The organism is Sanguibacter sp. Leaf3 (assembly GCF_001425965.1).
In the GTDB taxonomy this organism is placed as follows: domain Bacteria; phylum Actinomycetota; class Actinomycetes; order Actinomycetales; family Cellulomonadaceae; genus Sanguibacter; species Sanguibacter inulinus.
In genome coordinates this window covers 511,516-933,668 of sequence record NZ_LMRH01000003.1, presented here as the reverse complement: position 1 = coordinate 933,668, position 422,153 = coordinate 511,516, and the positions used below count along the sequence as shown (strand labels likewise).

359 protein-coding genes, 3 tRNA genes, 1 other RNA gene, 2 pseudogenes and 2 riboswitches (1 of these 367 running past the window's edge) are annotated in these 422,153 nt (G+C 71.0%); of the genes and pseudogenes, 173 read left to right on the top strand and 192 right to left on the bottom strand.

All coding sequences use genetic code 11. From position 1 onward, the window contains the following. Positions 1-627 precede the first annotated feature (627 nt). Entirely contained in the window at positions 628-1,617 is a 990-nt protein-coding gene (locus ASG53_RS17485) for a LacI family DNA-binding transcriptional regulator (protein ID WP_056136277.1), read from the bottom strand. 26 nt (positions 1,618-1,643) lie between these two features. Beyond that, on the bottom strand, positions 1,644-2,738 hold the full coding sequence (locus tag ASG53_RS17480) for a hypothetical protein (RefSeq protein ID WP_056136275.1): 1,095 nt from the start codon (positions 2,736-2,738) through the stop codon (positions 1,644-1,646). A 173-nt stretch (positions 2,739-2,911) separates the two neighbouring features. Here ASG53_RS17480 and radA point away from each other — a divergent pair, with 173 nt between their 5' ends. Together radA and disA are read left to right on the top strand one after the other, a co-directional pair. Next, positions 2,912-4,330 carry a DNA repair protein RadA gene (gene radA, locus ASG53_RS17475; RefSeq protein WP_056136273.1) on the top strand — a complete coding sequence of 473 codons (1,419 nt, stop codon included), beginning with the start codon at positions 2,912-2,914 and terminating at the stop codon, positions 4,328-4,330. A 9-nt stretch (positions 4,331-4,339) separates the two neighbouring features. Continuing rightward, entirely contained in the window at positions 4,340-5,425 is a 1,086-nt protein-coding gene (gene disA / locus ASG53_RS17470) for a DNA integrity scanning diadenylate cyclase DisA (RefSeq protein ID WP_056136271.1), read from the top strand. 78 nt (positions 5,426-5,503) lie between these two features. Here the strand turns inward: disA and ASG53_RS17465 are convergent, their stop codons facing one another. Then, positions 5,504-6,058, bottom strand: a complete 555-nt coding sequence (locus tag ASG53_RS17465; RefSeq protein ID WP_156382874.1) for a DUF4232 domain-containing protein — start codon at positions 6,056-6,058, stop codon at positions 5,504-5,506. Positions 6,059-6,611: 553 nt separating this feature from the next. On the opposite strand from ASG53_RS17465, the gene ASG53_RS17460 reads away from it, so the two are divergent. Further along, the gene (locus tag ASG53_RS17460; RefSeq protein WP_056136512.1) at positions 6,612-7,571 is read left to right on the top strand and encodes an A/G-specific adenine glycosylase; all 960 of its coding nucleotides are present in this window, start codon (positions 6,612-6,614) and stop codon (positions 7,569-7,571) included. Positions 7,572-7,726: 155 nt separating this feature from the next. Here ASG53_RS17460 and ASG53_RS17455 read toward each other — a convergent pair whose 3' ends face one another. Next, positions 7,727-8,257 (bottom strand): amino-acid N-acetyltransferase, encoded by a 531-nt coding sequence (locus tag ASG53_RS17455; protein WP_056136267.1) that lies wholly within the window; start codon positions 8,255-8,257, stop codon positions 7,727-7,729. Between the two features lie 246 nt (positions 8,258-8,503). Further along, positions 8,504-9,454, bottom strand: a complete 951-nt coding sequence (locus tag ASG53_RS17450; protein WP_056136265.1) for a sugar-binding transcriptional regulator — start codon at positions 9,452-9,454, stop codon at positions 8,504-8,506. Between the two features lie 123 nt (positions 9,455-9,577). On the opposite strand from ASG53_RS17450, the gene ASG53_RS17445 reads away from it, so the two are divergent. From ASG53_RS17445 to ASG53_RS17430, 4 genes are all read left to right on the top strand, one after another. Further along, on the top strand, positions 9,578-11,332 hold the full coding sequence (locus ASG53_RS17445) for a glycerol-3-phosphate dehydrogenase/oxidase (protein ID WP_056136263.1): 1,755 nt from the start codon (positions 9,578-9,580) through the stop codon (positions 11,330-11,332). A gap of 174 nt (positions 11,333-11,506) precedes the next feature. Next, on the top strand, positions 11,507-12,244 hold the full coding sequence (locus ASG53_RS17440) for an MIP/aquaporin family protein (RefSeq protein WP_056136261.1): 738 nt from the start codon (positions 11,507-11,509) through the stop codon (positions 12,242-12,244). A gap of 122 nt (positions 12,245-12,366) precedes the next feature. Next, positions 12,367-13,884 (top strand): glycerol kinase GlpK, encoded by a 1,518-nt coding sequence (gene glpK, locus ASG53_RS17435; RefSeq protein WP_056136259.1) that lies wholly within the window; start codon positions 12,367-12,369, stop codon positions 13,882-13,884. A 182-nt stretch (positions 13,885-14,066) separates the two neighbouring features. Then, entirely contained in the window at positions 14,067-15,362 is a 1,296-nt protein-coding gene (locus tag ASG53_RS17430; RefSeq protein WP_056136258.1) for an alpha/beta fold hydrolase, read from the top strand. Between the two features lie 88 nt (positions 15,363-15,450). Here the strand turns inward: ASG53_RS17430 and ASG53_RS17425 are convergent, their stop codons facing one another. Next, complete coding sequence (locus ASG53_RS17425) at positions 15,451-17,742, bottom strand: MMPL family transporter (protein WP_056136256.1); 2,292 nt, start codon at positions 17,740-17,742, stop codon at positions 15,451-15,453. A 173-nt stretch (positions 17,743-17,915) separates the two neighbouring features. Here ASG53_RS17425 and ASG53_RS17420 point away from each other — a divergent pair, with 173 nt between their 5' ends. Next, a complete protein-coding gene (locus ASG53_RS17420; protein ID WP_056136254.1) occupies positions 17,916-18,536 on the top strand; it encodes a TetR/AcrR family transcriptional regulator in 621 nt (206 codons plus the stop codon). A 296-nt stretch (positions 18,537-18,832) separates the two neighbouring features. Here the strand turns inward: ASG53_RS17420 and trpS are convergent, their stop codons facing one another. Next, positions 18,833-20,017: a tryptophan--tRNA ligase gene (trpS, locus tag ASG53_RS17415; RefSeq protein WP_082544156.1), complete on the bottom strand. Its 1,185-nt coding sequence runs from the start codon at positions 20,015-20,017 to the stop codon at positions 18,833-18,835. Positions 20,018-20,408: 391 nt separating this feature from the next. On the opposite strand from trpS, the gene ASG53_RS17410 reads away from it, so the two are divergent. The 7 genes from ASG53_RS17410 to ASG53_RS17380 all read left to right on the top strand — a co-directional run bounded on the left by ASG53_RS17410 (position 20,409) and on the right by ASG53_RS17380 (position 29,667). Further along, positions 20,409-21,563 (top strand): PrsW family glutamic-type intramembrane protease, encoded by a 1,155-nt coding sequence (locus tag ASG53_RS17410; protein ID WP_156382873.1) that lies wholly within the window; start codon positions 20,409-20,411, stop codon positions 21,561-21,563. A gap of 164 nt (positions 21,564-21,727) precedes the next feature. Next, a complete protein-coding gene (locus tag ASG53_RS17405; RefSeq protein ID WP_056136251.1) occupies positions 21,728-23,431 on the top strand; it encodes a bifunctional 3'-5' exonuclease/DNA polymerase in 1,704 nt (567 codons plus the stop codon). Between the two features lie 73 nt (positions 23,432-23,504). Further along, positions 23,505-24,617 (top strand): DUF4862 family protein, encoded by a 1,113-nt coding sequence (locus ASG53_RS17400; protein WP_156382872.1) that lies wholly within the window; start codon positions 23,505-23,507, stop codon positions 24,615-24,617. Between the two features lie 80 nt (positions 24,618-24,697). Further along, on the top strand, positions 24,698-25,171 hold the full coding sequence (locus ASG53_RS17395) for a tRNA (cytidine(34)-2'-O)-methyltransferase (protein WP_056136248.1): 474 nt from the start codon (positions 24,698-24,700) through the stop codon (positions 25,169-25,171). Between the two features lie 20 nt (positions 25,172-25,191). Next, a complete protein-coding gene (locus ASG53_RS17390; protein ID WP_156382871.1) occupies positions 25,192-26,349 on the top strand; it encodes a CobW family GTP-binding protein in 1,158 nt (385 codons plus the stop codon). 69 nt (positions 26,350-26,418) lie between these two features. Next, entirely contained in the window at positions 26,419-27,465 is a 1,047-nt protein-coding gene (locus ASG53_RS17385) for a LacI family DNA-binding transcriptional regulator (RefSeq protein ID WP_235533982.1), read from the top strand. Positions 27,466-27,561: 96 nt separating this feature from the next. Beyond that, the gene (locus ASG53_RS17380) at positions 27,562-29,667 is read left to right on the top strand and encodes a beta-galactosidase (RefSeq protein WP_056136245.1); all 2,106 of its coding nucleotides are present in this window, start codon (positions 27,562-27,564) and stop codon (positions 29,665-29,667) included. Between the two features lie 79 nt (positions 29,668-29,746). Here ASG53_RS17380 and ASG53_RS17375 read toward each other — a convergent pair whose 3' ends face one another. Further along, a complete protein-coding gene (locus ASG53_RS17375; RefSeq protein WP_056136243.1) occupies positions 29,747-30,460 on the bottom strand; it encodes a zf-HC2 domain-containing protein in 714 nt (237 codons plus the stop codon). Beyond that, the gene (locus ASG53_RS17370; protein ID WP_056136241.1) at positions 30,457-30,963 is read right to left on the bottom strand and encodes a sigma-70 family RNA polymerase sigma factor; all 507 of its coding nucleotides are present in this window, start codon (positions 30,961-30,963) and stop codon (positions 30,457-30,459) included. Before ASG53_RS17370 ends, ASG53_RS17375 begins: the two co-directional genes overlap by 4 nt. Positions 30,964-31,263: 300 nt before the next feature. Between ASG53_RS17370 and ASG53_RS17365 the strand changes: the two genes are divergently transcribed. The 5 genes from ASG53_RS17365 to ASG53_RS17345 all read left to right on the top strand — a co-directional run bounded on the left by ASG53_RS17365 (position 31,264) and on the right by ASG53_RS17345 (position 38,210). Beyond that, positions 31,264-31,782, top strand: coding sequence for a COG4315 family predicted lipoprotein (locus tag ASG53_RS17365; protein ID WP_056136238.1), 519 nt, complete (start codon positions 31,264-31,266; stop codon positions 31,780-31,782). A 72-nt stretch (positions 31,783-31,854) separates the two neighbouring features. Beyond that, positions 31,855-32,535 carry a YceI family protein gene (locus ASG53_RS17360; protein ID WP_056136236.1) on the top strand — a complete coding sequence of 227 codons (681 nt, stop codon included), beginning with the start codon at positions 31,855-31,857 and terminating at the stop codon, positions 32,533-32,535. 237 nt (positions 32,536-32,772) lie between these two features. After that, positions 32,773-34,194 carry a hemolysin family protein gene (locus ASG53_RS17355; RefSeq protein WP_056136505.1) on the top strand — a complete coding sequence of 474 codons (1,422 nt, stop codon included), beginning with the start codon at positions 32,773-32,775 and terminating at the stop codon, positions 34,192-34,194. Further along, the gene (locus tag ASG53_RS17350; RefSeq protein WP_056136234.1) at positions 34,191-35,219 is read left to right on the top strand and encodes a hemolysin family protein; all 1,029 of its coding nucleotides are present in this window, start codon (positions 34,191-34,193) and stop codon (positions 35,217-35,219) included. Before ASG53_RS17355 ends, ASG53_RS17350 begins: the two co-directional genes overlap by 4 nt. Before the next feature lie 198 nt (positions 35,220-35,417). Beyond that, the gene (locus ASG53_RS17345) at positions 35,418-38,210 is read left to right on the top strand and encodes a lamin tail domain-containing protein (protein ID WP_056136232.1); all 2,793 of its coding nucleotides are present in this window, start codon (positions 35,418-35,420) and stop codon (positions 38,208-38,210) included. Positions 38,211-38,298: 88 nt separating this feature from the next. On the opposite strand, the gene ASG53_RS17340 is transcribed toward ASG53_RS17345, so the two are convergent. Together ASG53_RS17340 and ASG53_RS17335 are read right to left on the bottom strand one after the other, a co-directional pair. Continuing rightward, the gene (locus ASG53_RS17340) at positions 38,299-38,769 is read right to left on the bottom strand and encodes a GNAT family N-acetyltransferase (protein WP_056136230.1); all 471 of its coding nucleotides are present in this window, start codon (positions 38,767-38,769) and stop codon (positions 38,299-38,301) included. Between the two features lie 119 nt (positions 38,770-38,888). Then, entirely contained in the window at positions 38,889-39,524 is a 636-nt protein-coding gene (locus ASG53_RS17335) for a MerR family transcriptional regulator (RefSeq protein ID WP_056136228.1), read from the bottom strand. Between the two features lie 68 nt (positions 39,525-39,592). Here ASG53_RS17335 and ASG53_RS17330 point away from each other — a divergent pair, with 68 nt between their 5' ends. Then, entirely contained in the window at positions 39,593-40,129 is a 537-nt protein-coding gene (locus tag ASG53_RS17330; protein WP_056136226.1) for a DUF4188 domain-containing protein, read from the top strand. Positions 40,130-40,204: 75 nt separating this feature from the next. Here ASG53_RS17330 and ASG53_RS17325 read toward each other — a convergent pair whose 3' ends face one another. After that, positions 40,205-41,314 carry a LacI family DNA-binding transcriptional regulator gene (locus tag ASG53_RS17325; RefSeq protein WP_306525986.1) on the bottom strand — a complete coding sequence of 370 codons (1,110 nt, stop codon included), beginning with the start codon at positions 41,312-41,314 and terminating at the stop codon, positions 40,205-40,207. Positions 41,315-41,619: 305 nt separating this feature from the next. Here ASG53_RS17325 and ASG53_RS17320 point away from each other — a divergent pair, with 305 nt between their 5' ends. The 6 genes from ASG53_RS17320 (at position 41,620) to ASG53_RS17295 (ending at position 49,292) form a co-directional block, all read left to right on the top strand. Then, the gene (locus ASG53_RS17320; protein ID WP_056136223.1) at positions 41,620-42,576 is read left to right on the top strand and encodes a carbohydrate ABC transporter permease; all 957 of its coding nucleotides are present in this window, start codon (positions 41,620-41,622) and stop codon (positions 42,574-42,576) included. Next, complete coding sequence (locus tag ASG53_RS17315; protein WP_056136221.1) at positions 42,573-43,541, top strand: carbohydrate ABC transporter permease; 969 nt, start codon at positions 42,573-42,575, stop codon at positions 43,539-43,541. The genes ASG53_RS17320 and ASG53_RS17315 overlap by 4 nt, the downstream gene beginning before the upstream one ends. Positions 43,542-43,619: 78 nt before the next feature. Then, on the top strand, positions 43,620-44,981 hold the full coding sequence (locus ASG53_RS17310; RefSeq protein WP_056136219.1) for an ABC transporter substrate-binding protein: 1,362 nt from the start codon (positions 43,620-43,622) through the stop codon (positions 44,979-44,981). Between the two features lie 151 nt (positions 44,982-45,132). Further along, positions 45,133-47,196 carry a beta-galactosidase gene (locus ASG53_RS17305; RefSeq protein WP_082544154.1) on the top strand — a complete coding sequence of 688 codons (2,064 nt, stop codon included), beginning with the start codon at positions 45,133-45,135 and terminating at the stop codon, positions 47,194-47,196. Positions 47,197-47,576: 380 nt separating this feature from the next. Beyond that, positions 47,577-47,957 carry a DUF4870 domain-containing protein gene (locus ASG53_RS17300; protein ID WP_056136217.1) on the top strand — a complete coding sequence of 127 codons (381 nt, stop codon included), beginning with the start codon at positions 47,577-47,579 and terminating at the stop codon, positions 47,955-47,957. Positions 47,958-48,128: 171 nt separating this feature from the next. Next, positions 48,129-49,292 carry a Gfo/Idh/MocA family protein gene (locus tag ASG53_RS17295; protein WP_056136215.1) on the top strand — a complete coding sequence of 388 codons (1,164 nt, stop codon included), beginning with the start codon at positions 48,129-48,131 and terminating at the stop codon, positions 49,290-49,292. A gap of 137 nt (positions 49,293-49,429) precedes the next feature. On the opposite strand, the gene manA is transcribed toward ASG53_RS17295, so the two are convergent. From manA to ASG53_RS17280, 3 genes are all read right to left on the bottom strand, one after another. Next, positions 49,430-50,677 (bottom strand): mannose-6-phosphate isomerase, class I, encoded by a 1,248-nt coding sequence (manA, locus tag ASG53_RS17290; RefSeq protein ID WP_056136214.1) that lies wholly within the window; start codon positions 50,675-50,677, stop codon positions 49,430-49,432. 2 nt (positions 50,678-50,679) lie between these two features. Then, positions 50,680-51,747, bottom strand: coding sequence for a glycoside hydrolase family 130 protein (locus tag ASG53_RS17285; RefSeq protein ID WP_327287057.1), 1,068 nt, complete (start codon positions 51,745-51,747; stop codon positions 50,680-50,682). A gap of 225 nt (positions 51,748-51,972) precedes the next feature. Continuing rightward, on the bottom strand, positions 51,973-53,043 hold the full coding sequence (locus ASG53_RS17280; protein ID WP_056136212.1) for a LacI family DNA-binding transcriptional regulator: 1,071 nt from the start codon (positions 53,041-53,043) through the stop codon (positions 51,973-51,975). A gap of 290 nt (positions 53,044-53,333) precedes the next feature. Between ASG53_RS17280 and ASG53_RS17275 the strand changes: the two genes are divergently transcribed. The 3 genes from ASG53_RS17275 (at position 53,334) to ASG53_RS17265 (ending at position 56,441) form a co-directional block, all read left to right on the top strand. Then, positions 53,334-54,617, top strand: a complete 1,284-nt coding sequence (locus ASG53_RS17275; protein WP_056136210.1) for an extracellular solute-binding protein — start codon at positions 53,334-53,336, stop codon at positions 54,615-54,617. A gap of 104 nt (positions 54,618-54,721) precedes the next feature. After that, complete coding sequence (locus tag ASG53_RS17270; protein ID WP_082544151.1) at positions 54,722-55,570, top strand: carbohydrate ABC transporter permease; 849 nt, start codon at positions 54,722-54,724, stop codon at positions 55,568-55,570. A 1-nt stretch (position 55,571) separates the two neighbouring features. Beyond that, complete coding sequence (locus tag ASG53_RS17265) at positions 55,572-56,441, top strand: carbohydrate ABC transporter permease (RefSeq protein ID WP_056136205.1); 870 nt, start codon at positions 55,572-55,574, stop codon at positions 56,439-56,441. A 97-nt stretch (positions 56,442-56,538) separates the two neighbouring features. Here ASG53_RS17265 and ASG53_RS17260 read toward each other — a convergent pair whose 3' ends face one another. After that, a complete protein-coding gene (locus tag ASG53_RS17260) occupies positions 56,539-57,462 on the bottom strand; it encodes a DUF1861 family protein (protein WP_200945527.1) in 924 nt (307 codons plus the stop codon). A 238-nt stretch (positions 57,463-57,700) separates the two neighbouring features. Here ASG53_RS17260 and ASG53_RS17255 point away from each other — a divergent pair, with 238 nt between their 5' ends. Then, the gene (locus ASG53_RS17255) at positions 57,701-60,163 is read left to right on the top strand and encodes a discoidin domain-containing protein (RefSeq protein WP_156382869.1); all 2,463 of its coding nucleotides are present in this window, start codon (positions 57,701-57,703) and stop codon (positions 60,161-60,163) included. A 171-nt stretch (positions 60,164-60,334) separates the two neighbouring features. After that, positions 60,335-60,610 (top strand): hypothetical protein, encoded by a 276-nt coding sequence (locus ASG53_RS17250; protein WP_056136199.1) that lies wholly within the window; start codon positions 60,335-60,337, stop codon positions 60,608-60,610. On the opposite strand, the gene ASG53_RS17245 is transcribed toward ASG53_RS17250, so the two are convergent. The 6 genes from ASG53_RS17245 to ASG53_RS17220 all read right to left on the bottom strand — a co-directional run bounded on the left by ASG53_RS17245 (position 60,607) and on the right by ASG53_RS17220 (position 65,719). Next, positions 60,607-61,443: an ABC transporter ATP-binding protein gene (locus ASG53_RS17245; RefSeq protein WP_200945526.1), complete on the bottom strand. Its 837-nt coding sequence runs from the start codon at positions 61,441-61,443 to the stop codon at positions 60,607-60,609. The two genes, ASG53_RS17250 and ASG53_RS17245, sit on opposite strands and share 4 nt — an antisense overlap. Beyond that, a complete protein-coding gene (locus tag ASG53_RS17240; RefSeq protein ID WP_082544150.1) occupies positions 61,422-62,534 on the bottom strand; it encodes a FecCD family ABC transporter permease in 1,113 nt (370 codons plus the stop codon). Before ASG53_RS17240 ends, ASG53_RS17245 begins: the two co-directional genes overlap by 22 nt. Next, on the bottom strand, positions 62,531-63,571 hold the full coding sequence (locus ASG53_RS17235; RefSeq protein WP_056136195.1) for a FecCD family ABC transporter permease: 1,041 nt from the start codon (positions 63,569-63,571) through the stop codon (positions 62,531-62,533). Before ASG53_RS17235 ends, ASG53_RS17240 begins: the two co-directional genes overlap by 4 nt. Beyond that, a complete protein-coding gene (locus ASG53_RS17230) occupies positions 63,571-64,686 on the bottom strand; it encodes an iron-siderophore ABC transporter substrate-binding protein (protein WP_228087412.1) in 1,116 nt (371 codons plus the stop codon). The genes ASG53_RS17235 and ASG53_RS17230 overlap by 1 nt, the downstream gene beginning before the upstream one ends. Positions 64,687-64,776: 90 nt before the next feature. Continuing rightward, positions 64,777-65,028 carry a helix-turn-helix domain-containing protein gene (locus ASG53_RS17225; RefSeq protein WP_056136191.1) on the bottom strand — a complete coding sequence of 84 codons (252 nt, stop codon included), beginning with the start codon at positions 65,026-65,028 and terminating at the stop codon, positions 64,777-64,779. Further along, the gene (locus ASG53_RS17220) at positions 65,018-65,719 is read right to left on the bottom strand and encodes a hypothetical protein (RefSeq protein WP_056136189.1); all 702 of its coding nucleotides are present in this window, start codon (positions 65,717-65,719) and stop codon (positions 65,018-65,020) included. The genes ASG53_RS17225 and ASG53_RS17220 overlap by 11 nt, the downstream gene beginning before the upstream one ends. A gap of 348 nt (positions 65,720-66,067) precedes the next feature. Between ASG53_RS17220 and ASG53_RS17215 the strand changes: the two genes are divergently transcribed. From ASG53_RS17215 to ASG53_RS17205, 3 genes are read left to right on the top strand one after another with little or no spacing between them, the layout of a single operon-like run. Continuing rightward, positions 66,068-67,057 (top strand): ABC transporter ATP-binding protein, encoded by a 990-nt coding sequence (locus ASG53_RS17215; protein WP_056136187.1) that lies wholly within the window; start codon positions 66,068-66,070, stop codon positions 67,055-67,057. After that, positions 67,054-67,812: an ABC transporter permease gene (locus ASG53_RS17210; RefSeq protein ID WP_056136185.1), complete on the top strand. Its 759-nt coding sequence runs from the start codon at positions 67,054-67,056 to the stop codon at positions 67,810-67,812. Before ASG53_RS17215 ends, ASG53_RS17210 begins: the two co-directional genes overlap by 4 nt. Next, positions 67,701-68,606 carry an ABC transporter permease gene (locus ASG53_RS17205; RefSeq protein WP_235533981.1) on the top strand — a complete coding sequence of 302 codons (906 nt, stop codon included), beginning with the start codon at positions 67,701-67,703 and terminating at the stop codon, positions 68,604-68,606. Before ASG53_RS17210 ends, ASG53_RS17205 begins: the two co-directional genes overlap by 112 nt. Positions 68,607-68,690: 84 nt before the next feature. Here ASG53_RS17205 and ASG53_RS17200 read toward each other — a convergent pair whose 3' ends face one another. Next, complete coding sequence (locus ASG53_RS17200) at positions 68,691-71,012, bottom strand: FAD-binding protein (protein ID WP_082544148.1); 2,322 nt, start codon at positions 71,010-71,012, stop codon at positions 68,691-68,693. Positions 71,013-71,074: 62 nt separating this feature from the next. Then, positions 71,075-71,863: a 3-ketoacyl-ACP reductase gene (locus tag ASG53_RS17195; protein ID WP_056136182.1), complete on the bottom strand. Its 789-nt coding sequence runs from the start codon at positions 71,861-71,863 to the stop codon at positions 71,075-71,077. A 272-nt stretch (positions 71,864-72,135) separates the two neighbouring features. Here ASG53_RS17195 and ASG53_RS17190 point away from each other — a divergent pair, with 272 nt between their 5' ends. Continuing rightward, positions 72,136-73,038, top strand: a complete 903-nt coding sequence (locus ASG53_RS17190) for a sugar phosphate isomerase/epimerase family protein (RefSeq protein WP_056136180.1) — start codon at positions 72,136-72,138, stop codon at positions 73,036-73,038. A 341-nt stretch (positions 73,039-73,379) separates the two neighbouring features. Here ASG53_RS17190 and ASG53_RS17185 read toward each other — a convergent pair whose 3' ends face one another. From ASG53_RS17185 to ASG53_RS17160, 6 genes are all read right to left on the bottom strand, one after another. Continuing rightward, positions 73,380-76,802, bottom strand: a complete 3,423-nt coding sequence (locus ASG53_RS17185; RefSeq protein WP_156382868.1) for a hypothetical protein — start codon at positions 76,800-76,802, stop codon at positions 73,380-73,382. Positions 76,803-77,129: 327 nt separating this feature from the next. Further along, complete coding sequence (locus ASG53_RS17180) at positions 77,130-78,887, bottom strand: ABC transporter ATP-binding protein (RefSeq protein ID WP_056136176.1); 1,758 nt, start codon at positions 78,885-78,887, stop codon at positions 77,130-77,132. Then, entirely contained in the window at positions 78,884-79,846 is a 963-nt protein-coding gene (locus tag ASG53_RS17175; RefSeq protein ID WP_056136174.1) for an ABC transporter permease, read from the bottom strand. The genes ASG53_RS17180 and ASG53_RS17175 overlap by 4 nt, the downstream gene beginning before the upstream one ends. Then, positions 79,843-80,823: an ABC transporter permease gene (locus ASG53_RS17170; RefSeq protein ID WP_056136493.1), complete on the bottom strand. Its 981-nt coding sequence runs from the start codon at positions 80,821-80,823 to the stop codon at positions 79,843-79,845. The genes ASG53_RS17175 and ASG53_RS17170 overlap by 4 nt, the downstream gene beginning before the upstream one ends. 159 nt (positions 80,824-80,982) lie before the next feature. Continuing rightward, complete coding sequence (locus tag ASG53_RS17165) at positions 80,983-82,641, bottom strand: ABC transporter substrate-binding protein (RefSeq protein WP_056136172.1); 1,659 nt, start codon at positions 82,639-82,641, stop codon at positions 80,983-80,985. A 228-nt stretch (positions 82,642-82,869) separates the two neighbouring features. Next, positions 82,870-83,979, bottom strand: a complete 1,110-nt coding sequence (locus ASG53_RS17160; protein ID WP_056136170.1) for a LacI family DNA-binding transcriptional regulator — start codon at positions 83,977-83,979, stop codon at positions 82,870-82,872. Positions 83,980-84,202: 223 nt separating this feature from the next. On the opposite strand from ASG53_RS17160, the gene ASG53_RS17155 reads away from it, so the two are divergent. Both ASG53_RS17155 and ASG53_RS17150 read left to right on the top strand, forming a co-directional pair. Further along, positions 84,203-85,477, top strand: coding sequence for an Nramp family divalent metal transporter (locus ASG53_RS17155; protein WP_056136168.1), 1,275 nt, complete (start codon positions 84,203-84,205; stop codon positions 85,475-85,477). Between the two features lie 182 nt (positions 85,478-85,659). Next, positions 85,660-86,799 (top strand): ATP-binding protein, encoded by a 1,140-nt coding sequence (locus tag ASG53_RS17150; protein ID WP_056136166.1) that lies wholly within the window; start codon positions 85,660-85,662, stop codon positions 86,797-86,799. Between the two features lie 111 nt (positions 86,800-86,910). Here the strand turns inward: ASG53_RS17150 and ASG53_RS17145 are convergent, their stop codons facing one another. Beyond that, positions 86,911-87,432: a MarR family winged helix-turn-helix transcriptional regulator gene (locus ASG53_RS17145; protein ID WP_056136164.1), complete on the bottom strand. Its 522-nt coding sequence runs from the start codon at positions 87,430-87,432 to the stop codon at positions 86,911-86,913. Positions 87,433-87,531: 99 nt separating this feature from the next. Here ASG53_RS17145 and ASG53_RS17140 point away from each other — a divergent pair, with 99 nt between their 5' ends. The 3 genes and pseudogenes from ASG53_RS17140 to ASG53_RS17130 all read left to right on the top strand — a co-directional run. Next, the gene (locus ASG53_RS17140; RefSeq protein ID WP_056136162.1) at positions 87,532-88,473 is read left to right on the top strand and encodes an LLM class flavin-dependent oxidoreductase; all 942 of its coding nucleotides are present in this window, start codon (positions 87,532-87,534) and stop codon (positions 88,471-88,473) included. A gap of 147 nt (positions 88,474-88,620) precedes the next feature. Further along, on the top strand, positions 88,621-90,849 hold the full coding sequence (locus ASG53_RS17135; RefSeq protein WP_056136491.1) for an LLM class flavin-dependent oxidoreductase: 2,229 nt from the start codon (positions 88,621-88,623) through the stop codon (positions 90,847-90,849). A 200-nt stretch (positions 90,850-91,049) separates the two neighbouring features. Then, positions 91,050-91,802 (top strand): annotated as a pseudogene (locus ASG53_RS17130) (alcohol dehydrogenase catalytic domain-containing protein); the annotation flags it as partial. A gap of 615 nt (positions 91,803-92,417) precedes the next feature. Here ASG53_RS17130 and ASG53_RS17125 read toward each other — a convergent pair. Continuing rightward, complete coding sequence (locus ASG53_RS17125) at positions 92,418-93,893, bottom strand: MDR family MFS transporter (RefSeq protein WP_056136159.1); 1,476 nt, start codon at positions 93,891-93,893, stop codon at positions 92,418-92,420. 171 nt (positions 93,894-94,064) lie between these two features. Here ASG53_RS17125 and ASG53_RS17120 point away from each other — a divergent pair, with 171 nt between their 5' ends. Beyond that, the gene (locus tag ASG53_RS17120) at positions 94,065-94,679 is read left to right on the top strand and encodes a TetR family transcriptional regulator (RefSeq protein WP_162246168.1); all 615 of its coding nucleotides are present in this window, start codon (positions 94,065-94,067) and stop codon (positions 94,677-94,679) included. 67 nt (positions 94,680-94,746) lie between these two features. Then, the gene (locus ASG53_RS17115) at positions 94,747-95,664 is read left to right on the top strand and encodes a ketopantoate reductase family protein (protein WP_056136154.1); all 918 of its coding nucleotides are present in this window, start codon (positions 94,747-94,749) and stop codon (positions 95,662-95,664) included. 18 nt (positions 95,665-95,682) lie between these two features. On the opposite strand, the gene ASG53_RS17110 is transcribed toward ASG53_RS17115, so the two are convergent. Further along, positions 95,683-96,333, bottom strand: a complete 651-nt coding sequence (locus ASG53_RS17110) for an SGNH/GDSL hydrolase family protein (protein ID WP_056136152.1) — start codon at positions 96,331-96,333, stop codon at positions 95,683-95,685. A 213-nt stretch (positions 96,334-96,546) separates the two neighbouring features. Between ASG53_RS17110 and ASG53_RS20645 the strand changes: the two genes are divergently transcribed. Next, positions 96,547-97,104 (top strand): MarR family winged helix-turn-helix transcriptional regulator, encoded by a 558-nt coding sequence (locus ASG53_RS20645; RefSeq protein ID WP_056136150.1) that lies wholly within the window; start codon positions 96,547-96,549, stop codon positions 97,102-97,104. Continuing rightward, positions 97,101-97,523: an organic hydroperoxide resistance protein gene (locus ASG53_RS17100; RefSeq protein ID WP_056136148.1), complete on the top strand. Its 423-nt coding sequence runs from the start codon at positions 97,101-97,103 to the stop codon at positions 97,521-97,523. Before ASG53_RS20645 ends, ASG53_RS17100 begins: the two co-directional genes overlap by 4 nt. 134 nt (positions 97,524-97,657) lie before the next feature. Here the strand turns inward: ASG53_RS17100 and ASG53_RS17095 are convergent, their stop codons facing one another. Together ASG53_RS17095 and xylA are read right to left on the bottom strand one after the other, a co-directional pair. Further along, positions 97,658-99,181, bottom strand: coding sequence for a xylulokinase (locus tag ASG53_RS17095; protein ID WP_235533980.1), 1,524 nt, complete (start codon positions 99,179-99,181; stop codon positions 97,658-97,660). Continuing rightward, positions 99,181-100,362 carry a xylose isomerase gene (gene xylA / locus ASG53_RS17090; protein WP_056136145.1) on the bottom strand — a complete coding sequence of 394 codons (1,182 nt, stop codon included), beginning with the start codon at positions 100,360-100,362 and terminating at the stop codon, positions 99,181-99,183. The genes ASG53_RS17095 and xylA overlap by 1 nt, the downstream gene beginning before the upstream one ends. A 104-nt stretch (positions 100,363-100,466) precedes the next feature. Here xylA and ASG53_RS17085 point away from each other — a divergent pair, with 104 nt between their 5' ends. Further along, entirely contained in the window at positions 100,467-101,744 is a 1,278-nt protein-coding gene (locus ASG53_RS17085) for an ROK family transcriptional regulator (RefSeq protein WP_056136143.1), read from the top strand. A gap of 61 nt (positions 101,745-101,805) precedes the next feature. On the opposite strand, the gene ASG53_RS17080 is transcribed toward ASG53_RS17085, so the two are convergent. Then, a complete protein-coding gene (locus tag ASG53_RS17080; RefSeq protein WP_056136140.1) occupies positions 101,806-102,486 on the bottom strand; it encodes a hypothetical protein in 681 nt (226 codons plus the stop codon). Between the two features lie 125 nt (positions 102,487-102,611). On the opposite strand from ASG53_RS17080, the gene ASG53_RS17075 reads away from it, so the two are divergent. Both ASG53_RS17075 and ASG53_RS17070 read left to right on the top strand, forming a co-directional pair. Beyond that, the gene (locus tag ASG53_RS17075; protein WP_056136138.1) at positions 102,612-102,830 is read left to right on the top strand and encodes a hypothetical protein; all 219 of its coding nucleotides are present in this window, start codon (positions 102,612-102,614) and stop codon (positions 102,828-102,830) included. A 131-nt stretch (positions 102,831-102,961) separates the two neighbouring features. Then, the gene (locus tag ASG53_RS17070) at positions 102,962-103,276 is read left to right on the top strand and encodes a hypothetical protein (RefSeq protein ID WP_156382867.1); all 315 of its coding nucleotides are present in this window, start codon (positions 102,962-102,964) and stop codon (positions 103,274-103,276) included. A 174-nt stretch (positions 103,277-103,450) separates the two neighbouring features. Here ASG53_RS17070 and ASG53_RS17065 read toward each other — a convergent pair whose 3' ends face one another. The 5 genes from ASG53_RS17065 to ASG53_RS17045 all read right to left on the bottom strand — a co-directional run bounded on the left by ASG53_RS17065 (position 103,451) and on the right by ASG53_RS17045 (position 109,568). Continuing rightward, entirely contained in the window at positions 103,451-104,818 is a 1,368-nt protein-coding gene (locus ASG53_RS17065; protein ID WP_056136134.1) for an acetamidase/formamidase family protein, read from the bottom strand. A 268-nt stretch (positions 104,819-105,086) separates the two neighbouring features. Further along, a complete protein-coding gene (locus ASG53_RS17060) occupies positions 105,087-105,827 on the bottom strand; it encodes a ThuA domain-containing protein (RefSeq protein ID WP_056136132.1) in 741 nt (246 codons plus the stop codon). Next, positions 105,824-106,834: an aldo/keto reductase gene (locus ASG53_RS17055; protein ID WP_056136485.1), complete on the bottom strand. Its 1,011-nt coding sequence runs from the start codon at positions 106,832-106,834 to the stop codon at positions 105,824-105,826. The genes ASG53_RS17060 and ASG53_RS17055 overlap by 4 nt, the downstream gene beginning before the upstream one ends. Before the next feature lie 172 nt (positions 106,835-107,006). After that, entirely contained in the window at positions 107,007-108,608 is a 1,602-nt protein-coding gene (locus tag ASG53_RS17050) for a methyl-accepting chemotaxis protein (RefSeq protein ID WP_056136130.1), read from the bottom strand. Between the two features lie 222 nt (positions 108,609-108,830). Continuing rightward, the gene (locus tag ASG53_RS17045; RefSeq protein ID WP_235533979.1) at positions 108,831-109,568 is read right to left on the bottom strand and encodes a class II aldolase/adducin family protein; all 738 of its coding nucleotides are present in this window, start codon (positions 109,566-109,568) and stop codon (positions 108,831-108,833) included. A 359-nt stretch (positions 109,569-109,927) separates the two neighbouring features. Here ASG53_RS17045 and ASG53_RS17040 point away from each other — a divergent pair, with 359 nt between their 5' ends. The 4 genes from ASG53_RS17040 (at position 109,928) to ASG53_RS17025 (ending at position 115,215) form a co-directional block, all read left to right on the top strand. Then, entirely contained in the window at positions 109,928-110,929 is a 1,002-nt protein-coding gene (locus ASG53_RS17040; RefSeq protein ID WP_056136128.1) for a TerC family protein, read from the top strand. A gap of 226 nt (positions 110,930-111,155) precedes the next feature. Then, entirely contained in the window at positions 111,156-112,790 is a 1,635-nt protein-coding gene (locus ASG53_RS17035) for a peptide chain release factor 3 (protein WP_056136126.1), read from the top strand. Between the two features lie 76 nt (positions 112,791-112,866). Beyond that, positions 112,867-114,537, top strand: a complete 1,671-nt coding sequence (locus ASG53_RS17030) for a ribonuclease J (RefSeq protein WP_056136481.1) — start codon at positions 112,867-112,869, stop codon at positions 114,535-114,537. 132 nt (positions 114,538-114,669) lie between these two features. After that, a complete protein-coding gene (locus tag ASG53_RS17025; protein ID WP_056136124.1) occupies positions 114,670-115,215 on the top strand; it encodes a hypothetical protein in 546 nt (181 codons plus the stop codon). Positions 115,216-115,415: 200 nt separating this feature from the next. On the opposite strand, the gene ASG53_RS17020 is transcribed toward ASG53_RS17025, so the two are convergent. Further along, positions 115,416-115,907 (bottom strand): hypothetical protein, encoded by a 492-nt coding sequence (locus ASG53_RS17020; protein ID WP_056136121.1) that lies wholly within the window; start codon positions 115,905-115,907, stop codon positions 115,416-115,418. Between the two features lie 363 nt (positions 115,908-116,270). Here ASG53_RS17020 and ASG53_RS17015 point away from each other — a divergent pair, with 363 nt between their 5' ends. Both ASG53_RS17015 and ASG53_RS17010 read left to right on the top strand, forming a co-directional pair. After that, positions 116,271-117,488, top strand: a complete 1,218-nt coding sequence (locus ASG53_RS17015) for a PLP-dependent cysteine synthase family protein (RefSeq protein ID WP_235533978.1) — start codon at positions 116,271-116,273, stop codon at positions 117,486-117,488. Further along, the gene (locus tag ASG53_RS17010) at positions 117,485-118,303 is read left to right on the top strand and encodes an HAD hydrolase family protein (RefSeq protein ID WP_056136119.1); all 819 of its coding nucleotides are present in this window, start codon (positions 117,485-117,487) and stop codon (positions 118,301-118,303) included. Before ASG53_RS17015 ends, ASG53_RS17010 begins: the two co-directional genes overlap by 4 nt. Before the next feature lie 179 nt (positions 118,304-118,482). Here ASG53_RS17010 and ASG53_RS17005 read toward each other — a convergent pair whose 3' ends face one another. From ASG53_RS17005 to ASG53_RS16975, 7 genes are all read right to left on the bottom strand, one after another. Then, complete coding sequence (locus ASG53_RS17005; RefSeq protein WP_235533977.1) at positions 118,483-119,361, bottom strand: ABC transporter ATP-binding protein; 879 nt, start codon at positions 119,359-119,361, stop codon at positions 118,483-118,485. Then, on the bottom strand, positions 119,358-120,155 hold the full coding sequence (locus ASG53_RS17000; protein ID WP_056136117.1) for an ABC transporter ATP-binding protein: 798 nt from the start codon (positions 120,153-120,155) through the stop codon (positions 119,358-119,360). Before ASG53_RS17000 ends, ASG53_RS17005 begins: the two co-directional genes overlap by 4 nt. Further along, on the bottom strand, positions 120,152-121,084 hold the full coding sequence (locus tag ASG53_RS16995; protein WP_200945525.1) for an ABC transporter permease: 933 nt from the start codon (positions 121,082-121,084) through the stop codon (positions 120,152-120,154). The genes ASG53_RS17000 and ASG53_RS16995 overlap by 4 nt, the downstream gene beginning before the upstream one ends. Next, positions 121,081-122,046, bottom strand: coding sequence for an ABC transporter permease (locus ASG53_RS16990; protein ID WP_327287035.1), 966 nt, complete (start codon positions 122,044-122,046; stop codon positions 121,081-121,083). The genes ASG53_RS16995 and ASG53_RS16990 overlap by 4 nt, the downstream gene beginning before the upstream one ends. Before the next feature lie 117 nt (positions 122,047-122,163). Beyond that, on the bottom strand, positions 122,164-123,696 hold the full coding sequence (locus ASG53_RS16985; protein ID WP_235533976.1) for an ABC transporter substrate-binding protein: 1,533 nt from the start codon (positions 123,694-123,696) through the stop codon (positions 122,164-122,166). Positions 123,697-124,573: 877 nt separating this feature from the next. Further along, positions 124,574-124,909, bottom strand: coding sequence for a hypothetical protein (locus ASG53_RS16980; protein ID WP_156382866.1), 336 nt, complete (start codon positions 124,907-124,909; stop codon positions 124,574-124,576). 25 nt (positions 124,910-124,934) lie between these two features. Beyond that, the gene (locus tag ASG53_RS16975; RefSeq protein ID WP_056136113.1) at positions 124,935-125,369 is read right to left on the bottom strand and encodes a hypothetical protein; all 435 of its coding nucleotides are present in this window, start codon (positions 125,367-125,369) and stop codon (positions 124,935-124,937) included. 525 nt (positions 125,370-125,894) lie between these two features. On the opposite strand from ASG53_RS16975, the gene ASG53_RS16970 reads away from it, so the two are divergent. Continuing rightward, positions 125,895-127,451 carry a GAF domain-containing protein gene (locus ASG53_RS16970; RefSeq protein ID WP_056136111.1) on the top strand — a complete coding sequence of 519 codons (1,557 nt, stop codon included), beginning with the start codon at positions 125,895-125,897 and terminating at the stop codon, positions 127,449-127,451. Between the two features lie 237 nt (positions 127,452-127,688). On the opposite strand, the gene ASG53_RS16965 is transcribed toward ASG53_RS16970, so the two are convergent. Both ASG53_RS16965 and ASG53_RS20440 read right to left on the bottom strand, forming a co-directional pair. Then, entirely contained in the window at positions 127,689-129,305 is a 1,617-nt protein-coding gene (locus ASG53_RS16965) for a methyl-accepting chemotaxis protein (RefSeq protein WP_056136470.1), read from the bottom strand. Positions 129,306-129,463: 158 nt separating this feature from the next. Then, a complete protein-coding gene (locus tag ASG53_RS20440) occupies positions 129,464-131,017 on the bottom strand; it encodes a GAF domain-containing protein (RefSeq protein WP_056136109.1) in 1,554 nt (517 codons plus the stop codon). 282 nt (positions 131,018-131,299) lie between these two features. Between ASG53_RS20440 and ASG53_RS20435 the strand changes: the two genes are divergently transcribed. Beyond that, on the top strand, positions 131,300-132,415 hold the full coding sequence (locus ASG53_RS20435) for a GNAT family N-acetyltransferase (RefSeq protein WP_235533975.1): 1,116 nt from the start codon (positions 131,300-131,302) through the stop codon (positions 132,413-132,415). Positions 132,416-132,497: 82 nt separating this feature from the next. Here ASG53_RS20435 and ASG53_RS16945 read toward each other — a convergent pair whose 3' ends face one another. The 4 genes from ASG53_RS16945 to ASG53_RS16930 all read right to left on the bottom strand — a co-directional run bounded on the left by ASG53_RS16945 (position 132,498) and on the right by ASG53_RS16930 (position 137,908). Further along, positions 132,498-134,078: a rhamnulokinase gene (locus ASG53_RS16945; protein WP_056136107.1), complete on the bottom strand. Its 1,581-nt coding sequence runs from the start codon at positions 134,076-134,078 to the stop codon at positions 132,498-132,500. Between the two features lie 202 nt (positions 134,079-134,280). Next, positions 134,281-136,356 (bottom strand): bifunctional aldolase/short-chain dehydrogenase, encoded by a 2,076-nt coding sequence (locus ASG53_RS16940; RefSeq protein WP_200945524.1) that lies wholly within the window; start codon positions 136,354-136,356, stop codon positions 134,281-134,283. A 1-nt stretch (position 136,357) separates the two neighbouring features. Further along, positions 136,358-137,533, bottom strand: a complete 1,176-nt coding sequence (rhaI, locus tag ASG53_RS16935; RefSeq protein ID WP_056136105.1) for an L-rhamnose isomerase — start codon at positions 137,531-137,533, stop codon at positions 136,358-136,360. Between the two features lie 150 nt (positions 137,534-137,683). Then, on the bottom strand, positions 137,684-137,908 hold the full coding sequence (locus tag ASG53_RS16930) for a hypothetical protein (protein WP_156382864.1): 225 nt from the start codon (positions 137,906-137,908) through the stop codon (positions 137,684-137,686). A 271-nt stretch (positions 137,909-138,179) separates the two neighbouring features. Here ASG53_RS16930 and ASG53_RS16925 point away from each other — a divergent pair, with 271 nt between their 5' ends. After that, on the top strand, positions 138,180-138,452 hold the full coding sequence (locus ASG53_RS16925; RefSeq protein WP_056136102.1) for a hypothetical protein: 273 nt from the start codon (positions 138,180-138,182) through the stop codon (positions 138,450-138,452). Beyond that, positions 138,449-138,799: a ribbon-helix-helix protein, CopG family gene (locus ASG53_RS16920; protein ID WP_056136100.1), complete on the top strand. Its 351-nt coding sequence runs from the start codon at positions 138,449-138,451 to the stop codon at positions 138,797-138,799. Before ASG53_RS16925 ends, ASG53_RS16920 begins: the two co-directional genes overlap by 4 nt. 51 nt (positions 138,800-138,850) lie before the next feature. Here the strand turns inward: ASG53_RS16920 and ASG53_RS16915 are convergent, their stop codons facing one another. Then, positions 138,851-140,503 carry a DNA-3-methyladenine glycosylase 2 family protein gene (locus tag ASG53_RS16915; protein ID WP_056136464.1) on the bottom strand — a complete coding sequence of 551 codons (1,653 nt, stop codon included), beginning with the start codon at positions 140,501-140,503 and terminating at the stop codon, positions 138,851-138,853. Positions 140,504-140,559: 56 nt separating this feature from the next. Continuing rightward, a complete protein-coding gene (locus ASG53_RS16910) occupies positions 140,560-141,414 on the bottom strand; it encodes an isocitrate lyase/PEP mutase family protein (protein ID WP_056136097.1) in 855 nt (284 codons plus the stop codon). 189 nt (positions 141,415-141,603) lie between these two features. Here ASG53_RS16910 and ASG53_RS16905 point away from each other — a divergent pair, with 189 nt between their 5' ends. Next, a complete protein-coding gene (locus ASG53_RS16905) occupies positions 141,604-142,173 on the top strand; it encodes a GNAT family N-acetyltransferase (RefSeq protein WP_082544145.1) in 570 nt (189 codons plus the stop codon). Between the two features lie 61 nt (positions 142,174-142,234). Here the strand turns inward: ASG53_RS16905 and ASG53_RS16900 are convergent, their stop codons facing one another. From ASG53_RS16900 to ASG53_RS16885, 4 genes are all read right to left on the bottom strand, one after another. Beyond that, positions 142,235-142,684, bottom strand: a complete 450-nt coding sequence (locus ASG53_RS16900; protein ID WP_056136094.1) for a hypothetical protein — start codon at positions 142,682-142,684, stop codon at positions 142,235-142,237. A 246-nt stretch (positions 142,685-142,930) separates the two neighbouring features. Beyond that, the gene (locus ASG53_RS16895) at positions 142,931-143,746 is read right to left on the bottom strand and encodes a potassium channel family protein (RefSeq protein ID WP_235533974.1); all 816 of its coding nucleotides are present in this window, start codon (positions 143,744-143,746) and stop codon (positions 142,931-142,933) included. Positions 143,747-143,928: 182 nt separating this feature from the next. Continuing rightward, the gene (locus tag ASG53_RS16890) at positions 143,929-144,426 is read right to left on the bottom strand and encodes an AAA family ATPase (protein ID WP_218928498.1); all 498 of its coding nucleotides are present in this window, start codon (positions 144,424-144,426) and stop codon (positions 143,929-143,931) included. A 54-nt stretch (positions 144,427-144,480) separates the two neighbouring features. Further along, complete coding sequence (locus tag ASG53_RS16885; protein WP_200945523.1) at positions 144,481-144,858, bottom strand: L-rhamnose mutarotase; 378 nt, start codon at positions 144,856-144,858, stop codon at positions 144,481-144,483. Positions 144,859-145,001: 143 nt separating this feature from the next. Here ASG53_RS16885 and ASG53_RS16880 point away from each other — a divergent pair, with 143 nt between their 5' ends. The 3 genes from ASG53_RS16880 (at position 145,002) to ASG53_RS16870 (ending at position 147,924) form a co-directional block, all read left to right on the top strand. Next, positions 145,002-146,045 (top strand): LacI family DNA-binding transcriptional regulator, encoded by a 1,044-nt coding sequence (locus tag ASG53_RS16880; protein ID WP_056136085.1) that lies wholly within the window; start codon positions 145,002-145,004, stop codon positions 146,043-146,045. Between the two features lie 48 nt (positions 146,046-146,093). Then, positions 146,094-147,299 carry a Gfo/Idh/MocA family protein gene (locus ASG53_RS16875; protein ID WP_056136082.1) on the top strand — a complete coding sequence of 402 codons (1,206 nt, stop codon included), beginning with the start codon at positions 146,094-146,096 and terminating at the stop codon, positions 147,297-147,299. 61 nt (positions 147,300-147,360) lie between these two features. After that, entirely contained in the window at positions 147,361-147,924 is a 564-nt protein-coding gene (locus ASG53_RS16870; RefSeq protein WP_056136079.1) for a GrpB family protein, read from the top strand. Between the two features lie 256 nt (positions 147,925-148,180). On the opposite strand, the gene ASG53_RS16865 is transcribed toward ASG53_RS16870, so the two are convergent. After that, positions 148,181-148,540 carry a hypothetical protein gene (locus tag ASG53_RS16865; RefSeq protein WP_056136076.1) on the bottom strand — a complete coding sequence of 120 codons (360 nt, stop codon included), beginning with the start codon at positions 148,538-148,540 and terminating at the stop codon, positions 148,181-148,183. A 215-nt stretch (positions 148,541-148,755) separates the two neighbouring features. Here ASG53_RS16865 and ASG53_RS16860 point away from each other — a divergent pair, with 215 nt between their 5' ends. Beyond that, a complete protein-coding gene (locus ASG53_RS16860; RefSeq protein WP_056136072.1) occupies positions 148,756-149,334 on the top strand; it encodes a recombinase family protein in 579 nt (192 codons plus the stop codon). Here the strand turns inward: ASG53_RS16860 and ASG53_RS16855 are convergent. Next, the gene (locus ASG53_RS16855) at positions 149,331-150,995 is read right to left on the bottom strand and encodes an MDR family MFS transporter (RefSeq protein ID WP_082544178.1); all 1,665 of its coding nucleotides are present in this window, start codon (positions 150,993-150,995) and stop codon (positions 149,331-149,333) included. The two genes, ASG53_RS16860 and ASG53_RS16855, sit on opposite strands and share 4 nt — an antisense overlap. 152 nt (positions 150,996-151,147) lie before the next feature. Next, the gene (locus ASG53_RS16850; protein WP_082544143.1) at positions 151,148-152,548 is read right to left on the bottom strand and encodes an MFS transporter; all 1,401 of its coding nucleotides are present in this window, start codon (positions 152,546-152,548) and stop codon (positions 151,148-151,150) included. Between the two features lie 103 nt (positions 152,549-152,651). On the opposite strand from ASG53_RS16850, the gene ASG53_RS16845 reads away from it, so the two are divergent. From ASG53_RS16845 to ASG53_RS16835, 3 genes are read left to right on the top strand one after another with little or no spacing between them, the layout of a single operon-like run. Then, positions 152,652-154,358, top strand: coding sequence for an extracellular solute-binding protein (locus tag ASG53_RS16845; RefSeq protein ID WP_056136069.1), 1,707 nt, complete (start codon positions 152,652-152,654; stop codon positions 154,356-154,358). A 6-nt stretch (positions 154,359-154,364) separates the two neighbouring features. Next, positions 154,365-155,414 carry an ABC transporter permease gene (locus ASG53_RS16840; RefSeq protein ID WP_056136066.1) on the top strand — a complete coding sequence of 350 codons (1,050 nt, stop codon included), beginning with the start codon at positions 154,365-154,367 and terminating at the stop codon, positions 155,412-155,414. Beyond that, the gene (locus ASG53_RS16835) at positions 155,414-156,355 is read left to right on the top strand and encodes a carbohydrate ABC transporter permease (protein WP_082544142.1); all 942 of its coding nucleotides are present in this window, start codon (positions 155,414-155,416) and stop codon (positions 156,353-156,355) included. The genes ASG53_RS16840 and ASG53_RS16835 overlap by 1 nt, the downstream gene beginning before the upstream one ends. Before the next feature lie 10 nt (positions 156,356-156,365). On the opposite strand, the gene ASG53_RS16830 is transcribed toward ASG53_RS16835, so the two are convergent. Beyond that, the gene (locus ASG53_RS16830; protein WP_082544141.1) at positions 156,366-157,049 is read right to left on the bottom strand and encodes a TetR/AcrR family transcriptional regulator; all 684 of its coding nucleotides are present in this window, start codon (positions 157,047-157,049) and stop codon (positions 156,366-156,368) included. A 175-nt stretch (positions 157,050-157,224) separates the two neighbouring features. Between ASG53_RS16830 and ASG53_RS16825 the strand changes: the two genes are divergently transcribed. From ASG53_RS16825 to ASG53_RS16815, 3 genes are all read left to right on the top strand, one after another. Beyond that, positions 157,225-157,569 (top strand): PadR family transcriptional regulator, encoded by a 345-nt coding sequence (locus ASG53_RS16825; protein ID WP_056136063.1) that lies wholly within the window; start codon positions 157,225-157,227, stop codon positions 157,567-157,569. Then, positions 157,566-157,985 (top strand): hypothetical protein, encoded by a 420-nt coding sequence (locus tag ASG53_RS16820; protein ID WP_056136060.1) that lies wholly within the window; start codon positions 157,566-157,568, stop codon positions 157,983-157,985. Before ASG53_RS16825 ends, ASG53_RS16820 begins: the two co-directional genes overlap by 4 nt. A gap of 172 nt (positions 157,986-158,157) precedes the next feature. Then, a complete protein-coding gene (locus ASG53_RS16815; protein WP_056136057.1) occupies positions 158,158-159,291 on the top strand; it encodes an ice-binding family protein in 1,134 nt (377 codons plus the stop codon). A 39-nt stretch (positions 159,292-159,330) separates the two neighbouring features. Here ASG53_RS16815 and ASG53_RS16810 read toward each other — a convergent pair whose 3' ends face one another. The 8 genes from ASG53_RS16810 to ASG53_RS16775 form a co-directional block, all read right to left on the bottom strand. Further along, positions 159,331-161,751, bottom strand: coding sequence for a transglutaminase-like domain-containing protein (locus tag ASG53_RS16810; protein ID WP_056136053.1), 2,421 nt, complete (start codon positions 161,749-161,751; stop codon positions 159,331-159,333). Then, on the bottom strand, positions 161,748-162,980 hold the full coding sequence (locus tag ASG53_RS16805) for a DUF58 domain-containing protein (protein WP_082544140.1): 1,233 nt from the start codon (positions 162,978-162,980) through the stop codon (positions 161,748-161,750). Before ASG53_RS16805 ends, ASG53_RS16810 begins: the two co-directional genes overlap by 4 nt. A 1-nt stretch (position 162,981) precedes the next feature. Beyond that, positions 162,982-163,971, bottom strand: a complete 990-nt coding sequence (locus tag ASG53_RS16800; RefSeq protein ID WP_228087168.1) for an AAA family ATPase — start codon at positions 163,969-163,971, stop codon at positions 162,982-162,984. Between the two features lie 104 nt (positions 163,972-164,075). Further along, positions 164,076-170,192 (bottom strand): fibronectin type III domain-containing protein, encoded by a 6,117-nt coding sequence (locus tag ASG53_RS16795; RefSeq protein WP_156382863.1) that lies wholly within the window; start codon positions 170,190-170,192, stop codon positions 164,076-164,078. Continuing rightward, positions 170,189-172,438 carry a serine/threonine-protein kinase gene (locus ASG53_RS19945; RefSeq protein ID WP_156382862.1) on the bottom strand — a complete coding sequence of 750 codons (2,250 nt, stop codon included), beginning with the start codon at positions 172,436-172,438 and terminating at the stop codon, positions 170,189-170,191. The genes ASG53_RS16795 and ASG53_RS19945 overlap by 4 nt, the downstream gene beginning before the upstream one ends. Next, positions 172,435-174,018 (bottom strand): FHA domain-containing protein, encoded by a 1,584-nt coding sequence (locus ASG53_RS16785; RefSeq protein ID WP_156382861.1) that lies wholly within the window; start codon positions 174,016-174,018, stop codon positions 172,435-172,437. The genes ASG53_RS19945 and ASG53_RS16785 overlap by 4 nt, the downstream gene beginning before the upstream one ends. Beyond that, positions 174,015-174,884 carry a PP2C family protein-serine/threonine phosphatase gene (locus tag ASG53_RS16780; RefSeq protein WP_056136041.1) on the bottom strand — a complete coding sequence of 290 codons (870 nt, stop codon included), beginning with the start codon at positions 174,882-174,884 and terminating at the stop codon, positions 174,015-174,017. Before ASG53_RS16780 ends, ASG53_RS16785 begins: the two co-directional genes overlap by 4 nt. Before the next feature lies 1 nt (position 174,885). Next, complete coding sequence (locus ASG53_RS16775) at positions 174,886-175,308, bottom strand: FHA domain-containing protein (protein WP_056136039.1); 423 nt, start codon at positions 175,306-175,308, stop codon at positions 174,886-174,888. A 270-nt stretch (positions 175,309-175,578) separates the two neighbouring features. Between ASG53_RS16775 and ASG53_RS16770 the strand changes: the two genes are divergently transcribed. Together ASG53_RS16770 and ASG53_RS16765 are read left to right on the top strand one after the other, a co-directional pair. Further along, a complete protein-coding gene (locus ASG53_RS16770) occupies positions 175,579-176,658 on the top strand; it encodes a PAS domain-containing protein (RefSeq protein ID WP_156382860.1) in 1,080 nt (359 codons plus the stop codon). Then, the gene (locus ASG53_RS16765) at positions 176,627-177,298 is read left to right on the top strand and encodes a PP2C family protein-serine/threonine phosphatase (RefSeq protein WP_056136031.1); all 672 of its coding nucleotides are present in this window, start codon (positions 176,627-176,629) and stop codon (positions 177,296-177,298) included. Before ASG53_RS16770 ends, ASG53_RS16765 begins: the two co-directional genes overlap by 32 nt. A gap of 7 nt (positions 177,299-177,305) precedes the next feature. Here ASG53_RS16765 and ASG53_RS16760 read toward each other — a convergent pair whose 3' ends face one another. From ASG53_RS16760 to ASG53_RS16745, 4 genes are read right to left on the bottom strand one after another with little or no spacing between them, the layout of a single operon-like run. Next, positions 177,306-177,776: a PTS sugar transporter subunit IIA gene (locus tag ASG53_RS16760; RefSeq protein ID WP_200945522.1), complete on the bottom strand. Its 471-nt coding sequence runs from the start codon at positions 177,774-177,776 to the stop codon at positions 177,306-177,308. Next, positions 177,773-178,021, bottom strand: a complete 249-nt coding sequence (locus tag ASG53_RS16755; protein ID WP_082544139.1) for a glucose PTS transporter subunit EIIB — start codon at positions 178,019-178,021, stop codon at positions 177,773-177,775. Before ASG53_RS16755 ends, ASG53_RS16760 begins: the two co-directional genes overlap by 4 nt. Before the next feature lie 52 nt (positions 178,022-178,073). Continuing rightward, entirely contained in the window at positions 178,074-178,319 is a 246-nt protein-coding gene (locus ASG53_RS16750) for a PTS transporter subunit EIIB (protein WP_056136027.1), read from the bottom strand. A gap of 52 nt (positions 178,320-178,371) precedes the next feature. Then, positions 178,372-179,085 (bottom strand): GntR family transcriptional regulator, encoded by a 714-nt coding sequence (locus ASG53_RS16745; RefSeq protein ID WP_162246167.1) that lies wholly within the window; start codon positions 179,083-179,085, stop codon positions 178,372-178,374. Positions 179,086-179,377: 292 nt separating this feature from the next. Between ASG53_RS16745 and ASG53_RS16740 the strand changes: the two genes are divergently transcribed. Both ASG53_RS16740 and ptsP read left to right on the top strand, forming a co-directional pair. After that, the gene (locus ASG53_RS16740) at positions 179,378-180,838 is read left to right on the top strand and encodes a PTS transporter subunit EIIC (protein WP_056136022.1); all 1,461 of its coding nucleotides are present in this window, start codon (positions 179,378-179,380) and stop codon (positions 180,836-180,838) included. Further along, positions 180,835-182,508 carry a phosphoenolpyruvate--protein phosphotransferase gene (gene ptsP / locus ASG53_RS16735; RefSeq protein WP_056136019.1) on the top strand — a complete coding sequence of 558 codons (1,674 nt, stop codon included), beginning with the start codon at positions 180,835-180,837 and terminating at the stop codon, positions 182,506-182,508. The genes ASG53_RS16740 and ptsP overlap by 4 nt, the downstream gene beginning before the upstream one ends. A gap of 102 nt (positions 182,509-182,610) precedes the next feature. Here the strand turns inward: ptsP and ASG53_RS16730 are convergent, their stop codons facing one another. The 7 genes from ASG53_RS16730 to ASG53_RS16700 all read right to left on the bottom strand — a co-directional run bounded on the left by ASG53_RS16730 (position 182,611) and on the right by ASG53_RS16700 (position 189,639). Continuing rightward, complete coding sequence (locus ASG53_RS16730) at positions 182,611-182,877, bottom strand: HPr family phosphocarrier protein (protein WP_442983375.1); 267 nt, start codon at positions 182,875-182,877, stop codon at positions 182,611-182,613. Positions 182,878-182,960: 83 nt separating this feature from the next. Then, complete coding sequence (locus ASG53_RS16725; RefSeq protein WP_056136016.1) at positions 182,961-183,803, bottom strand: ANTAR domain-containing protein; 843 nt, start codon at positions 183,801-183,803, stop codon at positions 182,961-182,963. A 112-nt stretch (positions 183,804-183,915) separates the two neighbouring features. Further along, a complete protein-coding gene (locus ASG53_RS16720) occupies positions 183,916-184,908 on the bottom strand; it encodes an acetylxylan esterase (RefSeq protein ID WP_056136013.1) in 993 nt (330 codons plus the stop codon). Positions 184,909-185,025: 117 nt separating this feature from the next. Continuing rightward, positions 185,026-185,847: a cupin domain-containing protein gene (locus ASG53_RS16715; protein ID WP_056136010.1), complete on the bottom strand. Its 822-nt coding sequence runs from the start codon at positions 185,845-185,847 to the stop codon at positions 185,026-185,028. Beyond that, positions 185,844-186,902, bottom strand: coding sequence for a PmoA family protein (locus ASG53_RS16710; protein WP_056136007.1), 1,059 nt, complete (start codon positions 186,900-186,902; stop codon positions 185,844-185,846). Before ASG53_RS16710 ends, ASG53_RS16715 begins: the two co-directional genes overlap by 4 nt. Then, positions 186,899-188,161, bottom strand: a complete 1,263-nt coding sequence (locus tag ASG53_RS16705; RefSeq protein ID WP_235533973.1) for a Gfo/Idh/MocA family protein — start codon at positions 188,159-188,161, stop codon at positions 186,899-186,901. The genes ASG53_RS16710 and ASG53_RS16705 overlap by 4 nt, the downstream gene beginning before the upstream one ends. Beyond that, on the bottom strand, positions 188,158-189,639 hold the full coding sequence (locus ASG53_RS16700; RefSeq protein ID WP_056136005.1) for a Gfo/Idh/MocA family protein: 1,482 nt from the start codon (positions 189,637-189,639) through the stop codon (positions 188,158-188,160). Before ASG53_RS16700 ends, ASG53_RS16705 begins: the two co-directional genes overlap by 4 nt. 379 nt (positions 189,640-190,018) lie before the next feature. Here ASG53_RS16700 and arfA point away from each other — a divergent pair, with 379 nt between their 5' ends. From arfA to ASG53_RS16660, 8 genes are all read left to right on the top strand, one after another. Further along, a complete protein-coding gene (gene arfA, locus ASG53_RS16695) occupies positions 190,019-191,596 on the top strand; it encodes an arabinosylfuranosidase ArfA (RefSeq protein WP_056136002.1) in 1,578 nt (525 codons plus the stop codon). Positions 191,597-191,785: 189 nt separating this feature from the next. Further along, positions 191,786-192,328 carry a PAS domain-containing protein gene (locus tag ASG53_RS16690; RefSeq protein ID WP_056136000.1) on the top strand — a complete coding sequence of 181 codons (543 nt, stop codon included), beginning with the start codon at positions 191,786-191,788 and terminating at the stop codon, positions 192,326-192,328. Next, the gene (locus ASG53_RS16685; protein ID WP_056135997.1) at positions 192,325-193,266 is read left to right on the top strand and encodes a methyl-accepting chemotaxis protein; all 942 of its coding nucleotides are present in this window, start codon (positions 192,325-192,327) and stop codon (positions 193,264-193,266) included. The genes ASG53_RS16690 and ASG53_RS16685 overlap by 4 nt, the downstream gene beginning before the upstream one ends. A 169-nt stretch (positions 193,267-193,435) precedes the next feature. Next, positions 193,436-193,684, top strand: coding sequence for a type II toxin-antitoxin system Phd/YefM family antitoxin (locus tag ASG53_RS16680; protein WP_056135994.1), 249 nt, complete (start codon positions 193,436-193,438; stop codon positions 193,682-193,684). An 11-nt stretch (positions 193,685-193,695) separates the two neighbouring features. Next, on the top strand, positions 193,696-193,950 hold the full coding sequence (locus ASG53_RS16675; RefSeq protein ID WP_056135991.1) for a Txe/YoeB family addiction module toxin: 255 nt from the start codon (positions 193,696-193,698) through the stop codon (positions 193,948-193,950). Positions 193,951-194,191: 241 nt separating this feature from the next. Continuing rightward, on the top strand, positions 194,192-194,695 hold the full coding sequence (locus ASG53_RS16670) for a transporter substrate-binding domain-containing protein (RefSeq protein WP_235533972.1): 504 nt from the start codon (positions 194,192-194,194) through the stop codon (positions 194,693-194,695). After that, positions 194,692-195,696: a cation diffusion facilitator family transporter gene (locus tag ASG53_RS16665; protein WP_056135988.1), complete on the top strand. Its 1,005-nt coding sequence runs from the start codon at positions 194,692-194,694 to the stop codon at positions 195,694-195,696. The genes ASG53_RS16670 and ASG53_RS16665 overlap by 4 nt, the downstream gene beginning before the upstream one ends. Positions 195,697-195,762: 66 nt before the next feature. Next, entirely contained in the window at positions 195,763-197,109 is a 1,347-nt protein-coding gene (locus ASG53_RS16660) for an APC family permease (protein ID WP_056135986.1), read from the top strand. A 6-nt stretch (positions 197,110-197,115) separates the two neighbouring features. On the opposite strand, the gene ASG53_RS16655 is transcribed toward ASG53_RS16660, so the two are convergent. The 9 genes from ASG53_RS16655 to ASG53_RS16615 form a co-directional block, all read right to left on the bottom strand. Then, the gene (locus tag ASG53_RS16655; RefSeq protein ID WP_056135983.1) at positions 197,116-197,787 is read right to left on the bottom strand and encodes a response regulator; all 672 of its coding nucleotides are present in this window, start codon (positions 197,785-197,787) and stop codon (positions 197,116-197,118) included. After that, on the bottom strand, positions 197,784-199,178 hold the full coding sequence (locus ASG53_RS16650; RefSeq protein WP_082544137.1) for a sensor histidine kinase: 1,395 nt from the start codon (positions 199,176-199,178) through the stop codon (positions 197,784-197,786). The genes ASG53_RS16655 and ASG53_RS16650 overlap by 4 nt, the downstream gene beginning before the upstream one ends. A gap of 134 nt (positions 199,179-199,312) precedes the next feature. Beyond that, a complete protein-coding gene (locus ASG53_RS16645; RefSeq protein WP_056135980.1) occupies positions 199,313-200,119 on the bottom strand; it encodes a hypothetical protein in 807 nt (268 codons plus the stop codon). Continuing rightward, positions 200,116-201,012 carry an ABC transporter permease gene (locus tag ASG53_RS16640; protein WP_056135978.1) on the bottom strand — a complete coding sequence of 299 codons (897 nt, stop codon included), beginning with the start codon at positions 201,010-201,012 and terminating at the stop codon, positions 200,116-200,118. Before ASG53_RS16640 ends, ASG53_RS16645 begins: the two co-directional genes overlap by 4 nt. Beyond that, positions 201,009-201,767 carry an ABC transporter ATP-binding protein gene (locus ASG53_RS16635; protein ID WP_056135975.1) on the bottom strand — a complete coding sequence of 253 codons (759 nt, stop codon included), beginning with the start codon at positions 201,765-201,767 and terminating at the stop codon, positions 201,009-201,011. Before ASG53_RS16635 ends, ASG53_RS16640 begins: the two co-directional genes overlap by 4 nt. A gap of 190 nt (positions 201,768-201,957) precedes the next feature. Next, positions 201,958-202,674: a hypothetical protein gene (locus ASG53_RS16630; protein WP_056135973.1), complete on the bottom strand. Its 717-nt coding sequence runs from the start codon at positions 202,672-202,674 to the stop codon at positions 201,958-201,960. Positions 202,675-202,678: 4 nt separating this feature from the next. Continuing rightward, positions 202,679-203,605 carry a carbohydrate ABC transporter permease gene (locus ASG53_RS16625; RefSeq protein WP_156382859.1) on the bottom strand — a complete coding sequence of 309 codons (927 nt, stop codon included), beginning with the start codon at positions 203,603-203,605 and terminating at the stop codon, positions 202,679-202,681. Next, a complete protein-coding gene (locus ASG53_RS16620; RefSeq protein ID WP_056135970.1) occupies positions 203,602-204,558 on the bottom strand; it encodes a carbohydrate ABC transporter permease in 957 nt (318 codons plus the stop codon). The genes ASG53_RS16625 and ASG53_RS16620 overlap by 4 nt, the downstream gene beginning before the upstream one ends. A 97-nt stretch (positions 204,559-204,655) precedes the next feature. Next, positions 204,656-205,975 (bottom strand): ABC transporter substrate-binding protein, encoded by a 1,320-nt coding sequence (locus ASG53_RS16615; RefSeq protein WP_056136447.1) that lies wholly within the window; start codon positions 205,973-205,975, stop codon positions 204,656-204,658. A 250-nt stretch (positions 205,976-206,225) separates the two neighbouring features. Here ASG53_RS16615 and ASG53_RS16610 point away from each other — a divergent pair, with 250 nt between their 5' ends. Then, a complete protein-coding gene (locus ASG53_RS16610; RefSeq protein WP_056135967.1) occupies positions 206,226-207,560 on the top strand; it encodes an MFS transporter in 1,335 nt (444 codons plus the stop codon). 139 nt (positions 207,561-207,699) lie between these two features. After that, positions 207,700-208,848, top strand: a complete 1,149-nt coding sequence (locus tag ASG53_RS16605) for a Fic family protein (RefSeq protein ID WP_162246166.1) — start codon at positions 207,700-207,702, stop codon at positions 208,846-208,848. A 106-nt stretch (positions 208,849-208,954) separates the two neighbouring features. Here the strand turns inward: ASG53_RS16605 and ASG53_RS16600 are convergent, their stop codons facing one another. From ASG53_RS16600 to ASG53_RS20640, 3 genes are all read right to left on the bottom strand, one after another. Then, positions 208,955-211,513, bottom strand: a complete 2,559-nt coding sequence (locus ASG53_RS16600) for a glycoside hydrolase family 95 protein (protein ID WP_056135962.1) — start codon at positions 211,511-211,513, stop codon at positions 208,955-208,957. Between the two features lie 70 nt (positions 211,514-211,583). After that, complete coding sequence (locus tag ASG53_RS16595; RefSeq protein ID WP_056135959.1) at positions 211,584-212,570, bottom strand: aldo/keto reductase; 987 nt, start codon at positions 212,568-212,570, stop codon at positions 211,584-211,586. A gap of 100 nt (positions 212,571-212,670) precedes the next feature. Beyond that, complete coding sequence (locus tag ASG53_RS20640) at positions 212,671-218,187, bottom strand: rhamnogalacturonan lyase family protein (RefSeq protein WP_056135956.1); 5,517 nt, start codon at positions 218,185-218,187, stop codon at positions 212,671-212,673. A gap of 335 nt (positions 218,188-218,522) precedes the next feature. Between ASG53_RS20640 and ASG53_RS16585 the strand changes: the two genes are divergently transcribed. Both ASG53_RS16585 and ASG53_RS16580 read left to right on the top strand, forming a co-directional pair. Next, the gene (locus ASG53_RS16585; RefSeq protein WP_056135953.1) at positions 218,523-218,852 is read left to right on the top strand and encodes a cupin domain-containing protein; all 330 of its coding nucleotides are present in this window, start codon (positions 218,523-218,525) and stop codon (positions 218,850-218,852) included. A gap of 95 nt (positions 218,853-218,947) precedes the next feature. After that, positions 218,948-220,048, top strand: a complete 1,101-nt coding sequence (locus tag ASG53_RS16580; protein ID WP_056135950.1) for an ankyrin repeat domain-containing protein — start codon at positions 218,948-218,950, stop codon at positions 220,046-220,048. A 9-nt stretch (positions 220,049-220,057) separates the two neighbouring features. Here the strand turns inward: ASG53_RS16580 and ASG53_RS16575 are convergent, their stop codons facing one another. Together ASG53_RS16575 and ASG53_RS16570 are read right to left on the bottom strand one after the other, a co-directional pair. Further along, on the bottom strand, positions 220,058-221,713 hold the full coding sequence (locus ASG53_RS16575) for a mannitol dehydrogenase family protein (RefSeq protein WP_056136445.1): 1,656 nt from the start codon (positions 221,711-221,713) through the stop codon (positions 220,058-220,060). A 113-nt stretch (positions 221,714-221,826) separates the two neighbouring features. Further along, the gene (locus ASG53_RS16570; RefSeq protein ID WP_056135946.1) at positions 221,827-222,849 is read right to left on the bottom strand and encodes a LacI family DNA-binding transcriptional regulator; all 1,023 of its coding nucleotides are present in this window, start codon (positions 222,847-222,849) and stop codon (positions 221,827-221,829) included. Between the two features lie 275 nt (positions 222,850-223,124). Here ASG53_RS16570 and uxaC point away from each other — a divergent pair, with 275 nt between their 5' ends. Continuing rightward, entirely contained in the window at positions 223,125-224,603 is a 1,479-nt protein-coding gene (gene uxaC, locus ASG53_RS16565) for a glucuronate isomerase (protein WP_056135943.1), read from the top strand. A 56-nt stretch (positions 224,604-224,659) separates the two neighbouring features. Here uxaC and ASG53_RS16560 read toward each other — a convergent pair whose 3' ends face one another. Continuing rightward, positions 224,660-225,541 (bottom strand): hypothetical protein, encoded by an 882-nt coding sequence (locus ASG53_RS16560; protein ID WP_156382857.1) that lies wholly within the window; start codon positions 225,539-225,541, stop codon positions 224,660-224,662. A 99-nt stretch (positions 225,542-225,640) separates the two neighbouring features. On the opposite strand from ASG53_RS16560, the gene ASG53_RS16555 reads away from it, so the two are divergent. Continuing rightward, a complete protein-coding gene (locus ASG53_RS16555) occupies positions 225,641-226,252 on the top strand; it encodes a flavodoxin family protein (RefSeq protein WP_056135938.1) in 612 nt (203 codons plus the stop codon). A 152-nt stretch (positions 226,253-226,404) separates the two neighbouring features. Here the strand turns inward: ASG53_RS16555 and ASG53_RS16550 are convergent. From ASG53_RS16550 to ASG53_RS16540, 3 genes and pseudogenes are all read right to left on the bottom strand, one after another. Continuing rightward, positions 226,405-227,418 (bottom strand): annotated as a pseudogene (locus tag ASG53_RS16550) (RNA polymerase sigma factor); the annotation flags it as partial. A 296-nt stretch (positions 227,419-227,714) separates the two neighbouring features. Then, a complete protein-coding gene (locus ASG53_RS16545; protein ID WP_056135932.1) occupies positions 227,715-229,289 on the bottom strand; it encodes a UxaA family hydrolase in 1,575 nt (524 codons plus the stop codon). A gap of 2 nt (positions 229,290-229,291) precedes the next feature. Then, positions 229,292-230,887, bottom strand: coding sequence for a Gfo/Idh/MocA family oxidoreductase (locus tag ASG53_RS16540; RefSeq protein WP_082544134.1), 1,596 nt, complete (start codon positions 230,885-230,887; stop codon positions 229,292-229,294). A 240-nt stretch (positions 230,888-231,127) separates the two neighbouring features. Here ASG53_RS16540 and ASG53_RS16535 point away from each other — a divergent pair, with 240 nt between their 5' ends. The 4 genes from ASG53_RS16535 to ASG53_RS16520 all read left to right on the top strand — a co-directional run bounded on the left by ASG53_RS16535 (position 231,128) and on the right by ASG53_RS16520 (position 235,057). After that, positions 231,128-232,075 (top strand): carbohydrate ABC transporter permease, encoded by a 948-nt coding sequence (locus ASG53_RS16535; protein ID WP_056135929.1) that lies wholly within the window; start codon positions 231,128-231,130, stop codon positions 232,073-232,075. Beyond that, positions 232,072-232,983: a carbohydrate ABC transporter permease gene (locus ASG53_RS16530; RefSeq protein ID WP_056135924.1), complete on the top strand. Its 912-nt coding sequence runs from the start codon at positions 232,072-232,074 to the stop codon at positions 232,981-232,983. Before ASG53_RS16535 ends, ASG53_RS16530 begins: the two co-directional genes overlap by 4 nt. Further along, positions 232,980-234,116 carry a dienelactone hydrolase family protein gene (locus tag ASG53_RS16525; protein ID WP_056135921.1) on the top strand — a complete coding sequence of 379 codons (1,137 nt, stop codon included), beginning with the start codon at positions 232,980-232,982 and terminating at the stop codon, positions 234,114-234,116. The genes ASG53_RS16530 and ASG53_RS16525 overlap by 4 nt, the downstream gene beginning before the upstream one ends. Before the next feature lie 245 nt (positions 234,117-234,361). Next, entirely contained in the window at positions 234,362-235,057 is a 696-nt protein-coding gene (locus ASG53_RS16520) for a hypothetical protein (protein WP_056135918.1), read from the top strand. Between the two features lie 121 nt (positions 235,058-235,178). On the opposite strand, the gene ASG53_RS16515 is transcribed toward ASG53_RS16520, so the two are convergent. Further along, a complete protein-coding gene (locus ASG53_RS16515; RefSeq protein ID WP_162246165.1) occupies positions 235,179-236,528 on the bottom strand; it encodes an ABC transporter substrate-binding protein in 1,350 nt (449 codons plus the stop codon). A gap of 200 nt (positions 236,529-236,728) precedes the next feature. On the opposite strand from ASG53_RS16515, the gene ASG53_RS16510 reads away from it, so the two are divergent. The 7 genes from ASG53_RS16510 (at position 236,729) to ASG53_RS16480 (ending at position 244,872) form a co-directional block, all read left to right on the top strand. Further along, the gene (locus tag ASG53_RS16510) at positions 236,729-238,423 is read left to right on the top strand and encodes a glycoside hydrolase family 43 protein (RefSeq protein WP_056135912.1); all 1,695 of its coding nucleotides are present in this window, start codon (positions 236,729-236,731) and stop codon (positions 238,421-238,423) included. 207 nt (positions 238,424-238,630) lie between these two features. Further along, complete coding sequence (locus ASG53_RS16505; RefSeq protein WP_056135910.1) at positions 238,631-239,350, top strand: GNAT family N-acetyltransferase; 720 nt, start codon at positions 238,631-238,633, stop codon at positions 239,348-239,350. 136 nt (positions 239,351-239,486) lie between these two features. Continuing rightward, entirely contained in the window at positions 239,487-241,511 is a 2,025-nt protein-coding gene (locus ASG53_RS16500) for a DUF6807 family protein (protein ID WP_056135906.1), read from the top strand. Between the two features lie 115 nt (positions 241,512-241,626). Continuing rightward, positions 241,627-242,616 (top strand): PmoA family protein, encoded by a 990-nt coding sequence (locus ASG53_RS16495; protein ID WP_056135903.1) that lies wholly within the window; start codon positions 241,627-241,629, stop codon positions 242,614-242,616. A 2-nt stretch (positions 242,617-242,618) separates the two neighbouring features. Next, complete coding sequence (locus ASG53_RS16490; RefSeq protein WP_056135899.1) at positions 242,619-243,791, top strand: Gfo/Idh/MocA family protein; 1,173 nt, start codon at positions 242,619-242,621, stop codon at positions 243,789-243,791. A gap of 32 nt (positions 243,792-243,823) precedes the next feature. Further along, positions 243,824-244,330 (top strand): cupredoxin domain-containing protein, encoded by a 507-nt coding sequence (locus ASG53_RS16485; protein WP_056135897.1) that lies wholly within the window; start codon positions 243,824-243,826, stop codon positions 244,328-244,330. A gap of 154 nt (positions 244,331-244,484) precedes the next feature. Continuing rightward, positions 244,485-244,547, top strand: a riboswitch (guanidine-III (ykkC-III) riboswitch). Between the two features lie 10 nt (positions 244,548-244,557). Further along, entirely contained in the window at positions 244,558-244,872 is a 315-nt protein-coding gene (locus ASG53_RS16480) for a DMT family transporter (protein WP_056135894.1), read from the top strand. A gap of 31 nt (positions 244,873-244,903) precedes the next feature. Here ASG53_RS16480 and ASG53_RS16475 read toward each other — a convergent pair whose 3' ends face one another. Further along, on the bottom strand, positions 244,904-245,629 hold the full coding sequence (locus ASG53_RS16475; RefSeq protein ID WP_056135892.1) for a FadR/GntR family transcriptional regulator: 726 nt from the start codon (positions 245,627-245,629) through the stop codon (positions 244,904-244,906). Positions 245,630-245,782: 153 nt separating this feature from the next. Between ASG53_RS16475 and ASG53_RS16470 the strand changes: the two genes are divergently transcribed. Continuing rightward, positions 245,783-246,577, top strand: a complete 795-nt coding sequence (locus ASG53_RS16470) for an ATP-binding cassette domain-containing protein (RefSeq protein WP_056135890.1) — start codon at positions 245,783-245,785, stop codon at positions 246,575-246,577. Between the two features lie 127 nt (positions 246,578-246,704). Here the strand turns inward: ASG53_RS16470 and ASG53_RS16465 are convergent, their stop codons facing one another. Continuing rightward, positions 246,705-247,349, bottom strand: a complete 645-nt coding sequence (locus ASG53_RS16465) for a hypothetical protein (RefSeq protein WP_056135887.1) — start codon at positions 247,347-247,349, stop codon at positions 246,705-246,707. Between the two features lie 251 nt (positions 247,350-247,600). Here ASG53_RS16465 and ASG53_RS16460 point away from each other — a divergent pair, with 251 nt between their 5' ends. Genes ASG53_RS16460 through ASG53_RS16450 form a run of 3 tightly spaced genes read left to right on the top strand, consistent with a single transcriptional unit; the run spans position 247,601 to position 250,691 of the window. Then, positions 247,601-248,404, top strand: a complete 804-nt coding sequence (locus tag ASG53_RS16460) for a (Fe-S)-binding protein (RefSeq protein ID WP_056135884.1) — start codon at positions 247,601-247,603, stop codon at positions 248,402-248,404. Then, complete coding sequence (locus ASG53_RS16455; RefSeq protein ID WP_200945521.1) at positions 248,401-250,032, top strand: LutB/LldF family L-lactate oxidation iron-sulfur protein; 1,632 nt, start codon at positions 248,401-248,403, stop codon at positions 250,030-250,032. The genes ASG53_RS16460 and ASG53_RS16455 overlap by 4 nt, the downstream gene beginning before the upstream one ends. Next, positions 250,029-250,691: a LutC/YkgG family protein gene (locus ASG53_RS16450; RefSeq protein WP_056135881.1), complete on the top strand. Its 663-nt coding sequence runs from the start codon at positions 250,029-250,031 to the stop codon at positions 250,689-250,691. Before ASG53_RS16455 ends, ASG53_RS16450 begins: the two co-directional genes overlap by 4 nt. Positions 250,692-250,749: 58 nt before the next feature. Here ASG53_RS16450 and ASG53_RS16445 read toward each other — a convergent pair whose 3' ends face one another. Next, the gene (locus tag ASG53_RS16445; protein WP_056135879.1) at positions 250,750-251,445 is read right to left on the bottom strand and encodes an ABC transporter ATP-binding protein; all 696 of its coding nucleotides are present in this window, start codon (positions 251,443-251,445) and stop codon (positions 250,750-250,752) included. Further along, positions 251,442-252,500 (bottom strand): FtsX-like permease family protein, encoded by a 1,059-nt coding sequence (locus ASG53_RS16440; protein WP_056135876.1) that lies wholly within the window; start codon positions 252,498-252,500, stop codon positions 251,442-251,444. The genes ASG53_RS16445 and ASG53_RS16440 overlap by 4 nt, the downstream gene beginning before the upstream one ends. Before the next feature lie 167 nt (positions 252,501-252,667). Here ASG53_RS16440 and ASG53_RS16435 point away from each other — a divergent pair, with 167 nt between their 5' ends. From ASG53_RS16435 to ASG53_RS16420, 4 genes are all read left to right on the top strand, one after another. After that, complete coding sequence (locus ASG53_RS16435; RefSeq protein WP_056136435.1) at positions 252,668-253,849, top strand: sensor histidine kinase; 1,182 nt, start codon at positions 252,668-252,670, stop codon at positions 253,847-253,849. Then, positions 253,846-254,472 carry a response regulator transcription factor gene (locus ASG53_RS16430; protein WP_056135873.1) on the top strand — a complete coding sequence of 209 codons (627 nt, stop codon included), beginning with the start codon at positions 253,846-253,848 and terminating at the stop codon, positions 254,470-254,472. The genes ASG53_RS16435 and ASG53_RS16430 overlap by 4 nt, the downstream gene beginning before the upstream one ends. A gap of 51 nt (positions 254,473-254,523) precedes the next feature. After that, positions 254,524-255,297: a tryptophan-rich sensory protein gene (locus ASG53_RS16425; RefSeq protein ID WP_056135870.1), complete on the top strand. Its 774-nt coding sequence runs from the start codon at positions 254,524-254,526 to the stop codon at positions 255,295-255,297. 166 nt (positions 255,298-255,463) lie between these two features. Then, complete coding sequence (locus tag ASG53_RS16420; RefSeq protein ID WP_056135865.1) at positions 255,464-256,102, top strand: uridine kinase family protein; 639 nt, start codon at positions 255,464-255,466, stop codon at positions 256,100-256,102. Positions 256,103-256,205: 103 nt separating this feature from the next. Here the strand turns inward: ASG53_RS16420 and ASG53_RS16415 are convergent, their stop codons facing one another. Then, positions 256,206-258,782, bottom strand: a complete 2,577-nt coding sequence (locus ASG53_RS16415; RefSeq protein WP_056135861.1) for an ATP-dependent Clp protease ATP-binding subunit — start codon at positions 258,780-258,782, stop codon at positions 256,206-256,208. Between the two features lie 313 nt (positions 258,783-259,095). Between ASG53_RS16415 and ASG53_RS16410 the strand changes: the two genes are divergently transcribed. Further along, a complete protein-coding gene (locus ASG53_RS16410; protein WP_056135858.1) occupies positions 259,096-259,326 on the top strand; it encodes a hypothetical protein in 231 nt (76 codons plus the stop codon). Between the two features lie 42 nt (positions 259,327-259,368). On the opposite strand, the gene ASG53_RS16405 is transcribed toward ASG53_RS16410, so the two are convergent. The 8 genes from ASG53_RS16405 to ASG53_RS19640 all read right to left on the bottom strand — a co-directional run bounded on the left by ASG53_RS16405 (position 259,369) and on the right by ASG53_RS19640 (position 266,253). Next, a complete protein-coding gene (locus ASG53_RS16405) occupies positions 259,369-260,550 on the bottom strand; it encodes an ABC transporter permease (protein ID WP_156382855.1) in 1,182 nt (393 codons plus the stop codon). 53 nt (positions 260,551-260,603) lie between these two features. Next, a complete protein-coding gene (locus ASG53_RS16400; protein WP_056135852.1) occupies positions 260,604-261,302 on the bottom strand; it encodes an ABC transporter ATP-binding protein in 699 nt (232 codons plus the stop codon). Continuing rightward, positions 261,299-262,429, bottom strand: coding sequence for a hypothetical protein (locus ASG53_RS16395; RefSeq protein WP_156382854.1), 1,131 nt, complete (start codon positions 262,427-262,429; stop codon positions 261,299-261,301). Before ASG53_RS16395 ends, ASG53_RS16400 begins: the two co-directional genes overlap by 4 nt. A 68-nt stretch (positions 262,430-262,497) precedes the next feature. Continuing rightward, positions 262,498-262,869: a hypothetical protein gene (locus ASG53_RS16390; protein WP_156382853.1), complete on the bottom strand. Its 372-nt coding sequence runs from the start codon at positions 262,867-262,869 to the stop codon at positions 262,498-262,500. Between the two features lie 119 nt (positions 262,870-262,988). Then, on the bottom strand, positions 262,989-263,366 hold the full coding sequence (locus ASG53_RS16385) for a hypothetical protein (RefSeq protein WP_056135843.1): 378 nt from the start codon (positions 263,364-263,366) through the stop codon (positions 262,989-262,991). 136 nt (positions 263,367-263,502) lie between these two features. After that, positions 263,503-263,889 (bottom strand): hypothetical protein, encoded by a 387-nt coding sequence (locus tag ASG53_RS16380; RefSeq protein ID WP_056135840.1) that lies wholly within the window; start codon positions 263,887-263,889, stop codon positions 263,503-263,505. A 185-nt stretch (positions 263,890-264,074) separates the two neighbouring features. Then, positions 264,075-265,733: a glucose-6-phosphate isomerase gene (gene pgi / locus ASG53_RS16375; RefSeq protein ID WP_056135838.1), complete on the bottom strand. Its 1,659-nt coding sequence runs from the start codon at positions 265,731-265,733 to the stop codon at positions 264,075-264,077. A 205-nt stretch (positions 265,734-265,938) separates the two neighbouring features. Then, positions 265,939-266,253 carry a PspC domain-containing protein gene (locus ASG53_RS19640; RefSeq protein ID WP_162246164.1) on the bottom strand — a complete coding sequence of 105 codons (315 nt, stop codon included), beginning with the start codon at positions 266,251-266,253 and terminating at the stop codon, positions 265,939-265,941. A gap of 286 nt (positions 266,254-266,539) precedes the next feature. Here ASG53_RS19640 and ASG53_RS16365 point away from each other — a divergent pair, with 286 nt between their 5' ends. Further along, on the top strand, positions 266,540-266,986 hold the full coding sequence (locus ASG53_RS16365) for a hypothetical protein (RefSeq protein ID WP_056135835.1): 447 nt from the start codon (positions 266,540-266,542) through the stop codon (positions 266,984-266,986). Between the two features lie 180 nt (positions 266,987-267,166). Next, on the top strand, positions 267,167-267,997 hold the full coding sequence (locus tag ASG53_RS16360; RefSeq protein WP_056135831.1) for an aldo/keto reductase: 831 nt from the start codon (positions 267,167-267,169) through the stop codon (positions 267,995-267,997). A gap of 65 nt (positions 267,998-268,062) precedes the next feature. On the opposite strand, the gene ASG53_RS16355 is transcribed toward ASG53_RS16360, so the two are convergent. The 6 genes from ASG53_RS16355 to ASG53_RS16330 form a co-directional block, all read right to left on the bottom strand. Next, positions 268,063-269,217, bottom strand: a complete 1,155-nt coding sequence (locus ASG53_RS16355; protein ID WP_082544131.1) for a glycosyltransferase family 4 protein — start codon at positions 269,215-269,217, stop codon at positions 268,063-268,065. Further along, entirely contained in the window at positions 269,214-269,651 is a 438-nt protein-coding gene (dtd, locus tag ASG53_RS16350) for a D-aminoacyl-tRNA deacylase (protein WP_056135828.1), read from the bottom strand. The genes ASG53_RS16355 and dtd overlap by 4 nt, the downstream gene beginning before the upstream one ends. Before the next feature lie 3 nt (positions 269,652-269,654). Continuing rightward, positions 269,655-269,993: a DUF2516 family protein gene (locus tag ASG53_RS16345; protein ID WP_056135825.1), complete on the bottom strand. Its 339-nt coding sequence runs from the start codon at positions 269,991-269,993 to the stop codon at positions 269,655-269,657. Positions 269,994-270,037: 44 nt separating this feature from the next. Further along, positions 270,038-271,159: an FUSC family protein gene (locus ASG53_RS16340; protein WP_327286989.1), complete on the bottom strand. Its 1,122-nt coding sequence runs from the start codon at positions 271,157-271,159 to the stop codon at positions 270,038-270,040. 91 nt (positions 271,160-271,250) lie between these two features. Next, entirely contained in the window at positions 271,251-272,360 is a 1,110-nt protein-coding gene (ygfZ, locus tag ASG53_RS16335; protein WP_056135823.1) for a CAF17-like 4Fe-4S cluster assembly/insertion protein YgfZ, read from the bottom strand. A 1-nt stretch (position 272,361) separates the two neighbouring features. After that, entirely contained in the window at positions 272,362-273,027 is a 666-nt protein-coding gene (locus ASG53_RS16330) for an FABP family protein (protein ID WP_056135819.1), read from the bottom strand. Between the two features lie 149 nt (positions 273,028-273,176). Between ASG53_RS16330 and ASG53_RS16325 the strand changes: the two genes are divergently transcribed. Further along, on the top strand, positions 273,177-273,560 hold the full coding sequence (locus ASG53_RS16325; protein ID WP_056135817.1) for a DsrE family protein: 384 nt from the start codon (positions 273,177-273,179) through the stop codon (positions 273,558-273,560). A gap of 18 nt (positions 273,561-273,578) precedes the next feature. Here the strand turns inward: ASG53_RS16325 and ASG53_RS16320 are convergent, their stop codons facing one another. Then, entirely contained in the window at positions 273,579-274,313 is a 735-nt protein-coding gene (locus ASG53_RS16320; RefSeq protein WP_082544130.1) for a hypothetical protein, read from the bottom strand. Between the two features lie 154 nt (positions 274,314-274,467). On the opposite strand from ASG53_RS16320, the gene ASG53_RS16315 reads away from it, so the two are divergent. Next, positions 274,468-275,217, top strand: a complete 750-nt coding sequence (locus ASG53_RS16315; RefSeq protein ID WP_056135811.1) for a winged helix-turn-helix transcriptional regulator — start codon at positions 274,468-274,470, stop codon at positions 275,215-275,217. Then, a complete protein-coding gene (locus tag ASG53_RS16310; RefSeq protein WP_056135807.1) occupies positions 275,214-276,140 on the top strand; it encodes an alpha/beta fold hydrolase in 927 nt (308 codons plus the stop codon). The genes ASG53_RS16315 and ASG53_RS16310 overlap by 4 nt, the downstream gene beginning before the upstream one ends. A 17-nt stretch (positions 276,141-276,157) precedes the next feature. Here ASG53_RS16310 and nth read toward each other — a convergent pair whose 3' ends face one another. After that, positions 276,158-276,910: an endonuclease III gene (gene nth, locus ASG53_RS16305; protein ID WP_056135804.1), complete on the bottom strand. Its 753-nt coding sequence runs from the start codon at positions 276,908-276,910 to the stop codon at positions 276,158-276,160. Between the two features lie 113 nt (positions 276,911-277,023). Here nth and ASG53_RS16300 point away from each other — a divergent pair, with 113 nt between their 5' ends. Continuing rightward, positions 277,024-277,422: a hypothetical protein gene (locus tag ASG53_RS16300; RefSeq protein WP_056135801.1), complete on the top strand. Its 399-nt coding sequence runs from the start codon at positions 277,024-277,026 to the stop codon at positions 277,420-277,422. 111 nt (positions 277,423-277,533) lie between these two features. Continuing rightward, on the top strand, positions 277,534-278,169 hold the full coding sequence (locus ASG53_RS16295) for a Crp/Fnr family transcriptional regulator (RefSeq protein ID WP_056136426.1): 636 nt from the start codon (positions 277,534-277,536) through the stop codon (positions 278,167-278,169). 134 nt (positions 278,170-278,303) lie between these two features. On the opposite strand, the gene ASG53_RS16290 is transcribed toward ASG53_RS16295, so the two are convergent. Both ASG53_RS16290 and ASG53_RS19940 read right to left on the bottom strand, forming a co-directional pair. Further along, positions 278,304-278,783, bottom strand: a complete 480-nt coding sequence (locus ASG53_RS16290; protein ID WP_056135799.1) for a RidA family protein — start codon at positions 278,781-278,783, stop codon at positions 278,304-278,306. Next, complete coding sequence (locus ASG53_RS19940) at positions 278,780-278,938, bottom strand: DUF4177 domain-containing protein (protein WP_012865517.1); 159 nt, start codon at positions 278,936-278,938, stop codon at positions 278,780-278,782. The genes ASG53_RS16290 and ASG53_RS19940 overlap by 4 nt, the downstream gene beginning before the upstream one ends. Positions 278,939-279,056: 118 nt before the next feature. On the opposite strand from ASG53_RS19940, the gene ASG53_RS16285 reads away from it, so the two are divergent. The 3 genes from ASG53_RS16285 (at position 279,057) to ASG53_RS16275 (ending at position 282,545) form a co-directional block, all read left to right on the top strand. Further along, a complete protein-coding gene (locus tag ASG53_RS16285) occupies positions 279,057-281,333 on the top strand; it encodes a transglycosylase domain-containing protein (protein ID WP_056135797.1) in 2,277 nt (758 codons plus the stop codon). Between the two features lie 4 nt (positions 281,334-281,337). After that, a complete protein-coding gene (locus ASG53_RS16280; protein ID WP_056135794.1) occupies positions 281,338-282,270 on the top strand; it encodes a metallophosphoesterase in 933 nt (310 codons plus the stop codon). A 201-nt stretch (positions 282,271-282,471) separates the two neighbouring features. Beyond that, positions 282,472-282,545: transfer RNA gene (locus ASG53_RS16275), tRNA-Pro, on the top strand. An 89-nt stretch (positions 282,546-282,634) separates the two neighbouring features. On the opposite strand, the gene ASG53_RS16270 is transcribed toward ASG53_RS16275, so the two are convergent. The 16 genes from ASG53_RS16270 to ffs all read right to left on the bottom strand — a co-directional run bounded on the left by ASG53_RS16270 (position 282,635) and on the right by ffs (position 300,764). After that, the gene (locus ASG53_RS16270; protein ID WP_056135791.1) at positions 282,635-283,147 is read right to left on the bottom strand and encodes a hypothetical protein; all 513 of its coding nucleotides are present in this window, start codon (positions 283,145-283,147) and stop codon (positions 282,635-282,637) included. Between the two features lie 40 nt (positions 283,148-283,187). Further along, on the bottom strand, positions 283,188-284,726 hold the full coding sequence (locus tag ASG53_RS16265) for a leucyl aminopeptidase (protein WP_056135789.1): 1,539 nt from the start codon (positions 284,724-284,726) through the stop codon (positions 283,188-283,190). 158 nt (positions 284,727-284,884) lie between these two features. Next, complete coding sequence (locus ASG53_RS16260; RefSeq protein ID WP_056135786.1) at positions 284,885-286,429, bottom strand: SLC13 family permease; 1,545 nt, start codon at positions 286,427-286,429, stop codon at positions 284,885-284,887. A 119-nt stretch (positions 286,430-286,548) separates the two neighbouring features. After that, on the bottom strand, positions 286,549-287,634 hold the full coding sequence (locus tag ASG53_RS16255; RefSeq protein WP_056135783.1) for a 3-deoxy-7-phosphoheptulonate synthase: 1,086 nt from the start codon (positions 287,632-287,634) through the stop codon (positions 286,549-286,551). Positions 287,635-287,942: 308 nt separating this feature from the next. Then, a complete protein-coding gene (locus tag ASG53_RS16250) occupies positions 287,943-288,674 on the bottom strand; it encodes a hypothetical protein (RefSeq protein WP_056135778.1) in 732 nt (243 codons plus the stop codon). Beyond that, complete coding sequence (locus tag ASG53_RS16245) at positions 288,671-289,606, bottom strand: ATP-binding cassette domain-containing protein (protein WP_056135775.1); 936 nt, start codon at positions 289,604-289,606, stop codon at positions 288,671-288,673. Before ASG53_RS16245 ends, ASG53_RS16250 begins: the two co-directional genes overlap by 4 nt. Next, positions 289,603-290,007: a GntR family transcriptional regulator gene (locus ASG53_RS16240; RefSeq protein WP_056135772.1), complete on the bottom strand. Its 405-nt coding sequence runs from the start codon at positions 290,005-290,007 to the stop codon at positions 289,603-289,605. Before ASG53_RS16240 ends, ASG53_RS16245 begins: the two co-directional genes overlap by 4 nt. Positions 290,008-290,307: 300 nt before the next feature. Continuing rightward, positions 290,308-291,363 carry an aspartate-semialdehyde dehydrogenase gene (locus tag ASG53_RS16235; RefSeq protein ID WP_056135769.1) on the bottom strand — a complete coding sequence of 352 codons (1,056 nt, stop codon included), beginning with the start codon at positions 291,361-291,363 and terminating at the stop codon, positions 290,308-290,310. Between the two features lie 165 nt (positions 291,364-291,528). Next, the gene (locus ASG53_RS16230; protein WP_056135764.1) at positions 291,529-292,827 is read right to left on the bottom strand and encodes an aspartate kinase; all 1,299 of its coding nucleotides are present in this window, start codon (positions 292,825-292,827) and stop codon (positions 291,529-291,531) included. Between the two features lie 246 nt (positions 292,828-293,073). Beyond that, positions 293,074-293,676, bottom strand: coding sequence for a DUF5063 domain-containing protein (locus ASG53_RS16225; RefSeq protein WP_082544129.1), 603 nt, complete (start codon positions 293,674-293,676; stop codon positions 293,074-293,076). After that, positions 293,669-294,268 carry a recombination mediator RecR gene (gene recR, locus ASG53_RS16220; RefSeq protein ID WP_012865503.1) on the bottom strand — a complete coding sequence of 200 codons (600 nt, stop codon included), beginning with the start codon at positions 294,266-294,268 and terminating at the stop codon, positions 293,669-293,671. The genes ASG53_RS16225 and recR overlap by 8 nt, the downstream gene beginning before the upstream one ends. 53 nt (positions 294,269-294,321) lie before the next feature. Next, the gene (locus ASG53_RS16215; protein ID WP_056135760.1) at positions 294,322-297,057 is read right to left on the bottom strand and encodes a DNA polymerase III subunit gamma and tau; all 2,736 of its coding nucleotides are present in this window, start codon (positions 297,055-297,057) and stop codon (positions 294,322-294,324) included. A 137-nt stretch (positions 297,058-297,194) separates the two neighbouring features. Then, positions 297,195-297,854 carry a methionine ABC transporter permease gene (locus ASG53_RS16210; protein WP_056135758.1) on the bottom strand — a complete coding sequence of 220 codons (660 nt, stop codon included), beginning with the start codon at positions 297,852-297,854 and terminating at the stop codon, positions 297,195-297,197. After that, entirely contained in the window at positions 297,851-299,128 is a 1,278-nt protein-coding gene (locus tag ASG53_RS16205) for a methionine ABC transporter ATP-binding protein (protein WP_056135756.1), read from the bottom strand. Before ASG53_RS16205 ends, ASG53_RS16210 begins: the two co-directional genes overlap by 4 nt. A 150-nt stretch (positions 299,129-299,278) precedes the next feature. Next, positions 299,279-300,184 (bottom strand): MetQ/NlpA family ABC transporter substrate-binding protein, encoded by a 906-nt coding sequence (locus ASG53_RS16200; RefSeq protein WP_056135753.1) that lies wholly within the window; start codon positions 300,182-300,184, stop codon positions 299,279-299,281. A gap of 483 nt (positions 300,185-300,667) precedes the next feature. Beyond that, an RNA gene (gene ffs / locus ASG53_RS19635) (signal recognition particle sRNA small type) lies at positions 300,668-300,764 on the bottom strand. A gap of 204 nt (positions 300,765-300,968) precedes the next feature. On the opposite strand from ffs, the gene ASG53_RS16195 reads away from it, so the two are divergent. The 4 genes from ASG53_RS16195 (at position 300,969) to ASG53_RS16180 (ending at position 304,322) form a co-directional block, all read left to right on the top strand. Beyond that, positions 300,969-301,053, top strand: a tRNA-Ser gene (locus ASG53_RS16195). Between the two features lie 138 nt (positions 301,054-301,191). Continuing rightward, positions 301,192-303,324, top strand: a complete 2,133-nt coding sequence (locus ASG53_RS16190; RefSeq protein WP_056135749.1) for an alpha/beta-hydrolase family protein — start codon at positions 301,192-301,194, stop codon at positions 303,322-303,324. Then, complete coding sequence (locus ASG53_RS16185; RefSeq protein WP_056135746.1) at positions 303,321-303,617, top strand: type II toxin-antitoxin system VapB family antitoxin; 297 nt, start codon at positions 303,321-303,323, stop codon at positions 303,615-303,617. Before ASG53_RS16190 ends, ASG53_RS16185 begins: the two co-directional genes overlap by 4 nt. 24 nt (positions 303,618-303,641) lie before the next feature. Next, a complete protein-coding gene (locus ASG53_RS16180; protein WP_056135743.1) occupies positions 303,642-304,322 on the top strand; it encodes a LytR C-terminal domain-containing protein in 681 nt (226 codons plus the stop codon). Between the two features lie 149 nt (positions 304,323-304,471). On the opposite strand, the gene ASG53_RS16175 is transcribed toward ASG53_RS16180, so the two are convergent. The 6 genes from ASG53_RS16175 to ASG53_RS16150 form a co-directional block, all read right to left on the bottom strand. Continuing rightward, positions 304,472-305,782: a uracil-xanthine permease family protein gene (locus ASG53_RS16175; protein WP_056135740.1), complete on the bottom strand. Its 1,311-nt coding sequence runs from the start codon at positions 305,780-305,782 to the stop codon at positions 304,472-304,474. A 176-nt stretch (positions 305,783-305,958) separates the two neighbouring features. After that, positions 305,959-306,879, bottom strand: a complete 921-nt coding sequence (locus ASG53_RS16170) for an LLM class F420-dependent oxidoreductase (protein ID WP_056135735.1) — start codon at positions 306,877-306,879, stop codon at positions 305,959-305,961. A 286-nt stretch (positions 306,880-307,165) separates the two neighbouring features. Then, positions 307,166-308,419, bottom strand: a complete 1,254-nt coding sequence (locus ASG53_RS16165) for a hypothetical protein (RefSeq protein WP_056135732.1) — start codon at positions 308,417-308,419, stop codon at positions 307,166-307,168. Between the two features lie 325 nt (positions 308,420-308,744). Next, positions 308,745-309,605, bottom strand: a complete 861-nt coding sequence (locus ASG53_RS16160; RefSeq protein ID WP_056135729.1) for a hypothetical protein — start codon at positions 309,603-309,605, stop codon at positions 308,745-308,747. Between the two features lie 396 nt (positions 309,606-310,001). Then, positions 310,002-310,091, bottom strand: a tRNA-Ser gene (locus tag ASG53_RS16155). Positions 310,092-310,160: 69 nt separating this feature from the next. Next, positions 310,161-311,720, bottom strand: a complete 1,560-nt coding sequence (locus tag ASG53_RS16150) for a peptide MFS transporter (protein WP_056135727.1) — start codon at positions 311,718-311,720, stop codon at positions 310,161-310,163. Positions 311,721-311,933: 213 nt separating this feature from the next. Between ASG53_RS16150 and ASG53_RS16145 the strand changes: the two genes are divergently transcribed. Together ASG53_RS16145 and ASG53_RS16140 are read left to right on the top strand one after the other, a co-directional pair. After that, positions 311,934-313,727: an arabinan endo-1,5-alpha-L-arabinosidase gene (locus ASG53_RS16145; protein ID WP_235533971.1), complete on the top strand. Its 1,794-nt coding sequence runs from the start codon at positions 311,934-311,936 to the stop codon at positions 313,725-313,727. Positions 313,728-314,050: 323 nt separating this feature from the next. Continuing rightward, positions 314,051-314,932 carry an NAD-dependent protein deacetylase gene (locus tag ASG53_RS16140; protein WP_082544174.1) on the top strand — a complete coding sequence of 294 codons (882 nt, stop codon included), beginning with the start codon at positions 314,051-314,053 and terminating at the stop codon, positions 314,930-314,932. A 63-nt stretch (positions 314,933-314,995) separates the two neighbouring features. Here ASG53_RS16140 and ASG53_RS16135 read toward each other — a convergent pair whose 3' ends face one another. Further along, the gene (locus ASG53_RS16135; protein WP_056135724.1) at positions 314,996-315,457 is read right to left on the bottom strand and encodes a nucleoside deaminase; all 462 of its coding nucleotides are present in this window, start codon (positions 315,455-315,457) and stop codon (positions 314,996-314,998) included. 169 nt (positions 315,458-315,626) lie between these two features. Between ASG53_RS16135 and upp the strand changes: the two genes are divergently transcribed. Further along, on the top strand, positions 315,627-316,265 hold the full coding sequence (gene upp, locus ASG53_RS16130) for a uracil phosphoribosyltransferase (protein ID WP_056135721.1): 639 nt from the start codon (positions 315,627-315,629) through the stop codon (positions 316,263-316,265). 299 nt (positions 316,266-316,564) lie between these two features. Further along, on the top strand, positions 316,565-317,320 hold the full coding sequence (locus tag ASG53_RS16125; RefSeq protein ID WP_056135720.1) for a winged helix-turn-helix domain-containing protein: 756 nt from the start codon (positions 316,565-316,567) through the stop codon (positions 317,318-317,320). Positions 317,321-317,561: 241 nt separating this feature from the next. Here ASG53_RS16125 and ASG53_RS16120 read toward each other — a convergent pair whose 3' ends face one another. Further along, positions 317,562-317,867, bottom strand: coding sequence for a DUF1540 domain-containing protein (locus ASG53_RS16120; RefSeq protein ID WP_056135717.1), 306 nt, complete (start codon positions 317,865-317,867; stop codon positions 317,562-317,564). A gap of 310 nt (positions 317,868-318,177) precedes the next feature. Here ASG53_RS16120 and ASG53_RS16115 point away from each other — a divergent pair, with 310 nt between their 5' ends. After that, on the top strand, positions 318,178-318,894 hold the full coding sequence (locus ASG53_RS16115) for a SanA/YdcF family protein (protein ID WP_082544128.1): 717 nt from the start codon (positions 318,178-318,180) through the stop codon (positions 318,892-318,894). 203 nt (positions 318,895-319,097) lie between these two features. Here the strand turns inward: ASG53_RS16115 and ASG53_RS16110 are convergent, their stop codons facing one another. The 4 genes from ASG53_RS16110 to dnaK all read right to left on the bottom strand — a co-directional run bounded on the left by ASG53_RS16110 (position 319,098) and on the right by dnaK (position 323,151). Continuing rightward, on the bottom strand, positions 319,098-319,568 hold the full coding sequence (locus ASG53_RS16110) for a heat shock protein transcriptional repressor HspR (protein WP_056135714.1): 471 nt from the start codon (positions 319,566-319,568) through the stop codon (positions 319,098-319,100). 3 nt (positions 319,569-319,571) lie between these two features. Continuing rightward, positions 319,572-320,564, bottom strand: coding sequence for a DnaJ C-terminal domain-containing protein (locus tag ASG53_RS16105; RefSeq protein WP_056135710.1), 993 nt, complete (start codon positions 320,562-320,564; stop codon positions 319,572-319,574). Positions 320,565-320,731: 167 nt separating this feature from the next. Further along, entirely contained in the window at positions 320,732-321,295 is a 564-nt protein-coding gene (locus ASG53_RS16100; RefSeq protein WP_056135707.1) for a nucleotide exchange factor GrpE, read from the bottom strand. Then, a complete protein-coding gene (gene dnaK, locus ASG53_RS16095) occupies positions 321,292-323,151 on the bottom strand; it encodes a molecular chaperone DnaK (protein WP_056135704.1) in 1,860 nt (619 codons plus the stop codon). The genes ASG53_RS16100 and dnaK overlap by 4 nt, the downstream gene beginning before the upstream one ends. Positions 323,152-323,558: 407 nt before the next feature. On the opposite strand from dnaK, the gene ASG53_RS16090 reads away from it, so the two are divergent. After that, positions 323,559-325,202: a DUF5677 domain-containing protein gene (locus ASG53_RS16090; protein WP_056136417.1), complete on the top strand. Its 1,644-nt coding sequence runs from the start codon at positions 323,559-323,561 to the stop codon at positions 325,200-325,202. 479 nt (positions 325,203-325,681) lie between these two features. Here ASG53_RS16090 and ASG53_RS16085 read toward each other — a convergent pair whose 3' ends face one another. Next, positions 325,682-325,972, bottom strand: coding sequence for a hypothetical protein (locus ASG53_RS16085; RefSeq protein WP_156382852.1), 291 nt, complete (start codon positions 325,970-325,972; stop codon positions 325,682-325,684). Between the two features lie 343 nt (positions 325,973-326,315). Here ASG53_RS16085 and ASG53_RS16080 point away from each other — a divergent pair, with 343 nt between their 5' ends. After that, the gene (locus tag ASG53_RS16080; protein ID WP_056135700.1) at positions 326,316-326,786 is read left to right on the top strand and encodes a hypothetical protein; all 471 of its coding nucleotides are present in this window, start codon (positions 326,316-326,318) and stop codon (positions 326,784-326,786) included. A gap of 395 nt (positions 326,787-327,181) precedes the next feature. On the opposite strand, the gene ASG53_RS20635 is transcribed toward ASG53_RS16080, so the two are convergent. Further along, positions 327,182-328,132 carry a cold-shock protein gene (locus ASG53_RS20635; protein WP_056135696.1) on the bottom strand — a complete coding sequence of 317 codons (951 nt, stop codon included), beginning with the start codon at positions 328,130-328,132 and terminating at the stop codon, positions 327,182-327,184. 90 nt (positions 328,133-328,222) lie between these two features. Here ASG53_RS20635 and ASG53_RS16070 point away from each other — a divergent pair, with 90 nt between their 5' ends. The 3 genes from ASG53_RS16070 to ASG53_RS16060 all read left to right on the top strand — a co-directional run bounded on the left by ASG53_RS16070 (position 328,223) and on the right by ASG53_RS16060 (position 331,683). After that, positions 328,223-329,014: a hypothetical protein gene (locus ASG53_RS16070; RefSeq protein WP_156382851.1), complete on the top strand. Its 792-nt coding sequence runs from the start codon at positions 328,223-328,225 to the stop codon at positions 329,012-329,014. Between the two features lie 149 nt (positions 329,015-329,163). Next, on the top strand, positions 329,164-331,020 hold the full coding sequence (locus ASG53_RS16065; protein WP_056135690.1) for a glycoside hydrolase family 3 protein: 1,857 nt from the start codon (positions 329,164-329,166) through the stop codon (positions 331,018-331,020). A gap of 213 nt (positions 331,021-331,233) precedes the next feature. After that, positions 331,234-331,683: a hypothetical protein gene (locus ASG53_RS16060; protein ID WP_056135687.1), complete on the top strand. Its 450-nt coding sequence runs from the start codon at positions 331,234-331,236 to the stop codon at positions 331,681-331,683. A gap of 98 nt (positions 331,684-331,781) precedes the next feature. On the opposite strand, the gene ASG53_RS16055 is transcribed toward ASG53_RS16060, so the two are convergent. The 3 genes from ASG53_RS16055 to ASG53_RS16045 form a co-directional block, all read right to left on the bottom strand. After that, on the bottom strand, positions 331,782-332,663 hold the full coding sequence (locus tag ASG53_RS16055; protein WP_082544173.1) for a cation transporter: 882 nt from the start codon (positions 332,661-332,663) through the stop codon (positions 331,782-331,784). Next, positions 332,660-332,992, bottom strand: coding sequence for an ArsR/SmtB family transcription factor (locus ASG53_RS16050; RefSeq protein WP_056135685.1), 333 nt, complete (start codon positions 332,990-332,992; stop codon positions 332,660-332,662). The genes ASG53_RS16055 and ASG53_RS16050 overlap by 4 nt, the downstream gene beginning before the upstream one ends. 329 nt (positions 332,993-333,321) lie before the next feature. Then, on the bottom strand, positions 333,322-335,235 hold the full coding sequence (locus ASG53_RS16045) for a sugar ABC transporter permease (RefSeq protein ID WP_056135682.1): 1,914 nt from the start codon (positions 335,233-335,235) through the stop codon (positions 333,322-333,324). 131 nt (positions 335,236-335,366) lie between these two features. Here ASG53_RS16045 and ASG53_RS16040 point away from each other — a divergent pair, with 131 nt between their 5' ends. Both ASG53_RS16040 and ASG53_RS16035 read left to right on the top strand, forming a co-directional pair. Beyond that, positions 335,367-338,906, top strand: coding sequence for a chitobiase/beta-hexosaminidase C-terminal domain-containing protein (locus ASG53_RS16040; protein ID WP_056135679.1), 3,540 nt, complete (start codon positions 335,367-335,369; stop codon positions 338,904-338,906). 74 nt (positions 338,907-338,980) lie between these two features. After that, positions 338,981-340,198, top strand: a complete 1,218-nt coding sequence (locus ASG53_RS16035) for an amidohydrolase (protein WP_056135677.1) — start codon at positions 338,981-338,983, stop codon at positions 340,196-340,198. A gap of 80 nt (positions 340,199-340,278) precedes the next feature. Here ASG53_RS16035 and ASG53_RS16030 read toward each other — a convergent pair whose 3' ends face one another. Further along, positions 340,279-340,926, bottom strand: a complete 648-nt coding sequence (locus ASG53_RS16030; RefSeq protein ID WP_056135674.1) for a CatB-related O-acetyltransferase — start codon at positions 340,924-340,926, stop codon at positions 340,279-340,281. 183 nt (positions 340,927-341,109) lie between these two features. Here ASG53_RS16030 and ASG53_RS16025 point away from each other — a divergent pair, with 183 nt between their 5' ends. Beyond that, entirely contained in the window at positions 341,110-342,168 is a 1,059-nt protein-coding gene (locus ASG53_RS16025) for a LacI family DNA-binding transcriptional regulator (protein ID WP_056135672.1), read from the top strand. Positions 342,169-342,298: 130 nt separating this feature from the next. Further along, positions 342,299-346,486 (top strand): glycoside hydrolase, encoded by a 4,188-nt coding sequence (locus tag ASG53_RS16020; RefSeq protein ID WP_056135669.1) that lies wholly within the window; start codon positions 342,299-342,301, stop codon positions 346,484-346,486. 155 nt (positions 346,487-346,641) lie between these two features. On the opposite strand, the gene ASG53_RS16015 is transcribed toward ASG53_RS16020, so the two are convergent. Then, a complete protein-coding gene (locus tag ASG53_RS16015) occupies positions 346,642-346,887 on the bottom strand; it encodes a hypothetical protein (protein WP_056135667.1) in 246 nt (81 codons plus the stop codon). A gap of 308 nt (positions 346,888-347,195) precedes the next feature. Here ASG53_RS16015 and ASG53_RS16010 point away from each other — a divergent pair, with 308 nt between their 5' ends. The 7 genes from ASG53_RS16010 to ASG53_RS15985 all read left to right on the top strand — a co-directional run bounded on the left by ASG53_RS16010 (position 347,196) and on the right by ASG53_RS15985 (position 353,781). Then, entirely contained in the window at positions 347,196-348,347 is a 1,152-nt protein-coding gene (locus tag ASG53_RS16010; protein WP_056136416.1) for an SLC13 family permease, read from the top strand. 413 nt (positions 348,348-348,760) lie between these two features. Next, complete coding sequence (pnuC, locus tag ASG53_RS16005) at positions 348,761-349,459, top strand: nicotinamide riboside transporter PnuC (protein WP_056135664.1); 699 nt, start codon at positions 348,761-348,763, stop codon at positions 349,457-349,459. Between the two features lie 159 nt (positions 349,460-349,618). After that, positions 349,619-349,771, top strand: coding sequence for a hypothetical protein (locus tag ASG53_RS20175; RefSeq protein WP_179913996.1), 153 nt, complete (start codon positions 349,619-349,621; stop codon positions 349,769-349,771). Between the two features lie 224 nt (positions 349,772-349,995). After that, a complete protein-coding gene (locus tag ASG53_RS16000; protein ID WP_082544127.1) occupies positions 349,996-350,421 on the top strand; it encodes a peptidase inhibitor family I36 protein in 426 nt (141 codons plus the stop codon). 164 nt (positions 350,422-350,585) lie between these two features. Beyond that, the gene (locus tag ASG53_RS15995) at positions 350,586-351,713 is read left to right on the top strand and encodes a CU044_5270 family protein (protein WP_268793442.1); all 1,128 of its coding nucleotides are present in this window, start codon (positions 350,586-350,588) and stop codon (positions 351,711-351,713) included. Next, a complete protein-coding gene (locus ASG53_RS15990) occupies positions 351,710-352,567 on the top strand; it encodes an RNA polymerase sigma factor (RefSeq protein WP_056135651.1) in 858 nt (285 codons plus the stop codon). The genes ASG53_RS15995 and ASG53_RS15990 overlap by 4 nt, the downstream gene beginning before the upstream one ends. After that, positions 352,564-353,781 carry a CU044_5270 family protein gene (locus tag ASG53_RS15985; protein ID WP_056135648.1) on the top strand — a complete coding sequence of 406 codons (1,218 nt, stop codon included), beginning with the start codon at positions 352,564-352,566 and terminating at the stop codon, positions 353,779-353,781. The genes ASG53_RS15990 and ASG53_RS15985 overlap by 4 nt, the downstream gene beginning before the upstream one ends. A 153-nt stretch (positions 353,782-353,934) precedes the next feature. On the opposite strand, the gene ASG53_RS15980 is transcribed toward ASG53_RS15985, so the two are convergent. Further along, positions 353,935-354,663 (bottom strand): ABC transporter ATP-binding protein, encoded by a 729-nt coding sequence (locus tag ASG53_RS15980; protein WP_162246163.1) that lies wholly within the window; start codon positions 354,661-354,663, stop codon positions 353,935-353,937. A gap of 339 nt (positions 354,664-355,002) precedes the next feature. Beyond that, complete coding sequence (locus tag ASG53_RS15975) at positions 355,003-355,623, bottom strand: DNA-3-methyladenine glycosylase I (RefSeq protein ID WP_056135643.1); 621 nt, start codon at positions 355,621-355,623, stop codon at positions 355,003-355,005. Positions 355,624-355,830: 207 nt separating this feature from the next. On the opposite strand from ASG53_RS15975, the gene ASG53_RS15970 reads away from it, so the two are divergent. After that, entirely contained in the window at positions 355,831-356,265 is a 435-nt protein-coding gene (locus tag ASG53_RS15970; protein ID WP_082544125.1) for a MerR family transcriptional regulator, read from the top strand. 174 nt (positions 356,266-356,439) lie between these two features. Then, the gene (locus ASG53_RS15965) at positions 356,440-357,444 is read left to right on the top strand and encodes an aldo/keto reductase (protein WP_056136411.1); all 1,005 of its coding nucleotides are present in this window, start codon (positions 356,440-356,442) and stop codon (positions 357,442-357,444) included. 50 nt (positions 357,445-357,494) lie between these two features. On the opposite strand, the gene ASG53_RS15960 is transcribed toward ASG53_RS15965, so the two are convergent. From ASG53_RS15960 to ASG53_RS15950, 3 genes are read right to left on the bottom strand one after another with little or no spacing between them, the layout of a single operon-like run. Beyond that, positions 357,495-358,643 (bottom strand): ABC transporter ATP-binding protein, encoded by a 1,149-nt coding sequence (locus ASG53_RS15960; protein WP_056135639.1) that lies wholly within the window; start codon positions 358,641-358,643, stop codon positions 357,495-357,497. After that, complete coding sequence (locus tag ASG53_RS15955) at positions 358,643-360,403, bottom strand: ABC transporter permease (RefSeq protein WP_082544124.1); 1,761 nt, start codon at positions 360,401-360,403, stop codon at positions 358,643-358,645. The genes ASG53_RS15960 and ASG53_RS15955 overlap by 1 nt, the downstream gene beginning before the upstream one ends. A gap of 5 nt (positions 360,404-360,408) precedes the next feature. Then, positions 360,409-361,515: a thiamine ABC transporter substrate-binding protein gene (locus tag ASG53_RS15950; RefSeq protein ID WP_056135637.1), complete on the bottom strand. Its 1,107-nt coding sequence runs from the start codon at positions 361,513-361,515 to the stop codon at positions 360,409-360,411. Positions 361,516-361,565: 50 nt separating this feature from the next. Next, a riboswitch (TPP riboswitch) is annotated at positions 361,566-361,670 on the bottom strand. A gap of 133 nt (positions 361,671-361,803) precedes the next feature. On the opposite strand from ASG53_RS15950, the gene ASG53_RS15945 reads away from it, so the two are divergent. Continuing rightward, complete coding sequence (locus tag ASG53_RS15945; RefSeq protein ID WP_056135634.1) at positions 361,804-362,043, top strand: DUF4235 domain-containing protein; 240 nt, start codon at positions 361,804-361,806, stop codon at positions 362,041-362,043. A 133-nt stretch (positions 362,044-362,176) separates the two neighbouring features. On the opposite strand, the gene ASG53_RS15940 is transcribed toward ASG53_RS15945, so the two are convergent. Further along, positions 362,177-362,863, bottom strand: coding sequence for a Crp/Fnr family transcriptional regulator (locus ASG53_RS15940; protein ID WP_056135631.1), 687 nt, complete (start codon positions 362,861-362,863; stop codon positions 362,177-362,179). 177 nt (positions 362,864-363,040) lie between these two features. Between ASG53_RS15940 and ASG53_RS15935 the strand changes: the two genes are divergently transcribed. The 5 genes from ASG53_RS15935 to ASG53_RS15915 all read left to right on the top strand — a co-directional run bounded on the left by ASG53_RS15935 (position 363,041) and on the right by ASG53_RS15915 (position 367,750). Continuing rightward, on the top strand, positions 363,041-363,289 hold the full coding sequence (locus tag ASG53_RS15935) for a heavy-metal-associated domain-containing protein (RefSeq protein ID WP_056135629.1): 249 nt from the start codon (positions 363,041-363,043) through the stop codon (positions 363,287-363,289). A gap of 99 nt (positions 363,290-363,388) precedes the next feature. Then, on the top strand, positions 363,389-365,386 hold the full coding sequence (locus ASG53_RS15930; protein WP_056135626.1) for a heavy metal translocating P-type ATPase: 1,998 nt from the start codon (positions 363,389-363,391) through the stop codon (positions 365,384-365,386). Between the two features lie 108 nt (positions 365,387-365,494). Then, positions 365,495-365,827, top strand: a complete 333-nt coding sequence (locus ASG53_RS15925) for a hypothetical protein (RefSeq protein ID WP_056135624.1) — start codon at positions 365,495-365,497, stop codon at positions 365,825-365,827. 40 nt (positions 365,828-365,867) lie between these two features. Continuing rightward, the gene (locus ASG53_RS15920; RefSeq protein WP_056135621.1) at positions 365,868-366,185 is read left to right on the top strand and encodes a hypothetical protein; all 318 of its coding nucleotides are present in this window, start codon (positions 365,868-365,870) and stop codon (positions 366,183-366,185) included. 107 nt (positions 366,186-366,292) lie between these two features. Beyond that, positions 366,293-367,750 carry a serine hydrolase gene (locus ASG53_RS15915; RefSeq protein WP_056135618.1) on the top strand — a complete coding sequence of 486 codons (1,458 nt, stop codon included), beginning with the start codon at positions 366,293-366,295 and terminating at the stop codon, positions 367,748-367,750. 74 nt (positions 367,751-367,824) lie between these two features. Here the strand turns inward: ASG53_RS15915 and ASG53_RS15910 are convergent, their stop codons facing one another. Continuing rightward, entirely contained in the window at positions 367,825-369,897 is a 2,073-nt protein-coding gene (locus ASG53_RS15910; protein ID WP_056135615.1) for a beta-galactosidase, read from the bottom strand. Positions 369,898-370,184: 287 nt separating this feature from the next. Here ASG53_RS15910 and ASG53_RS15905 point away from each other — a divergent pair, with 287 nt between their 5' ends. The 5 genes from ASG53_RS15905 (at position 370,185) to ASG53_RS15885 (ending at position 376,756) form a co-directional block, all read left to right on the top strand. Beyond that, a complete protein-coding gene (locus tag ASG53_RS15905; RefSeq protein WP_056135611.1) occupies positions 370,185-371,498 on the top strand; it encodes an ABC transporter substrate-binding protein in 1,314 nt (437 codons plus the stop codon). 273 nt (positions 371,499-371,771) lie between these two features. Continuing rightward, entirely contained in the window at positions 371,772-372,752 is a 981-nt protein-coding gene (locus tag ASG53_RS15900; RefSeq protein WP_082544123.1) for a carbohydrate ABC transporter permease, read from the top strand. Between the two features lies 1 nt (position 372,753). Continuing rightward, complete coding sequence (locus ASG53_RS15895) at positions 372,754-373,668, top strand: carbohydrate ABC transporter permease (protein WP_082544122.1); 915 nt, start codon at positions 372,754-372,756, stop codon at positions 373,666-373,668. 111 nt (positions 373,669-373,779) lie between these two features. Further along, a complete protein-coding gene (locus ASG53_RS15890) occupies positions 373,780-374,793 on the top strand; it encodes a LacI family DNA-binding transcriptional regulator (RefSeq protein ID WP_056135608.1) in 1,014 nt (337 codons plus the stop codon). Between the two features lie 250 nt (positions 374,794-375,043). Next, positions 375,044-376,756, top strand: a complete 1,713-nt coding sequence (locus ASG53_RS15885; RefSeq protein WP_056135605.1) for a PP2C family protein-serine/threonine phosphatase — start codon at positions 375,044-375,046, stop codon at positions 376,754-376,756. Between the two features lie 261 nt (positions 376,757-377,017). Here the strand turns inward: ASG53_RS15885 and ASG53_RS15880 are convergent, their stop codons facing one another. From ASG53_RS15880 to ASG53_RS15855, 6 genes are all read right to left on the bottom strand, one after another. Further along, positions 377,018-377,662, bottom strand: a complete 645-nt coding sequence (locus ASG53_RS15880) for a response regulator transcription factor (RefSeq protein ID WP_082544121.1) — start codon at positions 377,660-377,662, stop codon at positions 377,018-377,020. Further along, positions 377,655-379,007, bottom strand: a complete 1,353-nt coding sequence (locus tag ASG53_RS15875; RefSeq protein WP_056135602.1) for a sensor histidine kinase — start codon at positions 379,005-379,007, stop codon at positions 377,655-377,657. The genes ASG53_RS15880 and ASG53_RS15875 overlap by 8 nt, the downstream gene beginning before the upstream one ends. Before the next feature lie 26 nt (positions 379,008-379,033). Beyond that, positions 379,034-379,894, bottom strand: coding sequence for an ABC transporter permease (locus ASG53_RS15870; RefSeq protein ID WP_056135599.1), 861 nt, complete (start codon positions 379,892-379,894; stop codon positions 379,034-379,036). Continuing rightward, positions 379,891-380,943, bottom strand: coding sequence for an ABC transporter ATP-binding protein (locus tag ASG53_RS15865; RefSeq protein WP_056135595.1), 1,053 nt, complete (start codon positions 380,941-380,943; stop codon positions 379,891-379,893). The genes ASG53_RS15870 and ASG53_RS15865 overlap by 4 nt, the downstream gene beginning before the upstream one ends. 208 nt (positions 380,944-381,151) lie before the next feature. Continuing rightward, positions 381,152-382,156, bottom strand: a complete 1,005-nt coding sequence (locus ASG53_RS15860; protein WP_156382850.1) for a VOC family protein — start codon at positions 382,154-382,156, stop codon at positions 381,152-381,154. Positions 382,157-382,228: 72 nt separating this feature from the next. Beyond that, a complete protein-coding gene (locus ASG53_RS15855) occupies positions 382,229-382,951 on the bottom strand; it encodes a DUF6882 domain-containing protein (protein WP_056135592.1) in 723 nt (240 codons plus the stop codon). Between the two features lie 87 nt (positions 382,952-383,038). On the opposite strand from ASG53_RS15855, the gene fabI reads away from it, so the two are divergent. Continuing rightward, positions 383,039-383,806, top strand: a complete 768-nt coding sequence (gene fabI, locus ASG53_RS15850; protein ID WP_056135591.1) for an enoyl-ACP reductase FabI — start codon at positions 383,039-383,041, stop codon at positions 383,804-383,806. A 116-nt stretch (positions 383,807-383,922) separates the two neighbouring features. Continuing rightward, positions 383,923-385,386, top strand: coding sequence for a nitronate monooxygenase (locus ASG53_RS15845; protein WP_327286951.1), 1,464 nt, complete (start codon positions 383,923-383,925; stop codon positions 385,384-385,386). Here ASG53_RS15845 and ASG53_RS15840 read toward each other — a convergent pair. Genes ASG53_RS15840 through ASG53_RS15830 form a run of 3 tightly spaced genes read right to left on the bottom strand, consistent with a single transcriptional unit; the run spans position 385,383 to position 388,276 of the window. Further along, complete coding sequence (locus ASG53_RS15840) at positions 385,383-387,314, bottom strand: alpha/beta hydrolase (RefSeq protein WP_082544120.1); 1,932 nt, start codon at positions 387,312-387,314, stop codon at positions 385,383-385,385. The two genes, ASG53_RS15845 and ASG53_RS15840, sit on opposite strands and share 4 nt — an antisense overlap. A gap of 52 nt (positions 387,315-387,366) precedes the next feature. After that, the gene (locus tag ASG53_RS15835) at positions 387,367-387,597 is read right to left on the bottom strand and encodes a hypothetical protein (RefSeq protein WP_056135590.1); all 231 of its coding nucleotides are present in this window, start codon (positions 387,595-387,597) and stop codon (positions 387,367-387,369) included. Then, entirely contained in the window at positions 387,590-388,276 is a 687-nt protein-coding gene (locus tag ASG53_RS15830) for a DsbA family oxidoreductase (protein WP_056135589.1), read from the bottom strand. The genes ASG53_RS15835 and ASG53_RS15830 overlap by 8 nt, the downstream gene beginning before the upstream one ends. A 104-nt stretch (positions 388,277-388,380) precedes the next feature. Here ASG53_RS15830 and ASG53_RS15825 point away from each other — a divergent pair, with 104 nt between their 5' ends. Next, entirely contained in the window at positions 388,381-388,929 is a 549-nt protein-coding gene (locus ASG53_RS15825) for a tetratricopeptide repeat protein (protein ID WP_056135588.1), read from the top strand. 128 nt (positions 388,930-389,057) lie between these two features. Here the strand turns inward: ASG53_RS15825 and ASG53_RS15820 are convergent, their stop codons facing one another. Together ASG53_RS15820 and ASG53_RS15815 are read right to left on the bottom strand one after the other, a co-directional pair. Continuing rightward, complete coding sequence (locus tag ASG53_RS15820; RefSeq protein ID WP_056135585.1) at positions 389,058-389,885, bottom strand: DUF2510 domain-containing protein; 828 nt, start codon at positions 389,883-389,885, stop codon at positions 389,058-389,060. Positions 389,886-389,926: 41 nt separating this feature from the next. Next, complete coding sequence (locus ASG53_RS15815; protein WP_082544119.1) at positions 389,927-390,868, bottom strand: DMT family transporter; 942 nt, start codon at positions 390,866-390,868, stop codon at positions 389,927-389,929. Between the two features lie 58 nt (positions 390,869-390,926). Here ASG53_RS15815 and ASG53_RS15810 point away from each other — a divergent pair, with 58 nt between their 5' ends. Further along, complete coding sequence (locus ASG53_RS15810) at positions 390,927-391,544, top strand: TetR/AcrR family transcriptional regulator (RefSeq protein WP_056135582.1); 618 nt, start codon at positions 390,927-390,929, stop codon at positions 391,542-391,544. A gap of 129 nt (positions 391,545-391,673) precedes the next feature. Here the strand turns inward: ASG53_RS15810 and ASG53_RS15805 are convergent, their stop codons facing one another. The 5 genes from ASG53_RS15805 to ASG53_RS15785 form a co-directional block, all read right to left on the bottom strand. Continuing rightward, entirely contained in the window at positions 391,674-391,976 is a 303-nt protein-coding gene (locus ASG53_RS15805; protein ID WP_056135579.1) for a putative quinol monooxygenase, read from the bottom strand. A gap of 287 nt (positions 391,977-392,263) precedes the next feature. After that, entirely contained in the window at positions 392,264-393,499 is a 1,236-nt protein-coding gene (manD, locus tag ASG53_RS15800; protein ID WP_056135576.1) for a D-mannonate dehydratase ManD, read from the bottom strand. Between the two features lie 63 nt (positions 393,500-393,562). Next, a complete protein-coding gene (locus ASG53_RS15795; protein WP_056135574.1) occupies positions 393,563-394,453 on the bottom strand; it encodes a carbohydrate ABC transporter permease in 891 nt (296 codons plus the stop codon). Then, complete coding sequence (locus ASG53_RS15790; protein WP_056135570.1) at positions 394,450-395,430, bottom strand: carbohydrate ABC transporter permease; 981 nt, start codon at positions 395,428-395,430, stop codon at positions 394,450-394,452. Before ASG53_RS15790 ends, ASG53_RS15795 begins: the two co-directional genes overlap by 4 nt. Further along, the gene (locus ASG53_RS15785; protein ID WP_200945520.1) at positions 395,430-396,824 is read right to left on the bottom strand and encodes an ABC transporter substrate-binding protein; all 1,395 of its coding nucleotides are present in this window, start codon (positions 396,822-396,824) and stop codon (positions 395,430-395,432) included. The genes ASG53_RS15790 and ASG53_RS15785 overlap by 1 nt, the downstream gene beginning before the upstream one ends. A 300-nt stretch (positions 396,825-397,124) precedes the next feature. On the opposite strand from ASG53_RS15785, the gene ASG53_RS15780 reads away from it, so the two are divergent. From ASG53_RS15780 to ASG53_RS15770, 3 genes are all read left to right on the top strand, one after another. Then, the gene (locus tag ASG53_RS15780) at positions 397,125-399,005 is read left to right on the top strand and encodes an Ig-like domain-containing protein (protein WP_056135567.1); all 1,881 of its coding nucleotides are present in this window, start codon (positions 397,125-397,127) and stop codon (positions 399,003-399,005) included. Positions 399,006-399,175: 170 nt separating this feature from the next. Continuing rightward, positions 399,176-401,044, top strand: coding sequence for an Ig-like domain-containing protein (locus ASG53_RS15775; protein ID WP_056135562.1), 1,869 nt, complete (start codon positions 399,176-399,178; stop codon positions 401,042-401,044). Between the two features lie 302 nt (positions 401,045-401,346). Next, positions 401,347-403,539, top strand: coding sequence for an Ig-like domain-containing protein (locus ASG53_RS15770; RefSeq protein WP_056135559.1), 2,193 nt, complete (start codon positions 401,347-401,349; stop codon positions 403,537-403,539). 158 nt (positions 403,540-403,697) lie between these two features. Here ASG53_RS15770 and ASG53_RS15765 read toward each other — a convergent pair whose 3' ends face one another. After that, on the bottom strand, positions 403,698-404,552 hold the full coding sequence (locus ASG53_RS15765) for a FadR/GntR family transcriptional regulator (RefSeq protein ID WP_235533970.1): 855 nt from the start codon (positions 404,550-404,552) through the stop codon (positions 403,698-403,700). 25 nt (positions 404,553-404,577) lie between these two features. After that, positions 404,578-405,066, bottom strand: coding sequence for an anthrone oxygenase family protein (locus tag ASG53_RS15760; protein ID WP_056135555.1), 489 nt, complete (start codon positions 405,064-405,066; stop codon positions 404,578-404,580). Between the two features lie 80 nt (positions 405,067-405,146). On the opposite strand from ASG53_RS15760, the gene ASG53_RS15755 reads away from it, so the two are divergent. The 3 genes from ASG53_RS15755 (at position 405,147) to ASG53_RS15745 (ending at position 407,778) form a co-directional block, all read left to right on the top strand. Next, positions 405,147-406,136: an AraC family transcriptional regulator gene (locus ASG53_RS15755; RefSeq protein WP_056135553.1), complete on the top strand. Its 990-nt coding sequence runs from the start codon at positions 405,147-405,149 to the stop codon at positions 406,134-406,136. Between the two features lie 120 nt (positions 406,137-406,256). Continuing rightward, a complete protein-coding gene (locus ASG53_RS15750; RefSeq protein ID WP_235533969.1) occupies positions 406,257-406,505 on the top strand; it encodes a helix-turn-helix transcriptional regulator in 249 nt (82 codons plus the stop codon). After that, positions 406,495-407,778 (top strand): type II toxin-antitoxin system HipA family toxin, encoded by a 1,284-nt coding sequence (locus tag ASG53_RS15745; protein WP_056135547.1) that lies wholly within the window; start codon positions 406,495-406,497, stop codon positions 407,776-407,778. The genes ASG53_RS15750 and ASG53_RS15745 overlap by 11 nt, the downstream gene beginning before the upstream one ends. Positions 407,779-407,794: 16 nt before the next feature. Here the strand turns inward: ASG53_RS15745 and ASG53_RS15740 are convergent, their stop codons facing one another. From ASG53_RS15740 to ASG53_RS15730, 3 genes are read right to left on the bottom strand one after another with little or no spacing between them, the layout of a single operon-like run. After that, positions 407,795-411,331, bottom strand: coding sequence for an ATP-binding protein (locus tag ASG53_RS15740; RefSeq protein WP_056135544.1), 3,537 nt, complete (start codon positions 411,329-411,331; stop codon positions 407,795-407,797). Then, a complete protein-coding gene (locus ASG53_RS15735; RefSeq protein ID WP_056135541.1) occupies positions 411,331-411,948 on the bottom strand; it encodes a DUF4194 domain-containing protein in 618 nt (205 codons plus the stop codon). Before ASG53_RS15735 ends, ASG53_RS15740 begins: the two co-directional genes overlap by 1 nt. Beyond that, complete coding sequence (locus ASG53_RS15730; protein WP_082544118.1) at positions 411,945-413,579, bottom strand: DUF3375 domain-containing protein; 1,635 nt, start codon at positions 413,577-413,579, stop codon at positions 411,945-411,947. The genes ASG53_RS15735 and ASG53_RS15730 overlap by 4 nt, the downstream gene beginning before the upstream one ends. Before the next feature lie 199 nt (positions 413,580-413,778). On the opposite strand from ASG53_RS15730, the gene moeB reads away from it, so the two are divergent. From moeB to ASG53_RS15695, 7 genes are all read left to right on the top strand, one after another. After that, the gene (gene moeB, locus ASG53_RS15725; RefSeq protein ID WP_308507612.1) at positions 413,779-414,939 is read left to right on the top strand and encodes a molybdopterin-synthase adenylyltransferase MoeB; all 1,161 of its coding nucleotides are present in this window, start codon (positions 413,779-413,781) and stop codon (positions 414,937-414,939) included. 63 nt (positions 414,940-415,002) lie between these two features. Further along, positions 415,003-415,854 (top strand): molybdate ABC transporter substrate-binding protein, encoded by an 852-nt coding sequence (gene modA, locus ASG53_RS15720; RefSeq protein ID WP_056135536.1) that lies wholly within the window; start codon positions 415,003-415,005, stop codon positions 415,852-415,854. Next, a complete protein-coding gene (gene modB / locus ASG53_RS15715; RefSeq protein WP_056135533.1) occupies positions 415,851-416,672 on the top strand; it encodes a molybdate ABC transporter permease subunit in 822 nt (273 codons plus the stop codon). The genes modA and modB overlap by 4 nt, the downstream gene beginning before the upstream one ends. A 43-nt stretch (positions 416,673-416,715) precedes the next feature. Next, on the top strand, positions 416,716-417,813 hold the full coding sequence (locus ASG53_RS15710) for an ATP-binding cassette domain-containing protein (RefSeq protein WP_162246162.1): 1,098 nt from the start codon (positions 416,716-416,718) through the stop codon (positions 417,811-417,813). After that, entirely contained in the window at positions 417,810-418,640 is an 831-nt protein-coding gene (gene mobA / locus ASG53_RS15705; RefSeq protein WP_056135525.1) for a molybdenum cofactor guanylyltransferase, read from the top strand. The genes ASG53_RS15710 and mobA overlap by 4 nt, the downstream gene beginning before the upstream one ends. Continuing rightward, on the top strand, positions 418,637-418,921 hold the full coding sequence (locus tag ASG53_RS15700) for a DUF6457 domain-containing protein (RefSeq protein WP_056135519.1): 285 nt from the start codon (positions 418,637-418,639) through the stop codon (positions 418,919-418,921). Before mobA ends, ASG53_RS15700 begins: the two co-directional genes overlap by 4 nt. A 1-nt stretch (position 418,922) precedes the next feature. Continuing rightward, on the top strand, positions 418,923-419,177 hold the full coding sequence (locus ASG53_RS15695) for a MoaD/ThiS family protein (RefSeq protein ID WP_056135514.1): 255 nt from the start codon (positions 418,923-418,925) through the stop codon (positions 419,175-419,177). A 55-nt stretch (positions 419,178-419,232) separates the two neighbouring features. Here ASG53_RS15695 and moaA read toward each other — a convergent pair whose 3' ends face one another. Genes moaA through moaCB form a run of 3 tightly spaced genes read right to left on the bottom strand, consistent with a single transcriptional unit; the run spans position 419,233 to position 421,789 of the window. After that, on the bottom strand, positions 419,233-420,225 hold the full coding sequence (moaA, locus tag ASG53_RS15690) for a GTP 3',8-cyclase MoaA (RefSeq protein ID WP_442983374.1): 993 nt from the start codon (positions 420,223-420,225) through the stop codon (positions 419,233-419,235). Then, entirely contained in the window at positions 420,222-420,671 is a 450-nt protein-coding gene (locus tag ASG53_RS15685; RefSeq protein ID WP_056135508.1) for a molybdenum cofactor biosynthesis protein MoaE, read from the bottom strand. The genes moaA and ASG53_RS15685 overlap by 4 nt, the downstream gene beginning before the upstream one ends. Beyond that, the gene (moaCB, locus tag ASG53_RS15680) at positions 420,668-421,789 is read right to left on the bottom strand and encodes a bifunctional molybdenum cofactor biosynthesis protein MoaC/MoaB (RefSeq protein ID WP_082544117.1); all 1,122 of its coding nucleotides are present in this window, start codon (positions 421,787-421,789) and stop codon (positions 420,668-420,670) included. The genes ASG53_RS15685 and moaCB overlap by 4 nt, the downstream gene beginning before the upstream one ends. A 23-nt stretch (positions 421,790-421,812) precedes the next feature. Between moaCB and ASG53_RS15675 the strand changes: the two genes are divergently transcribed. Beyond that, positions 421,813-422,153: the 5' portion of a molybdopterin molybdotransferase MoeA gene (locus ASG53_RS15675; protein ID WP_056135505.1), read on the top strand. The gene runs 952 nt beyond the window's last position; 341 of the gene's 1,293 nt are visible here — the first part of the coding sequence; the start codon lies at positions 421,813-421,815; its stop codon lies off the right edge, out of view.

Below are 422,153 nucleotides of genomic sequence, written 5' to 3'. Positions count from 1 at the left end.
CGAAACCAGTTAACAACCATACGAAGCAAGCCTCCCTGCAAAGAGAGAACTTGATTAATCAAGGCTACAAACCGAAAACTTGCGTTTTCAATTCATACCAAATAAACCTTGCCATCAGACCAGTCCCGACCGAAAAGCCGAGCACCAATCCAAGACAAGGGGTCTTGGCATTGACTATTAAGCACACTGTTGAGTTCTCAAGGAGCGGACGCGCACCACCATCGAGCCATTCTCAGGCTCATCCGCATGGGGCTGCCGTTCAAGTTGACCTGTCGTTCTCCGGTCAGCCGTCCCCGCGACTAGCGCAGGTTCTTCCGGCCTGGAACAGGTTACCTCATGTCTTCGGAGTCGATGTCCAGACTGTGTCTGGCCTCGGTACTTCTCGATGAGGTTCGGTCACGCCCCGGGAACAGCCACTTCGCGGCGGCTCTTGCGAGCTTCGCAGTGGTGTCTGTGCCTCCCTGTCGGGCTGACATCCAGAACACTACGTCACGGATCGGGGACTTGGCCAATCCGCTACCAGTGACCCCGATCACGCGCCACCGGAACGGGTGGTCAACTGGTCCCGGGGGTCGGCCGGGCACTCGGGCACTCGGGCACTCGAGCACGCCACCTGGCAGGGAACGGTCAGACGGCCCGAGGGGCTGCGGTGCTCGCGCGCACCACGAGCTCGGGCACGAGCACAGCGTCTCCGACGGCCATGCCGTCGAGCAGGCCGCGGAGCGTCTCGATGATCTGGTGCCCCAGCGCGACGAAGCCCGGGCGGACCGTCGTGAGCGGCGGGATGAAGTCCCCCGAGCCGGTGATGTCGTCGAAGCCGACGACCGAGACGTCGTACGGCACGCGCATCCCTGCCTCGTGGAAGGCCCTAAGCAACCCCAGCGCCAGGTGGTCGTTCGCCGCGAAGACGGCGCTCGGTGCTCCTTCGGCAGCCATGCGCTGGCCGAGCTCGTAGCCGCACCCCGAGGTCCAGTCCCCCTCGACCACCTCTGGCACCCCGAGACCTCTGGCCTGCGACTGCTCGCGCCACCCCAGCACCCGCGCCTCCGCGTCCAACCAGCCCGCGGGCCCCGACACGTGCACGACCTCCCGGTGACCGAGACCCGCCAGGTGGTCGACCACGGATCGCGCGCCGAGGACCTGGTCGACCGACACCGTGGTCACCGACTCGGGCGGGTCCGCGAGCGCGGCCACGACGACCACGGGAAGCTGCTCGTGCGCGGCGCGCACGGCGTCGACGACCTCGGCGTGCGGCGCGATCACGACGATGCCGTCGACCCCCTGCTGCATGAGGTGGTCGAGCGCGTCACGCATCGACTCGGCGTCGACGGTGCGCAAGGTCGCCACGGTGATGAAGTAGCCGGTCTCCCGCGCTGCCTCCTCGATCGCCACGAGGGTCTGCGACGGGCCGAAGGAGAACGAGCCCGTCGTGACCACCCCGACGGTGCCGGACCGCTGGGTCACCAGCGTCCGCGCGGCAGAGTTGCGGCGGTAGCCGAGCTCCGCGATCGCGGCGAGCACCTTCTCCCGGGTCTCGTCGCGCACGTTGGGGTGGTTGTTGAGCACCCTGGAGACCGTCTGGTGCGAGACGCCGGCAGCGCGCGCGACGTCGTTCATGCCCGGTCGCCTGGTGCTCACCCGCATCAGAGGCCGAAGGCCGTCGCGAAGTTGACGAGCTCGGACGACGGGCCGACCGCACGGATCGCGACAGTCCCGTTGGTCCACACCGCTGTCCCGGTCGTGCCGACGGACGGGTAGTAGGACAGCGAGCCGGTGACCTCTCCACCGACGGTCACCTCCTCGGTCGTCGCGGGCTCACCGAGCTCGGCCGCGAGCGCCTGCGCTCCTGCGGTCGCCTGCTCGGCGTCCTCCCACTGTCCGACGGTGACGGTGAAGGCCGGGGGTGCGGGGACGTCGGCGGCGGCGCTCTGGTCTGCCTCCGCTGCGGCCGCCCCCTCGGACGTGGCACCGTGCGGGGCTGCGGCGTCCGACGCTGCATCTGCACTCTCGACCGGCGTGCCGTCTTCAGCGAGGACCTGGCCCGAGTACGTGACGGTCCAGGCCTCGAGAGCTCCGTCGAGGGTGTCGGTCGGCTCGACGGTCCCGAGGACGAACTGACGGACCGTCCCGGGGAGCGCCTGGACGAGCGCTGTCGCGCCGGTCCTGTCGAGAGGCTCAGCTGTCGGGGTCGGGACGTCGATCGTCGTCGTGACCGTCTGGGCTGCAGGCTCTGCGTCGTCACCGGAGAGGAGAGCGAAGACGACGACCGCTGCGACCACGACCGCGACCGCGCCGCCGATCACAGCCCACAAGACCCAGGCGCGCCGCCGGGTCCCGTCGTCCGGGCGAGTCACGTCGGGCTCCGCGTCCAGACCGTCGAGAGGGTGCGCACCAGATGGCTCGTCGACAGCACCAGCGGCGCCCCTTGCACCTGCGGCACGTCGGGCCGAGCGGGTGAGCTGCACCTGGCTGCGAGTCCCGGGCTGCGAGTCCTCGGTCGCGTGGCCCGACGTGCGGTGGGCTGACATCGCCTCGCCGTCCTGGTCTGTCGCGACCGCACCTGCATCGTCCGCACGACCGCGTGCGCCGCGGCGGGGCGGGGGTGTCCAGGGGATGTCGGGCATGCCGGACGCGGGAGCCGGCTCGGCTACCGCTGCGTCGGTCGTCGTGCGCGTGGCGTGCTCGCCTCGAGGGGGCTGGCCGGGGACTGCTGACCCGGTCTGCTCGTTCTCGGACATGGTGCTCCCTCGTGGCAGGCGCGGGTCGGACCCGGCGGTGCGCCGGAACCTGTCGGCCGGCGAGACGTGCAGATGACGAGGTCAGCCTACGGTCAGGGTCTGTCAGCGTGGTGGAGCCACGACGACGCCGGTCACCCCGGGGGGTGTCAGGGGGTGCCGTTACCGTTCTCGGCATGGCCACCACCACCAGGACCACGTCCTCCGCCGCCCGGGCGACCCGTCCGGGCTACCGCTGCTCCGAGTGCGGATGGACCACGTCCAAGTGGGTCGGCCGCTGCGGGGAGTGCCAGGAGTGGGGCACGGTGGCCGAGACGGCCGCAGCCGCGTCCGGGCCCAAGACCGTGGCGTCCGCACCGACCCGTTCTGTCGCGCAGCCGATCGGCGAGATCGACGTCGACACCGCACAGGCGTCCCCGACAGGCATCAGCGAGTTCGACCGTGTCCTCGGCGGCGGGATCGTCCCCGGCGCCGTGGTGCTCCTCGCCGGTGAGCCAGGCGTCGGCAAGTCGACCCTGCTGCTCGACGTCGCGAGCACGACCGCCCGCGCAGGTCGCAAGGTCCTCTACATCACGGGCGAGGAGTCCGCGGGGCAGGTGCGGCTGCGCGCCGAGCGGATCGACGCCCTCGCCCCGAGCCTGCTGCTCGCGGCAGAGACCGACCTCGGGCAGGTCCTCGGTCAGATCGAGGCGACCGACCCCGACCTGCTGATCGTCGACTCGGTCCAGACGATCGCGTCGGCCCAGGTGGACGGCTCCCCCGGCGGTGTCAGCCAGGTCCGGGAGGTCGCCGGCGCGCTGATCGCCGCGGCCAAGGGACGCAACATGCCTGTCGTGCTCGTCGGGCACGTCACCAAGGACGGCTCGGTCGCCGGGCCACGCACCCTCGAGCACCTGGTCGACGTGGTGCTGCAGTTCGAGGGTGACCGCCACTCTCGCCTGCGCATGGTCCGGGCCGTCAAGAACAGGTACGGACCGACCGACGAGGTCGGTTGCTTCGAGCTCACCGAGGACGGCATCACCGGTCTCGCCGACCCGAGCGGCCTGTTCTTGTCGCACATCAACCTGGCCGTCCCGGGGACCTGCGTGACCGTCACACTCGAGGGCCGCCGACCCTTGGCCCTCGAGATCCAGTCGCTGGTGGTCGCGAGCCCGCTCGCCAACCCGCGGCGGACCACGAGCGGGATCGACTCGAGCAGGCTCGCGATGATCCTCGCCGTGATCCACCGCCACCTCGGCGCCCGGCTGACCGACGCCGACGTGTACGTCTCGACCATCGGCGGCGCACGGGTCACCGAGCCCGCGGCCGACCTCGCGATCGCCCTGGCGACGCTCAGCGCGCTCGAGAACAAGCCTGTGCCCGTCGGGACCATCGCGATCGGGGAGGTCGGTCTGGCCGGCGAGCTGCGCGCGGTCGCCGGGATCTCGCGCCGGCTCAGCGAGGCCGCCAGGCTCGGTTTCACCCGCGCCGTCGTGCCTCCGGGGACGTCCGGGCCTGCGCCCGCAGGCATGACGCTGCTGCCCGCCGCGAACCTCGCCGAGGCCGTCCAACGCACCCAGCAGAGCCTCCTGCCGCAGACGCGTCCTGACGCGTAGGATCGCCCCGTGGCCAACTCCCCCGCGCACGTCGACGAGCTTCTCCGCGAGACCCTGGCCGCCGTGGCGCCAGGGACCGAGCTGCGGGACGGGCTAGAACGCATCCTCCGCGGCCGGACCGGCGCGCTCGTCGTGCTCGGATTCGACGAGACCGTCGAGACGATGAGCTCGGGCGGCTTCGCCCTCGACGTCGAGTTCTCGGCCACCCGCCTGCGCGAGCTCGCCAAGATGGACGGTGCGATCGTCATGGACCGCGAGGCCAGCCGGATCTTGCGAGCCGCTGTGCAGCTCCTGCCCGACCCGTCGATCGAGACCACAGAGTCGGGCACCCGCCACCGCACCGCCGAGCGGGTCGCGAAGCAGACCGGCTTCCCCGTGATCTCCGTCAGCCAGTCCATGCGCATCGTCGCCCTGTACGTCGGCGGCTCCCGCTACGTGCTCGAGGACCCTGACACGATCCTGTCCCGCGCGAACCAGGCGCTCGCGACCCTCGAGCGTTACAAGGCTCGCCTGGACGAGGTCAGCGGCACCCTCTCAGCGCTCGAGATCGAAGACCTCGTCACCGTCCGTGACGTCTGCGCCGTCGTGCAGCGTCTCGAGATGGTCGGGCGCATCTCCGAGGAGATCGCCGGCTACGTCGTCGAGCTCGGCACCGAGGGACGTCTGCTCGCGCTGCAGCTCGACGAGCTCATCGGCGGTCTCGGGTCGGACCGGGAGTTCGTCATCCGTGACTACGTCGAGGTCGGGCGCAAGGACCACTCCGTCCAGGACGTGCTCGCGAGCCTCGCAGTCCTCGACTCGACCGAGCTCCTCGACCTCGGGCTCATCGGCCGCGTGCTCGGTCTGCCCGGCGGCGGCGAGGCGCTCGATGCCGCTGTTGCGCCGCACGGGTACCGCCTGCTCGCCAAGGTGCCCCGTCTGCCCAGCACGATCGTCGCCCGCCTCGTCAGCCACTTCGGTGGTCTGCAGAAGCTCCTCGCGGCCACCGTCGAAGACCTCATGGTCGTCGACGGCGTCGGCGAGCAGCGCGCACGCTCGGTCCGCGAGGGTCTGTCCAGGCTCGCAGAGTCCAGCATCCTCGAACGGTACGTCTGACCCTGGGTGCAGCACCGGCTCGGGCCGGGGCCGATACGGCTCCTGGGCAGCGCGTCGGGCCGAGAGGCCAGACCGTCGTCAGCCGACGGTGAAGACCAGCGGCTCCGTCGTGGTCGTCGAGGTGGTCACTGTCGCCTGGTAGGTCCCTGCGCCGATCGGCGGGAGGTCGGTGGGGCACTCGGGGGCAGAACGGTTCGTCGCCCACTCGATGGCGCTCACGTCGGAGCTGCCGGCGTCGAGCAGCAGCAACCTCGGGTCGCCAGGCTCGCAGTCGGCGCTCGACCAGACCCTGTCGGCTCCGGAGGTCACGACCAGCTGGGCCGCCGTCCGGCCCGCGTCGATCGTGCACGGTGCCTCGCCGACGTTGGTGAGGGTCAGCGTGAAGACTGCGGTCTGGCCGAGGGCGTACGCCCCGGCGTCGGATGCGAGCTCGACGGTGAGACCCTCTGCGCTGCACTCCGCAGGGGTGGCGGGGTCGGACGTCGGTTCGGCGGCTGCCTCGGAGGTCGCCGGGGCTGGGTCCGGGGTGTCGTCGGCCCCGCCCCCGCCGAGCGCACCGGCGATGGCTCGGATCCCGAAGGCGATCCCGGCGACGACGACGGCGAGCACGAGGAGCACCACCGCCCACCGCACGACCAGGACTCTCGGGCTGGGGCGTCCGCTGCCCGTGGGACGGGGGGTGCGTGGCCCCTGCCCGCCAGGCCCTCGTCCACCAGGACCGGCTGCGGGACCGGCACCGGTCCGCGCGGAGTGCGGGACCCCGGGCCGCGAACCGCCGGGCCTGCCTGAGCGGGCGTCGTCAGGGCGCGGGCTGCCGTCCTGGGGGTGCTGCGGGCCTTCGTGCTCCATGCGTGTGAACCACCCTCGTCTGCCAGCCCGACCACGGATCTCGCCACGCGGCGTCGGCCCACCGTACGGGGACGCGACACTGCGGCGACGACTGCTGAGAACTACCATATGCGGCGCGACCTCGTCACGCGGGACGCGACCCGCGACCGGACGCCACCGGGGCCCAGCATCCCGTGGCCCGTGGCCGTGGGGCACCGGCCGGCGCAGGCCAGCACGGGTCGCCCCGGGCCGGCGCTGACCCTCGGTCGACCGCCAGCCGGACGACGACCGCTGCCGTCTCGTACCATCCACCACGCCCCCACCATCGCCCGTGCACCACCTGACCGAGACCGAGGACATGACCGCACCAGACAGCGTCGCCCCGGCTCTGGTCGCCGAGCTCCAGGAGACTCTCGGCGACTGGTTCGAGCGCACAGCGCGCCCGCTCCCGTGGCGTTCCGCCGACCGGACCCCGTGGGGTGTCCTGGTCAGCGAGGTCATGTCTCAGCAGACCCCCGTCGCGCGGGTGGCCCCGGTCTGGGTGGAGTGGATGGAGCGGTGGCCGACCCCCGCAGCCTTCGCGGCGGCCTCGACGGCCGACGTCCTGCGCGCCTGGGGACGGCTCGGCTACCCACGACGCGCGCTCCGCCTGCAGGAGTGCGCCAGGGCCGTGGTCGAGCGTCACGACGGCGAGGTGCCCGAGGACGAGGCTCTGCTGCTCGCCCTCCCCGGGGTCGGTGCCTACACGGCTGCGGCCGTCATGGCCTTCGCCTTCGGGCGACGGTCTGTGGTCGTCGACACCAACGTGCGCAGGGTCCTGGCCCGCACCCTCGGCGGTGATGCGCTGCCGATGCCCGCGCTGACGGCTGCCGAGTCTGCGCGGGCGGCGCGGGTCGCCCCGGTCTCCGACGACGACGCCGCGCTCTGGGCCGCCTCGTCGATGGAGCTCGGCGCTGTCGTCTGCACGGCACGCGCCCCCTCGTGCGACAGCTGCCCGGTGAGCCACCTGTGCGCCTGGCGGGCGGCCGGCTACCCGCCCGACGAGCACGCCGGGCGCAGGCGCACCCAGGCGTGGAAGGGCACGGACCGGCAGGCGCGCGGCACCGTGATGGGTGCGCTGCGCGCCGCGCCCGGACCTGTCGCGCGGGCGGTCCTGGACGACCTGTGGCCTGACGCGGCGCAGCTGGGGCGGTGTCTCGCCTCGCTCGTCGAAGACGGTCTGGTCGAGCAGTGCGACGCTGACCTCTCAGGCGGACCGGACGGACGCACTCCCGGGCGCGACGCCGACGACGCGCAGGTGTACAGGCTGCCCGCCTGACACGACCCGTCGCGCTGGGAGAGCGGGCGGCGGCTCTCGGCCTCCGGGGCCCGATCGGCCCTGCCCTGGTCGGCCCGGTCAGCCCTGGTCGGTCCCGCTCCTGCCCTGCCCTGTCCTGGTCGGTGCTGCTCTGCCCAGGCCTTTCTTCGTCAGCCCTACAGCTCGATGAGCATCCGGCTGTTGCCCAGGGTGTTGGGCTTCACGCGGGCGAGGTCGAGGAACTCGGCGATCCCGTCGTCGTGGGAGCGCAGGAGCTCCGCGTAGACCGCAGGGTCGACCGGTGTGCCCTCGATCTCGTGGAAGCCGTGACGGACGAAGAAGTCGACCTCGAAGGTCAGGCAGAACACCCGACGCAGACCGAGCGTCCGAGCGCGGGCCAGCAGCTCGTCGACGAGAGCGTGGCCGAGCCCGCTGCCGTGCATCTCGGGCGCGACGGCCAGGGTGCGGATCTCAGCGAGGTCCTCCCACATGACGTGGAGCGCCCCGCAGCCGACGAGGCGCGGCTGGTCGGCCGGTCCGGCCTCGGCGACGACGAACTCCTGGACCGACTCGTAGTACGCGACAGCCTCCTTCTCGACGAGGATCCGGCGCTGCGCGTAGGGCTCGACGAGCGCGCGGATGTTCCGCACGTCGGAGGGGCGCGCAGCTCGGACTGTCGCGGTCTGCGTCGGGGGTGCAGGAGTCACGCGGACAACCTACGCCCATACTCAATCGACTGCATACTTATCCACCTGACGGTCACCCGGCCACACCCTTGTCGCGCTCCGCCTGCTCAGGGGGTTGCGAGGACCCCGGTCTCCCCGGTCAGCCGTCCGCGAGACCCAGCGCTCCCCCGCTCAGGCGTCGGCGAGGCCCAGCACTCCCCCGCTCAGGCGTCGGCGAGGCCCAGCACTCCCCCGCTCAGGCGTCCGCGAGGTGCTGCGCCTCCCCGGTCAGTCGTCCTCGAGCAGCTTGGTCGCCGTCACCTCGTCGACGATGAGGTGCGTGACGACCCGGGCACGCAGCGCGGCCCGCAGCGGCACCACCTTGTTGTCCCCCGCGACGGCGCACACCCTCCGCGGCACACGACGCAGCTCGCTCGGCGAGGGCCCTGTGGCCCGGGCGTTGAGCGCGACGTCCTTGTACGTCCCGTCCTCGCGCAAGAACACCGTGCAGACGTCGCCGACGACACCCTCGTGGTCGAGCACGGCGACGTCGCTCGCCTCGAGGTACCCGGCCGTGTAGACGTGGCTGGGCAGCCCGCCCGACAGCGCGCCGACCGAGAACAGCGCGATGTCTGCCCGCCGCTGCTGGGCGAGCACCCTGCGCACGGAGCGCTCGCGCCACATGGCTTCTTTCGTCTCGGCGTAGTCGAAGAACGCCGGCACTGGGAAATAGTGCACGTGGGCGTCGAAGGCCTTGCCGAACTCCGCGATGAGGTCTCCGGCGTACTCGACACCCGAGGTCCGGGTGTTCGCAGCACCGTTGAGCTGGACGACGGCGCTGCCCCGGGTCGTCTTGCGCGGCAGGTTCCGGGCGATCGCGCTGAGCGTCGTCCCCCAGGCCACGGCGAGGATCATGTTGGAGTCGAACCACGTGCCGATCAGGCGCGCCGTCGTCAGCGCCACCTGCTCGAGCCTCTCGACCTCGCTGTTGTGGTCGGGAACTGCGACGACGTAGGCCTCGATGCCGTAGACCTCACGGATCTTCTGCCCCAGGCTCGGCGCGTTGGAGTGCGTCGGGCGCAGCGTGATCTCGACGAGCCCGGTCTCGCGGGCGTGCTTGACCATCCTGGAGACCGTCGACCTCGAGGTGCCGAGGTGCTTGGCGATGGTCTCCATCGTGAGGTCCTGCAGGTAGTACATGGACGCAGCCCTCAAGACGTCCTTGTCTCGAACCGCCATAGCGCAAACTCCCTCGTGAGACGACCCTTGCACCCGCCCGTGCACATATGTGCATCCAGGTTGCGCGAACGTTCTGACAGTGTGACCTTAGTCCTAGCCGTAGTGCGAGTCGAAAGGTCATCCATGTCCACGTCCGGAACGTCGTCCAAGCTCACCCCGCAGAGCCGAGCGCAGTCGCTCGACGCCCTCCGCGCGAGCGCCGAGGGAGAACCTCTCGACGTCCTCGTCATCGGTGGTGGCGTCACAGGCGCGGGCATCGCGCTCGACGCCGTGACCCGTGGGCTCACCACAGCCGTCGTCGAGTCTCAGGACTGGGCGGCAGGCACCTCGAGCCGCTCGAGCAAGCTCGTGCACGGTGGCCTGCGCTACCTGCAGATGCTCGACTTCAACCTCGTCCACGAGGCCCTGACCGAGCGCGACCTGCTCATCAAGAAGCTGGCCCCGCACCTCGTCAAGCCCGTCTCCTTCCTCTACCCGCTCGAGCACAGGGTGTGGGAGCGCGGGTACGTCGGCGCGGGCATCATGCTCTACGACACCCTCGCGAGCCTCATCCCGGGCAAGCGCGCGCTGCCGTTCCACAAGCACGTCTCCCGCAAGGGCATGGAGCGGCTGTTCCCCGACCTGCGTCACGACGCCGCCGTCGGGGCCGTCCGCTACTGGGACGGCTCGGTCGACGACGCACGCCTGGTCTCGACCCTGATCCGCACGGCTGCCTCCTACGGAGCGAGCGCAGCGTCCCGCACGCAGGTCGTCGAGCTCACCAAGGACCCGAGCGGCCGTGTCGACGGCGCCGTGCTCAAGGACCTCGAGACCGGTGAAACCTTCCCGGTCAAGGCCCGCAACGTCATCAACGCGACGGGCGTGTGGACCGAGGAGACCGAGGCTCTCGCCGGCGGGACCGGGGGGCTGCGCGTGCTCGCCTCGAAGGGCGTCCACATCGTCGTCCCGCGCGAGCGGATCAAGGGCACCGTCGGGCTGATCTTGCAGACCGAGAAGAGCGTGCTCTTCGTCATCCCGTGGTCGCGCTACTGGGTCATCGGCACCACGGACACCCCGTGGAAGCAGGAGCTCCAGCACCCCGTCGCGACAGCCGCGGACATCGACTACGTGCTCGAGCACGCCAACGCCGTGCTCGCCGACCCGCTCACCCGGGACGACATCATCGGCACGTGGGCCGGTCTGCGCCCGCTGCTCCAGCCGGGCACCAAGGAGGGCACCTCGTCCGCCAAGGTCTCCCGCGAGCACACGGTGGCCTCGCCCGTCCCCGGCCTGACGGTCATCGCGGGCGGAAAGCTCACGACGTACCGCGTCATGGCGGAGGACGCCGTCGACTTCGCCCTCGGCGAGGGCGCCAAGGCCCGTCCGTCCATCACGACCGAGGTGCCGCTGCTCGGCGCCGTCGGCCTCGACGTCCAGCAGAACTGGGGCCGCCGCTACGCCGCCACCTACGGGTGGACCCCGGCGCTCGTCGACCACCTGCTGCACCGCTACGGCTCGCTGCTCTCCGACATCGTCGAGCTCTGCGAGTCCGACCCGGAGATGGCCAAGCCTCTGCAGCACGCCCCGGCGTACCTGCGGGCCGAGATCGCGTACGCGGTCAGCCACGAGGGCGTCCTGCACCTCGAGGACATCATGCTGCACCGCACCCGCCTCAACTACGAGGTCGCCGACCGCGGTGTCGCCGCCCTCGAGGAGATCTCGCAGATCGCCGCTGCCGGGCTCGGCTGGGACGAGGAGACCCGCCTCGCCGAGGTGGCCTCGTACACGGCTCGAGCCGAGGCCGAGGCTGCTGCCGAGCACGACCTCGACGACGCTGCCGCCGAGCGCACCCGCCTCGCGGCCACGGACGTCACCCCGATGACCGCGCTCTCCTCCTGACAACCCTGTGGTGCGGCGGACCTGCTCGGTCCGCCGCACCTCTCAGCACTACTCCCCGATCTGCCAGGGCCGGCGACGACCCTGGCCGCACCACACCTCCACAGCACGACCTCGGACGCAGAGCCGCTCCGAGGAGCCCGGGACGCAGCAGTCCCTGACACATGAGGACACGACATGAATTTCTCCGCTGGTGAAGTCTTCGCATCAGAAGTCGTCGGAACCGCACTCTTGATCCTGCTCGGTGCAGGTGTCGTCGCCAACGTCATCCTCCCCAAGACCAAGGGGTTCGCAGGCGGCACGCTGATGATCAACTTCGGCTGGGGCCTCGCGGTCTTCACAGGTGTCTACGCCTCGTGGAAGTCCGGAGCCCACCTCAACCCCGCCGTGACGATCGGCATCATGACCAACGGCCAGGACACGTTCTCCCCGGACGGCCTGCCGGTCAACTTCGGCAACATGCTCCTGTACTTCGCCGCTCAGATGATCGGTGCGATCATCGGCGCCGTCCTCGCCTTCCTCGCCTACAAGAACCACTTCGACCTCGAGGCCCCTGCGGCCACGAAGCTCGGCGTGTTCTCGACAGGCCCGGAGATCCGGTCCTACACCTGGAACTTCATCACGGAGGTCATCGCGACCTTCGTCCTCGTCTTCACCATCCTCAACTTCGGCAACACCCCGAGCCAGCTCGGTCCGCTCGCCGTCGCCTTCCTGGTGGTCGGGATCGGTGCGAGCCTCGGTGGCCCGACCGGGTACGCCATCAACCCTGCTCGTGACCTCGGTCCGCGCATCGCCCACGCCTTCCTGCCCATCAAGGGCAAGGGTGGCAGCGACTGGTCCTACGCCTGGGTGCCCGTCGTCGGCCCGCTCGTCGGTGGCGCGCTCGCCGGTCTCGCCGCGACGGCGATGGCCTGAGCCGATCCACCTGCGGGTGGCCGCGCACGACCGCGGCCACCCGCACCCTCCCCCCTCGCTCTTCCGGGACACCGCACGACCCCTCCGTCTCGACCCGCACACCGAAGTGAAGGACTCACCTCATGACCGAGCAGTACGTACTCGCCATCGACCAGGGCACCACGAGCTCGCGTGCCATCGTCTTCAAGCACAACGGCACCATCCACTCCTCCGGGCAGCTCGAGCACGACCAGATCTTCCCGCGGGCCGGCTGGGTCGAGCACAACCCGGAGCAGATCTGGAACAACGTCCGCGAGGCCGTCGGCCTGGCGCTCACCCGCGGCAACCTCACGCACGAGGACATCGCGGCTGTCGGCATCACCAACCAGCGCGAGACCGCCGTGGTCTGGGACCGGACCACCGGAAAGCCCGTCTACAACGCGATCGTCTGGCAGGACACCCGCACGCAGAAGATCGTCGACGAGCTCGGCGGTGCTGAGGGCGCTGACAAGTACAAGGCGATCGTCGGCCTCCCCCTCGCGACCTACTTCTCGGGCCCGAAGGTCAAGTGGATCCTCGACAACGTCGAGGGTGCCCGCGAGGCTGCCGAGCGCGGCGACCTCATGTTCGGCAACACCGACACCTGGGTGCTGTGGAACATGACCGGCGGGACCGACGGCGGCGTGCACCTGACCGACGTCACCAACGCCTCGCGCACCATGCTCATGAACATCGACTCGCTCACCTGGAACGAGGACATCGCGAAGGACATGGGCATCCCGATGTCGATGCTCCCCGAGATCCGCTCCTCCTCCGAGGTCTACGGGACCGGACGCCAGCGCGGTCTGCTCCCCGGTGTGCCGATCGCCGGCATCCTCGGCGACCAGCAGGCGGCGACCTTCGGCCAGGCCTGCTTCGAGAAGGGCACCGCGAAGAACACCTACGGCACCGGCAACTTCATGCTGCTCAACACGGGCACCGAGCCCGTGCACAGCAAGAACGGCCTGCTGACCACGGTCTGCTACAAGATCGGTGACGCCCCGCAGGTCTACGCCCTCGAGGGCTCGATCGCCGTGACAGGCTCGCTCGTGCAGTGGATGCGCGACAACCTCGGCATGTTCGAAGAGGCCAAGGACGTCGAGTACTACGCGAGCAAGGTCGAGGACAACGGCGGCGCGTACTTCGTGCCCGCGTTCTCCGGCCTCTTCGCACCGTACTGGCGCCCGGACGCACGCGGTGCGCTCGTCGGCCTCACCCGGTTCGTCAACAAGAACCACATCGCCCGTGCGGCCCTCGAGGCCACGGCGTTCCAGACCCGCGAGGTCCTCGACGCGATGAACGCCGACTCTGGCGTGGACCTCACCGAGCTCAAGGTCGACGGCGGCATGGTCGCCAACGAGCTGCTCATGCAGTTCCAGGCCGACATCCTCGACGTCGACGTGGTCCGCCCGCAGGTCGCCGAGACCACCGCCCTCGGTGCCGCCTACGCGGCCGGGATCGCTGTCGGCTTCTGGAACGGCGAGCAGGACGTCATCGACAACTGGGCCGAGGACAAGCGCTGGTCGTCGACGATGGAGAGCTCCGAGCGCGACCGCCAGTACCGCCTCTGGAAGAAGGCTGTCTCGAAGACCCTCGACTGGGTCGACGAGGACGTCGTCTGACCCGACGCACGACCAGACCCTCTCTGCGGTCTGAGGCACGACAGACGCCCGGCGTCTGGTGGGATCTCTCCCGCCGGGCGCCGGGCGTCGTCGTACGAGCAGAGGGAAGGGCCGAGCACGCCGACCTGCACGGCATAGGCTGTCCGGACCGACAGCACCCCAGCCTCCTGGAGCCCTCCCCCGTGACGAGCGTCAGCTATACGATCCCCGGCCTGCACGTGACCGACCACGAGGTCGAGGTACCGCTCGACTGGGCGTCGCCCCACGACGGCCGGACGCTCACGGTCTTCGCGCGCGAGCTCGTCGCACCGTCCCGACGGCACGACGACCTGCCGCTCGTGGTCTTCCTCCAGGGCGGGCCTGGTGGAAAAGGACCCCGCCCGACCGCAGCCGACGGCTGGGTCGGGCAGATGCTCGCGACCCACCGGGTCGTGCTGCTCGACCAACGTGGCACGGGCCGGTCGAGCGCCGTGCGCGGCGCGGCGCTGGCGGCGCTCGGAACCCCGACCGAGCAGGCCGCGTACCTCGCGCACTTCCGTGCCGACTCGATCGTCGACGACGCCGAGCACCTCCGGAAGACCGTCTACGGCGGTCGGCGATGGGCGACGATCGGGCAGAGCTACGGCGGGTTCCTGACTCTGACCTACCTGTCCCGGGCACCGCACGCGCTGACCGCCTGCTACGTCACCGGCGGCCTGCCGAGCATCTGGCCGGACACCCACGAGGTCTACAGGCGGACGTACCCGCGGACGGCCGCGAAGAACGCCCAGTACTACGAGCGCTTCCCGCAGGACGTCGAGAGGGTCGCGCGCATCGCGGACAGGCTCGACGCCGGGGACGTCCGTCTGCCCGACGGCGACGTGCTGAGCACCCGGCGCTTCCAGACCCTCGGCATGGACTTCGGCATGAAGCCTGGCTTCGAACGGGTGCACTGGCTCGTCGACGAGGCCTTCGACCGTGGGTCGGACGACCTGAGCGACACCTTCCTCGAGGCCGTCATGGACCTCACCTCGTACAGGTCTCGCCCGCTCTACGCGGTCCTGCACGAGTCCATCTACGCCTCGGGAGAGGCGACGACAGGCTGGGCCGCGCACACGGTGCGCGCCGAGCACCCGGCCTTCGACCCGTCATCCCGGCCGCTGCTCTTCAGCGGCGAGATGATCTACCCGTGGATGTTCGAGGAGATCTCCGGGCTGCGCCCCTTCCAGGCCGCCGCGGAAGAGCTCGCGGCGCGCAGCTCCTGGACGACGCTCTACGACCCTGACGTCCTCGCGTCGAACGAGGTCCCGGTCGCCGCGGCGGTGTACCACGACGACATGTTCGTCGATGCGCAGCTCTCGCTCGCGACGGCCGCGCACGTCGGCTCTGTGCAGACGTGGGTGACGAACGAGTTCGAGCACGACGGCCTGCGCACCGGAGACGTGCTGAGCCGCCTGGTCCGGCTCGTCGCCGACCAGGGCGGGCCGCTGCGGGACTGAGCGAGAGCAGACGACGGCCCCGGCCGGTCCCGTGAGGGACCGGCCGGGGCCGTCGGCACCTACCGCAGCCGTGAGGCCGCGGGTCGGGCTACTTCGCGTGGGCGCCGGTGTGCGCCTCGTGCTTCGGCTCGTGGTGCGTCTCCGTGCGGGCCTCGAGGGACGCGCCCTCGATGTCGACGTTCGGCAGAGCCTTGTCGAGCCAGCGCGGCAGCCACCAGGCGGACTTGCCGAGGAGCGCCATGACGGCCGGGATCATCGTCATGCGCACGACGAGGGCGTCGACCGCGATGCCGAAGCCGAGCGCGAAGGCGATCGGGCCGATGGTCGTGTTGCCCGAGAAGACGAAGCTCGCGAAGACCGCGATCATGATGAGCGCGGCGGCGAGCACCACCCGCGCACCGTGGGCGTAGCCCGACCGCACGGCCTGCATGGCACCGGCACCGTGCGTGAAGTCTTCCCGCATGCGGGAGACCAGGAACACCTGGTAGTCCATCGCGAGGCCGAAGAGCACACCCACGAGCAGGACGGGCATGAAGCTCAGCAGCGGCGCCGGGGTCGCGACGCTGAACACGTCAGCCAACCAGCCCCACTGGTACACGGCCGTGGTCGCACCGAAGGCTGCGGCGACGGTGAGCAGGAAGCCGAGGACCGCGGTGACCGGGACGAGCAGCGAGCGGAAGGCGACCAGCAGCAGGATGATCGCGAGGCCCACGACGATCGCGAGGAACAGCGGCAGAGCGTCCGCGAGCTTCTCGGTGACGTCGATGTTGGCCGCGGCCGCGCCGGTGACCCACACGTCGGCCCCGGTGGCCTCCTCGACGGCGCCGCGCAGGTCCCGGATGTCGTGGACGACCTCCGCGGTCTCCTCGGCGTTCGGTCCCGTCGTCGGGATCACCGTGATGATCGCGGCGTCGGCCTGCGGGGTTCCCGAGGCGGCCTCCATGCCCTCGACGGCCCCGTTGGGGATCGCCGGTGCGACGGCGGCGACGTTCGCGACGCCCTCGAGCGCAGCCGACATCTGGGCCATCGCGGCGGGCAGCGCGTCAGGGTCGGACTCTGCGTCGAGGAGCACGACGAGCGGTCCGTTGATGCCGGGGCCGAAGCCCTCGGCGAGCAGGTCGTAGGCCTGGCGGTCGTGCGAGCTGGCCTGCTCCTGGCCGGCGTCGGGCAGCCCCAGACGCATGGAGGTCGCGGGGAGCGCGACGGTCCCGAGGAGCAGCACGCCGACCAGCAGGGTCCACACCGGGTGCGTGGTGACGAAGGTGCCCCAGCGGTTCTCGGCCTTGGTCGAGCGCTGGGCACGAGCGGCAGCCCGGCCCTTCGGGATGAGCCTGTCGCCGGCGAAGCCCATGATCGCGGGGAGCAGCGTGGTGGCGATGAGCACAGCGATCGCGACAGTCGCAGCGGCTGCGAGACCCATGGTGGCGAGGAACGGGATCCCGGTGACGGAGAGTCCGGCGAGGGCGATGACGACGGTCAGACCTGCGAAGACGACCGCGGACCCAGCGGTGCCGACCGCACGGCCTGCGGACTCTGCCGGGGGGATGCCCTCGGCCAGCTGCTGACGGTGCCTGGAGAGCAGGAACAGCGCGTAGTCGATCCCGACGGCCAGGCCCAGCATGAGTGCGAGCGTCAGCGTCGCCGACGAGATCGTGACGACTGCTGAGAGCGAGAGGACACCGGCGACGCCGATGCCCACGCCCAGCAGCGCGGTGAGGATGGGCATCCCTGCGGCGAGCAGCGAGCCGAAGGTGACGAGCAGGACGAGCAGCGCGACGACCACGCCGACGAGCTCGGTCGGACCGAGGAGCTCGAGCGGCTCGGTGAACGGGCCACCCGCGACGGCGACCGTGAAGCCGTCGTCGCTGAGCGTGCTCTCGGCCGAGGCGATGGTGTCGAGGGTCGCGTCGCTCACGTCGTCCGCGGGGACCGTGAACTGGATGTCGACGTAGACGGCCCCGCCGTCGGGGGCGATCGTGCCCGTGGTCATGGGGTCGGAGACCGACTCGACCTGGCTCTCCTCGGAGATGGGCGCGAGAGCGCCGAGGACGGTCTCGAGGCTGCCGTCCTCGATGAGGTTGGTCCCCTCGGGCGCCTGGACGACGAACTTGGACGACGCGGGCTTCTCGGCCTCGGCGCCTGCGGCAGCCTGACCACCGGTACCAGCACCGACACCCGAGGCGGCGTCGCCGAAGCGCTCTTCGAGGATGGTCTGCGCCGTCGCGGACTCGACGCCCGGGATGGTGAGCTCTTCGGTCATCTTCATGCCCGAGGCGACGGCTCCGGCGCCTGCGGCGGCGAGCACGAGGAGCCAGGCGATGAGCACTGTCCACCGTCTGGTGAACGAGAAGTGCCCGACCCTGTACAGGAAGGAGGCCATGGTGATCCCTTGGTCGTCCGGGAGGGGTCCCGGGGGTGGAGAACGGTCTGCGGGCGTGCCGCTGCGTCGCACCTCGTTGAACGACGTTGCCACCGTAAGCAACGATCGTCGTGTACGCAACACGTGTTGGCTTTCCGGTTTCGCAGATCGCTCCAGGCTGACAGAATGAGGGCATGGACCCCCGGATCGCCCGCACCCGAGCGCTGCTCCAGGACGCGCTGCTCTCGCTCGCCCGCGAGCGCGACCTGGACGAGATCGCCGTCGCGGACATCGCCGACAGGGCCACGATCAACCGCAGCACCTTCTACCAGCACTACGCCGACAAGGAGACGCTGCTCGCCGACGCCCTCGACACCCGGGCACGCCAGGCGGGCGCCGACCTGTCCGAGGCCGGCACCCTCGAGCTGACCGACGCACCGCCCCTGCTGCTCACCCGGTACGTCGAGCACCTCGACGAGAACGCGGCGCTGTACAGGCGCGCGCTCGGCGAGGGCGGCTCGAGCATCGCGGCTGCCCGGTTGCGGGCCCGCATCAACACCGTGGTCATCCAGGGCGTGAGCGAGCACAGCGACCACCCCGAGACGGAGATGCCTCTCGAGATCGTCGCGGCGGGCATCACCGGGTCTCTCGTCGGCGTGCTCACGGCCTGGCTCGAGATGGAACCCCGCCCGTCGGTCGCCGAGGCGTCCGGCTGGGCGTGGCGGATGCTGGTCCCGGCCGTCGCGAAGGAGATCGCGCAGGGGGCTGCCGGGGGCGCTCCGGTGTGCACGGTGAGCGGACCGGCGGAGGCCTGAGACCCGACACACGAGGCCCGAAGCCTCCTGCATCGTGAGCAAGGTCGCGACCTCGGGTATGAGGTCGCGACGTCGCACCCGAGGTCGCCTCGTCTGCCCGGAGGTCGCCCCGCCGGCCCCGAGGTCGCCTCGTCTACGGCGAGGTCGCACGGACACGCCAAAGTTCGATGGCAGACCTGATGATCTGGCGTGTCTGTACGACCTCGCGGTCGTAGGTGCGACCTGGGTGAGGGTCGTGCGACCTCGTCGCCGGCGGCGCGACTCGCCGCCGGCGCGACGCACCGTTGAGCCGGCGGTCAGGCGTAGACCGTGCCCATGAGCTCTCGGACGTCGTCGAGGGTTCGGTCGGCGATCTGGTTGGCGCGGGCGTTGCCACGCTCGAGCAGCGACAGCGGGTCGACCGTGCTCTCCGCGAGCGCCGCCCGCCGCGCACGGACCGGTCGGAAATACTCCACGAGAGCCTCGGTGACGAGAGCCTTGAGGACTCCGGCTCCCCGGGCACCGATCTCGTCGGCCACGGACTCGGCCGCCTCCCCCGTGCACAGCGAGGCGAGCGTCAGCAGGTTCGCGACCCCGGGCCTGCGCTCAGGGTCGTAGGTGACGTGCCTGTCGGCATCGGTCACGCAGCGTCGCACGAAGGCCGCGGTCTCGTCCTCGGTGGCCGAGATCAGCAGGCTGTTGCCGCGGCTCTTGCTCATCTTCGTCCCGTCGTGCCCGAGGATCGTCGGGGATGGTGCGAGCAGCGCGTCGGGCTCGGTGAAGTACGGGCGGGCCGGGCTGAACCTGTGGTTGAAGCGCCGCGCGAGCATGCGCGTCGTCTCGAGGTGCGGCAGCTGGTCCTGCCCGACGGGGACGAGGTTCGCGTGGCAGAAGAGGATGTCAGCCGCCTGGTGCACCGGGTAGGTCAGCATGAGGCCGCTCATCGCGCGGCCTCCCCCGGCGCGCACCTCGTCCTTGACCGTGGGGTTCCGCTCGAGCTCGGCGACGCTCACGAGACTGAGGAAGGGCAGGATCAGCTGGTTGAGCGCGGGGACGGCCGAGTGCGTGAAGATCGTGGTGCGCTCGGGGTCGATCCCCGCGGCCTGGTAGTCGAGCAGGATCTCGCGGACCGTCCCGCGCAGGTCACCCGTCTCGTCCCGGTCGGTGATGACCTGGTAGTCGGCGAGCACGAGCATCACCTCGACCCCTGCCTGCTGGAGGCGCGCGCGGTTCGCGACGGTGCCGAAGTAGTGGCCGATGTGCAGCGCGCCCGTCGGACGCTCCCCCGTGAGGACCCGGAACGCCGAGGGATCTTGGGCGATCTGGTCTTCGATCTCACGGCTGCGGGCGCGGGCTGCGGCGGCAGAGCCGGTCTCGTGGGGTGGTGCGGGAGGGGCGTCGTCCGGCCTCACCGTCCCGGCTCCGGACGGAGAGAGGAGGGGCGCGCTCGTGCTGGGCGCCAGGGGGTGGGTCACGGGCTGTGCTGGGACGTGGGTGGTCATCTCGGGGCTCCTCAGGTGGGGAGCGGCTCGACCCAGACCTGGAGGTGCACGACGATGGCGACCCGGCTGCGGCGAGCAGCTCGGGGACACGACAGGTCACGGCTGCTGAGGCAGCCACCACCATGCGCGCGTGATCATCGGGTCAGGGTATACCGTCCTCGGGCCTGCCTCCCGAAGGTGCTGGAGCTCTGGAGCGACCAGAGACCGGGCGGCAGTGGTCAGCGGTCGTCGGCAGCGGGCTCTACCCGAGGTGTCCCGACCGCGGGCCGGTGATTGCGCGGCAGGACGGACTCCTTGACCGGGCGCGACGCACGGCACCGCACCGCCGTGACGAGGGCAGATACCTGATCGAGGGGTTGCAGCAGTCCTCGTGGTGTCACAGAATCTTCACATGATTCTCACGGTGGTCGGGGCGGTGCTCCTGGTGGCAGGGATGGTGGCGGTCGTCTCCGCCGCCCGGGCACGGGACGGGGTACCTGCGGCGGGGTGGTTCCCCGACCCGGCGTCGCACGCACCCCGGCAGCGGCGCTGGGACTCACGCGCGTGGACCGGTGACACCCAGGAGGGCGCGCAGGCCGCCGAGCGCGGGCACAGGTTCCGTGGCAGGTTCTGGGGCTGGTCCTGGGTGGCGAGCCTGCTGGCCGCCTTCGTCGTCCTCGGTGTCGGCGCTGCTGTCTACACGTCGAGCGACCAGATCCACGTCATGGGCGTCGCGAGCCTCGTCGGCATGGCGCTGGTGTGCTGGGCCTTCTACAGGTTCGTGAACCGCCAGCTCGCGCTCGACGACGTCATCGGTCCCGTCGAGCTGCTGGCCGTGGTGGTCGCCTCGAGCGGCGCGGTGCTCCTCGTCGCGGCCAACGTCAACTCGTGGATCATCGACGGAGCGGGGATCCAGACCGCGACAGCCTTTGTCGGCCTCGTCGAGGAGGGCACCAAGCTGATCGTCCCGCTGGCCCTGTTCATCCTCGGGCGGTACCACGACCCTCGGGCCGGTATCGCGGTCGGGCTCGCCTCAGGCTTCGGCTTCGCGATCACCGAGACCACCCAGTACGCGTACCAGACCGCGGCGGCCTCAGGCCCGAACTTCTGCGGCACGGGGACCGTCGACACCACACCCACGATGGTGGTGCAGGAGCAGATCTTCCGGATCTTCACGGTCTCACCCCTGCACTGGCTGTGGACCGGCATCGCCGTGGCGATCGCGTGGCGGCTGTGGCACCTGCACGGACGCCGCGGGACCCCCGGCGCGGTCGGCGGCATCGTGCTGGTCATGGTGGTGCACTCCCTCAACGACAGCTCGGTGACAGCCTTCTGCGACGACGCGTCCGCCCAGACGCTCGCTTCGCTCCTGCGCTGGGTCCTGCTCGTCGTGATGTACCTGACCTTCCGTGCCTGGGCCCGCAAGTCCACCCCGCCCCAGCTGATCGGGCGGGTGTCCCGCGGCTGGACACCGAAGCACCTGCCCCGACACACCGGGGGCCCAACTCACGTCGACGCCGGCTCCACGCGGAAGAGCGGCGACCGCACACCGGGCTCCACGGACTAGCCCGACCAGAGCCCTCCGAGCCGTCGTCTGCCCCGGCCCCGGGCAGACGACGGACGGCTGCTCCGGGGCCATCAACCCCGTGCCGTGCCGCGACCTCGGCAGCGCCGGCTGCGAGACAGCCCGACCGGTCACCGCGTGTGGGTGGCAGCCCGCACACTGGTGTCATGCTCGTCGTCGTCTGCCCTCAGCCCGACGGGACCGTCGTGGTGCAGGACGTCGACAGGGCGCAGCCCGGGCTGCCTGTCGTCGCGACGGAGACCGTCGAGGTCGAGGAGCTCCCGGCGCTGGTGCGCGCCCGTGAGGCTGCCGCCTCACCCGCAGGGACAGCACCGGACGCCGGTCTGCGGTGGGTCTGGGCCGACACCGCAGCGACGTACCCCGCACTCCTCGACGCCGACGTGCGCGTCGACAGGTGCTGGGACCTGCGCCTGTGCCGCACGATCCTGCGGGGCAGCGCGCTGACCGCCCGCACCCCGTACGCGAGCGCGCCGCGCTCAGCCTGGGACGAGGCACGGACGGCGGCCGCCCCCGAAGGCCTCTTCGACCTCACCCCGCCCGTCGCGCTCGACCCGCTGCGAGAGCTGCGCGATCAGCAGCGCGCCCTCACGGCAGCGGTCGGCGAGGACGGCCGTCCGGAGTCGTCCAGGTTGTGGCTGCTGCTCGCCGCCGAGTCTGCCGGGGCGCTCGTCGCAGCAGAGATGACCTTCGCGGGGGTGCCGTGGGACGTCGTCGAGCACGACCGTCTGCTCTCCGAGCTCCTCGGGCCCCGTCCTGCTCCCGGCTTCCGCCCGGCGCTCCTCGAGGCGAAGGCCGCGCAGGTCAGCGCTGCCCTCGGGGTGGGCGAGATCAACCCAGACTCCCCCGTCGAGCTGCTGCGGTCGATGCGCCTGGCCGGGCTGCCCGCGACCTCCACCCGCTCGTGGGAGCTCCAGCAGATCGACCACCCGGCGATCGCCCCGCTGCTGGAGTACAAGAAGATGTCGCGGCTGATGACCGCCAACGGCTGGCACTGGCTCGACACCTGGGTGGCCGGCGGCAGGTTCCGGCCCGTCTACGTGCCGGGCGGTGTGGTCACCGGGCGGTGGGCCTCGGACGGCGGCGGAGCCCTGCAGCTGCCGCACCAGGTGCGCAGCGCAGTCCGCGCCGACCCGGGCTGGGTGCTCGTGGTGGCCGACGCCGCGCAGCTCGAGCCGCGGATCCTCGCGGCGATGTCGGGCGACGAGGCGATGGCCACGGCCGGGCAGGCCGCTGACATGTACGAGGGCATGGTCGCCACGGGCGCCGTCGCGACCCGTCAGCAGGCGAAGTTCGGGATGCTCGGCGCGATGTACGGCGGGACGCAGGGTGAGAGCGGTCGCATGCTCCCTCGCATCACGCGGGCCTTCCCGCAGGCGCTCGCCCTCGTCGAGGCCGCAGCACGGGCCGGCGAGCAGGGCGAGATCGTCTCGACGTGGCTCGGCCGCAGCTCACCCCTGCCGAGCGCCGAGTGGCGCTCAGCCCACTCCGCGGCGGGTGCCGAGGGCGGGTCGGCCGCCGAGCAGGAGGCCGTCCGCGCCCAGGCCCGGTCGTGGGGACGTTTCACGAGGAACTTCGTGGTGCAGGGCACGGCCGCCGAGTGGGCGCTGTGCTGGATGGCCCTGCTGCGCCTGCGGCTGCGAGCCCTGAGCGAGACCGTCACCGGCGGTCCGCACCTGGCGTTCTTCCTCCACGACGAGATCATGGTCCACACCCCGGCCGATCTCGCCGACCAGGTGGTCGAGATGGTCCAGGAGACCGCGCACGAGGCCGGGCGCATCCTCTTCGAGGGCTCGCCCGTGGAGTTCCGGCTGACGACAGCCGTGGTCACGGCATACTCGGACGCAAAGTAGCCGTCCGAGCACTGGAGACCCGATGACGCGTCAGACCAGCAGTCGCACCGAGAGCAGCAGCGGCACGAGCAGCGTGACTCGCGAGAGCACCGAGACTCGCGGGAGCGCCGAGACTCGCGGGAGCGCCGAGACTCGCGGGAGCGCCGAGAGCACCGGGAGCACCGCACAGTCCGCAAGCGCAGCCGGCGCCGTCCGCACGGGCCCCGCACGCCCACGCCTGCTGCTCGGCGCCTACGCCCTCGCGCCCGGCGACCCCGCCGGTGAGGCGACCTTCCTCGCCGGTCTGGACGGTCTCGGGGTGCAGGCCCTCGAGATGCCGTTGCCTGCTCCCGGGACGGCCGCCGAGACGGCACGCTGGGCCCGGGCGCACCTGCCCGAGCACGTCGACCTCGTCGTGACGGCTGTCCCGCGGACGATGCAGCGACTCGCCTCTGACCCCGGCTACGGCCTGTCGTCGGCTGACCTCGTGCAGCGCCGGGCCGCCCTCGACGACCTGGCCGTCCTGCGGGACCTGGCACGCCGGCTCGCCGACGACGCAGGCCGTCCTCGACTGGCCGCAGTCGAGCTGCACAGCGCCCCCGGGCCTGGTCTGGGGACTCTCACGGCCTTCCGCGAGTCGCTCGACGAGGTGCTCGCGTGGGACCTCGGTGGGGCGCACCTGCTCGTCGAGCACTGCGACGCACTCGTCGAGGGGCAGCCGCCCGCCAAGGGCTTCTGGCCGCTGCACGAGGAGATCGCGGTGCTGCAAGCGATCGTCGACGACGTCCCGGGCTCCGGGTCGAGGCTCGGAGTGAGCATCAACTGGGGTCGTTCGGCGATCGAGGGACGCTCGGCCCGCACCCCGGTCGAGCACGTGCGGGCTGCGGCCGAGGCGGGGCTGCTCCGGGCGGTCGTCTTCTCGGGCGCCGCAGCCTCGGACACCCCGTGGGGCCCGGCCTGGGGCGACCAGCACATCGCCCCTCGTGGCTCCGACCCCGCCCTGGAAGCGTCAGCGGGATCGCTCCTCGGTGCTGCAGAGATCCTGGAGACTCTCCAGGCGGCTCGAGGTGCCACGCTCGAGGCTGTCGGGATCAAGGTCACGGCCCGTCCCGAGGATGCCGACGTCGAGGAGCGGCTGGCTGTCGCGCGGGCCAGCCTCCGGATGGTCTCCGAGGCCCTGCGCGGCGGGAGCGTAGGCCGCGGCTGAGGGGCACCACACGCAACCGGGGCCGGCTCTCCCCGGAGCCCAGCGCTCCGCACCGTGCCACGCGGTGGCAGAATCGGCGGGTGAGTGAACTCCCGAGCATCGTCTTCCACGAGCCCCGCATCCCCCAGAACACCGGGAACGCGATCCGGCTCGCCGCCGTCACCGGTGCCGCCCTGCACCTCGTCGAGCCGCTCGGCTTCGACCTGTCCGAGCCCAAGCTCAAGCGTGCCGGCCTGGACTACCACGACCTCGCGCACCTGACCGTGCAGCCGGACCTCGAGACGCTGCTCGCGACCGACCCCGAGGCCCGCGTCTTCGCCTTCACCACCAAGGCCACGACCCGGTACTCCGACGTCGAGTACCGCCCGAGCGACCTGCTGGTCTTCGGCCCCGAACCCACGGGGCTCTCCGACGAGGTCCTCGCGCACCCGCGGATCACCGACCAGGTGAAGATCCCGATGCTCCCGAGCCGCCGGTCCCTCAACCTCACGAGCAGCGCGTCGATCGTCATCTACGAGGCCTGGCGCCAGCTCGGGTTCCCCGGCGGCGAGTAGTGGCACGGTCTGCCACGCCCGTGCGCGACCAGGCTCGCGGTCCTCTGCCCGTCACGGTCCTCGCCGGGTACCTCGGCGCGGGCAAGACGTCGCTGCTCAACCACCTGCTGACCCACCCCCGGGGACTACGTATCGCGGCTGTCGTCAACGACTTCGGTGACGTCGGGATCGACCCGATGCTCGTCTCGACGAGCGCGACAGCCGTGTACGCGACGAGCGGCGGATGCTTCTGCTGCGTGCTCGACTCCGAGGACGACCTGCACCCGTTGCTCACCCGCCTGGCCCGTCGTGGCGCGGGGGTCGACGCCGTGCTGCTCGAGGCGAGCGGCCTGGCCGACCCGCAGGCCCTCGCCCGCAGGGTCGCCGACCACCCCGCGACGGTCCTCGCCGGGATCGTCCAGGTGGTCGACGCCGTCGAGACCGAGGGCCTGCTCGCGACTCACCCCTCGCTCGCCCGGCACATCGCCGGCGCCGGTCTCGTCGTGGTGACCAAGGCCGACCTCGTCGAGGACGTCGCGCCAGTCCTCGCACTGTGCCGTCGGCTCAACCCGCACGCCCCTGTCGTCGCGACGGTCGACGGCGTGCTCGACCCGCGCCTCGTCCTCGACGCGGCACCGGAGCCCACCGGTCCGCAGGAGCAGCTGCTCGCGCACGCCGCGCTCGACGAGGACGTGCACGGGCACCGCGCCGGCGGAAGCACCTCACCAAGCGCACACCCGCACCTGCACCACAGCGCTCAGTCGCTCGACCTCGTCACCGACGCCCCTGTCGACCCCGGTGCGCTCATGGACCTCCTCGACGACCGACCGACTGGCCTGTTCCGCGTCAAGGGAGTGGTGCACCTGGCCATCGCCCCGGGCCAGACGGCGCCTGTCGTCGTGCACGCCGCGGGCCGCCAGGTCCGCATCGACGTGCTGCACGAGACCCTCGACGCCACGAGCCGGCTCGTGGCCATCGGCTCCGGCCTCGACCTGCCAGAGCTGCGCTGCCGGCTCGACGCCTGCCAGGCGACACCGGACACCGCACCGTCGGAGGTCGACCTCGCCCGAGTGCGCCGCGCAACGGTCCGACCGGGACGCCACCTCGACCCTCGACCTGCCCCGCAGACAGACCCGCAGGCGAGCCCTCCGGCAGCACCGAGCACCGCGCCAGAGACCCAGATCTCACCCACCCTGTGACCGGGCACAGAGGAGATGGTGCGGAATGCCCTCTCCGGGGTGGCCCTGCGTGTCCCTAAGATGACGGACATGACCGTCACCCTGAGCGATGTCGCACGCGAGGCCGGCGTCTCGCTCGCCACGGCGTCGCGCGCCATCAACGGCAGCGCGAACCGTACAGTCCGCCCGGAGCTGCGCGAGCGCGTGCTGGCCGCCGCAGCCCGTCTGCGCTACTCCCCCGACGCCAACGCCCAGGCGATGGCCCGTGGTCGGACCACGGCGCTCGGACTGATCGTGCACGACATCGCCGACCCGTACTTCTCGACCATCGCGTCGGGGGTCACCGCCGCCGCCGAGCGCGCCGGCCTGGTCGTCACGCTCGCGAGCACGGACCGCGACCCGGACCGCGAGATGGCCTTCGTCGAGCTCATGCAGCGTCAGCGCGCCCGGGCGATCATCGTCGCGGGCGGGCGCTACGACGACGAGGCGGCGAACGCCGCGCTGGCCGAGGCCCTCGTCGAGTACAGGTCCCGCGGGGGCGGGGCCGCAGCCGTCGGCCAGCCGCTGCTCGGCGTCGACACCGTGGTCATCGAGAACCGGAGCGCGACAGCCGAGCTCGCCCGCCAGCTGCACGGACGCGGGTACAGGCGCTTCGCGGCGCTGGCCGGTCCGGCGCACCACCTCACCGCGCACGAACGCTTCGACGGCTTCCGCGGGAGCCTCGCCGAGCTCGGCGCACCCGTCGACCCCGACCTCGTGGTCCCCTGCGCCTTCACCCGTGACGGTGGCTACGAGGCGATGGAGCAGCTCATCGCCCGCGGCGTCGTCGGGCGTCGCGACGACCCGTCGACGAGCGTGGACGCGGTGTTCGCCGTCAACGACGTCATGGCCGTCGGCGCCATGGCCGCGGCCCGCGCCGCCGGGCTGGACGTGCCGGCCGACGTGGCGATCGCGGGCTTCGACGACATCATCACGCTCCGCGACATCACACCGTCGCTCACGACCATCCGGCTGCCTCTCGCCGACATCGGCGCGATGGTGACCGAGCTCGCGCTCGCCCCGGACAACGAGAGCCCACGTCTGGTGCCCGTCGACGGCGAGGTCATCCTCCGCGACTCGACGCCGCCGCGCGGCTGACGGCTCGCGGTGGTCCGGCGGCCGGCACCTCCCGCCGGACGTCTCGCCGCTCGGGCGCGGCTTGGTCCCGCCCACGCTGTGGAATACGCTTCCCGGATGGCTCTCACCGACGCGAACCGTCCTCCGTCCCCTGCCGCCACGACCCCTGCACAGCAGCCCGACAGCACCCCGGGCGGCCGCCCGGGCTGGCCCAGGGGTCTCGAGGGATTCGGCTACGGCGGCGACTACAACCCTGAGCAGTGGCCCCAGGTCACCCGCGTCGAGGACGTCGAGCTCATGGTCGAGGCCGGTGTGACGATCGTCAGCGTCGCGATCTTCGCGTGGGCGACGATCGAGCCGGCCGAGGGCGAGCAGAACTTCGGGTGGCTCGACGAGACGATGGACCGCCTGCACGCCGCGGGCATCCGGGTCGCCCTCGCGACGGCCACCGCGAGCCCGCCGCCGTGGCTCACCGCCCGCCACCCCGAGATCCTCCCGCAGACGGCCGACGGCACTGTCCTGTGGCAGGGCGGACGACAGTCGTACTCCGTGACGCACCCGGTGTTCCGCGAGCACGCGCTCCGCCTGGCGACCCTCGTCGCCGAGCGCTACAAGGACCACCCCGCGCTGGCGGTCTGGCACGTCGACAACGAGATCGGCTGCCACGTCCCGCGCGACTACTCCGACGCGGCAGCCGCTGCCTTCCGCTCGTGGCTCGCCGCCCGCTACAGCACCGTCGAGGCGCTCAACGAGGCCTGGGGCACGGCCTTCTGGTCCCAGCGCTACTCCGCCTTCGAGGACATCCTCCCCCCGCGCTCGGCCCCGACCTACGCGAACCCGACGCAGCAGCTCGACTTCGACAGGTTCAGCTCCGACGCGCTGCTCGGCTACTACCGCGAGCACCGTGACGCGCTGCGGGTCATCACGCCCGACGTGCCGATCACCACGAACTTCATGATGTCCTCGGCCACCAAGGGCATGGACTACTTCGGCTGGGGCCCGGAGGTCGACGTGGTCGCCAACGACCACTACACGATCGCCTCCGACGAGGCCCGCCACATCGAGCTCGCCTTCTCGGCGGACCTCTCGCGCGGGATCGCCGGCGGGCGGCCGTGGATGCTCATGGAGCACTCCACCTCGGCGGTCAACTGGCAGCCGCGCAACCGGCCCAAGCTCCCGGGCGAGATGCTCCGCAACTCCCTCGCGCACGTCGCCCGCGGCGCCGACGCCGTGATGTTCTTCCAGTGGCGCCAGTCGAAGGCCGGTGCGGAGAAGTTCCACTCGTCGATGCTGCCGCACGCCGGCCGCGACACCGATGTGTGGCGCAGCACCGTCACGCTCGGCGAGACCCTGAAGAAGGTCGCCCCTGTCATCGGCTCGAGGGTCCGCTCGCGCGCGGCCCTGCTCTTCGACTACGAGGCCTGGTGGGCGAGCGAGCTCGACTCGCACCCGACCCAGCAGCTGCGCTACACCGACGAGGTCCTCTCGACGTACACGGCGCTGTGGAACCGCGGGGTGACCACCGACGTCGTGCACCCGAGCGCAGACCTCTCCGGGTACGACCTCGTCGTGGTCCCGACGCTCTACCTCGTCTCCGACGAGGATGCTGCGAACGTCGCGGCCGCCGCCGAGCTCGGTGCGACAGTGCTGGTCACGTACTTCTCAGGGATCGTGGACGTCAACGACCACGTGCGTCTCGGCGGCTACCCCGGAGCCTTCCGCACGCTGCTCGGGGTGAGCACCGAAGAGTTCTACACGCTCCAGGAGGGCGAGACCGTGGGGCTCAGCGGATCCGGCGACGCGCTCAGCAGCACGTTCTCGGCCGACCTCTGGACCGAGAAGACCCACCTGGTCGGCGCGACGGCTGTCGCGACCTTCGACGAGGGCCCGCTCGCCGGTCTGCCAGCGGTCACGCGGGCCGACGTCGGGACCTCGGGCGGGTCCGCCTGGTACGTCGGCGCGCGCCTCGACCCATCCGGCATCGCGGCTGTCGTCGACGCAGCCCTCGCCGACGCCGGGCTCACCGGCGAGGCCGACGTCCCCGCAGGCGTCGAGGTCGTCCGCAGGCACGCAGCCGACGGCACGAGCTATCTCTTCGTCCTCAACCACACCGGTGCTGCGGTGACCGTCAAGACGACGGGCACCGAGCTCACCGGCGGGGTCGAGGTCGACGGCGAGCTCACCGTCGACGCGGCGAGGGTCGCCGTCGTCCAGGAAGGCTAGGAGACGCGCCCGCGGCGCGTCGGCCTCGGTCTGTCTCCCGAGGCGTCACCGCACGTCTCCGTCGCCCGGTGCTCGCTCGTCACAGGGTGACCGACGCCAACGGGGTGTCTGAGGTGGGTGTCGTCAGCTCGACGCGGGCGATCTCCTCGGGCGCCAGCGCCGTGCTGGCGCTCAGGCCCGTGGTCGTCGACGTGGTGCCCCCGGTCCAGGTGGCCGCCGTGAGGCGCTCCCCGGTCTGGGACACCAGGGTCAGCTCGTAGGTGACGCCGTCGACGAGCCGACCCTCCGGATAGCTGCAGGACCACTCGAGCCCCGTGCCCCATGCGGCAGGCTGCAGCGCCAGGGTCGCCTGGACACCGCTGCCGTCGACGGGCTGCAGCTGGACCTCGTCCGCGAGCGCCTGGACCGCCGGGGTCTGGTCCTGCCCGGAGACCTGGGACACGAGGGTCCCCGTCGCGAAGCCGCCGAGCACGAGAGCGGACGCGGCCGCGACGAGGAGCACCCGCCGACGGGTCCGGGCGGCGCGGGCCCTCCGGGCGAGCAGGGAGACCGGCGGGGCGGGCGCACCGTCGACCTCGCCTGAGGGCTGGGCTGCTGGACCCGTGACCGCGAGGGCGTCGAGGGGCTCGACGAGCCCGAGCACACCGGGGATCCCGGCGAGCTCTCCGACAGCCCGGCTGCACAGCTCGCACGTCTTGAGGTGCTGCTCGTACTCCCGACGGTCGTCAGGGCTCAATGCACCGAGGACGTACGCGCCGTCCCAGTCCGCGTAGGGGTCGGTCTGGTGGGTCATGCGGTGACGCCTCTCTCTTGCAGCGCGAGCCTGAGCGCGCGGATCCCGTAGTGCATGCGTGACTTCACGGTCCCGGCCGCGATGCCCAGCTCCTCGGCCAGCGTGGCGACGGTCTTGCCGCCGTAGTAGGCCCCCACGACCACCTCGCGGTGCTCCTGGGAGAGCGTGGCCAGCGCGTCGGTGACCAACCAGGCGTCCAGCGAACGGCGGGTCTCGTCCTCCTGGTGCCCCTCGGGGAGCACCTCGGTCGCGCGCTCACGGCGGGTGCGCGCGCTGCGCAGGTCGTCCAGGGCCAGGTTGCGGGCCACCTTGACGAGCCACGCCCGCACCACAGGATCGGGCCTCTCGAGGATCGCACCGTCCTTCCACGCACGCAGCAGCGCCTCCTGCACGACGTCTCGGGCGAGCTCGCTGTCGTAGGGGATCCGGACGACGTACCGCCAGAGCATGTCGGCGTACTCGTCGTGGATCCGCCGGAGCAGGGCGTCGGTCTCGGCGCCCATCAGCCGCCCCACGTGCCGTGGAGGAACCCGAGCTGGGGTGCCGCCGTCCTGCGCGTGTCCATCTGGGCTCCTCGCCGATCGTCTGTCCACAGTGTCCTCTGTCCTAGAGACGGGACAGGCCCTCCAGAAGTTCACCGCCGACCCGCACCCGTCTGGGCCGGGGCGCCGGACATCCCGGCGGACCGTCGAGAGAGCCCGGTGAACCTTCTCGTCCCCTGCCCCGTCTCTCCTGGCGACAGACCTTCTCGACGGCCCCGGACCACCCGGCCGCCGGGTCCCCCACCTCGAAGGAGCACTCCCATGAAGCGATCTCACACTGTCCCCGCCGCGCTCGGGCTGGCGCTCGTGCTCTCCGCAGCAGCCTGCTCGACCACGAGCGAGGACACCGCCGCCCCTGCGGCCACCACGCAGCCCGCCCCCGCTGCGACAGCGACCGCAGACCTCTCGACGGCCTCGACGGATCTCGGGCAGGTCGTCGTCGACGGTTCCGGGATGACCGTCTACTACTTCACCGCAGACACACCCGGGTCCGGAGAGAGCGCGTGCACCGGCGACTGCCTGACGGCCTGGCCCCCTGTGCACCCGGCAGGCTCGGCCCCCGTGGTCGACGGGGTCACCGGGGAGGTCGCGACCATCACGGGTGCCGACGGCGAGGCCCAGGTCACGATCGACGGTCGCCCTGTGTACACCTTCGCCGGGGACACCGCCGCGGGCGACACCGCAGGCCAGGGCGTGGACGGCGCGTGGTTCGCCGTCGCTCCCGAGGGCGCAGAGATCACCTCGCCGGCCCCGTCGGCCACCGCGTCCAGCGGCTACTGACCGCACCCAGACCACCACGTGTCCCCAGCCGACGGCGGGGACCGTCCACGCACCCTCAGGACAGGAACCACCATGAAGCACAAGCTCGTCATCGCGGTCGTCGCCCTGCTCGCCCTCGCCGGGATCGCCGTCGGAGGCAGCGCCCTCTACGCCAAGATCGAGAACGACAAGGCGCCGGACGCACTGGCCCTCTCGACGCCGACCGCCACGACCGACGGTGCGAGCCCCGGCCTGACCGAGCAGGACCTCGCCGGGACCTGGACGGTGTCCGACGGGTCGCAGGCCGGGTACAGGGTCGCCGAGGTGCTCAACGGCCAGGACGTCACCGTCGTGGGCCGGACCTCCGACGTCGAGGGCACCGTGACGATCGACGGGACCTCCCTCAGCGCGGCCGACGTCACCGTCTCGATGACCACCATCACGACGGACAACAGCAACCGTGACGGCCAGTTCCTCGACATCCTCAAGACCTCGGAGTTCCCCACGGCGACCTTCACCCTCACCGAACCCGTCGACGTCTCGGGTGTCACCGAGGGCACCACCTCGGTCCAGGCGAAGGGCGAGCTCACAGTCGCCGGCGTCAGCGCACCCGTCGTGGTCGCCCTCGACGCCCAGACGACCGCGACGGGGGTCGAGGTCTCGGGCAGCATCCCTGTGACGTTCTCGGACTTCGGCGTCGACGCTCCTGACCTCGGCTTCGTCAAGGTCGAGGACACAGGCACCGTCGAGATGCTCCTCACCCTGGCGAAGTAGCCGGACGGCAGCGACAGGCGCGGGGACGCCCCGGCAGGCGATCGTGCCCGCCGGGGCCCGGACCGCGGCGCGCCGCTGCTCGGAGGCGCGCGACAAGGCATGATCTCTCGCACGGGAACCTTCCCGCGGGGCCGGCCGTTGTGCTGGCTACCTACCCCCTCCCCCGGAAGAGATGATGGACGCAGACAGTAGACATCCCCTCGTGCAGAACGACATCACGAGGGGATGTGAGTGCCCGTGTGGATCCTGACCCTCCTGCTCGGAGTAGCGGTCATCGTGCTGATCACAGCAGCGACCGGCTACTTCGTCGCCCAAGAGTTCGCCTACATGGCGGTCGACCGGTCCAGGTTGAACGCCCGCGCCGCTGCCGGGGACGCCGGCGCCAAGCGCGCCCTGGCCGTCACCCGGCGGACCTCCTTCATGCTGTCCGGTGCCCAGCTGGGCATCACCGTGACCACCCTGCTCGTCGGCTACGTCGCCGAGCCCCTCGTCGGACAGGCCCTCGGTGAGGCCCTCGGCGGCGTCGGTGTGCCGACGGGCGTCGGCATCGCCGTCGGGACCGTCCTCGCGCTGGTCTTCTCGACCTTCGTGCAGATGCTCTTCGGCGAGCTGTTCCCCAAGAACCTCGCGATCGCGCGCCCCGAACCTGTCGCCCTCTGGCTGGCGACGTCCACGACCGTCTACCTCAAGGTCTTCGGCTGGCTCATCACGATCTTCGACCAGGCGTCGAACCTGCTGCTGCGTGCCCTGAAGATCGAGCCCGTGCACGACGTCGAGCACTCGGCGACGGCCCGGGACCTCGAGCACATCGTGGCCGACTCGCGCCTCAGCGGCGACCTGCCCGCCGAGCTCTCGGTCCTGCTCGACCGGATCCTCGACTTCCCCGAGCAGGACGCCGAGCACGCGATGATCCCGCGGTCGCGGGTCGACGTGCTGCACGACGACGACACCCTCGATCACGTGCGCGAGACCATGTCCCGCGGCCACTCGCGCTACCCCGTGCTGTCCGAGGACGACCAGGTCCTCGGCGTCGTCCACCTCGACGACGTGCTGCGGGCGCGGTGGAGCGGTGACACCACGGTGACGACCTTCATGCGTCCAGCCGTGATGATCCCCACCACGATGACCCTGCCCGACGCCCTCAACCACCTCACGTCGACCCACAACCAGCTGGCCTGCGTCATCGACGAGTACGGCGGCTTCGCCGGTGTGCTCACCGCCGAAGACCTGGCCGAAGAGCTCGTCGGGGAGATCACCGACGAGCACGACCCCGCCACCCCGACGATCGCCCCGCGCGACGACGACGGCACCTGGGTCATGGCCGGCGACGTGCACATCGACGAGGTCGAGCGTGCGCTCGAGCACGACGTCCCGCGCGGGGACTACGAGACGATCGCCGGACTCGTGATCGCCGAGCACGGCTCGCTGCCCACGGTCGGTACCCGCGTGCTGGTCCAGCTGCCCCTCGACCCCGCAGACCTCGCGTCCGCGGAGGAGCCCGAGGTGGTGTGGATGTCCGTCGAGGTCCTCGACGTGGAGCGGCACGTGCCAGCCCTGGTGCGTGTCCTCATGCCCGCCGACCCCCCTGACCCCGACCCCGACCCTGGCCTGGTCACCGACCACGCCACGACCGTCGACGACGGAGAGGACGCACGATGAGCAACCCGTGGACCATCCTCGTCATCACCGCTGTGCTCATCGCCCTGAGCGCCTTCTTCGTCGCTGTGGAGTTCGCGCTCCTCGCCGCCAAGCGGCACAGGCTCGAAGACGCGGCACCGACCAGCCGCTCGGCACGGGCGGCGCTGCGCAGCTCGACCGAGCTCACGGTCCTGCTCGCCGGTTCCCAGCTCGGCATCACCGCGTGCGCCCTCGCCCTGGGTGCCGTCACCAAGCCCGCCGTGCACCACTGGCTCACCCCGCTCTTCGAGACGTGGGGGTCGCCGCTGTGGCTGGCCGACGTCGCCGGCTTCGTCCTGGCGCTGGTCATCGTGACCTTCCTGCACCTGGTGGTCGGCGAGATGGCACCGAAGTCGTGGGCCATCGCGCACCCGGAGACCTCCGCGACGATGCTCGCGATCCCCATGCGCGTCTTCATGTGGTTCACCCGGCCGCTGCTCATCGCCCTCAACTCGATGGCGAACTGGTGCCTGGTCAAGGTCGGCGTCGAGCCGGCCGCGCAGGTCACCAACGGTCAGAACCCTGACGACCTGCGCCACCTGGTCGAGCACTCCGCGAACGTCGGGGCCCTCGACGCGTCCTACGTCGGACAGCTGGCCGGAGCCCTGGACCTCCAGACGCTCACGGTGCGCGACCTCGTGCGGGGTGACGGCCGCCCGACGACAGTCCCGGGCGGAGCCACGGTCTCGGCCGTGCAGGACGCCACGCGCGAGTCGGGTCACCTGCGCATCCTCGTGGGCGACATCGAGTCGATCACGGGTGTGGTGCACGTCCGCGACACCCTCGGCGAGCCGGACGACAGGCCGATCACGCACCTCGTCCGCGAGGTCCCGTCCTTCGCGCCCGACACGCCCGTGTACAGCGCGCTGGCGACCATGCGCGAGACCCGCAACCACCTCGCGATCGTCACCGACGAAGAGACGATCCTCGGGGTCATCACCCTCTCGGACGTCCTCTCGCGGCTGTTCCCGCGCGCACCCGAGGAGCCCACGCTCCAGCACGCCTGAGGTCCGGGCGCACCGGCCCGGCGACGTCGGCTGAGACAGCACGCCATGCACCGCACGGCCCGTCCCGCTCTGGGGGCGGGCCGTCCGCCGTCAGCCCATAGTTCAGCAGGCAGCGCCCACCACGCCACCTCCCGTTCACCCCACCAACGCCTGGCTCCGGGACAGTGGCCGCACCTCTGCCTCGACGAACGGATACGCATGCGCGCGCCCTCCCTCCGGCCTGGGGCGATGCTGATCGCCGGCACCCTCGCCGCCAGCAGCCTCGTCACCCTCGCCGCCTCCCCCGCCCTGGCGGCCACCGAGCCGCCCGCGATACCTGCCGCCCTGACCGGCGTCGTCATCAACGAGATCGAGTCGAAGGACGGCGACCCGGGCGACTGGGTCGAGCTGAAGAACACCTCGACGGTCCCGGTCGACGCCTCGGGTCTCGTGCTCTCCGACAGCAAGGGCACCCCGTCGTACACGATCCCCTCCGGGACGATCATCGCCGCCGACGGATATCTCGTCCTCGACGAGGCAGCCTTCGGCTTCGGCCTCGGGGGCGAGGACCTCGTCCGCCTGCACGACACCGACGGCACGACGGTGGTCGACGAGCACGCGTGGACCGAGCACAGCCCGACCACCCTCGGACGCTGCCCCGACGGCACGGGGCCGTTCGCCACCACCGCGAGCCCGACCAAGGGCGCTGCCAACGACTGCGCCACTCCCGGCGCGACCGCCGACCTCGTGGTCAACGAGGTCGAGTCGAACGGTGACGACACCGACTGGGTCGAGCTCACCACGACAGGCTCCGGGCCCGTCGACGTCTCGGGCTTCACCTTCCGCGACGACGACGACGCGCGGACGCCGTACACGCTGCCCGCGGGCTCGGTCGTCGAGCCCGGTGGGTTCTTCGTGATCGACCAGGTGTCCGGCTCCAACCCTGTCGGCTTCGACTTCGGCCTCGGCAACGCGGACTCGGTCAGGCTCTACGACACGACCGGCACCCTGGTCGCCGACCACTCCTGGACCGTGCACTCGCTCGTCACCTACGGGCGCTGCCCGGACGGCACCGGTGACATGACGACCACGACGGTCTCGACCAAGGGCGCCCCGAACGACTGCTCCTCGCCTGTGCGGATCAACGAGGTCTCGACCTCGGGCGACTGGGTCGAGCTCACGAGCATCGGTGCGTCTGCCGTGCCCCTCGACGGGTACACGCTCACGGCGACCGACGGCACCGGCACGACCGGCACGGTGACGGTCTCGGCCGGCACGTCCCTGGCACCCGCCGGCTTCCTCGCTCTCGACCTGCCGCTCGCCAGCGCAGGCACCCTCCAGCTGCGCTCGAGCGCCGGAACCGTCGTCGACGAGCACACGTGGACCGCTGAGCCGGGCGCCTCCTACGGTCGTTGCCCCGACGGCACCGGTGACATCACCACGACGCTCGCTGCGACCCGCGGCACCGCGAACGCCTGCGAGGGCGTGCTCACCCCGCAGCCGTGGCCGGGTGGACCCGACGAGGTCCCGCTCGACGCTGTCGACACCTTCTCGGGTGACCTCAGCGGGCTGGACTACGAGCCCTCGGGCTCAGCCGCTCCCGGCACCCTGTGGGCCGTGCAGAACGGCGACGGCCTGCTCTACAAGATCGTCGCCGACGGGAACGGCGGATGGGCCCCGACGACAGCAGCCGGCTGGTCGGCGGGCAAGACGCTCCGCTACCCCGACGGCGGCGGAGCAGTCGACGCCGAGGGTGTCACGGTCGCCGCAGACTCCTCAGGCGGAGGCGTCTACGTCTCGACCGAGCGCAACAACGACCAGTCGTCGGTGAGCCGGCCCTCGGTCCTGCGCTACGACGTCACGGGCGACGCGACGACCCTGGTGGCCACCGACGAGTGGAACCTCGCTGCCGACTTCCCGGGCCTCGGCGCCAACGCCGGCCTCGAGGGCATCACCTGGGTGCCGGACACCTTCCTCACCGCGCAGGGCTTCGTCGACCAGCGCACGGGGGTGGCCTACACCCCGGCGAGCTACCCCGGCCACGGTGACGGGCTCTTCGTCGTCGGAGTCGAGGGCACGGCGGGCGTCTACGCCTACGCGCTCATCGACGACGGCAGCTTCGTCCGGGTCGCCGCGATGGAAACCCCCTTCGACCTCGTGGCCGACGTGCAGTTCGACGCCGACCTCGACGCCCTCTGGGTGGCGTGCGACGAGGCCTGCTCCGGGCGGACAGCACTCTTCGAGATCGACGACGCCGGTGCCTTCACGGCGACCACGGTGTACGAGGCTCCCGCCGCGGCCGACACCGGTCTCGCCAACGAGGGCTTCGCGATCGCCGACGCCGCCACCTGCGTCGACGGCTCGCGCGCGACCTTCTATGCAGACGACAACGACACCGACGGGTACTCGCTGCGCACCGGGACCTTCCCGTGCGCGAAGAGCCCGACCGAGCCCGGGGAACCTGGCGAGCCCACCCCGGGCGAGCCGGGTCAGCCGGTCCCCGGCGAGCCTGCGCCCGGCACCCCGGGCACGCCCGGGTCACCGGCTCCCGCGACTACCCATGTCGACACCGCGCTCCTCACCGACGCGACCCGTGGCAGCATCGCCGCACCGACGACCGCTGTCCCGGGTCAGGCGGTGACGATCACGGTCGACCCCCGGTACGCGGGCCAGACCGTCTACGTGTGGCTGCACTCCGAGCCACGCCTGCTCGGCTCGCCCGTCGTGGCCGCCGACGGGACCGTCCGCGTGACGATCCCGGCCGACGTCCCTGTCGGCCTCCACCGCCTCGTGGTCCTGGACTCGACCGGCGCGATCATCGGGTGGCAGGAGATCGAGATCGTCGCAGCAGCCGGCGCACCGGGTCGCGTGGGCGGCGGGTCTGCCGCGACCGGGCCGCTCGCGTCGACCGGGCTGGACGGCCGTGGCGCCGTCCTGGCAGCGATGGTCCTCGTGCTCGCCGGGGCGACCGTCCTGGCCGCCCGCCGACCTGCTCGGCGCGACAGGGTCTGACGCGAGCGGGTCTGACGCGATCAGTACCGCTGTGCTCGACAGCACGACGACGAGGGCCGGGCAGACGACTGCTCGGCCCTCGTCGCTGTCAGAGGTCTTTGGCGTACCAGTGCGTCGCGTTGGGGTTGTCGTTGTAGGCGGGGACGTCCGCGTACCCGCTCGACCTGTACAGCCCCGCGGCGGCAGCGAGCGAGGCGTTGGTGTCGAGCACCGTGCGCGAGGCACCGAGCGCAGCAGCGGCTTCTTCGAGGGCGGTGAGCAGCGCGCGGCCGTAGCCCTTGCCACGGGTCGAGGGGCGCAACCACAGATGCTTGACCTCGAAGCGCACCGCTCCGTCCGGGGCGTCGTCGATCCGGCGGACCCCGCCGCAGCCGACAGCCGTGCCGTCCTCGTCCAGCCCGACCAGGAACGTCCCCGCGGGTGGCGTGAACCTCGCAGGGTCGGGGGTGAAGACCTGGTAGGTGCCGCCGGTGAACCCGAGCTCCCTCGAGGTGAAGTACTCACCGAGCAGCGTCGCAGCGGGTTCGGCGTCGACGGGCACCGGGACGAAGGTCAGCATGGATCTAGCCTAGGCCGCGCGGTGCGCCGTGCTCCGCGTCGGCCCAGCGCCGTGCTCCGCGCGACTGCTCCTGCTCTCTGGCGGTGCTGCTCACGGCCAGCCTGGCGGACGACAGAGTCTCAGGCCTCTGCGCCCGACCGGCCAGCGTCGTCCCCCGTGAACCGTTCCGCCGAGACCACCTGCTGGGCCGCTCGCCGCAGCGCGAGGATCAGCGGCTCCGTGAGCACGGTCCCGAGCACGACGTACTCCACGGCACTCTCGGGCGAGCCTGTCGGGATGCCGTCGATCTCGGCCTCCGCGATGCGACGGGCCGCGGTGACGTAGGTCTCGAGGACCTCTGGGGGCACGGTGAAACCCGCCTGCTTGAGGGTGTCGAGCGACTGCGCGAGCCCCGCGAGCAGACCGGGCTCGCACTCGTCGGCCGCCCCTCCCAGCCTCTCGTAGAGCCTGCGAGCCTGCGTCGGGTCCCCGACCGGGCGCCCTTCGGGGGCGACGGCCGAGTGCGCCACGCCCAGCAAGTCGTAGGGGCCCGAGGGCGGCGAGTCGAGGGCCGCGATCACGTCCCGGGCCCGGGCGATGCTCACGCCGGCGGCGAGGAGCGCGCGGATGACGCCGAGCCGGGCGAGGTGGTCGTCGGTATACACAGCCTGGGTCGCGGAGGTACGCCGCCCCTCGGGCAGCAGCCTCTCGCGCAGGTAGTACTTGATGGTCGCGACCGGGACCTCCGACGCGGCAGCCAGCTCGGACATCCTCATGGCCCATCCTTTCTGGATAGTGATACTCTCCAATCTAGAGAGCGTCACTATCTGGTCAGGAGAAGCGTATGTCACGGGTCACCGTCGGCCGAATCACCCACCGCCACGAGGGCGAGCTCGTCGTCTTCCACATCGGCATGACCATCAACCAGTGGTGGCGACCAGACCTGTGGATGCCGCTGTTCGCGGACATGCCCAGGATGCTGCGCGAGCTGAGCACCGACCCGGAGTCGGGGATGCTCGGGTCGCACATGCTGCTGGGCGCCTCCGGTCCCTACCTCGTGCAGTACTGGTCCTCGATCGACAAGCTCTACGACTACGCGTCGTCAGCCGAGCAGCAGCACCGTCCGGCCTGGGCCCGCTTCAACAAGCGCGCGCGGTCCGCACCCCGGGCGGTCGGGGTCTGGCACGAGACCTTCCTCGTCGACCGCGCCGAGAGCATCTACATCTCGACCCCGTCCATGGGTCTGCCCGCCGCGACGTCCTCGGTCCCGGTGACCTCTCGACACGACAGGGCCAGAGCCCGGTTCGCCGACGGTCGCACCACGGGGTCGCCGGAGACCGACAGCCGCCCTGCAGCGTCGCCGGAGACTCCGGCCAGCTGAGACCGGCACCGACCCGTCTACGGCAGAGCCCCGCACGACTCGAGCCCGCGCACAGCCGCGACCCTCGCGCCGGGCCTACCGGCGCGGCGCGGGCCCCGAGCTGTCGCGGACGATGAGCTCGACAGGCACCAGGCGCAGCGTCTTCGCGCCGCGTCCCTGCTGCTCGATCTGCTCGAGCATCGTCTGCACGCACAGCTCGCCGACCTCGTCGAAGCGCTGACGCACCGTGGTGAGCGGGGGCCACACGTACTCGGCCTCGTCGATGTCGTCGAAGCCGACGACCGACACGTCCTGCGGGATCCGCACCCCGCGCTCGTGGAAGGCGCGCATCAGGCCGATGGCCATCTGGTCGTTGGCGCAGAACACTGCCGTGAGCTCCTCGCGCGGGACCTCGGCGAGCAGCGCGCCGATCCTGTAGCCCGAGCCGGCCGTCCAGTCGCCCTGGTGGACCGGCGGCACGGGTGCGCCCGCACGCTGCAGCACCTGGCCCCAGGCCTCGGTGCGCTCTTGCGCGGCGCTCGACGTGGTCGGACCGGAGACGTGCCACACCGTCTCGTGACCCATCGCGAGCAGGTGCTCGACGGCCCGGCGCACGCCGCCCTCCTGGTCGGTGTCGACGATCGGGTAGTCCGGGTGCGGCGAGGGGTAGGTGTCGGTGATGACGACGGGCAGCGTCGGGCCGATGACCAGCGACGGGACGTCGAGGATCTCCGCCTGGATGATGACGACCCCGTCGACGTTCTGCCCGGCGAGGTTCGCGATGGCCGCGCTGACCCCGCCGAGGGTCGGGCGCTCGACGACCATGAGGTTGATCGAGTAGCCCGCAGAGCGGCTCGCGTTGGCGATGGCCTCGATCGTGCGGGCGTCGCCGATCCTCGAGATCGAGAAGGAGATGACGCCGAAGGCGCCGAAGCGGCCCGTGGCGAGCGCGCGAGCGGCACCGTTGGGCTGGTAGCCGACGACCTGCATCGCGTCGAGGACCTTGTCGCGGGTCGCACGGTCGACGTTGGCGCGGCCGTTGGCCACGCGGGAGACGGTCTGCGCCGAGACGCCGGCGATCTTCGCGACGTCGGCCATGGAGGGTGCGCGGCGCCGACCGGCCGGGCGGCTGTCGGTCTCGTCAGCCCTGTCCCGGTCGTGGTCTCGCACTGCGGCCAGAGCCGTCGCTCGATCCTCGGACGCCATCGTCTTCCCCTTCTGCGTGCACGGTCCACGAGTGGTGAACCGAGGACAGTTCGGAGAGTAGGCCTCCGTCGGCTGTTAGCGCAACCATAGCGAAGTCCCCGGCGAATCCGACGTACCGCCCGCGGCCGATCGTTGAGATCTTGCCGTTACCGGTTCGCAACACTTCCGCAGTTGACCAAACCCGACTCCGGCTGTGATGCTGTGCGGACCAGAAAATGTTTGCGCTAACACGGCGAGGGTGCCGAAGCCCTCCTCGGGGGGTCCGCAGCACCGCCGCCGCACGAGCAACCGAAAGACGAGAGACGATGACGTCCGCTACGCAGCACGCGGTCCCCGGTCACGCAGACCCGGCACCGACCCCCCGACCTCGACGTCGCACCAGGTACAAGCGGCAGGACTGGGCCGGCGCGGCTTTTGTCGCACCGTTCCTCGCCGTCTTCTTCTTCGCGATCGTCGCGCCGCTGGTCTACGCGATGTACCTGTCGTTCTTCCAGGACAGGCTCATCGGCGGCTCCTTCTTCACGGGGCTGAGCAACTACACGCAGGCCATCGCCGACCCGCTGCTGCGCACGGGCCTCGGCCGCGTGCTGCTGTTCCTCGCGGTCCAGGTGCCGATCATGATCGGCCTCGCGCTCTTCGCGGCGCTGGCCATCGACTCCGGCCGCCTGCGCGCCAAGGGCGGCTTCCGCATCGCGCTGTTCCTGCCCTACGCGGTGCCCTCGGTCGTCGCGGCCCTCATGTGGGGCTACATCTACGGCAAGGACTTCGGCCTCATCGGCCAGGTCTTCGAGTTCTTCGGGGCTGAGCCGCCAGCGCTGCTCGCCGGCTCGTGGGTGCTCGTCTCGATCGGGAACATCGTCACCTGGTCCTTCGTGGGCTACAACATGCTGATCCTCTTCTCGGCGCTGCGGGTCATCCCGACCGAGCTCTACGAGGCAGCCGAGATCGACGGGGCCGGCGCGATGCGCACAGCCTTCTCGATCAAGCTCCCGGCACTGCGCCCGGCGCTGCTCCTCACCGTCATCTTCTCGATCATCGGCAGCTTCCAGCTCTTCAACGAGCCGAACGTGCTGCAGGCGCTCGCGCCGACCGAGATCACGACCTACTACACGCCGAACATGTACGCCTACAACCTCGCGTTCAACGGCCAGCAGTACAACTACTCGGCCGCCGTCGCCATCATCGTCGGTCTCATCACCGTCGTGGTCGCCTACCTCGCACAGCGCGTGAGCAACCGCCTCGAGACCGGAGGGAAGAAATGACCACCGCCAGCACCCCCGCCCCCGTCTCCGGAGTCGTCGACGCGACCGACAGCACGACCGTCGCCTCGGCTGCCAAGAAGAGCCGCGCCGGTCGTGGCCGCCGCCGTCCGACGTCTCCGCGCCAGAAGTCCTCGATCACCCTCACGGTGATCATGGTCGTGATGTTCCTCTACGTGCTGCTCCCGCTCGTGTGGCTGGTCATCAACTCGACCAAGACCAACGGTGGTCTGTTCACCTCCTTCGGGCTCTGGTTCGCGGACGACTTCGCCCTCTGGGACAACATCAAGCAGCTGTTCTCCTACCAGAACTCGGTCTACCCGCGCTGGCTCGCCAACACCGTGCTCTACGCCGGGGTCGGCGGCATCGGTGCGACGATCCTCGCGACCTTCGGCGGCTACGGCCTGGCCAAGTACAACTTCCCGGGTCGCCGCGCAGCCTTCGCGATCGTCATCGGCGCCATGACCGTGCCGATGACCGCCCTCGCGGTCCCGACGTTCCTCATGTTCAGCCAGCTCGGTCTGACGAACACCGTGTGGGCCGTGCTCATCCCGGCGCTCGCCAGCCCCTTCGGGCTGTACCTCATGTACGTGTACTCCCAGGACTCGGTCCCCGACTCGCTGCTCGAGGCAGCCCGCCTCGACGGCGCCGGTGAGCTCCGCACCTTCCTCACGGTGTCGCTGCGCCTGCTGGCCCCCGGCTTCGTGACGGTCCTGCTGTTCGCGGTCGTGGCCACCTGGAACAACTACTTCCTGCCGCTCATCATGCTGACGGACCCCAAGCTCTACCCGCTGACCGTCGGCCTCAACCAGTGGAACTCGCAGTCCGGGTCCTCCGGCTCGACCGAGCCCGTGTACAACCTCGTGCTCGTCGGCTCGCTCGTCGCGATCATCCCGCTGGTCATCGTCTTCCTCTCGCTGCAGCGCTTCTGGCAGTCCGGCCTCGCGGCCGGCGCCGTGAAGCAGTAGCGCGAGGTCCGCTCTACCACCACCGGCTTTCCCCCTCCTGCGCCCTGGCGCATACGACGAAGTACCCAAGGAGAGATCATGAAGAACCACACGACCCGCCTCACGCGGACGATCGGGGTCACGGCAGCGCTCGCGCTGACCTTCGGCCTCGCGGCCTGCGGCGGCGGCGACGACTCCGGCGAAGGTGCCGGCTCGACCGACATCACCGCAGCCGACGTCGACGCAGCGCTCGAGTCCGACGAAGAGGTCACCCTCGAGTTCTGGTCCTGGGTCCCGAACCTGCAGCCGACGGTCGACCTCTGGAACGAGAAGCACCCGAACATCCAGGTGACGCTGACCAACGCCGGCCAGTCGGCCGACCAGTACACCAAGCTGCAGAACGCTGTGAAGGCCGGCACCGGTGCTCCCGACGTCGCGCAGATCGAGTACTTCGCCCTCCCCCAGTTCGCCCTGAGCGACTCGGTGGTCAGCCTGAGCGACGTCGGCCTGTCCGACCTCGAGCCCAAGTTCGCTGGCTCCGCCTGGGACCAGGTCTCCGTGAGCGGCGACCAGTACGGCTTCCCGCAGGACACCGGCCCCCAGGTGATGTTCTACCGCGCCGACATCCTCGAGAAGCTCGGCCTCGAGGTCCCCGAGACGTGGGACGAGTTCACCGAGGTGGCCCGCGCCATCAAGGCCGACAACCCCGACAACTACATCACCTCGATCGACCCGGGTGACGCCGGTGGTGTCGACTCGCTCATCTGGCAGGCCGGCGGACGCCCCTTCAGCGTCGACGGCACCACTGTCGGCATCGACTTCACCGACGAGGGCACCACGAAGTTCACCGAGACCTTCGACACCCTCATCCAGGAAGACCTCATCGACGTGGCCCCGGGCTGGAACGACGCCTTCTGGCGCTCCTTCTCCGACGGCAAGTACGCGATGTGGCTGACCGGCGCCTGGGCTCCGGGCTCGATCCGCACCAACATGCCGGACACCTCCGGCATGTGGCGCGCAGCCCCGATGCCGACCTACGAGGCCGGCACCCCGATGAACGCCGAGAACGGTGGCTCGGGTGTCTCCGTCCTCAAGCAGGGCGACAACCAGGCTGCGGCCCTCGCGTTCTCCCGCTGGCTCACGACCGACATCGAGGCCGTGCAGTCTCAGGTCGACGCCGGTCTGTTCCCCGCCACGACCGAGATCATGGCTGACGAGACCTTCCTCGGCTTCGAGGACCCGTTCTTCGGCAACCAGAAGATCAACGAGGTCTTCGTCGAGTCGTCCAAGGCTGTCTCCTCCGGATGGCAGTACCTGCCCTTCCAGGTCTACGCGAACTCGATCTTCGGTGACACCGCAGGTCAGGCTCTCGGCGCCAAGACCGACCTCGCACCGGGTCTGGCGACCTGGCAGGAGTCGGCCACGTCGTACGGCTCGAGCCAGGGCTTCACGCTGAAGTAAGCACCACCGAGACGACGGTCGGGGCACGGCCTGCGCCGAGCCCCGACCGTCGTCGTCTCCCGGGTCCCCCAGACCCGGTCCCCGCACCACAGCTCGACCGACTGGCGCCTCGCGTCGTCGCACCACCCTTCTCACGCACAGGACTGATCACATGGCTTCCCGTTGGATCCGCTGGCCCGAGCCCCTCGCCGACGCTGCTCCCACAGCGCGCGGACCTCTCGCCTACGGCGGCGACTACAACCCTGAGCAGTGGCCCCGCGAGGTCTGGCTCGAAGACGCCCGCCTCATGCAGGAGGCCGGGGTCAACCTCGTCTCCGTCGCGATCTTCTCGTGGGCGCGGCTCCAGCCGGCCCCCGACCAGTGGGACTTCGAGTGGCTCGACGACGTCCTGGACATCATGCACAGCCACGGGATCGCCGTGGACCTCGCGACGGCGACGGCCTCGACCCCCGCGTGGCTGACCACGCTGCACCCGGAGATCTTGCCCGTCGACGTCGACGGCCACACGCTCTACCACGGGTCGCGGCAGTCCTGGAGCCCGAGCTCGCCGGTGTACCGCGAGTACTCGCTGGCCCTCGTCGAGAAGATGGCCGAGCGCTACGGCAAGCACCCGGCCCTGGCCATGTGGCACGTGTCGAACGAGCTCGGCTGCCACAACGTCCTGGACTACTCCGACGTCGCAGCCGTCGCCTTCCGCGGCTGGCTCGAGGCGCGCTACACCACGCTCGACGAGCTCAACCGCGCGTGGGGCACCGACTTCTGGGCGCAGCGCTACACGGCCTGGGACCAGATCCTCCCGCCGCGCCGCTCGACGGCCTTCGTCAACCCGACGCAGCAGCTCGACTTCGCACGCTTCTCCTCCTACCAGCTGCGCGAGCAGCTGCGCGCCGAGCGCGAGGTCCTCACCCGCATCACGCCGGACGTCCCCGTCACCACCAACTTCATGGTCATGGGCGACACCAAGGCGATGGACTACACCTCGTGGGCCGGCGACGTCGACCTCGTGTCGAACGACCACTACATCACCTCGGCCGACCCCGTCTCGCACATCGAGCTGTCCTTCTCCGCAGACCTCACGCACGGCATCGCCGGCGGCGAGCCGTGGATGCTCATGGAGCACTCGACGTCGGCGGTCAACTGGCAGCACGTCAACCTTCAGAAGCGCCCGGGCCAGATGCGCCGCAACTCCCTCGCGCACGTCGCCCACGGTGCGGACGCCGTGTGCTTCTTCCAGTGGCGCCAGTCCCAGGCCGGGGCCGAGAAGTTCCACTCCGCGATGGTCCCCCACGCCGGGACCGACTCCGCCCTGTGGCGCGGCGTCGTCTCCCTCGGCGCGGACCTCGTCTCCCTCGGCGAGATCGCCGGGTCGACGGTCCAGGCGCAGACCGCCGTGCTGTTCGACTACGAGTCCTGGTGGGCCACCGAGATCGACTCGCACCCCAACAACGAGTTCCAGTACCGCCGCCGCGTGCTGTCCTGGTACCGCTCGCTGTGGGAGAAGCAGGTCGGCACGGCCGTCGTGCCCGCGCACGCCGACCTCTCGGGCTACAGGCTCGTGGTCGTCCCGCACCTGTACCTCGCCGACGACTCCCTCGTCTCCCGCCTGACGGCCTTCGCCGAGGCTGGCGGGACCGTCGTGGTCACGTACTTCTCCGGGATCGCGGACCAGGACGACCACATCCACCTCGGTGGGTACCCGGGCGCGTTCCGCGACCTGCTCGGCGTCCGCGTCGAAGAGTTCGCCCCCGTGCTCCCCGGCGACACGATCCACCTCGACGGCGACGTCGTCGGCGGGCCGTCCGCCGAGGCGTCCGGCTGGTCCGAGCCCGTCGCGCTCGTCGACGCCGAGGCCCGTGCGACGTACGTCGACGGCCCGAGCGTCGGGTGGCCCGCGATCTCGCGCGCTGCTCGTGGCACCGGCGCCGCCTGGTACGTCACGACAGACCTGTCCGACGCGGCCCGCGGCGAGCTCGTCGACGTGCTGCTCGCCGAGGCCGGCGTCACCGCGATCGCCCAGGCCGACGCGGGTGTCGAGCTCGTCGTGCGCCATGGGGCTGACGACGTCGAGTTCCTCTTCGCGATCAACCACACGGACGACGCGACGACTGTCGAGGCGTCGGGGACCGACCTGCTCACCGGCGACGTGCACGAGGGCTCGGTGAAGATCGACGCCGGCGGCGTCGTCGTCCTGCGCCGCGCGGCGCAGCAGGGCTGACACCCTCGGTGGGACGGTCGCGCGAGAGCGCACCGGTGCCACCACACAGCTGACCTCGCGGGCCGACCCCCCTCGGCCCGCGAGGTCGCACGATCCTGCGCGACGTCGGAGGAAGCTCCCCGAGGTCGCACGGATGTCGACCAGGTCGCACGACTGTCGACTAGGTCGCATGAACACCGAAGAGGTCGTACGGACACGCCAAACCCAGCTCTATCCGGGGCTGGGATGGCGTGTCTGTGCGACCTCGTCGTCGTCTGTGCGACTTCGTGGCTCGTGCGGCTACCACCCCTGGTCGTGGCGCGAACCACGGCGCTACGATCCAAGAGCGGGCAGCGTCAGCCGCGACCATGCGCCCCCGGCGCCCGGAGAGAGGTACGACGATGAGCGACTACCCCCCGAAGACTCCCCCGCCGCCCGCAGGACCACCCCCGGTCCCGCTGACCGACGCCGAGGCTCAGCAGTGGGCCGGGCTGAGCCACCTGCTCGGCGGTGTCCTGGGGTTCTTGGCCCCGCTGATCATCTGGCTCGTCTTCAAAGACCGCAGCGGCTACGTCTCCGCCGAGTCGAAGCGCGCGCTCAACTTCCAGCTGGTCGTCACCGTCGGGTACGTCGTCTCCTACGTCTTGATGATCGTGCTGATCGGCTACCTCACCTGGTTGGCCCTGTGGGTCCTGTCGATCTACCTCGGCTACACCAACTTCCAGGCCGTCAACCAGCGCCGAGCCACCTCCTACCCGGTCGACGTCCAGATCATCAAGTAGTCCCCACCTCGGGCCGGGCCCATCCCTAGGTTGCACCTCGCGTCTCCACCCTTGACGGCGGCAACCCTTTTCCATACGCTGGAAAGCGCATTCCGTTGCAGCTCTTGCCACGGCCGCAGCGGCGACGACGCCGCTGGACCACCGCCGCGTCGACCCACCCGGAGACCCTTGATGACCACCCGCACGCTCCGCATCGCCATGAACGGCATCACCGGCCGCATGGGATACCGCCAGCACCTGCTCCGCTCGATCCTGCCGATCCGTGACCAGGGCGGCTTCACCCTCGAAGACGGCACCAAGGTGCAGGTCGAGCCGATCCTCATCGGACGCAACGAGGCCAAGGTCTCCGAGCTCGCCGAGCTGCACGGCGTCGAGCACTGGACCACCGACCTCGACGGCGCGATCGCCGACCCGACCGTCGACATCGTCTTCGACGCCTCGATGACGAGCCTGCGTGCCGAGACCCTCAAGAAGGCCATGAAGGCCGGCAAGCACATCTTCACCGAAAAGCCGACGGCCGAGACCCTCGACGAGGCCGTCGAGCTCGCGAGCATCGCGCAGGAGGCGGGCATCACCGCGGGCGTCGTGCACGACAAGCTCTACCTGCCGGGGCTCGTCAAGCTGCGCCGCCTTGTCGACGAGGGCTTCTTCGGACGGATCTTGTCGATCCGCGGCGAGTTCGGCTACTGGGTGTTCGAGGGCGACATCCAGGCGGCGCAGCGCCCGTCGTGGAACTACCGCAAGGAAGACGGCGGGGGCATGACCACCGACATGTTCTGCCACTGGAACTACGTCCTCGAGGGCATCATCGGCACCGTGAAGTCGGTCAACGCGACCACCGTCACGCACATCCCGACCCGCTGGGACGAGACGGGCACCGAGTACACCGCGACGGCCGACGACGCCGCCTACGGGATCTTCGAGCTCGAGACGCCTGACGGCGACCCCGTCGTCGGCCAGATCAACTCGTCGTGGGCAGTCCGTGTCTACCGCGACGAGCTCGTCGAGTTCCAGATCGACGGCACCCACGGGTCGGCCGTCGCCGGGCTCAACAAGTGCGTCGCCCAGCAGCGCGCACACACCCCGAAGCCCGTGTGGAACCCCGACCTGCCTGTCACCGAGTCCTTCCGCGACCAGTGGCTCGAGGTGCCCGCCAACGCCGACCTCGACAACGGCTTCAAGGCCCAGTGGGAAGAGTTCCTGCGCGACGTGGTCGCCGGACGCGAGCACCGCTTCGGGCTGCTCTCTGCGGCGCGCGGTGTTCAGCTCGCCGAGCTCGGCCTGCGGTCGTCCGCCGAGCGCCGGACCCTCGACGTGCCGGTCATCTCGCTCTGACACGACCGTCTCGACGATCTTCGAAGGCAGCTCGACTGCTCTCACCGCCAGAGGGCGCCCACCATCACGTCGGGCGCCCTCTGCGCGTACCGGGCCCACCGCCGTAGCCCGTCGACGTGGCGCTGCGCCGGTCGCTCTCAGCGGCGGTGGGGCGGGGCGACACGGACGACGGCGAGGCGGGCCTGCCCGGAGAGCCTGAGCGGCCCGTCGGAGTCGCCGAGCAGCACGGCCTCCCCGGCACCGAGCCCGCAGCTCGCGGAGACCCCGGTGATGGTCGCCGTGCCGTCGAGGCACACGACAGTCCGTGGACCGTCCGGACCGGGCAGCACCGTCGGGACGGGGGTGTGCACGTCGACGACTGTGAGCTCGAAGTCTGGCGCGGGTGTCGCGTACCTCTGAGCGGTCAGTCCCTGCCCTGACCAGGTGACCTCAGGTCGGACGACCTGGGCGGGGCCCGGAGTCGTGTCGACCAGCGAGAGCAGCTCGGGGACGTCGACCCGCTTGCTGGTGAGCCCTGCGCGCAGCACGTTGTCCGAGGCCGCCATGACCTCGATGCCAAATCCGCTCACGTAGCAGTGCACCATCCGTGCCGGGACGAAGAGCCCGGCGCCAGGATCGAGCCTGACAGGGTTGAGCAGCATCGAGGCGATCACCCCCGGATCGTCCGGATAGTCCGCAGCGAGGTTCACCGCGATGCCCTGAGACGGGTCGCCCGACTCCCACGACAGGTCCTGCACCTGGGCGACGAGGAGATCGGTCGCCGCGGTCACCGCCTCTGGGCTCAGGCCGAGGACGGCCTCGAAGGCTGCAGCCATCTGCTGGGCTGGCGTTCCCGGTCCGCGGAGTGACGCGACCACCTCGTCGAGACTCCCTGCTCCGAGGGCCGCCACCGTGACCACCGCATCGACCGGCCGACGGAAGCCTGCGAGCGCGACCGTGGGGGCCAGCGCCACCAGGAGCTCAGGCTTGTGCGACGCGTCGGGATAGTTTCGGCTCTCCGGGAGCACCCCAGACTCGATCTCGACGTCGTACCGTTGCCGCGCCTGCTCGGCATCGGGATGGACCTGGAGCGAGAGAGGTCTCGCGGCGGAGAGCAGCTTGGTGAGGAAGGGCAGACGAGGCCCGAAAGTGCGGGTGACGTCACTGCCGAGGACGTCCTGCGTCCTGGCGGAGACGACCCGGTCGAGCGGGACGGCTCCGAGGTCGCAGGACTGTCCCGGCGTGTAGGTCGACACCACCTCGATCGCGATCGAGGGCGCGCTCGGGTGGGCCCCGAACCACATCTCGGCCTGTGGGTTCCCGTCGGGTGCGACGCCGAGCACACCGGGGATGTCGTCGGTCGAGCCCCAGCCGTAGTGCTGGACCGGGTTGACCAGACGCCACACGGTCAGACCTCCACGCGGTCGAGGCGGGCGACGCCGATCTTGGCGTCGGCCATCCCGTAGAAGACGAACAGCTGCCCCTCGACCTCTTCGATGGCGGTGGGGAAGACCACGTCCCCGACGGTGCCGACGCGCTCGTGCTCAGTCTCGGGCTCGAGCAGAGGTACCGCCGTGCGGGCGAGAACACGTGACGGGTCGTCGGCGTCGAGGATCATGGCACCGGCCGTGTACCTGACGTCGTTGTGGATCGACCACGGGTCGCTGATGTGCCCGGTGACGCCGTGGTGCAGCAGCAGCCATCCCTCGGGGACACGGACCGGCGCGGGACCGGCACCCATCTTGAGGGACTCGTACTCGTAGAGCGGCCGTGCGAGCTCGCGTGACCGTTCTTGCAGGCAGAGCGCGGAGACGTCGGCCTCGACAGCAGCGGCCGGGACGTACGAGATCCAGATCGCCGGTCTGTCGTCGTGCGACGACGCCGGTGGCCACTGACCGGCGTCCGGGCGGATGAGCCCGAGATCCCACGTCGGCCTGTGGAGCAGCGCGTAGCTGGGTCTGCCGTCAGGATCAGGGACCACTGCGGGGAAGAGGACGGTGTCCTTGTTGGAGTAGAGGTTGAGGTCGATGTCGAGGTCCGCGTCGTACCGGAACATCAGAGGTCCGAGCCGACGCCATGAGCGCAGGTCGTCCGAGACGGCCAGTGCTGTCCGTGGGCCCATCGGACCGTAGGCGACATAGGTCATCACGTGGAGGCCGAGGCTCGGCACCCAGGTCACCCGGGGGTCTTCTGTCCCCGCGCTCGACGCCCCCTCCTCCCATCGGTTGGCGGGTTCGAGCACGACCCCTCGGCGTTCCACGCCCACCGGCTCGCCACCCTCGATCACCACCCGAGCCAGTCCTACCCTGGACACGTTCCCAGCGGCGACCATGCGCGGCAGCAGGTAGAGCTCCCCGTCCGCACCTCTCCCCGAGGCCGGGTTGAGCACACCCTCGACCTCGAGCGGATTCCCAGGCTCTGGCTCCATGAGCGTCCGGAGACGGGTGAGTGCATAGGGGATGAGGTCAACGGTCACGGTGGTCCTTCGGTCGGCGTGGGATCGCGAGCTGGGGTCGACCACGGGCGCGGTGCCGTCAGGGCACCCCGCTGGGTCTGATTCGGGTACTGCGTCAGCGACGACGATCCCGCGGTGGCGGTCACGGTCGGGATGGGTTGTCGGACGGCGGGGTCTCTGGTGGCTAGACAGCGAGTGCTCTCTCACCTGCCCCCGGCTACCGCACGGCGCCCCTCCACCTGGTGGTCAGGGTCTGGGTGCCGCCGCCGTCGACGAGCGGACGACGAGGCTCGGCTCTGCAAGAGCGAGATCGTCCGTCGCACCGGAGCCGCGGATCACCTCGAGCAGGCGACGAGCAGCGACCGCCCCCCAGCCGAAGGGGTCAGTACGGACGGTGGTCAGCGAGGGCGAGACGTACGCGGAGATCTCGGCGTCGTCGAAGCCCACGACCGAGAGGTCCCTCGGGACGTCGATCCCCAGGTGCTGGGCCACGACCGTGCCGGCGACCGCCATCGTGTCGTTGTCGTAGAGGATCGCCGTCGGCCTCAGACCCGCAGGTACGTCGAGGAGGTCTCGGGTGGCGCTCGCCGCCCCCTGGGCCGTGAAGTCTGCCTCAGCCGTCGAGCAGACGTCGAGACCAGCGATCTCGAGCGCAGCGGTGAAAGCTGCCCGGCGGCGCCTCGTGTGCAGGTAGTGCTGCGGCCCGCTCACCTGGGAGATACGTCGGTGGCCAAGGCCCAGGAGGTGGTCTACCGCCGCGCCGACCCCGGCGGCGTCGTCGTTGACGACCGCCCCGAAGGGCGACGGCACGTCGGGGCTGTTGAGCGTGACAGCCGGGATCCCGAGCTCTGCGAGAAATGCGATACGGGGATCGTCAGGGCGCAGGTCGGCGACGATCACGCCGTCGACCCTCCCACCCCGGACGAGGCTGCGGTACGCGTCGAGCTCAGCCTCTCCGGTCTCGACGAAACGCAGCAGGACCGACATGTCTGCCTGCGAGACGCTGTGCTCGACCCCCGCGATGAACGGCGCGAAGAAGGAGTCGGACCTCAGCGTCTCGGCGGTCCGCGCGAGCACGAGCCCGATGGCGTCGGCCCTCGAGAACGACAGGGACTGCGCCAGACGGCTCGGCTGCCACCCGAGCTCGTCGATCGCCGCCAGGACCCGCCGCCGTGTCTCCTCGGCGACACCCGGCTTGTTGTTGAGGACAAAGGACACCGTCCCCTTCGAGGTCCCCGAGAGAGCAGCGACGTCGGCGATGGTCGTCCGTCGCGCCGGCTCGTCCGGGCGCCTGGGGCCTCGGGCGGCTCCGGTCATGGGTCACTCCTCGCATCTGGTGGTCCTGCGTCCGGCCACCATATCCATCAAACCGGTTTGATGTAAACCGTCAATCTCGGTCAGTCACGAGAACTGCCTGATCCGCTGGTCGTCCACAGGCGTCGCAGACACCCTGTCATCCACAGCCCTCAGCACTCCCTTGACATTGCCGAGTGGAACAGTGTTCAGTGCCTCTTAAACCGGTTTGAAGCCAGCTGGCACGTGCAGCACCAGAGCGAGAGCCGCCGGTGCGCACCGTCCGGTCCAACCCACATGAAGGAGACCACGCAATGAAGCGTCCACTCGAGGTCATCACCGCAGCGTCCCTCGCTGCCACCGTCGTCCTGGCCGGTTGCGGCACCGACGGGGACACCGGCGACGGTGGTGACAGGCTGACAGCCACAGGTCCGATCACCATCTGGTACTCGAACAACGAGCAAGAGGTCGCCTGGGGTGAGCAGGTGGTCGAGGCCTGGAACGCCGAGCATCCGGACGAGCAGGTGAGTGCCGAAGAGATCCCGGCCGGCAAGTCGTCCGAGGAGGTCATCGGTGCTGCCATCGCCGCAGGCAACGCCCCGTGCCTCGTCTACAACACGGCCCCTGCCGCCGTCGCGGACTTCCAGAAGCAGGGTGGGCTGGTGAACCTCTCGTCCTTCCCTGACGGTGCGTCGTACATCGAGGCCCGCACCGGCGATGCCGCCGAGCAGTTCTCCTCCCCGGACGGATATTTCCAGATGCCGTGGAAGTCCAACCCCGTGGCCCTCTTCTACAACAAGGACGTCTTCGCCGCAGCCGGCCTCGACCCCGAGAACCCTCCGATCTCGACCTACGAGGACCTGCTCGAGGCGTCTCGGACCATCGTCGAGTCCGGATCGGCGGACTACGCGATCTACCCGTCCCCGAGCAGCGACTTCTACGAGACGTGGTTCGACTTCTATCCCTTCTTCGCCGCAGAGACCGGAGGCACCCAGCTGATCGAGGACGACGCGGCAGCCTTCACCTCACCCGAGGGGCTCGCGGTCGCAGAGCTCTGGCGGACCATGTACTCGGAGAACCTCGCCGGCCAGGAGCCCTACACGGGCGACGCCTTCACCGATGGTGTCTCGGCCATGGCTCTCGCCGGCCCCTGGGCAGTCCCCACCTTCGACGGCAAGGTGAGCTGGGGCACCGCACCGATACCCACCTCCGACGGGACCGCCCCGGAGGAGACCGCGACGTTCGACGACGCCAAGAACGTCGGCATGTACACAGCGTGCAAGAACCAGAAGACAGCGTGGGAGTTCCTCAAGTTCACGACCAGCGAGGAGCAGGACGGTGAGCTGCTCGAGGGCACAGGGCAGATGCCGCTGCGGACAGACCTCGCGACGACCTTCGCGGACTTCTTCACCGACAACCCGCAGTACAGCGCATGGTCGACCGGGCGCACAGTAGCCGTCCCGAACACGCTCAACTCGACAGAGATCTGGCAGACCTTCCGCGACGCCTGGACGAGCTCGGTGATCTTCGGTGAGACCGACATCGAGACATCCTTCTCGACTGCGGCCGACACCGTCACCTCGCTGACGACCGACTGACCGTGGCGATCTCCCCACCCGCCGCCCAGACCGCACCCCTTGCCGGGTCGCGCTCTGGGCGGCGTCCCGGATCTCGGTGGAAGAGGGCTCTGGGCCAGGACCCGATGGGTCTGCTGCTCTCTGCGCCCTATGCGATCTTCATCGCGGCGGTCTTCGTCTACCCGCTCGGGCTCGGAGTCTGGATCGCCTTCCACGAGTACTCCTTCGCCGCGCCGGGAGCACAGGTCGACAGGCCCTTCGTCGGGCTCGACAACTTCACGAGGGCACTCACCGACCCCGTCGTCCTCGCGTCGTTCCGTCATGTGGCCGTCTTCCTGGTCATCAACGTCCCGTTGACGGTCTTCGGCGCCATGCTCCTCGCGACGGCGCTCAACAGGGCTGTCCGCGGCATGACCTTCTTCAGGGTCGCGTACTACGTCCCGTACATCACTGCGAGCGTCGCGACCGTCACGGTGTGGCTCTTCATGTTCGGGGAGCAAGGAGTCGTCAACGCAGCTCTCGGCGACCTGGCCCCGTCCCCGTCGTGGCTGGTCAGCTCGGTCTGGGCGATGCCCATGATCGCGCTCTACGTGACCTGGAAGCAGCTCGGGTTCTTCATCCTGCTCTACCTCGCGAGCCTGCAGAACATCCCACGGGAGCTCTACGAGTCCGCTCGCACCGACGGCGCCGGGTGGTGGCACTCCTTCCGTGCGGTGACCCTGCCTGGGGTGCGGCCGGCGACGGCACTCGTCGCGACGCTGGCCATCATCACCGGCGCGAACCTCTTCACGGAGCCGTACCTGCTCACCAACGGCGGCGGGCCCAACCAGGCTTCGACCACCCCTGTGCTGCTCATCTACCAGCAGGCCATCCAGCAGAACAACCCTGGTCGGGCGGCCGCCATAGGGATCATCCTGGTCGTCGGCGTCCTCCTCCTCGCCTGGGTGACACGACGCATCACCGAGAGGGACTGACATGACGACCACGCTCTCGCGCCCCGCCGGACCCCGCCGGCCCCGGTGGGCGACCATCGCCTCCTACGTCAGCCTGTCCGTCGGTGCTCTCGTCTTCATCTTCCCGTTCCTCTACATGCTCGTCGCGTCCCTCCAGGAGACCAAGGACGCGAGCCCGAGCGGCACCTTGCCGTGGCCCTCGAACATGTGGCCCGGCAACTTCGTGGCCATCGACGCCGCGATCGACCTCGGGCGGTCGCTGCTCAACTCGTTCATCTTCACCGGAGGCGTCCTGCTCGGGACTCTGCTGTTCGGGGTGATCGCCGGATACGCGCTCGCCACGCTCAGGTACCGCGGGCGCGGCGTGCTCTTCGCCCTGGTCCTGCTCGTCCAGACGGTCCCGTTCCAGCTCCTGATGGTCCCGCTCTACGTCATGACGGTCCGGACCTTCGGGCTCGCAGACACCTACCTCGGCATGATCCTGCCCTTCGCGATCAACTCGACGGCGGTGCTGATCTTCAGGTCCTACTTCCTCAACCTGCCCAAGGACCTCTTCAACGCGGCCCGCATCGACGGTGCTGGCGAGGTCCGCGTGCTGTGGTCGATCGCCATCCCGCTCGTGCGGCCCGCGCTGCTCACAGCGACGCTGCTGACGTTCATCGGGCCGTGGAACGAGTTCCTGTGGCCGTTCTTGGTCACCAAGAAGCAGTCGATGCAGCCCCTCGCAGTCTCGCTCGCCAACTTCACGGACAACGCCGCGTCGAGCCAGGCGAACCCCTTCGGCGTGGCCCTCGCCGGAGCGGTCGTCCTTGCCCTGCCCGCCGTCGTGCTGTTCGTCTTCTTCCAGCGGCACTTCACGTCGACAGACCTCGGTTCCGGCGTCAAGGGCTGAGCCCCGGGCCATCCCTTGACCCACGAGATACCAACCGCAGCTCAGGGCTCCCCGCGCAGTCACGCGCGGGGAGCCCGAGCCGTCTGAGCGCCCTCGGTCAGTCGACGAGCGAGACCCACCAGGTCTCCGCGTCGCCGACACCGCAGATCACGCTGGTCCTCCCGTCACGACGTTCACGTCCGCCAGGGAACACCACGTCCCTGAGGTCAGGTCGCTTGGACTCGCCGTCAGGCAGGTCCCCACGCTCGAAGAGCATCTGCGGAGCAGTCCACGACAGGGCGACGGGGTCGATCTCGAAGGTGATCGGGTAGTAGTGGCGTCCTCCCTGGTCGTCGAAGCGAGCGATGTGCGCAAGGACGTCGAGCCGTCCGTCGTCGAGCACGTCGACCTGGTTGACCCCGCCCCACTCCTCTGGGAGGAACAGGCCCTCGAGCCGCGGGGCCCTCTCGACGTCCGCGACAGTGAGGCTCTCGACAGCGTCGACGACAGTGACGCCGATGCGCCCTCGGCCGTCGGCGCCACCCTGCGGTCGGGTGACGACCGCCACCCGACCATCCGGGAGCTCACCGAACCGCAGGTCTTTCATGCCCCACGGGCCGTCGAAGACCGGGACGAGCTCGGTGAGGTCGTCGCAACGCAGCACGATGGTCCTGTATCGGAGCTCGCCCATCAGGTCCCCCACGTCCGGTGCCTGGATCTCGACGCCGCCGAGGTACAGCCTGCCATGGACCGTGAAGACGAAGGGGTCCTGCAGATCGAGGCGCGCGGCCCCGGGGACCGGGCGCCAGCCCCCCTCCTCCTCGGTGAAGAAGACGACCGTCGACTGCTCGCTGTCGCGGGTCTCCACCCGGCCAGCGAGGACACGAGAACCCGGGAGACCTGGAGCCTCGAAGGGGACAGAGACGTTGTAGACGTCTCGCTCCCCCACCCCCTCGAAGACCAAGCGGGTGGCACCGTCCAGCCGTGGCCCCGCTGCCCTGAGGTCGGCGAGGAGGCGGTCGATCTGTGCGGTGCTGCTCATGCGCATCTCCATCTCTCGGAAAGAACTTCTGGCACACACAAGATCGTGCACACCCCGTGCATAGCGCTATTCCTTCAAACCGGTTTGAACGCTAATCTAACGAGATGCAGGCCGACGCTGTCAATCACCGTCACAAGACTCGCCCGACGCCTGTTCGAGCGCTACGACAGAGCACCCTGGAACCTGCACGTCGCAGCCGTCGCAGACGCAGAGAATCCCACCCGTCGAAGGAGATGTCGTGAGACCCAGCAGACCTCAGATCGCCGGAGCTGTGGTGACCGCCGCCCTGGTGTGCGCGCTGATCACCCCAGCTCAGGCGACCACCCCGGTCGAAGACGCCGGCGGCCACCCCCGCCCGTCGCCGCAGATCGTCACACCTCTCGTCGCAGGGTTCCCGGCCGCCCCGCAGCCGGCTCTGCCCGGCGGGACAGACTGGCGCGAGCGCGCGCTCGCCTACGACGCCTTCGTCTACGACTGGAACCCCTCGGGCGAGGGGCACCCGACGATCCTCGCGGACACGACACACCTCAACATGGACTCGGACACCTACAAGATCCCCGTCTACTACGCCGACACCCGCATCGAGTCCGACGGCTACCAAGAGGCCGTCGACCAGGTCGCCTCGGTCGTGGGAGCCACCCTCGTCGGTGTCGACAAGTCCGACCAGGACGGCCACGACTACGTCTCGATGCTGCAGACCTTCTTCCACCCCGATCTCGGCATCGCCATGAACAACCCGTTGGACCGGACCGACGGCGGCGCGGACACCTACTGGTACACGACGACGGCGAACGTCCTCTACGCGATGCTCGGCGACCAGTACCCGGCCTCCCCGGGCATGACCGAGTCGTTCCGCAGCATCGCCGACCGCCACTACGACATGGTGGTCGCGCTCGGCGGTGCCGAGGCCGACTTCACGGGGCAGGGATTCTCCTTCGAGACCATGACGGTGAACCCGGGCAACCGCGACGAGGGCGGTGACGGCGCCGCTGGCACCGCCGCGATCCTGCTGTGGGCCTGGGAGACCTTCGGGGACGAGCGCTATCTCGACGGAGCCCGCTGGTCGATGGACTATCTCGACCGCTCCACCACTGGCCTCTACTACGAGGTCCTCCCCGTGCTGGCCCCCTACGTGGCCGCACGGCTCAATGCACAGGCGGGCACGAGCTACGACCCGAGCCGCTACGTCCGGTGGATCGAGGGCGGCTCGACCGCTCGACCCGGGTGGGGCACGATCTCCGGGACCTGGGGCGGCCACGACGTGCACGGGCTCATGGGGTCCCAGTCCGACGGCGGGGGCTACGCCTTCGCGATGAACAGCTTTGCCGTCGGGCTGCTCGCGCCGACAGCCCGCTACGACGCCCGCTACGCGACCCTCGTCGGGTCGTGGCTGCACGCCGTCGACCACGCCGCACGACTCTTCTACCCCGACCAGATGGACGCCGACCACCAGTCCCACGGCGACAGGTTCCTCGGGGCACCCGAGGCCGTCATCCCGTACGAGGGTCTGCGCGCGGAGGAGGCCGGGTTCTCGCCACGCGCGACGGGCGACCCGAGCCGCTACGGCGCCGACTGGGGACTCGACCCGCAGACGACCGACCTCGGCCTCTACGGCGGCAGCTGGGTCGGCTTCCTCGGCGGCGTGGTCTCGCAGACCGACGTCGACGGCGTGATCCGCGCCGACCTCGACGCGACGGACTTCCACGACGGTGACGGCTACCCCACCTCGCTCCTCTACAACTCGACACCCGCAGACGCGACCGTGCACGTGACGCTCGACGCCCCGGCCCAGCTCTTCGACGCGGTGACCGACACCGTGGTCGCACCCGAGGCGTCAGGGGTGACCGCAGTCCAGGTCCCGGCAGGCGGTTCGGTCGTCCTCGTCGAGGCTCCGGTCGGTGGCGTCCTCGAGCGCACAGCGTCCGAGACCCTCATCGACTCGGTCCCGGTCGCCTACGTCGCCACGACACCCCCGGAACCCGACCCGCCGGTCGACGTCGCGCTCGGCGCACCCGTCACGTGGTCCTCCGACCAGAACGGGAACGTCGGCTCGCACCTCACCGACGGGTCGTCAGGCACCCGCTGGGAGTCTGAGGCCGGCGACCCCCAGTGGTTCGAGATCGACCTGGGCGCGCCCTTCGACCTCACCTCGGCGGTCCTCGCCTGGGAGCACGCCTCGGCGAAGAGCTACACGATCGACGTCTCGACAGACGGCACGGACTGGTCCACCGTCTACACGACCACGTCTGGTCCAGGCGGTCGAGAGACCCTCGCCCTGTCGACCGAGGCGACACGGTTCCTCAGGTTCACCGGGACCGAGCGGAACACCTCGTACGGCTACTCCGCCTACTCGTTCGCCGCGTACGGCGTCCCGTCCGTGGCCGTCACACCCGAGCCGACGCCCAGCCCGACAGACGAGACCGGAGGAGACCCCGGACCGTCGACCAGCCCGGCCACGCCCGGCGAACCCGAGCAGCCCGGCGATCACGATCAGCCCGCCGATCACGCCCCGTCGAAGGGATCCACCTCGCCGGTCGGTCCGCCTCAGGGTGCAGGCTCGGGCGGCGACGGGTCGCCGCAGTCTGCGAAGAGTCTGTCGACGACCGGGGCAGACGTGGGTCCGCTCGCCGCCGGCGGGGTCGTGCTCTTGCTCCTCGGCCTGGCCGCTGTAGCGTCCGCGCGCCGCCGCGCGTCCCGTTGACCAGGTCGTCATGCTGCCCGGGATCAGATCGCGGTCATACGTCCGTTCGCTCGAGCCGCCCTCTGGCCCGAGCGGACAGGACGACTACGACATATGTGCGCTACCGTTGCAGATCCCGTCATACGGACGTCCGTCCTCCTCCGAGGCGTCTGTGCACAGAGGAGACGCAGCATGACCACCGATCACATCGGTCTCACCGACGAGCACGCACCCGGAGCACCGCCCGACGACCCGGTGGCCAGCATCCCCGCACGCCGCGGCCGGCCCCCGCTCGACCCGCGCACAGCACCAGGGGCCTGCTCGCCCGTCTGGCACGTCCGAGCACCGCTGCGTCTCGACGTCGCCGCCCGGGACCGAGCAGCGAAGGAAGGCTGGGACCTCTCGACCCTCGTGCGGGACGCCGTGGCGGCCTATCTCCGTGCTCCGTCCGAACCAGAGAGCACCTAGCGCGTCACCAGCGGCACGACGAGGGGCGTATCGCTCTCCGGGTCGGTGATGATGCGGCACCGCAGCCCGAAGATCTCTTCGACACCCTCGGCGGTGACCACCTCGTGCGGTGTGCCCGTCGCGACGATCTCGCCGTCGCGCATCGCGATCATGTGCGTCGCGTAGCGGGCCGCGAAGTTGAGGTCGTGCAGGACCGCCACGAGGGTCCGGCCCTCTCTGTGCATCTGGGCGCACAGCTCGAGGACGTCGACCTGGTGCGCGATGTCGAGGAAGGTCGTCGGCTCGTCGAGCAGCAGCAGGTCGGTGTCCTGCGCGAGGACCATCGCGATCCACACGCGCTGACGCTGCCCGCCCGAGAGCTCAGACACCTTGCGGTCGGCGAGGTCCGTGGTCCCCGTCGCCTCCATGGCCGCACGGACGGCGACGCCGTCGGAGGCCGACCACTGGCGCAGCAGGGTCTGGTAGGCGTAGCGCCCGCGACCGACGAGGTCGCGGACGGTGATCGCCTCGGGTGCGATGGGGGTCTGCGGCAGCAGCGCGAGCATCCGGGCGATCTGCTTGTTGCCGAGGGACGCGAGAGGAGTCCCGTAGAGCTCGACGTCGCCGGCCCGCGGGGTGAGCGTCCGGCCGAGGGCACGCAGCAGGGTCGACTTGCCGCAGCCGTTCGGACCGACGATCACCGTGAAAGAGCCCGCCGGGATCTCGACGTCGAGCCCGTCGACCACGACCCGCTGGTCGTAGGCCAGGCGCAGGCCGGTCCCCCGCACGGGCGGTACGGCAGCCTCGCGCGGCTCAAGGTTCTCGGTGGGGGTCACAGCGTTCCACGTCTCCATTCACGGGTGAGCAGGACGGCGAGGTACAGACCGCCGATCCCTGCGGTGAGCACGCCTACAGGGAGCGAGCCGAACCACGGCTGGTGCACGGCGACGAGGTCGGCGCCGACGAGCAGCAGAGCACCGGTCGCGCCTGCCGCGACCATGCCTGGCCCCGTCGACCCGGTCAACCGGCGGGCGACCTGCGGGGCGACGAGCGCGACGAAGGCGACGGGACCGCAGACGACGACGGCCGCTGCGGCCAGACCGACACCGACCGCGACAGCCAGCAGCCTGACCCGCCGGGCCGGGACGCCGAGGGCCACAGCCGCGTCGTCGCCCATCTCGACGTGCTGCAGCCCGCGGCTCAGGGCGAGCGCCGCGAAGCCCAGCACCACGAGCGCGACAGCGATGATCGTCACGTGCTCCCAGCTGCGTGAGTTGAGCGAGCCGTTGAGCCACGCCGCCATCTCCTGGGCCTGCTCGCGGCGCGTGCGGGTGATCGCGAACTGCACGAAGGCGAGCGACATGGCGCCCACCCCGATCCCGATGACGACCATCCGCAGCGGCGCCTGCACGCCACGCCCTGCCCCGAGCAGCACGAGCACCACGGCGACGGCCCCGCCGAGGAGCGCGCCGACGGGTGCGGGCAGCAGCCCGGGCCAGACCAGGGTCACCGCAGCGGCGCCAGCGGCCGCCCCGGCGTTGAGGCCGATGATGTCGGGGCTGCCGAGAGGGTTGCGCGTGACGCTCTGGAAGATCGCGCCGGAGATCCCGAGGGCAGCGCCCGCGCAGATACCGACGACAGCCCGCGGGAGCCGGTTGGTGAATACCACGAAGTGCTCGGTCTTGCTGCCCTCGCCGCGCAGCACCGCGGGGAGGTCGGCGAGAGCGATGCCGAGCCGACCGAGGGTGAGCGACAGGACGAGAGAGATGAGCACGAGGACCAGGGCCACCGTGACCACGAGCGTCGCGCGGGCGTTCCACGGCAGGGCCGCACCGAGCACGCGGACATGACCGTCCTCGATCCGGGGGCGCAGAGCGCGCGGGGCTCGTCCACCTGCGGCAGCGTCTTCTGCGACCGCCTCGGCGACGGTCGTCGGGCGGGTCACAGCCCGCTCCCCGAGCGACGGACCGCGACGTACAAGAAGGGCGCACCGACGAAGGCCGTGACGACCCCGACCATGAGCTCGGCGGGTCGTGCGACCACGCGGCCGATCACGTCGGCGCCGAGCAGCAGGACAGGTCCGAGGGCGACGCAGTAGGCGACGAGCCAGCGGTAGTCCGAGCCGGTGATGCTCCGGACGATGTGCGGCACCGCGAGCCCGACGAAGGCGATCGGCCCGACGGCCGCTGTCGCCGCGCCGGCGAGCAGCGTCGCGACGAGCGCGCCGAGCAGCCGTGTCCGGCCGGCGTTGCCGCCGAGGGCCTGCGCCGTCTCGTCTCCGAGCGCGAGAGTGTTGAGCGGGCGGCCCAGCAAGAGACCGGCGACCAGACCGACGACGATGATCGGCCACACCATGTCGACGGTCGACGCCGGGCGTCCCGCGAGCGAACCGACGACCCAGAACCTGTAGCTGTCGAAGACCTCGGGATTGGTGAGCGTCACCGCCTGGATCGCCGCCGACAGGACTGCGCCGACAGCCGCGCCGGCCAGCACGAGCCGCACAGGTGTGGGACCAGAGCGCCCCGACCCGATCGTGTAGACGAGGACCGCGACGGCGAAGGCCCCGGGGAGCGCGAAGTAGATGCTGCGGCTCCCGAGGGTGCCGAAGACCACGCTCCCTGCGACGATCGCGGCCGACGCCCCGGTGTTGACGCCGAGCAGACCGGGGTCGGCGAGCGGGTTGCGGGTGATGCCCTGCATGAGCGCACCGGACACGGCGAGGGCCGCCCCGACGAGCAGCCCGAGGACGGTGCGCGGCACACGGGACGCGATGACCGTCGCCTCGAAGGAGTCGTCGGGCGCGAAGAGCCCGCGCCACACGGTCCCGAGGGGCAGCTGGTTGCTGCCGACGGCCAGGCTCAGCCCGGCGACGAGCGCCGCGAGGGCGACCGCGAGGACCAGCCCGGCGCCCAGCCCCCAGCGCCGAGCAGGACCGGACGTGACCGTCCGGTCCTGCTCGGGTGCGTCGACGTGCGTGGTCATCACCCGACCTTGGCGACGGCCTCGGAGATCATCGGGACGTACTTGTCGATGGCCCACGGAACGCTCAGCGGCGTGGAGACTGTCACGGCCATGCCGAGCTGGCGGTCGACCATCGGGACGTAGGCGCCCGACGCGAAGGCGGGGATCGAGGCGAAGAGGGGCTGGGCCTCGGTCGCGGCCTGCTCGGTCTCGTCGTTGAACCACGTGAAGAGGACGTCGACATCGGAGAGCACGTCAGAGTTCTCGAGGCCGATGTCTGCGGTGAACAGCCCCTCAGGGGCGGTCAGGTCGGCGACAGAGGGCGCGAGCTGGAAGCCGAGCCCAGTGAGCATGTCGACGCGCGGGTCGCCGGGCACGTAGGCGGCGAGGGTGCCGAGCTCCTGCGAGGCGACGTAGGCGACGCTGACGTCGGCGAACTCCGGGTGCTCCGCCGCGGCGTCGGCGAGGGTCGTGTCGACCTCGTCGAGGAGCGGCTGCGCGGCGTCGGGGACGCCGAGGGCCGTCGCGGCGATCTCGACCTGCTCGTCGAGGGGCGTGATCCACGGGCCCTCGGGGTACGCGACGACGTTCGTGAACTCCGAGAGCTGGTCGAAGGTCGCCTGGTCCAGGCCGGACTGCGGCGCGAGGATCAGGTCCGGCTCGAGGGCGATGACAGCCTCGACGTCCAGCTCGGGGTACATCTCGATGGTGGTGGGCAGCTCAGCGCCCTGCTCCTCGACGGCGTCACGGAACCACGGCTGGTAGCCGTCCTCGTCACCGGCCCACGCATCGGTCTCGATGCCGACGGGCACGACGCCGAGCGACAGGGCGATGTCCGAGGAACCCCACCCGAGGGTGACCACGCGCTCGGGAGCCTCGTCGATGGTCGTCTCGCCGAGGGCTCCGGTGATGGTGACCGGGAAGGCACCAGCCTCGGCGGCGGGTGCCGAGCTGCTGTCACCTGAGGTGTCGTCCGCGGAGTCGTCCGAGCCGCAGGCTGCCAGGGCGAGCACCGCGGTCGCGGTCGCCGCCGCGACGAGTGTGCGCCGCAGGCGCGAGGTGGGGCGTGCTGAGGAGACGGACACGGGGTGCCTTCCGGAAGACGTCGAGGTGCCGACCACCGATCGGGAGGTCATTTGGTAAGGCTACCCTCAGGATCGCACCCCGGAGGAGGACCGGGTTGTCATCGGGGGTGTGACCTGCTGCACATCCGGCCCGCGCGCAGGTCAGGGATCCATGACATCGCTCCGCGAGGCCTCGGCGCGCAGGACGAACAGATCCCCCGGCCCCACACCCAGAGCGGCACAGAGAGCCGCGACCGTCGTGAACCTCACCGCCCTGGCCTTGTTCGTCTTGAGCACCGACAGGTTCGCCATCGTGATCCCGGTCCGCCTGGAGAGCTCGGTCAGCGTCATCCCGCGCTCGGCGAGGATCTCGTCGAGCCTGCAGACCACGACGTCAGACGACTCAGACGACACTGTCGACCTCGTCCTGGAGTCGAGCACCTTCGCGGAACACCAGCCGCAGCACGAGGACGACAAGACCGGCGGCGATCATCGTCCACGGCCACTGCGGGCCGGCCAGGCGGAAGCCGTCGACAGAGATGATCCCCGGCACCTCGAAGACTGCGGTCGACACCAGGCGGACCGCGACGGTGTCGCCGAGGCCGACGAGCAGACCACCTGCGAGCAGCACAGGTCCGAGCAGCGCGAGCATCGGCCGAGCCGACGTCCACGACCTCCGCCCGCGGGTGACAGCCAGGACGAGACCGACGACCAGGACCCCGGCGACCAGGATCGTCGCGGCGTGGACGAGCACCGGCGCCGCCGCGATCACGCGGAGCGTCGTCGGGAGCTCGTCGAGGTAGACGGGGTTTCGACCACCGTTCTTCGTCAGCTCGAGGAGCTGCGGCAGCTCCGTGGCGTGGACCCTGGAACCGAAGGACGACTCGTACGGAGCAGCCTGACGGGCGAGCAGCACCGTGAGCGCTTCGATGAGGAGCTGCGCCACGGCCAGCACGGTGACGACCCCCACCGCTCCTGCGATCCACCGCACCGAAGCGCTCGTGCGTGACGCCGGCTCCTCCGGGAGCTGTCCTTCTCCGACCCACCCGAGGAGCACGGTCCCACCGTCTCCGTCACGACCTGTCGAGCCCGCGCGTCCCACCATGATGCCCCCTGTTATCGAGATCGATATTATTGATGTCGATAATCTAATGGGGCTGTGCGGCCGTGGCAACCCCCTCGACAGTCGCAGCGCAAGACCCTTGCCCCCGGGGCAGCACGACGCCCCACTCTCCAGCGACACCCACGGCCAACCCTAGGTATGGGTAAAAGATCCCACAGGCCAGTCTTGCCGGTTTCGCCCCCTTGATGCTACCGTTCGGAAGCTCGCCCGAGGGCTACCGAAGAACGGTGAAGACATGAGCCTGGTATCGATCACGGCAGAGCTCGCCAGCACCGACGATCGCACCTCCGGGCTGAACCAGCTGGGACTCCGCCTCCTAAAGGACGCCCTGTGACCGCACCTGATGTCCTCTCCTGCCGCTCTCTGGTGCGCGAGTTCTCGAGGGGTAGAGAGCGGCGACGCGCGGTCGACGGACTCGACCTCTCTGTTCCTTCCGGCCAGGTCTGCGCCCTCATCGGCCCCAACGGCGCCGGCAAGACCACGACGGTCCGCATGTGCTCGACGCTCCTGCTGCCGACGTCGGGGAGCATCTCTGTCCTCGGGCACGATGTCGTCCGAGACACCCGCGCCGCTCGCCAGAACATCGGTCTGGTGCTGGGCGGTGAGCGGGGCTTCTACCTCCGCGCATCGGCGCAGGAGAACCTCAGGTTCTTCGCAGCAGTGCAAGGAGCCCGGATCACCCGGCGGGCTCTGAACGACGTGCTCGACCAGGTCGGGCTCGCCGACCGGGCTCGGTCCCGCGTCGAGACCTTCTCGCGCGGGATGGTCCAGAGACTGCACATCGCGCGGGCGATCGTGACTAGGCCAGCGCTGCTGCTGCTCGACGAGCCGACCATCGGCCTCGATCCAGAGGTCGCCGTCGAGGTCCGCTCGTTGGTGCGGCAGCTCGTGGCAGACGGGACCTCGGCCCTGCTGACGAGCCATTCGATGCGTGAGGTCGAGCTCCTCGCCGACACGATCGTCGTCATCGCCGGCGGACGGACGCTGGCTCAGGGCGACGCACAGGCGATTGGGGCGGCAGCAGGGATCGGTGAGGTCTCGTCGTACCTGATCGACGACTGGGCGGAGTCCTACCGCAGCCAGCTCCTCTCGTCCCCAGGAGTGCGTTCTGTCGACGTCCATGCCCGGGGGCTCATGACCGAGGTCGTCGTCGCCTGGCGCTCGGGTGCTGTGCCAGGATCAGCCCACCTGCCGTTCCTCGTGCGCGGCGAGAAGACGCAGGCCGCTGGGCTGGAGGAGTGCTACCTGGCGCTGCTCGCCGACCGAGGCGGCTCGGGGACCGGCGGCGCGCCAGACAGCCTGATCGACGCAGCGTCATGAGCCGGGACGCCGCGCTCATGGTGGGCTTCCACAGCCGTCAGATGCTCCGCAACTCGTTCTTCGTCCAGCTGATCGTCGTCGCTCCCGTGAGCTTCGTCGCGGTCAAGGCACTCGTCGCCTACGGGCTCGACGCACCGCTCGGCGACCAGCTCTGGTTCGAGGCGGGCGCGGCAGGGATGTGGTCGCTGACCACGATGTCTGCGGGGATGATCGGCTTCCAGCGGTTCCAGGGGACGCTCCCCCTCCTGGCCGTCTCGCCGCACGGGGCCGCTCGCATCTTCGTCCCCCTCGTGGCCTCGACCGCCTGCTCCGGTCTCCTGTGCTTCCCGGTGGCAGTCCTCGCCGTCCTCGTCTGTGGTGGACAGGTCGGGTGGTCGACCTCTCTGCTGATGCTGGTCTCGGTCGTGCTCTTCGCTGTCGGGTGCGTCGCGGCCGCACTGACCATCGCCGTCTTCTTCGTGCTGACACGGCACGCCATCGTCTACGAGGCCCTCCTCGTCATCCCGGTGTGGATGGTGTCCGGGATCGTGACGAGCCTCGACTCGTCGCCCGTCTACCTCCGATGGCTCTCTGTGCTCAGCCCGCTCACAGGTCCTGTCGCCACCGTCAGAGCTCTGCTCGACGACGCCGAGCCGAGTCTCGTGTGGCTGGGACTGTCGGCGTGCGCGACGGTCTTCTGGCTGCTCGTCGCACGACTCGGGTTCCGGGACGCACTGGACCGAGCCCGGTCGCGCGGGACGCTGGCCCTGCTGTGAACGGCCCCAGGTCTGACACCGTCACGGTCTGGACGACCCTGCTCGCATCCAGCGCATCCGTCGCCCGGCAGAGCCTGACGGCCTTCGCTACCTGGTCGACCGCTCTGGTCGTCTGCCTCGCGACCCCCGTGCTGAGCGTGATCTTCCTGACCGCCATGAGCTCGTCAGCCGGCGGTGAGGCCGGCGCGGCAGTGGCCTACAGGTGCGCCGTGATGGTCGCGGTGACGACGGCATCGGCACTGATGGTCGACCTCGGGATGACAGACAGGCGCCTCGGGGTGGTCGACTCTCTCCTGTCTTCGGGAGGGCTGGCCTCGTCAGCCCTGTGGCTCGGCAGGGGAGCAGTCACCTCGGCCGCAGGCATGGCGGTCGGCACGACGACGTCGCTCGTCGTCGCTGCCGCGACCCACGAGCTCCCTGACGTGGGGTGGCACCTAGGATTTCTGGTCGCCGCAGCCCTGGCAGGCTCTGTCACAGGGCTGCTGATCCTCGCCGCCGGCCTCTCACTGCGCGACCCTCACGTCCTGGCGACCGCCTACGCGTTGCTGATGCCGCTCCTCAGCACAGCCCTGCTGCCTGCCGCCGCCTATCCCGCCGCCCTCAAGCCTTTGGTCCGCCTTGTCCCTGGTGCGGGCCTGATCGACGCGACCCGCGACTCGGCGGCGTCAGGCCGTGCAGGTGCGCTGATCATCGAGGCAGTCCTGCTCTGCGCACTGCTGGTGGTGGTCCGTCTCGCCGTGAGGGCCTCCGAGGTGCGCGCACGCAAGCACGGCAGCGCCGTCATGACCAGCTGAACCAGTCACCAGACAGCACGACGGCCCAGTCCTCCCCCTGCGGAGCCCTGAGCCGTCGTGGTCTGTGTCGTCGACGAGCGTGCGTCAGACGATGTTCCTGTTCTCACGGTAGCTGCGCCACACGTTCTCGAAGAAGTCGTCGTCCTCGGGGATCGGACGCACCGGTCGCCACGTGAAGTCGCAGGTCCCAGCCCTGCGGCGGGATTCTGCGGCACGCAACCCGTCGGGTCCCGAGCCGACCTCCTCGGCGGGGTCGCGGACTTCACCCGCTCCCCCGCGGTATGCGCTCTCCGCACCTGTCCACGACGCCTCCTGGACCACTCCGTCGAGGGCACCGCCGTCGAGGGCGAACCTGAAGATCTCCGGAAGGTCGAGCTCGGCCTGCGGGTCGTCGCCGAAGCCGACCTGAGGTAGGTGACCCGACGCGTCGGTGTACAGCACAGACCCACGGCTGCGTCCGCCGTGGTCTACGTAGTCGGCCATCGCCGAGAGGTACACGTACTGCGTGGTGAGGATGTCGCGGACCAGGAAGGTCCGGTTGACCGACCGGCGGCTGGACGGGTCGGCGACCACGAGGTCGTCGTAGGCGGCGAGCCACGCCGTCACCTGGGCCAGCGCCTCGGTGATCGACTGAGCCGAACGGACCGGGCCGGCCTTCTCGCTCATCAGGGCGCTCGTGGCGCGCAGCAGCTCACCGGTGTTGTCAGGCTCCCCCGCCGCGGCACGGCCCGCAGCCCGTGCCACCAGGGCAGCAGCGGACTCGACGAGCGGCGCCGCGGCCTCGTTGAAGGAGGCCAGGTCGACCGGCTCGTCGGTCCGGCGCACGGCGATGAACTGCGCGGCCCGCGTCGCCCCCACCTGACCCGAGTTGAGCGCCGCACCCCCGGGGCGGTAGATCCCGTGCGCCCCGCCGGCCTCGCCCACCGGGAAGAACCCGGCGACGTTCGACTGCCACCACGCGTCGACGACCAGTCCGCCGTTGTTGTGCTGGGCGCACACGTCCACCTCGAGCCAATCCTTCTCGAGGTCCACATAGGGGTTCTTGCCGAGGTACAGCTCGTAGGACGGCATGTTCATGTGCTTGAGCCGCTCGATCGGCGTACCGAACAACGCACCACCTCGCTCGAGGTAGGCGTGGGCCTCGGGCGAGATCTTCGACGCGTCGAGCTCGGGCTGCACGGGGTTGCGCGTGAAGTCGAGGTAGACCTTGCGACCGCGCAGCACAGTCTCCTGGTAGACGAGCAGGTCGATGAGCGACGAGCCGTCGAGGGCCTTGCGGATGTCGAAGGGCCACTGGTAGCCCTTGAGGAAGATCATCGACAGCTGACGCCCGTAGTCGGGGATCGTCTCGCTGAGGAACTCGCGCTCGTCGCCGCCGTCGGCGTTGGTCGACACGAAGCGCGGCATCACCTGCATGTACGTGCCGGAGACGTTCCAGCGCGGCTTGGTCGACGCGAGGCCGAACTGCCACTCGGTGAGGTTCTTGCCGTGGACCCCGGCCCTGTACGCGGCACCCGACGCACCCCACTGACCGTTGGGGAACACCGAGGTCGCGTACATACCGGCAGGACCGCCGGTCGCGTAGACGAGGTTGCGGGCCCGGAACAGCACGAAGGGGCTCTCTGTGCCGTCGTGCACCACGTCGGTCCGCAGGCACAGGAGCCCGACGACCTCGCTCGTCGCACCGTCGGGGGCACCGTCCGTGACCGCGGCCGGTCCGGCGCCGGCCGCACCGGCAGCACCCGCTGCACCCGCTGCACCCGCTGCACCCGCTGCACCCACCATGTCGCGCGTGACGACGTCCACGACCCGGCACTGGTCGTAGATCCGCGTCCCGTTGCGGTGCACCTTCTTCTCGAGCTGCTCGACCATCGACCGCGACGTGTACGGGCCGACCGAGGTCGCCCGGCGTCGCGGGTCGTGGTCGGTCTTGTAGCCGATGAACTCGCCGTAACGGTTCTGCGGGAACGGCACCCCGAGCTCGCAGAGCCTGAGGAACCCGCGCGCGGAGAGCGCAGCCTCGCAGAGCGCGTTGTCGCCGTCCATCGCGCCGCCCGAGAACAGCGTCTCGGCCATCTCGCGGACCGAGTCGCCGTCTCCACCCGAGAGCGTCATCTTGTAGTACGTCTGCTTGTCCGACCCGGCGTTGCGCGACGAGCCGGCGTTGACCTTGTCGGCCACCATGACCACGTCCTCCTGGCCGAACTCCCACAGCCGGTCAGCGGCGCAGAACCCTGCCGAGCCGGTCCCGACGATCACCGTGTTGGCGCTCACGACGGGCACGTCGTACCCGGCGAGGCGCACGATCTCGACGTCGAAGGTCGCGTTGACCGAGTGGTCACCTGCCTCGCGCGAGGCCGCAGGGCTGGTCGTTCTGGTCGTCTCAGGTGTGGCGGGGGCAGTCACGGTGGCTCCTGGCAGGACGGTCTCGGCAGTCCGAGAGAGGGGGAGGGTGGCGGGAGGGCGCGTCAGAGGCGCGGGATGTGCTGCCCGCCGTCGACGTGGAACACCTCGCCTGTCGAGTACGGGGTCTGCCCCGAGGCGAGGACGGCGACGGCGCCGGCCACGTCGCTCGGACGTCCCCAGCGCGGCATCGGGGCGAGGCCGTCGGCGAAGAGCTTGTCGTACTTCTCCTGCACGCCCGCGGTCATGTCGCTCTCGATGACGCCCGGGCGCACCTCGTAGACGACGATCCCCTCGGGTGCCAGGCGCACGGCGAAGAGCTGCGTCCCCATCGAGACGCCGGCCTTCGACACGCAGTACTCCCCGCGGTTGGTCGACACCGCCGTCGCGGAGATCGAGGAGACGTTGATGATCGTCCCGACAGGACGGTCGACGCCCGACGCCTCACCGCGCCCGGCGATCATCGCGTTGGCGACACGCTGGGTGAGGAAGTACGGGCCGCGCAGGTTGATGCCGAGCACCCTGTCGAAGCTCTCGGGCTCGGCCTCGAGCAGGTCCGCCCGGACCGTCGGGGCGACTCCCGCGTTGTTGACGAGCAGGTCGATGCGCCCCCAGGCCTCGAGGGCGGCGTCGACGAAGCGCGCGTGGTCGGCCACCTCGGCGACAGAGCCCTGGACGTAGAGCACCTCGGCCGGGCCACCGTCGGGTCCGCTCGTCCGGAGCTCGTCGAGCAGCTCGGTGGGCTCGGGCCGGGTCGCGAGGATCGCGACGGCGTAGCCGTCGGCGAGGAGCCGGCGGGTGATGCCGAGCCCGATCCCGCGGTTCCCGCCAGTGACAAGAGCAACCTGGGTCATGCGTCCTCCGGTCTGTGCGGGCGCCGTCGCCCGTCGTCAGGTCTGAGCGCGCGGAGACGCTCACGTGCCGTCGATGCTCTCAGAGATCGACCGTTTGGGCAAGCGCTTTCCATCGCCCGGTCGGACAGGGGCAGCCGCGCGCCTCCAGCCCGCGCACCGCAGCCTCCGGCCGCGCGCGTCAGCGTCTTGACCCCACCTGCCCGCCTCACTAGGCTCACCGGAAAGCGCATTCCGACCTGGGGTGCCAGCAGCCCTCTCGAACGGACTCGACGATGACCTCCGGCGCAGACCTGTCCAGGCTCTCCCTCAACACCGCGACCACCAAGCTGCTCACCGTGACAGAGGCCGTCGACGGTGCGGCGCGCGCCGGCTACGGAGCGGTCGGGCTGTGGCGGGACAGGGTCCAGGAGATCGGAGCCGACAAGGCCGCGAAGGTCGTCGCCGATGCCGGTCTGCGCGTCTCGTCGCTGTGCCGGGGCGGGTTCCTCACGGCCTCCGACGACGCGGGGATCGCCTCGGCCCTCGAGGACAACAAGACCGCGATCGTCGAGGCGGCGACCGTCGGGACGAGCGATCTCGTCTTCGTCGTCGGCGGCCTGGGCGCGAACCCCGGCCCCGGTGAGCCCGCGCGGACGCCGCTGGACCCGGCCGAGCGGGACGCCGCGCGTGACATCGTCGCGACCCGCCAGCGCGTCGCCGACCGCATCGGCGACCTCGCGCCCTTCGCGGCCGAGCACGGCGTGCGTATCGTGCTCGAGCCCTTGCACCCGATGTTCGCGGCCGACCGCGCTGTCGTCTCGACGCTCGGGCAGGCCCTGGACCTCGCGGCCCCGCACCCGGCCGACGTGGTCGGCGTGGTCGTCGACACGTATCACGTGTGGTGGGACCCGGACCTCGAGGCACAGGTCGCGCGGGCGGGCGCCGAGGGACGCATCGCGTCGTACCAGGTGTGCGACTGGCTGCTCCCTCTCGCGGCCGACCCGCTGCTCTCCCGCGGGTACATGGGCGACGGCTACGTCGACTTCTCGACGATCACCCGGTGGGTGGCCGCGACGGGGTACGCGGGCGACGTCGAGGTCGAGATCTTCAACCAGCAGATCTGGGACACCGCAGGGGATGTGGTGATCCGGACGGTCGCCGAGCGCTACGCAGCGCTCGTGCAGCCGTACCTCTGAGCCGCGCACCGCGGCCCGGAGACACCGACGGCCCGGTGGTCACCTGCACGTCCCCTCCTCGGGCGCAGGCGGCCACCGGGCCGTCGTCATGCTGTCAGTCGCTCGCCACCTGTCCAGGTCAGATCTGGTCAGATCCGGTCCGGTCCACCAGCCCGACGCCATCCGCCGCGCCACACACTCGGCACCCAGGTCGCCCAGTCGGAGCCCAGGTCGCACGCAGTGCACCCAGGTCGTACAGACACGCCAGACCCGCCCTTCAGAGGGCGTGATCCGGCGTGTCCGTACGACCTCGCGAGAGTCCGTACGACCTCGCGAGTGGGGGGCCGGGAGGCGGTCGGGCGTCAGACCGCGAGCGTGCTGCGGTCGAGGCCGACGTAGACGTCGACGTCGCCCGTGAGCTGCTCGGAGGCCACGAAGAGCCCGCCCGAGCGGTAGTGCGCGGGGACCTCGGCGCCCTCGACCGCGACGCCACCGACCTCGACACGGACCGGTGCGTCACCGGCGACGACGTGCAGGGTCACGCGGCGGTGCACGCCAGCGAGGTCGACACCGAGGACGGTGCCGTCGTCCTCGGCCGCGAGGACCGGGTCGAAGACCACGCCGCCGGCGCGCTCGGTGATGCCCAGCGCGCCGTGCACCAGCTGGCGCAGGTAGATGCCGGGACCCGAGGAGTACACGCGCCACCCGCCCTTGACCTGGACCGAGCCGTCACGGAGCTTGTCGAAGTTCTCCGCGAAGTCGTAGCGGTCGGTGAAGCCAGCGTCCGAGGAGGAGTAGAAGCAGTTGCGCTGGCGTGCGGCGCTGTGGTCGAGGCGCTCGAACTGCCCGACGGGGCTGATGCGCAGCAGCTCGGTCACCAGACGCTCACGCCCGAGGGCGGCGAGGGCCTGCGTGTAGCGCACGTGCGCGTGGGTGTACATGAGGCCGATCTCGCGACCCACGTTCGCGGCCTGCTCCCCACGACGGAAGTACTTCGTGATGCCGTCCTGGAACGGGGCCGGGCGGTCCATGAGGCGCACGCCGTCGGGGAAGTGCAGGTTGTCCTCGACGAGGGCCTCGTGACGCAGCACCTGCTCGGGTGTGAACAGCCCCGCGATGATCGAGCGCGTCATCGGGATGAGGCGGTACCGCAGACCTGTGCGGTCGTCGGTCGGGTGGATGACGGGCCAGGGGCCCTCGGGGGCGAAGACCACGTAGCCGGCGAGCACGTCGTCGATCATCAGACGGTCGGTGAACTCGGCGGCGATGACGTCGGCCTCGGCCTGGAGCTCGTCGGCCAGCGCGTCGTGCGAGCCGCCGCGCAGCAGAGCGGACAGCGTCGACGTCGCCTGGAACAGGAGCGCGACGGTCCACGCCGACGCCATCTCCTCCTTCATCGACTCCTGAGCGGGCTGGAGCGTGTCGTCCCAGTCGCCCTCGCCGTAGGAGAGCAGCTGGGTGCCGGGGGCGCGGTGCGTGCGGATGTACTCGAGCGAGGCACGCACGTGCTCCAGGACGGGGACGGCCTCGGTCCCGGCGCGACGAGCGGAGGAGTCCCAGAAGGGCACCTCGACGTCGAGGACCGACGTGTCGCCGGTCGCGGACAGGTACTCGCCGAGGGCCATGAGCGGCCAGACGACGACGTCGCCGTGCGCCTCGTCGGAGTAGCGCTCGGAGTATGCGTCGAACATGAACCACTGCGGCAGCGTGCCGTCGGGGTCCTGGTGGCCGAAGACCCGCAGCACGATCTCGCGTGCGGTGTCGAAGCGACCGAAGGCCAGGTTGAGCTCGAGCGGCCCCTGGCAGACGTCGCGCGTTCCCCACGCGGCGCCCGAGTACTGCTCGAGGCCGTGCGGCACGAGGAAGTGGATGAGCCCGTTCTGCGTGAACCACGGCAGCAGCAGGTTGACCTCGGCGAGACGGCCCGAGCCCTCGACGTGCAGGTTGCGCGTGAAGTCACCGATGTAGCGGCGGTGCGCCACGAGCTCGGCGGGCACGTCGAGCGCGGCGTCGAGGGTGCGCGCAGCGGCGTCGAGGGCCGGCGCGCGTCCCTCGAGGTCACCGGTGAGGACCACCGAGGCCGAGGTCGCAGCCTCGAAGGCCACCGTCACGACCGAGGTGCGACGAGCCTCGCCGTCGGCGAAGAGCACCGAGTCGTCGCCGATCCGGCCCGTCGGGCTCGCGAGGACGTAGGTGAGGTCGGGGCAGTGCGACTGCACGTCGGTCCCGGCCTCGGCCGTGAAGACGAGCGCGCGCCCGTCGAGGGCGGGCTCGGCCGACCAGGCGTGGTCACCGAGCTCGACGTCGACCGTGACGAGCAGCTCGAGAGGCTGCTCGGAGTCGACGCGGACCTCGAGCACACGGCCCTCGGCGCTGGCCGTGGTGCGCACGTCGATGCGTCCGGCCGAGGTCTCGTAGACCCAGCGGAGCCCGCCGAGGTCCATGACGAGCGCGGACGGCACGCCGAGCAGGTTCCAGGCGCCGTCGATCTTGACCAGCGCGCGCACACCGCTTGAGCGGAGCAGGTTGAGGTGGTTGCGCTGGACCGACACGAAGCGGTTCACCGAGGTGTTGCCGACGACGACGTGCGAGGCGAAGACACCGTAGACGTAGGAGGACGCCGAGAGGATGTTGTCGTTCGGTGCGACGTCGGTGCCGGCCTTGACGACGTGGCCGTGCGGACGCTCGACCGCGAGCTCCTTGGCGCGGGACACCACGTGGGTGGCGTCGGCCGTGAAGTACGAGATCAGCGAGCCGTCGGACGCACGCTCCGGCTGGAGAACCGAGCCGGCTCCGAGGTCGACGAGCTCGTCCTCGGTGAGGTCCCGGCCGGCGAGCAGCGGGGCGGAGACGAGGAGCGAGCGGACAGCCGGGGCGGCGGCGTCGCCGGAGACGACCCCGGCAGCAGCCTCGACGGCGCGGTCGAAGAGGCCGGGGACGGCGTCGATCGCGTCGGCGAGCTCGCCGCGGTAGTCCGGCACGAAGGCCGTGACAGCGTGCACGGTCCGCGGCTCGGAGAGGTCGAGCGTCGGGCCGAGCAGCGTCGGCATGGAGAGCTCGTACTGGTAGACGAGGGAGTCCCACTCGGCGGTGTCGAGGGCGTGCGCGTGCCCGTCGAGCTTGCTGTCGAGACCGTAGAGCGAGAAGCCGTCGGTCAGGTGCGCGCGGGCACCCTCGACGATCGCGCTCACGGCGAGCGGGAGGACCGGGGCCGTCGCCATGGTCTGGCGGCTGGCGAGGACCGAGCCTGCGGTCGAGCCCTCGACCACGTGGTGGACGATGTACTGGCTCACGTAGGGCTCGCTGCTCAGCGACATGCCCTCGGGCGCCAGCGCGAGGTCCTGCGCGACGACCACGTCGTAGGTCCCGGCCGCACCGGCCTCGACGGAGGCGAGGTCGACGCGCCAGACCCAGAGGTCACCCGTGGCGTCGAGGACGAGGGAGACCGTGTAGGCCGCGCCGAGGACCTCGCCGGACCAGCGGGCGGAGCCGTCGACCACGGAGAAGCTGCTCGCCGAGCGGGCACCGACGAGCGGCGCGCTCTGCACGGAGCCGTCGCTGTGGCGGCGCAGGAACACCCCGCCGATCATCGCGTCGTGGTCCGAGGGGCTGTACTGGCTGACGAGGGTCGACCCGCCGTGGCGGATCGAGCGGACGTCACCCGTCGCCGTCAGCGCGATGCGCGTCGGTCCGCTGCTCAGCTCGGCGTCGACCGGCGTCACCGGGCTGCTGGGCGCCTCGAGCACGGCGGACGTGGTGGACGGGTGGACGGGAGAGCTGTTCACGGCGGGGGTCCCTCGGTCGGGTTCGGGATGGTCGGTCGCTGCGGTGTCCGCAGTCACGAGGACGAGGTCGGGTCGCCCCCGCGGGAGGTCGGGATCGGGCGGGACGAGCGGTCGGACCGCCCCCTCACCCGTCGCCGTCAGGTCACGCCAGGGCGTCTCGCTGCACGGCGGTGCTGGGCTCGTGAGATCCACGAGTCCTGAGGTCTGTGCTGTTGTCGGGTCCCGCCCGCCCCCGTGGGGGCCGGGCGGGAGGGCCGCACGACGGCTGCGGCCTGCCGGGGCCGGCGCGGGGAGGAGATCACCCGTCGCACGGCCCCGGTCACGAGCTCAGCGTCCTTCGCCGGCCCGGGCGGGCTGCGGGATCGCGTCCAGCAGCTCCATCGTGTAGCTGTCCTCGGGGAACCTGAGGACCTGGGCGGTGTTGCCCGACTCGACCACGCGGCCTGAGTTCAGCACCATGATCTGGTCGGTCACCAGACGCGCGGAGAGCAGGTCGTGCGTGATGTACAGCATCGAGACCCCGAAGGTGGCACGGAGGTCGTCGAGGAGCGCGAGCACCCCGGCGCGCAGCGACACGTCGAGCATGGAGACGGGCTCGTCCGCGATGATCACCTGCGGGTCGCAGGCCAGCGCGCGGGCGATGACCACACGCTGACGCTGCCCGCCCGAGAGCTGGTGGGGGAGCTTCGCCGCGAACTGCTCGACGGGCGTCAGACCCACGGTCTCGAGGAGCTCGAGCACGCGGGTGCGTGCCGCGGTCCCCTTGAGACCCGTGTAGTTCACGACGGGGCGCATGAGCGTGTACTCGACCGAGTGCAGCGGGTTGAGCGCCGAGTACGGGTCCTGGAACACCATCTGCACCTCGCGGCGCAGGTTCTTCAGACCGCCGCGGCGCAGCTTGTCGACACGGGCGTCACCGAAGTGCACCTCGCCCGAGGTCGGACGCTCGACGCCCGTGATGAGCTTGGCGAGGGTCGACTTGCCCGAGCCGCTCGCACCCACGAGGGCCATGGACTGACCGGGCTCGAGGGTGAAGGACACGTGGTCCACGGCCGTGACGGGGTCCTGGCCGCGACGCGGCGGCGGGTAGACCTTCGACACGTCGGAGACCACGACGGCCTTGTCGGCCACGCGGCCGGCACGACGACGCGAGCCCGAGGCTCCACCGGCTGTCGGCGCGGCGGCACCACCCTCGGTGGCACCGTGGGCCGGGGTCGCACCGTGCGCTGCGGCGACGCTGCTCGTGCCGGTGGTCTCGATCGACCCGCCACGGACGACGAGGCCCGGGACCTCGACGACCTCGGCGCGCGGGTCGGCGTAGTGGCTGAGCAGCATCTGCGTGTACTCGTGCTTCGGCGCCTGCAGGATCTGCTGCGAGGTGCCGTCCTCGACGATCACACCCTCGCTCATCACCATGACGCGCGACGTCGACTCGAGGACGATACCGAGGTCGTGGCTGATGAGCAGAGCCGTGAAGTTCTCGGTCTTCTGCAGGTCACGGATGGTGCCCATGACCGCGTGCTGCACGAGGACGTCGAGCGCCGTGGTCGGCTCGTCGAAGACCATGAGCTGCGGCTCGAGGGACAGCGCGAGCGCGATCGAGACGCGCTGGCGCATACCGCCCGAGAGCTCACCGGGGAAGCGGTCGAGGACCGTGCGCGGGAGCTCGACCTTCTCGACGAGCTCGTAGGCACGCTGCAGGCGCTTGGCCTTGGGGACGTGCCCGTGGGCCGCGAAGATGTCGCCGAAGTGCTTGCGGATCGAGCGCACGGGGTTGAGCGCGTTCATGCCCGACTGGAGCACCATCGCGAAGCCGCCCTGGCGCTGCGTGCGCAGCTCTTCCTCGGCCATGCCGGCGATGTCGCGGCCGTCGAAGAGGATCTTGCCCTCGGAGATGCGCGCGGGTGCCTTGGCGAGGCGGGTGACCGCGAAGCCGAGGGTCGACTTGCCCGACCCCGACTCCCCCACGAGGCCGACGAACTCGCCGCGCTCGAGGGAGAAGCTCGCGTTCTTGACCGCGTAGGTCGGCTCAGCGCCGCGCGGTTCGTAGACGACCGACAGGTCCTGGACCTCGAGGAGGCTCATCGTCCCGATCCTTCCCGTAGGCGGGGGTTGGACAGTCCGTCCACCCCGAAGTTGATGAGGGTGAGCGACGTGGCGAGCAGTGCGATGCACAGACCGGGTGCGAAGAGCAGCACCCACTGGCCGGTGAGCAGCGCGTTGGAGTTCGACGCCCAGAAGAGCATGGAGCCCCAGCTGACAGTCGTCGTGTCGCCGATGCCGAGGAACGACAGGCCCGACTCGGCGAGGATCGCCGAGGTGGCCGCGCCGAAGAAGCTGCCGGTGATGAGCGACGTCATGTTCGGGAGGATCTCGCGGAAGACGATGCGAGCCGCACCGTCACCCGAGAACTGCGCCGCGGTGATGAAGTCGCGTCCACGGATCGACTGGGTCTGGGACCGCAGCACGCGGGCACCATAGGCCCAGCCGGTGAGGACCACCACGAAGATGATCATCGTCATGCCGCCGTTCTGCAGGTACGCAGCGATGACGATCATGAGCGGCAGGCCCGGGATGACCAGCACGAGGTTGACGACGAAGTTGATGACGTCGGCGAGCGGTCCGCGGATGTAGCCCCACGAGAGCCCCACCACGACGGCGATGAGGGTCGAGAGGAATCCGGCGATGAAACCGACGAGCACCGAGATCCGTGCTCCGAAGACAACCTGCGAGAAGACGTCCTCACCGGCTGCGGTGGTGCCGAACCAGTGGCTGCCCGAGGGGCCCTGGTTGCGGCCGAAGCCGTTCTCACTCGCACCGTAGGGCGCGATGAGCGGCGCGAAGATCGCCATGAGGACGAAGAGCAGCAGCAGGACCACGCCGATGCGGGCCTTCTTGTTGCTCCAGATGGTCGAGGCGCCGCGGGACAGGACCTTCAGGGGCGAGGCCGGTCCGTGCGGGGTGGGCGCGACGGTGCTGTCACGCTCCAGCTCGTGAGGAGGTGTCGAGCCCGTGGGCTCCGGGAGGTTCGCTGCAACAGTCATCGGCGGGTCCTCGGATCCAAGAGTCCGTACAAGATGTCAACCAGGAAGTTCGCGAGCAGCACGCTGATCGTGATCATGAGGAACAGCGCCTGCATGAGCGGGAAGTCCTGGTTCGTGACCGCGTTGAACAGCAGGTAGCCGACACCGGGGTAGTTGAACACCTGCTCCACGAGCAGCGACCCACCGACCACACCACCGAGCGCCAGGCCGAAGCCCGTGAGGTTCGGGAGGATCGCGTTGCGGGCCGCGTACTTGATCGCGACGGTGCGGCTGCGCAGGCCGTTCGCCTCGGCGAAGGTCACGTAGTCGTCACCGAGGGTGTTGATCATGTTGTTGCGCATCCCGAGGATCCAGCCACCCAGAGAGGTGATGAGGATCGTCAGGGCGGGCAGCCACGCGTGACCGATCGCGTCGTTGATGAAGGCGAGGCTGAGGTTCGGCGTCGACTCGCGGCCGTAGGCCCCCGACGTCGGGAACCACTTGAGCTGGTACCCGAGGAAGAAGACGAGCAGCAGGGCGGTCCAGAAGTACGGGAACGCCGAGGTGAAGGTGCCACCGAGGGTGGGGAGGGTGTCGAGCCACGTCCCGCGCTTCCAGGCGGCGAGGACACCGAGCAGGGTCCCGACGATGAAGGCGATGATGGTCACGAGGCCGACCATGACGAGCGTCCAGGGGAGGGCGTTCATGATGAGCGTCGAGACGTTCTGCGGGAAGAACGTGTACGAGACCCCGAAGTCGAGGCGGAACACGTTGCCGAGGTACTGGATGTACTGCGACCAGGCGTCGCCGGTCGGGACGCCGAGCTGAGCCTCGATGGCTGCTCGGGTCGCGGGGTCCACGGGGCCGTTCTGCGCCAGCTTCGCGATGGCCGCGTCAGCCGGGGTGCCGGGCATGAGGCGCGGCAGCAGGAAGTTCAGCGTGATCGCGGCCCACGCAGTGAGGAGCAGCAAGCCAAGCTTGCGCAGGAGATACCACACGGGGTGCTCGCCTTCGTCGGGAGGTTGCGGGTACAGCACGGGCTGAGCGAGGTGCTCCGGGGGTGCGTCGCACCTCGCTCAGCCATGAGCGGTCTAGAGGTGAGACCGCTGACGTCGTGCAGAGACCAGGACGTCAGCGGTCTCGAGGGGTTAGGCCTCTCAGCCGTCAGCCTTCTTGATGGTGGTGAGGATGACGAGCGCCGATGCCGCGTAGGGCGTCGGGGTCATGTACGGGTTCTCCGCGCTGGGCCATCCGGTGAAGCTCTTGTCGGAGAAGAGGCCCCAGAGGCCTGCGTAGTAGACCGAGACGATCGGGACGTCGTTGTACATGACCTCCTGGAGCTCGCCGGCGATCTCCTTCTGGCGAGCCTCGTCGACGGTCGTGCGGAACTCGGTGAGGAGAGCGTCGACCTCAGGGTTGGAGTAGCGCTGGTAGTTCGAGGGAGCGGTCTCTCCGAGCGGACGGTTGAAGTCCGAGCTCAGGAGGTTGTAGTAGCCCTGGTAGACCGAGCCGTTGCCGCCGAAGGACGTCATCGCGACGTCGAAGTCGCCGTCCTGGACTGCCTTGAAGTACGCGGCCGGCTGCGGCTGGTTGACCTTCACGTCGATGCCGATGGCGGTGTACTGCTTCTGGATCTCCTGGACTGCGCGGAGCCAGTCGGTCCAGCCGTTCGGCGTGGTGATGGTCATCGTCGCCTGGTTGCCCTGCGCGTCGACGAGCTTGTCACCCTGCTTGGTGTAGCCGGCCTCGGCGAAGGCTGCCTCGGCGGCACCGGTGTCCTGGGTGACCATGCCCTCGTCGGGGATGGCGTCGGTGAGCCACTCCTCCTGCGTCGGGAGCAGCAGACCCTGCTGGCCCGCGGCACCCACGGTGCCCTCGGAGGCGTTCTCGGCGATGATGCCGCGCTCGAGAGCGAGCGACATGCCCCGACGGAAGTTGACGTCGTTGTAGGGCGCCTTGGTGAGGTTCGGCGCGATGCCGACGGTGCCACCGGCGGGGAACCAGTACTGGTTGCCCTCGTCGGCTGCGACCCAGGTGTTCTCCACGTCGGACATGAAGGCGTAGGCCCAGTCGTAGCCGTTGTTGACGACGTCGAGCTGCGAGTTCGCGGCGGGGAGGACGAGCTCTTCGGCGGCGACCTTGTCGGCCTGCCAGTAGTCCTCGTTCTTCTCCATCTTGTACTGGTTGGCGTTGAAGTCGCCCAGCACGTACGGGCCTGTGCCCACGGGGTTCTCGTTGGTGAAGGTGACCGGGTCGGCCTGGTCGGCCCAGACGTGCTCGGGGACGATCGGCACGGCGAGCACGATGATCGGCGCGGAGGAGTCCTCGGCCTTGAGGGTGAACGTGACGTCCTGACCCTCGGCGGTGACGGACTCGACGCGCGACCAGATGCCGGTCGTGTCGAGGGCCGGGAAGTCCTTGAGCATCGTGTAGGTGAACACGACGTCGTCGGCGGTGAAGTCCTCGCCGTCGCTCCACTTCACGCCCTCGCGGACGGTCGAGACGATCGTCTTCGCGTCAGGCTGGGTGAAGTCGGACTGGAGGAAGTTGGTCGACTTGCCGTCGAGCGCGTTCACGACCATGAGGGGCTCGTTGATGATGAGCGACATGTTGCGCTTCTCGATCACGAACGGGTTGAAGTTGCGCGTGAACGTCGGTGAGCCGTTGTCGGCAGCGAGCATGAGCGAGCTCGAGTTCGCCGTGCCGTTGCTGCTGGACTCAGGGGCCGCACAGGCGCTGAGGGCGAGGGCCGCTACGAGGCCCAGCCCGAGCGCGGAGGTCAGGCGCTTGCGCGTCCGACGGGTGCCATCGGTCATGGCTGTCTTCTCCTTCGTGTCTTCTTCGTCACGTCGACCGGGCGGTGCGCAGCTGTGCGGCTCGCGTCGGTGATCAATGCTGTCCTGAGCAATGTATGCGCATACATCGCGCTGTGCAAACCCTGGACGCGCGTCCCAGATGCGTGGGCGGGTGAGATGTGCGAAGACGGGCACAGCAGTACGCCACCGCCCGAGCCCGGACCTGGGCCGAAGGTCATGTCCTGTCGGTCAGACAGACTCGGGCGGCAGGCAGCCGCAGCTGCCGCGCAGCAGCACCTTGACCGGCAGCGTGCGGGTCTGCGGCGGGATCTGCGAGTCGCGGAGCCTGTGCAGGAGGGTGTCGACAGCCGCCCGGCCGAGGTCGCGCATCGGCTGGTACACCGTGGTCAGCCGAGGACGCGAGACCTCCGAGGCGTCGATCCCGTCGAAGCCCGTGACGATGACGTCCTCGGGGACCCGGCGCCCGGCCGAGGTCAGAGCGTCGAGGACGCCGAGCGCCGTCTGGTCGTTCGAGCACACCAGGGCGCGCGGCACCCGGCCCTCCGCGAGGAGACGGCGGCCGATCGACCGGCCCTGGGCCCGCGTGAAGTCACCCCGGGCGACAGGGGTCGCGGGCGCGGTCAGCCCGGCTGCTCGCAGCGCCTGGCAGAAACCCCGGAAGCGCGCGTCGTCGTCCGGGGAGTCGGCAGGTCCACCGACGAAGGCGAGGTCGGTCACGCCGTGCGCCTCGAGCACGTGAGAGGTCATCACGCGCATGCCCTCGGCGTTGTCTGTCGTGATGTGGTCGTACTCGTCGTCGGACCGCGGCCCGGCGAGGACCACGACGGGTACGCGCCGCGCGATGTGCGCGAGCTGCTTGTCCGGGATGGTGCGCGCGAGCGTGACGATCCCGTCGACCCGGCCGGCGAGGTTGTCGAAGATCTCTGACCCGCGGGAGCCACGTGCCACGGCGATGGTCACCGCCATGCCGTGCTGCCAGGCCTCGATCTCGGTGCCGAGCATGACCTCGGAGATGTAGAGGTGGTCGCCGAGCTCGACGTCTTCGGGCAGGTCGAGGACCGTGGACACCCGGCCGTCGGAGAACTCCACGGGGGCCAGACCAGACACCTCGTCGATCCCGTCGAAGTCGGGCAGGCACAGACCGATCGCGCCCGAGCGGCGGGCAGCGAGGCTGCGCGCGCTGCCGCTCGGCACGTACCCGAGGTCCAGGACGGCCGCGTTCACCCGGTCACGGGTGGCGTCTGCGACCTCGTGCGGCTTGCGCAGGACGCGAGACACCGTGGCGATGGACACCCCGGCCAGCTCGGCGACGTCGTAGACGGTAGGAACCTTCTGCATCAGACCATCCTTCGCGTCAACCAGAGATGGTACGGCACCCCAGGTCGCGACCCGCGGCGAAGGTCCCGGTCGGCGGGCTGGTCTGCGACCTGCGCGGGGCGCTCTCACCTGCACAGACGCCCTCGGGGCACTGCTCGGGCAGGCTCGTCCACCAGGCTCGTCTTGCAAGAGTTCGACCATGGGAGCACTCTGAGTTCGCACCGACGAAACCAGGAGGGTCTCCATGCAGGACAGCGGCACGACCGCGGTCGGCACCCCTCCGCGTCCACCCGGCAGCAGGTCAGGGCGGCGGCCCTCGATCCTGCGCCTGCTCGGTCCGGCCTTCGTCGCCGCGATCGCCTACGTCGACCCCGGGAACGTCGCGGCCAACGTCTCGGCCGGTGCGCAGCTCGGCTACCTGCTCGTCTGGGTGATCGTCGTCGCGAACGCGATGGCCGTCCTCGTGCAGTACCTGTCCGCCAAGCTCGGGCTCGTCACCGGCAGGTCCCTGCCCGAGGTGCTCGCCGAGCGGATGGGGCGCCGGGCCAGGCTCGCCTACTGGGGGCAGGCCGAGCTCGTCGCGGCCGCGACAGACCTCGCGGAGATCATCGGGGGCGCGATCGCCCTGCACCTGCTTTTTGGGCTGCCGCTCCTGCTCGGCGGGGCCGTCACGGGTGTGATCTCCATGCTCGTCCTGACCGTCCAGCAGCGCCGCGGGCAGCGCACCTTCGAGACCGTCATCACCTCGATGCTCGCGATCCTCGCCGTCGGGTTCTGCCTCGGGCTCGTCGTCGCACCGCCGTCGCTCACCGGCACCCTTGGCGGGCTCGTGCCGCGTTTCGAGGGGACGTCGTCGGTCCTCATCGCCGCCTCGATGCTCGGGGCGACAGTCATGCCGCACGCGATCTACCTGCACTCCTCCCTCGCCCGCGACCACCACGGCAGCGGCCACTCCCCCGCCGGGCTGCGCCGCCTGCTCGTCGCGACGCGCTGGGACGTGGCCCTCGCACTCCTGCTCGCCGGGACGGTGAACCTCGCGATGCTGCTGCTGGCCGCGTCGACGCTCGCCGGTCGGACCGGCGTCGACTCGATCGAGGGCGCGCACGCCGCGATCGAGGACGCCCTGGGGCCCGTGGTCGGCATCGCCTTCGCGGTCGCGCTGCTCGTGTCGGGGCTCGCGTCGACGTCGGTCGGCTCCTACGCCGGCGCCGAGATCATGCAGGGGCTGCTCAAGGTCCGGGTCCCGCTGCTCACCCGACGCCTCGTCACACTGGTCCCCGCGCTCGTCCTCCTCGCGACGAACCTCTCGCCGACCTGGTTGCTCGTGCTCAGCCAGGTGGTCCTGAGCTTCGGCATCCCCTTCGCGCTGGTCCCGCTCGTGCGGGTCACGAGCGACCGGGCACTCATGGGCGAGCACCGGAACGGGACGGCGACCCGCGTCGTGGCCTGGGGCGTGGCGCTGGCGATCGTCGCGCTCAACGTGGCGCTGCTGGCGCTGACGCTGTCGGGGGTGGGCTGAGGGGGCTCTGCGCGGCTCACGCTGTGGGGCTCGTGTCCGACGAGCTCGTCTCCGGGTGCTCGCAGACCGGGTAGCGCGCCTGAGGACGGCCCCCAGCAGGCTGCTCTCGTCTTTGGAAGCCTTTGCAAGTCCTCCGAGGGGCCTTAAGGTGGATTTACAAAACTTACCAAGGAGTGCAAACCGTGGCTCGCAATCCCTTCCGGCCGACAGCTGGCGCAACGCCACCCCAGCTCGTCGGACGGCACGACATCGTGGAAGAGCTCACAGAGTCCCTGGAAGACGGACCTGGAGCACCCGGGTTGCTGAGCCTCTTCACCGGACCTCGCGGGATCGGCAAGACGGTCATGCTCACCGAGGCCGGGGATGCGGCTCTGCGCCAAGGGTGGGTCACCCTCTCGGAGACCGCCACACCGGGGATGGTGATGCGCCTGAGCCATGCCACGACACGGGCGCTCGAAGACGTCGACCCCTCGGCCGCTCCCCGCCGCTCGATCACCGGCCTCACCCTGCCCGTGGTCGGCGGTGGGATCACCGTGTCAGCGCCACCCTCGACGGTCGTCGACTGGAGGTACGACCTCGGTAGGCTGCTCGATCCTCTCGAGGCCCGAGGGTCAGGTCTGCTGATCACGGTTGACGAGGTGCACTCGGCCGCCCGAGACGACCTGCGCGACCTCGCCGCCACGGTCCAGCACCTGGTCCGCGAGGGACGGACTATCGCCCTAGCCATGGCCGGGCTCCCTTCGTCCGTCTCGGACCTGCTCAACGACGACGTCCTCACATTCCTGCGCCGAGCCACCCGCTTCCACCTGGATGACGTCCCGCTCGATCACGTCGCAGACGCCCTGCGCGAGACCGTCATCGCGAACGGACGCACGATCGACGACGACGCACTGGCCGAGGCAGCCTCGGCGACGGGCGGGTACCCCTTCATGATCCAGCTCGTCGGCTACCACGTCTGGAGAAAGGCGACCGGAGACAGGATCACCTTTGCCGCGGCCCGAGCCGGCGTGCCAGCCGCACAGAAACGACTGGGTTCGCTGGTCCACGAGACTGCGCTCGCGGACCTCTCTGGTGTGGACCGTACGTACCTCCTCGCGATGGCCCACGACGAGGCTGAGTCCTCGACAGGCGAGATAGCACGTCGGCTGGGCGTGACCCCGTACTACGCGTCCACCTACCGCGCCCGACTCATCGCGGCGGGCGTCGTCGTACCCACTCGGCACGGGTTCGTCGACTTTGCCGTCCCTTACCTCCGGGAATACCTGCGGGAGCATGGCGCTCGGTACGAGATGGCAGGTCGCCGCACCGACGGGTCGTCCTGAGGCCACGGCGGTCAGACTGATGCCACAGCCAGGCATGCACTGAGCAAGGCGGCACGCACCAGGCCCTGACCGGTGACGCGATCCTCGCCAGGCCGGACATCCGTGCCCCCGTCAGCCCCTGTCGCCCCGGCCAGGGACTGGTTGTGCGTCGAGGGTCGCTGCGGCGACGGCGCAGGGGTCGGTCGTGCCGTCGACGTCTCGCACCGAGCCTGCGACGCGCAGGAGCATCTCGCGGAAGGCGGCCTGCTCGCCAGGGTCGAGGGCGCCGAGCACGCGCTCTTCGGCCGCAGCGACACGCGTGCAGGTCTCGGCGAGGCGGGTCAGCCCCAGCGGTGTCGCGACGATCTTGCGCTGGCGGCGGTCGGCAGGGTTGGGCTGGCGCTCGACCAGACCTTCGGCGACGAGGTCGTCGATGAGGTAGGTCATGACCGTGCGGTCGATGCCGAGGTGGACCGCGAGCGCCAGCTGGCTGGGCTGGTCACCGTGGACGACCTCCTGCATCACCTGGTAGCCGCGGTGGCGGTGCGGCAGACCGTCGAGCTCGGTTCCCACGACGGCCTCGTAGCCGCGGAGCAGCACACCGAGCGGCCAGCCGAGGCTGCGGTCCGTGGTGTCGACGGGTGCGGTGTCCATGACGCGATCCTACGAGCCACATGCTCTCTTGCTCAACTCATCTGAAGAGCATATCGTCTGTGTGTCAGACGATTACTTCCGGTGCGACAGCGAGGACCCATGACGGACTACGGCCACGACCTGCTCTTCGGGTCGTTCATCACGCCCACCAACGCCGACCCTGAGCAGGTCCTCGCTCTCACCTCCGCGTCCGAGGCAGCAGGGCTCGACCTCGCGACCTTCCAGGACCACCCGTACCAGCCGGGGTTCTTCGACACCTGGACGCTGCTGTCCTTCCTCGCGGCCCGCACCTCGACGATCCGGCTCACGGCCAACGTGCTCAACCTGCCGCTGCGACCACCGGCCGTCGTCGCCCGGGCGGCCGCGAGCCTCGACATCCTCAGCGGCGGACGCATCGAGCTCGGGCTCGGCGCGGGTGCGTTCTGGGACGCGATCGTCGCGATGGGCGGAGAGCGCCTGACTCCCGGCGAGAGCATCACGGCGCTCGGTGAGGCCATCGAGATCATCCGCGGGATCTGGGACACCGGCGACCACTCACGCCTGCGCGTCGACGGCACGCACCACAGGGTCGACGGGGCCAAGCGCGGGCCCGCGCCCGCTCACGACATGGGGATCTGGCTCGGCGCGTACAAGCCGCGCATCCTGCGGCTCACCGGGCGGGCAGCAGACGGCTGGCTGCCGTCGCTCGCCTACATGAAGAGCATCCAGGACCTCGTCGACGCGAACGAGATCATCGACGGGGCCGCGAGCGCCGCTGGCCGCCAGCCCGGCGACGTGCGGCGGCTGCTCAACATCACCGGTCGACTCACCTCGGCACCGAGCGAGCAGATGCTCGTCGGGCCTCCCGAGCAGTGGGTCGAGCAGCTCGCCGTGCTCACCCTCGAGCACGGGTTCAGCGGCTACGTCCTCGGCGGGGACGACCCGCGGGCGATCGCCGTCCTCGGTGAGGAGATCGCACCCGCGCTGCGGGAGATCGTCGCCGCAGAGCGTGGGTCGAGCCCAGAACCCAGGCGGCCTGAGCGTCCGGGCGACGCCAGGTAGGGGCCGGACGCCGACGAGCACGTGAGCGTCGTCGACCGTCCCGCTCCCCTCGCCCACACCGTCGCCTCGACCGCACCGCAGCCCTCGCAAGCACGCACGCACCGCCCGCACCGCACCGCACCGCACCGCACCGCACGAGAGAAGACCATGGACTACGCACACCCGCTGACCCTCGGCCTGCAGATCCCTGCCGGGCCCGGCGAGCCCGACCTCACGCTCGCCCTGCTCGCGGAGGAGGCCGGGTTCGATGTCGTCGTCACCCCCGCATCCCAGGACGGCGGGCTCGACGGCTGGACGGCACTCGCGTGGGTGGCCGGGGTGACCAGTCGTGTGTCCGTCTCCCCTGCCGGGATCGACGCGACGACGGGCCCTGCGACGGTCCTCGGCCGCGCGACGGCGAGCCTCGACCTGCTGTCGGGTGGCCGCGTCGACCTCACCCTGACCTCGCAGGACGAGGACGCCACAGTGCTCGAGGAGACCGTCGACGTGGTCCGGGGCATGTGGGCGACAGGGGCCGACGGCCCGCTCACCTACAGCGGCGAGCACCACGTCGTGCCCGGCACGCCTCGCGGTCCAGCCCCGGCGCACGCGGTCACGATCTGGGTCGCCGGCGCGTCGACGGCAGCCCTCGAGGTCGCGGGGCGCACAGGCGACGGGTGGAGCGTGCGCTGGGACGAGATCGCCCCGTCCGACCTCGCTGCTGCGTCCGCTGTGGTCGACCGCGCCGCGCTGGCTGCAGGCCGTGACCCGCGCGAGGTCCGCCGACGGATCGTGCTGCCCGCCGCAGCCGCTGGTGGGCACCCAGGATGGACCAGCCCCGAGGACGACGCTGCGGCAGACACCGTCCTCGCGCTGCGCGACCTGGTCGTCGGTCTCGGGTTCTCGACGCTCCTCGTCGAGACCGACGACGCGGCAGTCGTGTCTCACGCGGCCCAGGCCGTCGCCCCGGCGTTGCGCGGGGCCGTCGACGCGGCGCGGTCAGAGTCTGGCGTGGTGCCCGGCCTCGTCAGGCCCAGCCGCACGCGCGCCCAGCGCCACCCGGGCATCCGGTACGACGACGTCCCGGCGACGCTCGTCGAGATCGCCGTCGAGCCCGGCGACGCCGGCTACGGCGACGTCCGCTCGACCTACATGCGGGGTGGGTCACCAGGTCTCGTGCTGCGTCCCCGCACAGTCCCTGAGGTCGTCGACGCCCTGGCCTTTGCACAGTCGCACGACGTCCCGCTCGCAGTCCGCAGCGGCGGGCACGGCATCAGCGGACGGTCCACCAACCGAGGCGGGATCGTGATCGACCTCGGGCGCCTCGACCAGATCGAGGTCCTCGACCACGAGAGCCGTCGGGTGCGGCTGGGCCCGGGGGCTCGCTGGGGTGCCGTCGCGCGCGAGCTCGCACCGCTCGGCTGGGCCATCAGCTCGGGCGACTACGGCGGTGTGGGTGTCGGGGGTCTGGCGACCTCGGGAGGCATCGGCTATCTCGTCCGAGAGCACGGGCTCACCATCGACCACGTCCGCGCCGTCGAGATGGTGCTGGCCGACGGCCAGGTGGTCCGCGCGAGCGACACCGAGAACACCGACCTCTTCTGGGCCGTCCGGGGCGCCGGGCACAGCGTCGGCATCGTCACGTCCTTCGAGCTCGAGGCCGACGAGGTCGGCGAGATCGGCTTCGCGCAGCTGGTCTTCGACGCGACGGACACCGCCGAGGTCCTCGAGGCCTACGGGGCTGTCGTCGAGGCCTCGCCGCGCGACCTCACGGCCTTCCTCGTGATGGGGCGCCCACAGCCCGGGCAGCCGCCGCTCGCGCAGATCATGGCCGTCGTCGGGTCCCCCGACCCCGAGGTCATCGTCGACAGGCTCGAACCGCTCGCCCGGATCGCCCCGCTGCTCCAGCAGTCGGTCCGCCTCGCCACCTACGACCAGGTGGTCGCGCTCCCGGCACCCGGGCCCCACCAGGGGCAGGGCGAACCTGTCACGCGCTCTGCGCTGGCCGACCACATCACGCCCGAGCTCGCCCGAGCCGCCGCAGCGCTCGTCCGCAGCGGGCAGAGCTATTTCTTCCAGATCAGGTCTGTCGGTGGCGCCGTGGCCGACGTCCCCGCCGACGCGACCGCCTACGCGCACCGCGACGCCGGCTTCAGCCTGGTGGCCTTCGGGGCGAGCCGCGACAGGCTCGACGCCCGCTGGGACGCGATGGCCGAGCACTTCTCGGGGCTCTACACGAACTTCGAGACGGACCAGCGCCCCGAGCGCCTGCTCGACGCCTACCCGACCGAGACCCTCGCGAGGCTGCGGGAGGTCAAGCACCGCTACGACCCCACGGGCGTGTTCCAGGACAACTTCGCGCTCGGCACGCAGGAGGCCGCGGCCACCCACACCTGACGGGGACGGCATCAGCGCTGGCGAGTGCCGAGCGGCGGGCACCGGGTCGCGGGGGTGCGAGGGGTGAGGGGGTGAGGGGTGCGATCGGTGGATCGCGAGGTCTGCGAGGTCTCCTGTTGCGGGACGCCCGGGTCGGCGGTCGACTGGGGAGAGCACGTGATCTCGAACCGCGTCCCCCGGGGCGCACGGAAGGACGACCCATGAAGGCACTCGTGTACGACGCAGCATTCGACGTCTCGGTCAGAGAGGTCCCCGACGCGACGATCGAGCGCCCCACCGACGCCGTCGTCCGGATCACCTCGACCAACATCTGCGGATCAGACCTGCACATGTACGAGGGCCGCACCGACATGGAGCCGGGCCGGGTGCTCGGCCACGAGAACATGGGCATCGTCGAGGCCGTCGGCGACGGGGTGGACCGCATCAAGGTCGGCGACAGGGTCAGCCTGCCCTTCAACATCGCCTGCGGCTCCTGCGACCACTGCGTCCAGGGCAAGACGGCCTTCTGCCTGCGCGCCAACCAGGCCGGGACCGCTGGCGCGGCCTTCGGCTTCGCAGCGATGGGCGACTACGCGGGTGGTCAGGCCGAGCTGCTGCGGGTCCCATGGGCAGACTTCAACGCTCTCGTCCTGCCAGAGGGCACCGACAAAGAGCTCGACTACACGATGCTCTCCGACATCTTCCCGACGGGCTGGCACGGCGTCGAGCTCTCGCAGTTCGAGCCGGGCGACTCCGTCGCGGTGTGGGGTGCTGGCCCAGTCGGGCTCATGGCCGCGCACAGTGCCCGGATCCGCGGTGCTTCCGAGGTCTTCGTCGTCGACCAGCACGCCGACAGGCTCGCCCTCGCGGCGAGCATCGGTGCGACCCCCGTCGACTTCTCGGCAGGTGACCCCGTCGAGCAGATCATGGAGGCGACAGGCGGCCGGGGCGTCGACCGCGGTGTCGAGGCGATCGGCTACCAGGCCCACGACTCCTCGGGGACCGAAGACCCGACGCTCGCCCTCAACCAGCTCGTGGCCGTCGTCAAGGCGACCGGCGGGATCGGTGTGGTCGGCGTCTACCTGCCCCAGGACCCTGGTGCCAAAGACGACCTGGCCAAGGAGGGCAAGCTCGTCTTCGACTACGGCACGTTCTGGTTCAAGGGCCAGGGCATGCGCACAGGCCAGGCCAACGTCAAGGCCTACAACCGCCAGCTGCGTGACCTCATCACGAGCGGCGTCGCGACGCCGTCCTTCCTGGTGAGCCACGAGCTGGCCCTCGACGAGGCTCCGGCCGCGTACAAGAAGTTCGACTCCCGGGAGCACGGCTGGACGAAGGTCGTCCTGCACCCCGGAGAGCTCGCGACCGCGGGGTGACCCGCTGACCGCGCGATGACGCGCCGCTGACCTGCGGCGGGCGGGCGGTGGCGGCCGGGTCCGGGGAGGGCCGAGCCGCCGCCGGCCGTCAGGCCGCACACGACGGGCCCCGCTCCTTCGCAGGAGCGGGGCCCGTCGTCGGTCGTCGGCGCGGTGCTGGCAGACGACCTAGGACTCGCGGGGCCGTCAGGTCGGCGGCTGGACTGCGGATCCTCAGTGGACCGGGAGACCCGCCGGTGCGTTCTTCGGGCGACGCACGAGGAACGACGCGGCGACGGCGACGAGCGCGAGGCCGGCCCCGACGAGGAAGGCCGCGTGGATGCCCGAGGCGAGGGCGTCGACAGGAGCGAGCCCGTCCTCGACCCCGGAGGTGGTCTTCGTCGTCATGATCGCGACGAACAGCGCGGTCCCGGCCGCACCGGCCAGCTGCTGGAGCGTGTTGAGGACAGCGCTGCCGTGGGAGTAGAGCGCCTTGTCGAGGGACCCGAGGGCCGACGTCATGAGGGGCGTCATGACCAGCCCGAGCCCCATGCTCAGCACCACGTGGACCGCGACGACCAGCGGGCGCCCCGACGTCTCGTCGAGGAGCGTCATGCCGGCGAGCGCGAGGGCGACGACCATCGTCCCGGGGATGACGAGCGGGCGCGGTCCGACCTTGTCGAAGGCGCGGCCGACGAAGGGCGCGGTCAGACCCATGACGAGCCCACCGGGCAGCAGCATGAGGCCGGTCTGGAGGGTCGTGAGGCCCTGGACGTCCTGCAGGTAGATCGGCAGCAGGATGAGCGTGCCGAACAGCGCACCCATCGCGACGAGCAGCACGACGATGCCGACCACGAAGGACCGCTGCTTGAAGGGACGCAGGTCGAGCAGCGCGGAGTCTGTGCGCTGCAGCAGGAGCTGACGCCACACGAAGAGGGCGAGCGCGACGACCCCGACGGCGATCGGCACAGCGGGGTTGACCGGGGTGTGGCCGGACGCGGACTCGCCGATGCTGCTGAGCCCGTAGATGAGCCCGCCGAAGGCGAGGGCGGAGAGCACGATCGACACGAGGTCGAACTTCACGGCCTGCGGCGTGGTGATGTTCTTGACGAAGACCGCACCGAGGGCGAGGGCCACGAGCGCGATCGGCAGCACGATGAGGAACAGCCAGCGCCAGCTGAGCGTCGAGAGGATCAGCCCGGAGAAGGTCGGCCCCACGGCCGGGGCCACGGCGATGACGATGCTGATGAGGCCCATCGTGCGGCCGCGGCGCGACTCGGGCACGAAGGTGAGGACCGTCGTGATGAGAAGCGGGATCATGATCGCGGTGCCGCTCGCCTGGACCACACGGCCCACGAGCAGGACCGGGAAGCCGGGCGCGAGCGCCGCGAGCAGCGTCCCCGCGCTGAACAGGCTCATCGCGGCGATGAACACCGAGCGCGTCGAGAAGCGCTTGAGGATCAGCCCCGTGGTCGGGATGACCACGGCCATGGTCAGCAGGAAGCCTGTGGTGAGCCACTGGGCGGTCGAGGCCAAGACCGCGAGGTCGCCCATGAGCTGGGGCAGCGCCACACCCATGATCGTCTCGTTGAGGACGACCACGAAGGTCGCGACGAGCAGCAGACCGATGACGATCTTGATCTCGCGGGGCAGGGCGTCGTCCTGGGGGTCGGCAGTCTTCTGCACGGGGGTGCCGGTGTCGGCTGTCATGTGGGTGCCTTGTCGCCTGGGGTCGGTCGGTCGGTCGGCGCGCGGGCTGCCACGAGGCCGCCCGGCGCGGTCTGCGAGGTCGCGACTCCGTCGGGCGACTGCATCTGTGAAAGCAGCGTACGTCACCGGTGTCAGTGACTGTCAAGGGCGTCGGCTGCTATCGTCGTGCTCGTGACCACTGCGAGCAGGCTGCGAGACGTCTCCCGCGCGGCTGTGCGCTCGGAGATCGCCGAGGCGGCCGACGCGCTCTTCACAGCACAAGGATTCGACGCGACCACTGTCGACCAGATCGCCGCAGCCGTCGGCATGTCGCAGCGGACGTTCTTCAGGTACTTCCCGTCGAAGGAAGACGCTGCGCTCGACAGCTTCGAAGAGCAGACCGAGATGTTCATCGACAGGCTCGTCGCCCGCCCCCTCGACGAGGGCGAGTGGGACTCGCTGCGCGCGGTCTTCGACGTCGTCGTCGCCCAGTGCGCCGACGCGACTCTCGGCGGGCGCATCGCCTCCCTGCACGCGCTCCTCGGCTCGAGCCCGACGCTGCTCGCCGCCTACCTCGAGCGCAGCTCGGCCCTGCAGAAGCGCATGGTCCAGACCCTCCACGACAGGGCGTCCGAGCGCGGCGAGGGACCCGGGAGCGACGCTGTGCTGCAAGCCGTCGTCGGTTCGGCCTTCGCCTGCCTCGAGGCGGCGATCACCTGCTTCACGGACGGCTCGACGGAGGGGCCCGTGCTCGCCGGTAGGCTCGACGAGGTCATGACGGCGCTGCGCCCAGCGCGCTATCTCTGACCCGAGCGCACGTCGGCACGAGCCGGCACCCTCGGCGCCCGTCGGCACAGCACCCCAGGGAGACACCGTGAAGATCCTCGTCGTCGGAGCCGGTGCCACCGGCGGGTACTACGGAGGTCGTCTGGCCCAGGCCGGGCGTGACGTCACCTTCCTCGTGCGCGAGCGTCGCGCCGCGCAGCTGCGCGAGCGCGGTCTGCGGATCACCGGGCTCGGCGAGGACGAGACCGTCGAGCCGACTCTCGTCACGGCAGGGGAGATCGACGGCCCGTACGACCTCGTGATCCTCACCGTGAAGGCGACAGGTCTCGACGCGGCCCTCGACGACCTGGCCCCTGCCGTCGGACCCGGCACCGTGCTGCTGCCCGTCCTCAACGGGATGGCGCACCTCGACGCGCTCGACGCCCGGTTCCCCGACGCCCAGGTGCTCGGCGGGGTCGTGCGCATCCTCGCGACGCTCACCGACGACGGAGACGTCCAGATCATGGCCCCGCTCGCCCAGGTCCGCACGGGCCCGCGGAGCGACAGGTCGACCCCGTCGCTCGACGCGGCGCTGGAGACCCTCGACGTCCCGGGGGTCGAGGTGCAGCGGGTGCCCGACGTCGTGGCCACCATGTGGCACAAGTGGGTGTTCATCGTCGCGGCCGGGGCCGTCACGGGCCTGGCCCGCGGACCCGTGGGACCGATCGTCGACTCCCCCGGCGGGTCGGACTTCGTCCGCGACGTCCTCGCCGAGGTGACCGCCGTCGCCGAGGCCGCCGGCTACCCGGTGCCCGAGCGGGAGACCGCGACCTCGCTCGCGATGCTCACCGAGCCCGGGTCCCCCTTCACGTCGTCCCTCTACCGCGACCTCGTGGCGGGGCGGGCGACCGAGGCCGAGCACCTGCTCGGTGACCTCACGCGCCGCGCCCGCGACCTCGGGGTCCCGACACCTCTCGTCGACCTGGCCCTGCTCCAGATGCGCGTCGCGGAGAAGCAGCGGGCCTGAGGCGGGGGCGACCGCCGCTCAGACCGGTTCGGTGCTCCCGACCCACGCGACCGCGAGCGCGTCTGCGCCCTCGTCGGTGAGGTGCACACCGTCGTCTGCGTAGCGGGCGAAACCTGAGACCGGGGTGTCCCCGCGAGAGTTCACGGCGAGCTCGTTGAGCAGCCCGTCAGCAGCAATGAGCGTCGCGCCGTACTCGGCGGCGAGCCGTCGCACGACGGCGATGCGCGGGTCGAGGTCGGCGCGCCACGCCCACTGCTCGGGGGTGACGGGGAGCACGAAGGGCTCGATGAGCAGCAGCTGGGCGGCGGTCTCCGCGACGAGCCTGTCGAGGATGTGGCGGTAGTCGGCCTCGTAGGCCTCGGTCGTCGTCACCTCGCCGCTGTCCATCGCGCGCCAGGTGTCGTTGATGCCGATCATCACGGTGACGACGTCGGGAGCGACGTCGATCGCGTCACGGGTCCAGCGGGCCCGCAGGTCTGCGACGCGGTTGCCGCCGATCCCCTTGTTGACCACGGTCACCGGGTGGTCCGGGTGCACGACGGCCCAGAGGTCTGCGGCGCGCTGGACGTAGCCGTGCCCGAGCGACCCTGTCGAGTCGTCGCGCCCCCACTCGGTGATCGAGTCTCCGATGAACAGGACTGTAGAACCGGCCTTGATCGACAGCGTCATGTCACGTCCTCGTGCGTCTGCGGTGGTGGGGTGGGGGCTCTGCGCCCCTCCGGCAGGGTATCGCCGCAGGCGCGGGCGATGGACCAACTCTGGTCCGCGCGTCGCGCATCGACCGTCGACCAGCCGCCCTGGTGGCGTACTGCGGTGAGGACGAGACGCACGAGACACAGCCGATAAGTTGTGCACAACTTATCTGGGTCGTAGTGTCGAGACATGACCACGCAGCCGATCCCCTCCGACCCCGGTCTGCTGCTCGACGCCCAGCTCTGCTTCCGCCTGTACCGCAGCGAGCGCGCCGTCCTCGCGACGTACCGCGAGCTGCTCGCAGACCTCGGCGTCACGTACCCGCAGTACCTCGTGCTGCTCGTGCTGTGGGAGACCGACGGCGCGACCGTGTCGCACCTCGGGTCTCGTCTCGCGCTCGAGAGCGGCACGCTCTCACCGCTGCTGCGCCGCATGGAGACCGCAGGGCTGGTGCTCCGCGAGCGCTCGGGCGACGACGAGCGTGTGGTCCACGTGCGCCTGACCGACGCGGGCCGCGCCCTCCAGGCCCGGGCCCACCGCGTGCCCCACGACCTCGCACGGCGTGGCGGTCTCGACACCGCCGAGACCCTCGAGCTCGCCCGCCTGCTCGACAGGCTGTGCAGAAACCTCGGCGCACCCGGGCCGACCGTCGACACCGCGATCGACGAAGCCTTCGGGTCACCCCTGAACCCTCAACCCGCCAGCGCCCGCACACCGGGCGCACCGACAGATGGAGATCGCTCATGAACACGCTCTACTCCGCCGAAGCCCTCGCGACCGGCGACGGCCGCAACGGCCACGTCGCCACCCCCGACGGCCGCCTCGACATGGGCCTCGCCATCCCCAAGGAGATGGGTGGCTCCGGCGACGGCGCCAACCCCGAGCAGCTCTTCGCCGCCGGGTACTCCGCGTGCTTCCACTCGGCTCTGCAGTCGGCAGCCCGCGAGGCCAAGGTGAAGATCACCGGCTCGAGCGTCGGCGCCCGCGTCAACATCGGCCCGCTCGACAACGGCGGCTTCGGTCTCTCGGTCGCCCTCGAGGTCGTCATCCCCGACGTCCCGCACGACGAGGCCCAGGCCCTCGCGGACCGCGCCCACCAGATCTGCCCCTACTCGAACGCGACCCGCGGCAACATCGAGGTCACGGTCTCCGTCGTCGAGGACTGATCTTCAGCGCGACGCACAGCACGCAGCGGCACACGCCGTGCCCGTCTCCTCGGGGCACGGCGCGCTCAGCCGCCAGACGCCGACGGCGCCCGTCCCCAGGTGGGGCGGGCGCCGTCGGCGTCTGCGGGCAGGACTCAGACCAGGTCGCGGACCGCTGCGTACTGCTCGCGGACGACCGGGGTGGCCGGGGCGTCGTAGACCTCGGAGGCACCCGACGCGCTGGTCCACTCCGGGGGCCCCTGCGCCCCAGAGAGCACCCATGCGGCCTGGCGCGCAGCACCGTCGGCCACGTACTCCCCAGGCTCGGGCACCTCGACGGGGACGCCGAACACCTGCGGCGCGATCTCCCGCACGGCCTGCGACCGCGCTCCCCCGCCGATGAGCACCACACGGCTCGCGACGGCTCCCTGCGCCACGAGGGCGTCGAGACCGTCGGCCAGCCCGCACAGCATCCCCTCGACCGACGCCCGCGCGAGGTGCGCAGGAGTCATGGTGCCGAGCCTCAGACCGTGCAGCGTCCCCGTCGCGTCGGGGCGGTTCGGCGTGCGCTCGCCCTCGAGGTAGGGGACGAGCACGAGCCCGTCGGCCCCGGCCGGAGCAGACAGCGCGAGGCTGGAGAGCTCCGCGTGGTCGACGCCGAGCACCCGAGCCGCACCGTCGAGCACGCGGCTCGCGTTGAGCGTGCAGGCGAGCGGCAGGAACGCCCCTGTCGCGTCAGAGAAGCCAGCGACGAGCCCCGAACCGTCGGCTGAGGGCTCGACAGCGATCGCCGAGACCACGCCCGACGTCCCGATCGACACGGCGACGTCCCCCGCGACCATCCCGAGACCGAGGGCTGCTGCGGCGTTGTCACCGGCTCCTGGCCCGAGGACCAGGTCGCCCTCCGCGCCGTCACGCTCGACGACAGCCGCGCGCTCCGCAGGCCCGAGGACCCTGGGCAGCGAGACCCGCTCCGAGGCTCCCTCACCGAGGGCGAGGTCGAAGAGCTCGGGCAGGTACTCCCCCGTGCTCCCCGAGAAGTAGCCGGTGCCTGACGCGTCCGACCGGTCCGTGGTGATCGCCGAGAGGTCACGGGCGCCCCCCGGCACACCGCCAGCCCCGGAGATCTGCCACGTCAACCAGTCGTGCGGCAGGCACACGGCCGCCACCCGGGCTGCGTTCTCGGGTTCCGCACCGGCGAGCCAGCGCAGCTTGGTCACCGTGAGCGACGCGACGGGCACCGTGCCGATCGCGTCGGCCCACGCCTGCTCGCCCGAGCCGCCGCGCCGCTCACCGAGCTCGGCGACCAGATCGGTCGCCGCCGCGGCAGAGCGGGTGTCGTTCCACAGGAGCGCAGGACGGACGACCTCTCCGTCGGCGTCGAGCACGACCATGCCGTGCTGCTGCCCGCCGACCGAGAGCGCCGACACGTCGTCGAGCCCGCCGGCGGCCTCGACGGCCTCGAGGTATGCCTCCCACCAGGCAGAGGGGTGCACCTCGGTGCCGTCGGGGTGGCGCGCCGAGCCGGACCTGACGAGCTCACCGGTCTGGGCGTCACGGATGACGACCTTGCAGGACTGGGTCGACGAGTCGACACCCGCCACCAGCACACGGCCCGCGGCACCCTCGGCGGCCGAGGAGCCTCGACCGACGGCACCGCTCGACGACACGTCGACCATCAGCCGATGAGGTGGCGCAGGGCCAGCTGGTTGAGGCGCACGAAGCCGAAGTCGCGCTCAGCGGCGGCCTCAGGGTCGAAGTCCTCGAAGGCCGAGCGGTCCGCGAGGAGCTCGTCGACGGTCTCGCCGGGGTTGAGCGTCGGCGTCGCGAGCTCGAAGATGCCGGCGGTCTTGAAGGCCTCCTGCACCTCGGGGTCGGCGCGGTACGCGGCCGACTTCTTGGCGAGCATCTCGTACATCTCCATGTTGGCCGACGCCGAGTCCCAGACCCCGGCCTCGACCTCGGTGCGCGAGGGCTTGTAGTCGAAGTGGCGCGGGCCCGTGTAGCGCGGGGCGTCCGGGCTGCCCGGGAAGCCGTTCTCGACGAGGTCGACGGTGAAGAACGCCGACAGCAGGTCGCCGTGGCCGAAGACGAGGTCCTGGTCGAACTTGATCGAGCGCTGCCCGTTGAGGTCGATGTGGAACAGCTTGTCCGACCACAGCGCCTGCGCGAGGCCGTGCGTGTAGTTGAGGCCGGCCATCTGCTCGTGGCCCGTCTCCGGGTTGAGGCCGACGATGTCGCCGTGCTCGAGCTGGGCGATGAACCCGAGGGCGTGGCCGATGGTCGGCAGGAAGATGTCGCCGCGGGGCTCGTTGGGCTTGGGCTCGAGCGCGATGCGCATGTCGTAGCCCTTCTCCTTGATGTACCCGGCGACGAGGTCGATGCCCTCGCGGTAGCGCTCGAGCGCTGCGTGCAGGTCCTTGGCACCGTCGTACTCGGAACCCTCGCGACCACCCCACATGACGAAGGTCTTGGCGCCGAGCTCGGCGGTGAGGTCGATGTTGCGCAGCACCTTGCGGAGCGCGAAGCGGCGCACGGAGCGGTCGTTCGACGTGAAGCCGCCGTCCTTGAACACCGGGTGGCCGAACAGGTTCGTCGTGACCATCTCGATGGTCATGCCGCTCTCCTCGGCGGCCGTCTTGACCTCGCCGAGCAGACGGTCGCGCGTGGCGTCGTCCGAGCCGAAGGGGACGACGTCGTCGTCGTGGAAGGTGAAGCCCCAGGCGCCGAGCTCGGCGAGCTTGCGCACAGCGCGGGCCGGGTCGAGGTGCGGGCGGGACGCCGAGCCGAACTGGTCCTGGGCGTTCCAGCCGACGGTCCAGAGGCCGAAGGAGTAGTTGATGCCAGATGCGTGCGCCATGGGAGGTCTCCTCGTCGAGAGTTCGCACCGCCGGGCCGCGACGTCGCGGCAGGCGGATTAGTTGTATGGATGAACTTATCCCCGTCCGGCGGTAGGGTCAACCCATGATCGTGACCCCGGCCGTCGGGCAGCACTCGCTGCGCGAGCAGAACATCGCGCTCGTCGCCCGCGTTGTGGTCGACGCCGCGGCACCTCCGTCGCGCTCCGACATCGCCACCTCGACAGGACTGACCCGGGCCACTGTGTCCTCGCTGGTCGACCGTCTCGTCGAGGCCCGCATCGTCGCCGAGCTGCCGCCGGTCGCGTCACGACGCGCGGGACGCCCGGCGGTCCCGCTCGTGCCCGCGCGCGGCACGCTCGTCGGCATCGGTCTCGAGATCAACGTCGGCCACCTCGCAGGGGTGGTCCTCGACCTCGCCGGCGACACCCTCGCGAGCGAGACGCTGCACGGCGACTTCCACGGGAGCGACCCCGCCGCCACGCTCGCCCTCCTCGGAGCCCTCACCGGACGGCTGCTGGAGACAGCCCGGGCAGACCACGCCTCGCTGCGCGTCGCCGGCGTGCAGGTCGCGGTCCCCGGGCTCGTCGAGCCCGGGACGTCGACCCTGCGCGTCGCCCCGAACCTCGGCTGGGCCGACCTCGAGGTCGACACGTCCGCTGTCGCCGAGCACACCGGTGACGCCCTCGTCACGCTCAGCAACGAGGCCAACCTCGCCGCCCTCGCCCAGGTCCCCTGGCAGGGCCGTCACGTCGACGTCCCCGACTCCTTCCTCTACGTCTCGGCCGACGTCGGCATCGGGGCGGCGATCGTCCTCGACCGCGAGCTCTTCGTCGGCGGGCGCGGCTGGAGCGGCGAGCTCGGGCACGTCGTCGTCGACCCGGCCGGGCCGCTCTGCCCCTGCGGGGCGACGGGATGCCTCGAGCAGTACGCCGGGACAGATGCCGTGCTGCGGGCCGCCGGTCTGCCGCGCGACGCGGGCGTGCGGTCGCTGCTCGCTCCTGCTCGACGAGCGTCGGACGCCGACCACCCCGACGACGGACACGACGGACCGGAGCTCGATCTCCCACGGGCTCCTCGGGCGGCGCCCGCGAGCGCAGCGTCCGCCGCAGCTCTCGACCGCGCCGGCCACGCCCTCGGCGCGACCCTCGCCGACTTCGTCAACCTCATCGACGTCCCGGCGATCGTCCTCGGCGGGGCTTACTCCGACCTCGCCGACCACCTCGCCCCGATCGTCCACGCCGAGCTCGCGACGCGGGTGCTGTCCGCGCCGTGGTCGACCTTCAGCGTCGTCCGTGCGCCCGTCGCCGGGGCCGCCGCGACAGTCGGCGGCGCACGTCAGGTGCTGCGCGGCGTGGTCGAGGACCCGACCGCCTGGCTCTGACACCCGGGCCCGGCGCTCAGCGCTCGGGACCGGGTGATGGCACCTGCCGTCGGGGCAGCGGTCAGCAGGTCACGTCCCACCGCTCCGGGCCCATGGGCTCGCTCGGGTCGATCAGGGTGAGGGTCCCCACACCCTCCGCCCACCGCAGGTCCCACGCCCCGAGGGTGAACGGCCTGTACCCGTCGTCAGAGCTGTAGGTGCCCTGCCAGCGCGGCAGCACGCCACCCGGCGACAGCGTCCCGACCCTCCCCCACCCCGACTTGAGGCCGCTCGACTCCTCGACCACGAGGACGCACCCGCTGGGGCTCGCCGGCTCTAGGGCGGTGACCCTGGCGTCGCCCACGAGCAGCCACACCATGCCGAGCGTCGTCGCCAGCACCACCGCCGCGACGAGAGTCCCGACGCGCCTCGCGGTGCGCCTGCGCCGAGGCAGGATCCTCAGCTCGGCCCGACGCAGCGCCGCGGTCCGAAGCGTCACGGCAAAGGCGACGCTGAGGCAGGCGACACCTACGAGCCCGAGCACCACCCCGAGGTGCCACCACGCCACCCAGACCCCTCCGACCCGGGCGAGCGTCCGGGCGCCGGAGATCATGACTCCCCAGGACCAGACGACCGCGGCACCCCATGCCCACAGACCCGCCGCCCACCACCGGTCCTGGAGTCCCTCCCGCCGGACGAGGTCTCGCTCTGTCATCACCACGGGCAGGCTGCTGCCCGCCTCCCCCTGCTCCCCTGACACCATGGAGCGAGACTAGGCGGCCGCACCGGCCGGACGGGCTGCTGCACGGCATGCCCCCAGGACCCTCACGACTACCGGGCCCAGCAGTTCACCCACCGGCCCCGTGGGCCACCGACTAGCGTGGTCGGATGCGATGCGACCAGTGCGACAGGAAGATCACCGGCCCACCCGTGAAGACCGCGACCCGCACCCTCTGCGCGCGCTGCGGCGACACGCTCGACGGCTTGACCGCAGGGGTGCTGGCGGGTGGCGACGTCGGTGGCGCGATCGCGACCGCAGGGTGGTACACCTCGCTGCGCGAGAGGCGGCGCGAGGCCCAGGAGAAGAAGCGCAGGAGCGGCTCCTGATCGTGGTCCCCCGGCGAAGGACCACTGCAGGCACGACGCAGCGGGGCCGCTGGTGCGCGTCCGTCCTCGCCGCGTGCTCGCTGACTGTGACGGCCTCGTGCACGGCGGAGAACAGCTGTCCGGCGATCGGCATGCCCAGCACGCTCGAGGTGCGGCTGGCAGCCGCCTGGCCCGAGCGGGGCACCTGGGACGTCGACGTGGTCTGCGATGAGCCTGCCGGCTGCTCCGTGCTGGACGACACCCCTGGACCAGATCGTCAGGTGACCGTCGGTGACCCCGACGAGGCGCAGACCGTCGAGGTGTCGGTCCGCGACAGGTCCTCCGGCAGGATCGCCTACGTGGGCGATCACGAGGTCGCCTGGTCCACGACGACGCAGCCCGGACGGTGCGGAGCCACGTACTCCACGGGTATCGTCGTCCTGGACGTCAGGCATGCCTCGACCTGAGCGCCGGGCCCCGGCAGCAGCCGCGCGGCAACCCCGGTCGACGCCGAGGTCGCACGATCCCCGCCCAGGTCGCACAGACACGCCAGGAGAGCACGGGATCGACCCGGACCTGGCGCGTCTGTGCGACCTCGCAGGCAGGCGTGCGACCTCGCAGGCGCCGGGCCCGCGGTCCGGTCACCCGAAGTGCGACTTCGAGATGAGCCCGTGGACGCCGACGGTGCGGTCGACCACCTGGGTCACGGTGAAGTCGGCCGCGGCCGACAGGTAGGCGTAGGCCGTGGCACGGTCCATCCCGCGGTCTTGCTCGAGGAAGTCGAGGGCGTTGACGACGGCGCGGCGCATCGCCACGTCGAGGTCGCTCCCCTGTCCGTCGACCGAGCCGTCGGGGTCGGACAGGCCGATCGGGATCCACGCGTCCTCGGTCTCGGCGAAGGGGTAGCCGTAGGCGACCGACGGTGCGTCGCCCGAGCCCGGTTTGCAGACCGTGAGACGGAAGGTCCCGCGCAGCGACCCCTCCATCGCAGTGAGCGCGACCTCGCCGTCACCCATCGCCATGTGCGGGTCACCGACGTAGAACAGCGCGCCGTCGGCCTGGACCGGCAGGTAGAAGGTCGACCCGACCCCGAGCTGGCGGATGTCGATGTTGCCACCGCCGAGGGTCGGCGGGATCGAGTTGGCGCTCGGCGCTGTGGGGTCGGTGTCCTGGGAGAACGCGACACCCATCATCCCCATGAAGGGGCGCAGCGGGAACCGCACCGACCCGGCGCTCGCCCCACCACCGAAGGTCATGACTCCCTCGTCGCCCTCGACCGCGGTGAAGGTCGAGAGGTTGCCGAAGGACGTGGGGACGCCGCTCGCACGGCCGTCGGTCCCGACAGGCGGCATGACCTCGTCGAGGGTGATGCCCGCGGGTGGGGTGCCGTCAGCGGTGAGCGCCAGCGCACCCTTGCCGTGCCGGCTCGACACGACGCCGTAGGGCACACGCGGGATCGCCTCGAGGGTCTCGATCTTGAGGACGTCGCCGGGCTCTGCCCCGTCGACGTGCACGGGACCGGTCACGACGTGCGGCCCGTCCTTGACGAAGTCGCGGGTGGTCCGGTCGTAGTCGGCGGCGATCGCGATCGCGTCTTCGAGCACGTCGGAGGACGCGACGCCGTGCTCGGCGAAGAAGCTCACAGGGTCACGGCCCTGGTCTTCGAGGATCCCCTCGTGCGACACGGCGTCGATGGTGATGGTCTCACCGGAGCGCATCCGGGCTGACGGCATCGAGTGGACCGTCGGGACGTAGCCCCACAGGACGGCGTCCGGGGTCGAGCCGAGATAGTGGTCGCCGCTGACGTCACCCGAGCCGGGCTGCAAGATCCCACGCTGGGTCGGGGACGTCGAGGGACGCGGGGTGGACGCAGATCCCGGTGCGCACGCGGCCAGCGCACCCGCCACGGCTCCGCTCGCGCCGACGGCCGCAGCCGCCCTGAGGAAGTCACGTCGGCCGAGTCCTCGGGCGAGCACGGTCGCTGCTTCTCGGGGGTCGATCTGAGGCATGCGTCCTCCACGGGAGCGGTCGTCGTCACGCCCCGGGGTCTCCCGGGACGTGACGTCGACGCTAGTGAGAGGGTGTTTCTCACCCGTTTCAGGGAATCGACACGCAGGTACCAGATCGGACGGCGACCGCTCCCCTCACCACGTCGCACCTCCCCGGTCGAGGTCGTACAGACACGCCAAGAACCTCCGGAGGAGCCAGGGATCTGGCGTGTCTGTACGACCTCGCGGTAGGAGGGACGACCTCGCGGCGAGCGAGTGGGCTGGCTGGTCAGGTTCCGGCGAGGAGCCAGGTGACCTCGGCGCGCAGGAGGGCCTGGCGGGACGGGGAGTCGTAGGAGCGGGCGTCGTGGCCGAGGGCGTCGTAGACGCACCGCACGCCGGGCGCACCCGAGACCCACACGACAGGATGGTCGATCCCGTCGTGCTGCTGGGTGAGCAGCACGGTCGACGACTCGGCGACCCGGAGATAGCTGTACCGCTCGTCGAAGGCCGTGACGGTCCCCGACGTCACGTCACGCAGCACCCCGGCGAGGTCGTGGCCCGCACCGGTGAGCGTGAACTCCGCCTCGCCGATGTCAGGGTGCATCGACGTGCCGTCGACCCACCGCCCGCCCAGGATCCGCTCCCAGTGCGCCGAGTCGGCGAAGGTGTTCGCCGCCTGGTGCAGACCGAGAACTGGTCGGCCCGCGTCGGCCCAGGCGCGCAGCCGCTCGTGGAACCCGGCCCACCGGGAGTCGTCGCCGTCGAAGCCGGGGTCGGGGCGGCCCGAGCTGGTGTTGACGACCACGAGGTCCACGCCGTCCCCGGCAGGGTCGAGGTCGTCGAGCGCGTCGGGGAAGGCCCCGCGGACCGACACCTGGTACGCGGGGGCGCCGAGGTCGTCGGTCCCGTCGATCGTCGGCGCCGAGAGCACCTCGGCGACCCTGTGCGACGTGGCAGCCATGTCGTGCCACGGGTCCTCGTACCGGCCGCGACCGACGAGCACGAGGACCCGTGGCACGGAGGTCACCGGTTGGTCCCGTCGACCGCGAAGGGCTCGATCGCCGCGATCTCCTCAGCGGTCAGCGGCGCGGCGTGCGCGGCCTGCACGTTGTTCTCGAGCTGCCCGACGCTGCTCGCACCGATGAGGGTCGAGGTGACACGGGAGTCGCGCAGCAGCCACGTGAGGGCGAGCTGCGCGAGGGTCTGCCCGCGCCCGGCAGCGATCTCGTTGAGGCCACGGGCCCGCTCGAGGTACGTCTCGCTGATCGAGTCGCTCTTGAGGAAGTGCCCGACGGCCGCGCGCGAGTCCGACGGCACGTTGCCGTCGAGGTAGCGGTCGGTGAGCATGCCCTGCGCGAGCGGGGAGAACACGATCATGCCGATGCCGAGGTCGCCCACGGTGTCGAGCAGCGACTGGCCCGTCGCGTCGGGGTCGTCGGTCTTGCCCGCATCGGGCATCTCGACGTGGCGGTTGAACATCGAATAGCTGGGCTGGTGGATCAGCAGCGGGGTGCCGAGGTCCGCGAGGACCTCCTGCGCGACACGGGTCTGCGCCGGGCTGTAGTTCGAGATGCCTGCGTACAGCGCACGGCCGCTCGTGACTGCGGTGTGCAGCGCACCCATCGTCTCCTCGATCGGGACCGTGGGGTCCGGACGGTGGGAGTAGAAGATGTCGACGTAGTCGAGGTTCATCCGCTTGAGCGACTGGTCGAGGGAGCTCAGCAGGTACTTGCGCGACCCGCCGTCACCGTAGGGGCCGGGCCACATGTCGTATCCGGCCTTGCTCGAGATCACGAGCTCGTCGCGGTACGGGCGGAAGTCGTCCGTCATGTGACGGCCGAAGTTCTCCTCGGCCGAGCCGTAGGGCGGCCCGTAGTTGTTCGCGAGGTCGAAGTGCGTGATCCCGAGGTCGAAGGCGCGGCGCAGCACGGCGCGCTGCGTCTCGAAGGGGGTCGTGTCGCCGAAGTTGTGCCAGAGGCCCAGCGACAGCGCGGGGAGGTCGAGCCCGCTGCGGCCTGCGCGGCGGTAGGGCATCGAGGAGTAACGGGAGTCATCAGCGTTGAAGAAGGTCACCCGTCGATCCTCCCAGACCCGAGCACGCTGGGGAAGCGATGTCCGGCGCATGACGACGGCCCTGCCCGGGTCTCCCCCGGACAGGGCCGTCAGCTGCCGTCAGCCTGCCGTCGTCCTGCCGCCTGCCTGCTGCTCAGTACCGGAAGGTCTCCACGCGTCCGCGCAGCTGGGAGGCAAGCCCGGCCAGCTCGGAGATCGCGCTGCCCATCTGCCCGACCACGTCCGTCGAGGACGCTGCTGACGTCGCGACGCCGACGATGTTCGCCGCGATCTCGCCCGAGCCCGTGGCCGCCTCGGCGACCGAGCGGGACATCTCGTTGGTCGTCGCGGTCTGCTCCTCGACGGCCGAGGCGATGGTCAGCTGGTAGTCGTTGATGCTCGCGATGATGGTCGAGATCTCGGCGATCGCGGCCATCGCACCCGAGGTCTCGCCCTGGATGGTCTCGACCTTGCGGGCGATGTCCTCGGTGGCGCGGGCGGTCTCCTGCGCGAGGTCCTTGACCTCCGAGGCGACGACCGCGAAGCCCTTTCCGGCCTCACCGGCACGGGCGGCCTCGATGGTCGCGTTGAGGGCCAGCAGGTTGGTCTGCTCCGCGATCGAGTTGATGGTCTTGACCACCTGGCTGATCTCCTGCGAGGAGTCGCCGAGGCGACCGACCGTGACGTTGGTGGTCTCAGCCATGGTGGTCGCCTGCGCGGCGACCTTCGCGGCCTCCGACGAGCTCTGCGCGATCTCGCGGATCGACGCGCTCATCTGCTCCGCACCTGCGGCGACGGTCTGGACGTTGCGCGAGACCTGCTCGGCCGCGGAGGCGACGACACCGGCCTGGCTCGACGTCTCCTCGGAGCCGGCGGCGACCTGGCTCGACGAGGCCGCGAGCTCTTCGGCCGCGGCGGCGACGGTCTGGGACGACTCGACGACGTCCCCCATGACACCGCGCAGGTTGGTCTGCGCCTCGTCGAGGGCAGCAGCCATCTGTGCGACCTCGTCGCGACCGATCACGCCAGAGCGGACCGTGAGGTCACCGTCGGCCATCGCGACGAGAGAGGCCCGCACGTCCTTGAGGTCGCCGAGGATCCGGCGGACGACGAGGGTGGCGAGGAAGGTCGGCAGCAGCAGACCGAGCAGCAGCGCACCGATGACGAGCCAGATCGCGGTCTGGGCGGAGTCGTGCGACGCCTCGGAACGCTCCTCGGCCTGGGTGATCTCGGCCCCGAACTCAGCGTTGAGAGGGTCGAGGACCGCGGTCGACAGGGTCCGCAGATCCGCCGTGAGGTCGCTGAACTGCGCCAGGTCGCCTGCGTCGGCGGCCGGGAAGAGCGACTCGTCGACGAAGGAGTAGTACGCGTCGAGCGCCGCGTCGAGGTCTGCCATGGCCTGCTCGTCCACGACGAAGGGCCCGTAGGAGCTGATGAGGGCGTCCAGCTCTCCGCGACGGGTCGCGAGGTCGGCGATGAGCTCTTCACGCCCGGCGGCGTCCGCCAGCCCGTACTGCAGGTGACGGGTGCGGTCCCCCTGGTAGCTGCGCTGGATGTCGTTGAGGATGCGCGTCGGCGCGACGTTGTCCTCGGCGAGGGTCTTTCCGGCGGCGTCGAGGCTCGTGAGGCGGGCGATCGCGAGGACTGCGATGACCACCATCATGAGCGCCATCCCGCCGAGCACGAGAGTGATCTTCAGGGCGACGGGGAGGTCACGGATCGCGTTGGTCCGCGTGAGGCTGGTCGTGCGGGTCATGGGCTTTCCATTTCGGAGCAGGGGGACGTCCGCTGCTTATCGGCCCACGACCCGCGAGATGTAGCGGTCGCCGAGAGGTGTCCAGCCGCCGGACAGACCCGGACGTCCCCTCCTCGTCGAGCAGGGACTGACGGACCCGCTCGGGCACGGTCGGGCACGGGCGGGTCCGGGCGCTCCGGTCCGTCTGCGCCGGCAGCGCTCGTCAGCCTGCGGCTGGACCGCTCAGGGCAGCCGCGCTCCCTCGGGCACGTCGATGTCCGCGTAGACGAGCACCTTCGGGGTTCCGGCAGCGCTGGCACGGAGCAGCACCTCGGCATTCTCCTCGACCGCCACCGCGACCTTGAAGGCGAGCTTGAGCGAGGTCCCGACGGCGAGCAGCCCGTGGTTGCCCCACACGACGGCGTCGACGTCGTCGCCCATGAGCTCGGCGCTGCGCCGGCCGAAGTCGGCGTTGGTCGAGAACTCGAAGGGCATGACCTCGACCGGCCCCTTGGCGTAGAGCACCATGTTGAGCAGGACCGGGTCGATGCGGCGACCCAGAGCCCCGAGGACGTTGACGAAGGTCGACTCCGTGTGGACGATCGCCTGCACGTCCGGCCGGCGCCTGTAGTGCTCGAGGTGCACGGGCAGCTCGGTCGACGGGAGCAGGTCCCCCTCGAGCACGGTCCCGTCGAGGCCGACGACCACCATGTCGTCGACGCTCATCGCGTCGTAGCGCACGTCGGAAGGGGTGATGACGATCGCGTCTGCGCCGTCGTGCGCACCGGGGAGCCGGACGCTGATGTTGCCCTGGGTGTTGAAGTTCAGGCCCACCCGCACGGACTCGCGGCAGTAGTAGAGGATCTCCTCCCGGGTGGCGCGGTCCGCCCTGCTGGGCTCTGTCGTCGAGCCTGCTGCCCCCCGCCCCACGGGCCTGCCAGCCTCGCTCGTGGTCGTCGTCGCGTCGCTCGTGGTCGTCATCGTCCAGCTCCTCGCACTGCGGTCACCGCCGCGCGGGCGATGAATCGATTCAAGAGTCTAATCGTCCCAGCGCGTCCTGTTCGCGACAGGGACCAACGTCCTCCGCCGAGCACCTCCCCAAGCTCTCCACATACCTGCGGTGCGACAGAAAGATCGCGCAGGTAGTGTCGTCGCCAGTTGAAGGGGAGTACTCCCACGCGGTGTCGTCGTCAGCACGACCGGTGCAGATGCCGGTCCGGCGCCACCGGTCCCGTGAGCTCGTCCGCCGCCCAGCAGGGCGCGGAGCGACCACGAGGCGGAGGAGACCTTCGGTACCCCGTCGCGCTCTCGTCGAGCGCGCGTACCGAAAGGCACCGTTCATGGACGTCCCCCTCTGGGTCTGGGCACTCACCGTCGGCGTGATCGTCGCGATGCTCGCCGTCGACTACGTCGGCCACGTGCGGACCCCGCACGCCCCCTCCATCCGCGAGGCCGCCTGGTGGTCCGCCGGCTACGTCGGCGTCGCGATCGTCTTCGGCCTCATCGTCTGGTGGGTCTGGGGCGGCACGTACGGCGGGGAGTACTTCGCCGGGTACGTCACCGAGAAGAGCCTGTCCGTCGACAACCTCTTCGTGTTCGTCCTCATCATCACGGCCTTCAGGGTGCCGCCGATGATGCAGCAGAAGGTGCTGCTCATCGGCATCACCATCGCGCTCGTCATGCGCACGGCCTTCATCTTCGCGGGGGCCGCGATGATCGAGAACTTCAGCTGGGTCTTCTACATCTTCGGCGCCTTCCTCGTCTACACCGCATGGGCCCAGGCCAAGCACAGCTCTGAGGAGCCCAAGGAGTTCTCCGAGAACGCCGTCCTGCGCCTGACCCGCCGCATCTTCCCGACGACCGACACCTACGTCGGCGACAGGCTCACCACACGCATCGACGGGCGCCGCCACATCACCCCGATGCTCATCGTCATGATCGCGATCGGCAGCGCCGACCTGCTCTTCGCGGTCGACTCCGTCCCGGCGATCTTCGGCCTCACCCAGGAGACGTACCTCGTGTTCGCCGCGAACGCGTTCTCGCTCCTCGGCCTGCGCCAGCTGTACTTCCTCATCGACGGTCTGCTCGACCGCCTCGTGTACCTCGCGTACGGGCTCGCGGCGATCCTCGGGTTCATCGGCGTCAAGCTGCTCATCCACGCGCTGCACACCAACGAGGTGTCCTTCATCAACGGCGGCGAGCACATCACCGCGATCCCGGAGATCCCGACCGCGCTGTCCCTCGGCTTCATCGTCGTGGTCCTCGCGGTCACGACAGTCGCGAGCCTGGCCAAGGACCGCTCGGTCCGCCGGGCGGCGGCCGAGCTGGGCGCGGAGAAGTAGCGGGTGAGGGGTTCCCCGCAGACACGGGGCACCCCTCCTCAGCGGCAGGACCGTCCCGGGGCGGCGCCTGCGTGGGGCCCGCCAGGGCAGCCATCAGCCCGGCCGTCCCGCGGTGATAGTGTGGACGCGAGATACTAGGCCCAGCAGGTGTGCGCAGGACGCCCCGACGGTGGCCCCACACCCTCATCTCCCTAGTCACTCGTCGGTCAACGTGCAGGAAGTCTCAGTGCCTCAGGCAGCCCCCGAAAGCCCCGCTCTCACCGAGAGCGGCACCCCCTCGTCACGCGACAGCGCGGCCGTCCTCTCCGAGGCCCGACGCCGACGCTCCTTCGCCGTCATCAGCCACCCCGACGCCGGCAAGTCGACGCTCACCGAGGCCCTCGCGCTGCACGCCAAGGCGATCCGTGAGGCCGGTCGCGCCGACGGCAAGGCCGGCGGCAAGCGCACGGTGTCCGACTGGATGGACATGGAGCAGGCCCGAGGGATCTCGATCACCTCCGCGTCGCTCCAGTTCACCTACCGCGACGCCGTCATCAACCTGGTCGACACCCCGGGCCACGCCGACTTCTCCGAGGACACCTACCGCGTGCTCTCCGCGGTCGACGCGGCCGTCATGCTCGTCGACGCCGCCAAGGGCCTCGAGGTCCAGACCATGAAGCTCTTCGCGGTCTGCAAGCACCGCGGGATCCCCCTCATCACGGTCATCAACAAGTGGGACCGTCCCGGCAAGGACGCCCTCGAGCTCATGGACGAGATCCAGGAGCGCACAGGCCTGGTGCCGACCCCGCTCACCTGGCCCGTCGGAGTCGGCGGAGACTTCCGCGGCGTCCTCGACCGCCGCACCGGTGAGTACACCCGCTTCACGCGCACCGCGGGCGGCACGACCATCGCCCCCGAGGAGCACATGGGCCCCGAGGCCGCGCTCGAGCGGGAGGGCGACGCGTGGACCACCGCAGTCGAGGAGGCCGAGCTGCTCGAGGCCTCCGGCGCCGACCACGACCTCGACTCCTTCCTCGGCGGCGAGACAACCCCGGTGCTCTTCGGCTCCGCGGTGCAGAACTTCGGTGTCCACGCGCTGCTCGACGTCCTCGTCGACGTCGCGCCGTCCCCGACCCCGCGCGAGACCGTCACGGGCGACACCCGCCCTGTCGACGCGCCGTTCAGCGCCTTCGTCTTCAAGATGCAGGCCGGCATGGACACCGCGCACCGCGACAGGCTCGCCTTCGCGCGGATCTGCTCGGGCGTCTTCGAGCGCGGCATGGTCGTCACCTCCACCCGCACGGGACGTCCCTTCGCGACCAAGTACGCCCAGCAGGTGTTCGGCCGTGAGCGCACCGTCGTCGACGAGGCCTTCCCGGGTGACGTCGTCGGTCTGGTCAACGCGGCGAACCTGCGCGTGGGCGACACCCTCTACCTCGACAAGCCCGTCGAGTACCCGGCCCTGCCGACCTTCGCACCCGAGCACTTCGCGGTGATGCGCGCCAAGGACGTCTCGCGCTACAAGCAGTTCCAGCGCGGCGTCATGCAGCTCGGTGCCGAGGGCGTCGTCCAGGTGCTCCGCTCCGACCTGCGCGGCGACCAGGCCCCGGTGCTCGCCGCCGTCGGGCCCATGCAGTTCGAGGTGGCCGAGCACCGCATGGCCACAGAGTTCAACGCACCGGTCACCCTCGACCGCCTGCCCTACGAGATCGCCCTGCGCACGACGCAGGAGTGGGTCTCGACCCTCGACGCCCAGCTCGGCGTGGAGGTCCTCCAGCGTGAAGACGGGGAGCTGCTCGCGCTGTTCCCCGACCGCTGGCGCGTGACGTCTGTCCGCAACCGGCTCCCTGACGCGGTCCTCGAACCGCTCGTGGCCACCTGATCTCAAGCACGACCCCAGGGCCCCAGAGCGGGCCGCCCCACCTGACGAAGGTACGAACGTGATCACCACCACCAAGATGACTCTCTCAGCGCCCCCGGCGCTCCAGCGCGGTGCCCTGCGCATCGTGCCGCTCGGCGGCCTCGGCGAGGTCGGCCGCAACATGACCGTGTTCGAGCACGAGGGCAAGCTGCTCATCGTCGACTGCGGCGTCCTCTTCCCCGAAGAGCACCAGCCCGGCATCGACGTGATCCTCCCCGAGTTCACGTGGATCCGCGACCGCCTCAAGGACGTCGTCGCGATCGTCCTCACGCACGGCCACGAAGACCACATCGGCGGTGTGCCGTACCTCCTCAAGGAGCGCGCGGACATCCCCGTCATCGGCTCCAAGCTGACCCTCGCCTTCATCACCGCGAAGCTCAAGGAGCACCGCATCCGCCCCCGCACGATCGAGGTCGAGGCCGGCGGCACCTCCAAGCAGGGTCCCTTCGACCTCGAGTTCATCGCGGTCAACCACTCCATCCCCGACGCCCTCGCCGTCGCGATCCGCACCCGTGCGGGTCTGGTCATCAACACCGGTGACTTCAAGATGGACCAGTTCCCGCTCGACTCGCGGATCACGGACCTCAACCACTTCGCGCGCCTCGGCGAAGAGGGCGTGGACCTGTTCATGACCGACTCGACCAACGCCGAGGTCCCCGGCTTCACCATGTCGGAGCAGGAGCTCGTCCCCGCGATCGAGCAGGTGTTCCGCACGGCCCCGCGCCGCGTCATCGTGTCGAGCTTCGCGAGCCACGTGCACCGCATCCAGCAGATCCTCGACTCCGCCCACGAGGCCGGCCGCAAGGTCGCCTTCGTCGGCCGCTCGATGGTCCGCAACATGGGGATCGCCGAGGAGCTCGGCTACCTCAAGATCCCGCGCGGCCTCGTGGTCGACCTCAAGAAGCTCGAGTCGATGCCGCCCGAGAAGATCTGCCTCGTGTGCACGGGCTCGCAGGGCGAGCCGATGGCCGCGCTGTCGCGCATGGCCAAGAGCGAGCACGTCATCAAGGTCGACGAGGGTGACACCGTCCTCCTCGCCAGCTCGCTGATCCCGGGCAACGAGAACGCGATCTACCGCGTCATCAACGCCCTCACCGACCTCGGCGCGACCATCGTGCACAAGGGCAACGCGAAGGTGCACGTCTCGGGCCACGCCTCCGCAGGCGAGCTCGTGTACTGCTACAACATCGTCAAGCCGCGCAACGTGATGCCGATCCACGGCGAGTCGAAGCACCTGCGCGCCAACGGCGCACTGGCCGAGAAGACCGGCGTGCCCTCGAACAACGTGGTCATCGCCCAGGACGGCACGGTCGTCGACCTCTTCAAGGGCAAGCTCTCTGTCGTCGGCAAGGTCCCCGCGGGCTACGTGTACGTCGACGGCCAGACCGTCGGCACCGCGACCGAGGACACCCTCGCCGAGCGCCGCGCACTCGGCTCCAAGGGCATCGTCACGGTCCTCGCGCTCGTCGACCTCGACCTCGGCGTCATGGCCGAGACCCCCGAGTTCATCACCCGCGGGTTCGTGCACGACGGGCACACCTTCGACGACGCTGTCGTCGAGATCGAGAAGGCCCTCGCGCAGATCCCCAAGAAGGACGTCGGCGACATCGACCGGCTCGAGGCGACCATCGCCAAGGCCGTCTCGCGCTGGCTCCAGCGCAAGTACCGCCGCGAGCCGCTCGTCAACGCGATCGTCGTCGACGCGTGAGCTGAGGCTCCACCGAGCACGACCTGGCCCCGTCTGACGGAGCCGCACGACGCCGAGGGCGCCGACCTGTCCGAGAGGACGGGGCGGCGCCCTCGGCGCGTCCTGAGACCTCCGTGCAGTACCTTGACCGTCATGGCCAGCCCTCTCAGCGAGCTCAGGTGCCTCGGCGAGCCGACGCTCGCCCACGTCGACCTCGACCTCCTGGACCGGTACCGGTTCGCCGACGGTGGCGGCTTCCCGCCGTCCTACAGTGACCTCGTCCGACGGGTCGGGTGGGGCAGGACCTTCGGTCTCTGGCTGGTCTACCCGCCGCTCCTGCCCGGCTTCGCCGACAGCTGGCAGGGCCGAGCAGCCGAGCTCACGCGCCGCTTCGCCGCGACCTACGACGACGGCCGGCGCGAGGACTTCGACTGGATGGTCGAGCCGGACGGCAGCTGGGAGCTCGCCGCCGACCTCTGCGTCTTCGCCTGGAGCGAGAACGGCGACGCGCTGCTCTGGGACACCGGGTCCCGCGGTACCGACGGCGAGCTACCGGTCTGGGAGTCGCGGTCGCTCGACTCCCTCCACCACCTCGGGGCCTCGCTCGTCGAGGCTCTCGGGCACCTCAGCGCCAGCGCCGACGCCCTGTTCGGCCCACGCGACCACGACGTCGAGCCCTTGCCCGCCGTCAGGCTGTGACCAGCCGAGGCAGGTGCCCCCGGCGCGTCAGCGTCGTCGGTGAAGACCTGCGTGTCGTACTCGTTCTCAGCATCCCACCGGGGCCAGGCCTCGGCGATCACCTCGAGAAAGCTGTCGTCCTGCGTCAGCCGGTCCTCCGCAGGGGGGCTCGGTGCTGCCCGACCGCCGGGCCATCGACCCAGCCAGCCGGTCGCAGCGCGTCACTGCCGCGCCGCCCGGAGGTCGGTGATCAGGCGAGGTACCCGCCGTTCGGCGATCTTCCTGGTCTCAGCCAGGGGGTACGCCAACCGCACGACGAAGTAGTTGACGTACTCGACGACCCCGAAGGACCACACCCCCAGGACGAGGACCGCAGCCCAGGGGGCTGACGGCCACCAGATCAGCACCCCGACGAGTCCCGCCACGAGGAGCACGGGGTCGAGGACCCGGAAGACGCTGTAGACCGCGGCCAGCCCTGCGGGCATCGTCCTCCGGCAGACCCACGTCCGGGCGGCCAGCCAGTAGAGCCCGGCCTGCACGAGGACCACCAGCAGCGGTATCAGCGCCGACCAGAGCGCGAACCTGTCGTCGAGATCGCCGAGACGCGGGACGACGGCGGTGGTCGCGACCCCGGCGAACACTGCCGCAGCGACGAGCTCACCGGACCCCAGGCTCAGACAGGTCCGGCGCAGCTCGTCTCGTCGCCCGTCCATCACACGAGAAACCCTATCCACGGCAGCCCCCGCCCGCGGCCCTGAGATCCCGGGACCCCGAGATGCCGGACGCCGGACGCCGGACGCCGGACGCCGGACGCCGGACGCCGGACGCCGGACGCCGAGATCGTGACGTCGGAGCGAGATCGGGCCCTGCACGTCACGATCTCGCTCCGACGTCACGATCTCGCCGGAGCCGGAGCAAGAACCTGAGCCGGAGCCGGAGCTGCCGACGGCGCCGGCGGGCCGGGGCCGCCAATGATCTGGCGCTGTCGGGGAACGGTCCCCGGCCCGGCACGAGGCGCGCAGGTGTGAGGATAGGTGCGGCACACCAGGCAGCACAGGCGGTAGGAGGCACAGACGGTGACAGGCGACGACAGCGCGCGCACGTGGACGAGCGAGGCGGTGCGGCTGCTCGAGGCCGACGCGACCCGGAGCGCCGACACCCACCTGCTCGTGTTCCCCCTGCCTGCTGAGTGGGGCATCGACCTGTACCTCAAGGACGAGTCGATGCACCCGACAGGGTCGCTCAAGCACCGTCTCGCGCGCTCGCTCATCCTCTACGGCCTGGTCAACGGTCGGATCCACGAGGGCACGACCCTCGTCGAGGCGTCGAGCGGCTCGACCGCGGTGTCCGAGGCGTACTTCGCGCGGATGCTGGGCCTCGACCTCGTCGCGGTGATCCCCCGCGGGACGAGCGCCGAGAAGATCGCCCGCATCGAGTTCTACGGCGGCCGCTGTCACCTCGTCGACGACCCGGCGTGCATGGACGACGAGGCCGCACGCCTGGCCCGTGAGTGCGGCGGGTACTACCTCGACCAGTTCACGCTCGCCGAGCGCGCGACGGACTGGCGCAGCAACAACAACATCGCCGAGAGCACCTTCCAGCAGCTCTCCGCCGAGCGGCACCCTGTGCCCGCCTGGGTGGTCGTCGGTGCCGGGACCGGCGGGACGAGCGCGACCTTCGGGCGCTACGTGCGGTACCAGCGGCACGCGACCCGCGTCGCCGTCGTCGACCCCGAGGGGTCGGCCTTCTACAGCGGCTGGAGCACCGGGCGCCCGGACCACACCACCACGGCTTCGAGCCGCATCGAGGGGATCGGCCGACCGCGGGTCGAGCCCTCCTTCGTCCCCGAGGTCGTCGACACGATGATCCCCGTCCCCGACGCGGCCTCGCTCGCCGCCATCCGGCTGCTCCGAGAGCGCACCACGTACTGGGCCGGCGGGTCGACGGGGACCAACCTCGTCGGAGCGTTCCAGCTCGTCGCGCGGATGCTCGAGGCCGGCGAGACGGGCAGCGTCGTCACGCTGCTCTGCGACGGCGGGGCGCGCTACGCGGGCACCTACTACGACGACGCGTGGGTCGCGGCACAGGGCTTCGACCTCGCCCCGCACCTGGAGCGGATGGACGCGTTCCTCGCGAGCGGGGTGTGGGACGAGGGTCTTCCGGCTGGGCGAGAGACGAGCACCCGAGGCTCGGGGCACGACGACCGCGCCGCCCCGCCCAGCGGCCCGGACGGCGCGGGCCGCGCAGGCGGTCCAGGAGCCGTCCCTGCGATCCGGAGCGGTGACGCGCGATGAGCACCTCTGACCGCAGGCTCGTCTTCGTCGACATCGACGGCACCTACGCCCACCACGGCGCGGTCCCGGCTGCCCACGAAGAGGCTGTCGTGGCTGCCCGCGCAGCCGGCCACAGGGTGCTGCTGTGCACGGGGCGGTCCGCCGGGATGCTCCCGCGCGGGATCCTCGACATCGGCTTCGACGGGATCGTCGCGTCGGCCGGGTGCTACGTCGAGGTCGGGGGCACCGTGCTGGTCGACCGCCGGATGCCCGACGACCTCGCCGCGCGGGTGCTGGCCGCCCTCGACGACAGCGGCGCGGCCTACGTGCTGGAGGCACCCGACGGTGTGTACGCCCGCCCTGGTGTGCCCGACAGGCTCCAGGCGCTGCTCACAGCACCCGGCGGACCCGACGGGACCGTCGACTTCCTCGACATGGTCACGGTCCGCGACGACCTGTCGCAGACGTCCTTCGCAAAGGCGACCTATCTCGAGTCGGCCTGGACAGCGGCGGTCGTCCTCGACGCTGTCGGCCCCGGGCTGGGGCACGTCCCGACGTCGCTCGCGCACGCCGACGACCACAGCGGGGAGATCCACCTGCTCGACGTGCACAAGGCCGTCGGCATCCGCGCCGTCGTCGAGCATCTCGGGGCGCACGACGACACGATCATCGCCTTCGGCGACGGCATCAACGACGTGGAGATGCTTCAGCTCGCCGACATCGGCGTCGCCATCGAGGGGTCGCACCAGCGGGTCCTCGACGCCGCAGACCTGGTCGCCGCACCTCCCCTCGAGGCGGGGCTGGCCGCGGTCTTCGCCGAGCTCGGGCTGCGCTGAGCGGGACCGTCCCTCGGCTTTCGGTCACCCTCCAGAGGCACGAGTCGCTGTGTCATCGAGCCCTCACCACGAGCCACTATGGCGAGCCTGGTCGCCACAACGGGCGTTAGTGACGACCAGAGTCGCCACAGGACATGGGACATGACGAGAGCCGAGCTCGACGGCACCGGTGCCGCGGCTCAGCCGAGCGTCGGGACCGCGTCGAGCAGCGCCCGCGTGTATGGCGACGTCGGTCGGGTGAGGACCTGGCGGGTCTTCCCAGCCTCTTCGACGCGTCCGCCGCGCAGCACGACGGTCTCCTCGCAGAGCTGCCCGACGATCGCGACGTCGTGGCTGACGAGGACGAGGGTGAGGCCGAGCTCGGTGCGCAGGCGGGCGAGCAGCTCCATGATCTGCTGCCGGACCGACACGTCGAGGGCGCTCACGGGCTCGTCGCCGACGAGCACCTTCGGCGACGGCGCCAGGGCCCGCGCGATCGCGATGCGCTGACGCTGCCCGCCGGAGAACTGCGCGGGGTACTTGCGTCGCGCGTCGGCGTCGAGGCCGACCCAGCCGAGCACCTCGTCGACGCGGGCGGAGCGCTCGCGCTGGTCTGCGCCGATGCGCAGCGACTGGAGCGGCTCGGCGACGATCTGCGCGACGGTCATGCGCGGGTCTAGGGAGGAGCGGGGGTCCTGGAGCACGACCTGCACCTCGCGGCGGAAACGCTTGAGGAGGGCCCTGTCGCGACGGTCGAGCGTCTGCCCGCGGTAGCTGACCTGACCCGAGGTGGGCGTGTCGAGGCCGAGCAGGAGCCGCAGCAGCGTGGACTTCCCGGCGCCGGACTCCCCCACGATCCCGACGCTGCGCCCCTCGTGCACGGCGATGTCGACGCCGTCGAGGGCCGTCGTCGTGCGACCGCGTCCGCCGAACTCCCGGCTCACGCCGTGCAGCGCGAGGAGCGGGGCGCTCGTCGCGGCGACATCGGACGATGCCCTCTGGTCTCCTGGTGCGGCGGCGCCCGTCGTGAGAGGTGCACCGGCTGCGCGATCGACACCGCCCGGGGTCTTCTCGGTCATCGCTCGTCCTCCTGGGGTAGCCGGCTGACGGCGCGCGCGGCGGCGAGCAGCTGGCGCGTGTACGGGTGAGCGGGCGCGTCGAGGGCCTGCGCGACAGTCGTCGCCTCGACCACCTGCCCTGAGCGCATGACGACGAGGTCGCGGGCGACCCGGGCGACGACGGGGAGGTCGTGCGAGACGAAGACCAGCGTGGTGCCGGTCCGTTCGATCAGCTCGTCGAGCAGGTCGAGGATCTCGGCCTGGACGGTGACGTCGAGGGCCGTCGTCGGCTCGTCGGCGAGCAGCACCCGCGGCTCGCAGGCCAGGGCCATCGCGATGCTGACGCGCTGGCGCTGACCGCCCGAGAGCTGCCACGGGTAGGAGCCGAGGATGCGCTCGGTGTCGTCGAGCCGTACGAGCCTGCAGAGGTCGGCGGCGAGCTCGCGGGCCTTCGTCCGGGAGGCTCCGCGGTGCAGGCGCAGGGGTCCGGCGATCTGCCGACCGACGGTCATCAGCGGGTCGAGGGCCGTGAGCGGCTCCTGGAACACCGTGGCGACCTGGGCGCCGCGGATCGAGCGCAGGGCCCGCTCGCCGAGGGTCAGCAGGTCGCGCCCGTCGAGCAGCACCTGGCCTGTGGCGGTCATGCCCTCGGGCAGCAGCCCGAGGATCGCGGCTGCGGTGAGCGACTTGCCCGAGCCGGACTCGCCGATGATCCCGAGGCGTCCGCCGAAGGGCACCTCCCAGCTCACGGCGTCGAGCAGGGTGCGCCCACCGGACGTGCGGACAGTCAGGTCACGGACTTCGAGCGCGGTCATCGGTCTCCTCGCAGGCTCGGGTCGCTGCGTTCGCGGATACCGTCGCCGAGCAGGTTGAGGCCCAGCACCGTCCAGGCGATGAGCAGGCCGGGCAGGATCGCGGCGAGGGGCGCCGCGGAGATGGTCGCCTGCGCCTCGTTGAGCATGCGTCCCCACGAGGCGTAGGGCGGGCGTGGCCCGAGGCCGAGGTAGGACAACGACGCCTCGGCGAGGATCGCGGCCCCGGCGAGCAGCATGAGCTGGACGAGCAGGGTCGGGGCGACGTTGGGCAGCACGTGCCGCCGGACCGTCCCCCACCAGCCCGTCCCCGAGGCGGCTGCCGCGACGACGTAGTCCTCGCGGAGCACCCGCGAGGCGTTGATGCGCGTGATCCGCGCGATCACCGCAGCACCTGAGATGCCGATCGCAGCGATCACCGAGCTGAGCGAGGCGCCGCGCACGGTGACGATGAGCATGGCGAGCAGGAGGGTCGGGAAGGCGATCATGAGGTCGACGACGTTGAGCACGGCCACGTCGACCCACCGCGTGGTCGACGCTGCGAGGACACCGAGCGTGATCCCCAGGACCGCGGCGATCGCGACCGAGCAGACCGCGACGACCACCGCGTTGGTCGCGCCGGCCATGAGCTGGCTCAGCACGTCCCGCCCGAGCTTGTCCGTGCCGAGCCAGAAGTCGGCGCTCGGACCACCGAGACGCTCGCCCGTCCCGCGCGTGCCGATCGTGTAGGGCGTCCAGAAGAAGGCGACGAGGCCGACGAGCACGACGACCGCGACCATCGAGGACCCGACGACGAAGGACGGGCTGCGCAGGCGACGGGACGCCGCGCGGCGCGGGGCAGCGGCGGACGCGTCCAGCGCAGAGCCGGGCGCGTCGGCAGACGGGGTGCCGGCGGTGAGCGGGCCGCGGGGTGCGTCGAGCTGGTCGGTCATCGCGAGCCTCCAGCCGCGCCGAGGGTGGAGCCGAGCCGCAGCCGCGGGTCGATGGCCCGCTGCAGGAGGTCGACCCCGAAGTTGACGACGAGCACGACGGCCGTGATCGCCAGGACGAGCGCCTGGACGACGGGCAGGTCGCGCCCGGTGACCGAGTCGAGCAGCAGCGTACCCAGGCCCGGGAGAGCGAAGACGTTCTCGATGACCACCGCACCGAGCAGCGAGGTCGCGAGCTCGATGCCCAGGATCGCCACGACGGGCACGGCGCCGTTGCGCAGACCGTGCCGCGCGAGCGCCTGCCAGCGTCCGTAGCCGAGCGAGCGGGCCGTGCGGACGTAGTCCTGGTCGAGCACGTCGAGCGTCGCCGACCGCACGTAGCGCACCATGACCGACGACATCGCGACCGACACCGTCACGACGGGCAGGACGAGCGAGCGGACGGCCGCCGCCGGGTCGTCCCAGCCCTGCCGCGGGAAGCCGCCGGGCGGCAGCACCCCGAGCCGCAGCGCGAAGATCCACACGAGCAGCACCCCGACCCAGAACACCGGGACGGCCACCCCGAGCTGGGAGACCGCGGAGACTGCCACGCCGACGACACCGCGGCGCTTCACGGCGGCGACGACGCCGAGCGGCACCGAGACGAGGACCGACAGCACGAAGGCCGCCAGGCTCAGCGGGACAGTGATCGGGAGCTTGCTCGTGATGAGCTCGCCGACAGGCAGCCACGACACGAAGGACGTGCCGAGGTCGCCCGTCAGCAGAGCACCAGCCCAGTCACCGAGCTGCGCGAGCGACGACTGGTCGGTCCCGAGCTCGCTGCGCAGCTGGTCGAGCTGGTCTGTCGTCGTCCCCACACCCAGCGTCGTGCCCGCGCTGTCCCCCGGGAGCAGGCGCAGCACGACGAAGACGACGACGGCTGCGAGCACGAGCGACACGAGGAGCGTCACGAGGCGGACTGCCACGTAGCGGAGCATCGGGGCGCCCGCCCTCAGGGCGCGCCGGGGCGCGGGTGCCTGCGGCGCGGGTGCTTCCAGCGTGGGCGTCTTCGAAGGGTGCAGGGACGACGTCATGACGGCGGGTCAGTCCGCTCGCACGATGTCGGCGACGTAGAAGCTCTCCGTCACCTGGTCCACCGGGAAGCCGCTGATCTCGGAGCGGGCGACCCGGATCTGCGGGTCGAGGTACAGCCACGCGGTGGCCGCCTCCTCGCCGATCGTCTGGTTGACCTGCGTGAGCAGCTCGACCTGCTCCTCCTCGGAGGTGGCGGCGTCGGCGTCGGCGACCCACTGCTGGACGTCGGCGTTGTCGTAGCCCCAGTAGAAGTCCGGGTTCGCGTACCAGACGACGTCGCGCGGGTTCACGTGGCCCATGATCGTCGTCTCGAAGTCGTGGTCCGTGTAGATCTTCTGGTACCAGGTCGCGTCGTCGATCGGGTTGAGCGTCAGCGTCACGCCCACATCGGCGAGGTCGGTCTGGATGAGCTGGGCGATCGTGTCGGAGGGCTCCCCCGCGACGTAGTCGACGGTGATCTCGAGGTCGCTCACGCCGGCCTCGGCGAGGAGTGCCTTCGCGGCGTCGGGGTCGTAGGCGTGCGCGTCGGCGAGGTCCTCGACGTACCAGGGGTCGGTCGGCGGGACCATCGAGCCGATGACCTGGCCATAGCCGTCCCAGACGGTGTCGAGGATGCGCTCGCGGTCCAGGGCCGTGTAGAGCGCCTGGCGGACGCGGACGTCGTCGAAGGGCGCCTCACGGTCGTTGAAGGCCCACAGCTGCTTGGTGGTCGAGGTGCCCTCGGTGATGGTGAAGTCGTCGTTGCCCTCGAACTGGAGCAGCTGGTCCGGGGAGTCCTCGGCGATCACGAGGTCGAGGTCGCCGGTGAGCAGCGCGTTGTTGAGCGCTGTCGTGTCCTTGAAGAACCTGAAGGTCACACCCTCGTTCTTCGGCTGCTCACCCCAGTAGTCAGGGTTGCGCGCGATGGTGAGGTGGTCGCCCTGCGTCCACTCGACCAGGCTGTACGGGCCTGTGCCGTTGTCGCTGGTGAGCTCTTTGTCGCCGTCCTTGACGACCGTCACGGAGGCGAGGTTGAACAGCAGCGACTGGCTGCGGCGAGACAGCGTGAGCTCGACGGTCTGCTCGTCGGGCTGCGCGATGTCGGTGATGACGAGCAGGTCGTTCTTGCGGGCGCTCTTGGAGTCCGGGCCGATCGCCTCGGAGATGCTCCATGCGACGTCGGCCGCGGTGAACGGCGTCCCGTCGTGGAAGGTCACGCCCTGCTGCAGGTGGAAGGTATAGGTGAGGCCGTCCTCGGAGACGTCCCAGGACTCGGCGAGCGTCGGGACCACGGTGCCGTCGACGTCGACCGAGGTGAGGCCCTCGTAGACGTTGCGGGTCATGGTCTGCGAGATGCCCGAGCTGCCACCGACGTTGCGGACGAGCCCTGTGGGCTCGTTGGTCGAGCCGATGACGATCTCGTCGGAGATCCCGCTGGCCGACGTGCTGCCGGATCCCGAGTCGGAGGCGTCGGCGGAGCACGCGGTGAGCAGGAGAGAGGCGGTGAGGAGGGCCGCTGCGGCCTTGGCCGCCGTGGGGATTCGGACGGTGGAGATTCGCACAGGTGGTCCGTTCTGCCCGGACGGTCGGTGGACCGGTCGAGCGGTGAGGGCGCCACCCCGACCGTGGAGACGGGGTGGTGAGGAGAGGCGGCACGTAGGAGCGTCTACCGGTGACGCAGGTGGCGGAGGTGCGCTCGACGACACCCGAGGACGGGTCCTGGGGAGGTGCGAGCGGGGTGCGCACCCGGGTACGACGAGATGTCGGCCGGGATGGGCGTGGCTCGAGGGGTCGAGGGGTCGAGGTGCCTGATCGCGGTCAGCGGACCTCGCGCTGTGCGCGGGCGGTGACGGGGATCAGGGAGCGGTCGGGGACCGTCTCACGTCGCGGCCCCTGCCCTGGGCCAAGCTGCGAGTGGGTGGCGAACCGCTCAGCGGCTACAGCGACAACAGCAGCCGGCGCCGACGTGGCGGGGCTGTGCAAGGGGGCTGACGTGCGAGAGCACGGTCGTGTCGCGGCGCATGATGGGACGACTGTGGCATCTCCGTGTCGGCATGTGAACACTTGTCTTGCGATGTGGACAGCCTCGTCTCATCGGATCCCATGAGATCTCATGGCACGCTCAGAGCAACCACCTGATCTGGGTCGCGATCCACCGAAGGTAACGCTCATCTCCGGCCAGGCGAACCGAGCCACAGTGGAAGACAAGGCCCTACAACACCGCGCCCACCGAGCGCACCACCCACTTGTCGACACGCGACGATGAACGTGCCGTGCAGCAACAGGCGTTCGCCATTCACGGAGAAGAGCGGCTGCAGGGGTCCATGGTGGGAGAGCGCCGCCCGCTGGGCCGCCACCAGCACGACACACGGCACCGCGCGAAGGTGGCCACGGGAGAAGCCTGTCCGACCTCGGGGACGCGGCGAACCACAAGGCGACCTATACATCCCGATCGAGCAATCGAATCAACTCCTGGAAAGAAGGTTCACCTTCAGCCGCTCGCGTTAACCACCTCTTGAACCTTCCACCACCATCTTTCGACCATGGCAAGAACTCGTAGAAGGCTTCCACCACGTGCAACGTCTCGTCGAGGCCCTCCGCACTCTCGACGAGAGCGCGGAAAGCGGGGAACGAATCCTCGGAGAGATCGTAGACTGTCTCCTCGATCCGCATCGCCGACTCCCGCCTGGGGGTCGGAATAGAAAGGTCCCAATTCCTTCGGATCCACCACCAGTTGAACGCGTCGTCGCCAAGGACTTTCATCACATCACCCATGGATACCCACCACCTTCGGCAGTCCTTAGATTTGATCGCAGCACAGCATGTCGCCACAGCGGCTAGACCGGAACCGCGGGTAGAGCTGGAGATCGTCATCCAACAAGCAGATCATGCGGTACCGCTCCGGTTCGTCTCGCGCGAGGTTCGTCAACCACGCTCGAGTCTCCCCGCCGACGTCACGGTCCCACGCGACATGCTCGAGGTACGTCTCGACGACGTCCATACGTTCGGCCGGAGTCTCAGCGGCGTCGACCAGCTCCCGAAACGCAGCAAGAGACCAGTACGAGGACGAGGAGAGGACACCCTCAAGGCGGTCAGCGGAAGCATGCCTCGGTGTCCGCTGCTCGGTCTGCCACACCCTCTTCACCAACCACCAGTTGTAGACGTCGCCCTTCAGCCTCTTCATCGCATCGCCCACCGGGACCTCACCTATGAACCACGGGTAGACCTCGACCACTTCTTCTGGTGACCGACGAGAGACAAGGTCGACGCCACTGTCCCCATCCCTGCAGCAGCCATCGGGAGATACCAGCCGATGACCATGAAGGTCGACGTCAACGACCCGGATATCACCATCGCCACGAAACAGATCGCGGCGGTACGCGAGCTCCAGAACTCGCCGTCCGTCGATGCTCCGCTCATCGCCCCACCTTGCTCCAGAGCCCACCAGCAGCCCGACCCACCTCACCCTCTGCGGGCAGGCCCCAGGGCTGATTCAGCAGATGCTCGGTCAGCAGAGGTGATCGAAGAATAGGACCGCTCCCTGAGGAGCTCGGCACCAGCCGCGGGTGAAGTTGCAGGTCAGCGCCGAGTTCAGCGCTCTTCCCAGTCGAGACTCTCGTGAGGCAAGAGCCGACCGCCTGTCCGCCGCGGCCCTCACCGCACGACCACCCACCCCAGTCCCTCATGAACGCCCCGCGCCGCCCGATGAGACGCACACGCCAGCGTGGCGCAAGGGGGCGACCTGACTCGAGGAGTCGTCATGTGGGGATCGCGCAGATCAGCTCAAGAGCTGGATGCCGTGCGGGCTGAGCTCGTGCAGTCGCAGACCGACCTGAACGCGGTCGGGCTGGTGCAGGAGCGTCTCGCCGCGACGCGGGACAGCTCGGCTGCGGCACTGGTCGCGCTCGAGGTCGTGCGCGAGGCCTTCGGCTGGACCTACGGCTCGTACTGGTCGGTGAGCGCCGAAGACTCGACGCTGCACTTCGTCGCCGAGTCGGGCGCGGCCTCCGACGACTTCCGGGATGTCACGCGCAGCGCGACCTTCGCCCGGGGCGTCGGGCTGAGCGGACGGGCGTGGGCCGCCGACGAGATGATCGCCGTCCCAGACCTCGGCGACCTCACCGACTGCGTCCGCGCACCCGTCGCCCAGCGGGCAGGGATCCGCTCGGGCGTCTGCTTCCCGCTGCGTGTCGACGGGCGGACGGTCGGCACGATGGACTTCTTCACCGAAGAGGTCCTCGACCTCTCCCCAGCACGGCACCGTGCGCTCACGGTGATCGGCACCCTCGTCTCCCGCACGCTCGAGCGCGTGGTGCAGGGCGAGCGTCAGGCGTCGGCAGCGCAGGACACCTCGGCCACCTCCGCAGTGCTGCGCGAGGTGACGACCGCCCCGAGCGCCGACGTCGCCCTGGCCCGGGCGCTGCGCACCATCCGGGAGGGCTTCGGCTGGGCCTACGGCTCGTACTGGGCTGTCGACGCGACCGACCAGAAGCTGCACTTCTCCCAGGAGTCCGGCACCGTCGGCGCCGCCTTCCGCGAGGTGACCCAGTCGGCGTCCTTCGCCGAGGGAGTCGGCCTCGCGGGGCGCACGTGGCGCCAGCGCGACCTGCTGTTCGTCGCGGACCTCGCCGAGGTGACCGACTGCGTGCGCGCCCCTGTCGCGCAGAAGGAGGGCGTGCAGTCGGGGGTCTGCCTGCCAGTGATCGTCGACGGGGTCGTCGTCGGCACGATGGACTTCTTCTCGACCTCCCGCCTCACCCTGTCGCAGGGGCGCGAGGCCGCCCTGCGCGACACCGTGTTCCTGCTCGGCCAGGCGCTCGAGCGCTTCGCCGACGCCGACAGGCTGGCGACCGCCGGGCAAGAGCTCGTCACGTCGATCGAGGAGGTCGAGCGCAACGTCCTCTCGGCGACGGGCGTCGCGACCGAGGGGCAGCGGCTCGCGCTCGAGGCCGACGAGGACATCGCACGGCTCAACAGGTCGAGCGAGGAGATCGGCGACGTCGTCAAGACGATCCAGACGATCGCCGCGCAGACGAACCTGCTCGCGCTCAACGCGACCATCGAGGCAGCCCGCGCCGGCGAGGCAGGCCGCGGCTTCGCGGTCGTCGCGAGCGAGGTCAAGGACCTCGCGAACGAGACGGCCCGCGCCACCACCCAGGTGCAGGGCCGGGTGGACGCGATCCAGAGCCAGGCCCAGTCGGCCGTCTCGTCCCTCGCTCAGATCCGCGATGCTGTCGAGCGGATCAACGAGACGCAGCACGTCATCGGCTCGGTCCTGACGGAGCAGGCGTCGGTGACGCGCGCGATCCTGCGCTGACGCGAGCGATCCCGCGCTGAGCTGCACCTCTGCCGAGGTCGCACGTCCCGGACCGAGGTAGCTCCTCTACGACCGAGGTCGCACCTTCCCGACCGAGGTCGCACCTTCCCGACCGAAGTCGCACAGACACGCCGAACAAGGCCCCACCGAGAGGCGACCCGGCGTGTCCGTGCGACCTCGGCCCCGGAAGTACGACCTCGTGGCCAGGCGTGCGACCTCGCGGCCCAGCCGTGCCGGTCAGTACGTGAAGGTCGAGACCGAGGCGCGCAGCTCTGTGGCCATCCGGGCGAGCTCGTTGACCGCGACGGTCGTCTGGGCGAGCGCCTGCGTGGTCGAGTCGGCGGCGTCCGAGACCCCGGTGATGTTGCCGGCGATCTCGCCCACCCCGGTCGAGGCGTCGGCCACGTTGCGGCTCATCTCCGTCGTCGTCGCGGTCTGCTCCTCGACGGCCGAGGCGATCGTCAGCTGGTAGTCGTTGATCGACGAGATCACGCCGGTGATGTGCTCGATCGCGGACACGGCACCCGCCGTGTCCGACTGGATGGTCTCGACGAGGCGTCCGATCGACTCGGTCGCGCGGGCCGTCTCCTGCGCCAGCTCCTTGACCTCCGAGGCGACGACAGCAAAGCCCTTGCCGGCCTCACCAGCACGCGCGGCCTCGATGGTCGCGTTGAGGGCCAGCAGGTTCGTCTGCTCGGCGATGGTCGTGATGACGCGCACGACGTCGCCGATCTCCTGGCTGGACGCACCGAGCTGGGCCACCGAACCCGTGGCGCTGGCTGCGGCGGTCACGGCCTCTCCAGCGACCCGGGCGGCGTCGTTGGCCGACTGGGAGATCTCCCGGATCGACGCACCCATCTCCTCAGCGCCGGCTGCGACGGTCTGCACGTTGCCCGAGACCTGGAGCGCCGCTGCCGACACGACCCCGGCCTGAGCGGAGGTCTCCTCAGCACCGGCCGAGATCTGCTGCGAGCTGGCCGAGAGCTCTTCCGACGCGGCGGCGACCGAGTCGGAGGACCGCACCACGGTGCTCATGACCTCGCCGAGCCTGCGGGTCGCGACGTCGAGCGCGGCGCCCATCCGGCCCATCTCGTCACGAGAGGTCAGACCGGAGGTCTGGGTGAGGTCGCCCTCGGCCAGGTGCTCAGCGACCCGCTGCACGGCGACGGCGCTCCGCGTGATCCCACGGGCGACCAACCAGCCCAGGGTCAGCGCGAGCAGCGCACCGGCGATCAGGATGACCACCGAGACGGTCCGCTGCTGGACGTAGCTGTCGCGCGAGGCCTCGACAGCCTCGGAGGCGCGGGTCCGCTCGGTCTCGACGAGGCTCGAGATCTGCTCGTTCATGGCGGTGGTCAACGGGCGAGACTGCTCGTCGTTGGCCGCTGTCCAGCCCTCGATGTCGCCGGCGATCGCGAGGGGTCCCATGACGTCGCGCTGGACCGTCAGGTAGGCGTCGATCGTCGTGGTGAGCTCGGCGAGGGTCTTCTCGCGCGCGGCGTCGAGCGGGGTCGCTGCGTAGAGGCCCTCGGCCTCCTCGAAGGCCGCCTCGGCGTCGTCGAGCTCGGTCAGCTTCTCACGCGTCTTGTCGGGGTCGAGCGCGAGGATCGCGTCACGCGAGCGGAGCCGCATGTCGTTCATCGCGAGCTCCATCTCCGAGGCGTGGAGGACACCGAGCACGTTCTCCTCGTAGAGCTGCTCGGTCGTGTCGGCCGAGGCTGACAGGGCCTGCAGCCCGACCAGGCCGATGACGATGGCGACGACTGTCGCGATCGCGACCACGCCGAGGACCTTGACGCGGACGCTCAGGTCTTCGAGCCGGGCTGCTGCGCGCTTCTGCGGGGGGATGCTCATGGTGCACTCCATACGTTTCAGGGGGACCCTTCAGATCGACCCCGGTCTTCACTAATTGAGGTTTCAACTATGTGAGTCCCGTCCCACGGCCCCCTGCCACCCGGGACGGGTCTCCCTCCGGACGGCACGGGGCAGCTCGCCCCGCACCCCCGCGGCCCTCAGTCGAGGATCGCGCGCGTGACCGCAGCCTGCTCCGTGAGGACGCCGCCGATGGTCGCCTGGGTCTCGTTGATCTGACCGACGGCGTCGCTGATGCTCGTCAGCGACCCGACGACCTCGTCGACCAGCTCCTGGATCGCGGAGATCCGCTGCCCGACCTCGGTCGTGGCCCGTGCCGTCTCGTTGGCGAGGTCCTTGACCTCGTTGGCGACGACGGCGAACCCGCGGCCCGCCTCACCGGCCCGCGCGGCCTCGATCGCCGCGTTGAGGGCGAGCAGGTTCGTCTGCGCGGCGATCCGCCCGATGACGTTGACCACGGTGCCGATCTCCTGCGACGACTCGCCGAGCCGGGTGACCTCGTCGTTCGCGCGCTCCGCGAGGAGACGCCCGTCTGTCGCCACACGGGTGGCCGACAGCACGTTGCGCTCGACCTCGTCGATCGACGCGACGAGCTCGTTGCCCGCGGTCGTCAGGCGGTCCGCAGCCTCGATGCGCTCGAGGGCCTGCCCGAGGAGGAAGGCCGTGTTGCGCAGAGCCTCTTCACGGCCAGCAGAGATCGTGAGTGTCGAGGTGACGAAGAAGTCCATCGTCCCGACGACGGTCCCGCGGACGAGGATCGGCAGGCACACCCCGGACTTCACCCCGGCGCGCTGCGCGACGGGTGCGCGCACGCAGTCGGTCACCTGCGCGAGGTCGCGCACGTAGACGAGGTCTCGCGTCTTCCACGCCCGCCCCGCGACGCCGACACCCTGAGCGAAGGAGGCCGCACGGGTCACGGTGCGGAACTCTTCGCCGACCTGGCCCGACTCCTGGCCGAAGCGCAGCACCTGGTCGGCCTCGTCGATCTGCCAGAAGGACCCGTAGTCCCAGCCGAAGTCACGTCGGATGGTGTCGAGGGCGCGCGACAGCGCGGCGTCCCGGGAGGTCGCGACAGAGACCTCGCGCAGCACAGAGCTCACGGCGTCGACGTCCTGCTTGTCGAGGGCCTGCCGCTCGGCGACCACGACCCTCTCGAGAGCCTGCGACACCAGGACACCGATGCTGCGCAGAGTCTCGACGCGCTGGGGCGAGAGCGCGAGGACCTCGGTCGCGAAGAAGTCCATCGTCCCGGCCACCTGACCGTCCTCGTAGAGGGGGAAGCAGATACCGCTGCGGACACCGACGCGCTGGGCGGCAGGCGCCCGCACGCAGTCGCGGAGGTCACCGAGGTCTTCGACGACCACGAGGTCGCGGGACTTCCACGCGCGACCGGACAGGCCCACGCCCTCACGGAACGATGCCGTGGCCGTCACGGCGCGGAACTCCTCGCCGACCGAGCCGGACTCCTGGGCGAACTCGAGCACGGGCTCGTCCTCGGCGATCCGCCAGTACGAGCCGTAGGCCCAGCCGAACTGCTCGCGCACGACGTCGAGGACGCGCTGCACGGCGTCGCCAGGCTCCCGGCTGCGCGCGAGCGCCTCGACGACCGCGGTGACCGCGTCGGTGTTCTGGCGCGCCTCGGCGAGCGCCAGGCTCGCGTCGGCTGCCGCGTGTGTCCTTCTCAGCGTGAACATGATGGTGCTCCTCTGGCGCCCTGCGGCGCAGCGTCGGTCGTTCTTCGGTTGAAGTGACCCCCTCCGACGACTTCATCGGCTCGCCTGGCTAGTAGTTTAAGTTTTGAGCACTGTGAGGAAGGAGATGCTCCCCCGCCTTGCGAGCCGCCCGAACTCGGCGATGATGGGCACCGTGGTGGGGCACGGCGCCGCCGTGTCACGTGACCAGAACGTGAAGATGAGCACACGCCGGACAGGCCCTACGGCACTGGTGACCGACCTGCCGCCGCGTACCGTGGACCTGTGACTGTCCAGCCCGAGACGACCGCGTCGTCGACCGCCCAGCCTGCCTCGGCGCAGGCTGGCCTCGGCACGCCCTCCGCCCCGACCGCAGCAGCCACCGACACATCGTCGGACTCGGCTGCGTCTGCGCCGTCCACGCCCACAGTGCCCGACTCCGGTCAGGCAGCCCCCGCCGCGCCTGCCGCACCCACGGTCCCCGCCGCGCCGATCGCCTCGGCGCGCGGCACGCTGCACCACGTCGAGATCTGGGTCCCGGACCTCGAAGAGGCCCGCGCGACCTGGGGCTGGCTGCTCACCGAGCTCGGCTACTCCCCCTTCCAGACGTGGGACACAGGGTTCAGCCTGAGGCTCGGCGGGACGTACCTCGTCTTCGAGCAGTCCGCCGCGCTGTCCTCCTCCGAGCACGACAGGCTCCGGCCCGGCCTCAACCACCTCGCCCTGCACTCGGGGTCGCAGGCCCGCGTCGACCGTCTGTACGCAGCTGCGCAGGAGAAGGGCTGGACACCGCTCTTCGCCGACAGGTACCCGTGGGCCGGCGGCAAGCCCTCCGACGGGCGCCCCGGGCACTACGCAGCATTCCTGCAGAACTCCGCGGGCTTCGAGGTGGAGCTCGTCGCGGCCCCGGCCGACGTCGTGCTGCGCCCGATCATCTCGGCTGACATCGACGTGTTCTTCCGCATGGAGCAGGACCGCGAGGCCAACCGGATCGCGGCCTTCACCGTCAAGGACCCGACCGACCGCGGCCGCTTCGACGCCCGCTGGAAGATCCTGCGCGAGGACCCCCAGGTCACGGCCCGAACGATCCTCGTGGGCGGCCGTGTCGCGGGCAGCATCATGACCTACGTCGAGGACGACGAGCACGAGCTCACCTACTGGATCGGCCGCGAGTACTGGGGCCGGGGTGTCGCGACCAAGGCGCTGCGCGCGATCCTCACCGAGGTGACCGACCGACCGATGCACGCCCGCACCGCCAAGGACAACGTCGGGTCGCTGACGGTGCTCAAGCGCTGCGGCTTCGAGGTGATCGGTGAGGACTCAGGCTTCGCCAACGGCCGTGGCGAGGTCGTCGAAGAGTTCATCCTCGCGCTGCGCGACCAGCCGGTCCAGCACGGCTAGGCCGCCCCGCCAGGCTGGCGGCCCTCCGGACTGGCGAGCGCTTCTGGGCTCGCACCTGCCTCGAGGCCCCTCAGCCGAGTGGTCAGGCGTCGACGGCCCCGAGCACAGCCCCGACGAGCCTGGCCTCCGCGGTGGCCCAGTGCTCTGCGGCGAGACTTGCTGCCCCTCCGCCACCGGGCACGTACCTCCGTAGCGGGACGCCGCGTGCTCCGACGGCACGCAGCGCAGCGAGGTCCCCGCTGAGGACGCCGGCAGCACGGGCCTGCACGAGGACGTTGCCGAGAGCCGCCCCCTCGACAGGTCCCGCCACCACAGGCAGCCCTGTCGCGTCGGCGGTGAGCTGGCAGAGCAGCTCGTTGCGCACTCCCCCGCCGACCATGTGCACCACGTCGACGTCGCGACCTGACAGCTCGCCCGCCTGGCGCACGGCCCGCCTGTAGGCGACCGCGAGGGAGTCGAGGATGCAGCGGACGGTCTCGGCCTGCGACTGCGGCGGCGTCTGACCGCTCCGCTCGGCCGCAGCGGCGATCCGCGCGGGCATGTCTCCGGGGGCGAGGAACTCCGGCGCATCGACGTCGACGACCGTGGTGAGCGCCGGGACGAGCGCAGCGGCGGCGAGCAGGTCAGGCAGGTCTGCGGGCAGACCTGCCGCGTTCCACGTGCGGACGGACTCCTGGAGCAGCCAGAGACCCATGACGTTGCGCAGGTATCGCACGCTCCCGTCGACGCCGAGCTCGTTGGTGAAGTTGGCCTCGCGGCTGGCCTCGGAGAGGACCGGAGCGTCGAGCTCGAGCCCGACGAGGGACCACGTGCCGCACGAGACATACGCGAAGTGCTCGCTCGTCGCGGGGACGGCCACCACGGCCGAGGCTGTGTCGTGCGACCCGACCGCTATGACCGGGACCCCGGCAGGCGCACCGACGGCGCGGGCGACGTCGTCGGCGAGAGGCGCGACGACGGTCCCGGGCTCGACGAGCGCCGGGAGCAGACCGTCCGCACCGAGGAGATCGGGCAGCGACGGGAAGGCGCGGCGCAAGGCGTCGACGAGGGTCGTGGACCACTGCCGCGACCGCACGTCGAGCAGACCGGTGGTCGACGCGTTCGTCACCTCGGCGACCCGGCGACCGGTCAACCAGGCTGTCAGCAGGTCGGGGACGAGCAGCAGCGTGCGGGCCGCGTCGAGCTGCGCGGACCCGGCCGCGGCCACGAGCTGGAACTCGGTGTTGAAGGGCTGGGTCTGCAGACCGTTGACGGCGTAGTGCTCGCCCGAGCCGATCTGATCGAAGACCCGCGCCGGGACACCGTCGGTCCGAGGGTCTCGGTAGTGCACGGGGTTGCCGAGCAGCGCACCGTCGGCGTCGAGCAGGCCGTAGTCGACAGCCCACGAGTCGATGCCGACGCCGCCGAAGACGTCGCCGCGCGCCTGGGTCTCGCGGACCGCCGCGCGCAGCCCGTCGAGGATCCCCTGGTGCAGGCGCAAGATGTCCCAGTGCAGGGTGCCGTCGACCTCGACAGGCCCGTTGGGGAACCGCGTGACCTCGTGCAGCTCGACCCGGGTCTGGCTGCCGTCGGGGGCGTCTCCAGGGATCACCCGCCCGAGGATCACGCGACCGCTCGACGCCCCGAGGTCCACGGCCGCGAAGGCCGTCGTCCGTCTCTCCACGTCACTGCACCTTCCATGATGCTGATGCCCGCCGGCGCGCCGTGCGCGGGCGGTGCGCACGGCCTCGGCCGTGCGGGGCGCGGGCCCGGGCTCCGCTGCCCGGGTCCGCGCGGTGCTGTGCTGTCGTGCTGTCGTGCTGTCGTGCTGTCGTGCTGTCGTGCTGTCGTGCTGTCGTGCTGTCGTGCTGTCGTGCTGCTGATCGTCAGCGCAGGAACGCCGCCGCGACACCCGAGTCGACCGGCACGTGCAGCCCTGTCGTCTGGCTGAGGTCCGGCCCGGTGAGGGCGTAGACCGCGGCCGCGACGTGCTCGGGGAGCACCTCGCGCTTGAGCAGCGTGCGCTGCGCGTAGTACGCACCGAGGTCCTCCTCCGCGACGCCGTAGACCGCAGCCCGCTTGGCCCCCCACCCTCCGGCGAAGATGCCCGAGCCTCGGACCACGCCGTCAGGGTTGACGCCGTTGACCCGGATGCCGTGCTCCCCGAGCTCGGCCGCGAGCAGCCTCACCTGGTGCGCCTGGTCGGCCTTCGTCGCGGAGTACGCGATGTTGTTGGGCCCGGCGAAGAGCGAGTTCTTCGACGCGATGTAGACGATATCGCCGCCCATCGCCTGGGCGATCATGGCGCGGGCCGCCTCGCGGGCGACGAGGAAGGACCCCTTGGCCATGACGTCGTGCTGGAGGTCCCAGTCCTTCGCGGTGGTCTCGAGCAGCGGCTTCGAGATCGACAGCCCGGCGTTGTTGACCACGAGGTCGACCCCACCGAAGGCGAGCGCGGCCTCGTCGACGAGGGCGGCGACGTCGGCCTCGCTCGTCACGTCCGCGCGGACGGCGACAGCGACGTCGGGACCGCCGAGCTGGTCGGCCACCTCCTGCGCACCCTCGAGGTTGAGGTCCGCGATGACGACGCACGCCCCCTCGGCCGCGAGACGCTCGGCGATCGCCCGGCCGATGCCCGAACCGGCTCCGGTCACGAGCGCGACGCGGGTCGCGAGAGGCTTCGGTGCGGGCATGCGCTGGAGCTTCGCCTCTTCGAGGGCCCAGTACTCGATGCGGAACTTCTCGGCCTCGTCGATCGGCGCGTAGGTGCTGATCGCCTCGGCGCCACGCATGACGTTGATCGCGTTGACGTAGAACTCGCCCGCGACGCGCGCGGTCTGCTTGTCCTTGCCGAAGGAGAACATGCCGACGCCCGGCACGAGCACGATCGCGGGATCCGCCCCGCGGATCGCCGGAGACTCAGGCGTCGCGTTCCGGTCGTAGTAGCCCTGGTAGTCCTCGCGGTACGCCGCGTGCAGCTCGACGAGGCGCGCAGAGATCTCCTCGACGGTCGCCGACGACGGCAGGTCGACGACAAGAGGCTTGACCTTGGTCCGGAGGAAGTGGTCGGGGCAGCTGGTGCCGAGCGCCGCGAGCTCGGCGAGCCGCTCGCGGGCGAGCAGGTCGAGGACCACGTCGGAGTCGGTGACGTGCCCGACCTGCGGGGCGTCGGTCGACGCGAGCCCACGGATCACCGGGGCGAGCTTCGCGGCCTTGGTCCGGCGCTCGGCCGGGTCGAGGGCCTCGTAGCCGGAGACGACAGCACCGAAGGGGTGCTTCCCCTCGGCCGCGAGCCTCTCGGTGCGCTCGGTGATGAAGGCCTCGGCGGTCGCGACGATCTCGAGGCTGCGGGCCTCGGCCTCGTGGCTCGTCTCGCCCCAGGCGGTGATGCCGTGCCCGCCGAGGATGCAGCCGATGGCCTGCGGGTTCGCGTCCTTGACCGCGGCGATGTCCAGGCCGAGCTGAAAGCCGGGGCGGCGCCACGGCACCCACACGACCCTGTCGCCGAAGCACTCGGCTGTGAGGGCCTCGCCGTCGGCGGCTGTCGCGAGAGCGATGCCCGAGTCAGGGTGCAGGTGGTCGACGTGCGCGGCGTCGACGAGGCCGTGCATCGCGGTGTCGATCGACGGCGCGGCACCACCCTTGCCGTGCAGGCAGTAGTCGAAGGCCGCGACCATCTCGTCTTCCCGGTCGACGCCCGGGTACACGCCGGCGAGGGCGCGGAGCCTGTCGAGGCGCAGCACGGCGAGGTTCTTCTCCGTGAGGGTGCCGAGGTCGCCGCCCGAGCCCTTGACCCAGAGCAGCTCGACAGGCTCGCCGGTGACGGGGTCGGTCTCGGCGCCCTTGGCGGAGGTGTTGCCGCCCGCGTAGTTGGTGGTGCGGGGGTCGGCGCCGAGGCGATTGGAGCGGGCGACGAGGTCGGCCGCAGGGGTGGTCATGCTGGTGCTGGGGGTCGTCGTCATGTCAGGCTCCCCATCCGGCCTGCGCGCCACCGACGCGCTCGGCCACGATCTTCTCGGCGTAACCGGAGGCCGCATAGGCGGCGAGCGGGTCCGGGTGCAGGCCCTGCTCTTCGCGCAGACCGGCGAGCAGCGGGCGGACGTCGGTGTTGTAGGCGTCCATGAGGGCACCGTTCGCACCGAGCACGTCACCGGAGCGCTGTGCGGCGTCGAGGGCGACGGTGTCGACGAGCAACGCCTTGGCCGTGGCCTCCTGGACGTTCATCACCGAGCGGATCTGAGCCGGGATCTTGGGCTCGATGTTGTGGCACTGGTCGAGCATGAAGCTCACGCCCGAGTCGGGGGCGAGCGCCCCGGCCTGGACGATCTCGTGCATGATCCTGAACAGCTGGAACGGGTCCGCCGCCCCGACCATGAGGTCGTCGTCGGCGTAGAAGCGCGAGTTGAAGTCGAAGGCGCCGAGGCGCCCCTGACGCAGCAGCTGCGCGACGATGAACTCGATGTTGGTGCCCGGTGCGTGGTGCCCGGTGTCGAGGACGACCACGGCCTGCGGACCGAGGGCGAGGCAGTGCAGCAGCGCGGTACCCCAGTCCGGGATGTCCATGGAGTAGAAGGCCGGCTCGAAGAACTTGTACTCGATGACGAGGCGGTGCTCGGGGTCGAGGGCCGCGTAGATCTCGGCGAGGCCGTCGGCCAGGCGGTCCTGGCGGGCGCGCAGGTTGTCCTGGCCCGGGTAGTTGAGGCCGTCGGGCAGCCAAAGCTTGAGATCGGTCGAGCCGGTGGCGCGCATGACGTCGACGCACTGGAGGTGGTGGTCGACGGCCTTCTTGCGGACGATCGGGTCCGGGTGCGTGAGCGACCCGAGCATGTAGTCGTCGTCCTGGAACAGGTTCGAGTTGATCGCGCCGATCTCGACGCCGAGGTCCTTCGCGTGCGCAGACAGCGCGGCGTAGTCGTCGGTGAGGTCCCACGGGATGTGCAGGGAGACACGCGGCGCCGTCGCCGTGTATCGATTCACCTGCGCAGCGTCCGCAATCTTCTCGAAGGGGTCGCGCGGGACACCCTCCTGCGCGAAGACCTTGAACCTGGTCCCGGAGTTGCCGAAGGCCCAGGACGGCAGCTCTATGGTCTGCGCGAGCAGCGCCTGGCGCGCGTCGGCGCTCAGTTCAGCGTGTGACATCTGGCTCTCCACCTCGTTGTGAATCGTTTCAAGAGAACTGTACGGAGCGGCGCGCGACTCCGTCAACCGTGAAGGGCATGGAGGAGCTGCTACGAGACGGATGAGCACGCGCAGCAGGGCCACCTGGCAGCGGTCCGTCGTCGGCCGGCACTACCTCCGGAAGGCGCGGACCACGCAGTAGGCGACAGCAGAGGTGCCGACGATCAGGACGCCGACAAGAGCCGGGAGACCGCCCATCGTGCTGGTCGTGCACGTCGAGTCGAAGGACGCGTCGGAGCATCCTCCCCCTCGGGCAGCAAGACACCAGAAGACGACGACTGCCGCGACCGCGAGCGCTCCGACCACCCATCTGGGTCGCCACCGCTGCGTTCTCATGGCCGTACCGTATCCGAGCCGTTCGGGTCCGCGACCGCGGACCGAGCCTGCGACGACGCGCGCCAGCCTCTCCCCCTGCTTCCCACGAACGCCCGCCGCGTGGCCGTCGCGGGCGTCGTCACCGTCCTGGCCGCTGGTTGCGACCGCAGACAGTGTCGAGCAGACGCCGCAGACCACCAACATCGGGGCGACCACCACTCGCGATCCCAGACACTCCAGGCCCGTCTAATTTTGGTGGACACAAATACGGTGTCGTGAGACGATCGCTGCTATGGCGATGACGTGGGCAGACAGCGCTGGCGAGCACGACATCCCGCAGGACGAAGCGCTCTACGCCATGCTCTATGCCCACGCCTTGTACGACGACTTCGAGGACCCTCGCCCAGGGCACGACACGAGCCCGCGGCTCTACATCGGACCTAGCCGCTTCGGCACGTTGGAGGTCATGGTGAACATCACCCCGCCGGGGGATGTCCGTGTCTTCCACGTCATGAGGCTTCGCGAGACGACTCGCACCACCGTTGGATATGAGGAGAAGCTATGAGCGAAGAGACTGACCGGCAGCTGGCTCAGTGGGCTGAGTCCGGAGTCACCACCCCTCGACGTGCCGTCACCGGACCGCAGGCCAGCGCGGAGGCGCGCGCCATGCTCGAGGCAGCAGGACTTGACGTCGCGGCCGTCGAGCGCAGAGTCGGACGACCCCGCCTGGACGGCGAACCCCCCAGACCGCACGGCCAGCGTTCGCCCCGCATCAACGTGGCGGTCAGTGACCAGACCAACCAGGCGATCGAAGAGGTCCGGGCCAAGCTCGGTCTCAGCCGGAGCGACCTCGTCCGCAAGGCACTCGACGCCTACCTGGCTGAGGCGTCGGATCTCGCTCACGCCTCCTAGAACCTGCTGCTAGCTCCTGTCGGCTCGTCCACGACAGGCCCTTCGCCCCGCCTACCTCTCGCGCGCCGCCCCTGCGCTCCGCCCGGACGACGCACCCGCGGACCGAGCCTGCGACGACGCGCGCCAGAGATGCATGACCGCGTAGGACCGCCACGGCGCCCACACCTGGGCCCGAGCCGCCAGGACCCGGTGCTCTGACCGACCAGCGCTCTGCGGGCCGAGCAGCCCGACCGCCCGCGCGCCGGAGAGCAGGGCGACGTCGCCGTCCAACCAGGTGTCGGGGTCGCCCAGGACGCGCATCGCGACGTAGGACGCCGTCCACGGGCCGACCCCGGGTAGGGCGAGCAGCGCTGAGCGCACCGTGGCGGCGTCGACGCCGACGTGCAGCTCGAGGTCTCCGTCCACGAGCGCACGAGCAGCACCGACGACGGAGGCGATCGAGCGTGCGGGCAGCCTGAGCAGCCGCTGAGGGTCGAGCGGCTCCCCCGCGACAGGAAGAGGTACACCGTCGAGGATCTGCTCGGGTGTCGGGAACAGCCTGTCGAGCCCCGAGAAGGTCGAGACGCAGGGCGACCCGAGGGCTGCAGCCAGCCTGCTGAGGTGCGTCCGGGCCGCGGCGACCGAGATCTGCTGGCCGACGAGCGCCCGGACGAGGATCTCCTGGGGATCGACGGTCCCGGGTGCCCTGGTCCCTGGCCGTTCTGCGACGAGCGCGCTCAGCGCACCGTCGGCTGCGAGGGCTGCGTCGATCGCGGACGGGTCTGCGTCCAGGTCGAGCATCCGACGCACCCGGGCGACCGCCGGGCCGACGTCGGACAGGGCGGAGAGCTCGAGGCGCGCACGGATCCGCCACGTCGCATCTGCGGTCTGCTCTGCCAGGACCTCCACAGCCCCCGGGCCGTGCGGCAGGTGGAGCGTCCGTGCGTATCTCAGGGTCCCGTCGGCCAGGACCCCGGCCGACTCGACCCCCTCGACAGCCCTGTCGGCCAGGAAGGACAGCACTCCTGGTGCGTCGAAGGGCTGCCGGACGGGGAGGTCGACGTCGAGCCGGATCGAATCCCGCCCGGTCACCTGCGACGGGCCGTTCACGGTCTCCGAGGCCCGCGCGCGGGCGCGGAGGTCGCTAGGCCGTGCCGCGAAGACCAGCTGGACCGTCTCGTTGAACTGGCGCACCGAGCCGAACCCGGCCGCGAACGCCACCTGGGCGATCGCGAGATCGGTCCCCACCAGCAACGAGCGTGCCGTCTGGGCGCGCTGCGCACGGGCGAGGGCCGCCGGGCCTGCGCCGAGCTCGGCCACCAGCAGCCTGTGGACGTGCCTCGGCGTGTACCCGAGCCTCGTGGCGAGCCCGTCGACACCCTCGCGGTCGACGACCCCGTCGGCGATCAGCCGCATGGCCCGGCCTGTGAGGTCACCGCGCAGGTCCCACTCGGGCGTGCCGGGCGTCGCCTCGGGAAGACAGCGCCGGCACGCCCGGAACCCCGCCTCGTGAGCTGCTGCCGACGACGTGTAGAACGTGACGTTCTCGGGCTTCGGGGTACGCGCAGGGCACGAGGGGCGGCAGTAGATGCCCGTCGAGGACACGGCGGTGACGAACTGCCCGTCGAACCTCACGTCCCGGGCGTCGATCGCGGTGTAGCGCTCGGCGAACTGCGGGTCCCCTAGCGAGCAGCCCGGCCCGTTCGCGCCCGCGGGCGCCGTCACGGTGCGACGGTCTCGAGAGGCCAGCGCGGCTCCGCGCTCGTAGTGGTGGTCGGTCCTCACGCGTCTATCGTCACCCCTCGGCGAGCCTGGCTCGACGACGCCCGCGTGAGCAGCCCGTCGACGTACCCGTAGTCGAGCGCCCCGGTGAGACCGTCGTAGGTCCCGGTGACGAGCAGCTCGGCCGTCGCGTCCCGGACCGTCGTCATCGCGGCCTGCGCGACGGACGATCCCAGGCTCGCGCGGGCCACGCCGAGCCGGCCGAGCCCTGCCACGTCGAGCGCGCCGGGTCCGACCATGACGTTGAACGGCACCTGGACCGCCCCGGCGAGGGCAGCGATGGTCTCGGCGTCGACCACACCGGGGACGAAGATCCCGTCGGCGCCTGCTTCGACGTACGCAGCCGCCCGGCGGACGGTCTCCTCGAGGCGCTGCGCCGGCGCGACGGCACCGGTCAGGTAGACGTCGCACCGCGCGTTGACGAACAGGCCGACGCCCATCTCGTCCGCGACACGGCGCGCGACAGCGATCCGCCGGGAGAGCTCGTCAGGTGACCTCGACCCGTCTTCGATGTTGATGCCCACGGCTCCTGCCTCGATCACCGCGCGGACCGTCTCGGTGACGTCGCCCGTGCTGTCCGGGTACCCACCCTCGATGTCCGCCGAGACCGGCACGTCGACCGCCGAGGCGATCGCGGCGAGCACGGACACGGCCCGCGCTCGGTCCAGGTGATCACCGTCGGGGACACCCTGGGACCAGGCGACACCGGCGCTGGTCGTCGCGATGGCCGGGGCGCCGGCGTCCTGGGCGGCCAGAGCACTCGCCACGTCCCAGACAGTGACGAGCGCGAGCGGGTGAGCAGGGGTGTGGAGGGACCGGAAGACATCGGAACGGTGGCTCTGTGGGAGGTTCATGCCTGCAAGTACATCGGCCCTGGCCTTCGGTGTCTGGCGGTCATCGGACACCACCGTCGGCAGCACGGGACGCGATGCACGACCCACCGCCGGTCTCCCGTGGACGCTCCGTGCGGGACGTGCTGTCGACGACACCTCGGGGCACGAGACGCCTGCGGCCTCGTCGCACGCGGTGGTTAGGGTGACGGCATGGGAATCACCGATCTGGCCGTCGAGCAGGGCACGCCTGACGATGTCACCCAGGCCGTGGCTCTGCTCGACGGAGCGAGGCGCTGGCTGCACGAGCGGTCGATCGACCAGTGGCGGCACGCCATCCCGGCTGAGGTCGTCCTGGGGGACGCCGAGCGCGGCGCGCTCTTCGTGGTCCGCGACCAGAGCGGGCTGCAGGCGATCGCCACCATCACCGACCACGACCCGGAGACCTGGGGCGCCGACACCACCCCGGCCCTCTACGTCCATCGTCTGGCCGTGGCGCAGGCGAGCCGCGGTCGCGGACTGGGGCAAGCGCTCCTGAGCTGGGCGGCCGCCCGCGCTGCCGAGCGGCGCAAGACCTTCGTGAGACTCGACTGCGCCGACGACAACCACGGCCTGCGGCGCTTCTACGAGTCCCAGGGCTTCCAGCACGTGAGAGACACGACCGTGACAGCCCCAGGGAGCGCCCGGATCCTCGGGTCGAGTCTCTACCAACGGGCTGTGGCCTCGCCCGACCGCGGCCCCGGCCGTCACGGCGATGAGAGGTCGGACGCCCGCCGGGTCTGACGTGCTGGGACGAAGGTTCCGTTCGCGTCGGCCTCGGCCGGGACCGCGTCCGTCGAGGGACCTACAGCGAGGTCCAGAGATAGAGCCCGTCTCCGCGCCGCTGGGCGAGGACCGCAAGATCGATGACCCGACGGACGAGGTCTGACGCCTCGGGCTCGGTGAGGTCGATGTCCTCCAGCGCGCAGAACGACGCGATGACAGCGTCGATGCTCACGCTCACCGTCGGGTCGGCATCGAGCGCGGGGAGCTCTGCGAAGGCCGCGACCACGGCATCGGGGACCTGCGACAGCTCGTCGAGCTCGAGGTGGACAGGGTGGAGCTCTGTGTCGATCCCACCGACGCCGACCGCCCTCGCGACGATCTCACCGAGGACCTCCAGCTCGAGGTCCGTGACACCCGTCGTCTCGAAGAGGTCACCGACCGGGGTCGGCGGGCGACCCTCGTCGTGCGCCCTGGCGCGAGACATGGCGTGCTCAGGTGATGCGGTGAAGATCTCAGTGAGGATGGACATGCCGACAGGCTACTGCTCAGACCGGAGCTCGTCCGGCGGTCCTGGCCGCGGCCATCGACCGCGGCCAGGCCGCAGGCTCGATCAGCCGCTCGACGAGACCGAGCGAGGGGCACGGGTTCGGAGGTCAGCCTGGTGCGCCGTCAGACCGACGTCTCGCAAGCGATGTCTTGCGAGACGTCTCGTCGGGCAGCTGATGCTGGTCTCCACCAGAAGACGTCTCATCAGGTCCGATGGCGGACGTGACGGTTACGCAGGAGAGAGCGGGCCGAGCATGCCTGCCGAGTCGGCATCCTGCCCCGGGGCACCAAGGCGCCCGGGCGCCCGCGGCGGGGAGGGGTCGCTGGCAGCCCCAAGCGCATCGCGGAGCAAGGTCTCCAACGACGCGACCTGGGCTGAGAGGTCTGCGACCTGCGCCCTGGTGGCCGCCTGCTCGGCCTCGTTCGCCTCAGTCACCCGCTCGACCAACCACGAGGCGAGGGTCGCCGTCACGACACCCAGCAGGGCGATCCCTCCGACCATCAGGACTGTTGCCACCACCCGCCCGGTCGCAGTCGTCGGATAGGTGTCGCCGTACCCGACCGTCGTCATGGTGGTCACCGCCCACCAGATCCCGTCAACGAACCGGGTGATCGTCGCCCCCGGCTGGCCCCGCTCGGCATCGGTGATCGCCAGAGCCCCGCACAGGACCAGCAGGGCCGTGCCGCCAGCCGCGTAGGTCACCACCCGCCCGCGCAGTCCCTGCGCCCCCGTGCGGTTCAAGACTGACAGCAGCGTGACGAGTCGGAGCAACCGCAGCGGTCGCAGCAGCGGGAGCACCAGCACGAGAAGGTCGAAGAGATTGCCGAGGAAGAACCGTCGCCGGTCTTCAGAGACCATCAGGCGCACGGCGTAGTCCACACCGAACATCGCCCAGGTCAGTGCCACCGCACCCGACGCGAGAGCACGGACACCCTCGCTGACTGCGGGCCAGATGATCGGGATCGCATAGGCCACGAGGAACAGCAGCGCCCCGACCGTCAACGGTCCCTCGGACCAGCTCTCCCACCGCTCACGTCGCGACACGCGCACAGTCTGCCAGGTCGGTCTCCACCGACGTTGCCACCAAGACTCGGATCTCATGGGGATTCCGGCTGTCGTAGTTGTCAGTTGCGAGACGCATGCGAACACCACGGACGTCCGGAGGGCTCGACGAAGGCGGCGAGCAGGCACCGGTCGCCAACCTGTTGGGGCTTCGAACGCTCCCCCTACCGAGCAGCCCCTGCCCCGCTCAACCTCAGGATCGTGTCGACGACCTCCGCCACGGGCAGGGTGGTGTCGACCGCGATCCCCGAGGTCGCCACGTCCTCCTGCGTCTGGTGCAGACGCAGGATCAGCTCTCGTTCCTCAGGCGCGTGCCCCCACTCGTCGCCAGGGCGCCCGTCCAGCCGTCGGACCAAGGTCTCGACGTCGACAGTCAGCACGAAGACCCCGTCGAGATCATCGACGAACGCAGCATGGTTGCGCGACCCGCCGCAGAGGAACGTCACCGGCGTGCTGTCGTCCGCGATGAGGCGCCTCACTGCCGCCACGTCCCAGATGTGGTGCTCGTGGTCGCTCGTGCTGGTGGGCACTCCCGTGATCGGGTCTCCCTGGTACGCCAGCTCGCGGTCGCCATGGACGGCGTGGACGCCGCGTCGCTGCAGCTCCGTGCAGACCGCGGTCTTGCCAGTCCCGGAGACGCCCTCGACCAAGAAGTTCTTCATGCCCACGTCGGCCAGGCTAGCCGCAGCGCCCCCGGACGAGCGGGCTGCCGCTGCTCAGCCCGTCGGCAGCCCCGCCTCGGCCAGCTGCGACTCCAGGTGGAACACCTGCTCGAGCCGCACCATCCCCTCGTCCGGCGCGGTGTCGTCGGCGACGAAGAACTCCCCCATCTCGGTCTGCCACCGGGCGTTGACGCCGGTCTGCCCCATCGCTGCCTGGGCCGCGTCGTAGTCGTCCACGTCGACGAACCCGACCAGCAGGCCGTCGGGCGCCAAGAACAGGTGGTAGTCGCGCCAGCCGCAGTCGCGCAGGGCCTCGAGCATCTCGGGCCACACCGCGGCGTGCCGCGCGCGGTACTCGTCGAGCCTGTCGGGCCGGACCTTGGAGACAAAGCACACGCGGGCCACTGTGGACCTCCTCGTCCTCGGTGTCATGCGCTACATTCTTGTGAATCGGTTCAGCGCGATGTCGAGGACCGTACGTCCCACGTCCTGAGCAGGTCAAGCGCCACTAGTATTCAAGGGCACCCGGGCTCGACGACGCTCCCGGCGCACCCCACGTCGAAAGGCCCACCACGGTGACCACGCCCACTGCGCGCAAGCGGAGCTCCATCAGCGACGTCGCGCGCACAGCCGGCGTCTCCGTCGGGACGGTCTCCAACGTCCTCAACCGACCAGACCGCGTCTCCCCCACCACCCGGGACAGGGTCCTCGACGCGATCGCCGAGCTCCAGTTCGTCCCGAACGGCTCGGCACGCCAGCTCCGCGCGGGCACGATCACGACAGTCGGCGCGATCGTCCTGGACATCGGCAACCCCTTCTTCACCGAGGTGGCCCGCGGCATCGAAGACCGCCTCGCCGAGGACGACTTCACACTCATGCTCGCGAGCTCGGACGAAGACCCGGACCGCGAGGCCCGCTACCTGCGGCTCTTCGAGGAGCACGGGGTCCACGGGGTGCTCGTGGTGCCCTCGACCGACGACATCGAACCGCTGCTCGAGCTCCGAGCCCGCGGTGTCAACGTGGTGCTGCTCGACGCGACCTCACCCGTCCCGGACATCTCGTCGGCCGCGGTCAACGACGTGGTCGGCGGCCAGCTCGCCGGCAACCACCTCGTCGCCGAGGGCCACACGCACATCGCCTTCGTCAACGGCGCGCACAGCATCCGCCAGTGCGGCGACAGGCACGCGGGCATGCTCCGCGCCCTCGACGCGGCGGGGCTCGACCCGGCGACCCACCTCACCGAGATCACCGCCTCGTCCCTCAACGCCGACGGCGGCGAGGCCGCGATGCGCCACCTGCTCGCCACGACGACAGCCGGTGTCGACCGCCCGACGGCCGTGTTCTGCGTGAACGACCTCGTGGCCCTCGGGGTCCAGCGGACCCTGCGCGCCGAGGGCATCGCGATGCCCGGTGAGATGGCCGTGGTCGGCTACGACGACGTGAACTTCGCCGGGGAGCTCGCGATCCCGTTGACCTCCGTGCGCCAGCCCACCCACCAGCTCGGCTACAGGGCCGCAGACCTGCTGCTGTCCCAGCACACGCAGGGCGACAGGTTCCGCCACGAGCAGGTGCAGTTCCAGCCCGAGCTCGTGGTCCGCGCCTCGAGCCACGCCGGGTGAGCACCTGACCACCTGCGCGACCCGCACTACCTGACGGAGCGAACGACGATGTCTGACTCTGCACTCCCCGCCTCGACGACCGCTGCCACCGGCCGCGCAGTCCCGCCGGTGCGGGCCCCCTGGGCACCGATCGGCCAGGACAGGCCGGTCCGCGCGGCGATCGTGGGCACAGGGGCCGTCGCCCACCTGCACGCGCAGGCGATCGCCCTCGACCCGCTCGCCGAGCTCGTCGCCTGCTCCGACCCGGACACCGGCCGCCTCGACGGCTTCGCCGCCAGGTACGCGGTGCCCGGCCGGTACCCCACGCTCTCCGAGCTGCTGGCATCCGAGACTGTCGACGTCGTGCACCTGTGCACCCCGCCCGGCGTGCACCGCGAGCAGACCCTCGAGGCTGCCGCGGCTGGGGTGCACGTCGTCTGCGAGAAGCCCCCGGCGCTGTCTCTCGCCGAGCTCGACGACATGCAGGAGGCCTGCGACTCCGCAGGTGTCGCCCTCGCGACGGTCTTCCAGCAGCGCACAGGCTCCGGCGCCGCGCACGTCCGCGACCTCCTGCGCTCGGGTGCCCTCGGGCGACCGCTCGTCGCCCAGTGCGAGACCCTGTGGTTCCGCGGCGCCGACTACTACGCGGTCGACTGGCGCGGGCGCTGGGACAGCGAGGGTGGCGGCACGACGCTCGGCCACGGTATCCACCAGATGGACCTGCTCGCCCACCTGCTCGGCGACTGGCAGGAGATCAGCGCGCAGACCTGGCGCCTGGACCGCGACACCGAGATGGACGACCTGTCGACGGCGACCATCCTGTTCCGCGACGGTGTGGTCGCCACGGCTGTGTCCTCGACCCTCAGCCCGCGCGAGACGAGCCACGTCCGGGTGGACTGCGAGCGCGCGACCGTGGAGGTCGAGCACCTGTACGGGCACTCCGGGCCGGACTGGCGGATCACCCCGGCGCCAGGGGTCCCCGCCGAGGAGTCGGCCGGGTGGGGGCTCCCCGAGGAGGACGAGCCGAGCGGTCACGTCCCGCTGGTCCGCGAGACGTACCGGGCGCTGCGCGAGGGGACGGCCCTGCCCGACGTGGCGTCCTCGGCGCGGCGCCCCCTCGAGATCGTCACTGCGATCTACGCCTCGGCTCACTCTGGCGGTCGCCGCGTCACCGCTGACGAGCTGCGCGAGACGGGCGTGCTGTCGACAGGGCTGGAGAGCTCGATCCGCGACCCTCGCACCGAGGCGGGTCTGCACGCCTCGACGAGGGCCTGACCTCTCTGCCGGCCCCTGGTTCGCCCGGTCGCGTGGCGCGGGGCGGTGCGACGATGGACTCGTGACTCCGAACCCCGCACCGCGCCGTCCTGACGTGACCACGCTCGACCTCATCGGCGGTGTCGAGCCGCTCACCATCACGCTGCACGACTACGACGAGACCTGGCCCGCCCTCTACCGCGACCACGAGCAGCGGATCCGCGAGACGCTCTCCGGGACCGACGTGCTCGTCGAGCACATCGGGTCGACCTCGGTGCCCGGGCTCGCCGCGAAGCCGATCATCGACGTCGTGGTCGGCGTCGACGACATCACCGCCGAAGAGGACTACCTCGACGGGCTGCTCGCGGCCGGGTACGCGCTGCGGGTCCGTGAGCCACGGCACCGTCTGGTCCGCACCCCGGCCCGCGACGTCCACGTGCACGTCTACGAGAAGGACGACCCCGCGGTCCACGAGTACCTGCTGCTCCGCGACCACCTGCGCGCCGACGCCGCCGACCGTGAGCTCTACGAGAGCACCAAGCGGTCCCTGATGAGCACCCGGTGGGACGACATGAACTCCTACGCCGCCGCCAAGACCGATGTCATCGTCGCGATCAAGGCCCGGGCCCGCGCCGCGCGCGGATAGCGCAAACCCGGGCCAGCGCAGCATGCGGACAGCGCGCGAACTGCGGAGAGCTCCCATCACGCGGGCAGCGCCCGGCCTGCGGGCAGTCGCCGACGCCCAGACGAAGCGCGGCCCGAGGAGCTAGCGACCGTCAGCTCCGGTGCACACGACGAGACCGGCGGGAGACTGTCTCGTCTCCCGCCGGTCTCGTCGTGCAGTCTGAGATCGTCTCTGGGTCGGTGCGCGGCTGCGGTGCCGCGCGGGCTCTCGGGCTGGGTCAGCGGCAGTTGACCTTGGTGTACTGGTAGGTCGCCTTGTCGTACGACGCGCCCGAGCCTGTCGGGGTGACCTGCACGCGCAGCCCGCACCCGGCGACGTAGGCGTCCTGCAGTGCGTCTCGCATGCCGCCGTTGGCCTGGTTCTGCGAGCACGCCCAGCTGATCGGCCACGGCAGCGCACCGCAGATGAGGTCGGTCTGCGACTGTGCGTCCGCGGCCTGCTGGGCGACCTCCGCCCGGGTGAGCGTGTAGTCGATCGTGTCTGCGGCCTGCGCAGTGGCGGGGACCGCCAGGAGGAGTGCAGCCGTCGCGCCGGCTGCGCCGATGATTCGCTTCAGTGACGTCCTGTTCGTGTTCATGTCTCCACGCTCGCCCGGGCAGGCCAGACCGTCCAGACCGCACGGCACCCTCGACGGCTCGGGAACGCTGCGCTGGTGCGGCTGACGGGAGATCTCGACAGTTCGCACGGGGGACCCTCAGTGAGACACCACGGCCCCGGCTGCCGCCGCCCCAGGGGACCAGTCCCCATCAGCCCAGGACCCCGGACGCCGCACCCGCGGATAGCGTCGTCCACATGCTCATCGGCTACGCACGCGTCTCGGTCACCCCGCGCGACCGCACAGCCCAGGTGAGCGCGCTCCGGGCGCTGGGGGTCGTCCCCGCTGCCGTCTACGTCGACCGTGGGCTGACCGGCACAGACCGGGACCGGCCAGGTCTGGCCGACGCGCTCGCCCGCTGCGGACGTGGAGACACGCTGGTCGTGACGGCCCTGGCCAGGCTCGCGCGGTCTGTCCCGGACGCCCGCGACATCGTCGACCGGCTGGCAGCAGCCGGGGCGATGCTCCGTGTGGGCGCAGACCACTACTGCCTGGGTGGTCCCGACGCCCTCTCGTTGTGCGACTGCCTGGCCCTCGTCGCCGACCTCGAGGCGGACCTCGTCAGGCTGCGTACCCGCGAGGGGATGGCCGAGGCCAGCGCCAAGGGCCACCTGCGCGGCCGACGCCCGACGCTCACCCCCGCGCAGGAACGCCAGCTCGTCACCACCCTCCACGAGGGGTCACGCACCGCGAGCGAGGTCGCCGAGATCTTCGGGGTGTCCCGGGCGACCGTGTACAGGGCGGTCCGGCGGGTGCGGTTCCCCGGCGACGGCTAGCGCTGCGGGCCCGACGCCTCGCCCGCCGGCCGACCGACCGACTCGTCGACAGCCTGGTCGGCGGACTCACCGACCACCTCGCCGACGACCTCGTCACCAGGCTGTCCCGCCGACTCGCCCTCGAGCGCTCCCGCCACGTCGCTCCGGCTCGCGAGCGGGATGTGCGGCAGGAACAGCGCGACGACGGTCCCGGCGAGGAACATCGGCACGAGGAAGGCGAAGAGCGGGATGAGCGCGTCGGTGTACGCGTCGACCACCCCGGACTGGACCGCGTCGGGCAAGGAGCGGACGATCGCGGGCGTGAGGCTCGTGGCGCCGGGCAGGTCGACACCCTCGGTGCCGCTGAGCGCGTCGGCGAGGCCCGAGGTCAGCCGTGAGGCGAAGACCGTCCCGAGGATCGCGGTGCCGAGGGTGACACCGATCTCGCGGAAGAAGTTGTTCGACGACGTCGCCGTCCCGATCTCGCGCGGCGGCACGGCGTTCTGCACTGTGAGCACGAGCAGCTGGAAGAACAGCCCGATGCCCAGACCCATGAGGGCGAGGATCGCGCAGACTGCCCAGAGGCGTGTCTCGTCGCTGACCCGCGAGAGCAGCAGCATCGCCAGGGCCGCGATCACGGTCCCGACGACGGGGTAGATCCTGTACCGGCCGGTCTTGCTGACCCTCGCCCCCGAGAACAACGACCCCGTGAGCATGCCGACGGTCATCGGGATGAGCAGCAGGCCCGACTCTGTCGCGTTGACCCCGTAGGCCATCTGCAAGAAGGTCGGCATGTAGGCGAGCGCACCGAACATGCCCGCTCCGACGAAGAGCCCGAGGGTCGTGGCGACCACGAAGGTCCGGTTGCGGAACAGACCGAGCGGGATGATCGGCTCGACGGCGCGGTGCTCGACCACCAGGAAGGCGGCCGTGGCGAGGACGCCGACCACGGCGAGCACGAGGATCGTCGGCGACGACCAGTCGTACTCGGTCCCGCCCCAGGTGCAGACCAGCACGATGCCCGTCACGGCGACCGCCATCGTCGCGATGCCCAGGTGGTCGATCTTGGCGGTCGACGTGCGCTTGGGCAGGTGGATCATGGTCGCGGCGACGGCGAAGGCCGCGATGCCGAGCGGCAGGTTGACCCAGAAGATCCAGCGCCAGTCGACCGAGTCGGTCAGCCAGCCGCCGAGGAGCGGACCCGCGACGGACGCGACACCGAAGACGGCACCCATGGGCGCCATGTACTTGGCACGCTCACGGGCGGGGACGAGGTCGGCGAGGATCGCCTGCGACGTGATCATCAGGCCAGCACCGCCGAGGCCCTGGAGCGCACGGAAGCCGATGAGCTGGATCATGTCCTGCGCGACGCCGCACAGGGCCGAGCCGAGCAGGAACAGGGCGATGGCGAAGAGGAAGAGCTTCTTGCGGCCGACGAGGTCGCCGACCTTGCCGTAGACCGGCATGGCGATGGTCATGGCGAGCACGTAGGCGGTGACCACCCACGCCATGTGGTTGACGCCGTCGAGCTCACCGACGACTGTCGGCAGCGCCGTGCCGACGATGGTCTGGTCGAGGGCGGCGAGGAACATGACGAGCAGCAGGCTCGCGTAGATCCAGCCGAAGCGGGGTGCGGCCTCGACGCGGGGCGTCTCGGTCACGGGGGTCTTCTCGGTGCTCACAGGGGTCTCTCTCGGGCCGGAGGGGATGGGGCCGTGACGCTGGGCGACGACAGGCACACCAGTGACAGAGTAGGTCGGACCGCTGACGAGAGGATCTCGAGCAGAGGATCGGCGACGTCCGATGCCCGAGCACGGCACCCAGAGCTCAGCGCTCAGGACTTGCGAGCGAGCCCCTCGGCCGGCGCCCTGCGTCCCACGAGCTTGTTCAGACGCTCGGACATCAGCAGACCCAGGACCGCCAGCACGGCGAGGAACAGCGGGAACGTCCACATCCCCACCCAGGTCGAGACCACGCCGAACAGCGGCGGCGCCAGGGTCGAGCCCGTGTACGCCGCGGCCATCTGGATACCGATGACGGCCTGCGACCTGTCCCGACCGAAGTTCACCGGGGTGGAGTGGATGATCGCCGGGTAGATCGGCGCGCACCCGAGCCCGACGATCACGAGGCCGACGAGCGCCGGCGCGTCTGTCCCCAGCGGGAGCGCGAGCATCGCGACACCCACGCCGATCGTCACGAAGCCACCGCGGATGAGCTGCTTGTCACCGACGCGGTCGGCGAAGAAACCTGCCAGGAACCGTCCACCGGTGATGCCGATGAGGAACAGCGAGGCGAAGGCCGCCGCCGTCGCGGGGTTGACGCCCCGGTCGGTGACCAGGAAGGTCGACGCCCACAGGATCGCCGTGCTCTCGAGCGCGCAGTAGGCGAAGAAGGCGACGAGGATGAGTACGACCCCGGGGATGCGCAGCGCCTCCGCGAGCGGCACGTGAGCGCTGCGTCTGCCGGACGGCTCGGCTCCGCCCGCCTGCCCGTCGAGGGCCGCCGTGCCGCCACCCGCCGCCTGTCCGGCACCGACGGCGCCGTCAGTGCCAGGGGCGACGTTCCCGTCGTCGCGCCCCGCCGGTGCCGCCGGTGCCTTCGCTGCCGTCAGCGCGGTCTTGGCCGCCCTCCCCCATACCGGCAGGGTCATGATCAGCACGAAGGTGAGCACGACCTGCGTGAGACCGACGATCCTGTAGGCGCTCGACCACCCCTGACCTGACGTCAGGGCGTAGCTCATGATGAACGGGCTGATCGACGCGCCCAGGCCCCAGAAGCTGTGCAGCCAGTTCATGTGTCGGGCCGCGTAGTGCAGGGCGACGTAGTTGTTGAGCGCAGCGTCGACAGCGCCGGCCCCCAGCCCGTAGGGGACGGCCCACAGGCACAGCACCCAGAACGAGCCGGAGAGGGAGAAGCCGACGAGCGCGGCTGCGGTGAGCCCGACGCTCGCAGCAGTGACGATGCCAGCACCGAAGCGGCGGGTGAGCCGCTCGGACGCCAGGCTCGAGAAGATCGTGCCCCCGGCGATGATCATGGTGATGATGCCGGCGTAGGCCACCGGGACACCGAGGTCCTGGTGCATGACCGGCCACCCGGCCCCGACGAGGGAGTCCGGGAGGCCGAGGCTGATGAAGGCGACGTAGATGATCGCCAGGAGGAACGAGTACACGGCTGGGGGCTGCCTCTCGAGCAGGACTGATGAGTGGTCAGCACGGAAGTCTAGGTCGAGCGACATCCTCGCAGGTCAAAACCACTTACTGAACGTTCGTTAGACATTCTACGGGGCTGGCGCTACCGTCGTGGCTGATTGAGCATCACCACCTTCAAAGGAGAAGCGGATGTCCTCGGCACCTCTCGGTCCCCGACTCGATGCACAGCTCAGCCGGCGCACCTTCCTCAGCCTCACCGGCATCGCGGCGCTGTCCGTGACGCTCGCCTCCTGCTCGGGCGGCGGGGGCGGGGGCGCCCGCCCGAACCCCCGCGAGGCCGTCGCCCTCGCACTGCCCACCTACGTCGCACCGCGCGAGGTCCCGGGCGGGATCGTCAGCACGGTCGAGGGCATGCCGACCATCTACACCCAGCCGATCCAGGAGTACTACGACTCGGTGAGCAAGGCCCCGCTGTCCGGCGGCAAGGTCACGACCTTCCAGGTGCTCTGGGGCGCTCCGCCCCAGAAGGCCCCCGCCAACGAGTACTGGGCCGGGCTGAACGAGCGGCTCGGCGGCACCTTCGAGCCGACCCTCGTCGCCTTCGACACCTACAACGAGAAGATGGCCACCACCATCGCCTCGGGCAACGTCCCGGACCTGCTGTTCGTCCAGGACACCAACGCCGTCGCCGCGAAGGCCATCAACGACGGGGTGTTCGCCGACCTCTCCGAGGTGCTCGCGGGCGACGAGATCCTGCGCTGGCCCAACCTCGCCAACGTCGGGTCGAACGCCTGGAAGGCGTCCGCCAAGAACGGGCACCTCTTCGGCATCCCGAACGAAGACCCGTACCTCACCAACTTCCCGGCCATCCGCTGGGACCTCATGCAGGCCGCCGGCTACGACGAGATGCCCGCCGACGCCGCAGGCTTCCTCGACATGATGACGGCTGTCGCCGCCCTCAAGTCGGTCAACGGCAAGCAGCACTGGGGCATCGGCGCCTTCGACGGCAAGCTCCAGGCCGTCGTGGAGTGGATGTTCCGGGCCGGCACCACGTGGCAGCTCGACGACTCGGGCAAGCTCGTCAACGTCATCGAGACCGACGCCTACGCCGACGTCCTGGAGTTCCACACCCAGCTCTGGAAGGCCGGGGTCTACCACCCGGACGCGCTCGCCCTCGGGACCCAGGGCAACAAGGCCGCCGAGATGTTCACCAACGGCCAGCTCGCGATCACCGTCGACTCCTTCAACGGCTACTTCGGCGCGAACATCCTGCGCGACACCGTGGACATCACCGAGGGCGCCGACCCGCGCATGTTCGTCCCGCCCGCCGTCGACGGAGGCGAGATCGTCGTGCAGCGCAACGACGGCTACTGGGGCATGGTCTCGATCTCGGCGAAGGCCGCCGAAGACCCCGAGCGCCTGGCCGAGCTCCTCGACGTCGTCAACTACTGGCGCGCGCCCGACGGCAGCACCGAGGCGCTGTTCATCCACACGGGCGCCGAGGGCTACAACTACACGCTCGGCGAGGGCGGTGTGATCGAAGACACCAACGACGAGACCGCGAACAACGACCGTGCCGCGCTCCAGTGGCTCGGCGCCTTCAAGTCGCCGTCCTTCGTGGTGGCCCCGACCTCGGTCGAGTTCGTCGAGAACTTCCAGCAGACCCTCGAACCGCTCATCGCGGCGACGGTCCCCAGCCCAGTGGTCGGGCTCTACAACGAGCCGAACGTCAGCGAGGGTTCGAAGCTCGCCGCCGTCGACACCGACTACCGCAACGGGATCGTCTCGGGTCGCATGTCGCTCGACCAGCTCGACGAGTACCGCGACGCCTGGCGCAAGGCCGGCGGCGACACGGTCCGCAAGGCCTACGAGACCGCTCTCGCCGAGCAGGTCTGACCGCCGGTGTCCGTGACCAAGGACGGGGTGCCGGCACAGGCCGGCACCTCCCCGGCGGGGAGCGACGCATCGGCCGGGCGCGGCAGGGTCAGCAGGCCGGGACGCCGTCGCCGTCGGCGCGACGACCCGCGGCTCGAGCACGTCCTGCGCGAGCAGGCGTCGGTGTGGACCCGCATGAAGCGGGAGCGCTGGACCTACGCCTTCATCGTCCCCGGGATGCTGTTCTTCCTGGTGTTCTCCTACGTGCCGCTGCTCGGCAACGTGGTCGCCTTCCAGGACTACTCGCCCTACTGGGGCATCGGCGGCTCGGAGTGGGTGGGCTTCGACAACTTCACGGCGATGTTCTCGGACCCGCAGTTCCTCGGGGCGCTGAAGAACACCCTGATCATCTCGTCCCTGCAGATCGTCTTCGCCTTCCCGGCGCCGATCTTGCTGGCCCTGCTGCTCAACTCGCTCATCTCCGAGCGCACCAAGCGCGTGGTCCAGTCGATCGTCTACCTGCCCCACTTCATCTCGTGGGTGATCGTCATCTCGATCTGGCAGCAGGTGTTCGGCGGGGCCGGACCAGCAGCCGAGCTCTTCTCGGCCATCGGGCTCGACAACGTCAACATCATGTCCGACCCGGACACCTTCAAGGCGCTCGTCGTCTCGCAGGTGATCTGGAAGGACATCGGCTGGGGCACGATCATCTTCTTCGCCGCGATCAGCGGCATCCCCAACGAGCTCTACGAGGCAGCGGCCGTGGACGGCGCCGGGGCTGCCCGCAGGACGTGGCACATCACGCTCCCCGGCCTGGTCCCCGTCATCACGCTGCTGCTCATCCTCACGATCGGCAACGTGCTGACCGTCGGTTTCGAACAGCTGCTGCTCCAGCAGCCCGCGGTCGGCGCAGACGCCGCCGAGGTGCTCGACACCTTCGTCTACTACCGCGGCATCGCCGGCGGCGACTGGGGCCTGTCGACGGCAGCCGGGCTGTTCAAGGGCGTGATCGGCACGGTCCTCGTGCTGGCCGCCAACAAGTTCGCCAAGAGGCTCGGGACCGGAGGGTTGTTCTGATGACAGCAGCACCGCAGGCGCCAGCGCCCCTGCTCGACCGCGCGGTCCCGGTCTACAGGCCGTCCGGCAAGCGACCCGTGTGGATGGGGACACCGTCCCCCGGGGTCCAGGCCCTCAAGGCGATCACCATCGCGCTCATCGTGCTCGTGATGCTCTACCCCTTCGTCTACGTCATCGCGATGAGCTTCGCCTCGCGCGAGGCCGCCGCGTCGGGCGGGTTCTTCCCGACCGCCTTCTCCCTCGACGCGTACAGGTCGATCCTCGGCGGAGACGTGGTCACCCGCGCGATGCTCGTGTCGATCGGCATCACGACCGTCGGCACCACCCTGTCGATGATCTTCACCACGACCCTTGCCTACGGGCTCATGCGGACCCGGGACGTGCCCGGGGCCAAGACGGTCCTCGTCCTCGTGCTGTGCACGATGCTCTTCGGGGCGGGGATCATCCCCAACTACCTGCTCGTGAGGTCCCTCGGGCTGCTCGACTCGTACTGGTCGCTCATCGTCCCCGGGCTCATCTCCGCCTTCAACATGGTCGTGGTGCGCAACTTCTTCATGGGGCTGCCCACCGAGCTCTTCGAGTCGGCGCGCCTCGACGGGGCGAGCGACTGGCGCATCTTCACCCGGATCGTCATCCCGCTGTCGAAGGCCGTGCTCGCCGTCATCGCGCTGTTCTACGCGGTCGGGTACTGGAACTCGTTCTTCAACGCGATGATCTACCTCAACGACACGTCCAAGTGGCCCATCCAGGTGGTCCTCAACCAGTACGTCGTCCAGGGCTCGGCGCTCACGTCGATCCAGGCGCCGGACCAGCCGCCGCCGCCCGGTCAGACGCTCCAGATGGCCGTGATCGTCGTCGCGACCATCCCGATCCTCATGCTCTACCCCTTCGCGCAGCGCTACTTCACCAAGGGTGTTCTCACGGGGGCGATCAAGGGCTGACCAGCCCTGCTCAGTCTTCCTCGGGGGCGAGCGAGGCGACGAGGGCGTCGATCGTGCGGTGCGTGACAGCGGCCATGTCGACGGTCTCCGGGTCCAGCAGCCACTGGACCTGGAGGCCGTCCATCACGGCGATGATCGCGATCGCCGTCTCGGCGACGTCGGCGTCGTCGCGCAGCTCCCCGATGTCCCGCGCCTGGGAGAGCGCCTTCTGGACCATCTCCCGCAGCCCCACGTACCTGCCGCGGAACCACTCCTGCGCGGGGTGGTCCGTGGTGACCGACTCGGCCGACATCACCGCGTAGAGCTGCGTGATGCCCGGCCGGGTGCTGTTGAGCGCCGCGGTGTCCACGAGGTGCCTCAGAAACTCCAGCCCGACGAGCTCACGCCCGTGGGCGGCCTCTTCGATGTCGACCATGTCGCGGGTGCGCAGCACCTCGGTGAGGAGCTGGTCCTTCGTCTTGAAGTGGTGCAGGATCCCGGCGGCCGAGATCCCGACCTCGTCGGCGATCTCGGCCAGGGAGGAGTTGTAGAAGCCGCGGTTCGCGAAGGTCGTCATCGCAGCCTCGACGATCTCCTTGCGCCTCCGCAGGCTCCGCGCCTTCTGGACCCCCACGGGGTGCTCCGCTGCAGGTCCGTCCCCTGCGGCCTGGTCCTGCACGTCACGGGCCTCCGGCTGACTCTGCTCTGATGCCATACCAGCGAAGACTAGACGACCGCCGAGCCTGACGACGACACCCCTTGAGCCTCTCACCCACCGACCAGAGCCCAGCCTGGACCCACCGGCGGAACCCCGCGCAGGTCCCCTGACCCGATAGATCGGACGGCCATGTAGGTTGCGTCCCCATCTAGGTCGTGCCACGATCTATCTCATGGAGACACAGCGATGGCCTGCCGAGTGGCTGCGGAGCGCGCTCGTCGGCGCCGTCCTGTCGCTCGTGAGCGAGGGCGAGACCTACGGGTACCTCGTCGCCCAGCGCCTCGCGGACGGCGGGATGGGTGTCGTCAAGGGCGGCACCCTCTACCCGCTGCTCGCCCGGCTCGAGCAGGACGGCGACGTCGTCGCCACCTGGCGCGAGGGCGACAGCGGACCGGGGCGCAAGTACTACTCGATCACCTCGGCCGGCCGCGAGCGCCTCGAGGCGTACAGGGCCGACTGGGTCGCCTTCACGCAGGTCAGCACAGCGATCATCACCGGGACGAAGGGCACGTCATGAGCAAGAGCACGCACGAGCAGTACGCCTCCGACCTCGCCGAGGCCCTCGACGTCCGCGACGTGCCCGCCGAGGCCGCTCGGCAGATCGTCCGGGAGGTCCAGAGCCACCTCGCAGAGTCGGGCGAGGACCCTGTCGAGGCCTTCGGCCCAGTCGCCCGGTACGCCGACCAGTTCGCCCCGCGCTCGCGGGAGCGAGAGGTCGTGTGGTTCGCGGTCGCCGCGGCAGCGCTCGGGTTCTGCGGGGCCTTCCTCATCATCAGCGGTGTCTTCGGTCTCCTCGACGAGACGGCCACCCTGTGGGGGCTGCCGCCGTGGGTACGCCTGACCGCGGGGATCGCCCTCGTGCTCACCTTCGTCGGGCTGGTGATCGGCATCGCCGTCCGCTCGCGGCGTCGTGCGGCCGCCTGGCGGATCTGAGAGAGACCGCCGTGCGGCCGAGGCTGTGACCTGCGGCGTCGCCCCTGGCCGCGCGTGACACCCCGATGGGTGCTCTACTCAGGGCAGGTGGCCACCGTGCTGCCGGTGCTTTCTCGAGCTGGCCGGCCTTCGTGGCGTCTGCCTCCGGGGGTGCCCTATGAGAGGACACCCCATGACGGCTGCAGCCCGTAGAGACCGCACATCCCGATCCCCGCGCGCCCTCGGCACGGGGGCCCGGCCGGTCCTCGCCGTCTCCGTGGTCGCGGTGCTGGCCCTCGGCTCGACGCTCGTCGTGCTCGACCAGCTGCCGGCCGAGGCCGCCGACCCGCCCGTCTCGCTCGGCACGACCGGCAGCTTCTCTGTGCTCGGCGCCGAGACTGTCACCAACACCGGTCCGTCGGTCCTGGGCCAGAGCCTGGGCGTCCACCCGGGGACGACTGCACCCGGCTTCCCGCCTGGGATCGTCGGCGGCGAGGTGCACCTCGGAGACGCTGTGGCTCTCCAGGCCAAGTCAGACCTGACCGCCGCCTACGGCGACGCCGCGGGCCGCACGCCCTTCATCAACCTCCCCGCCGAGCTCGGTGGGCAGACCCTCACCCCCGGCACCTACAGGCTCCCGGCCGCGCAGCTCACGGGGACGCTGACCCTCGACACCCTCGGTGACCCCGCAGCCGTGTTCATCTTCCAGCTGACCTCGGGCCTGACGACAGCGACGGACAGCGAGGTCGCCTTCCTCGGTGACGCCGCCTCGTGCAACGTGTACTGGCAGATCGCCGAGAGCGCCGTGATCGGCACGGGCACCGACTTCGTCGGGACCGTCATGGCGTCGACGTCGATCAGCATGGACTCTGGCGCCACGCTCGAGGGTCGGGCACTCGCGCAGACCGGCGCGGTCACGCTCATCAACAACACGATCACCGCGCCTGTGTGCGACGTCCCCACGCCGACCGACACCCCCACCGAGACGCCGACCGAGACGCCGTCTCCCACCGACACCCCGGCACCGACCGACACCCCGACCGTGACACCTGTCCCGACGGTCGTCCCCTCGGACACGCCCGCACCTGTGCCCCCTGCGCCGCCGACGGGCCCGACCCCAGGTGCTGGCGTCCCCCCGGGCTCAGGTCAGGGACCGAGCACCCCCGCCGGAGCCCGACGCACCTCGCCCGCGGTCTCGGACCGCTACCGCGACGAAGACCTCTCTGCGACGGGCGCGGGCTCGACCCCGCTGCTGCTCGCGGCCGGGGTGCTGGTGGTCCTCGGCATCACCACGCTCGCCGTGCGGCGCAGGAAGGGCCAGAGCTGACGCACCTGGGTGCCCCCTCCGGCGACCTGGCCCGGCACCTCAGGACTGTCGCCCACGCCGCCGTGCAGGGCGCTGTGCTCGAGCACGTCGAGCGTCTCGGTCGGCTGGCGCCGGGGCCGCAGCCTCGGCCCGGGCCCGTCGGCGACGACGCAGCGACGTGAGCGCCAGCGTCCCGCGCAGCCGGCGCCAGGCCGACCCGTGGGTGCGGATCGTGTGCACGGTCTCGTCGACCGCGGCCCAGTAGCGCGAGACCCCTCGAGAACCGGCGCCGTCGGCCGAGAACACCGCGGCGTCGGCCTGGTCGGCGAGCAGGGCCACGGGTGCCTTCGGGAAGGTCTCGAGCAGCGCCTTCGACGCCTCGCGCCGGGTGGCGTCGGCGGGCGGGGGAACCTTGAAATCGTGCGCGGTGTCGAGCACCTCGTCCCACCCGCCGCTGATCTGCAGCTCGGCGGTCGCGGCCCGACGGCGACGACGCCGACGGCGCGCCTTGAGCGCGACGACCACGAGCAACGGCGTGAGCAGGAGCAGCAGCGGGATGGCGACGGCTGCGACCACGAGCAGGACGGCGCGCAGGTTCCCCTCGGCGGCGGTCTCCTCCTCGTTGGTCGTCACCGAGGGGTCTTCGGCGTCCTCCGACGGCGGGGAGACAGGCTCGGCGGGCGGCGGCGGAGGCTGCACGACCTGCGGCTGCGGCTCGTTCTGCACCTCCTCGTCGGCCGTCTCGGGCGTCCGGTTGGTGTCGGGCGTCGGGAAGTACGGCACCCAGCCGACACCCTCGTAGGCGATCTCCGTCCACGCCTGGATCTCGCCCCCGGTGAAGGTGATCGAGTCGTCGCCGCGCTGCTCCTCGGACGGGACAAAACCGAGGACCACCCGGGCCGTCAGCCCGGACTGGCTCGCCATGAGGGCCATGAGCGAGGCGTACTGCTCGGCGTCGCCCACCATGAGGTCTTCGCCCAGCAGGAGGTTCATGCGGTACGCCGAGTGACCGGCGAGCGAGGGGTAGTCGTCGCCGTGGCTGAAGTAGCCGGTCTCGTGCAGGTACGTCTCGATCGCACGGGCTGCGCCTGCGGGGGACGTCGCGCTCGCGGTCACCTGCTTGGCGCGCTCGACGACGATGTCGGGCACCTGCTGCGGTGCGGGGACGGCGAGGGTGCTCGCCTGCGCGTCGCCGATCTCCTGGTCCGTCACCGGAGGCGGCACCACCGCGTCGAGGGTGTACGTCTGCCCGGGGACGAGCGAGGTGCTCAGCACACCGGTCCCCGTCGCGTCGTTGAAGCGGAAGGCCTCACGGGTGCGGTCGGCGTCTGGGCCTGAGAAGGTCACGCGTCGGGTCTCGCCGACGGTCGGCAGCCACGGTCCGCGCAGCTCGCCGACCTCGACCTCGACCTGCGCCTCGGCCCCGGCGACTGTCACCGGGATGACGTCGCCGACCTTGCGGAAGGCGCCGGAGGCCTGCGGCTCGCCGTCGCCGACGACGTTCCAGACGACCCCGTCGAAGCTGTCCATCGTCGCGACCCTGACGAGCCCGTCCTCGGGGAGGCCGTCGACAGTCACCAGGTCGGCCTCGCGCTGGTCCTTGATGAAGGCCCTGTAGGCCGACAGCGGGCTGGCATAGTCGCGCGGGTCGAAGGGCGGGACGATCACGCTGCGCAGCACGAAGCGCGGGGTGTCGCCCGCGACGACGGGAGCGAGGACGACGCCTCCGCCGATCGAGAGGACCGCGAGCACGGCGAGCACGGCGAGCGACGGTACCCGCTGCGGGCGCCAGGCACCCCGCCGCCACGCGACCCACACGACGAGCAGGACCGTCATGCTCGCACCGACCACCACGGCGAGGGTCCGCTCGACGGTGCCCAGCAGGATGGAGAGCACGAGGACGGCCGGCGGCACGGCGACGGCGACGAGCAGCCGGGCTGTCGCGGCGCGGCCCGACGCCTGCCGGCTCGCAGCGAGCAGGCCGCCCCCGAGCACGGCGGCGAGCCCGAGCACGAAGGGAGCGACGAGCCCTGTGCCGCTCGACCCGAGCGGCGGCTCGAGGGTGAGCACCTGCTTCCACGAGGTCACGACACCCTGCCCGAGGGTCACGAGCGTGCTGCCCGTCGGGAGCACACCGGCTGTGGTCGTGGCGGGGGCGGCCAGCGGACCGCCCAGCAGGGCGTAGGCGAGCACGGCTGCGGCGAGGGTCACCACGACAGGCCAGCGGCGCACGACCGCGGCGACGGCGAGGACGGCACCGACCACCACGCCACCGACGATCGCCGGGGCCGCGGCACCGAGACCGAAGACGGGCACGAGCGGGACGAGGGCGAGCAGGACGGCGACGGCGACCACGAGGACGTCGACGAGCAGACCCGCGACGGGACGCGAGCCGGCGGGCGCTCCGACGATCCGGATGCTGCGCCCCTGGGTGTCTGTCGTCGTCTCGGGCGGGCGGGTCGCGCCCAGCAGGCCGGTCATCCTGTCACCAGCTGGCGCAGGAGCCGCGGGAGGTCCTCGACGCTCCCGAGGGTCGACACCGAGAGCGTGCCCTGCGTCCGCAGGCTCAGCTCGGCGCCGGGGTCGCACTGGACGAACACCGTCCGCAGGCCCGGGGGCAGATGGGACGAGCTGGTCCGCAGGTCGGCGCGTGTGGGCACCGTCCCCGTCATGACGACCGCCATCGAGGCTGACGGCGCGTTCCGCGCGACGACCCTGGAGAGGTCGTGGGCGTCGGCAGCCCGCGGCGTCGCGACGAGCGCGGAGCAGTCGTCGAGCAGCCGGCGCGGTGTCTGGGTGCGCAGGCGCTGGTCCCCGGCGAGCGCCGTGATCTCCAGGCCCTCGCGGATCACGTGCGTGCCGAGCGACGCGAAGGTGCTCACGGCGAGCTCGAGCTCGTCCTCGTGGCGGTAGTCCTCGGTGTCTGTCGACACGGCGAGGGCTGTGTGGGTGCGGCGGGTGTCCTCGAACTGGCGGACCATGAGCGTGCCGGTGCGGGCGCTCGTGCGCCAGTGGATGCTGCGGCGGTCGTCCCCGGGGATGTACTCGCGCAGGGCGTGGAAAGACATGTCGTCGTCCGACAGGCTGCGGGTCGACTGCCCTTCGAGGTCGCGCAGCAGCCCGGCGCGGGTCCCGGTCAGCGACACCGTGACGGGGTGGACGTAGAGCTCGACGGGGTCGGTCCACAGCACCTCGCGGCGCGCGATGCCGAGCGGGTCGGCACGGACCGAGCGGACGGGACCGACGACCACGACGGCGCGTCGGGTGGTCGGGATCGCGTAGACCTCTTCGTGGACCGCACCCGCGGCCATGCTGGGCAGCGCGAAGCTCGCCGAGCCGATGCCGACGGGCAGCTCGATGCGGGCCGGGAGCAGACGGCGACGGCCGACGTTGCGCACCTCGATGCGACCCATCGCGCGCTCGCCGACGGTCACGGCGTCGTCGGCGAGGTCGACGTCGACCGCGTAGTGCGAGCGCCCGACAGTCATCGCGGCGGAGACGAGCACGGCGACTGCGAGTACGCAGGCGGCGGCGACGAGCTCGGCCCACCCGTAGCGGCGGCCGACGACGAGCGTGACCGCCGCGGCCACGACCATGCCCCACCCGAGGCCTGTGAGGCCTCCGGTCCTCGCCCGCACCCCGCGCACGGCGGAGCGCGCGAGACGACCTGTCGAGCCCCTCCTGCCGCCGAGGGCTGCGGGTCTTCTCACGTCAGACGGCCCGCTCCGTCGGAGGGACGGTCTCGCCGAGGATCCTCTCGACGATCTCCTCGGGTGTCACACCCGCGAACTCGGCCTCGACGTCGAGCACCAGGCGGTGCGAGAGGACGGCGACGGCGAGCTCTTTGACGTCGTCCGGGATGACGTAGGCACGGCCCTGGGCGGCGGCCCACACCTTGGCGCAGCGCACGAGCGCGAGGCACCCGCGGACGCTCACCCCGAGGCGGGTCTCGGCGTCGGTGCGCGTTGCCTCGGCGAGGCGCGCGACGTAGTCGTTGATCGACGTGTCGACGTAGACGGTGGCCGCGAGGTCAGCCATGCTCGCGACTGCCGCCGAGGTGATGACCGACGTGATGGCCGACGTCCGGTCGCGCGCGGCCGACCCTGCGAGGATCTGGACCGTCGACGCGTGGTCGGGGTAGCCGAGCGAGGTCTTCATGAGGAACCTGTCGAGCTGCGCCTCGGGCAGGCGGTACGTGCCGGCCTGCTCGATGGGGTTCTGCGTCGCGATGACCATGAACGGGCGCCCGACGGGGTACGAGGTGCCGTCGACGGTCACCCGTGACTCCTCCATGACCTCGAGGAGGGCCGACTGGGTCTTCGGGGAGGCACGGTTGATCTCGTCAGCGAGGACCACCGAGGCGAAGATCGGGCCCTTGTGGAACTCGAAGACGCTCGTCTTCTGGTCGTAGATGGTCACACCCGTGACGTCCGAGGGCAGGAGGTCGGGCGTGAACTGGATGCGGTGGTGCGTGCCGTCGACGGTCGCGGCGAGCGCCCGGGCCAGCATCGTCTTGCCCGTGCCCGGGGCGTCCTCGAGCAGGATGTGGCCCTCGGCGAGCATGGCCGTGAGCGTCAGGCGCACCACGTGCGTCTTGCCCAGGACAGCCACGCCGACGTTGTCGACGAGCGTGCTGAAGGTCTGGGCGAACCAGGCCGCCTGCTCGGCCGTCATGGGGCCGGGCGTCGCGTTCGAGGTCATCGGGAGGTGCCGCTTTCTGTCGGTCGCAGCGAGGCTGCTGGTCTGTCGGACGTCATCATGGCCGGTCGGCCGGGGGCGCTGCGGGACGCGCGGCGCGGGTCGGGCTAGCCGCCACCGGGGTTGGGCGGTGGGGCGACGGCCACGGTCGTCGAGGACTCCTTGCTCGGACCGCGGGCACTCTGCGCCCGAAGCTCGACGACCCACGTGTCCTCGCTGATCGAGTCGGAGACTGTCGTCGACCAGGGGGTCGAACCGTCGACCGGACGCCAGCCTGAGGCAGGGCCACCCTGCCTGTAGAGCCTGTACTCGTACCCGGTGACCGGGGTGCCGTGCTCTGTCGAAGCACCCCAGGTGAAGGTGATCGACGCAGGATCGTTCGTCGAGCTCGCGTTGAGGCCGGGCGGGGCGTCAGGAGCGGTCGTCGCCGCTGGGCCACCGGTGGCAGAGCCCACGGCACTCTCCCCCTCGGATGTGAGCGCTTTCACGTCCACGGTGACGCTGCCGTCGAGCGGGACGTTCACGGGCATCGACGTGTCTGTCGTCGGCTGGCTCCAGCCACCGCCGTTGACCCTCACCCTGTAACCCGTCACCGGTGCACCACCGTCATTGGGCACAGACCAGGCCGCCTGGACCTGCAGGAATCCACTTGCGGTGACGGTCACGATCGGTGTCGCTGCGAGCGTCCGCACCGAGACAGGTGCGATGTCCGCCCACGGTCCTGCGGCGTCACGCGTGCTGATCGCCCGGACCCTGTACGGGCTCGACGACGTGCCACCGGCGATCCCGGAGATCGTCTGAGACGTCGTCCCACCCGGCACGGTCCCGACACCCTCGATCTCGTAGGCCTTGATCCCGACACCCACACCCCCGGTGTCGCCCGGGGCGTTCCACGACAACGTCACCTGACCGTCGCCGAAGGGACGGCCTGTCGCTGCCGTCGCCCGAGCCCCGCCGGGGGCCCCAGGCGGGGCGAAGGTCGACGTCGGCGCGCTGACACCGGCCGACCCTGCGCCCACGGTGTTCTTCGCGGTCACCGAGATCGTGTAGTCCGCGCCGTTGACGACCGAGGAGAAGATCGTCTCGGTCTCGCCGCCGCCAGCCTGGTACGTGAGCGTCGGGTGGCCCGAGCTCTGCGCGACGACCGTGTACCCGGTGATCGCCGAGCCGTTGGCGTCGGGGGTGGTCCAGGTGGCCCTGATCTGGCCGCCGAGAGGTGTGTCGACCCGCGACGCCCCGACCTCGGGTGTCCCTGGCAGACCGGCCGGGATCGCCTGGCGGGACGCACCGCTCCACGCACCGCCCTCGGGCGGCGTCGCGGAGTTGTGGGCGCGGACGCGGACCGTGTAGCCCGCGCCGTTCTGCAGCCCGGAGAAGACGATGGTCGTGCCGGCGACCTCGCGGGAGACGATGCCCTGCGGCCCGGAGAGCTCGGCCGTGTACTTGGTCACGGGGGTGCCGTCGTTGGCCGGCGCAGCCCACGTCGCGGTGACCTGACGGTCGCCGGGCTCGAGGTTCGGCGACCCGGGGACGCCGGGGACGGCGTCAGGGGTCGCGCGACCGCTCGCGGGCGACTCGGCCGACCAGCCGAGGGCGTTCTGCGCGGCGACCGTGAAGGTGTACTCGGTGCCGTTGGTCAGCCCGGTGATCGTGCAGGCTGTCGTCGCGCACTGGGTGGTCTGGCCACCCGGTGAGCGGGTGACCCTGTACCCGGTGATCGGCGAGCCGTTCGTGGCCGGGGCGTCCCAGCTGAGCGGGACCGCGCGGCTCGACACCTCGCCGACCCGCGGCGCAGAGGGCGCCGCCGGGATGTCACGGACCGCCACCCGGATGGTCCCGTCGACCTCGCGCAGCGGGTCGCCGGTGACGTCACGGACGCGGTAGCGGACCACCATGAGCCCTGTGAACCCTTCGGCGGGTCGGACGACGACGTTGCCGCCCGACACCCGGGCCGTCCCCTGCCCGGCGACAGCCGGGGAGGCGCTGAGCAGGGTGAGCGGCTCGCTGAAGGGGTTGCCCGCGCCGGCGAGCGCGTTGACGGTCACCTCGCGGCCCGCGGCGCCGTCGGCCTCGTGGACCTGGAGCGTCGCGAGCTGGCGGGAGCTCGCCGCGACCTTGAAGGTCACCTGGACGTCCATGGTCCCGACGGTGCCGTAGCCCAGCCGCACTGTCGCCGTGCCGAGCGTCCCACGGGCGACGTCGGCGGGGACGCTCACGGCGAGGCGCGTGGTGCCCGGGGTGATCGAGGCGAGGAACCCGTTGCCTGGAGCCTGGACCACCTCGTAGGTGTACTTCTGCTCGGCCGAGGCGCCCTGGGGGCCGCGCGTGAAGCCGAGCAGGTCGACGCTCGTCGACTCGCCCTGCGGCACGAGCAGCTCGCTCGGCGTGAAGGTCGGCGGTCGCTCGTCCTCGGTGAAGACGGTGATGGGGAGAGTGAGCACCGAGCGTCGGGCGGCGGGGTCGTCGCGGGTCGCGCCGTCGGTCACCTCGACGGTGATCGACGCAGGGCCTGCATAGCCAGGAGCGGAGACGTAGCGCAGCGTGGTGTCGTCGACGACCAGCTCGCCCTCGTCGGAGTTGGTCGCGGAGACCCTCTCGGCGTCGCGGACGCGCGCAGTCTTGCCGGTGCCCACCTGGACGAACTCGGCGAGGGAGATGACCAGCTCTTCGCCCGAGGCGACGCGCAGCTCGCGCGCCTTGGGCCGCAGGGTCGGCGGGAAGTCACCGAGGGCAGGCACGACGATGAAGGCGTAGGCCCCCACGCCGTCGGCCTCGGGCCGGGTGTTCGTCAGCCTGTACGGGATGGTCTGCGTGCGGTCGGTGAGCGTGACGAGCACCTGCCCGTCGCCGATCACCTGCGCGACGCCCGAGTGTGACGAGGGGATCGACACCTCGAGGTCGCTCAGCGGCCCGGAGGGGTTCTCGGCGAGGGCGAGCACATCGACCTCGACGCTCGTCTTGTCGACCACCTCGATGGGGGCGACGGTCACGTCGCGTGCGATCGGGGCCGCGATCGGGGCGTCGTCGACGACGTGCAGGGTCAGGGTCGCCCGGGCTGTCGAGCCGAGCGTGTTGGTGACCGTGTAGACGATCGTGAGCGCGTCGACGGGCTCGGCCGGAGCGGTGACGACCACACGCCGCTTGTCGACGTGGGCGTCGACACCCGGGGGGACCTCGAGCTCGGGGGCGAGCGTCAGCTCTCCGCCCGAGGGGTCCACGTCGTTGCGGAGCACCCGCACCTCGACGCGCTGCCCGGGGCGGACCGTGGCCTCGTCGTTGCGCGCCACGATCGGCTGACCCTGCACGCTGCGCGGCGAGATCCCGACGCGGACGGTCGCCTGGGCTCGCTGCCCGGTCCAGTCCTCGACCGCGTACTGGAAGGTGTCGGTCCCGTAGGAACCCGGGTACGCCTCGTACTCGAGATAGTCAGCGCCCACAGCCACGACACGGCCGAGGCTCGGCACGGAGTCTCCCTGACCGAGCAGCGTCACGCCGTCGCCGTCGGGGTCGATGCCTGTCAGCGGCACCGGGATGCGCACGGTCTCGCCGTCGAAGGTGCGCGCCGTGAGCGCGCGAGGCCGCGGGGCGGCCTTCGTCTCGGGGTCGGAGGCGTGGACCGAGATCGACAGCCTCGCCGTGGTGACGTTCCCGCCGGCGTCCTGGACGCTGTACGTGGTCTCGACGGTCCCGGTCTCCCCCGAGGCCTGGAAGCGCAGCACGTCACCCGAGGCGAAGAGCAGGCCCTTCTCGGCCGGAAGGGTCTCGAGGAGGTCCGGGACGATGCTCATCTCGTCGCCGTCAGGGTCGACCGCGCTGTCGAGCACGGGCACCGTCACCACGCCTGTGGTGCGGACCGTCGCCTCGAGGTCCTGCAGCACGGGCGGGTGGTCGAGGCCGCTCGGCTGGACAGGCTGGACGAGAATCTCCCCGGCGACCTCTTCGAAGCCGTTCGACACTCTGTACTCGAGGGTCTCGGGCGCGTCGAGGTCACGCTGGGAGCTGATGCGCACGTACCTGTGGTCGACGACCACGGCCTGCAGCGCCGAGCCCTCCGCGGCGGACACCGCCGTCACGACGAGGACGCCGCCAGCCGGGTCGACGTCGTTGGCCAGGGGGTCGACGAGCACCTCGCCGCCCCGCGGCAGCGGTGCGAGGTCGCGCACGGCGACGGGCCGCTGGGGTGCGGTCGACGGCTCGACGACGTCCACCCGGACGAGGCCCTGGGCCTGCTGCGGCGAGGCGACGACGGTGAACGGCACGTAGTACGTGGCGGCGTTGGTCGCGGTGAAGGTGAAGGAGCCGTCGTCGAGGTTCGGCGAGACCGTGGTCCCGGCAGGCTCGTCGACGCTCGCGAGGCGGGCGGGCTCCCTGGAGAGGCTGTGGACGGACTCGAGGACGTCGACGTCGACGTCCTTGCCGGCCTCGGTCACCACGTGGATCGGGTCGATCTTCGGCGGGAGCGACCCCGTCGCGCGGACGTCGACGGCCACCTGGCCAGTGGTCTGCTCGATGCCGTCGCTCACCACGAGGGTGACGGTCTGGCGGCCGAGGGTCTCCCCCTCGGCCGTGACGGTGAGCATGCCGTTCTGGCGGGCGCGGACCGTCGCGGTCCCGTCGGTCACGGCGTCGAGCAGCACGAGCTCGTCGCCGTCCGGGTCGACGAAGTTCGCGAGGGCGTCGACGTCGACGGTCGCGCCCTGCTCCACCTCGACCGATCCTGTGCGCAGCTCGAGCGGGGCCGAGTTGCTGTCGGGGTCGGAGGCGCGCAGCGTGACCGTCGCGGTCGAGGGCGGGCTGTTCCCCCGTCCGTCCGAGATCGTGTAGGTGATGGTGGCGCTGCCCTGAGCCTGGGGTGACACCACGGCCTGCAGCGCACGACCGCCGTAGATCGTCTCGACTGTCGCGAAGCCGGCGTCCAGGGTGGTCGTGTCGATCTCGTCGATCGCGATGATGCCGCAGTCGCCGGCGGTGTCGTTGTTGAGGACCTCGAGGATGGTCGAGCGCCCGGGGCGGACGGCGAGGTCGTCGTCCACAGCGCCCGGGGCCGCAGACTCCGGCGTGCACTCGGTGAGCTGCTGCTGGGTGGTCTCGACCTCGTCGGACTCGTCCTCGGTGTCCGTGGTGTCGTCGTCCTGCTCGATCTGGTCCCAGTTGGGCACCTGGACGCGCGGCATGTCGTCGGGCAGCCACAGGAGGCCCTGGAGCGTGTCGTTGAGGGCGACGACCGAGCGGTTCACGCGGAACACCGGGGTGCTCTGGGCTGTCATGCGCTCGAGGTCGATGAGTGTCGGCTCGTCGTCGCCGCACCTGACGAGATAGCTGCCCGTGGGGCTGGCCCACGCGCCGTAGAGGCAGTCGCCGAGCCGCACGGGGGCCGCAGGCGTGCCCTGCCCGGAGGTCGGGGTCACCGCGACGTCGCCCGACCGGAGGTCGACCTCGAGCAGGTGGGTGGTCGTCCCGACGGTGACCGACGTGCCCGAGGTCGAGGGCTGCTGGAGGACAGGGGCGGCGCCGTCGACCAGGTCGGTCGTCCAGCCGTCCCCGTGGAGCGTCCCGTCGGCGAGCATGACGAGAGTCCCGTCGACCGCCGTGACGGCCTCAGGCTCGACACCGGCCGCGCCCTCGAGGGTGCCGGCGTCGGTCACGGCGAGCGTGCCGTCGACCATCTCGCCCCGGTGGACCGTGCCGTCGGTCGGGTCGAGGGCCAGGATCAGGCCGTCGGGGTCGACCACGGCCATGCCGCCGTCACCCAGGTCGATGTCACCCGGGGTGTCGCTCGTGACCGAGGCGAGGGAGGTCATGGTCCGCACCCACACCGAACCCTCGGGCGAGGTGATGGCCACGACACCCGCGCCCATCGCGACCTGCGAGCCTGCGGGGACCTCGGCCTGTGTGGTCAGGGCCATGGTCGCGGGGTCGACCGTCGAGACCCTGCCGGGCTCGACGAGCAGGACGTCCTGCCCGCTCTGCAGCACGTCGAAGGACGGGTCTGTCGCGACGAGCCCGCCGTTGAGCTCGCGGACCGTCGCGTCGTAGCGGCCGAGCTTGAGCTCTGACCGGTTGGTCACCCACACGGCGCCGTCGTTGAGGTCGACCTCGGCGATCTTCACGCCGGGGTCGATCACGGCCATGATCGCGAGGACCGCCGGGACCGTGACCCCGGCGACGACGGCCGAGGTCGACCGGACCCGCTCGGCGCGCGTGGTGCCACGACCGAGCCTCATCGGGAGCACTCCTGCACGGGCATCGTCGAGGCGCGCCCGTCCTGGCGGACGATGGACACCTCGATGCAGACCACGCCCGTGGTCTCGTCGAGGGGGACCTCGACCTGGGTGACGGTGGTGCGGCGTGCGTCGCCCTGACCGTCGACGGCGACCTCGCGCCACACGTAGGAGTCGCCGTCCTTCTCGTCGGGGTTCTCCCAGGTGAACAGTGCGGACCCGTCCCCCTGGTCGACGCCGGTCAGCTTGGCCGGACCGGGGACCGTGGCCTCCTCGACGGAGGTCGGGGTGGACGTGGGGTCGTCACCGGCCTGGGGGTTCTCGTCGGCCCCGCGGCCGAGGGTGAGCACCCCGACGACCACGAGCGCGGCGACGACCAGGGCGCCCGCACCGACGAGCCACCCGCGGTGCGGACCGCGACGTCCGGGCTCCTCGTCGGAGGACGGCTTGCGGTAGTGCTGCGACCGGATCTCGGCCGGGGTCGGCGAGAAGGCCGTGGCCGCCGGCCTGAAGGGGGCCTGGGGCAGACCGAGCGGACCCTGCTGGCTGAGCGGAGCCTGCGGACCGCGCGGGAGCGGCAGGTGCTGCTGGCCCGGCGCCGGGTAGCCCTGTGCGGCGGTCGGCACGCCAGGCTGGGCACCATGGCCTGCCGGGGCGCTCCCCTGGTACCACGGTGCCGCTGGCCCGTCCCCGGGCCGGCTGTCGGTGGGCGCGGCACCCTGAGGCGCGCCTGCGTAGCCGGAGGGAGCCTGCTGCGGGTAGGGCTGCTGAGGCTGCGACAGGCTCGACGGGTGGGAGGGGTACGACGGGGACGAGGGATACGACGGGTACAGCGAGTCGTCGTGCTGCGGCCCGGTGTACTGCGGGTCCACGTACTGCGGGGCGGCGTGCGGCTGCTGCCCCGCAGAGCCTGCAGGGTGCTGCTGCGCGGCGTCCTGCACGGGGCCGCGTGACGCGTCGCCACGACGCGCAGCCGTGCCGCCCGTCGTCGTGCGCACACCGTCGGTCGAGCCCCAGGACCGCGCGTCGCGGCCCGGTTCGGGGACGGCCGTCTGCGCGGTGATCGTCGTGATGGGTCGCAGACGCGTGGCGTCTTCGTCGAAGGCTCGCGGGGCCTCGTCGGCCGGTGGCGGTGGTGGTGCCTGCGTGCGTCGAGCGGCACGGGCCTGCGCCCGGGTCGAGGGCGCAGGGGCGCTCTGCGACGCGAAGCTGCTGACACCGCCAGTGCTGCTGGCCCCTCCTGTGCCACCTGTGCCTCCTGTGCCACCGTCGGGGTCGATGCTCACGACGGGGCGCAGACGGGTCACCTGGTCGTCGCGCGAGCCGTCGCCGGGCGGTCCGCCGAGGTCACCACGGCTCGCCGAGGAGTCCGGGAGGATGTCCTGCGACAGGTCGATGCTCGTCACGGGCAGGTGCATGGACCGCTCGACCTGCTGGAGCGCGTGCGCGAGCGCGAGGGCGCTGAGGAACCGGCGGTCCGGGTCTTTGGCCATCGCGCGGGCGAGCACGGCCGACAGGCCTGGCGGCACGTCTTCGCGGTCGATCGTGGGCAGCGGCGAGCGCTCGATCCGCGAGAGCAGGTCGGCCGGGCTGTTGCTGCGGCCCGGCACCTCGAAGGGCGAGCGCCCCACGAGCAGGGAGTAGATGGTCGCACCGAGGGAGTACACGTCGCCGCGGGCATCGCCCGTCGGACGCTCGGCGAGCAGCTCGGGCGCCGCCCACGGGATCGACATCCCCGTCGCAGCGGCCGAGGAGCCGAGGGTCGAGGCGATGCCGAAGTCCGTCAGCGCCGGCCAGCCGAAGTCTGTCGCGAGGATGTTGGCGGGCTTGATGTCGCGGTGCAGGATCCCGAGGTGGTGGGCAGCCTCGACGGCCGAGGCCACCCGGATGCCCGTCCGCAGGACCTCGGCGACGGTGAACCGCTCCATGCGGTAGCGCGTGCCGAGCCCGGGGCGGGAGCAGTACTCCATGACGAGGTAGGGCCGGCCGTCCGAGGCGATGTCCGCGTGGTACACGGTGACGATCGACGGGTGGTGGGACAGCTGGGCCATGACGTTGGCCTCGGCGAAGAAGGCCTCGCGGGCCTCCTGGTCGAGCGATCCCGACAGCAGCACCTTGACGGCGACCGACCGGCGCGGGAGCTCCTGGCGGTACTCGAAGACGTCGGCGAAGCCGCCCATGCCGAGCAGGCGGACGAACTCGTAGCCCGGGATCTTCGGGGGGACCGAGGGCTGGCGGCGGGCGCTCACCTGTCACGCTCCAGCGTGAAGGTCACGCCGTCGCCCAGGTCCACGAGGGCGCCCGGGGCGATCGGGGTCGGCTCGCCCGAGCGCAGCCTGCGCGGCGGGTGACCGGCCTCGGTGAGCAGCATGCCGTTGGTCGAGTTGAGGTCTGTCACCAGGACGTCTTCGCCGTCGGTGTGCACCTGGGCGTGGGTCCTCGAGATGTCCTGGTTCGGGCTGACCACGGTGACGAGCCTGGGCAGGTCGCGCGCGGCGACGCGCGAGACCACGGGCGCACGCCCGATGAGCACCGCACGGTCGAGCGGCACGAGCAGCCCTGAGGACATCCGGATCTTGTGGACCCTCGGGACCGCGGGCACGGGGAAGGGCCCGGGGAGGGCGTCCGGCTCGCGGTTGTTCATCTGCCGACGGATCTCGACGAGGCTCGTCGAGAGCACCGTGCTGCCGTACCTGTCGTCGTCGTCGACGAGCGCAGAGACGTCAGGCCCCGTGAGCTCGAGCGCGACGGGCTCGGGCTCGGCGGCCGGGACCACGGTCATCTCGGCGAAGGTGGGGTCGACGAGCGCGGGGTCGAGGCCGCCCGGCGCAGGAGCGGTGGGCGCGGGTGCTGCTGGAGGCACCGGCACGGGGGTGACCGACGGCACGACCGGCGCAGAGGTCGCGGGCGGGGGCGGCGGTGCCACCTCGTCCGCGCGCGCCACGAGGGGCGAGGCGGAGGTCGCCGACGTCGCGGGGACCACGACGGGCTCCGCGCGGCGCGCGGCGTCGTAGCCGCGGCGCGAGGTGGCCGGGGCTGCGTCGGGGACCGAAGTCCTGTCGCGGAGCGGTGCCTGGGCGGCTGTCGCGCGGGCCCGGCGGGCGACGTACTCGCGGGCACGCTCGGCGTCGCGGACCGGGTCGGGGCTCGGCTGGGGTGCCGCCGGGGCTGTCGCCGCGTGGCTGGTCCGGGCACCGGCCACGGGCTCGTCGGTGACCAGGGCACGCCGGGCGGCGCGGCCCGGGACCGGGATGCTCGGGTCGAGGGGCTGCTCCCCGTCGAGGGCGTCCGCGTCGAGCCCGTCCTTGGTGGTCGTCTCGGAGGCAGCCGGCGCCCCGGCCGCGGGCTCGCGGACCGGCGGGACGGGTGAGGGTGCCTCGACGCCCGCGCGCAGGCTGACCTCGACGCTCGAGGCCCGCACGACGGCCGCGAGCGCGGGCATCCGGGGTCCACGACGCTCGGGGGCGACCTGGGCGGGGACGGCGACAGTCACGGCTCCGGCGTCGGCGACGTTGATCTCGGCCCAGGTGGCCACGTGCGCTGCGGAGTGCTCGTGGGTGCCGTCGGCGTCGGCGGTGAAGAGCCTGACGTCGCCGCGCAGGAACCCGCGCACGTGCCCGTCGACGACCGAGACGAGCGCGAAGGGCGGCAGTCCCACGAGGCCCCCGCGGGCGAGGACCGTGAGGCTGTGGGTGAGGTCGGAGCTCTCGCGGAGCGCGTCCCACACCTGGGTGAGGCGGTCTTCGTCGATGGTCGGCGGGAGCAGCGCGACGGCGCCGTCGGTGACCACGGCCACCCAGTCGCCGGGGGTGTAGACGGGGACGATCATCGCAGGCCTCCCGTGGCCGTGCGGGGGCCGCCGGTGCGGGGCAGGGTCGCGCCGTGCTTCTGCTCGTCCCACACGACGGCCGCGTGCTCGTCGCGGCTGACCGTCGTCTCGTGGTCGTTGGTGAGGTCGGTCGAGCCGAGGTGGTTCCAGACCGTGGCGACGTCGACGACGACGACGCTCACGTTGTCGCGGCCACCGGCCGCGAGCGCAGCCTCGACGAGGGACTCGGCGGCGGCCTGGGGGTCGGCCTCGGTCGAGAGGATGCGGTGCAGGGCGGCGTCGTCGAGCTCGTCGGTCAGACCGTCGGAGCACACGAGCAGGCGGTCTTCGGGGGCGACGGGGATCAGCCAGTAGTCGGGCTCGAAGGAGGAGTCTGTCGCGAGGGCCCGGGTGACGACGTGGCGGTCGGCGTGGGTGACGGCCTCGTCCTCGGAGAGCCTGCCGGAGTCGAGGAGCTCCTGGACGACGGAGTGGTCGACGCTCACCTGCGCGAAGCCGTCGGTCGAGAGCCTGTAGACCCGGGAGTCGCCGATGTTGAAGACGAGCCAGTAGGGCGCGCCCTCGTGGGTGGCGACGGCGGCCCCGGCCACCGTCGCGCCGCCGCTGCGGTCGCCGAGGATGTCGTGCATGCGGGCGACGGCGCGCTCGAGGCAGTCCTGGACGTCCTCGATGGTCACGGAGGTGCGGCCCACGAGGACCGAGCACTCTTCGACGACCACGCGGCTGGCGACGTCACCGGCCTCGTGCCCGCCCATGCCGTCGGCGACGAGGAACACCGGGGGCAGGGCCAGGAGGGCGTCTTCGTTGAGGGTGCGCACGCGTCCGGTGTCGGTCGCGGTCCCCCAGGTGGTGTACACGGCAGCCATCTCAGTCCTGCTCGACAGCGTCGGCGACGAAGCCGAGGTCGCCGAAGGACACCGTGGCGCCCGCAGGGACGCGGACGGTCTGGGACTCGCCGCAGAGGATCTGCTGGGCGTCGGGGAGCGTGACGACGGTGCCGTTGGTCGAGCGGCGGTCCTGGACGAACAGGCCGCGGGCGTCCATGCCGACGAGCAGGTGGGTCTTGGAGACGGAGCGGCCCGGGTCGACGACGGAGACGAGGTCGGTGATGACCTCACCCGGCTCGGCCTGCGGGCTGCGGCCGACGAGGGTCATGCCGCGCAGCCTGTGCTCGGTGCCGTCGGAGAAGCGCAGCACGATGTGGCCGTGCCCGGGGTGCACGGGGTGCCCCGGCTGCAGGGCTGGTCCGGCCTGCGCTCCTGGCGCACGTCGACCTGTCGGCTCGCTCACGGTCCAGTCCCTCCCGATGGTGGTACCGCTCCACCGGCCCTCCCCCTCGTGAGCGAGGCGGATCGGGCACAGGGCAGTCGTGCGAACTTTACCGTGCTGCGCAAGAGGCGACCAGGACGAACTTCTCCTTGTGGACGACGGGTGTCGGCGAGCCGTCGGGCCACGCGGGCAGAGGGTGCCAGACCGGCCCTGGCACGGGGCGCCGGAGCCGCCCCTGTCGTCGTCGGCTGCACGCGGACCTCGGTGCCTGAGGGCCACTACGCTGGTCCGATGGATTCTGAGTGGTTCGCGCCGACGGCGCTGAGCAGCGACATGGGCGCCGCCACGCTCGCCTTCCCGTGGGAGCAGACACCGCTCGGTCCGATCTCGACCTGGGACGAGTCGCTGCGGCAGACCGCCCGGATGTGCTTCAGCACGCGCTTCCCCGTGATCTTCGTGTGGGGGCCCGAGCTGACGATGGTCTACAACGACGGGTACCGCGAGATGCTCGGCACGCAGAAGCGGCTGTGGGCCCTCGGCGCACCGGCGCACGAGGTGTGGGCGGAGATCTGGGACGACGTCGGCCCGCTCTTCGACGAGGTCCTGGCGACCCGCCGTCCGACGTGGAGCGTCGACACCCCGCTGCTGATGAACCGCTCGGGCTTCGACGAGGAGACCTATTTCACCTTCTCGTACTCCCCTCTCGTCGACGACGCCGGTGAGGTCGTCGGTGTCCTCGACATCGCGACGGAGACGACGAGCCAGGTGGTCGACCGTCGGCGCCTCAGCACGGTCGACGACCTGCACGTCGCGCTCCAGGAGCACCGTGGCAGCACCGAAGACCTCGCCCGGACCGTCGTCGACCTGCTCGGCGGCACGGCCGACGTCGAGGCCTGCGCGGTCTACCTGCCGTCAGCCTCGGGGATCCGGCTCGCCGCGACGAGCGACGACGCGCTGCTCGCCGAGCTCCCGACCGGGTTGGTGGACAAGGTCCGCACGACAGGCCGCCCCGTCGTGCACGAGAGGACCTTCGTCGCCCCGCTCGAGGTGGACGGAGACAGCGCCCCCGGTGGCGTCCTGGTGATGCGCGCACGTCCGCACAGACCCTTCGACGCCTCGCAGAGGCAGTTCATGATGCTCACGACCTCCGCGGTCGCCTCGGCCCTGCGCGCCTCGGAGTGGCAGCGCGCGCAGATCGACTACCTGCGGGCCCACGCCGAGCTCAACGAGATCCGCGCCCAGCAGGCCCGCGAAGGGTCGATCGAGCTGCAGCACTCGCTGCTCACCCCGCCGCCCACGCCCCGCGACCTCGAGGTCGTGGTCCGCTACCAGCCAGCCGGTGACGACCTCGAGATCGGCGGGGACTGGTAACGACGCCTTCGTCACCAAGGACGGCGCGACGACAGTCGTGGTCGGCGACGTCACGGGCCACGACCACAAGGCTGCCGCGACCATGGCCCAGCTGCGGGGCATCGTGCGGACCATCGGGTACGTCACGGGCGGCTGCCCCTCGGCCGTGCTCGAGGAGACGGACAAGGCCGTCCTGGGCCTCGCGCTCGGGAGCAGTGCGACGGCCACGGCTGTCGTCGCACGCATCGAGCAGAGCGAGGACGACAGGGCGCGCGGGGTCCGGACCCTGCGGTGGTCGAACGCCGGGCACCCCTACCCCGTCCTGCTGCGGGCCGACGGGACCGTCGAGCTGCTGCACCGCCCCAACGACGTGCTCGTCGGGCTGCTGCCCACGGCCGAGCGGCACGACCACGAGGTCGAGCTGCGCGACGGCGACACGCTGTTCCTCTACACCGACGGGCTCGTCGAGCGTCGTGGTGTCCTGCTCTCCACGAGCATCGACCTGCTGACCCGCACCCTCGCGGGCCGGCAGGACCTCTCGGTCGACGACCTGGCCGACCACGTCCTGGCGACGCTCGCCCCGGGAGCCGAGGCGGACGACGTGGCGCTCGTGCTGGTCCGGGCGATGCCGCAGGACCGGCAGGCCCCGACGCCCGCCTAGGCTCGTCTCACCCCTGCCAGCCCAGGAGCTCGGCGCCGCGACCGACGGCGACCCCGGAGGGGACGAGCTGGGCGACGGCGTCCGGGGTCCCCTCGAGCGCGACGACAGGGCAGACAGGCGACCTGCCCCCGAGCTGGACCGCAGCAGGGTCCCAGGTGACGAGCACGGTGCCCTGGTCGACGACGTCGCCCTGCGCGACGTGCAGCGCGAAGCCCTCACCACCCAGCTGGACCGTGTTGATGCCCAGGTGGACGAGCACAGCCCGGCCGCTCTCGTGGGTGATGACGAAGGCGTGCGGGTGGAGCTTGACGATCGTCCCGCTGAACGGGGCCACGACGACGCCCCCCTCGGCGGCGTCCGGGGTGATCGCGATCCCGGGCCCGACCAGACCTGCTGAGAACACGGGGTCGTCGACCTCGGCGAGATCGACCACCCTGCCGCTGACAGGGGCGAGGACGACCAGGGACCGGGAGGTCACCGGAGGTCCTCGATGTCGGCGGCGAGGGTGTCGGCCTCAGGCCCCACGATGACCTGGATCGCGTTGCCCGACCGGACGACGGCGACAGCACCGGCCCTGGTGAGCACCGTGTCGTCGACCAGCGCAGGGTCCTCGACCTCGACGCGCAGGCGGGTGATGCACGGCTCGAGGTCGAGGATGTTGGCGTCCCCGCCGAGGCCTCTGAGGATCTGCTCTGCCTTGTCCATGTCGTGCTCCTTCGTCAGCTGGTGAGGTCGTCGGTCTGGGCGTCGCCCGGGAGGACCGGGCGCGGGGCTGCTACATCAGGTCGGTGAGGTCAGAGGCGATCGTGTCGACCTCGGGACCCACGACGACCTGGACCACACGTCCGGCCGTCATGACCCCGAAGGCGCCCGCGGCGCGCAGCGCCGCCACGTCGACGAGCGAAGGGTCTCGGACGAGCGACCTCAGTCGGGTCGTGCAGGGGTCGATCTCCTCGATGTTGCTCACCCCGCCGAGGCCGGCGAGTAGCGCGGCGGCCCGTGCTGCATCGGCTGCAGTCATCTGTGCATCCTCTCTGGTGCGTGGATCGTGGACATGTCGTCGTGCAGACGGGTCAGGGGACCTCGGGGGCCGTGCGCGGCACGATCGTCGGACGCGGCTCACGGAGCGCCACGACGATCGAGTACCTGTCGCCGCGGTAGCACATCTGGGAGTACATGCAGACGCCTTCGTCGGCGTAGGTCGTCCGGTCGGAGCGCAGGACTGCGCGCGTCGCGGTCATCGCCAGGATCGTCTGCTCTGTGGCGCTGGCCTCGGCCGCGGTGATCGTGTCCTCACCCCAGGTGGGCGGGTGCCCGCGTTCGCGCAGGGCGCCGTACAGGCTCTCCGGGACCCCGTCGTCGAGCAGGTCCGGGGCCAGCCGCGCAGGCACCCAGGCTCGCTCGACCCCCATGGGCTCGCCGTCGGTGAAGCGCAGGCGCTCGATGTAGTGGACCGTGTCGTCCGGGTCGATGTCGAGGGCGTCGGCGACAGTCCGCCCTGCGGGCAGGGTGTCGCTGTCGATCACCTGGGTGCTCGGCACCATGCCGCGCCGCCTGGCCTCTTCGGCGAAGGTCGTCAGACGCATCTCGAACTCTGTGCGCAGCGGGGCGACGAAGGTCCCGCGCCCCTGCTCGCGCTGGAGGACGCCGTCGGCGACCAGGGCGTCGAGCGCCTGCCGGACCGTCATGCGGGAGACGCCGAACTTCTCGGTGAGGACTCGTTCTGAGGGGACAGCCTCTCCGACCACCAGGTCGTTCGCGATCAGGTCGCTCAGATAGGCGCGCACGATCTGGTGCTTGTGGCCGCCCTTCGGCGCTCTGGCTCGTGTCTCTGGTGGCACAGGTTCCTCGCTCTCGTCTGCTCGCCCCGGGGGTGACGAGCCTTGACACATCATAGATGTCTAGACCACTGTGTTCGCAAGTGGTCCAGACAACCATCCCCCACTGGTGGCGGAGATGGTCGGGTTCAGCAACGAAGCACCCCCGTCCTGGCCAACGTCGCGAGCCTCGGCAGATGCGCCGAGTCACGGTGGTGCCTGTCCGACGGCCTCGGTAGCACCCACACAACGAGGAGTGAACATGACGTCCGCGACCGCAACACCCACGACGAAGAAGGGGGTCCCCGGCTTCGCCCAGCTGCAGAGGGTCGGTCGATCCCTCATGCTCCCGATCGCCTCGCTCCCCGCCGCAGCACTGCTCCTGCGGCTGGGGCAGGCAGACATGCTCGGTGCAGACGGGGCCGCCGGGACGTTCTCCTGGCTGCAGCCCGTCGCTGACGTGCTCGCGTCAGCAGGCAACGCGCTGTTCGCCAACCTGGCGCTGCTCTTCGCCGTCGGGGTGGCCGTCGGCTATGCCAAGAAGGCAGACGGCTCGACGGGCCTCGCGGCCGTGATCGGGTACCTCGTCTTCAAGGGGGTGAGCGACGCACTGTCCCCCTACGTGCTGGGCAAGCCCGACACTCCCGCCCAGTTCCTCGCCGGCGCTGATCCCAGCGCCCTCGCTGCAGCCGCGGACGGGGACTTCCTCGACCTCGTCACGACAGCCATCACGGGTCCTCCCACGCAACAGCTCATCGACTACGGCGTCCTGGGCGGGATCGTCATCGGCCTCACCGCCGCGCTCATGTTCCAGAGGTACAGCCGCATCAAGCTGCCGGCCTACCTGGCGTTCTTCGGCGGCCGACGCTTCGTGCCGATCGTCACCGCCGCCGCCGCGATCCTCATCGCCGTGGTCGGCTCGCTCATCTACCCGTGGTTCGACGCGGGCTTCACGGCTGCCGGCGAATGGGTCACGGGGTCGACGGTCCTGGGCGCGTTCGTCTACGGGACCGTCAACCGGCTGCTCGTGCCGATCGGTCTGCACCACCTGCTGAACTCGCTGCCCTGGTTCCAGTTCGGCGACTACACCGACGCGAGCGGCGCCGTCTGGCACGGTGACATCGCCCGGTTCCTGCACGGCGACCCGACCGCCGGGACCTTCATGACGGGATTCTTCCCGATCTTCATGTTCGCCCTCCCGGCGGCGGCGCTCGCGATCATCCACACGGCCAAGCCGAAGAACCGCAAGCTCATCGGAGGGATCATGGGGTCGGCCGCCCTGGTCGCCTTCGTCACCGGGGTCACCGAGCCCCTCGAGTTCGCCTTCATGTACGTCGCGTACCCGCTGTACGCGATCCACGCAGTCCTCACGGGGACCTCCCTCGCGCTGGTCAACGCCCTGGGGATCAAGTCGGGCTTCGGGTTCTCCGCGGGCGCGATCGACTACGTCCTGAACTTCAGGATCGCCACGATGCCGCTGTGGATCATTGTGATCGGGCTCGCCTACGGGGCCGTCTACTACTTCCTGTTCAGGTTCGTCATCACCCGGTGGAACCTGCGAACGCCCGGCCGCGAAGACGAGGACAGCACCCTCGGGACCGACCCGGCGGCCACCCCTGAGACGAGCACCGACCAGAAGCGCCCGCCCGAGGTCAGCCCGTCGCCCGCCGGGTCCGAGGCCCGAGACCCTGGCGAGAAGCCCGACGGCGGAGCGGTCCGATGACCTCGACGCTCCACGGTGCAGGCGTCAGCCCAGGGCTGAGGTCCGGGGCGGTCGCGACCATGCCGCCTCCCGTCCCCGAGCCGACGAGGACCACGCTCGGACCGGGCACGGCTGCCGATGACGCCGCCGCGTCCATCACCGAGGCAGTCCACGCTGTGCAGGCTGACCTGTCTGCCCGCGCCGCCCGGGCGACGGGGACGGCAGTCGAGGTCCTCACGATGACTGCGGCCATGGCGGCCGACCCGACGCTCCTCAAGGAGGCCGCACGGAAGGTCCGCGAGGAGCTGACGGTCCCCGCCCGGGCCGTATGGGAGGCCGCTGACGACCTGGCGCGGCGCCTCGAGTCGCTCGGCGGCGTGATGGCTGAGCGCGCGGACGACGTCCGCGACGTGCGCGAGCGCATCGTCGCGGCACTCACAGGCCAGCAGCCACCGGGGGTCCCCGACCTCGAGCAGCCCTTCGTGCTGGTCGCCGCGGACCTGGCACCCGCCGACACCGCGACCCTCGACCCTGCGCGGGTCCTCGCGATCGTCACGAGCGGCGGTGGCCCGACCTCGCACACCGCGATCCTCGCCCGGTCGCTCGGGATCCCGGCCGTCGTGGCGGTGCGCGGCGCCCTCGATCTCGTCGACGGGGAGGTGGTGCTCGTCGACGGTCGGGAGGGGACGGTCGAGCGCACCCCCTCGGCCGAGGCCGTCGCCCGGGCCCAGTCCGGCTCGCATGTCGAGCGTTCCTTCGACGGCCGCGGCCGGACAGCCGACGGCGTCAGGGTCCAGCTGCTCGCGAACGTCGCAGACCCCGCAGCGGCTGCGGCTGCCGTCGCTGCCGGGGCCGAAGGCGTGGGGCTGTTCCGGACCGAGTTCTGCTTCCTGGGGCGCACCGACGAGCCGGGCGTCGCCGAGCAGGTCACGGCGTACAGGGCCGTGCTGGCAGCCTTCCCAGGCCGCAAGGTCGTGGTCCGCACGCTCGACGCCGGAGCCGACAAGCCGCTCCCCTACGTCACGGCCGACGACGAGCCCAACCCTGCCCTCGGGGTGCGAGGGCTGCGCACGGCCGTGCGTCACCCCGGGGTCCTGGGGCGTCAGCTCGACGCGATCGCCCGGGCGTCCGCGGCCGAGGACGCCGAGGTGTGGGTCATGGCGCCCATGGTCGCCACACCGGACGAGGCTCGTGACTTCGCCGCAGCCTGCCGCGAGCGCGGTCTCGCGACGAGCGGCGTCATGATCGAGGTCCCCGCAGCGGCGCTGCAGTCGCGGTGGGTCCTCGCGCAGGTCGACTTCGCGAGCATCGGCACCAACGACCTGACCCAGTACGCGATGGCAGCGGACCGAGAGGCGGCGGACCTCGCTGCGCTCTCGACCCCCTGGCAACCTGCTGTGCTGTCTCTCGTCGGGTCTGCGTGCGCTGGTGGAGCCGAGCACGGACGCCCTGTCGGGGTCTGCGGGGAGGCCGCGTCCGACCCCTCCCTGGCTCCGGTGCTCGTGGGGCTCGGGGTCACGTCGTTGTCGATGGCTCCCCGCGCGCTGGGAGACGTCGCCGCGGTCCTGGCAGCGACGTCGTCAGACCTGTGCACGGAGCTGGCGCAGATCGCCGTGGCGTCCCCGACAGCCGCAGCGGCGCGTGCCGCGGTCCGAGCACGGCTCCCTGTGCTGGAGGAGCTGGGGCTGTAGCCCTCACCCTGCGCCCGAGCCCGTGATCCCCCGTCGGAGGCGATCACGGGCTCGCGCGCCTCGCTGCGGCGCTCAGCCGACGAGGGGCACGTCCACGAGGGCTCAGACCGCGGCGCGCTCGAGGAAGGTGCCGAGCGCGTCGAGGGCGGCCGCAGACTCGGCGCTCTCGTCCTGGGTCGCCAGGACCACCTGGTCACCCGCGCTGACGCCGAGAGTCATGACGCCGATGATGCTCGCCGCGTCGACGGTGTCCGAACCCACCTTGGTGAGGGTCACACCGACGGGCTGCTGACCGGCCTCGGCCACGAAGAGTGCTGCAGGGCGCGCGTGGAGCCCTTCGGCGATGGCCACGGTGACGGTTCGTTCCATGATGGGCTCCAGCGTTGAAGTGGTATAGACCACTTCACTGTAGCCCAGCCCGTCAGGCTGCTGCGGCTCGGGCCCTAGCCCGGTCAGCGAGGGACCGCGGGGCTCGTCGCAGACTCGGCCCGCGCCGGCTGGTACGGCGACGACGCCTCGGCCTGGCGGATCCTGGCGACGTGGAAGGGGCGGTCCTCGTCTCCTGTGGACCCGACCCAGTCGCCGACACGCGCCAGGCCCATCCCGTGGAGCACGCGCTCGACGAGGGAGCGGTCCGGCGTGGGGGCTGCGCGGGGCGGGAGCGTGCCCTCGGCGAGAGCCTGACCCTCGTGGTCGAGCAGCGCGATCCGCCAGACCGTCCCGGCGTCCGACGTCGCCGGGTCTGCCAGCACGACGGCGTCCGTCTCCGCGAGGAGCCGCGGCTCGAGCGAGACCATCCCCAGGATCCCGGACCACCGGCCGACACCGTCGACCCACGTCCCGTCGGCCGCCTCGACCTGGACGACAGCACCGGCCGGGGCTGTGCCGACCTGACGGACCAGCTCGCACGCGTCGTAGGTGGGCCTGTAGAGGACGTGCCCGTCGACGTCCACGACCCTGAAGTGGCGCCGGTCCGGCGCCGTGGCCGGGACGAGGGGGTCGGACAAGAAGGCCGCCACGACGTGGGAGTGCGCGCTCCCCGCCCTCGACAGGTCGTCGACGATCCAGCGGCTGAGGTTCTCCACGGGCACGCCGTGCACCTCCGCGCAGCTCTCGAGCAGGCTGCGCGCCTCGGAGGCTGGGAGGCCGAGGCACTCCATCACCATGCCGACGGCGTGCTCCCGGAGCTGGGCCGACCACACCGCTGTGGTCATGTCCCGCTCGGCGGTCGCTGGGTCTGGGGACGGGTCGCCCCGGACGGCACGTGCCGCCGAGGTCGAGGTCGAGCTGGTCATCGCCGGTTCTCCCACCTGACGTCGTACCAGCCGCGTCATGACCAGACGACCAACCTAGGTCGGCAGAACTTCACCCACAAGCCCCCTGGAGCCACGGCGGCCTGCCCGCAGCTCAGCCGAGGTGCTCCCGGGCGAAGCGCAGGTGCTCGACCTCCTGGAACGCTCCGCCGTTCTCGTGGCCGTTGTAGGGGTACACGACCATCTCCTTCGGTCCCGCGTAGTGGTTGTAGGCCGCGTAGACGGTCGACGGCGGGCAGATCTCGTCCATGAGACCGACCGAGAACATCGCCGGGACCGTGGTCCGGGCAGCGAGGTTCACGCCGTCGACATAGCTGAGGGTGCGGAAGGTCTGCTCGATGCTGTCGCGGTGGGTGTGCAGGTACTCGACGAGCTCGCCGTAGGGACGGGCGGAGGTGAGCACCGACGCCCGGCGGACGTGCGCGAGGAAGGGCACGTCGACGATTGCGCCACGCAGCGCAGGCTCGCCGAGACCGTCGCGCAGCTCGGTGAGCGCTGCTGCGGCGAGGGACAGCGCGCCGCCCTGCGAGCCTCCCGAGACCAGGACCGCAGACGAGTCGACAGCGGCGTGCCGCCGGGCCGCGCGGACCGCCCGCTCGGCATCGGTGAAGATGCGTGTGTAGAAGTACGTCTCGGGAGACTCGATCCCGGCGGTGAGGAAGCCTGCCGCGTGCGAACCTGTCAGCCCCGCGTCGCCGGTCGCCCCGACCCTGTGGCCACTGCCCTGCCCCCGGTTGTCCATGACGAGGGTCGCGTGCCCGGCCGCAGCGTGCAGCACGGACTCGTGGCTCAGGCCGCGACCGCCGCCGTAGCCGATGTAGGTGACGACAGTCGGCAGGGGGCCCTCGAGCCGGGCCGGCCTGTGGAACCAGCCCTTGACGGGCTGACCGCCGAAGCCCGTGAAGGTGACGTCCTCGGTGACGATCTCGGTCAGGCCGGTGTCGACCCTCTCGAAGGTCACGTCGAGGGGGTGCTCGGCGTCCTGCTCGGTCAGGGTCCGGTGCCAGAACTCGTCGAGGTCGGCGGGTTCTTCGCGGTCGGGCAGGTAGGTGACGAGCTGGTCGAGCGGGAGGTCGAAGTGCGGCATGACAGGTCCTCGGGGGGTGTGGAGGGTGGGTCGAGAGGGGTGAGACAGGCGGAGGTGCGGCGGTGAGCGACGGGGGACGTGGGACCGCTGGAGAGAGGGCGTCGACGGAGCCCCGAGTCAGAGCGCCCAGGTGCGCAGGCGACCGCACATGCCGTAGCGCGGCGGACCGGAGCGCGCCTGCGTCGAGGCGGTCGCGGCGTCGCGCAGGTGCGGTGCTGTGCCGACCGCGAGCGCGGCGAGCGCGGCGGCGGTGCGGTCTGCCGAGGCCCGGACCGTCGAGTCCCACGTCAGCTGCCAGCCGGGGACCTTCTCTCGGACGAGCCGTGCTGCAGCGTCGTAGAGCTCGCCCATGGGGACGTCAGGCCCCTCGGCGAGGACCCGCTCGCGCAGCACCGTGAAGCCCTCTACGGCGAGGTCTCGGCGAGCACGCGCCGCGTCGGCGGTCACCGTGTCCGCGGTCACCATGTCCGCAGCCACCGTTCCCGTGACCGCGGAGCCAGTCGTCGCGGCATCGCTCGACGCGACCGTGGCCATGGCGCCCGGCGGCAGCGCGGGCAGCACCGGCAGCGTCGCTGCGGCTGCGTAGCGCTCTGCGTCGGCGAGGACGTCGGCGGGGAAGGTCATGACGGCGTCGCCGGCCTCGGGCAGACCGGCGTTGGACATCACGACGAGGATCTCGAGGTCTCCGTCGTTGACGAGCCTGTGCACCACACCGGGCTGGAACCAGAGCAGCGTCCCGGCGGAGAGCGGGTGCTCGGCGTACCCGTCCGGGCCGAGGGTCTGGACCGACCCTGCGCCCGACAGGACCACGTAGCCCTCGTCGGAGGCCAGGTGCAGGTGCGGCGTGCCACCCCCGACGAGACCTGCACCGTCGGTCGTCGGCCAGTCGTAGACGCTCAGCCGCGAGACGCTCGTCCCGCCGGGGAAGGGGTGCGTCATCCGCGCCGTCCTGCGAGCGAGCCGCGGGTGGCCAGCGCAGCGCTGCCGATCTGGGCGAGGGCCGCGCCGCCCTCGGCGTCGGCCCCGCCGTCGGCGATGACGACCGCGTAGCGGAAGATCAACGACTCCTCGGGGGCGAAGGGGATCTCCTCGCTGAAGGCGGGGGCTGCGCACACGCAGGCGAACCACTCGTTGCGTGCGAACCACTCGGGGTCCAGGCCCGGCGACGACGGACCCCGCGGGTTGTCGGAGGAGTCGACCATGACCAGCGTCGACTGCCGCGCGGTCTCGTCGTGCGTGCCTGTGAAGCCGACCCACGGCGCGCGCTGCCCGCGGATCTCCTCGCCTCCTGCGAAGCCTGGGGCGAGGATCGTGCCGCCGGTGAAGGAGCGTGGCCCGCGCCAGAACAGCCCGCCGTACCCGGCGTTCTCCCGGCCGTTGGTCGTCGGGCTGCCGATGGGCAGCGGGCCGCTCGAGATGTTGGTCATGGTCGTCTGGAAGGTGAGGACCCAGGCGGGGCCGGGTGCGGCCTCTGACGGGCTGGTGCCTGCCTCGGCGGGTGCGGACGTCGCGAGGTCGGGGGCCTCGGTGGCAGATGCGTCAGGGTCGGCGAGCGACACCGTGAAGCTCCGCACCTCTTTGACCACACGCTCCCCGGCCTGCGTCACCCAGACGAGCGACTCGGTCACGCTGACGCCGTCGTCGTCGGCGCGCTCGGCCGTGAATCCCTCGTGGACCATCGACCCGTCGTTGTCGAGCTGCACGTAGTCCTGGCCGCGGACGTAGGTCGGCCCACCCCAGAAGTTGTGCGGGCCGACGTTGGGCAGCGACCACGCGATGCCCTTGTGCCACACGTGGTCGTGCGGGCGGAACAGGCTGACGAGGTCGCCGCCCACGGTGCGCAGCGGGTGGAAGTACGGCCGGGGCGACTCGAGCTGCACGTCGGTCGGCCTGTACACGTAGCGGAGCAGGTCGACTGCCTCGCCTCCGCCCGGGTTGGCGGCGAGCCTGACGGTGAGCGCTGCGCCGTCGTCGGACAGGGTGAGGCGGGTCATCGGGTCTCCTCGGACGGTGTGCGTGCTGTGCTCGAGGCGCCCGGGGCGGGCGTCCCGGTCGCGTCGGGCGTGCTGTCTCGGTCAGGGCTGGTGCGGGCACCGACGCCCGCAGTCTCTCGCGCCCACGGGGCACCCGTCCCCTCCATGCTCGCCATGAAGGGGTGGTCGGCGTCGATGTCACCGCGCCGGACCGGCTGCCCCGTGAAGGCCGAGGCGTACAGCGCGGCGACGAGCTCGACGGTGAGGCGCGCGTCGGTCGCGGTGACGGGCGGCGCCTGCCCGGCGTCGAGGGCGTCGACGATCGCCGCGAGCTGGGACGAGTGGCTCGACACCGCCGAGCCCGGGTCGCTCACCCAGAGTGCCGCGAGCTCTTCGTGGCCCGGTGCCGGGGTGAGGCTCCAGCTGTCGTCGGTGTAGCCGTAGAGGTGCTCGAGGTCGACGGTGGCGTGCTCCAGGTCGAAGCGCAGCTGGGAGGTCTGGCGGGGCGAGACCACCGAGTTGACGATGCTCGCGAGCGCGCCGTTCTCGAACCGCACGAGGGCCATCGACGCGTCTTCCGTGTCCGTCTCGCGGGCCTGGCGGCCGGCGAGGGCCGTGACCTCGGCCCACGGTCCGAGGACAGCGAGCAGCAGGTCGAACTGGTGGATGCCGTGGCCCATCGTCGGGCCGCCGCCCTCGGTGTCCCAGCGACCGCGCCAGGGTGCCGCGAAGTACTCGGCGTCGCGGTACCAGAGCGTGTGGCACAGGGCGACGAGCGGGCGGCCGAGAGGTGCCGCGGGGTCGTCGAGGAGCGCCTTGAGCCGCAGCGCGCCCGAGCCGAAACGGTGCTGGAAGACGACGCTCACGTGCGCGCCGGTCTGCCCCTCGAGGGCGATGAGCTCGTCGAGCTCGGCGAGGGACAGCGTCGGCGGCTTCTCGAGGAGGACGTCGACCCCTGCGCGGAGCACCTGGGCCGCGAGGGCGAAGTGCGACTGGGGCGGGGTGCACACGTGCACGAGGTCGAGCGGGGTCCCCGCGGCGGCGGTCTCGGCGAGGACGTGGGCGAGGTCGGTCGAGGCTGTCGGTCGGGTGCCCGCGCCCGCGGTCGGCCCCCAGGTCTGGGCGAAGTCCTCGGCGCGACTCAGGTCGACGTCGACGGCGTGCGTGAGGACGAGGCGTCCGGCGGTGTCGGCGATCGCCTGGGCGTGGGCGTTCGCGATGCCGCCGGTCCCGACGATCGCGGCTGTGTAGGTGCGGGTGGCTGTGTAGGTGCGGGTCATGCGGTCGCTCCTGCGGGGTCGAGGGAGGGTGCGGGGGGCGGGACCGAGATGCTCACACCCAGCCCGAGGTCGGCGACGTCGACGGGCTGACCGCTGACGAGCGAGGCGTTGCCGCTGATGCCGACCGCGACGGCGCGCACACCGTCGAGGTACCCGGCCGCGCGGCCGAGCGGGTCGTGGCGCGGCCCCTCGACAGGGGCGCGGAACACGTCCTGCAGCAAGATCGCGTCACCGCCGCCGTGACCGCCGATCCCGGCGGGGATCGGCACCTCGCGTGCCCGTCCCCAGTGCTTCTGCACCACGAGCCTGTCGCCGAAGGGGCGGACGTCGTCCCCCTCCCACGCGCCAGGGTTCGCGCTCGGGTCGAGGATCGACCGGCCGCGCTCGTCGAGCTCGACCGAGCCGCGCTCGACCACCTCCAGCTCGGCGCGCCCCTTCGTGCCGTTGACGCTCACGCGGTAGCCCTCCCACGGCCCGTGGGCGTTGAGGGAGTATGTGAGGGTCGCGCCGCGCTCGTAGTCGACGAGCAGCGCGAGGTTGTCCTCGATGGTGATCCCGGCCGAGAACACGTCCTGGTCGCGCACGTACCCGTCGTGGTGCTCGGCGTCGAGGTAGAGGGCCTTGAGGCGCTCGTCGGCACGGAGGTCGAGGGCCCACCGGTCGCCCGCGCGCCCTTCCCAGCCGCGGGTGCCGTCGGCGCTGCCGGTGCCGCGCGCGGGGCGGGGCGGCAGGCCTGCTGCTGCGTCGCGCTCGGCCATCTCCCGGGCGACGGGCGAGGTGTCGCCGTAGACCTTGAGGCCCCCGCGTGCGTAGACGCGGGTCGGGGCGTCGGCGATCCACCAGCTGACGAGGTCGAAGTGGTGGCTGGACTTGTGGACCAGCAGACCGCCCGACACGTCCTTGAGGCGGTGCCAGCGGCGGAAGTAGTCGGCGCCGTGGACGGAGTCGAGAACCCACTCGAAGTGGACCGAGGTGACCTCGCCGATCTCCCCCGAGGCGATCACGCGGCGCAGCTCGCTGTTGCGCGGCGCGTAGCGGTAGTTGAAGGTCATGACGACAGAGCGGCTGGTCTCGGCGACGGCGTCGGTGATGGTGCGGCAGCCCTGGGCCGTGGTGGTCAGCGGCTTCTCGACGACGACGTCCGCCCCGGCCCGCAGCGCGCGGGCGACGAGGTCGGCGTGGGTCGCGTCGGGGGTCGTGACGATCAGGGTGTCGACGTGCTCGGCGGTGATCATCTGCTCGAGGTCGGCCGGGGCGTAGGTGGGGACGCCCGGGCGTCCGCGCTCGGCCGCGAGGTCGGTGTACACGGCGGCGCGGCCCCGGTTGGGCTCGCAGAAGGCGACGAGCTCGGCGACGTCGGCGTGGTCCCCGAGGATCGCGTCGACGTACATGTGGCTGCGGTGCCCCAGCCCTGCGACGGCGTAGCGGCGGCGGGTGGACGGGTTCTGGGAGGTCACGGACTCAGGCTCCAGGCGCATCTCGACGGTGAACTGCGGGGAGGTGTCGTCGTCGACACCGGTTGAATCGTTCCAACACTATCCCGACGAGCCGCACTCCGGGAAGCGCTCTCCGTCTCGCGGGTCGACTGGCGTCATGGGACGCATCCAAGCCGCACCCCCGGTGCCGAAGTCGCACCTTAAGCAGCGAGGTCGTACTGACACGCCGGATTCCACCTCGCCCAGGCCAGAACCGGCGCGTCCGTGCGACCTCGAGGTCGCGAACACGACCTCGAGGGGAGAGAGACCGTCGTCAGGCGGGTGTCGTCCGATCGGAACGTTCCGATCTCGCGCCGGATCGGGTACGGTCGACCCACACCCCTCCCCCATCGGGGACATTGCCAACGGAGGTAGTACAACGATGGAAAACGACGCAGCGACCACAGCGTCCGGCGCCAGCGCCACCACCCAGCCCGTCGCCGCGACAGTGTCGCTGCACCCCGACTTCCTCGTCGGCGAGATCGACCGCCGCCTCTTCGGCTCCTTCGTCGAGCACCTCGGCCGCGCCGTGTACACGGGCATCTACGAGCCGACGCACACGACCGCAGACGAGCACGGCTTCCGCCGCGACGTCGCGGACCTCACCAAGGAGCTCGGGGTCAGCATGGTCCGCTACCCCGGCGGCAACTTCGTGTCCAACTACGTGTGGGAGGACGCCGTCGGCCCCGTCGAGGACCGCAAGCCCTTCATCGACCTCGCCTGGCGCACCATCGAGCCCAACACCGTCGGCACCGACGAGTTCCTCCAGTGGGCCGAGCGCGAGGGCATCGAGCCGATGATGGCCGTCAATCTCGGGACCCGCGGCGTGGCCGAGGCCGCTGCCCTCGTCGAGTACTGCAACGGCGAGGCCGGCAGCCGCTGGGCCGACCTGCGCATCGCCAACGGCCGCGCGGAGCCCTACAACGTCAAGCTGTGGTGCCTCGGCAACGAGATGGACGGCCCGTGGCAGATCGGCCACAAGGACGCCCACGAGTACGGCAAGCTCGCCGCCGAGGCCGGCAAGGCCATGCAGCTCGTCGACACGAGCATCAAGCTCGTGGTCTGCGGCTCGTCGTCGATGGGCATGCCCACCTTCGGCGAGTGGGAGCGCACGGTGCTCTCGTACACCTACGACATCGTCGACCACATCTCGATGCACGCGTACTACGAAGAGCGGAACGGCGACCGCGCGAGCTTCCTCGGCTCCGCGACGGGCATGGACAGGTTCATCGACCGGGTCGTCGCCTCGGCCGACGCCGTGGGCGCCGAGCGCCGATCGGACAAGAAGATCACCATCTCCTTCGACGAGTGGAACGTCTGGTACCTCGACACCCGCTTCCCGGGCGAGAAGAACCTGCCGATCCAGCGCGACGCCCCGCGCATCATCGAAGACGTCTACTCGGCCCTCGACGCCGTGGTCGTCGGCGACCTGCTCATCACGCTGCTCAACCACGCCGACCGCGTGCCGGTCGCAGCGCTCGCGCAGCTCGTCAACGTCATCGCGCCGATCATGACCGAGCCCGGCGGTGACGCCTGGCGCCAGACGACCTTCCACCCCTTCGCGAACACCGCCCGTCTCGCCCAGGGGTCGGTCCTCGACCTGCGCGTCTCCTCCCCCACCACGACGACCAAGGAGCACGGCGAGGTCCCCCTCGTCACCGCCGCCGCCACGTGGGACGAGTCCGGTGAGCACGGCACCGCGGGCGCGCTGTCCTTCTTCCTCGTCAACCGCTCCGCGGAGCCGGCGACCGTCACCGTCCGCACAGCGGGCCTCGACGTCAGCGTCGACGGCGGCCTCGAGCTGCTCGCCGACCACGTCGGCATGCGCGAGGGCAAGGAGGAGGCCGAGAAGGTCGGCACGGTCGAGCGCGAGGCCCCGGCCGTCGAGGGCGGGACCGTGACCTTCACGCTCGCCCCCGAGAGCTGGTCCGCCTGGCACGGGACCGCGAAGCGCGCCTGAGCCAGCTCGCCCCGACAGGTCGCAGACGGCCCTCGGCCCCGGTGAGAACCGGCGGTCCGGGGGCCGTCTGACGTGCGGGAAACCGCACACCTGCCATCAAGCTGACTGTTCCGGTCATACTCACCGCCGCCGTGCCGATAGGGCGACAAGCCCGGCACCGGGCCGCAACCGGGAGTCCAGGGGGACCAGATGTCCAGCACCACCCTCGCCGTCCGCCCGACCGGGGTCGAACGTGTCCTGGCCGACGACCAGCTGATCGTCAGCAAGACCGACCTCAAGGGCCGTCTCACCTACACCAACGACGTGTTCCTCACGATCTCCGCGATCGAGGAGCAGGACGCGATCGGTCGCCCGCACAACCTCATCCGGCACCCGAGCATGCCGCGCGGGATCTTCCGCCTCCTCTGGGACACCCTGCGCTCGGGTGACGAGCTCTTCGCCTACGTGCAGAACCTCGCGCTCGACGGCGCCCACTACTGGGTCTTCGCCCACGTCACCCCCTCCCGCGACGCCCAGGGCCGGGTCGTCGGCTACCACTCGACCCGCCGCGCCGTGAGCGCGCGGGCCCGCGCCGAGGTCGAGCGCCTCTACGGGCAGATGCTCCAGGTCGAGGCCCAGCACCCGGGCCGCGGGGCCGACGAGGCCTCGCTCGCCTGGTTGCAGGACCGGCTGACCGAGCAGGGCCAGACGTACAGCGAGTGGCTGTGGAGCGTCGCGGGTGGTGCCCGATGATCTGGGGTGGTGCGCGCCGCCGGGCGGCCGAGCTCGAGGCCGAGGTCGCCGCCTGCCGGGCAGCCCTCGACGCCATCTCCGAGGCGGCCCGCGCGGGCGCCCGGGGCGACATGGAACGCCGGGTCGCCGCGGTCCCCGAGGCCGAGGCCTACGGCTTCGCGGAGGTCCGCGACGACGTCAACAGGTTCTTCGACGTCACCGACGCCTTCATCCGCGAGGCCGGGGCTGCGCTCGCCGCGGCCGGCACGGGTCGCTTCGAGCGTGAGCTCATGCTCGTCGGTCTCTCCGGCGCGTTCCGCTCGCAGGCCGTCACCATCAACGAGGCACGCCTGACGATGGCCGAGGACGCTGCTCGCCTGACCGCTGGCGACACCGCTCGCGGCGCCCTGGTCGAGGACTTCGAGCGCGACGTCCTGCACGTGTCCCAGGCCGTCGGCGAGTCGGCGCGCAGCATGGCCGGGACTGTCGACGCGCTCCAGGGCGTGACGGCGACCGTCGTGCAGCGCGCGGGCGAGGCGCGGGACGCCGTGGCGCGGCTCGGGGAGTCCTCCGAGACCATCCGTCAGGTCATCGGGCTCATCACCGACGTGGCCCGCCAGACCCGGCTGCTCGCGCTCAACGCCGCGATCGAGGCGGCCCGGGTCGGTGCGGCCGGCAAGGGATTCGCCGTCGTCGCCGACGAGGTCGGCCGGCTCGCCGACGAGACCGCGAGCGCGAGCACCCGCGTCGAGGAGCAGCTCGGAGCCTCGCAGCAGGTCATCACCGAGGTGTCGGGGGCCCTGGGCAAGATCGACGAGAGCGTCGACGCCATGCGCGACGGCGTCACGCTGCTCACCGAGCGGATCTCGACGGGTTCCGACACCGACCAGGCCCTCACCGACGCCGCAGTCCACCTCGAGTCCTCGGTCGCCGAGTTCCTCACCGTCCTGCGCGGGTAGGTGGCTGCCTGGGCTGGGACCCTGTCCACAGGTCAGACCTGGCACCTGGACGTCCGACAGGGCACCGACCTAGCCTCGGCAGACAGCCGCTCTCCTGGACCTCGGACCCCGCGCACCGAGAGGATCATGGGTTGTACCATGAATGAGTACCACTAGAAGAGGTGAACCCATGTCGATCTCCGCGAGCGAAGCACGCAGGACGCTGTTCCCGCTCATCGAGCAGGTCAACGAAGACCAGGTCGCCGTGGAGATCGTCTCTCGCCACGGCAACGCCGTCCTCATGCCCGCAGACGAGTACGCCGCGTGGAAAGAGACCGCCTACCTGTTCCGCTCGCCGGCGAACGCTCGTCGCCTCCTCGACGCGCACGAGCGCGCGCTCGACGGTCGCGCCGTGCCCCACGACCTCGACCGGGACTGAGGTCACCGTCGGTGCGGCTCGTCTGGGACGAGTCCGGCTGGGAAGACTACGTCCACTGGCAGACGGCTGACCGGAAGATCCTCAAGCGCATCAACGCGCTCGTCGACGCGTGCCTGCGCGACCCTCATCAGGGGATCGGCAAGCCTGAAGAGCTCAGGTACGGCGCGAGCGGCAGCTGGTCGCGCCGTATCACCGACGAGCACCGTCTCGTCTATCTCGTGCTCGACGACGACCTCGTCATCCTCCAGGCGCGGTACCACTACTGACCCCGAGCCGGCCGAGCAGACATCACCTCGCACTCCTCTGCGTGACGCTCACCACCGCGGAGGCGACGAGTCCTCTCGGGGAGCGCCCTCGTCCGGACCGACCTAGAGTGGTCGCGACCGATCGGGGTGACCCGGACCGGTCGTGGACCACAGCCCGTCAAGACGTCGGCGAGCACGAGACGGGGCACCCCTGCCCCGACCGACGACCGCGGACCGGGGACGGCCCGCGCGAGGAGCGACGATGCCCGACACCGAGCGTCTCCGGCACAGCCGGTTCCGCACGGCTCCCGCGGCCTGCGCGATGGTCGCGGTCCTCACGGGGTGCAGCGGCGGCTTCCCCGCCGACCCCGACGGCACCCTCGAGACGGTGACCGGCGGCGTCCTGCGGGTCGGCGTCTCGTCGAACCCACCCTGGACCGAGACGGGCGAGGGGGCACCGACAGGGCTCGAGCCCGAGCTCGTCGAGGGCTTCGCCGAGTCGGTCGACGCCGAGGTCGAGTGGACCTCAGGCGGTGAAGAAGACCTCGTCGGCAGGCTCGAGAGGTCGGAGCTCGACCTCGTCGTCGGCGGCTTCACCGAGGCCTCGCCGTGGTCTACCCAGGCAGCGCTCACCTACCCCTACACGACCGTCCCCGGGCCCGACGGCGCACCCGAGGCGCACGTCATGGCCGCGCCGATGGGCGAGAACGCCTTCCTCGTCGCGCTCGAGTCCTACCTCCTCGACCGTCAGGACGTGCAGCCGTGAGCGCCGCGTTCGGGCACACCGAGCTCCCCGACGAGCAGGCCGCCGCGCTGCGCCGCGCGAAGCGGCTCGCCTGGGTGACGATCGCCTTCCTCGTCGTGGGCGTCACCCTCGTCTACCTGGTGATGGGCAGCTCGCAGGCCATGAAGGCCGCGTGGGTCGAAGACCTGCTGTCCTTCATCCCGCCGATCTCGTTCCTCGTCGCGCTGCGCTACGCCCGCCGCCGCCCGACCGAGGAGCGCCCCTACGGGTTCCACAGGTCTGTCGGGGTCGGCCACCTGGTGGCGGGGACCTCGTTGTTCGCCATGGGCGCGTTCATGGTCTTCGACTCCGGCAGCGGGCTGCTCGCGGCCGAGCACCCGCCCGTCGGACTCATGGAGATCGCCGGTCACCCGGTGTGGGCCGGTTGGCCGATGATCGCCGCGATGGTGCTCACGGGCATCCCGCCGGTCCTCCTCGGCCGCGCCAAGATGCCGCTCGCCCGCACCCTCCACGACCGCGTGCTCTACGCCGACGCGGACATGAACAAGGCCGACTGGATGACGGCGCTGGGCAGCATCGTCGGGATCCTCGGCATCGGTGCAGGCCTGTGGTGGGCCGACTCTGCGGCAGCCCTGTTCATCTCGGCGAGCATCCTGCGCGACGGCATCACGAACCTGCGGGTCGCGACGTCGGCGCTCATGGACTCGCGGGCCTCGACCGTCGAGGGCGACGCACCGCACCCGCTCGTCGGTCAGGTCGAAGAGCACCTCGCCGCGGTGCCCTGGGTCGCCGAGGCTGGCGTCCGGGTCCGCGACCTGGGTCACGTCTTCCACGTCGAGGCCTTCGTCGTGCCGCGCGGCGACGTGCCCGGGCTCGGCGACCTCCGCCGTGTCCGCGAGGACGTCGTCGCCCTCGACTGGAAGGTCCAAGACCTCGTGCTCGTCCCGGTCGAGCAGCTCCCGGCGGACATGCTCCCGGGTGTCGACACAGCCCACAGGGCAGCCGGGACCGAGCACGCATAACCCCGGTCCCCCACAAGCCCCCCTTTCACCGCTCCCCCCGTCCCCTCCAGCAGAGAGCCGAGAACCATGACCGACCACGTCCAGGAGACGGACCAGAAGAACGAGCCGACAGCGCTCTCCCGCACCGTGAGCGGCAGGCTCCTCTACGTCTTCATCCTCGGAGACGTCCTCGGCGCCGGCGTCTACGCCCTCGTGGGCGTCATGGCCGGCGAGGTCGGCGGAGCCGTATGGCTCCCGCTGCTCGTCGCGCTCGGCCTGGCCCTGCTCACCGCAGGGTCCTACGCGGAGCTCGTCACCAAGTACCCCCAGGCTGGCGGGGCAGCGGTCTTCGCCGAGCGCGCCTTCAAGACCCCGGCGATCTCCTTCCTCGTCGGCTACAGCATGCTCGCCGCCGGGGTGACGAGCGCCGCAGGTCTGGCGATCGCCTTCGCCGGTGACTACTTCACGACCTTCGTGTCGATGCCGACCAACGTCGCCGCCGTCGGGTTCTTGATCCTCGTCGCGCTGCTCAACATGCGCGGGATCAAGGAGTCGCTGCGCGCCAACGTCGCCATGACGGCCGTCGAGCTCTCCGGCCTGCTGCTCATCGTCGTGCTCGGCGCGATCGTGCTCGGCCGCGGCGACGGCGACCTGAGCCGCACCGTGCAGTTCACCGAGGGGACCACGCCCGCCCTCGCCGTCCTCGGGGCGGCGCTGCTCGCCTTCTACTCCTTCGTCGGCTTCGAGACGTCGGCGAACCTCGCCGAAGAGGTCGTCGACGTCCGCCGCACCTACCCGCGGGCGCTCTTCGCCTCGCTCGTCACCGCGGGCGTGGTCTACGTCCTCGTGGGCGTCGCCGCCGTGGCCGTCGTCGACCCGGAGACCCTCGCCGGGTCCACGGGCCCGCTCCTCGAGGTCGTGAACGCCGCCGACATCGTCCCCGAGCGAGTCTTCGCCGTCGTCGCACTCATCGCTGTCGCCAACGGTGCGCTGCTGACGATGATCATGGCCAGCCGCCTCACCTACGGCATGGCCTCGCAGGGTCTGCTCCCACCGGTCCTCGCGAAGGTCCTGCCCGGCCGCAAGACCCCGTGGGTCGCGATCGTCGTCACGACCCTCGTCGCGATCGCGCTGGTCTTCACCGGAGAGCTCCAGGTGCTCGCCGAGACCGTCGTGCTGCTGCTGCTCATCGTGTTCATCAGCACCAACGTCGCCGTCCTCGTGCTGCGCAAGGACACCGTCGAGCAGGACCACTTCAGGGTCGCGACGGTCGTCCCGGTGCTCGGCGTCATCAGCTGCATCGTGCTGCTCACCCAGCAGACCGCCGGCACGTGGCTGCGCGCCGGGATCTTGCTCGCCGTGGGCGCCGCGCTCTTCCTGGTGACCCGACGGGCCAGCCGCCGGCCGGCCGAGCAGCAGGTCGCCGGGGCCTGAGGGCGCTCAGCCGCGTCCGACCAGCCCGCACTCGTAGGCGACGATGACCGCCTGGACCCTGTCCCGCAGCCCGAGCTTGGCCAGCATGTTGCCCACGTGCGTCTTGACCGTCGTGGTGGACAGCACCAGCTGCTCGGCGATCTCTGCGTTGGACAGCCCTTCGGCGACGGCCCGCAGCACGTCGAGCTCGCGCGGCGTGAGGACGGCCAGCCGGGGGTCCACGTCGCTGGTGCCCGCCGCGTCGGCACCGCTGGGCAGGTGCGGGGCGAAGAGGTCGAGCATCCGGCGGACCACGCGGGGCGCGACGACGGACTCGCCCGAGGCGATGGTGCGGATCGCGTCGGCGAGCTCTTCGGGCCGGGCGCTCTTGAGCAAGAACCCGCTCGCACCCGCCCGCAGCGCCGCGAAGGCGTACTCGTCGACGTCGAAGGTCGTCAGGACGAGCACCCTCGTGCCGGGGTGCTCCGCGACGACGCGGCGGGTCGCGGCGATCCCGTCGACCCCGGGCATCCGGATGTCCATGAGCACGACGTCGGGGGCGAGCGCGACGACCTGGTCGAGGGCGACGGCCCCGTCAGAGGCCTCCCCGACGACCTCGAGGTCGGGCTCGGAGTCGATGACCAGCCGCAACCCCATGCGGATGAGCGACTGGTCGTCGACGAGCAGGACCGTGGTCATCGTGCATCCTCCCCGGTCCAGGGCAGGACGACGTGCACCCGCCACCCACCCTCGGGGCGTGGCCCGGTGTCGACGCGTCCGCCGAGGAGCGCGGCGCGCTCGCGCATCCCGGGGACCCCGCGGCCGGACCCTCCACCGGCGCTCGGCCGGTCGCTGCCAGCATCCAGGACCTCGACCTCGACGGCGTCGGCCCTCCGGGTCAGCACGAGCTCGACCGACGGGGTGCCGGGTGCGTGCCGCAGGACGTTGGTCAGCGCCTCGGAGACGATCCGGACGAGCGCGAGCCGCAGCGCGGTGTCGTCTGGGAGGGGCTCGTCGAGACCACGGACGCTGAGCGGCAGACCCGCCGCCCGGTACCTGTCGACGATCGACCGGAGCTCGGTCTCGGTCGGCTCTGTCGGCTCGGGCTGAGCGTCCCCTCCGTCGACCGGGTCGAGCGCACCGAGCACCCGCTGCATGTCGGCGAGCGCCGTCCGGCCCGTCCGGGACAGCTCCTGGAGCGCCTCGCGGGACCTGTCCGGGGCGCGGTCGAGGGCCGCGCCCGCGCCGTCCGAGAGCGCGATCATCACCGAGACGCTGTGCGCGACGATGTCGTGCATCTCGCGGGCGATCCGGGCTCGCTCGGAGGCACGGCCCAGGGCCGCGCTCGCCTCGCTGTCGCGTGCCCTCGCCTCGAGGCCGTCGATCTCGGCCTGCGCCTTGAGCCGACGTGCTCGGGACGTGGCGCCGGCGGCGACCCCGAGGAGCAGGAGCACCACGAGGAGGGCGACGGTCGCGGCACGCCGCCCGGAGGAGAACTCCGGCTCGATCAGCTGGTGGAAGGGCTCGGTGCCTGCGGGGCGCTGATAGGTGCCCCAGACGAACATCTCCCCCACACCGATGACCTGCCACCGCCAGATCGCCGCCGTGAGCACCACGGCCGCGGCGAGGAAGGCAGACCACGTGACGAGGGCAGGCCGGGTGCTCGCGACCGCGTACAGGGCCACCGCGACGCACAGCCCGAGGATGCCGAGGACCCCCTCGGCCGCGAGGGACACGAGGGAGAGCCCGACGAGGATCCCGACGGCCAGGAGCGGCCGGGTGCGCAGCGCGACGAGCACGAGCGCCCCGAGGACGGCGCCGCCGACCCAGGTCTGGGGGACGGTCTGCAGCCTGTCGGTGCCCTCGGGGAACATCCCGAGGGCGACGATGCCCTGGACCGTCGAGTGGGCGAGGGCGGAGGTGACCACCCCGAGGAGCACGACGAGGGCTCCGAGCACGGTCTGGACGATCCACCGGTGGTGCCCGTCCCGGCGGCGCGGCGCCGGACCCGGGCGACGCCGGGTCGTCGCGGCCGGGGGTGCCGCGTAGCCAGCACCGGGGAGCGGTGCTGCGGGGCTCGTGGCAGGCATGGCGTCTACTCTCTCACCACCCAGGTGGTCCCGGGGGCTCAGTGGTCGGGGCGGTACCGCGTGTGGGGGTGCGGGCTGGGCGGGACGGCCAGCAGGCGTCTCCGGGCCGGCGACGTCGTCGTGCACGCGGCCGGTCACGTGACGTCTCCGCGCCAGAGCCTGACAGCCGCGGCGACGAGCAGCCCGACCACCCAGGCGGCCAGCACCAGCCCCGCACCCCAGGCCCCGAGGTGCGGGCCGAGGCTCGCAGACTCGGTCAGCGCCAGCCGGGCGTCGGTCTCGACGAGCCGGGTCCCGACGCCCGGCAGCAAGACCCGCACAGTGTCGGTGACCCGTCCGGGGTTGGCCGCGAGCACCTGGTCGAGGACCACGAGCACAGCCACCCCCGTGACGAGAGCACCGGCCGGCCGGCGCAGGACCGCACCGAGCCCGAGGCCGAGCAGCGCGACAGCCGTGAGGTAGATGACGTAGCCCACGAAGGCCCTGGCCGTGCCGTCGTCTGCGGCGAGGTCGAGGCTGAGCCCCGCCGCCTGCCGGCCCGGGCCCGTGACGAGGACGGCCGCACCGAGGGCGACGACTGCCGTGACCAGCGCGAGAGCCGTGGTGAGGACCACCTGTGCGACGAGCACCGGCAGGCGCCGCGGGACCGCGGTGTACGTGGTGGCGGCGGTCGAGGTGGCGTGGTCGGAGGTGCCGACGAGGACCCCGAGGACGAGGGTGCCGAGCTGGGCGAGGACCACCCCGGAGACCACCAGACCGGCGGCGGTGGTGCCGTCACCGGGTCGGGCGAACATGGTCAGGCCGAGCGGGATCGCCAGGGCGACGACGACCGTCGTGATCGGCACCCACAGCGTCGAGGCGAGCCCGGCGGTCTTGGTCCACTCCGAGGCGAGCACCCGGGGCAGGGTCACGGCCCGGCGGTCGGCCGTCTGCGTCGTCACGTGACGTCCCGGGTGCGCAGGCGCAGGGTGGCTCCGGCGAGCGGCAGCACGATCCAGGCGGCGAAGACGAGGCCGCCACCCCATGGTCCGAGGTCGGGCGCGCCGTCGACGCCGCCGTCGTCGGCCGTGGTGGTCATGCGGAAGGCGGCGTCGCCGGGCAGGAAGGCGGTCACGGTGCTCACAGGGTCGAGGCTCGCTGGCCCGGCGGGGCTCTCCGCCATCATCTCGGTCGGGGACATGGCCATCTCGGCACCGAGGCTGATGCCGACGGGCAGGACGAACACGAGGGCGAGCGCCGCGACCATCGCGGGGACCGTGCGCCGCAGCAGGGACCCGATACCCAGGCCGAGCAGCGCCATGCCGAGGAGCATCAGCCAGGATCCGAGGAGTACCTGAGGGGCAGACCCGCCGGCGAGGTCGACGGACATGTCCCGGGAGCGGGCGGCGGGCACGACGCCGAGCACAGTCGCGACGACGGCGAGCAGGGCGACCACAGCACCGACGCCTGCCGTGGCGAGGGTCCGCGCGGCAAGCACCCGGCCGCGGCGCGGGGCCGCTGTGAAGGTCGACCTGAAGGCACCGGTCCGGAAGTCCGCGGTCCCGGCGAGGACCCCGAGGACGAGCGTGCCGAGCTGGGACAGCGCGACGCCGTCGGGCAGCGAGCGCGCGGGGTCGAACCCGGGGTCGCCCGAGGACGCGTTCGCGGACAGGTACGTGACGGTGAAGGCGACAGCGACCGTGACCGCAGCGGTCCACAGGGTCGAGCGCAGGCTGACAAGCTTGGTCCACTCGGACGCGACGAGCCTGGGGAGGGTCGGTCCGCGACGGGTCGTCGCGGCGGGGGCACGGGTGGCGCTCTGCGCCGAGGCCGCTGAGGCCGACGCGGCGCTCATCGCGGGCCTCCCGACGCGGAGGTTCCGTCTGCGGCCCGCCCGCGGTACTCGACCGAACCTGCGGTGAGCTCGAGGTACGCGTCTTCGAGGGACCCGCCCGCCGACCTGTCGACGATCTCCTGGACCGGGGCGTCGGCCAGCAGACGGCCCTTGCCGATGATGACCACCCTGTCCGCGCAGAGCGCGAGCTCGTGCATGAGGTGGGACGAGAGCAGCACGGTCCGCCCCTCGGCCGCGAGGTCACGGACCAGACGACGGACCCACAGCACACCGTCAGGGTCGAGCCCGTTGACCGGCTCGTCGAGGATGAGGGTCTGCGGGTCGCCCAGCAGGGCTGTGGCGATCCCGAGGCGCTGCCCCATGCCGAGGGAGAAGGTCCCGGCACGCCGACGGGCGACAGACTCGAGCCCGGTCATCTCGATGACCTCCCGGACCCGGCTCGTGCTGATGCCGTGGGTGCGGGCGTGGGCCAGCAGGTGTCGGTACGCGGTGCGGCCGGGGTGCACCGAGCGGGCGTCGAGCATGACCCCGACCGAGTGCAGCGGTGCGTGGAGGTCGGCGTACCTGTGGCCGTCGACCGTCGCGGTCCCCGAGGTCGGGCGCTCGAGCCCGACGATCAGCCGCATGGTCGTGGACTTCCCGGCCCCGTTGGGCCCGAGGAACCCTGTCACCGTGCCGGGGAGGGCTGAGAAGCTCAGCCCGTCGACGGCTGTCGTCGTCCCGTAGCGCTTGGTCAGCGCCTCTACCTGGATCATGTCTCTCCCGTCGTCGTCGGCCGGCTGCCCCTGGGAGGTCCGGCCTGCCTGACGTCGACGCTACGGAGAGAGGGGTGGGGCCCGGTACCTGCCGGCGACGGAGATGCGGGAGGCCGCCTCCTCCTCCTCGAGGACGAGACGGCCTCCGTCCTGCGGCGTCACCGCAGGTCGGTCCAGACGCAGCTCGGCGCTACGGCTGCTGCCGCTCCGCGCGCTGCGCGACACTCACGACGGCGAAGGCGACGAGCCCGCCGACCACGAGCCCGAGCGGCTTGAGCATCCAGACGAGCACCCCGGCCATGAGCACACCCGAGAGCAAGAAGGCAGACCCGGCCGCGTCGGCCGCGATGCCCCGCACCCCGGAGACGAGGAGCGTCGTCCACCGGGCACCGGGCTGCCACTGGCCAGCGGCGCGCAGCAGGCCGACGACGAGCACCACCCCGAAGGCCGCTGTCACCACACCGACCACGGCCCCGCCGGGCAGGGCTCCTGTCGACACGGCCCAGAGGTTGAGGACCACGAGGAACAGCGCGACGAGCGAACCCACCGCGACGAGCCACACCCCGGAGCACGCGGCGCGGACGTCGGCCCACACCGCCGAGACGGAGTCGCTCTCCCCCGCGAGGAACCGTCGCAGGTGCCGCACCCCCGCGGTCAGCGCCGGCAGCGCCGTGACCACCGGGATGCTCAGGACCGCGACGTACACACCCGTGAGCATGACCTCGGCGAAGAGCGCGAACTTTCCGAAGGACCCCGGGACTGCGCCCTTCTGCCCCCACCCCCACCGACGGCGACGGGCGGCGCTGCGCTCGGTGCGCGAGGGGCCTGAGGGACCTGCCGGCCCGCCCCGCCGACCTGCGGACCTGTCGGCGGGGCGGGTGGTGCCGCGGACTGCTGTGCTGGACATCGCCTCAGCCCTTCAGGCCCTGGGTCGAGACACCCTCGACGATGAACCTCTGGAAGATGATGAAGAACAGCAGCACGGGGACCAGCGCGAGGACAGCCATCGCCATCTGTGCGCCGTAGTCCGAGGTGGTCGTCTGGTCGACGTAGATGCGCAGCGCGACAGGGAGCGAGAAGAGGTCGGGCTTCTTGAGGTAGAGCAGCGGACCGAAGAAGTCGTTCCAGCTCCAGATGAAGGCGAAGATCGACGCCGTCATCACCGGGGGCTTCATGAGGGGCAGCATGATCGAGCGGAAGATCCGCACGTGACCGGCCCCGTCGATCCGTGCGGCCTCGTCGAGCTCGCGCGGCAGGTTGCGCATGAACTGGACCATGAGGAACACGAAGAACGCCTCGGCGGCGAGGAACTTGCCGATGAGCAGCGGGACGAAGGTGTTCACCAGGCCGAGCTCGTTGAACATGATGTACTGCGGGATGATCACCACGTGGAACGGCAGCAGGAGCGTCGCGATCATGAGCGAGAACCACACCTTGCGGCCCGGGAACTCGATCCGCGCGAAGGCGTAGGCGGTGATCGTCGCGGACAGGATGACGCCGATCACGGACATCACCGCGAGGAACAGCGAGTTGCCGAAGAACGTCCAGAAGGACACCCCGCCGATCCCGCCGAGAGCCTTGGTGAAGTTCGCGAAGGACGCGTTCTCCGGGATGAGGCTGATGTTGCCGACGATCTCGTTGGACGGCTTGAGCGAGGACATGAGCATCCACAGGGCCGGGTAGAGGATCACCGCGGCCACGGCGAGGACGAGCACGTGGAAGATCGTCGCCTTGACGAGCGACTTCTTCCGGGCCTCGCGGCGCAGCTCGGCGCTGCGGTCGAGGTCGTCGGGACGGTCGTCGGGCGTCGCGACGTGCTTCTGCAGGACGGAGGTCATTTTGTCTCCCCTGAGTAGTGGACCCACGACTTCGACGTCTTGAAGAAGATGAAGGTGATGATGCCGACCACGAGCACGAGGACCCAGGCCATCGCCGCGGCGTAGCCCATCTGGAAGTCGACGAAGCCGCGTCGGTAGAGGTACAGCGTGTAGAAGAGCGTCGAGCCGGCCGGTCCGCCGGTCCCGCCCGAGATGATGAAGGCCGAGCCGAAGATCTGGAACGAGTGGATGGTCTCGAGCAGCAGGTTGAAGAACAGCACGGGCGAGAGCATCGGCAGCGTGATGCGCAGGAACTTGCGCACCGAGCCGGCGCCGTCCATCTCGGCGGCCTCGTAGAGCTCGTTGGGGACCTGCTTGAGGCCCGCGAGGAAGATCACCATCGGGGCACCGAACTGCCAGACGGTCAGCAGGACCATCATCGGCATGGTCATGCTCGGGTTGCCGACCCAGCCGCCGGGCTCGCGCCCGAAGACCTGGCCGATCTGGTCGACGACGCCGTCGTCGATGAACATGGCCTTCCACACGATGGCGATCGACACGCTCGCACCGATGAGCGAGGGGGCGTAGAAGATCGACCTGTAGGCGCCCTGCCCGCGGCGCTTGGTGTTGAGGAGCATCGCGACAGCCAGGGCCGCGGCGAGCTTGATGGGTGTCCCGACGAGCACGTAGATGCTCGTCACCTTGACCGACTGGAGGTACTGGGGGTCGGAGAACATCCGCGTGAAGTTGTCGAACCCGATCCACTCAGGCGCGCTGAACAGGTTGTAGTTCGTGAAGGCCAGGTAGAGCGACGCGAGCATCGGGCCTGCGGTCAGCAGCAGGAAGCCCAGCAACCAGGGGGTGAGGAAGGCGTAACCGGCGCGGGTCTCGGCTGCTCTCCGAGAGCGTCGCGCCTGCGAGCCCTTGGTCGGTGGAGCAGTCCGGTTCCCGGTCGCCTCGGCAGTGAGGGACACGGTGGAATCCGTTCGGTGAGGGGGTGCTGTTCGTCAGGTGCGGGGGCCGGCCGGTCTCGGCGCGACCCCCGCGACTACACGAGGGGCTGTGCGTCGGTCATCCCTGACCGACGGACATCTCCGCCTCGCTGAACCACTGGTCGACGAACTGGTCGACCGTGATGTTGCGGTACGCGAACTCTTCGCCGAGACGCTTGAACTCGGCCTCGATGGTGCCGAAGCCCTGGACGGGCAGCGGGGCAGCCTCGGTCGCGAACTCCGCGACAGACTCTTCGTAGGCGACGACGCGGGCGTCGACCGAGCCCTCTTCGAGCACCATCGCGTCACGCTGGGCCTGGACGGCCGGCACACCCTTGGAGGTGCCGAAGATCCGGCCGACCTCGGGGTCGTTGATGAGGAAGTCGATGAGGGTCGCGGCTGCGGCCGGGTGCTCGGAGTTGGCCGAGGCCGAGAGCAGCATGGACGGCTTGAGGAACATCTTCTTCTCGCCGTCGGCGTTCGACGGGATCGGGAGCATCTGGAGGTTGTCGCTGCCGGAGTCTGCGGAGTAGCCGGCGAGGAAGTTGTCCCAGCTCATCTCGGAGGCCGTCTCGTTGACCGTGAAGCCACCGAGCGGGAGCAGCTGCGTGCCGCGCGCGATCGGGTAGGTGGCGTCGACCGGAGTGCGGATCGGCTCGGCGGTGTTGAGCCACTCGGCCATGTCTTCACGCGTGAAGTTGAGCTGGCCGTCCTCGGTGAAGGGCTCGATGCCCTGCTGCACGAGCCACTGGAGGAAGAACCAGAAGGTGCCTGTGTAGTCGACCGAGCCGTAGATCACCGGGTCCATGCTGGCGCCGGCGGCGGAGACGTCGGCGATGAAGGTGTTGAGGTCGTCCCAGGTGTAGTCCGGCTCGAGAGGCTCGACGCCGACCTGCTCGAGCAGGTCAGGGTTGTAGAACATGGCGAGGGTGTTCGACGAGGTCGCGATGCCGTACTGCGAGCCGTCGAGCTTGCCTGCGTCGAGGAGGCTGCTGTCGAGTCCGTCGACGTCGAGCGCCGTGCCGATCTGGCCGTCGAGGTTGAGCAGCTGGTTGGTCGAGCCGTACTGGCGCAGGTAGGACAGGTCCATCTGCATGACGTCGGGGAGCGAGGAGCCCGCGGCCTCGGTGTTGCGCGAGGACCAGTAGTCGTCCCAGGCCTGGAAGCCGGTCTGGACGGTGATGTTCGGGTATTCCTTCTCGAAGAGGTCGATCGCCTCTTCGTACTTGTCCGCGCGGTCGTCGTTGCCCCACCAGTTGAAGACGATCGTGACGTCTTCCTCGGTGTTGAGGGTCTCGCTCGGAGCGGCTTCGCTCCCTCCCCCACCGCACGCGGTGAGTGCGAACGACGCCACCGCGGCGACGGCGATGCCCTTGAGGGCTGATCGCTTGATCGACATCTGAGCCTCCTTGCTCATGGGGTGGAAGAGCGCCCTGTCATCGTTGCCCGGGCCGCCCACTGCATCCAACCGTGAAGTGAATCGTTACAATACAGTGGCCCGGGTCACTCGGGCAAGCCCTTTCCGGCGCGGCGACTGCGAAACCGGCCGATCCTCGCGATCCGGACTACGCGCCGGACGGCCACCGGGCAGGACTTTTGAGGCCCGGTAGCCTTGATGGGGTTGAATCCATTCAGACAAAGGCGTCTCTGTGACAGATCCGCTCGACCCCCGACCGAGCACTCCCGAGAACCTCTCCGGACAGGCACCCGCACCCGCACCGCAACCCGTCCCGGCTCCGGCTCCGGCTCCGGCTCCGGCTCCGGCGACCAAGCCGACGGCGAGCCTGCTGCGCAACCACAACTACAGGCTGTTCCTCGTCGCGCAGCTCAGCGGCGGTACCGGCGTGTGGATGCTGCGCCTCTCGCAGGACTGGCTCGTGCTCCAGCTGACCCAGAGCCCTGCCGCCGTCGGCATCGTGGTGGCGCTGCAGTTCCTGCCGCTGCTGGCCTTCGGGCCGATGGGCGGCGTCATCGCCGACAGGCACGACAAGCGACGCCTGGTGATGGGCGCCCAGGGGACCGCGGCCGTCCTGGCCGCCGTGCTCGCGAGCCTGACCATCGCCGGGCTGGTCACCGTGCCGCTGCTCTACGGCTTCGCGTTCTTGCTCGGCTGCGTGGCGGTGATCGACCAGCCGGCCCGGCAGGTGCTCGTCAACGAGCTCGTCGGTGACAGCATGCTGCGCTCGGCGATCAGCACCAACAACGCCCTCAACCAGCTGAGCGGCATGGTCGGTCCGGCCGTGGCCGGTGTGCTCATCCACCAGGTGGGCCAGGGCTGGGCCTTCGCGGCGAACGCTGTGCTGTGCCTGGTGGTCGTCGCGCTCTTCGCACTCATGCGGACACGCGAGATGATGCGGGTGCCCGTCGTGGCGCGCGCCAAGGGTCAGCTCCGCGAGGGAGCCCGGTACATCCTCGACCGCCCGCGCCTGCTGTGGGTGGTGCTGCTCGCAGGCCTCATGGGCGCCTTCGGCATGAACGGCCCGGTGGTCCTCGCGGCCTTCGCGGACTTCGAGTGGCAGACGGGGTCGGGCGGCTTCGGCCTGTACAACTCGGTGAGCGCGGTGGGCGGGCTCGTCGGCGCCGTGGCGGCCGCGCGCCTGCGCGCGCTCCGGGTCCGCACCGTCGTGCTCGGGGCCAGCATCTTCGCGGTCGCCGAGGGCCTCGGCGCGCTCTCGCCGAACCATGCAGCGTTCCTCGTGATGCTCGCGGTGATCGGTGCCGCGACGATGTTCTTCCTCACGAGCGCCGCGACCTACGTCCAGCTGAGCGCCGCACCGAAGGTCCGGGGTCGCGTCATGGCCTTCTACATGCCGCTGCTGCTCGGCGGGCACGCTGCTGGTGGCCTGATCCAGGGGGCGTTCACCGAGCATCTCGGGGTGCGGGGCGGGCTGGTGCTCACGGGGGTGTGCGCTCTGGTGGGGACGGGTGTCGTGGCGCTCGCGCTGCGGGGGCGCGGGGGGCGCGACGCCGCCGAGCTCGACTAGCGAGGAGCAAGCTTTTGGAGGCTCGACAGACGCCGAGCCACCGTGACCACCAGGCCAGATCTGATGTTGACTGGCCCGCACGACCTTCAAGGGCGATGGTATGATGCTAATTAATCGTCATGCGGAGGATCACGTGGACATGTACCAGGCCCCAGAGCTCACCGACAGCGAGCTAGAGGTTCGCGAAGCGATCCAGGGCCTGAGCGAGACCCTCAAGCACCAGGTGGGTCAGACCCGACGGTGGACCGCCCCGCTCCGGCGGATGACGCTGGCGCGCAACGTGCAGGGTTCGAACAGCATCGAGGGGATCAACGCGAGCGTCGACGACGTGGCCGCGATCGCTCAGGGGGAGAAGCCCGCGGCCGTCGACGAGGAGACCGAGCGGGCACTCGCCGGGTACCAGCTGGCGATGACCTACGTCCTCGAGCTCGCTCAGGAACCTGTCGTCGTCGATCCGACTCTCATCCGGAGCCTGCACTACATGGTGACGTCCTACGACCTCACCAAGCGGCCCGGTCGCTACCGCAAGGGCCCGGTATTCGTCCAGCAAGAGTCCACCGGTGACATCGTCCATGAAGGCGCCGAGGCGGACGACGTGCCCGCACTGATGGATGAGCTGACGCGCACCATCGACACGAGCGGCGACAGCATCATCGACGCCGCGATGGCGCACCTGAACTTCGTGCTCGTCCACCCGTTCAGGGACGGCAACGGACGCATGGCCCGTGTGCTGCAGTCGCTGGTCCTTGCCGCAGACGGTGCCATCTCCCCGGTGTTCCTCTCTATCGAGGAGTACCTCGGGCGCAACACACAGGCCTACTACGACGTGCTCGCCACCGTGGGACACGGCGGATGGGACCCGAGGTCAGCCACACCCGAGCAGGTACGACCCTGGGTCCGCTTCATCCTCACGGCCCACTACAACCAGGCGAGAGAGCGCGCCGCGCGGATCACTGCCGCGAGCGAGGCGTACGCAGCACTCGGTGAGCTCCTCGAAGGTGCCGGCGTCGACGATCGCGCGATGGAGCCTCTCTATGACGCTCTGTTCGGGGCGACCGTCACTCGTGGGCGCTACATCACCTCGCTCGCGGAGGTAGGCACCGAGATCAGCCTCCAGACAGCGACACGTGACCTCACGAGACTCTCTCAGGCGGGGCTGCTCACTGCGAGCGGGGAGAAGAGGGGTCGCGCCTACACCGCCGCAGACAAGCTGGTCGAGCTTCGGCGAGCGGTGGGACTCGGCCAGGCGTGGAGACGCGTGGATCCTTTCGCCGGCGGTCTTGGCTGAGCCGACAGACGATAGCTCTGCAGTGTTGCGCGACCTGCGAACAGCGAGCGCGGTCCTGCGACGACCGCGGCACCATGGTCGCGACAGAGTGACGTCGTGATCGCGCTCAGGCGAGCTCGCCCGCCCCGTCCCATGTCCCGTCGTCAAGGACGACAGCCAAGCTCCGCCGTCCCCCGCCCACCGGCAGGCTGACCTCGACCGACCGGCCTACAGGTCCGCGCAGCGCCAGTCCAGTCACCTCTCCGTCGCGCCACGTGACGTCGACGGTCACGGCTCCCCGGGCACCGAGCCCACGGGCCGAGCCGTCCTGCCACCCGGCCGGGAGCGTCGCCAGCAGGTCCACGACGGTCCGCTCCGACGTCGTCCGGTGCGACTGCACGATCATCTCGACGACCCCCGCCGTGAACCCGAGGTTCCCGTCGACCTGGAACGGCGGGTGCGCGCAGAAGAGGTTCGGGTACACACCGGAGCCGGCACCCGGTCGGTCGTCGTCGAGCGGTGCGACGAGCTCGTCAGGACGTGCGCCGTCGGCGGTCGGCCGCAAGAAGGCGTCGAGTGCAGCCCTGGCCCCGACGGCGTCGCCGAGCCGGGCACGCAAGGAGAGCCGCCACGCGAGCGACCACCCCGTCGAGTCCGGGCCGCGGGCGTCGAGCGTCGTCAGGGCAGCGGCGGCCAGCTCCGGCTCGGACCGCGGGTCGATCCGGCTGCCGGGGAAGACACCGACGAGGTGCGACTGGTGCCGGTGCTCGGGCTCCGCGTCGACGACGTCCGTGGACCACTCGGCCAGGCGCCCGTCGGGGAGCACGCGTTCACCAGGGAGACGGTCGAGGGCTGCGCGGGCCGCTGCCTGCCAGTCGGCGTCGTCAGGATCCGGCGAGCCCTCAGGGACCACGGTGCCCGCACCGACGAGCACCTCGGCCGCGTCGAGGCAGCGCTCCAGGAGCTCGCGGATCATCACCAGGTCGGAGGTGGTCGAGACGCTCACAGCGGCGGGCTGCCCGTCGGGCGCCACGAAGCGGTTCTCCGGCGAGGTCGCCGGTGAGGTGCCGAGGGTCCCGTCGGGCTGCTCCACGAGCCACGCCAGGGCGAAGTCGGCAGCCCCGCGGAGCAGCGGCCAGGCGTCGGCCAAGACACCGAGGTCGCGCGACCAGTCGTAGCGGTCCCACAGGTGCGTCGCGAGCCACACGCCACCGAGCGGCCACGCCGTCCACGACGGGTCAGAGGCGCCGTCGCCCGCGGGGAGCGAGAATCCCCACACGTCCGAGTTGTGGTGCGCGGCCCACCCGGGGAGACCGTAGAGGTCGCGCGCCGTGGCGCGCCCGGTCCGCGCGAGGTCGCCCAGCCAGGTGGTGAGCGGTTCGTGGCACTCGTCGAGGGCGCCTGGACCGGTGAGCCAGTAGTTCATCTCGGTGTTGATGTTGGTCGTGTAATTGCTGCTCCACGGCGGGACCACGGACTCGTTCCAGATCCCCTGGAGGGTCAGCGGCCGCGTGCCTGGCCGCGAACCGGCGATCATCAGATAGCGCCCGTACTGCGCCTGGAGGGCCGCGAGCGCCGGGTCGGGAGCGCCACCAGCGTGCCGGGCGAGCCGCTCCGGGGTCGTCGCGATCCCCTCAGGGTCAGGCCCGAGGTCGAGCTCTACCCGGTCGAAGAGATCTGCGTGGGCGGCGACGTGGGCGGCGCGCAGCGCGGGGAGCCCGTCGGCGACGATCTGGTCGACGACCGCCGAGGTCCGTCGGGCGACAGCAGCCCGGAGCGCGTCGAGGTCGCCGTGCGGCGCGGTTGCGGCGTCGACGAGGTCTGTCTCGGTCCCGAGCACGAGGGTGAGATAGGTGGCACCGACGACCTCGACGGCGTCGGCCGTCGCCGAGGGTCCGCCGTCACCGACGATCCCGTCGGTGTGGATCGCGACGTGGACCGCTGCGGTCACCGCTGCGCCCGGGGTCGGGTCGTAGTGCACGTGCTCGTCGGCAGGCTCGTGGTCGGGGACGACGTCCGAGGGCATGCGGACGGTGGCGGCGAGGCCCGTCGGCGTGCCCTGGACGTCGAGGGTCGGGTGCGGGGAGACGAGCGAGACACGCAGGGCCGGCAGCGACCCGGTGGTGGCCCGCCTGTCGACGACGAGGACCTGGTGCGGCGCACTGGACCACGTCTCCTGGACGATCGTCGTGCCTGCGCTCGACCAGGTGTGGCTGGCCACCGCAGTCCGCAGGTCGAGGGACCGCGCATACCCCGGTGGCGTCGCGGCCTCGGCAGCTCGCACCTCCTCCCCCGGCCCGACCTCCTGCACGATCAGGTCGACCAGAGGCTGGTACGCCTGCGAGTGCCCGTGCTGGAGCCTCTGGACGGCACGCTCCGCAGCGCGGACGTCACCCGCTGCCAGTGCGGCGCGCGCGTCGTCGAGGATCCGCGGTCCCTCCCCCACCGCGATCAGGCTCCGCCCCGCGACGGTCGCAGGTGACCCCGACCAGCAGGTGTCGTCGTTGACCTGGACCCTGTCGCTCGTGGTCCCGCCGAAGCACATCGCCCCCAGCCGCCCGTTGCCGACGGGCAGCGCCTCGGTCCAGCGCGTCGCCGGCCGGTCGTAGACGAGCACGAGAGGACGGGCGGGCTCGCCGGCTGGATCGGCAGGGCTGGACGAGGGGGCGGTGGGGTGCTCGGTCACTACGGATCTCCTGTGATCACGGGACTGGTCAGGACCGCGACGGTGCGGCCCTGACCAGGGTAGCGACCTCTCAGATGCTGATGTCCGGCAGGCTCGCGTGCGGCACCGGGGCCATCGGGTCGAGCAACCACGCCTCGCGCAGCTCCGCCCACAGCTCGACAGGCACGGGGGTCCGCGATGCCTCGAGGAAGGCCGAGACCTGGTCTGCACCCCGCGCTCCGACCACCGTCGAGACGACAGCGGGGTGCGCCCGGACGAAGGCGAGGGCCGCGGCGGGCAGCGTCACGCCGTGGCGCTCGCAGGCGTCGGCGATCTTGCGGGCGCGCTCGAGCAGCGGTGCCGGGGCCTCGGAGTAGTTGTAGAGCGCGCCCTCGGGCGGGCGCGGACGGGCCAGCAGCCCAGAGTTGAACACCCCACCGATCACGACACCCACGTCGTGGGCGAGCGCGGCTGGCAGCAGGTCCGCGAGCGCGCCCTGCTCGAGCAGCGTGTAGCGTCCCGCGCACAGCACGAGGTCGATGTCGGTCTCCTCGACGAAGCGGGTGAGCATCGCCGTCTGGTTCATCCCCGCCCCGACGGCGCGGACCAGACCCTCCTCGCGCAGCTCGATCATCGCGGGGATGGCGGTCGTCAGCGCCTGCTCTTCGTGGTCGTCCGGGTCGTGGAGGTAGAGCACGTCCACGCGGTCGAGCCCCAGACGGTCGAGGCTCTCGTGCAGAGACCGGCGGATGCCGTCGCGGCTGAGGTCGTCCTCGAGCCTGTGGTCTGCGGGGACGTCGAACATGGGGTCGCGCTCGTCGGCGGTCTCGGGCGAGGGGACGAGCCTGCGGCCGACCTTGGTCGAGAGCACGTACTCGTCCCGGGGCCGCTCGGCGAGGAGCGCGCCGAGGCGTCGCTCGGAGAGGCCCCGACCGTAGGCGGGGGCGGTGTCGAAGTACCGCACGCCGCCGTCCCACGCTGTATCGACCGCGCCGGAGGCCTCGGCGTCCGTCGTCTCGCGGTAGAGGTTCCCGAGCTGGGAGGTCCCGAGACCCAGCGGGCTGAGGTTGACCGTCATCTGCTCACCTTGGCAGGTCGGGGGCCTGGGCGCACGCCCTCGCCGCCCGGGTGCGTGAGGCACCCGGGCGGCGAGGGACTGCGCAGCACCACGTCCGAGGTCAGACCAGACCTGTCGTGCCGGTCTGGCCACGCCGGCGGCGGACGACGAGCAGCACGGCGCCGGCGAGCAGCAGGAGCACTCCCGCACCGACGGCGACGCCGATCTCGGCGCCCGTCGCGCTGAGCGCACCGGGGCTCGTGCCAGAGCCGGTCCCGACCGTCGAGCCGGAGCCTGCGGCACCGCCCGTCCCCGAGCCTGCACCGGGTCCGGTGCCCGGGGCGGCACCACCTGTCTCGGGTCCGGCTCCGGGGTCGGTCCCCGGGTCAGGAGCTGTCCCCGGGTCGGGGTCGGTCCCGGGGCCGGTCCCCGGGTCGGTCTCGGCGGCGACGAGCAGGGCGGTCCAGCCGACCACCTCGTCGCTGCCGGCCTGGACCACGATCCTGTGCTCCCCCGGCGCGGCGTCGAGCGGGATCACCGCGGTGAGCGTGGACGCGTCGGACACCTGCTGCCAGTCACCCAGCAGCACAGGGTCGGAGCGCAGCCACACCGACATCCACTCACCGGTCCGCGAGTCGTCCACGAGCGTCACCGGCACGGTGTCGCCCGGCGAGTGCTCTCCGCCCGGCACCGTGACGAGACCCTCGAGGCCGGGCAGCAGCGCAGACTCGTCCACCGGCACGGGCGGTCCTGCCGGCGAGGTGACGACGCCCGACCCGTCGTGCCCCGTATAGACGATCGACGGTGCCGCAGGTGTCTCCATCCCCTCCCCGAGGAGATAGCTCGTGTGCGGGGGCTGGTTGTACGACACGTTCTGCCACGCGACCCCGAGCCTGTAGACGGGGTCGTGCATGAGGGTGCGCAGGCGGTGCTCGGTGACGTCGGTCGTCGTGAAGACGCGCAGCGCCGACGAGTCGTCCGTGCGGTACACGAGCTCTTCGCGCCAGTCGCCGAAGAGGTCCGCCTGGAGGGCGGGGTTGCCCTTGGTGTCGTTGTTCGTCCGGGTCCCCTCGAAGGTCTCGAGGCGCACGGTCTGCTGGTCCTCCCAGTCCCACTTGGACACCGAGGGCACGCCGACGCGGGTGTCCGTCGAGAAGTCGTGGTCGGTGATCTCCCGGAGGAGGTCGCCGTCCCACCAGGTGAGGAAGTTGGCCGCCGGGATGGTCTCCGAGATCAGCGTGCCGTCGGCGGCGCGCATCTGCCCGGCACGGCTGTCCCAGGCCCCGTCGGCGGTCACGGCCCAGGACTCGGCGCCGTCGTGCGTCGGGTCGATGTCCGCGGAGGCACCGCGCCCGACGTCCCGGGTGGCGGGCATGGACCAGAGGACCTCGCCCGTGGCGGCGTCGCGCATGGTCGCGCCGATGCCCTTCGCGCTCGGGGCCTCCTCGTGCACAGCGAAGACCTCGAGACCGGGCCGTGACGGGATCAGGTCGGAGACGTGCATCGCGTCGCCGTGCCCGAGCCCTGTCGAGTAGAGCACCGTGCCGTCGTCGTCGAGGGTCATCGAGCCGAAGACGATCTCGTCCTTCTGGTCGCCGTCGACGTCGGCGACCGACAGGTTGTGGTTGCCCTGCCCGCGGTACTGGTCACCGGCGACGTCGGAGTCGAAGACCCAGCGCTGCGTGAGCGACGTGCCGTCGAAGTCGTACGTCGCGACGACCGTGCGCGTGTAGTAGCCACGGCTGAAGATCGCGCTCGGGTGCTCGCCGTCGAGGTACGCGACCCCGGCGAGGAACCTGTCGACCCTGTTGCCGTAGGTGTCGCCCCACGCGCCGACGTCGCCGCGCGGCGGGTCGTAGGCGACGGTGTCGACAGCGGCTCCGGTCTCACCGTCGAAGACCGTGAGGAACTCCGGTCCCGTGAGGACGTAGCCGCCGGAGTTGCGGTAGTCGGCGTCCGGGTCGCCGATGACCGTGCCGGCACCGTCGACGGTGCCGTCGGCGGTCTTGAGCATGATCTCGGCCCGACCGTCAGAGTCGAGGTCGAAGACCACCATCTGCGTGTAGTGCGCACCGGCGCGGATGTTCGGGCCCATCGAGATGCGCCACAGACGCGTCCCGTCGAGCCTGTACGCGTCGACGTAGACGTTCCCCGTGTAACCAGCCTGCGAGTTGTCCTTGCCGTTGCTCGGCGACCACATGACGACGAGCTCGTACTCCCCGTCGCCGTCGAGGTCGCCGACAGTCGTGTCCCCGGCGTAGTAGGAGTACGGCTGGCCGTCCTTCGTGTAGGCGTCGGCCGGCTTGTCGAGCGGGACGTCGTACGAGCCGTCGGCCCACACCCCGAACTCGGCTGTGGGCTCGGACCGCAGACCTGCGTAGACCGGCGTCACCGTGTAGGTGGACTCGGCGGTGCCGTCAGGGTCGACGTAGTTGGTACTCGTGGTGATCGGGCGCGGCGTGATCGTCGTGCCGTCGCGCTGGACTGTGAAGCCGATCTCTGCAGGGTCGAGCCCGAGCATCCGCCAGCCGAGGTACACACCCTCGTCGACCTTCACGGCGACGGGCGAGCGGTCGAGGTGCTCGGCCTGCCGGGTGAGGACGGTGCCGGCCGTCGAGGCGAGACGCTCGGAGCGTGCGGACTCGCCGCCCGCGTTCACGGCGGCGACCTCGTAGTAGTACGGCACCGTGGTGAGGACCGTGGTGTCGGTGAAGGTCGCGGTCGCCGAGCTGCCGACGAGGACTGCGTCACCGTCGGCCGTGGACGCGCGGTACACCGAGTAGGCGATCGCGCCGTCCTGGGCGTCCCAGGTGAAGGTCACGTCGTTCTTGCCGACGGCGCCGAGGGTCAGGCCCGTGGGTGCGGCCGGCGCGGCGACGCCCTCGTCGACCGTGACGACCTCGAGCGCGTTCGACGCGACAGACTCCATGCCTGCGGCGTCGACGGCCGTGACCGTGTACGTGTAGACCTGCCCGACGGCCGCGCCGGTGTCGACCAGCGTCGTGCCGGGCTGGTCCGCCACGCGCACCGGCGTCTGCTCGTTGGCACCCTGACGGTAGACGCGGTACGCGACCGCGACGTCGACGGGCTGCCAGGAGAGCGAGGTGGAGACCGCCGTGCCGTCGATCGACAGGTCGTCGAGGGTGAGAGTCTGCGGCGCGAGCAGCAGCGGTGTCACCTCGATGCCGTTGAGGCGGGACGAGGCCCCGGTGAGCTGGATGTTGAGCTGGCCGTCGGTGACGAGCACCGGCGAGCTGGTCTTCTGCGAGACCGACGCCGCCCCGGCGTTCGACGCCCCGAAGTCTTTGCCCTCGATGACGACGTTCGACCGGCTGCTGCCGATCCAGTCGCCGTTGTAGGTCTTGACGGCGTAGGTGCCGTTCGGCACGTCGAGCGCGAAGACGTGCTGCGGGCCGGGCAGCAGGAAGTCCCGCTGCAGGTCGTCCGGCGGCGGTGTGTAGCCGGTCCCGCGGTCGCGGCCCCCGAGCCCTGTCACGTCGAGGAAGCCGACGCCCTTCTCGGGTGTGTAGAGGTTGTTCTGGTTGAGCTCGGTGTAGCCGGGCATGATCGGGTTCCCGGCGAGCTGCACGTCGAACTTGTAGCGCGCGAGGGAGGTGGTGACCCGCACCGGCGCCGACGGCTCGGAGTCACCCCGGCCGTTGACCGCGACCACGCGGAAGTCGTAGGACGCGCCCTCGGTGAGGCCCGACACCGCCGACTGCGGGAGCGTCGACGAGCCGACGAGCGCGTAGGCGTCGTCGCCCGCGGCGGCGTCCTTGCGGAACACCGTGTAGATGTCGGCGCCGTCGACCGGTGTCCAGCGCAGCAGCGCGCCGGCGTTGGAGACGTCGCCCGCGACGAGCCCGACGGGTGCTGCGGGGACCGCGGCGGGCGGCTCGACCTCGAGGACAGACCCGGCGAGCGGGATGTCGAGCCCTGCGACGGCCCCCGCGACGAGGCGCGCCATCTGGATCGCGCCGTACTCCTGGAAGTGCGTGTCGTCGGTCGTCCCGGACGGGCGGCCCGGGTAGACCCCGGCCGGCACGTGCAGGAACACGGACTTCGCGGCCTCGGCCCCGATCGAGTCGAGGTACTCCCGGCTCAGCCTGGAGAGGTCGACGAGCGGCACGCCCTCAGCCGCGGCCAGGTCTGTCGCGGCCTGCACGTACTCGGGGAAGGAGACCGTGAACGCGCCCTGCGCATCGACGGCGCGCCGCGAGACGGGCGTGACGACGACCGGGGTGGCACCTCGCTGGACAGCACCGTCGACGAAGGTCCGCAGGTAGTCCGCGTAGTCGGCCGGGGCTGCGTAGCGGTCGTCCACACCGTAGGAGTTGTCGTTGTGGCCGAACTGCACGAACAGGTAGTCGCCCGGCTCGATCTGCCGCAGCACCTCGTCGAGGCGTCCCTGGCTGATGAAGTTCTTGGTGCTGCGTCCACCGATCGCGTGGTTCGCGACGGTCACGTCGTCGGCGAGGAACCGCGGGAGCATCTGCCCCCAGCCCGCCTGCGGGGCGTAGTCAGAGGTGTACGTCTGGACCGTCGAGTCGCCGGTGAGGAAGGCCGTCGGGGTCCCGGCAGCCACGCGGTCCGGGAGGCGGGTGATGGTCAGGGCCGCGAGGTTCGCCGCGGTCCCGCCGAGCTCGAGGTTGAGCTGGCCGTCGACGAGAGCGAGGTCGAAGGACATCTCGAGGGTCTCGCCGGCCGGCTTCGTGGTCGGCTGCACCTTGGCGATGGTCTCGGCCGTGATCGAGATGTCCGTCGGGCCGGTGGGGTCACCGGCCACGAGGGTCACTGTGTAGTCGCCCGCCGGGAGGTCGACGACGAGCTCGGTGTCGCCGACGGTGACGAAGTCGCCGCGGAGCGCGTCGTCGCCCCTGTCGGTGCCCGTCACCTGGGCCGTGTCGACGAACCCGAGACGGGACTCTGCGGTGTAGGCGGTCGACGCGTCGAGGCCGGTCCAGCCCTCCTCGACGGCGCCGGGTCCGAGGTCGAGGCGCAGGACCCCACCCTCGGGGAGCGCGGCCGGGGTCGCCGCGGGGGTGGCGGTCGCCGCGGAGTACTCCGAACGACCAGCGGCTGTCGTCGCGGCGACGCGGTAGTACCCCACGGTCGCGGTGTCGGCGTCAGGGTCGACGAGGCTGAAGGTCCGCTCACCCGTGCGCCCAACCTCGGTGTACGTGCCGTCCACGGTTCCCGAGCGGGTCAGCACGTAGCCCGTCGCACCCGCGACCTGGTCCCAGCGCAGCGTCACGGCCGACTCGGTCACGTGCGCCGTGCGCACCCACGCGGGGGCTACGAGACCGGGCACGACGGGGTCGGCCGGGTCGTCCGCGGCTGTGGCTGCGGTCTCCTCGATTCCTGCCGGCTCGGGGTCAGGGGCGACGTCCGCGCTCGAGGCAGGCGGGGCCGGCGTCGAGGTCACGTCGGCGTCGAGGACCTGGGTGCTCGACGTGTCGGGTGCGCCGGGGATCGTGTCGTCCGCCGTGGCGGGGAGGGCGACGACGACCGCTGTCAGCGCTGTCGACGCGGCTGCCGCTCCGGCGACCACCGCTCTCAGGGCTCTGCTCCGGTGGCGACGGGGCGTCTGCGGCCCGCCGCTCCGCGGGGTCGGTGCCCCGGGGATGGTGCTGTGCATGGAGGTCTCCTGCTTGTGGGATCTCGGTCGGTGAGCTCCGGCGCCCGTGCGTCTGTGCGCGGGCGACAGGGACCGCGCCACCGTCTGCACCCGAGTGTCTTCGTCCCGGGCGTGCACGGCGCTGCTGCCGAGCAGGAGGTGGAGCGGGGTGTTCTCTGCACCGTGGATTGAATCGATTCAAGACGGCGGGGGTGTTCGTCGGTGAACACCCCGGAATCAGACGTCGACCTGCGGGAAGCGCTTGCCGTCGTCGAGCACGACCTTCTCAGAGCGGGTGAAGGATGTCAACGGTCAGCCTCGTCGGCCGGATCCCGGTGCACGCGCTAAGGTCTCGCATGGACATCACCACCCAGACCCCGACCTTCTTCGAGGACGCGCCCGGGATCGGCATGACCCAGCTGCAGGACGGCACGACCACCGGGCACACCCGCATCGACGTCGCGACTCTCGCCGCGGGCAGCACCCTCCCCCGGCACGCGGCCGGCACGGACCAGGTCTTCGCCGTGCTCGCCGGCAGAGGCCGGGTCGCCTCCGACGACGACGTCGAGCACCCCGTCGGCCCTGGCACCACCGTCAGGTGGTCCAAGGGCGAGCAGCACACCTCGTGGGCCGACACCGAGATGACCGTCGTCATCGTGCAGACCCGGGAGGCCACGCAGGACTGACCCCGGCAGTGCACGACCGTGTCGGGCGTACCGCCTACCCTCTGTGGTGAGCCGCTGAGCACCCGACGGCGACCGCTCGAGCAGACAGGACCGAGATGACGGCAGACGTGTCGGGGTACTGGCTGGGAGACGCTACCGCTGAGGAGTTCCTCGACGCGTACGATCCCGAGACGTGGCCGAGCGGCGTCGACCGAGTACGCCGGAAGCCGCTGCTCTGGAGCGCTATCGACAACCCAGACCCCGCGACCCGCTCGCTCATCGCGCACAGGCTGCTCGACGACGGCGCTGACGCCGCCGCACTCTCGGACGGGTACACGCTGCTCCACGGGTTGCTGGGGCGCCACCCACGCGATCCCGAGATCGACCCGCCGCTGGTGCGGCGACTGATCGCCGCCGGGGCCGACATGAACCGGGTAGCAGGCCGGCGCATGGACCGCCCCGTGGAGGTGGTCGACCATCCGAAGCTCTCGCCAGAGCAGCACGAGCCGTACTACCAGGCGTTCTTCGAGCGACCGGGGCTCGCGCTCCTCGACCCCAACCCGGCGGGCTTGTCGGTGCTCGACCGGTCGCGGAACCGTCGGACCTATCGTCCCCAGCTGCTCGAGCACGTCATGGCGTACCTCGACCGGACGGGCCAGACGCCCGTCGGCGAGCCGCTCACCCAGACGGCGAGATGGCAGACGCTCGACGAGATCCTCGCGCAGTACACGCCGGCCGATGCGACGGCGGTCGACCCCGAGACCGGCGACAGCCTGCTGCACGCCGTGCTGCGGAGCTCCTCTCTCGACGTACGGACCACTCTTGTGCCGCTGCTGCTCGCCCACGGAGCCGACGCCACGCTCCGCACAGCAGCGCGGGCAGGCGTGCTGCAGCTGGCGCTCGCGCCCCACGGCCAGCGCGACGCCCGCCAGGATGCCCAGGTGGTGACGACCCTCCTCGACGCGGGAGCGGACGTCAACGCCCTCTCGAGAGGCGGGAACACCCCGCTGACGACGCTCGCGGCACTGGGCAACTTCCCCGAGGAGAAGCTCGAGCCTCTCTACGACGTGCTGCTCGCCGCCCCGGGGCTGGACCTCACGGTGGTCGGAGCCAAGAGACGGACCGTGCTCGAGGCCGTCCGGAAGCGCCGTCAGGCTCGACCAATGCTCCTGGCGCGTGTCGAGGCGCTGGCAGCCGAGACCGCGTCCAGCGACTGACCTGCTGGGTCAGTGCTGCGCGTACCCCGCGAGCAGCCGCTCCGCGTGCGCGACCACGGCGTCCCGGAACCCCGCGTGGTCACGGATCTCAGCCGGGAACACCTGCTCGACGGCGAGCATCCGCCGCACGAGAGCCTCGGCATGGGCCGGGGCGACCTCGTCAGGCGCGGCGACCTCGGCGGCTGCGGCGCGCAGCTTGTCGGCGATCGGGTCGTCGAGGCGCAGCGGCTCGCCCGTCACGGTGCGACCGGCCGCGACGAACACGACCCAGCCCGCGACCCCGTGCGCGACGGCGTCGGGCACGGCGCCTGCCGCGAGCCTGTCGGCAGCCGTCGCGAGGAACCGGATGGGCAGCTTCTTCGAGCCGTCCATCGCCACCTGGGTCGTCGTGTGGCCGAGCGCGGGGTTGGCGAAGCGCTCGAGGAGCGACTCGGCGTAGGCCGCGAGGTCGAGACCTTCCGGGGCGACCAGGGTCGGGATCACGTCGTCGAGCAGCAGCGACCGCGCGGCAGACAGCAGCGCCGGGTCGGCCACGGCGTCGGCGATCAACCTGTGCCCGGCGATCGACCCGAGGTAGGCGAGCAGCGAGTGCGTGCCGTTGAGCATGCGCAGCTTGGCGCGCTCGAAGGGAGCGACGTCGTCGGTGAGCGTGGCTCCGGCGAGCTCCCAGGCCGGCCTGGGGCCGGCGAACCTGTCTTCGATCACCCACTGCATGAAGGGCTCCGCGACGACCAGACCCTCGTCGCGCACCCCGGTCGCCGCCTCGGCCGCCGCACGGTCGTCCTCGGTCGTAGCCGGGACGATGCGGTCGACCATGGTGCAGGGGAAGGTCACCGAGGCGTGCACCCACGCCCGCAGGCGCTCGACCTGCTCGGGGTCCGCACCGGGGACCCCGGCGGCCGCGTCGAGGGCCTGGCCGACCAGGCCTTCGAGGACGTGCCCGTTGTCGAGCAGGTTGTCGCAGGTGAGGACAGTGAGAGGCTCGCCGCCGGCGCGGGCTCGGGCCGCGAGACCGCGGACCAGCAGCCCGATCGCGCTGCGCGCAGGCACGGCGTCTTCGACGACGACGTGTGCAGTCGCCGCGCCCTGCACCTCCGTGCCGGTCTGGCGGGCGAGGGCGGCAGCACCGCGGATCTCCCCGACGAGAGCGTCGAGGTCAGCGCGGACGTCGCCGTCAGCGAGGTCGAGCCGGCCGTCCGGGCCCGCTGTGTAGCCCTTCTCGGTCACCGTGAGGGTCACGACGTGGGTGGTCGGCGCGGCGATCGCGTCGAGCACGCGCTGCGTCTCCTCGCGCGGGAAGGCGACCCCGCGGACCGAGCCGATCACGCGCAGCGAGGAGGAGTCCGTGCCGACGGTCCGCACCCCGTAGAGACCGTCCTGGGGCACGAGCTGCTCGACGACGGTGGCAGACCGCTGCGTCACCCCGAGGATCCCCCAGCCCGTCTCGCCCGTGGCTGCGGCGGCGTCTTCGGTGAAGACGGCCTGGTGCGCCCTGTGGAAGGCCCCGATGCCGAGGTGCACGATCCCCACGGTCACGGCCGTCGGGTCGACAGCCGGCCCGGTGACCCCCGGCCGCTGTGAGACCTCGCGGCAGGTGTCGAGGCTGAGCCTGCGCGACGTGCGGGGCGTGGTGGGGGTGCGGTCGGTCAGGTCGGTGCTCGTCATCGAGAAGATCCTTCGGTCGGGCGGTGCCTCGAGGGCCACGGTCGGGGGTGCTTCGGTGCTGTGGTGCGGCGGGCTGGTCCGTCAGATGCAGGATTCGTCGGGCGCGAGGTCCGTCAGGCGCGAGGTTCGGCGGTCGTGCCCCGGACGACGAGCTCGACAGGCAGGCGCGGGCGGGCTGGCGGCTCGTCCTCCGCCAGGTCTGCCAGGCCGTCCTGGCGACTCTCTCCCGTGTCGCGGTCGAGCTGCTCGACGAGGCGGTCGACCGCACCGCGGCCGAGCGCCGCGAGCGGGATGCTCACCGTGGTCAGGGCCGGCGAGACGAGGGTCGCGACCGAGACGTCGTCGAAGCCGACGACGGACAGGTCGCGCGGGACCTGGAGCCCGCGGTGACGCAGGCGGTCGACGAGCCCGAGCGCCTGCAGGTCGTTGTAGGTCAGCACGGCGGTGGCACCGCTCGCCACGACGAGGTCGGCGGCGGCGACGCCACCGGAGAAGGTCGGACGGAAGTGCCCGACGTCGACCACCTCGACGCCGGTCTCACGGCCCGCGGTCTCGATCCCGCGGCGGCGCTCGGCGCCCGACCACGAGCCGGCCGGGCCGCTCACAGCGGCGACCCTGCGGTGCCCGAGGGCCTTGAGGTGGCTGAGCGACTGACGCACACCACCCGCGTTGTCGATGACGAGGGAGGCGAGCCCCTCGACCTCGCGGTTGAGCAGCACGGCCGGGCGGCCGTCGACAGCGGTCAGCAACGAGAGGTCCGACGACCGCGGCGAGGCGAGGACGAGCCCGTCGACCTGCGCGGTGAGCATCGAGACCAGCTCGAGCTCTTGGCCGGCGTCTTCGTCGGAGTCCGCGACGAGCACGGCATAGCCGTGCGTCCGCGCGCGACTCTGCACAGCCTTGGTGATCGAGGCGAAGAACGGGTTCTCGAGGTCGGGGACGAGCAACCCGAGGGTGGTGGTCCGGCCGACCCGGAGACCCCGGGCGGCCGGGTTGGGGCGGTAGTCGAGCTTCTTCGCAGCCTGCTCGACCCGCTCGCGCGTCGCGTCCGAGACCATGCCCGGCGCGGAGAGCGCACGGGAGACCGTCGAGATCGAGACTCCCGCGAGCGCTGCCACGTCACGCACCGTCGCCATCGGCCGACCTCCTCGTCGCTCGTCTCCGCCCGGCATCACCGGGTTGTGGCCCGGCGCCGCCGGGCTCTTGTCAGACCATCGCACAGGAGGGCCCGCTCCAGTCTGCAAACGTTTCCAGGTTTCTGTCAACCGGCGCGCCCCCGGTGAGGTCCACTGAGCCCCTTCCTCCGGATCACTCAGCATTAATCCACGCTCCAGCACCCTTGCACCTTCGCCTCTCGACGAGGCACCATGGCCTGCAAACGATCACAGAGTGTTTCAACGAGGAGACGACCGTGAGCACCGCGACACCCAGCACGACCGCCTACGCCCTGCCCGACGGAGCCCGTCCGTGGCAGCTCCACGACGACCGCGCGCTCCCGGCCGAACCGTCGACCCGAGCCGCCGCCCGCGAGATCTACCAGCAGACCCGTGCCCTGCCGATCGTGTCGATGCACGGCCACGTCGAGGCGCAGACCATCGACGAGAACCTGCCCTTCGGCAACCCCGCCGAGCTGCTGGTCGTCCCCGACCACTACCTCGTGCGGATGCTCGTCTCCCAGGGTGCGAGCGTCGACAGGCTCGGTGTCGCCCCCGTCGACCCGGCGAGCACTGTGGCCCCGGAGCAGGACCCGCGTGCCGTGTGGCGTCGCTTCTGCGAGAGCTGGCACCTGTTCCGCGGCACACCGACCCGGTACTGGATGGAGCACGAGCTCGTCGAGGTCTTCGGCGTCGCCGAGCGACCCTCGGCGGAGTCCGCCGACAGGATCTACGACCACCTCGACGCCGCGCTGCGCAGCGACGCCTTCAGGCCGCGCGCGCTCTTCGACAGCTTCGACATCGAGATCCTCGCCTCGACCGACCCCGCGTGGAGCCCGCTGACCCACCACGCGAACCTCGCCGCGGCCGGGTGGGGCGAGCGCGTGGTGCCGACCTTCCGCCCTGACCCGCTGCTGCACCTCGACCGCCCCGGGTGGCGCAGCGACGTCGATCTGCTCTCGGCTGCCGCGGGCCTCGACGTCACGTCGTACCCGACCTACCTCGAGGCGCTCCGCGAGCGCCGCGCCGCCTTCGTCGCGGCGGGGGCGCGGGCGACCGACCACGGCCACCTGCTCGCCGACACCACACCGCTCTCCGATGCCGAGGCGCACAGGATCTTCGACCTGGCGCTCAGCGGGGTCACCCCGAGCCCCGCCGAGGCGCAGGCCTTCAGCGGTCACATGCTCTTCCAGATGGCGGCGATGTCCGCCGAGGACGGGCTGGTCATGCAGCTGCACCCCGGCGTGCTGCGCGACCACGACAGGTCTGTGCTGGCGACCTTCGGCGCGGACAAGGGCTACGACATCCCCGTGCAGGCGGAGTACACGCGGTCGTTGCGCCCCCTGCTCGAGGCCTTCGGGCACCACCCGGGTTTCCGCCTGGTGGTCTTCACCATCGACGAGACGGTCTACTCCCGCGAGCTCGCGCCGCTCGCCGGTGTGTACCCGGCGATGCGCCTCGGGGCACCGTGGTGGTTCCTCGACTCGCCCGACGGCATGCGCCGCTTCCGGGAGACCTCGACCGAGACCGCCGGCTTCTACAACACGACAGGATTTGTCGACGACACCCGGGCGTTCTGCTCGATCCCCGCCCGTCACGACCTGTCCCGCCGCGTCGACGCCGGGTACCTCGCGCGACTGGTCGTCGAGCACCGTCTCGACCTCGACGAGGCGACGGAGACTGCCGTCGACCTCGCGTACACGCTCCCGAAGGCGGCGTACGCGCGGCGCGGCTGAGCTGCGGCGGGTCGGACGATGCCCCTCAGGTCGTCGTCCGCCCCCTCCAGGACCTCTCAGCCTGCCGCGGGACGGACGCCGCCCTCACCCTCGGTCGGTACAGAGGTGTCACGGAGATGACGTCGGGCGAACTCCCGGATGCTCGCTGCGCTCTCCTCGCGGCTCGTGGTCGAGGTCTCCACGACGTGCACCGGGATGGGCAGATCAGCGATCAGCGTGAGCTCGAGCTCACGTCGGTGGCGCATGAACTCGACGTATCCGTCGAAGCCTCGGAGTCCGCGGGCGAGACCGTAGCCCTGCTCGGTGTGATAGGCCACCACGAAGTCCAGCCATGCGGCAGGGCGTTCCGCTGCCGCACGTCGCAAGGCCTCTTCAGGATCACCAGGATCGAGGTAGACGAGCGCCGGATCCTGATCGAGGACAGTCTCGGCGAGAGACCGCACGTGGTCCGCGAGCTCGTCGTACGGGCGGTCGAACCGTGCGACGAAGGCGCAGACGGGATTCTGGATGAAGACGCACTCCCACACCTGGGTCGCCGCCGGAGGCGCAGCCGCGCCGAACTGCCGCCAGCTCTCGCGCAGCACCCTCCCGTGCACCTCGGGGTCGATGTCGCCGTCGTAGACCTCGAGAGCCTGGAGAGCTGCCGCCAGAGCGCTCGGGAGACCACGGTCCTGGGGACTGCGGACGAGCCACGCGCCGTCGGACGGTTCGACGACCGCTGAGAGGATCTGGTCCCACCCCGGTCCGGCCGCCCCGAGGCGTTCGCGGTCACGGTCCGTCAGCACCGCCACCTGGTCGAGGTCCACCGGGTGGTCTGGCCTCGACTCCGGCCAGTGGTCGACCACCGCGCCACCCTGCGCCATCCAGCCTGCGAGCTCGCTCGCACTGGTGCTCTTCCCGGACCCGGGAAGCCCTTCGAACAGCACGAGCCCTGGCACCAGCACCCCTTCGGTAGTCCTCGCAGAGCAGGGTATGCCACCGGCTCGTCCACAGGAGTACCGCGCGCACGTCCGCCCAGCCACGCGGAGCATGGAGACATGAGCACAGCACTGAGCGCAGTCGTCCTGGTCGGGTCCCTCAAGTCCTCGTCCGAGCCCTCGAGCAGCGAGGTCCTCGGGCGTCAGGTCCTCGACGCCCTCGCCGAGCACGGGGTCGTCGGGTCGGTCGTCAGGCTCGCCGACCACGACATCCGCCCGGGGGTCGAGGTCGACATGGGCGACGGCGACCAGTGGCCGCTCGTCCGCCAGCAGGTCCTCTCGGCCGACATCCTCGTGGTCGCGACGCCCATCTGGATGGGTCAGCCGTCGAGCGTGACCAAGCGCGCTCTCGAGCGGCTCGACGCCGAGCTGTCCGAGACCGACGAGGAAGGGCGGATGCTCACCTCCGGCAAGGTCGCGGCGGTGGCCGTGGTCGGCAACGAGGACGGCGCGCACCACGTGAGCGCCGAGCTGTACCAGGCCCTCGACGACGTCGGCTTCACCATCCCCGCGAACGCCGTCACCTACTGGGTGGGGCGCGCCATGGAGGGCGTCGACTACAAAGACCTCGACGAGGTCCCCGAGGCTGTCGCGAAGGCGACGGCGACGCTCGCCCTCAACACCGCGCACCTGGCGCGGCTGCTACGCGACTCCCCCTACCCGGCAGGCTGACGCAACCCACCGACCGCGCTGGCTCCATTCACCAGGCCCTCACCGGCGACCAGACCAGCCGCAGACGCGAGAAGGGCCCCGCCTGTCCGTCGGGGCCCTTCTCGTCTGTGCTGTGCTGGCTCGCTGCGCGTGAGCCCCAGCAGCCGTGCTGGTCAGTCGAGGTAGTCGCGCAGCACCTGCGAGCGGCTCGGGTGACGCAGCTTCGACATCGTCTTGGACTCGATCTGGCGGATCCGCTCGCGGGTCACGCCGTAGACGTGGCCGATCTGGTCGAGGGTCTTCGGCAGGCCGTCCGTGAGGCCGTAGCGCATGGTGATGACGCCGGCCTCGCGCTCGGAGAGCGTGTCGAGGATCCCGTGGATCTGCTGCTGCAGGAAGCTGAAGTTCACGGCGTCCGCGGGGACCACGGCCTCGGTGTCCTCGATGAGGTCACCGAACTCGCTGCCGCCCTCTTCACCGAGCGGGGTGTGCAGCGAGATGGGCTCGCGGCCGTGCTTCTGCACCTCGAGGACCTTCTCGGGCGTCATGTCGAGCTCGAGGGCCAGCTCTTCCGGGGTGGGCTCGCGGCCGAGGTCCTGGAGCATCTGGCGCTGGGCGCGGGACACCTTGTTGATGACCTCGACCATGTGCACCGGGATACGGATGGTGCGGGCCTGGTCGGCCATGCCACGGGTGATCGCCTGACGGATCCACCAGGTGGCGTAGGTCGAGAACTTGAAGCCCTTGGCGTAGTCGAACTTCTCGACTGCGCGGATGAGGCCGGTGTTGCCCTCCTGGATGAGGTCGAGGAAGAGCAGACCGCGGCCCGTGTACTTCTTGGCGATCGACACCACCAGGCGCAGGTTGGCCTCGACGAGGTGGCTCTTGGCGCGGATGCCGTCGGCGGCGATGACCTCGAGCTCGCGCTTTGTCGCGCCCTTGGGGTACTCGCCGGACTCGAGGAGGTGCGTGGCGAGCATGCCCGCCTCGATGCGCATCGCGATCTCGATCTCCTGCTCGGCGTTGAGCAGCGGGACGCGTCCGATGATCTTCAGGTAGTCCTTGACGGGGTCAGCAGTTGCACCCGCCGCGAGGACTGTGGGTGCTGGTGCGTCTTCCTCGTCCGTCGACAGGACGAAGCCGTCGTCGGTCTGGGGGGTGATCGGGGTCCGTGCTGAGGTTGCCGCAGTCATCAGTGTTCTCCATCATCAAGCCGTGGGGCCGCAGCCCTCGGCCGTCGTACCGTGCCTTCCACACGCCGCCCGCGAGGAAGAGGTGCCACCCCGCAGTGCTGGTTCGACCAGCTGCCGTCGGGGTGCATGAGCTTCACACGAGACCATCGGTGAAGGAAGGGGCTACGACGGATCGTCCGGAGCCGTGTTCCTCCATTATAACCAGCAGGCCGCCACAGAATTCCCGGGAGCCCCTCGGAAGCCAGTCGTCGGGCCGCTGAGGGCCGGACCCTCTCAGCCCCCGGCGGGTCTCAGGTCACCGTCCCCAGCTGCCAGGGGATGAACTCGTCCTGGCCGAGGTCGAGGTCTTCCGAGACTGTCTCCTTGCCCGAGGCGACAGCGAGGATCTCGTCGAAGATCTCGCGTCCTACCTCGTCGAGCGTCGCGGTGCCGTCGACGATGCGTCCGCAGTTGATGTCGATGTCCTCGGCCTGGCGGGCGTAGAGCTCGCTGTTCGTCGCGAGCTTGATCGACGGTGTCGGCTTGGCGCCGAGCACAGAGCCCCGCCCTGTCGTGAAGCAGACGACTGTCGACCCGCCCGCGATGAGCCCTGTGACCGACACCGGGTCGTAGCCGGGGGTGTCCATGAAGCAGAAGCCCGAGGCCGTGATGCGCTCCGCGTACTCGTACACCTCGACGAGGTCGGCCTGACCGCCCTTGGCGACGGCCCCGAGGGACTTCTCGAGGATGGTCGTCAGCCCACCCGCCTTGTTGCCGGGCGACGGGTTGTTGTCGAGGGAGCCGCCTCCGGCCGCCGCGTAGTCCTGCCACCAGTCGAGCCGGCGCAGGAGCTTGCGCCCGACCTCTTCGGTCACGGCCCGCCGGGTCAGCAGGTGCTCTGCGCCGAAGACCTCGGGGGTCTCGGCCAGGACTGTCGTCGCGCCGTAGGAGACGAGCAGGTCGGAGGCGACCCCGAGCGCCGGGTTGGCGGTGATCCCGGAGTACCCGTCGGAGCCTCCGCAGTTGAGGCCCACCACCAGCTCGGAGACGTCGCAGGTCTCGCGACGACGGCTCTCGACGTCCGGGAGCATCGCGCGCACAGCCGCGACGCCCTGACGGACCGTGGCCCGGACCCCGCCCGACTCCTGGATGGTCAGGTGCTGGACCACGGTGTCGGGCGAGAGGTCGAGGCCGTCGAGCAGCGACCCGACGGCGATCATCTCGCAGCCGAGCCCGACCACGAGGATCCCCGCGAAGTTCGGGTGCTCCGCATAGCCCTTGAGGGTGCGGACCAGCATCTTGGCACCCTCGTTCTCGGGCACCAGTCCGCAGCCGGAGTCGTGCGTCAGTGCCATGACCCCGTCGACGTGCTCGTACTCGTCGAGGACAGGTCCGCGGAACTGGTCGGCGATCATCCGTGCCGTGCTCGCCGAGCAGTTCACCGACGTGAGGATGCCGATGTAGTTGCGCGTCCCGACCTTCCCGCCGGCCCGCCGGTACCCCTCGAAGGTCGGCCTCGGCCCAGCGGGCACGGGCAGCTCGTGGTGCACCGTCGCGAGCTCGTGGACGCGCTCGGCGAGGTCCATGCCGAGGTTGTGGCTGTGCACGTGCTGGCCCGCGACGACAGGCCGGGTCGCGACACCGATCGACTGCCCGTACTTGCGGACCTGGTCACCGACGGCGACGTCCGCGAGCGCGATCTTGTGGCCGCGCGGGACGCTGTCGAGGACCTCGAGCCGTCGATCGCCGTCGACGAGCCCCGTGCCGGGGCGCAGGTCTCGGGTGGTGACGGCGACGTCGTCACCGGTCCGGAGCAGGAGCAGGACGTCGCCGAGGACGAGCTGCTCGCCAGGTCCGTCGGTGCGGGGAGTGAGGGTGCGGGTCATGGTCAGGCTCTCGTCGGTGCGGGCAGGTCTGCGGGGCTGGGGCTCGGGTGGTCAGGCTCCGCGCTGGCCGCGTGGGACCCGTCAGGAGCGTCGAGCTCGATACCGAGAGCGCTCAGCCGCACGGTCTCCCCGGTGCGGATCGACTCGTTGGCCGCGATGCCGACGATCACGCTGCGGACCCCGTCGACGTAGTGCGCCTGCCTGCCCAACGGGTCGTCGCCGACGCCGAGGAACACGTCGTCGAGCAGCATCGCGTCGCCGCCGCCGTGCGCGCCCACCCCCTCGGGGATCGGGAGCTCGCGGGCCTCGTCCCAGTGCTGCTGCAGCACGAGCCGTGAGCCGAAGGCCCGGGCCCCGCCAGCGGCGTCGACGTGCGTGACGCTCGGGTCGACCACGGGCGCCTTCTTGCCGTCGGGACCGAGCATCTTGCCGGCCGACCCGGGGTGGACGTGGGTGCGCTCGACCACCTCGAGCTCGAGCCGGCCCCGGGTGCCGTTGATCCCCACCTTGTAGCCCTCCCACGGGCTGTGCGCGTTGAGGGAGTAGCTGAGCACGGGTCCCCCGCGGTAGCCGACGAGGACCGCGAGGTTGTCCTCGATCGTGATGCCGGGGCCGAAGACGTCGCGGTCGCGGACGTAGCCGTCGGCCTCCTCGGCCTCGAGGTACAGGCGGCGCAGGGTCTCGTCGGCGGCCATGTCGAGGGCGAAGGGGTCGTCGGCCGCCCCGTCGCGGCCGAGCGCCGGGCGCGGGCCCAGACCGCGCGCTGCAGCGCTGTCCTCGCCGTAGAAGGCGAGCCGGCCGAGCGCGCTGACCACCTCGGGCACGTCGTCGATCCACCAGTTGACGAGGTCGAGGTGGTGCGTCGACTTGTGCACGAGCAGCCCACCCGAGCTCGCCTTCTCCCGGTGCCAGCGACGGAAGTAGTCGGCGCCGTGGACGGTGTCGAGCAGCCACTCGAAGGTCACCGAGGTGACGTCGCCGATCGCGCCCTCGGAGACGAGACGGCGCACCTCGCTGTTGCGGGGCGAGTAGCGGTAGTTGAAGGTGACGACCAGCTCGGCGGTCGAGCGGCGGGCTGCCTCGGTGATGGCTCGCAGGCCGTCGACGTCGATGGTCATCGGCTTCTCGCAGACCACGTCGACACCGCGGTCGAGGGCCTCGACGACGTACCGCGCGTGCGTGCTGTCGGGGGAGGTCACGACCACGACGTCAGGGGCCTGCTCGTCGAGCATGCGTGAGAAGTCGTCGGGGGTGTAGCGCGGGAGCGGCGCGCGACCGTGCTCGGCGAGGAGCTCGTCGTAGAGGTCCATGCGGACGTCGTTGGTGTCGCACCACGCGACGGGCTCGGCGACCTCTGCGTGGGTGGTGAGCATCGACCTGACGAACATCCCCGCGCGGGATCCTGTCCCGACGACGGCGTGCCGGCGGCGGGGCGCAGCGGGCACGGGCGGTCCCGCGGGTCCGGCTGCCGCGGCGGCGTCGGAGCGCGCTGGCGCTCCAGCGGCGGCAGGTGCAGCTCCAGCAGCCACGGTGGTGGGAGCAGCTCCAGCAACGGCGGGTGCAGGCGCGGTCGTCGGGTCAGGTGTTCCGGAGGGCATCGTCGAACCTCTCGTCGATCGGCGCGACGACCTGCGGTGTCTCCCTGCACCGATGCAGGGCGGCATGAGGACCTCAGGTCGAGCAACCGGTTTCTCGGTTCATCCTAGGCGACGGTGAGCCAGATCACCACAGCCTGTTGACCTTCGGACGCTCATCGCGTTGAATGTGGGAAATCGGTTTCTGGGGCAGCGAGGCCCCACCGAACTGCGGCAGAGACGCCCCACACCGAGGAGAGCACCATGGCCGTGCTAGAACACCAGGCGCCCGAGAGCGCGGGCGACGTCGAAGGCCCTCCCCGGCTGCGGCGGAAGATCCGCGGACGCTGGACCCCGTACCTGCTGCTGGCCCCGACGCTGACGCTCATCGCGGTGTTCATCGCCTACCCCATCCTCACCGTCGTGCGGACGAGCCTGTACCAGTACAACCCCAACAAGCCGTGGATGGACGGCTGGGTGGGCCTGGGCAACTACGAGAAGATGCTCGGCGACCCGCTGTTCTGGGACTCGCTCCAGTTCACCGCCAAGTGGGTCGTCGTCGAGGTCGGCCTGCAGATGATCTTCGGCCTGGCCCTCGCTCTCGTCATCAACGAGACCTTCGTCGGCCGCGCCTTCGCCCGCGCCCTGGTGTTCTCCCCCTGGGCCGTCTCGGGTGTGCTCACCACGACCATCTGGCTGCTGATCTACAACCCGACCGTCGGCTTCCCGCACATCCTCGCCGAGCAGGGGCACGTCGCCTACGGCGTCAGCCCGCTCGCCGACGGCGACTCGGCCTTCTGGGCCGCCGTCCTGGCAGAGCTCTGGCGCGGCGTCCCCTTCTTCGCGATCCTCATCCTCGCCGACCTCCAGTCGATCTCCGGAGACCTCTACGAAGCCGCCGAGGTCGACGGCGCCGGGCGCGTCCGCAGGTTCACGGCGATCACCTTCCCGCACATCAAGGCAGCCCTCGTGCTCGCGACCCTGCTGCGCTCCGTGTGGGAGTTCAACAACGTCGACCTCCTCTACACGCTGACCGGTGGAGGCCCGGCCCGGGCCACCACGACCTTGCCGCTCTACGTCGCGCAGACCGCGACGGTCACCAAGGAGTTCGGCTACGGGTCGGCCCTGACCATGGCCGCCTTCGTCATCTTGTCCCTCTTCTCGATCACCTACCTGTGGCTCACCCGCATGGGCCAGAAGGGGAAGTCATGAGCACCGCGACCCTGGACGCGCCGAGCGCGACTCCCCCGAGCCCGCAGCGACGGGCCAAGAAGATCTCCGACGCGCAGCGCGGCCTCGAGAAGGCCCGCCGCACACCCCGCCTGGCGATCTACCTGCCGCTCGGGCTGTACCTGCTCTTCACGCTCGTCCCGTTCTACTGGATCGCGATGTTCGCCTTCCGCAAGGACGGCTCGGACACCCTCTTCCCCGTCGGTGACGACTTCACGCTCGAGCACTTCGACACCGTCTGGAACGGCTCGGGCTTCGCGGTGTTCTTCCGCAACTCGGTGATGATCGCGCTGATGGTGCTCCTCTGCGTCACGGTCATCTCGCTGCTCGCCGGGTATGCGATGGCGCGCTACGACTTCCGCGCCAAGAACGTCATCCTCGTCGGGCTGCTCTGCACGCAGTTCGTCCCGGGTGCGATGCTCCTCATCCCGCTCTTCGAGGTGTTCAGGTCGGTCAACCTCACGAACACGCTGTGGAGCATCATCATCGCGGACACGGTGTTCCAGATGCCCCTGTCGATCATGCTCATGACGGGCTTCATCAGGAACGTGCCGATCGAGATCGAAGAGGCCTCGTGGATCGACGGGTGCAGCCGGCTCCAGGGCTTCCGAGCGAACGTGCTGCCGCTCCTGCTGCCCGGCATCGTCGCGATCAGCTCTTTCGCCTTCATCGGCGCCTGGAACAACTTCCTCTTCGCTCTGATGTTCCTCAACTCGCAGAGCAAGTTCACGATCCCGGTCGGCCTCAACTACATGATCGGTGAGAACGCCGTGAACTTCGGGGCGCTCGCCGCGGGCGGTGTGATCGCCGTCGTGCCCGTCGTGCTGGTCTTCGCCTACGTGCAGAAGTTCCTCGTCAAGGGCATGTCGTCGGGCGCCGTGAAGGGATGAGCCGCCCGAGCGCGATCGGCGGGTACGAGGGCTGGCCCGCGTACCTGCGGTCTGCTCCCCTGCTCGACGGGGACGCGCACACGGCGCGCCTCGCCCGGCTGCTCGGTGTCCCTGCGCCGCGCCCGCTCGACGTGGGCGCGGCGCGGGTCGTGCGCACCTGGGAGGACGGCGGTGTGGTGGGCACCGAGCTCGAGTGGCAGACCAGCTTCGGTCCCCCGACGCGCGCCTGGCGGCTCGCCCCTGCCGATGCCTCGCCCGACGCACCCCTGCCGGGCGTCCTCGCGCTGCACTGCCACGCCGGGGTCAAGTGGGTCGGCGCCGACCGCCTCGTCCGGACCCCCTGGTCGACGCCCGAGGCAGAGCGCGTCCGCGCGTCGAGCTACGAGGGTCGGTCTGTGGCCTCCGACCTCGCGCGGCGCGGCTTCGTCGTGCTCGCGCACGACACCTTCGCCTGGGGCTCGCGCCGCGTCACCTTCGACCCGCCGCCGTGGCGGACCCGCGACACCCTCGACCTGCACGACGAGGTCTGGGCGGCCCGCAGTCACGTGCCGACCGAGGCCGAGCGCTACGACGCCGCCGCAGCCCAGCACGAGTCGACCCTGGCCAAGGCCGCCGGCCTGCTCGGTACGTCCTTCGCGGGGACCGTCGCGCACGACGACCTCGCGGCCCTCGGCGTCCTCTCGTCCATGCCCGACGTCGACGCCGGCAGGCTCGGGGTCGTCGGGTTCTCGGGCGGTGGTGGCCGGGCCGCCGTCCTGGCCCACCTGGACCCCCGGGTCCGGGCCGGCGTCGTCGTCTGCATGATGACGACCTTCGACTCGTTGGTCCCCGCCTACCTCGACGCGCACTCGTGGCTGCTGCAGACCCCCGGCCTCGCGCGCGAGCTCGACTGGCCCGACGTCGCCGCAGCCCGTTCAGCGCACCACCAGCTGGTGATCTCCGCAGAGGACGACGCCCTGTTCCCCCGGGACGGCATGCACGAGGCCGACGCCCGGCTCGCCGAGCTCTTCGCCGCGGGTCCCGGGTCCCACACGGGCGTCTTCGTCCCCGGCCCGCACAGGTTCGACGCCGCCATGCAGGCGACTGCTGGGGATTTCTTGAGCTCCCGGCTCGGGTCGAGGACGCTCCGCTGAACCCCGACACGGGTTGACATCGCCAGGACTCCGCGGTGCCCGACAGAGAGACAGCACGAGTCCACGCCCGGCTGCAAGGGCGTTGCGCCCGCTCGCACGACACTGACCTGGAGAAATGCTTCAGGCCCAACGACGTAAGTCGATGGGCCTGAAGCACAACTGAACGAGCTTTACGGCCCGCCTTCGTTCGTTAGCCTACGCGTGTGCCCACAAGTCCTCAACCCTCCAGCCCTCCTGCTGCACCTGTGCCGGTCCTCAGCCGGGCGCAGATCCAGGTCGCCATCGCCGACGAGCGCTTCGCCCCCTATCTCGCTGCATGCGGGAACGATGACGCGGCCGCTTTCACGCTCTACAGGTGGAACCTCCTCGTCGCGTCGACCATCCAGGAGGTCCTCGGGCTCTTCGAGGTCGCCCTGCGGAACGCGATCGACCCGCACGTCGGTGCGTGGCAGCTGACGGCTCCTCCGGCGGGCGGGAGGACCTACGGGCGGAACTGGCTCGCGGAGCCCCACCCTCTCCTCAGCAACAGTCAGGGAGCGCGGAGGTTTGCTGCGCTGAAGGACAACGTCGACAAAGCCATCAGAGGAAAGGGCCGCGCTCCGACACATGGAGATTTTGTCGCACAGACCACGCTCGGGACCTGGCGCTATCTTCTCCCTCCAGCGTCAGGCAACGTCTCGTTCACGCAGCGACTGTGGGACTCCAACGTCAAAGACGCTTTTCCTCATCTGAGGAGAAATCATGGTGCGCTCACCTTCGGCGTCAACCGGATCCTCAGGCTGCGAAACCGCATCGCCCACTACGAGCCAGTCCTCGACACGACCAAGATCTTCGATGACACGCTGGCGATGAGGCGTGTGCTGAACGACATCGACCCCGATCTCAAACCATGGTTCGACCGCCAGTCTCGAGTCGCGTGGGCGATAGCGCAGCGTCCCTGACGAGCAGCTCGTGACTAAGTTCTGGGCCAGACAGCGGGGCCGGTGCCCCCCCCGACACCGGCCCCGCTGTCTGTGCCACGTCTCGTGGCTGTGCCACGTCTCGTGGCGTCGTCGTGCAGCGTTACTTCTGCACGAACTCTTCGTAGTCGGCGAGCGACGCCTCGAAGCGGTCTGCGTACTTCGTCGCGAACTCCTGGGCCGTCATGGTCCCCTGCAGGATCCCCTGGAAGTCAGGCTCCATCTCCGTCTTGAGGATCGAGCCGTACTCGGGCAGGTACGTCGGCAGGCGCAGGTACTGGGTGTCGGGGTTCTCGGTGAGGGCCACGACGGCCTCGAGGGGCTGCGACTCGGCGACCCACGGCGCCTTCTGCGCCTCGAGGTTGGCGGGCACCTGGCCGATGGCCTCGGACCAGTCCGAGTTGCCCTCGGTCGCCATGAACTCGACGAACTTCCAGCCGGCCGCCTTGTTGTCGGCCTCCTTGAGGATCGACAGACCGGAGATCCCCGGCGAGGTCACCGTCGAGACACCGTCGGCGTCGGGGAAGGACTGCACGCCCATGACGTTCTCGCCGCCGAGGTTGCGCAGGTGGTCCTGGTACGAGCCGAGGTTGTGGTGCATCGACCATGCGGACCCGCCGCCGAAGGCCGCCACGATCTTCGTGTAGTCGTTGGTGAGGTCGGCCGGCGCCGACACCGAGTCGAAGAGCGACACGTAGCGCTCGAGGCCCGCGACCACCGCGGGGTCGTCGAAGGTCGACTGGCCGTCCTCGGTGAAGAACTCTCCGATACCGGCCATGCCGTAGGCCATCGAGAACATGGGCGGCATCGAGCCGGGCCCGCCGCGGAAGGCGAAGCCGAAGCGTCCCTCGTCGGCGGCCGTCATCTGCTCGGTCAGCTCGTAGAACTCGTCGTAGGAGGTCGGCTGCTCGAGGCCCGCGGCCTCGACCCAGTCGGTGCGGTACCAGATGACGTCGGAGATCGCGCTCAGCGGGGCCTTGTACAGACCGCCGTCCGGCGCGTTCTCCCGCTCGGTCGCGACCTGCACGGGGTCGGTCGACGCCTCGAGGGACTCGGAGAACGGCCCGTCGATCTTCTCGAAGGCGTCCCGGGCGATGAACCCGGCCACGTCGTTGCCGATGAGCAGGACGTCAGGGACCTCACCCGAGGCCAGCGCGTTGTCGACCTTCTCGAGGTACGAGGAGTTCGGGATGCCCAGGTACTCGACGGTGATGTCCGGGTTGGCCTCTTCGAACCTGTCGATGAGCTCGGCCCACTTCGCCTTGAGCTCCGGCGTCGAGTTCGTGTCCCAGAACTGGACCGTGCCTGTCGCCTCGCCCCAGGCCGCGACGTCGTCGACCGCGGGACCGGCCTCGGCCTTGTCGCCGCCCCCTGGTGCCCCGCAGGCCGTCAGCGCAGCGAGGGCCGCCACGGCCCCGACCGCCACGAAACGCGTCCGTGATGTGAATCGCATCGTCGCCTTCTTCCGTCGTTCTCTCGTCATTGAGGGATCTTGAGGGATCTCGACCGTCAGTGGTCGATGACACCGGTCCCCACGACCAGAAACCGGTTGCTGTCGTGGACGCTACCATGCTGGGAACCGGTTTCCCATAGTCGTGCCGACATCGTGACCAGAGCCGGTCCAGACAGCCCGCCCGCGCCGAGGAGCCCGAGATGACCACCTACACGAACCCCGTGCTCGACGCCGACTGGCCCGACCCCGACGTGGTCCGGGTCGGGGACGACTACTACCTCGTCGCCTCGAGCTTCAACCGCGCACCCGGCCTCCCGGTCCTGCACTCCCGTGACCTCGTGACGTGGGAGCACGTGACCAACGCTCTGCCTGCGCTCCCGCCCCTCGACCACTTCAGCCTGCCGCGGCACGGCGGGGGTGTGTGGGCACCCAGCCTGCGCCACCACGACGGGACGTTCTACCTCACCTACCCAGACCCCGACCACGGCATCTACGTGCTCACGGCGTCAGATCCACGAGGACCGTGGAGCGCCCCGCACCTGCTGCTCGCCGGCCGCGGGATCATCGACCCGTGCCCGCTCTGGGACGACGACGGCCGCACCTACCTGGTGCACGGCTGGGCCAAGAGCCGCAGCGGCGCGAAGAACCGCCTGACCCTCGTCGAGGTCGACGCAGGCCTTCGCTCGGTGGTCGGTCCGTCGAGCACTGTCGTCGACGGGGACGCGATCCCTGGGTGCAGTACGCTCGAGGGGCCGAAGATGCACCGCCGCGACGGCTGGTACTGGATCTTCGCGCCGGGTGGCGGCGTCGCGACGGGGTGGCAGTACGCCTTCAGGTCGCGTGACGTCCGCGGTCCCTACGAGCACAGGACCGTCCTCGAGCAGGGCCCGAGCGACGTCAACGGACCGCACCAGGGCGCCTGGGTCGAGGCGACCGACGGGACCGACTGGTTCGTGCACTTCCAGGACCGCGGCCCCTACGGCCGGGTCGTGCACCTGCAGCCGATGGTGTGGCAGCCAGACGGGTGGCCGCGCATCGGCGCGACGACCGACGACGAGGCCCACGCGGGGAACCCTGCGCGGACGCACGCGATGCCGGGGAGCGCGGGTCCTGCTGGCGGCGGCGACCAGGCCGACCGTCCCGACCAGGTACCGCTCACCCCCTCGGCCACGCGTGGAGCCACGGGCCCGGTGGTCGACCGCGCGGCCTCCGAGCCGTCCCGCGACGACGACTTCCGCGCGACCACGCTCGCACCGCGGTGGCACTGGCAGGCGAACCCGTCCGAGCACTGGGCCCGTCTCGACGGAGACGGCGTCGTCCGGCTGAGCATCGAGCCCGTCGACCGCGGCTCCCTGCGCGAGGTCCCCGCGGTGCTCGGTCAACAGCTCCCCGGCACCCCGCACACGGCGACGACGAGCCTGCTGCTCGCGGTCGGCCTCCCCGGTGGTCCCGGAGTCTCCAGCACGCCGGACCACCGAGCAGGGCTGGTCGTCCTCGGGACTGCCTACGCCTGGATCGGCATCGAGGTCACCGACGGCGTCACGCACCTCGTGTGCCGCGAGAGCGTCGACCCTGACGAGGCGGGCGACGCCGGCCCCGCAGAACGCGATCTCCACGCACCCGTCCTGCTCGACCATCACCTGGAGACCGACGCGCCTGTCGCCCTCGGCCTGCGGTCGTCGACGGCTGCTGACGGCGAGGTCACCTTCTCGTGGCGGCTCGGACCGGGACCCTGGCAAGAGGTGGAGCAGACCTTCACAGCCAGGGAGGGCCGCTGGATCGGCGCAGAGCTCGGCCTGTTCGCCTGCGGGCCTGTGGGGCCGCCTGCCCTCGACGCGTCAGGGTCGAGCGCACGAGCCACCTTCGGACCGTTCTCGGTGAACCTCGCCCTCTGACGCGACGACCGGGCATCCGCCCAGTCGCGACAGGGCGCCGGCCTGCACGTGCAGGAGACGATCACCTCGATCCAGGCGGCCGTCGACCTCCAGGGCGTCATCGGGGACTGACCGGCAGGCAGCCGCGCCCGGTCACCTCGTCCTGGCGCGTCAGGTCCGATCTCGTGCCCAGTCAACGAGAGACCACCACCCTCGTAGCCTTGATCCATGAGCGCGCAGAACACCGACCTGCCCAGGACGAACGAGCACGGCCAGCCCATCGGTCCGGCCCTGCCCGGCTGGACCCCTCGGCCACGACCGGATGCTGACAGGCTGCGCGGCCGGTACTGCACGCTCGAGCGTCTCGACGTCGAACGTCATGCCGACGACCTCTACGCCGCGTACGCCGCAGCCCCTGACGACAGCGACTGGACCTACCTCCCGGTCGGACCGTTCGACTCACGCGAGCAGTACCGCGACTGGGCACGCCGGCAGGCTCAGACCGACGACCCGTGGCACTACGCAGTCGTCGACGCCTCGACCGGACGGGCCGTCGGCACCCTCGCGCTCATGAGGCAGGACCCGAGCAACGGTGCTGTCGAGGTGGGGTGGGTGGTCTTCTCCCGCGCCATGCAGCGCACGCCGCTGTCGACCGAGGCGCACTTCCTGCTCATGCGCTACGTCTTCGACGAGCTCGGCTACCGCCGCTACGAGTGGAAGTGCGACAGCCTCAACGCCCCGTCGCGCCGGGCCGCCGAGCGCCTGGGCTTCACCTACGAAGGCACGTTCCGCCAGGCCGTGGTCTACAACGGGCGCAGCCGCGACACGACGTGGCTCTCGGTCCTCGACGGAGACTGGCCGCAGGCCAAGAAGGGCTTCGAGACGTGGCTCTCTCCCGAGAACTTCGCCGTGGACGGCCACCAGCGGTCTGCGCTACGCACCCGGTAGCCGTCGTCAGCGCGGCCGCAGGGGCCTCGGCGACGAGACGCGCGGCGCTGGGCCGGAGGACCCGAGGAACCGATTTCCCGTGGTGTACCTTCAAGACCCAGCCGAGGCGCAGCACGACGACGCAGGAGAACGAGCGATGGCCACAGCAGACGCGGGACCACGACGACGCTCGGGCGCTGCCACCATCGGTGACGTCGCCGACGCTGCAGGAGTCTCGAGGGCCACGGTCTCGCGCGTGATGAACGGCCGGGCGACCGTGGCCGCCGACATCGCGCAGCGCGTCGAGGCCGCCGCGACCCGCCTGCGCTACAGGCCCAGCAACGTCGCGCGCTCGCTGTCCCTGGGCCGGACCAACACGATCGCCCTGATGGTCCCCGACCTCGGCAACCCGATGTTCCAGCAGATCCTCCGCGGAGTCACGAGCGCCGCCGCCCCCGAGGGCTACAGGGTGCTGGTCGCCGACACCGGCGAGTCCCCCGACGACGAGGCCGAGATCGCCCTCGAGGCCCGTCAGCGCTGCGACGCCCTCGTGCTCGTGTCGCCGCGGATGCCCGACGACGTCCTCGCCGAGCTGCTCCCTCAGGTCGGCCCCGCAGTCCTCGTGAACCGGACGGCCCCGCAGGGGCAGGCGCCGAGCGTGTCGGTCGACTACGTCCGCGGCATGCGCGCCGTCGTCGACCACCTCGTCTCCCTCGGCCACACGCGGCTCGTCTACCTCTCCGGGCCGGCCCGCTCGGCCTCCAACTCCTGGCGGCTCGCCGGGCTCGCCGAGGCGCGCCTCGTGCACCCGGAGATCGACCTCACGATCCTCGAGTGCGGACCGACCGTCGGAGACGGGTACGCCGTCGTCGAGGAGGTCCTCGCCACGCGCGCGACGGCCGTGGTCGCCTTCAACGACCTCGTCGCCTTCGGGCTGCTGTCCAGGCTCAACGAGACCGGCGTGGCCGTGCCCGACGACATCTCGATCGTCGGCTGCGACGACATCGAGCTCGCCCGGTACGCGACGCCGTCGCTCACCACCCTCGCGATCCCGCAGGCCGAGCTCGGGCGGCACGCCTGGCACCGGCTCCAGGACGTCATCACCGGCGCGGCGACAGCAGCCGAGATCACCCGCTTCGAGCCGCGCCTCGAGGTGCGGGCGAGCACCGGACCGCTGCCCGCCCGGCTGCCCGACAGCGAGGGCTCTCTCGTCGACAGCCCGCCGGCCGAGGACGCCACGGCAGACCCCGCAGCCCGTCCAGCGGCAGGAACTGCGGGTAGCCCGACCGAACGCGCGCGCGGCGGCACCCTCGCGTGGCGCACCGATGGCCAGGCCGTCGTGCTCGACAGCGGCGACATCGGCGACGTCGCGCTGGCCCGCTACACGACAGGTCAGGGCGTCCCCGCGGTCCACGCACCACGACCGCACCTGCACCCCGTGCGCACGCTCGCCGGCGCGCTCATGACCGAGACCAGCCCCGTGGACCACCGCCACCACTACGGCTTCTCGGTCGCCATCCCCGACGTCAACGGCACGAGCTTCTGGGGAGGGCGGACCTTCGTCAGAGACGTCGGGCCGACGCTCCTGGCCAACCACGGCCAGCAGGTGTCGACAGCGACGGCGCTCGCCGAGACACCCGGACCCACGCTCGACGACACCGTCGCGTGGCTCGACCAGCACGGCGATCCCCTGCTGACCGAGCGACGGACCCTGCGCGGCTCGCTCCTGACGGACCTCGACGGCTGGGCGCTGCGCTGGACGAGTGACCTCGTCGCCGACCACGGCGACCTCACCATCACGAGCCCCGGGGCTGCCGGACGCCCGGGAGCCGGGTACGGCGGGCTCTTCTGGCGCCTCTCCACGGCCGACGAGACGCACGTGCTGAGCCACGACGGCGAGGGCGAGCGAGCGGCCCACGGGTCCAGGTCTCCGTGGCTCGCGCTCACCCAGCGGCGCGGCGAGCGCTGGACGACGCTCCTGCTCGCCCAGCCCGGCGACCTGGCGCCATGGTTCGTGCGGGCAGCGACCTTCCCCGGGGCCGGACCGGCCCTCGCCTGGGACACGGCGCTCAGGGTCGAGTCCGGCCGGTCGCTGCGCCTCGACCTCGTCGGGCTCATGCTCGACAGGCGCATCCGCCCCGACGAGGGTGACGAGCTCGCGGAGCGCGTACTGACCGTCTGACCGGGCTGGACAGCGCGGCACGGGCCTCAGGCACGGCTTCTGCCGCCTTCTGAGAAACCGGTTTCTGGGATACGCTTGCCGCGTCGTCATCACCACGCAACGGAGCGAGGCACCCATGAGTCCCACGATCGAGCCCGGCGGTACCGTCGCCACAGCCAGCCCGGGCCGCACCAGCAGCACGACCGCCACCGCGACCGCGGCCCCCGCCGCGGGGACCTGGCGCCCGGCGCGCGGCGCGACCACCCTGACGCTCGACGGAGCAGAGCTCGCGCGCTACGACCACGGCTCGGCAGTCGACAGGGTGCACTCCCCCCGCCCCTTCCTGCACCCGGTCCGGACGCTCGGCGGCACCGTGCTCACCGACCTCGCACCCGCAGACCACCTGCACCACCTCGGGCTCTCGGCAGCGCTGCCCGACGTCGACGGCACCTCGTTCTGGGGCGGTCGCACCTACGTGCGCGACCAGGGCTCGACGCTCCTCGCCAACCACGGTCGCCAGCGGGTCACCGAGACCCGCATCCCCTCGACCGACGACGAGCGCGAGCGTGCCGGTGCCGACGTCGTCCAGCTGCTCACCTGGGACGACGAGCACGACGCACCCGTCCTGCACGAGGTCCGGACGCTCACCGCACGCACCCTCGGCGACGCGTGGACGCTCCGCTGGACCAGCACGCTGCGCGCCGACGTCCGCGACCTCAGCCTCGGCAGCCCCGCGACCAACGGACGCCCCGGCGCTGGGTACGGCGGTCTGTTCTGGCGCCTGGGTGACACACACGTCACCGTCGTGCTCTCCGAGGATGGCACCGGCGAGGAGGTCGCCCACGGCTCGACGTCGCGCTGGGTGGCCTTCGTGCAGAGCACCGGGGACGTCACCACGACCCTCGTGCTCGTCCAGCCGGACACCGACCGCCGACCGTGGTTCCTGCGCGCCTCCGAGTACGACGGAGCAGGCCCGGCCGCGGCGTGGTCGGAGCGCGTGAGCGTGCCACGAGGCCGTCAGCTGACGCTCGAGCTCGTCGCCGTCCTGGTCGACGGCCCCGTCGAGCCCCAGGCCGTCCCCGAGCTCGTCGCCCGCGCAGACCAGGCCCTCGCGGGAGGATGCTGACCATGAGCACCGCGACTCCCCCGTCTGACGCCCCCGTCGTCCACACCGTCACCCTCGTCGGCCCGCGGGGCTTCGGTGCCACGTACAGGGCGCGCCTCGCAGCCCTCACCGCGCAGGGCCGCGTGCGGCTCGGCGCCGTGGTCTCCCCCGACGACCCCGCCGGCCTCGACGACCTCCCCGACGGCACGCCGTGGTTCCGCACCCTCGAGGAGAACCTCGCGAGCGAGGACCCGGCCGTCCGCCCGGACGTCGTGATCGTCTCCACCCCGATCCACACCCATCTGCCTATCACCGAGGTGGCGCTGCGGGCCGGTTGCGACGTCATGCTCGAGAAGCCCCCGGTCCCGTCGGCCGCCGACCACGCCACGCTCCTCAGGCTGGTCGAGGAGACCGGGCGGCTGTGCCAGGTCGGGTTCCAGACCTTCGGCTCGACAGCCGTCGCCGAGGTCGAGCGCATCGTCGCCTCGGGCGAGATCGGTGAGGTCGTCAGCGTCGGGACCGTCGGCACGTGGACCCGCCCCGCGAGCTACTGGGCACGCGCCCCGTGGGCCGGGCGACGCGTCCTGGACGGCGTCGAGGTGGTCGACGGTGTCGTCACCAACCCGCTCGCGCACGCCGTCGCCACGGCGCTTCGGGTCGGCGGGGTCCGTCGTACCGACGACGTCGCGGAGGTCGAGGTCGACCACTTCCATGCCAACCCGATCGAGGCCGACGACACCTCCTCGGTCCGCGTGGTCGCGACGAGCGGCGTGACCTTCGGCTTCGGGCTGAGCCTGTGCGCCCCGGTCCGCACGCCGTCGCGCATCACGGTCTACGGGACCCTCGGTCGGGTGGTGCTCTACTACGAGACCGACCGCGTCGAGGTGCAGCTGCCCGAGGGCGTGCGGTTCGTCCAGGGTGACCGCGTGCCGCTGCTCGACGACCTCCTGGACGTCCGCGAGCGCCGTGCCGAGCGCGAGCTGCTGTGCTCCCTCGACGCGACAGGTGCCTTCACGCAGGTCGTCGAGGCGGTCCGCTCGGCTCCCGCGCCGCGACGGGTCCCGGAGGACCTGGTCCGCTGGGTCGGCGAGGGCGGCGACAGGCGCCCCGTCGTCACGGAGGTCGAGGAGTGGTGCGAGCGGGTGGCAGCCCGGTCTCAGACCTTCGCGGCAGCCGGAGCCCCCTGGGCCGTCTGACAGCCCGTCGTGCACCGCCGTACAGTAGAGCCGTGTTCCACCGCGATATCCGCCACTCGACCCGCCTGAACCCTGCGAACCGCCTCTGCCGGCACACCCGGCCACGCCGCGTGACCGTGCCGCGCGCCTCGCACCCCCGCCATGCGACTGCCGTCGGCCGCGTCGCCGTCTGCGCGACGGTCTTTGCCGTCGCCGCCCTCGGAGGCTGCTCGACGGACCCCGAACCTGCTGGCGGCACGACCGTCGCCGCCGACGGGACCATGACGGTCTCGGTCGTCATGAAGGACATGCGCTTCGAGCCCTCGGTGATCGAGGTCGAGCCGGGGACCCACGTGATCCTCGAGACCACGAACGCCGACTCCATGCCGCACGACCTCGTGTTCGAGAACGACCTGTCGACCGAGCTGCTGGCCCGCGACTCGTCCGCGACCCTCGACCTCGGGGTCGGGGTCGTCGACGAAGACCTCGACGGCTGGTGCAGCGTGAGCGGCCACCGCGCGGCCGGGATGACCTTGACGATCGAGGTCACGGGCGCCTGAGGCCCGCGCGTCACTGCTGAGGCCCGCGCGGTACCGCGCGTGGTGCCACGCGGCACCGCGCCTCTTGCCCCCTGACCCCGACGTGGTACGCTCGTACCAGATCAGACGCACCGCAGGGCTGTTGCCGCGACACGCACGCCATGGTTTCCTGATCTCATCGCCACAAGGCACCCCGGACGAGGTGCGCCGTACCCGGTCAGCGACAAGACGGCGCGTGGAGGTCTCTCATGGCGTGGATCGTTCTTGTCGTCTCTGGTGTCTTCGAAGCCGTCTGGGCCACAGCCCTCGGCCGCAGCGACGGGCTCAGCAGGCTCGCACCGACTGTCGTCTTCGGTGCAGGACTCGTGATCAGCATGGCCGGGCTCGCGTACGCGATGCGCGAGCTCCCCACCGGTACCGCCTACGCGGTGTGGGTCGGGATCGGTGCCGTCGGCACCGTGACCTACGCGATGGTCACCGGCGCGGAGCCCGCGTCCCTCGTCCGCATCCTGCTGCTGCTCGGCATCGTCGCGTGCGTGGTCGGGCTCAAGGTCGTGCACTGACGCCTGACCGGCGTCCAGGTCCGACGCGCCCTCAGGCGCGCGGCCCCTCCGCTCCCCCGGGCCCGCGGCGTTCCAGTCCCGTGTCCCTGTAGAACCCGTCGATGTGCGCCGCGACGGCGCTGCCAGCCTCGCTCGCTGCGCCGTCGCGGACCGCACGGAGCACCTCGCGGTGCTCTGCGCGCAGGCGCTCGGCTGTCGCCTGCCAGTCGTCGAGCCGTCGCGTCCCCTCCGTGACGTACGCGCCGATCGCCCCACGGAGCCCGAGCATGACCGCCTCGACGAGCACGTTGCCCGAGGCGGCCGCGAGCGCGACATGGAAGGCCGTGTCGAGCTCGAGGAACTCCTCGACGCCGACCCCCGGTACGTCCATCTGGTCGAGCAGCGCCTCGGCCTCGTCGAAGGACGGGGCCGGGGTGCGTCGCGCCGCGGCGCCGACGGCCCACGTCTCGAGCAGCACGCGGAGCTCGACGACGTCCTGGACGGGCAGCGCCCCCGAGGCGAGGTGCAGGCGCACCGCCGACCCGAGGCCAGCGGCCGGGTGGTCGACGACAGTCGCCCCCGAGTCCGGCCCTGACCCGACGGCCGTCCGCACGATGCCCATCGCCTCGAGGACCCGCAGAGCCTCGCGCACCGACGGTCTGGACACCTCGAGCTCTTCGGCCAGCGCGCGCTCGCCCGGGAGCCGCTCGCCGACGGCCCAGCGTCCGGCGGCGAGGTCGGCCTCGATGCGGGCCAGCACGCGCTCGTGTGTTCTCACCCGGTCAGCGTAGGGCGCATAAGGTGGGAACGTTGTGCGTGCCCCGTCCGTCGAACAGGTGGTGGGAGGCGTGCGCAGCCGCCTGACGTCGACGTCGGCGGTCCCGCGCCCACGCACGAGGTCTTGACAGGGGTCCGCCCCGGACGGAGAACGATGAGCAACCAGAAGAGCGTCCTGACCGCGACGAACCTGTCGGCCGGCTACGGGGGGACGCCGGTGATCCGCGACGTCAGCCTCACGCTGACCGGCGGCGGTGCCCCGATCGGGGTCATCGGGCAGTCCGGGGTCGGCAAGACGACACTCATCCACGCTCTGGTCGGTGTCCTCAAGCCCAGCGGCGGCCGCGTGACCTTCAACGACCGCACCGTGAGCAAGCTCGCCCTCGGTGCGAAGAAGAACTTCGGGGTGTCGGTCCGCCGCGTCCAGCAGAACGGGTTCACAGGGCTCGACTCGCGCCTGACGGTCCGCAAGGCGCTCGAGGCCGACCTCTCCAAGGCCCGCAAGGCAGGCCGCGACACCGGCGCCTCGGTCGAGGACGTGCTCGAGACCGTCCTGCTCGAGAACCGCTACGAGTCCCGCACCATCGGGACGCTGTCCGGCGGGGAGAAGCAGCGTCTCGCGCTCGCCTCGGCCCTCGCGACACGGCCCGACATCCTCATCCTTGACGAGCCGACGACGGCCCTCGACCACACGCTGCGACTCGAGCTCGGCCGGCGCATCTCCGAGATCGTCGCCGAGCGCAAGATCGGTCTGCTGCTCGTCTCGCACGACCTCGAGATGATCGCCCGGATCTGCTCGACGGTGCACGTGCTCTCGGACGGGACCTTCGTCGAGTCCGGCACGCCCGAGCAGCTGTTCAACAACCCGCACCACCCGGTCACCCGGGAAATCGCCATCGCGATGCCCCAGGCGTCGGGGATGCCCGAAGAGCTCCGCCAGCCGCGCTGACGCGCTCGGGCCGCTGACGGTCTCGGGTGGCTGCCGGGCTCGGGCGGCTGCCGGGCTCCGGCGGCTGACGGGCTCCGGCCGTGCGGGCGACGAGCGCTGCGAGGTGTGCGTCCGCACGGACCGTCGGTCAGCGGACCGCGGCCTCGCCCCTCTCGAGGACGTCGACCTCCTCGGTCGCGTCCTCGACGGCAGGCTCTTGCTTGAAGATCAGCTTGAAGATCGGGAAGAACACCCAGAAGGACACGCACGCGTTGATGAGCATGGTCGCGACGTCGGCGAGCGCCTCACCGCTCGCGCCCAGACCCCAGGTCTCCATGAAGAGCGTGTAGACGGGCTCCTTGTAGAAGGCCTGGAGGACCGCAGCACCGAAGGAGATCACCACGTAGGCGACGGTGTACCAGAACGCCGCCCACCACACGTTCGAGGTCGACTTGAAGGTGATGCTGCGCTGCAGGAAGAAGTTGATCACCTGTGCGACGAGCAGCGTGATCTGCACGGCGAGGAAGTACGCGAGCCCTCCGCCACCGAGCGGCAGGGCCCCCGCGGCGTAGTCGAAGACGTAGAAGGGCGTGCCGCCCGCGGCGTCGCCGACCTGGAAGACCTGGAAGGCCGTGTCGACGAGCGAGGTCCTGCCGAAGGCCCACTTGATGGCGGGCATGAGGATCAGCTGCAGCACAGTCATCCCGGTGCTCAGCAGCGAGAACATGACCAGCTGGGCTAGGCCAGGCCGTCTGTCGGCGAAGCGGTTCCACACTGCACGGATCGTCGTCATCTCAGCTCCTCTGCTGTGCCCGCCGCGGTGCCGTAGGTGCTCGCGGTGGCGCGCTCGTCGACGCCTGTCGTCGACCCGGGCCGGGCGCGCCTCGACGATCTGACATCGCCCGGGCTCCGCGGTGAGCCGCAGGTGCACAACCTGTCGCCCTGTCCGCACACTCTGTCGAGTGGAAAGCGTTTCCCTGTGGTCTGACCACATGCGTTATGGTGGACAGCAGTCAGATCCCGGCCCCCACCCCAAGGATCACCGTGCGCATCGCCCTCGCCGCCACCTGCATCGCCGACGCGATGTTCCCGCAGGCCCCTCAGGCCACAGTCACCCTCCTCGAGCGCCTCGGCCACGAGGTCGTGTTCCCGCCGACGCAGACCTGCTGCGGGCAGATGCACGTCAACACCGGGTACTACGACGACGCGCTCCCGGTGATCAAGAACCACGTCGAGACCTTCGCCCCGGTCCTCGACGCCGAGTGGGACGCCGTCGTCGTCCCGTCGGGCTCGTGCACGGGGTCGATCCGCCACCAGCAGGCGATGGTCTGCCGCCGCGCCGGGCAGGACGCCCTCGCCGCCACGGCCGAGGCCGTCGCCGCGAAGACCTACGAGCTCTCCGAGCTGCTCGTCGACGTCCTGGGCGTCACCGACGTCGGAGCGCACTTCCCGCACCGGGTCACCTACCACCCGACATGCCACTCGCTGCGCATGCTGCACGTCGGCGACAAGCCGCTGCAGCTGCTGCGTGCCGTCGACGGCATCGACCTGGTCGAGCTGCCCGAGGCCGAGTCCTGCTGCGGCTTCGGCGGCACCTTCGCGATCAAGAACTCCGAGACCTCGACAGCCATGCTGAGCGACAAGATGACGCACGTGAAGTCGACAGGCGCCGAGGTCCTCACCGCGGGCGACTACTCCTGCCTCATGCACATCGGTGGTGGCCTCACCCGGACGCGGGCAGGCGTTCGGACCATGCACCTCGCCGAGATCCTCGCGAGCACGCAGGCCGAACCCACCCGACCACCCGCTGCAGCAGGTGCCGCCCCCGTCGAGGTGAGCACCCGATGAGCACCTTCCTCGGCCTGCCGACGCTGCGCTCTCGACGCTCCCACGGGGCCGGTGGTGACACGGGCACCGGCGCCACCGAGCCCCTCGCCCCCGCGATCGCCGGAGACGAGGTCCCGCACCCCGACGAGCCGCTGCGCTGGGGCGACACCTTCCCCGAGGCCGCCCGCAAGGCCCTGGGCAACACCCAGCTGCGCCGCAACCTCGCACACGCCACGTCGACCATCCGCGCCAAGCGCGCCGCCGTCGTCGGGGAGGTGCCCGACTGGGAGGCTCTGCGCACAGCGGGCTCTGACATCAAGGTCGACGTCATGGCCCGCCTGCCCGAGCTCCTCGAAGAGCTCGAGCGCAACGTCACCGCGCGGGGCGGCACGGTCCACTGGGCCCGCGACGCCGCAGAGGCCAACCGGATCGTCGCCGACCTCGTCAAGGCCACGGGCGAGACCGAGGTGGTCAAGGTCAAGTCGATGGCCACCCAGGAGATCGGCCTCAACGAGGCCCTCGCCGAAGAGGGCATCGCGGCCTTCGAGACCGACCTCGCCGAGCTCATCGTCCAGCTCGCCGACGACATGCCCTCGCACATCCTCGTCCCGGCGATCCACCGGAACCGCTCGGAGATCCGCGAGATCTTCCTCAACCGCATGGAGTCGACGCCCGACGGCATGACCGACGCACCGCGCGAGCTCGCGATGGCTGCCCGCGCGCACCTGCGCCGGAAGTTTCTCTCGGCCAAGGTCGCGATCAGCGGCGCGAACTTCGCTGTCGCGGACACCGGGACGCTCGCCGTCGTCGAGTCCGAGGGCAACGGGCGCATGTGCCTGACGCTGCCCGAGACCCTCATCACCGTCATGGGGATCGAGAAGCTCGTGCCGACGTTCACCGACCTCGAGGTGTTCATGCAGCTGCTCCCGAGGTCGTCGACCGGTGAGCGGATGAACCCGTACACGAGCCTGTGGACAGGCGTGACCCCGGGAGACGGACCGCAGGACTTCCACCTCGTGCTGCTCGACAACGGGCGCACCAGGGCACTGTCCGACGACGTCGGCCGCGCGGCTCTCAAGTGCATCCGCTGCTCGGCCTGCCTCAACGTCTGCCCCGTGTACGAGCGCGTCGGCGGGCACGCCTACGGCTCGGTGTACCCCGGGCCCATCGGCGCGATCCTCACCCCGCAGCTCACCGGGACGACGGGGCACTCCGACCCCAACAGCACGCTGCCCTTCGCCTCGACGCTCTGCGGCGCCTGCTACGAGGTGTGCCCTGTGAAGATCGACATCCCGTCGCTGCTGGTCCACCTGCGCGCGCGGACCGTCGAGGAGGACAAGGCCCGGCACCGCCCGACAGCGTGGGGCGCCGCCATGAAGGCCGCCTCCTACGTGATGTCCGACGCGGACAGGTTCGCCACGGCCGAGAAGGGCACCGCCGTGCTGCGGGTCATGGCCGGGAAGAAGGGTCGCATCTCCTCGCTGCCCTACCCGGGGTCGCTCTGGACCGGGGCACGAGACCTGCCCGCCCCACCGAAGGAGACCTTCCGGCAGTGGTGGGCCCGGACGCACCCGGAGGACGAGAGCGAGCCCGGCCCGGCTAGACCGGCGGACGGGACGAGCAGCACGACGGGAGGCGACGACGCATGAGTGCACGCGAAGAGATCATGGGGCGCGTGCGGGCAGCCCTCTCGGACGTCACCGCCTCGGGCGCTCCTGTGACGAGCGTCGAGCGCGAGTACCGCACGAGCGGCCCGCTCGCCGTCGGGTCCGACGAGGCCGTCGAGATGCTCGTCGACCGTCTCGTCGACTACAGGGCGACAGTGCACCACGCCGTCGACGACGCCGCTGTCGCGCGGGTGGTCGCCGAGATCGTCCACGGGCTGCCGCGCGCCAGCAGCATCGTCGTCCCCTCCGGCATCGACAGGTCGTGGCTCGCGGCCCTGCCGACCTCCGTCGAAGTCCTCGACGACTCCCGTGAGCACCCGATGACAGCCCTCGAGCTCGACGAGGTCGACGCCGTGATCACGGCCTCCAGGGTGTCCGTCGCCGACACCGGCACCATCGTCCTCGACGGCGAGCCCGACCAGGGCCGCCGGGCCGTGACCCTCGTCCCCGACGTCCACGTGTGCGTCGTGCGGCGCGACCAGGTGGTCGAGACTGTGCCTGAGGGTGTCGCGATCCTCGCCGAGCACCCCGACCGTCCGCAGACCTGGATCTCCGGCCCGAGCGCCACGAGCGACATCGAGCTCTCCCGCGTCGAGGGCGTCCACGGCCCCCGGACGCTGCACGTGGTCATCGCGGGCTGAGGGCCGCTGACGGCGTCCGGCCCTCCGACGGCCCGTCGGCTGCGAGCGCGACGGGCCCCTACAGGTCGGCTGCGTGGACCACGCTCGACCTGCCGTCGACGAGGCGCACGACCTCGTGCAGGCGCGGCAGGTGCCCGAGGTCGTGCGTGACCAGGAGCGTCGCCGTCTCCATCCGACCCGTGAGCTCGAGGACGAGATCGATGATCCTGGCGCCGTTCTCCTGGTCGAGCGCGCTGGTCGGCTCGTCGACCAGGAGCACACGAGGCTCGTTCATGAGTGCCCGGGCGATGTTGACCCGCTGACGCTGCCCACCCGAGAGCTGGTGGGGGCGCCTGTCGCGGTGGTCCCCCAGGCCGACAGCGTCCAGCAGCTCGTCAGCGCGGCGACCCGACGCGGCGCGGGCGCGGCGACGCCTGCCGGGACCGAGCTCGTTCATCACGGCGAGCTGGTCGTGCGCCGTCAACGAGGGCAGCAGGTTGGGCTGCTGGAACACGATCCCGATGCTCTCTCGCCGGAGCGCGGTCGCCTCCTCCCGCCGGAGTGCCGTCGCGTCGACGTCGTCGACGAGCACGCGCCCGGAGTCAGGGCGGATCAGCGTCGCCGCCACGGCCAGGAGGCTCGACTTGCCCGACCCGCTCGGGCCGGTGATGCCGGTGACGGTCCCCGGGTGCGCGGTGAGAGAGACGTGGTCGACGGCAGTGACCTGGGCGTCTCCGTCCGGGAAGGTGAGGGTGACGTCGTCGAGGCGGATCATCGGTTGCTCCCGAGGGCTGTGAGGGGGTCGGCGGAGGTGATGGGACGGAGCGCGACGCCTGCTCCCGCCAGGCCGAGCACGATCATGACGGCTGCGGGCAGGAGGGTCGTGACGGGACTGAGCGCGAACGGGAGCGCGGTGCCGGCGAGGGTGCCGAGCAGGACGACGACACCCAGCCCGACCCCGGTCCCGAGGAGCAGCACGACGGCTGCCTGCCCGAGGGCGTCGCGCACGAGGGACCGCGTGCTGGCGCCGAGCGCCTTGAGGACCGCCACGTCCCCCTGGCGCTGCATGGTCCAGACGGTGAAGAACGCTCCGACCACCAGCCCCGAGATCCCGAAGAGCATCACGACCATGAGGAGCAGAGACCCGATCTCGGACGTGAAGGCGCTCAGCGCGGTCACCGACCCGAGGACGCTGCTCGAGGTGGTCCCGGCGCTCTCGTCGGTCGCCGCCCAGTCCGGGTCACCGGAGACCGCCAGGACTGTCGCGTGAGCACCCGGGGCTCCTGTCGCTGCCGAGTAGGTCTGCCAGTCCTGCAACGTCATCTGCACGACAGGCGCATGGCTGTACCACCCGTCGCCAGCCACTGCCGCGACCGTGTAGGTGGTGCCGGCGACGGCGACCTCGGCACCGGCCTGGACATCCAGGGTCTCGGCGGCGCCCACCGACAGCGTGAGCGTCCCTTCGTGGGTGGGAGCGTCAGGCCCGAAGGTCGGTCGCACACCGAAGAGGCTCACCGCGGCACGCGAGTTCCCGGCCTCGGCACTGGTCTGGCTGATCCCGACAGGTTCGACAGCGCTCACCCCGTCGGCCGACTCCCACGAGGACGCCTGCTGCTCGGTGACCACCGAGTCGGAGAAGCTCTGCTCGGTGCCCCCGCCGAACACCACGCGGTCTGCCGGGAGCGCGAGGACCGCCGAGACGTTCTGGGCGGCGAGCCCTCCGGTCAGCCCGCTGAGGAATCCCACGAGCACGGTGATGAGCGCGACGACCGCGCCGATGAGGACGAACCGTCCCCGGGCGAAGCGCAGGTCACGCAGGGCGACGAACATGAAGAGCTCCTCTCTGGCCACCTGAGGTGATGACGTCTCCGACTCTGCGCTCTCGCCGCACGCCGCAGCATCGCCCGTCAGCACGGCACAGCAGGCGCGGCCTGTGGATCGCGCGGTCGTCCTTTCGGACGATGAGCCCGACCGGCACGGGGCGTAGCGTCGACCTCATGGCACCCACCCCACTGACCCCGGTGTTCGTGGGTCTGCGGACCGGGCTGCACGCACTCTTCGTCGCGCTGACGGCCGTGGTCGTCGCCCGCGCGGTCCTCGTCCCCGGGCCGCAGAGCGGCACGACCGTCGCCCTGTCGCTCCTGGTGCTCGCCACCTACGCGCTGGGGGCCGTCCTCACCCGACGTCACGACGACCTGGTCCGGGGGCGTGCGTGGCTCGGCGTGCTGACCCTCGAGTGGGCCTGCCTGCTGTGGCTGAGCCCTGACGCCGCCTATCTCGTCTTCCCCCTGTTCTTCCTGTACCTCCACCTCCTCGGCCGGTGGTGGGGGCCTGTCGCGGTCGGCTCGACGACGGTCGTCGTCGTCGTCGCGCTGGGCGTCCACGGTGGGTGGACCGTCGGCGGGGTCGTCGGTCCCTTCGTGGGAGCCGGGGTCGCCCTGCTCATCGGGTCGGGATATCGGGCGCTCGCCCACGAGGCTGTCGAACGCGAGGCGCTCATGACGGAGCTGCTCGCCACCCGCGGGCAGCTGGCGGCGACCGAGCACGAGTCGGGTGTCCTCGCCGAGCGCGCCCGCCTGGCGCGCGAGATCCACGACACGCTCGCCCAGGGGCTGTCGAGCATCCAGATGCTCCTGCACGCCGCCGAGCGCGCGGACCCCGGACGTCCAGGGCTCCAGCACGTCCGCCTCGCGCGCGAGACCGCCGCGGCGAACCTCGCCGACGCACGCAGCCTCGTCCAGGGGCTCACCCCGCCAGACCTCGACGACCACGGCCTCGGTGGCGTGCTGCGTCGCCTCGCGCGGACCCAGTGGTCTGCGGAGGACCTCGAGGTGACGGTCGACGTCCCGGACTCTGTCAGCCTCCCGATGCACCTGCAGACCGCCCTCCTGCGGATCGCCCAGGGAGCCGTCGCGAACGTCATCCAGCACGCGCACGCGCGGACTGCCACGATCACCCTCGAGCAGGACCACGAGACGACACGGTTCTCCGTCGCGGACGACGGCACCGGCTTCGACCCCAGCGACGGCGGCGGGGCACGACCAGGCAGATCGGACTCCTTCGGTCTCCAGGCTGCACGGGAACGGGTCCGGCAGCTCGGCGGTGCGCTCACCGTCGACTCTGCCCCCGGCCGTGGGACGGTCCTGACGGTGACGCTCCCGCAGGAGGGCGAACCGTGATCCGCCTGGTGATCGCCGACGACCACCCGATCGTGCGGGCCGGGCTCGTCGCGCTCTTCGCGACGGAGGACGACCTCGAGGTGATCGCCGAGGCCTCCACCCCCGAGGAGGCTGTCTCGGCAGCACGCCGGGAGAACCCCGACGTGGTGCTCATGGACCTCCAGTTCGGGCCTGGCGCGAGGCTCACGGGCGCAGACGCGACCCGTCAGATCAGGGCGCTCGAGGCAGCTCCGTACGTCCTCGTCCTGACAAGCTACGACTCCGACGGAGACATCCTGGGCGCCGTCGAGGCCGGCGCGAGCGGATACCTGCTCAAGGACGCACCTCCCCACGAGCTCGCGGCCGCCGTCAGGGCCGCCGCCGCCGGGGAGAGCGCGCTGGCGCCGGTCATCGCGTCACGGCTCCTCGACAGGGTCCGGTCCCCCCAGGTGAGCCTGAGCAGCCGCGAGATCGAGGTGCTCGAGCTGGTCGCAGCGGGGAAGACGAACGCCGAGGTCGCCCGAGAGCTCTTCGTGAGCGAGACCACCGTGAAGTCCCACCTCGCGCACATCTACTCCAAGCTCGACGTCACCTCCCGGACCGCTGCAGTCTCTGCGGCTCGGGGCAGAGGGATCGTGCGCTAGGTCGGGCCCTGCCCGGATGCCGTGCCGCGCGCTCCGTGCGAGGGTCGTGGCATGAACCGTGACCTCACCCGACAGGTGTCCGTGCTCGTCCTCGCCGTGGTGGCGATCTTCGGTGCCGCGTGGGGTGCCGGCGCCTTCGGCGGGACGCCGACGTCCGAGGCCGCCGACGGTGCGCTCTCGGCGAGCGCGACCCCCGTCGCCCCCGGCACCACGGCCTTCTCGATCTGGTCGGTCATCTACCTCGGGCTCGTCGCCTACGCCGTGTGGCAGGCGCTCCCTGCCCAGCGCGAGTCCGCGCGTCAGCGGTCGATGGGCTGGCTCGCCGCGGTCTCCATGCTGCTCAACGCGGGATGGCTGCTCGTGGTGCAGGCCGGGTCGGTGTGGGCGAGCGTCGTCGTCATGGCTGCGCTGCTCACCACGCTCGTGATGATCCTCGAGCGGATGCGCGCCACCCCGTCGTCGTCCCTCGTCGAGACCGTGCTGGTCGACGGTACCTTCGGGCTCTACCTGGGCTGGGTGACCGTCGCGGCCATCGCGAACGTCGCGGCAGCCCTCAAGACTGCCGAGCCGGGCGACCTGGGCCTCGGGGCGACAGGGTGGTCTGTGGTGCTGCTCGTGGTCGCAGCGCTGATCGCTGTCGGCTTCGCCGTCCACACCGGCGGGCGCCTGGCCATCAACCTCGCGATGGCGTGGGGGCTCGCGTGGATCGCGGTCGCCCGCTGGGAGGGCCCGCTCGAAGACTCGACCGTCGCGCCTGTCGCAGCTGCCGCTGCTGCGGTCGCGCTGCTCTCAGCCGTGGTCGTCAGGCTGCGCCGCCGCGCCTGACGGGCTGGGACGCGACCAGCCGGCAGGACACGTCGGTCGCGAGCCCGAGGTGCACGGGACGGTTGCGTCCCGCACAGGGCGGGTCTCGTTGCGCGGTGCCGCACACCACACCCCGGCGGGCCCACTCTCCGACAGTCGGCCCCGCAGCATCTGGAAAGATGGTCAGGTGACTGCACACGACGCCGACGGCCTCTTCGACCTCCCCCCGGGAACGCGTCGACCGACGGCCCGCGTGGTCCTCATGACCGGCGCGTCAGGGTCGGGGAAGTCCAGCCTGGTGCGCCGGCTCGGTCTGCCGTCGATCCAGCTCGACGACTTCTACCACGACCACGACCACCCGGACATGCCCAGGCGCTTCGGCATCGCCGACTGGGACTCCCCCGCGAGCTGGGACGCCGACGACGCCCTCCGCGCCCTGGTCGAGCTTTGCACGACAGGCCACGCCGACCTGCCGATCTACGACATCCCGACGTCGACCCGCACCGGGACCACGCACGCTGACGTCACAGGCGCACGGGTGATCGTGGCCGAGGGGATCTTCGCCTCGGAGCTCGTCGCCGCCTGCCGGGCCGAGGGCATCCTCGCCGACGCCGTGTGCATCACGCGACCCCGGCTGGTGACCTTCTGGTTCCGTCTCCTGCGCGACCTCGGCGAGTCCCGCAAGCCTCCGCTCACCCTCGTCCGACGCGGCTGGGGACTCATGCGTGACGAGCCCGGGTTCGTCCGCCGCTGGACCTCGCAGGGTTGCCGGGCCGTCCGCGTCGCCCAGGCCGAGAAGGAGATCCGCGCCCTCGCGGCAGCCTGACCTCAGACGCACGAAGGCCCCCGGACCTCACGGTCCGGGGGCCTTCGTGGTGCTGTGGGCGTGGCTCCGGCTCAGCCGGTACCCCGCCTACAGCGGTCGACGATCAGGCAGGGTCGGCCGCGGCCGAGGCCCCACCTGTCGGCGGGAGGTCGTTCAGCCCGACGGGGGCGTCCGACCCGCCGGTCACCGCGGCGGCAGCCACGACGACGGCGTCACGCTTGTGCAGGTTCTTCGGGACTCCGCGGAACGTGAACTCGCCCAGCAGACCCTCGCCCTCGGCGTCGACGAGGATCATCTCGCCGGCCTTGATGTCGCCGAAGAGGATCTTCTCCGACAGGACGTCCTCGATCTCGCGCTGGATCGCGCGGCGCAGCGGCCGTGCACCCAGGACCGGGTCGTATCCCTTCTCGGAGAGGAGGATCTTCGCGGCGGGCGTGAGCTCGATGCCCATGTCCTTGTCGCGCAGACGTCCGTCGAGCTTCGCGATCATGAGGTCAACGATCTTGACGATCTCGTCCTGCGTGAGCTGCGGGAACACGATGGTGTCGTCCACACGGTTGAGGAACTCGGGGCGGAAGTGCTGCTTGAGCTCTTCGTTGACCTTGGCCTTCATGCGCTCGTAGCTCGTCACGGTGTCGCCGCCGGCGTTGAAACCGGTCTGGACGCCCTTGGCGATGTCACGGGTACCGAGGTTCGTGGTCATGATGATCACGGTGTTCTTGAAGTCGACCATGCGGCCCTGCGAGTCGGTCAGTCGACCGTCCTCGAGGATCTGCAGGAGCGAGTTGAAGATGTCCGCGTGCGCCTTCTCGACCTCGTCGAAGAGGACCACGGAGAAGGGCTTGCGACGCACCTTCTCGGTCAGCTGGCCACCCTCGTCGTAGCCGACGTAGCCGGGGGGCGAGCCGAAGAGGCGCGACACCGTGTGCTTCTCCGAGAACTCCGACATGTCGAGCTGGATGAGCGCGTCCTCGTCCCCGAAGAGGAACTCGGCGAGAGCTTTGGCGAGCTCGGTCTTACCGACACCTGTCGGACCGGCGAAGATGAACGAGCCACCGGGACGCTTCGGGTCCTTGAGCCCGGCGCGCGTGCGACGGATCGCCTGCGACAGGCCCTTGATGGCGATGTCCTGACCGACGACGCGCTTGTGCAGCTCGTCCTCCATCTTCAGCAGACGCGAGGACTCTTCCTCGGTGAGCTTGAAGACCGGGATACCGGTCGACATGGCCAGCACCTCGGCGATGAGCTCTTCGTCCACCTCTGCGACGGTGTCGAGGTCGCCCGACTTCCAGGCCTTCTCCTTGTCGGCGCGCTGCTGCGTGAGCTGCTTCTCGGTGTCACGCAGACCAGCGGCCTTCTCGAAGTCCTGCTCGTCGATGGCCGACTCCTTGTTGCGGCGGGCCTCGGCGATCTGCTCGTCGAGCTCGCGCAGCTCCGGCGGAGCGGTCATGCGGCGGATGCGCAGACGCGCGCCTGCCTCGTCGACGAGGTCGATGGCCTTGTCGGGGAGGAAGCGGTCGTTGACGTACCGGTCGGCGAGGGTCGCCGCCGCCACGAGCGCGGAGTCCGTGATCGAGACACGGTGGTGCGCCTCGTAGCGGTCGCGCAGACCCTTGAGGATCTCGATCGCGTGCGGGAGGGACGGCTCGGCCACCTGGACCGGCTGGAACCGGCGCTCGAGGGCCGCGTCCTTCTCGATGTGCTTGCGGTACTCGTCGAGGGTCGTGGCTCCGATGGTCTGGAGCTCACCGCGGGCGAGCATCGGCTTGAGGATCGACGCGGCGTCGATCGCGCCCTCTGCGGCACCGGCCCCGACGAGGGTGTGGATCTCGTCGATGAACAGGATGATGTCGCCGCGGGTGCGGATCTCCTTGAGGACCTTCTTGAGGCGCTCCTCGAAGTCACCGCGGTAGCGCGACCCGGCGACGAGCGAGCCGAGGTCGAGCGTGTAGAGCTGCTTGTCCTTGAGCGTCTCGGGGACGTCGCCGGAGACGATGTCCTGCGCGAGGCCCTCGACGACGGCGGTCTTGCCGACGCCAGGCTCACCGATGAGCACCGGGTTGTTCTTGGTGCGTCGGCTGAGGACCTGCATGACGCGCTCGATCTCCTTGGCGCGACCGATGACCGGGTCGAGCTTGCCCTCGCGGGCAGCCTGGGTCAGGTTGCGGCCGAACTGGTCGAGCACGGCCGAGCCGGCCGGGGTGCCCTCGGCAGGGGCACCCGAGGCGACGGGCTCCTTGCCCTGGTAGCCCGAGAGCAGCTGGATGACCTGCTGGCGCACGCGGTTGAGGTCGGCACCCAGCTTCGTGAGGACCTGGGCTGCGACACCCTCGCCCTCACGGATCAGGCCGAGCAGGATGTGCTCGGTGCCGATGTAGTTGTGGCCGAGCTGCAGCGCCTCGCGCAGGGACAGCTCGAGCACCTTCTTGGCACGCGGCGTGAAGGGGATGTGACCCGACGGGGCCTGCTGGCCCTCGCCGATGATCTCGGTGACCTGTGACCGCACGGCGTCGAGGGAGATACCCAAGGACTCCAGGGCCTTCGCTGCGACACCCTCGCCCTCGTGGATGAGGCCGAGCAGGATGTGTTCGGTCCCGATGTAGTTGTGGTTGAGCATCCGTGCCTCTTCTTGGGCAAGGACGACCACCCGACGGGCTCGGTCGGTGAATCTCTCGAACATGTGCGCTCCTCACAGGTGCGGGCCGGAACTGGAGGGTTCCCAGACCTGACCGCACCGACTCTAGTAGGCAGGAACCGGTGAGTCTCGCTCGATATGCCGTTGTTCGCCGCAGGCGTGAAAACGCAGGGTGGTGCTCGACGGGCGCCGCGACAGGCTCGGTGACCGGTGACGAGAGGTGGCACAGGGGCACGGCTTCGCGGGAGGATGCTGTCACCAGCACAGTCAGGCCCGAGGGCCGCCCCTGCTCCGCCCCGTGCGCAGCCCCGGCGTCTCGTCCAGAGAGCCTGACCCGCCCGCACCACCGAGGAGCCTCATGACCGAGCCAGCCCAGACCGAGAACGCGGTCGTCGCCTTCGTCAAGCAGCGGTGGCTCACCATCGTGCTGGTGGTGCTGGCCGTCGTGTTCATCCTGCAGAACCGCGGCGAGACGACCATCCACGTGCTGTGGATGACGGTGAACTCTCCGCTGTGGTTGTTCCTCGCGCTGATGTTCCTCGCGGGGATCGTCGCCGGAGCGTTCTACAGGCGCCGCAAGAAGAGGTAGCCGCTCCCGTGCCGGGTGGCTTTCCGTCGCCTCGGTGTCGCGTCAGGACGCGAGCACGTCCATCACTCCCTGGCGCGCTGCTCGTCGGGCGGGGAACAGCCCGACGAGCAGCCCCAGGACCGCCGTCGCGCCGAGAGCGGTCAGCGCTGTCGAGATGTCCACCTCGGCGAGGGCCCTCCCGTCTCGGTCCACGGCGACCCAGGTGGTGACGACGTGGCTGCCGACCAGGATCAGGACGACGCCGAGCACCGCACCCGCACAGACGACCATGAGGTTCTCGACGAGGACCAGCCCGCCGATCGACCGGGGCGAGGTCCCCATCGCGCGCCGCAGGGCGAGCTCACCAGCCCGCTCCCGCAGCGATGCCATCGAGACGGCCGCCACGGCGAGCACCCCGACGGCCAGGACCACGAGCCCGACGCTCCGCATCACGACCGACAGGACAGCGGACGAGCCGTCGAAGTCATCGGCCGTGTCGACCCGGAGCACGTGGGCCTGAGCTGAGGAGACCCCGTCCGAGGCGAGGCGGTCCCGGACGGTCTCGAGCGCCCGGTCTGCCGGTCCGGAACCGCGGTCACCCGTCGTGAGGTAGAGGTCCACCTCGCTGTCTGTCGTCTGCACCTGCGTCGCCCATGGGACGAGGCTCGGCGGGAGACCGTCCTCGGTGAGCGGGACGAAGCCGCCGCCGTCGGTGAACCTGGCGAGCGGACCGTCGCCGACGACACCGACGACCGTCAGGTAGGTCGGGTCGGGGTAGGTGAGGCGGACCGACCTACCGATGATCTCGCCAGGCATCGCATCAGGCCACAGGGCTGTGACGGTCCGAGAGGCGAGGACGACAGGCACTGCCCCGAGGGTCGCGTCGTCGTCCTCCAGCCACCGTCCGGCGAGGAGCACTGTGGGCAGGGACGCGACGACGCCGGGGTCGACGGCGTAGACCGTGAGCCCCACCGGGGCTCGTGCACTGTCCGGGTCTGATGCTGTGCCGCCGGACAGCTCGACGGTCCGGCCGGTCGCGCTCTCGATGCCGCTGGCAGAACCGCTCGGCAGCAGCGCCGAGACCGGGGCAGAACCGGTGATCGTGACGGTGTAGGTCCCGACACGTCCCTGGGTCCGGAGCACGTCGTCGGCGACGGCCTGCTCGGCAGTCACACCGAGCTGGGTGACCACGGTCATGGCGGCGACCGCAGCCGCCACACTGAGGACGAGAAGGGCGGCGCGCATCCTGTTCGTCGTGATCTCTCGCGCCGCGAGCCGCACCAGGCGGGCCAGAGGGATCACGCGAGCGCCCCGGCGAGATCGACGAGGTGCCCGTCGACGAGCAGCAGTCTCCGATCCATCCGGGCCGCGACGTCAGGATCGTGGGTGACGACGACCAGCGCGGCGCCCCGCGCACGGGCTGCACCGAGCAGCAGCTCGATGACTGCGTCGGCTGTCGTGGGGTCGAGGGCACCTGTCGGCTCGTCGGCGAGTATCACCGACGGGCGACGGACCAGGGCGCGGGCGATCGCCGTGCGCTGCCGCTGCCCACCGGACAGCGTGGGCGGGCGAGACTCTGCCTTCTCGGCGATCCCGACGAGATCGAGAGCCTCGTCGACGAGACGGCGTCGGTCTGACCACAGACCGCGGGACGCCGTGCTCAACGGCACCTCGACGTTCTGGCGGACCGTGTGCCGCTCCATGAGCATGTAGTCCTGGAAGACGAACCCGAAGGTCTCGGCCCGCAGCGCGGCGAGACCTCGCTCGGAGAGGTCATGGCTGGGGCGCCCACCGACGAGGTACGTACCTCGCTGGGGGTTGCGGAGCAGCCCGAGGATCGACAGGAGCGTCGACTTCCCAGACCCTGAGCGTCCGGTGAGGGCGACAGACTCTCCGGCGTGCACCTCGAGATCGAGCTCGTCGAGGACCGTGAGCGTGCCACCGTCGGGCTGGCCGAAGCTGTGCCCGCAGCCGCGCACCTCGAGCAGCGCCGTCATGTCTGCGAGATCGGGTCGACGACGACGTCCCCGTCGACGAGCCCGTCGGTGACTGCGACGGCGAGACCGTCGTCGAGCCCGAGGGTGACCACGCGGTTCGCCGTCGTCTGGGTGCCGTCGGCCGCTGTGCCCGTCACCAGCGCGACGATCCCGGTGCCGACACTCGTCGTCCGGATCGCGGTGAGGGGTACCACCAGCGCGTCCGTGACCCGGGCGGTCGAGACCCGCAGCCTGACGGCGACGCCGTCGTAGAGCTCGACGTCTGCGGGGACGCGGCAGGAGACAGCGCGGTCGGCGCGCGCACCACCGTCGACGGTCTCTGCCTGCGGTGCGAGGACCGAGGCCTGCTCCGGCGCCGCGACGACGCCCTGGGCACCGTCGTCGAGGGTGCTGTCGTAGAGCGTGACGGCCTCGCAGGTGAAGGTCTGGTCTCGCCCGACCACGGCTCCGGTGCCGGTGACCTGAGCTGCGTCGACGGCTGGGGTGAGCTGGTAGAGGAGCGCGGGGTCCACCGCGGCGCGTACGACCCTGTGGTCGTCCACGACGGTGCTGGGCGCGGTCTCGCTGCTGATCGCCGTCAGCAGGCGCAGAGTCTTCCGCGCACCCGCCGGGGTCCTGTAGTCGACCTGGACCGTCGCCTCGAGACCGACGTAGGCCTCGACCTCGACGGGGACGTCGCAGCGCAACCGTGGCCACTGGCCTGCCGGCACCGCTGGGTCGACCTCCGGAGCCGCTCCCGTGACCGGAGTGTCGCCTGGTGGGTCGCTGCTCTCCGACCGTGCAGCGCCACCTCCACCCTGAGGCGCAGCACCGGCCGGGGCGAGCGTCGCACCGTCTGACGACTCGACGGTCTCCAGGACGGCCAGAGCGCCGCACGCGAACGTGCCCCGGCGTCCGGTGATCGACGCTGTGCCCGACACCCCTCCCGCCTCGAGCGACGGGACGAGGTCGTAGAGGATCAGCGGGTCGACGGCGGCGACCATCATGAGAGTCGTGGCGCCCGGCTCCACCCGGGTGACGGAGGCCGTCGTGGCGTCGAAGGTCAGGGCGTGCTCGACGTCCCGCACGTAGGCAGCCGTCGTCCGCAAGGACTCGACCACCTGGTCCTCACCCTCGGCGGCTGCCACAGCGTATCCACCGACGACAGCCCCTGCCGCGACGACAGCGGCAGCAGACCAGACCCACACCCGCCGTCTCACTGGACGTTCTCGCAGTTGATGTCGAGATACTCCTGGAGGTTCGTCGGGGAACCTGACCGCAGCTCGTCGACGACGACCTGGAAGTACTCGGCAGAGTTCGGGTGGTGGAGCCTGTTCTGCTCGACGAGAAGATCGTCGAGATGATCCGCCACGTCGTCGAGAGGAGCTCCGGAGGCGAGGTCCGCCAGGCTCGACCGGATCTCTCGGCACTCGCGCTCCATGACGAGGATGCCGAGCACGCTTTCTTCGCTGTAGCTCCACCCGTCTCGCTCGAAGCTGTCCCTGATCTCCTGAGCCTCGTCGGGGTCGAACTCTGCGAGTGCGGCCGCGGTGGCGTTCGGTGCGCATCCGGCGATCACCAGAACCATGGCCACCAGGGCTGCGCCGCGGGCCCGGGACGCGACCACGAGCCCCTTCGCGGGCCAGCTCTGCGGCGGTCCAGACAGGCCTGACCGCCCTGCTCCAGACACGCCCCGCACCCCTCCCCTCACTGGACGTACTCGCAGTTGAGCTCGAGGTACTCCTGGATGTTGGTCGGGGAACCCGACCTCAGCTCGTCGACGACACCTTGGAAGTAGACAGCCATGTCAGGTTGGAACACCTCGTTCTGCACGACCAGCACCTCGTCGAGATGATCGGCGATCTCGTCCACCGGTGAACCAGCCGCGAGATCGGCAAGGGCCGCGCGTATCTGTCGACACTCGCGTTCCCCGACCAGGATCCCCAGCACGCTCTCCTCGCTGTAGGTCCATCCCTCACGCTCGAAGTCATCCCGGATCGCCTGAGCCTCGGCAGGGTCGAACTCTGCCAGCTTGTCAGCGACAGGATCCGCCCCGCATGCGGCAAGCGCCGCAACCAGGAGCACCAGGGTTGCGTTGCGCCACGACAGCTCACCGCAACGACCCGCGCCAAGAGTGCTGTCCCTGCGATCCCGCAACTCCTCGCGGGACCTCCTGCCGCTCACGCCGCCCGCTCGCGGACCGTACAGAGCCCGGACAGCATCAGTACTCGATCCGACCGGTCATGTACGTGATCCCCGGACCGGCCAGCCACCCATTCGTGTCTGCAGGGACAGAGCGCGCGATAGCCATGCAGAACTTCTGGTTCTTGGTCCCTGCCCCCATCCCTGCTGCCCCCTGGGTGGCGATGCGCCGTGTGACCCCGATGTTCGCCTTCCGGCTGTCGCACGTGATGAGCTGGACCTTCGCCTCGGCGGAGGTCACCGCAACCCAGACTTCCATGGTCGACGTCCGCGCTCGAGAGAAGTGCGCGAAAGTTCCTCCGCTGCTGACGTTCCCGGACCAGTTCTGGACAGCCGCGCTGGCGCTCGTCATCGAGCCCATGAGGAGAACCGCAATCAGTCCCAGGGTGGTGATCGCTCTTCGCATGTCTGCGCCGTCCTCTGAGGAGGCCCTCGTGTCGGGTTCGACTGTGGCCCATATGGACCCAAAGTATCGAAGCGCTCAAATCGGCACAATGGGCCAGAGGTCCCTTTCCGGATGCACGAGAGCGGGTGGGCCCGCCGGGCCCACCCGCTCTCTATCCGCCGGTGCGGGGACTGTCCCCGTGGCGGTCAGCGCCCGCGGAAGGCCCGGTACCGCTCGATGAGAGCGTCGGTCGACGCGTCAGAGTCCTTGGCCGGCGCCTCGCTCGAGGTGAGCTTCGGGGCGAGCTGGTTGGCCATGACCTTGCCGAGCTCGACACCCCACTGGTCGAAGGCGTTGATGCCCCACACCACAGACTGCGTGAACGTGATGTGCTCGTAGAGGGCCACGAGCTGGCCGAGCACCGACGGCGTGAGCTTCTCGGCGAGGATCGTGCTCGTGGGGCGGTTGCCCGGCATCACCTTGTGGTGGACGATCTCGGCCGGCGTGCCGTCTGCTGCGACCTCGTCGGCTGTCTTGCCGAAGGCGAGCGCCGCGGTCTGTGCGAAGAAGTTCGACATGAAGAGGTCGTGCATCTCGCCGAGGTCGTGGTTGGGCAGCGCGAAGCCGATGAAGTCGGCCGGGGTCATCTTCGTGCCCTGGTGCAGCAGCTGGTAGAAGGCGTGCTGGCCATTGGTGCCGGGCTCGCCCCAGAAGATCTCGCCGGTCTGGCCCGCGAATCCGCCGGCCGTCGCGTCGGTCACAGGGGTGCCGTCCAGGCGCACGGACTTGCCGTTGGACTCCATGGTCAGCTGCTGGAGGTAGGCCGGGAAACGGTTGAGGTACTGGCTGTACGGCAGGACGGCGTGGCTGCCGGTGCCGAAGAAGTTGTTGTACCAGACGTTGAGCAGGCCCATGAGGACGGGCACGTTCTGGGCGAAGGGCGTCGTGCGGAAGTGCTCGTCCATCTGGTGGAAGCCGTCGAGCATCTGGCGGAAGCCGTCGGCGCCGATCGAGAGCATGAGGGCCAGGCCCACGGCGGAGTCGAAGGAGTAGCGTCCACCGACCCAGTCCCAGAACCCGAACATGTTCGCGGTGTCGATGCCGAAGTCGGCGACCTTCTCGGCGTTGGTCGAGACGGCCACGAAGTGCTTGGCGACAGCCGACTCGTCACCGTCGTAGGCCTCGACCAGCCACTGGCGGGCGGTGCGGGCGTTGGTCAGGGTCTCCTGCGTGCCGAAGGTCTTGGACGCGACGATGAACAGCGTGCTCTCGAAGTCGACGCCGTGGACCTTCTCGTACACGTCGGTCGGGTCGATGTTCGACACGAAGCGGCACTCGATGCCGCGGTCCGCGTAGTCGCGCAGTGCCTCGTAGGCCATGACGGGGCCGAGGTCCGAGCCACCGATGCCGATGTTGACGACAGTCGTGATCTTCTTGCCCGAGTGGCCGGTCCAGGCACCGGAGCGCACCTTCTCGGAGAACTCCGCCATGCGGTCGAGGACCTCGTGCACGTCGGCCACGACGTCCTGGCCGTCGACCACGAGGGACGCGTCGCGCGGCAGGCGCAGCGCGGTGTGCAGCACGGCACGGTCTTCGGTGAGGTTGATGTGCTCGCCCGCGAACATCGCGGCGATCTTCTCGGCCAGCCCGGCCTCCTCCGCGAGCGCGACGAGCGCCTCGACGGTCGAGTCGGTGACGAGGTGCTTGGAGTAGTCGAGGTGCAGCTCGACGGCGTCGGCGGTCAGGCGCGTGCCGCGCTCCGGGTCGGCGGCGAAGAGCTCACGGAGCGTCGTCGCGGCGAGGGTCTGGTGCTCGTCGCGCAGCGCGCTCCAGGCAGCCGTTCCGGAGAGGTCGTATGAAGCCACGGGGCAACACCCTTCAGGTCGAGTCGGTCGCGACGGTCGTCCGTCGGCAGGTCCACCTCCAGACACTAGTCGCTCGTCGTGCACGCCCGCAGGGCCGTGGGTCCTGCGTCGCGGCGGCCTCGAGCGCTCGGCCGTCGCTCCGCTCAGGCCCGTCTCCTGCCGGCGCTCAGCACTGCGTGCCCGGTCCGGTCCGGAGACCGCGGGGTCAGGAGATCCAGCGCTCGAGCGGGATCGTCCCGGTCCGTCCGTCGGGGAGGAGCGCCCAGGCGATGACGTAGACCCACAGGCTGAGGCCTGCGAGCAGCACGAGGGCGACGAGGATCAGGCGCATGGCGCCCGAGCTGATGCCGAGCTTCTCGGCGAGGGCCGCCGCGACACCGCCGAGGACGCGGTCCTGGGCGGGGCGGACGATCCCGAGCCTGCGGGTCCAGGCGAAGAAGCGCTGGGTGAGGGTCGGGGTGGGGGCGCCCTCGGCGCCGGGCGTCTGGGAGGGTCCTGCGGTGGACCAGTCTGTGCTCATACCTCGAGTCTTCCGCCGCTGGTGGCGCCCGCCCATCCGGCATCCCCCTGGTCCGACCCGGATCCTCCGGGCGCGGCTCTCAGGGTGGGCGGGACGCGCCGACAGTCCGGCACGCACCACGTCGGACCGCCGCGGCGCGGACCTCCGGGGCGATCACCTCTCGGACCCTGGGCTGCCCAGCACCGGGCCACGGCTCCGCGCAGATGGGATGATGGGTGCGCCCTCGACGCGGGCGCCCTCACCCGGGCCGCCTGCCCCCCCCCCGATCTCGGAGACCTGCCGCACCATGACCGTCTCGCACCAGCTCCACGTCGTGATCGACCGCATCACCGGGGACGTCGTCGTCCCCCTCGGGGTCTGGGAGGACCCGGAGGCCGCCGCCGAGGAGATCGCCGAGCACGACCCCGCCCAGCCCGGGCGCTACGAGGTGCGGATCGTGCTCGACGGCGAGGGCCTCACCGACGAGTCCTTCGCGACGGCCGAGCACGGGCCGTCGGTCATTCCGGTCTCGCCGATCGCGACCCTCGTCGACGGCACGCTGCTCACCGAAGAGTTCTTCCTCAAGGTGGCGGGTGCCCGGTGCACCTTCACGAGCGAGGACGGCACTGTCTGCGACGCCCCGATCCTCACCGACAAGACGACCTCGGTCACGCCCGTCGACGACGTGTTCGTCCCCGCCGACGTCTGGGCCGGCTGGAACGCGGACCGCTGCACGGAGCACCTGACGGCCTGAGTCAGGCGGTCGGCCCACGGGTCCCGCTGGCCCCTCGCCCTCCCCTCACGACCGTCCCCCGGTTGCCCCACTGGCTGGCGCATGCAACTATCTACAGAGCGCGTGCAACTAACCGCGCCAGCAAGCGACCGTGTGTCGCAGCCTCCCGAGGCTGCCCCGCCGACCAGCGAAGGACACCCCATGACTCAGCAGATCCCCACAGTCACGCTCAACAACGGCATCGAGATGCCCCGCCTCGGCTTCGGCGTCTTCCAGGTGCCTGACGACGAGACCCGCGCCGCAGTCTCGACAGCCCTCGAGGCCGGGTACCGCAGCATCGACACAGCAGCCGTCTACGGCAACGAGCGCGGCACCGGCCAGGCGCTCGCCGACTCCGGCATCGCCCGCGACGAGCTCTTCGTCACCACCAAGCTGTGGAACTCCGAGCAGGGCTACGACTCGACCCTCGCCGCCTTCGACGCGAGCCTCGAGAAGCTCGGCCTCGACCACGTGGACCTCTACCTCATCCACTGGCCCACCCCCGCCAAGGACACCTACCTCGACACGTGGCGCGCCTTCGAGGAGATCTACGCCTCGGGCCGCGCCCGGGCGATCGGTGTCTCGAACTTCCTCCCCGAGCACCTCGAGCGGGTCGTCGCCGCAGGCGGCACGGTCCCGGCCGTCAACCAGGTCGAGCTGCACCCCGCGCTCCAGCAGCGCGACATCCAGGCCGCGAACGCCGCCCACGGCGTGGTCACCGAGGCCTGGAGCCCGCTCGCCCAGGGCGGAGCACTGCTCTCCGAGGAGGCCATCACCACGATCGCCGACCGTCTCGGGCGCACGCCTGCGCAGGTCGTGCTCCGCTGGCACCTGCAGCAGGGCCGCGTCGTGATCCCCAAGTCGGTCACGCCCTCGCGCATCGCGGAGAACATCGCACTCTTCGACTTCGAGCTCACCGGCGACGACCTCGCCGCGATCGACGGTCTCGAGCGCGACGGCCGCGTCGGCCCGCACCCGGCCGAGGTGAACTGACCTCAGGCCCAGACGTCCGCACGGCCCGGTCGGCGCCTCCCGCACCGACCGGGCCGTCTCGCGTCCTAGGCCCTGTAGACCTCGACGACCTGCGCGCCGATGACGTCGACGTCGAAGCGCCCGGCGTGCTCGACCTGGCGGGCGCTCGCCGCGGTCCGGGCCGCGGCGTCGCCGACGTACCGCGCGAGCAGCGCGGCGAAGGCCTCGGTGTCGGTCGCATCGACCAGCTGGTCCTCGAGACCCTCCATGACAGTCCGGTACCCCGGGTTGTCTCCGGCCAGCACCACCCCACGGCTCGCGGCGAGCGCCTCGACGACGCTGATGCCGAAGCTCTCGCCGCCTGTCGAGGGCAGCGCGACGACGTCGGCCCCAGCCAGCAGGGCCGCCTTGTCGGCCTCGTCGACAAACCCGATGAACTCGACGCCGTCGAGACCAGCCGTGCGCACGAATGCCTCGAGCTCGTCACGCAGGGGTCCGTTGCCGCCGATCACGACCTCGACGGGCACCTGGGTGAGCGACCGGGCCCGGGCGACGGCGCGCAACAGCTCACCGGCCCCCTTGCGCTCGACGAGACGACCGAGGAACACGATCCGGACCGGCGCGTCCTCGGTCGGCTGCCATCCGTCGAGCTCGGCGTCGCGCGCCCGCGTGAACCGCGTGACGTCGACGGGGTTGCCGATGACCACGGGGTCGACCCCGAGCGCCTCGGCGGCGAAGGCCGCGGCAGGCGTCGACACGGCGATCACCTGCGAGAACCGCCGCAGCTGGCGTCGCTGGACCAGCCCGAGACCGCGTGCGCCCCAACGGGTGAGCCAGGTCCACGGGAGGATGTGGAAGGTCCCGACGACAGTCGTCCCGGTACGGGCGCGCGAGACGACACGTCCTGCGAGCAGCGGGCTGTACGGCATGTTCACGTGCAGCACGTCGAAGTCGACCTGGTCGAGCAGCGCCTCCACGCCACGAGCCGGGGCGGGCAGCGGGATGCCGAGCCTGTTGCCGTTGAACCGCAGCCGCAGGTTCTTCGCGAGGGAGTGCATGCGCGGCCGGTCCGTGCGGACCGTGGTGCTCGTGAGGTAGTGGACCGTGTGCCCCTGGCCGCTCAACCACTCGCCGAGGGTGAGCACGTGCTGCTGCACACCGTCGGGGCGGTCGAGGGAGTCGTCGATGACCAGCCCCACGGTCAGCGGCATCGCTGCTGCGGCGCCGGCGTCCGCGCTCACGCGTCGACCACGATCGTCATCGGCCCGTCGTTGACGAGCTCGACCTGCATGTCTGCCCCGAAGCGGCCGGTCCCGACAGTGAGGCCACGGCCGCGCAGCGCCTCGACGACGGCGTCGACGAGGGGCTCGGCGACAGGTCCAGGTGCGGCGGCGTTCCACGACGGCCGGCGACCCTTGCGGGTGTCGGCGTAGAGCGTGAACTGGCTGACGACGATCACCGGCGCGTCGAGGTCGCTCACGCTGACCTCGCCACCGTCGGCCCCGTCGAGGATCCGCAGCTCGGCGATCTTGCGGGAGACGAGCTCGACCTGCTCAGGTCCGTCGTCGTGGGTCGCCCCGACGAGGACCACGAGGCCCTGCCTGTCGAAGGAGGACAGCACCTGGCCGTCGACGGTCACGCTGGCGCGGGAGGCCCGCTGGAGCACGGCGCGCACAGGTCACCAGCCTCCGCGGCTCGGACCCGACCCAGGTCGTCCGCCACCACGGCGGTGGCTGCCGAGCGCCGGACGCACGTCGGTGAGGTAGATCGCGGCAGGGACCACCATGAAGAGCGCAGCCATGCCGAGCATCGCGACCCCGAGGGGTGGGTAGAGACCGACGAACCCCAGGAGCGCGCCAGCCGCGAGGATGGCGACCCAGAACACCTTGGTGCGCTTCCCCGCGCTCGTGAACGCGCCAGCCGAGCGCCGCGCGGCGTCGATGAGCGCGAAGACCTCGATGACGAAGAGCGCCAAGGTGATCAGGACCATGATGCTGAACTGCAGCTGGGCGAACATGCGCCAAGCCTAAGGGCTGGTCGTACCCGGGGTCCTCCCGTCCACTACATCGGCGCGAGAGCCTCACGGGCCTCGCCGGGTGTCGCCCCGGCCGTCTCGCAGAGGTCGACGATCGCGGACCGCAGGATCAGCGTGAGCGACTGGACCTGCCAGTCCCCCGTGCCGAGCAGGCCCGGGTGCGCCTCGTGCGCGACCGAGAGCAGCATCTCGCGGGCGACCGCGGGGTCGTTGCCCGCGGCGACGTTCTCGGCGAGCAGGTGCGTGGCCTTGGCGAGGTCGTCGAGCAGCTGCGCGAGCCTGTCGACCTCGGGGCCTGTCGGCAGGCTGATAGCACGACGAGCGATCACCCGGACCGTGCGCATCGTGCGGTCGCCGAGCATCGCCGTGCGACCCATCGTGGTGAGCTCGCTGCGGTACCGCCGCCCTGTGGCCGTGACCCGCGCCGTGCCGATCGCGCTCTTCGTGACAGCCTGCCACTCGTCGAGCGCCGGCTCGGAGGCCCGCCCGCGCAGGAGCGCGGCCTCTCGGTCGGCCGGGTCCCCCGTGCGCATGCCGTGCGCGATCTCCTCGAGCGTCCGCGCGAGCTCGGCGAGCCCGTCGCCGCCCAGGCGTCGTGGGAGCCGGCGTGGGTCGCCCGGGGTGAGCGCAGCGACGACGAAGGCGACCACGGCACCGACGAGCGCGTCAGTCCACCGCCCGAACCCGCCGCCCGTCGACACGACGGGCAGACCCACGATGACGATCGACTGCACGCCCGCCTGGGTGGTCAGCAGCACCCCGCGGTCGAGGAACCGGGCGACGAGCGCCGACACCACGAGCACGATGCCGATCTGCACGGCCCCGGCGCCGATGAGCTTCGCGATCGCCTCGCCGAGCCCGACCCCGATCGCCACGCCGATGCCGACCTCCGCGACGCGGCGCATGTTGCGGTCTGCCGTGAAGCCGAGGCAGATCCAGGCGCAGACCGGCGCGAAGAAGGGCGAGGGGTGCCCGAGCAGCAGGTGGGCGATCCAGTACGACAGGCTCACCGCGACCCCGGCGAGCAGGATCGGACCGAAGCCTGCTCGCACCCGGATGCGGCCCTGCCGCACGCGGCTGCGGGCCACGAGGGACATCTGGCGGACCTTCGAGGTCACGAAGGAGTCCTCGCCGGGGGAGCGGCTCACCGCGCCGGCACCGCTGGGACGGCCCGGACCTCCGACGCCGCGAGCGTGCACGGCCTCCAGAGGACGGGCACGGTCGGGGTGTCGGACGCCGTCATCGAGGTGTCAGGCCTCGTGCCACCGGACCGCGGGCGGCCGGACGGTCGACCGAGACGCCCTCACCGGGCACGACGACCTCCTGGCCCGCGGCGACGTCGCCGCCCTCGCAGGAGACGAGCAGGTCGACGTCGGTCGGGGTGCTGCGCTTGACCACGGCGAGCGCGACAGGGCCGAGCTCGTGGTGGCGGGCCACCGAGGTGACGACCCCGACAGACCTGTCCCCGGCCTCGACCAAGGCACCGATCTCGGGGAGCAGGTGCCCCGAGCCGTCGAGGTGCGCCATGACGAGGCGGCGCGGCGGCCGTCCCATGTTGTGCACGCGTGCGACGGTCTCCTGGCCGCGGTAGCAGCCCTTGTGCAGGTGCACGGCGGTCCGCAGCCAGTCGAGCTCGTGCGGGATGGTCTTGTGGTCCACCTCGGTCGCGAGGCGTGGACGCCAGGCCGCGATGCGCAGGGCCTCGCTGGCCCACGTCCCAGCCAGCCGCCAGCCAGCAGCCTCGCGGGCCGCGACGGCCTCGAGCAGGGACTCGCGCGGCACGAGCACGAGCCGCCACGGCCGGTCGGCACCAGGGTGCTCGGCGTCTGTCAGGCCGTAGCGCGTGCCACCCTCACGGGTGCGGGGCCACGGATCACGCCAGGTGACGGGCTCGCCGTCGGCTGCCTCGGCGTCGACAGGCTCGCCGATCACCGCCCACGCGTCGGTCGCGTCGGTGATCTCCACGCGCATCATGAACTTCATGCGCTCGAGCCAGGTGACCAGCTCGGCGGTCTTCGACCGCTCGGTGAGCAACCAGGTCGTCTCGCCGTCGTCGACGACCGAGAGCGCGTGCTCGACGTGACCGTGCGGGGAGAGGACGAGGGTCTCGGTCGAGTCGCGGGGCCCGAGGTCGAGCAGCAGCTGGGAGGTGATCGAGTTGAGCCACCCGAGCCGGTCCGGCCCTGAGACCGTGACGACACCGTGGTGCGACAGGTCGACGAAGGCGCCGCCGCGCTCGAGGGCGCGCTGCTCGGCCGTCGGGTCACCGTAGTGCCAGGCGACACCGGCGTCGACCCCGGCGCCCGCGACGGCGCCGTGCCTGGACAGGACCGGGCTCGAGTACGTCATCTCACTCCTCGACGCGGCTGAGGTTGGCCGACACGTAGGACTGCAGGGGGTGGCCGAAGGCCGCGATCTCCCAGACCCACATGAGGTGACCCTCGACGAGGCCGTAGAGACGGCTCGACGCGGACACCTCGGCTGCCGTGGGGGTGCGGGCGATGAGGTCGCTCGCGAGGTCGATGCGGCCGTTGCCGACAGCGCCGAGGTACATGGTCAGGCGCCCGGCAGGGTCGGTCATCATGACCTCGAGGGGCGTCTTGCCCTCGGGCAACCCCTCGGGGCGGTCCGGCGGGACGCGCCAGTAGCCGGTCTCGGTCGACCAGACCGTCGTCTCGCCGGTGCCGAGCGGCGGCACGACGGCGGGTGGCGCGTCCGCTGCTGCCGGCGCGGCGGGGCTCCCGTCCGTCGCATCGCCTGACGTCGGCTCCTCGGGGTCGGCGCTGCTCTGCGCCCACTCCTCGGGGACCGTCGCGGGCACGACGGGCTCGATGACCCGGATCGTCGACTCGTACCGCAGGTACGGGCCGCCGTCATGGTCGAAGGTCACGTCCTGGAGGACGGCGACGGTGTCGATCCCCGGGTAGGAGATCACACCCTCACCACGCCAAGAACCCACCAACCACGCCAGCGGGTAGACCTCGGGCGCGAGCCCGTCGGGGATGGCGAACGACACGTCTAGCGCTGCCCCTTGTAGAGCCTGTAGACCACGAAGCCCGCGAACCACGTGATGGTCACCGTGGCCGCGACGAGCAGCCCGAGGAAGAACATCTCAAGTACATGAACACTCATGGCGACCATCCTACGCACCGATACCCTGACCGCATGAGCGAACCGACAGCCGCCCCGTCCCGACGTCTGGTCGTGAAGTCGACCGCCGGCGTCGCGACCCCCGAGCTGACCAACCAGGCCTTCACGGTCGCGGCGACAGCCGTGGCAGCAGGGGTGGACGTGAGCCTGTGGCTCACGGGCGACTCGGCCTGGCTGGGCGTCCCCGGCCGCGCGTCCGAGCTCGAGCTCGAGCACGCGGCGGGGCTCGACGACCTGCTCGCCTCGGTCCTGGAGGCAGGGAGAGTCACGGTGTGCACGCAGTGCGCAGCACGCCGCGGCATCACGCAGGAGGACCTGGTCCCCGGGGTCCGTATCGCTGGTTCAGCGGTGTTCGTCGAGGAGATCATGGCCCCGCAGACCCAGGCCCTCGTCTACTGAGCCCTGCTCCGGGCCTGCTCAGGCGACGAGCACGCGCCCGACGACGTAGGTGAGCACACCGCTCATCGCGACGGGCAGCACGATCACGGCGAGCGCCGCCTGGCGACGTCGCAGGGCCGGCAGCCTGTAGAAGAGCATGTGCAGCGACGACACGAGGATCCCGGCGACAGCCCCGGCCCACACCCCGTCGAGAGGCGCGAGCTCGGGCAGGACGTAGGCCACCACGACAGACGCGGCGACGGCGCCCACGAGCGTCGCGACGCTGTTGAGGACCCCGCGCAACGGGGTAGCCGAGACGGCTGACGCCGCCGCGAGCGCGATCGCGCAGAGGAGGACGAGGGCCATGCCGTCGGGCACCTTGGACGCCGCGATCCAGCCGGCCGCGGACACGGCGACGACCACACCGCTGACCCCGCCGACGAGAGACTCGACGAGCCGGGTCCGCCCGTCGCCGCGCAGCAGCTCGTTGGTGAAGGAGAGCAGCAGGCCCATCGCGAGGACGAGGGGCAGGTAGCGCAGCCACGGCTCGGTGGTCGTGACGTGCACGGCCGCGAGCGCACCGAGGCCCGGGAGCAGCACCACGAAGAAGGTCCCGCCCGGTGCGGGCAGCCCGAGGAGGGGCGCCCAGCCTGCCGCGAAGGCCACGACGAGGGCGACGAGGACGGCGAGCAGACCCCACTCGCCGAGGAACACTCCCCCGGCGATGGCGGCGGCTGCGCAGGCGGTGGCCACGGCACGCGTCGAGAGATTCACCGGCCCAGTGTCCCAGACGAAGACCCTCCCGCCCGAACTCTGCGCCCCGACGTGGAAGAATCATCAGCACGAGCGCGACGACATCCGGTCCTGCTGCTCGTGGGACGACGGCCTCGCGGTACCGTGGGCGCCTGTCTGAGAGAAGGTGAGAACGGTGTCCGAGCTCCTGCTCCTCACCCCCACTGCGGGTGGTTCTGCCCAGGTGCTCCCTGCCCTCGGTCTCCTGACGCACCGGATCCGGGTGCTGCCGATGGAGCCCTCGGCGCTGGTCGATGCGCCCGACTCCGACGTCGTGCTGCTCGACGCACGCCGTGACCTGGTCGGTGCACGGACCACCTGCCGCCTGCTGCGCGCCACCGGTCTCACGGTCCCCCTCGTCCTCATCGTCACCGAGGGCGGCCTCATGGTCGTGACCGCCGAGTGGGGGGCGGACGACCTCCTCCTGGACACCGCGACCCCGGCCGAGGTCGAGGCCCGACTGCGCCTGGCCCGTGAGCGCTCGGCCAGCCACGGCTCGGGCGACCAGCCGGAAGAGATCTCCTCGGGCGAGCTGATGATCGACGCGAGCGGCTACACGGCCCGCCTGCGCGGCACCCCTCTCGACCTCACCTACAAGGAGTTCGAGCTCCTCAAGTACCTCGTCCAGCACCCGGGCCGCGTGTTCACCCGCGCCCAGCTGCTCCAGGAGGTCTGGGGCTACGACTACTACGGGGGCACCCGGACCGTCGACGTCCACGTGCGCCGCCTGCGGGCCAAGCTCGGCCCCGAGTACGAGCAGCTCATCGGGACTGTCCGCAACGTCGGCTACAGGTTCGACCCGCCGAAGGACCGCCGGGCCGCCCAGGCCGCGGACAACGCCGCCCACGAGGAGGCGGGCTCTGCTCCGGTAGGTTCGGCTCTGTGACCACAGACTTCTCCGACATCCTCATCCCCGGCGACTGGCAGCACGAGTTCGTCGCCGCCAACGGTGCCAGGTTCCACGTGGCGCTCGCCGGACCGTCGGACAGCTCGGCCCCGCTCGTCATGCTGCTGCACTCCTTCCCGCAGTTCTGGTGGGTGTGGCGTGACCAGATCTCCGCGCTCGCCGAGGCCGGCTACAGGGTCGCGGCGATGGACCTGCGCGGCACGGGGGCGTCGGACAAGCCACCGATCGGCTACGACCTGCACACCCGCACCCGTGACGTCGCAGGTGTCATCCGCTCGCTCGGGGCAGACCGTGCCGTCGTCGTCGGGCACGGTCTCGGCGGGGTCGTCGCGTGGTCGATGCCCGCGCTCCAGCCCGTCGTCACCGCTGCCGTCGCAGCGCTCGCTGCGCCCCACCCGGCACGGATGCACGTCTCGCTGCGCGCCTCGCTCAGCCGCCGTGCGCAGGGGCGCCTCGCCTATCTCCAGCTGCCCAACCGTCCTGAGCGCCGGATGACCCGCGGCGACCTCGTGGCCCAGGTGCTGCGTGCCCGCCCGGACTTTGTCTGGCCCGAGGGTGCGATCGAGACGTACACCGAGGCAGCCCGGGTGCCCTTCGCGGCCCACAGCTCGCTCGAGGCCGTGCGCTGGTACGCGCGGCTCGTGCCGACGGGCAGCGGTCGCCGGTACCTGTCTGCGGTCCGTGCGCCGATCGCCGTGCCCGCGCTGCAGGTCCAGGGCGGGCTCGACCCTGTCGTGCGGCCCGAGACGGCCGACGTCGACAGCTCCGCGCTGTGCCGCGAGCTGCGCTACGAGCTGCTGCCCGACGCTGGGCACTTCCTCCCCGAGGAGGCCCCAGAGCAGGTCAGCGCGATCCTGCTCGACTGGCTGAGCGGCCTGTCAGGTCCGACGACCGACGCCTGACCTCGCACTGGTCGCGCTCACGACGTCTTGACGAGCGCCGCGGCCGCGACGGGATCCGACTCCCCGATCCCCGCCGACGGGCACAGGTCCGTGATCGGACACGCACCGCAGGCCGGTCGCCGCGCGAAGCAGACACGCCGCCCGTGGAAGATCACCCGGTGCGAGAACAGCGTCCACTCGGGTCGCTCGACGAGAGCGGCGACCTCCCGCTCGACGACCACGGGGTCGTCGCTCGTCGTCCAGCCCCAGCGTCGTACCAGCCGGCCCACGTGGGTGTCGACGGTGATCCCGGGGATGCCGAAGGCGTCCCCGAGCACGACGTTGGCAGTCTTGCGCCCGACCCCCGGGAGCGCCACGAGCTCGTCGAGCGTGGACGGCACCTGACCGTCGTGCCGCTCGACGAGCGCGACCCCGATCCCGGAGAGCGACCGGGCCTTCGGCCTGAAGAACCCCGTCGGGCGGATCATCTCCTCGAGCTCGCTCGGGTCGGCCTGCGCGTAGGCCTGGGCGTCGGGGAAGCGCGCGAAGAGCGCCGGCGTCACCTGGTTCACCCGCTTGTCGGTGCACTGGGCGGAGAGGACCGTCGCCACCAGCAGCTCGAGGGGCGTGGTGAAGTCGAGCTCGCACCGGGCGTCCGGGTAGACCTCCGCGAGACGCCGGTTGGTGCGGCGGGCCCTGCGGACGAGCGCGACCGGTGGACGCTCCTGCGGGGTCTGCGCTGCCGTGGCCGTCGTCCGGCTCGTCTGCCTCGAGCCCTGCGGCCTGGTCACAGCACGTCCTCCATCTCTCGGACGCACCGGTCCGCATCACTCAAGATCGACCGTCGGCGTGCCGACAGTAGGAGTGTTCGCATCTTCACCTGATCCTCCGTCGGGAGCACGTCGTGCCGACTGCCTCACAGACCGCCCTCCAGCTGCTGGACCTCGCAGAGCTGAGGCGCACGCGTGCCCTGCTGCGGCACGAGGTCTCGCAGGCGACGCACTGGCGCCGGATCATCCAGGCGCGGCTCGACCTCACAGTAGCCCGGGCTGTGCTGCCGGCCAGGCTCGGGCTCGAGATCACCGACCAGGTGAGCCCCGAGGCGCTCTCCACGATCCCCGCCTTCGGCGACCTCCTCGGGATCGCCCGACGGCCCGGTGACAGCTTTCCCGTCGACGACCTGCTGCGGCTCCGGGCGGCCGAACGGTCGCTCGGAGAGTACGAGGCGCACGTGCGCCGAGCCCTCATGGCAGCGACCGACGCGCTCGTAGAGCGCCTGGAGGCCGTCCGCGCTGTACCGTGAGAGAGCGCACATGAGGCAGACTGTGGTGCGCACAAACACCAGCTACTCCCGTGAAGGACGTTCCGCGTGGACAACGACGACGTAGTGCTCTCCGCTCCCCTCTTCGCCACGATGGAAGAGACCGAGACCCGGGGGCTCCTGGCCTCCATGTCGAAGGTCGAGCTCGCCCGCGGCGACGTGCTCTTCAGCGAGGGCCAGCCCGGTGACAGGCTCTACGTCATCAGCGAGGGCAAGATCAAGCTCGGCCGCAGCTCGAGCGACGGCCGGGAGAACCTCATCGCCGTCCTCGGACCCGGCGAGATGTTCGGTGAGCTCTCGCTCTTCGACCCGGGCCCCCGCTCCCTCGGCGCGAGCGCCGTCTCCGACTCGGTGGTCTACGAGCTCGGTCACGACGCGCTGCTGCGGACCCTCGAGGAGAACCCGGGCGTCGCCAAGCACCTGCTGACGGCCCTCGCCCGCCGCCTGCGCCGCACCAACGAGGCGCTCGCCGACCTCGTGTTCTCCGACGTCCCCGGTCGTGTCGCCAAGGCGCTCCTCGACCTCTCGACGCGCTTCGGCGAGCAGGTCGACGAGGGCATCCGCGTCGCCCACGACCTCACGCAGGAAGAGCTGGCCCAGCTGGTCGGCGCCTCCCGCGAGACCGTCAACAAGGCCCTCGCGGACTTCGCCGGCCGCGGCTGGGTCCGTCGTGAAGGACGCGCCGTCGTCCTCCTCGACCTCGACAGGCTCGAGCGCCGCGCGCGCTGAGCCGTCCCGGGCCAGACCCGGACGTGCCTCTCGGGCACACCATCACGAACGCAGAGAGCGGGCCCGCAGCATGCGCTGCGGGCCCGCTCTCTGCGTCTGCGGCAGCTGGTGCTGGTGCTGGTGCTGCGAGCTGATCAGCCCTCGGCGAGCTCGACGACCAGCTCGATCTCGACGGGCGAGTCGAGGGGCAGGACCGCGACCCCGACGGCGCTGCGCGCGTGGACGCCAGCCTCGCCGAAGATCTCGCCGAGCAGCAGGCTCGCACCGTTGACCACGGCCGGCTGGCCTGTGAACGAGGGGTCCGAGGCCACGAAACCGACGACCTTGACGATGCGTGAGACCTGGTCGAGCGACCCGATCTGCGACGCCACGGCGGCGAGGGCGTTGAGCACGGCCGTCCGGGCGAGCGACGCCGCCACGAGCGGACCTACGAGCCCCTCGCCGTCACCGACCTTGCCCGTCGCGGCGAGCGCACCGTCGACGAAGGGCAGCTGGCCCGAGGTGTAGACGTAGCGGCCCGTGCGGACCGCCGGGACGTAGGACGCCACCGGCGCGGCGACCTCGGGGAGCTCGAGCCCGAGCTCGGCGAGGCGCCCCAGGACGGAGGACGTCACGAGGTCGGGCGCTTGAGGTAGGCCACGAGGCCGTTGCCGTCGGGGCCGGTGACGACGGTGACGAGCTCCCACCCGTCGGAGCCCCAGTTGTCGAGGATCTGCTTGGTCGCGTGGATCAGCAGAGGAACGGTCGCGTACTCCCAGGTCTGTGCCATGGGCCCGAGCCTAGTGCGTGCCAGCCCACCGGGGCACCCCGGAGATGCTCACAGAACCCCCACCGACTCAGCCGTCCGGCCATCGCCACGAGGCAGGGCCTCCGCGTAGGCTAGGACCATGGCTAACTCTGCGTTCGGTGACGGTCCGGACACGCCCGAAGACTCCGGCACGCTCGACGCTGCGAAGCCCAGGCACACCGTGAACCCGTTCCAGGCGCTCGCGCTGCTCCTCACCTTCGTGCTGCTCGCGGGCGTCGGCGGTCTGCTCATGGCCGGGATGATCATCCCGGTCGCGGCCGCGACCAGCACCGTGACGAACAGCGGGGTCGAAGCCTTCAACGACCTCCCGACCGAGCTCGAGCCGCAACCGCTCGCCCAGGTGTCGTACATCTACGCCTCCGACGGCACCACGCTGCTCGCCCGGTACTACAGCGACAACCGTGTGGTCGTCGGTCTCGACGAGATCTCGCCGAACCTGCAGCACGCAGCCATCGCGATCGAAGACCGTCGCTTCTACACGCACGGCGGGATCGACCCCAAGGGCATGGCTCGAGCTCTCGTGAGCAACCTGCGCAGCTCTGACACGCAGGGCGCCTCGACCCTGACGCAGCAGTACGTGAAGAACGTGCTCATCGACCAGGCAAAGCGCGCCGGGGACACCCAAGCCGTCAACGCCGCATCGGAGGCCACGGCCGCACGCAAGCTCCGTGAGGCGAAGCTGGCGATCGCCCTCGAGAAGCGCATGACCAAGGACGAGATCCTCGAGGGATACCTCAACATCGCGCAGTTCGGCGCTTCCGTCTACGGAGTCGAGACCGCAGCGCAGCGCTACTTCGGCGTGAGCGCCAAGGACGTCTCGATCGTCCAGGCCGCGACCATCGCAGGCATCACGCAGAGCCCCAACGCGAACGACCCGCTGAAGTTCCCCGATGTCTCGGAGCGACGACGCAACCAGGTGCTCGGAGCGATGTACAGCGAGCAGTACATCACCAAGGAGGAGTACGACGCGGCGCGTGCGACGCCTCTCGCGGACACCCTCAACCCCCAGCCGATCAACCAGGGCTGCGAGGGTGCGGGTGGCGCGATCAACGCCGGCTACTTCTGCGACTACGTCACGAAGGTCCTCATCCAGGACACCGCGTTCGGCGACGACCCCAAGGGACGCATCGACCAGCTCTACGACGGCGGGCTGAACATCGTCACGACCCTCAATCCGGGTATCCAGGACATCGTCAACCGCGAGCTCAACGCCAGCCTGCCGGGAGACAACGAGTACGGTTTCGCCATCGCCGGGGTGAGCGTCGACCCGACGAACGGCCACATCCTCGCGATGTCCCAGAACCGCACCTTCGGCAACGACGGGTCTGCGCCCGGCACGACCGAGGTCAACTTCAGCACCGACCGTGCTCACGGAGGATCGGGCGGGTTCCAGCCAGGGTCGACGTTCAAGGCCTTCGTGCTCGCGCAGTGGTTCGAGTCCGGTCGGACGCTGCGTGAGTCGGTCAGCGCGAACGGCCGCAAGTGGACCCCTCAGGACTTCATGGCAGCCTCCCCTCCTGCGACCTGCGACGCGGCGCTCCAGGGCGCAGGGACCTGGCAGCCCGGTAACTCCGACGGCCAGGGCAAGGGCAACATCTCCGTCGAGCGGGCGACGCAGTTCTCGGTCAACACCGCCTACGTCACGATGGAGAGCCAGCTGAACCTCTGCGACATCGCGAGTCTCGCTGACCGTGTCGGCTTCCGACCCGCCGAAGGAGGTCCCACGACTCCGCGCATGAGCATGGTCCTCGGCACGCAGGAGACCTCTCCTCTCGCGATGGCCAGCGCATACGGCACCTTCGCGAACGAGGGACAGCACTGCAGCCCGATCGCGATCCTCACGGTGACGAAGGCTGACGGCACGGAGATCACACCTCCCTCGGCAGACTGCACCCCCGCGCTGAGCACGGCGACGACCAACGCCGTCAACCACGCCCTCGAAGGTGTCCTCGACTCCGGTGGCGCGAAGAAGTCAGACCTTGCCAACCGGACGGCTGCCGGCAAGACCGGCACGACCAACGACAACAAGGACGCCTGGTTCGTCGGGTATACCCGTGAGGTCTCGACAGCCATCTGGATGGGTGACCCCCTGAAGGTCCGGACACTGGCCGGCTCGACCATCAACGGCCAGTTCTACAGGAACGTCTACGGCTCCGACATCCCCGCCCCCACGTGGAAGCGGATCATGGACCAGGTCGTCGGCGGCAACCCTGACATCCCGCTGAGCGCGGCGATCGCGCCGGAGCAGCTCGGGCAGGCCCCCGCCCCTGCCGCTCCGGCAGCCCCGGCAGCTCCCGAGACCGCGGCTCCGCCGGCAGCCGAAGAGCCCGCTCCTCCGGCAGCCCCGGAAGGCTGACCGGGTGACGGCACTCACCAAGGCGGCGACGGGCCTCGCGGCCGTCGCCGCCGCAGGGTTCGGCGCTGTCGCCTGGGCTGCGGCCGAGACGCGGATGTTCACGCTCCGCGAGGTGACGGTGCCGGTCTTGCCCGTCGGGCAGCCGGACCTGCGGGTCCTGCACATCTCGGACCTGCACCTCACCCCGTCTCAGCACGACAAGATCGCCTGGGTGCGGTCGCTGGCGGACCTCGCACCGGATCTCGTGGTCGACACCGGGGACAACATGGCGCACGTCGCCGCCCTGCCGCCCCTGCTGCACGCCCTCGAGCCGCTCATGCGGATCCCCGGTGCTTTTGTCATGGGGTCGAACGACTACTTCGCTCCGTCCTTCAAGAACCCTGCGCGCTACCTGCGCGCCGACGCCCGGCTGTCAGGGATCCTCAAGGAGCCCGTCCGGCTGCCCGCCGACGAGCTCGCCGCTGAGCTGAGCACCGCCGGGTGGAAAGATCTGACCAACCGGCGTGACGTCGTCGTCGCCGACGGCCGACGTATCGCGCTCGTGGGCGTAGACGACCCGCACCTGGACCGCGACGTGTTCCCCGCACCTGAGACCCCCCGGGACGATGTCGACCTCCGTATGGGCGTCACCCACGCGCCGTACGTCCGCACGCTCGACCAGATGCACACGGACGGGTCCGAGATCGTCCTCGCCGGCCACACCCACGGCGGACAGCTCTGCGTCCCGTTCTACGGTGCGCTCGTCACCAACTGCGACATCGACCGCGGGCGGGCCAAGGGACTGCACGGGTGGCCTGGACCCAGCCCCGACCAGCCCGGTGGCGAGTCGTCGACCTGGCTGAACGTCTGCGCAGGCCTGGGCACGTCCCCGTACGCCCCGCTGCGCTTCGCTTGCCGTCCCGAGGCAGTGCTCGTGACGCTCACCTCGAACCGCTGACGGACCACGCGCGGACCTACGCCGGACCATGCGGGGCGAGCAGCCGCACGCGGACATCTGCCGAGGCCCGACCACAGCGGTGCTGACGGCACCCCCGCAGCCGCAGGATCCTGCCGGTTTCGTGATGAGCCCACTTGTCGGCTATTCTGAGCAGGTTCCGATTCACACATCGTGCTGGTCACGACTGTGCCCGGAGCAGCTCGGGGTGTGGCGCAGCTTGGTAGCGCGCGTCGTTCGGGACGACGAGGTCGCAGGTTCAAATCCTGTCACCCCGACGAGCAGGATGTCTGACGGACATCGACAGAAGGGCCGGGTCTCTCAGAGACCCGGCCCTTCGTGCGTCACGGCCTCCGGGCCGCTGCGATCAGCTCACCAACCACCCAGGCGTCTCGACCCCGTCCACCTCGACGGAGCCGAGCTCCCCGAGCACCACCTGGAACGGCGCCTCGGTGTCGAGCTCGTCCGGCAGGTCGAGGACCGTGGTCGTCGGCACGTAGTCGGCGGTCGCAGGGGCGTCGGGGTCAACCGCGGCGAGCGACACCGTGACGGTGCCGCTCTCGGCAGACTCGACCGTCGCGACCGTCGGGTTGGTGCTGCTGCCGTAGGTGACGACCCACAGCGTCGTCCCGTCGGCCCCGAGCCCCGCCCCGGCGCTGGCCTCGGCGGGCGCCTCGACACCCTCGGGCAGGGAGACCGTCACGCCGTCGGGCAGCGAGCCCGTCGTCGCATCGTCGGCGTCAGGCGCCTCGGTCGACGCAGTCGTGGTCGCCTCGTCCGAGGCGGCCGGCGTCGACGAGTCGTCCGACAAGCAGCCTGCGAGCATGCCCGCGGCGAGCGTCGCCGTGAGCGCGAGGGGCGTGATCCTGCTGTGCCTCATGATGGTCTCCGTCCGTCGGGCCTGCGGGATGGTGCGGTGCTCACTCGGCCGGTGCGGCGAACCCGAGCGCGAGATCGATGAGCAGCCGGGTGCCGAAGCCCGTCGCGCCGCGCGGGCGCCAGGACTCGTCGGTCTCGGACTGCATGGTGCCGGCGATGTCGAGGTGCGCCCACGGGATCCCGTCGACGAACTCCGCGAGGAACAGCGCCGCGATGGTGGCCCCGGCGTACTTGCCGCCCATGTTGGAGATGTCGGCGACGTCGGAGTCCAGCTGCTTGCGGTAGCGCTGCTCGAGGGGCAGCTGCCACACCTGCTCGTCGGTCGCGCGGCCTGAGGCGAGCACGGCGTCGACGAGGGTCTGGTCGTTGCCGAGCACGGCCGCGGTCGACTGACCGAGGGCGACGAGCGCAGCGCCCGTGAGGGTCGCGATGTCGACGATCGCGTCAGGCTGCTCCTCGGCGGCGAGGGCGAGGGCGTCCGACATCACCAGGCGCCCCTCGGCGTCGGTGTTCTTGACCTCGACCGTCGTGCCGTTGCGGATGGTCAGGACGTCGCCGAGCTTGACCGCGGAGCCCGACGGCATGTTGTCGGTGCACATGAGGTACGCCGTGACGGCCGTGCGGCAGCCGAGCGCCTCGAGGGCCGTGAGCGCAGCCAGTGATGCGGCAGCCCCGGACATGTCCATCTTCATGGCCAGGTGCATAGGGTCTGAGGGCTTGAGGCTGATGCCGCCCGAGTCGTACATGATCCCCTTGCCGACGAGGGCGAGCGTGCCCTGCGGCTCGACGGGTGCACCGTCGGCGTCGGTCGGCACGTAGCGCAGACGGATCATCCGCGGCTCTTCGGTGCTGCCCGCGTTGACGCCCAGCAGCCCGCCGCAGCCGAGCTCGATCAGCCGGGCCTTGTCGTAGGTCTCGACCTCGAGACCGTGCTCCGGGCCGATGCGCTCGGCCAGGTCGGCCAGGTCGGTGGCTGTCAGGTGCCCGGGAGGTGAGTTCGCGAGGTCGCGTGCGAGCTCGGTCGCCGCAGCCACGACCATGCCGCGCTCGGCGCCTGCGGCCACGTCGGCCCTGTCGGGCTCGGCGGCCACGATCTCCAGGCTCGTCAGCGGGACGTCCTTCGGCGCGGACTTGAGGGCCGAGTAGCGGTAGCGCGCCAGCAGCGCACCCTCGACGACGGCCTGGCCGGCAGCCTCGGCGTCGACATCGGTCTCGGCCGGCAGGTGCAGGGCGATCGACGCGTAGCGGCCCGCGGCCCGGGCGAAGGCTGCGGCCGCGTCGCGGAGCTCGGCGGCGCAGAGCTCGTCGGCATGGCCGATGCCCACAGCCACGACGGTGACGCCGTCGCGGCGCGGCATGACGACGGTCTGGCCGACCCGTCCCTCGAAGTCCACGTGGGCGAGCGCGTCGCGTCCGACCCCGAGCTCGACCGGGACCTCTCCCTCGAGCCCGACGGGGTACCCGACGGCCTCGGCGTCGCCCAGGATGTCGAGGACGGAGACCGTCAACGACTCGAGGGCTCCCCTCGACGGCGTCGGGGTGAAGCTCTCGGGGATCAGTCTGTGCTCGGCGGTGCTCATCGGTGTCCGTCCTCGTCGTCGGTCTGGCGGGCAGCACTGGTCGGGTCGAGCCCGCACGACGGCACAGGCGGCTCCGCTCGGGCGGACGGTGTCCGCCCTCGACGAGCCGCAGAACCCCTGGTCATCGTGTCCTGGTGATGCCCTGGTTCCCTCGAAGCCTAGAACGGCCAGAAGACCGGCACAAGGAAGGTGGCCACCGAGACGAACAGGACGGTGAGCGGGAGACCGAGCCGCCAGTAGTCCCCGAACCTGTACCCGCCCGGCCCGAAGACCATCGTGTTGGCGGGTGTCGCGACCGGCGTGAGGAACGACGCTGCCGCTGCGACGGTGACACCCATGAGCATCGGGAGCGGCGAGAGGCCGGTGTCGAGGGCCACTGCCACCGCGATGGGACCGATGACCAGGGCTGTCGCCATGTTGCTGATGAGCTGGCCCAGGATCACCGTGACGACCACGATCCCGAGCAGGAGCAGGTGAGGGTTGTCAGCCCCGACGGCCTCCACGAGGCCGCCGGCCATGCTGTCGGCCAGCCCGGTGCTCTGGATCGCGACCGAGAGCGGGATCATCCCGCCCACGAGGATCAGCGTGGTCCACGAGATCGAGCGGTGCGCCTCGGTGACCGTCATGACGCGCAGCAGGACCATCGCGCACGCAGCGAGCAGCGCGGCGACCGACGCAGGGACGGCGCCTGTCGCGAGCAGGAGGACCATGCCGAGCACGATGCCGATGGCGACCTTGGCTCGTCCTCCCATCGGCGCGGCCTGCCTGCGCAGCAGCTGCGGTGGGTCCACGACGATCACGTCGGGGTCGGAGGTCGTGAGGTCTAGGGCATCCCAGGTCCCCTGGAGCAGGAGCGCGTCCCCGGCCACGAGCGTGGTCCGCCCGACGTCGTCACCGCCCCGCTGGATCGCGGCGATCACGAGGTCGCCCGACTCGGTCACCATGCCGGGGAAGGCCTCGACCCCGATGAGCGAGGAGCGCGGGGAGACCACGACCTCGGTGACTCCTGTGTCGCTCGCGAGCAGCGCGTCGTCGGGCAGGTCGTACTGCTGAGCGAGCAGCCTGCCGTGGCCGCTGAGGTCGCGTGGCAGGGCGGTGGGAGTCCGCACAGGCAAGAGCCGCGGTCCGAAGAGCACCACGACGAGGATGGTGCCCAGCACGAGCGGGAGCCCGACGAGCGTGAAGGAGAAGAACCCGAAGGGCTTCTCACCAGCACCGACCGCGAGCTCGGAGACGAGCACGTTGACGGGGGTCCCGGTGAGCACGAGCAGCGACCCGGCGTGCGCGCCGAAGGCGAGCGGGACGAGGAACTGCGACGGTGACAGCCCCAGGCGCACGGCAGTGACGACGACCATCGGCAGCAGCGCCGCGACGGCCCCGTTGACGCTGATCAGCGCTGTCACGAGGGCGACGAGGGCCATGAGCAGCACGACGAGGCGACGCCGGCTGCCGCGCGCCCTGTCGACGAGCTGCTGCCCGGCCCACGCCGTGACACCTGAGGCCTCGAGCCCGTCGCTCACCACGAAGAGCGCGGCGATGAAGATGATGACGGGGTCGCTGAAGCCGCCGAAGGCCTGCTCGAGCGATACGACACCCGTGGCCCAGAGCGAGAGCGCGACACCGATCGCGACCAGACCGACAGGGACCTTGTTCCAGACGAAGACCAGCACTGCGACCACGAGGATCACGATCGTCACTGTCATGTCGTCCACACGCGTGACAGTACCGCTCGGGTGCCCCTGGCGGACCGGTCTCGGGGGACGAGATCAGGAGGGCCGGTCGCCCGGCCCTCCTGACCTCGTCGGTCAGTGCAGCGTGGGTGTCAGCCCCGGCGGGCGCGGGAGGCTGCGGCGAGCTCGTGCAGCAGCTCCGCCGTGGTGTCCCAGTCGATGCACGCGTCGGTCACGGACTGCCCGTAGACGAGGCCGCTCGGCGCGGGCTTCTGCGCACCGGCGACGAGGAAGCTCTCCATCATGATCCCGGAGATCCCGCGGTTGCCGGCGGCGACCGAGCCGGCGATCTCACGGACGACCTCGGCCTGACGGACGTGCGACTTGCCGGAGTTGCCGTGGCTCGCGTCGATGACCAGACGCCGACCGAGACCCGAGGCCCCGACGACGTCGAGCGCGTCGGCGACCGAGGCGTCGTCGAAGTTCGGTCCCGAGCGACCGCCACGCAGGATCACGTGGCAGTCGGGGTTGCCCGTCGTCGCGACGGCGGCGGCACGGCCCTCGGAGTCGATGCCGAAGAACGTGTGCTCGGCGGCCGCCGTCACGCAGCCGTCGACAGCCGCCTGGACGTCACCGTCGGTGGCGTTCTTGAAGCCGATCGGCATCGACAGGCCTGAGGCGAGCTGGCGGTGCACCTGGCTCTCCGGGTTGCGGGCGCCGATGGCACCCCACGAGACGGCGTCGGCGATGTACTGCGGGCTCGTCGGCTCGAGGAACTCGCAGGCCGCCGGGACACCCTCGTCGAGGACGCCGAGCAGGACCTCGCGAGCGAGGCGGAGCCCACGGTTCACGTCGAAGGACTCGTCCATGCCGGGGTCGTTGATGAGGCCCTTCCACCCGACCGTGGTGCGCGGCTTCTCGAAGTACACCCGCATGACGACGACGAGGTCGTCGGAGAGCTGCTGCGCGAGGGGCGCGAGGCGGCGCGCGTAGTCGAGGGCCGCGGCTGGGTCGTGGACCGAGCAGGGGCCGACGACGACGAGCAGGCGCTCGTCCGTGCCGTGCACGACGTCGCGGACGTCGCCGCGGCTGCGCTCGACGAGCTCCGCGCTGCGCTCCGAGAGAGGCAGCTCGGCGAGCATCGTCGCCGGGGCGGGCAGCGGGTCGAGGGCGCGGATGCGCAGGTCGTTGGTGCTGTGAGCGTCGATGAGAGCGTCCAGTGACGAGTGGGCGGACATGGGGGCGGGTCTCCGTTCGGGGGTCTGACGAGGGCTGCGGCTGAGAGGGGGTGGTCTCAGACGGAGCCGTGCAGGCCACGAAGATCCGGGGTGCGGAGTCGGCCCGTCTGAAAAGACGAAGGACCCCGACGCGCGTCTGCGTCAAGGTCCTGTGCTGGCTCCGGTGGTCGGTTGGTCAGGCGTACGCCCGCTCGGCCCCACCAGGAGCCAGCGTAAAGCGCAGATACCAACGATTTCCGGTCACGAGTGCGAGGCTAGCACAGGGCGCCGTGGGCGCCCTGTGCGTGCTCGCCTGGCGGAACCCGACCTCAGATCGTCACCCGGCGCATCTGCGCGCGGTAGACCAGCACGTAGGCCGCGGCGACCACGAGAGCCACGAGCATACGCACGGCGTTCGGGTCGAGGGCATCGGGCAGCCATCCGCCGCCGTCCTCGGAGAGGATGTCCACGGCGAAGAAGATCGGTGGGATGGCCGGCAGGAGCGCGACGGTCCCCCACACCCCACCGAGCCGCTGGTACGCCATGCCGACGACGAGCCCCGCGCAGGCCCCCACGAGGAAGACGAGCAGGTACACGACGAACAGTCCGGGCAGGTCGGCGACGCTGTCGTACATCATCTGGCTGACACGGCGGACCTCCCACCCTGCTGCGCGGGCGACCAACGACTCGACCCAGAGCAGCAGCACCATGACGAGGGCGTAGACGACCGCCATCAACGAGGAGACCGCGACGTTCGCCCTGAAGAAGGACCGCCGTGTCATGCCGGCGGCAACGTGCGCCTCGAGCTGACGCAGGCTGAGGGCGATCGCCATCGCGAAGCTGAACCACATCCCGGCCTGCACCCCGAAGGCGATGGTGCTCGTCCCCGCCTGGTCGAACCTGTCGTTGCTCAGCAGGACAGAGGTGCCCACGGCGAGGACGAGCACGACGCCCCAGAACCACGCCGCCATGTACAGGTGGGACCACAGCAGCCACTCACCGGCGCGGCGGGCCTGGCTCTTCCGCGCGGGTGCGCGGCGCGGTGCCTCGACTGTGCTCATCGGTCGACCTCCTCGGCGTGGTGGTGCTCGGGACTGCCTGCGGGCTCTGCGGGAGCCGCAGACCTGTCTGTCAGATGGACGAAGAGATCCTGCAGCGGCACCGGGCCCAGCTCGAGGCCCGCGCTGCGGACCCGGGCGTGCGCGTCCTGACCGAGCATCCCGACGAAGGTCACCTGGGCGGTCCCGCCGAGCACGGTCCGGGCCAGCACGTCGATGCCGAGCTGGGCGACCACCTCGTCGACCGCAGCCGCAGACCCTGTGAGGGTCGAGCCCCGCGCCTGGAGCGACTCGGCGCTGTCGGTGAGCAGGACCCTGCCGCGGTGCAGGATCGTCACGTGCTCGAGCACCCTGTCGAGCTCGCCGATGAGGTGGCTGGACAGGACGATCGTGCGCGGGTGCTCCACGTAGTCGACGAGCAGCGCCTGGTAGAACCTGTAGCGCGACGGCGCGTCCATGCCGAGGTACACCTCGTCGAGGATGGTCAGCGGTGCCCGCGCGGCGAGCCCCAGGCTCGCGCCGACCGCAGATCGTTGCCCACGGGACAGCGACTCGACCTTGGTGCGCATCGGGACCTCGAGCTGGTCGAGCATCTCCTCGGCGTAGGCGCGGTCGAAGGCCGGGCGCATGCTCTCGACGAAGTCGAGGTTGATCTTGACGTTCTCGTCGCCGAGCACGTCACCGCTCTCCCGGACGAAGCACGTGCCCTCGAGGACCCGCTCGTTCTCGAAGGGGTCTTCGCCGTCGACGAGCACCTTCCCGTGGGTCGGACGGCGGAAGGCCGCGAGGAGCGAGAGCAGGGTGGTCTTGCCGGAGCCGTTGCGGCCGAGCAGACCGTGGACGACACCGGGGGCGAGCGTGAGGTCGACCCCGCTGAGGGCGGGACGGTCGAAGTCGACCCCCACGCCGCGCAGCTCGACGCTGAAACCTGTCATGACGGAGCCTCCTGGCTGAGGTTCTGGACGGTCTGGGGTGCCGTGGTGGCAGCGGTGCTTGCGATGTAGCGCTGGATCTCGTCGGTGGTGATCCCGAGGAGCGCGGCCCGCTCGAGGACCGGGGCGAGCTCGTCGGCGAAGAAGTCTGCCCGGCTGGCGGCGCGGAGCCGCTCGGCGGCTCCGTCGGCGACGAACATGCCGACGCCGCGCTGCTTGTAGAGGACCCCGTCGTCGACGAGGAGGGCGAAGGCCTTCGCGGCGGTCGCCGGGTTGATGCGGAAGGTCGTCGCGTACTGGGTCGTCGACATGACCTGCGTCCCCTCCGGGAGGGAGCCGGCGAGGACGTCTCGCCGGATCTGGTCGGCGATCTGGAGATAGATCGGGTCTCGTCCGTCGAACACGCTGCACCTCCCTCGCTCTCGGACGGACACCGCCCGCCTCGCTGGTTCATTACTCCACTAATGAACCACAGGACCGGCGCCGACGCAACCGTCTCGCCGAACAACGGGATGTGCCGCCCTGACGCGAGGAGGCCCGTCGGCGCAGTGCGCACGGGGCGCGCAGGGCGCGCAGCGCGGGAGGCGCGAACGCAGCACGCTCCCAGACGCACGACACCCCTGCAGCTGCTGAGGCAGGTGCAGGGGTGTCGAGACGCGTGTCCGCCCGTCAGCGCCGGGAGACGGCATCGCGAGAAGGCGTCGTCAGCGTGCGGCGAGACGCTCCGCGACGAGCTCGGCGACCTGGACGGCGTTGAGCGCCGCGCCCTTGCGCAGGTTGTCGTTGCTCACGAAGAGGACCAGCCCACGGCCCCCCGGGACCGACTGGTCCTGGCGGATGCGGCCGACGAAGCTCGGGTCCGAACCGGCGGCAGCCAACGGGTTGGGGACGTCCGCGAGCTCGACGCCCGGTGCCGCGGCGAGCAGCGTGCGCGCCTCCTCGGAGGTGATGGCCCGGCCGAACTCGGCGTTGATCGAGAGCGAGTGCCCTGTGAACACCGGCACGCGCACGCAGGTGCCTGCGACGGCGAGGTCGGGCAGCCCGAGGATCTTGCGGGACTCGTTGCGGAGCTTCTGCTCCTCGTCGGTCTCCTCCGAGCCGTCGTCGACGAGCGACCCGGCGAGCGGGATGACGTTGAAGGCGATGTTCTTCACGTACTTCACGGGGTCCGGGAAGGTCACCGAAGACCCGTCGCGCACGAGGCCGACGGTGTCCTGCTCGACGGCGGCCCGGACCTGCGAGTCGAGCTCGGTCGCCCCGGCGAGACCGGAGCCCGAGACAGCCTGGTAGGTCGAGACGATGAGGCGCTCGAGGCCTGCGGCGTCTGCGAGCGGCTTGAGCACGGGCATCGCGGCCATGGTGGTGCAGTTGGGGTTCGCGATGATCCCCTTGGGCGCGTCGGCGATCGCCTCGGGGTTCACCTCGGCGACGACGAGCGGGACCTCGGGGTCGAGGCGCCAGGCCGAGGAGTTGTCGATGACGACCGCGCCGGCCGCCGCGAATCGCGGGGCCTGGGCGGTCGACGTCGACCCGCCTGCCGAGAACAGGGCGATGTCGATCCCGCTGAGGTCGGCGGTCGCGGTGTCTTCGACGACGACGTCCTGGCCCTTCCACGGGAGGGTCGTGCCGGCGGACCGCGCCGACGCGAAGTAGCGGATCGAGGCGATCGGGAAGTCGCGCTCCTCGAGCAGCTGGCGCATCACGGCGCCCACCTGCCCGGTGGCTCCGACGACGGCGACGTGCAGACCGGGGTGGCTCATGGGTTCAGACCTCTCGTCTGTGCCGCGGGCTCTAGGCCCGGGCGGGTTCTACGAAGCGTATGGGTGTCAGGCGCGTCCTCCGGCGAGGGCCGGTGCGGTCAGACAGGGCAAGCCCGACCGACCGGCATCTCGCAGGTCGTCCACGCCGGGCGAGCAGTGCGCGGCTCAGCGGCCGGTGCCGCCGTAGACGACGGCCTCGGCCTCGGTGTCGAGCTCGAAGGCCGTGTGCACGGCGCGGACGGCCGCGTCGAGGTTGTCCTCGCGCGTGACGACCGAGATGCGGATCTCCGAGGTCGAGATCATCTCGATGTTGACGCCCGCGTCGCGCAGCGCACCGAAGAGCTTGGCCGAGACGCCGGGGTGGGACTTCATGCCCGCGCCGATGAGCGAGAGCTTGCCGATCTGGTCGTCGAGCTGGATCGACTCGAAGCCGATGGCCTCGCGGACGGCGTTGAGCGCCGTGGTCGCGACCGGGCCGTCCTCCTCGGGGAGGGTGAAGGAGATGTCGGTCCGTCCCGTCGAGGCGACCGAGATGTTCTGGACGATCATGTCGATGTTCGCGCCGGCTCCGGCGACGACCTCGAAGATGCGCGCCGCGGTGCCCGGGACGTCGGGCACACCGACGACGGTGATCTTGGCCTCGCTGCGGTCGTGGGCGACCCCGGAGATGATCGGTGCTTCCATGACGGCCTCTTCCTCGTTCGGTGCTGCGGCGTCGACGACGGCGACGGGAGTGTTGGTGACCAGGGTCCCGGGGGCCCCGGAGAAGGACGACCTGACGTGGACCGGGACGTCGTAGCGGCGGGCGTACTCGACGCAGCGCAGGGCGAGGATCTTCGCGCCGCTGGCCGCCATCTCGAGCATCTCCTCGTAGGTGATGCGGTCGATCTTGCGGGCGCTCGGGACGATGCGCGGGTCGGCCGTGAAGACGCCGTCCACGTCGGTGTAGATCTCGCAGACGTCGGCGCCGAGGCCGGCGGCGAGGGCCACGGCCGTGGTGTCCGAGCCTCCGCGTCCGAGGGTGGTGACGTCGTTCGTGCTCTGCGTGACGCCCTGGAACCCGGCGACGATCGCGACGGAGCCCTTCTCGATCGTCTCGCGGATGCGCCCGGGGACGACGTCGACGATGCGCGCCTTGCCGTGCACGGCGTCGGTGATGACACCGGCCTGCTGCCCCGTGAAGGACTTGGCCTTGACGCCGAGGTTGTTGATCGCCATCGCGAGGAGCGACATCGAGATGCGCTCGCCCGCGGTGAGCAGGATGTCCATCTCGCGCGAGGGCGGGATCGGGGTGATCTGCCGGGCGAGGTCGATGAGCTCGTCGGTCGTGTCCCCCATGGCCGAGACCACGACGACCACGTCGTGCCCTGCCTTGCGGGCCTCGCTGATGCGCTTGGCCACGCGCTTGATGCTCTCTGCGTCGGCGACCGACGATCCGCCGTACTTCTGCACGATGAGTGCCACTGTGCTGCTCCGTTACGTAGCTGGTCCCGTCGATCTAAACGTCCACCAGGTGCTGTCCGAACGGTTCGAGTGTACGACGCGGGGCGACGGCGTCCAGCCGCGGTCCACGACAGCCGTCCGCACCCCGGACGACTGCGAGACGACCGGGCACCGTGGGCCGCACCGCGCCACCCGGGAGGCACGGGCGGGCCGGAGACTGACCGGTCCGGGGGCCGCTCACCAGCCCGACCCGAGCCGGCGCCGGGGTCAGTCCTCGAGCGCCTCGAGCTCCGCCTGGACGACAGGGTCGTCGAGGACGTCGGTCCGCAGGTGCCCGAGGATGAGCGCGAGGACGCGGACCGCGCTCGCGCCACGGTCTCCCCACGACGTGAGGTAGGAGAACTGCCACCACCAGAGCGCCTCGACCACGTGGCCGGCCTCGTAGTGCTGGAGCCCCTGGCCGAGGGCAGCGGCGACGGTCGCGAGGTCGGCCGAGAGCTCGGCATCGCCCGTCGCGTCGCTCAGCACGGGGTCGACGACCTCGGTGTACCCGTCGATGCCCTCGAGCACGAGCGCGAGGCCGATCCGCAGCGGGTCGACGTCGGTCTCCTCGCCGTCGTCAGGCTCGGACCGCGTCGGCGGCACGACGTCGACCATCGCACCGAGCCGCGCGCCGGCGCCGAGCACGTCGGAGGTCGCGAGCAGCAGGAGCGGGATGGCGGCCTCGGGTGCGACGCCTGTGGCGACGTCGACGCAGGTCTGCAGGAACCGCTCGGCCTGCGGCGCGAAGGCGGCGGCGACCTCGCGGACGTCCGTGCCGGGCGTCGAGCCGGCGATGGGTGCTGCTGGGGGCTGGGTCTGGTCAGGCACCGACGACCCTCCGTCCTTCGAAGGCGCGTCCGAGCGTCACCTCGTCGGCGTACTCGAGGTCACCTCCGACGGGCAGGCCCGAGGCCAGACGCGTGACGCGCAGACCCATCGGGCCGAGCATCCGGGCGAGGTAGGTGGCCGTGGCCTCGCCCTCGACGTTGGGGTCCATCGCGAGGATGACCTCTTGGACGGCGCCGTCGGCGAGCCGGGTGAGCAGCTCTTTGATGCGCAGGTCGTCGGGGCCGACGTTGTCGATGGGGTTGATGGCCCCGCCGAGCACGTGATACTTGCCGCGGAACTCGCGGGTCCGCTCGATGGCCACGACGTCCTTGGCCTCTTCGACGACGCAGATCACGGCGACAGACCGACGAGGGTCCTGGCAGATGCGGCACTGCTCGGACTCAGCCACGTTGCCGCAGATCTCGCAGAAGCGGACCTTGAGCTTGACCTCGGTCAGGGCCTCGGCGAGCCGGCGCGCGTCTTCGGCGTCGGCTGCGAGGAGGTGGAACGCGATCCGCTGCGCGCTCTTGGGCCCGATGCCGGGAAGCCGGCCGAGCTCGTCGATCAGGTCTTGGACTGCGCCTTCATACACACCCCTAGCCTACGTGCGCGCGGGCTCGGCGCGGACCTGCGTCGCGCGACCGCTCAGACCTGGCCGTCGACGATCTCGTCGACGATGGTCCCACCGAGGATCTGCGTGACGAGCGGGACGCCGACCAGACCAGACGACACGAGGTCTTCGTCGTCGGGCTGCGGGTCGTCGACCACCTGCGCGCGGGCCTGCTCAGCAGCACGGCTCTCGGCGACCCGACGCTCTGCGGCCTGGCGCGGGGTCTCCCCAGGGAGCGCGTCGCCGCCGGTCTGCGTCGTGGGCTGCGCAGCCTGCTGGGCACCGGCGGCACTCGCCTGGCGGCCGTCGGACGCGGGGCGCGCGCCGCGGTCGGGCTGACGGTCGCGGACAGGTTCGGGTCCGTGGTCGTAGTCCTCCGGCGGCTCTTCGCCGTAGCCGGGAGGAGGCTCTTCGGCGGTCCCGCGCCGCTCGGCCGGGACGGCGCCGCGCCCCGGGCCGTCGTGCTGAGCCGACGGGCTCGACGGGCTGCTGGGTGCGGCCGGAGCTGTCGACGCCGCCGGGGCGGAATTCTGGGCACCCTGAGCTGCAGGAGCACCCTGCTGGGCCGGTGCAGCGGCCGGGGCAGAGACCGTCGCGACGGGCACGTCCCACGAGGCCGCCGCCGCGGCCGGGTCGACGCCCGCCGGTCCGGCCGGTACCTGCGCGGGAGCGGCCGAACCTGCGGCCGGTGCCGGTGCCGGTGCAGCACGGCCGGGCTCTTCGATCCCGCCCTCGACGCGGACGTCGAAGCCGAGGGTCTCGCGCACGGCGCGCTGGACGAGCTCGGCGCCGGGGCCGTTGCGGAAGGTGGTGGCAAGGCCTGTCGAGGCGAAGGTGAGCCTGAGCGTCGTGTCGGAGAGGTCGGCGACCTGCGCGTTCTGCGCGATGAGCGCCCACGTCGACTTCCGCATCCGGCTCAGGGTGTCGAGGACCTCGGGCCACCGACGGCGGAGCATCTCGGCCGACTGCGCGGACTGACCACCGGCTGCGGCGGCAGGCTGCTGCGCGTGCTGGACGGGCTGGTGGTGCGTGGGCTGCTGCGGCGCCGGCTGGTGCTGGACCTGGGCCGGCTGAGCAGCCTGCTGCCGGGGCTCGGCCGGCGCGGACTGCGTCGGAGCTGCGGCTGCTGCGGGGGCGGGAGCGGACTGCGGTCGGGGCTCTGCCTGGGGAGCAGACGCAGCCGGGCCGGGCTCGTCCGAGCCGTGCTCGGCCGTCGCCGAGGCTGGCCCGGCGGTCTCAGCCGGTGCGGAGGACTCGACCGGAGCCCCTGCCACCTGCTCCCGCGAGACCGGGACCGTCGGGAGGTCTTCCCACGGCGGGACGCTCACCGGGCGAGCGGGGGCAGGGTCGGCAGCCGCAGCCGCAGTCGAGGCTGGGGTCGTCTGCGAGGGCCCGTGCTCCTGCGCGCCAGCAGCCGGTACGCCCGGCGCGCTGGTCACGGGTGCACCGACCTCCGGTGCGGCGCTGACCTGCGGTGCAGCCTGCGGCGCGACAGCTGCGGGAGGGGTGACCGCGACCGGCGGTGCAGCCACCTGCGGGGCCTGGACCGGCGCGGACACTCGCGCAGGAGCAGGGGTGCTCAGCCCGACGGGCGCTCCGGCAGCCGCGCCCCGCTCGAGGCGGTCGAGACGCGCCGCGATCCCTGTCGCGGTGTCGTCGACGGCCGGCAGCAGCAGACGCGCGCAGAGCAGCTCGAGGTGCAGGCGCGGCGAGGTGGCGCCGCTCATCTCGGTGAGCGCGGCGTTGACCACGTCGGCCGAGCGCGAGAGCTCGGCCGCTCCGAGGTTCGTGGCCTGGGCCTGCATGCGGGCCAGCTGGTCGGCCGGGACGCTGCGCAGCACCGCCTGGGCGGCCTCGCCCGAGACGGACAGCACGATGAGGTCGCGCAGGCGCTCGAGCAGGTCTTCGACGAATCGGCGGGGCTCGTGCCCTGTCGCGACGACGTGGTCGACCACGCGGAACATGCTCGCGCCGTCGCGGGCGGCGAGCGCCTCGACGACGTCGTCGAGCAGGGTGACGTGCGTGAAGCCGAGCAGCGAGACCGCACGCTCGTAGTCGAGAACACCGCCCTCGGCGCCGGCCATGAGCTGGTCGAGCACCGACAGCGAGTCACGGACCGAGCCGCCGCCGGCACGCACCACGAGCGGCAGCACTCCCCCACCGACGGCGATGTTCTCGCTCGTGCAGAGCTCGCCGAGGTACGTCTGGAGAGTCTCGGGCGCCACGAGCCTGAAGGGGTAGTGGTGGGTCCGCGAGCGGATGGTGCCGATCACCTTGTCGGGCTCGGTCGTGGCGAAGATGAACTTCAGGTACTCCGGCGGCTCTTCGACGATCTTCAGCAGGGCGTTGAAGCCCTGCGCGGTGACCATGTGGGCCTCGTCGAGGATGAAGATCTTGAAGCGGTCGCGGGACGGTGAGAAGGTCGCACGCTCGCGCAGCTCACGGGCGTCGTCGACACCACCGTGGCTGGCCGCGTCGATCTCGACGACGTCGAGGCTCCCGGGGCCGCCACGGGCGAGCTCGACGCAGGACTCGCACTCACCGCACGGCGTGTCCGTCGGGGTCTCGGGGGTGTTCTTCGCGCAGTTGAGGATGCGGGCGAGGATGCGGGCGGAAGTCGTCTTTCCGCAGCCTCGGGGGCCTGAGAAGAGATAGGCGTGGTTCACACGGTCGGAGCGCAGAGCCTGCCGGAGCGGGTCCGTCACGTGCTCCTGACCGATGACCTCGGCGAAGTTCTCGGGACGGTAGCGGCGGTACAGGGCTGTGCTCACCCCGCCACCTTAGACGGTGCACCTGACAGCGCCGAGCCGCGGTCCAGGCACCACCAGCAGCCGCCGGCACGACGACGGCCGGCCGTCCCCCGCACGAGGCGAAGGACGACCGGCCGTCGTCCTGGGTGCTGCCGGGCTCAGCGGTGCAGCGCCCTCTTCGCGAGCCAGTTGCCGAAGTACTGGGCGACCTGGACGATCGCCACGATGACGAGCACCGCAGCCCAGGTGACCTCGTCGTTGAACTTCTGGTACCCGAAGCGCAGCGCGAAGTCTCCGAGACCGCCACCACCGATCGCACCGGCCATCGCGGACATGTCGATGACCCCGACGAACAGGAAGGTGTAGCCGAGGATCAGCGGTGCGAGGGCCTCGGGGATGAGCACCGACCAGATGATGCGGAACCGTGAGGCGCCCATCGCGCGGGCTGCCTCGACGACGCCCGGGTCGAGGGCGACGAGGTTCTGCTCGACGATCCGCGCGAAGGCCACGGCCGCCATGAGCGTCATGGGCAAGATCACGGCCTGGACGCCGATCGTCGCGCCCGTGACCTCGTAGGTGACCGGACGGATCGCCGTGACGAAGATGATGAACGGGATCGGCCGCACGAAGTTCACGATCACGTTGAGGACGTTGAAGACGACGGGGTTGGACAGCAGGTTGCCCTTGCGCGTCGTGTAGAGGCCGAGGCCGATGAGGAGCCCGACGAGCCCACCGAGGAGCATCGTGGCCGAGACCATCTGGAGGGTCTCGCCGAGGGCTGACCACAGGCGTGGGCCGAGCACAGACCAGTCGGTCATCGCGGGTCTCCCTCGGTGGTCGGTCGCTGGGTGCGGGGCTTGTCGAACCTCGGGGCGCCAGGGCTCAGCGCCCCGGAGTCCGAGGCCCCTGCGAAGGTCGCGCCGGGCGCCGGGTAGGCGACGTCGAGCGCTGGGTCGTGCGGTGACGAGGCGTCGGCGCGGCCGGACCCGCCGTCAGCCTCCGGGGCCGGCGCGGCCGCGGCGTCGGCGGCCCGCGGGTCGACGAGCGGGTGGGCTGCCGTCCCGAGGTCGGTCACGTGCGTGTAGCCGCGCAGCGTGGCGATGCACTGCTCGATCGCCGCCTCGTCGCCGACCAGCTCCCAGGTGAGCGAGCCGAAGGGGCGCTCGCTGACCTCGGAGATCCCGCCGAAGACGACGGTGCCCTGCACGTCGTTGTCACGCAGCACGTCGGTGATCCGCCCGCCGGACGAGCCGTCTTCGTGGACGGCCACCGTGACCAGCCTGTGCGGGTGGCGGTGGCGCAGCCGCTCGAGCACCTGCGTGCTCGGCCGGTCCTTGACCGTCGCCCCGACGAACCGGCGCGTGGCGCGGTGCTGGGGGTCGGCGAAGACCGGGTACACGTCGCCGGACTCGACGACCTTGCCCTGCTCCATGACCGCGACCCTGTCGCAGATCGACTTCACGACGTCCATCTCGTGGGTGATGACCACGACGGTGATCCCGAGCTCCCGGTTGACCTTCTTCAGGAGGGCGAGGACGTCCTGGGTGGTCTCGGGGTCAAGGGCGCTCGTCGCCTCGTCAGCCAGCAGGATGCTCGGGTTGGTCGCGAGCGCGCGGGCGATCCCGACGCGCTGCTTCTGGCCGCCCGACAGCTTGTTGGGGTACTGCTTGGCCTTGTCCGCGATGCCGACGAACTCGAGGAGCTCGGCGACACGGGCCTTCCGCTTCGCGCGGTCCCAGCCCGCCACCTTGAGCGGGTAGGCGATGTTGCCCGCGACGGTCCGAGAGGACAGCAGGTTGAACTGCTGGAAGATCATCCCGATGCCCGCGCGGACTGTGCGCAGCTGGCTCTCGGAGCGCCCTGTCAGCACGGTGCCGTCGACCTCGACGGTCCCGCCCGACACGGTCTCGAGGGCGTTGATCAGCCGCACGAGGGTCGACTTGCCCGCACCGGAGTAGCCGATCACCCCGAAGATCTCGCCCTTGCGGATCTCGAGGGTCACGCCGTCGACGGCGTTGAAGGGGCCTGAGCTGCCCTTGAAGGTCTTGGTGACGTCGGTGAACCTCACCATGGCGGTGTGGCTAGCGCTCATGCGCTGCTCCGTTCGGCAGGGATGGGGACGGTCGATCGTGGCACGTGCACGCGTCTCGCGCTCGGTGCGCGGTGCGGACCTGTGGGCGAGGCGTGGAACGCACCGAGGGTGGACCGGCGCTGGCCGGTCCACCCTCGGTGCTCTCAGGCGTCAGCCCTTGAGGTTCGACTCGATCTCGTCGAGGTAGCCCTGGAGCGTCGCGCCATCCTGGTCGGCGATGACGGCGCTGCCGCCCGACGCCTCGAGGAGAGCGTCCTGGACCTCGGGCGAGTGCGAGATCTCGATGAGCTTGAGGAAGGTCTCGTCGTCCTTGTCAGCCGCGCGGGACACCCACACGTTGATGTACGGACGGGCGCCCTCGGCCTCGGCCGAGTCCTGGTAGAGCGCGTCGTCCGCGGCGAGGCCGGCGTCCTTGATGAAGTCGTTGTTCACGACGGCACCGTCGATGCTGTCGAGGTTCACAGCGGTCTGCGTCGCGTCGACAGGGGTGACGGTCACGGTCGACTCGTCGGCGAGGACGTCGAGCTCGGTCGAGACGGACGAGCCGCCGTCCTTGAGCTTGAGCAGGCCGGCGTCCTGGAGGACGAGGAGCGCACGGGCCAGGTTGGTCGGGTCGTTCGGGATCGCGATCTCGGCGCCGGCCGGGATCTCCTCGACCGACGAGTACTTGGAGGAGTAGAGGCTCAGCGGGTAGACGGCCGTCGCGCCGATCGGCGTGAGGTCCTCACCGGTGTTGGTGTTGTACTCCGCGAGGTACTGGAGGTGCTGGAACTGGTTGAGGTCGATCTCCTCCGACGTCAGCGCGGCGTTGGGGAGGTCGTAGCTGCCCAGGTCCTTGATCTCGACGGAGATGCCCGCGGCCTCAGCCTGCTCCTCGAAGACCGACCACTGGTCGTCGGCCGCGGCGTTGACGACGCCGATGACCACAGGGTTGGACTCGTCGCCCTTCGCGGCGTCCGAGGACTCGTCCGAGCCGCAGGCGGCGAGGCCGAAGGTCAGTGCTGCGACGAGGCTGGCGGCGCCGAGGGTGCGGGCCGTACGGGTGGAGCGAGACATGGTGGTCCTTCCGGGTGGTGCGCAGGTCTGTGCGCATCGAGGAGCAGCCGACGGCTGCGAGCGTGTGCTGTGAGGTGTGGGGGCGCGTCGTCACGGGCGCGGGGCCCGGGTCGTGCGTGGTCGCTGTCGTCAGGCGCCGCGGGGCGGGCCGTCGTCACGCGGAGGGCGTGGACAGGGAGAGCGGGGCGTGCGTGTCGCACGGCTGGTCACCGGGGTCGTCCCCGGTCCGGGTGGGTCGCCAGGTCAGCGACAGCACCCACCGGGCATCGACGACATCGACGCGCTACGACAGCACATCATCGGGCGGCGCGGTGCGCAGGCCCGGGTGACGGTGGCGTAGGTCGACGTGAACATGCCTCCATGATGGGGCGGCAGATGCGGGCAGCACCAATTGCTGGACCATAAATCTCACGATGCGAACGCTGGAGCAATCGCCTGCTGAGATGAACCCGGGCCAAGCTCGCAAAATGCCCGATCGGGCGCGCAAAAGACCCCCCGCACACCCATCAGAGCTCACCTGCCCTTGCTGCCTTCCGGCCCTGGGGGAGTTCAGTGAGATGACGCCGCACGAGGGGTCAGCCCCCAGGTTAACCCAGCCGCCCGCCGGGAGGTAAATCGGCCGTGCCCCAGACCGTCACGAGGCAGTGACGAGGCCGTGACGAGGCCTCGACAGACCTCGTCGGGAGTGACCCCCGCCACGTCCGACCCCGTCGGGACCTCACGATTCGGCCCCACGGCAGATCGTCCGGTACTCTCGTGACGCTGGCCTCGGCCGGTGCGTGCTGGAGGATTCGCCTAGTGGCCTATGGCGCCGTCTTGGAAAGGCGGTTGGGTTAACGCCCTCGGGGGTTCGAATCCCCCATCCTCCGCAGCAGACGTAGCCCCCTCCCGGGATCCGGGAGGGGGCTACGTCGTTCCCGGACACCTCTCCCGCCGGTCGTCTCGCCCCTCGAGCCCCCGTGGGCCCCACCTCTGCCCCACACGAGCACCCGGTGGTTCAATGAGACGTGGCCGCACACGAGGCATCACCACCCGACATCTGGGGCGGCTCGCGCCCGAGCTCGGCCCAGACCGGCCTGCTCATCGCGTCGGCGCTGACCTCCGAGACCTTCGCCCCCTCGCTCGCCCCGCGCAGCGCAGTCGACCAGGGCCTCGTGACAGGCCTCTCGGTCGCCTCGCACTATCTCGTCGCGGTCGCCGCGCAGGACGCCCTCTCCGGCCTCGCCGAGCGCCTGGTCGGCTCGACCTTCCTGGTCGGCTCTCCCTGGCTCCCCGAGCAGCACCGCACCCGGGTCCTCGAGATCTCCGTCGACCTGCTCGCCGTCCCCGTCGGGACCAGCCTCGCCCTGCTCGTCCCCGCAGCACCCCGAGAACGCACGGTCCGCGCACTGGCACGGTTCGCCGCGTGCCGGGTCGCGCTCTCCGGAGCGGCCGGAGCGTCGCTCGACCTCGGCCACGCCGGCGCAGTGCACCTCGACCGTACCCTCGGGCTGAGCGGCACCTTCGCGCGCGTCCCGCTCTCCATCCCCCTGGGCGCAGGCGTGGCCTATGTCGTCGAGCGCAACAGGTCGCACCAGCAGCTGCCCACCCCGGACCTCGAGTCGGTCAGCTCGAACACCCGTCTCGTCTCTGTCCTCGTGGCGGGCGGGGTCGTCGTCGGCCTCAGCGGCTTCGCAGCCGCGGAGGGGCTGCTCACCCGCAGGCTCGGCGACGCCCTGCACCAGGTGCTGCCCGGCACCACCGGATTCTGGCGGGTGGTGGCGCGGGGCGCGAGCCTGGGCGCGGTCAGCACAGCGGGCGTCGCCCTGTGGGACCGCGCCATGCAGCGCATCGAGACCGCCACGCTCACCGACGAGGCCAGGATCGCCGGGCTCGACCCGACGACGGTCACCACCTCGACAGTCAGCGGCTCCGGCCGCAGCCTCGTCCCGTGGGACACGCTCGGACGAGAAGGACGCCGTCACGTGCTGTCTCGGGTCCCGACCCGGCCAGCCGCCGCGGGGGGCACGGTCGACGCGCGCGAGGACGTCGGCGCACCGCCGCGCCCCTTCGTCGACGCCCTGGTCGGACCGGCCACGGACTCGCCCGACTTCTCGATCGAGACCGTCATGGGCCGCCCCGCCGTCGCCGAGCCTGTCCAGGTGTACGTCGGCCTCGACAGCGCACCGACCCCGCGGGACAGGGTCGACCTCGCGCTCGCCGAGATGGAACGGCTCGGCGCCTTCGACCGCTCGCTGCTCGTGCTGGTGTCACCGACCGGGACCGGCTACGTCAACTACGTCGCGCTCGCGGCTGTGCAGTACCTCGCGCTCGGTGACGTCGCGACAGTCACCATGCAGTACTCGAAGCGTCCGTCTCCGCTCTCCCTCGGCAAGGTGTCCGTCGCCCGCGAGCAGAACCGGCGCCTGTGGATGCGCATCGTCGCGCGGCTGCGCGAGATGCCCGAGCACCGCAGACCTCGGGTCGTCGTGTTCGGCGAGAGCCTGGGGGCGCTGACGAGCCAGGACGTCTTCGTCGACTGGGGCACGATCGGCCCGGCGGCCCTCGGGATCGAGCGGGCGCTGTGGGTCGGCACGCCTCGCACGAGCCGGTGGATGACCGAGGTCACGACGCCCGACAGGCTCGAGGTCGACCCCGACACCGTGGTCGTCGTCAACGACTACCCGCAGCTCGAGGAGCTCGGGCCGGAGCGGCGCGCCAGGCTGCGGTACGTGCTGGTCAGCCACGACAACGACGGCGTGACACGGCTGGCCCCCGACGTCGCCTTCTCCAGGCCCGACTGGCTGAGCCCCGAGGCCCGCACGCCCCGGCCTGCGCCTGTCTCGTCGGACGTCCCGGTCAGTCCGCGCGGGACACCGCCGTGGGCCCGCTGGCGCCCCGTCACGACCTTCTTCCAGACGCTCGTCGACATGAAGAACGCGCAGGCACCGGGCCCCTACCGCGCCTGGGCCCACGACTACAGGCCCGACCTCGTGCGGTTCGTCAGCGCCGTCTACGACCTCCCCGCCGACCCGGAGGTGCTGCGCAGACTCGACCACGTCCTCGAGGCCCGCGAAGAGCTGCGCGAGACCCTGATCGCCCACGCCGAAGAACGGCGTCGTGCCGCCGAGGAGCGCTCGCCCACTACAGTGGCGCCATGATCTTCAAAGGCGTGGGCGACGGTCGCCCCTACCCCGACCACGGTCTGGTGAGCACCAAGGACTGGGCTGCGGTCCCGCCCCGGCAGGTCCGCCTCGAAGAGCTCGTCACCACCAAGCGCGAGCTGAATCTCGACAATCTCCTCGCAGAAGACTCCACGTTCTACGGCGATCTGTTCGCCCACGTCGTCCAGTACAAGGGCATCATGTACCTCGAGGACGGCCTGCACCGCGCGGTGCGAGCCGCCCTCCAGCAACGTGCGCTGCTGCACGCACGTGTCCTCGTCCTGGACTGACCCGCACTCAGAGAGGCTTGACAGATGACTACGCCGGATGACGTCCAGCGCGCCCGCACGCAGCGCCGACGGCGCAAGCACGAGCGACAGGCGCTCGTCTTCGGCCTGCTCATCGCCTTCTTGGCCGTGTCCGGGCTCGCCGCGGCCGCCGTCTACACGGGAGCCGTCGACGCGCCCTTCGACCGCGGCTTCAGCGAAGAAGAGGTCGTCCGGGACCAGGTGGCGGCCCAGCCCTGCCTGCCCGACGGGACGCTGCCAGTGCCGTACCAGCAGATCACCGTGAAGGTCCTCAACGCGACGAACCGCTCCGGCCTCGCCGGCCAGGTGTCCGACGCGCTCGCCAGCCGCAGCTTTGTCATCAGCGCGACCGAGACGCAGGAGGCGAAGCTCAACGACGTGCGCATCTCCTTCGGCACCCAGGGCCTGGCCTCCGCCTACACCCTCGCAGCGCAGTTCCCCACGGCCAACCTGTTCTACGACGCCCGTGAGGACGCGAGCGTCGACGTGGCACTCGGAGAGTCGTTCACCGAGCTCGTCCCGGCCGAAGAGGTGGGCCTCGCGGCCGACTCCCCCATGGCGTCGGTCGACGGGTGCCGCTCCCTCGACAGCCTCACCCCCGAGCCTGTCGTCGTGCCCACCCCGCCAGCAGAGGAGGGCGCACCCGCCGAGGACGCGCCCGCCGAAGAGGCACCGGCTGCAGGCTGACGCCTGATGGCGTGACCGGCCGATCGACTGATCGACTGATCGTCCGTGGGAAGAGCTCCGGGCTGGGCACGGGCGCCGTGCGCCTGTGCCCAGCCCGGAGCTGTCTCGGTCCGTCCCGAGCCCGTGCTCGGTTCCTCCCGAGCCCTGCCTCAGCTCTTCTCGAGCTCGACCCCTGCCGGAGCCGACGCGGGCGACGCGGCTTCCTGGCTGGTCCCCCGCCACCGCGCCAGCGCTCGCATGAGGTGGTAGACGACGAGCGTGACCGCGGTGCCGATCGCGATGCCCTCGAAGGCGAGGTCGCCCGGGGTCCAGCTGAAGTTCGCGATGCCGACCACGAGCGCGACGGCAGCGGTCGTGAGGTTCACGGGGTCGGAGAAGTTGACCTTGTTCTGCACCCAGATGCGGGCACCCAGCATGCCGATCATGCCGTAGAGCAGGGTCGAGGCACCGCCGAGCACCCCTGCGGGGACCGAGGCGATGGCCTCGCCGAACTTCGGCGAGAGGCTCAGCAGGAGCGCGCCCGCGGCGGCGACCCAGTACGCGGCGGTCGAGTAGACGCGGGTCGCGGCCATGACGCCGATGTTCTCGGCGTAGGTGGTCGTCCCCGAGCCGCCACCGACACCGGCGAGGCTGGTCGCGATGCCGTCGGCGAGCAGCGCGCGCCCGGCCAGGTGGTCGAAGTCCTGCCCTGTCATGGCGGCGACAGACTTCACGTGGCCGATGTTCTCGGCGATCAGCACGAGGACCACAGGGACGAACAGACCGAGGACCGACACCTGGAAGGTCGGCGTGGTGAACTCGGGGAACCCGACCCACGAGGCCGTCTCGACCTTGCTGAAGTCGACCTCGCCGCGGACCACGGCTGTCACGTAGCCGACCGCGACACCGAGCAGGATCGCGAGCCGTCCGAGGATCCCGCGGAACAGCACCGTGGCGAGGATGATCGCACCGAGGGTCACGAGGGCCGTGACGGGCGCCTGCTCGAAGTTCGCCTTGGCAGCCGGTGCCAGGTTGAAGCCGATGAGCGCGACGATCGTGCCGTTGACGACAGGCGGCATGAGCGAGTTGATCCAGCGCGCCCCGGCGAAGTGGACGATCACGCCGACGACGGTGAGCGTGAGCCCCGCGACGAGGATGCCGCCGACGGCGACAGACTGGCCGCCCGAGGCTGTCGCGGCACCGATCGGCGCGATGAAGGCGAAGCTCGACCCGAGATAGCTCGGCAGGCGGTTGCCGGTGATCAGCAGGAAGACGACGGTGCCGACAGCCGAGAAGAACAGCGTGGTCGCCGGGGAGAAGCCCGTGAGGATCGGGACCAGGAAGGTCGCGCCGAACATGGCGACGATGTGCTGCAGACCGATCCCGATCGTCAGCGGCCAGGCCAGCCGCTCGCCGGGGGCGACGACGTCCGTCGGGCCCATGTGCTTGCCGTCACCGTGGATCGTCCAACCAAAGCTCACCGTGTGTCTCCTGCGTCCGTGACTCGCCGGCTGGTGCCGGTCCACGGAGCAGACTACTGCGGGGGTCCTAGGACCCCCGCAGCCGTCTCGGCCCTCTCGCAGGTGTCAGGCGCCCTGCCGGAGCCGACGTGTCTGCAGGCGCGAGCCGGTCTGGGGCGTCACCCGATCTGGAGGCGTCAGCCGATCTGCGGTGCGACTTCGCGGGCGACGAGGTCGAGGTGCTCGAGGTCGGCCATGTCGAGGACCTGCAGGTAGACGCGTGAGGCTCCGTGCTCGGCGAGCGTCCCGAGACGGTCGACGACCTCGCTCACGGTGCCCGCGACACCGTGCTCGCGGAGCTCGGCGGGCTCGCGGCCGATCGCGGCGGCCCGGCGGGAGAACTCGGCCTCGTCAGCGCCGACGCACATGACCAGGGCGGCGGAGTAGGTGAGGTCGTCGGCCGGGCGACCGGCCTCCTCGCAGGCCGCGCGCACGCGCGCGAACATCTGCGGGATGTCGTCGATCTCGGGGAAGGCCGCGTTGAACTCGGTGCCGAAGCGCGCGGCGAGGGCCGGTGTGCGCCTGGGACCGTTGCCGCCGACGATCACCGGGACCGGGCTTTGCACGGGCTTGGGCAGCGCGGGCGAGTCGGTCAGCGTGTAGTGGGTGCCGTCGAAGGAGTACTTCTCGCCGACAGGTGTGGACCAGAGGCCCGTGATGATCTCGAGCTGTTCTTCGAGCATGCCGAAGCGCTTGGCCGGGAACGGCACGCCGTAGGCGGCGTGCTCCTCCGCGAACCATCCGGTGCCGAGACCGAGCTCGACGCGCCCGCCGCTCATCTGGTCGACCTGGGCCACCTGGACGGCGAGGAGCCCGGGGTGACGGAAGGTCGCGGATGTGACGAGGGTGCCCAGCTTGATCCGGCTCGTCTCACGGGCCAGCGCCGCGAGCGTCAACCACGCGTCGGTCGGCCCGGGCAGGCCGTCGCCGCCCATCGTGAGGAAGTGGTCGGAGCGGAAGAACGCGTCGAAGCCGAGGTCCTCGGTGGCCTTGGCCACCGCGAGGATGTCGTCGTAGGTCGCGCCCTGCTGCGGTTCGGTGAAGATGCGGAGGTCCATGCGACCAGCCTACGGCGGCTGACGAGGCCCGTCCTGGCCGTGCCAGCCCCTGTCCGCGGCCGACCCCGAGGTCGCGCCCCCTTCGCCGCAGCCGCGCGAGGTCGCACCCATTCCCACGAGGTCGTACAGACACGCCAGACCCGGGCTCTCAGCCCTCGTGTCTGGCGTGTCTGTACGACCTCGCGGTTCGAGATACGACCTCACGGTTCGGGGTGCGACCTCGTGGGACGTGCAGGGTGAGCCCTGGTGGTTCGGGGCGCGACCTCGTGGGATGCGCGAGGCGCGATCAGCGGCCGAGGCCGCGCAGGCGACGGGGGACGGCGAGGTCGACGACGTTGACGAGGGTCAGCCCGACGAGCGCGCGTCCGAGCATCCGTCGCCCGCGGGAGCCAGGCGCCCCGGGTCCGCGCAGGGCGACCGCGGCACCGACCGCGCAGAGCACGGTCTCGGCTCCGGCGAGGACCCAGTACGCGGTCGGCCGCTCGATCCACAACCGCTGGAGGTCGTTGAGATGCCCGGGTTCGGTGGGGACCGTCGTCACCGAGGACCACAGCGCGCGGACGAGCGGCTGGGACTCGATGCGGCGGACGTCGGGCAGGTCTGCCGGGGGTAGCCATCCTTCGGCGACCTCGGCGGCCTCGACGGGCAGCCCGAGGAGCCGCATGAGCGCCGTGAAGGGGTCGTCCGCGTCGGCGTCGTCGAGCAGGGTGGTGAGCCTGTCGGTCTGCGCCGGGCTCAGGTCGAACTGCTGCGCGATCTCGTCGGTGTCAGCCGTCGGAGCACTGAAGTAGTCGTCGACGAGTCTCAGCACGCCCGAGGCCGGGTCGGCGCCGCCCGAGGGGTCGACCCGGAACCAGCGTGGGCCCCACTCGTGGGCGGTGACCATCTGACCCCCACGGACCAGGCCCATGCGACGCCACGGACCGTTGCGCTCGAGCCCGATGGTCGGGGTGCTCGTGGGGCTGGTGACGACGGCCTCGAGGTCAGCTGCAGGCTCGACACCGGCGATCACGGAGATGCCGTCGACCTGCGCGAACCAGAGGTCGGCTCCTGTGAGGTAGGCGAGACGGGGCACGTCGGTCGAGCGGATGCGCCCGACGACAGCTCCGGCGCGCGCCTCGATCACCAGACCGACGGCGTCGTCCCCGGGGGTCTCACCCGGGATCTCGAGGTCGGTCGCGATGCGGCACGCGACGTCGAGGGCCCGCGCGAGGTAGGCGGCGACGTCGTCGCTCGACAGTGTGGGGTACGGGCCGTCGACGGGGTTCTCGTCGGGGGCCCATCGGACGATGCGTCCGTCGCTCCAGCCGACGGTGCGTGCGACGACCCACCCGGGAGCGCCGAGCACAGCACCGTCCATGAGGTCGGCCGGGACGCCGAGCTGACCGAGCACGTCGGCGACCTCGCCGACGGTCGCGGCGGGCACGTGCTCGATGGCCTCGAGCGGGAGGTCGGCCTCGCCGCGCGGGTCACGAGGTTCCACGGCGATGAAGAGCGGGACGAGGGCGAGCTGGTCTGTTCCGGACGTGACGTCGTGCATGCTCCGAGTCTCACACACGGTGCGCGGGTCGCACGACCGGTCAGGCGGGTCGCACGACAGACCGAGCGGGACGCACGACCGGCAGGGCCGGCGGGCAGGGCGGGCGGGCAGGGCGGGCGGGCACATGGGTCTTGGACGCGAGGTCTGGCAGAGGCGACGACGTCCCTGGGCTGGACACGACAGAGCCCCCGCCACCGACCCGGGTGGGTCGGCGGCGGGGGCGCAGGTCGTGCTGCGTGCTCACCCGGGGTGCCACCGACCAGGTCGGCGGGCCACGAAGCGGGTCAGCGTCGCTCGCGCACCAGGGCGCGCGTGCGGGTGAGTCTCAGAACAGCGGCTCGGTCGAGATCTCGTCCTCGCCGGGGGCCGTGATGCCGAAGTCCTCGCCCCAGCCGGAGAAGGTCATGTCGACCGTGGCGCCGGCGATCTCGCTCGTCGTGCGGACCATGCGGTCCTGGTCGTCGATCCAGTACTCGTAGGTGAGCTCGGGCGGCAGGGTGCCGCCGGCAGCCTCGGCCTGCTCCTTGAGGTCACCGGTCACCTGGGTGGTGTCCACGACGACCGTGTACTGCTGCGCCTGGACGCCGTCGACGTCGACGGGCTCGCCGACCTTCTCGACCTTGGTGAACGCGCCCTCGAAGCCCTCGAGGCTCTTGGTCGGGTCGAGCTGGCTCTCGATGCCGTCGAACTGCCCGGCGAGCGGGTTGCTCTCGTCGGCCGGGTCGATCTTGACGAACTTGCCGCCGCTCATGTCACCGAGGTTCATGTAGAAGATCGCGTCGACGATGCGGATCTCCATGGCGACGCCCTGGGCGTCCATGGTCATCGACATGTTCGTGGTGTTGTCGACGAGCTCGACGTCGGCCGAGATGGTGCTCGAGGTGCCCGCAGCCTCCGTCGTCATGTCGAGGCTGTACGAGCCTGCCTCGATCGTGGCGGCCGTGAGGCGCTCCGCGAAGTCGTCCGTGGTGAGGTCGCCCGAGGCCGAGCCGGAGTCGTCGGCCTCGTCCGCACCGTCGGTGGCGGCGTCGTCGGTCGCAGCGTCGTCGGAGGAGGAGTCGGACGACCCGCCGCCGATGACGGACGAGGTGTCCTTGGTGTCGGTCGAGTCGTCCGAGCAGGCCGTGAGGCCGAAGACGCCGATCGAGGCGACTGACAGGACGGCGATTCCGCGTGCGATGCGCATGTTTCTCCTTCGTCGAAAAGCTGTGGTCCACCGGGGGCCGGCACTGCCATGAGCAGAGGACCGAGAGACGTGGCCGGCTGCGGTCTGGCTCGCAGGGTGTGCACCCGGTCGTCTCCTGGGGGGTGTCTTCACAGTAGCCGGGGAGGCGCTGACGAGGGGCGGCTCGCGATGGGCAGAAGTGCCTGGGGAGAGGTCCCCGGCGGGCGGCGACGGAGGCGTCGGGACGCGTCAGACTGCCCCGGTCAACCCGGGGTCGTGCGGTCCGCGGGAGGCCGTGCGGCGAGGCGAGCGGAGGCGAGGGACTGAGCCGGGCCGGCCTCGCCTGGGCGACGGGTGGAGAGACAGCGAGAGCGGCTGCTCCTGTCGATCTCTCGACGGGTGCAGCCGCTCTCACGGTGGCGGTAGCGGTGAGATTCGAACTCACGGTGGACTTTCACCCACACACGCTTTCGAGGCGTGCTCCTTAGGCCGCTCGGACACGCTACCTCGCGCTGAACAGTACCTGCTGGAGCGCCGATCGGTAAAATCGCCTCTGCTCGCAGGCCTGCGAACCGCTCAGCGGGATGCCACCTGCCCGCTGAGCCCCTTCTCCCCGGCGGCGATGTGCCGGGTGATCCACGGCGTGAAGAAGAAGAACACGGCAGTCAGCCCGAGCGTGACACCGCCGATCATCCCGAAGTACGGCACGAAGTTCTCGGTGAGGTCCGAGGTCGCCGACACGATCTGCGCCGTGATCGCCTGACCAGCGGCAGGTGCGAGGAACCACAGAGCCATCGACTGCGACCTGAAGGCCACGGGTGCGAGCATCGTGGTCGCCGCGAGACCGACCGGCGAGAGGCACAGCTCGCCGAGAGTCTGGAGCGCATAGGTGCCGATGAGCACCCACGAGCTGACCAGGCCGTCGCCCGCGAGCGCGGTCATCCCCGCGAGGAACAGGAAGGACAGCGACGCGAGTGCCAGCCCGATGCCGAACTTCACGGCGGTGCTGGGCCCGCGGCGTCCCAGGCGCATCCACAGCAGCGCGAAGACGGGCGCGAGCAGGATGATGAGGGCGGGGTTGACCGACTGGAAGAACTCCGGCTGGATGGTCAGCCCGAGGACGTCGAGCCGCGTCCTGCTCTCGGCATAGGCGGACATCGACGAGGCAGCCTGCTCGAAGATCATCCAGAACAGCATCGCGGCGACGAACAGCGGGATGTAGGCACGGACCCGTGAGCGCTCGGGCGCGGTGACCTTGGGCGAGCGCAGCATCACGACGAAGTAGATGATCGGCGCCGCGAAGGCGAGATAGCTGATCATGTTGACGATGCCTGAGGTGCCGAAGGACAGCTCCCCGGTCGACAGGCTCGTCGCCGCGAGGGCACCGAGGGCTGCGAGCGCGAGCAGGAGGACCAGGCCGAGGCCGCCACGCACGAGCATCGGGCGGTCGGCAGCCGTGAGCGGGTTGGCGACGTGGTCCCCGGCACCCCCCAGCTGCGCACGACCGAGCACGAAGGCGACGAGCGCGAGGCCCATGCCGACCGCTGCGACGGCGAACCCCGCGTGGTACCCGCCGATGCTCCGCGCCAGTCCGACGAGGAACGGCGCCGTGAAGGAGCCGATGTTGATGCCCATGTAGAAGATCGAGAACCCGGAGTCGCGGCGTTCGTCGTCACGCCCGTAGAGCTCGCCGACCATGCTGGACACGTTGGGCTTGAGCAGCCCGGTCCCGATGGCGACGCAGACGATCCCCGCGAAGGAGACGCCCGCACCTCCGGGCACGGCGAGCAGCACGTGCCCTGCGGCGATGACCATGCCGCCGTAGAGCGTCGCCCGGCGTGAGCCGATGACCCTGTCGGCGAGCCATCCGCCGACGACCGACAGGAGGTAGACGGACGCCCCGTAGATCGAGGTGACGGCGAGCCCTGTGTCGGAGTCGAGCCCGAGGCCGCCGTCCGCGAGGGTGTCCGTCAGGTAGTACAGCAGGATGGCGCGCATGCCGTAGTAGCTGAAGCGCTCCCACAGCTCTGTGCCGAAGAGGGTCATCAGGCCGATGGGGTGGCCGAAGAACCTCCGGTCGACGGGGCTGGCGTCTGGGGTGTCTGCAGGCGCCTGGGCGCCGTCGTTCTGGGGCATGGCTCTCAACCTACGCTTTTGGTGCAGGACCACCCGGTGACCATGGTCCTGCGGCTCGGCCGCAGACCGTGCAGGTCGTCCCGGTGCGGCCCCTCTCGTCACTGTCCGCCCCCTTGACGGCCCGTGCCACCGCAGATAGTTTCTACATCGTTGTACTACGACGATGTAGGCCACGGCGGTCGACGACGACCGCACGACAGATCGGACCTTCGCGTGCACCACAGACTCCGGCGGTCGACCGCCACCCTGATCACCGCAGCCGCCCTGGCCCTCGGGCCCGTCGTGCTCGCCGCGCCAGGCTGGGCTGCCGGACCTGCAGCCGCTCCCGCCGCCGAGCCCGTGGCCGCCCTGGCCGCCGATCCTGCGGTCGACCCCGTGGGAGGCAAGACTCTCGTCGGCGAGACCTCGCCGATCCACGACCCGGCCCTGGTCGTGGACGACGACGGCACCTGGTACGCGTTCTCGACGGGACGGGTCGGCCGGGAGAACGGCGGGACCATCCAGATCGCCACCTCCCACGACGACGGCACCACCTGGGAGTACGCCGGGACGGTCTGGGACGAGATCCCCGCGTGGATCGACGAGCACTTCGCCGGCGGGGCGCTGCCCGACAACCTCTGGGCCCCCGAGGTGTACGAGCACGACGGCACGTACTACCTCTACTACTCGGCGTCACGCTTCGGGACCGACGACTCGCTCACCGCGCTCGCGACCAACGTGACGCTCGACCCGGCCGACCCCGACTACGAGTGGGTCGACCAGGGTCTCGTGGTCGAGTCCCCGGTCTCCGGGCTCCCGGGCGACGTGAGGTTCAACGCGATCGACGCGGGGATCGTCGAGGACGAGGCAGGGAACCCCTTCATGGCGATCGGCTCGTTCTGGTACGGGATCTTCCTCGTGCCGCTCGAGTGGCCGAGCGGCAAGCCCGTCGACGGCTGGCAGGCGCAGACCGTCAACATCGCCGACAGGTTCATGCCGGGCAACCCGGTCGAGGCGCCGTACATCACGCACCGCGACGGCTACTACTACCTCTTCGTCTCCTTCGGTGCGTGCTGCCAGGGAGCCGACTCGACCTACGAGGTCGCCGTCGGACGCTCTGAGTCCGTCACCGGGCCGTACCTGGACCGCGAGGGCAAGGACATGTACGGAGGAGGCGGGACCATCCTGCTCGAGGAGCACGGCGCCGTCGTCGGGCCCGGTGGGCAGTCGGTCTTCGGCGACTACCTGGCCTTCCACTACTACGACGCCTCGAACGAGGAGATCCCGTACTTCCCCACGCTCGGCATCCAGCGGCTCGACTGGGTCGACGGCTGGCCCGTCGCCGACCAGCGCGTCGAGCTGCCGACTGTCGTGACCGGGCCCGACGACGTGACCGTCGAACCTGGCTCGACCGCGACCTTCACGACCACCACGGCGGGGATCCCGTCCCCGGTCGCCGAGTGGGAGACGTCGACCGACGGAGGCGCCACGTGGACCGTTGTCGACGAGCAGCCGCGGACGGTGCCTGCGGGGGCAGCGCCTGTCGCTGCGGGTGATGGGATCTCAGACGGGGACCCGGCGCTCGCCGCGGCTGCCGACGGTGTCGCGACCTCGACCCTCGAGCTCCCCGTCGCCAGCGCCGAGCAGGACGGGACGCTCGTGCGGGCCCGGGTGACCAACGCGCACGGGACCACAGCCACCGCGACAGCGACCCTCACCGTCGCCGCACCGCGGCCGCCTGTCGTGCCTGGAGAGCCAGCGCCTGAGGTGCCCGGGCCGCCGGACAGCCCGGTTCCTGGACCTGGCGACGGAGCAGCCGTCCCACCCGCACCGGCGACAGGTGAGGGCACGGCCTCCGGTCCGGCAGGCACAGGCCAGGTCGGCGTGCGCCAGCAGGCCGGGTCGACGCGGACCGGCGCCCTCGCGGAGACGGGCACCTCACCGTCGCAGGCCGTGGCAGGAGCCCTTGGCCTCGGGCTGCTGGGCGCTGCCGCCGTGGTCCTCGCGCGCCGACGGGACCGGGCCTGACCCCTCGGTGCCCGGGACGGCGACCACACTGAGTCGATGTCCACCACGGGGCCGACGTCCTCCGCGGGGCTGACGTCCTCCGACGGCGTGGGTGTCCTCCGAGGGCGCAGGTGTTCTCGGAGGGCCGAAGGATCTCGGAGGCCGCACGGCCCGTGCGGTCGTAGCCTGGAGAGGTGGACCATGCACAGCCCGAGACACCCTCATCCCCCTCCCTCGCAGACCAGCCGCTCGCCTCGAGCGCCGTCGACGCCGCCGAGCTCCCGCAGGACGCGACGCCAGCCGCGGCCGGAGGTGGTCGTGGCCCGCGCTCGGCTCCGGGCGAGGTGCCCGAGCAGCGTCAGTCCCGGCCGTCGCCGCGCCGCGACCACCCGGGCCCGTCGGAGCAGGACCTCGCAGCGCTCGTCGACCTGGTCCGTGGCCGACGGGTCGCCGTGCTGACAGGGGCCGGGGTCTCGACCGACTCCGGCATCCCCGACTACCGCGGCCCGGACTCGCCCCCGCGCAACCCGATGACGTACCAGCAGTTCATCGGCGACGAGTCGTTCCGGCGCCACTACTGGGCCCGCAACCACGTCGGGTGGCGGCACGTCGAGCGCACCAGCCCCAACGCCGGGCACCGGGCGCTCACCCGTCTGGAGCAGGCAGGCCTGCTCACCGGGATCATCACGCAGAACGTGGACACCCTGCACGTCGTCGCCGGGTCGACGACTGTCGTCGACCTGCACGGCAGCTTCGACAGGGTGGTCTGCCTCGACTGCGGGCACGTCGTGTCCCGCGAGTCTCTCGCGGAGCGCCTCGAGGCGGCGAACCCCGGCTTCGTCGAGTCGATCGGCGACGTCGCGGACATCGAGATCGCACCCGACGCCGACGCCGTGATCGAGACCACGGCGCACTTCCGCCCCGTCGCCTGCGAGGTCTGCGGCGGCACCCTCAAGCCCGACATCGTGTACTTCGGCGAGATGGTGCCCAAGGCGCGGGTCGCACGAGCCTTCGAGATCGTCGACGAGGCCGACGTGCTGCTGGTCGCGGGCTCGTCCCTGACGGTCCACTCGGGCCTGAGGTTCGTCAAGCACGCCGCGAAGGCAGGCACGCCTGTGGTGATCGTCAACCGCGGCGAGACCCGCGGCGACCCTCTCGCGACGCTCACCATCGACGCCGGTGCGACCCAGACCCTCGAGGCGCTCGCCGAGGCGCTGCTCGACTAGGCCCCGTCTCGCGTTCCACGACCAAGGCTGCTCGACGTGCCCTGGTCGACAGGCGCTGCCCGGCTAGTCTCCGCCGACGTCCCAGGCGTCGTCGCGCCGGTGCCCTGCGAAGAAGTCGAGCAGCAGCGCTGCGCACTCCTCCTCGCGGACACCGCCGAGCACCTCGACCCTGTGCGTGCTGCGACGGTCGCGGACCAGGTCCCACACCGAACCCGTGGCGCCGGCCTTCTCGTCCCACGCCCCGAGCACGAGCCTGGGCACGCGGGCCAGCATCGTCGCGCCGGCGCACATCGCGCAGGGCTCGAGCGTCACGACGAGGGTGCAACCGGCGAGCCGCCACTCGCCGAGGGTCTGCGCCGCGTCACGCAGCGCGAGCACCTCGGCGTGAGCGGTCGGGTCACCCGTCGCCTCGCGGGCGTTGTGCCCGCGGCCCACGACCTGCCCGTCCGGCCCGACGACCACGGCTCCGACGGGGACGTCCCCCGTGCGCAGGGCCAGGCGGGCCTCGTCGATCGCCAGGCCCATCAGCCGGTCCAGCTCAGGGCGTGGCACCGAGCGAGACGGCGTGCGGGAGGTCATGGCGGCGAGCCTACCGGGGCTCGGCCCGGGCACCACGAGCGCGACAGGCCGACGCCGAGCCGCTCCGGGTCCGAGGTCGCACGCAGCCGGTCGGGCGACGCTGTAGGTTGTCACCATGCGCTTGCACGTCGCCGACCACCCTCTGGTGGCCCACAAACTCACCGTCCTCCGTAACAAGGAGACGGCGTCCCCGACGTTCCGCCTCCTCGTCGACGAGCTCGTCACGCTGCTGGCCTACGAGGCCACCCGCGAGGTCGCCACCGAGCCCCACACGATCAGCACCCCCGTCGCAGAGACCGTCGGCACGAGGATCGCGGACCCGCGTCCCCTCGTCGTCCCGATCCTGCGCGCCGGGCTGGGCATGCTCGACGGCATGACCCGCCTGCTCCCGACAGCCGAGGTCGGGTTCCTGGGGATGCAGCGCAACGAGGAGACCCTCGAGGCCGTCACCTACGCGAACCGCCTCCCGGACGACCTCACCGGCCGTCAGTGCTTCCTCCTCGACCCGATGCTCGCGACCGGCGGCACGCTCGTCGCCGCGATCGACTTCCTCTTCGACCGCGGGGCGCGCGACGTCACGGCCGTGTGCCTGCTGGCCGCACCCGAGGGCCTCGAGATCCTCGAGAAGGCCGTCGGAGACCGCGGAGACGTCAAGGTGGTCGTCGCAGCCGTCGACGAGCGTCTCGACGAGAACGCCTACATCATCCCGGGCCTCGGCGACGCGGGCGACCGCCTGTACGGCGTGGTCGACTGACCGTCCCGGTCCCAGCACACGACGACGGGCCGCACCCTCACGGGGGTGCGGCCCGTCGCTATCTTCCGACTGCCACGGTGTCCGCCAGGTGAGACTTCTGGGAGTGGGCCTGGTCGATCGCCGTGCGGTCTGAGACTCTGCGCGGGTGACCAGCCCACGCCCGACAGTCGACCCCACCTCGCAGGTGCTGGTCGTCGTCCCCGCGTGCGGCCGTGCGTGCTGTCGGTCCTGACCTCTCCCCGAGCCCAGGACCGATCCTTCCTGCCACAGGTGCAGGACCCGCACACCCGGAGACAGCCATGACGGCGACCGCAGACCTCGCAGCACCCTCAGTCACACGTACCAACACATCGACGTCCACCGCGCAGGGCATCACTCGAGGCGACACCGGGGCACCACGACCGCAGCAGGGCTTCGTCCTGTGGGTCGGGGTCGCCCCGGACGGGCGCGACCAGCGCACGGCAGAGATCGTCGAGCTGGCCGAGGCACTCGGCGAGCTCGCCCGCGAGCTGTTGCCCACGGCCGAGACCTTCACGGCACTCTCGCTCGGTCAGACGTCCGGAGGCAGGGGCGGCGGGCGGACAGGAGAGCTCGGTGCGCTCCGCGACAGGCTCGCCCACCTCCAGCTCGTCGAGCGCACACCTGCGGTGCAGGACAGGGCGCCGGCGTCCGCAGCCGGGTCCGACGCGGTGCAGCCTGCCGCAGCGGGGTACGACGCGGTGCAGCCTGCCGTCACGGCACCGCGGCTGTCGATCGACCTGCCCTCGCGTCGGGTCTCGGTGCACGGGGTCGAGCAGCGGCTGACCTACAAGGAGTTCGAGCTGCTCGCCTATCTCGTCACCTCCGCGGGACGCGTGGTGCCGCGCAGCGAGCTGTTCGCCTCGGTCTGGCAGTCCCGCGCGACCGAGCCGGGGTCACGCACGATCGACGTCCACGTCCGGCGGCTGCGCGACAAGCTCGGCCTGCAGGTCGAGATCCTCACCGTCCGCGGGGCGGGGTACAGGTTCGAGCCGTCCCCGGACGTCTCGGTCGTCCAGGTCCGCCAGGCGGGGTGAGGCTGTCCCCAGAGGTATAGCCGCACTCAGGTCACCCCTAGGCCGTCCATCCCTCGCGACCGGCTCCCAGACGCAGACAGCCGGCCCACCAGAGGTGGACCGGCTGTCGGTGCTGTGTCGCTGCGCGCGGGTGGGGGCCGACGCGTCCGAGCCCGGCGAGAGGTTCAGGACGCTGGCGCGCTGCGGGTCCCAGCAGGTGCGCTCGTCGTGAGACTGCGCAGGTTCGAGGACCTCGGTGAGGTCAGCGTGCTGCGTAGGTGAGGCAGTCGGCGAGGTCGTCCGTCGAGGCGCCCGCACCGATGCGGATCGAGGAGGCCGAGCACTCGAGCGCGACGTTGTGCACGCACTCGGAGCGCTGGCAGGCACCGACCTGGCCGACGACCTTGTCGAGGCCGCCCTTGGCGCTCAGCGGGATGAAGGTGACGCACTCGGCGGCACCGGCGTGGCCGGCGACGGTCACGGCACCGGCGTGGCAGCCGTCGTGGTTGTATCCGCACGACGCGACGGAACACTCGCTGACGTGGGGCAGATCGAGAAGTGCACTCATGATTCCTCCAGCTGTGATGACGATGCTCTCGGTGGCACGCGGGGGTTCTGACGTGCTTTCTCGACCACCGTAGACCGCTCGAGAAATGCTGTATAGCAAGCAAGGACTTACTTACCCGGCGCTATTTCTCACGTGAATAGCGCACATTGTTGTTGCTTAAACGGCCTGACCTGGTGGTTGACCGGGGCAGGCTCGGACCGCGTCCGGACGACGTCCGCGCACGAGATCTGCGCACCTCCCCCGCACAGCCCAGACCCCCTCGCGACCTGCACCGGGACCTGCACCGGGACCTCGCACCTACGATGGAGGCATGGCATCTCCCCGACCTCCACGCCCCTCGTCCGGTGGTGTCGTCGGGATCCTCCGGAGCCGACGGGCACGAGTCTGCCTCGGCGTCGTCGCCGGTCTGGCGGTCCTCGCCCTGGCCGGGCCCGTGGTGTTCGTGCAGGCCCGAGCCGCTGACCACATGTACACGGCCGACGACGTCCCCGCGACGCCTGTGGCACTCGTCTTCGGGGCCCGGGTGTACGAGGACGGCACCCCGTCGCAGTTCTTGCGGGCGCGTCTCGACCTCGCCGCGGAGCTCTACGCGGCAGGCTCTGTCGAGGTCCTCCTCGTCACCGGGGACGGACGCCCCGACCACCACGACGAGCCCGCCGCGATGAGCCGGTATCTCGTCGAGCAGGGCGTCCCCGAGACGGCGATCGTCCAGGACCCGGCAGGATTCGACACCTACGACTCGTGCGTGCGCGCCGACGAGGTCTACGGGGTGCGTGAGCTCACCGTCGTCACGCAGAGCTTCCACCTCGCCCGCGCGGTGACGACCTGCCGCTCTGTGGGGATCGAGGCTGTCGGGGTCGGCGACACCTCGGTCAAGTCTCGACGGACGACCTGGGCCAAGACCACCGTGCGCGACCAGCTCGCCGCCATGAAGACCGTCGTCGACCTGGTCACCGACCGACAGCCGCTCCTCGGCCCACCCGACGACGCCGTCCCGAAAGCACTGGCCAACAGCCCGACCCCCTGACCCTTGACCCTTGCCAGCCCGCGGTGGGCGACCGTCGAGATCGTGACTTCGGAGCGAGATCGGGCCGGAGAAGGATCGATCTCGCTCCAGACTCACGATCTCGCAGAGCTCGCCGCGCCTGCGCCGCCGCGGAGACGTGCGGGGGCGCGATCAGCGCTCCGGGTCACCGCCACGCCCAGCGCTTCGGCGACGCCACCGCGGCGTCAGCGCTGGGGGCGCCAGAGGACGAGGGCAGCGCGGTCGTCGGCATCGACGACGGTCTCGGTGCCGCGTCGCCAGCCGACCCTGCGCAACCGGCGTCCGCCGCGGACGGCGACGACGTCACCTGAGGACGCAGCCGTGAAGATGCGCGAGCCCGGGTCTGCGGCGGCCGCCAGCAGCTCGACGCGGTGCTCGAGCTCGCGGACCTGCGTCTCGAGGTCGAGGATGCGCTTGATGCCGGCGAGGTTGATCCCCTCGTCCTGGCTGAGGCGTTGGACCTCGACGAGCTGGTGGATGTCGCGCCGGGAGTACCGGCGACCGCGCCCGGGCGAGCGCCGGGGCGAGACGATGCCGAGCCTGTCGTACTGCCGCAGGGTCTGCGGGTGCATGCCGGCGAGCTCGGCGGCCCGGGAGATGACGAAGAGAGGCTCGTCGTCCCGGGGCGCCGGGTCGCTCGTCCCACGGTGCGCCATCGTCTACTCCTTCGCTCGGGCCAGGAGGTCTTCCCGGACGTTCTCACCACCCGTGGCGGCGGCGAAGGCCTCGACCGCCTCGCGGGCCGCCTTGGAGAGCTTCTGCGGGACCGCGACCTGGACGGTGACCAGCAGGTCGCCCGTCTGCTTCGCGGTCTTGACGCCACGGCCCTTGACGCGCAGCACGCGCCCGGACGGGGTGCCCTCGGCCACCTTGACCTTGACGGTCGAGCCGTCGAGGGTCGGGACCTCGAGCTGGGTGCCGAGCGCGGCCTCGGGGAAGGTGATCGGTACGGTGATCCGCAGGTTGTGCCCGTCGATGCTGAACACCGGGTGCGGGGTCACGGTCACGGCGACCACGAGGTCGCCGGCAGGTCCTCCGCCGGTGCCCGGACGGCCCTTGCCGCGCAGGCGGATCTTCTGGCCGTCGCGGACCCCTGCCGGGATGCGCGCGGTCATCTGGCGCCCGTCGACGGAGAGCGTCACCGTGCAGCCCTCGACGGCCTCACGGAAGGGCAGGGTCGCAGCCGTCGTGAGGTCCTGGCCGGCCTGGGCCCGCGTCTGGGGGCGGAAACCGCCCTGCGCGCCACCGCCGCCGAACATCGAGCTGAGGATGTCGTCGAAGCCGTCGGGCATGCCGCCACCGCCGGTCGAGTACTGCTGGCGACCGCCGCCACCTCCGCCGAACATGCCACCGAAGACGTCTTCGAAGCCTGCCGAGCCACGGCCGCCCGAGCCTGCAGAGAACCTGGCTCCGCCGCCGGCCATGGCGCGCACGGCGTCGTACTGCTGACGCTGCTCGGGGTCGGAGAGCACGGAGTACGCCTCGCCGATCTCCTTGAACTTCGTCTCGGCCTTCGGGTCGCCGGAGTTCTGGTCCGGGTGGTGCTGGCGCGCCAGCTTGCGGTACGCCTTCTTGATGGACGCGTCGTCGGCGTCCTTCGAGACGCCGAGCGCGGCGTAGAAGTCTTTCTCGATCCAGTCCTGACCGGTCAAGGCGTCTCCTCTCCTCGTGACGTGAGCGACGCCTGTGTGCTCACTCGTGAATGCTGTCTGAAAGATGTGGGCCGGCGTGGGCCGGCGAGCCGTGCCCGCGGTCGGCGGGCCACGGCCGGATCCCGGGTCTGGTCGCTGTGGCGACCAGACCCGGGATCAGCGGTGCGTCAGGCCTCGGGGCCGACGACGGCCACGCGTGCGGCTCGCACGACGCGGTCGCCGATGCGGTACCCGACCTCGACGACGTGCTGGACCGTGGTGGTCTGCGCGTCGGGCGAGGTCTGGTGCATGAGCGCCTCGTGGACGGCGGGGTCGAACTCCTCCCCCACCTCCCCGTACTGCTCGACACCGAAGCGGGTGAGCGTCGCGACGAGCTTGTCCGCGATCGACTCGAAGGGACCTGTGAGGTCTCCCGCCTGGCGGGCCCGCGAGACGTCGTCGAGGACGGGGAGCAGCCCGACGAGCAGCTCCTCTATGCCCCGTGCACGTGCCGCCTCCTGCTCGCGCTTGGCGCGCTTGGAGAAGTTCACGTACTCCGCGTTGAGCCGCTGGAGGTCCGAGAGGCGGTCGGCCGACTCGGCCTGCGCCTTCTCGAGCTCCGTGAGCTCGGCCGCGGGTGCGGGTGCTGCGTCGACGTCGAAGGCCTCGGCGGAGGGCTCGAAGTCGAGACCTTCCAGGGGGTCGTTGCCTTCGGGCGTGTTCTCGGCGCCCGTGCCCTCGTGGCTGGTCACTTCTTGTCGTCCTCGTCGTCGACGATCTCGGCGTCCACGACGTCCTCGTCAGAGGAGGTCGACGACGCGTCGGCGTCGGCCGGAGCGCCCTCAGGAGCCTCGGCCTGCTGGGCGTACAGCGCCTCGCCGATCTTCTGGGCCACGGTGTTGAGGTTCTCCTGCTTGGCCTTGATCTCGGCGATGTCGGTGCCCTCGAGCGCCGTCTTCACCTCGTCGACAGCAGCCTGGACCTCGGTGCGGACCTCTTCGGGGAGCTTGTCCTCGTTCTCCTTGAGGAGCTTCTCCGTCGAGTACGCGAAGGACTCGGCCTGGTTGCGGGTCTCGGCCTCCTCGCGGCGCGCCTTGTCCTCGGCTGCGTGCTCCTCGGCCTCGCGGACCATGCGGTCGATGTCTTCCTTCGGCAGCGCGGAGCCACCGGTGATCGTCATCGACTGCTCCTTGTTCGTGCCGCGGTCCTTGGCGGACACGTGGACGATGCCGTTGGCGTCGATGTCGAAGGCGACCTCGACCTGCGGCACGCCGCGCGGCGCGGGAGCGATGCCCGTGAGCTCGAAGGTGCCCAGCGGCTTGTTGTCGCGGGCGAACTCGCGCTCACCCTGGAACACCTGGATGAGGACGGAGGGCTGGTTGTCCTCGGCGGTCGAGAAGATCTCGGAGCGCTTGGTCGGGATGGCCGTGTTGCGCTCGATGAGCTTGGTCATCACGCCGCCCTTGGTCTCGATGCCGAGAGACAGCGGGGTCACGTCGATGAGCAGGATGTCCTTGCGCTCACCCTTGATGACACCGGCCTGGAGGGCAGCACCGACGGCGACGACCTCGTCCGGGTTGACGCCCTTGTTGGGCTCCTTGCCACCGGTGAGCTCCTTGACGACGTCCGTCACCGCGGGCATGCGGGTCGAGCCGCCGACGAGGACGATGTGGTCGATGTCGCTGATGGAGACGCCTGCGTCGCGGATGACGGCGTGGAACGGTGCCTTCGTCCGGTCGAGGAGGTCCTGGGTCATCTGCTGGAACTGCGCACGCGTGAGCTTGGAGTCCAGGTGGATGGGGCCGTTCTCGCTCATCGAGAGGTACTGCATCGAGATGTTGGTGCTGGTAGCCGAGGAGAGCTCCTTCTTGGCCTGCTCAGCAGCCTCGCGCAGACGCTGGAGGGCGATCTTGTCCTTGGACAGGTCGACACCCGAGGAGTTCTTGACCTCCTTGATGAGGTGCTCGACGATCCGGCTGTCCCAGTCGTCACCACCGAGGCGGTTGTCACCAGAGGTCGCGCGGACCTGGATGGTCGAGAACTCGTCCTCGTCCTTGCCCACCTCGAGGAGGGAGACGTCGAAGGTTCCACCACCGAGGTCGAAGACGAGGATGAGCTCGTCCTCCTTGCCCTTCTCGAGCCCGTAGGCGAGAGCAGCGGCGGTGGGCTCGTTGACGATGCGCAGGACGTTGAGGCCTGCGATCTGGCCGGCGTCCTTGGTCGCCTGGCGCTCGGCGTCGTTGAAGTACGCGGGGACGGTGATGACAGCGTCGGTCACCGGCTCGCCCAGGTACTCCTCGGCGTCACGCTTGAGCTTGCCGAGGATGCGCGCGGAGAGCTCCTGCGCCGAGTACTTCTTGTCGTCGATCTCGACCGACCAGTCGGTGCCCATGTGGCGCTTGACCGACGCGATGGTGCGGTCGACGTTGGTGACGGCCTGACGCTTGGCGATCTCGCCGACGAGGACCTCGCCGGTCTTGGAGAACGCGACGACGGAGGGGGTGGTGCGAGCGCCCTCGGCGTTCGCGATGACGGTGGGCTCGCCACCTTCGAGGACGGAGACGACGGAGTTGGTGGTACCGAGGTCGATGCCGACTGCACGTGCCATGGGTGATGCCTTCCTTCCGAGCGGCGGCCGGGTCGCGGTGCTGGTGCACCTGCGTCGCCCGTCCGACGAGCTGATTGAGTCTGTTCCACTCAAGTCTGCACCCGGCCGGATCGGAGAGCAAGCCGTCGGGGTCAAACTTGAGTCTGCTTGGCTCAACCTTGGAGGGCTCGATCGTATTCCCACGCTGCGCTGGTGCGCCGACAATGCGGGCGGTGTGGGGTCGCGCTGCGGGTGGCGCGGTTGGGTCTGCTGCACGAACAGGTAACAGCCCGCAGTAGGCCACGTCAGACCGACATCTACTCGTGCATCAGCCCCCAGTCCCACACCTCGGCAATCGGGGCCGACGGGTGGAATCCGCCCGGCACGGCCGTATCGCTCTGTCGGCTGGGGCCACTACCGTGTGGGACATGGCGTTTCCTTACCCGAACCAGAAGGACGGCCCGCTCGCTGGTCACGTCCGTAAGGGGCGCGTCTACAAACCACCGCTTGTCGCGACAGATCTCCTGGTGCTGGGGGACTGGGTTCGGGACGACCTCCCGGACCTTCTCTGGCCAGCACTCGTAATGGCGGAGTTGGGCACGTCGTCGTTTACCAGGTTCATCCACTGGCAGAAGATCGTCCAGGACGACCTCCGGGGTGCCGCTGAGCCGCGCGTCGTCGCAGACGGGCTCGACGGGCGACTGACGAGCCTTGATCGACTCGCGGGCTCGGTGCCAGGGGCTGTGGAGCGCATCCGAGCACGGGCGTCCGAGTACGGGCTGCTCTCGGACGCAGTGATGAGCGCATTGTGCTCCTACCCGTTTCGCCCGGCACCTTGGCTGGTGGAGGGTGGACCCAAACCGCCCAGTCAGGCAGATGTTGACCTTGTCGGTCGCGCGCTCTTCGATCTACTCAATGACGACCACCGGGAGTCGGTGATCAAGTGCCTACACGTGTGGAGCGCCGTACAGGCAGGGACGTTCCGGTCAAGCTCGGAGACGATCGAGCTGCTGCAGCCATACCCGTACGATCCGACGACTCGCAAGTCAGCTGATACCGCGGTTCGCGCGATGTGGGGCGCCCATAAGGCGATGCTTAATTTCGAAGACGAACGACGTTTTGATGACGCGGCCCAGTGGGCGCGCGTCTTTTGGGGCGCAAACTCGATGACGACACGTTGTGCGCGACGTCGCGACCTAGACCTAGACGACGCAGGATCGGAAGAGGGAATCGTGCCAGTGGGCGCAGAGACATACGACGACGAGGCACCACTCACGCCGATGCCAAAGGGGGGCGCCCACCTGCGTCAGTTGGCGATGGACCTGGTTAGCAGCTATGTCGAGGCACTGGAGACGGCGCCGGCTCGTCTCTACGAGCGCGAGTTCCAGGAGGTGCACTCAGGGCTGGTCGCAAGCGCAGGGCGCCAGGTCGTTGCGGCTCTTGGTGCGCCGGACCTGTGGTGCTCGGAGCACGGCTCGCACGTGACCAGGACCATCGTCGAGGTCCGCATCTACCTGCAATGGATGGCAAAGCAGGACCCGTCGATCTACAAAACGTTCCAAGAATACGGAGCGGGCAAGGCGAAGCTGTATGCCAAGATCATGGACGAGATCCCGCCCGAAGCGAGGAATCCCGACTTCGTGACAGCGGTCGAGAAGCTGGGGCGCCTGGGTGGGAGCGAAGACCCGATCGACTACCGCGTGGTGGATACTCGCGACTCCTTCGCGAACGGCAAGTCGATCAGGACGATGGCCGAGGAGTGCGGTCTGCTCGACTACTACCGACAGACGTACTCAATGTCGAGCGGAGTCGCCCACTCCGAGTGGTGGTCGGTCGAGATGAACGCCATGGAGCGATGCCTGAACGTCCTGCACGGCGGACACCTCATTCCCAGCCTGTCGCTGAACGCAGGTGGAAGCGTAGAGCTGGCACAGGCTTGGGTCGACCAACTTTACAGCGTGATTCGGATCAGTCTCCAGACACTCCAGACCGACCCGGCCGCAGTTGAGCGCGCCTTCGAATGGCTCGAGGCGGTCAAGCCAGACGTGGATGCTCCGGAGGATATGGCATAACCGCCTCGCTCCGAACCCGGAGTCCTTGCGGCGGCGTGGAGTTGGGCCGCCAGCCTTAGAAGGATGTTTGCTTACAACCCCGCCCGCGGCCTCGTCGAAGTATCCGGCGGATCGCCTGCCGTCATGCCAGGTCCCAACTCGCGGCGCATAGCCAGCGTGAGAAGGCCGAGCCCCTCACGATGACTGAGCCGGTCGACTGACGCTTCCCCGGCGACCGTCGACCTGGACTCGTCACGAAGCGCAGTGCGAACGGCCTCCACAGCGCCCTGATCTTCGCGTCACCAATTAAGAGTTGAGTTCCCGATAGTGACACTTCTATTGCTCGCGGCAATCCGCGAGCGCCCACATTTGGCGGTAGAGCTGGCGCACGATGTACCGCTTGAAGCAGCGTCCGATCTTGCGGTTGGTGCAGCCTTCGGCGGTGCGGCGCCGGGCGTATGCGCGGACGTTCGGGCAAGAGACCATGCGGAGGCGTGAACCTAGAGTTCCGCGATGATCTCGCCGAGGTGCTTGTCTCCCAACCGGTAGTCCGGGGGCTCGTCGTCGAAGGTGTCCCCCGTGTACACCGGGCCGCTGAGGAGGCGCACCTCGAACAGGCTCCAAAACGGCGGTGTGCGACTACTGCTGGTCCCGTCGATCTGGTAGCCGCGCAGAAGCAGCTTGCGCGTTGTCACGTGGTACCCAAGAGCACCAGGCTTTACAACACGAAGGTGACCTCCATAGGTGAAACTAACTACCCTGCGCTCGTTGATCGCTTCCTCAAAGTCCACAATCTCTCCTGCGCTTTCTCCTTGCCACGCCAATCGTGCCTGCCGTACACATCGGTGTACTTTCGTAAGGCTAACGACGCCGAGCGTCACTTGCAAGATACGCGGCTCATCGACGAAGAATCTGTACCCCGCCACCGGGCAGGTCAGCGAACTTCGTCGCACCGGCCGCCGTGGTTCGGGGCGCACAAACCCGACGGCCAGTGTGAGCGTCAGTGGCTCCGCCTACTGTGCCGACATGGGTCAACACTGGCACGGAAGCTCACCTCGCGGCAGGTTCATCTCCGGGAACGGATGCCCACGGTGCGCGAAGGACGACGCGCGCGCCTCGAAGCTGGAGACCGAGGTGTTCACGCTACTGGGCTTCATCCTCGGTCGGGGCGAGCGCGACGTTCCCGTTCCACGCGACCGCAGGATGTGGCTCGACATGCTCTTCACGACCGGGTACGGTCCGCGACTCGGGATCGAGTATGACGGCGCCTACTGGCACAGGGGTCGAGAAGCGTCGGACGAACGCAAGACGTGGCACATAATCGACAGCGGACTCGCTCATGAGGTCATACGGATTCGAGAAGAACCGCTCGAGGTGATCGGCCGCTACGACATCGTCGTCCCACCACGTGCGACGGCTGGTGTGATCGCGCAGACCGTCCTGCTCCACCTCCAGCATCATGGCCTGCAAAACACCCCCAACCTGTGGAATGAAACGACCGGGCTGCTCACGGCCGCCCACGAGCGACTTGATGAAAAGCACCTCCGGTGTCAGGACTGCATCAAGGTTCTCGCGGCCGCTGCACGGTACATGCCGCTCCTCTAACGCCTCTCAGCCCGCCCGCGCTCTCGCTCTCCACCGAGTTCGCGGTCCAGGAGATCCCGCTCGACACGTTCCCCCCAGCATTGGCTGCCGGGTCTTGCCAACCATGAGCTCCTGGCGGGCTCAATTGGTCCGGCGAGCGATCCACCGGATACGACGTGGACCCGCGCGCTATCGAAGCAGGGATCGCCAACGCCTGACGGAGTGACCGCTGAAGAATCAGTCACCCTGGTGAGAATCGAGCACCGGGACGCTACTGCGAACCTGCAAGGCACAGGACCGCGCGTCCGACAGGTCCCGCGAGCACCTACACGCGGGATGTCGTCGAGCCCAGGCACGGCGGGACACCCCCGCGCCCGGGCGTCGCGGTTTGACAGCGTCAGGACGCCAGGCCTCGCTCAGGCCAGGTCGACCCGGTCCGCCTGCGGCCCGCGGTCGCTCTGCCGAACCTGGAAGCGGACCCGGTCGCCCTCGTACAGCTCCTGGCCATCCCGCACGACCGAGACGTGCACGAAGAGGTCGGGGCCGCCGGAGTCTGGCGTGATGAAGCCGAACCCGCGGTCCGCGTCATAGCGCGCCACGACACCCTCGCCGCCGCGCGCCGGGGTGCGAGACGCCTCCGGACGCCGTGACGAGTCGCGGCCCGGGGCGCTGCGCGCACCTCGGCCGGTCCCGCCCACGACCCGGACGTCCTGGGCCTGCGGACCACGGTCGCCGGGGACGACGGTGAAGCTCACGCGCTCGCCCTCGACCAGCTCGGTGGCACCTCCGGTGAGGGACCGGGCGTGGACGAAGGCGTCCGGCTCGCCGGAGCCGGGGGTGACGAAGCCGAAGCCCTTGCCCGCGTCGTACCAGCTCACGGTGCCGTCGGCGCCGTCAGCGCCGCTGGGGCCCGCAGCCTGCACGCTGGCGGCCTGGGCGCCGAGCGGCAGGAGGTGGTCCGCCTGCGGCCCCTTCTCGCCCTCGACGACGAGGAACGCGACCCGCTGCCCCTCGGCGATCACACCCCCGCCGACGATGGCGGAGCTGTGCGCGAAGATCTCGGCGCCTCCGCCGTCGGGCGTGACGAAGCCGTAGCCCTTGGCCGGCTCGTACCAGGTGACGGTGCCGAGCTGACCCAGGGCCGCGTCGACGGCGACGTCGCCGGTGATCTTGACGCTGCGGGCCTGCGGGCCACGGTCGCCCTCGCCGATCTCGAACTCGACGGACTGCCCCTCGCGGAGCGACTGCGTCCCGTCGTCGTTGCCGACGATCTCAGACGCGTGCACGAACAGGTCCTCGGCGTCGTCGAGGGCTAGGAAGCCGAACCCTCGCTCGGCGTCGAACCAGCGGACGGTTCCCTGGGGCATGACGGACTCCTCATGTTGACGATGGTTGCTGCTCCAAGTGTCCCTGACGGGAGGCTCATGGGTGGGGTCGTCCGTGCCGACAGACATCTCATGGACACACGAGGCTTCGCGCAGCGACCGGGCGACGTCGGTGAGGTGATCGCCCTCATGCTCGGGCGAGACCGCGACGGCGACGCCTCCGTCCTCGACTCGGCCGTGGGGGTGGCGGTCGGACGGCACCTCGCGTCATGCTCCCCGTGGGACCCGTGGCCCACCCTGTGGGCCGCGAACGCGCTGGCCGAGCAGGGTGACGACGCCGGGGCACGGCTGCTGCTCCGCACCGTCGCCCGGGTCGCCCCTGACCCCGCTCTCGACGAGATGGCCGCGCGCCTCCGCCCTCCCGGCGCGGCGCGCCAGCGAGCTGCTGTCGTCACCTGTGTGGTGCTCGCCGCCGTGCTCCTCGCGAGCGGAGCCGTGGTCGCCCTGGTCCGCGGCGACCAAGCGGCGGCTGGGGCGCTCCTGACTGCGAGCATCGGCCCGGCGCTGGTGGTCAAGGACAGGTGGGCGCGTCACGTCCGGATACCTGGGCTGACGCTGCAGGAGAGCCGTCTCTGGCGGTCTCTCGAGGCGCTGCACCCCGGCGACGTGGACGTCCTCTTCACGATGGGCGACGGGCACCTCCGTCGGGCGATCACCGACCTCTCGGACCCCGGGAAGCAGCGCGAGACCACGGACAGGTCGGGGTGGGTCGGGCTGGCCGGTGTCGTCGGTGCGGTACTCGGGATGGTCGCCGGACTGACAGTCCCTGGCCTTCCACCCGGAGCCTTCATCGTCCTCATGCCGGTCGGGGGCGCCATCGCGGCCCTGGCTGCGTGGGCCGCCCTCCGGCGCCGCGCGGACTGACCCACCTCCAGGACCGATCTGGCGGTCGCTCGTCGCCGCGATACTCGCGGCACCACCGCAAGCCGGACATGTATACGCTTACATCAGACCTCCGCGCCGTCTCCGCTCCCACTGCGGCCCCGGCGACCCCTCGGACCGAAGGACCTGACGTGCCCACTCCCCTGACCACCCTGACCGCCCCCGACGGGACGGTCTTCCGCGACCTCGACAAGGACGGCGTCATGGCGCCCTTCGAGGACCCGCGCGAGCCCGTCGAGGCCCGGGTCGACGACCTCCTCGGTCGCATGACGCTCGAGGAGAAGGCCGGTCTGATGTTCCAGACGGTCATCGAGACCAGCCCGGACGGCTCCCTCGTCGAGCAGACCGGTGCGATCAGCAAGTCCCCGACGACGGTGGTCGTCCAGGAGAAGCTGCTCAACCACTTCAACGTGCACGTGCTGCCCGAGGGGCGCCTCGCGGCCCGCTGGCACAACAACCTGCAGGCCCTCGCCGAGCAGACCCGCCTCGGCATCCCCGTGACGGTCTCGACCGACCCGCGGCACGCCTTCCACGAGAACACCGGGGCGTCCTTCGCAGCCGGGTTCTTCTCGCAGTGGCCCGACTCCCTCGGCCTCGCGGCGATCGGCGACGCCGAGCTCGTCCGCCAGTTCGCCGACGCCGCCCGCCAGGAGTACCTGTCCGTGGGTATCCGCGCTGCGCTGCACCCCTGCGTCGACCTCGCGACGGAGCCTCGCTGGGCCCGCCAGCTCAACACCTTCGGCGAGACGTCCCAGCTCGTCAGCGACTTCACCGCCGCGTACCTCGACGGTTTCCAGGGCCCCGGCGGAGAGCTGACCGCCGAGTCGGTCGCGTGCACCACCAAGCACTTCCCGGGCGGCGGACCGCAGAAGGACGGCGAAGACGCGCACTTCCCCTACGGCCGCGAGCAGGTCTACACGGGCGGGACCTTCGAGGAGCACCTCGCGCCCTTCAAGGTCGCCCTCGAGCACAAGACCTCGGCGATGATGCCGTACTACGGCATGCCGGTCGACCTCGTCGTCGACGGCGAGCAGATCGAAGAGGTCGGCTTCGGCTACAACAAGCAGATCGTCACCGGCCTGCTCCGCGAGAAGATGGGCTTCGACGGCGTGGTCGTCACCGACTGGGAGCTCGTCAACGACAACAAGGTCGCGACGGGGCAGGTCCTCCCGGCCCGCGCGTGGGGTGTCGAGCACCTCGACGCACCGGGGCGCATGGAGAAGATCATCCACGCCGGGTGCGACCAGTTCGGCGGCGAAGAGTGCCCCGACCTGCTGGTCCAGCTGGTCCGCGAGGGACGCGTCACCGAAGACCGCATCGACGCGTCCGTGCGCCGTCTGCTCCGCGTGAAGTTCGAGCTCGGGCTCTTCGACGACCCCTACGTCGACGAAGACGCCGCTGAGGCGATCGTCGGCCGCGCCGACCTCGTCGCCGCCGGCCTGTCCGCACAGAGCCGCTCGGTCACCGTGCTCAAGAACGGTGCCGTCGACGGCCGTCCGGTCCTGCCGCTCGCCGGCGACCAGCGCGTCTACGTCATGGGCATGTCCGCCGAGGAGGCTGCCCGTCTCGGGACAGTCGTGACCGACCCGGCCGAGGCCGACGTCGCCGTCGTGCGCGTCAACGCCCCGTGGGAGCACCGCGACTCGATGTTCCTCGAGGCGTACTTCCACCAGGGGTCGCTCGACTTCTCCGCCGAGACCGTCGCTGAGATCACGGCGCTCGCCGCACAGGTGCCCGTCGTCCTCGACGTCATGCTCGACCGGCCGGCGATCCTCACGCCGCTCGTGGACGTCGCGACGGCGATCGTCGGGACCTACGGCACGTCGGACCCCGCGCTGGTGGCCGCGCTCACCGGTGAGGTCGCGCCCGAAGGACGCCTGCCGTTCCAGCTGCCCCGCTCGATGGAGGCCGTCGCAGCGTCGCGCCCGGATGTCGCGTCCGACACTGCGGATGCTGTGTTCGAGGCCGGGTACGGACTGCGGATCTGACTCCCATCGGGGCCGGTCGACTGCCGACCGGCCCCGAGCGGCGACCCGGACCACGGGCACGAGTCTCTTGGCTCGTGCCCGGAGGTGCCGGGTCGTCGTCCCGCTGCCGATCCGACAGATCGCGAGCTGAGTCCGCCCGGCCCGCACCGGGGTTCCACGCTCGGGACCGGTGGTCTCCACAGTCTGTCCGCACGTCGCTCGTATCATTCAGCCATGACCAGTCGTGACCTGCGCCGAGCCCTCTCCACAGCCGTCGTAGCGGTCCCCGTCATGACGATCGTCGGGTGGATCCTGGGACTACCCGCGTGGAGCCAGGCCGACCCGCCGCCGAACGCCCTCGTCGGCGCGGCGTGGGGTGCGGTGGTCGGCGTGGTCCTCAGTCTCGTGTCCGCACTCGTGGCCTCGGTCCGGGAGTCTCTCTGGGCCGCTCCTCCTGCCGGAGACGACAGTGCGGCGTACCGGACGGAGCAGCGGGCGGTGCGCGACGCGGTCGTGCGCACCTTCCCTACGGCTCTCACGGTGCTCGCCGTCGCCGCCGGGATCAGCGCTCTGTCCCCCGCTGTCGTCGGACGGCTCGCGCCGGCCGTCGGGGTCGTCGTCGTGATCGTGCTGTTCCGCGCGCGGGTGGCGACCAACCGCAAGGACCTGTCGCTCGACGAGTGACCTCGGGTCGGGCGAGAACAAGCACGGGCCTGGTCCCGGTCCTGGACCGACCTGCCGCCCGCAGACGAGCCACGCCCTCCGCCGAACCAGCCAGCCGATCAGCGGTCTGACGACGATCCCCCGCAGCAGGAGCAGCCGCCATCGCCTGACCCGGTGACTGCCGAGCCCTCTCGGGACGAGTCGGCTGCCACGTCCTTGGCCAGCAGATCGGGCCGGTCTGTGAGCCCGCCGGGCTGGACGGCGAGCACTCGGGGACGGTCGGCGAGCCGGGTGTCTGCGCCTGCGGCCGGTTCCTCCCTCCCCTCATCCGGCACGGCGGTCTCGCACCCGTGCAGCGACGCCCCCGGAGCGCAGCACCCGTCACCACGCCAGGCCTGAACACCTTCCCGTACGGCGATGGCCGCGATGACCAGCGCCGCGATCGGGTCGGCCCACGACCAGCCGAGCAACGAGTTGAGCAGCAGCCCGACGAGCAGGACTGCCGAGAGATAGGTGCAGAGCAGAGTCTGCTGAGAGTCGGCGACAGCCGTCGCAGAGCCGAGCTCGCGACCTGTGCGGCGCTCGAACCACGAGAGGAAGGGCATGACGGCGAGGCTTACCGCCGCGAGGACGACGCCGACGGTCGAGTGGTCGGGGTCGCTGCCGCCGAGCAGGGTGCGCAGGGCGTCGACCGACACGAAGAGCGCGAGGCCGAAGAAGGACAGGGCCACCACCCGCAGCGCGACGCGCTCACGGGTCTCCGGGTCGGGGGCGCTGAACTGCCAGGCGACAGCAGCTGCGGAGAGCACCTCGACGATCGAGTCGAGGCCGAAGCCGACGAGGGCGGCCGAACCAGCGACGGTCCCTGCCGAGATCGCGACGACGGCCTCGATGACGTTGTAGGTGATGGTGACCGCGACGACCCAGCGGACGCGGCGTTCGAGGACGCTGCGTCGGGCAGCCGTCAGCGGAGCAGGCGCTGGGCGCACGTCGGCGCTCATGAGCAGGTGCACCCGTCGTCGGAGCAGCAGGCCGGGTCGACGCGCAGCACCAGCTCGAGGAGGTCGCCGAGCGCAGCGCCGAGGTGGTCGTCGGTCAGGGTGTAGCGGGTCCGGCGACCATCAGGCTCACCCTGGACGAGACCGCAGCCGCGCAGGCACGCCAGCTGGTTGGACATGACCTGCCGCGAGACGCCGAGGGCCTCGGCCATGGCACCCGGGTACGCGGGGCCCTCACGCAGGACGAGCAGGATCCTGGCGCGCGTCTCGTCGGACAGCGCGTGCCCGAGGCGCGCGAGCGCGGCGGTGTGGTTGAGCGTGACGGTCTCCATGCAGCGACTGTACAGGCGGTCGTGTATTCACGGAACCCTGTATCGCCGGACGGGGCTACGGACGGACGATCCTTCGAGGCCGCACCCCGGACAGAAGCCGGCTGCCTCGGCGCCAGGTCGCACCGCCTGCCCGAGGTCGCACCGTCCGCGCCCAGGTCGTACAGACACGCCAGATCGGAGGCTCGCGATGCTCCATCTGGAGTGTCTGTACGACCTCGCGGCTGGGCGTACGACCTCGCGGTTGGCTGGCCGACCTCGCGGTGAGGTGTGCGACCACCGGGTGGGCGCACGACCTCGCAGCTGGGCGTACGACCTCGCGGCGACCGGGGTCAGGCTGGTTGGTCTGCCCGGCCCGCGCGCAGCGCGATCCGGTCGGTGGCCACCAGGCACAGGGCGCCGAGCAGCACGCACGGCACCAGCACCCCGAGCGGCGCGACGAGGCCGAAGGGCACGGGGGCCAGCTCCTGCGCCGGGGTCGCGGCAGCACGGACGAGCATCGGGGCCGAGGTGTCGGAGCCGTAGGACACGACGAGCGGCCAGAGGTACTGCTGACCGTGGACCCACGCCACGACGAGACCGCTGAGGCCGACCAGACCGAGGACCGGGGCGACGGCAGACCGCACCGCGCCGTCCACCCCGGCGTCCCGGCTGCGCCGGAGGTCGGCGAAGACGAGCGTGAAGAGCACGAGGAGCGGGACGCTGACCCACAACGGCGAGACCAGTCCTCGCAGCGTCCCGAGCGTGCCCTCGTCAGCACCAGCCTCGAACAGGGCGGGCAGCAACGACGTCGTGCTGACGAGGACGAACGGCGAGAAGGCCAGCAGCAACCACTCGCTGCGGCGTCCGGCGGGCCGCAGGTACCCGATGCCGAAGCCGCCGACGACGGCGAGACCCACGACGATCAGACCGGTGAGCGCCGAGGACAACCACGTGGTGATCTGGAGCGTCGTCGAGTCGATCGACGGTGCGACCTCGGTCTCGAGGATCCCCTGCAGCCACGGCCACGCCACGACGGCCGAGGCCACGGCGAGGGCAGAGACGAGGACGACCGAGATCACCGAGGCGACAGACGTCCGCGACTCCGTGCCGCCCCCGGCGCCAGACGCACGGCTGGCGCCCGCCGCCGGCTGCGCCCCGGCCCCGGCCGAGACCGAGGGAGAGGTGGAGGCGGAGGTGGCTACCGCAGAGGCCCGCCCGCGCACCCGGCCCTTCGCGGGAGTCGCAGCCTTGGTCGCAGCCGCGCCCGACCCCGCGCCGGCTCCTCCGCGACGCAGACGGCCGAGCAGCCTGGCCCCTCCGGCACCCGCGTCCCGCGGCACGATCTCCACCCGGAGCCTCGTGGCGAGCACCAGAGCCACGAGCAGCACGCCGACGAGCACCGTCGGCACGAGCAGCAGCGCGAGGGCAGCGCTGCCCGTCGGCAGGTCGTAGCGCAGGAACACCCACTCGTAGACGAGCATGCCGGGTGTGGTGGTGCCACGGTCTGCGAGGTCCGCGGTGAGCAGCAGCGGGACCGTCGTGACCATGAGACTCAGCGTCGTCACGGCGAGCACGACCACGGCGGTCACGACACCCGAGGCCGCCCAACCAGCACGCGAGACCGTAGACCGGCGCATCGCGGCGAGATAGAGGGTCGCCGAGAGCGCCCCGACGAGCCCGACGACCGAGAGCCCGGCGATGACGACGAGCTCGGCCTGCGAGCCGCCGACCTCCTGCGCACGGCGGAGCGTCTCGGCCGAGCCGCCACCGCGCTGCGTCCCCCACTGCGCGACGTAGTAGGCCACCGGGCTGAAGCAGAAGAGCGGCACGGCGAGCAGCCCGCGGCTCACCAGGCGGGTGGCCCGCCCGGCCCGCGACGCCACCGACGCGACGAGCGGTCCGAGCACGAGAGCCGCAGCGAGCGGGACGATCGAGTAGCCGAGGGCGCGTCCGACCGACGCACGGAACTCGTCGTCGTCGAGGACTGCCGAGAAGTTGGCGCCCCCGACAGAGCCGGCCACCTCGAAGAAGGCGACCGCGTCGCGGGTCGCGAGCTGCACGAGGCGCAGGGCGGGGAGCAGGTACTGGAGGACCGCGAGCGCGAAGAGCGCGACGACGACGAACCAGCCCGCGAGACGGGCGTTGCTGATCCGGCGTGGGCTGCGGGGGGCGGCGGCTGACGCCTGTGCTCCCTCGGAGGTCGAGGTCAACCTACCCTGCTCGTCCGTCGGCTCTGGGACTGGGGCGGGGGTCGTCTGGTCCATCGGGCGACCGTAGCAGCGATCGTTGACACCCTCGTCCAGCCGCGGATACCGTGCGGATGTTCACGTAAACATCTCCCCGGTGCGCACTGTCGCGCCCCGGCCGGTCGAACCCCCAGTCCAGGACGGACCCCATGACGACGACGTCACGCCGCACCCCCGCCCCGTTCCACCCACCCCACCTCCAGCACGACCAGCAGCACCGTCGCCTCCTCGGGCGCCCCCTCGTCGCTGCCGTCACGGCAGCTCTCGCCGCCACGGCCCTCGCCGCCGGCCTCGCAGTCCCCGCAGCGGCCGCTCCGTCGAGACTGCCCGTCCCGGCGTCTGCGATGTCCGAGGCCCTCGCCTCGCTCCGCGCCGGGTCCGAGGCTCTCGGGTCCCAGGCGCTGGCTGACGTCGCAGCCGACGCCCCCACGGCACTCGCCCGACCCGTCGTCCTCGCCACCTACACCGGCGAGGCCCCCGCGCTCCCGGCGCAGGTCGAGGTCACCGCCCCGAGCGGCACCCGCCTGGCCGACGTCGTCTGGGACTCGGGCGAGTACGTCTTCGACCAGCACTACAGGTCGGTCATGGTCTCCGGCACCGTAGAGGGCACCCTCGCGGTCGAGGCCCAGGTCGACGTGGTGCCACGCGGCGTCGAGTACCTGGTCGACTCGGGAGGTGCTCAGTCCACGCCGCCCTTCGACGCCGTCGCGGCCCTCGCCGGAGCCGCCAGCGACGGCACCCTCCGGAACACCGTCGCCGACCAGCAGGCGTCAACAGGCTGGGGCTACGTCAACGACGGCGACGCCTACGTCGGGCTGCGCGCCTCGACCAACCCCCTCGACAAGGACGCGGGCGGCCTGTGGGCCCGCGGCAGCGGGGCCTCGTCTCGCCCGATCGTCTACAGGCTCCCCCTCGAGGCGGGCGAGCACACCGTGACCGCAGGCTTCCGCGAGTGGTGGAGCGGACCTCGGACCATGTCGGTCACGCTCGTCTCCCCCTCGGGCGCCCGGTCGGTCGTGACCCCCGAGGTGACCGTGAGCAACGCGTCCGGGAAGACCACCGCGATGGTCTCCGCGACGGTGACCGTCGACCAGACCGGCACCTCCGAGCTCCGCGTCGAGCGCGCCGCCGGCAGCGAGGCCCCGACCCTCGGCTGGTTCGCCGTCGCAGCCGGTCGCGTGGACGTCGACACCGCACCCGTCGTGGTCGCCGCACCGACCATCACCCCGGGAGACGGCGCCTACTCGACCGCGCAGACGGTCTCGGTCTCGACAGCGACCCCGGGCGCCTCCGTCTACGTGACGACCGACGGCTCCGAGCCGTCCCGCACCCACGGCACCCTCTACACCGAGCCCTTCGTGCTCGACAGCACCACGACGGTCAAGGCCCGCGCGATCCGCAACGGGACCGCGAGCGCGGTCTCGACGGCACGCCTGAGCATCGAGCTCGTGCCCGAGGGCGGCTACGACGCCGTCCCCGTGGGCAAGACGTGGTTCGACACCGACGGCAACCCCATCCAGGCGCACGGCGGCGGCTTCCTCGAGAAGGACGGCTGGTACTACTGGGTCGGCGAGAACAAGTCCCACGACGGCGCGGTGCTGCTCGGCGTGAGCCTGTACAAGTCTCAGGACCTCAAGAACTGGCAGTACGTCAAAGAGCTCGTCACCCAGGACACCGCGCCTGAGCTCGTGGACTCCAAGTGGGAGCGACCCAAGCTCGTCTACAACGAGAAGACCGACACCTTCGTGCTGTGGGGTCACTGGGAGCGCGCGGGCGACTACTCCGCCTCGCACCTCGTGGTGGCCACGAGCCCGACGGTCGACGGGGACTACAGCTTCGTCAAGCACTTCCGCCCGGGCGTCGGTGAGATCACGACCGAGCACGAAGACCCCACCTACACGGGCGGCGACGACCTCTGGGGCTACGGCTCGCGCGACTTCACGGTCTTCAAGGACCCGGACAGCGACAAGGCGTACCTGCTGTCCTCCGAGGACCACACGAGCATGCGTCTGTACCCCTTGACCGACGACTACGCGGACGTCGACTGGGAGGCCTCGTTCCCGGTCTTCGAGGGGCAGGGCCGTGAGGCCCCGGCCGTCGTGAAGATCGGCGAGTACTACCTGGCCTTCACCTCGGGGCAGTCCGGCTGGTACCCGAACCAGACGCGCGTCGCGTGGACCAAGGACATCGCCGACCCCGACGGGTGGTCCGACCCTGTGCTCGTCGGCAACAACACGTCGTTCTACAGCCAGCCCACCAACATCATGACGATCGACCGCCAGGACGGTGGCCGCGAGTACGTGTACATGGGTGACCGCTGGAACTCCAAGAAGCTCGGGACCTCCACCTACGTGTGGCTGCCGCTGAGCATCGACCCTGCGGACCCGTCCACGGTGTCCCTCGACTACCGGCCCGCGTGGAGCCTGGACTCGGCGACGGGGGCGATCGACTACCCGGAGGACCCGCTCGTCTCGCAGGGCAAGCCGGTGACCGCCGACGCGGTCGACGAGGCGCACGCCGCCTCGGTCGCCAACGACGGCGAGTACACCAACACCGCCACGTGGGGCGACAGCTCTGCGTACTTCCAGCCGACGGGTGTCCCCTTCAGCTGGACCGTCGACCTCGAAGAGGTCCAGGACCTCAGCCGGGTCGACCTGAGCTTCCGCAGCTACAACGGCTCGGAGTCGTACCACGGGTACACGGTCTCGGGCAGCGTCGACGGCACGACGTGGACGCAGCTCGTCGGGCAGCTCGGCAACACCACGGTCGGCTTCACGAGCGACCCGCTCTCCGGGCAGTACCGCTACGTGCGGCTCGACGTCGCACAGGTGGTCAACTCGCACAACGGCAACGCCGCAGCCTGGGCGGCGGGTCTCGTCGAGGTGCAGGTCTACGCCCACGAGGAGGTCGTGGTGCCCGGCACGGTGACCATCAACCTGCCGCAGCCAGCAGCGACAGGGTGGTTCACGACCACCCCGTCCCTCGCTGTGACCCGGGACGACGCCCAGCCTGTCGACCAGCAGCTGACGCAGGCCGAGGCATCCGGAGCGATGGCCCTCGCCGCCGTGCCGGGAGCCGAGTACAGGCTCGACGACGGCGACTGGTTGCCGTACACGGGCCCCGTGCCTGTCGGCGACGGCAGGCACGTGGCACAGGCGCGGGCGACCGACGACGGTGTGCCCTCGACCGAGGTCACCGAGGTCACCCTCGACGTCGACACAACCGCACCGACCGCCACGGTCTCAGTCGACGCCGCGCGCCTGCTCACGGTGACGGCTGCCGACGACACCTCGGGCGTCGCACGGGTGGAGTACTCGCTCGACGGTGGCCCCTGGGCCACTGCCTCGGCACCGGTCCAGCTCGGCGACGCCGCGGTGCAGGTCCGGGCACGGGCCGTCGACGTGGCCGGGCTCGTGAGCCTGGTCTCCGAGACGAGCCTGCCCGCGCTCGCCGTCGACCCCGAGCCGACGGTCGACCCGACCGACGACCCGACCACCTCTGCGGCGCCCGGGACCGGGCCCGGTGCGGGTGGTGGAGCCGTCGGCACCCCGGCAGGCAGCAGCACCGTCGGAGCGTCGGGCCTGGCAGCCACCGGCACGTCGGTCGCCGTCGTCGCCCTCGCCGCCCTGCTGCTCGCCGCAGGTGGTGCGCTCGTCGTGCGCAGGAACCGGAGGACGCACCAGGGATGACCTCGTGAGGTGGCACCGGCCGGGCCAGGCTCGACCCCTGGTCTGGCCCGACCGGTGCCCCTAGGCTGCGGAGCATGGGCATCGACCTCGAGAGCGTCTACCGCGACCTGCACACCCACCCCGAGCTCGGGTTCGCCGAGACCCGGACGGCCCAGGTCGCCGCAGGCCACCTGCGAGACCTGGGCCTGACCGTGACGACAGGGGTCGGCGGAACAGGCGTCGTCGGTGTCCTCGAGAACGGCGAGGGCCCGGTCGTCGCGCTGCGCGCCGACATGGACGGCCTGCCCGTCGAGGAGCGCACGGGTCTGGGCTACGCGAGCACGGTCCGGGCTGTCGGCCCCGACGGCACCGACGTCCCGGTCATGCACGCCTGCGGGCACGACGTGCACGTCACCTGCCTGCTCGGCGCCGTCGAAGACCTCGTCACCCGGCGCGGCACGTGGTCCGGCACGCTGGTCGCCGTGGTCCAGCCCGCCGAGGAGCTCGTCGCCGGCGCGCAGGCGATGGTCGACGACGGTCTCGTCGAGAGGTTCCCCCGACCTGACGTGGTGCTGGGTCAGCACGTCGCCCCGCTCCCGGCGGGGATCGTCGGGCTGCGGCCGGGACCGACCATGGCGGGCTCGGACTCGGTCACCGTGACCTTCCACGGGCGCGGCGGGCACGGTTCTCGCCCGCAGACCACCGTCGACCCTCTGCTCACCGCCTGCCACGCCGTCGTCAGGCTGCAGAGCATCGTGTCCCGCGAGTCCGAGCCCGGCGAGATCGTCGTGGTCTCCGTCGGTGCGATCCACGCGGGCAGCGCCGACAACGTCGTGCCCGCCGAGGCGACCCTCAGCATCAACGTGCGGACCGTGAGCGACCAGAGCCGCACCCGGGTGCTCACCGCCGTGCGCCGCATCGTCGAGGCCGAGGCCGCCGCGGCCGGGATGACCACCCCGCCGACGGTCGTCGAGAGCAAGCACGCCCCAGCGACGATCAACGACGAGGCGGCGACGGCCCGCGTCCGGGCGACCTTCGTGGAGACCTTCGGCGAGCACGCCGTGATCGACCCGGGCACCGTCACCGGGAGCGAGGACGTCGGCGCGATCGCCACCGCAGCCGGCGCCCCGCTGGTCTTCTGGTTCTTCGGAGGCGCAGACCCCGCCGCGTACGCCGCCGCCGCGGCAGCCGGGACGCTCGACAGCGACATCCCGAGCAACCACTCGCCCTTCTTCGCCCCCGTGGTCCAGCCGACCCTCGACGTCGGGGTCGCCGCCCTCAGCGCCGCGGCACGGGAATGGTTCGGGCGGTAGCGGTTCGAGCGGTAGCGGGCTCCAGCCTCGCACGGCGTCGCCCAGCACCCACCCCGCAGCAGTGCCCTGGGGCTGCTCTGTCAGGGCCCACTCACGGCCTCGAGCTCCTCGACCGTCCCCGCCATGATGGTCCGCTGGTGCGCGGTCACCTGCTCCACGGGCCAGTCCCACCACGCGACGGCGAGCAGCCTGTCGACGGTCGCGTCGTCGAAGCGGCGTCTGATCAGCCGCGCCGGGTTCCCGCCGACCACCCCGTAGTCGGGCACGTCCTTGACGACCACCGACCCGGCCGCGACGACTGCGCCGTGGCCGATCCGGACCCCGGGCATGACCGTGACACCGTTGCCGAGCCACACGTCGTTCCCCACGACGGTGTCGCCGCGGCTCGGCAGGTCGACGAGCAGGTCGACGTTCTGCGCCCACGACCCGCCCATCGACGGGAAGGGGAAGGTCGACGGGCCGTCGAGGCGGTGGTTGGCACCGTTCATGAGGAACCGCACGCCCGTCGCCAGGGCGCAGTACCGGCCGATCACGAGGCGCTCGGGGCCGTAGTGGTAGAGCACGTTGCGGGTCTCGAAGGCTGTCGCGTCGTCGGGGTCGTCGTAGTAGGTGAAGTCACCGACCTCGACGAGGGGCGAGGTGACCAGAGGCTTGAGCAGCACGACACGCGGCTGGCCCGGCATCGGGTGCAGGGTCGACGGGTCGGGCGGGAGCTGGACTGACGTCATGGGGTGATGTCCTCCGGTGTCGGGGCATGTCTGGGCACGGCGGGCTGAGACGGGGCGGCATCCAGGATCGCAGCGATCCTGCGGGACCTCCCGTGATTTTCTGCCCCTCAGGTCCGGCCCGGTGCGCTCCGCCGGAGGCGTCGGTCCGGCAGCAGCCGCGTCCGCCGGTCCTATCATCGGTCCATGACCTCCGGCGACAGCACTGCCGAGCCCACGGCCGGGCGGGCTCCCCGCCCCCGCTCGGGTCCGTCGATCGCCGACGTCGCCGCCCTCGCCGGGGTGTCGTCCCAGACCGTCTCACGGGTGTCGACGGGCGCTGAGCGCGTCCGCCCCGAGACCCGCGAGCGGGTGCTCGCCGCGATGGCCGAGCTCGGCTACTCCCCCAACCACGCCGCCCGGGCGCTGCGGTACGCGCACTTCGAGACCATCGGCGTGATCGCGCACAGGCTCGCGCGGACCGGTGAGGCCCGCACCTTCGAGGCCGTCGTCGAGGCCGCCCGCCTCGAGGGCTACACCGTCACCCTCGTCGACGTGCAGAGCCCGTCCTCGGACGACCTCACCGCTGCGGCCGCGCGGTTGACGCACCAGGCGATCGACGGGCTCGTGATCATCCGCGCCGAGGAGCAGAGCCCCGAGACCCTCGCGCTGCCCGCGCGGATGCCCGTGGTCGTCTCCGACTCACGCTTCGTCACGCACCACCCGGCCGTCGCGACGGACCAGGCCGCCGGGACGCGCGCCGCCGTCGAGCACCTGCTGAGCCTGGGCCACACGACGGTGCACCACCTCGCCGGTCCGGCCGACTCCTCCCCCGCGGGGCTGCGCGTCGACTCGTGGCGGGCGTGCCTCGTCGAGGCCGGACGTCCGGTGCCCCAGATCGTCCGGGGCGACTGGTCGGCGACCTCGGGCTACGAGCAGGGGCTGAAGATCGCCCAGGACCCTGAGGTCACCGCGGTCTTCTGCGCCAACGACGAGATGGCCGCGGGTCTCTACAGGGCGCTGCACGAGAGCGGGCGGAGCATCCCCGAGGACGTGTCGGTCGTCGGTTTTGACGACATCCCGCTCGCCGAGCACCTCTGGCCCCCGCTGACGACGGTCGCCCAGGACTTCCACGCGATCGGGCAAGAGCTGGTCGACCTGCTGCTGCGCCAGATCCGCGACGGTGACAGCCTCACCGACGTGCGGTCTCTGCTGCCTGTCGAGCTCGTCGTCCGGTCGAGCACAGCGCCGCCGGCCTCGCACTGAGCACGTCCTCCAGCGGGTGAGACCCGAACCGTCGCACCTTGACATGTTTACGTAAACATCGCAGGATCGTCGGCAGGTGCGCCAACGTCGGCGGACCCTCTTGTCCCATCCAACGGCGGAAGGTACACCGATGAACAGCACCCCCTCGCGGACGAGGAGGTCCACCGCGGTCGTCGCGGCCGCAGCACTCTGCGCGGCCGGTCTCGTCGCCACGGTCCCAGCAGCAGCACCAGCGCAGGCTGCGCCGACACCTGTGGTCATCACCCCGAACCCGGCCGTCCCCGGCCCGGAGTTCCAGGGCTGGGGCACGAGCCTCGTCTGGTTCGCCAACGCGACCGGCGACTACCCCGAGGAGATCCGCGAAGAGCTGTACCAGCTCCTCTTCGGCGAGGAGGGCCTCGACCTCAACGTGGCCCGCTATAACATCGGTGGTGGCAACGCCTCCGACGTCCCCGACTACCTCCGCCAGGGCGCAGCCGTCGAGGGCTGGTGGAAGGACGACGCGAACGGCACCGCGGGTGTCCCCACCACCTACGCAGAGCGCGACGCCTACCTCAAGGCCTGGGACGCCGACGACGACGCCTCCTACGACTGGGAGTCCGACGCGACGCAGCGCTGGTGGGTCGAGAAGCTCGCCGAGACGCGGGACGACATGGTCTGGGAGGCCTTCAGCAACTCTCCGCCGTACTTCATGACGAAGAGCGGGTACGTCACCGGGTCGATGAACAAGACGGACGAGCAGCTGCTCCCGACCGACGACGCCCCGCAGAAGTTCGTCACCTACCTCACCAAGGTCACCGAGCACCTCGAGGACACCTACGGCATCGAGTTCTCGACAGTCGACCCCTTCAACGAGCCGTGCAACGGCTACTGGGGAACACCGGCCCTCGGGGCCGACGGCTGGCCCAAGACCGGCGGGACCGTCCAGGAGGGCGCGCAGATCTGCCCCGGGACCGGCGCGAACGACCAGCAGAACGTCATCAACCTGCTCTCCGCGACCCTCGCCGGATCGAGCACGGACGCGATGATCTCGGCCAACGACGAGACCAACCCCGGGCAGTTCGTCAACGCCTGGAACCAGTACGACGCGCAGACCCGCGCGACCGTCGGCCAGCTCAACGTGCACACCTACGGCACCGGCAGCCGCCTGCAGGCCCGCGACATCGCCAAGACCAACGACAAGCCGTTGTGGATGAGCGAGGTCGGCGGCGACTTCGTCGGGACCGGCTTCAACACCACGACCATCACCGGCGGTCTCGGGATGGCTCAGCGCATCACCGACGACCTGCGTGAGCTCGAGCCGAACGCCTGGGTGTTCTGGCAGGAGGTCGAGGACTACTACAACATGGAGAAGGTCGAGAACCTCAACTGGGGCTCGATCTTCATCGACTTCGACTGCAACGAGCCCGGCACCGTGGGGTACTCCGAGCGTCGGCTCGCGGACGCCGGGTGGACGAGCGGCGAGCCGCTGCCCGACTCCGCGAAGTGCAAGATCATCACGAACTCGAAGTTCAACACCGCGCGCAACTACACCCAGCACATCCGCCCGGGTGACCACGTGATCCCGACGAACAGCACCCAGTCGACGGCGGCCGTCACGGCCGACGGCTCAGGCGCCAACGTCGTGCACATCAACGACTCGACGGCCGCCCGCTCGGTGACCCTCGACCTGTCGAAGTTCGGCGAGATCGCCGCAGACGCGACGGTCACCCCCGTGGTGACGACCGAGGTCACCGACCCCGAGCACCCCGAGAAGAACGCGCTCGTCGAGGGCGCTCCCGTCGCGATCGCCCCCGGCGCCACGTCCGTCACCATCGAGATCCCGGCCCGATCGGTCACGACCTTCGTGGTCGACGGGGTCTCCGGTGTCGCCGAGGGCTCGCTCCCCGTCCAGGACGGCGAGACCTTCCAGCTCGTCGGCGTCGGCTCCGGCCGTGCGCTCACCGCCGGTGCGACAGGCGCGAGCATCACCGACCTCGCCACGACCACCTCGGCGGTCGGGTCGCAGCTGTGGACCGCTCACGCGCTCCCGCAGGGCAGCGGCAGCCACGCGCTCCGCTACGTCCTCGAGGCGGCCGACGGCCAGGTCCTCGGTGCGACGTCCTCGGGTGTCGCCCTCAAGACCCAGAGCGTCGCCGACGCCCTGACGGACCCGTCGTCGTGGTGGGCACTCAGCACGACCGACGGCTCGACCTGGTCCTTCGCGAGCGGGTCTCGTTCGCTCGCCCTCGAGGTCGGGGGTCAGGCGACCGCGAACAACTCAGGGGTCAGCCTCTGGCAGTACGGCGGCGGAGCACACCAGCGCTGGACCGTCCGCGACACCAGCATCGTCAGCGTGCCCGACGTCGCCGTGAGCACAGTCGCCGGTGTCGAGCCGACCCTGCCTGGCTCTGTCGTCCCCGTCTACTCCTACGGCAACGGCGTGGCCGCCCCGGTGACCTGGCAGCTGCCTGCAGCCAGCACCTGGGACACCCCCGGCAGCGTGACCGTCACGGGCACAGGCACCGACGTCTTCGGCAGCACCTTCGAGGTCCGCGCGGTCGTGGACGTCGGCGGGTTCACCTCGACCGACCCCGTCTCCGTGACCACCTACGCCGGCGCGAGCCTGGCGTCGGTCCAGGCCAGCGCACCCGCCACGGTCCCCGCGCAGGTCGGTGCCTCCGCGCAGCGCTTCGACACCCCTGTCGTCTGGGACTGGGCGGGTCTCGACGACGCGTCCTTCGCGGACCAGGGTGTCGTCTCGGTGCCCGGCACGGCCGAGTCCAACGACCCGGCCGGTGACGCCGTGCCGGCCACGCTGTCGGTGATCCTCACAGCCTCGACGCTGACCAACGTCACGCCGCAGGTGTCGAGCGCCGTCGCCTCGAGCTTCGAGAGCGGCTACCCGATCGACCGCACCTACAACCTCGCCACGGGCGACAAGGGCTGGTCCAACTGGGTCGGCTCGAACAAGCCGACCACGAGCACCCTGCAGTACAGCTTCGCGGCCCCGCAGGACGTCGAGACCGTCTCGACGTACTTCTTCAAGGACGGCGGCTCGACCACCTGGGCCCAGACCATGACCGTCGACTACCTCAACACCGACGGCACGTGGTCCCGCGTCCCCGAGCCGGCCCTGACGGTCGAGGCACCCGCCGACGGCACAGCCCCGAAGGTCGACGTCGACCTCGGCGGCGTCCGGACCACGAGCGTCCGGCTCACGCTCAACGCCTTCGCGAACACCCACATGATCGTCTCCGAGGTCGAGATCTACGCGACCACGGCCTCGGTCTCCACGGTCGCCGACCTCGGCGCGCTGCGTGTCGACGGCTCGGCTGTCGACGGGTTCTCCCCCGACGTCGAGGCATACACGGTCACGACCGCGGGCGCCCGCTACCCGCAGGTCTCTGCGGTGCCTGTCGACTCGGCCGCCAGGGTCACGGTCGACCAGCCGACCGAGGCGACCGACGGCCTGGCCACCGTCACCGTCACGGCGCCTGACGGCACCACCACCCGCAGCTACACCGTGGACGTCGACCGCCAGGTCAGCGTCTCGGCTGTCGCCGTCGCCGGTGACCCGACATTCGGTGCGACGGTGACCGCGACGAGCGTCACCGACCCTGCCGACGCGACGGTCTCCTACAGGTGGCTCGTCGACGGCACGGAGGTGACCCCGGGCACAGACGGGGCCACGCTCTCGCTGGCCGACGTGGCTGTCGGAGCCTCGGTGACAGTCGCCGCGACGGCAGAGCGGGACGGCTTCGCGGTCTCCGACGAGGTGCTCAGCGCACCCGTCGTCGTCCGTGCCGTCGTCCCGGACCCCGAGCCGGAGCCGGAACCGACAGGACCGGAGCCCACCCCGGGACCGACCGACCCGGAGCCCAGCCCCACGGGCCCCGCGCCGACGGAGCCCGCGCCCACCAGCCCGACCCTCCCGGGCGCTGACGTGCCGTTCTCCGTGACGCTCTCCTCGGCGAGCGTCCGGGCTGGCGGCACCCTGACCGTCGACGTCGCGGGAGCCACCCGCGACGGCTCGGTCGAGGTGTGGCTGCACTCGACGCCTGTGCGGCTCGCAGTCGTCCAGGCTGACGCGTCGGGCGCTACCAGCCGGAGCGTCACCATCCCGGCGGCGACCGAGACCGGGACGCACCGCATCCAGGTGGTCGACACCACGACGGGTGCCTCCGTCTGGTCGGGCGAGCTCACCGTCACCCCGGCAGCAACCGGGTCCGGGCTCGCCTCGACGGGTGCCGAGGTGACGTCGCTCGCCGTCGTCGCGCTCCTGCTCCTCGGTGCCGGCACGCTCGCCGTGCGTCGCCGTCGCCTCGCGCAGGACTGACCGAGACCTTCGCGGACGACGAGCCTCACCAGCACTGCCAGCTCCACCAGCACGGCACAGGCCGGGCCCCCGCTCCTCGCGGGTGGCCCGGCCTGTGCCGTGCTGCCTCGGGTCACGCTGCAGGTCCGCCCGCTGCCGGGCGGCCTGCCGTGACCTCAGTGCTTCGTGTGCTTCTTCGCTGCGTCGACTGCCTCGGCGACCTTGTCCTTGAGGACGGCGCTCTGGTCCTTCGCGACCTCGGCGGCCTTCTCCTGGACGCTCGAGACCGCGGACTGGACCGAGTCAGAGGCCCAGACGTCACGGGCGTGGGTCTTGATCGACTCGAAACGACGACGGCCGGCCCGGGCTCCCAGGACGTACCCTGCGGCGAGCCCGACGACGAACACCAACTTGGACTTCATGAGCTTCTCCTTGCCCTGCTGCGATCTACGGTCGGGGGACCCCGGAGGCCTGGCACTGCTACGCCGCGACCTGGCGGGGACTCGAGCGTACGTCCGGGCCGATGACCACGCAGGACGAGGCAGCACCGTGGCACCGGTCCCGAGGGCCGGCCGTCGACATCATGACGGCCAGAGCACCGCCCGGGCTTCGTCGACACGACACCCGTGTCTCACCGGGCACCTCCGGGCGGCGACGGGCGGGCCTGCAGCGCATGATGGTCCCCGGCGCGCCGAGCACGGCCGCCGTGGAGCTGGACCCGGAGGTGCTCGTGCGCTCAGCGGCAGTCGGCGCGTCCCTCCTCGGGGTCGGCGTCCTCGCGGTGCTGACAGGTGTGCTATCCCTCGGCGAGGTCGGCGGGGTGGCCGACCGCGTGTGGCCCGTCCTGCTGTTCGTCGTGATGATCACGGTGGTCACCGAGCTCGCCTCCGAGGCCGGGCTGTTCACCGTCGTCGCCTCCCGTTTGACACGGTGGGGTCTCGACAGGGCATGGGTGCTGTGGCTCCTGGTCGTCGCCCTCGCGACCACGAGCACGGTGTTCCTCTCCCTCGACACGACAGCCGTGCTGCTCACACCAGTCGTCGTGCTGCTCTCCCGGCAGGTCGGTCTCCCGCCGCTGCCCTTCGCGCTCACCACGGTGTGGCTCGCGAACACCGGGTCGCTCCTGCTGCCCGTCTCGAACCTCACGAACCTGCTGGCCGAGGGCAGGCTGGACCTCGGCAGCCCTGTCGACTTCGCCAGGCTCATGCTCGGCCCCGCCGTCGCGGCGGTCGTGGTCCCGAGCCTCGTGCTGTTCTTGGTGTTCCGCCGCGACCTGCTGCGCAGGTACCAACCGCGCGAGGTGGCCCACCCTGACGACCCCGTGCTGCTCGCCGCGAGCGCGACGGTGGTCGTGCTCCTGCTGCCGGCCCTCGTCTCGGGCGTCGCGGTGTGGATCCCGGCGACAGTCGCCGCCGTCGTCCTCACGGGACTCTTCGCGGTGCGACGTCGCTCGGTCCTGCGGTTCCGGCTCGTGCCGTGGGAGCTGGTGCTGCTGGCCTCTGGGCTGTTCCTGGTCATCGAGGCCGGGCACGCCCTCGGGCTGACCGGGCTGCTCGCCTCGGTCGCCGGCACGGGCGAGTCGACCGTGGCGCTGCTCCAGCTCTCCGGGGTCGGGACGCTCGGCGCGAACCTCGTCAACAACCTGCCGGCCTACCTCGCGCTCGAGCCTGTCGCGGAGAGCCCGCTCCGGCTCGCAGCCCTGCTGATCGGGGTGAACGCCGGGGCGCTGCTCACCCCCTGGGCGTCGCTCGCGACCCTGCTGTGGCACGCGCGGCTCGAGGCGCTCGACGTCTCGATCTCGTGGACCCGGTACGCGCTGCTCGGGCTGCTCGTCGTCCCGCCGACAGTCGTCACGGCGGTCCTGCTCCTCTCCGCAGGCTGAGCCCGAGGACTTCCCTGGGCGGGATCCTCCAGTGGCTCGAGGAGCCCGGGAGGGGGTCGAGGTATCAGCGTCGCTGTCTCCTCGTCCCCCTGCCGGACCGGCCGGTCGCACCCCGCACCCCCCGGTGGCAGGGTGCACCGCGCCTCGGCGAGGCGCCTGACTGGCGGGACCCTCCAGCCCCGCCGGGCACCTCGCTTCGGCACACCTTATGCACGCCAAGGAGCCCAGAACGGACACCTGCGTAGACGAGACCCGAGATCGGGTGGCGTCAGCCGCCTGTTGCGGGGCCAAGGTGCCGTCCCTGCGTGACGCTCGGCCAGAATCACGTAGGGCATCGTGCAGATCCACGCTGGGAATGAATGGTGCCCTGAGAACGCTGACCCTCGTGGCCCAGCCATCGACAGGAGAATCTCGTGGGACTCATCAGCTGGCTCTTCGACGCCCAGCTCGTCATCGGCGACCAGACGGTCCTGTGGCGCGAGATCATCGGCAACCTCTTCGGTCTCGTCTGCGCGCTGGGCGGCATGCGACGCAAGGTGTGGGCCTGGCCCGTCGGCATCGTCGGGAACCTCCTGCTGCTCACGGTGTTCCTCGGGTCGGTCTTCGACACCCCGTCGGCCGTGACCCTCCTCGGGCAGGCCGGCCGGCAGGTGATGTTCATCGTGGTCTCGGTCTACGGCTGGGTGCGCTGGCGCCAGAGCCGCGAGTCGAACGGCGTCGGCGTGGTCCCCGAGTGGGCGACCCCGCGACAGCGTGCACTCCTCGTGGTCGCGCTGGTCGGCGGGACCCTGGTCCTCACTCCAGTGTTCCGGGCCCTCGGGTCCTACGAGCCCGTCTGGGCCGACGCCTGGATCTTCACGGGATCACTGCTGGCCACCTACGGCATGGCACGTGGGTGGGTGGAGTTCTGGCTCATCTGGGTGGCGGTCGACCTCGTAGGGGTCCCGTTGCTGGTGAGTGCTGGGTTCTACGCCTCCGCCTTCATGTACGTGTTCTACGGCGCGTTCACCCTCGCCGGCTTCTTCCTGTGGGCCCGCATGCGGCGACGCGACGACGCCCAGACCCGGCTGCTGGAGCCCCCGGCCGTCGGCGTGGTGTCGTCGTCCCGCTGACCGGGCCAGCCCTCGGGCACAGGCCCCGGCACCCACCGGTCCGTCGCTCGTCCCGCACCCGCCTCGCCCCGGTCCAGGGCTCTCGAGATGCGGAGGCGCCTGAGCACTGGCAGGCTCGGTGCCGCCCGAAGTTCGGGCCCAGCTTCTCTTGGAGGACTCATGCCTAGTTGGCTCATCATCCTGCTCGTCGGCGTCGTTCTTCTCGTCCTCGGCTTTGCCGGGGTCGCCAAGTTCCTCATCTACGTCGGCATCGCCGTGCTGCTCGTCAGCCTCATCCTCGGATTCCTCGGCGGACGGTCGTCGAAGAGATGACGTGAGTCCTGACGGCTCACTCCTGTCAGGACCCCCGCTGCACGGCTCGACCGAGCAGCACCCGAGAGGCCCCGCACCGTTGGTGCGGGGCCTCTCGGCGTGCCAGGGGGCATCGGGTGAATCACAGGGTGATCTTTACGATCTTCCGCCCACAACCGGACATCCCGCCCTAGCCTGTGGTCATCGTCACGCTTCGAGACGTGACACAGGAAGGGGTTGGAGCGATGAACACAGTGAAGGCACACGTCGCTGGGCGGCACACGTCGTGGCGGCTTGTCGCCATGGTCGCGGTCGTCACTCTGCTGGGGTTCGCCCCGGTGACGGCGAGCGCATCAGACGGGGTCGGTGAGAGCGACGGGTCGGAACCGGTCGTGCAGCTGTTCAGCGAGGCGCAGTGCACGAGCGGGGCCTTCTGCGTCTGGAGCGAGCCCAGCTTCGCAGGGATCTACCGTGGGGTGGCGTCGACCGCACCCCTGTCGACGGGCTTCGTGAACAGCAAGTCGCTGTGGAACCGGTCGAGCAGGGCGGCTCGGGTGTACTCGGGGACCGGAGGGACCGGGTCGTGGGTCTGCTACACACCCAGCATGAAGATCGCGAGCCTCTCGGTACCGGCCAGGTCGGTCGCGCTGCTCGCCAGCAGCAGCTGCTGAGCACCAGTCGCGCCTGACGGCGGAGAGGTCGGGCACCGGAGGAGTCCTAGCAGGTCCAGCAACCAGAGGTACGACAGGCGAGCGAGGGGAGACACACGGTGATCCACACCGCAGAGGGAGCGGCCGAGGTCCGCGCGACGAGCGCGCTCCTCGCTGCCCACCTCATGGTGCCTCGCGTCCCCGACTGCCTCCTCCTGCCGCCAGACCCCGAGCAGCTGTTGAGCAGGATCCTCGAGAGCAGACCGCAGCCTGCCCGTCGAGCGTCGCTGCCCGCGCCGCAGCGCCGTCAGGGAGCGCCTGCGCCCCACCGACCTTCTCCACCCGACAGCACCGCCCTCGTGGGCACGTCGGAGCATCGCTGGCAACCCGGTCGACGGCGGGGGACGATGATCGCCGCAGTCGCGGCTGTGGCTCTCGTCGTCGCCCTGGTCGCCGCCGAGGGCAGCCGCGCCCAGCCGGCGGCGGCGTCGACCATCCCCTCGCTCTCCTACGGGGTGGGCGACCTCGCCAAGTCGAGCCTGGACGAGCTCCCCGACGCCAGCGCTACCCTGCGCGGGCTCGCGGACGCCGCTCGGGAGACTCCTGAACCTGTCCGGACCGGGACCGTCCAGCACGTCGTGGCGCAGGAGTGGCTCGGCGAGACCGGCCCGGCGCCCGACGGGTCCGGACAGGCCACGTCCGTCTACCCCACGGTCACCGAGCGCTGGCTCGCCGCCGACGGGTCGGGTCTCATCACCCAGCGTCGTGCTGCAGCCGTGACCTACGACGGTGCGATCAACACCGAGGCCGGGCCGTCGCTCGCAGGCGAGCTCTCGTCAGACGCCGTCCTCCCAGGGACCTTCGACGACGTCGCTCGGCTCCCCGAGGACCCCGCCGCGCTGGCCGCTGACATCCTCGGCCGCTCCTCGGCCGAGTGCAGCCTCGACGACTGGAAGGGGTACTGCCTCACCGAGCAGGTTCAGACATACTTCGGGTCGGGCGTCGTGCCGCAAGACCTCACGGGCGCCTTCTGGGACATGCTCGCCCAGCAGCCGACCGTCAGGCTCCTCGGCCCCACGACCGACCGCGCAGGCCGCGAGGGCACGGCTGTCGCGGTCGAGGCGCCGAAGATCCCGGAGGACCCGAGCGACGACGAGTCCGTGCTGGTCCTCATCGTGTCGGAGGAGACCGGCCAGCTGCTCGCGACCGAGACGCTGACCCTGCGCAGCGACCTGCTCGGCGTCACCTCACCGACAGTCACCGGGTTCTCTGCCATCACCCTTTCCGAGTACACGACGGAGGTCGGGCGATGACCCCGCTCACCACCATGCCGATGCGGGTGAGCCTGCCGCACGACGCCAGATATGATCACCTCGAGCGGGCAGCGCCCGGGACAGCAGCCTGCCCCGGCGAGGCACCGAGCGCAACGGACGAGGGGGCGTCACCGATCGCGAGCAGTCGTGGGCAAGATCGAGACCGGCCGGGCAGAGCCCTGACCGGTCTGCGCCTCGTCGCCGACGACCCGAGCCCCGCGCCGCGTACCGCAGAGCTCGCGGGCACCGGACCCTCGCCAGCACCCGAGACCCAGGCCGAGACGGGCACCCGCCGGTCGAGCGACGTCCCGGCCGCGGGCCTCACCCCCGACGCGGACGCGGAGTCCCAGTTCAGCGACCTGTTCCGCTCGATGCACACCGAGGTCCGGACCTTCGTCCTGCGCCGTGTCGACCTCGAGCTCGTCGACGACGTCGTGGGCGACACCTTCCTCGCGGTGTGGCACGGGTGGGAGAAGGTCCCGACCGACCCGTCAGGGCGACGCGCCTGGGTCTACGGGGTCCTCCGGAACAAGCTGCTGCAGGCCGCGCAGAACGCAGGCCGTCGTTCACGTCTGCGGGCGAAGGTCTCGAGCCTGCGACCGACCGACCACGGTCCTGTCGGCGAGGCGATCGAGTCGCTGCGCGCAGCGCGCGACCTCCTCGACCTGCTGCCACCCGCCGAGCGTGACGCCGTGGCGTTCACCGTCCTCGCAGGGCTGTCCTGCGCCGAGACCGCCGAGGTGCTCGAGTGCTCGGTCAGCTCGGTGACCACCCGCGTGTCCCGGGCCCGGACCCGGTTGCGGACGATCCTGCTCGAACGCGAGACGACCGGCGACGGAGGTGAGGGACGATGACCGACGACCTCGGCGCGCACGACGTCGAAGAGCTCAGGGCTCTCATGCGCGAGCACCACCTGCTCCCGGAGGTCCCGGCCGCGCTCCTGGAACCCGCGACCCGCACCACGGCTGGCACCGCAGACACCTCAGGCCACGACCTCCGCAGCCCCGACGCTGCGGAGTCCCTGCTGGCCAGCATCCTAGCGACCCCGCGCCCCGGCCCCACGGAGGTGGAGCCGTCTGCCGCCAGCAGCGCCCGCCGGGTCCAGCCCGCCACCGACAGGTCCGGTGAGTCCGCCCGCCGACAGCGCCTGCATCGTCGAGCGGCCGTGCTCGCGGTCGCCGCGGCGACCGTCGTCGTCGCCGTCGTCGGATCACAGCTCAGCTCCAGCCCGACCGCCGTCGCCGGCGGGGCTCCGCCGCTGGTCTATGCAGAGGCGTCGCCGGAAGCAGCCTGGGACGGCTCGCTGCCCTCCGCACACGACACCCTCGTCGAGCTGGCCTCGGTCGCCGACGACGCACCAGACCTGCCCCGTGCCGGCGACGTCCAGCACATCAGCCGCTACTCCTGGTTGAGCGAGTCCGTCGGCGACGCCGACGGGAACACGACGACGGCGGTCTACCCGACCTCCGACGAGTGGTGGGTGGCTCCGGACGGGTCTGCCCAGTCCGTCCAGCGCCGCGCCGAGGCCGTCGGCTACGACGGCAGGGTCGACCCCGACGCCGAAGACTCGGCGGCTGGCCCGCTGTCGACCGACGACTTCATGCCCGGCACTGTCGAGCCCTTCGCCGTCGCCGAGCTGCCGACCGACCCCGACGCCATGGAGTCCGCGCTCCTCGCAACCATGCCCGCGGAGTACGTAGAGAACCCGGAGTACCGCGACACGCTGCTGGTCGAGGCGGCCGCCAGCCTCTCCAGGACCTCGATCGTCCCGCAGGACGTCGCCTCGGCGATGCTGACGGTGCTCTCCGACGCGCCGTCGATCCAGCTGCTGGGGGACACGACGGACAGGCTCGGGCGCCCCGGGGTGGCCGTCGCGGTCCCGGACTCCCTCATGAAGGACTCTGACGTCGAGGCGGTCACGGTCCTCATCATCTCGCCGACCGACGGCCAGCTCATGGGCACCGAGACGGTCACGCTGACGAACCTCATGATCGACGTCGACGAACCGACGGTCACGGGCTTCACGACGATCACCGACCGACGCTGGGTCGCCGCCATCGGAGACTGACGGGCACGTCCGGTCCACGGCGTGCCCTGCCGTCGCTGCCGACCGCTCGAGCGAGGCCCCCGGTCGAGCACGATCAGCCGGTCAGACGAAGCAGATCGGTCGGACAAGGCCCGCCTGTCAGTCGAGGACGGGCATCAGTCGGGCGGGCACCGCTCAGGCGGAGACGATCCTGCCGGAGTCGAGCTCGACGACCCGGTCGGCCGCAGCCGCGACGCACGAGCGTGCCGTCACCATCACGACGGCCGCGCCGGTGAGCCGCGGCACGGCGAGCAGCAGCTCGGCGACAGAGTCGGCAGCGTCTCGGTCGAGGGAGGTCGCCGGCTCGTCGGCGAGGACCAGGGCCGGGTCGAGGACGAGGGCCCGGGCGATCGCGACGCGCTGCCGGTCCTCCTCGCACATGTCGGTGGGCCGGCGGTCGGCGAGGTGCACGCCGCCGAGCAGGTCGAGCACGCCGAGCGCGCGCTCCTTCGCCGTGCGCCGGGCCGTCCGTCCGTGCTTGAAGTACCAGGGCAGCATGACGTTCTGGACCGCGGAGAGGGATCCCTCGAGGTGGAAGGACTGGAAGACCGTGCCGACGCGGCTGCTGCGCAGGCTCACCAGCTCGGAACGGTCCAGGCCGCTCGTCTCGTGCCCGTCGACCGCGACGCCGCCCGAGGTGGGGCGCCTGACGAGCGCCAGGACCGACAAGAGGGTCGACTTGCCGCTGCCGGATGCGCCTGTCACGGCGAGCGAGCTCGCTGCGTGCACGTCGAGGTCGACGTCGCGGAGCGCGTGGACGGTGCCGCCGGGAGCGGCGAGGACGACGTCGACCATCGTCAGCCGTGCGGCGCGGTGGCTCGCCACGGACGGCGCGCTGCGCGCGGCCTCGGTGCTGATGGACATGCTCTCCCCCCGGATGTGCAGGAGGGGTGCGTCCGGCGCGAGGTCTCCCTCAGCCAGCCGCACCCCCGTCCCTTGCGCCACGGTCCGAGCCCACCAACCGGGAGACGCCCCCCTGCGACGTCCGGTTCCAGCGTGCTCGACCATGCCCTGCCCAGGTGACCGGCCCGGGAGACGCAGCAGCGGTTCCCCTGCGCTGCTCGACTCTCGTGATGGCCTGCTCACCCTTGCGACGATGATCCGTCGTACATACATCGCCGCTGCAGACCTGGTTGTCACACGTCGATCTGTGGTACGCATCACATTCTCCGGTCGCTGACGAGAAGGTCAGGGTGAGCCGTGTCAGAGCGCGGGACCAGGACCTCGTGGCGGGGCTGCGGGGCCGGCCCGGTGGCTGCCGACCACGTGGGTGTCGACCATCCCGACAGCCTCCATGAGCGCGAACATGGTGGTCGGTCCGACGAAGGCGAAGCCCTTCGCGCGCAGAGCCTTCGACAGGGCGAGGGACTCGGGTGACCGGGTCGGGATCTCGGCGAGGCTCGCCGGGGCAGGTGCTGCGGCAGGCTGGAACGACCAGACGAGGTCGACCAGCCCGCCCTCGTCGCGCAGTGCGAGCGTCGCGCGGGCATTCGTCACGGCCGCGCGGATCTTGGCTCCGTTGCGGACGATGCGGGCGTCGACCAGCAGTCGCTCGACGTCGGTCTCCTCGAAGGCGGCGACCCGTTCTGGGTCGAAGGCGCAGAAGACCTCGCGGAAGGCGTCACGCTTGCGCAGGATCGTCGCCCAGGACAGCCCGGACTGGAAAGCCTCGAGGGTGATGCGCTCGTACAGCCCGTGCTCGTCCCGCACAGGGACGCCCCACTCGGTGTCGTAGTAGGCGCGGAGCATCGGGTCGACGGCCGCCCACGGCGGGCGGGCGAGGCCGTCTTCGCACAGGACCAGCCCGTCGTCGCGGGCCGTCACCTGTCGCTCGCAGCGCAGGGGCGGCGGACGGCGGGCTCGCAGGTGGTACGGCCAGCTCCGGTGGTCTCGGTGCGCACTGCGCCTCCTCGGGGTGCACCCCTGCCAGAGCAGAGGAAGGGTCGGGCGGAGACGATCGTCCCACGCCCCACCCACGCTCCGGCGTCGGCGCCGCTGGACCTCCGCCCCACGCGGGAGTTCACTGGAGCTGTGACGACTCTCTCGACGGCTGCGGCACAGCCGTCCACCGACCCGCCTGCGCCTGCAGACGCCCCGCTGCTGACCATCGCGCAGGTAGCCGGCAGGACCGGGCTCACGGCCCACACGCTCCGGTACTACGAGCAGGACGGCCTGCTGCTCGTGCCGGTCCCGCGGTCCAGCAGCGGCCAGCGGCGGTACCGGGAGGAGGACGTGGCCTGGATCGTGCTCGTGACGCGGCTGCGGTCGACCGGGATGTCGATCACCGGGGTGCGCGAGTACGCAGAGCTCGTCCGTCAGGGCCCCAGCACCGAGCAGGCGCGGCTCGACCTGCTGCGGCGGCACCGTGAACGGGTCCTCGCCCAGCTCGCGGAGGTCACCGAGCACCTCGGAGCCGTCGACCGGAAGATCGACATCTACACGGCCCGGCTCGCAGCGCGGACCTGACCTGGCGCACCGTCGCCCGCTGCCGCACGCCTTCCCCCACCGTCGCCCGCTGCTGCACCCCGCAACCCACCGTCGATCTCCGGGGCTCCGAGAGGTCTGCGACGGTCCCGCCGTCGCAGGACCTGTGCTCGCAGCGCTTGACTTCGAGTGCACTCGAAGGAGTTGGCTGAGGTCATGACTCCTCGACCCACCCTCCAGACCCGCACCCTCGGCACAGCCTCGCCCTTGACAGTCTCGACGCTGGGCCTCGGCTGCATGGGCATGTCCGAGTTCTACGGCACGACCGACGAGGCCACCGCGACCTCGACCATCCACCGGGCCCTCGACCTGGGTGTCACCCTGCTCGACACCGCGGACATGTACGGGCCCTTCACCAACGAGCGCCTCGTCGGCTCCGCGGTCGCCGGCCGACGCGACGAGGTCCAGCTCGCCACGAAGTTCGGCAACGAGCGCCTGCCCGACGGGACCAGGGTCGGCATCAACGGCCGCCCCGAGTACGTGCGGGCGGCCTGCGACGCGTCGCTCGAGCGTCTCGGTGTGGACCACGTCGACCTCTACTACCAGCACCGCGTCGACCCGGACGTGCCGATCGAGGAGACCGTCGGCGCGATGGCCGAGCTCGTCGCAGCAGGCAAGGTCCGCCACCTCGGGCTGTCGGAGGCCTCCTCCGAGACCATCCGCCGCGCGCACGCCGTGCACCCGATCACCGCACTGCAGACCGAGTACTCGCTCTTCACCCGAGACCTCGAGGACACGATCCTCCCGACGATCCGTGAGCTCGGGATCGGGCTGGTCCCCTACTCGCCGCTCGGCCGCGGGATCCTCACGGGCACCGTGACGGATGCGACCCTCGAGGCCGGCGACTCACGGCGCACAGGCTACTTCCCGCGGTTCCAGGGCGAGGCGCTCGAGAGGAACCTCGCCCTCGTCGACGCCGTGCGGCGGCTCGCCGAGGCCAAGGGGGTCACCTCGGGTCAGCTCGCGCTCGCCTGGGTGCTAGCCCAGGGCGAGGACGTCGTCCCCATCCCCGGGACCCGGCGGATCCCCTACCTCGAGGAGAACGTCGGGGCAGCGGCCGTCCGCCTGGACGCCGACGACCTGGCCGCCCTCGACCGAGCCGTCCCGCGCGACGCCGTCGCGGGGGCACGCTACGGCGACCTGTCCTCGATCGACGACTGACCGCCCTGCCTCCGGGCTGAGCCGCGGCCTCCGGCTGCGAGGCCCGCGGCTCAGCGCGGGACGCGGGCGGTCCGCGCGGGGTCGAGGTCGAGCCCGACGACTGCTCCCCGGACCAGCTCGACAGCGCTCACAGCACCGCTGGCACTGCTGGCGCCGTCAGCACTGACCGGGCTGCTCCGGACGGAGACGCGGACCGGACCGTCGCCGAGGTCGGTCTCGACCGAGACCTCGGCGACCCCGCGGCGGAAGGTCGTGCTCAGCACGGTCGCCCTCCAGCGGGCTGCTGAGGCGTCCCGGAGCACGAAGCCGTCGGGGCCGACGGCCGTCCAGCCGTCGCCGTCAGGCACGAAGGCCTGGTACCCGAGGAACGACGCGACCTCCAGGTCGGCCGGAGCCGCCCAGAGACGCGCCGGCGCGTCCACCTGCAGCAACCGTCCACGGGACATGACGGCGACCCTGTCGGCCACCGTGAAGGCCTCGTCGTGGTCGTGCGTGACGAAGAGCGCCGTCGTGCCGGTCTCGACGAGCGCGGCACGCAGGTCTGCCGCGAGACGCTCGCGCAGCGCGCGGTCGAGGGCCGACAGGGGCTCGTCGAGGAGCAGCAGACCGGGCTGGGGCGCCAGGGCCCGGGCGAGGGCTACGCGCTGACGCTCGCCGCCGGACATGGTGGCGACCGACCGACGACCGCTGCCGGGCAGACCGACGACCTCGAGCAGCTCGGCGACCCGGGTGCGGCGCTGGTCCCGTGGCACCCGCTGCATGCGCAGCCCGTACTCGACGTTGCCCGCGACGTCGCGGTGCGCGAACAGCTGGCCGTCCTGGAACATGAGCCCGAAGCCGCGCCTGTGCACGGGCACCCCGGCGACGTCGGCTCCGTCCCACAGCACCCGGCCGCTCGCGACAGGCTCGAGCCCGGCCACGGCGCGCAGCAGGCTCGACTTGCCGCAGCCCGAGGGCCCGAGGATGGCGACGACCTCACCCCGGGCGACGTCGAGGTCCACGCCGGCGACGGCTGTCGTGGCGCTGCCCCGGTGTCGCCGGGAGGGGCGGGTGGCCGGCAGCCCGGCCTCCGTGACCTGCTCGTCCGCGGCCCCCGGGCCAGCCGCGTAGGTCACGACCAGCTGCTCGACGCGCAGACCGCTCCCGGGTGCTCGGGTGCCGGGCGCCGCTCCTGCGGGGCGCGCTGTCGTGGTGCTCATCAGAACTCTCCTGTCCTGTCTCCGCGCAGCCGCTCGGCGAGGAGCATGACTGTCGCGGTGAGGAGCGCGAGGACGACGGAGGCGGCGAGCGCCATGCCGTAGTTCTCGGCGCCGGGCCGGCCGATGAGCCGGAAGATGACGACGGGCAGGGTCGCGCCGTCGGGTCGGGCGAGGAAGGACGTCGCCCCGAACTCGCCGAGGGACACGGCGAAGGCGAAGCCGATGGCGAGCCCGAGCGAGCGGGCGACGATGGGCCAGTCGACGGTCGCCAGGACACGTCCGGGCGGTGCGCCGAGGGTCGCGGCCACCTCGCGCTGGCGCGGGTCGATCGCGCGCAGCACAGGCAGCACGGTCCTCACGACCAGCGGGGTCGCGACGACGGCCTGGGCGATCGGGACGAGCAGCCCGGAGGTCCGCAGGTCGACGCTCAGGCCGAGCGGCCTGTCGAGGGTGATGAGGAAGCCGAAGCCGACGGTCACCGCGGAGACCCCGAGGGGCAGCATGAACACCGAGTCCATGACCGACACCGCGCGTCGGGCCGCCGGGTCGCGCGGTCGTCGCGAGACGACCAGGGCGACGAGGCCGCCGACGACCAGCGCGACGACAGTCGCCCAGGCTGCTGTGCGCAACGAGGTCGCGGCTGCCTCCCACACCGTGACGGTGAGCGCGTTGCGCCCGCCTGTGGTGCCGAGCGCGGCGTAGTTGCCGAGCCCCCAGCCGTCAGGGGTCCGGAGGGAGCGGAGCACGAGGTTGGCGATCGGCCAGGCGAGGAGCACCAGCACGACGACGGCCGTGAGCGCCGCGGGCAGGGCGTCGGCGCTGCGCAGCCGCAACGGGTGGGTCGAGCGCGTGGCGGCTGTGAGGGCGAGCGCGGTCTCGCGGCGCGAGCGCGCCCTCGAGGCGACCGCGAGCGCGGCGCTCACCACGACGAGCTGCGCGACGGACAGCACCGCGGCCGTGCGCAGGTCGAGGAACTGGACGGTCTGCATCCAGATCTCGGTCTCGATGGTGCCGTAGCGCTGACCGCCGAGGACCAGGACGACCCCGAAGGCCGTCGCGCAGAAGAGGAAGACGACCGCGGCGGCCGAGGCGACGGCCGGGCCGAGCGCCGGGAGCGTCACGGTCCAGAACGCCCGGGAGGGTGAGGCTCCCAGGGCGCGGGCGGCCTGCTCGGCGCGCGGGTCGAGGTGCTCCCACAGCCCGCCGACAGTGCGCACGACGACGGAGTAGTTGAAGAAGACCAGGGCGATGACGATCGCCGTGAAGGTCCCGTCGAGCCCGAGGGAGCCGAGCGGGCCGGACTCCGCGAGCAGCGCGCGGAAGGCGACACCGACGACGACCGTCGGCAGCACGAAGGGCACGGTGACGAAGGCGCGGACGGCCGCCTGCCCGCGGAAGGTACACCTGTAGAGGACGTAGGCGCCGGGGATGCCGAGCAGCAGCGACACGACGGTGCCGAGCGTCGCCTGCGCGAGGGTCAGGCCGACGATCCGCCAGGTGCGGGGCTGGGAGAAGACGTCGGCAAAACCGCCGAGGTCGAGCGTCCCGTCGGCCCAGAAGCCGCGCCCGACGAGCGCGCCGACGGGCCACACGAAGAAGATCCCGAGGAAGGCGACGGGCACGGCGACGGCGAGCGCCCACGAGGTCCGGCGCAGCAGGGCCCCGCGGCCGGCGGGACGCTCGGGGCGTCCGGCCGGTCGCGGGGCGGAGGCACCCGTACGACCCTCGCGGGTCGTGGTGCCGTCCTGGAGGGTGGTCATGGTGCTCAGCCGACGACCTGGGCGGTCCAGTCCTTGATCCACGCGTCACGGTTCGCGGAGATCTCGGCGGGGTCGAGGGCGATCGGGTCCGTGGGCACGGGCGCGAAGGACTCCCAGTCGGCCGGGACCGTCACGTCAGGGCTCACGGGGTACACGTACATGGTCTCGGGGATGTCGGCCTGGAACTGGTCGCCGAGCAGGAAGTCGACGAAGGCCTGGGCACCCTCGGGGTTGTCGCCGTTGGCCAGGACCCCGGCGTACTCGACCTGGCGGAAGCAGGTGTCGAGCAGGGCTTCCGTGGTGCTCGACGCACCGTCGTCGCTCAGCGTGAAGGCCGGTGAGGACGCGTAGGAGAGGACGATCGGGCGGTCGCCCTCGCCGTTGGCGGAGAAGTCCGTGTAGTAGGCGTCCTCCCAGCCCTCGACGACCTTGAGGCCGTTGTCGGTGAGGCTCTTCCAGTAGTCGAGGTAGCCGTCGGTGCCGAAGTGCCCGATGGTCGCGAAGAGGAAGGACAGGCCGGGCGTCGAGGTCGCCGGGTTCGTCACGACGGTGAGGTCCTGGTACTCGGGGTCGGCGAGGTCTTCGAGGGTGACCGGGGCGTCGATGCCCGCCTCGGCGAACCATCCGGTGTCGATGTTGAGGCACACGTCGCCGTAGTCGACAGGGGTGAGGGTGCCGGAGCCGTCGACCGCGAGGTCGGCGGCGCTCTCGGGCAGCTCGGGCGAGGTGTAGGGCTCGAAGACGCCCGCGTCGACGGCGCGGGACGCGAAGGACGTGTCGATGCCGAAGGCGACGTCGCCGAGCGGGGAGTCCTGGGTGAGCACGAGCTTGTTGGCGAGCGCGCCGCCGTCACCGGTCGTGATGATGTTGAGCGTCAGCCCGCTCTGCTCCTCGAAGGCGGCCTTGGTCTCGTCGGTGATGCCGAAGGAGTCGTGGACGACGACGTCGACCGTCGTGGCGCTCCTTGACCCCGACGCGTCGCCCGTGCCGCCGGTCGCGGAGTCGCTCGAGCAGGCCGCGAGCGCGAGGACCAGGGTCCCGGCGATCGTCGCTGTGGTCAGCCGTACGGAGCGTGTGGTGCGTGCTGTCCTGGTGCTGGTGGTGCTGTGCATGATGCTGCGTCCTCCTGGACATGTGCCTCAGAAGGGGTACCACGCGTGCGTGGCGAGATAGCCCGACTCCCTACGCCGGTGCAAACCGGATCAGGTTCGAGGGTCTGCGGGTGGTTCCGCACTCTCAGCGCTCCTGCGCTCCCCTGTCGTTCTCTCCCAGGTTACCTCGCGGTCGGCGGTGCGGTATGCGGGTGCGAGCCTGGACGGCTAGCGTGGTGCGACAGGAGCGGATCACCTGCTCAGACGACCAATCGCGGAGGAATCGTGGCCCAGGACCAGTCGGTACCGATGAAGATCACCACGCTCGCTGTCTCGCTCGGTGCCGGGTGGGTCGCACAGAAGGCCGTCGCCGCGCTGTGGACCAAGGTCACCGGGCACTCCCCGGTGCACGGGGACGACGACGACGCGACGGTCGCGAGCATCGTGGCCTTCGCCGCGGTGACGAGCGCGACCGCCGCCCTCACCCGGGTGCTCGCCACCCGGGGGACCTCGCGCTTCGCGAAGCGTCTGCACGCCCGCAAGCGCTGACCCTGGCGCGGCTGCGGCGCCGCTGTGCGCTGCGGCCCGGATGGGTACCGCGGCCGCGTGAGCACCGCAGCGAGGCTGAGCACCGCGGTCCGGCTGCGTGCCGCGCTGCCGCGGGTCGTCGCGGCACGCAGGCTCAGCGACGGGCGGCGTCCTCGAGAGCCCTGAGGTCGAGGACAGAGAGCCCCCGGCGCCCTCGGAGCTCGATGACGCCCGAGGCCGACAGCGCCGCCAGGCGCCGGCTCAGGGTCTCGGGGGTGGTCCCGAGATACGCGGCGACCTCGTGCTTCGCCATCGGCAGCAGCACCGTTGCCCGGCCGGTCCTGCTGGTGGTCGCTGTCACGAGGTCCAGCAGGTAGGCCGCGACCCGGACGCCGACGTCCTCCGACGTGATGGCCGACAGCAGCCGCTCGACCGAGGCGAGCCTGTCGGAGAGCGTCCGCAGCATCCGCTGGCTGATGTCGGGATAGTCGCGCAGCAGAGCCGAGAACCTCGCTGGGTGGAACACGCACATCTGGCTGTCGTCGAGGGCGACGACAGTGTCGAGGGGCGGGCGACCTGTCAGGAAGGCGCGCTCGCCCACGACGTCGCCGGCGGTGACTGTCCTGAGGATCTGCTCCTGACCGTCGGAGGACGTCCGGCTGACCTTGAGCTGCCCGCTGTGCATCACGAGCAGGCTCGACGCCGGGTCTCCGGGGTCGGAGACGACCTCGCCCTTCTGGAACGACACGGACCGCGCCGCCCCTGCCACCCGGAGCTGCTCCGGGCGCGACAACCCGTGGAAGATCGGGACGCGGGCCACGCAGAGGTCGTCCTCAGCCATGCCCCGAACCTACCCGGACCACCCGGCACCTACGGGTTGCCGAGGCTGCTCCGGCGCCTCCCGGCAGGCAGGGCCGACGGACGGTGCCGGTGCTTGACCTGCGTCAAGGAGTCTCCAGGAGATCCCTCCTACCGTGAAGGTGTCGCTGAGAACCGTCACCAACGAAGGGATCCGACCATGTCCACCTCGACAGCACCCGCCACCTCCACCACCCGCACAGTCCTGAGAGCCGAGGGGTTCTCCTGCCCGTCCTGCGTGGCCAAGATCGAGAAGCAGGTGGGCCGGCTCGACGGTGTCGAGCGCGTGCGGGTCCAGTTCGCCTCGTCACGCATCGAGATCGACCACGACGCCGGACGCGTCACCGTGGACCAGCTCGTCGCCGCCGTGGCCAAGGCCGGCTACAGGGCCGCACCCTCGAAGGTCTGACCTCTGATCTGTGCTCTCCGGGCACCCGCGGGTGCCCGACCCGTAGTTCCTCCAGGCGCGCCGGGCGACCGGCGCGCCCCGCAGAGAGGTGGTGCTCCGATGGGGAGCAGGTTCGAGAGATGGGTCCACGGGGACTGGTCGACGCCCGTCGTGTCAGGGGTGCTCGTCCTGGTCTCCTTCGTCCTCAGGCAGTCGGCGGGAGGCGCGGGTGACGTCACGCTGAGCCCGCAGTGGTGGCTCGATGCCGGTGAGCACGCCACAGGCCCCGGCACGGTCTTCACCCTCGCGGACGCCGTCATGCTGGCCGCCGCGGTCACCGCCGGCTGGGGGATCACCATCACGGCCCTGCGCGCACTGGTCGCCAGGGTCGTCGGGATCGACCTGCTCGTGGCGGCTGCGGCGATCGGGGCCGTGGTGATCGGCAACTTCTGGGAGGCTGCGGCAGTCACGTTCTTGTTCGCGACAGGTCACGCCCTCGAGGCCGCGACCCTGGGCAAGACGCGCTCCGCCCTGGCCGAGCTGGTCGCGGTGGCCCCGGACCACGCCGTCGTCGTCCGCGACGGCGAGCAGCTGGAGATCCCTGCGGCGCAGGTGAGGGTCGGCGAGGTGGTCCTGGTCAAGAACGGCACGAAGGTCCCTGTCGACGGAGAGGTCCTGGACGGGACCGGCGCGGTCGACGAGGCGTCCATCACGGGCGAGTCGATACCGGCCGAGAAGTCCAGAGGTGACCGCGTCTACGCAGGGACGATCTCCCGAGCAGGCTTCTTGCGGGTGCAGGCCACCGGGACCGGAGCAGACACCACCCTCGCCCGCATCATCCACCGCGTCGAAGAGGCCCAGGACGCCAAGGCCCGCACGCAGGCCTTCATGGACAGGTTCTCCAGGTGGTACACACCCGCCGTGATGGTGCTCGCCGTGGCGGCCGGCGTCGTCACGGGTGACGTGGTCCTCGCGCTGACCCTGCTGGTCATCGGGTGCCCCGGCGCGCTGGTCGTCTCGATCCCCGTCGCGATCGTCGCCGGCATCGGCCGGGCCGCTCGTCGAGGGATCCTCATCAAGGGTGGTGAGTTCCTCGAGACCTCGGCGAAGATCTCCGTGGTCGCCATGGACAAGACCGGGACGCTCACCGAAGGCCGGCCCCGCCTGACCGACGTGGTGGTCCTGGACCCGCGCCTGGGTCGTGCCGACGTGCTGCGCTGGGCTGCGGCCGCCGAGGCCGGGTCCGAGCACCCGCTGGCACGTCCCGTCCTGGCGGCTGCGGACGAGGACGGGGTCGGTCCCTCAGAGATACCGGGCACGGTGGTCCCGGTGCCCGGCATGGGCATCATGGCCGAGGTCGACGGTCACCGGGTGCTCGTCGGCAGCCCGCTGCTGCTCGAGCGGTACGGGGTGGCCGACGCCCGCGGAGCCTCCCAGGTCGCCGCGGCGCTCGCCGCCGACGGCAAGACGCCCATGACGGTGGCCGTCGACGGCTCCGTGATCGGCGTCCTCGCCGTCGCCGACCAGGTCCGCGCGGACGCCGCTGAGGCCGTCTCGATGCTGCACAGGGCCGGCGTCACGAAGGTCGTCATGCTCACCGGGGACAACCGGCTGGTCGCCGAGGCTGTCGGGAAGGCCACCGGGATCGACGAGGTCCACGCCGCGCTGCTCCCCGAGGACAAGCTGGACGTGGTCGAGCAGCTGCAGCGGCAGGGCCGCACCGTGGCCATGGTCGGCGACGGGGTCAACGACACCCCTGCCCTGGCGGCGGCAGACATCGGCGTGGCGATGGGGGCAGCAGGCTCCGCGGCGGCCGTGGAGACCGCCGACATCGCACTGATGGGTGACGACCTGCTCAGGCTGCCTGAGGCGATCAGCCTGGCCCGACGGACCGTGGCGGTGATGAGGCAGAACATCGTCGTCGCCCTGGCCACGGTCGTGCTGCTGCTGGCCGGCGTCGTCGCAGGGGGGCTGACCATGTCTGTCGGCATGCTCGTCCACGAGGCCTCTGTCCTGGTGGTGATCGTCAACGCGATGCGCCTCCTGCGCAGCAGCGGCCACGACGCGGTCGACCAGCGCTCCAGGCCCAGCCTGACGTCCGTCGGCTCCCGGGGTTGAAGATCTCGTCCCTGTGGACAACGTCCGCGCACCGCTGCGCGCTCCTAGTGTCGGTGCAACGGCAGCGACCGGTCCGAGGTCGCCGCCCTGTCACGGCAGGAGCAGGGCATGAAGTTTGCGATGGGGGCAGGCGTGCTGACGGCGCTCGCACGGAAGACGTCGACGTCGAGCGACGACCTCGGCGCCGTCGTCCGGGAGCTCTCCGCGGCGGCCGAGCCGCTCGAGGGGCGTTTCCACGGCGCTGGCCGGCAGGCCTTCGACAGGTTCCGGCGACGCACCGAGGAGATCGCCGTCGAGCTCGACGCGGCTCTCGCATCCGTGCTCGTGGGCATCGGCGGGATGGACCGCGCCTTCACCGAGGGCGACCAGACGATGGCCGACGAGACCCGGGCGACCGAGGGCAGCGCGTCCTTCGCCTCCGCGCGGTTCTCTGGCCGCTGACCACAGACCTGCTGACCACCGACCTCAGGAGACGACGACGATGAGCACGACGAGCACGACAGACCGCAGGGACTACGACACCGCAGCATCGACGGCTGCTCAGGAGAACTTCGACAGGGTGGCAGCGCGGCTCGACGGTCTGATGGACCAGCGCTCAGCCGACGTCCGGGACGCGATGGCCGACTACGAGGCCACAGGTGTCTCCGGTGACTACCAGGCGCAGGAGCAGCGCTGGGCGACGGTCGCCGCGGAGGTCCGCGGGATCGTCCAGGCCCTGCGCCGCGCGCTGACCGACAGCGACGCGAGCGCCCAGGACTCGCTGCGGCGAGCCCAGTCCGCGGTCGAGGCGATCGGCTGACCTGGGACGACGTGACGTACGAGCGCCGCGCCGGAGGTGCCGCACGGCAGGTCCCCTGTCGCGCGGTCCCCTCGGCGCAGAGCCGTGGAACTTGATAGCGTCGAGCGATGCCACGGACGCCACTGCCCAGCCCGCGCCCTGACCGACCGCTCCGAGCCGGATCGCTCCGAGCCCCTGGAGCCGCCACGCTGGCGGCCGCACTCGTCCTCACCGGGTGCTCCTCCTCCGACGACAGCGAGACCGAGCCCACGTCGACGGCCTCGAGCACGTCGACAGCCTCGACCCCTGTCGAAGAACCGACCTCCGAGCCCGCCGAGCTCCCCGAGGGCCCCGCGGGAGAGCAGGCCGCCTGGTTCCTCGAGCAGCTCGACCCCGAGACCACCGTGAGCGCCGACGAGATCACGGCCCGCGTCTCCGAGGCTGTGCTTGCCGAGATGAGCGCCGAGGACCTCGCGGCGACCCTGACAGCGCTCGCCGCGACAGGCCCGTGGACGCCTCGGGCTGTCGCTGGTGAAGGGTCAGCCGTCTCGGTGACGATCGTCGACACGGCCGGGACCTACCTCGAGATGCAGGTCGCGACCGACGAGGCCGGTCAGGTGACGACCCTGTTCTTCGCGCCCGGGAGCAACCCCGACCGCGCACCGGCCGCGAGCTGGGACGAGCTGGACTCGTTGCTCGGCGACACCGGCGTCGACCACTCGCTCCAGGTGTCGACGGTCGACGAGGCCGGTCTGTGCACACCCGTCCACCAGGCCGGCGAGACGGCCACGCCGATGCCTGTCGGGTCGATCGTCAAGCTCTACGTCCTCGGGGCCGTGGTGACGGCCGTCGCCGACGGCACCCTCACCTGGGACACCGAGCTCACCCTCACCGACGACCTCAAGTCCTTGCCCTCGGGCACCCTGCAGGACCAGCCGGCCGGGACCACCGTGACAGTCCAGCAGGCAGCGGCCGGCATGATCTCGATCAGCGACAACACCGCGACAGACCTGCTCATCAGCACGGTGGGCCGCGACGCCGTCGTCTCCGCGATGGGCGACATGGGACACCACGACCCGGCGCTCAACACCCCGCTGCTCACCACGCGCGACCTCTTCTGGTTCGGCTGGGGTGCCCCGGAGTCCGTCCCGGGCTGGACCGACCTCGACGTGGACGCGCGCGAGGCGCTGCAGGGCGAGGTGCCAACGGGCGTGCTCGACATCGACCCGATGTCTGTCACGACCCCCCGCTGGGACGACGGCCTCGACTGGTTCGCCACGGCCGCCGACCTCTGCTCCGCGCACGCCGGCCTGCAGACCATGGCGGGCACGGAGGCCGGCGAGCCCGTCCGCGACATCCTGTCGGCGAACACCGGGATCACCCTCGACGAGGCCGACTGGCCCTACGTCGCCTTCAAGGGCGGCAACGCGCCCGGTGAGATCGCCGGGTCGTGGCTGGCCGAGACCGCCGACGGGGAGACCGTCGTGGTGAGCCTCCAGCTCGCGACCGACGACCCCCTCGCCCTGCCCGCCCCCGTCGACCTGTTCTCCCTCGCCGAGGACGCCTTCGGGCTGTACGGGTCGTGACACCGCAGAGCCCGACGTCGGACCTCCGACGTCGGGCTCTGCTCTGCCCTGGGCCCCGGCGTCCGCCGAGCCTGTCAGGCCTCGGTGATCACCGATCCGGCCGCCACGTCGGCCCGGGCGACGGCGGAGCCACCGGCCCGCACGAAGACCTCGCCGTCGACCTCGTCACCCACGAGCACCTGACCGGCCCCGGGGACCACGACGTCCTCGGTCCCGTGGTTGAGCACCACGGTGAACTCCGTGGACCCGTCGACCGACCTGCGGCGCACGACCTCGACCTCGTCGGGCAGCGTGCGGTCCGGGACGATCCCCGCGTCGGCGTAGGCGCCGTCGAGGAAGGTGGTCAGCGACGCACCGGTCAGGCGCGTCGAGGTGTACCAGGCGGCACCCTCGCCGTGCACGTTGCGGGTGATCGCCGCCTCGCCCTCGGCGGGGCCGTCCACGTAGGTGGCCACGACGTCGGCCGTCGTGACCACGAGGTCTTCGGCCCAGACGTCAGCCGCAGCACCCTCGAATCGTCCGCCGGCCAGCGTCATCGAGTCGCCCTCGCGCAGCGGGAGCAGCTCGTCGACCCGGACACCCAGCACGTCGTGCAGCGCAGCGACCAGGCCACCGGCACGCACGGCGTCGTTCTCGTCGACCAGCCCGGAGAAGCACGAGACGGCCAGCGTCCCGCCGGCAGCCGTGTAGGACGTGAGGTTCGCCGCCGCCGCGTCGGTCAGCAGGTACGACGCGGGGGCGAGCACGAGCCTGTACCCGCTGAGGTCGGCCTCAGGGTGGACCAGGTCAGCCGTGACGTCGTCGCGCCACAGCTGGTCGTAGAAGGCGACGATGCGCTCGCGGTGCGAGTGGTCGACGCTCGGTCTCCACTCGAGGTCCTGCGCCCAGAACGACTCCCAGTCCCAGAGGATCGCGACGTCGGCGTGCACCTGCGAGCCGCGCAGCTCGGCGAGGTCGGCCAGGGTGCCGCCGAGCTCGACGACCTCTTTCCACACCCGGCTCGACGTGCCGGCGTGGGGCAGCATCGAGGAGTGGAACTTCTCCGCGCCCGAGCGCGAGGCGCGCCACTGGAAGAAGAGGATGCCGTCAGCCCCGCGACCGAGGTGGGACAACGCGTTGCGTGCCATCTCGCCGCGGCGCTTGGCGACGTTCCGCGGCTGCCAGTTCACGCCCGAGGTCGAGTGCTCCATGAGGATCCACGGCTTGCCGCCCGCGAGGGACCGCGTGAGGTCGGCGTCGAGGGCGAGGGTCACGTGGTTGCGGACCTCGGCGGCCGTCAGGTAGTGGTCGTTGGTCACGATGTCGACCTCGCGCGCCCAGCGCCACAGGTCCATCGACGGGCAGCTCGTCGCCATGAAGTTGGTCGTCACCGGGACGCCGGGTGAGAGCTCGTGCAGGATGTCCCGCTCGGCCGTGAAGCACGCGAGCAGCGCGTCGGAGGTGAAGCGCGCGAAGTCGAGGCGCTGCGCCGGGTTGACGACGCTCGCCGACGTGGCCGGCGCACCGATGTGGTCCCACTCGCCGTAGGTCTGACCCCAGAAGGCCGTGCCCCACGCGGCGTTGAGGGCGTCGAGCGACCCGTGGCGCGCCTGCAGCCACGTGCGGAACGCACGGACGCTGTGCTCGTCGTAGCTGTCCGAGACGGGTGCGCCGTACTCGTTGTGGACGTGCCACAGCGCGAGGGCCGGGTGGGAGCCGTAGCGCTCGCCGAGCGCGCGGGTGATGCGTGCGCAGGCCCGGCGGTAGTCGGGAGAGGACGGGCTGACCATGCCGCGCGAGCCGTGGCCCAGCACGACGCCGTCGCGGGTGACGACGCGCGAGTCGGGGTACGTGGCGTAGAACCAGGCGGGCGGGGCGGCGGTCGGGGTGCCGAGGTCGACCCGGATCCCTGCCGAGTGCAGCAGGTCGAAGAGCCTGTCGAGCCACTCGAAGTCGAAGACGCCCTCGGTCGGCTCGAGCCGGGCCCACGAGAAGATGCCCACGCTCACCAGGTTGACCCCGGCCTCACGCATGAGGGCGACGTCCTCGACCCAGACCTCTTCGGGCCACTGCTCGGGGTTGTAGTCCCCGCCGTAGCTGATGGTTCCCACACCCGGGAGCCAGCCTGCTGGGGCTCCTGCGGTGCGGACGGCGGTGGACTCGCTCATGGCTCTCCTTGCCGACAGGCGGCGGTTGACGTGGATCTCTCAGCGACGTGCGGCTCCGGGCTCCTGCGCCCTAGACCCGCTGACCTGTGCTCCCCTGTGCTCGCACCTGTGCGCGCTCACAGACTTCGACATCGCTGTGCAACGACGAGGTAACACTATTTTCTGATGTTTGACAACCAGCAGGAGTGTGCCGGTACTGTGACCGGTCACAGGTACAGTGGCGTTTCTGAGTACGACGTCGTACCCCACCTCAGCGACGAAGCGGAGGTGACGATCAAGGAGGACACATGCGTCTGGCCCGCACACGACTCACCGCAGCTGCGGTGACGATCGCAGCACTCACCCTCGGCGTCGCCGCCTGCGGGAGCGACTCCGACAGCGCCTCCGGCGACGGCCCCGTGAACCTCACGTTCTGGACGTGGGCCCCGGAGATGGAGGCTGTCGTCGACATCTGGAACGAGGCGAACCCCGACATCCAGGTGACGGTCAACAAGCAGGACGGCGGCGACGCAGCCGTCACCAAGCTGCTCACGGCCATCAAGGCCGGCAGCGGCGCACCCGACATCATGCAGGCCGAGTACCAGGCCATCCCGACGATGGTCTCGGCCGACGCCCTCGCGGACGTCTCGGCCGAGGTCGGCGACGACCTCTCGGGCCACTTCGCGGACGGCGTGTGGAACTCTGTGACCCTCGGGACCGACGCGGTCTACGGGATCCCGCAGGACTCCGGGCCCATGCAGTTCTACTACCGCGCGGACATCTTCGAGGACATGGGCCTCGCCGTCCCGACCACCTGGGACGAGTACGCGGACGTCGCCGCTCAGCTGCACACGGCCGACCCGTCCAAGTACCTCGGGACCTTCTCGGCGACAGACGCCGGATCCTTCACGGGCCTCGCGCAGCAGGCCGGCGCCTCGTGGTGGGGCATCGACGGCGAGTCGTGGACCGTCGACATCGACGACGAGGCCACCCTCAAGGTCGCGCAGTACTGGGGCGACCTCGTCGAGGCGGGCACGATCGACAACAAGCCGATGTACACCCCCGAGTGGAACGCCGCGCTCAACGACGGCTCGCAGGTCGGCTGGCTCAGCGCCGTCTGGGCACCCGGCGTCCTCGCCGGCAACGCCCCCGACACCGAGGGCCTGTGGAAGATGGCTCCGATGCCGCAGTGGGACGCCTCGGCCCCCGCGACAGGCAACTGGGGCGGCTCGGCCACCGCGGTGACCACGCAGTCCGAGCACGCCGAGCAGGCCGTCGAGTTCATCACCTGGATGAACACCTCCGAGGAGGGCGTCGCCGCCCTCGCGGACGTCTCCGGCATCTACCCGGCCGACATCCCCGGGCAGTCGACCGCGCTGACCGACCCGCCGGCCTTCTTCGCCAACCAGCCCGACTTCTACGAGATCGTCGCCGAGACGGCCGGCACGGCCAACCCCTTCACCTACGGCCCGAACGTCAACGTCGCCTACTCGGCCTTCAACGACGCCTTCGGCAAGGCAGCCGAGTCCCGCTCGGCCGCAGGGTTCGTCGAGGGCATCGAGTCGATGCAGACCACCACGGTCGAGGACCTCAAGAACTCCGGGTTCTCGGTCGCCGAGTAGTCGCTGCGTAGCCGGTCGAGCAGTCACCGCGGTCCAGCGGCTGCTCGACCGGCACCAGCACCACCCGCACGACTCGCACCACCGCACGACCCGCACCACCCGGTCGGCCCCAGCGGCACGGCCGACCGCTCGAGCAGCACCCTCAGCAGCACCCTCCCCGCGGGGTATCGCGTCAGCGACGCCCCGCGGCACGGCCCGGCCCTGCGCCGGGCACTCGACTCCGGCGCACCGCGCGCACGCCGACCCCCCTCGCTCTGTAGGAGTACGACTCTCATGCCGCCGACCACCCAGAAGCTCGCCCCGCCGACACCCGGGGCCCCCGGACCCCTCCCGACCGCACGCCGGGGCCGCAGCAAGGGCACCCGTGACCTGCCCGCCTGGGGCTTCCTCGCTCCGGCCATCGCACTCTTCGTCATCTTCATGGCCCTGCCCATCGGCTACGCCGCCTACCTCAGCCTGCGGACCGTCAAGGTGTCCGGGCTCGGCCTCGGGGCCGGGGCGCGGACCGAGAGCTGGGCCGGGTTCGCCAACTACTCCCGGGCCCTGAGCGACCCGGAGTTCCTCTCGAGCGTCGGACGGGTCGGCCTCTACGGACTGCTGCTCGTGCCGACGATGATCGTCCTCGCGCTGCTCTTCGCCCTGCTGCTCGACTCGCGCGGTGCGCGGGCCAAGGGCTTCAGCCGCATCTCGATCTTCCTGCCCTACGCGGTCCCGGCGGTCATCTCGTCGCTGCTCTGGGGCTTCCTCTACCTGCCCGCGGTCAGCCCGTTCTACTACGTCTTCGAGAAGCTCGGCTGGGACGCCCCCTCGCTGCTCTCCTCCGACCTCGTGCTCTTCGCGATCGCGAACATCGCGCTCTGGGGCGGTGTCGGCTTCAACATGATCGTCATCTACACCTCGCTCAAGGCGATCCCGACGGACATCTACGAGGCTGCGCGGATCGACGGCGCCAACGAGCGCACCATCGCGCTGCGCATCAAGGTCCCGATCGTCACGCCGTCGCTCATCATGACCTTCGTCTTCTCGATGATCGCGACACTCCAGGTCTTCGCCGAGCCCACGACGCTGCGCCCGCTGACCAACACCATCTCGACCACGTGGTCGCCCCTCATGAAGGTCTACCGCGACGCCTTCACGCGTGACGACCTCTACTCGGCCGCCGCCACGTCGATCATCATCGCGGCCGCGACGTTCATCCTCTCGTTCGGGTTCCTGCGCCTCGTGCAGAGCCGTGCCTTCAGCCAGGAGAAGTGACATGAGCACCACGACCCCCTCCAGGACGAGCTCGCGCACCCGTGGCTCCTCCGCCCTCCAGCACTCCGTCGTGCGCCCGACCCGTCGCCCGCGCATCGGCTGGGGCGGCACGATCATCCTGCTGATCGGCGCGGCGTACTGCCTGCTGCCCGTCGCCTGGGTGCTCGTCGCCTCGTCGAAGAGCGCGGCCGAGCTGTTCTCGACCTTCACCTTCGCACCGTCGTCCCACCTGGTCGACAACATCTCCGAGCTGTCGGCCTACCGCGGCGGCCTGTTCTGGCGCTGGATGCTCAACACAGGTCTCTACGCGGGCGTCGGCGCGCTGCTCTCGGTCGTCGTCTCGGCGATGGCCGGATACGGCCTCGCCAAGTACAGCTTCGCGGGCAAGAAGGCCGTCTTCAACACCCTGCTCGCCGGGGTGCTCGTGCCGGCTGTCGTCCTCGCGATCCCGCAGTACCTGCTCCTCGCCAAGCTCGGCATGACCAACACGTACTGGTCGGTCCTGCTGCCGAGCATCATCAGCCCCTACGGCATCTACCTCGCGCGCATCTACGCGGCGGCGTCGGTCCCCGACGACGTCATCGAGGCGGCCCGGACCGACGGCGCCAAGGACTTCCGGATCTTCCGGACGATGGCCGTGCCGATGATGCTCCCCGGCCTGGTGACGGTGTTCCTGTTCCAGTTCGTCGGGATCTGGAACAACTACATGCTGCCGAACATCATGCTCGGCGACGACAAGCTGTTCCCGCTCACCGTGGGCCTCTCGGGCCTGCTCAACCAGGGGGCCTCGCAGCCCGCGATGTACACCTCGGTCATCACCGGCGCCCTGCTGTCGATCCTCCCGCTCATCGCGCTGTTCCTCACGCTGCAGCGCTACTGGCAGGTCGACCTCGCCGCCGGCGCCGTCAAGAGCTGACCCGCACGACCGGCGCAGGGGTGCGGTCACCCGCTCCCCTGCGCCTCGTGGCACCACCAGGTGCCACCTGTTGACACCTGTTGACCTAGAGTCTGGAACGTGGAACCCGAGATGGAAGCACGCACCGCGCGCAAGCGCCCGACAATCCGCGACGTCGCGGCGGCAGCGGGGGTCTCCCGCGGGACGGTCTCCAGGGTGATCAACGGCGGCCACTGGGTGTCCCCCGAGGCGCTGACCGCGGTCCAGGAGGCGATCCGCACCACCGGGTACTCCATGAACCAGCACGCCCGCTCGCTCGCGACGGGCCGCTCCAACTCGATCGCCTTCCTGCTCACAGAGCCCCAGCACCTGCTCTTCGAGGACCCCACCTTCTCGATCTTGCTGCGCGGCGCCGCCGAGGCCCTCGGGCAGCGCGAGATGCCGCTGCTGCTCATGGTCGCGGGCACCACGGAAGAGCGCCGACGGATCACCGACTACATCACCGCCGGTCACGTCGACGGCGTGCTGCTCATCTCCTCCCACCGCGACAACCCCATGGTGAAGTCCCTGCTGCGCGCCGAGATCCCGGTGATCGCCTGTGGTGTGCCGATCGGCTACGAAGACTCCGTGGGGTACGTCTCGGCCGATGACGTCGGCGGGGCCCGCAAGATGACGCAGCACCTGGTCGACTCGGGTCGCACGCGGATCGCGACGGTCACCGGACCGCTCGACACCCCCGGTGGGACCATGCGCCTCGCCGGCTACCGCGAGGCGCTCGGCGAGAGGTACGACGAGACCCTCGTCCGGCACGGCGACTACTCCCGCGAGGGCGGCCGCGCCGCGATGGCCGAGCTCCTCGAGGCCCGCCCCGACCTCGACGCGGTGTTCGTCGCCTCCGACCTCATGGCCGCGGGTGCGATGACCGCGATCAAGGACTCCGGCCGGTCGATCCCGGGCGACGTCGCCGTCGGCGGCTTCGACGACTCAGGCCTCGCCGCGACCCTCGACCCGCCGCTCACGACGATGCGCCAGCCCTTCGAGCGGATCTCCTCCGAGATGGTCCGCCTGCTCCTCGAAGTCGTCGACGGCCAGGAGCCCGCCGCGGTGACGCTGCCCGCGACGCTGGTGCGGCGCGAGTCCGCCTGACCCCTGGCTCCCTTCCCCTCTGCCTCCCCTCCCCCCCAACCCCGCCCCCTCCCCTGACTCCCTCCCCCCCAACCCCGCCGCCCGGCGCCCGGCGCCCGGTCGAGATCGTGACTTCGGAGCGAGATCGACCCTTGGACGTCACGATCTCGCTCCGAAGTCACGATCTCGCGGGACGGGACGGGGTGGCAGGACGGGACGGGGCCGGCGCTGCGTCGCCGGCGGTGTCGGGGGCGGCCGGTAGGGTGCCGTCGTGATCTCTGGATGGTTCGCGCCGACGGCGCTGCGCAGCGAGTGCGGGCGGGCGGCCCTCGAGCACCCGTGGCACCTGACACCGCTCGGCGAGCCGTCGACGTGGGACGACGGTCTGCGCCACGCCGTCCGCATGTGCCTCGCGACAGACTTCCCGGCCCTCGTCACCTGGGGCCCTGAGCACACCATGATCTTCAACGACGCCTATCGCGACATGCTCGGCGCGACGAAGCAGGTCGGGGCGCTCGGGTCACCGCTGCGGGAGGTCGTCCCCGAGGCGTGGGACACCGTCGGACCGATGTTCGAGCACGTCATGTCGTCCCGGGAGCCTGTCGGCGGACGTGACCTGCGGATGCTCTTCGACAGGTCGGGCTTCGAGGAGGAGACGTTCTTCACCTTCTCGTACAGCCCGCTGGTCGACTCCGCAGGTGAGGTGTCCGGGGTGCTGACCCTCGGCACCGAGACCACCGAGCACGTGGTCGCGCTGCGCAGGCTGCGGACCCTGGACGAGCTGCACCGTCGCCTCCAGACTGCACGGGGGGACGCGGCCGAGCGCACGTCGATCGCGCTCGACGTGCTGGGGCACTGCTCCGACGTCGCACACGCGTCGATCCTGCTCGCGGAGGACGGTCGGCTGCGCCCCGTCAGGGACAGCGACCCGAGTCTCGACTTCGACGAACCCCTCGGCCTCTACCACGCACGGGCGCTGCGCACGCTCGAACCCCTCTGCGTGAACCACAACGTGGTCGTGCCGCTCGTCGTCGAGGACGGCGCCGAGGCCGCAGGCTTGGTCCTCGTCGAAGGCAGCCCGTTGCGCCCAGTAGACCAGTCGCTGGTGAGCTTCGTCGAGCTGATCGCCGCCTCGATCGCCGGAGCGCTCCGGGCCGTCAACGCGCAGCAGTCGACCCTCGACGCCCGAGACGCACGGACCGCCCTCGCCGAGGCGCACGAGCGTCAGACCCGCACCACGTCGCTCGCCCTCCAACGCTCGATGCTCACCACGCCAGCCCGCCCCGAGGGCCTCGACCTGGTGGCCTGGTACGAGCCGTCCCGCGACGACCTGCAGATCGGCGGCGACTGGTACGACTCCTTCATCACCAAGGACGGCTGCGCGACCCTGGTGATCGGGGACGTCACCGGGCACGACGACGAGGCCGCCGCCGCGATGGGGCAGCTGCGAGGGCTGATCCGTGCGATCGCCTTCGACAGCGAGCAGGACCCGGCTCGGGTCTTCGAGCGGACCGACACCGCGATCGCCGGCCTCGCACTGGGACCGCACGTCACCGCGACAGCCGTCCTCGCCCAGGTCAAGCCTGCGTGCGACGGCCCGCGCCCCGGTGCGCGCACGGTCCTGTGGACCAACGCCGGCCACCCCTACCCGGCCGTCGTACGGGCCGACGGGTCTGTCGAGCTGCTCCAGCGGCGCAACGACCCGATCCTCGGGGTCCGCACAGACCTGGCACGCACGCAGCACGAGATCGACCTCGACCCGGGCGACACCCTCGTGCTGTACACGGACGGTCTTGTCGAGCGCCGCGACGAGCACCTCTCGACCGGCTTCGCCGCGCTGCGTGCCGCACTGTCGCACGGGCAGGCACGGGGTGTCACCGAGCTCGGAGACCACATCCTGTCCACCCTCGCACCGTCGACCGCAGACGACGTGGCGCTGGTCGTCGTGCGCGTGCTCGGACCCGACCAGCAGCCCGGCAGCTGAGCCGCACAGGGCAGGGCTGAGCGGAGCGGAGCTGAGCTGAGCTGAGCGGAGCTGAGCTGAGCTGAGCTGAGCTGAGCGGAGCTGAGCTGAGGCAGACGATTCCCGCGCCTCCCCGCGTGGTCGAGATCGTGACTTCGGAGCGAGATCGACCCTTGCAGGTCACGATCTCGCTCCGAAGTCACGATCTCGCTGGGTGGAGCCGGGCAGGTCAGGTCAGCACAGGGCAGGAGAGCCGGGCAGGGCCGGACCGGTGGGTCGGGGTCAGATCCAGCCGTGGCGGCGGGCCGTCGCGGCGGCCTCGTGGCGGTTGGAGACGCCGAGCTTCATGACGGCCGTCGACAGGTAGTTGCGGACAGTCCCGACCGACAGCGACACCCGCACGGCGATCTCGTCGACCGGGGACCCGTCTGCGGCGAGCGCGAGGACGTCGGCCTCGCGGGCCGTGAGCGGGCTGTCACCCGACGCGATCGCCTCGGCGGCGAGCTCGGGGTCGACGTAGCGTCCGCCGGCGTGGACCGAGCGGATGACGTCGGCGACGACGAGGGCCGAGGCGGTCTTGGGCAAGAAGCCGCGGACCCCGACGGCGAGCGCGCGCTTGAGGTACCCGGGCCGGCCGTGGCTCGTGACGATGATGCAGCGACACCCGGGGAGCTGGGCCGCGAGACGCTCGGCGACCTCGATGCCGTCGAGGCCGGGCATCTGGAGGTCCAGCACCGCGACGTCGGGGGACGTGCGGAGCGCGACGGCGAGCGCCTCGTCGCCCGTCGCCGCCTGGGCGACGACGTCGAGGTCGTCCTCGAGACCGAGCAGCGTGGCGACGGCCGTGCGGATGAGGTTCTCGTCGTCGGCGAGCAGCACCCGGATGGTGGTCGGCGCGGGTCCCGCAGGGGTCGGGGTGTCAGTCACGGGGTGTGGCTCCGTCGGTGGGGTCGGTCGCGTCGGTGGGGTCGGTCGCGTCGGTCGAGACAGTGGGACTGGTCGGCTCGAAGGGCACCGGGCTGCGCCAGTCAGCGTCCCGGGTAGCAGTACCCGAGCGCTCGGCGTGATCTCCTGCACTGTCCGCAAGGCCGGGGACCGTCGCGGAGACGACGAAGGTCCCGCCCTCGACCCGCACGTCGAGCCGACCGCCGACGGCCGAGAGCCGCTCGCGCAGCCCGGTGAGGCCAGTCCCGCTGACCGGTGCCGACGCGTCGGGCGCGATGCCGTCGTTCGTGACGACGAGCAGCACCGTGGTGTCGTCGTCGCCCTGCATGAGGTCGAGCGTGCACCGGCGGGCGTCCGAGTGGCGCACCACGTTGGTGGTCGTCTCCCGGACGACCCAGGCGAGCACCTCGCGCTCGGCCGGTCCGGGGAGCTCGGCGAGCATGGTCGTCCGGGCGTCGATGCCAGCCGATCGGAGCAACGACCGCGCCCCCGCGAGCTCTGCGTCGAGGTCCGCCGTGCGGTACCCGACGGCGAGGGTGCGGACCTCGCGGAGCGAGTCCTGGGCGATCTGCCGGACCTCGAGCATCTGCTCGGCGGCCCCGTCGAGGCCGCGCCGGGCGAGCTCGGCGGCCAGCTCGCTCTTGACCGCGACGACGGACAGGGTCCGCCCGACGACGTCGTGCAGGTCGCGGGAGAAGCGCAGGCGTTCTTCGGCGACGGCGAGCTGGGCCTGCGCGGTCCGGGCCGCGTCGAGCTGCCAGACGAGCAGCAGCATCCAGCAGGTCATGCGCCCGGCGACGACCACGACGAAGAGGGGCCAGAGGACCGCGAAGGCGACGACCACCACGAGGGCGTCACCGGCAGCGGCGTCACCGGTGGTCAGGGCGAGGACGACTCCGGACAGGACCAGCGAGGCGACGGTGAGCCGCCGCGCCGACCAGACCGGGGAGATCGCGTAGAGCGAGAACGACCCGACGACGAGCAACGACAGCCGGATCGAGCCGGCGAGGTTCTCGCCGCCCCGGAGCAGCAGGATCGCGGCGACCATGACGACCGCCGCTCCCCCGAGCGCCCACCAGAGACGACGGTCCAGGGGTTCTCCCCGGAGCATGGTCCCGAGGCTCCCTCGCAGCACGAGCCCGCACACGACTCCGTGGCCGAGCCCGAGCAGCGCGCCCACGGCGACGAGGCCGCCCTGGTCGCCCACGAAGATCTGGGCGACCAGGAAGACCTCGAAGAGCAGGATCGAGTAGAGCGTCCCGCGGATCAGCAGGTCGAGGGAGTCGGTCTGGCTGCGTCGCGCACGCGAGGCCTGGCGTAGTTCCACGGGTGACACCCTGTCACACGCGCCGGTCAGCGGCGCGGCTCCCAGCGGAAGTAGCGAATGGTCGCCCAGACACCGATCGCACCCCAGGCGACGAGCACCGCGACGGGCAGCGCCGCTGCGGAGAAGGTCCCGGCGAGATCGAGGACCTCACCCGACCTGTCGACCCCGGCGATCCCGAGCTCGATGAGCTCGACGACGGGGCTCATCGGCAGGAAGCGCGCGACGGCGAGGAAGGTGTCGGGCATGACCGAGGCCGGGACGGCGAAGCCGGGGGCCGCCATGAGCACGAGGATGAGCGGCAGGGTGGTGACCTGCACGGACTCGACGGTGCTGCTGAAGGCGCTGCTCACAGCGGCGAGCAGCGCGACGACGATCCCGCCGCCGAGGACCGCGACGACCACGAGCGCCACGTTGACGGGTGTGTACGTGTCGACGAGCACCGCCGCGAGCACGGCCGCGACGACGGCCTGGACGATCATCGTGAGCATCGACGGCAGCGAGATCGACGTGAGGACGTCGAGCACGGAGCTCTCCCCCGACCGCAGCCGCTTGAGGACGAGGTCCTGGCGGCGGGCGACGAAGGTCGAGACGAGGGAGTAGTAGACGCCGAAGAGCAGCGCGAAGCCGGTGATGGTGACGATCAGCCGGGTGGCCTGCATCTGCGTGCTGTCCCCGGAGTCGGGGAGGACGCGGAGCATGAACAGGCCGGCGAGGATCGGCAGACCGGCCGAGTAGAAGAGCAGCGCCCGGTTGCGGAGCAGCAGGCGGAGCTCGGCCGAGGCCAGGGACCAGGTGCGGCGCAGGGACAGCCTGCGGTCGCTGGGCGAGGTGGTCGGCGCCGACGACGTGCGCGCCGGGGCGGATGGTGTGCTGGTGAGGGTGCTCATGCTGCGTGCTCCTTCGGTGCTGTGCGCAGGGTGGTCGGCGCCAGGGCGCCGGGCTGCTGGTCGTGGCCGGGCTGCCGGTCGTCGATACGTGGCTGTGCGGCGATCGAGAGGAAGGCCTGCTCGAGGGTCGAGGCCCGTGCGTCGAGGTCGCCGAGCACGACCTGGTGCTGCTGCGCCCAGGCGAGCAGCCGGGTGAGGTCGCCCTGGAGGTCGTCGGTCTCGACGAGCGCGCGGGGTCCGTCACCGCGCAGACCGCGGACGAGCTCGGGCGGCAGCGGCGGGGCGTCGGCCGGGAGGGTCGCGCCGATGCGGGAGGGGTAGCCGGAGACGATCTCGGACTGGGTGCCGGTCACGACCACCTGCCCGTGGTGCATGATCGCGAGCCTGTCTGCCAGGCGCGCAGCCTCGTCGAGGTAGTGGGTCGTGAGCATGATCGTGGTGCCGGCGTCGCGCAGCGAGGCGATGAGGTCCCAGGCGGCGATGCGGCTCTCCGGGTCGAGGCCCGTGGTCGGCTCGTCGAGGAACAGGACCGACGGGCGGCCCATGACGGCGAGCGCGAGGTCGAGGCGGCGCCGTTCGCCGCCCGAGAGGCTCTGGATCGCGACGTCTGCGCGGTGGCCGAGGTCCACGAGGTCGAGGGCCTCGGCCACCGGGCGCGGGTCTGTGAGCGTCCCGGCCCAGGCCTTGGCCATGTCCTTGACCGTGAGGTCGGCCGGGAAGCCGGCGTCCTGCAGCATGATGCCGGTGTGCCGGCGGACCTCGGAACGCTCCATGAAGGGGTCCTTGCCGAGGACGCGGATGCTGCCGCCGCTCGGGGCGGCGATGCCCTCGATCATCTCCATGAGGGAGGTCTTGCCGGCGCCGTTGGTGCCGAGGAGCGCGAAGAGCTCGCCGCGGTGGATCTGGAGGTCGACCCCGCGGACGGCGTCGAAGCCGCGGGACGCACCCTTGCGGCTGGAGGCGGGTGCGCCGTAGCGGCGCCTGGCGTCGCGCACGTCGATGACGAGGTCACCGCTCTGCGCGGGGCTGTGTGTCGTGTGCTGGCTCATACCTCTACCCTCCCGCCGGGCGAGGTCAGAGGTCAGTGCGTGCGCTCACCAGTCCGGGGTGAGGGAGTCCTGGTGAGGGCATGACATCTGTCATGCCTCTCGAGGGTGTCGGTCCGCGAGAGGCGCCACGACGGCCGTGGGTGTTCTCCTGCACAGATCGACCGGTCTGCGCAGGACGACGCCCGCGGCACCACCCGCCAGGGCGGCGTCAGGCCGCCGCCGACACCGCGATCCGGTTGCGCCACGGGTCGTCGAAGCGGAGCAGCGCGCCCGGTCCTCCGGCACCCTCGTGGGCGACGGTCACGGAGTGGTGCCGCAGCCTGTCGGCCAGGGCGCTGACGTCGTCCGCTGTCGGCACGACGATCGACACCTCGCCGAGGCCGAGCGACACCGCGCGCGGACCGGCGCCCATGGAGGACCACGTGTTCATGGCCATGTGGTGGTGGTAGCCGCCTGCGGAGACGAACAGCGCGCTGTGCATCTCGGCGGTGGCCTCGAAGCCGACGGTGTCGACGTAGAACTGGCGGGCGCGCTCGACGTCGCCGACCTGCAGGTGGACGTGCCCGACGACGGCGTCCTGGGCGTTCGGGGCCGCAGCGACCTCGTCGGTCAGGTGGGTGCGGATGAAGCCGTTGGGGTCGAGCGGCCGGTTGTCCATGACGACGTGGCTGCCCTGCCAGGACCACTGGTCACGGGAGCGGTCGACGTAGAGCTCGATGCCGTTGCCCTCGGGGTCGTCGAGGTAGAAGGCCTCAGAGACGAGGTGGTCGGCGCTGCCCGTGTAGAGCTGCGGGGCGTGCTCGGCGACGCGCAGCATGGTCGCGGCGAGCGCAGCCTGCGTCGGGAAGAGGATCGCCGTGTGGAACAGGCCGGCCTCGCCCGGGCGGCGGGCGGGCATGTCGGGGGCGTGACGGAGCACGACGAGCGGCGTGCGGCCTCGGCCGAGGGTGACGATCCCGGACCGGCGGTCTGCGGCGGCCGACGAGGCACCGCCCGCGGGGGCGATGACGTCGAGGGCGATCGCCGTGGTGTAGAAGGCGACCATCGCGTCGATGTCGTGGACGTAGAGCGTCACGGCGTCCATCGAGGTGTCGGCGGCGAGCAGGTCGACGGCGCCGAGGGCGTGCGGCGCCTGGACGCGCGCCTCGTGCTCGGCGGCGCGGGCGTCGGCCTGCGCGGGCGAGGTGGACGTGTCGATCATGTCGCGGCTCATGCGGGTGCTCCTCCGGGGTGTGGAAGAACTAGTTGATCATTCATTAGTTGTAGTGTCAAGTATTGAGGTGGCTCAGCCGCCCAGTCGTCCCGACACCTTCGAGAGCCGCCCGAGGTCGTCGAAGGTCGCGACCACAGCGCCGTCCGCAGCGCGCAGCGTCGTCTCGCCGGCCGCCTCCTCGACGCCGAAGCCCCGCATCCGGCCGTAGGACGACACGGCACGAGGCCAGTCCACGACCACACCCGAGGCTGCGACCTCCGGCAGCAGGGCCGCAGCCCGGACGGCGCTCGGCGCAGGCAGCGTCACCTCGGGCCCGTCGAGCAGCAGCGCCACCACGGTCCCCGCGCCGACCACGCAGGTGTAGGTGGTCATGCCGCCGCAGACCGTGGCCGCGAGTGCCGCGTAGTGCCGGGCATCCTCGCGCGGAGAGGAGCGTAGCTCCTGCTGGGCCTGGATGAGCTCGGTGAGACCGTAGCGGTTGCCGAAGTCGCTCACGTGCCGGGCGTAGGCGAGCACCTCGTCGGGGAAGCCGGCGTCGTTGCCCCACGCCCACAACCACGTGCCGGGGCCCGGCGCGGCCGACCCGAGCAGGTGGGCGCGCAGCACGACAGGGGGCACACCTGCACCGGAGAAGGTGAGCGTCCCGGCCGCGAGGTCGACGTCGTACCGCCCACCCGCGGCGGCCGCGTACGGCGTCCCCTCCCCCACGACACCCTCGAGGGTGAGCTGGTAGTCGCAGACGAGGACGAAGCCGTCGTCGAGCACGTCCTGGGCCGAGGTGATCTGCGTCGTCATGCACCCAGCCTAGGGAGGCGGTCCCCGGCTGTCGCGGCACCTGCGAAGATGAGCCCAGCCCCCACCCCTCGACGGACGGACACCCGCATGGCCCTGCTCGACGGCAAGACGATCTTGGTGACGGGGGTCCTCACGGACCACTCGATCGCGTTCCACGTAGCACGCCTCGCCCAGCAGGAGGGCGCTCAGGTGATCCTCACGTCCTTCGGGCGCCAGCTCCGCCTCACCCAGGCGATCGCCAAGCGCCTGCCCGCCCCCGCTCCTGTCGTCGAGCTCGACGTGACCGACGACGCCCACCTCGCGGCGCTCGCCGACGCCGTCCGCGAGCACGCGGACCACCTCGACGGGGTCGTCCACTCGATCGGCTTCGCCCCGCAGTCTGTGCTCGGCGGCAACTTCCTCGCCGGGCAGTGGGCGGACGTCGCCACAGCCCTCCAGGTCTCGGCCTTCTCGCTCAAGTCCCTCGCCGTGGCGGCCCAGCCGCTGCTCTCGGGTGGCGGCTCTGTCGTCGGCCTGACCTTCGACGCGAGCGTCGCCTGGCCGGTCTACGACTGGATGGGCGTCGCCAAGGCGGCCTTCGAGTCCACGTCGCGCTACCTGGCCCGTGACCTCGGCCCGCACGGCATCCGTGTGAACCTCGTGGCAGCAGGTCCGGTCAAGACCACCGCCGCGAAGTCGATCCCGGGTTTCGAGGCCGTCGAGGGCGGCTGGGACGAGCGCGCCCCGCTCGGCTGGGACGTCAGCGACCCCGAGCCCACGGCCCGCGCCGTGGCCGCGCTGCTCTCCGACTGGTTCCCCGCGACGACGGGCGAGATCGTCCACGTCGACGGCGGCGTCCACGCGATGGGCATGTAGCCGAGCAGTTCCCGTACCACCGGGCGGGCCGGGGACGTTGGTCCCGGGCCCGCCCCACCCCTCGAACCTACGGTTCAGTAACCTACGTCACCGTAGCCTGACAGAGGGGTCGATCCGTGACCGCACTCCAGTTCTCCCTGCCCACCCCGGGCCGGTCGCTCCCTCGTGTCATCCAGGGCGGGATGGGCGTCGCCGTCTCGTCGTGGCGGCTGGCCTCGGCCGTCGCCCGCACAGGCCAGCTCGGCCTCGTCTCCGGGACGGCCCTCGACCTCGTGCTCGCGCGACGCCTGCAGGACGGCGACCAGGACGGCGCCGCACGACGTGCGCTCGGCGCCTTCCCCGTCCCCCGCATCGCACAGCGGGTGCTGGCCCGGTACTTCAGGGCCGACGGCCGCCGCGCAGGTCAGCCCTACGCACCGGTCCCCAGGCTCGCGCTGCGCCAGACCCGGCTGGCCCAGGAGCTCATGGTCCTCGGCAGCTTCGTCGAGGTGTGGCTCGCCAAGGAGGGGCACGACGGCCTGGTCGGCATCAACTTCCTCGAGAAGGTCCAGATGGCCACCCCGACCGCGACCTACGGCTCGATGCTCGCCGGCGTCGACTACGTGGTCATGGGTGCAGGGATCCCCCGGGACATCCCCCGGCTGCTCGACCACCTCTCCGGGCACGAGGCGGTCCAGCTCCCGGTGACTGTCACCGGCGGGTCTGGGCACACTGTCGACCTCGACCCCGAGGCGCTCCTCGGCATCCCGCTCGAGCCCCTCGTCCGGCCGACCTTCCTCGCGATCGTCTCCGCGCACGCCCTCGCGGCGCACCTCGTGCGGGACGACACGGTCCGTCCCGACGGGTTCGTCGTCGAGGGCCCGCCCGCGGGCGGCCACAACGCGCCGCCGCGCGGCCGGCTCACCCTCGACGACACAGGTCAGCCAGTCTTCGGGCCGCGCGACCAGGCCGACGTGTCGAAGGTCGCCGAGCTCGGGCTGCCGTTCTGGCTCGCCGGGGCGCACGGGACGCCCGAGGCGCTGGCAGCAGCTGAAGAGGCCGGCGCCACCGGGGTGCAGGTCGGCACGCTGTTCGCCCTCGCCGAGGAGTCCGGCCTCGACCCTGCGCTCCGCGACGACGTGCTCGCCCGGCTGCGGGCCGGCACCCTCGACGTCCGGACAGACCCGCTCGCCTCGCCGACAGGCTTCCCCTTCAAGGTCGTCCAGCTCCCGGCGACCCTCTCCGACGCCTCCGTGGTCGCCGAGCGCCCGAGGCTCTGCGACCTCGGCTACCTGCGGACCCCGCTCGAGCGCACCGACGGGTCCATCACGTACCGCTGCCCCGCGGAACCTGTCCACATGTACGAGCGCAAGGGTGGCGACGCCGCGGACACCGTCGGGCGGTCCTGCCTGTGCAACTCCCTCGCCGCGAACGTCGGGCTCGGCCAGACGCGCGGCGACGGCTACGTCGAGCCGCCGTTGGTCACCCTGGGGGTCGACGTCGACGGGGCGACGCGCCTGGCAGCGCAGCACCCCGGCACCTGGACGGCGGTCGAGGTGGTCGACTGGCTCCTCGGGAGCCCGCAGACCCAGCCGCTCTAGGCGCCGGGCGCCGCCACCCACTCGCGCAGCGCCGACGTGTCGGCCGCGGTCCAGCCCTCGGGCGGCACGATGGCGGCCCAGGAGTCGACGGTCCCGAGCTCGTAGCTGTGCCCGTAACCGTCGGGCATGTCGATCGAGAACACCATGTCGACGGTCACCTGCCAGAAGGTGACGAAGGGGTACCACTGCATGTCCGGGTTCACGGAGGGCGCGAGGTCCTCCTTGAGCCAGTCGGGCTGGCGGAGGATGAGGTCGGGGGACCACCAGACGACAGGGTCCGTCGCGTGCTGCAGGTACACGATCCGCGGCGCCTCCCACGGGCCGAGGTCGGGCAGCCCGTCAGGGGTGTCGACGAAGCGCACGTGGTCGCCGCCGTCGACGACGGGCAGCCGCTCGGGCGAACCTGCGTCGCGCTCGTCGGTGATCCGGCCCCACGGCTCGGAGAAGTTCGGGGAGCCGATCCACAGCGCACCGTCGACCCGCGCGGCCATGTCGTCGACGCCGCTGAAGGCGGCCTGCCCGCCGTAGGAGCCGAGGCTCTCGCCGAAGACCACGAGCTTCGGCCGTGAGTCTTCGGGCATCTGGTCCCACACCGCGTAGACGGCCTCGAAGAGCGCCCGCCCGGCGTTCTCCGGGGTCCCGCGGTCGGCGATGAAGGCGAGCGGGCTCGGCAGGTAGGAGTACTGCATGGCGGCGATCGCGGTGTCGCCGTTGTGCAGGTACTCGAGCGAGGTGCTCGGGGCCTCGTTGACCCAGCCGCTGCCCGTCGTCGTCGCGACGGCCAGCACCTCGCGGTCGAAGCCGCCCTCGCGGGCGAGCTCGGCGACGACAGTCGCCGCGACCTCGCGCAGGTCGTCCGAGGTCTCGAGCCCCGCATAGGCACGGACCGGCGTCATCGCCGGCTCCCCGCTGAACTCTTCGAGCTCGTCGACCGTCGGGCCGCCCGCGACGAAGACCTTGCCGTTGCGGCCCATCCCGTCCCAGTCGACGAGCGAGTCCGGCGAGCCGGAGCGCTCGGGTTCGACAGGCTGCTCGACACCCGGGACGTCCGCCTGGTCGGTCTGCGCCGCGAGACGTCCGCCGACGGCCAGGATGCCGGGCAGCACGCCGTCCTGGACGAGCAGCACGGCGACCACCACGGCCGTGACGGTGCCGAAGATCTTGGCGGGGAGCACGGGTACGAAGCGCGAGCCGAAGCGCGCGAAGATCTTGCCGAGCTGGATGAGGGCCCTGAACAGCCCGATGAGGGCGACCGCGACGAGAGCCGCCACCGGGATCGCCAGGACGTGGAACCAGCGGTTGTCGACGGGCATGCCGACCAGCTCGGCCGTCACGGTCTGGGCGTGACCGCCGAGGAAGAAGGCGAGCGGCACGACGACAGCCGTCACGACGGCCAGGACGATCCAGGCCCAGCGGCGCCGGCTCGCCTTCCAGTCGGGCGAGAACCCGAGCCTGCGCAGCAGGGTCGCGATGCTCACCCCGACCCCGTAGCCGAGGGCCACGCAGATGCCCGTCGCGAGGGCCTGCAGGTACCAGGGTCGTGGGAGCAGGGACGCGCTCATCGACCACGAGTAGAAGATCACGCCGAACCACGCGCCGACACCGTGCAGCGACCACCAGTGCGGGGTCTTGGGCACGGGCGGGAGGCGCGGGTCGTTGATGTGCGAGGCCCACCGGTGCCAGCTGCGCCGCGCCGCCTCCCCGAGGCTGACGGTGCCGACCTGCTGGACCGTCGTGGGGTCCGGGTCGGTGGCGCTGTCCGCAGTCTGCGCGGCGCCCGCGGTCTTCGTGACCGTGGCGGTCTCCTCGACGGTCGCGGTCGAGCCGCCGACCACAGCCTCGCCCGCTGCAGCACCCTCGTTGAGGGCTCGCGCCGCGGCGGCTGCGCTCGTGGCGTCGGGCGCCGCGGGGCGCTGCTCTGTGGTCATGCCGGTGAGCCTAGGCGACAGGTGGCCTCGACGTCTCGGACGCCTGGCAGTCTCAGTCCTGCTCGGTATCCGCGGTCGAGGCTGCGGGCTCCGTGGCGGTCGACGGTGCCGGCACGGCGCAGACGCCGTCGACGCACACGCCGACGTCGTCCGAGCCGAGCATCTGGAAGGCGGGGATCACCTGGACCTGCGGGACGGCGAGCGCCACGCCGCCCTCGCACCCACCGCTCGGCGCCGTGCCCGCCGCGTCGGCGGGCACGGCCGAGGTGCGGTCGTCAGCCACGGCTGGCGGCGTCGGCCGGGACGTCGGCGTCGGCCGCGGCCTTCTCGAGGACCTGCACGAACACTGCGGGCTCCTGCGCGCCGCTCACGCCGTACGTGCCCTCGACGACGAAGAAGGGCACACCCTGGATGCCGTAGGCCTGCGCCTGGGCGATGTCCTGGGCGACGTCGCCGGCGTGCTCACCGGACTCGAGGACAGCACGAGTGGTGTCGGCGTCGAGGCCGACCTCGGCCGCGAGCGCGACGAGCTCGTCGATGCGCCCGAGGTGACGGCCCTCTTCGAAGTAGGCGCGCAGCAGGCGCTCCTTCATCTCGCCCTGGACGCCCTGCGCCTTGGCGTGGTGCAGCAGCTCGTGGGCCTTGAGGGTCTTGGTGTGCTGGAGCGCGTCGAAGTCGTAGCTCAGGCCGACCGACGCGGCGACCTCGGTCATCTGACCGAGCATCTGCGCGACCTGCTCGCGCGGCATGCCCTTGTGACCGGCGAGGAAGTCCACCTCGGAGCCGTCGAAGTCGACGGGGGTGTCGGGCGCGAGCTCGAAGGAGTGGTACTCGATCTCGACGGGGCGCGCGGCGCCTGTCGCGTCGAAGGCCACGAGGGCCTCCTCGAAGCGGCGCTTGCCGACGTAGCACCAGGGGCAGGCGATGTCCGACCAGATGTCGACCTTGAGGGGAGCAGTCATGCTCGTGTCAACCGGCGCGCGGGCCGCAGCATTCCCGTCGGTCGTCCTCGCGTGGCGGGGGCCAGCCGGCGTGACCGTGGAAGAGTGGGCCGCTGGAGGGCACCATGACACGAGTGACCAGAGAGACCAGCACGACCCGAGAGCTGTACGACGAGCTGGACCGGATCTTCGCAGCTCGTGACCGTGACGACATGGCGCCGACGATCGCCGCCCTGCTGCCGCTGCACGCCGAGCACCCGCACGACGCCCGCGTCCTCTACGAGCTCGCCGGTGCCTACGACACGGCCGGCGACGAAGAGAGGGCCCTCGGCCTGTACGAGCAGGCGACGGCAGAAGGGCTCGAGGGAGACCTCCGCCGACGGTGCTACCTGCAGCACGGCAGCACGCTGCGCAACGTCGGGCGCGTCGAGGACTCCCTCGCGCTCTTCGCCCAGGCCCGGACCGAGTTCCCGGAGTCTGCTGCCCTCGGCGTCTTCGAGTCGCTGAGCCTGCATGCTGCCGGGCGTCCCAGCACAGCCCTGGCGAGCGTGCTGCTGCTCCTCGCGGACCACGTGGAGTCCGAGGACCTCGACAGGTACAAGCCTGCGGTGCGGGGGAACGCGGCATACCTGGCCTCGCTCGACGAGGCGTCGTCGGCGGCTGCGGCTCTCTAGCCGGTCACCTGCTCGACCTCCGTGTCGCACAGGCCATCCGACGGAGGCCCTGTCGGCACCACCGGTGGTGGTGCCGCACAGGGCCTCCGACGCGGTTCCTGGCAGACCGCCGCTGAGCTCGACGGACGTCAGCGCTTCGCGGCGCCGATGTAGAGGTCGAGGTTCTTGTCGACGCGGACCTCGAGGGACAGGCCCGACTGGCTGCCGTCGGCCCACTCGGCGGTCGGGTACTCGCAGCTGAACACGAAGTTCTGACCGTTGCCCGTCGGCGCCTTGACGTCACCGACAGCACTGCGGTCCTCGGAGCCACCGCTCGCGGAGACGAGGCGCTGGTCGTCGGGGTCCGAGGCGGAGAGACCGACGTACTCGTCGACGAGCTCCGGGCAGCCGAGGCCGGAGATGCCCAGCTCGGAGGCCGAGAGGCCGTCGCCGGACTCGCGGTCGGTCATGGCGTAGCCGAGGGCGAAGATCGCGAGGCAGGCCAGGAACGCCGCGAGGATGCCGATCTTCACGGACTTGGGGGTGCCCTGCGAGGGGGCGGCGTCGGCGGTCGGGACCTGCTGGGCGCCGCCGAACTGGAAGCCGGCGGTCGGCGACTGAGGCTGCTGCGGCTGGCGGGCCTGTGCCTGCTGTGCCTGCTGTGCCTGCTGTGCCTGCTGTGCCTGCCATGACGGCTGGCTCTGCGCGGGCTGCTGGCCCTGCTGCTGGGCACCAGCCTGCCACGAGGGTGTCTTCTGCGCGCCGGGCTGCTGGCCCTGGGCGGGCTGCTGGGCACCCTGCACCCACGCCGGGCGTGCGTCGTGGGTGGCGGCGGGCGACGAGGGCTGGGCCGCCGGCGACGACGGCTGGCTCGCGCCGGGACGCGGGGCCGTCTGCGTGGTCCAGCTCTCTCCGTCGAAGTACCGGATCAGCTGCTGGTCCTGCGGGTCGTCGTACCAGCCGGCGGGGGCGCCCATGAGTGTGCTCCTAGGAGGTCGGGAGGCGCACCACAGCGCCCTCAGGAGACTAGGTCGCGCGCGGGGACGGCGCAAGGACGCCGACCTCGTGCCTCGCTCGTGATGACGACGCCGACACCTGCAGCGCAGAGCGCGAGCCCGGCGACTGTCAGCGGCGTGAGCGGCTCGCCGAAGAGCAGGGCCCCCGCGACGGCTGTCGTCGGTGCCACGCAGAACAGCAGCGCGTTGAGCACGGTGATCCCGAGGCGTCGCACGAGGTACCAGTACAGCCCGTAGGCGGCGAGGGTCGGTGAGACGGCCACGAAGGCGACGGTCCCCCAGAAGACGGCCGTCGTCGGGGGCACGGCCTGTCCCGTGAGCAGCGCGAACCCGCCGATGACCACGAGCGCGACGGTCGCGTGCAGCAGGAGCGTGTCGACCACGGAGGCCTCGGACGGGTGGCGACGCTCGACGAGGGTCGCGGCCACGAGGCTCGCCATCGCGACGAGCGGCAGCAGGTAGGCCCACCAGGACGCCGTCCCCGACCCGAGGTCCGCGGAGACCACGAGCGCGACGCCCACCGCCCCGGCGGCCAGGCCCGCCCACTGCGCGCCGCGGACCCGGAGCCCGAGGACCGGTCCGACGAGAGTCGCGACGACGAGCGGCTGGACGGCGTCGATGAGCGCCGTGGTCCCCGTGCTCACCCCGAGCCCCACAGAGACGTAGATCGGCACGACGTACCCGACCTGGGAGAACAGCCCGACGAGCCCGTGCCGCCCGAGCTCGTCGCGCGGGGGCGTCTGGTGCTGACGCCGGCGACGGAGCACCCCGGTCGCGGCGGCGAGCAGGAGCACGACGACCGCGAAGCGCCAGGTGAGGAGGGTGGCGACAGGTGCGCCGACGTCCACGGCGGCCACGAGGAACCCGGAGGACCAGCAGAGCACGAAGACGACCGAGAGCAGGGCGGGGACGACGACGGCAGGTATACCGATCTGTTTAGTCATACCGGTGACTATACAGATCGGTATACCTGGTGCTCTACAGATCGGTAGAGTGGCTCAGATGCAGACTCCTCCCGCCGCTCCCGTCCTCACGCCGGCCGCCCAGCGCGTGCTCGACGCCGCGTCTGAGCTGTTCTACGAGCGTGGGATCCATGCCGTCGGGGTCGACCTGGTGGCCGAGACCGCGGGCGTCACCAAGAAGACGCTCTACGCACGCTTCGGTTCGAAGGACGCCCTCGTCGTCGCCTACCTGCAGGGGCGCGACAGGCGGTGGCGAGAGTTCCTCGACGGCTTCGTCGCCGGTTCCGAGGCGACGGGACTCGACAGGCCGCTCCTCGTCTTCGACGCGGCGGCCGCGTGGTCCGACGACCACAGCCCGCGGGGGTGCGCGGCGATCAACGCGCGCGCCGAGACGGCCGACCTCTCGGACCCGATCGCGCAGGAGGTCACCCGGCAGAAGGTGTGGCAGCTCGGCGTCTTCGCCGAGCTGTGCCGCGAGGCCGGGGTCGCCGACCCGGAGGGGGTCGCGCAGATGCTCATGCTGTTCTACGAGGGCGCGATCGTCACCGTCGGGACGGCGACGTTCTCCGAGCCCTTCGCGGTCGCGCGCGCGGCAGGACGCGAGATCCTCGCCCGGGCGGCGGGGGCGGGACGGGACGCCCAGGCGACCCAGGCGTAGACGCAGGTCGGTGCGGCAGGCGTGCGGACCAACGGCGGCAAGCGGACAGTCGGACAGCCGTCCGGACGAACGGATGACCAGCGGTCCGGCGGACGTCCGTCCGACCGGACGTCCGCCAGGTGACGCAGGTCAGAGAGCGAGCGGCAGGCGCTCGGAGTAGACGGTCTTGACCGGCGGGGCGGCGAGGATCTCGCCGAGGCGACCCTGCCCCTCGGGGGTCGTGCGCCAGGCCGCGTAGGCGTCGTGGTCCGCGGTGGTCGCCCACCGCTCGACGACGAGGACGTGACCGGGGTCGGCGTCGTCGACCAGAGCCTCCAGGCCCTCGTTGCCCGGCCACGCCCGCGTCGCGGCCAGCGTCGCGCTGAGGTGCTCGGCGGCGTCGGCGAGGTGGTCGGGGTGGATCTGGATCTCGAGGTGGACGATCGTCGTCATGGTGGACGCCCTTCGGTCGGCGGGAAGGCGCAGCACCAGCCACGCCCCCCCCCCCCCCCCCCCCCCCCCCCCCCCCCCCCCCCCGCACGACTCCCCCCGGATCGGGACGGCACGAGGTCTCACCGTCCGGCACGAGGTCGTACCCCGAGGCACGAGGTCGTACGGACACGCCAGATCTCAGCTCTCGACCCGGTCTTCTGGCGTGTCCGTACGACCTCGCGGCCAGGCGGGCGACCTCGCGGTCGGGCGGGCGACCTCGCGGTCGGGCGAGCGGACCCGCCGTCACGTCACCAGTCGTGGACGGTCCCGTCGGCGAGGCGGTTCACCGGGAGGTACGCCGGGGCGTAGGGGTGGCCTGCGGCCATCTCCTCGTCGAGCTCGACGCCGATGCCGGCCGTCTCGCCCGGGTGCAGGTGTCCGTCGGTGAAGGTGAAGGCGTGCTGGAACACCTCGTGCGTGCGGTCGGTGTAGCCCGAGTACTCCTGGATGCCGAAGTTGTGGATCGCGAGGTCGAGGTGGATCGCCGCGGCCATGCCCACGGGCGAGATGTCCTCGGGGCCGTGGATCGCACTCTTGATGTTGTGCTGCGCGGCGTAGTCGAAGAGCTTGCGCAGCGGTGACACCCCGCCGAAGTGCGTCACGGCTGACCGCACGTAGTCGATGAGCTGCTCCCCCACGAGGGTCTGGTAGTCGAAGACCGTGTTGAACACCTCGCCGATCGCGAGCGGGGTGGTGGTGTGCTCGCGCACCAGGCGCAGTGCGTCCTGGTTCTCCGCCGGTGTGCAGTCTTCGAGCCAGAAGAGGTCGTAGGGCTCGAGGGACTTGCCCAGGCGCGCCGCCTCGATCGGCGTGAGGCGGTGGTGGGCGTCGTGCAGCAGCGGGATCTCGGGACCGAACTCGTTGCGGACGGCCTCGAAGACCGTCGGGATGTGCCGCAGGTAGGCGCGGGTGTCCCAGTCCTCGACGACGGGTCGAGCCGTCTGGTCGAGGCGCGGGGCACCCGCGACCCCGTCGGCCTCGGCGATCGCGGTGCCCTGGTGCACGCCGTAGACGGTCTTGAGCCCGGGGACGCCCGTCTGGATGCGGACGGCCGTGTAGCCCTCGGCGAGACGCGCGCGGACCGAGTCGAAGAGCTCGGGCAGGTCGGCGCCGTTGGCGTGGCCGTAGGTGCGGACGCGGTCACGGCTCGCGCCGCCGAGCAGCTGGTAGAGCGGCAGACCGGCGACCTTGGCCTTGATGTCCCACAGCGCGACGTCGACCGCGGCGATGGCGGCCATGGTCACCGGGCCGCGGCGCCAGTACGCGCCGCGGTAGAGGAGCTGCCAGGTGTCTTCGATGCGGTGCGGGTCTGTGCCGATGAGCAACGGTGCCACGTGGTCCCGCAGGTACGACACGACCGACAGCTCGCGGCCGTTGAGCGTCGCGTCCCCGAGCCCTGTGTACCCGGTGTCGGTGGTGATCTTCAGGGTGACGAAGTTGCGTCCGGGGTTGGTGACGATGACCTGGGCGTCGACGATCTTCATGAGGTTCTGCGCTCTTCCTGTGGTGTGTGGCGAGTGGTGCGGTGCTGCGTGGTCGAGCCGGGCTCAGCCCTTCGTCGCTCCGGCGGTGAGCCCGGCGACGAGGTACTTCTGCCCGAAGACCGCGGCGAGGACCACCGGCACGGTCATCAGGGCTGCTGCGGCCATCAGACCACCCCAGTCGGTGCTCGCGTACGAGATGAAGCTGAACAGCGTCACGGGCATGGTCTTGGTGTTCTCGTCGGCGAGGATCAGCGCGAACATGAAGTTGTTCCAGCTGAAGATGAAGGCGAGGACCGAGGCCGTCGCCGTCCCGGGTGCCGCGAGCGGCAGGGCGATCCTCCAGAAGGCCCCGAAGGCCGTGAGGCCGTCGGTCCGGGCAGCCTCTTCGAGCTCGACCGGGAGCCCCTCGAAGAACCCGATCATGATCCACAAGATCAGCGGCACCGAGACGAACATGTGGCTGAGGATCAGCACCGTGTAGGTGCCGACGAGGCCCACCTGCGCGAAGAGGTAGTACCAGGGCACGAGCAGCGAGACGGCCGGCACGATGCGCGCGACGAGCACGACCGACCCGGTCCGCTGCATCGAGAAGCGTCCGACGGCCCAGGCTGCCGGTACCGCGATGACCACGGAGAGCGCTGTCGACGCGACGCCGACGATGAGCGAGTTGCCCATCGACCGCAGGATCTCGCCGTCGGCGAGGATGCTGCGGAAGTTCTCGAGCGTCGGGGAGAAGATCAGGCCGACGCTCGGGTCTGTCACCTGGACGTTCGTCTTGAGGGCGGCGGCGATCATCCACACGACGGGCATCGCGAAGATCAGCGAGACGACGGTGATCGCGAGCGCCCGGAGCCACCCCCACGGGGAACGGCGCGGTGGGCGCAGGACGACGGGCGGGCGGGTGGTGGCCGCAGGCCCGGGTGACCCGGCAGCTCGCGTGGCGACGGTGCTCATGCGGACTTCCTTCCGGAGCGGAGCCGCAGCAGGACGACGACACCGATGATGAACAGGGTGAACAGGACGAGGACCGCCGAGGCGAGGCCGTACTCCTGGTAGTCGAAGGTCAGGCCGTAGGCGTAGACGTTGAGGGTCTCGACCTCGAAGCTCGAGCCACCCCCGGCGCCCTTGGTGGCGTAGAGGATGTCGAAGGTCTTGAGGGCGTCGACCGCGCGCAGCACGAGCGCCGTGAGCAGCGTGGTCCACAGCATCGGCAGGATGATGTGCCGGAACCGCTGCCAGGCTGTCGCCCCGTCGACGCGGGCGGCCTCTTCAGGCTCTTCGGGCAGGGTGGTGAGCCCGGCGAGCAGCAGCAGGGTCATCATGGGCGTCCACTGCCACACGTCGATGAGCATGAGGGTGGGCAGCGACTGGCTGACCGAGCCGAGGAACTCCTGCGGCGGGATGCCGACGAAGCCCAGCAGGTGGTTCGCGATCCCGTTGGTCGGGTCGAGGATCAGCAGCCAGAGGATGCCGATCGCCACAGGCGTCGCGAGCAGCGGGATCATGAGGACCGTGCGGACCACGCGCATGCCGCGGAAGGCCTTGCGCATGAGCATCGCGAGGGCGAGCCCGAGGACCACCTCGAGGGTCACCGCCACGACGGTGAAGATCACGGTGCGCCAGGCTGCGGGCCAGAACCGCCGGGCGTCGGTCAGCGCGTCGGCGTAGTTCTGCAGGCCGATGTACCGGTTGTCGGCGTTCACGGCACCGAAGGCGTCGGTGAAGCTGAGGTTCACGGTGAAGATCAGCGGGAACACGATCATCAGGCCGACGAAGGCGAGCGCCGGGGAGAGCATGAGCCACTTGAGCCGGCGGTTCGCCTGCTCGAAGGTGCGCGGGGCCTTGGGCCCCCGCGGGCTGCGCCCGGTGCTCGCGATCGGGGCAGGGGTGGTGTCGGGGATCGACGGGGCGTCCGTCGTGCTGCGGCTCATCAGAACTCCTGCTGACGGTTGTCACGGTCGAGGAAGTCGCGGAACTCCGCGTCGGCGTCGGCCGCGACGGGCCCGACGTCTTCGCCGAGGATCCCGGCGACGAGCGGACGGCCGACGATGTCGCGGGCGCGCCCGACCTGGATGACCTCGGGGCGGTCGTGGCCGATACCGTTCTCGGCGTTGATCCGCATGGTCTCGGCGAGCTCGGGCGGGAAGGAGGCGAGGGTCTCGGGGTCCGACCACGCCGACTGGCGTGCGCCGGGGATGCCCTCGGCCTGGAGCCGGGCGACCATCTCCGGGCTCGAGGCCCACTGCACGAAGGCCCACGCGTCGTCCTGCATCCGCGAGAACGCGTTGACGCCGATGCTCCACGACGGGATGTTGTGCGGCCTCGAGCCTGCCGGGCCGGCCGGGAAGGGCGCGAAGCCGACGGTCTCCTGGACCGTCGAGATCGACGGGTCGAGGAAGTTGGAGTAGATCGCGTCGGCGTCGACGTAGAAGGCGGCCTTGCCCTGCGCGAAGATCGGCATGGCCTGCTCGAGGCTCATGTTGGTGGCTCCGGGCGGACCGGCCTCGTGCAGCAGCCGGCCGTAGTACTCGTAAGCCGCGACGGCCTCGGGCGTGCCGATGCCCGACGAGCCGTCGTCGAGGGTGAAGTCGCCGCCGAAGGAGTAGAGGAAGCTCGACCACTGGCTCACCGCACCCGCGCGCTGCCCACGACCGACGAAGCCGAACTGGCCGTTGTCACGGTCGGCGAGCTCGAGGGACATCGCCAGCAGGTCGTCGAGGGTCTGCGGCGCCCCGCCGAGGCCCTCGACGAGGTCCTTGCGGTAGTAGAGCGCAGGACGCTCGGTGACGACCGGGACGCTGAGGACGTTCCCACGGGTGATCGAGCGGTCGCGCGGCGCCTGCTGGAAGTCGTCCCAGGCGAAGGCGGTGTCCTCGACGCGGTCGGTGAGGTCGGCCATCCAGCCGTTGCGCGCGAAGAGCAGCTGCTCCTGCAGGGCGCGGACCATCATCACGTCGATGTCCGTCGCCGAGGCGTTGAGCTTGACGTTGTAGGAGTTGGACAGCTGGTCGGCGGTGAGCATCTGCATGGAGACGCGGCGGCCGATCATGTCCTCGAACTCGGGGAAGTAGGCCGAGATCGCCTGCGACCAGACGTGGTTGATGGCCATGACGCGCAGGGGTGCGTCAGGGCTCGGGGTGCCGCTGCGGGGTGAGCAGGCTGTGAGCGCGGCGGTGCCGGCGGCAGCCACGAGCAGCTTGCCGAAAGACCTGCGGGACAGCGGGGCGCTCGTGAGCGCGGGGCCTGTGAGCGGCTCGCTCGGGCGCCCGCCGCTCACGCTGCGCGGACCGCCGGTCGTGCCGGTGGCGGGGCGGATCAGGGACATCGTCATCCTCGTCGCTCTCTGGCCCGCAGCGTCGCGGGGCCTCGTGCTCTGGTGGTGGCGTTCTGGGGTGGAGCTCTGGGGTGCTGCTCCGGCGGTCGTGGTGCCGGTCGTCTGACGTGGTGCTGCGGACCTCGCTGCCCGACGAGACCACTGGTCCAACTGGTAGGACCAGTTGGACCGTATCAAAGTCCACAGGGTGACACCAGTCCCGTGGAACCTGCAGACCGCGAGCGCCCGTGCCGATAGACGGGTAGCAGCGGACGTCTCCGCAGCCTCGGCCCATGTCCCAGGAGGACAGCCATGCGCACTCGTCGCACCCAGGCGACCCACCCGTCCCGTCGGCGAACCGAGGGCCTGCGCCGTCTCGCGGCCGCCGCCCTCGCCCTCCCTCTCGCGCTCGGGACGCTCGCCGCCACGGCGCTGCCTGCGACCGCAGACGAAGACCCGGCGACCATCTCGCACAGCCAGGAAGCCATCGTCGGCGTCGCCTCGACGGCATCGTTCACCTGCGTGGACCGCGCCGACCAACCCGTGGCGAGCGCACTGTGGCAGGCCGGAGACCAGGCCTCGCAACGCGTGACCAACCCGACGCCGGGCAGCGGGTATCTCACCTTCTCGCGCGACGTCACCTTCGGCGCCTCCGGCATCCAGCTGCTCTTCCTCACCTGCGAGTACGCCGCGGTCGACGGGACCACAGCCCCCTCGAGCTCGACCAACGTGCTCATCCACGTGCGGTACGAGACCGTCGCGACCGACACGGCCGTCTCGTTCACCCCTGAGCGGGTCGAACCGGGTGGCGACGTGACGGTCTCCGCGAAGGTCACCACGGCTTCCGGGCCCGTCACCGAGGGGACCGTGAACTTCTCGATCGGCGCCCTCGAGCTCGGCGGCCGGGACGTCGGTACTGACGGGGTCGCCACGCTGACGATCCCCGGCCTCGCACCGGGCGCGTACACCGTCGAGGCCGCCTACTACGGCACCGAGATCCTCGAGGCCTCGGTCTCCGACTCGACGGTCTGGGTCAAGACCCCGACCACCGTCACGACAGTCGTCCCCGACATGGTCCGCGCCCCGCACACGGTGCTCCGCGCCACGCCCGTCCCGGTCTCCGGCTTCCCGGCACCGACCGGGACCGTGACCTTCGGGTACAGCGAGGGTGCGATCCTCGGGACCGCCACCGTCGTGGCCGGCGAGGCCGTCCTCGAGCTCCCCGGTCTCGCACCGGGCGTCTACGACGACGTCTACGCCGTCTACTCCGGCGACGGCTCCTACGGCGGCGCGAGCAGCGGTCGGACCACCATGACGGTCAACCCTGCACAGACCTTCAAGGCGACACCGACCGTGAAGCTCACCGTCCCGGCGAAGATCTCGACGCCGAAGGTCGAGGTGTCGGTCGCCGTCACCGGTGAGGTCATCTGGACCCTCGCCGACGTGACGGCCGCGAGCCCGGTCCCGTCGACCCCGACAGGCACTGTCACCGTGAGGTTCGTCAAGGGAGGGACGCCGTACACGGCGACGCTCGTCGACGGCGTCGCGACCTTCACCGTGGACGCGCCGGCTCCTGGCACCTACGAGGTCGAGGCGTCCTACTCGGGCGACGACTTCTACTGGGCGGCCTCCGACGTCACCCCCACAGTCGTCGAGGCTCCGGTCGTCACACCCCCGGTCACTCCGACGCCGGACCTGACCGGGTCGACCACGACGCTCGCGCCTGGCGAGAAGATCACGCTCGTCGCGCGCGGGTTCCTGCCCGGCGAGACCGTCGAGTTCGTCCTGCACTCTGACCCGGTCGTCCTCGGCACCGCCGAGGCCGACGCCGACGGCGTCGCGACGCTGGTCGTCGCCCTGCCCGCCGGGGTCCCGGCCGGTGAGCACCACGTCGAGGCCACCGGGATGACCTCCCTGCGGACGGCCCAGATCCCGGTGACGGTCATCGCGGACGTCACGGTCGTCACCCCGCCGGTCGTCACGGCACCTGTCGTGACGGTGCCCGTCGCCGCAGCACCCGTCGCCGCCGCCCCGGTCCTCACCGCGCCGGTCGTGGCCGTGGTCGTGCCTGCGGCTCCGCTCGCGTCGACCGGCGCCGAGCTCGGGTCGACCGCGCTGCTCGTCAGCGTGCTGCTCGGGTCGGGCGTGCTCCTGGTCGTCGGGCGACGCAGGTTCGGTGCGCTCGCGGGCTGAACCCTCCCGCTCCATCTCCAGAGCCCTCGACCGTCCGACGGTCGGGGGCTCTGGCGTCTCCGGATATGAGATTCCACCGCCGGCACCTCTCACGGGTGCAGCGGTCCTGCCGATAGACCGTCAGCAGCGGACGTCTCCGCCGCTTCGGCCCTTGTCCCAGGAGGACAGCCATGCGCACACGTCGCACCCCGGCTCCCCACACGTCCCGGCCCCGTGCCACCCGACTCCGCGGCCTCGTCGCCGCGCTCCTCGCCGCGCCGCTCGCCCTCGGCACGCTCGCCGCCACGGCGCTGCCGGCCGCGGCCGAGCCATGGGGCGGACAGGTCGCCTACGACAGTCCTGTCGTCGTCGGCAAGGACCTCCCCATCCTCATCACGTGCCCGGACGACGAGATGCTCCCGTCGGTCGGCGCGATCTGGGAGATCACCGGTGGACGTCACGGCGAGGCGGTCTTCGCCCGGAGCAACGACGGCACCAAGAACTACTCCGCGACGGTGGTCTTCGACGCGGTCGGAGACCAGGAGCTCATGGTCACCTGCGAGCTCGCTGAGGGCGGCTCGATCCAGTTCCCGACGTACGTCGACGTCGAGCCGGCACCCCTCGTCGTCGAGGACACCACGACCGCGATCCGCTTCTTCCCGGCCGCCGTCGAACCTCGCAACCCGATCAGCGTCGAGGCCAAGGTCGTCGGCACAGCGGGCATCGCGCAGGGCGGGTCTGTCCAGTTCTCACTGCGCGGGCAGGCCGTCGGCTCCCCGGTCCCGCTCCAGAGCAATGGCTACGCGGTCACGGACATCCCCAACCCGGGGCCCGGCAGCTGGGCCGTGACCGCCACGTACTCCGGCACCGAGCTCTACAAGTCCTCGACCGAGACCAAGAACGTCTGGGTCAAGACGACGTCGATCGTCACCGCCGCGATCCCCGACCGCGTCCGCGCACCGCAGACCACGCTGCACGCAGCCGTCGTGCAGGCACCCGACTTCCCGGCCCCGACCGGGACGATCACCTTCAGGTACAGCGAGGGTGCGATCTTGGGCAAGGTCCAGCTCGTCAACAGCACAGCCGTCCTCCAGCTCCCCGACCTCGCCCCCGGCGTCTACGAGGACGTCATCGCGATCTACTCGGGCGACGAGAACTACGGTGACGGCGGCAGCGCGTACCGCGACATGATCGTCGACCCGCCGATCCCCACCACACCGGTCAAGAACGCATCCGCCGTCACGGTCGGCGTCCCCCTCGCGATCACCGGCACGCAGGTCCCGGTCACGGTGAAGGTCGAGCCCGGCATGCACGAGACCTCCATGGGCGCCACGAGTGTCGCGACCCCGTCCGGCACCGTCGCCATCACGCTCGGCAAGGGTGGACCGCGTCAGAAGGTGACCCTCGTCGACGGGACCGCGAGCGTCGTCTTCGACGGCGTGGCACCGGGCACCTACGAGGTCGAGGCCTCCTACGCCGGTGACCAGTACTTCGAGGTGGGCTACGGCTACGCGACGACCACGGTCACCGCGCCGGTCGTCACCCCGCCCGTCGTCACACCGCCGGCAGCGCCCGCGCCGGACCTGTCCGGCTCGACCTCGACCCTGCCCGTGGGTGGGACCATCACCCTGGTCGCCCGTGACTTCCTCCCCGGGGAGACGGTCAGCTTCTACCTGCACTCCGACCCGATCTTCCTCGGGACCGCTTTCGCCGACGCGAACGGTGTCGCGACCCTCGTCGTCGCGATCCCGGCGGGTGCTCCCGCCGGCGAGCACCACGTCCGCGCGACAGGCGCCACCTCGCTGCGCACCGCGGAGATCCCGGTCACCGTCACCGCGGCTCCGATCGTGACGGCCCCGATCGTCACCGTCCCGGTCGCCGTGCCGGTCGTGACGCCCGTCGCGGCGGCACCCGTCGCAGCAGCAGTCCCGGCTGTCGCTGCTCCGCTCGCCTCGACAGGTGCCGAGCTCGGCTCGACCGTGCTGCTCGTCAGCGTGCTGCTCGGCTCGGGTGCGCTCCTGCTCGCCGGTCGCCGACGTTTCGCCTCCCTCGCGGGCTGAGTCCTCCAGCTCCATCTCCAGAGCCCTCGACCGTCCGACGGTCGGGGGCTCTGGTGTCTGCGCTGCCGCGCAACCCCGCTGCGCCTGCCCGGTCGCGCAGGCCGCACCAGCTGCGCAGCCGGTAGCTGCACAGCCGGCCCAGCGGCGACGAGGCGACGAGGCGACGAGGCGACGAGGCGACGAGGCGAGTCTCTCGACGTGATTTCCACCGTCTGCACCTCTCACGGGCGCTGCGGTCCTGCCGATAGACCGTCTGCAGCGGACATCTCCGCAGTCTCGACCCTTCGCCCAGGAGGACAGCCATGCGCACTCGTCGCACCCCGGCTCCCCACCCGTCCCGGCCCCGCGCCACCCGACTCGACCGGCTCGTCGCCGCGCTCCTCGCCGCACCGCTCGCGCTCGGCACGCTCGCCGCCACGGCGCTGCCCGCCGCAGCTGTGCCCGCAACGCCCTCGATCACCCTCGCAGGGAGCGAGGTCGTCGTCGGCAAGGAGTACAGGGCGGAGATCGTCTGTCCGGAGAACGTCGACTTCCCGCTCCTCAGCGCGGCGTGGGAGGCCTCTGACGAGAGCGGTGGCCCCGCCTACGAGAGCGGCGGCGACGGGTCGCAGCGCTACTACGACGCGTGGGTGACCTTCGCGACCCCCGGGACCCACGGTCTCGTCGCGGTGTGCAGGTACTCCGACATCGACGACGTCCGGAGCCAGCCTCAGCAGGTCGCCGTGGTCTCCGACGTGCCCGAGCTCCGCGGGACGACGACAGGCCTCAACGTGTTCTCGAACGTCGTTGAGCCGGGCGAGAAGATCGAGGCCCAGGCCGTGGTCTTCAGCGAGAGCATGCCGGTCACCGGAGGGAGCGTCACGTTCTCCCTCGACGGCACGCCGATCGTCCCCGCGTCGCCGGTCGTCGACGGCACAGCCTCCGCGCTCATCGACGCCGCACCCGGGCACCACGAGCTGATGGCGACCTACAGCGGCTCGACGGACCTCAACCTCAAGGAGTCCGTCTCCCTGGTCCAGGACATCCGCGTCAGGTGGAAGTCCGACGTCCTCGCGCCCGTCCCCCCGCTCGTGACTGGTTCGGAGGTCACCCTGACGGCCCAGGTCGTCCAGGCCCCGGAGCTCTCGACCCCTCGAGGCACGATCACCTTCACCTACGACGGCGGGAAGCCCCTCGGCACGGCCACCGAGCTCGACGGCGGCGCCGTCTCCCTGGTCGTCTCGGGCCTGGTGCCCGGGGTCTACAGGGACGTCATCGCCACCTACTCGGGTGACAAGAGCTATTCGAAGGGCGTGTCCGAGGGCATGCAGATGGTCGTCGAGGCACCCCGGCCGGCGGCCAAGGCACCCACCACCGTCACGGTCGACGTGCCCAAGATCAGCAGCCCGCGCGTCGAGATCACGGTGACCGTCGAGCGCGCTCAGCTGCCGACCTTCGCCGGCGTCGCCGAGGTCGTCCACCCGACGGGCACAGTCCTCGTCAGGCTCGGCACGAAGGGCATGCAGAAGGAGGCCGCCCTGGTCGACGGCGTCGCGACCGTCGTCTTCGACGGCACGCAGCCGGGCGACTACACAGTCGACGCCTCCTACTCCGGGGACGAGCGCTTCAAGGAGTCCTTCGGCATCTCTTCGACGACCGTCGGAGCCCCGCCCGTCACGGTGCCCCCCGTGACCCCGAAGGTCACCGTCCCCGCGACAGTCACCACCACCGTCGGCACCCCGGCGACCTTCACGGTGGGCCTGCCTGCCGAGAACCGTCCCGCAGCCCTGCGGATCACCGGGACCCGAGAGCCTGTCGACATCCCCGTCCCCGCCTCCGGCGACGTCACCGTCACCGTGCCCGTCCTCGACCTCGGCACGCACGAGATCGTGGTCGAGACCGCGGCCTCGAAGACCCTCGACGCGACAGCGCACACCGTCCGGATCGTCGTCGCCGGTGAGCCCGCCAGGGGCTCGTCCACCCCGGACGCCGACCTCACCGGGTCGACCACGACCCTCGTGACCGGCAAGAAGATCACGCTCGTGGCCCGCGACTTCGAGCCTTTCGAGACTGTCGCGTTCTTCCTGCACTCCGACCCCGTCTTCCTGGGGACCGCCGTGGCCGACGAGAACGGCGTCGCGACCCTGGTCGTCGCGCTCCCGGCGGGCGTGCCCGCAGGCGAGCACCACGTCCAGGCGACCGGTGGGACCTCGGGCCGCTGGGCCGAGATCTCCGTGACCGTCACCGAGGGCACAACTCCCGCCGAGGTCCCCGTGGCGACAGGTCCGATCGTCACGGTCCCCGTCGCCGCACCGGTGGCACCCGCAGCGCCTGCTCCCGTGGTCGCCCCACCGGCAGCACCGGCCACACCGGCCACACCGGCCACGGTCACGGCAGCCCCGCTCGCCGCGACGGGCGCCGAGCTCGGCTCGTCCGCGCTGCTCGTCAGCGTGCTCCTCGGTTCGGGCGCTCTGCTCCTCGCCGGACGCCGACGGTTCACCACGTCGGCACGCTGAGCACCTGCACGACGCACCTGCTCGACCAGGAGAGCCCCCGACCGCCAGCGGTCGGGGGCTCTCCCACATCACGGTGCGCTGCCCTCTGAGCCGCCCGCGACCTGGCAACCTTCGGATGCCCCTCGGCCCCGGTGTCAGCCGCCGTCCTGCGCAGGGGTTCACCCGCCCTGCTGACTCCGGAGCAGCGTCTCGATGTGCCGGGTGGCCATGACGTCGAGGGACACGTCGAGGTCGGCGCCGTAGGTGCGCAGGCCGAGGGACAGGTGCTCACGCATGCGGTGGCGGGCGAGGTCGACGTCGCGGGCCTTGACCGCCTCAAGGATCTCCGGGTGGTGGGGGACGCCCGGCTCACCGATCGACGGGTCAGAGTTGGACCGCAGCATCATCTCGAACATCATGCCGCTGATGGACGACAGCATGATCCGCAGCACAGGGTTGCCCGAGGCCGCCGCGATCGCGTCGTGGAAGTCGAGGTCGGCGCGTGCCTGTGTGACGACGTCCTGCGCCGTGAGGAGCAGGTCGTTGGCGACGGTCATCGCGGCGATGTCGGCCTCGGTCGCGCGCTCGGTCGCGAGCCCGATGATCTCGACCTCGAGCGGGATGCGCGCCTCGATGAGGTGCCGGGCTGTCGGCCGCTCCGCGCGGTAGAGCGCGTCGTAGCCGCGGGCCTGGGCCGAGGAGTGCTCGCTGACGAAGGAGCCGCGCCCGGGCGCCACCTCGATGAGGCTCTGCGCCTCCAGGCGTCGCAGCACCTCCCGGACGACGTTGCGGCTCGCGCCGAACTGGATCGCGAGCTCGCGCTCTGAGGGCAGCTTGGCACCGACGGCGATGTCGCCGGACCGGATGTCGTGCTCGAGCCTGCGGGCGATCTGCTCGGTGAGCAGCCCGCGCTGCTGCGGCGGGACCGGTTCGAGCCGACCGCCAAGACGCCCAGGCGCCTCGGGCTGCGGCTCGGCCCCCGCGACCGGGCTCGACGTCGTCTGGTCAGGCGTCGCTTCCGGCGGGACAGGCATGCCCCGAGGATAGTCGAGCGGGTGGTCAGCCGAGGTGGACCCGCGCGCCGAGCAGGACTGCCCCGAGCAGGGACAGCCCGCCGCGCAGGCTGTTGGCCGACGTCCACTCCCGGGCCAGGTCGAGCCAGCGCGCCTGGTCGGTCACCGACGTCGGGTCGAGGGCCGCGACGAGGTCGTTGCGCGGGACGTTGTACGCGACGGTGACGACGAACCCGGCGAGGGAGAGCAGCGCCCCGGCCAACCCGAGCGCCGTCCCGAGGCTGGCGTCGTCCGCGGACCGCGCACGGAGCACCTCGACGACGACCACCGCGACCGCCGCAGCGGCCGAGCCGAAGAAGACGGCCATGAACGGCGCCCGCACCGCCGCGACGTTGACGTGCTGCATCGTGGCGATCGCGTCGGCGGCGGGTCGGGACCGCAGCGCGGGCATGACCATCGCGGAGAACGCGAGGTAGACGCCACCGACTACGGCGGCTCCCCCAGCGGCGAGCAGATGTGCTGTCGGAGAGTTCATACGCTCAGTCCACAGCCTGTGGATGAGACTGTGAACAGTTCATCCGCGTCAAGACATACGCCAGCGTCTAGGGTCGGGGGATGGACCCGTTGTCCGGTCTGCTCGACCACCCCCGCGCACGCGGAGCCTTCACGCTCCGCGTCGTCATGGACCCGCCGTGGTCGATCGACGTCCGGGACGAGGCCGCCCTGACCCTCGTCGTGGTCCTGCGCGGGAGCGGGAGACTGGTGGCCGACGGCCGCAAGACCGACATGCGGCCCGGCGACGTGGCGGTCGTGCGGGGGCCGCAGCCCTACGTCGTGGAGCACCTGGACGACGGGACCGGACCGGAGGTACTCCCAGGTCCGCTCCCGGTCGCCCCGTCCCACCCCTCGCTGACCAGTGCGGTGATCGGCCCGGACCAGTCGTGCACGACGCCCGACGGCACCGACCTCCACCTCGCGATGGCCCACGGCACGCACACATGGGGCAATACCGCCGACGGCACCGACTCCTTGCTCGTGGCGACCTACCCGGGCACGAGCGAGGCCGGCAGGCTCGCGACCGAGACGCTCCCCCGGGTGGCGCACGTCCCCGCAGGCTCCGGACCGGGGACGGCGCTCGTCGACCTGCTCGTCCATGAGCTCACGACCGACCAGGTCGGGCAGAGCACCGTCGTCGACAGGCTCGTCGACGTGGTGCTCGTGGCCACGGTCCGCGCCTGGCTCGCCGCCCACCCTGACGACGCGCCCGGGTGGCTCTCGACAGCGCACGACCCCGTGGTCCACGGGGCGCTGCGAGCGATCCACGACCGCCCGGCCGAGCCCTGGACGGTCCTGACGCTGGCCCGGGAGGTCGACGTCTCGCGGGCGACCTTCGCGGCACGCTTCCGCACCCAGGTCGGCTCACCGCCGATGGCCTACCTCACGCGCTGGCGCCTGACCCTCGCCGCCGACCTGCTGACGGCGACGGACCGCACCCTCGCCTCGATCGCCGCCGACGTCGGCTACGGCAGCGCCTTCGCGCTGAGCGCGGCCTTCTCCCAGCAGATGGGCACGAGCCCGAGCCGCTACCGCCGCCAGCACGCCTGAGCCTCTCCGGTCGACCTCGCCGTCGTCCCGCGAGAGCGAGGACACATGTCAACATATGACGACACCGGATGCATGTCGTCATACGTAGACATGCATCGGGTGTCGTCGTATGCTGACACCATGTCCGGCCAGTCGATCGCGCTCGCTCGCTCGCTCCCCAAGCTGGGGGAGGCCGTCCGACGTCTGCGCTCCGACCGCGGCCTGACCCAGGCACAGCTCGCCGAAGCCGCCAGCGTCTCTCGACAGTGGGTCGTCGCGGTCGAGAGCGGCTCGAAGCACGGCCTTGAGGTAGGGCTGGTCATGCACCTGCTCGACACGCTCGACGCCTCGCTCATGGTCCGCGACGACAGGCCCGACGATGCCTCCTAGCAGCCCACACCTCGCCGTGCTGCTCGACGGCGAGGTTGTCGGAGAGGTCGATCGCGGTCGGAGCGGAGCGCTCCGCCTCACCTTCACCAAGGCGGCACGCAGACCAGGACGCACACCTCTGTCGCTGTCTCTCCCGACCTCGACCGGCACCATCACCGGAACCCCGGTCGAGACCTTTCTCGACGGGCTGCTCCCTGACAATGACGCGGTCCGCCGCGCCATCGCCCGAGTCCACGGTGCGGATGCGAACGACACCCTGAGCCTCCTCGCTGCCGTCGGCCAAGACTGCCCAGGCGCTGTCCAGCTCTGCCTCCCTGAGGACGTCCACACGACCGCGGCCCGGACGGGCGAGCTCATCCCCGTCTCGGACTCTGACCTCGAGATGCGCCTCGCCGCGCTCCGGACCGACATGGACGCCAGCTGGACGATGCCGGGTGAGCACTGGTCGCTCGGCGGGAGCCAGCAGAAGTTCGCCCTTCGGCTCTCCGACGGACAGTGGTTCGAGGCGACCGGGTCCGAGCCCACGAGCCACATCGTCAAGCCTGGCATCTACGCTCTCCGGGCTCAGGCGATGATCGAGCACGTGAGCATGCACGCCGCGACCCGCTGCGGCGTCTCCGCAGCGCACACCGAGTACGTGTCGTTCAAGAGCGAGGACGCGATCGTCATCACTCGATTCGACAGGGCTCCGAGCGACCAGGCTGGCGGCCTCCGCCGCCTGCACCAGGAGGATCTCTGCCAGGCGCTCGGGGTCCGAGAGAAGTACGAGAGCGAGGGCGGCCCGGACGCGGAGACGATCGTCCGGCTCTTGCGTGAGAGCTCGTCCACTGCGCGCGCCGCTGCTGCGAACGTCGCCCGGTTCGTCGACGGACTGGTCTACAACACCGTCATCGCCGCGCCGGACGCGCACGCCCGCAACTACGCCGTGCTGCTCCAGGGCGACGACGTGGAGCTGGCGCCGCTCTTCGACGTCGCGACCGGGTTGGCGTACGAGCCTCCAGCAGGCGGTGCGAGAGCACTCTCGATGAGCATCGCCGGTGAGCTTGATCCCGCTCACGTCACGCCCGACACCTGGAAGAGGTTCTGCGAGGCGGTGTCTGTGGACGAGGCGACGGTCCTCGACAAGGTGCGCGAGGTTGCCGAGGTCGCGCCCGATGCGATGGCGGAGGCGCTCGCTGAGATCGACGACTGGGACGGCGCGGCCTCCGACGTGGCGGCACGGCTCCTCCCCGGCGTCCGCGAGCAGACTCAGACGGTGCTCAGAGCACTCTGAGCACCCCGGCCTTCTGTCAGACCTCCGCGCCGAGCGCCCCCAGCAGGTGCTCGGACCGCTTGCTGCGGTACTGGTTGATGGTCAGCGTCTGCAGCCTGGACCCGCGGCCTGTCGGGTTGTCGACGTAACCCACAGCGGAGATGAACGGCTCGATGACGTGGATCTTCTGCAGCGGCGTGACGATCAGCAGCTGCAGCCCGAGGTTGCGGAACAGCTGGAGCGCGAAGCGCGTCGACTCGTCGGACCCGCGCCCGAAGGCCTCGTCAATGACCACGAACCTGAAGGCCTTGGACCGCACAGCGCCCCAGTCGAGGCGGAACTGGTAGGCCAACGACGCCGCGAGGATCGTGTAGGCGAGCTTCTCCTTCTGCCCACCCGACTTGCCGCCCGAGTCGGAGTAGTGCTCGAGCTCGACGTCGTCGGCCTTGGAGCGCTCCGAGGCGGACAGCACGAACCAGTTGCGGACGTCGGTGACCCGGCGCGTCCACGCCTGGTCGGCCTCGGTCTGCCCCTCGCGTCCGCGGAAGCGCTCGATGATCTCCTTGACGCGCAAGAACCGCTGCTCGGAGTACTGGTCGAGGTCTTCACCCAAGATGCCGTCGGTGCACGCCCGCAGCTGGGTGCGGAAGTCGCGCACCTCCGTGTTGGGGGTGTTCGTCATCTCGAGCCGGATGTACGTGCCGGGGTTGTAGTCGATCGCGCGCAACGAGTCGTTGATGACGTCGACGCGGTCGCTCATGAGGTCGGACTGCTTCTGCAGCTCGGCCGCGAACTGGGCGACGTCGCGGATCGTGTTGGTGTTGAGGTACTCCTTGAAGTTCTCCTCGAAGCGCGGCAGGTCGTCGCGCTCCAGGCGCTCGAGCAGCTCGCGGTACTCCCCAGCGGCCCGCACGTCGTTGTCCATCTCGGAGGTCTCGACGGGGAACTGCTGGCTGAAGGCCGTCATCTGCTTCGCGATGCTCGTGGCCAGCTGACCCTGCTCGCGCTGACGCGCCTCGACGACCCCCGTGAGCTGGGTGCGCAGAGCGGCCTCGGCCGCGTCGATCTCCGACATCGTCGCAGCTGCGTCACCAGAACCCGGTCCGCCGGCGCTGGCGGCGCCAGCACGGCTGCCACCCTGCTCGGGCAGCGCGTCCCACAGGGCAGCGACGGCGTCGAGCGCCACCTGGGCGACACCCGAGACTGCGGTCCCGGACGCCGTGCCCACCGCAGGCGCAGCACCCGTCGACGCCGACGCGCCCTCGCCTGCGCTCGCGGCGGCGACCCCGCCGATCTTCCGCGCGGCCTCGCGCTGCGTCCGGAAGGACTCGACGGCGTGCCGCTCCCCACCGTTGCGGCTGATGAGCCTGTCGCGCTCCTGCGCCAGCTCGGCGCTGCGGTGGGTCTGCTCCTGGAGGGTCGCCGCGAGCTCGGCGAGCTCGACGGAGTTGGCCTCGATGCGGCGCTTCTCGGCCGTGAGCTCGCCGACCTGGTGGACGACCTGCTCCCAGTCGAGCTCCGTGAAGTCGCGGAACATCTCGAGGCGGTTGAGCGCGTGCGCGCGGTCCACCACGGCGTCCTTGGTCGCGATGAGCACCGCACGCTGCTCGGTGAGGTCGGTGACGGTCTCGGAGACCGTCGTCGCCTGGGCGAGGAGCGTGTCGACCTTCGTCTGGTTGCTCCACCCGAGCACGTAGGTCGAGCGGTCGTCGACACGGTTGCGGTCGTTCTTCACGTGGTGGCTGGCCGAGTGCTTGATCTGCCCCTCGCGCGTCACGGCGCGGTGCGCGCGGCGGAACTCGTCGAGAGAGTCGACGCAGGCGTAGTCGGCGCGGCGCGCGAGCTCCTGCTCGAGCCAGCGCGAGACCGTCGACTCCTGGATCTCGAGCATCTCGGACAGGTGCGGCCAGTCGGCCCCACCATCAGCCTCGACGCGCGGGCGGACCTCGGTCGGCACGCGGTAGTACTCGAGCCGCTGGCCCAGGTGGTTGCTGTTGATCCACCCGGACACGGCGTCGTAGTGCGCTGCGGGTACCAGCAGGGACAGCGCGAAGCTGCGGAGCACACGCTCGGCGGCACCCTCCCAGTCGCGGTGGTCGTCGCGGACCGCGATGAGCTCACCGGCGAAGGCCAGCTCGTCCTCGGCGATGCCCAGCTCGTCGCTGATCTGCGCGCGGACCTGCAGGCTGCGGGCGGGCAGGCTCGAGCTGCGACCCTGGAGGCTGCGGATCTCCTCGGTGATCTCGCGGGAGACCACCTTCTGCTCGCGCAGCGCGTAGTCGAGCTCCCCGATCGCGGTCTCGACCTGCTGCAGCTCAGACTTCTCGGTCGCGACCTGGGCGAGGACCTGCTCGCGGCGGGCCGCGAACTCAGGCCCGTCCGCGACGCCCTCGAGCCCGGCGGCCTCGAGGTTGCTGCGGTACTCCGCGGCGCGCTTCTCCCGGTCGGCGCGCACAGACTCCAGGCGCGCAGCCTCGGCCTCGATCTGGGCGAGGCGGTCGCCACCGTGCCCAGCCCGCTCGAGCTCGAGGCGACGACGCTCGGCCTCGACGGCCTTGATCTCGGTGTCGAGGGCGACGAGGCGCTCGTCGCGGGCCCGGATCGCCGTGTCGTAGGCATCGATCTGCTGCGTGAGGACGGCGTCCTTGCGCTGAGCCGTGAACACCCGCAGCGCGTCACGCTGCGCTGTCGCCGCGGCTGCCTGGTCGACGAGCCCGGCGAACCTGTCGCAGTCGGCCACGAGCGGGGTCAGCTGCATGATCTGCGCTCGCGCCCGGGTGACGGCGTCGTGCGCGCGGGTGAGGTCGTCGAAGTGCGCGACGAGCCTGTCGGTCCACTGCCCGGAGTCGAAGGGCTCGAGCATGTGCTGGCGGACGAACTCGTTGAGGTCGCCGACAGACTTCATCGACACGGTCTGGTGGAACAGGTCCATGGCCTGGTCGGACTCGATGCCGAGCAGCCTGCGGAAGTCCTTGCCGTACTCGGGGAAGGTGTCGCGGACCTGCGCACCGGCCTCGCGCAGACGCTTGCGCAGCCGTGTGATGTCCCCGTCGAAGTTGGCGAAGTGCTCGGCGATCGTCATGCTCGACGTCGCCGTCACGTAGAAGCGGCTCGGCTGCCCCTGGTCGCCCTCCTTGAGCCAGAACACCTGCGCGAGCACACCCGTGGACTCGAAGCCGCGGTTGACGAACTCACCGAGGATCACCGAGTACGTGGAGCCCTCGCGCAGCCCGACGGGGCGCGAGGTCCCGGTCGCCTCGTTGCGCTCGGACTTGTAGTAGCCCGACACGTAGGAGCGCAGCGTGCGCTCCTTGGCCTCCGCGCCGGCCGCCTTGTTGTAGCTGATCCGGTTGGCGGGCAGCAGGAGCGTAGTGATCGCGTCGACGATGGTCGACTTGCCCGAGCCGATGTCACCCGTGAGCAGCGCGTTGCGCCCCTCGAGGTCGAAGGACCACGTGGTCCTGTCGAAGGTGCCCCAGTTGAGCACCTCGAGGCGCTCGAGCCTGAACCCCGCCCGCTGGTCGACGTCAGCCTCCGCGTCGTGCAGCTCGACTGCGCTGAACAGGCCTTCCATCACTCCACCGTCCCGTCGGTCTGCACGTTCTGCCCCGCTGCCGCGTACCCCGAGTACTCCGCGAGGCGCGCGTCGAGGTCGGCCAGCCACTGCGCGTCGACGAAGGCCTTGAGCACACGGCGCACCTCGTACTGCCCCTCGCCGAGGGCTCTCAAGAACCCGAGCTCGACGGCCCTGTGGACCATGCCCTCGACCCGCGTCACGAGGCGGACCTCGTTGCTCGAGGACGGCAGGAACACCCGGACCATCTCGACGATCTCGTCCCGCCCGAGGATCAGGCGCGTCTGCCCGCCCTCGGAGTCGAAGAGCGCGAGTCGCTTGCGCAGCAGGGCGAGCAGCAGGCTGACCTCGAAGGGCAGGGCTCGCCGCGCGACGAGGCGCAGGGTGCCCTCGCGCTCTTCGTCGTCGTCGGCCATCGACCGCAGGTAGGCGTAGCCCTCGGTGTCGTCGACCACGACGCTCAGCCCGATGACCGCGACGTAGTCGCGCACCTGCGGCTGGAGGGTGACGAGGTCGGCGAAGAGCTGGGCATGGGTGTCGCGGTACACGACGCCCTTCATCAGGGCCGTGACGACGTGCGACAGCTCCGACTCGGCGCGGGCCGTGGGCTGGCTCATGAGGTCTCCTCGTGCTGTGCGTGCTGTTCGTCTGGTGCTTCTGGGGCGGTCTCTGCGGCTCCGTCGCCCGGGGCTGCTCTGCCGGTCTGCGCGGAGGCAGGAGCGGATGGCGGCACGGGTGCCGCGCCCCCGGGCTCCCGCCTGCCCGGCGCTGCGCTCGGGTCCGGTCCTGTCCCGACCACCGGGGTCGACCCCGCCCTGCGGACGAAGGTCACCCGCGGGACCGTCGCGACGCGCTCGACGTCGCCGAGCATCCAGCGGACCTCGTCGGTGTGCTCGGCGTCCACGACGATGGTGAAGCGCGGGTCGTCGAGCGAGAGGTAGGTGACGAGCTCGGCGAGGCCCTGGTCGAGGGGCTGCGCGGCGACGACGTCGGGCAAGGACACCTGCGTCTCGTGCCGCAGCGCCTCGCGGACGCCCGCCACGAGGCGGGCCGGGTCGACGTGCACCTGGTCGAACAGGCGGCTCGTGTCGAAGTCGACCTCTCCGGGTGCCACGTGCTCGGAGTCGATCTTCGCCACAGCCTGCGGTCTGAACAGCGGGCGCTCCATCGGCAGCACGATGTCGAGGCTGACCCCGTCGATCTCGGTCACGAGGTCCGGCGAGCGGTCGCGGAGCGCGAGGGCGTGCCCCTCGATGCTGCGCAGCAGGTCCATGACGCGGCGGTTCTCGAGCCACACCTGGTCGTCGAGGAACCTGCGCAGCTGCTCGGACAGCACCCGGACCGTCGCCTGCGTGCGCTCACCGGCGTCGAGCCAGTCGTAGTGGATGCGGCGCAGCCGCTTGTCCCCACCGCTCATGGCGCTCACGGCGTCGAGGGTCTGCACCTTGGTGATGAGCTCGGTGAACTCTTCCTGCCGCTCGCGGGAGAGCAAGAAGTCGTAGAAGGCGTGGAACGACCGCCCCTGGTCGGACTCGGCGATCGCGTCGCGGCTGCCGACGACCTGCTCGAGCAGCTCGCCCTTGGCGCCGTCCCACCCGGTGATGCGCTCGCGCATCTCACGGTCGAGGGTGCGGAAGTTGTCCTCGACCTCGCGGAAGTCGGAGAGCAGCTCGGCGGCCATCGCGGCGAACTGCTGGTAGCGGTCGCGCTGCGACCCCGCGTCGAGCACAGGCACCACGCCGGCGCGGACCTGCTCGATCTCGGCGTCGATCTGCGCGCGCCGCGCCTCGAGCTGACCGAGGCGGACGTCGGGGTCGGTCTCGGTGCCGACGGCCAGCTGACGGAGCAGCTCGAAGACCGTGTTGAGGCGGGACTCGGTCCCGACGAAGGACCGCCCGCGCAGGGCCGCGACCCAGCCGACGGCCTTCTCGACCGAGGGCGTCGCGTCGTACTGCGGCTCGTCCGACCCTGGCCTGTAGTACTTGCGCAGCCACCCGGCGTCGGGCGCAGCCCAGGTGTCGAGGTAGGCCTTGGGGCTGCGGGGGTACGGGGCGGGGTCGTGGCCGGCGTTGAGGTCGTAGAGGGCGTCGTCGAGCAGCGAGACCAGCTCGGTCTCCCCGATGGCCCGGACGTTCTGCTCGATGAACACCCGCCCGAGGAAGCTCAGCACGAGGGGCGCAGAGTCGGCGCGGAGCAGCCGCCAGGCGGCGTTGTCGCGGCGCAGGGACTCGACGTCGTCGTGGTTCATCGCTCACTCTCGTGGCTCGGCAAGGGGTGGGGAATCGGGGCTCAGCCTACGTGGTCGAGGGCTCCTGGACGGCAGGCGTCGGGAGCCTGTGGACGACGCAGCGGCACACCCCTAGGTGGGACCGAGGGCTCGGTCTTCGGCCCTCTAGGCGGGCTACGGTGATTCTCAGCGGCACGGCCCCACCGACGAGGAGATGCGCGTGACGACACCGACGGAGACCGATCTCACCACAGAGCAGCGCAGCCGGTACGCGCGGCACCTCTTGCTCCCGGAGGTCGGCCTCGCCGGGCAGCGCAGGCTGCTGCGGTCCAGGGTGCTGGTGATCGGTGCGGGCGGGCTCGGCTCACCCGTCCTCACCTACCTGGCGGCGGCCGGCGTCGGGACCATCGGCCTCGTCGACGACGACACCGTGGACCTGACCAACCTGCAGCGTCAGGTCGTCCACAGGACGGTCGACGTCGGACGCCTCAAGACCGAGTCTGCCGCCGAGCGCCTCGCCGCGATCAACCCGGGCGTCCGCACGGTCCTGCACAGCGTGCGGCTGACCGCCGAGACCGTCTGGGACCTGCTCGAGGGCTACGACGTGGTGGTCGACGGCACCGACAACTTCGCGACCCGCTACCTCCTCGGTGACGCGTGCGCCCTGCGCGGGCTGCCGTACGTCTGGGCGGCGCTGTTCAGGTTCGACGCCGCGCTGTCGGTCTTCGACGCGACGACAGGGCCCTGCTACCGCTGCGTGCACCCCGTGCCCCCGGCCCCGGGGTCCGTGCCGTCCTGCGCCGAGGGCGGTGTGCTCGGGGCGATGGCGGGTGTGGTCGGCGCGGCCCAGGCCACCGAGACCCTCAAGGTGCTGCTGGGGGTCGGTCGTCCCCTGGTGGGCCGGCTGGCCACCTTCGACGCCCTCGACGGCGAGTGGCGCTACGTCACCGTCGCCAAGAACCCGGACTGCGCCCTGTGCGGGCCTCGCGCGACGATCCTGTCGCGGGCCGACGTGGCCGACGCCTGGGTCGAGGCCTGCTCGGTCGACGCTCCGGCGCCGACCGTGGGTCACGTCCTGCCCGCCGACCTCGCCCTGTACCTGTCGAGCCGGCCGGGCACCGTGCTGCTCGACGTGCGCAGCCAGGACGAGGCCGCGATCGTCTCGATCCCTGGTTCGGTGCTCCTCCCCCTGCCCGACCTTCTCGACGATCCTGGCGTGGTGCCCCAGGACCGTCCCGTCGTCGTCGTCTGCAGGTCCGGCGCGCGGTCGGCACGTGCGGCTGACGCGCTGCGCGCCGCCGGGCACCCCGACGTGGCAGAGCTGGCGGGAGGCGTGCTGCGCTGGGTCTCGGACGTCGCCCCCGACCAACCCACCTACTGAGGGGCGCCCGAGCCAGGACCTTCGCCCCAGTAGCTGCGGGGAACCGGCGGCGAGACTGGACAAATGGCCTCTTCGAGACAGACGGGCGGAGAGGGACGAGGACCCCGCCGACGGGCAGGGTCCCACCCTGCCTTCGTCTCGGTCATCGCCCTCGCGCTCTGCGGCTCGTCCCTCGTCGGCTGCACCCCGGGCCCTGCCGGGTCGAGCACCGACCAGGGGTTGCAGGGGTCACCGGGAGCACAGACCGTCACCGTCCTGGCCGCGGCCTCGCTCACCGACTCCTTCGAGGCGATCGCCGCAGACCTCGAGGCCGCCACCCCGGGCACCGAGGTCGTGCTGTCCTTCGGGAGCTCGTCCACCCTCGCACTCCAGGTACGTGCGGGCGCACCCGCGGACGTGCTGGCGACAGCCGACCCGACCACCATGGCCACGGCCCTCGACGGACTGACGCTCGAGGGATCCGGAGCGGCTCCGTCCCCAGTCCTCTTCGCGCGCAACGACCTCGTGATCGCGGTGGCCCCGGGGAACCCGCTCGGCATCACGGACCTGACCGACCTCGCAGCCGACGGCCTGGTGGTGTCCCGCTGCGCCCCGGCCGTGCCCTGCGGCACCCTCGCCGACGCTGCGCTCGCAGCCGCCGGGATCACCCTCGCCGGGGCGAGCGAGGCCCCCGACGTCAAGGCGGCGTTCGCGCCCCTGGTCGCCGGGCAGGTCGACGCCGCGCTCGTCTACCGCTCCGACGTCGTCGCGTCGACAGGCGCCGACCACGTCGAGCTGGCACCTGCCGTCGCCCAGACCACCGCCTACCCGATCGCCTCGCTCACCGGGACAGCCGTCGCTGACGCCTTCGTCGAGAGCGTCCTGTCCGAGGCGGGGGCCGCCACCCTCGCAGAGCACGGTCTCCACGCACCGTGACGACCGCGGCCTCACGACCTCCCCGCACGGCCGGCGCCGTCCACCCTGTGCCCGCCTGGCTCTGGCTGCCGGCGGGGACAGCCGTCGTCGTCCTCGTGCTGCCGCTCGTCGTGCTGCTCGCCCGCACGCCGTGGCCCGACGCGATCACGCTGCTGTCCTCGTCCACAGTGCGCGACGCCTTCGCGCTGTCCCTCTGGACAGCGACCACGGCGACGGCCGTGTCTGCGCTGCTGGGGGTCCCGCTCGCCTGGTGGTTGGGCACGGGCACCTCCAGGGGGCAAGGCCTGGTGCGGCTGCTGGTGACCATCCCGCTCGTGCTGCCACCGGTGGTCGGCGGAGCGGCGCTGCTCTTCACCTACGGGCGGGGAGCCCCTGTCGGGTCGCTCGTCTGGAACCTCGCCGGGGTGACGGTCCCCTTCACGACGGCGGCTGTGGTGATCGCGCAGGTCTTCGTCGCCATGCCCTTCCTCGTGGTCTCGCTCGAGGGTGCGTTCAGGGCCCGCGGCGTCCTCCTCGAAGAGGCTGCCCTCACCCTCGGCGGGGACCCGTGGACGGTCTTCCGCCGCGTGACCCTGCCGGGGCTGCGGCCCGCACTCCTCGGCGGGATCGCCCTGTGCTGGGCACGCGCCGTCGGCGAGTTCGGCGCGACGATCACCTTCGCAGGGTCGATCCGGTCGGTCACGCAGACGCTCCCGGTCGCGATCGACGAGCTGCTCGGCCACGACCTCGACGCGGCGATGGTCGCCTCGTCGTTGATGATCGGGCTCGCCGTCGTGGTCCTCGTGCTCTTGCGCGGGAGGTGGCTCGGTGCACGGTGAACCCTCGGCAGGCGCACCGCTGCGGGCCCGGCTGACAGGATCCGTGCCCCGCAGCCTCCGGCTCGACGTCGGCGTCGAGGTCGGCCCCGGGGAACGCCTGGCGCTCGTCGGGTCGAACGGGGCGGGAAAGACGTCGGTCCTGCGGCTCCTGGCGGGTCTGGACAGAGCCGCACCCGGCAGCAGCGTCACGTCGGGCCGGACTGTGCTGGTCGGCGACGGGGTCCACGTGCGGGCCGACGAGAGGCGGCTGCCGATGACCTTCGCCGAACCGCGGCTGTTCCCGACCATGACGGTCCTGGACAACCTGGTTTTCGGGGCGGCACGCAGCGGCTGCTCCCAGGCCGCCACGACGCGGCTCAGGGCTCTCGCCGCGCTCGACGCGCTCGGGCTCGGGCACCTCGTCGGACGCCGGGCCGGGGAGCTCTCGAGCGGACAGTCGGCGGTCCTCGCGGTCCTGCGGACTGTGCTCGCCCCTGCTGTCGGCGTGCTCCTCGACGAGCCCTTCTCGTCGCTCGACACCGAGGTCGCCGCTGACGCCCGCTCAGCCGTGCACGGCTGGCTCGACCAGCTCCCGGTCCCGCTCGTGCTGGCGACCCACTCGGTGCTCGACGTCATGGCCCTGGCCACGCACGTCGCCGTGCTCGACGACGGCGTGCTCGTCCAGCACGGGACCGTGGACGAGGTCGCCCGCCGCCCGACGAGCCGTTTTGCGGCGTCCTTCGTCGGCCTGGACCTCTTCGCGGGGCACTCCCACGGCACAGAGGTCCTCGTGGACGGGACCTTCCCAGGACCTGCGTCCGCCCGAAGCGACCGGGCCGTGGCTGCCACCCGTCCGTCGGCCGGGCCGTGGACCGTCCGGCTGTCGTCCTCGACACCTGCCGACGGCCCGGTCTGGGTCGCCGTCCCACCCCGCGCGACGACGCTGCACGCCTCACGGCCTGCCGACGGGCCGCGGAACATCTGGGAGACGACTGTCGCGGCGGTCGAACAGCTCGGCGCGGCTGTGCGCGTCACCTGCGCAGCGCCGCTCCCCCTCCGCGTCGACGTCGCGGCGGCCACGGCGATCCGGCTCGGTGCCCGGCCGGGCGCCACGGTGTGGGGACAGATCGACCCGTCGTCCCTCGAGGTGTACCCGGCATGAGCGGGGTCGAGGCGAGCAGGGAGCTCGAAGGGCGGAGCGGGGTCGAAGGGCGGAGCGGGGTCGAGGGACGGAGCGTGGGCGCGGCGCGGTGCGCGGTGGTGGTCCTGGCAGGCGGCACGTCACGGCGGCTGGATGGGGTCGACAAGGCGTCGCTCGTGCTCGACGGCACACCGCTCCTCAGCAGGGTGCTCGACGCCGTCGCAGGCCACGAGGTGGTGGTCGTCGGACCTCGACGCCCTGTGCCCGGCGGGCGGCTCGTCACCTGGACGGTCGAAGACCCACCCCTCGGCGGACCTCTCGCCGGGCTCGCCGCGGGCGTCGAGGCGCTGGACGGCACCATGAGCCTGTGGGTGCTGGCACTCGCCTGCGACCTGCCGCACGCAGCCGACGCCGTCCCCACCCTGCTCGCAGCCGCAGCAGCCTGCCCGGAGGCCGAGGCCCTCGTCGGCCACGACGTCGACGGCCGGGCGCAGCCGCTCCTCGCGGTCTACGCCCTCGACCCGCTCCGACGCGCCCTCTCCGGCGCCGGGGACCTCGTCGGGGCGCCGCTGCGCAGGCTGCTCGCGCTGCTCTCGGTCGAGGCTGTCCCCCTGCCGGCCCGCGCGACGCGGGACGTCGACACGTGGCAGGACGCCGCCCTGCTCGGGGTCACCGTGCCCGACGCGCGGCCGAGCACCCGCAGCCCCGCCTCAGCCCGCCCGCCAGGAGCGGTCCGCGAGCGCAGCGGGACGCCGGCACCCACCCCGCCGACCACTGGTCCAGCACCTGGCTCGCCGCTCAGCCCTCTCGACCCGCCCTCCCCTCACGACCGGAAGGACCTCTCATGACCACCCAGCCCTCGACCCTCGACGCCTGGTGCGCCGAGCTCAGCCAGGCTCTCGGCCTCACCCAGGAGGTCGCGCTCCGCCCGGACGTCCAGCTCCTGCTGGACCTCTCCCGCGACGCCGCACACTCAGTCGCCCGGCCTGCCGCGCCGTTGACCACGTATCTCGTCGGGCTCTGCGCAGGACTCGCCGGCGGGACCCCCGAGGCTGTCCAGGCCGCGTCAACGATCGCCCGCGACCTCGCCCTGGGCACGAGGCCGGGCACGGCCACGGACGGGGCCTGACATGGCCACCGTCACCGTGCGCTACTTCGCCGCGGCCCGCGCCGCCGCCGGGGGCCTCGACCAGGAGACCGTCGAGGCCGACACCCCCGAGTCAGCCTTCGCCGCGCTCGTCGCCACGCACGGCCCCGAGCTCGCCCGGGTCGTCGGCATCAGCTCCTACCTGCTCGACGGGGTCTCGCTCAGCCGCGAGGCGCTCGGAGAGCGTGTCGTCGGGGCGGTGCGGATCGACGTGCTCCCGCCCTTCGCAGGGGGCTGACCGGCCCCAGGCTCAGCCGCCGGGCCCACGACCGGGCGGCTGAGTCTGGCACCCGTCACCCCCCGATCGCCGACATCCCCCGTCCGGGCTGCTCGAAGCCCGCCTGCCCGACGGCGTGCCCGGCAGCCTTCTGCGCGACGGTGAGCCCGAGGGCCGCCGAGATCTGCTCGTCGGTGCCCCCGGACCTGAGCAGGGTCCGCAGGTCGGTCTCCTCCTGGGCGAACAGGCAGCTGCGCAGCTGGCCGTCGGCCGTGAGGCGGATCCTGTCGCAGGCCCCGCAGAAGGGCCGGGTGACCGACGCGATGATCCCGACGGCGGACTGCGTGCCGTCGACGGACCACCGCTCGGCGGGCGCCGAACCACGGCCCGGGACCGGGACGAGGTCGAAGTGCTCGCTCAGCAGCGCCTGGACCTCGTCGGCACGCACCATCCCCTCCATGGTCCAGGTGTGACCGGCGTCGAGGGGCATCTGCTCGATGAACCGCAGCTCGTACCCGCGCTCGAGGGCGAACCTCAGCAGCGCCGGAGCCTCGTCCTCGTTGACGCCTCGCAGCAGCACGGTGTTGATCTTCGTGCCCTCGAAGCCCGCAGCGTCGGCGGCGACCAGCCCGGCGAGGACCTGCCCCAGCCGGTCCCTGCGCGTGAGCTGCTGGTAGCGCTCGCGGCTGAGCGTGTCGAGCGAGACGTTGAGCCTGGCGAGCCCGGCGTCCTTGAGCCCCTGCGCGAGCCCGCCGAGCCGCAGTCCGTTGGTGGTCATCGACACCTCCGGGCTGCCCGGCAGGCCCGCGAGCGCCTCGACCACCTGGACGACGTCTGGCCGCAGCAGCGGCTCACCGCCGGTGAGCCGGATCTCCTCGATCCCGTGCTGGACGGCGACAGCCGCGATCCGGGTGGTCTCGGCAAGGGTGAGCAGCGTGCCCGACGCCAGCCAGGGCATCCCCTCGGCGGGCATGCAGTATGTGCAGCGCAGTGAGCACCTGTCGGTCAGCGAGATCCGCAGGTCGCGGTGCCGCCGCCCGAAGCTGTCCACGAGGGGTGCGGCGGTCACAGCGCCCCCACCCATTCGTCAGACCCGTCGGCGAGGACCTGGTGCTTCCACACGGGCAGGCTCGCCTTGACCCTCTCGACGAGCTCGGCGCAGGCGGCGAAGGCCTGACCGCGGTGCGCGGAGGCGACAGCCGCGACGAGCGCGACGTCGGTGACCTCCAAGGCACCGACACGGTGGGACACCGCGATCACGATTCCGGGGAAGAGGTCCGCCACCTGACCGGCGATCCGGGCGACGACCTGACCCGCGTCGGGGTGCGCCTCGTAGGTCAACCTGTCGACAGCACGCCCTCCGTCGTGGTCTCGGACGACCCCGGCGAAGATCGCTGTCGCACCAGCCCAGCGTGCGGCGACGGCCTGCTCGTGGGTCGCGACGTCGATCGGCTGGTCGGTGACCGCTGCCAGCACGACCACGCTCGCCGGGACCACCTCTGCTGCCCGCCTCATCGGGTGCTCCGTGCGCTGGGGTGGTCGCCGTCGCCCAGCTGGTCGAGGAGGTGCTCGACGACCTCCGCGAGCACCCGTGCTCCGTCTCGCACCCCTCCCGGGGACCCGGGGAGGGTGACCACCAGGGAGCGTCCGACGATCCCGGCGACGCAGCGGGAGAGCAGCGCCCCCGGGGTGCCACGACCAGCGTCGCGGACAGCCTGGGCGAGCGCCGGCAGCTCTTTGTCGAGCAGCGGTCGGACCGTCTCGGGGGTCACGTCACGTGAGGTGACACCGGTGCCCCCTGTCGTGAGGACCAGCCGCGCCCCGCAGTCCACGGCATCTCGGACGGCCTCGGCGATGGCCTCGGCGTCGTCGGCGACGACAGCCCTGCTCACCTGCGCGCCCCACCCCGTGAGGATCTCGGCGAGCACAGGTCCGGACACGTCGTCGCGCTCCCCGGCCGAGCACCTGTCGGAGACGGTGACGACGACGGCCTGGACCTCGGCACGAGGGCCCTGGACCTCTCGCCCGGCGCTGGCGCTGACGCCGGTTCCGGTGCCCGTGCCCAGATCCTGCGCCTCGTCCGCCGCGACCTGCTTCCCACGCTCCCAGGTCCCGGACGCTCCACCCTCTTTCCGCTCGACCCAGACCCTGCCGATGTGCGCGGCCCTGTCGACAGCCTTGACCATGTCGACGACTGTGAGCGCGGCGACCGTCACGGCGGTGAGCGCCTCCATCTCGATCCCGGTGCGCTCGGCCGTGCGGACCTGTGCCCGGATCTCGACCCCGTCGACGACGACCTCGACGCTCACCTCGACCCCCGTGATCGCCACGGGATGGCACAGCGGCACCAGGTCGGGGGTGCGCTTCGCGCCGGCGATGCCCGCGATACGGGCGACGGCGAGCGCGTCACCCTTCGCCAGCTCTCCGCGCCGCAGCACCTCGACAGTCGCCGGGGCGCAGACGACCCGTCCGACGGCGACGGCTGCTCGCTGCGTGACGGGCTTGGCGCTGACGTCGACCATGCGGGCGTGGCCTGCGGTGTCGAGGTGCGTGAGGTGGTCGGACCGCCCGTCCCCTGCGGGGGCCACGGGATCGTGGGGTGCTCGTGCTCGGACTTCTCGGAACTGGGTCATCTCGGGCACACTCGTCTCTTGTGATGGATCATGACTCTCTCCTCGAACCGTCGTGGGCCGAGGCCCACGCTGCTGCGTACGCCGCCGCGCGACCTGTCCCCGCCGAGCGGGTGCCGCTCGTCGAGGCCGTGGGTCGGGTGCTGGCCGAGCCGGCGGTCGCTCTCATGAACCTGCCCAGGTCGACCACCTCGGCGATGGACGGGTGGGTGGTCTCCGGCGAGACCGGCCCGTGGGAGCTCGTGGGCTCCTCCCTCGCCGGGCACCCGATGCGCCGTGCCCTGGCTCCTGGCACGGCGGCCGTGATCGCGACGGGCGGGGTGGTCCCTGCCGGGGCCTTCGGGGTGCTGCGCCGCGAGCTCGGCTC

Excerpts from the sequence above, each read along its gene's own strand:
- ASG53_RS16965 (WP_056136470.1), bottom strand. The coding sequence starts at position 129,305 with ATGAGCATCCCCCCGCAGAAGCGCGCAGCAGCCCGGCTCGAAGACCTG.
- ASG53_RS17055 (WP_056136485.1), bottom strand. The coding sequence starts at position 106,834 with ATGCCCTACCGCCGCGCAGGCCGCAGCGGGCTCGACCTCCCCGCGCTG.
- ASG53_RS15895 (WP_082544122.1), top strand. The coding sequence starts at position 372,754 with ATGAGCACCACGACCCCCTCCAGGACGAGCTCGCGCACCCGTGGCTCC.
- ASG53_RS15805 (WP_056135579.1), bottom strand. The coding sequence starts at position 391,976 with ATGACGACGATCGTCCACCTCGAGATCCAGATCCACCCCGACCACCTC.
- ASG53_RS15745 (WP_056135547.1), top strand. The coding sequence starts at position 406,495 with ATGCCTCCTAGCAGCCCACACCTCGCCGTGCTGCTCGACGGCGAGGTT.
- ASG53_RS19640 (WP_162246164.1), bottom strand. The coding sequence starts at position 266,253 with ATGAGCACAGACTGGTCCACCGCAGGACCCTCCCAGACGCCCGGCGCC.
- rhaI (WP_056136105.1), bottom strand. The coding sequence starts at position 137,533 with ATGTCACACGCTGAACTGAGCGCCGACGCGCGCCAGGCGCTGCTCGCG.
- ASG53_RS16050 (WP_056135685.1), bottom strand. The coding sequence starts at position 332,992 with ATGGAGACCGTCACGCTCAACCACACCGCCGCGCTCGCGCGCCTCGGG.
- ASG53_RS16500 (WP_056135906.1), top strand. The coding sequence starts at position 239,487 with ATGGCCACAGCAGACGCGGGACCACGACGACGCTCGGGCGCTGCCACC.
- ASG53_RS16470 (WP_056135890.1), top strand. The coding sequence starts at position 245,783 with ATGAGCAACCAGAAGAGCGTCCTGACCGCGACGAACCTGTCGGCCGGC.
- ASG53_RS17230 (WP_228087412.1), bottom strand. The coding sequence starts at position 64,686 with ATGACCTCCCGATCGGTGGTCGGCACCTCGACGTCTTCCGGAAGGCAC.
- ASG53_RS17330 (WP_056136226.1), top strand. The coding sequence starts at position 39,593 with ATGTCACGGGTCACCGTCGGCCGAATCACCCACCGCCACGAGGGCGAG.
- ASG53_RS17325 (WP_306525986.1), bottom strand. The coding sequence starts at position 41,314 with ATGGCGTCCGAGGATCGAGCGACGGCTCTGGCCGCAGTGCGAGACCAC.
- ASG53_RS17365 (WP_056136238.1), top strand. The coding sequence starts at position 31,264 with ATGAAGCGATCTCACACTGTCCCCGCCGCGCTCGGGCTGGCGCTCGTG.
- ASG53_RS16495 (WP_056135903.1), top strand. The coding sequence starts at position 241,627 with ATGAGTCCCACGATCGAGCCCGGCGGTACCGTCGCCACAGCCAGCCCG.
- ASG53_RS16830 (WP_082544141.1), bottom strand. The coding sequence starts at position 157,049 with ATGGCATCAGAGCAGAGTCAGCCGGAGGCCCGTGACGTGCAGGACCAG.
- ASG53_RS16845 (WP_056136069.1), top strand. The coding sequence starts at position 152,652 with ATGTCCTCGGCACCTCTCGGTCCCCGACTCGATGCACAGCTCAGCCGG.
- ASG53_RS17340 (WP_056136230.1), bottom strand. The coding sequence starts at position 38,769 with ATGCTGACCTTCGTCCCGGTGCCCGTCGACGCCGAACCCGCTGCGACG.
- ASG53_RS16465 (WP_056135887.1), bottom strand. The coding sequence starts at position 247,349 with ATGACGACGATCCGTGCAGTGTGGAACCGCTTCGCCGACAGACGGCCT.
- ASG53_RS16910 (WP_056136097.1), bottom strand. The coding sequence starts at position 141,414 with ATGAACCTCCCACAGAGCCACCGTTCCGATGTCTTCCGGTCCCTCCAC.
- moaCB (WP_082544117.1), bottom strand. The coding sequence starts at position 421,789 with ATGACCCAGTTCCGAGAAGTCCGAGCACGAGCACCCCACGATCCCGTG.
- ASG53_RS17000 (WP_056136117.1), bottom strand. The coding sequence starts at position 120,155 with ATGACCGCGCTCGAAGTCCGTGACCTGACTGTCCGCACGTCCGGTGGG.
- ASG53_RS17020 (WP_056136121.1), bottom strand. The coding sequence starts at position 115,907 with ATGGACGGGCGACGAGACGAGCTGCGCCGGACCTGTCTGAGCCTGGGG.
- ASG53_RS16595 (WP_056135959.1), bottom strand. The coding sequence starts at position 212,570 with ATGACGGTCAACCTCAGCCCGCTGGGTCTCGGGACCTCCCAGCTCGGG.
- ASG53_RS16150 (WP_056135727.1), bottom strand. The coding sequence starts at position 311,720 with ATGCCCCAGAACGACGGCGCCCAGGCGCCTGCAGACACCCCAGACGCC.
- ASG53_RS16530 (WP_056135924.1), top strand. The coding sequence starts at position 232,072 with ATGAGCACCGCGACCCTGGACGCGCCGAGCGCGACTCCCCCGAGCCCG.
- ASG53_RS16160 (WP_056135729.1), bottom strand. The coding sequence starts at position 309,605 with ATGCGCATCGCACGCGGAATCGCCGTCCTGTCAGTCGCCTCGATCGGC.
- ASG53_RS16970 (WP_056136111.1), top strand. The coding sequence starts at position 125,895 with ATGTGGGGATCGCGCAGATCAGCTCAAGAGCTGGATGCCGTGCGGGCT.
- ASG53_RS20635 (WP_056135696.1), bottom strand. The coding sequence starts at position 328,132 with ATGCCCCAGGGAACCGTCCGCTGGTTCGACGCCGAGCGAGGGTTCGGC.
- ASG53_RS15765 (WP_235533970.1), bottom strand. The coding sequence starts at position 404,552 with ATGCCTGTCCCGCCGGAAGCGACGCCTGACCAGACGACGTCGAGCCCG.
- ASG53_RS16505 (WP_056135910.1), top strand. The coding sequence starts at position 238,631 with ATGAGCGCGCAGAACACCGACCTGCCCAGGACGAACGAGCACGGCCAG.
- ASG53_RS16400 (WP_056135852.1), bottom strand. The coding sequence starts at position 261,302 with ATGACGGCGCTGCTCGAGGTGCGCGGCTGCGGGCACAGCTTCGGCCAG.
- ASG53_RS15785 (WP_200945520.1), bottom strand. The coding sequence starts at position 396,824 with ATGTCCCTGATCCGCCCCGCCACCGGCACGACCGGCGGTCCGCGCAGC.
- ASG53_RS17385 (WP_235533982.1), top strand. The coding sequence starts at position 26,419 with ATGACCGTCACCCTGAGCGATGTCGCACGCGAGGCCGGCGTCTCGCTC.
- dnaK (WP_056135704.1), bottom strand. The coding sequence starts at position 323,151 with ATGGCACGTGCAGTCGGCATCGACCTCGGTACCACCAACTCCGTCGTC.
- ASG53_RS16525 (WP_056135921.1), top strand. The coding sequence starts at position 232,980 with ATGAGCCGCCCGAGCGCGATCGGCGGGTACGAGGGCTGGCCCGCGTAC.
- ASG53_RS17085 (WP_056136143.1), top strand. The coding sequence starts at position 100,467 with ATGATCGTGACCCCGGCCGTCGGGCAGCACTCGCTGCGCGAGCAGAAC.
- ASG53_RS17460 (WP_056136512.1), top strand. The coding sequence starts at position 6,612 with ATGACCGCACCAGACAGCGTCGCCCCGGCTCTGGTCGCCGAGCTCCAG.
- ASG53_RS16580 (WP_056135950.1), top strand. The coding sequence starts at position 218,948 with ATGACGGCAGACGTGTCGGGGTACTGGCTGGGAGACGCTACCGCTGAG.
- upp (WP_056135721.1), top strand. The coding sequence starts at position 315,627 with ATGCGCTTGCACGTCGCCGACCACCCTCTGGTGGCCCACAAACTCACC.
- ASG53_RS15730 (WP_082544118.1), bottom strand. The coding sequence starts at position 413,579 with ATGAACCACGACGACGTCGAGTCCCTGCGCCGCGACAACGCCGCCTGG.
- ASG53_RS17480 (WP_056136275.1), bottom strand. The coding sequence starts at position 2,738 with ATGTCCGAGAACGAGCAGACCGGGTCAGCAGTCCCCGGCCAGCCCCCT.
- ASG53_RS15915 (WP_056135618.1), top strand. The coding sequence starts at position 366,293 with ATGCCACGGACGCCACTGCCCAGCCCGCGCCCTGACCGACCGCTCCGA.
- ASG53_RS17065 (WP_056136134.1), bottom strand. The coding sequence starts at position 104,818 with ATGCCTCAGATCGACCCCCGAGAAGCAGCGACCGTGCTCGCCCGAGGA.
- ASG53_RS16820 (WP_056136060.1), top strand. The coding sequence starts at position 157,566 with ATGAGCAAGAGCACGCACGAGCAGTACGCCTCCGACCTCGCCGAGGCC.
- ASG53_RS16260 (WP_056135786.1), bottom strand. The coding sequence starts at position 286,429 with ATGACAGTGACGATCGTGATCCTCGTGGTCGCAGTGCTGGTCTTCGTC.
- ASG53_RS16715 (WP_056136010.1), bottom strand. The coding sequence starts at position 185,847 with ATGACGCACCCCTTCCCCGGCGGGACGAGCGTCTCGCGGCTGAGCGTC.
- ASG53_RS17050 (WP_056136130.1), bottom strand. The coding sequence starts at position 108,608 with ATGACCCGCACGACCAGCCTCACGCGGACCAACGCGATCCGTGACCTC.
- ASG53_RS15965 (WP_056136411.1), top strand. The coding sequence starts at position 356,440 with ATGACTCCTCGACCCACCCTCCAGACCCGCACCCTCGGCACAGCCTCG.
- ASG53_RS16185 (WP_056135746.1), top strand. The coding sequence starts at position 303,321 with ATGATCTTCAAAGGCGTGGGCGACGGTCGCCCCTACCCCGACCACGGT.
- ASG53_RS17040 (WP_056136128.1), top strand. The coding sequence starts at position 109,928 with ATGGACGTCCCCCTCTGGGTCTGGGCACTCACCGTCGGCGTGATCGTC.
- ASG53_RS16860 (WP_056136072.1), top strand. The coding sequence starts at position 148,756 with ATGCTCATCGGCTACGCACGCGTCTCGGTCACCCCGCGCGACCGCACA.
- ASG53_RS16255 (WP_056135783.1), bottom strand. The coding sequence starts at position 287,634 with ATGTCCGCCCACTCGTCACTGGACGCTCTCATCGACGCTCACAGCACC.
- arfA (WP_056136002.1), top strand. The coding sequence starts at position 190,019 with ATGGAAAACGACGCAGCGACCACAGCGTCCGGCGCCAGCGCCACCACC.
- ASG53_RS15985 (WP_056135648.1), top strand. The coding sequence starts at position 352,564 with ATGACCGACGACCTCGGCGCGCACGACGTCGAAGAGCTCAGGGCTCTC.
- ASG53_RS16205 (WP_056135756.1), bottom strand. The coding sequence starts at position 299,128 with ATGAGCGCTAGCCACACCGCCATGGTGAGGTTCACCGACGTCACCAAG.
- ASG53_RS16015 (WP_056135667.1), bottom strand. The coding sequence starts at position 346,887 with ATGAAGTCCAAGTTGGTGTTCGTCGTCGGGCTCGCCGCAGGGTACGTC.
- ASG53_RS16210 (WP_056135758.1), bottom strand. The coding sequence starts at position 297,854 with ATGACCGACTGGTCTGTGCTCGGCCCACGCCTGTGGTCAGCCCTCGGC.
- ASG53_RS16490 (WP_056135899.1), top strand. The coding sequence starts at position 242,619 with ATGAGCACCGCGACTCCCCCGTCTGACGCCCCCGTCGTCCACACCGTC.
- ASG53_RS16630 (WP_056135973.1), bottom strand. The coding sequence starts at position 202,674 with ATGTCCAGCACAGCAGTCCGCGGCACCACCCGCCCCGCCGACAGGTCC.
- ASG53_RS16405 (WP_156382855.1), bottom strand. The coding sequence starts at position 260,550 with ATGCGCGCCGCCCTTCTCGTCCTCAGTGTGGCGGCTGCGGTCGCCGCC.
- ASG53_RS15990 (WP_056135651.1), top strand. The coding sequence starts at position 351,710 with ATGACCCCGCTCACCACCATGCCGATGCGGGTGAGCCTGCCGCACGAC.
- ASG53_RS16115 (WP_082544128.1), top strand. The coding sequence starts at position 318,178 with ATGGCATCTCCCCGACCTCCACGCCCCTCGTCCGGTGGTGTCGTCGGG.
- ASG53_RS16635 (WP_056135975.1), bottom strand. The coding sequence starts at position 201,767 with ATGATCCAGGTAGAGGCGCTGACCAAGCGCTACGGGACGACGACAGCC.
- ASG53_RS16180 (WP_056135743.1), top strand. The coding sequence starts at position 303,642 with ATGACTACGCCGGATGACGTCCAGCGCGCCCGCACGCAGCGCCGACGG.
- ASG53_RS17300 (WP_056136217.1), top strand. The coding sequence starts at position 47,577 with ATGAGCGACTACCCCCCGAAGACTCCCCCGCCGCCCGCAGGACCACCC.
- ASG53_RS16540 (WP_082544134.1), bottom strand. The coding sequence starts at position 230,887 with ATGCCCTCCGGAACACCTGACCCGACGACCGCGCCTGCACCCGCCGTT.
- ASG53_RS16090 (WP_056136417.1), top strand. The coding sequence starts at position 323,559 with ATGGCGTTTCCTTACCCGAACCAGAAGGACGGCCCGCTCGCTGGTCAC.
- ASG53_RS15755 (WP_056135553.1), top strand. The coding sequence starts at position 405,147 with ATGGACCCGTTGTCCGGTCTGCTCGACCACCCCCGCGCACGCGGAGCC.
- ASG53_RS15920 (WP_056135621.1), top strand. The coding sequence starts at position 365,868 with ATGAGCACGACGAGCACGACAGACCGCAGGGACTACGACACCGCAGCA.
- ASG53_RS16995 (WP_200945525.1), bottom strand. The coding sequence starts at position 121,084 with ATGACCGACCAGCTCGACGCACCCCGCGGCCCGCTCACCGCCGGCACC.
- ASG53_RS16055 (WP_082544173.1), bottom strand. The coding sequence starts at position 332,663 with ATGAGCGCCGACGTGCGCCCAGCGCCTGCTCCGCTGACGGCTGCCCGA.
- ASG53_RS16770 (WP_156382860.1), top strand. The coding sequence starts at position 175,579 with ATGGATTCTGAGTGGTTCGCGCCGACGGCGCTGAGCAGCGACATGGGC.
- ASG53_RS15695 (WP_056135514.1), top strand. The coding sequence starts at position 418,923 with ATGGCCACCGTCACCGTGCGCTACTTCGCCGCGGCCCGCGCCGCCGCC.
- ASG53_RS16690 (WP_056136000.1), top strand. The coding sequence starts at position 191,786 with ATGTCCAGCACCACCCTCGCCGTCCGCCCGACCGGGGTCGAACGTGTC.
- modA (WP_056135536.1), top strand. The coding sequence starts at position 415,003 with ATGGCCTCTTCGAGACAGACGGGCGGAGAGGGACGAGGACCCCGCCGA.
- ASG53_RS16345 (WP_056135825.1), bottom strand. The coding sequence starts at position 269,993 with ATGTTCGCCCAGCTGCAGTTCAGCATCATGGTCCTGATCACCTTGGCG.
- ASG53_RS16980 (WP_156382866.1), bottom strand. The coding sequence starts at position 124,909 with ATGGGTGATGTGATGAAAGTCCTTGGCGACGACGCGTTCAACTGGTGG.
- ASG53_RS17305 (WP_082544154.1), top strand. The coding sequence starts at position 45,133 with ATGGCTTCCCGTTGGATCCGCTGGCCCGAGCCCCTCGCCGACGCTGCT.
- ASG53_RS17250 (WP_056136199.1), top strand. The coding sequence starts at position 60,335 with ATGACCACCGATCACATCGGTCTCACCGACGAGCACGCACCCGGAGCA.
- ASG53_RS16480 (WP_056135894.1), top strand. The coding sequence starts at position 244,558 with ATGGCGTGGATCGTTCTTGTCGTCTCTGGTGTCTTCGAAGCCGTCTGG.
- ASG53_RS15840 (WP_082544120.1), bottom strand. The coding sequence starts at position 387,314 with ATGACCACAGAGCAGCGCCCCGCGGCGCCCGACGCCACGAGCGCAGCC.
- ASG53_RS15940 (WP_056135631.1), bottom strand. The coding sequence starts at position 362,863 with ATGGCTGAGGACGACCTCTGCGTGGCCCGCGTCCCGATCTTCCACGGG.
- ASG53_RS17080 (WP_056136140.1), bottom strand. The coding sequence starts at position 102,486 with ATGGTGTCAGGGGAGCAGGGGGAGGCGGGCAGCAGCCTGCCCGTGGTG.
- ASG53_RS15955 (WP_082544124.1), bottom strand. The coding sequence starts at position 360,403 with ATGACCACCCTCCAGGACGGCACCACGACCCGCGAGGGTCGTACGGGT.
- ASG53_RS15780 (WP_056135567.1), top strand. The coding sequence starts at position 397,125 with ATGCGCACTCGTCGCACCCAGGCGACCCACCCGTCCCGTCGGCGAACC.
- ygfZ (WP_056135823.1), bottom strand. The coding sequence starts at position 272,360 with ATGACGTACTCGAGCCCGGTCCTGTCCAGGCACGGCGCCGTCGCGGGC.
- ASG53_RS16875 (WP_056136082.1), top strand. The coding sequence starts at position 146,094 with ATGTCTGACTCTGCACTCCCCGCCTCGACGACCGCTGCCACCGGCCGC.
- ASG53_RS16250 (WP_056135778.1), bottom strand. The coding sequence starts at position 288,674 with ATGAGCACAGTCGAGGCACCGCGCCGCGCACCCGCGCGGAAGAGCCAG.
- ASG53_RS15935 (WP_056135629.1), top strand. The coding sequence starts at position 363,041 with ATGTCCACCTCGACAGCACCCGCCACCTCCACCACCCGCACAGTCCTG.
- ASG53_RS16450 (WP_056135881.1), top strand. The coding sequence starts at position 250,029 with ATGAGTGCACGCGAAGAGATCATGGGGCGCGTGCGGGCAGCCCTCTCG.
- ASG53_RS17100 (WP_056136148.1), top strand. The coding sequence starts at position 97,101 with ATGAACACGCTCTACTCCGCCGAAGCCCTCGCGACCGGCGACGGCCGC.
- ASG53_RS16890 (WP_218928498.1), bottom strand. The coding sequence starts at position 144,426 with ATGAAGAACTTCTTGGTCGAGGGCGTCTCCGGGACTGGCAAGACCGCG.
- xylA (WP_056136145.1), bottom strand. The coding sequence starts at position 100,362 with ATGGCGCACGCATCTGGCATCAACTACTCCTTCGGCCTCTGGACCGTC.
- ASG53_RS17075 (WP_056136138.1), top strand. The coding sequence starts at position 102,612 with ATGCGATGCGACCAGTGCGACAGGAAGATCACCGGCCCACCCGTGAAG.
- ASG53_RS16270 (WP_056135791.1), bottom strand. The coding sequence starts at position 283,147 with ATGAGGCACAGCAGGATCACGCCCCTCGCGCTCACGGCGACGCTCGCC.
- ASG53_RS16780 (WP_056136041.1), bottom strand. The coding sequence starts at position 174,884 with ATGGCTGCCGTGTACACCACCTGGGGGACCGCGACCGACACCGGACGC.
- ASG53_RS17175 (WP_056136174.1), bottom strand. The coding sequence starts at position 79,846 with ATGACTGTTGCAGCGAACCTCCCGGAGCCCACGGGCTCGACACCTCCT.
- ASG53_RS16120 (WP_056135717.1), bottom strand. The coding sequence starts at position 317,867 with ATGAGTGCACTTCTCGATCTGCCCCACGTCAGCGAGTGTTCCGTCGCG.
- ASG53_RS17375 (WP_056136243.1), bottom strand. The coding sequence starts at position 30,460 with ATGACCCACCAGACCGACCCCTACGCGGACTGGGACGGCGCGTACGTC.
- ASG53_RS15980 (WP_162246163.1), bottom strand. The coding sequence starts at position 354,663 with ATGTCCATCAGCACCGAGGCCGCGCGCAGCGCGCCGTCCGTGGCGAGC.
- ASG53_RS15820 (WP_056135585.1), bottom strand. The coding sequence starts at position 389,885 with ATGGGCGCCCCCGCCGGCTGGTACGACGACCCGCAGGACCAGCAGCTG.
- ASG53_RS17010 (WP_056136119.1), top strand. The coding sequence starts at position 117,485 with ATGAGCACCTCTGACCGCAGGCTCGTCTTCGTCGACATCGACGGCACC.
- ASG53_RS16440 (WP_056135876.1), bottom strand. The coding sequence starts at position 252,500 with ATGTTCGTCGCCCTGCGTGACCTGCGCTTCGCCCGGGGACGGTTCGTC.
- ASG53_RS17280 (WP_056136212.1), bottom strand. The coding sequence starts at position 53,043 with ATGACCGGAGCCGCCCGAGGCCCCAGGCGCCCGGACGAGCCGGCGCGA.
- ASG53_RS17195 (WP_056136182.1), bottom strand. The coding sequence starts at position 71,863 with ATGACCCAGGTTGCTCTTGTCACTGGCGGGAACCGCGGGATCGGGCTC.
- ASG53_RS15830 (WP_056135589.1), bottom strand. The coding sequence starts at position 388,276 with ATGACTGCTCCCCTCAAGGTCGACATCTGGTCGGACATCGCCTGCCCC.
- ASG53_RS16925 (WP_056136102.1), top strand. The coding sequence starts at position 138,180 with ATGGCGATGACGTGGGCAGACAGCGCTGGCGAGCACGACATCCCGCAG.
- ASG53_RS16705 (WP_235533973.1), bottom strand. The coding sequence starts at position 188,161 with ATGACCCGCACCTACACAGCCACCCGCACCTACACAGCCGCGATCGTC.
- ASG53_RS16615 (WP_056136447.1), bottom strand. The coding sequence starts at position 205,975 with ATGTCGATCAAGCGATCAGCCCTCAAGGGCATCGCCGTCGCCGCGGTG.
- ASG53_RS15865 (WP_056135595.1), bottom strand. The coding sequence starts at position 380,943 with ATGAGCCAGCACACGACACACAGCCCCGCGCAGAGCGGTGACCTCGTC.
- ASG53_RS16650 (WP_082544137.1), bottom strand. The coding sequence starts at position 199,178 with ATGCCTGCCACGAGCCCCGCAGCACCGCTCCCCGGTGCTGGCTACGCG.
- ASG53_RS17270 (WP_082544151.1), top strand. The coding sequence starts at position 54,722 with ATGGGTCTGCTGCTCTCTGCGCCCTATGCGATCTTCATCGCGGCGGTC.
- ASG53_RS16060 (WP_056135687.1), top strand. The coding sequence starts at position 331,234 with ATGACCAGTCGTGACCTGCGCCGAGCCCTCTCCACAGCCGTCGTAGCG.
- ASG53_RS16850 (WP_082544143.1), bottom strand. The coding sequence starts at position 152,548 with ATGTCGCTCGACCTAGACTTCCGTGCTGACCACTCATCAGTCCTGCTC.
- ASG53_RS17245 (WP_200945526.1), bottom strand. The coding sequence starts at position 61,443 with ATGGAGACGTGGAACGCTGTGACCCCCACCGAGAACCTTGAGCCGCGC.
- ASG53_RS16245 (WP_056135775.1), bottom strand. The coding sequence starts at position 289,606 with ATGACAGGTTTCAGCGTCGAGCTGCGCGGCGTGGGGGTCGACTTCGAC.
- ASG53_RS16265 (WP_056135789.1), bottom strand. The coding sequence starts at position 284,726 with ATGAGCACCGCCGAGCACAGACTGATCCCCGAGAGCTTCACCCCGACG.
- ASG53_RS16165 (WP_056135732.1), bottom strand. The coding sequence starts at position 308,419 with ATGCACGACGTCACGTCCGGAACAGACCAGCTCGCCCTCGTCCCGCTC.
- ASG53_RS17235 (WP_056136195.1), bottom strand. The coding sequence starts at position 63,571 with ATGACCACGCACGTCGACGCACCCGAGCAGGACCGGACGGTCACGTCC.
- ASG53_RS16730 (WP_442983375.1), bottom strand. The coding sequence starts at position 182,877 with ATGGAACGAACCGTCACCGTGGCCATCGCCGAAGGGCTCCACGCGCGC.
- ASG53_RS17440 (WP_056136261.1), top strand. The coding sequence starts at position 11,507 with ATGAATTTCTCCGCTGGTGAAGTCTTCGCATCAGAAGTCGTCGGAACC.
- ASG53_RS16285 (WP_056135797.1), top strand. The coding sequence starts at position 279,057 with ATGGCTAACTCTGCGTTCGGTGACGGTCCGGACACGCCCGAAGACTCC.
- ASG53_RS16885 (WP_200945523.1), bottom strand. The coding sequence starts at position 144,858 with ATGACACCGAGGACGAGGAGGTCCACAGTGGCCCGCGTGTGCTTTGTC.
- ASG53_RS16570 (WP_056135946.1), bottom strand. The coding sequence starts at position 222,849 with ATGGCGACGGTGCGTGACGTGGCAGCGCTCGCGGGAGTCTCGATCTCG.
- ASG53_RS16825 (WP_056136063.1), top strand. The coding sequence starts at position 157,225 with ATGGAGACACAGCGATGGCCTGCCGAGTGGCTGCGGAGCGCGCTCGTC.
- ASG53_RS16640 (WP_056135978.1), bottom strand. The coding sequence starts at position 201,012 with ATGAGCGCCGCGTCGGCCTCAGCGGCCTCGGCGCAGAGCGCCACCCGT.
- ASG53_RS17425 (WP_056136256.1), bottom strand. The coding sequence starts at position 17,742 with ATGGCCTCCTTCCTGTACAGGGTCGGGCACTTCTCGTTCACCAGACGG.
- ASG53_RS16410 (WP_056135858.1), top strand. The coding sequence starts at position 259,096 with ATGACCGAGCCAGCCCAGACCGAGAACGCGGTCGTCGCCTTCGTCAAG.
- ASG53_RS16200 (WP_056135753.1), bottom strand. The coding sequence starts at position 300,184 with ATGTCTCGCTCCACCCGTACGGCCCGCACCCTCGGCGCCGCCAGCCTC.
- ASG53_RS17275 (WP_056136210.1), top strand. The coding sequence starts at position 53,334 with ATGAAGCGTCCACTCGAGGTCATCACCGCAGCGTCCCTCGCTGCCACC.
- ASG53_RS16045 (WP_056135682.1), bottom strand. The coding sequence starts at position 335,235 with ATGGACCAGACGACCCCCGCCCCAGTCCCAGAGCCGACGGACGAGCAG.
- ASG53_RS15700 (WP_056135519.1), top strand. The coding sequence starts at position 418,637 with ATGACCACCCAGCCCTCGACCCTCGACGCCTGGTGCGCCGAGCTCAGC.
- ASG53_RS16390 (WP_156382853.1), bottom strand. The coding sequence starts at position 262,869 with ATGGTTCTGGTGATCGCCGGATGCGCACCGAACGCCACCGCGGCCGCA.
- ASG53_RS16360 (WP_056135831.1), top strand. The coding sequence starts at position 267,167 with ATGACTCAGCAGATCCCCACAGTCACGCTCAACAACGGCATCGAGATG.
- ASG53_RS20645 (WP_056136150.1), top strand. The coding sequence starts at position 96,547 with ATGACCACGCAGCCGATCCCCTCCGACCCCGGTCTGCTGCTCGACGCC.
- ASG53_RS15740 (WP_056135544.1), bottom strand. The coding sequence starts at position 411,331 with ATGGAAGGCCTGTTCAGCGCAGTCGAGCTGCACGACGCGGAGGCTGAC.
- ASG53_RS17145 (WP_056136164.1), bottom strand. The coding sequence starts at position 87,432 with ATGGACACCGCACCCGTCGACACCACGGACCGCAGCCTCGGCTGGCCG.
- ASG53_RS15925 (WP_056135624.1), top strand. The coding sequence starts at position 365,495 with ATGAAGTTTGCGATGGGGGCAGGCGTGCTGACGGCGCTCGCACGGAAG.
- ptsP (WP_056136019.1), top strand. The coding sequence starts at position 180,835 with ATGACCTCGACGCTCCACGGTGCAGGCGTCAGCCCAGGGCTGAGGTCC.
- ASG53_RS16170 (WP_056135735.1), bottom strand. The coding sequence starts at position 306,879 with ATGGACCTCCGCATCTTCACCGAACCGCAGCAGGGCGCGACCTACGAC.
- ASG53_RS17095 (WP_235533980.1), bottom strand. The coding sequence starts at position 99,181 with ATGGTCGACGTGTCGTCGAGCGGTGCCGTCGGTCGAGGCTCCTCGGCC.
- ASG53_RS16815 (WP_056136057.1), top strand. The coding sequence starts at position 158,158 with ATGACGGCTGCAGCCCGTAGAGACCGCACATCCCGATCCCCGCGCGCC.
- ASG53_RS16725 (WP_056136016.1), bottom strand. The coding sequence starts at position 183,803 with ATGACCAGCTCGACCTCGACCTCGGCGGCACGTGCCGTCCGGGGCGAC.
- ASG53_RS16365 (WP_056135835.1), top strand. The coding sequence starts at position 266,540 with ATGACCGTCTCGCACCAGCTCCACGTCGTGATCGACCGCATCACCGGG.
- ASG53_RS15910 (WP_056135615.1), bottom strand. The coding sequence starts at position 369,897 with ATGAGCGAGTCCACCGCCGTCCGCACCGCAGGAGCCCCAGCAGGCTGG.
- ASG53_RS16710 (WP_056136007.1), bottom strand. The coding sequence starts at position 186,902 with ATGACCCGCCTCACCCTGTCCGACGACGGCGCAGCGCTCACCGTCAGG.
- ASG53_RS15685 (WP_056135508.1), bottom strand. The coding sequence starts at position 420,671 with ATGAGGCGGGCAGCAGAGGTGGTCCCGGCGAGCGTGGTCGTGCTGGCA.
- ASG53_RS17450 (WP_056136265.1), bottom strand. The coding sequence starts at position 9,454 with ATGGCGGTTCGAGACAAGGACGTCTTGAGGGCTGCGTCCATGTACTAC.
- ASG53_RS16835 (WP_082544142.1), top strand. The coding sequence starts at position 155,414 with ATGACAGCAGCACCGCAGGCGCCAGCGCCCCTGCTCGACCGCGCGGTC.
- ASG53_RS17485 (WP_056136277.1), bottom strand. The coding sequence starts at position 1,617 with ATGAACGACGTCGCGCGCGCTGCCGGCGTCTCGCACCAGACGGTCTCC.
- ASG53_RS17295 (WP_056136215.1), top strand. The coding sequence starts at position 48,129 with ATGACCACCCGCACGCTCCGCATCGCCATGAACGGCATCACCGGCCGC.
- ASG53_RS16545 (WP_056135932.1), bottom strand. The coding sequence starts at position 229,289 with ATGACCCGCACCCTCACTCCCCGCACCGACGGACCTGGCGAGCAGCTC.
- ASG53_RS16865 (WP_056136076.1), bottom strand. The coding sequence starts at position 148,540 with ATGAACACGAACAGGACGTCACTGAAGCGAATCATCGGCGCAGCCGGC.
- ASG53_RS19940 (WP_012865517.1), bottom strand. The coding sequence starts at position 278,938 with ATGGCACAGACCTGGGAGTACGCGACCGTTCCTCTGCTGATCCACGCG.
- ASG53_RS15760 (WP_056135555.1), bottom strand. The coding sequence starts at position 405,066 with ATGAACTCTCCGACAGCACATCTGCTCGCCGCTGGGGGAGCCGCCGTA.
- fabI (WP_056135591.1), top strand. The coding sequence starts at position 383,039 with ATGGCCCTGCTCGACGGCAAGACGATCTTGGTGACGGGGGTCCTCACG.
- ASG53_RS15810 (WP_056135582.1), top strand. The coding sequence starts at position 390,927 with ATGCAGACTCCTCCCGCCGCTCCCGTCCTCACGCCGGCCGCCCAGCGC.
- glpK (WP_056136259.1), top strand. The coding sequence starts at position 12,367 with ATGACCGAGCAGTACGTACTCGCCATCGACCAGGGCACCACGAGCTCG.
- ASG53_RS17410 (WP_156382873.1), top strand. The coding sequence starts at position 20,409 with ATGATTCTCACGGTGGTCGGGGCGGTGCTCCTGGTGGCAGGGATGGTG.
- ASG53_RS15900 (WP_082544123.1), top strand. The coding sequence starts at position 371,772 with ATGCCGCCGACCACCCAGAAGCTCGCCCCGCCGACACCCGGGGCCCCC.
- ASG53_RS16555 (WP_056135938.1), top strand. The coding sequence starts at position 225,641 with ATGAGCACAGCACTGAGCGCAGTCGTCCTGGTCGGGTCCCTCAAGTCC.
- ASG53_RS17110 (WP_056136152.1), bottom strand. The coding sequence starts at position 96,333 with ATGACGCTGTCGATCAAGGCCGGTTCTACAGTCCTGTTCATCGGAGAC.
- ASG53_RS16040 (WP_056135679.1), top strand. The coding sequence starts at position 335,367 with ATGACGACGACGTCACGCCGCACCCCCGCCCCGTTCCACCCACCCCAC.
- ASG53_RS16720 (WP_056136013.1), bottom strand. The coding sequence starts at position 184,908 with ATGCCGCACTTCGACCTCCCGCTCGACCAGCTCGTCACCTACCTGCCC.
- ASG53_RS16235 (WP_056135769.1), bottom strand. The coding sequence starts at position 291,363 with ATGAGCCACCCCGGTCTGCACGTCGCCGTCGTCGGAGCCACCGGGCAG.
- ASG53_RS16575 (WP_056136445.1), bottom strand. The coding sequence starts at position 221,713 with ATGACGAGCACCGACCTGACCGACCGCACCCCCACCACGCCCCGCACG.
- ASG53_RS16125 (WP_056135720.1), top strand. The coding sequence starts at position 316,565 with ATGACGGCGACCGCAGACCTCGCAGCACCCTCAGTCACACGTACCAAC.
- ASG53_RS17125 (WP_056136159.1), bottom strand. The coding sequence starts at position 93,893 with ATGACAGCCGACACCGGCACCCCCGTGCAGAAGACTGCCGACCCCCAG.
- ASG53_RS17315 (WP_056136221.1), top strand. The coding sequence starts at position 42,573 with ATGACCACCGCCAGCACCCCCGCCCCCGTCTCCGGAGTCGTCGACGCG.
- ASG53_RS15890 (WP_056135608.1), top strand. The coding sequence starts at position 373,780 with ATGGAAGCACGCACCGCGCGCAAGCGCCCGACAATCCGCGACGTCGCG.
- ASG53_RS16110 (WP_056135714.1), bottom strand. The coding sequence starts at position 319,568 with ATGGCGCACCGTGGGACGAGCGACCCGGCGCCCCGGGACGACGAGCCT.
- ASG53_RS16415 (WP_056135861.1), bottom strand. The coding sequence starts at position 258,782 with ATGTTCGAGAGATTCACCGACCGAGCCCGTCGGGTGGTCGTCCTTGCC.
- ASG53_RS15855 (WP_056135592.1), bottom strand. The coding sequence starts at position 382,951 with ATGACGACGCAGATCACCTCGGCCCAGGACGTGCTCGACGACGGCTTC.
- ASG53_RS16930 (WP_156382864.1), bottom strand. The coding sequence starts at position 137,908 with ATGAGAACGCAGCGGTGGCGACCCAGATGGGTGGTCGGAGCGCTCGCG.
- ASG53_RS16585 (WP_056135953.1), top strand. The coding sequence starts at position 218,523 with ATGGACATCACCACCCAGACCCCGACCTTCTTCGAGGACGCGCCCGGG.
- ASG53_RS16750 (WP_056136027.1), bottom strand. The coding sequence starts at position 178,319 with ATGACTGCAGCCGATGCAGCACGGGCCGCCGCGCTACTCGCCGGCCTC.
- ASG53_RS17405 (WP_056136251.1), top strand. The coding sequence starts at position 21,728 with ATGCTCGTCGTCGTCTGCCCTCAGCCCGACGGGACCGTCGTGGTGCAG.
- ASG53_RS15790 (WP_056135570.1), bottom strand. The coding sequence starts at position 395,430 with ATGAGCCGCAGCACGACGGACGCCCCGTCGATCCCCGACACCACCCCT.
- ASG53_RS17180 (WP_056136176.1), bottom strand. The coding sequence starts at position 78,887 with ATGAGCCTCCTCGAGGTCCAGGACCTGTCGGTCGTCTACGAACCGCGC.
- ASG53_RS16325 (WP_056135817.1), top strand. The coding sequence starts at position 273,177 with ATGAGCGAACCGACAGCCGCCCCGTCCCGACGTCTGGTCGTGAAGTCG.
- ASG53_RS17360 (WP_056136236.1), top strand. The coding sequence starts at position 31,855 with ATGAAGCACAAGCTCGTCATCGCGGTCGTCGCCCTGCTCGCCCTCGCC.
- ASG53_RS16030 (WP_056135674.1), bottom strand. The coding sequence starts at position 340,926 with ATGACGTCAGTCCAGCTCCCGCCCGACCCGTCGACCCTGCACCCGATG.
- ASG53_RS15860 (WP_156382850.1), bottom strand. The coding sequence starts at position 382,156 with ATGAGCCGCGACATGATCGACACGTCCACCTCGCCCGCGCAGGCCGAC.
- ASG53_RS17265 (WP_056136205.1), top strand. The coding sequence starts at position 55,572 with ATGACGACCACGCTCTCGCGCCCCGCCGGACCCCGCCGGCCCCGGTGG.
- ASG53_RS16940 (WP_200945524.1), bottom strand. The coding sequence starts at position 136,356 with ATGACGACGACCCCCAGCACCAGCATGACCACCCCTGCGGCCGACCTC.
- ASG53_RS16800 (WP_228087168.1), bottom strand. The coding sequence starts at position 163,971 with ATGACCTCGAACGCGACGCCCGGCCCCATGACGGCCGAGCAGGCGGCC.
- ASG53_RS16680 (WP_056135994.1), top strand. The coding sequence starts at position 193,436 with ATGTCGATCTCCGCGAGCGAAGCACGCAGGACGCTGTTCCCGCTCATC.
- ASG53_RS16535 (WP_056135929.1), top strand. The coding sequence starts at position 231,128 with ATGGCCGTGCTAGAACACCAGGCGCCCGAGAGCGCGGGCGACGTCGAA.
- ASG53_RS17025 (WP_056136124.1), top strand. The coding sequence starts at position 114,670 with ATGGCCAGCCCTCTCAGCGAGCTCAGGTGCCTCGGCGAGCCGACGCTC.
- ASG53_RS17005 (WP_235533977.1), bottom strand. The coding sequence starts at position 119,361 with ATGACCGAGAAGACCCCGGGCGGTGTCGATCGCGCAGCCGGTGCACCT.
- ASG53_RS16445 (WP_056135879.1), bottom strand. The coding sequence starts at position 251,445 with ATGATCCGCCTCGACGACGTCACCCTCACCTTCCCGGACGGAGACGCC.
- ASG53_RS15905 (WP_056135611.1), top strand. The coding sequence starts at position 370,185 with ATGCGTCTGGCCCGCACACGACTCACCGCAGCTGCGGTGACGATCGCA.
- ASG53_RS15795 (WP_056135574.1), bottom strand. The coding sequence starts at position 394,453 with ATGAGCACCGTCGCCACGCGAGCTGCCGGGTCACCCGGGCCTGCGGCC.
- ASG53_RS16900 (WP_056136094.1), bottom strand. The coding sequence starts at position 142,684 with ATGTCCATCCTCACTGAGATCTTCACCGCATCACCTGAGCACGCCATG.
- mobA (WP_056135525.1), top strand. The coding sequence starts at position 417,810 with ATGAGCGGGGTCGAGGCGAGCAGGGAGCTCGAAGGGCGGAGCGGGGTC.
- ASG53_RS16660 (WP_056135986.1), top strand. The coding sequence starts at position 195,763 with ATGACCGACCACGTCCAGGAGACGGACCAGAAGAACGAGCCGACAGCG.
- ASG53_RS17310 (WP_056136219.1), top strand. The coding sequence starts at position 43,620 with ATGAAGAACCACACGACCCGCCTCACGCGGACGATCGGGGTCACGGCA.
- ASG53_RS17380 (WP_056136245.1), top strand. The coding sequence starts at position 27,562 with ATGGCTCTCACCGACGCGAACCGTCCTCCGTCCCCTGCCGCCACGACC.
- ASG53_RS16810 (WP_056136053.1), bottom strand. The coding sequence starts at position 161,751 with ATGACCGGCCTGCTGGGCGCGACCCGCCCGCCCGAGACGACGACAGAC.
- ASG53_RS17445 (WP_056136263.1), top strand. The coding sequence starts at position 9,578 with ATGTCCACGTCCGGAACGTCGTCCAAGCTCACCCCGCAGAGCCGAGCG.
- ASG53_RS17335 (WP_056136228.1), bottom strand. The coding sequence starts at position 39,524 with ATGAGGATGTCCGAGCTGGCTGCCGCGTCGGAGGTCCCGGTCGCGACC.
- ASG53_RS17165 (WP_056136172.1), bottom strand. The coding sequence starts at position 82,641 with ATGACCGATGGCACCCGTCGGACGCGCAAGCGCCTGACCTCCGCGCTC.
- ASG53_RS16625 (WP_156382859.1), bottom strand. The coding sequence starts at position 203,605 with ATGACCTCCGTCCTGCAGAAGCACGTCGCGACGCCCGACGACCGTCCC.
- ASG53_RS16740 (WP_056136022.1), top strand. The coding sequence starts at position 179,378 with ATGACGTCCGCGACCGCAACACCCACGACGAAGAAGGGGGTCCCCGGC.
- ASG53_RS17210 (WP_056136185.1), top strand. The coding sequence starts at position 67,054 with ATGAGCCGGGACGCCGCGCTCATGGTGGGCTTCCACAGCCGTCAGATG.
- radA (WP_056136273.1), top strand. The coding sequence starts at position 2,912 with ATGGCCACCACCACCAGGACCACGTCCTCCGCCGCCCGGGCGACCCGT.
- ASG53_RS16670 (WP_235533972.1), top strand. The coding sequence starts at position 194,192 with ATGCCCGACACCGAGCGTCTCCGGCACAGCCGGTTCCGCACGGCTCCC.
- ASG53_RS20440 (WP_056136109.1), bottom strand. The coding sequence starts at position 131,017 with ATGTTCACGCTGAGAAGGACACACGCGGCAGCCGACGCGAGCCTGGCG.
- ASG53_RS15770 (WP_056135559.1), top strand. The coding sequence starts at position 401,347 with ATGCGCACTCGTCGCACCCCGGCTCCCCACCCGTCCCGGCCCCGCGCC.
- ASG53_RS17155 (WP_056136168.1), top strand. The coding sequence starts at position 84,203 with ATGCAGGACAGCGGCACGACCGCGGTCGGCACCCCTCCGCGTCCACCC.
- ASG53_RS17135 (WP_056136491.1), top strand. The coding sequence starts at position 88,621 with ATGGACTACGCACACCCGCTGACCCTCGGCCTGCAGATCCCTGCCGGG.
- ASG53_RS15750 (WP_235533969.1), top strand. The coding sequence starts at position 406,257 with ATGTCCGGCCAGTCGATCGCGCTCGCTCGCTCGCTCCCCAAGCTGGGG.
- trpS (WP_082544156.1), bottom strand. The coding sequence starts at position 20,017 with ATGACCACCCACGTCCCAGCACAGCCCGTGACCCACCCCCTGGCGCCC.
- ASG53_RS17140 (WP_056136162.1), top strand. The coding sequence starts at position 87,532 with ATGACGGACTACGGCCACGACCTGCTCTTCGGGTCGTTCATCACGCCC.
- ASG53_RS16035 (WP_056135677.1), top strand. The coding sequence starts at position 338,981 with ATGGGCATCGACCTCGAGAGCGTCTACCGCGACCTGCACACCCACCCC.
- ASG53_RS16070 (WP_156382851.1), top strand. The coding sequence starts at position 328,223 with ATGGACACACGAGGCTTCGCGCAGCGACCGGGCGACGTCGGTGAGGTG.
- ASG53_RS17045 (WP_235533979.1), bottom strand. The coding sequence starts at position 109,568 with ATGACGACCACGAGCGACGCGACGACGACCACGAGCGAGGCTGGCAGG.
- ASG53_RS16020 (WP_056135669.1), top strand. The coding sequence starts at position 342,299 with ATGAACAGCACCCCCTCGCGGACGAGGAGGTCCACCGCGGTCGTCGCG.
- ASG53_RS17320 (WP_056136223.1), top strand. The coding sequence starts at position 41,620 with ATGACGTCCGCTACGCAGCACGCGGTCCCCGGTCACGCAGACCCGGCA.
- ASG53_RS15825 (WP_056135588.1), top strand. The coding sequence starts at position 388,381 with ATGACACGAGTGACCAGAGAGACCAGCACGACCCGAGAGCTGTACGAC.
- ASG53_RS15995 (WP_268793442.1), top strand. The coding sequence starts at position 350,586 with ATGGTGCCTCGCGTCCCCGACTGCCTCCTCCTGCCGCCAGACCCCGAG.
- ASG53_RS16795 (WP_156382863.1), bottom strand. The coding sequence starts at position 170,192 with ATGAGGCTCGGTCGTGGCACCACGCGCGCCGAGCGGGTCCGGTCGACC.
- ASG53_RS16380 (WP_056135840.1), bottom strand. The coding sequence starts at position 263,889 with ATGCGAAGAGCGATCACCACCCTGGGACTGATTGCGGTTCTCCTCATG.
- ASG53_RS17070 (WP_156382867.1), top strand. The coding sequence starts at position 102,962 with ATGCCCAGCACGCTCGAGGTGCGGCTGGCAGCCGCCTGGCCCGAGCGG.
- ASG53_RS15775 (WP_056135562.1), top strand. The coding sequence starts at position 399,176 with ATGCGCACACGTCGCACCCCGGCTCCCCACACGTCCCGGCCCCGTGCC.
- ASG53_RS15945 (WP_056135634.1), top strand. The coding sequence starts at position 361,804 with ATGAAGATCACCACGCTCGCTGTCTCGCTCGGTGCCGGGTGGGTCGCA.
- ASG53_RS15735 (WP_056135541.1), bottom strand. The coding sequence starts at position 411,948 with ATGAGCCAGCCCACGGCCCGCGCCGAGTCGGAGCTGTCGCACGTCGTC.
- ASG53_RS15930 (WP_056135626.1), top strand. The coding sequence starts at position 363,389 with ATGGGGAGCAGGTTCGAGAGATGGGTCCACGGGGACTGGTCGACGCCC.
- ASG53_RS17220 (WP_056136189.1), bottom strand. The coding sequence starts at position 65,719 with ATGGTGGGACGCGCGGGCTCGACAGGTCGTGACGGAGACGGTGGGACC.
- ASG53_RS16700 (WP_056136005.1), bottom strand. The coding sequence starts at position 189,639 with ATGCGCCTGGAGCCTGAGTCCGTGACCTCCCAGAACCCGTCCACCCGC.
- ASG53_RS15870 (WP_056135599.1), bottom strand. The coding sequence starts at position 379,894 with ATGAGCACCCTCACCAGCACACCATCCGCCCCGGCGCGCACGTCGTCG.
- ASG53_RS16685 (WP_056135997.1), top strand. The coding sequence starts at position 192,325 with ATGATCTGGGGTGGTGCGCGCCGCCGGGCGGCCGAGCTCGAGGCCGAG.
- ASG53_RS17350 (WP_056136234.1), top strand. The coding sequence starts at position 34,191 with ATGAGCAACCCGTGGACCATCCTCGTCATCACCGCTGTGCTCATCGCC.
- manD (WP_056135576.1), bottom strand. The coding sequence starts at position 393,499 with ATGAAGATCGTCGACGCCCAGGTCATCGTCACCAACCCCGGACGCAAC.
- ASG53_RS16785 (WP_156382861.1), bottom strand. The coding sequence starts at position 174,018 with ATGATCGTCCCCGTCTACACCCCCGGCGACTGGGTGGCCGTGGTCACC.
- ASG53_RS17420 (WP_056136254.1), top strand. The coding sequence starts at position 17,916 with ATGGACCCCCGGATCGCCCGCACCCGAGCGCTGCTCCAGGACGCGCTG.
- ASG53_RS16025 (WP_056135672.1), top strand. The coding sequence starts at position 341,110 with ATGACCTCCGGCGACAGCACTGCCGAGCCCACGGCCGGGCGGGCTCCC.
- ASG53_RS16905 (WP_082544145.1), top strand. The coding sequence starts at position 141,604 with ATGGGAATCACCGATCTGGCCGTCGAGCAGGGCACGCCTGACGATGTC.
- ASG53_RS17370 (WP_056136241.1), bottom strand. The coding sequence starts at position 30,963 with ATGGGCGCCGAGACCGACGCCCTGCTCCGGCGGATCCACGACGAGTAC.
- ASG53_RS16510 (WP_056135912.1), top strand. The coding sequence starts at position 236,729 with ATGACCACCTACACGAACCCCGTGCTCGACGCCGACTGGCCCGACCCC.
- ASG53_RS20640 (WP_056135956.1), bottom strand. The coding sequence starts at position 218,187 with ATGCACAGCACCATCCCCGGGGCACCGACCCCGCGGAGCGGCGGGCCG.
- ASG53_RS15960 (WP_056135639.1), bottom strand. The coding sequence starts at position 358,643 with ATGAGCACCACGACAGCGCGCCCCGCAGGAGCGGCGCCCGGCACCCGA.
- ASG53_RS16435 (WP_056136435.1), top strand. The coding sequence starts at position 252,668 with ATGGCACCCACCCCACTGACCCCGGTGTTCGTGGGTCTGCGGACCGGG.
- ASG53_RS15950 (WP_056135637.1), bottom strand. The coding sequence starts at position 361,515 with ATGCACAGCACCACCAGCACCAGGACAGCACGCACCACACGCTCCGTA.
- ASG53_RS20175 (WP_179913996.1), top strand. The coding sequence starts at position 349,619 with ATGCCTAGTTGGCTCATCATCCTGCTCGTCGGCGTCGTTCTTCTCGTC.
- ASG53_RS16000 (WP_082544127.1), top strand. The coding sequence starts at position 349,996 with ATGAACACAGTGAAGGCACACGTCGCTGGGCGGCACACGTCGTGGCGG.
- ASG53_RS16655 (WP_056135983.1), bottom strand. The coding sequence starts at position 197,787 with ATGACCACGGTCCTGCTCGTCGACGACCAGTCGCTCATCCGCATGGGG.
- ASG53_RS16515 (WP_162246165.1), bottom strand. The coding sequence starts at position 236,528 with ATGCGATTCACATCACGGACGCGTTTCGTGGCGGTCGGGGCCGTGGCG.
- ASG53_RS15815 (WP_082544119.1), bottom strand. The coding sequence starts at position 390,868 with ATGACTAAACAGATCGGTATACCTGCCGTCGTCGTCCCCGCCCTGCTC.
- ASG53_RS17190 (WP_056136180.1), top strand. The coding sequence starts at position 72,136 with ATGACCTCCGGCGCAGACCTGTCCAGGCTCTCCCTCAACACCGCGACC.
- ASG53_RS17345 (WP_056136232.1), top strand. The coding sequence starts at position 35,418 with ATGCGCGCGCCCTCCCTCCGGCCTGGGGCGATGCTGATCGCCGGCACC.
- ASG53_RS16135 (WP_056135724.1), bottom strand. The coding sequence starts at position 315,457 with ATGGGCCTGGCGATCGACGAGGCCCGCCTGGCCCTGCGCACGGGGGAC.
- ASG53_RS16455 (WP_200945521.1), top strand. The coding sequence starts at position 248,401 with ATGAGCACCTTCCTCGGCCTGCCGACGCTGCGCTCTCGACGCTCCCAC.
- ASG53_RS17160 (WP_056136170.1), bottom strand. The coding sequence starts at position 83,979 with ATGCAGAAGGTTCCTACCGTCTACGACGTCGCCGAGCTGGCCGGGGTG.
- ASG53_RS16295 (WP_056136426.1), top strand. The coding sequence starts at position 277,534 with ATGGAAGAGACCGAGACCCGGGGGCTCCTGGCCTCCATGTCGAAGGTC.
- ASG53_RS16605 (WP_162246166.1), top strand. The coding sequence starts at position 207,700 with ATGTACCAGGCCCCAGAGCTCACCGACAGCGAGCTAGAGGTTCGCGAA.
- ASG53_RS17030 (WP_056136481.1), top strand. The coding sequence starts at position 112,867 with ATGACTCTCTCAGCGCCCCCGGCGCTCCAGCGCGGTGCCCTGCGCATC.
- ASG53_RS16425 (WP_056135870.1), top strand. The coding sequence starts at position 254,524 with ATGAACCGTGACCTCACCCGACAGGTGTCCGTGCTCGTCCTCGCCGTG.
- ASG53_RS16920 (WP_056136100.1), top strand. The coding sequence starts at position 138,449 with ATGAGCGAAGAGACTGACCGGCAGCTGGCTCAGTGGGCTGAGTCCGGA.
- ASG53_RS17260 (WP_200945527.1), bottom strand. The coding sequence starts at position 57,462 with ATGAGCAGCACCGCACAGATCGACCGCCTCCTCGCCGACCTCAGGGCA.